This window comes from Streptomyces sp. NPDC045021 (assembly GCF_056432645.1).
This window is the reverse complement of sequence record NZ_JBWKIQ010000002.1, coordinates 341,798-798,665: the sequence shown is the minus strand read 5'-3', so window position 1 is coordinate 798,665 and position 456,868 is coordinate 341,798. Positions and strand designations below refer to the sequence as shown.

The 456,868-nt window shown below is 70.1% G+C and carries 415 protein-coding genes, 17 tRNA genes, 1 other RNA gene, 11 pseudogenes and 3 riboswitches (2 of these 447 cut by a window edge); of the genes and pseudogenes, 232 read left to right on the top strand and 212 right to left on the bottom strand.

All coding sequences use genetic code 11. The features are described from left to right. Both AC07DC_RS10815 and AC07DC_RS10810 read left to right on the top strand, forming a co-directional pair. Positions 1-85: the end of a futalosine hydrolase gene (locus AC07DC_RS10815; RefSeq protein WP_478913865.1), read on the top strand. The gene continues 578 nt to the left of window position 1, outside the view; 85 of the gene's 663 nt are visible here — the last part of the coding sequence; its start codon lies off the left edge, out of view; the stop codon is at positions 83-85. A 1-nt stretch (position 86) separates the two neighbouring features. Beyond that, a complete protein-coding gene (locus AC07DC_RS10810) occupies positions 87-923 on the top strand; it encodes a 1,4-dihydroxy-6-naphthoate synthase (protein ID WP_478913863.1) in 837 nt (278 codons plus the stop codon). 57 nt (positions 924-980) lie between these two features. Here the strand turns inward: AC07DC_RS10810 and AC07DC_RS10805 are convergent, their stop codons facing one another. Further along, positions 981-1,364 (bottom strand): cold-shock protein, encoded by a 384-nt coding sequence (locus AC07DC_RS10805; RefSeq protein WP_138358916.1) that lies wholly within the window; start codon positions 1,362-1,364, stop codon positions 981-983. A 167-nt stretch (positions 1,365-1,531) separates the two neighbouring features. Here AC07DC_RS10805 and AC07DC_RS10800 point away from each other — a divergent pair, with 167 nt between their 5' ends. Beyond that, entirely contained in the window at positions 1,532-1,819 is a 288-nt protein-coding gene (locus tag AC07DC_RS10800) for a hypothetical protein (RefSeq protein ID WP_478913861.1), read from the top strand. Here AC07DC_RS10800 and AC07DC_RS10795 read toward each other — a convergent pair. After that, positions 1,798-2,439, bottom strand: a complete 642-nt coding sequence (locus tag AC07DC_RS10795) for an HAD family hydrolase (protein WP_478913860.1) — start codon at positions 2,437-2,439, stop codon at positions 1,798-1,800. The genes AC07DC_RS10800 and AC07DC_RS10795 overlap by 22 nt on opposite strands. An 81-nt stretch (positions 2,440-2,520) precedes the next feature. Between AC07DC_RS10795 and AC07DC_RS10790 the strand changes: the two are divergent. Together AC07DC_RS10790 and AC07DC_RS10785 are read left to right on the top strand one after the other, a co-directional pair. Next, positions 2,521-2,763 (top strand): annotated as a pseudogene (locus AC07DC_RS10790) (iron chelate uptake ABC transporter family permease subunit); the annotation flags it as partial. Next, positions 2,762-3,526: pseudogene (locus tag AC07DC_RS10785) on the top strand (FecCD family ABC transporter permease); the annotation flags it as partial. The pseudogenes AC07DC_RS10790 and AC07DC_RS10785, both read left to right, overlap by 2 nt. A 118-nt stretch (positions 3,527-3,644) precedes the next feature. On the opposite strand, the gene AC07DC_RS10780 reads toward AC07DC_RS10785, so the two are convergent. Then, entirely contained in the window at positions 3,645-4,517 is an 873-nt protein-coding gene (locus AC07DC_RS10780) for a hypothetical protein (RefSeq protein WP_478913858.1), read from the bottom strand. A 567-nt stretch (positions 4,518-5,084) separates the two neighbouring features. Between AC07DC_RS10780 and AC07DC_RS10775 the strand changes: the two genes are divergently transcribed. After that, positions 5,085-7,607 (top strand): helicase-associated domain-containing protein, encoded by a 2,523-nt coding sequence (locus tag AC07DC_RS10775; RefSeq protein ID WP_478913856.1) that lies wholly within the window; start codon positions 5,085-5,087, stop codon positions 7,605-7,607. Positions 7,608-7,634: 27 nt separating this feature from the next. Here the strand turns inward: AC07DC_RS10775 and AC07DC_RS10770 are convergent, their stop codons facing one another. Beyond that, positions 7,635-8,405, bottom strand: a complete 771-nt coding sequence (locus AC07DC_RS10770) for a VanZ family protein (protein ID WP_478913855.1) — start codon at positions 8,403-8,405, stop codon at positions 7,635-7,637. Between the two features lie 131 nt (positions 8,406-8,536). Here AC07DC_RS10770 and AC07DC_RS10765 point away from each other — a divergent pair, with 131 nt between their 5' ends. Then, positions 8,537-10,177, top strand: coding sequence for a DNA repair helicase XPB (locus tag AC07DC_RS10765; protein WP_478913853.1), 1,641 nt, complete (start codon positions 8,537-8,539; stop codon positions 10,175-10,177). Between the two features lie 200 nt (positions 10,178-10,377). Here the strand turns inward: AC07DC_RS10765 and AC07DC_RS10760 are convergent, their stop codons facing one another. The 3 genes from AC07DC_RS10760 to AC07DC_RS10750 form a co-directional block, all read right to left on the bottom strand. Further along, on the bottom strand, positions 10,378-12,252 hold the full coding sequence (locus AC07DC_RS10760) for a sensor histidine kinase (RefSeq protein WP_478913852.1): 1,875 nt from the start codon (positions 12,250-12,252) through the stop codon (positions 10,378-10,380). Next, complete coding sequence (locus tag AC07DC_RS10755) at positions 12,242-12,973, bottom strand: response regulator transcription factor (RefSeq protein ID WP_478913850.1); 732 nt, start codon at positions 12,971-12,973, stop codon at positions 12,242-12,244. Before AC07DC_RS10755 ends, AC07DC_RS10760 begins: the two co-directional genes overlap by 11 nt. 116 nt (positions 12,974-13,089) lie before the next feature. After that, positions 13,090-15,177: a HelD family protein gene (locus AC07DC_RS10750; RefSeq protein WP_478913848.1), complete on the bottom strand. Its 2,088-nt coding sequence runs from the start codon at positions 15,175-15,177 to the stop codon at positions 13,090-13,092. A gap of 300 nt (positions 15,178-15,477) precedes the next feature. Here AC07DC_RS10750 and AC07DC_RS10745 point away from each other — a divergent pair, with 300 nt between their 5' ends. Both AC07DC_RS10745 and AC07DC_RS10740 read left to right on the top strand, forming a co-directional pair. After that, positions 15,478-15,648, top strand: coding sequence for a hypothetical protein (locus AC07DC_RS10745; protein ID WP_478913846.1), 171 nt, complete (start codon positions 15,478-15,480; stop codon positions 15,646-15,648). Between the two features lie 49 nt (positions 15,649-15,697). After that, a complete protein-coding gene (locus AC07DC_RS10740) occupies positions 15,698-16,894 on the top strand; it encodes a glycosyltransferase 87 family protein (protein WP_478913845.1) in 1,197 nt (398 codons plus the stop codon). Positions 16,895-16,910: 16 nt separating this feature from the next. On the opposite strand, the gene AC07DC_RS10735 is transcribed toward AC07DC_RS10740, so the two are convergent. After that, the gene (locus tag AC07DC_RS10735; protein WP_478913843.1) at positions 16,911-17,624 is read right to left on the bottom strand and encodes a copper homeostasis protein CutC; all 714 of its coding nucleotides are present in this window, start codon (positions 17,622-17,624) and stop codon (positions 16,911-16,913) included. A 60-nt stretch (positions 17,625-17,684) separates the two neighbouring features. Here AC07DC_RS10735 and AC07DC_RS10730 point away from each other — a divergent pair, with 60 nt between their 5' ends. After that, positions 17,685-18,419 (top strand): HD domain-containing protein, encoded by a 735-nt coding sequence (locus tag AC07DC_RS10730; RefSeq protein WP_478913842.1) that lies wholly within the window; start codon positions 17,685-17,687, stop codon positions 18,417-18,419. A 102-nt stretch (positions 18,420-18,521) separates the two neighbouring features. Continuing rightward, positions 18,522-19,742, top strand: a complete 1,221-nt coding sequence (locus tag AC07DC_RS10725) for a Cmx/CmrA family chloramphenicol efflux MFS transporter (protein WP_478913840.1) — start codon at positions 18,522-18,524, stop codon at positions 19,740-19,742. Here AC07DC_RS10725 and AC07DC_RS10720 read toward each other — a convergent pair. Both AC07DC_RS10720 and AC07DC_RS10715 read right to left on the bottom strand, forming a co-directional pair. After that, complete coding sequence (locus tag AC07DC_RS10720; protein WP_478913838.1) at positions 19,734-20,024, bottom strand: DUF4031 domain-containing protein; 291 nt, start codon at positions 20,022-20,024, stop codon at positions 19,734-19,736. The two genes, AC07DC_RS10725 and AC07DC_RS10720, sit on opposite strands and share 9 nt — an antisense overlap. 49 nt (positions 20,025-20,073) lie before the next feature. Further along, positions 20,074-20,418: a hypothetical protein gene (locus tag AC07DC_RS10715; RefSeq protein WP_478913836.1), complete on the bottom strand. Its 345-nt coding sequence runs from the start codon at positions 20,416-20,418 to the stop codon at positions 20,074-20,076. A 60-nt stretch (positions 20,419-20,478) separates the two neighbouring features. Here AC07DC_RS10715 and AC07DC_RS10710 point away from each other — a divergent pair, with 60 nt between their 5' ends. Both AC07DC_RS10710 and murQ read left to right on the top strand, forming a co-directional pair. Further along, positions 20,479-21,456: a MurR/RpiR family transcriptional regulator gene (locus AC07DC_RS10710; RefSeq protein WP_478913834.1), complete on the top strand. Its 978-nt coding sequence runs from the start codon at positions 20,479-20,481 to the stop codon at positions 21,454-21,456. A 127-nt stretch (positions 21,457-21,583) separates the two neighbouring features. Continuing rightward, positions 21,584-22,525, top strand: coding sequence for an N-acetylmuramic acid 6-phosphate etherase (murQ, locus tag AC07DC_RS10705; protein WP_478913832.1), 942 nt, complete (start codon positions 21,584-21,586; stop codon positions 22,523-22,525). Between the two features lie 132 nt (positions 22,526-22,657). On the opposite strand, the gene groL is transcribed toward murQ, so the two are convergent. From groL to thrC, 4 genes are all read right to left on the bottom strand, one after another. After that, a complete protein-coding gene (gene groL / locus AC07DC_RS10700; protein ID WP_138355905.1) occupies positions 22,658-24,286 on the bottom strand; it encodes a chaperonin GroEL in 1,629 nt (542 codons plus the stop codon). Between the two features lie 307 nt (positions 24,287-24,593). Next, positions 24,594-24,797, bottom strand: a complete 204-nt coding sequence (locus tag AC07DC_RS10695; protein ID WP_009339379.1) for a cold-shock protein — start codon at positions 24,795-24,797, stop codon at positions 24,594-24,596. Positions 24,798-25,204: 407 nt separating this feature from the next. Further along, positions 25,205-25,480, bottom strand: a complete 276-nt coding sequence (locus tag AC07DC_RS10690; RefSeq protein ID WP_138355904.1) for a ubiquitin-like small modifier protein 1 — start codon at positions 25,478-25,480, stop codon at positions 25,205-25,207. Continuing rightward, positions 25,477-26,778, bottom strand: a complete 1,302-nt coding sequence (gene thrC, locus AC07DC_RS10685; RefSeq protein WP_478913829.1) for a threonine synthase — start codon at positions 26,776-26,778, stop codon at positions 25,477-25,479. The genes AC07DC_RS10690 and thrC overlap by 4 nt, the downstream gene beginning before the upstream one ends. Before the next feature lie 17 nt (positions 26,779-26,795). Next, positions 26,796-26,937, bottom strand: a riboswitch (SAM riboswitch). A 195-nt stretch (positions 26,938-27,132) separates the two neighbouring features. Here thrC and AC07DC_RS10680 point away from each other — a divergent pair. Further along, positions 27,133-28,113 carry a glucosyl-3-phosphoglycerate synthase gene (locus AC07DC_RS10680; RefSeq protein ID WP_478913827.1) on the top strand — a complete coding sequence of 327 codons (981 nt, stop codon included), beginning with the start codon at positions 27,133-27,135 and terminating at the stop codon, positions 28,111-28,113. A gap of 50 nt (positions 28,114-28,163) precedes the next feature. Beyond that, the gene (locus tag AC07DC_RS10675; RefSeq protein WP_478913825.1) at positions 28,164-29,591 is read left to right on the top strand and encodes an alpha,alpha-trehalose-phosphate synthase (UDP-forming); all 1,428 of its coding nucleotides are present in this window, start codon (positions 28,164-28,166) and stop codon (positions 29,589-29,591) included. A 349-nt stretch (positions 29,592-29,940) separates the two neighbouring features. On the opposite strand, the gene otsB is transcribed toward AC07DC_RS10675, so the two are convergent. The 3 genes from otsB to AC07DC_RS10660 form a co-directional block, all read right to left on the bottom strand. Then, the gene (gene otsB / locus AC07DC_RS10670; protein WP_478913824.1) at positions 29,941-30,789 is read right to left on the bottom strand and encodes a trehalose-phosphatase; all 849 of its coding nucleotides are present in this window, start codon (positions 30,787-30,789) and stop codon (positions 29,941-29,943) included. 96 nt (positions 30,790-30,885) lie between these two features. Beyond that, positions 30,886-31,119: a DUF3263 domain-containing protein gene (locus tag AC07DC_RS10665; RefSeq protein WP_478913822.1), complete on the bottom strand. Its 234-nt coding sequence runs from the start codon at positions 31,117-31,119 to the stop codon at positions 30,886-30,888. Positions 31,120-31,145: 26 nt separating this feature from the next. Then, positions 31,146-32,423 (bottom strand): extracellular solute-binding protein, encoded by a 1,278-nt coding sequence (locus AC07DC_RS10660; RefSeq protein ID WP_478913820.1) that lies wholly within the window; start codon positions 32,421-32,423, stop codon positions 31,146-31,148. Between the two features lie 256 nt (positions 32,424-32,679). Here AC07DC_RS10660 and AC07DC_RS10655 point away from each other — a divergent pair, with 256 nt between their 5' ends. From AC07DC_RS10655 to AC07DC_RS10645, 3 genes are all read left to right on the top strand, one after another. Next, positions 32,680-33,621, top strand: coding sequence for an ROK family protein (locus AC07DC_RS10655; protein WP_478913818.1), 942 nt, complete (start codon positions 32,680-32,682; stop codon positions 33,619-33,621). Further along, positions 33,621-34,775, top strand: coding sequence for an N-acetylglucosamine-6-phosphate deacetylase (nagA, locus tag AC07DC_RS10650; RefSeq protein WP_478913816.1), 1,155 nt, complete (start codon positions 33,621-33,623; stop codon positions 34,773-34,775). The genes AC07DC_RS10655 and nagA overlap by 1 nt, the downstream gene beginning before the upstream one ends. 75 nt (positions 34,776-34,850) lie before the next feature. Continuing rightward, positions 34,851-35,783, top strand: coding sequence for a 1-phosphofructokinase family hexose kinase (locus tag AC07DC_RS10645; protein ID WP_478913814.1), 933 nt, complete (start codon positions 34,851-34,853; stop codon positions 35,781-35,783). A 24-nt stretch (positions 35,784-35,807) separates the two neighbouring features. On the opposite strand, the gene AC07DC_RS10640 is transcribed toward AC07DC_RS10645, so the two are convergent. After that, positions 35,808-36,764, bottom strand: coding sequence for a carbohydrate-binding protein (locus AC07DC_RS10640; RefSeq protein WP_478913812.1), 957 nt, complete (start codon positions 36,762-36,764; stop codon positions 35,808-35,810). Positions 36,765-37,004: 240 nt separating this feature from the next. Between AC07DC_RS10640 and AC07DC_RS10635 the strand changes: the two genes are divergently transcribed. Continuing rightward, on the top strand, positions 37,005-38,012 hold the full coding sequence (locus AC07DC_RS10635) for an SAM-dependent methyltransferase (protein WP_478914114.1): 1,008 nt from the start codon (positions 37,005-37,007) through the stop codon (positions 38,010-38,012). Between the two features lie 45 nt (positions 38,013-38,057). Next, positions 38,058-39,209, top strand: a complete 1,152-nt coding sequence (locus tag AC07DC_RS10630) for an NADH-quinone oxidoreductase subunit D (protein WP_478913810.1) — start codon at positions 38,058-38,060, stop codon at positions 39,207-39,209. A gap of 30 nt (positions 39,210-39,239) precedes the next feature. Here AC07DC_RS10630 and AC07DC_RS10625 read toward each other — a convergent pair whose 3' ends face one another. From AC07DC_RS10625 to AC07DC_RS10610, 4 genes are all read right to left on the bottom strand, one after another. Next, the gene (locus tag AC07DC_RS10625) at positions 39,240-40,241 is read right to left on the bottom strand and encodes a hypothetical protein (protein ID WP_478913808.1); all 1,002 of its coding nucleotides are present in this window, start codon (positions 40,239-40,241) and stop codon (positions 39,240-39,242) included. Between the two features lie 199 nt (positions 40,242-40,440). Continuing rightward, a complete protein-coding gene (locus AC07DC_RS10620) occupies positions 40,441-41,385 on the bottom strand; it encodes an ABC transporter substrate-binding protein (protein ID WP_478914112.1) in 945 nt (314 codons plus the stop codon). A gap of 61 nt (positions 41,386-41,446) precedes the next feature. Continuing rightward, entirely contained in the window at positions 41,447-42,160 is a 714-nt protein-coding gene (locus AC07DC_RS10615; protein WP_478913806.1) for an ABC transporter permease, read from the bottom strand. Beyond that, on the bottom strand, positions 42,160-42,837 hold the full coding sequence (locus AC07DC_RS10610) for an ABC transporter permease (RefSeq protein WP_478913804.1): 678 nt from the start codon (positions 42,835-42,837) through the stop codon (positions 42,160-42,162). The genes AC07DC_RS10615 and AC07DC_RS10610 overlap by 1 nt, the downstream gene beginning before the upstream one ends. A 198-nt stretch (positions 42,838-43,035) precedes the next feature. On the opposite strand from AC07DC_RS10610, the gene AC07DC_RS10605 reads away from it, so the two are divergent. Next, the gene (locus AC07DC_RS10605) at positions 43,036-44,196 is read left to right on the top strand and encodes a betaine/proline/choline family ABC transporter ATP-binding protein (protein ID WP_478913802.1); all 1,161 of its coding nucleotides are present in this window, start codon (positions 43,036-43,038) and stop codon (positions 44,194-44,196) included. A gap of 18 nt (positions 44,197-44,214) precedes the next feature. Here the strand turns inward: AC07DC_RS10605 and AC07DC_RS10600 are convergent, their stop codons facing one another. The 8 genes from AC07DC_RS10600 to AC07DC_RS10565 all read right to left on the bottom strand — a co-directional run bounded on the left by AC07DC_RS10600 (position 44,215) and on the right by AC07DC_RS10565 (position 49,744). Further along, positions 44,215-44,625 carry a rhodanese-like domain-containing protein gene (locus AC07DC_RS10600; protein ID WP_478913801.1) on the bottom strand — a complete coding sequence of 137 codons (411 nt, stop codon included), beginning with the start codon at positions 44,623-44,625 and terminating at the stop codon, positions 44,215-44,217. Next, entirely contained in the window at positions 44,622-45,149 is a 528-nt protein-coding gene (locus tag AC07DC_RS10595) for a cupin domain-containing protein (protein ID WP_478913799.1), read from the bottom strand. The genes AC07DC_RS10600 and AC07DC_RS10595 overlap by 4 nt, the downstream gene beginning before the upstream one ends. A gap of 317 nt (positions 45,150-45,466) precedes the next feature. Next, positions 45,467-45,946, bottom strand: a complete 480-nt coding sequence (locus tag AC07DC_RS10590) for a DUF3180 domain-containing protein (protein ID WP_478914110.1) — start codon at positions 45,944-45,946, stop codon at positions 45,467-45,469. Between the two features lie 96 nt (positions 45,947-46,042). Further along, on the bottom strand, positions 46,043-46,633 hold the full coding sequence (gene folK / locus AC07DC_RS10585) for a 2-amino-4-hydroxy-6-hydroxymethyldihydropteridine diphosphokinase (protein ID WP_478913797.1): 591 nt from the start codon (positions 46,631-46,633) through the stop codon (positions 46,043-46,045). Further along, positions 46,630-46,989, bottom strand: a complete 360-nt coding sequence (gene folB, locus AC07DC_RS10580) for a dihydroneopterin aldolase (protein ID WP_138355885.1) — start codon at positions 46,987-46,989, stop codon at positions 46,630-46,632. The genes folK and folB overlap by 4 nt, the downstream gene beginning before the upstream one ends. A 283-nt stretch (positions 46,990-47,272) precedes the next feature. Continuing rightward, positions 47,273-47,740, bottom strand: coding sequence for a nuclear transport factor 2 family protein (locus AC07DC_RS10575; RefSeq protein ID WP_478913795.1), 468 nt, complete (start codon positions 47,738-47,740; stop codon positions 47,273-47,275). After that, positions 47,737-48,609: a dihydropteroate synthase gene (folP, locus tag AC07DC_RS10570; protein ID WP_478913793.1), complete on the bottom strand. Its 873-nt coding sequence runs from the start codon at positions 48,607-48,609 to the stop codon at positions 47,737-47,739. The genes AC07DC_RS10575 and folP overlap by 4 nt, the downstream gene beginning before the upstream one ends. A 28-nt stretch (positions 48,610-48,637) precedes the next feature. After that, entirely contained in the window at positions 48,638-49,744 is a 1,107-nt protein-coding gene (locus AC07DC_RS10565; RefSeq protein WP_478913791.1) for an alpha/beta hydrolase, read from the bottom strand. Between the two features lie 165 nt (positions 49,745-49,909). Here AC07DC_RS10565 and AC07DC_RS10560 point away from each other — a divergent pair, with 165 nt between their 5' ends. Then, the gene (locus AC07DC_RS10560; RefSeq protein WP_478913789.1) at positions 49,910-51,790 is read left to right on the top strand and encodes a phosphatidylglycerol lysyltransferase domain-containing protein; all 1,881 of its coding nucleotides are present in this window, start codon (positions 49,910-49,912) and stop codon (positions 51,788-51,790) included. A 113-nt stretch (positions 51,791-51,903) separates the two neighbouring features. On the opposite strand, the gene folE is transcribed toward AC07DC_RS10560, so the two are convergent. The 6 genes from folE to dacB all read right to left on the bottom strand — a co-directional run bounded on the left by folE (position 51,904) and on the right by dacB (position 59,342). Next, positions 51,904-52,509, bottom strand: coding sequence for a GTP cyclohydrolase I FolE (gene folE, locus AC07DC_RS10555; RefSeq protein WP_478913788.1), 606 nt, complete (start codon positions 52,507-52,509; stop codon positions 51,904-51,906). Positions 52,510-52,657: 148 nt separating this feature from the next. Further along, positions 52,658-54,733 carry an ATP-dependent zinc metalloprotease FtsH gene (gene ftsH, locus AC07DC_RS10550; protein ID WP_478913786.1) on the bottom strand — a complete coding sequence of 692 codons (2,076 nt, stop codon included), beginning with the start codon at positions 54,731-54,733 and terminating at the stop codon, positions 52,658-52,660. A 239-nt stretch (positions 54,734-54,972) separates the two neighbouring features. After that, positions 54,973-55,512: a hypoxanthine phosphoribosyltransferase gene (gene hpt / locus AC07DC_RS10545; RefSeq protein ID WP_138355918.1), complete on the bottom strand. Its 540-nt coding sequence runs from the start codon at positions 55,510-55,512 to the stop codon at positions 54,973-54,975. Between the two features lie 35 nt (positions 55,513-55,547). Continuing rightward, positions 55,548-56,543 carry a tRNA lysidine(34) synthetase TilS gene (gene tilS, locus AC07DC_RS10540; RefSeq protein WP_478913784.1) on the bottom strand — a complete coding sequence of 332 codons (996 nt, stop codon included), beginning with the start codon at positions 56,541-56,543 and terminating at the stop codon, positions 55,548-55,550. Positions 56,544-56,687: 144 nt separating this feature from the next. Further along, the gene (locus AC07DC_RS10535) at positions 56,688-57,848 is read right to left on the bottom strand and encodes a zinc-dependent metalloprotease (RefSeq protein ID WP_478913782.1); all 1,161 of its coding nucleotides are present in this window, start codon (positions 57,846-57,848) and stop codon (positions 56,688-56,690) included. An 87-nt stretch (positions 57,849-57,935) separates the two neighbouring features. Next, positions 57,936-59,342: a D-alanyl-D-alanine carboxypeptidase/D-alanyl-D-alanine endopeptidase gene (dacB, locus tag AC07DC_RS10530; RefSeq protein ID WP_478913780.1), complete on the bottom strand. Its 1,407-nt coding sequence runs from the start codon at positions 59,340-59,342 to the stop codon at positions 57,936-57,938. A gap of 87 nt (positions 59,343-59,429) precedes the next feature. On the opposite strand from dacB, the gene AC07DC_RS10525 reads away from it, so the two are divergent. Next, positions 59,430-59,933 carry an inorganic diphosphatase gene (locus AC07DC_RS10525; RefSeq protein ID WP_138355876.1) on the top strand — a complete coding sequence of 168 codons (504 nt, stop codon included), beginning with the start codon at positions 59,430-59,432 and terminating at the stop codon, positions 59,931-59,933. 67 nt (positions 59,934-60,000) lie between these two features. On the opposite strand, the gene AC07DC_RS10520 is transcribed toward AC07DC_RS10525, so the two are convergent. Then, entirely contained in the window at positions 60,001-61,614 is a 1,614-nt protein-coding gene (locus AC07DC_RS10520; protein WP_478914108.1) for a threonine/serine exporter family protein, read from the bottom strand. A gap of 167 nt (positions 61,615-61,781) precedes the next feature. After that, entirely contained in the window at positions 61,782-62,486 is a 705-nt protein-coding gene (locus AC07DC_RS10515) for a DedA family protein (protein WP_478913778.1), read from the bottom strand. A gap of 232 nt (positions 62,487-62,718) precedes the next feature. Here AC07DC_RS10515 and AC07DC_RS10510 point away from each other — a divergent pair, with 232 nt between their 5' ends. After that, positions 62,719-64,077, top strand: coding sequence for an ABC transporter ATP-binding protein (locus AC07DC_RS10510; RefSeq protein WP_478913777.1), 1,359 nt, complete (start codon positions 62,719-62,721; stop codon positions 64,075-64,077). A gap of 41 nt (positions 64,078-64,118) precedes the next feature. Then, positions 64,119-64,484 (top strand): YbjQ family protein, encoded by a 366-nt coding sequence (locus tag AC07DC_RS10505; protein ID WP_478913776.1) that lies wholly within the window; start codon positions 64,119-64,121, stop codon positions 64,482-64,484. Positions 64,485-64,525: 41 nt separating this feature from the next. On the opposite strand, the gene AC07DC_RS10500 is transcribed toward AC07DC_RS10505, so the two are convergent. Further along, positions 64,526-65,284, bottom strand: a complete 759-nt coding sequence (locus AC07DC_RS10500; RefSeq protein ID WP_478913774.1) for a MerR family transcriptional regulator — start codon at positions 65,282-65,284, stop codon at positions 64,526-64,528. Between the two features lie 108 nt (positions 65,285-65,392). Here AC07DC_RS10500 and leuE point away from each other — a divergent pair, with 108 nt between their 5' ends. Both leuE and gad read left to right on the top strand, forming a co-directional pair. After that, positions 65,393-66,055 carry a leucine efflux protein LeuE gene (leuE, locus tag AC07DC_RS10495; RefSeq protein WP_478913772.1) on the top strand — a complete coding sequence of 221 codons (663 nt, stop codon included), beginning with the start codon at positions 65,393-65,395 and terminating at the stop codon, positions 66,053-66,055. Positions 66,056-66,134: 79 nt separating this feature from the next. After that, entirely contained in the window at positions 66,135-67,541 is a 1,407-nt protein-coding gene (gene gad / locus AC07DC_RS10490; RefSeq protein ID WP_478913770.1) for a glutamate decarboxylase, read from the top strand. Positions 67,542-67,563: 22 nt separating this feature from the next. Here the strand turns inward: gad and AC07DC_RS10485 are convergent, their stop codons facing one another. Together AC07DC_RS10485 and AC07DC_RS10480 are read right to left on the bottom strand one after the other, a co-directional pair. Beyond that, a complete protein-coding gene (locus AC07DC_RS10485) occupies positions 67,564-68,847 on the bottom strand; it encodes a sensor histidine kinase (RefSeq protein ID WP_478914106.1) in 1,284 nt (427 codons plus the stop codon). A gap of 257 nt (positions 68,848-69,104) precedes the next feature. Next, the gene (locus tag AC07DC_RS10480) at positions 69,105-70,181 is read right to left on the bottom strand and encodes a PP2C family protein-serine/threonine phosphatase (RefSeq protein WP_478913768.1); all 1,077 of its coding nucleotides are present in this window, start codon (positions 70,179-70,181) and stop codon (positions 69,105-69,107) included. A gap of 220 nt (positions 70,182-70,401) precedes the next feature. Between AC07DC_RS10480 and AC07DC_RS10475 the strand changes: the two genes are divergently transcribed. Beyond that, complete coding sequence (locus AC07DC_RS10475; protein WP_478913766.1) at positions 70,402-70,617, top strand: dodecin; 216 nt, start codon at positions 70,402-70,404, stop codon at positions 70,615-70,617. Positions 70,618-70,835: 218 nt separating this feature from the next. Further along, positions 70,836-72,140 (top strand): M23 family metallopeptidase, encoded by a 1,305-nt coding sequence (locus AC07DC_RS10470; RefSeq protein ID WP_478913765.1) that lies wholly within the window; start codon positions 70,836-70,838, stop codon positions 72,138-72,140. Positions 72,141-72,152: 12 nt separating this feature from the next. On the opposite strand, the gene AC07DC_RS10465 is transcribed toward AC07DC_RS10470, so the two are convergent. After that, the gene (locus AC07DC_RS10465; protein WP_478913763.1) at positions 72,153-73,829 is read right to left on the bottom strand and encodes a SpoIIE family protein phosphatase; all 1,677 of its coding nucleotides are present in this window, start codon (positions 73,827-73,829) and stop codon (positions 72,153-72,155) included. 237 nt (positions 73,830-74,066) lie between these two features. On the opposite strand from AC07DC_RS10465, the gene AC07DC_RS10460 reads away from it, so the two are divergent. Continuing rightward, a complete protein-coding gene (locus tag AC07DC_RS10460) occupies positions 74,067-74,549 on the top strand; it encodes a DUF7144 family membrane protein (RefSeq protein WP_478913761.1) in 483 nt (160 codons plus the stop codon). After that, the gene (gene mreB / locus AC07DC_RS10455; protein ID WP_478913760.1) at positions 74,546-75,574 is read left to right on the top strand and encodes a rod shape-determining protein MreB; all 1,029 of its coding nucleotides are present in this window, start codon (positions 74,546-74,548) and stop codon (positions 75,572-75,574) included. Before AC07DC_RS10460 ends, mreB begins: the two co-directional genes overlap by 4 nt. A gap of 89 nt (positions 75,575-75,663) precedes the next feature. Here mreB and AC07DC_RS10450 read toward each other — a convergent pair whose 3' ends face one another. From AC07DC_RS10450 to AC07DC_RS10440, 3 genes are read right to left on the bottom strand one after another with little or no spacing between them, the layout of a single operon-like run. After that, positions 75,664-76,782, bottom strand: coding sequence for a PDR/VanB family oxidoreductase (locus AC07DC_RS10450; RefSeq protein WP_478913758.1), 1,119 nt, complete (start codon positions 76,780-76,782; stop codon positions 75,664-75,666). Between the two features lie 27 nt (positions 76,783-76,809). Continuing rightward, positions 76,810-77,685, bottom strand: coding sequence for a metal-dependent hydrolase (locus AC07DC_RS10445; protein WP_478913756.1), 876 nt, complete (start codon positions 77,683-77,685; stop codon positions 76,810-76,812). Then, positions 77,682-78,617 carry an alpha/beta fold hydrolase gene (locus AC07DC_RS10440; RefSeq protein ID WP_478913754.1) on the bottom strand — a complete coding sequence of 312 codons (936 nt, stop codon included), beginning with the start codon at positions 78,615-78,617 and terminating at the stop codon, positions 77,682-77,684. Before AC07DC_RS10440 ends, AC07DC_RS10445 begins: the two co-directional genes overlap by 4 nt. Before the next feature lie 375 nt (positions 78,618-78,992). On the opposite strand from AC07DC_RS10440, the gene AC07DC_RS10435 reads away from it, so the two are divergent. Continuing rightward, entirely contained in the window at positions 78,993-80,552 is a 1,560-nt protein-coding gene (locus AC07DC_RS10435) for a vWA domain-containing protein (protein ID WP_478914104.1), read from the top strand. 27 nt (positions 80,553-80,579) lie between these two features. On the opposite strand, the gene AC07DC_RS10430 is transcribed toward AC07DC_RS10435, so the two are convergent. The 3 genes and pseudogenes from AC07DC_RS10430 to AC07DC_RS10420 all read right to left on the bottom strand — a co-directional run. Further along, positions 80,580-81,830 carry a DUF2786 domain-containing protein gene (locus AC07DC_RS10430; RefSeq protein ID WP_478913752.1) on the bottom strand — a complete coding sequence of 417 codons (1,251 nt, stop codon included), beginning with the start codon at positions 81,828-81,830 and terminating at the stop codon, positions 80,580-80,582. 72 nt (positions 81,831-81,902) lie between these two features. Then, complete coding sequence (locus AC07DC_RS10425; protein WP_478913750.1) at positions 81,903-82,862, bottom strand: M56 family metallopeptidase; 960 nt, start codon at positions 82,860-82,862, stop codon at positions 81,903-81,905. Positions 82,863-82,963: 101 nt separating this feature from the next. Beyond that, positions 82,964-83,329: pseudogene (locus AC07DC_RS10420) on the bottom strand (BlaI/MecI/CopY family transcriptional regulator); the annotation flags it as partial. A gap of 114 nt (positions 83,330-83,443) precedes the next feature. On the opposite strand from AC07DC_RS10420, the gene AC07DC_RS10415 reads away from it, so the two are divergent. Both AC07DC_RS10415 and AC07DC_RS10410 read left to right on the top strand, forming a co-directional pair. Beyond that, positions 83,444-84,178, top strand: a complete 735-nt coding sequence (locus AC07DC_RS10415; RefSeq protein ID WP_478913748.1) for a DedA family protein — start codon at positions 83,444-83,446, stop codon at positions 84,176-84,178. Then, a complete protein-coding gene (locus AC07DC_RS10410) occupies positions 84,175-84,762 on the top strand; it encodes a phosphatase PAP2 family protein (RefSeq protein ID WP_478913746.1) in 588 nt (195 codons plus the stop codon). Before AC07DC_RS10415 ends, AC07DC_RS10410 begins: the two co-directional genes overlap by 4 nt. On the opposite strand, the gene AC07DC_RS10405 is transcribed toward AC07DC_RS10410, so the two are convergent. The 6 genes from AC07DC_RS10405 to AC07DC_RS10380 all read right to left on the bottom strand — a co-directional run bounded on the left by AC07DC_RS10405 (position 84,759) and on the right by AC07DC_RS10380 (position 95,029). Then, positions 84,759-89,633, bottom strand: a complete 4,875-nt coding sequence (locus AC07DC_RS10405) for a DNA repair ATPase (RefSeq protein WP_478913745.1) — start codon at positions 89,631-89,633, stop codon at positions 84,759-84,761. The genes AC07DC_RS10410 and AC07DC_RS10405 overlap by 4 nt on opposite strands. A gap of 40 nt (positions 89,634-89,673) precedes the next feature. After that, on the bottom strand, positions 89,674-91,722 hold the full coding sequence (locus AC07DC_RS10400) for an SPFH domain-containing protein (protein WP_478913743.1): 2,049 nt from the start codon (positions 91,720-91,722) through the stop codon (positions 89,674-89,676). A gap of 100 nt (positions 91,723-91,822) precedes the next feature. After that, entirely contained in the window at positions 91,823-92,521 is a 699-nt protein-coding gene (locus AC07DC_RS10395; RefSeq protein ID WP_478913741.1) for a hypothetical protein, read from the bottom strand. A 184-nt stretch (positions 92,522-92,705) separates the two neighbouring features. Beyond that, positions 92,706-93,758 (bottom strand): PucR family transcriptional regulator, encoded by a 1,053-nt coding sequence (locus AC07DC_RS10390; protein ID WP_478913739.1) that lies wholly within the window; start codon positions 93,756-93,758, stop codon positions 92,706-92,708. Between the two features lie 117 nt (positions 93,759-93,875). Next, positions 93,876-94,121, bottom strand: coding sequence for a Sec-independent protein translocase subunit TatA (gene tatA, locus AC07DC_RS10385; protein WP_478913737.1), 246 nt, complete (start codon positions 94,119-94,121; stop codon positions 93,876-93,878). Between the two features lie 275 nt (positions 94,122-94,396). Continuing rightward, a complete protein-coding gene (locus AC07DC_RS10380) occupies positions 94,397-95,029 on the bottom strand; it encodes a response regulator (RefSeq protein ID WP_478914102.1) in 633 nt (210 codons plus the stop codon). A gap of 140 nt (positions 95,030-95,169) precedes the next feature. Between AC07DC_RS10380 and AC07DC_RS10375 the strand changes: the two genes are divergently transcribed. Next, on the top strand, positions 95,170-97,698 hold the full coding sequence (locus AC07DC_RS10375; protein ID WP_478913735.1) for an ABC transporter permease: 2,529 nt from the start codon (positions 95,170-95,172) through the stop codon (positions 97,696-97,698). Between the two features lie 57 nt (positions 97,699-97,755). Here the strand turns inward: AC07DC_RS10375 and AC07DC_RS10370 are convergent, their stop codons facing one another. The 3 genes from AC07DC_RS10370 to AC07DC_RS10360 all read right to left on the bottom strand — a co-directional run bounded on the left by AC07DC_RS10370 (position 97,756) and on the right by AC07DC_RS10360 (position 100,318). Beyond that, a complete protein-coding gene (locus AC07DC_RS10370; RefSeq protein ID WP_478913733.1) occupies positions 97,756-99,045 on the bottom strand; it encodes a hypothetical protein in 1,290 nt (429 codons plus the stop codon). Between the two features lie 88 nt (positions 99,046-99,133). Beyond that, a complete protein-coding gene (locus AC07DC_RS10365) occupies positions 99,134-99,643 on the bottom strand; it encodes a SigE family RNA polymerase sigma factor (protein ID WP_478913731.1) in 510 nt (169 codons plus the stop codon). Between the two features lie 120 nt (positions 99,644-99,763). Next, positions 99,764-100,318, bottom strand: a complete 555-nt coding sequence (locus AC07DC_RS10360; protein ID WP_478913730.1) for a GtrA family protein — start codon at positions 100,316-100,318, stop codon at positions 99,764-99,766. A 119-nt stretch (positions 100,319-100,437) separates the two neighbouring features. On the opposite strand from AC07DC_RS10360, the gene AC07DC_RS10355 reads away from it, so the two are divergent. Continuing rightward, complete coding sequence (locus AC07DC_RS10355) at positions 100,438-100,980, top strand: GNAT family N-acetyltransferase (protein ID WP_478913728.1); 543 nt, start codon at positions 100,438-100,440, stop codon at positions 100,978-100,980. An 85-nt stretch (positions 100,981-101,065) separates the two neighbouring features. Here AC07DC_RS10355 and AC07DC_RS10350 read toward each other — a convergent pair whose 3' ends face one another. The 3 genes from AC07DC_RS10350 to AC07DC_RS10340 form a co-directional block, all read right to left on the bottom strand. Continuing rightward, positions 101,066-102,043 carry a zinc-binding dehydrogenase gene (locus AC07DC_RS10350; RefSeq protein ID WP_478913726.1) on the bottom strand — a complete coding sequence of 326 codons (978 nt, stop codon included), beginning with the start codon at positions 102,041-102,043 and terminating at the stop codon, positions 101,066-101,068. A gap of 68 nt (positions 102,044-102,111) precedes the next feature. Then, positions 102,112-103,122, bottom strand: a complete 1,011-nt coding sequence (locus AC07DC_RS10345; RefSeq protein WP_478913724.1) for an aldo/keto reductase — start codon at positions 103,120-103,122, stop codon at positions 102,112-102,114. Continuing rightward, positions 103,119-104,168, bottom strand: coding sequence for an NAD-dependent epimerase/dehydratase family protein (locus AC07DC_RS10340; protein ID WP_478913722.1), 1,050 nt, complete (start codon positions 104,166-104,168; stop codon positions 103,119-103,121). Before AC07DC_RS10340 ends, AC07DC_RS10345 begins: the two co-directional genes overlap by 4 nt. Before the next feature lie 87 nt (positions 104,169-104,255). On the opposite strand from AC07DC_RS10340, the gene AC07DC_RS10335 reads away from it, so the two are divergent. Then, positions 104,256-104,789, top strand: a complete 534-nt coding sequence (locus AC07DC_RS10335) for an Lrp/AsnC family transcriptional regulator (RefSeq protein WP_478913720.1) — start codon at positions 104,256-104,258, stop codon at positions 104,787-104,789. A 123-nt stretch (positions 104,790-104,912) separates the two neighbouring features. Here the strand turns inward: AC07DC_RS10335 and AC07DC_RS10330 are convergent, their stop codons facing one another. Further along, on the bottom strand, positions 104,913-105,170 hold the full coding sequence (locus tag AC07DC_RS10330; RefSeq protein WP_478913718.1) for a hypothetical protein: 258 nt from the start codon (positions 105,168-105,170) through the stop codon (positions 104,913-104,915). Positions 105,171-105,440: 270 nt separating this feature from the next. Between AC07DC_RS10330 and AC07DC_RS10325 the strand changes: the two genes are divergently transcribed. Both AC07DC_RS10325 and AC07DC_RS10320 read left to right on the top strand, forming a co-directional pair. Next, positions 105,441-105,803 (top strand): sortase-dependent protein, encoded by a 363-nt coding sequence (locus tag AC07DC_RS10325; RefSeq protein ID WP_478913716.1) that lies wholly within the window; start codon positions 105,441-105,443, stop codon positions 105,801-105,803. 88 nt (positions 105,804-105,891) lie between these two features. After that, the gene (locus tag AC07DC_RS10320) at positions 105,892-106,467 is read left to right on the top strand and encodes a class F sortase (RefSeq protein ID WP_478913714.1); all 576 of its coding nucleotides are present in this window, start codon (positions 105,892-105,894) and stop codon (positions 106,465-106,467) included. 112 nt (positions 106,468-106,579) lie between these two features. On the opposite strand, the gene AC07DC_RS10315 is transcribed toward AC07DC_RS10320, so the two are convergent. Both AC07DC_RS10315 and AC07DC_RS10310 read right to left on the bottom strand, forming a co-directional pair. Further along, complete coding sequence (locus tag AC07DC_RS10315; protein WP_478913712.1) at positions 106,580-107,536, bottom strand: helix-turn-helix transcriptional regulator; 957 nt, start codon at positions 107,534-107,536, stop codon at positions 106,580-106,582. A gap of 4 nt (positions 107,537-107,540) precedes the next feature. Next, positions 107,541-107,735 carry a hypothetical protein gene (locus AC07DC_RS10310; protein WP_478913710.1) on the bottom strand — a complete coding sequence of 65 codons (195 nt, stop codon included), beginning with the start codon at positions 107,733-107,735 and terminating at the stop codon, positions 107,541-107,543. 566 nt (positions 107,736-108,301) lie between these two features. On the opposite strand from AC07DC_RS10310, the gene AC07DC_RS10305 reads away from it, so the two are divergent. Genes AC07DC_RS10305 through xdhC form a run of 3 tightly spaced genes read left to right on the top strand, consistent with a single transcriptional unit; the run spans position 108,302 to position 113,059 of the window. Continuing rightward, the gene (locus AC07DC_RS10305) at positions 108,302-109,798 is read left to right on the top strand and encodes a xanthine dehydrogenase small subunit (protein ID WP_478913708.1); all 1,497 of its coding nucleotides are present in this window, start codon (positions 108,302-108,304) and stop codon (positions 109,796-109,798) included. Beyond that, on the top strand, positions 109,795-112,248 hold the full coding sequence (gene xdhB, locus AC07DC_RS10300) for a xanthine dehydrogenase molybdopterin binding subunit (RefSeq protein WP_478913706.1): 2,454 nt from the start codon (positions 109,795-109,797) through the stop codon (positions 112,246-112,248). Before AC07DC_RS10305 ends, xdhB begins: the two co-directional genes overlap by 4 nt. A gap of 1 nt (position 112,249) precedes the next feature. Beyond that, the gene (gene xdhC, locus AC07DC_RS10295; RefSeq protein WP_478913704.1) at positions 112,250-113,059 is read left to right on the top strand and encodes a xanthine dehydrogenase accessory protein XdhC; all 810 of its coding nucleotides are present in this window, start codon (positions 112,250-112,252) and stop codon (positions 113,057-113,059) included. Between the two features lie 296 nt (positions 113,060-113,355). Here xdhC and AC07DC_RS10290 read toward each other — a convergent pair whose 3' ends face one another. Further along, entirely contained in the window at positions 113,356-113,859 is a 504-nt protein-coding gene (locus tag AC07DC_RS10290; RefSeq protein WP_478913702.1) for a nucleoside deaminase, read from the bottom strand. 973 nt (positions 113,860-114,832) lie between these two features. On the opposite strand from AC07DC_RS10290, the gene AC07DC_RS10285 reads away from it, so the two are divergent. Together AC07DC_RS10285 and AC07DC_RS10280 are read left to right on the top strand one after the other, a co-directional pair. After that, positions 114,833-115,264: a hypothetical protein gene (locus AC07DC_RS10285; RefSeq protein ID WP_478913700.1), complete on the top strand. Its 432-nt coding sequence runs from the start codon at positions 114,833-114,835 to the stop codon at positions 115,262-115,264. 132 nt (positions 115,265-115,396) lie between these two features. Then, the gene (locus tag AC07DC_RS10280; RefSeq protein WP_478913698.1) at positions 115,397-117,592 is read left to right on the top strand and encodes a tetratricopeptide repeat protein; all 2,196 of its coding nucleotides are present in this window, start codon (positions 115,397-115,399) and stop codon (positions 117,590-117,592) included. 1,524 nt (positions 117,593-119,116) lie between these two features. On the opposite strand, the gene AC07DC_RS10275 is transcribed toward AC07DC_RS10280, so the two are convergent. From AC07DC_RS10275 to AC07DC_RS10260, 4 genes are all read right to left on the bottom strand, one after another. Then, the gene (locus AC07DC_RS10275; protein WP_478913696.1) at positions 119,117-120,190 is read right to left on the bottom strand and encodes a pentapeptide repeat-containing protein; all 1,074 of its coding nucleotides are present in this window, start codon (positions 120,188-120,190) and stop codon (positions 119,117-119,119) included. A gap of 722 nt (positions 120,191-120,912) precedes the next feature. Further along, on the bottom strand, positions 120,913-121,287 hold the full coding sequence (locus AC07DC_RS10270) for a DUF2283 domain-containing protein (protein ID WP_478913694.1): 375 nt from the start codon (positions 121,285-121,287) through the stop codon (positions 120,913-120,915). Between the two features lie 17 nt (positions 121,288-121,304). Continuing rightward, entirely contained in the window at positions 121,305-121,529 is a 225-nt protein-coding gene (locus AC07DC_RS10265; RefSeq protein ID WP_478913692.1) for a DUF4258 domain-containing protein, read from the bottom strand. A gap of 4 nt (positions 121,530-121,533) precedes the next feature. Continuing rightward, on the bottom strand, positions 121,534-121,947 hold the full coding sequence (locus tag AC07DC_RS10260; RefSeq protein WP_478913690.1) for a DUF6941 family protein: 414 nt from the start codon (positions 121,945-121,947) through the stop codon (positions 121,534-121,536). A gap of 468 nt (positions 121,948-122,415) precedes the next feature. Here AC07DC_RS10260 and AC07DC_RS10255 point away from each other — a divergent pair, with 468 nt between their 5' ends. The 4 genes from AC07DC_RS10255 (at position 122,416) to AC07DC_RS10240 (ending at position 126,863) form a co-directional block, all read left to right on the top strand. Continuing rightward, complete coding sequence (locus tag AC07DC_RS10255) at positions 122,416-123,237, top strand: hypothetical protein (RefSeq protein ID WP_478913688.1); 822 nt, start codon at positions 122,416-122,418, stop codon at positions 123,235-123,237. Between the two features lie 482 nt (positions 123,238-123,719). Further along, on the top strand, positions 123,720-124,868 hold the full coding sequence (locus AC07DC_RS10250) for a DUF5677 domain-containing protein (protein WP_478913686.1): 1,149 nt from the start codon (positions 123,720-123,722) through the stop codon (positions 124,866-124,868). Positions 124,869-125,067: 199 nt separating this feature from the next. Beyond that, positions 125,068-126,303, top strand: coding sequence for a helix-turn-helix domain-containing protein (locus AC07DC_RS10245; protein ID WP_478913684.1), 1,236 nt, complete (start codon positions 125,068-125,070; stop codon positions 126,301-126,303). After that, the gene (locus AC07DC_RS10240; RefSeq protein ID WP_478913682.1) at positions 126,300-126,863 is read left to right on the top strand and encodes a flavoprotein; all 564 of its coding nucleotides are present in this window, start codon (positions 126,300-126,302) and stop codon (positions 126,861-126,863) included. The genes AC07DC_RS10245 and AC07DC_RS10240 overlap by 4 nt, the downstream gene beginning before the upstream one ends. A gap of 216 nt (positions 126,864-127,079) precedes the next feature. Here the strand turns inward: AC07DC_RS10240 and AC07DC_RS10235 are convergent, their stop codons facing one another. Then, positions 127,080-127,466 (bottom strand): GntR family transcriptional regulator, encoded by a 387-nt coding sequence (locus tag AC07DC_RS10235; protein ID WP_478913680.1) that lies wholly within the window; start codon positions 127,464-127,466, stop codon positions 127,080-127,082. Between the two features lie 211 nt (positions 127,467-127,677). Here AC07DC_RS10235 and AC07DC_RS10230 point away from each other — a divergent pair, with 211 nt between their 5' ends. The 14 genes from AC07DC_RS10230 to AC07DC_RS10165 all read left to right on the top strand — a co-directional run bounded on the left by AC07DC_RS10230 (position 127,678) and on the right by AC07DC_RS10165 (position 138,174). Beyond that, positions 127,678-127,974, top strand: a complete 297-nt coding sequence (locus tag AC07DC_RS10230; protein WP_478913678.1) for a hypothetical protein — start codon at positions 127,678-127,680, stop codon at positions 127,972-127,974. After that, positions 127,971-128,954: a DUF2637 domain-containing protein gene (locus tag AC07DC_RS10225; RefSeq protein ID WP_478913676.1), complete on the top strand. Its 984-nt coding sequence runs from the start codon at positions 127,971-127,973 to the stop codon at positions 128,952-128,954. Before AC07DC_RS10230 ends, AC07DC_RS10225 begins: the two co-directional genes overlap by 4 nt. Then, on the top strand, positions 128,954-129,334 hold the full coding sequence (locus AC07DC_RS10220; protein ID WP_478913674.1) for an RRQRL motif-containing zinc-binding protein: 381 nt from the start codon (positions 128,954-128,956) through the stop codon (positions 129,332-129,334). The genes AC07DC_RS10225 and AC07DC_RS10220 overlap by 1 nt, the downstream gene beginning before the upstream one ends. 78 nt (positions 129,335-129,412) lie before the next feature. Next, positions 129,413-131,656 carry an FtsK/SpoIIIE domain-containing protein gene (locus AC07DC_RS10215; RefSeq protein WP_478913672.1) on the top strand — a complete coding sequence of 748 codons (2,244 nt, stop codon included), beginning with the start codon at positions 129,413-129,415 and terminating at the stop codon, positions 131,654-131,656. A 140-nt stretch (positions 131,657-131,796) separates the two neighbouring features. Continuing rightward, on the top strand, positions 131,797-132,048 hold the full coding sequence (locus tag AC07DC_RS10210; RefSeq protein ID WP_478913670.1) for a hypothetical protein: 252 nt from the start codon (positions 131,797-131,799) through the stop codon (positions 132,046-132,048). 35 nt (positions 132,049-132,083) lie between these two features. Further along, positions 132,084-132,278 carry a hypothetical protein gene (locus tag AC07DC_RS10205; protein WP_269284577.1) on the top strand — a complete coding sequence of 65 codons (195 nt, stop codon included), beginning with the start codon at positions 132,084-132,086 and terminating at the stop codon, positions 132,276-132,278. An 11-nt stretch (positions 132,279-132,289) separates the two neighbouring features. Beyond that, a complete protein-coding gene (locus tag AC07DC_RS10200) occupies positions 132,290-132,907 on the top strand; it encodes a hypothetical protein (RefSeq protein WP_478913668.1) in 618 nt (205 codons plus the stop codon). Then, positions 132,904-133,296 (top strand): hypothetical protein, encoded by a 393-nt coding sequence (locus AC07DC_RS10195; protein ID WP_478913666.1) that lies wholly within the window; start codon positions 132,904-132,906, stop codon positions 133,294-133,296. The genes AC07DC_RS10200 and AC07DC_RS10195 overlap by 4 nt, the downstream gene beginning before the upstream one ends. Positions 133,297-133,385: 89 nt before the next feature. After that, positions 133,386-134,096 carry a DNA methylase gene (locus tag AC07DC_RS10190; protein ID WP_478913664.1) on the top strand — a complete coding sequence of 237 codons (711 nt, stop codon included), beginning with the start codon at positions 133,386-133,388 and terminating at the stop codon, positions 134,094-134,096. Beyond that, positions 134,093-134,980 (top strand): bifunctional DNA primase/polymerase, encoded by an 888-nt coding sequence (locus AC07DC_RS10185; protein ID WP_478913662.1) that lies wholly within the window; start codon positions 134,093-134,095, stop codon positions 134,978-134,980. The genes AC07DC_RS10190 and AC07DC_RS10185 overlap by 4 nt, the downstream gene beginning before the upstream one ends. Then, a complete protein-coding gene (locus tag AC07DC_RS10180) occupies positions 134,977-135,354 on the top strand; it encodes a hypothetical protein (protein ID WP_478914128.1) in 378 nt (125 codons plus the stop codon). The genes AC07DC_RS10185 and AC07DC_RS10180 overlap by 4 nt, the downstream gene beginning before the upstream one ends. Further along, entirely contained in the window at positions 135,312-136,517 is a 1,206-nt protein-coding gene (locus AC07DC_RS10175; RefSeq protein WP_478914100.1) for an AAA family ATPase, read from the top strand. The genes AC07DC_RS10180 and AC07DC_RS10175 overlap by 43 nt, the downstream gene beginning before the upstream one ends. Positions 136,518-136,525: 8 nt before the next feature. Further along, complete coding sequence (locus AC07DC_RS10170) at positions 136,526-136,723, top strand: helix-turn-helix domain-containing protein (RefSeq protein WP_478914098.1); 198 nt, start codon at positions 136,526-136,528, stop codon at positions 136,721-136,723. Between the two features lie 83 nt (positions 136,724-136,806). After that, positions 136,807-138,174, top strand: coding sequence for a tyrosine-type recombinase/integrase (locus AC07DC_RS10165; protein WP_478913660.1), 1,368 nt, complete (start codon positions 136,807-136,809; stop codon positions 138,172-138,174). A 660-nt stretch (positions 138,175-138,834) separates the two neighbouring features. Here the strand turns inward: AC07DC_RS10165 and AC07DC_RS10160 are convergent. Further along, complete coding sequence (locus AC07DC_RS10160) at positions 138,835-139,251, bottom strand: hypothetical protein (protein WP_478913658.1); 417 nt, start codon at positions 139,249-139,251, stop codon at positions 138,835-138,837. A gap of 205 nt (positions 139,252-139,456) precedes the next feature. Between AC07DC_RS10160 and AC07DC_RS10155 the strand changes: the two genes are divergently transcribed. The 9 genes from AC07DC_RS10155 (at position 139,457) to AC07DC_RS10115 (ending at position 145,223) form a co-directional block, all read left to right on the top strand. Next, positions 139,457-139,834: a hypothetical protein gene (locus tag AC07DC_RS10155; RefSeq protein WP_478913656.1), complete on the top strand. Its 378-nt coding sequence runs from the start codon at positions 139,457-139,459 to the stop codon at positions 139,832-139,834. After that, positions 139,831-140,895: a YqaJ viral recombinase family nuclease gene (locus AC07DC_RS10150; RefSeq protein ID WP_478913654.1), complete on the top strand. Its 1,065-nt coding sequence runs from the start codon at positions 139,831-139,833 to the stop codon at positions 140,893-140,895. Before AC07DC_RS10155 ends, AC07DC_RS10150 begins: the two co-directional genes overlap by 4 nt. Beyond that, positions 140,892-141,779 (top strand): recombinase RecT, encoded by an 888-nt coding sequence (locus AC07DC_RS10145; RefSeq protein ID WP_478913652.1) that lies wholly within the window; start codon positions 140,892-140,894, stop codon positions 141,777-141,779. The genes AC07DC_RS10150 and AC07DC_RS10145 overlap by 4 nt, the downstream gene beginning before the upstream one ends. Positions 141,780-141,837: 58 nt before the next feature. Then, positions 141,838-142,671: a hypothetical protein gene (locus AC07DC_RS10140; RefSeq protein ID WP_478913650.1), complete on the top strand. Its 834-nt coding sequence runs from the start codon at positions 141,838-141,840 to the stop codon at positions 142,669-142,671. Further along, positions 142,671-143,363 carry a zinc finger domain-containing protein gene (locus tag AC07DC_RS10135; protein ID WP_478913648.1) on the top strand — a complete coding sequence of 231 codons (693 nt, stop codon included), beginning with the start codon at positions 142,671-142,673 and terminating at the stop codon, positions 143,361-143,363. Before AC07DC_RS10140 ends, AC07DC_RS10135 begins: the two co-directional genes overlap by 1 nt. Next, a complete protein-coding gene (locus AC07DC_RS10130) occupies positions 143,360-143,581 on the top strand; it encodes a hypothetical protein (protein WP_478913646.1) in 222 nt (73 codons plus the stop codon). The genes AC07DC_RS10135 and AC07DC_RS10130 overlap by 4 nt, the downstream gene beginning before the upstream one ends. Beyond that, positions 143,578-143,826 carry a hypothetical protein gene (locus AC07DC_RS10125; protein WP_478913644.1) on the top strand — a complete coding sequence of 83 codons (249 nt, stop codon included), beginning with the start codon at positions 143,578-143,580 and terminating at the stop codon, positions 143,824-143,826. The genes AC07DC_RS10130 and AC07DC_RS10125 overlap by 4 nt, the downstream gene beginning before the upstream one ends. A 184-nt stretch (positions 143,827-144,010) precedes the next feature. Beyond that, on the top strand, positions 144,011-144,445 hold the full coding sequence (locus AC07DC_RS10120; RefSeq protein WP_478913642.1) for a hypothetical protein: 435 nt from the start codon (positions 144,011-144,013) through the stop codon (positions 144,443-144,445). A 25-nt stretch (positions 144,446-144,470) separates the two neighbouring features. Beyond that, positions 144,471-145,223: a hypothetical protein gene (locus AC07DC_RS10115; RefSeq protein ID WP_478913640.1), complete on the top strand. Its 753-nt coding sequence runs from the start codon at positions 144,471-144,473 to the stop codon at positions 145,221-145,223. A 201-nt stretch (positions 145,224-145,424) separates the two neighbouring features. Here AC07DC_RS10115 and AC07DC_RS10110 read toward each other — a convergent pair whose 3' ends face one another. Then, positions 145,425-145,793: a hypothetical protein gene (locus tag AC07DC_RS10110; RefSeq protein ID WP_478913638.1), complete on the bottom strand. Its 369-nt coding sequence runs from the start codon at positions 145,791-145,793 to the stop codon at positions 145,425-145,427. Between the two features lie 762 nt (positions 145,794-146,555). On the opposite strand from AC07DC_RS10110, the gene AC07DC_RS10105 reads away from it, so the two are divergent. The 4 genes from AC07DC_RS10105 (at position 146,556) to AC07DC_RS10090 (ending at position 150,699) form a co-directional block, all read left to right on the top strand. Next, entirely contained in the window at positions 146,556-146,981 is a 426-nt protein-coding gene (locus AC07DC_RS10105; protein WP_478913636.1) for a helix-turn-helix domain-containing protein, read from the top strand. A gap of 533 nt (positions 146,982-147,514) precedes the next feature. Next, entirely contained in the window at positions 147,515-148,747 is a 1,233-nt protein-coding gene (locus tag AC07DC_RS10100) for a PBSX family phage terminase large subunit (RefSeq protein ID WP_478913634.1), read from the top strand. Positions 148,748-148,814: 67 nt separating this feature from the next. Continuing rightward, positions 148,815-149,237: an HNH endonuclease signature motif containing protein gene (locus AC07DC_RS10095; protein ID WP_478913632.1), complete on the top strand. Its 423-nt coding sequence runs from the start codon at positions 148,815-148,817 to the stop codon at positions 149,235-149,237. Next, the gene (locus tag AC07DC_RS10090) at positions 149,224-150,699 is read left to right on the top strand and encodes a phage portal protein (RefSeq protein ID WP_478913631.1); all 1,476 of its coding nucleotides are present in this window, start codon (positions 149,224-149,226) and stop codon (positions 150,697-150,699) included. Before AC07DC_RS10095 ends, AC07DC_RS10090 begins: the two co-directional genes overlap by 14 nt. A 26-nt stretch (positions 150,700-150,725) precedes the next feature. Here AC07DC_RS10090 and AC07DC_RS10085 read toward each other — a convergent pair whose 3' ends face one another. Continuing rightward, positions 150,726-150,998 carry a hypothetical protein gene (locus AC07DC_RS10085; protein WP_478913630.1) on the bottom strand — a complete coding sequence of 91 codons (273 nt, stop codon included), beginning with the start codon at positions 150,996-150,998 and terminating at the stop codon, positions 150,726-150,728. A gap of 309 nt (positions 150,999-151,307) precedes the next feature. Then, positions 151,308-151,505 (bottom strand): hypothetical protein, encoded by a 198-nt coding sequence (locus AC07DC_RS10080; protein ID WP_478913629.1) that lies wholly within the window; start codon positions 151,503-151,505, stop codon positions 151,308-151,310. Positions 151,506-151,748: 243 nt separating this feature from the next. On the opposite strand from AC07DC_RS10080, the gene AC07DC_RS10075 reads away from it, so the two are divergent. From AC07DC_RS10075 to AC07DC_RS10035, 9 genes are all read left to right on the top strand, one after another. Continuing rightward, entirely contained in the window at positions 151,749-153,962 is a 2,214-nt protein-coding gene (locus AC07DC_RS10075; RefSeq protein WP_478913628.1) for a phage minor capsid protein, read from the top strand. Beyond that, positions 153,938-154,156: an Rmf/CrpP fold protein gene (locus AC07DC_RS10070; protein WP_478913627.1), complete on the top strand. Its 219-nt coding sequence runs from the start codon at positions 153,938-153,940 to the stop codon at positions 154,154-154,156. Before AC07DC_RS10075 ends, AC07DC_RS10070 begins: the two co-directional genes overlap by 25 nt. A 5-nt stretch (positions 154,157-154,161) precedes the next feature. Next, positions 154,162-154,791, top strand: a complete 630-nt coding sequence (locus AC07DC_RS10065; RefSeq protein ID WP_478913625.1) for a hypothetical protein — start codon at positions 154,162-154,164, stop codon at positions 154,789-154,791. Between the two features lie 84 nt (positions 154,792-154,875). After that, complete coding sequence (locus AC07DC_RS10060; RefSeq protein WP_478913623.1) at positions 154,876-155,472, top strand: hypothetical protein; 597 nt, start codon at positions 154,876-154,878, stop codon at positions 155,470-155,472. A 21-nt stretch (positions 155,473-155,493) separates the two neighbouring features. Beyond that, positions 155,494-156,504: a major capsid protein gene (locus AC07DC_RS10055; RefSeq protein ID WP_478913622.1), complete on the top strand. Its 1,011-nt coding sequence runs from the start codon at positions 155,494-155,496 to the stop codon at positions 156,502-156,504. Further along, positions 156,504-156,752, top strand: coding sequence for a hypothetical protein (locus AC07DC_RS10050; protein ID WP_478913621.1), 249 nt, complete (start codon positions 156,504-156,506; stop codon positions 156,750-156,752). Before AC07DC_RS10055 ends, AC07DC_RS10050 begins: the two co-directional genes overlap by 1 nt. Positions 156,753-156,755: 3 nt before the next feature. After that, positions 156,756-157,151: a hypothetical protein gene (locus tag AC07DC_RS10045; RefSeq protein ID WP_478913619.1), complete on the top strand. Its 396-nt coding sequence runs from the start codon at positions 156,756-156,758 to the stop codon at positions 157,149-157,151. Continuing rightward, the gene (locus AC07DC_RS10040; RefSeq protein ID WP_478913618.1) at positions 157,148-157,468 is read left to right on the top strand and encodes a hypothetical protein; all 321 of its coding nucleotides are present in this window, start codon (positions 157,148-157,150) and stop codon (positions 157,466-157,468) included. The genes AC07DC_RS10045 and AC07DC_RS10040 overlap by 4 nt, the downstream gene beginning before the upstream one ends. After that, positions 157,465-157,815, top strand: coding sequence for a hypothetical protein (locus tag AC07DC_RS10035; protein ID WP_478913616.1), 351 nt, complete (start codon positions 157,465-157,467; stop codon positions 157,813-157,815). Before AC07DC_RS10040 ends, AC07DC_RS10035 begins: the two co-directional genes overlap by 4 nt. Here the strand turns inward: AC07DC_RS10035 and AC07DC_RS10030 are convergent. After that, positions 157,812-158,390 (bottom strand): HNH endonuclease, encoded by a 579-nt coding sequence (locus tag AC07DC_RS10030; RefSeq protein WP_478913614.1) that lies wholly within the window; start codon positions 158,388-158,390, stop codon positions 157,812-157,814. The two genes, AC07DC_RS10035 and AC07DC_RS10030, sit on opposite strands and share 4 nt — an antisense overlap. Before the next feature lie 31 nt (positions 158,391-158,421). Here AC07DC_RS10030 and AC07DC_RS10025 point away from each other — a divergent pair, with 31 nt between their 5' ends. From AC07DC_RS10025 to AC07DC_RS09985, 9 genes are all read left to right on the top strand, one after another. Next, on the top strand, positions 158,422-158,853 hold the full coding sequence (locus AC07DC_RS10025; protein WP_478913612.1) for a minor capsid protein: 432 nt from the start codon (positions 158,422-158,424) through the stop codon (positions 158,851-158,853). A gap of 10 nt (positions 158,854-158,863) precedes the next feature. Beyond that, positions 158,864-159,403 (top strand): phage tail tube protein, encoded by a 540-nt coding sequence (locus tag AC07DC_RS10020; RefSeq protein WP_478913610.1) that lies wholly within the window; start codon positions 158,864-158,866, stop codon positions 159,401-159,403. Then, positions 159,403-159,891, top strand: coding sequence for a DUF7426 family protein (locus AC07DC_RS10015; RefSeq protein WP_478913609.1), 489 nt, complete (start codon positions 159,403-159,405; stop codon positions 159,889-159,891). Before AC07DC_RS10020 ends, AC07DC_RS10015 begins: the two co-directional genes overlap by 1 nt. A 227-nt stretch (positions 159,892-160,118) precedes the next feature. Beyond that, entirely contained in the window at positions 160,119-162,557 is a 2,439-nt protein-coding gene (locus AC07DC_RS10010; protein ID WP_478913608.1) for a phage tail tape measure protein, read from the top strand. A 13-nt stretch (positions 162,558-162,570) separates the two neighbouring features. Continuing rightward, positions 162,571-165,288 (top strand): hypothetical protein, encoded by a 2,718-nt coding sequence (locus AC07DC_RS10005; RefSeq protein ID WP_478913607.1) that lies wholly within the window; start codon positions 162,571-162,573, stop codon positions 165,286-165,288. 9 nt (positions 165,289-165,297) lie between these two features. After that, positions 165,298-165,807 carry a hypothetical protein gene (locus tag AC07DC_RS10000; RefSeq protein ID WP_478913606.1) on the top strand — a complete coding sequence of 170 codons (510 nt, stop codon included), beginning with the start codon at positions 165,298-165,300 and terminating at the stop codon, positions 165,805-165,807. 74 nt (positions 165,808-165,881) lie between these two features. Beyond that, positions 165,882-166,751, top strand: a complete 870-nt coding sequence (locus AC07DC_RS09995) for a peptidoglycan-binding protein (protein WP_478913604.1) — start codon at positions 165,882-165,884, stop codon at positions 166,749-166,751. A 24-nt stretch (positions 166,752-166,775) separates the two neighbouring features. Then, a complete protein-coding gene (locus AC07DC_RS09990; protein ID WP_478913603.1) occupies positions 166,776-167,039 on the top strand; it encodes a hypothetical protein in 264 nt (87 codons plus the stop codon). Then, positions 167,036-167,290 carry a hypothetical protein gene (locus AC07DC_RS09985; RefSeq protein WP_478913601.1) on the top strand — a complete coding sequence of 85 codons (255 nt, stop codon included), beginning with the start codon at positions 167,036-167,038 and terminating at the stop codon, positions 167,288-167,290. Before AC07DC_RS09990 ends, AC07DC_RS09985 begins: the two co-directional genes overlap by 4 nt. A gap of 85 nt (positions 167,291-167,375) precedes the next feature. Here AC07DC_RS09985 and AC07DC_RS09980 read toward each other — a convergent pair whose 3' ends face one another. Together AC07DC_RS09980 and AC07DC_RS09975 are read right to left on the bottom strand one after the other, a co-directional pair. After that, positions 167,376-167,603, bottom strand: coding sequence for a DUF397 domain-containing protein (locus AC07DC_RS09980; protein WP_478913599.1), 228 nt, complete (start codon positions 167,601-167,603; stop codon positions 167,376-167,378). Continuing rightward, complete coding sequence (locus AC07DC_RS09975) at positions 167,600-168,394, bottom strand: helix-turn-helix domain-containing protein (RefSeq protein ID WP_478913597.1); 795 nt, start codon at positions 168,392-168,394, stop codon at positions 167,600-167,602. The genes AC07DC_RS09980 and AC07DC_RS09975 overlap by 4 nt, the downstream gene beginning before the upstream one ends. Before the next feature lie 870 nt (positions 168,395-169,264). Here AC07DC_RS09975 and AC07DC_RS09970 point away from each other — a divergent pair. From AC07DC_RS09970 to AC07DC_RS09960, 3 genes are all read left to right on the top strand, one after another. Further along, positions 169,265-170,374, top strand: coding sequence for a radical SAM protein (locus AC07DC_RS09970; RefSeq protein WP_478913595.1), 1,110 nt, complete (start codon positions 169,265-169,267; stop codon positions 170,372-170,374). 5 nt (positions 170,375-170,379) lie between these two features. Beyond that, positions 170,380-170,526 (top strand): hypothetical protein, encoded by a 147-nt coding sequence (locus AC07DC_RS09965; RefSeq protein ID WP_478913593.1) that lies wholly within the window; start codon positions 170,380-170,382, stop codon positions 170,524-170,526. 76 nt (positions 170,527-170,602) lie between these two features. Beyond that, positions 170,603-171,388, top strand: coding sequence for an aminoglycoside phosphotransferase (locus AC07DC_RS09960; RefSeq protein WP_478913591.1), 786 nt, complete (start codon positions 170,603-170,605; stop codon positions 171,386-171,388). 30 nt (positions 171,389-171,418) lie between these two features. On the opposite strand, the gene AC07DC_RS09955 is transcribed toward AC07DC_RS09960, so the two are convergent. From AC07DC_RS09955 to AC07DC_RS09945, 3 genes are all read right to left on the bottom strand, one after another. Next, positions 171,419-171,712 carry a hypothetical protein gene (locus AC07DC_RS09955; protein ID WP_478913589.1) on the bottom strand — a complete coding sequence of 98 codons (294 nt, stop codon included), beginning with the start codon at positions 171,710-171,712 and terminating at the stop codon, positions 171,419-171,421. 82 nt (positions 171,713-171,794) lie between these two features. Next, positions 171,795-172,058, bottom strand: a complete 264-nt coding sequence (locus AC07DC_RS09950) for a GntR family transcriptional regulator (protein WP_478913587.1) — start codon at positions 172,056-172,058, stop codon at positions 171,795-171,797. A gap of 749 nt (positions 172,059-172,807) precedes the next feature. After that, positions 172,808-173,041, bottom strand: coding sequence for a helix-turn-helix domain-containing protein (locus tag AC07DC_RS09945; protein WP_478913585.1), 234 nt, complete (start codon positions 173,039-173,041; stop codon positions 172,808-172,810). 135 nt (positions 173,042-173,176) lie between these two features. Here AC07DC_RS09945 and AC07DC_RS09940 point away from each other — a divergent pair, with 135 nt between their 5' ends. Next, on the top strand, positions 173,177-173,893 hold the full coding sequence (locus tag AC07DC_RS09940; RefSeq protein ID WP_478913583.1) for a hypothetical protein: 717 nt from the start codon (positions 173,177-173,179) through the stop codon (positions 173,891-173,893). A gap of 359 nt (positions 173,894-174,252) precedes the next feature. Then, positions 174,253-175,266: pseudogene (locus tag AC07DC_RS09935) on the top strand (tyrosine-type recombinase/integrase); the annotation flags it as partial. Between the two features lie 300 nt (positions 175,267-175,566). Here AC07DC_RS09935 and AC07DC_RS09930 read toward each other — a convergent pair. From AC07DC_RS09930 to AC07DC_RS09910, 5 genes are all read right to left on the bottom strand, one after another. Then, positions 175,567-175,643: transfer RNA gene (locus tag AC07DC_RS09930), tRNA-Thr, on the bottom strand. Positions 175,644-175,747: 104 nt separating this feature from the next. Continuing rightward, positions 175,748-177,304, bottom strand: a complete 1,557-nt coding sequence (locus AC07DC_RS09925) for an alpha/beta hydrolase (RefSeq protein ID WP_478913582.1) — start codon at positions 177,302-177,304, stop codon at positions 175,748-175,750. 259 nt (positions 177,305-177,563) lie between these two features. After that, complete coding sequence (locus AC07DC_RS09920) at positions 177,564-178,514, bottom strand: hypothetical protein (protein ID WP_478913580.1); 951 nt, start codon at positions 178,512-178,514, stop codon at positions 177,564-177,566. A gap of 195 nt (positions 178,515-178,709) precedes the next feature. Beyond that, positions 178,710-179,930, bottom strand: coding sequence for a DNA polymerase III subunit delta' (locus AC07DC_RS09915; protein WP_478913578.1), 1,221 nt, complete (start codon positions 179,928-179,930; stop codon positions 178,710-178,712). A gap of 168 nt (positions 179,931-180,098) precedes the next feature. Then, positions 180,099-182,390, bottom strand: coding sequence for an asparagine synthase-related protein (locus AC07DC_RS09910; RefSeq protein ID WP_478913576.1), 2,292 nt, complete (start codon positions 182,388-182,390; stop codon positions 180,099-180,101). A 985-nt stretch (positions 182,391-183,375) separates the two neighbouring features. Between AC07DC_RS09910 and AC07DC_RS09905 the strand changes: the two genes are divergently transcribed. The 12 genes from AC07DC_RS09905 to AC07DC_RS09850 all read left to right on the top strand — a co-directional run bounded on the left by AC07DC_RS09905 (position 183,376) and on the right by AC07DC_RS09850 (position 200,787). Then, entirely contained in the window at positions 183,376-184,791 is a 1,416-nt protein-coding gene (locus AC07DC_RS09905) for an MFS transporter (RefSeq protein WP_478913574.1), read from the top strand. Between the two features lie 253 nt (positions 184,792-185,044). After that, positions 185,045-186,292, top strand: coding sequence for an L-2-hydroxyglutarate oxidase (gene lhgO, locus AC07DC_RS09900; RefSeq protein WP_478913572.1), 1,248 nt, complete (start codon positions 185,045-185,047; stop codon positions 186,290-186,292). A 119-nt stretch (positions 186,293-186,411) separates the two neighbouring features. Further along, positions 186,412-187,296 (top strand): tRNA (guanosine(46)-N7)-methyltransferase TrmB, encoded by an 885-nt coding sequence (gene trmB / locus AC07DC_RS09895; RefSeq protein ID WP_478913570.1) that lies wholly within the window; start codon positions 186,412-186,414, stop codon positions 187,294-187,296. A gap of 108 nt (positions 187,297-187,404) precedes the next feature. After that, a complete protein-coding gene (locus AC07DC_RS09890) occupies positions 187,405-188,853 on the top strand; it encodes a PrsW family intramembrane metalloprotease (RefSeq protein WP_478913568.1) in 1,449 nt (482 codons plus the stop codon). A gap of 181 nt (positions 188,854-189,034) precedes the next feature. Then, a complete protein-coding gene (locus AC07DC_RS09885) occupies positions 189,035-190,045 on the top strand; it encodes a hypothetical protein (protein ID WP_478913566.1) in 1,011 nt (336 codons plus the stop codon). 1,651 nt (positions 190,046-191,696) lie between these two features. Next, the gene (locus tag AC07DC_RS09880) at positions 191,697-192,797 is read left to right on the top strand and encodes a DNA cytosine methyltransferase (RefSeq protein ID WP_478913564.1); all 1,101 of its coding nucleotides are present in this window, start codon (positions 191,697-191,699) and stop codon (positions 192,795-192,797) included. 61 nt (positions 192,798-192,858) lie between these two features. Beyond that, complete coding sequence (locus AC07DC_RS09875; protein WP_478913562.1) at positions 192,859-193,347, top strand: very short patch repair endonuclease; 489 nt, start codon at positions 192,859-192,861, stop codon at positions 193,345-193,347. A 118-nt stretch (positions 193,348-193,465) separates the two neighbouring features. Next, positions 193,466-196,108, top strand: a complete 2,643-nt coding sequence (locus AC07DC_RS09870; protein ID WP_478913561.1) for a Z1 domain-containing protein — start codon at positions 193,466-193,468, stop codon at positions 196,106-196,108. Positions 196,109-196,155: 47 nt separating this feature from the next. Next, positions 196,156-197,139, top strand: coding sequence for a PD-(D/E)XK motif protein (locus tag AC07DC_RS09865; protein WP_478913559.1), 984 nt, complete (start codon positions 196,156-196,158; stop codon positions 197,137-197,139). After that, entirely contained in the window at positions 197,136-199,097 is a 1,962-nt protein-coding gene (locus AC07DC_RS09860) for a hypothetical protein (RefSeq protein WP_478913557.1), read from the top strand. The genes AC07DC_RS09865 and AC07DC_RS09860 overlap by 4 nt, the downstream gene beginning before the upstream one ends. Continuing rightward, on the top strand, positions 199,094-200,020 hold the full coding sequence (locus tag AC07DC_RS09855; protein WP_478913555.1) for a hypothetical protein: 927 nt from the start codon (positions 199,094-199,096) through the stop codon (positions 200,018-200,020). The genes AC07DC_RS09860 and AC07DC_RS09855 overlap by 4 nt, the downstream gene beginning before the upstream one ends. Next, positions 200,017-200,787, top strand: coding sequence for a DUF6339 family protein (locus tag AC07DC_RS09850; protein WP_478913553.1), 771 nt, complete (start codon positions 200,017-200,019; stop codon positions 200,785-200,787). Before AC07DC_RS09855 ends, AC07DC_RS09850 begins: the two co-directional genes overlap by 4 nt. 87 nt (positions 200,788-200,874) lie before the next feature. Here the strand turns inward: AC07DC_RS09850 and AC07DC_RS09845 are convergent, their stop codons facing one another. Then, complete coding sequence (locus tag AC07DC_RS09845; protein ID WP_478913551.1) at positions 200,875-201,513, bottom strand: ATP-binding protein; 639 nt, start codon at positions 201,511-201,513, stop codon at positions 200,875-200,877. A gap of 222 nt (positions 201,514-201,735) precedes the next feature. Between AC07DC_RS09845 and AC07DC_RS09840 the strand changes: the two genes are divergently transcribed. From AC07DC_RS09840 to AC07DC_RS09830, 3 genes are all read left to right on the top strand, one after another. Beyond that, positions 201,736-202,581, top strand: coding sequence for a helix-turn-helix domain-containing protein (locus AC07DC_RS09840; RefSeq protein ID WP_478913550.1), 846 nt, complete (start codon positions 201,736-201,738; stop codon positions 202,579-202,581). Continuing rightward, positions 202,581-202,793, top strand: coding sequence for a DUF397 domain-containing protein (locus AC07DC_RS09835; RefSeq protein WP_478913548.1), 213 nt, complete (start codon positions 202,581-202,583; stop codon positions 202,791-202,793). Before AC07DC_RS09840 ends, AC07DC_RS09835 begins: the two co-directional genes overlap by 1 nt. Positions 202,794-202,951: 158 nt before the next feature. Further along, positions 202,952-203,788: a hypothetical protein gene (locus AC07DC_RS09830; RefSeq protein ID WP_478913547.1), complete on the top strand. Its 837-nt coding sequence runs from the start codon at positions 202,952-202,954 to the stop codon at positions 203,786-203,788. Positions 203,789-203,940: 152 nt separating this feature from the next. On the opposite strand, the gene AC07DC_RS09825 is transcribed toward AC07DC_RS09830, so the two are convergent. Continuing rightward, positions 203,941-204,312 carry a hypothetical protein gene (locus AC07DC_RS09825; RefSeq protein WP_478913546.1) on the bottom strand — a complete coding sequence of 124 codons (372 nt, stop codon included), beginning with the start codon at positions 204,310-204,312 and terminating at the stop codon, positions 203,941-203,943. Positions 204,313-204,399: 87 nt separating this feature from the next. After that, positions 204,400-204,834 (bottom strand): hypothetical protein, encoded by a 435-nt coding sequence (locus AC07DC_RS09820; RefSeq protein ID WP_478913545.1) that lies wholly within the window; start codon positions 204,832-204,834, stop codon positions 204,400-204,402. A gap of 283 nt (positions 204,835-205,117) precedes the next feature. Here AC07DC_RS09820 and AC07DC_RS09815 point away from each other — a divergent pair, with 283 nt between their 5' ends. Next, a complete protein-coding gene (locus tag AC07DC_RS09815; protein WP_478913544.1) occupies positions 205,118-205,405 on the top strand; it encodes a hypothetical protein in 288 nt (95 codons plus the stop codon). 127 nt (positions 205,406-205,532) lie between these two features. Here the strand turns inward: AC07DC_RS09815 and AC07DC_RS09810 are convergent, their stop codons facing one another. Both AC07DC_RS09810 and AC07DC_RS09805 read right to left on the bottom strand, forming a co-directional pair. Next, positions 205,533-206,567, bottom strand: a complete 1,035-nt coding sequence (locus AC07DC_RS09810; RefSeq protein WP_478913543.1) for a M23 family metallopeptidase — start codon at positions 206,565-206,567, stop codon at positions 205,533-205,535. 12 nt (positions 206,568-206,579) lie between these two features. Further along, a riboswitch (cyclic di-AMP (ydaO/yuaA leader) is annotated at positions 206,580-206,716 on the bottom strand. Positions 206,717-207,058: 342 nt separating this feature from the next. Continuing rightward, positions 207,059-208,291, bottom strand: a complete 1,233-nt coding sequence (locus tag AC07DC_RS09805; RefSeq protein WP_478913542.1) for an LPXTG cell wall anchor domain-containing protein — start codon at positions 208,289-208,291, stop codon at positions 207,059-207,061. Between the two features lie 342 nt (positions 208,292-208,633). Between AC07DC_RS09805 and AC07DC_RS09800 the strand changes: the two genes are divergently transcribed. From AC07DC_RS09800 to AC07DC_RS09750, 11 genes are all read left to right on the top strand, one after another. Beyond that, the gene (locus AC07DC_RS09800) at positions 208,634-209,260 is read left to right on the top strand and encodes an N-acetylmuramoyl-L-alanine amidase (RefSeq protein ID WP_478913541.1); all 627 of its coding nucleotides are present in this window, start codon (positions 208,634-208,636) and stop codon (positions 209,258-209,260) included. 608 nt (positions 209,261-209,868) lie between these two features. Next, a complete protein-coding gene (locus AC07DC_RS09795; protein ID WP_478913540.1) occupies positions 209,869-212,115 on the top strand; it encodes a hypothetical protein in 2,247 nt (748 codons plus the stop codon). Positions 212,116-212,292: 177 nt separating this feature from the next. Then, entirely contained in the window at positions 212,293-213,816 is a 1,524-nt protein-coding gene (locus AC07DC_RS09790) for a DUF3492 domain-containing protein (RefSeq protein WP_478913539.1), read from the top strand. Next, entirely contained in the window at positions 213,813-215,228 is a 1,416-nt protein-coding gene (locus tag AC07DC_RS09785; protein ID WP_478913537.1) for a hypothetical protein, read from the top strand. Before AC07DC_RS09790 ends, AC07DC_RS09785 begins: the two co-directional genes overlap by 4 nt. A gap of 84 nt (positions 215,229-215,312) precedes the next feature. Next, positions 215,313-216,305 (top strand): GDP-mannose 4,6-dehydratase, encoded by a 993-nt coding sequence (locus AC07DC_RS09780; protein ID WP_478913536.1) that lies wholly within the window; start codon positions 215,313-215,315, stop codon positions 216,303-216,305. Positions 216,306-216,386: 81 nt separating this feature from the next. Further along, positions 216,387-217,100 (top strand): nucleotidyltransferase family protein, encoded by a 714-nt coding sequence (locus tag AC07DC_RS09775; RefSeq protein ID WP_478913534.1) that lies wholly within the window; start codon positions 216,387-216,389, stop codon positions 217,098-217,100. Positions 217,101-217,109: 9 nt separating this feature from the next. After that, a complete protein-coding gene (locus AC07DC_RS09770) occupies positions 217,110-218,192 on the top strand; it encodes an NAD-dependent epimerase/dehydratase family protein (protein WP_478913532.1) in 1,083 nt (360 codons plus the stop codon). After that, the gene (locus AC07DC_RS09765; RefSeq protein ID WP_478913531.1) at positions 218,189-218,899 is read left to right on the top strand and encodes a spherulation-specific family 4 protein; all 711 of its coding nucleotides are present in this window, start codon (positions 218,189-218,191) and stop codon (positions 218,897-218,899) included. Before AC07DC_RS09770 ends, AC07DC_RS09765 begins: the two co-directional genes overlap by 4 nt. Beyond that, entirely contained in the window at positions 218,899-219,738 is an 840-nt protein-coding gene (locus AC07DC_RS09760) for an endo alpha-1,4 polygalactosaminidase (protein ID WP_478914096.1), read from the top strand. The genes AC07DC_RS09765 and AC07DC_RS09760 overlap by 1 nt, the downstream gene beginning before the upstream one ends. Before the next feature lie 88 nt (positions 219,739-219,826). Continuing rightward, positions 219,827-220,342 (top strand): MarR family winged helix-turn-helix transcriptional regulator, encoded by a 516-nt coding sequence (locus AC07DC_RS09755; protein ID WP_478913529.1) that lies wholly within the window; start codon positions 219,827-219,829, stop codon positions 220,340-220,342. A 75-nt stretch (positions 220,343-220,417) separates the two neighbouring features. Further along, positions 220,418-221,896, top strand: a complete 1,479-nt coding sequence (locus AC07DC_RS09750) for an MFS transporter (protein WP_478913527.1) — start codon at positions 220,418-220,420, stop codon at positions 221,894-221,896. Here the strand turns inward: AC07DC_RS09750 and AC07DC_RS09745 are convergent. The 8 genes from AC07DC_RS09745 to AC07DC_RS09710 form a co-directional block, all read right to left on the bottom strand. Then, on the bottom strand, positions 221,880-222,407 hold the full coding sequence (locus AC07DC_RS09745) for a GtrA domain-containing protein (protein WP_478913526.1): 528 nt from the start codon (positions 222,405-222,407) through the stop codon (positions 221,880-221,882). The two genes, AC07DC_RS09750 and AC07DC_RS09745, sit on opposite strands and share 17 nt — an antisense overlap. Before the next feature lie 136 nt (positions 222,408-222,543). After that, positions 222,544-222,735 carry a ribosomal protein L7/L12 gene (locus tag AC07DC_RS09740; RefSeq protein ID WP_478913524.1) on the bottom strand — a complete coding sequence of 64 codons (192 nt, stop codon included), beginning with the start codon at positions 222,733-222,735 and terminating at the stop codon, positions 222,544-222,546. Between the two features lie 224 nt (positions 222,736-222,959). Further along, positions 222,960-223,032: transfer RNA gene (locus tag AC07DC_RS09735), tRNA-Lys, on the bottom strand. Between the two features lie 202 nt (positions 223,033-223,234). Further along, a tRNA-Lys gene (locus AC07DC_RS09730) sits at positions 223,235-223,307 on the bottom strand. Positions 223,308-223,400: 93 nt separating this feature from the next. Beyond that, positions 223,401-224,963 (bottom strand): amino acid permease, encoded by a 1,563-nt coding sequence (locus AC07DC_RS09725; protein WP_478913522.1) that lies wholly within the window; start codon positions 224,961-224,963, stop codon positions 223,401-223,403. A 342-nt stretch (positions 224,964-225,305) separates the two neighbouring features. After that, on the bottom strand, positions 225,306-227,663 hold the full coding sequence (locus AC07DC_RS09720) for a DEAD/DEAH box helicase (RefSeq protein ID WP_478913520.1): 2,358 nt from the start codon (positions 227,661-227,663) through the stop codon (positions 225,306-225,308). Between the two features lie 293 nt (positions 227,664-227,956). Next, complete coding sequence (locus tag AC07DC_RS09715) at positions 227,957-228,427, bottom strand: hypothetical protein (RefSeq protein ID WP_478913518.1); 471 nt, start codon at positions 228,425-228,427, stop codon at positions 227,957-227,959. 187 nt (positions 228,428-228,614) lie between these two features. Further along, a complete protein-coding gene (locus tag AC07DC_RS09710; RefSeq protein ID WP_358792894.1) occupies positions 228,615-228,965 on the bottom strand; it encodes a metallopeptidase family protein in 351 nt (116 codons plus the stop codon). 196 nt (positions 228,966-229,161) lie between these two features. On the opposite strand from AC07DC_RS09710, the gene AC07DC_RS09705 reads away from it, so the two are divergent. From AC07DC_RS09705 to AC07DC_RS09680, 6 genes are all read left to right on the top strand, one after another. Continuing rightward, a tRNA-Glu gene (locus AC07DC_RS09705) sits at positions 229,162-229,234 on the top strand. Positions 229,235-229,272: 38 nt separating this feature from the next. Then, positions 229,273-229,347 (top strand) — tRNA-Asp (locus tag AC07DC_RS09700). A gap of 4 nt (positions 229,348-229,351) precedes the next feature. Then, positions 229,352-229,425, top strand: a tRNA-Phe gene (locus AC07DC_RS09695). A gap of 345 nt (positions 229,426-229,770) precedes the next feature. Beyond that, the gene (hrpA, locus tag AC07DC_RS09690; protein ID WP_478913516.1) at positions 229,771-233,730 is read left to right on the top strand and encodes an ATP-dependent RNA helicase HrpA; all 3,960 of its coding nucleotides are present in this window, start codon (positions 229,771-229,773) and stop codon (positions 233,728-233,730) included. 162 nt (positions 233,731-233,892) lie between these two features. Beyond that, positions 233,893-233,967: transfer RNA gene (locus AC07DC_RS09685), tRNA-Asp, on the top strand. A 151-nt stretch (positions 233,968-234,118) separates the two neighbouring features. Beyond that, complete coding sequence (locus tag AC07DC_RS09680; RefSeq protein ID WP_478913514.1) at positions 234,119-234,301, top strand: DUF6274 family protein; 183 nt, start codon at positions 234,119-234,121, stop codon at positions 234,299-234,301. A 417-nt stretch (positions 234,302-234,718) separates the two neighbouring features. Here AC07DC_RS09680 and bldC read toward each other — a convergent pair whose 3' ends face one another. Further along, positions 234,719-234,925 carry a developmental transcriptional regulator BldC gene (gene bldC, locus AC07DC_RS09675; protein WP_003949541.1) on the bottom strand — a complete coding sequence of 69 codons (207 nt, stop codon included), beginning with the start codon at positions 234,923-234,925 and terminating at the stop codon, positions 234,719-234,721. 480 nt (positions 234,926-235,405) lie between these two features. After that, a complete protein-coding gene (locus AC07DC_RS09670; RefSeq protein WP_478913512.1) occupies positions 235,406-236,251 on the bottom strand; it encodes a DUF8083 family protein in 846 nt (281 codons plus the stop codon). A 375-nt stretch (positions 236,252-236,626) separates the two neighbouring features. Between AC07DC_RS09670 and AC07DC_RS09665 the strand changes: the two genes are divergently transcribed. Continuing rightward, positions 236,627-237,739, top strand: a complete 1,113-nt coding sequence (locus AC07DC_RS09665) for a Leu/Phe/Val dehydrogenase (protein WP_478913510.1) — start codon at positions 236,627-236,629, stop codon at positions 237,737-237,739. Positions 237,740-238,117: 378 nt separating this feature from the next. Then, positions 238,118-238,372 carry a DUF3073 domain-containing protein gene (locus AC07DC_RS09660; RefSeq protein ID WP_283469318.1) on the top strand — a complete coding sequence of 85 codons (255 nt, stop codon included), beginning with the start codon at positions 238,118-238,120 and terminating at the stop codon, positions 238,370-238,372. 87 nt (positions 238,373-238,459) lie between these two features. On the opposite strand, the gene purM is transcribed toward AC07DC_RS09660, so the two are convergent. From purM to AC07DC_RS09630, 6 genes are all read right to left on the bottom strand, one after another. Beyond that, positions 238,460-239,527 (bottom strand): phosphoribosylformylglycinamidine cyclo-ligase, encoded by a 1,068-nt coding sequence (purM, locus tag AC07DC_RS09655; protein WP_478913507.1) that lies wholly within the window; start codon positions 239,525-239,527, stop codon positions 238,460-238,462. 141 nt (positions 239,528-239,668) lie between these two features. Further along, positions 239,669-241,186: an amidophosphoribosyltransferase gene (gene purF / locus AC07DC_RS09650; RefSeq protein WP_478913505.1), complete on the bottom strand. Its 1,518-nt coding sequence runs from the start codon at positions 241,184-241,186 to the stop codon at positions 239,669-239,671. 183 nt (positions 241,187-241,369) lie between these two features. Next, a complete protein-coding gene (locus AC07DC_RS09645; RefSeq protein ID WP_478913503.1) occupies positions 241,370-242,173 on the bottom strand; it encodes a maleylpyruvate isomerase family mycothiol-dependent enzyme in 804 nt (267 codons plus the stop codon). A 58-nt stretch (positions 242,174-242,231) separates the two neighbouring features. After that, entirely contained in the window at positions 242,232-242,435 is a 204-nt protein-coding gene (locus AC07DC_RS09640) for a DUF4177 domain-containing protein (RefSeq protein ID WP_138355820.1), read from the bottom strand. A gap of 64 nt (positions 242,436-242,499) precedes the next feature. Then, positions 242,500-242,703 (bottom strand): DUF397 domain-containing protein, encoded by a 204-nt coding sequence (locus AC07DC_RS09635; RefSeq protein ID WP_478913501.1) that lies wholly within the window; start codon positions 242,701-242,703, stop codon positions 242,500-242,502. 11 nt (positions 242,704-242,714) lie between these two features. Then, positions 242,715-243,569: a helix-turn-helix domain-containing protein gene (locus tag AC07DC_RS09630; RefSeq protein ID WP_478913499.1), complete on the bottom strand. Its 855-nt coding sequence runs from the start codon at positions 243,567-243,569 to the stop codon at positions 242,715-242,717. A gap of 244 nt (positions 243,570-243,813) precedes the next feature. Between AC07DC_RS09630 and AC07DC_RS09625 the strand changes: the two genes are divergently transcribed. After that, complete coding sequence (locus AC07DC_RS09625) at positions 243,814-244,272, top strand: ATP-binding protein (protein ID WP_478913498.1); 459 nt, start codon at positions 243,814-243,816, stop codon at positions 244,270-244,272. A gap of 683 nt (positions 244,273-244,955) precedes the next feature. On the opposite strand, the gene AC07DC_RS09620 is transcribed toward AC07DC_RS09625, so the two are convergent. From AC07DC_RS09620 to purS, 4 genes are all read right to left on the bottom strand, one after another. After that, positions 244,956-245,750, bottom strand: a complete 795-nt coding sequence (locus AC07DC_RS09620; RefSeq protein WP_478913497.1) for a PIG-L deacetylase family protein — start codon at positions 245,748-245,750, stop codon at positions 244,956-244,958. A 100-nt stretch (positions 245,751-245,850) separates the two neighbouring features. After that, positions 245,851-248,100, bottom strand: a complete 2,250-nt coding sequence (gene purL, locus AC07DC_RS09615) for a phosphoribosylformylglycinamidine synthase subunit PurL (protein ID WP_478913496.1) — start codon at positions 248,098-248,100, stop codon at positions 245,851-245,853. After that, on the bottom strand, positions 248,097-248,777 hold the full coding sequence (purQ, locus tag AC07DC_RS09610) for a phosphoribosylformylglycinamidine synthase subunit PurQ (RefSeq protein WP_478913494.1): 681 nt from the start codon (positions 248,775-248,777) through the stop codon (positions 248,097-248,099). Before purQ ends, purL begins: the two co-directional genes overlap by 4 nt. Continuing rightward, on the bottom strand, positions 248,774-249,019 hold the full coding sequence (gene purS, locus AC07DC_RS09605; RefSeq protein WP_138355828.1) for a phosphoribosylformylglycinamidine synthase subunit PurS: 246 nt from the start codon (positions 249,017-249,019) through the stop codon (positions 248,774-248,776). The genes purQ and purS overlap by 4 nt, the downstream gene beginning before the upstream one ends. A gap of 344 nt (positions 249,020-249,363) precedes the next feature. On the opposite strand from purS, the gene AC07DC_RS09600 reads away from it, so the two are divergent. From AC07DC_RS09600 to AC07DC_RS09565, 8 genes are all read left to right on the top strand, one after another. Then, positions 249,364-249,681 (top strand): histone-like nucleoid-structuring protein Lsr2, encoded by a 318-nt coding sequence (locus tag AC07DC_RS09600; protein WP_478913492.1) that lies wholly within the window; start codon positions 249,364-249,366, stop codon positions 249,679-249,681. Between the two features lie 108 nt (positions 249,682-249,789). Then, positions 249,790-249,861: transfer RNA gene (locus AC07DC_RS09595), tRNA-Gly, on the top strand. A gap of 57 nt (positions 249,862-249,918) precedes the next feature. Beyond that, positions 249,919-249,990: transfer RNA gene (locus tag AC07DC_RS09590), tRNA-Gly, on the top strand. Between the two features lie 174 nt (positions 249,991-250,164). Beyond that, positions 250,165-251,091: an ABC transporter ATP-binding protein gene (locus AC07DC_RS09585; protein WP_478913491.1), complete on the top strand. Its 927-nt coding sequence runs from the start codon at positions 250,165-250,167 to the stop codon at positions 251,089-251,091. Next, positions 251,088-251,912, top strand: a complete 825-nt coding sequence (locus AC07DC_RS09580) for an ABC transporter permease (protein WP_478913489.1) — start codon at positions 251,088-251,090, stop codon at positions 251,910-251,912. The genes AC07DC_RS09585 and AC07DC_RS09580 overlap by 4 nt, the downstream gene beginning before the upstream one ends. 19 nt (positions 251,913-251,931) lie before the next feature. Beyond that, a complete protein-coding gene (locus AC07DC_RS09575; RefSeq protein ID WP_478913487.1) occupies positions 251,932-253,176 on the top strand; it encodes a sensor histidine kinase in 1,245 nt (414 codons plus the stop codon). After that, the gene (locus AC07DC_RS09570; protein WP_478913485.1) at positions 253,173-253,907 is read left to right on the top strand and encodes a response regulator transcription factor; all 735 of its coding nucleotides are present in this window, start codon (positions 253,173-253,175) and stop codon (positions 253,905-253,907) included. Before AC07DC_RS09575 ends, AC07DC_RS09570 begins: the two co-directional genes overlap by 4 nt. A gap of 33 nt (positions 253,908-253,940) precedes the next feature. Then, positions 253,941-254,013 (top strand) — tRNA-Gly (locus AC07DC_RS09565). Positions 254,014-254,126: 113 nt separating this feature from the next. On the opposite strand, the gene AC07DC_RS09560 is transcribed toward AC07DC_RS09565, so the two are convergent. The 4 genes from AC07DC_RS09560 to purD all read right to left on the bottom strand — a co-directional run bounded on the left by AC07DC_RS09560 (position 254,127) and on the right by purD (position 260,056). After that, complete coding sequence (locus AC07DC_RS09560; RefSeq protein ID WP_478913483.1) at positions 254,127-255,026, bottom strand: phosphoribosylaminoimidazolesuccinocarboxamide synthase; 900 nt, start codon at positions 255,024-255,026, stop codon at positions 254,127-254,129. Positions 255,027-255,130: 104 nt separating this feature from the next. After that, the gene (locus AC07DC_RS09555) at positions 255,131-256,669 is read right to left on the bottom strand and encodes a N,N-dimethylformamidase beta subunit family domain-containing protein (RefSeq protein ID WP_478913481.1); all 1,539 of its coding nucleotides are present in this window, start codon (positions 256,667-256,669) and stop codon (positions 255,131-255,133) included. Between the two features lie 173 nt (positions 256,670-256,842). Further along, on the bottom strand, positions 256,843-258,567 hold the full coding sequence (locus AC07DC_RS09550) for a hypothetical protein (protein ID WP_478913479.1): 1,725 nt from the start codon (positions 258,565-258,567) through the stop codon (positions 256,843-256,845). 229 nt (positions 258,568-258,796) lie between these two features. Beyond that, complete coding sequence (gene purD, locus AC07DC_RS09545) at positions 258,797-260,056, bottom strand: phosphoribosylamine--glycine ligase (RefSeq protein ID WP_478913477.1); 1,260 nt, start codon at positions 260,054-260,056, stop codon at positions 258,797-258,799. A 223-nt stretch (positions 260,057-260,279) separates the two neighbouring features. On the opposite strand from purD, the gene AC07DC_RS09540 reads away from it, so the two are divergent. Next, the gene (locus AC07DC_RS09540) at positions 260,280-261,008 is read left to right on the top strand and encodes an SLATT domain-containing protein (RefSeq protein ID WP_478914094.1); all 729 of its coding nucleotides are present in this window, start codon (positions 260,280-260,282) and stop codon (positions 261,006-261,008) included. Between the two features lie 82 nt (positions 261,009-261,090). On the opposite strand, the gene AC07DC_RS09535 is transcribed toward AC07DC_RS09540, so the two are convergent. The 3 genes from AC07DC_RS09535 to AC07DC_RS09525 all read right to left on the bottom strand — a co-directional run bounded on the left by AC07DC_RS09535 (position 261,091) and on the right by AC07DC_RS09525 (position 264,088). Continuing rightward, the gene (locus AC07DC_RS09535) at positions 261,091-261,741 is read right to left on the bottom strand and encodes a hypothetical protein (protein WP_478913475.1); all 651 of its coding nucleotides are present in this window, start codon (positions 261,739-261,741) and stop codon (positions 261,091-261,093) included. A gap of 140 nt (positions 261,742-261,881) precedes the next feature. Next, positions 261,882-262,559, bottom strand: a complete 678-nt coding sequence (locus tag AC07DC_RS09530) for a GntR family transcriptional regulator (protein ID WP_478913473.1) — start codon at positions 262,557-262,559, stop codon at positions 261,882-261,884. 158 nt (positions 262,560-262,717) lie between these two features. After that, a complete protein-coding gene (locus tag AC07DC_RS09525; RefSeq protein ID WP_478913471.1) occupies positions 262,718-264,088 on the bottom strand; it encodes an aminotransferase class III-fold pyridoxal phosphate-dependent enzyme in 1,371 nt (456 codons plus the stop codon). A gap of 248 nt (positions 264,089-264,336) precedes the next feature. On the opposite strand from AC07DC_RS09525, the gene AC07DC_RS09520 reads away from it, so the two are divergent. Continuing rightward, the gene (locus AC07DC_RS09520) at positions 264,337-266,013 is read left to right on the top strand and encodes a serine/threonine-protein kinase (RefSeq protein ID WP_478913470.1); all 1,677 of its coding nucleotides are present in this window, start codon (positions 264,337-264,339) and stop codon (positions 266,011-266,013) included. 123 nt (positions 266,014-266,136) lie between these two features. On the opposite strand, the gene AC07DC_RS09515 is transcribed toward AC07DC_RS09520, so the two are convergent. Beyond that, on the bottom strand, positions 266,137-267,420 hold the full coding sequence (locus AC07DC_RS09515) for an adenylosuccinate synthase (RefSeq protein ID WP_478913468.1): 1,284 nt from the start codon (positions 267,418-267,420) through the stop codon (positions 266,137-266,139). Between the two features lie 136 nt (positions 267,421-267,556). Between AC07DC_RS09515 and AC07DC_RS09510 the strand changes: the two genes are divergently transcribed. Further along, positions 267,557-268,399, top strand: coding sequence for a diacylglycerol kinase family protein (locus tag AC07DC_RS09510; protein ID WP_478913466.1), 843 nt, complete (start codon positions 267,557-267,559; stop codon positions 268,397-268,399). Between the two features lie 29 nt (positions 268,400-268,428). Here AC07DC_RS09510 and AC07DC_RS09505 read toward each other — a convergent pair whose 3' ends face one another. The 5 genes from AC07DC_RS09505 to AC07DC_RS09485 all read right to left on the bottom strand — a co-directional run bounded on the left by AC07DC_RS09505 (position 268,429) and on the right by AC07DC_RS09485 (position 272,172). After that, positions 268,429-269,682, bottom strand: a complete 1,254-nt coding sequence (locus AC07DC_RS09505) for a cytochrome P450 (protein WP_478913464.1) — start codon at positions 269,680-269,682, stop codon at positions 268,429-268,431. Between the two features lie 11 nt (positions 269,683-269,693). Further along, positions 269,694-270,536: an MBL fold metallo-hydrolase gene (locus AC07DC_RS09500; RefSeq protein WP_478913462.1), complete on the bottom strand. Its 843-nt coding sequence runs from the start codon at positions 270,534-270,536 to the stop codon at positions 269,694-269,696. Next, positions 270,533-271,438: an NUDIX hydrolase gene (locus AC07DC_RS09495; protein WP_478913460.1), complete on the bottom strand. Its 906-nt coding sequence runs from the start codon at positions 271,436-271,438 to the stop codon at positions 270,533-270,535. Before AC07DC_RS09495 ends, AC07DC_RS09500 begins: the two co-directional genes overlap by 4 nt. A gap of 114 nt (positions 271,439-271,552) precedes the next feature. Beyond that, positions 271,553-272,014 (bottom strand): RidA family protein, encoded by a 462-nt coding sequence (locus AC07DC_RS09490; protein WP_478913458.1) that lies wholly within the window; start codon positions 272,012-272,014, stop codon positions 271,553-271,555. Further along, positions 272,011-272,172, bottom strand: a complete 162-nt coding sequence (locus tag AC07DC_RS09485) for a Sp36 family protein (RefSeq protein ID WP_138358698.1) — start codon at positions 272,170-272,172, stop codon at positions 272,011-272,013. The genes AC07DC_RS09490 and AC07DC_RS09485 overlap by 4 nt, the downstream gene beginning before the upstream one ends. Before the next feature lie 187 nt (positions 272,173-272,359). Between AC07DC_RS09485 and bagA the strand changes: the two genes are divergently transcribed. Further along, positions 272,360-273,370 (top strand): ATPase BagA, encoded by a 1,011-nt coding sequence (gene bagA / locus AC07DC_RS09480; protein ID WP_478913456.1) that lies wholly within the window; start codon positions 272,360-272,362, stop codon positions 273,368-273,370. Between the two features lie 63 nt (positions 273,371-273,433). Then, positions 273,434-274,732 carry an ATPase BagB gene (bagB, locus tag AC07DC_RS09475; protein WP_478913454.1) on the top strand — a complete coding sequence of 433 codons (1,299 nt, stop codon included), beginning with the start codon at positions 273,434-273,436 and terminating at the stop codon, positions 274,730-274,732. Here bagB and AC07DC_RS09470 read toward each other — a convergent pair. Continuing rightward, positions 274,714-275,046 (bottom strand): WhiB family transcriptional regulator, encoded by a 333-nt coding sequence (locus AC07DC_RS09470; RefSeq protein ID WP_138358704.1) that lies wholly within the window; start codon positions 275,044-275,046, stop codon positions 274,714-274,716. The two genes, bagB and AC07DC_RS09470, sit on opposite strands and share 19 nt — an antisense overlap. A gap of 384 nt (positions 275,047-275,430) precedes the next feature. Between AC07DC_RS09470 and AC07DC_RS09465 the strand changes: the two genes are divergently transcribed. Further along, entirely contained in the window at positions 275,431-277,680 is a 2,250-nt protein-coding gene (locus AC07DC_RS09465) for a transglycosylase domain-containing protein (RefSeq protein ID WP_478913453.1), read from the top strand. Positions 277,681-277,758: 78 nt separating this feature from the next. On the opposite strand, the gene AC07DC_RS09460 is transcribed toward AC07DC_RS09465, so the two are convergent. Further along, positions 277,759-278,226: a GatB/YqeY domain-containing protein gene (locus AC07DC_RS09460; RefSeq protein ID WP_478913451.1), complete on the bottom strand. Its 468-nt coding sequence runs from the start codon at positions 278,224-278,226 to the stop codon at positions 277,759-277,761. Between the two features lie 216 nt (positions 278,227-278,442). Between AC07DC_RS09460 and AC07DC_RS09455 the strand changes: the two genes are divergently transcribed. The 5 genes from AC07DC_RS09455 (at position 278,443) to AC07DC_RS09435 (ending at position 282,007) form a co-directional block, all read left to right on the top strand. Beyond that, positions 278,443-279,426 (top strand): ATP-grasp domain-containing protein, encoded by a 984-nt coding sequence (locus tag AC07DC_RS09455; protein ID WP_478913449.1) that lies wholly within the window; start codon positions 278,443-278,445, stop codon positions 279,424-279,426. Next, positions 279,423-280,256: an ATP-grasp domain-containing protein gene (locus AC07DC_RS09450; protein ID WP_478913448.1), complete on the top strand. Its 834-nt coding sequence runs from the start codon at positions 279,423-279,425 to the stop codon at positions 280,254-280,256. The genes AC07DC_RS09455 and AC07DC_RS09450 overlap by 4 nt, the downstream gene beginning before the upstream one ends. Positions 280,257-280,273: 17 nt before the next feature. Next, on the top strand, positions 280,274-281,224 hold the full coding sequence (locus AC07DC_RS09445; RefSeq protein WP_478913446.1) for a metallophosphoesterase: 951 nt from the start codon (positions 280,274-280,276) through the stop codon (positions 281,222-281,224). Positions 281,225-281,228: 4 nt separating this feature from the next. Next, positions 281,229-281,921, top strand: coding sequence for a Pr6Pr family membrane protein (locus AC07DC_RS09440; protein ID WP_478913445.1), 693 nt, complete (start codon positions 281,229-281,231; stop codon positions 281,919-281,921). A gap of 12 nt (positions 281,922-281,933) precedes the next feature. Continuing rightward, positions 281,934-282,007, top strand: a tRNA-Pro gene (locus AC07DC_RS09435). Positions 282,008-282,351: 344 nt separating this feature from the next. On the opposite strand, the gene AC07DC_RS09430 is transcribed toward AC07DC_RS09435, so the two are convergent. Further along, positions 282,352-283,839: a SulP family inorganic anion transporter gene (locus AC07DC_RS09430; RefSeq protein ID WP_478913443.1), complete on the bottom strand. Its 1,488-nt coding sequence runs from the start codon at positions 283,837-283,839 to the stop codon at positions 282,352-282,354. Between the two features lie 421 nt (positions 283,840-284,260). Here AC07DC_RS09430 and AC07DC_RS09425 point away from each other — a divergent pair, with 421 nt between their 5' ends. The 4 genes from AC07DC_RS09425 to AC07DC_RS09410 all read left to right on the top strand — a co-directional run bounded on the left by AC07DC_RS09425 (position 284,261) and on the right by AC07DC_RS09410 (position 287,295). Further along, positions 284,261-284,671: a MerR family transcriptional regulator gene (locus AC07DC_RS09425; protein WP_478913441.1), complete on the top strand. Its 411-nt coding sequence runs from the start codon at positions 284,261-284,263 to the stop codon at positions 284,669-284,671. 341 nt (positions 284,672-285,012) lie between these two features. Further along, a complete protein-coding gene (locus AC07DC_RS09420; RefSeq protein WP_478913439.1) occupies positions 285,013-286,311 on the top strand; it encodes an ArsB/NhaD family transporter in 1,299 nt (432 codons plus the stop codon). Between the two features lie 34 nt (positions 286,312-286,345). Further along, complete coding sequence (locus AC07DC_RS09415; protein ID WP_478913437.1) at positions 286,346-286,708, top strand: STAS domain-containing protein; 363 nt, start codon at positions 286,346-286,348, stop codon at positions 286,706-286,708. Between the two features lie 206 nt (positions 286,709-286,914). Then, positions 286,915-287,295 (top strand): hypothetical protein, encoded by a 381-nt coding sequence (locus AC07DC_RS09410; RefSeq protein WP_478913435.1) that lies wholly within the window; start codon positions 286,915-286,917, stop codon positions 287,293-287,295. Positions 287,296-287,388: 93 nt separating this feature from the next. Here the strand turns inward: AC07DC_RS09410 and AC07DC_RS09405 are convergent, their stop codons facing one another. The 3 genes from AC07DC_RS09405 to AC07DC_RS09395 all read right to left on the bottom strand — a co-directional run bounded on the left by AC07DC_RS09405 (position 287,389) and on the right by AC07DC_RS09395 (position 289,567). After that, the gene (locus tag AC07DC_RS09405; RefSeq protein ID WP_478913433.1) at positions 287,389-288,687 is read right to left on the bottom strand and encodes a site-specific integrase; all 1,299 of its coding nucleotides are present in this window, start codon (positions 288,685-288,687) and stop codon (positions 287,389-287,391) included. After that, complete coding sequence (locus AC07DC_RS09400; RefSeq protein WP_478913431.1) at positions 288,684-288,902, bottom strand: helix-turn-helix domain-containing protein; 219 nt, start codon at positions 288,900-288,902, stop codon at positions 288,684-288,686. Before AC07DC_RS09400 ends, AC07DC_RS09405 begins: the two co-directional genes overlap by 4 nt. A gap of 122 nt (positions 288,903-289,024) precedes the next feature. Further along, complete coding sequence (locus AC07DC_RS09395; protein ID WP_478913429.1) at positions 289,025-289,567, bottom strand: helix-turn-helix domain-containing protein; 543 nt, start codon at positions 289,565-289,567, stop codon at positions 289,025-289,027. A 274-nt stretch (positions 289,568-289,841) separates the two neighbouring features. Between AC07DC_RS09395 and AC07DC_RS09390 the strand changes: the two genes are divergently transcribed. The 5 genes and pseudogenes from AC07DC_RS09390 to AC07DC_RS09370 form a co-directional block, all read left to right on the top strand. Beyond that, positions 289,842-291,371 carry a DnaB-like helicase N-terminal domain-containing protein gene (locus AC07DC_RS09390; RefSeq protein WP_478914092.1) on the top strand — a complete coding sequence of 510 codons (1,530 nt, stop codon included), beginning with the start codon at positions 289,842-289,844 and terminating at the stop codon, positions 291,369-291,371. Between the two features lie 249 nt (positions 291,372-291,620). After that, positions 291,621-292,529 (top strand): DUF2637 domain-containing protein, encoded by a 909-nt coding sequence (locus AC07DC_RS09385; RefSeq protein WP_478913428.1) that lies wholly within the window; start codon positions 291,621-291,623, stop codon positions 292,527-292,529. 339 nt (positions 292,530-292,868) lie between these two features. Further along, entirely contained in the window at positions 292,869-293,387 is a 519-nt protein-coding gene (locus AC07DC_RS09380) for a MobC family plasmid mobilization relaxosome protein (protein ID WP_478913426.1), read from the top strand. Positions 293,388-293,392: 5 nt separating this feature from the next. Further along, on the top strand, positions 293,393-295,099 hold the full coding sequence (locus AC07DC_RS09375) for a relaxase/mobilization nuclease domain-containing protein (RefSeq protein ID WP_478913424.1): 1,707 nt from the start codon (positions 293,393-293,395) through the stop codon (positions 295,097-295,099). A 578-nt stretch (positions 295,100-295,677) separates the two neighbouring features. After that, positions 295,678-296,037 (top strand): annotated as a pseudogene (locus tag AC07DC_RS09370) (IS982 family transposase); the annotation flags it as partial. A 228-nt stretch (positions 296,038-296,265) separates the two neighbouring features. Here AC07DC_RS09370 and AC07DC_RS09365 read toward each other — a convergent pair. Beyond that, positions 296,266-297,054 carry an alpha/beta fold hydrolase gene (locus AC07DC_RS09365; protein WP_478913422.1) on the bottom strand — a complete coding sequence of 263 codons (789 nt, stop codon included), beginning with the start codon at positions 297,052-297,054 and terminating at the stop codon, positions 296,266-296,268. A gap of 473 nt (positions 297,055-297,527) precedes the next feature. Here AC07DC_RS09365 and AC07DC_RS09360 point away from each other — a divergent pair. Continuing rightward, positions 297,528-298,098, top strand: a pseudogene (locus AC07DC_RS09360) (transposase); the annotation flags it as partial. Positions 298,099-298,561: 463 nt separating this feature from the next. On the opposite strand, the gene AC07DC_RS09355 reads toward AC07DC_RS09360, so the two are convergent. From AC07DC_RS09355 to AC07DC_RS09345, 3 genes are read right to left on the bottom strand one after another with little or no spacing between them, the layout of a single operon-like run. Next, positions 298,562-300,346 carry an ATP-binding protein gene (locus AC07DC_RS09355; RefSeq protein ID WP_478913420.1) on the bottom strand — a complete coding sequence of 595 codons (1,785 nt, stop codon included), beginning with the start codon at positions 300,344-300,346 and terminating at the stop codon, positions 298,562-298,564. 30 nt (positions 300,347-300,376) lie between these two features. Further along, positions 300,377-300,799, bottom strand: a complete 423-nt coding sequence (locus AC07DC_RS09350) for a hypothetical protein (protein ID WP_478913418.1) — start codon at positions 300,797-300,799, stop codon at positions 300,377-300,379. Next, complete coding sequence (locus AC07DC_RS09345) at positions 300,796-301,179, bottom strand: cupin domain-containing protein (RefSeq protein ID WP_478913416.1); 384 nt, start codon at positions 301,177-301,179, stop codon at positions 300,796-300,798. The genes AC07DC_RS09350 and AC07DC_RS09345 overlap by 4 nt, the downstream gene beginning before the upstream one ends. A gap of 219 nt (positions 301,180-301,398) precedes the next feature. Here AC07DC_RS09345 and AC07DC_RS09340 point away from each other — a divergent pair. Continuing rightward, a pseudogene (locus tag AC07DC_RS09340) lies at positions 301,399-301,497 on the top strand (IS982 family transposase); the annotation flags it as partial. A gap of 89 nt (positions 301,498-301,586) precedes the next feature. On the opposite strand, the gene AC07DC_RS09335 reads toward AC07DC_RS09340, so the two are convergent. Next, positions 301,587-302,912, bottom strand: a complete 1,326-nt coding sequence (locus AC07DC_RS09335) for a tetratricopeptide repeat protein (protein ID WP_478913414.1) — start codon at positions 302,910-302,912, stop codon at positions 301,587-301,589. A gap of 252 nt (positions 302,913-303,164) precedes the next feature. On the opposite strand from AC07DC_RS09335, the gene AC07DC_RS09330 reads away from it, so the two are divergent. The 4 genes from AC07DC_RS09330 (at position 303,165) to cyaB (ending at position 307,653) form a co-directional block, all read left to right on the top strand. Then, entirely contained in the window at positions 303,165-303,494 is a 330-nt protein-coding gene (locus tag AC07DC_RS09330) for a DUF6415 family natural product biosynthesis protein (RefSeq protein WP_478913413.1), read from the top strand. Between the two features lie 334 nt (positions 303,495-303,828). Next, entirely contained in the window at positions 303,829-305,967 is a 2,139-nt protein-coding gene (locus tag AC07DC_RS09325; RefSeq protein WP_478913411.1) for a B12-binding domain-containing radical SAM protein, read from the top strand. A 10-nt stretch (positions 305,968-305,977) separates the two neighbouring features. Then, positions 305,978-307,054: an aldo/keto reductase gene (locus AC07DC_RS09320; RefSeq protein WP_478913410.1), complete on the top strand. Its 1,077-nt coding sequence runs from the start codon at positions 305,978-305,980 to the stop codon at positions 307,052-307,054. Between the two features lie 29 nt (positions 307,055-307,083). Further along, entirely contained in the window at positions 307,084-307,653 is a 570-nt protein-coding gene (cyaB, locus tag AC07DC_RS09315) for a class IV adenylate cyclase (RefSeq protein ID WP_478913408.1), read from the top strand. A gap of 298 nt (positions 307,654-307,951) precedes the next feature. Here the strand turns inward: cyaB and AC07DC_RS09310 are convergent, their stop codons facing one another. Beyond that, the gene (locus AC07DC_RS09310; RefSeq protein WP_478913406.1) at positions 307,952-308,614 is read right to left on the bottom strand and encodes a DUF1326 domain-containing protein; all 663 of its coding nucleotides are present in this window, start codon (positions 308,612-308,614) and stop codon (positions 307,952-307,954) included. Positions 308,615-308,918: 304 nt separating this feature from the next. On the opposite strand from AC07DC_RS09310, the gene AC07DC_RS09305 reads away from it, so the two are divergent. Continuing rightward, the gene (locus AC07DC_RS09305; RefSeq protein WP_478913404.1) at positions 308,919-309,761 is read left to right on the top strand and encodes a DUF2182 domain-containing protein; all 843 of its coding nucleotides are present in this window, start codon (positions 308,919-308,921) and stop codon (positions 309,759-309,761) included. Positions 309,762-310,393: 632 nt separating this feature from the next. Here AC07DC_RS09305 and AC07DC_RS09300 read toward each other — a convergent pair. The 15 genes from AC07DC_RS09300 to AC07DC_RS09230 all read right to left on the bottom strand — a co-directional run bounded on the left by AC07DC_RS09300 (position 310,394) and on the right by AC07DC_RS09230 (position 320,407). Beyond that, entirely contained in the window at positions 310,394-311,560 is a 1,167-nt protein-coding gene (locus AC07DC_RS09300; protein WP_478913402.1) for a tyrosine-type recombinase/integrase, read from the bottom strand. Beyond that, positions 311,560-311,778, bottom strand: a complete 219-nt coding sequence (locus tag AC07DC_RS09295; RefSeq protein WP_478913400.1) for a helix-turn-helix domain-containing protein — start codon at positions 311,776-311,778, stop codon at positions 311,560-311,562. Before AC07DC_RS09295 ends, AC07DC_RS09300 begins: the two co-directional genes overlap by 1 nt. Further along, complete coding sequence (locus AC07DC_RS09290; RefSeq protein WP_478913398.1) at positions 311,775-312,941, bottom strand: AAA family ATPase; 1,167 nt, start codon at positions 312,939-312,941, stop codon at positions 311,775-311,777. Before AC07DC_RS09290 ends, AC07DC_RS09295 begins: the two co-directional genes overlap by 4 nt. Continuing rightward, positions 312,938-313,111 (bottom strand): hypothetical protein, encoded by a 174-nt coding sequence (locus AC07DC_RS09285; RefSeq protein ID WP_478913397.1) that lies wholly within the window; start codon positions 313,109-313,111, stop codon positions 312,938-312,940. The genes AC07DC_RS09290 and AC07DC_RS09285 overlap by 4 nt, the downstream gene beginning before the upstream one ends. A gap of 203 nt (positions 313,112-313,314) precedes the next feature. Beyond that, positions 313,315-314,175, bottom strand: a complete 861-nt coding sequence (locus tag AC07DC_RS09280) for a bifunctional DNA primase/polymerase (protein WP_478913395.1) — start codon at positions 314,173-314,175, stop codon at positions 313,315-313,317. Continuing rightward, positions 314,172-314,882, bottom strand: coding sequence for a DNA methylase (locus tag AC07DC_RS09275; RefSeq protein ID WP_478913394.1), 711 nt, complete (start codon positions 314,880-314,882; stop codon positions 314,172-314,174). The genes AC07DC_RS09280 and AC07DC_RS09275 overlap by 4 nt, the downstream gene beginning before the upstream one ends. A gap of 85 nt (positions 314,883-314,967) precedes the next feature. Continuing rightward, a complete protein-coding gene (locus tag AC07DC_RS09270) occupies positions 314,968-315,336 on the bottom strand; it encodes a hypothetical protein (protein WP_478913392.1) in 369 nt (122 codons plus the stop codon). 5 nt (positions 315,337-315,341) lie between these two features. Next, positions 315,342-315,956 (bottom strand): hypothetical protein, encoded by a 615-nt coding sequence (locus tag AC07DC_RS09265; RefSeq protein ID WP_478913390.1) that lies wholly within the window; start codon positions 315,954-315,956, stop codon positions 315,342-315,344. Between the two features lie 23 nt (positions 315,957-315,979). Further along, entirely contained in the window at positions 315,980-316,174 is a 195-nt protein-coding gene (locus tag AC07DC_RS09260; RefSeq protein ID WP_478913389.1) for a hypothetical protein, read from the bottom strand. A 37-nt stretch (positions 316,175-316,211) separates the two neighbouring features. Then, positions 316,212-316,463 carry a hypothetical protein gene (locus AC07DC_RS09255; RefSeq protein ID WP_478913387.1) on the bottom strand — a complete coding sequence of 84 codons (252 nt, stop codon included), beginning with the start codon at positions 316,461-316,463 and terminating at the stop codon, positions 316,212-316,214. Positions 316,464-316,602: 139 nt separating this feature from the next. After that, positions 316,603-317,979, bottom strand: coding sequence for a hypothetical protein (locus tag AC07DC_RS09250; RefSeq protein ID WP_478913385.1), 1,377 nt, complete (start codon positions 317,977-317,979; stop codon positions 316,603-316,605). Continuing rightward, positions 317,898-318,845, bottom strand: a complete 948-nt coding sequence (locus tag AC07DC_RS09245) for a hypothetical protein (protein ID WP_478913383.1) — start codon at positions 318,843-318,845, stop codon at positions 317,898-317,900. The genes AC07DC_RS09250 and AC07DC_RS09245 overlap by 82 nt, the downstream gene beginning before the upstream one ends. Before the next feature lie 37 nt (positions 318,846-318,882). Further along, positions 318,883-319,263 carry an RRQRL motif-containing zinc-binding protein gene (locus AC07DC_RS09240; protein ID WP_478913381.1) on the bottom strand — a complete coding sequence of 127 codons (381 nt, stop codon included), beginning with the start codon at positions 319,261-319,263 and terminating at the stop codon, positions 318,883-318,885. Then, positions 319,263-320,117, bottom strand: coding sequence for a DUF2637 domain-containing protein (locus AC07DC_RS09235; RefSeq protein WP_478913380.1), 855 nt, complete (start codon positions 320,115-320,117; stop codon positions 319,263-319,265). Before AC07DC_RS09235 ends, AC07DC_RS09240 begins: the two co-directional genes overlap by 1 nt. Further along, the gene (locus AC07DC_RS09230) at positions 320,114-320,407 is read right to left on the bottom strand and encodes a hypothetical protein (protein WP_478913378.1); all 294 of its coding nucleotides are present in this window, start codon (positions 320,405-320,407) and stop codon (positions 320,114-320,116) included. Before AC07DC_RS09230 ends, AC07DC_RS09235 begins: the two co-directional genes overlap by 4 nt. A 173-nt stretch (positions 320,408-320,580) precedes the next feature. On the opposite strand from AC07DC_RS09230, the gene AC07DC_RS09225 reads away from it, so the two are divergent. After that, a complete protein-coding gene (locus AC07DC_RS09225; protein WP_478913376.1) occupies positions 320,581-320,973 on the top strand; it encodes a GntR family transcriptional regulator in 393 nt (130 codons plus the stop codon). A gap of 118 nt (positions 320,974-321,091) precedes the next feature. Then, a complete protein-coding gene (locus tag AC07DC_RS09220) occupies positions 321,092-322,339 on the top strand; it encodes an XRE family transcriptional regulator (RefSeq protein WP_478913374.1) in 1,248 nt (415 codons plus the stop codon). Positions 322,340-322,657: 318 nt separating this feature from the next. On the opposite strand, the gene AC07DC_RS09215 is transcribed toward AC07DC_RS09220, so the two are convergent. Beyond that, positions 322,658-323,572 carry a hypothetical protein gene (locus AC07DC_RS09215; RefSeq protein ID WP_478913372.1) on the bottom strand — a complete coding sequence of 305 codons (915 nt, stop codon included), beginning with the start codon at positions 323,570-323,572 and terminating at the stop codon, positions 322,658-322,660. Between the two features lie 515 nt (positions 323,573-324,087). On the opposite strand from AC07DC_RS09215, the gene AC07DC_RS09210 reads away from it, so the two are divergent. Then, a complete protein-coding gene (locus tag AC07DC_RS09210; protein WP_478913370.1) occupies positions 324,088-324,750 on the top strand; it encodes a hypothetical protein in 663 nt (220 codons plus the stop codon). 103 nt (positions 324,751-324,853) lie between these two features. On the opposite strand, the gene AC07DC_RS09205 is transcribed toward AC07DC_RS09210, so the two are convergent. After that, entirely contained in the window at positions 324,854-325,390 is a 537-nt protein-coding gene (locus tag AC07DC_RS09205; RefSeq protein ID WP_478913369.1) for a hypothetical protein, read from the bottom strand. Between the two features lie 1,824 nt (positions 325,391-327,214). On the opposite strand from AC07DC_RS09205, the gene AC07DC_RS09200 reads away from it, so the two are divergent. The 5 genes from AC07DC_RS09200 (at position 327,215) to AC07DC_RS09180 (ending at position 333,554) form a co-directional block, all read left to right on the top strand. Next, entirely contained in the window at positions 327,215-328,303 is a 1,089-nt protein-coding gene (locus AC07DC_RS09200) for a pentapeptide repeat-containing protein (protein WP_478913367.1), read from the top strand. 592 nt (positions 328,304-328,895) lie between these two features. Then, positions 328,896-330,260 carry an SMI1/KNR4 family protein gene (locus AC07DC_RS09195; protein WP_478913365.1) on the top strand — a complete coding sequence of 455 codons (1,365 nt, stop codon included), beginning with the start codon at positions 328,896-328,898 and terminating at the stop codon, positions 330,258-330,260. Positions 330,261-330,465: 205 nt separating this feature from the next. Further along, positions 330,466-331,278: a class I SAM-dependent methyltransferase gene (locus tag AC07DC_RS09190; RefSeq protein WP_478914090.1), complete on the top strand. Its 813-nt coding sequence runs from the start codon at positions 330,466-330,468 to the stop codon at positions 331,276-331,278. Positions 331,279-331,320: 42 nt separating this feature from the next. Then, positions 331,321-331,764, top strand: coding sequence for a DUF6191 domain-containing protein (locus tag AC07DC_RS09185; protein WP_478913364.1), 444 nt, complete (start codon positions 331,321-331,323; stop codon positions 331,762-331,764). After that, entirely contained in the window at positions 331,761-333,554 is a 1,794-nt protein-coding gene (locus AC07DC_RS09180; RefSeq protein ID WP_478913362.1) for a S9 family peptidase, read from the top strand. Before AC07DC_RS09185 ends, AC07DC_RS09180 begins: the two co-directional genes overlap by 4 nt. A 13-nt stretch (positions 333,555-333,567) precedes the next feature. On the opposite strand, the gene AC07DC_RS09175 is transcribed toward AC07DC_RS09180, so the two are convergent. From AC07DC_RS09175 to ffs, 10 genes are all read right to left on the bottom strand, one after another. Continuing rightward, entirely contained in the window at positions 333,568-334,410 is an 843-nt protein-coding gene (locus tag AC07DC_RS09175; RefSeq protein WP_478913360.1) for an SURF1 family protein, read from the bottom strand. Between the two features lie 155 nt (positions 334,411-334,565). Continuing rightward, positions 334,566-335,750 carry a hypothetical protein gene (locus tag AC07DC_RS09170; protein WP_478913358.1) on the bottom strand — a complete coding sequence of 395 codons (1,185 nt, stop codon included), beginning with the start codon at positions 335,748-335,750 and terminating at the stop codon, positions 334,566-334,568. Continuing rightward, entirely contained in the window at positions 335,747-336,424 is a 678-nt protein-coding gene (locus tag AC07DC_RS09165; RefSeq protein WP_478913356.1) for a SigE family RNA polymerase sigma factor, read from the bottom strand. The genes AC07DC_RS09170 and AC07DC_RS09165 overlap by 4 nt, the downstream gene beginning before the upstream one ends. A gap of 276 nt (positions 336,425-336,700) precedes the next feature. Next, on the bottom strand, positions 336,701-337,843 hold the full coding sequence (locus tag AC07DC_RS09160) for an aspartate-semialdehyde dehydrogenase (protein ID WP_478913354.1): 1,143 nt from the start codon (positions 337,841-337,843) through the stop codon (positions 336,701-336,703). Beyond that, positions 337,840-339,114, bottom strand: a complete 1,275-nt coding sequence (locus tag AC07DC_RS09155) for an aspartate kinase (protein ID WP_478913352.1) — start codon at positions 339,112-339,114, stop codon at positions 337,840-337,842. The genes AC07DC_RS09160 and AC07DC_RS09155 overlap by 4 nt, the downstream gene beginning before the upstream one ends. Positions 339,115-339,436: 322 nt before the next feature. Continuing rightward, positions 339,437-340,159: a DUF5063 domain-containing protein gene (locus AC07DC_RS09150; protein WP_478913350.1), complete on the bottom strand. Its 723-nt coding sequence runs from the start codon at positions 340,157-340,159 to the stop codon at positions 339,437-339,439. Then, complete coding sequence (recR, locus tag AC07DC_RS09145; RefSeq protein WP_138359453.1) at positions 340,152-340,751, bottom strand: recombination mediator RecR; 600 nt, start codon at positions 340,749-340,751, stop codon at positions 340,152-340,154. Before recR ends, AC07DC_RS09150 begins: the two co-directional genes overlap by 8 nt. A 69-nt stretch (positions 340,752-340,820) precedes the next feature. Next, positions 340,821-341,153, bottom strand: coding sequence for a YbaB/EbfC family nucleoid-associated protein (locus tag AC07DC_RS09140; RefSeq protein WP_478913348.1), 333 nt, complete (start codon positions 341,151-341,153; stop codon positions 340,821-340,823). A gap of 118 nt (positions 341,154-341,271) precedes the next feature. Continuing rightward, on the bottom strand, positions 341,272-343,626 hold the full coding sequence (locus tag AC07DC_RS09135) for a DNA polymerase III subunit gamma and tau (protein ID WP_478913346.1): 2,355 nt from the start codon (positions 343,624-343,626) through the stop codon (positions 341,272-341,274). Between the two features lie 40 nt (positions 343,627-343,666). After that, positions 343,667-343,763: signal recognition particle sRNA small type (gene ffs / locus AC07DC_RS09130), an RNA gene on the bottom strand. A gap of 72 nt (positions 343,764-343,835) precedes the next feature. Here ffs and AC07DC_RS09125 point away from each other — a divergent pair. Then, positions 343,836-343,920: transfer RNA gene (locus AC07DC_RS09125), tRNA-Ser, on the top strand. 108 nt (positions 343,921-344,028) lie between these two features. Here the strand turns inward: AC07DC_RS09125 and AC07DC_RS09120 are convergent. Further along, positions 344,029-344,430: a hypothetical protein gene (locus tag AC07DC_RS09120; RefSeq protein ID WP_478913344.1), complete on the bottom strand. Its 402-nt coding sequence runs from the start codon at positions 344,428-344,430 to the stop codon at positions 344,029-344,031. Positions 344,431-344,498: 68 nt separating this feature from the next. Between AC07DC_RS09120 and AC07DC_RS09115 the strand changes: the two genes are divergently transcribed. The 3 genes from AC07DC_RS09115 (at position 344,499) to AC07DC_RS09105 (ending at position 346,129) form a co-directional block, all read left to right on the top strand. Further along, on the top strand, positions 344,499-345,359 hold the full coding sequence (locus AC07DC_RS09115; RefSeq protein ID WP_478913342.1) for a hypothetical protein: 861 nt from the start codon (positions 344,499-344,501) through the stop codon (positions 345,357-345,359). Positions 345,360-345,723: 364 nt separating this feature from the next. After that, positions 345,724-345,858 carry a hypothetical protein gene (locus tag AC07DC_RS09110; protein ID WP_478913340.1) on the top strand — a complete coding sequence of 45 codons (135 nt, stop codon included), beginning with the start codon at positions 345,724-345,726 and terminating at the stop codon, positions 345,856-345,858. Positions 345,859-346,069: 211 nt separating this feature from the next. Continuing rightward, positions 346,070-346,129 carry a hypothetical protein gene (locus AC07DC_RS09105; RefSeq protein WP_478914088.1) on the top strand — a complete coding sequence of 20 codons (60 nt, stop codon included), beginning with the start codon at positions 346,070-346,072 and terminating at the stop codon, positions 346,127-346,129. A gap of 11 nt (positions 346,130-346,140) precedes the next feature. Here AC07DC_RS09105 and AC07DC_RS09100 read toward each other — a convergent pair. The 12 genes and pseudogenes from AC07DC_RS09100 to AC07DC_RS09045 form a co-directional block, all read right to left on the bottom strand. After that, positions 346,141-346,509 (bottom strand): annotated as a pseudogene (locus AC07DC_RS09100) (aminotransferase class I/II-fold pyridoxal phosphate-dependent enzyme); the annotation flags it as partial. A 128-nt stretch (positions 346,510-346,637) separates the two neighbouring features. Then, positions 346,638-347,024 carry an ANTAR domain-containing protein gene (locus tag AC07DC_RS09095; RefSeq protein WP_478914086.1) on the bottom strand — a complete coding sequence of 129 codons (387 nt, stop codon included), beginning with the start codon at positions 347,022-347,024 and terminating at the stop codon, positions 346,638-346,640. A gap of 11 nt (positions 347,025-347,035) precedes the next feature. Next, entirely contained in the window at positions 347,036-347,464 is a 429-nt protein-coding gene (locus tag AC07DC_RS09090) for a hypothetical protein (RefSeq protein ID WP_478913338.1), read from the bottom strand. 106 nt (positions 347,465-347,570) lie between these two features. Continuing rightward, complete coding sequence (locus AC07DC_RS09085) at positions 347,571-347,987, bottom strand: STAS domain-containing protein (protein ID WP_478913336.1); 417 nt, start codon at positions 347,985-347,987, stop codon at positions 347,571-347,573. Positions 347,988-348,477: 490 nt separating this feature from the next. Next, a complete protein-coding gene (locus AC07DC_RS09080) occupies positions 348,478-351,120 on the bottom strand; it encodes a SpoIIE family protein phosphatase (RefSeq protein WP_478913334.1) in 2,643 nt (880 codons plus the stop codon). 305 nt (positions 351,121-351,425) lie between these two features. Beyond that, positions 351,426-352,574: pseudogene (locus AC07DC_RS09075) on the bottom strand (SpoIIE family protein phosphatase); the annotation flags it as partial. A 198-nt stretch (positions 352,575-352,772) separates the two neighbouring features. Next, positions 352,773-353,222, bottom strand: a pseudogene (locus AC07DC_RS09070) (ATP-binding cassette domain-containing protein); the annotation flags it as partial. A 346-nt stretch (positions 353,223-353,568) separates the two neighbouring features. Beyond that, the gene (locus tag AC07DC_RS09065) at positions 353,569-356,352 is read right to left on the bottom strand and encodes a PKD domain-containing protein (RefSeq protein ID WP_478914084.1); all 2,784 of its coding nucleotides are present in this window, start codon (positions 356,350-356,352) and stop codon (positions 353,569-353,571) included. 162 nt (positions 356,353-356,514) lie between these two features. Then, positions 356,515-357,879, bottom strand: a complete 1,365-nt coding sequence (locus AC07DC_RS09060) for a mannosyltransferase family protein (RefSeq protein ID WP_478913332.1) — start codon at positions 357,877-357,879, stop codon at positions 356,515-356,517. A 118-nt stretch (positions 357,880-357,997) separates the two neighbouring features. Beyond that, on the bottom strand, positions 357,998-358,567 hold the full coding sequence (locus AC07DC_RS09055) for a hypothetical protein (RefSeq protein ID WP_478913330.1): 570 nt from the start codon (positions 358,565-358,567) through the stop codon (positions 357,998-358,000). 154 nt (positions 358,568-358,721) lie between these two features. Then, a pseudogene (locus AC07DC_RS09050) lies at positions 358,722-359,192 on the bottom strand (SigE family RNA polymerase sigma factor); the annotation flags it as partial. A 145-nt stretch (positions 359,193-359,337) separates the two neighbouring features. Next, complete coding sequence (locus tag AC07DC_RS09045) at positions 359,338-361,074, bottom strand: helicase HerA-like domain-containing protein (protein ID WP_478913328.1); 1,737 nt, start codon at positions 361,072-361,074, stop codon at positions 359,338-359,340. Positions 361,075-361,172: 98 nt separating this feature from the next. Here AC07DC_RS09045 and AC07DC_RS09040 point away from each other — a divergent pair, with 98 nt between their 5' ends. Beyond that, on the top strand, positions 361,173-361,469 hold the full coding sequence (locus tag AC07DC_RS09040) for a type II toxin-antitoxin system VapB family antitoxin (RefSeq protein WP_138356234.1): 297 nt from the start codon (positions 361,173-361,175) through the stop codon (positions 361,467-361,469). Positions 361,470-361,704: 235 nt separating this feature from the next. Continuing rightward, positions 361,705-362,346, top strand: coding sequence for a LytR C-terminal domain-containing protein (locus AC07DC_RS09035; RefSeq protein WP_478913326.1), 642 nt, complete (start codon positions 361,705-361,707; stop codon positions 362,344-362,346). A gap of 214 nt (positions 362,347-362,560) precedes the next feature. On the opposite strand, the gene upp is transcribed toward AC07DC_RS09035, so the two are convergent. Beyond that, positions 362,561-363,196, bottom strand: a complete 636-nt coding sequence (upp, locus tag AC07DC_RS09030) for a uracil phosphoribosyltransferase (RefSeq protein WP_138356236.1) — start codon at positions 363,194-363,196, stop codon at positions 362,561-362,563. Between the two features lie 158 nt (positions 363,197-363,354). Here upp and AC07DC_RS09025 point away from each other — a divergent pair, with 158 nt between their 5' ends. The 10 genes from AC07DC_RS09025 (at position 363,355) to AC07DC_RS08980 (ending at position 369,469) form a co-directional block, all read left to right on the top strand. Further along, entirely contained in the window at positions 363,355-363,591 is a 237-nt protein-coding gene (locus AC07DC_RS09025) for a hypothetical protein (RefSeq protein WP_478913324.1), read from the top strand. 207 nt (positions 363,592-363,798) lie between these two features. Further along, on the top strand, positions 363,799-364,344 hold the full coding sequence (locus AC07DC_RS09020; RefSeq protein ID WP_478913322.1) for a tRNA adenosine deaminase-associated protein: 546 nt from the start codon (positions 363,799-363,801) through the stop codon (positions 364,342-364,344). 62 nt (positions 364,345-364,406) lie between these two features. Continuing rightward, the gene (gene tadA / locus AC07DC_RS09015; protein ID WP_478913320.1) at positions 364,407-364,862 is read left to right on the top strand and encodes a tRNA adenosine(34) deaminase TadA; all 456 of its coding nucleotides are present in this window, start codon (positions 364,407-364,409) and stop codon (positions 364,860-364,862) included. 10 nt (positions 364,863-364,872) lie between these two features. Then, positions 364,873-364,959, top strand: a tRNA-Ser gene (locus tag AC07DC_RS09010). A gap of 151 nt (positions 364,960-365,110) precedes the next feature. Then, a complete protein-coding gene (locus AC07DC_RS09005) occupies positions 365,111-365,671 on the top strand; it encodes a hypothetical protein (RefSeq protein ID WP_478913319.1) in 561 nt (186 codons plus the stop codon). Positions 365,672-366,082: 411 nt separating this feature from the next. Next, positions 366,083-366,247 carry a hypothetical protein gene (locus AC07DC_RS09000; RefSeq protein WP_187144938.1) on the top strand — a complete coding sequence of 55 codons (165 nt, stop codon included), beginning with the start codon at positions 366,083-366,085 and terminating at the stop codon, positions 366,245-366,247. A gap of 28 nt (positions 366,248-366,275) precedes the next feature. Next, entirely contained in the window at positions 366,276-366,569 is a 294-nt protein-coding gene (locus AC07DC_RS08995; protein WP_478913317.1) for a Dabb family protein, read from the top strand. A gap of 243 nt (positions 366,570-366,812) precedes the next feature. Beyond that, on the top strand, positions 366,813-367,640 hold the full coding sequence (locus AC07DC_RS08990; protein WP_478913315.1) for an RNA polymerase sigma factor SigF: 828 nt from the start codon (positions 366,813-366,815) through the stop codon (positions 367,638-367,640). A 168-nt stretch (positions 367,641-367,808) separates the two neighbouring features. Continuing rightward, the gene (locus tag AC07DC_RS08985; RefSeq protein ID WP_478913314.1) at positions 367,809-368,639 is read left to right on the top strand and encodes an RNA polymerase sigma factor SigF; all 831 of its coding nucleotides are present in this window, start codon (positions 367,809-367,811) and stop codon (positions 368,637-368,639) included. A 44-nt stretch (positions 368,640-368,683) separates the two neighbouring features. Further along, entirely contained in the window at positions 368,684-369,469 is a 786-nt protein-coding gene (locus tag AC07DC_RS08980) for a hypothetical protein (RefSeq protein ID WP_478913312.1), read from the top strand. 55 nt (positions 369,470-369,524) lie between these two features. On the opposite strand, the gene AC07DC_RS08975 is transcribed toward AC07DC_RS08980, so the two are convergent. Continuing rightward, entirely contained in the window at positions 369,525-369,713 is a 189-nt protein-coding gene (locus tag AC07DC_RS08975) for a hypothetical protein (RefSeq protein ID WP_478913311.1), read from the bottom strand. A gap of 171 nt (positions 369,714-369,884) precedes the next feature. Here AC07DC_RS08975 and AC07DC_RS08970 point away from each other — a divergent pair, with 171 nt between their 5' ends. The 4 genes from AC07DC_RS08970 (at position 369,885) to AC07DC_RS08955 (ending at position 375,138) form a co-directional block, all read left to right on the top strand. After that, positions 369,885-370,820: an aldo/keto reductase gene (locus tag AC07DC_RS08970; RefSeq protein WP_478913309.1), complete on the top strand. Its 936-nt coding sequence runs from the start codon at positions 369,885-369,887 to the stop codon at positions 370,818-370,820. A gap of 186 nt (positions 370,821-371,006) precedes the next feature. Continuing rightward, positions 371,007-371,504: a MarR family winged helix-turn-helix transcriptional regulator gene (locus AC07DC_RS08965; protein ID WP_478913308.1), complete on the top strand. Its 498-nt coding sequence runs from the start codon at positions 371,007-371,009 to the stop codon at positions 371,502-371,504. A gap of 80 nt (positions 371,505-371,584) precedes the next feature. After that, positions 371,585-374,032: an MFS transporter gene (locus AC07DC_RS08960; RefSeq protein ID WP_478914082.1), complete on the top strand. Its 2,448-nt coding sequence runs from the start codon at positions 371,585-371,587 to the stop codon at positions 374,030-374,032. Positions 374,033-374,310: 278 nt separating this feature from the next. After that, entirely contained in the window at positions 374,311-375,138 is an 828-nt protein-coding gene (locus AC07DC_RS08955) for a YceI family protein (RefSeq protein ID WP_478913307.1), read from the top strand. Positions 375,139-375,243: 105 nt separating this feature from the next. On the opposite strand, the gene AC07DC_RS08950 is transcribed toward AC07DC_RS08955, so the two are convergent. The 6 genes from AC07DC_RS08950 to AC07DC_RS08925 all read right to left on the bottom strand — a co-directional run bounded on the left by AC07DC_RS08950 (position 375,244) and on the right by AC07DC_RS08925 (position 382,814). Continuing rightward, the gene (locus AC07DC_RS08950; RefSeq protein ID WP_478913305.1) at positions 375,244-375,708 is read right to left on the bottom strand and encodes a PPOX class F420-dependent oxidoreductase; all 465 of its coding nucleotides are present in this window, start codon (positions 375,706-375,708) and stop codon (positions 375,244-375,246) included. A gap of 59 nt (positions 375,709-375,767) precedes the next feature. After that, positions 375,768-376,526 (bottom strand): TetR/AcrR family transcriptional regulator, encoded by a 759-nt coding sequence (locus tag AC07DC_RS08945; protein ID WP_478913304.1) that lies wholly within the window; start codon positions 376,524-376,526, stop codon positions 375,768-375,770. A 211-nt stretch (positions 376,527-376,737) separates the two neighbouring features. Beyond that, positions 376,738-378,960, bottom strand: coding sequence for an ArnT family glycosyltransferase (locus tag AC07DC_RS08940; RefSeq protein ID WP_478913302.1), 2,223 nt, complete (start codon positions 378,958-378,960; stop codon positions 376,738-376,740). Continuing rightward, complete coding sequence (locus tag AC07DC_RS08935) at positions 378,957-380,417, bottom strand: bifunctional glycosyltransferase family 2/GtrA family protein (protein ID WP_478913300.1); 1,461 nt, start codon at positions 380,415-380,417, stop codon at positions 378,957-378,959. Before AC07DC_RS08935 ends, AC07DC_RS08940 begins: the two co-directional genes overlap by 4 nt. 25 nt (positions 380,418-380,442) lie before the next feature. Further along, on the bottom strand, positions 380,443-382,074 hold the full coding sequence (locus tag AC07DC_RS08930; protein WP_478913298.1) for a sensor histidine kinase: 1,632 nt from the start codon (positions 382,072-382,074) through the stop codon (positions 380,443-380,445). Then, positions 382,071-382,814 carry a response regulator transcription factor gene (locus tag AC07DC_RS08925; RefSeq protein WP_478913296.1) on the bottom strand — a complete coding sequence of 248 codons (744 nt, stop codon included), beginning with the start codon at positions 382,812-382,814 and terminating at the stop codon, positions 382,071-382,073. Before AC07DC_RS08925 ends, AC07DC_RS08930 begins: the two co-directional genes overlap by 4 nt. Positions 382,815-383,082: 268 nt before the next feature. On the opposite strand from AC07DC_RS08925, the gene AC07DC_RS08920 reads away from it, so the two are divergent. After that, positions 383,083-384,021, top strand: a complete 939-nt coding sequence (locus tag AC07DC_RS08920; RefSeq protein ID WP_478913294.1) for an LLM class F420-dependent oxidoreductase — start codon at positions 383,083-383,085, stop codon at positions 384,019-384,021. A gap of 241 nt (positions 384,022-384,262) precedes the next feature. Continuing rightward, positions 384,263-385,138, top strand: coding sequence for an MEDS domain-containing protein (locus AC07DC_RS08915; protein ID WP_478913292.1), 876 nt, complete (start codon positions 384,263-384,265; stop codon positions 385,136-385,138). A gap of 65 nt (positions 385,139-385,203) precedes the next feature. Here the strand turns inward: AC07DC_RS08915 and AC07DC_RS08910 are convergent, their stop codons facing one another. The 4 genes from AC07DC_RS08910 to AC07DC_RS08895 form a co-directional block, all read right to left on the bottom strand. Beyond that, the gene (locus AC07DC_RS08910) at positions 385,204-385,575 is read right to left on the bottom strand and encodes an MmcQ/YjbR family DNA-binding protein (protein WP_478913290.1); all 372 of its coding nucleotides are present in this window, start codon (positions 385,573-385,575) and stop codon (positions 385,204-385,206) included. A 137-nt stretch (positions 385,576-385,712) separates the two neighbouring features. Beyond that, positions 385,713-385,786, bottom strand: a tRNA-Met gene (locus AC07DC_RS08905). 129 nt (positions 385,787-385,915) lie between these two features. Further along, positions 385,916-385,988, bottom strand: a tRNA-Arg gene (locus tag AC07DC_RS08900). A 281-nt stretch (positions 385,989-386,269) separates the two neighbouring features. Then, positions 386,270-386,360 (bottom strand) — tRNA-Ser (locus AC07DC_RS08895). 188 nt (positions 386,361-386,548) lie between these two features. On the opposite strand from AC07DC_RS08895, the gene AC07DC_RS08890 reads away from it, so the two are divergent. Further along, on the top strand, positions 386,549-387,226 hold the full coding sequence (locus AC07DC_RS08890) for a subtilase-type protease inhibitor (RefSeq protein ID WP_478913288.1): 678 nt from the start codon (positions 386,549-386,551) through the stop codon (positions 387,224-387,226). A gap of 228 nt (positions 387,227-387,454) precedes the next feature. Next, positions 387,455-391,279 carry a hybrid sensor histidine kinase/response regulator gene (locus AC07DC_RS08885; protein ID WP_478913286.1) on the top strand — a complete coding sequence of 1,275 codons (3,825 nt, stop codon included), beginning with the start codon at positions 387,455-387,457 and terminating at the stop codon, positions 391,277-391,279. A 49-nt stretch (positions 391,280-391,328) separates the two neighbouring features. On the opposite strand, the gene AC07DC_RS08880 is transcribed toward AC07DC_RS08885, so the two are convergent. From AC07DC_RS08880 to AC07DC_RS08840, 9 genes are all read right to left on the bottom strand, one after another. Next, complete coding sequence (locus tag AC07DC_RS08880; protein ID WP_478913284.1) at positions 391,329-393,011, bottom strand: long-chain fatty acid--CoA ligase; 1,683 nt, start codon at positions 393,009-393,011, stop codon at positions 391,329-391,331. Between the two features lie 69 nt (positions 393,012-393,080). Next, the gene (locus AC07DC_RS08875; RefSeq protein ID WP_138359153.1) at positions 393,081-393,596 is read right to left on the bottom strand and encodes a SigE family RNA polymerase sigma factor; all 516 of its coding nucleotides are present in this window, start codon (positions 393,594-393,596) and stop codon (positions 393,081-393,083) included. 247 nt (positions 393,597-393,843) lie between these two features. Next, positions 393,844-394,713, bottom strand: coding sequence for a DUF1906 domain-containing protein (locus AC07DC_RS08870; protein ID WP_478913282.1), 870 nt, complete (start codon positions 394,711-394,713; stop codon positions 393,844-393,846). 61 nt (positions 394,714-394,774) lie between these two features. Beyond that, the gene (locus AC07DC_RS08865; RefSeq protein WP_478913280.1) at positions 394,775-395,959 is read right to left on the bottom strand and encodes a lipid-transfer protein; all 1,185 of its coding nucleotides are present in this window, start codon (positions 395,957-395,959) and stop codon (positions 394,775-394,777) included. Next, positions 395,956-396,426: a MaoC/PaaZ C-terminal domain-containing protein gene (locus tag AC07DC_RS08860; RefSeq protein WP_478913278.1), complete on the bottom strand. Its 471-nt coding sequence runs from the start codon at positions 396,424-396,426 to the stop codon at positions 395,956-395,958. Before AC07DC_RS08860 ends, AC07DC_RS08865 begins: the two co-directional genes overlap by 4 nt. After that, positions 396,423-397,430 (bottom strand): acyl-CoA dehydrogenase family protein, encoded by a 1,008-nt coding sequence (locus tag AC07DC_RS08855; RefSeq protein ID WP_478913277.1) that lies wholly within the window; start codon positions 397,428-397,430, stop codon positions 396,423-396,425. The genes AC07DC_RS08860 and AC07DC_RS08855 overlap by 4 nt, the downstream gene beginning before the upstream one ends. 1 nt (position 397,431) lies before the next feature. Continuing rightward, on the bottom strand, positions 397,432-398,412 hold the full coding sequence (locus AC07DC_RS08850; protein ID WP_478913275.1) for a bifunctional MaoC family dehydratase N-terminal/OB-fold nucleic acid binding domain-containing protein: 981 nt from the start codon (positions 398,410-398,412) through the stop codon (positions 397,432-397,434). Continuing rightward, positions 398,409-399,692 carry an acyl-CoA dehydrogenase family protein gene (locus AC07DC_RS08845; RefSeq protein ID WP_478914080.1) on the bottom strand — a complete coding sequence of 428 codons (1,284 nt, stop codon included), beginning with the start codon at positions 399,690-399,692 and terminating at the stop codon, positions 398,409-398,411. The genes AC07DC_RS08850 and AC07DC_RS08845 overlap by 4 nt, the downstream gene beginning before the upstream one ends. Positions 399,693-399,955: 263 nt before the next feature. Further along, positions 399,956-400,261, bottom strand: coding sequence for a hypothetical protein (locus AC07DC_RS08840; RefSeq protein ID WP_478913274.1), 306 nt, complete (start codon positions 400,259-400,261; stop codon positions 399,956-399,958). A gap of 338 nt (positions 400,262-400,599) precedes the next feature. Between AC07DC_RS08840 and AC07DC_RS08835 the strand changes: the two genes are divergently transcribed. Further along, positions 400,600-401,460 (top strand): bifunctional DNA primase/polymerase, encoded by an 861-nt coding sequence (locus AC07DC_RS08835; protein ID WP_478913272.1) that lies wholly within the window; start codon positions 400,600-400,602, stop codon positions 401,458-401,460. Between the two features lie 159 nt (positions 401,461-401,619). After that, positions 401,620-401,850 (top strand): LexA family protein, encoded by a 231-nt coding sequence (locus tag AC07DC_RS08830; protein ID WP_478913270.1) that lies wholly within the window; start codon positions 401,620-401,622, stop codon positions 401,848-401,850. 72 nt (positions 401,851-401,922) lie between these two features. Here AC07DC_RS08830 and AC07DC_RS08825 read toward each other — a convergent pair. Together AC07DC_RS08825 and AC07DC_RS08820 are read right to left on the bottom strand one after the other, a co-directional pair. After that, positions 401,923-402,009 (bottom strand) — tRNA-Ser (locus AC07DC_RS08825). A 61-nt stretch (positions 402,010-402,070) separates the two neighbouring features. Next, complete coding sequence (locus AC07DC_RS08820; protein WP_478913269.1) at positions 402,071-403,774, bottom strand: S1C family serine protease; 1,704 nt, start codon at positions 403,772-403,774, stop codon at positions 402,071-402,073. Between the two features lie 179 nt (positions 403,775-403,953). Here AC07DC_RS08820 and AC07DC_RS08815 point away from each other — a divergent pair, with 179 nt between their 5' ends. The 3 genes from AC07DC_RS08815 (at position 403,954) to AC07DC_RS08805 (ending at position 406,660) form a co-directional block, all read left to right on the top strand. Then, complete coding sequence (locus tag AC07DC_RS08815) at positions 403,954-404,787, top strand: glycerophosphodiester phosphodiesterase (protein WP_478913267.1); 834 nt, start codon at positions 403,954-403,956, stop codon at positions 404,785-404,787. A gap of 143 nt (positions 404,788-404,930) precedes the next feature. Next, positions 404,931-405,476 carry an ATP-binding protein gene (locus AC07DC_RS08810; protein WP_478913265.1) on the top strand — a complete coding sequence of 182 codons (546 nt, stop codon included), beginning with the start codon at positions 404,931-404,933 and terminating at the stop codon, positions 405,474-405,476. Positions 405,477-405,697: 221 nt separating this feature from the next. Continuing rightward, positions 405,698-406,660 carry a DUF5926 family protein gene (locus AC07DC_RS08805; RefSeq protein WP_478913263.1) on the top strand — a complete coding sequence of 321 codons (963 nt, stop codon included), beginning with the start codon at positions 405,698-405,700 and terminating at the stop codon, positions 406,658-406,660. Positions 406,661-406,961: 301 nt separating this feature from the next. On the opposite strand, the gene AC07DC_RS08800 is transcribed toward AC07DC_RS08805, so the two are convergent. Both AC07DC_RS08800 and AC07DC_RS08795 read right to left on the bottom strand, forming a co-directional pair. Further along, positions 406,962-407,624: a hypothetical protein gene (locus tag AC07DC_RS08800; protein ID WP_478913261.1), complete on the bottom strand. Its 663-nt coding sequence runs from the start codon at positions 407,622-407,624 to the stop codon at positions 406,962-406,964. Between the two features lie 178 nt (positions 407,625-407,802). Next, on the bottom strand, positions 407,803-408,489 hold the full coding sequence (locus AC07DC_RS08795) for a bifunctional DNA primase/polymerase (protein WP_478913259.1): 687 nt from the start codon (positions 408,487-408,489) through the stop codon (positions 407,803-407,805). Between the two features lie 570 nt (positions 408,490-409,059). Here AC07DC_RS08795 and AC07DC_RS08790 point away from each other — a divergent pair. From AC07DC_RS08790 to AC07DC_RS08780, 3 genes are all read left to right on the top strand, one after another. Next, the gene (locus tag AC07DC_RS08790) at positions 409,060-410,571 is read left to right on the top strand and encodes a PP2C family protein-serine/threonine phosphatase (protein ID WP_478913257.1); all 1,512 of its coding nucleotides are present in this window, start codon (positions 409,060-409,062) and stop codon (positions 410,569-410,571) included. A 184-nt stretch (positions 410,572-410,755) separates the two neighbouring features. After that, positions 410,756-412,210: an aminopeptidase P family protein gene (locus AC07DC_RS08785; RefSeq protein ID WP_478913255.1), complete on the top strand. Its 1,455-nt coding sequence runs from the start codon at positions 410,756-410,758 to the stop codon at positions 412,208-412,210. A 72-nt stretch (positions 412,211-412,282) separates the two neighbouring features. Then, complete coding sequence (locus AC07DC_RS08780) at positions 412,283-412,816, top strand: ArsR/SmtB family transcription factor (protein WP_478913253.1); 534 nt, start codon at positions 412,283-412,285, stop codon at positions 412,814-412,816. A gap of 21 nt (positions 412,817-412,837) precedes the next feature. Here AC07DC_RS08780 and AC07DC_RS08775 read toward each other — a convergent pair whose 3' ends face one another. Beyond that, on the bottom strand, positions 412,838-413,281 hold the full coding sequence (locus tag AC07DC_RS08775) for an ATP-binding protein (RefSeq protein WP_478913251.1): 444 nt from the start codon (positions 413,279-413,281) through the stop codon (positions 412,838-412,840). A gap of 206 nt (positions 413,282-413,487) precedes the next feature. On the opposite strand from AC07DC_RS08775, the gene AC07DC_RS08770 reads away from it, so the two are divergent. From AC07DC_RS08770 to pdxR, 10 genes are all read left to right on the top strand, one after another. Beyond that, positions 413,488-414,261, top strand: a complete 774-nt coding sequence (locus tag AC07DC_RS08770) for a hypothetical protein (protein WP_478913250.1) — start codon at positions 413,488-413,490, stop codon at positions 414,259-414,261. Positions 414,262-414,372: 111 nt separating this feature from the next. Next, positions 414,373-415,092 (top strand): YcnI family copper-binding membrane protein, encoded by a 720-nt coding sequence (locus tag AC07DC_RS08765; protein ID WP_478913248.1) that lies wholly within the window; start codon positions 414,373-414,375, stop codon positions 415,090-415,092. 154 nt (positions 415,093-415,246) lie between these two features. After that, positions 415,247-415,891, top strand: coding sequence for an SCO family protein (locus tag AC07DC_RS08760; RefSeq protein ID WP_478913247.1), 645 nt, complete (start codon positions 415,247-415,249; stop codon positions 415,889-415,891). Next, a complete protein-coding gene (locus AC07DC_RS08755; RefSeq protein WP_478913245.1) occupies positions 415,888-416,370 on the top strand; it encodes a copper chaperone PCu(A)C in 483 nt (160 codons plus the stop codon). Before AC07DC_RS08760 ends, AC07DC_RS08755 begins: the two co-directional genes overlap by 4 nt. A gap of 11 nt (positions 416,371-416,381) precedes the next feature. Continuing rightward, positions 416,382-418,262, top strand: a complete 1,881-nt coding sequence (locus AC07DC_RS08750) for a copper resistance protein CopC (RefSeq protein ID WP_478913243.1) — start codon at positions 416,382-416,384, stop codon at positions 418,260-418,262. Positions 418,263-418,303: 41 nt separating this feature from the next. Further along, entirely contained in the window at positions 418,304-419,572 is a 1,269-nt protein-coding gene (gene efeB / locus AC07DC_RS08745; protein WP_478914078.1) for an iron uptake transporter deferrochelatase/peroxidase subunit, read from the top strand. Between the two features lie 27 nt (positions 419,573-419,599). Further along, the gene (gene pheA, locus AC07DC_RS08740) at positions 419,600-420,526 is read left to right on the top strand and encodes a prephenate dehydratase (RefSeq protein WP_478913241.1); all 927 of its coding nucleotides are present in this window, start codon (positions 419,600-419,602) and stop codon (positions 420,524-420,526) included. Positions 420,527-421,044: 518 nt separating this feature from the next. Then, positions 421,045-422,322 carry a serine--tRNA ligase gene (gene serS, locus AC07DC_RS08735; protein ID WP_478913240.1) on the top strand — a complete coding sequence of 426 codons (1,278 nt, stop codon included), beginning with the start codon at positions 421,045-421,047 and terminating at the stop codon, positions 422,320-422,322. Continuing rightward, a complete protein-coding gene (locus AC07DC_RS08730; RefSeq protein WP_478913238.1) occupies positions 422,319-423,137 on the top strand; it encodes an HAD family hydrolase in 819 nt (272 codons plus the stop codon). The genes serS and AC07DC_RS08730 overlap by 4 nt, the downstream gene beginning before the upstream one ends. A 105-nt stretch (positions 423,138-423,242) precedes the next feature. Beyond that, a complete protein-coding gene (gene pdxR, locus AC07DC_RS08725; protein ID WP_478913236.1) occupies positions 423,243-424,694 on the top strand; it encodes a MocR-like pyridoxine biosynthesis transcription factor PdxR in 1,452 nt (483 codons plus the stop codon). Here pdxR and AC07DC_RS08720 read toward each other — a convergent pair. Then, entirely contained in the window at positions 424,639-425,418 is a 780-nt protein-coding gene (locus tag AC07DC_RS08720) for a rhomboid-like protein (protein ID WP_478913234.1), read from the bottom strand. The genes pdxR and AC07DC_RS08720 overlap by 56 nt on opposite strands. Before the next feature lie 85 nt (positions 425,419-425,503). Further along, positions 425,504-426,124, bottom strand: coding sequence for a YceI family protein (locus AC07DC_RS08715; protein WP_478913233.1), 621 nt, complete (start codon positions 426,122-426,124; stop codon positions 425,504-425,506). 113 nt (positions 426,125-426,237) lie between these two features. Here AC07DC_RS08715 and AC07DC_RS08710 point away from each other — a divergent pair, with 113 nt between their 5' ends. Together AC07DC_RS08710 and AC07DC_RS08705 are read left to right on the top strand one after the other, a co-directional pair. Then, positions 426,238-426,966: a FadR/GntR family transcriptional regulator gene (locus tag AC07DC_RS08710; RefSeq protein WP_478913231.1), complete on the top strand. Its 729-nt coding sequence runs from the start codon at positions 426,238-426,240 to the stop codon at positions 426,964-426,966. Between the two features lie 31 nt (positions 426,967-426,997). Continuing rightward, a complete protein-coding gene (locus tag AC07DC_RS08705; RefSeq protein ID WP_478913229.1) occupies positions 426,998-428,263 on the top strand; it encodes a CynX/NimT family MFS transporter in 1,266 nt (421 codons plus the stop codon). Between the two features lie 53 nt (positions 428,264-428,316). On the opposite strand, the gene AC07DC_RS08700 is transcribed toward AC07DC_RS08705, so the two are convergent. The 4 genes from AC07DC_RS08700 to AC07DC_RS08685 are packed head-to-tail and all read right to left on the bottom strand — an operon-like array spanning position 428,317 to position 431,947. Then, positions 428,317-429,036, bottom strand: a complete 720-nt coding sequence (locus AC07DC_RS08700; protein ID WP_478913227.1) for an ABC transporter permease — start codon at positions 429,034-429,036, stop codon at positions 428,317-428,319. A gap of 31 nt (positions 429,037-429,067) precedes the next feature. Beyond that, positions 429,068-429,985, bottom strand: coding sequence for an ABC transporter ATP-binding protein (locus tag AC07DC_RS08695; RefSeq protein WP_478913224.1), 918 nt, complete (start codon positions 429,983-429,985; stop codon positions 429,068-429,070). Next, positions 429,982-430,914 (bottom strand): ABC transporter permease subunit, encoded by a 933-nt coding sequence (locus AC07DC_RS08690; RefSeq protein WP_478913222.1) that lies wholly within the window; start codon positions 430,912-430,914, stop codon positions 429,982-429,984. The genes AC07DC_RS08695 and AC07DC_RS08690 overlap by 4 nt, the downstream gene beginning before the upstream one ends. Next, complete coding sequence (locus tag AC07DC_RS08685) at positions 430,904-431,947, bottom strand: ABC transporter ATP-binding protein (protein WP_478913220.1); 1,044 nt, start codon at positions 431,945-431,947, stop codon at positions 430,904-430,906. Before AC07DC_RS08685 ends, AC07DC_RS08690 begins: the two co-directional genes overlap by 11 nt. Before the next feature lie 274 nt (positions 431,948-432,221). Between AC07DC_RS08685 and AC07DC_RS08680 the strand changes: the two genes are divergently transcribed. From AC07DC_RS08680 to AC07DC_RS08660, 5 genes are all read left to right on the top strand, one after another. After that, positions 432,222-433,073, top strand: coding sequence for a M24 family metallopeptidase (locus AC07DC_RS08680; protein WP_478913218.1), 852 nt, complete (start codon positions 432,222-432,224; stop codon positions 433,071-433,073). After that, a complete protein-coding gene (locus AC07DC_RS08675) occupies positions 433,070-434,857 on the top strand; it encodes an SDR family oxidoreductase (RefSeq protein WP_478913216.1) in 1,788 nt (595 codons plus the stop codon). Before AC07DC_RS08680 ends, AC07DC_RS08675 begins: the two co-directional genes overlap by 4 nt. A 25-nt stretch (positions 434,858-434,882) precedes the next feature. After that, positions 434,883-435,776: a metal-dependent hydrolase gene (locus AC07DC_RS08670; protein WP_478913215.1), complete on the top strand. Its 894-nt coding sequence runs from the start codon at positions 434,883-434,885 to the stop codon at positions 435,774-435,776. 16 nt (positions 435,777-435,792) lie between these two features. Further along, positions 435,793-436,800, top strand: coding sequence for a MerR family transcriptional regulator (locus tag AC07DC_RS08665; protein ID WP_478913213.1), 1,008 nt, complete (start codon positions 435,793-435,795; stop codon positions 436,798-436,800). A gap of 83 nt (positions 436,801-436,883) precedes the next feature. Next, positions 436,884-437,750, top strand: coding sequence for a Cof-type HAD-IIB family hydrolase (locus tag AC07DC_RS08660; RefSeq protein ID WP_478913211.1), 867 nt, complete (start codon positions 436,884-436,886; stop codon positions 437,748-437,750). Positions 437,751-437,764: 14 nt separating this feature from the next. Here the strand turns inward: AC07DC_RS08660 and AC07DC_RS08655 are convergent, their stop codons facing one another. The 5 genes from AC07DC_RS08655 to hisC form a co-directional block, all read right to left on the bottom strand. Then, complete coding sequence (locus AC07DC_RS08655) at positions 437,765-439,486, bottom strand: sensor histidine kinase (protein WP_478913210.1); 1,722 nt, start codon at positions 439,484-439,486, stop codon at positions 437,765-437,767. 37 nt (positions 439,487-439,523) lie between these two features. After that, the gene (gene cydD / locus AC07DC_RS08650) at positions 439,524-443,078 is read right to left on the bottom strand and encodes a thiol reductant ABC exporter subunit CydD (RefSeq protein ID WP_478913208.1); all 3,555 of its coding nucleotides are present in this window, start codon (positions 443,076-443,078) and stop codon (positions 439,524-439,526) included. Between the two features lie 93 nt (positions 443,079-443,171). After that, positions 443,172-444,173, bottom strand: coding sequence for a cytochrome d ubiquinol oxidase subunit II (gene cydB, locus AC07DC_RS08645; RefSeq protein ID WP_478913206.1), 1,002 nt, complete (start codon positions 444,171-444,173; stop codon positions 443,172-443,174). A 16-nt stretch (positions 444,174-444,189) separates the two neighbouring features. Then, the gene (locus tag AC07DC_RS08640) at positions 444,190-445,698 is read right to left on the bottom strand and encodes a cytochrome ubiquinol oxidase subunit I (RefSeq protein ID WP_478913204.1); all 1,509 of its coding nucleotides are present in this window, start codon (positions 445,696-445,698) and stop codon (positions 444,190-444,192) included. 241 nt (positions 445,699-445,939) lie between these two features. Then, the gene (gene hisC, locus AC07DC_RS08635) at positions 445,940-447,013 is read right to left on the bottom strand and encodes a histidinol-phosphate transaminase (RefSeq protein ID WP_478913203.1); all 1,074 of its coding nucleotides are present in this window, start codon (positions 447,011-447,013) and stop codon (positions 445,940-445,942) included. 293 nt (positions 447,014-447,306) lie between these two features. Between hisC and AC07DC_RS08630 the strand changes: the two genes are divergently transcribed. The 5 genes from AC07DC_RS08630 (at position 447,307) to AC07DC_RS08610 (ending at position 454,208) form a co-directional block, all read left to right on the top strand. Continuing rightward, entirely contained in the window at positions 447,307-448,407 is a 1,101-nt protein-coding gene (locus AC07DC_RS08630) for a LacI family DNA-binding transcriptional regulator (protein WP_478913201.1), read from the top strand. 294 nt (positions 448,408-448,701) lie between these two features. Beyond that, positions 448,702-449,871 carry a metallophosphoesterase gene (locus AC07DC_RS08625; protein WP_478913199.1) on the top strand — a complete coding sequence of 390 codons (1,170 nt, stop codon included), beginning with the start codon at positions 448,702-448,704 and terminating at the stop codon, positions 449,869-449,871. A 150-nt stretch (positions 449,872-450,021) separates the two neighbouring features. Further along, the gene (locus tag AC07DC_RS08620; RefSeq protein WP_478913198.1) at positions 450,022-450,912 is read left to right on the top strand and encodes a hypothetical protein; all 891 of its coding nucleotides are present in this window, start codon (positions 450,022-450,024) and stop codon (positions 450,910-450,912) included. A 722-nt stretch (positions 450,913-451,634) separates the two neighbouring features. Beyond that, positions 451,635-452,594 (top strand): hypothetical protein, encoded by a 960-nt coding sequence (locus tag AC07DC_RS08615; protein WP_478913196.1) that lies wholly within the window; start codon positions 451,635-451,637, stop codon positions 452,592-452,594. A gap of 159 nt (positions 452,595-452,753) precedes the next feature. Next, positions 452,754-454,208 carry an amino acid permease gene (locus tag AC07DC_RS08610; RefSeq protein ID WP_478914076.1) on the top strand — a complete coding sequence of 485 codons (1,455 nt, stop codon included), beginning with the start codon at positions 452,754-452,756 and terminating at the stop codon, positions 454,206-454,208. Between the two features lie 115 nt (positions 454,209-454,323). Here the strand turns inward: AC07DC_RS08610 and thiC are convergent, their stop codons facing one another. Then, on the bottom strand, positions 454,324-456,123 hold the full coding sequence (gene thiC / locus AC07DC_RS08605) for a phosphomethylpyrimidine synthase ThiC (RefSeq protein ID WP_478913195.1): 1,800 nt from the start codon (positions 456,121-456,123) through the stop codon (positions 454,324-454,326). Further along, positions 456,117-456,229, bottom strand: a riboswitch (TPP riboswitch). (Overlaps the previous gene by 7 nt.) A gap of 61 nt (positions 456,230-456,290) precedes the next feature. On the opposite strand from thiC, the gene AC07DC_RS08600 reads away from it, so the two are divergent. Beyond that, on the top strand, positions 456,291-456,868 hold the 5' end (the start) of the coding sequence (locus AC07DC_RS08600; protein WP_478913193.1) for a YibE/F family protein. It continues 736 nt past the right edge of the window; the window shows 578 of its 1,314 coding nt (coding positions 1-578); it begins with the start codon at positions 456,291-456,293; its stop codon lies beyond the right edge, outside the window.

The window sequence follows — 456,868 nt, the reverse complement described above, 5'->3', positions numbered from 1 at the left end:
GCGGATCGGGGAAGCGCTCGCCGCGCTGACCGGGGCTTTCGGGAAACTCCCGGCGGCGCTCGATGGTGAGGACCTGGGGACCTGACATGAAGATCGCGTATTCGCCCTGCCCTAACGACACCTTCGTGTTCCACGCGTGGGCGCACGGCCTGGTGCCGGGCGCGCCCGCCCTGGACGTCACGTTCGCGGACATCGACATCACCAACACCCTGGCCGAGCGGGGCGCGGAGTGCGAGTACGACCTGCTGAAGGTGTCGTACGCCGTGCTGCCGTGGGTGCTGGACGAGTACGCGCTGCTGCCGTGCGGCGGCGCCCTGGGCCGCGGCTGCGGCCCGCTGGTGCTGACCCGCGAACCCATGAGCCTGACCGGGAAGACCGTCGCGGTGCCGAGCGAGCGCTCGACGGCGTACCTGCTGTTCCGGCTGTGGGCGGCGGCCGAAGTGCCGGGCACCATCGGGAAGGTCGTGGTCATGCCGTTCCACGAGATCATGCCGGCGGTGCGGGACGGCCGGGTCGACGCGGGGCTGGTCATCCACGAGGCGCGCTTCACCTACCAGCAGTACGGCCTGCACAAGCTCGCCGACATGGGCGAGCACTGGGAGGACACGACCGGCCTGCCGATCCCGCTGGGCGCGATCATCGCCAAGCGGTCGTTGGGCGCGGAGAAACTGCGCGCGCTGGCGGACGCGATCCGTACGTCGGTGCGGATGGCGTGGGACGATCCGGCGGCCTCGCGCGGGTACGTGCTGGCGCACTCGCAGGAGATGGATCCGGCCGTCGCCGACCAGCACATCGGGCTCTATGTGAACGAGTTCACGGCCGACCTGGGCGAGGACGGTTACGCGGCCGTGCGCGGGCTGCTCACCCGCGCGGCGGCCGAGGGGCTGGTCCCGCCCCTCGGCCCCGACGCGCTGACGTTCTGACCTTCTGCCGTTCTGCCGTTCTGAACGGCAGACGTTTCCGGAACTCCGTTGCGATCCTTAGACGTCCAACTGGTCGGCCACCGCGCGCAGCACGCCCGCGATCTTGTGGCCGTGGGTCTTCTCCGGGTACCGGCCGCGCTGCAGCGAGCGCGCCACTTCCTCCAGGAGCGTGGTGAGGTCCTGGACGATGGGCAGCAGTTCGTCCGGCTTGCGGCGCTGCGCGGCCGCGACGGACGGTGCGGGTTCGAGGAGTGTGACGGAGAGCGCCTGTTCACCGCGCTGACCGTTCACGACTCCGAACTCAACACGCTGGCCGGGCTTGAGCGCGGCCACCCCGTCGGGCAGCACCGACGAGTGCACGAAGACGTCGCCGCCGTCATCGCGGGAGAGGAAGCCGAAGCCCTTCTCGCTGTTGAACCACTTGACCTTGCCGGTAGGCACGTCCGACCTCGTCCTCATCGCTCGTAAAGCCCCCGAAAGGGCCCTGGATAGCAGTGCGGCAGGCCCGTCCTGACCGGACCTGCTCGTGCTACCAGCCTATTGGCCCGATGGCCCGTGACAAGACGCCGTGGTCCCCCATCTCTCTGGACCCGATCTACCCTGGTCGGGTGACCAACACACCTCACTCCCGGGGGACGACCCCCGCAACGTCCGAAACCCGCGGGGCGGGCGACGTCCTCGTGCGCGTCGGCGCGATCGTCTTCTTCGTGGGCGCCGTGAGCACGCTGGCCACCATGGTTCCGCTGTTCCTCGGCACCGACCCGCTGCCGACGCCCGCGTACTTCGTGTCGATGCTGATGGGCGTCGGTCTGGCGCTGGCGCTCGGCGGGCTGCTGCGCTCCGCTCTCGCGCAGAAGCGCCGGGCCCAGGAGGGTCAGGCGGCCGCGGGCGCGTAGCCGGCGAACCAGGCGGGGAACTCGGCCAGGCTCTCCAGCACCACATCCGCGCCGGCCGCCCGCAGCTCCGCCGCGTCGCACGGCCCGGTGGCGACGGCCACGGAGAGCGCGCCCGCGACGCGGGCGCCGCGCACATCGCCCGTGTGATCGCCCACATAGACCGAGGCACCGTATTCGAGCAGCGCCTCCGCCTTGGCCTCGGCCCACAGCCAGCCGCGCACCTCGGCCTCGATGCCCAGGTGCGCGAGGTGCAGCTTGGCGTTGGGCTCGTACTTCGCGGTGACGACGACCGCCCGGCCGCCCGAGGCGCGCACGGCGTCGACGGACTCGCGGGCACCGGGCAGCGCGGGCGTCGGCACGATCGCGTACGCCGGGTAGATCGCGCGGAAACGGTCCGCGGTCTCCGCGATGGCGTCGGCCGGGAACCAGTGGGCGAGTTCCTCGTCGAGCGGCGGCCCGAGACGGGTGACGGCCAGCTGCGAGTCGATGAAGACACCGGTCTCCACCGACAGCCGGTCGAGGGCGGCTTCGATCCCCGGCCGGGAGTCGATGAGGGTCATGTCGAGATCGAAGCCGACCGTGAGCGGCGGCATACCGGGAACGTTCGCAGCGGTAGTCATACCCGCCATTCTCACCCCACCCGGTCCGCACACTTAGCGAAGCCTAAGCTTACCGATGTACCGCCCACCCGCAGCCGATGGATGGACGACCCTGACATGCTCACCAGGCGCCGCCTCGGCCGGACCGCCGCGGCCGTGGTGCTGCTGCTGGTCGCGGTGGTGCTCAGCCTGGCCGTCGGCAGCCGGCAGATCCCGCCCGGCCAGGTGATCGACGCCCTGCTGCACGGCGGAACGAGCGACAACGCGCAGGTCGTCACGAGCATGCGGGTGCCGCGCACGGTCATCGGCATCATGATCGGCATCGCACTCGCGGTCGCCGGCAGCCGCCGCCGTCGCGACCGTCCTGGCCGTGCTGCTCGCGGCGGCCTGCGTCGGCTACCTCTGCGTCGGCGAGTCCTTCGTCTCCCCCGCCGAGGTCGTCAAGGTCGTCCTCGGCCGGCCCAGCCCCGACGAACTCGTCGTCGGGGAGCTGCGCATGCCGCGGCTGGTCCTCGGACTGCTGGTCGGCGCGGCCTTCGGGGTGGCCGGGGCGCTGGTGCAGACCGTCGCCCGCAATCCGCTCGCCAGCCCCGACGTCATCGGCGTGACACACGGCGCGGGCGCGGTGACCGTCGCCGCCATGACGTTCGGTCTGACCTCGTACACCGCCCTGCCGTACGTCGCGATCGCGGGCGGCCTCGGCGCCGCCGCCCTCGTCTACGTCTTCGCCTGGCGCAAGGGCCTGCACGCCTCGCGTTTCGTCCTCATCGGCATCGGCTTCTCCGTCGCGCTGTCCTCGCTGACCCAGCTCTTCCTCACCAAGGGCGACTACCTCGTCGCCCAGCAGGCCAAGGTCTGGCTGACCGGCTCGCTCAACGGCCGCGGCTACGAACAGGCCGGGCCGCTCGCGCTCGTCATGCTGCTCCTGCTGCCGTTCGTGGTCTGGGCGGCCCGCGCGCAGCGCACCGTCGCCTTCGACGACGACACCGCGACCGCCCTCGGCGTACGGCTGGGCCGGGTCCGGTACGCCGACCACCTCATCGCCATGAAGTCCGGCCGCATCGTGGCGCAGGGCGCTCCGGGCGACGTGGTCACCGCGGAGCTGGTGCGCGAGGTGTTCGGGCTGGAATCGGTCGTCGTACCGGACCCGGTCACCGGGGATCCGCTGGTCGTGCCGGGCGCGCCGTGGCGCCCGGGGAGGACGGCGACGGCGGATCACCTGACGGTCAGACCCGCCGGCTCCGCCAGAACACGTACAGCGCGGAGCTGACAGCGGCCACTCTGACCACCACCGGAAGCCCGTCCCGCAGCGCCTGCCCCATCGTTCCCTGCGGGACCGGCTCGCCCCACTTCCCCGCGGTCCGCCCCCACAGCCAGACGAGCAGACCCCCCGCCGACATGCCGGGAATGCCGAACACCGCGAACTTCGCCTCGTTCTGCGACAGCCGGCGCGAGAAGTACACGACCAGCCAGCCCAGCCCCAGCGGAATCCACGAGCCCATCACCGCACCCGCGACCAGCAGGGCCCCGGCCACCAGCAGCAACGGACTGGCCCGCCCCAGCGGCTCCCGCGCCACCCGGATCCGGCGCCGCCGCAGCAACCGCCGGCGCGGCGCGACCTCGTCGACCTCCTCCTCCGGCGCTTCCTCCTCCAGCGCCTCCGGCTCCGGCTCCTCCTCTTCGTCCTCCTCGTCGAGGTCGAAGTCGAAGTGCACCCCGCCCGTCATCCCGGGCAGCCCCGTCAACTCGTCCCCCGGCCCGGTCTCCGGTCCGACCCGCCACCAGTCGGGCTCCCCCTGGGAGTCCTCCCGCTGCTGCGGAACCTTCCGGAACGACGGCGTCCGCTCCGACGGCACCTGCGGCCTGCCGGCCGCGGCCTCCACGACCTCGTCCGGCGACCCGAGCCGCCCCAGAATCCGCCGCACCGCCGCCGGACTGTCCCCGGCCCCGGCCCCCGAACCACTGACCCGCTCGCGGTCGATGTCCTTGCGCAACTGTGCGACGAGCCGCATCCGTTGGGCCGCGGGCAGCGTCGTCTGCGCCAGGTCACCGACCCGGCTCAAGTAGTCGAACACGAGCTGATCGCTCTCGACGCCCATCCACCCCACCCGCCCAAACCGCTTGCTCGACCGCTCCGTTGAAGGTACCGCGACGTCTCCCACTGGGGGGAGACGAACGCCTCCGGCGGGGGGCGCGGGTCGCCCCCGCGCGCCGGTCGCCTCCGGGGCGGGGGTGCGGGTACGTCAGCGCCCGCGCCACCGTTGCGCCTACGGCGGGCTTTCCCCCACCCTCCCGCCCTTTCACCTACCGGCGGGGTGCGCCTGCGGCGGGCGAGCGATGCGGGTACGACGGCCCGCGCGCTTGCGCCTGCGGCGGGCCTTCCCCACCCTCCCGCCCTTTCGCCCACCGGCGGGGTGCGCCTGCGGCGTGGGTGCGGGTACGTCGGCCCCCGCCGCCCCTGCGCCTACGGCGGGTGGGCAATCTCCCGCGCCCTCCCCGGCCGGCTGTGACGGGAGGGGGACGGGGCCGCAGGTGGGGGGTTCGAAATGCTGCCGAGCTATTTGTGGGCCGCCAGGCCCTAAATAGTCGATTTCGAACCCCCCACCGGAGGGCCCGGCCCCCGCACCCCCCACCGCGCCATCAAGGGGACCGGTAATGTGAGACGGATGACCGCACCCCGCACGCTGGCAGAGGATCTGCGGGCCCGCGGCGACGAAGCGCTGGCCGCGCTGCTCCGTGCCCGCCCGGACCTGCTCAGTCCGGTTCCGAACGACCTGACGCAGCTCGCGACACGCGCGGCGACCCGCGCCTCCGTCGTCCGGGCCCTGGAGCGGCTCGACCGCTTCACGCTGCAGACCGCCGAAGCCCTCGCCGTCATGCCCGACGGCGGCGCCTACGCCGTCCTGCGGGCCCTGATGACGGGCGACGCCGCCGACAAGGCGACCGACGCGGCGCTCCCGCACGCCGTGGAGAGCCTGCGCGCCCAGGGGCTGGTGTGGGGCGGCGAGGACCGGCTGCGGCTGGTGCGCACCGCGCGCGACCTGCTCGCCCCGTCGGCGTCCGTACCGTCGCCCACCGGTCTGGGCCCGTCCGTCGCGGAGGCGACGGCCGGGATGTCGCCGGCCCGGCTGCAGGAGATCCTCGCCGACGTGGGGCTGCCCGCGACCCACGACCCGATGAGCGCGGTAGCGGCCCTGGCCGATCTGTTCAGCGACCGCAAGCGGATGAAGAAGCTGCTGGCGGCGGCGCCGGACGGCGCCACCGGCGCGCTCGGCAAGCTGGCGTGGGGCCCGCCGTACGGCGAGGTCGGCGACGCCATCGCGCCGGTGCGGGCCGCCACCGCGTCCACGCCCGTGCAGTGGTTGCTGGCCCGGGGCCTGCTGCTGCCCGCCGGGCAGCACAACGTCGTGCTCCCCCGCGAAGCGGCCCTGCATCTGCGGGCGGGCCGCGCGCACCGCACCGTCGAGCCGGCGGCGCCGGCCGTCACGCCGGTCGAACACTCTCCACAGGCTGTGGACGGCACCGCCGCCGGCCAGGCGTTCAACGCCGTCCGCACCGTCGAGGAGCTGCTCAAGGCGTGGGAGACCGGCGGCCCGCCGGTGATGCGGGCCGGCGGCGTCAGCGTCCGCGACCTGAAACGGGTCGCGACGACGCTGGACGTGTCCGAGACGATGGCCGCGTTCTGGCTGGAACTGGCGTACGCGGCGGGGCTGCTGGCCTCCGACGGCGAGCTGGACGAGGCGTACGCGCCGACGCCCGCGTCGGACGACTGGCTGCGGCTGCCCGCGCAGGAGCGGTGGACGGCGCTCGCCGCGGCCTGGCTCTCCGCCACCCGCACTGCGGGCCTGGTCGGCAGCCGTGACAGCAAGGGCCGCGCGCTGTCCGCGCTCGGCCCCGAACTGGACCGCTCCCTCGCGCCCGAGGTGCGGCGGCGCGTTCTGGAGCTGCTCGCCGCGCTCCCCGAGGGAGCCTCCGCCGCCCCGGCGGAGCTGCTCGATCGGCTGCGCTGGGACCGGCCGCTGCGCGGCGGCTCGGGGACGGACGCGCTGCGCGCGGAGCTGCTGCGCTGGACGGTCAGCGAGGCCGAGCTTCTCGGCCTGACCGGCCGCGGCGCACTGGCCGGACACGCCCGCGCCCTGCTCGGGCCGGCCCCGGCGGTGCCGCGCCGCCGCACGTCCGCGACCACGACCACGCCGCCCGCGGATCAATCCCGCCCCGTCAGCACCCCCGCCGAAGCCGCGGCGGCGGCCACGGCCGCCGCGAGCCGCCTCGCGCCGCTCCTCCCGCAGCCGCTCAACCACGTGCTGCTGCAGGCGGACCTCACCGCGGTGGCGCCGGGCCCGCTGGAGGCACCGCTCGCGGAGATGATCGGCGTGCTGGCCGACATCGAGTCCAAGGGCGGGGCGACGGTGTACCGGTTCACCCCGGAGTCCGTACGCCGGGCGCTCGACGCCGGACGTACCGCCGCCGACCTGCACGCTTTCCTCGCCGAGCACTCGCGGACATCCGTACCGCAGCCGCTCAGCTATCTGATCGACGATGTGGCCCGCCGGCACGGCCGGCTGCGCGTCGGCGCGGCCTCCGCGTATCTGCGGTGCGACGACGACGCGCTGCTCAGCGAGCTGCTGGCGGACCGCCGGGCCTCCGGCCTCGGCCTGCGGCGCCTCGCGCCGACCGTGCTCGCGGCGCAGAGCGCGCCGGAGACCCTGCTGGAGCGGCTGCGCGCGATGGGTTTCGCGCCGGCCGCCGAGTCCGCCGACGGCGATGTCGTCATCACCCGCGCCGACGCCGTCCGCACCCCGCGGCGGGCCGCGCCCACCCCGGTCACCGACGGACCGCCGGTCCCGGACGGCACGCTGCTCGGCGCCGCGGTCAAGGCGATCAGGGCCGGCGACCGGGCCTCGACGGCCGTGCACCGCGAGAGCGTCCCGGCCCCCTCGGCCAGTGGCGGGCTGCCCCGTACGGCCGCCGCGGAGACCCTCGCCACGATGCAGGCCGCCGTACTGACCGGCGACTCGCTCTGGATCGGTTACGTGAACGCGGACGGCGCCGCGAGCCAGCGCGTCATCGGCCCGGTGCGCGTCGAGGGCGGTTTCGTCACCGCCTACGACCACACCGCCGACGAGGTGCGCACGTTCGCGCTGCACCGCATCACCGGCGTCTCGGAGCTGGCCGACGACCCGGCCTGAAGACGGCGACGCAGCGCGTTCAGGCGTTCAGGCGTTCTCGCGCTTGCGCGGGCGCCGGGCACCATCCTCACCGTTGTCCGACCGCCGCTGCCACCAGTGGTGGCGGCGCGGGTGCAGGGCCCGGCCCAGGCGCCGGCCGAGCAGCAGATAGCCGATCAGCGCGCCGGTGGTGTTGAGGATGACGTCGTCGATGTCGAAGGCCCGGCCCTCGACGATCGCCCCCTGCGCCGCCTCGACCAGCACCATCACCAGCGCGGTCACCAGGACCACCCGCAGCAGACCGCGGGTCTTCGGGAACAGCACCGGCAGCAGGATCCCGAACGGCACCCCGAGAACCAGGTTGCCGCCGATCTGCTTCACCGTGTCGCGGAACGCCGGTTGGTCGATGTACTGGCGGATGGAGTCGCCCGGCCGCAGATTGGTGTGGATGAGCTTGACCGACGCGGGCGACGGCTGGAGCGTCAGCTTCGCCAGCACCACGGCGAAACCGACCATGAAGACGAAGGCCAGCACCATCACCAGCGCGCGGACCAGCCCGGCGGCGAACGATCGGGGCTCGGCACGATCATCACGGGAGACCGGTCTCGGCTTCGCCACCCCCTTCGGCACGGCCTTCGACGCCGGCTTCCGCGCGGGGTTCCGGGCCGGCTTCCGTGTGGTCTTCCCCACGGGCTTCCACGACGCGGGCTTCCACGAGGTGGGCTTCCATCGGCCCCCAGCCGCCTTCGGACGCGGTTTGAGCGCGCGCTTCGCCTTCAGGCGCTTGCGGGCCGGCTGGAACAGATCCGTGCGAGTCATGCGTTCCCCCCATCCAGGTCGAGGGGGCGTCTACCCCCTGCCCGCGGCCGTACGCAGCGCCCGCCACTGCCGATGACCGGGATGCGCGACACTGGAGGCTTGCCTCCATCACGAACCGAAGGGTGTGGCACTTGAACAACGGGCCTCTCATCGTCCAGAGCGACAAGACGCTGCTCCTCGAGGTCGACCACGAGCGCGCGGACGCGTGCCGTCGCGCCATCGCCCCGTTCGCGGAGCTGGAGCGCGCCCCCGAGCACATCCACACCTACCGGCTGACCCCCCTCGGCCTGTGGAACGCGCGGGCCGCCGGGCACGACGCCGAGCAGGTCGTGGACGCGCTCGTCGCGTTCTCCCGCTACCCCGTACCGCACGCGCTGCTCGTCGACGTCGCCGAGACGATGGACCGCTACGGCCGCCTCACCCTCAGCAAGCACCCCGTCCACGGGCTGATCCTGACCAGCACCGACCGGCCGGTGCTGGAGGAGATCCTCCGCTCGAAGAAGGTCCAGCCGCTGGTCGGCGCCCGGCTCGACCCGGACACCGTCGTGGTGCACCCGTCGGAGCGCGGCCAGATCAAGCAGACGCTGCTGAAGCTGGGCTGGCCCGCCGAGGACCTCGCGGGGTACGTCGACGGCGAGGCGCACCCGATCGAGCTCAAGGAGGACGGCTGGGCGCTGCGCCCGTACCAGCAGCAGGCCGTCGAGGGCTTCTGGCACGGCGGCTCCGGCGTCGTGGTGCTGCCCTGTGGGGCGGGCAAGACGCTGGTCGGGGCCGGTGCCATGGCGACCGCCAAGGCGACGACGCTGATCCTCGTCACCAACACCGTCTCCGCCCGGCAGTGGAAGCACGAGCTGATCAAGCGGACCTCGCTCACCGAGGAGGAGATCGGCGAGTACAGCGGCACCCGCAAGGAGATCCGCCCGGTCACCATCGCCACCTACCAGGTCCTGACGACCAAGCGGAAGGGCGTCTACGCGCACCTGGAGCTCTTCGACTCGCGCGACTGGGGCCTGATCGTCTACGACGAGGTGCACCTGCTGCCCGCGCCGGTCTTCAAGTTCACCGCCGACCTGCAGGCGCGGCGCCGGCTGGGCCTGACGGCGACCCTCGTACGGGAGGACGGGCGCGAGTCCGACGTCTTCTCCCTCATCGGGCCGAAGCGGTTCGACGCGCCCTGGAAGGAGATCGAGGCGCAGGGCTACATCGCGCCGGCCGACTGCGTCGAGGTCCGCGTCAACCTCACCGACACGGAGCGGCTCGCCTACGCGACGGCCGAGCCGGAGGAGAAGTACCGCTACTGCGCGACGACGGCGTCGAAGCGGCGCGTCACGGAGGCGCTCGTCGCGAAGCACGCGGGCGAGCAGACGCTGGTGATCGGGCAGTACATCGACCAGCTGGACGAGCTGGGCGAGCATCTGGACGCTCCGGTGATCAAGGGCGAGACGTCGAACGCCCAGCGCGAGAAGCTCTTTGAGGCGTTCCGGCAGGGGGAGATCAGCGTGCTGGTGGTCTCCAAGGTCGCCAACTTCTCGATCGACCTGCCGGAGGCGACGGTCGCCATCCAGGTCTCGGGCACGTTCGGCTCCCGCCAGGAGGAGGCACAGCGGCTCGGGCGGGTGCTGCGGCCGAAGGCGGACGGGCACGAGGCGCGGTTCTACTCGGTGGTGGCGCGGGACACGATCGACCAGGACTTCGCAGCGCACCGCCAGCGGTTCCTGGCCGAGCAGGGGTACGCGTACCGGATCATGGACGCGGACGAGCTGCTGGCTTAGCGCGCGGGTTGTGGTTCCGGCACAGCCGGCCTGCGGGCGCGCGGGTGGTGTCTGTGACGTGCATTCGTGACGGCAGTGGTGCGGGAACCCCCGGCCGAAGGTGGGTGGGGAAAGCCCGCCGCAGGCGCAACGGCGCTGCGGGCGCCCGCGTACCCGCACCCCCCGCCGGCAGGCGTGACGGCGGCAACGGGGGCCGTGGTTCAAATGCCGCGGCCCAGCCGGAGGCTGAAGGTGGAGCCGTGGCCGCGGCCACGGCTCGTGGCGGTGGCGGTGCCGCCATGGGATTCGGCCAGTTGGCGGACGATGGCCAGGCCGAGGCCGCTGCCTCCGGTCTGACGGTTGCGGGATTTCTCGGCGCGCCAGAAGCGGTCGAAGACGTGGGGGAGGTCGTCGGCGGCGATGCCGGCGCCGGTGTCGGTGATGTCGATCACGACGTGGTCGTCGTCGCCGTAGCCCCGCAGGCAGACGCTGCCGCCCGACGGGGTGTGGCGGATGGCGTTCGAGACGAGGTTTCCTACGGCCTGCCGCAGGCGTACGGGGTCGGCCTGGAGGCCGATGTCGCCGGGGGTGACAGTGAGGGCGACGCCTGCGGAGGCGGCACGGGCGCGGTGGGCCGCGGCGACCTGTTCCAGGATGTCGCCGAGGCGCACCGCTTCGGGGTGGACGCGGAGCGTCCCGGCGTCGGCGGCGGCCAGGTCCTGGAGGTCGTCGATGATGTGCTGGAGCTGGAGCGCTTCTTCGAGGAGCGAGGAGTTCAGGGCGTGGTCGGGTTCGGCGACGCCGTCCTCCACCGCTTCGAGCCAGCCGCGGATGTTGCTGACCGGGGTGCGCAGTTCGTGGGCGACATCGCTGACCATGGCCTTGCGCTGGTCGGCGAGGCGTTGGCGTTCCTGGGACATGTCGTTGAAGGCGGCGGAGAGCCGGCCGATCTCGTCGCCGGTGGCGACGGTGACGCGCGCCGAGTCGTCGCCGTCGCGCATGCGCTGGGCGGCGTCGGTGAGGGCGCGCAGCGGGCGGACGAGGCGGGCGGCGAGCAGGAGCGTGACGGCCGCGGCGAGGGCGAGGACGAGCGCGGCGACGCCGGCGACCCGCAGGGTGTTGGAGCGGGAGAGGGCGAAGCCGGGGGTGGTGGCGCCGCTCGGGTCGGTGACGAAGAGGTACGCGGCGGGGGCGACGAAGTCGCGGAGCTGGTCGCGGCGCACGGTGTCGACGCAGTCGGCGGTCTTGCGTTCGATCACGCCGCCGCCCTTGGCGTCGCGGGGGGCCAGGACACGGGCGGTGGGGACGTCGGGGGCGGGGACGGGGGTGGGGACGGCGACGGGTCCCGACCGGCCCCAGGTGAGGTCGGGGTTGAGGTCGAGCAGCGGCAGGTTCTCGGCCGTGAGGCACTTCTTGAGACGGGCGTTGAGGTCTGCGAGGGCGGATCTCTCGGTGCCGGTGAGGGCGGCGAGCCTTCTGCCGCCGCAGGACTCGTCCAGCACGTCGGTGGGGTCGCCACCGACGACCTTGATGTGCGGGCGGCCGCCGGGGCCGTCCGCGATCTCGCCGACGATCATGTATTCGCCGAGACAGGTGACGCTGCGCCGGGCGAGATCGTGCAGCTGCTTGCGTTCCCCGGGGAGCAGCCGGAACGGGCCGACGGCGCGCGGGTCGATGTCGCCCGCGGTGGCGCCGGGGACCATGGTGGCGTCGACGTGCAGCGGGTCGAGGGCCGCCGACTGGGTCAGCGGGAGCGGCGAGCCGGCCGGTGCGGAGTCGGCGATCGGTCGCCGGTCCTGGGTGGTGACGGCGATCCGGCGCTGGGTGCCGGCGGCCAGTTCGCGGACGGTGGGCGCGACGTCGTTCCAGTTCGCGTGGGTGGCCGCGTACTCGGCGAGCTTGCCGTAGATCAGGGCGTCGTTGGCGAGATAGCGGCTCTGCTCCTGCTGGATGGAACCGGAGGTCGTCTGCACGGCCAGCCAGGTGGTGGCCGCGACCGAGCAGGTCGCGACCAGGACGAAGGAGAGCAGCAGCCGCCCGAGCAGGCTCTTGCGGAACGGGACCCTGCCGCGGGCCGGCCGGGGTTCACGGGCCATCGTGCCCGCCGTCCGCCAGCTTGTAGCCCACGCCGAAGACCGTCACCACGTAGCGGGGCCTGCGAGGGTCCGGTTCCATCTTCTTCCGCAGGTTCATGATGTGCACGTCCACCGTCCGGGTGGTGATGTACCGGTCGAACCCGTGCACCTGCTCCAGGAGTTGGGCCCGGCTGAAGACCCGCCCCGGCAGGGCTGCCAGGGCGGCGAGGATGTGGAACTCGCCGGGCGTGCAGTCGACGGGTCTTCCCTCGACGGTCACCTCGTGCCGCGCCGGGTCCACGGTGAGCCCGCCGACCCGCAGCACGGGATCGGGGGCTGGGGGCACCTCCCAGCGGGGGCTGGGGGGCTGCCTGCGCGCGCCGCTGCGCCGCAGCAGGGTCCGGATCCGCGCCATCAGTTCGCGGGGGCTGTACGGCTTGGTCATGTAGTCGTCGGCGCCCAGATCGAGGCCGAGCAGCAGATCGTCCTCGGTGGAGCGGGCGGTGAGCATCAGGATCGGCAGGTCGGACTCGGCCCGCAGCACGCGGGCCACGTCCAGACCGTCGACCCTCGGCATCTGGATGTCGAGGACGAGCAGGTCCGGCTCCCTGCGGCGGGCCTCCTCGATGGCGGCCCGCCCGTCATGCACGACGGTGACCGTGTGGCCCTCCCGCCGCAGATAGCGGCGGACCAGCTCGGCCTGCTTCTCGTCGTCCTCGGCGACCAGCACGTGTGCGCACATGAGGGCGAGCGTAAGCGTATTCAGGGACCCGAACACGATCGCGACGGCGACCTGACAACTTCTTCATATCTGCTGGTCAGGGTGGAGCCCAGCCGGATGCCCAACCTGGCCCGCAGCTACCGCTGGGAGGTGCCCCCAGCAGCCAGTTCCTGCGGCAGCGGCTTCGCGTGCAGCACCGCGAGGCCGGAGACGGCCCGGGTGAGCGCGACGTACAGGCGGCGCAGCCCGGTGCGCTCGTCCGGCTCGCCGGAGACGATGGCGGCGGGCTCGTCGAGCACCACGTAGTCGTACTCCAGACCCTTCGCGAGCGTCGCCGGGACCAGGGTGAGGCGGGCCTGCGCCGAGGTCTCCTCGCCTGGGGCGAGGTACGGCAGCCCGGCCGACTCCAGGGCGGCGGCGAGCGACGCGATGCGGTCGTCGGCGGCGATGAGGCCGATGGAACCCTCGTAGCCGAGGGCGTCGTGGCAGGCCGTGAGCACGGCCGCGTCCAGATCCTCCGCGCTCGTCCGGCGGATCACGAGGTCGCCGGGCGACTCACGGACCGAGGTGGCGGGGGCCAGCCCCGGGGCGATCGTGGGCAGCAGCAGGGACGCGTAGGCGATCACCCCGCGCGGCACGCGGAAGCCGCGGGTCAGCTCCTCGACCGGGGCGCCCGGCTTGCCCAGGTGCGCGAGGGCCTCCTCCCAACTGGCGGTCGCCCACGGCGTGGTGCCCTGCGCGATGTCGCCGAGCACCGTCGCGGAGCCCGTGGAGCAGCGCCGCCCGACGGCGCGGTACTGCATCGGGGACAGGTCCTGAGCCTCGTCCAGCACCACATGGCCCAGCGAGTGCGTGCGCTGTACGAGGTCCAGCGCCTCGTCGATGAGCACCGCGTCCGCCGGGGACCACTTCACCGAGGCCAGGCTCCGGGGCGGCTTCTCCCACAGCACGGTCGCCTGCTCCTCGGGCGTCAGGATCCCCTCGGCGCACTCCGCGAGGAACTCGGCGTCGGACAGCAGCCGCAGCACCGTCTTCGCCGGGTCGGCCTTCGGCCAGACCTCCTTCACCGCGGCCTTGACGGCGGGGGTGCGGGCCACCGCGTCCTGGACACGGTCGTCCGGCGCCTCCCCGGCCTCCTCCATCCGCACCAGGACGTTGTGCGCGATCCGCTGCGGCAGCGCCTCGTGGGCGGCGCCGTACCGGATGTCACGCTCCATCAGCTCCCTTACCAGCTCCTCGAGTTCGTACGCGGGGATCCGCCAGCGCCGCGATCCGCGCACCACGACGATCGGTTCCTTCGGCATCCGGATGCCGCTGCGCACCGCGCGCCGCAGCACCTCCGCCATCCGCGCGTCGCCCTTGATCCGGGCGCGCTCGGCCGGATCCGTGCCGCGCACCGTGACATGCGCGACCAGGTCGTCGACCGTGGCCTGCTTGACCTGCAGCTCGCCCAGGGCCGGCAGCACCTGCTCGATGTACTGCAGGAAGGACTTGTTCGGGCCGATGACGAGGGTGCCGGTACGGGCCAGCCGCTCGCGGTGCGCGTACAGCAGGTACGCGACACGGTGCAGGCCCACGGCGGTCTTCCCGGTACCGGGGGCGCCCTGCACACACACGGTGCCGCCGATGCCGGCCCGGACGATCTCGTCCTGCTCCGGCTGGATCGTGGCGACGATGTCGCGCATCGGGCCGACGCGCGGCCGCTCGATCTCGGTCTGGAGCAGCTTGCTGGCGGTACTGGCCTCCGCCGGGTCGGTGAGGTGCTCGTCCTCGTAGGCGGTCAGTTCACCGCCGGTGTAGCCGAACCGCCGGCGCAGCCGGACGTCCATCGGCTCGACGCGTGAGGCCCGGTAGAAGGGCTGCGAGACCGGCGCCCGCCAGTCGATGACCATCGGGTCGCCATGGGCGTCGTGCACATGGCGGCGGCCGATGTAGAACTGCTCGCCCTCGGCGCCCTCCGCCTGCTCTACGCCGGGGGCGTGCAGGTAGTCCAGCCGGCCGAAGAACAGCGGGGTGTGCGAGAGGTCGGCGAGGGCCTTGATCCGGTTGTCGATCTCGGCGGCGAGGATCTTGGCGTTGACCCAGTTGCCGGTCACATCGGAGATGTCCAGCGCTTCCACGTCGGCGCGCATGGCGGTCAGCGCGGAACGGGACTGCGCGAGGTGTGTCTGCTCGGCCCGGAGCGGGTTCGCGTCCTGGGCGGGCTCATGGTCGTGCAAGGGCACGGCATTGCCTCCGGCTTGTGCGTACGCAGGGAAGAAGAGAGAAGCCGACCGGTTTCCGTCCGGCCGGCGGCGCTCCCATCGGGAGGCGGCAAGACGGTGGATCTTACGCTCCCGCCCGGCGCATCGCGAATGCTTTTTCCGGCGCTCCGACACCCCGGCGACCCGCCACCCCGACAGTCCCTAGGGCCCACCCCCGGTGCGCCCTCAGGGGCGGACGTCAACCCAGAGGCGTACGTGACACGGGAGAGTTCCGACCTTGGTCCGATGTACTCCAAACGGCGGATTTCCTACCGTAGGGATATGACCACAGAAACCTTCACCCCAGGCCCCTCCGTCGCCGGCAGCACCGCCCTCGGCACCCGCCACGACCACCCCCGCCACCTGCTGGGAAGCACCCTGCGCGCCGTCCGCGTCTTCGCGCAGACCGCCGTGGAGGTCGTCCTCCTCGGCAGCGAGGGCAAGCACCGCTGACCTCGAACGGAGCACGGCCCCCACCCGGCGGTCCACTAACGTCGCGGCGGTGACCGCTCTCAGCGAGGTGCACCCGGCGCCACCGTCCGTACGCGCCGCATCCCGCCGGCTGCTGCTCGTCCTGGCAGCCCTGCTGGCCCTGGCGCTGGCGCTCGCCGGATACGCGCTCTTCTTCTCGACGTATCCGGTCCCGATGGCGGACATGCTCGTCTATCGCGCGGAAGGCGCCGCCGTCGCCTCCGGCCAGGACCTCTACGGCTTCCGCGTCACCCGGTGGAACCTCCCGGCCACGTACCCGCCCTTCGCGGCACTGCTCTTCGTGCCCACGACCTGGCTGCCCCTCGGCGCTCTGCGCGGCGGCTTCGTCCTCGGCAACCTCGGGCTGCTCGCCGCCCTCACCCACCTCTCGCTGCGCTTCACGGGCCGCCCCCGCGGCGCCGGCCACCCGGCCGCCCTGCTCGCGCTCCCCGCTGCCGCCCTGTGCCTGGAACCGGTCTTCCAGACCTTCGTCTACGGCCAGATCAACCTCGCGCTCGCCGTCCTCGTCCTGTGGGACCTGTCCCGCCCCGACGGCGCCCGCGGCAAGGGCTTCGCCGTCGGCATCGCCGCGGGCATCAAGCTCACTCCCGCGATCTTCGCCGTCTACCTCGCGCTCACCGGCCGCACCCGCGAGGCCACCACGGCGGCCTGCGCGTTCGCCGGCACCGTCCTGCTCGGCGTCGCCGTCCTGCCCGGCGCGTCCGTCGACTTCTGGACCACGCGCCTGTACGAGACCGACCGCGTCGGCAAGGCCTGGATCGTCGACAACCAGTCGCTCCAGGGCCTGATCGCCCGGCTCCTGCACACCCCGCACCCCGGTCTCGTCTGGGTGGCCGCCGCCGTCCTCACCGCCGCCGCGGGCCTGGCCGTCGCCACCCGTGCCGCCCGCCGCGGCCTCGAAGCGTGGGGAGTGCTCTGCACGGCCGTCACCGCGCTCCTGGTCTCCCCGATCAGCTGGTCGCACCACTGGGTCTGGTGCGTCCCCCTGCTGGCCCTCCTCGCCACCCACACCCGCGGCCTCCCCCGGCGCCGCGCCGCGGTCCTCGCGACCGCCGCCGCCTTCGCCTGCCGCAGCATGTGGCTCACCCCCCACCGCGGCGACCTCGACCTCCACCTCCCCTGGTGGCAACAGCCCCTGGCCTCCCCCTACCCCCTCCTGGGCCTGACCTTCCTGGCCGCGACAGCCGTGCGGCTCCGCCGCAGGTGAAGGGTTCGGAAGGCGCTCAGCCGACCGGTACCGGCGCGTCCAGGAGTTCTCGCCACTCCCTCGTCGCACCCACGTCCACGGGGGAAGCCCAGCCCGCAGGGCGAACCGCCCCGCCGACGTGGAAACCGTCGATCCCCGCCGCCCGCAGCGCCGGCAGATGCTCCCGGTTCAGTCCGCCCCCCACCAGGATCCGCGGCTCGTACCCCGGCTCCGGATCCGCCGCCGCCGTCCGCGCCGCCTCGGCGACGAGCACCGCGAGGCCGTCGTCGACGCCCTTGGCCGACCCGGCCGTCAGGTACGTGTCCAGGCCCGGCAGCCCGGCCAGCTGCAATCGCACCGCGTCGCGGTCCGCCGCCCGGTCGATGGCGCGGTGGAACGTCCACCGGCAGCCGTCGATGACATCGGTGATCGCGTAGACCGCTTCGAGGTCGGCCCCGCCGCGCGCGTCGAGGAAGCCGAGGACGAACTCGTCCGCGCCCTCGCGGCGCAGCCCCTCGGCCGCGGCGCAGAGCGCGTCGATGTCGCCCGCGTCGAAGCCGTCGGAGAGCCGCAGCATGACGCGCAGCGGGATGTGCACCGCGGCGCGGATGGCGGCGAAGGTCTCGCGGGACGGGGTGAGGCCGTCCGCGGCCATGTCGGTGACCAGCTCGAGGCGGTCGGCACCGCCGGTCTGGGCCGCTACGGCGTCATCGACGCCGAGGGCGATCACCTCGAAAATTGGTCTAGACATATGACCAAGAGTGCCATATTCGCCACCCCTGCGCGAGCCCTCAGGCGCACAATAGCCACCATGGCTGTCACCCCCGCGACGACGCACCCGCAGCATGCCGCATTGCTCACCCAATGGTGTGACCTGCTGCGCCGCACCCGGGTCGCCCCGATTTCCACCCCGGAGAACACCCCCGCCCCGGAGCACACCCCTGCCCCCGACGACGCCTACGGCGAGGACCTCCTCGGCCGGTGGGGCGAGGAGCAGCGGTGGTATCACACCACGGATCACCTGGTCGCCGTTCTCCAGCACATCACCGAGCTGGCCGCGTACGCCGACGACCCGGACGCCGTGCTGCTCGCCGCCTGGTTCCACGACGCCGTCTACCGCCCGGACCGCTCCGAGAACGAGGAGCGCAGCGCGCGGCTGGCCGAGCGGGCGCTGACCGAGGCCGGGGTCGACGCCGCGCGCATCGCCGAGGTGGTCCGGCTCGTGCTGCTCACGACCAGCCACGACCCGGCGCCCGGCGACCACAACGGCGAGGTCCTGTGTGACGCGGATCTCGCGGTGCTGGCGGGCGAGCCGGCCGCGTACGCCGCCTACGCCGCCGCCGTCCGCCAGGAGTACGGCTTCGTGCCCGACGACGCCTTCCGGTCCGGGCGCGCCGCCGTACTGCGGCAGCTGCTGGACCTGTCGCAGCTCTTCCGCACCCCGATCGGCCACGAGCGCTGGGAACACATCGCCCGCCGCAACCTCAGCACCGAGCTGGAGCTGCTCCTCGCGTCGGGTCCCGCCCCCGACGAGGCCGCCACCTGACAGGGCCGCTATCTGACGGGGCTCCGGGAATACGCGGGAATACGCAAGTCACCTGAGGCGCTGGTAAGGGTTATGCCCTCAGCCGACGCCAGCCGCTCCCGCATGCCCGTAGCCGTCTACGTTCTCGGTCTCAGCGTCTTCGCTCTCGGCACCTCGGAATTCATGCTCTCCGGCCTGCTGCCGCCGATCGCCGACGACCTCGGCGTCAGCATCCCGCAGGCCGGCCTGCTCATCTCGGCCTTCGCGATCGGCATGGTCGTCGGGGCACCGCTGCTCGCCGTCGCCACGCTCCGGCTGCCGCGGCGCACCACCCTGATCGCGCTGATCACGCTCTTCGGCCTCGGGCAGGTCGCGGGGGCCGTGGCGCCGAACTACGCGCTGCTCTTCGTCTCCCGGGTGATCAGCGCGCTCGCCTGCGCGGGCTTCTGGGCGGTCGGCGCGGCCGTCGCGATCTCGATGGTCCCGATGAACGCACGGGCCCGCGCGATGGCCGTGATGATCGGCGGACTGAGCATCGCCAACGTGCTGGGCGTCCCCGTCGGGGCCTTCCTCGGTGACCAGTTCGGCTGGCGCTCCGCGTTCTGGGCGGTGGCCGTGATGTCGGCGGTGGCGCTCGTCGGCGTGATCGCGCTCATCCCCCGCATACCGATCCCGGAGTACCGCCCCAGGCTCCGCGAGGAGCTGCGCATCTACCGCGACGGGAACGTGTGGCTGGCCGTCGCCGTCACGGCCCTGGCCGCGGGCGGCGTGTTCTGCGCCTTCAGCTATCTCGCACCGCTGCTCACGGACGTCGCCGGGCTGCCCGAGGGCTCGGTGCCGGGGATTCTGGGGCTCTTCGGCGTCGGTGCGCTGATCGGCACCGCGATCGGCGGCCGTTTCGCGGACGCCCATCTGTTCGGTGTGATGCTCAGCGGCATCACCGCCTCCACGGTCATCCTGGCGGTCCTCGCACTCACCGCGCAGAACCAGGTCGCCGTGATCGTGCTCTCGTTCCTGCTCGGCCTCTCGGCGTTCTTCACCGCGCCCGCGCTCAACGCCCGCATCTTCAACGTGGCGGGCGCCGCCCCCACCCTCGCCGGCGCCACCACCACCTCCGCCTTCAACCTGGGCAACACCGGCGGGCCCTGGCTCGGCGGTCTCGTCATCAGCGGCGGTTTCGGCTTCGCGGCCACCGCCTGGGCCGGCGCCGCGATGGCCGCCGTCGCCATCGGCCTCGTGATCGTCTCGCTGCGCCGGCACGGCGCGAGCCGCGTCATCGCGAGCCACCCGGCGACCGCGGTGCCGGCTCCCGCCGAGGTCACCGGCGCAACGCACTCAGGCTGACGCGTCACCCGCCGTTGCGGCCCTGGGGGCCTTCCGGCGGCGCAGCCCCGCGCCGATGAGCCGCCGCACGATCTCCTTGCTGCCGACCTCCACCGCGCCCAGCTCGACGGCCGAGGCGTAGCGAGCGGCCGGAACGTCGTAGTGGTCCCGTTCGAACGCCCGCGGCGGGCAGCCGAGGCGCGCGGCGAACGCGTGCAGCTCGTCGTAGGAGACGTCGCTGACCAGGTGCGACCACATGCGGCCGTGCCCCGGCCAGGTCGGCGGATCGATGTAGACGGTCATGAGGCCGCCGTCCTCCGGGACAGCGCCCGCGTCCGGAAGGGCGCCATCGTCAGCTCAGCCCGCCGACCGGGGCGACGACCGCCCCGGCGGTCTCGCAGACCCAGTGCGGGTCGGGCCCGAGCTCCGGTTCGACGGCCAGGCCGTGCGGCTCCTCGCACAGCGGGCACAGGGGCCAGCGTCCGACCCGCTCCAGCAGCGCGTCCTGCACGTCCTGGGCGACCAGCCCGGCGACGAACTCGATGCCTTCGGGCCACTGCTCGACCCACCAGCGCCGCTGCGCGACGGCGTTCTCGACCAGGGAGACGACGTCCGGTCCTGCGACGTCCCGGGCGGCGAGGTCGGCGAGGATGAGCGCCCGCGCGCCGTGCAGAGCCTCTTCGAGATCACGATCCATCCGTCCATTCTGCCTCCTGTCCTCTTGACGCCCCAGCGGCCTGAAAATATCTTTCAATATGTGACGTACAGCGTGAAGGAAACTTTCCCCCAGCGCGCACGGCCATCGCGTGACGCGTCCGCCGCCCCTGCCGCGTCCACCGCGCCGGCCAAGAGCCCCGATCCCGGGACACTGGCGGCCACGGTCCGTACGGTCGGGCCGTCGATGACGCGCTCGATGCAGCGGGTCGCCGAGGCCGTGGCCAACGACCCCGCCGCCTGCGCGCACCTCACCGTGACCGCGCTCGCGCAGCGCACCGGCACCAGCGAGGCCACCGTCGTCCGCACCGCGCGCCTGCTCGGCTATCCCGGCTACCGGGACCTGCGGCTCGCGCTGGCCGCGCTCGCCGCGCAGCAGGCGGCGGGCGTCCCGCCCGCCGTGACCGCGGACATCGCGGTGGACGACCCGCTGACCGAGGTGGTCGCGAAGCTGGCGCGCGAGGAGCAGCAGACGCTCGCCGACACCGCCGCGCAGCTCGACGTGGCGCAGTTGGAGGCGGCCGTCGGGGCCCTCGCCGCGGCGCGCCGTATCGAGGTGTTCGGCATCGGCGCGTCCAGCCTGGTGGGCCAGGACCTGGTCCAGAAGCTGCTGCGGATCGGGCTGATCGCGCACGCGCACGGCGACACCCACCTGGCCATCACCAACGCGGTCCAGCTGCGGCCCGGCGATGTGGCCATCGCGATCACGCACTCGGGCAACACCCATGACGTCATCGAGCCGCTGCGGGTCGCCTTCGACCGGGGTGCGACGACGGTGGCGATCACCGGCCGCCCGGACGGCGCGGTCACCCAGTACGCCGATCATGTGCTGACCACGTCCACCTCGCGGGAGAGCGAGCTGCGGCCGGCGGCGATGTCGAGCAGGACCAGCCAGCTCCTCGTGGTGGACTTCCTGTTCATAGGCGTCATGCAACGCACCTACGAGACGGCCGCACCCGCCCTGTCCGCCTCCTACGAGGCGCTGGCCCACCGGCACAGTCCGCGCGCCATCCGCTCCTAGCCGGACCCGCCTCCGTACCCACCACCGAGGCCAGAGCCACAACCACATCTGCAGAACGCAGCACCAGGCCGTGGCGCGATGACGTGGCGCCATGGCTCACCGCTTCACGTAAGGACGTAAGAGCCGCATGTCCCCCTCCACCGACTCCGACTACACCGAGCTGCGCCGGGAGCTGGAGACCCTCACCACCGAGGCGTTCCGGCCCGAGCTCTCCGAGATCGACCGGCTCTCCACCCTGGAGATCGCCCGGACGATGAACGCCGAGGACGCCACCGTCCCGGCCGCGGTCGCCGCGCAACTTCCGGCCATCGCCGCGGCCATCGACGACATCGCCGAGCGGATGGCCCGCGGCGGGCGGCTGCTCTACGCCGGGGCGGGCACCGCCGGCCGGCTCGGGGTGCTCGACGCGAGCGAGTGCCCGCCGACGTTCAACACGGAGCCGGGGCAGGTCGTCGGCCTGATCGCGGGCGGTCCGGGCGCGATGGTCACCGCGGTGGAGGGCGCCGAGGACAGCCGGGCGCTGGCCGCTGCCGATCTGGACGCCCTGACCCTGGGCCCGGACGACACCGTCGTGGGCGTCTCGGCGTCCGGCCGCACCCCGTACGCGATCGGCGCCGTCGAGCACGCCCGCTCGCTGGGCGCGCTCACCGTGGGGCTCTCCTGCAACGCGCACTCCGCGCTCGGGGCGGCCGCCGAGCACGGCATCGAGGTCGTGGTCGGCCCCGAGTTGCTCACCGGGTCGACCCGGCTGAAGTCCGGCACGGCGCAGAAGCTCGTGCTGAACATGCTCTCGACGATCACGATGATCCGGCTCGGCAAGACGTACGGGAACCTGATGGTCGACGTCCGGGCGTCGAACGAGAAGCTGCGGGCGCGGTCGCGCCGGATCGTCGCGCTGGCGACGGGGGCGCCGGACGCCACGATCGAGGCGGCGCTGGCCGCGGCGGACGGCGAGGTCAAGCACGCCATCCTGGCGATCCTGGCCAAGGTCGACGCGGCCACGGCAGCACGGCTGCTGGCGAAGAGCAACGGCCATCTGCGCGCCGCGCTGGAGTCGGCCGGCGCCTGACGCCTCTTGGTTCTGGCGTCGGCACGGAGGCGCGTAACCCGCGTCCGAAAACGCCCGAGGGCGGCACCCCCGGCTGGGGATGCCGCCCTCGGTCCACTACAGGTACCGCTGACCGGAGTTCTGACCAGAAGGTCAGAAGTCCATGTCGCCACCGGGCATGCCGCCACCGGCGCCGGCGCCGGCTCCGGCCTTCTCGGGCTTGTCGGCGATGACGGCTTCCGTGGTGAGGAAGAGCGCGGCGATGGAGGCCGCGTTCTGCAGCGCGGAGCGCGTGACCTTGGCGGGGTCGATGATGCCTTCGGCGATCATGTCGACGTACTCGCCGGTCGCGGCGTTCAGGCCGTGACCGATGGGCAGGTTGCGGACCTTCTCCACAACGACGCCACCTTCGAGGCCACCGTTGACCGCGATCTGCTTCAGCGGGGCCTCGAGGGCCAGCTTCACGATCGCGGCGCCGGTCGCCTCGTCACCTTCGAGCTCGAGCTTCTCGAACGCGACGGCGGCCTGGATGAGAGCGACGCCACCACCGGCGACGATGCCCTCTTCGACGGCGGCCTTCGCGTTGCGAACGGCGTCCTCGATACGGTGCTTGCGCTCCTTGAGCTCAACCTCCGTCGCGGCGCCGGCCTTGATGACGGCCACGCCGCCCGCGAGCTTCGCCAGGCGCTCCTGGAGCTTCTCACGGTCGTAGTCCGAGTCCGAGTTCTCGATCTCGGCACGGATCTGGTTGACGCGACCGGCAACCTGGTCGGCCTCGCCGGATCCGTCCACGATCGTGGTCTCGTCCTTGGTGATGACGACCTTGCGGGCACGGCCGAGCAGGTCGAGACCGGCGTTCTCCAGCTTGAGGCCGACCTCCTCGGAGATGACGGTGCCACCGGTGAGGATGGCGATGTCGCCGAGCATGGCCTTGCGGCGGTCACCGAAGCCCGGAGCCTTGACGGCGACGGACTTGAAGGTGCCACGGATCTTGTTGACGACGAGGGTGGAGAGCGCCTCGCCCTCCACGTCCTCCGCGATGATCAGCAGCGGCTTGCCGGACTGCATGACCTTCTCGAGGAGCGGGAGCAGGTCCTTCACGGACCCGATCTTCGAGTTGACGATCAGGATGTACGGGTCGTCGAGCGACGACTCCATACGCTCCAGGTCGGTCGCGAAGTAGGCGGAGATGAAGCCCTTGTCGAAGCGCATGCCCTCGGTGAGCTCAAGCTCGAGCCCGAAGGTCTGCGACTCCTCGACAGTGATGACGCCTTCCTTGCCGACCTTGTCCATCGCCTCGGCGATGAGCTCGCCGATCTGGGTGTCGGCGGCGGAGATGGAGGCCGTCGAAGCGATCTGCTCCTTGGTCTCCACGTCCTTGGCCTGCTCGAGCAGCTGGGCGGAGACGGCCTCGACGGCCTTCTCGATGCCACGCTTGAGGGCCATCGGGTTGGCGCCCGCGGCTACGTTGCGGAGGCCTTCCTTGACGAGGGCCTGGGCGAGAACGGTCGCGGTCGTCGTGCCGTCACCGGCAACGTCGTCGGTCTTCTTCGCGACTTCCTTGACCAGCTCGGCGCCGATCTTCTCGTACGGGTCCTCGAGCTCGATCTCCTTGGCGATGGAAACACCATCGTTGGTGATCGTGGGGGCGCCCCACTTCTTCTCGAGGACGACGTTGCGGCCCTTCGGGCCGAGGGTGACCTTGACGGCGTCGGCGAGCTGGTTCATCCCGCGCTCGAGGCCGCGCCGAGCTTCCTCGTTGAACGCGATGATCTTGGCCATAGAAGTGGTCCTCCCGGACAGGGGTGGATTTCAGTGGACCGCGTGGCGCCCGCGACGGACGGCCTGCCGATCACCGGGCTCTTCCCGGTGCTCGATCGGGCCTCGCCGACCCGGTCCTTCTGTCACTCTCACTGTCAGAGTGCTAACGCCAATGATTAGCACTCGCCCTAGTCGAGTGCAAGCGACTGTGGACAACTCGGGGTCCCGGAGGGGTGCCGCGGGAGGACGCACGAAGGGCCCGCGTCCCTCTCGGGGACGCGGACCCTTCGGCGTGAGTGCGTAGCGCCGTCGGCGACGCTCCGGAGCTTCAGCCGGCCAGGCGGACCATGTCAGCCTGCGGCCCCTTCTGACCTTGCGAGATCTCGAACTCGACCCGCTGGCCTTCCTCGAGGGTGCGGTAGCCGTCCATCTGGATCGCGCTGTAGTGGACGAAAACATCCGCACCACCGTCGACCGCGATGAAGCCGTAGCCCTTCTCCGCGTTGAACCACTTGACGGTGCCCTGAGCCATCCCTAACTCCCCTATTGCTGGCCCTATCGCGAATCCGCACTTCGCGGACCCGGGTCAGACCTCACCCCCGCCAAGGTCGGGGGCGTGCGCCGGAACGCGTCGACCGCGGCCGAATGTATCCGTACGGATGCCCTCTGCAACAGGTCAATCCGACGAGAATTCTGGGCACGACCGATCGGAAATACGGGGAGGAACAATAAGGATCCGGGGCAACTCGGACTGGACATACTTCGCCTACACGACAATCGTCTCGCGAATTTGGCGATAAATCGTCGCGCCGAGTAAGGGGCCGGGCGGGAGTCCACCGCAACTGTACCTCGATTCAACTACCGCCCCACACACAGATGCCCCGCCCACCACAGGGTGAACGGGGCATGAGTCCGTGCCGGACTGGGTAGGGACGGAGGTCAGCCTCCGGCTACCGCCGGAATGATCGAGACATTCGCGCCGTCCGGAACCGACGTCTGCAGACCCTCGGAAAAGCGCACGTCATCGTCATTCACATAAACGTTCACGAAGCGACGCAGCTTGCCCGTGTCATCGAGAACGCGCGCCGAAATACCTGTGTGGTTCTTCTCCAGCGACTCAAGGATCTCGGAGAGCGTCGAACCCTCGGCCGGAACTTCTGACTGGCCGCCGGTATACGTGCGGAGAATGGTCGGAATACGAACAGAAGCACTCATGCGAGGCCAGCCTCTCGGAACGCGGCAAGGGTCGGACGGATGACGGCGGTCGGGCCGGTGGTCGGAGCGACCGCGTCGAGGGTCTTCAGGCCGTCACCGGTGTTGAGGACGACGGTCTCCAGGGCCGGGTCGAGCTGACCGGTCTCGATGAGCTTCTTCAGCACACCGACCGTCACCCCGCCCGCGGTCTCGGCGAAGATGCCCTCGGTACGGGCCAGCAGCTTGATCGCGGCCACGCACTGCTCGTCGGTGACGTCCTCGACCGCTCCACCGGTGCGGCGGGCGATGTCGAGCACGTACGGACCGTCGGCCGGGTTGCCGATCGCCAGCGACTTGGCGATGGTGTCCGGCTTCACCGGGCGCACGACGTCGTGGCCGGCCTTGAAGGCCGCCGAGACCGGGGAGCAGCCCTCGGCCTGGGCGCCGTAGATCTTGTAGGGCTTCTCCTCGACCAGCCCGAGCTTGATCAGCTCCTGCAGACCCTTGTCGATCTTCGTGAGCTGGGAGCCGGACGCGATCGGGATGACGATCTGGTCCGGGAGCCGCCAGCCGAGCTGCTCGCAGATCTCGTACGCCAGGGTCTTGGAGCCCTCGCCGTAGTACGGACGCAGATTGACGTTGACGAAGCCCCAGTCCTCGCCGATCGGGTCACCGATCAGCTCGGAGCAGAACCGGTTCACATCGTCGTAGTTGCCCTCGATGCCGACCAGCTCGCCGCCGTACACCGCGGCCATGACGACCTTGCCGGCCTCCAGGTCGTGCGGGATGAACACGCAGGAGCGGAAACCGGCCCGGGCGGCGGCAGCGCCGACGGCACCCGCCAGGTTGCCCGTGGAGGAGCAGGAGAGCGTGGTGAGGCCGAACGTGCGGGCGGCCTCCAGGGCGATGGCGACGACGCGGTCCTTGAAGGAGTGCGTCGGGTTGCCGGAGTCGTCCTTGATGTACAGGCCGCCGGTGACGCCCAGCTCGCGGGCGAGGTTGTCGGCCTTGACCAGCTTGGTCCAGCCCGGGTTCAGATTGGGCTTGTCGACCACGTCGGCCGGAACGGGCAGCAGCGGCGCGTAGCGCCAGATGTTCGCCGGGCCGGACTCGATCTGCTTGCGCAGTGCTTCCGGATCACCGGTGGGGAGGTCGTAGGCCACTTCGAGCGGCCCGAAACACTCCTGGCACGCGAAAACCGGACCGAGCGGAACACGTTCTCCGCACTCGCGGCAGGAGAGCGCGACGGCGGGCCCGAAGGCGGCGGGTCCGGTGTCCGGAGCGGTTTGAGTAACGTTGTCGATGGTCTGCGAAGCCATGACGGCGAGGCCCTTTCTCCTCATCTTCCCCGCGGCGACGATCGCCACGAGACGGAATTGGCACCTTCCCCACCTGGCCTCGCGTCGTCGACGACGAGATGTGGCGGGAGGGTTGCCGGGACTTCTGCGGGCCGTTCCCTCAGTCCCTCTGGATGAGCGCTGTGGCACCGGGCTCTCACCCGGGCATTTGTTTTCCGTGGTGACCCCCGGCATGCGGTGGTCACTCGCGTTGTTCAAGACTGTAACCGACGAGCCGGACACTTGAGATAGTCGTCCGAACCGCGAGATGGGCCACACGGGGTCCGATCACGGGGTGCATTCCATCCCCGACACACACATCAGGGAGTCAAGCACGTGCTGCAAGAGGTGGAGCGCTGGCTGGATCGACGGTCCTGGTCCGCCGCCGATCGACCGCTCGACCGGCTGCTCGCGGCCAAGCGCTCCGCCGGCGACCGGGGCACGGTGAGCGTGGTGCTGCCCGCCCTCAACGAGGAGGCCACGGTCGGCGCGATCGTGCGCACCATCCGCGACGAGCTGATGAGCGGCCCCTTGCCTCTGGTGGACGAGCTGATCGTGCTCGACTCGGGCTCCACGGACCGTACGGCGGAGATCTCGGCGCGCGCCGGAGCCCGGGTCGTGCACCGCGACGAGATACTCCCCGACCTGCCCGCCGTGCCCGGCAAGGGCGAGGTGCTGTGGCGGTCGCTGCTGGTCACGAGCGGCGAGATCGTCTGCTTCATCGACGCCGACCTGCGCGACTTCGACGCCCGCTTCGTTTACGGAATCATCGGCCCGCTCCTGACCGAGCCCGGCGTCCAGCTGGTCAAGGCCATGTACGACCGCCCGCTGGAGACCGGCGACACGATCGTGCCGGCGGGCGGCGGGCGCGTCACCGAACTCGTCGCCCGCCCGCTGCTCAACCTCCACTGGCCCCTGCTCGCGGGCTTCGTCCAGCCCCTCGGCGGCGAGTACGCGGCCCGCCGCTCCCTGCTGGAGCGGCTGCCCTTCCCGGTCGGTTACGGCGTCGAGCTCGGCATGCTCATCGACGCGCTGAACACCGTCGGCCTGGACGCGCTGGCCCAGGTGGACGTGGGCGTGCGCCACCACCGGCACCAGGACGGTCAGGCCCTGGGCCGCATGGCCGCGACGATCTACCGCACCGCCCAGGTACGGCTCGCCCGCGGGCAGCTCGTACGTCCCGTCCTCACCCAGTTCGACCGCGGCCCCGACGGCGGCTTCGCCCCCCGCACCCACCAGGTGGCGGCCGAAGAACGCCCGCCCATGATCACCATCCCCGAATACACCGCCCACAGGGCAACGCGCCGCACGGGGTGACGGGCCGGTCACAACGTTTGCGTCGCAGGACACGTGGCTAGGCTGGCGGCATGGTCGCTCATCGCGCAGCCCCGATCCTCGTCGCCTCCAACCGCGGGCCCGTCTCGTACGCCCTCGGAGAGAACGGCACGCTGACCGCCAAGCGCGGCGGCGGCGGACTGGTGTCCGGCCTCAGCGCGATCGGCCCCGACGCCGGCGCGGTCTGGGTCTGCGCCGCCATGAGCGAGGGCGACCGCGAAGCGGTCCGCCGCGGCGAGGGCGACGCGCAGACGCGCATGCTCCACATCGAGCCGGACGTCTTCGCCGCCGCCTACAACTCCATCTCCAACTCCGTGCTGTGGTTCGTCCACCACCTGCTCTTCCAGACCCATCTGGAACCCCTCTTCGACGAGGATTTCCGGCAGGACTGGGCCTCGTACGAGACGTACAACGCCGCCTTCGCGGACGCGCTCGCGGAGGAGGCGGCGCAGGGCGCCGCCGTTCTGGTGCAGGACTACCACCTGTCGCTGGCCCCCGCGATGCTGCGCGAGCGCCGCCCCGACCTGCGGATCGGGCACTTCTCGCACACCCCGTGGGCGCCGCCGGACTACTACCGCCTGCTGCCCGACGACATCGGCGCGCAGCTCCTCACCGGGATCCTCGGCGCCGACCGCGCCGCGTTCCTCACCCGGCGGTGGGCGGAGGCCTTCGCCGCGTGCTGCGCCGACGTGCTCGGCGCGGACGTCGCGCACGACGCCGCCGGGGAGCTGACCGTCACCCACGAGGGCCGCACCACCCGGATCGGCGTGCACGGGCTCGGCGCCGACGCCGACTTCCTGCGGGAGCGCTCGCACCAGGACGACGTCGAGGAGCGGATGACCGCGCTCCGCTCCGAGGTCGGCCCCGGCCGCCGGACGATCGTCCGGGTCGACCGCACCGAACTCTCCAAGAACATCGTGCGCGGCTTCCTGGCGTACCGGCAACTGCTCACCGAACGCCCGGAGTGGCGCGAGCGCGTCGTGCACATCGCTTTCGCATATCCGTCGCGGCACGATCTCGCGGTGTACCGCGAGTACACCGCCGAGGTGCAGCGGGTCGCCGACGAGATCAACGCGGAGTTCGGAACGGACGGCTGGCAGCCGCTGCTCCTGCACGTCAAGGACGACTTCGCACGGTCGCTGGCCGCGTACCGTCTCGCCGACGTGGCGCTGGTCAACCCGATTCGCGACGGAATGAACCTCGTGGCGAAGGAGATCCCCGTCGTCTCGGACGACGGCGTGGTCCTCGTCCTGTCCCGCGAGGCCGGCGCCTACGAGGAACTCGGCGACGACTCCCTCGTCGTGAACCCGTACGACCTGCGCTCCACGGCCCACGCCCTGCACGAGGCCCTCACGATGGCGAACGACGAACGCGCCGAACGAACGAAGCGCCTCGCGGCAGCGGCGACGGCCCTCCCGCCGGCCGCCTGGTTCCTGGCCCAACTGAACGCGCTGGCCTGACCTATCGCACGAGGGCCCGGTGCCCCCCCAGAACCTCACCGCAGCACCACCCACACCTATTTGCCCGTGGGGGTGAGCGTCGCGCCCCAGCGGTGGGCCGTCATCGCGATCAGGTGCATGCCGCGCCCGTGCTCAGCCGAACACTCGCCCGGTCAAGGCGCGAAGCGACGCAGAAAAGCACTCCGCACCGCCCGAACCCCAGCCCCCAACCCGCCCCCGCACAACAGCGGCGCCCCGCCCTTACCCACCGGCCCGCACTGCTCCCACCGGCCCGGCGCCGCCGGCCGACACGCACCAGCGCATCCCGCGCCAACGTGCCCCCCGCCGCCAGGCATCCGGCGTCACGCGTTCACGCGCCCAGTGCGTCCGCCAGTGCGTTGAGCAGGTCCACGACGCCTGACGGGCCGTCGACGACGAGGTCGGAGCGGGCGACGAGATCCGGGGGGACCTCGCCGGAGGTGGTGCCGCTGCAGACGAGGATGCCGGGGTGGCCTTCGCCGCGGAGGCGTTCGACGGCGGAGAAGGCCGCGAGGTCGCCGAGGTCGTCGCCCGCGTAGAGCACGGAGCCGGCGTCGGCCTCGCGGAGGTAGGAGGCGAGGGCGACGCCCTTGTCCATGCCGGGGGGTCGCAGTTCCAGTACGAGGCGGCCGGGCTCGACGATCAGGCCGTGGCGGGCGGCGAGTTCGTTCAGGGGGCCGCGGAGGGCCTCGAACGCCGCTTCCGGGTCGTCGGTGCGGCGGGTGTGGACGGCGACCGCGCGCCCCTTGTCCTCTATCCAGGTGCCGCCCCAGGCGCCGATCCGGTCGAGGAAGCCGGGCAGTTCGGCCCGTACGGCGTCGACACCGGAGTGGTCGCCCGCGGACTTCACCTCGCCGCTGACCGCGTCCCAGCGTTCGGCGCCGTAGTGGCCGAGGACGACGAGCCGCTCCAGTCCCGGGACCCCGGCGAAGCCGCCGTACCGGACCGCGACGCCCGCCGGGCGGCCCGTGATCACGGCGACCGCCGCGAGGTGGGGGGCCAGCCGCGCGAGCGCGGGCACCGCGCCGGGGTGGGCGCGGGCGCTCTCCGGGTCGGGCACGATCGGCGCGAGAGTGCCGTCGAAGTCGAGGGCGACCACGGCACGCTCGGGGTTCGCGAGGAACGCCGCGAGCCCTTCCTTGCCGTCGGACGTGGACGAGGTCAGCAGGTGACTGCTCATGACCCGACCCTACCGAGGGGAGGAGGGGGCACGACAGGCACACGGGAGCATGCGCGCGTACGGCGCGTGAACGTCGACCGGCCGACCACCGACGCGTCAGCGCGACTCGCGGCGGGCGTCGCGGGCTCGGCGCAGCCGGTTGACGGTGACCGGGTCGTGGGCGAGTGCCCGGGGGTCGTCGAGGAGCGCGTTGAGGAGCTGGTAGTAGCGGGTGGCCGACATGCCCAGCCGCTCCCTGATGGCGCGTTCCTTCGCCCCGGGCCCCGCCCAGGTGCGGGCGGCGAGGTCGAGGACGGCCCGGTCCTGGCCGGTCAGGCTCTCGCTCTCCACCCGCGTCTCCTCAACGTGACCCGTGACTACTTGACCTTCTCCGCGGCGTCCTGGGTCTCGGCGAAGCGCTGCAGATCGCTGAGGATGGTCTTGGGATCGCCGTGCACGGCGGTGCCGAGGACCTTCTTCATCTGGTCGCTGACCGGTCCCCAGGAGTTCTTGTTCACAGGGTAGAACTGGGCGGACGGCAGCAGGTCGATGAACTTGATGAGGTCCTTGTCCTTGGGCTCCTTGCGCATCGCCTCCATCGCCGAGTTGGTCACGGGCAGCAGCCCGTACTCGTCGAGGAACTTGATCGAGTTCTCCGGGCTGTAGGAGAACTGCAGGAACTTGCCGATCTCGCCGCGGTGGCCGTTCTGCTTGAAGGCCATCATCCAGTCGGCGACGCCGAGCGTCTCGGCGATCCGGCCGCCCTTGCCGGGGATCTGCACGGCCTTGACCTTGATGCCCTTGGCGAGGGCCTGCTTGAGCAGCGTCGGGTGACCGTTGATCATGCCCGCCTTGCCGGCCAGGAAGGCGTCGAAGACGTTGCGGCGGTTGATCTTGGCGGGGTCGCCGCCGGTGAGGCCGGGCTGGACAAGCTTGTCCTTGAGCCACTGGAAGGCTTCGGCGTTCGCCTGGGAGTCGAGGGTGTAGCCGCCGACGGTGTCGGTGTACGAGCCCTGGTTGCCGAGCATCCACATCAGGGACTCGGCCTGCGCCTCCTCGGGACCGAGCGGCAGCCCGTACGGCATCTTGACGCCGTGGTCCTTCAGCTTGATCGCGTCGGCCTCGATGTCGTCCCAGGTATTGGGGGCGTCCTTGATGCCCGCGTCGTCGAACAGCGTCTGGTTGTAGAAGAACATCCGGGAGCTGGAGACGAAGGGGATGCCGTACTGGGTGCGGTTCTGCTCACCCGCGGCGGCGAGGGACGGGATGAAGTCGGCCTGGGTGCTGATCGGGAACAGCTCGTCGGCGCTGTACAGCTGGCCCTTGGCCGCGAAGGCGGCGTAGGAGCCTATCTGGGCTATGTCCGGCGCCTGGCCGGCCTTGACCATGTCGGCGACCTTGGTGTCGACGTGGTCCCAGTCGACGACCTGGATGTCCATCTTGATGCCGGGGTTCTTGGCCTCGAAGGCGCGCCCGAGCTCGTCCCAGTACTTCTTGGAGCTGGTGGCCGCGTCGGTGCCGTAGTCGGCCGCGACCATGTGCAGCGTGACATCGCCGCCGAGGGCGGAGCTGCCGCCGCATCCACTGAGTGTCGTCAGAGCCAGCGCTGCCGCGATACCCGCTGCCGCCGTGCCCAGGAGTCGTCGCCGGTGCACCGTTGTCCTACCGCCTTCATCCGCTTCATGCGCCCGCCCCCGCGCGTTTCCCGGGGGCGTCAAGTGCCCGAGTCTGCCCGCGCTGCCCACCCAAGGTCTACACCACGGCTGTCTCGCTTCGGCAACGCCCTTCGTTTAGGCCGGGGACAGAAGGGATGTAACCGCGCAGACAAGGCGATTCACCCGTTCGCGAAGGGTGATCTTCATGGCGTAAGTGGACTAGACCTTTCCCTGGGTAGAGGGGACACTGTCCTGCGTGAGACACGTCATCGCGCTCGATGTGGGCGGTACCGGAATGAAGGCCGCCCTGGTCGGGGAGGACGGCACGCTTCTGCACGAGGCCCGCCGTCCGACCGGACGGGAACGCGGCCCCGAGGCCGTGGTCGCCACCATCCTCGGCTTCGCCGCCGACCTACGGGACCACGGGATCCGCGAGTACGGCGAACCCGCCGCCGCGGCCGGCGTCGCCGTGCCCGGAATCGTGGACGACACGGCGGGCATCGCCGTCTACGCCGCCAACCTCGGCTGGCGCGACGTACCGCTGCGCGCGCTGGTCTCCGAACGGCTCGGCGGCATCCCCGTCGCCCTCGGGCACGATGTGCGCACCGGCGGTCTCGCCGAGGGCCGCATCGGTGCGGGCAACGGCGCCGACCGGTTCTTCTTCCTCCCGCTGGGCACCGGCATCGCGGGCGCCATCGGCATCGACGGCCGCATCGAGGCGGGTGCGCACGGCTACGCGGGCGAGATCGGTCACATCGTCGTCCGCCCCGGCGGACCCCTGTGCGGCTGCGGCCAGCGCGGCTGTCTGGAGACGCTGGCCTCCGCCTCCGCCGTCTCCCGCGCCTGGGCGGCCGCCCTGGGCGATCAGGCCACCGACAACACGTCCGCCGCCGACTGCGCCAAGGCCGTCGAATCCGGCGACCCGCGCGCGCTGGCCGTATGGCGTGAGGCGATCGACGCGCTCGCCGACGGGCTGGTCACCGGCCTCACTCTTCTGGACCCCAGGGTCCTCATCATCGGCGGCGGTCTGGCCGAAGCTGGGGACACACTCTTCGGCCCGCTGCGCGCGGCGGTCGAGGAACGCATCACGTTCCAGAAGCTCCCGCTCATCGTCCCCGCGGCCCTCGGGGACACCGCCGGATGCCTGGGCGCGGGTCTGCTCGCCTGGGATCTTCTCTCCGTGGAGGTAACCGCCTGATGGCCCCCGTAACGACAACGCAGCGCACGGTACTGACCGGTGCCCGTGTGGTGCTGCCGTCCGGCGTGGTGGAGAACGGCCGGGTGACCGTCGACGGCGGCCGGATCGTGGCCGACGAGGCCGCGGAGGCCGGCACCCTCGATCTCAGCGGCCACACGGTCGTTCCCGGCTTCGTCGACATCCACAACCACGGCGGCGGCGGGGCGTCCTTCACCTCGGGGACCGCGGAGGAGATCCTCACCGGCGTCCGCACTCACCGCGAGCACGGCACGACCACCGTCGTCGCGTCGACCGTCACCGGCGAGATGGACGTCCTGGCGCAGCGCGCGGCGCTGCTCTCCGAGCTCGTCGAGCAGGGCGATCTGGCCGGCATCCACTTCGAGGGCCCGTTCATCTCGCCCTGCCGCAAGGGCGCGCACATGGAGTCGCTGCTGCGCGACCCCGACCCGGCCGAGGTCCGCAAGCTCATCGACGCGGCCCGCGGCACCGCCAAGATGGTCACCCTCGCCACCGAACTGCCCGGCGGCCTGGACTCGGTGCGGCTGCTCGTCGAGCACGGCGTGATCGCCGCCATCGGCCACACGGACGCGACGTACGAGCAGACGATCGAGGCCATCGAGGCGGGCGCGACCGTCGCCACGCATCTGTTCAACGCCATGCCCACGCTCAACCACCGTGCCCCCGGCCCGATCGCGGCGCTGCTGGAGGACGAGCGGATCACCGTCGAGCTGATCAACGACGGCACGCATCTGCACCCCGCCGTGCTGGAACTCGCCTTCGGCAGCGCGGGCGCGGACCGGGTCGCGTTCATCACCGACGCGATGGACGCGGCCGGCTTCGGGGACGGGAACTACGACCTCGGCCCGATGAAGGTCGAGGTCAGGGACGGTGTCGCCCGGCTCGTCGAGAACGGCTCCATCGCCGGCTCGACGCTCACCCTGGACACCGCCTTCAAGCGCGCGCTGACCATCGACAAGCTGTCGCTGGAGGACACCGTGCAGGCGATCTCGGCCAATCCGGCGCGGCTGCTCGGCCAGTACGACCGCATCGGCTCGCTGGAGACCGGCAAGGACGCGGACCTGGTGGTGCTCAACGCCTCGTACGACCTGGTCGGTGTGATGCGCAAGGGCGAGTGGGTCGTCCGGCCCTCCTGAGGCCGCCAGGACGACTTCACGACGGCGGTTCGCCACCCCCTGGGCGGGCCGCCGTTCCTTTGCCATCATCTACGCGTGATCATCACCGTCACGCCGAACGCCGCACTGGACATCACCTACCGCGTTCCGCGCCTGCTACCGCACACCACCCACCGGGTCTCGGAGCCCGTCGAGCGGCCCGGCGGCAAGGGGATCAACGTCGCCCGGGTGCTCGCCGCGCTCGGCCACCACGCCGTCGTGACGGGCTTCGTGGGCGGCTCCACCGGGGAGGTGCTGCGCGAACGGCTCGCCGGGCTCGGCACCGTGCGGGACGCGCTCGTGCCGATCAAGGGCACAACGCGCCGCACCATCGGCGTCGTCGACGACGCGACCGGCGACTCCACCATGTTCAACGAGGCCGGTCCCACCGTCGGCGCGGACGAGTGGGCCACGTTCCTCACCGGCTACCGCGAGTTGCTGGCCGGGGCCTCCGCCGTCGCCCTGTGCGGCAGCCTGCCGCCCGGCCTGCCGGTGGGCTCGTACGCGGAGCTGATCCGCGAGGCCCGCACCGCGGGGGTGCCCGTCCTGCTGGACACCAGCGGCGAGCCGCTGCGCCGCGGTCTGGCCGCGCGCCCGGATCTCATCAAGCCCAACCTCGACGAGCTGACCCGGCTCACCGGCTCCACGCAGCCCGCACACGCCGCGGAGGAGGCCCGCAGGCGCGGTGCGCGGGCCGTGGCCGCCTCGCTGGGCGCCGAGGGCATCCTGGCGGTGACGGAGGACGCCGTCTGGCGGGCGGTGCCGCCGGCCCGGCTGTCGGGCAACCCGACGGGCGCCGGCGACTCGGCTGTCGCCGGACTGCTCTCGGGCCTCGTCGAGGGCCTGGACTGGCCGGGGCGGCTGGCTCGCGCGATCGCGCTGTCCGCCGCGACCGTACTGGCGCCCGCGGCGGGCGAGTTCGACCGCGCCGCCTACGAAGAGCTGCTCGGGCGCGTCGAGGTGACCGCCGCCGCGCGCGCTACTTCCTGACTGGGCCTACTTCTTGACCTGGCCTTACTTCTTGACCTGGCCTTCCTTCATCCACACCTGGTCCAGGTTGACGCCGCACTTGTTGCCCGGCGCGCAGGTCAGGGCAAGGGTGTTGGAACCCTGCTTCAGGTCAACCCACACGTACGTGGTGGCCCACGCCTTCGACCAGTCGGTGGTCTTCATGTAGTTGTGCATGTTCACCGGGTTGGTGCGGAGCTTGCCGTTCTCGCTGAGGGTGAGACCGGCGTCCTCGCCCACGTTGCCGAAGCTGATGAACAGCGTGTACGTACCGTCCTTGGGCACGTCGAAGGTGTACGAGGCGCTCGCGCCGACGGTGGTGAAGCCGCCCACGGAGGTGCCGCCCGCCGCCTTGGCGCCCGGCATCGCCGTGGTCTGCGCGGCGCCGCCGGACAGCGACAGCGTGGCGGCGTCCACGACCTTGGAGGCGAACTTGTCGGGGGTGGTGGCGGACTGGCTCGGCGAGGCCGGGGCGCTCGAGGACGGCGGGGTGGACGGCTTGTCCGTCGCGTTGTCCTTCTTGCCGCCGCCCTGCGTCATCGCGAAGCCGATGCCGATGGCGACCGCCACGACCACCGCGATGGCGCCGATCATCAGCCCCTTGCGGTTCGGACCCTGCGACCCGCCGCCGTCACCGCTGCCGCCGCCGTGCGGCGCGTACTGCGTCTGCTGCTGCGTGTACTGGGGCGGCTGTGCCTGCTGGGGCGGCTGCTGCGCATAGCCCTGGTCGTAGCCGGGCTGCGGCTGGGGCTGCTGCGGCGGGTAGCCGTAGCCGCCCTGCTGCGGCGGGCGGCGCTCGCCGACCCGCTGGACCTGGTTGTACGACGTGCGTGGCACGCCCGGCTGTGCCACCGTCGCGCCCTCTGGGGCCGCCCCGGAACTCTCGCCCTCGCCGCCCTCCGAGCGGTAGAGGTACGCGAAGGGGTCGTCGTTCTCAGAGGCGCCGTTATTGCCGGCCGTCATCCGCAGTTCACTCCCTAATTGCACATGCCCATCGCGGCGCGGTGCACCCATGGCTCATGATCGATTAGTCCGCGGCGCGGTCACAAGGCCTGCGCTCTCGCTTCCGCAGCGTCGCGGGCGGACATGTTTGACCCACGAAACCCTACCCGGGTCGGAGGACTGCCCGCTCTGGCCTTCGACGCATCACCCGGTCGTTCCGGTTCCCCTGTGACGGGACACACGTCCTACGGTGGTCCCGTGATCGACGACGAGGGCTCCGAATGGCCGGGCTGGCGGGACGCCACAGAACGCGCCCTCTACGGCCCCGGAGGCTTCTTCGTGCGGGAACGGCCCGCCGCGCACTTCCGCACCTCCGTACACGCCTCTCCGCTCTTCGCACGGGCCGTCGCCGAACTGCTGCTGCGGGTGGACGAGGCGCTGGGCGCGCCGGACCGGCTGGCACTCGTGGACGTCGGCGCGGGCTCCGCCGAACTGCTGACGGGCGTCCTGGACGTCCTGCCGGACGAGGTGGGCACACGGGTCGCGCCGTACGCCGTCGAGCGCTCCGCGCGCCCCGCCGGGCTCGACGACCGCATCGGCTGGGCCGCCGCCCCGCCCCGGGGCGTGCGCGGGCTGCTGTTCGCCAATGAATGGCTCGACAACATCCCCGTCGACATCGCCGAGACCGACGGGGCGGGCGAGCCGCGCTACGTCCTCGTCCGCCCCGCCGACGGCCGGGAACGCCCCGGCGGACCGCTGCGCGCCGAGGACGCGGCGTGGCTGCGGCGCTGGTGGCCGATTGCCGGGACGCCCGGCGCCCGCGCCGAGATCGGACTCCCACGCGACGCCGCCTGGGCGGCGGCCGCCGGTTCGCTGGACGCCGGGCTCGCCGTCGCCGTCGACTACGCCCACGAACGGGCCGCGCGGCCCCCGTACGGCACCCTCACCGGCTTCCGCGACGGCCGCGAGGTGCCGCCGGTGCCGGACGGCTCCTGCGACCTCACCTCGCACGTCGCGCTGGACGCCGTCGGCGGCGGCGCCCCTCTCGTCACCCAGCGCGCCGCCCTGCGGGCCCTGGGCGTCTCCGGGGCCCGCCCGCCGCTCGCCCTGGCCTCCAGCGACCCCCGCGGCTATCTGCGCGGCCTCGCCGCGGCGGGCGAGGCGGCCGAACTGATCGACCCCGGCGGCCTCGGCGCCTTCCGCTGGCTGGCCACCCCCGTCGGCGACGCCTGCCACGGCCTGCTGCCGACGGAGCCGGCCGCGGGGTGACGCGACCGGTCGCCCCCAAGCGGGGCCGGAGGGCGGGCTGACAGAATGCCGTCCATGACGGAGACCACGATCGGCATCGGCGGCCAGGCCGAGGGCACCGACATGGTGCTGAACATCGGCCCCCAGCACCCCTCCACGCACGGAGTGCTGCGGTTGCGGATCGTGCTGGACGGCGAGCGGATCATCACCGCGGAACCCGTCGTCGGCTACATGCACCGCGGCGCGGAGAAGCTGTTCGAGGCGCGGGACTACCGGCAGATCATCATGCTCGCCAACCGTCACGACTGGCTGTCGGCGTTCTCCAACGAGCTGGGCGTCGTGATGGCCGTCGAGCGGATGCTGGGCATGGAGGTCCCGGAGCGCGCGGTGTGGACGCGGACGCTCCTGGCCGAGCTGAACCGGGTGCTCAACCACCTGATGTTCCTCGGCTCGTACCCCCTGGAGCTGGGCGGCATCACCGCCGTGTTCTACGCGTTCCGGGAACGCGAGGAGCTGCAGAACGTCATGGAGGAGATCTCCGGCGGCCGGATGCACTACATGTTCAACCGCGTCGGCGGCCTCAAGGAGGACCTGCCGAACGGCTGGCTCGGCCGCGCCCGGCACGCCATCGCGCAGGTCAGGTCACGGATGGGCCGCTTCGACGACCTGGTCCTGGGCAATGAGATCTTCCGCGGCCGCACCCGCGGTGTCGGCACGCTGTCGGCCGAGGCGGTGCACGGCTTCGGCGTCAGCGGGCCGATCGCGCGCGCGTCGGGCGTCGACTTCGACCTGCGCCGCGACGAGCCGTACCTGGCCTACGCGGAGCTGCAGGACACCCTGAAGGTCGTCACCCGCACCGAGGGCGACTGCCTGGCCCGCTTCGAGGTGCTGCTCGCGCAGACCCACAACGCGCTGGACCTGGCGGACGCCTGCCTCGACCGGCTCGGCGAACTGCCGCAGGGCCCGATCAACCAGCGGCTGCCGAAGGTGCTGAAGGCGCCGGAGGGCCACACCTACGCGTGGACCGAGAACCCGCTGGGCCTGAACGGCTACTACCTGGTCTCCAAGGGCGAGAAGACCCCGTACCGGCTCAAGCTGCGCTCGGCGTCGTACAACAACATCCAGGCGCTGACGGTGCTGCTGCCCGGCACCCTGATCGCGGACATGGTGGCGATCCTGGGCTCGATGTTCTTCGTCGTCGGCGACGTCGACAAGTAGCCGGCGGGGGCCGGCGACAGGACCGGCCCGTCAGGACGAGTGCGCCCGCAGGCCGCTGACGTCGATCTGCTCGGTCTCGTCGTGCTCGGTGAGATCGATGACCTCGGCCGCGAGCTGCGCCTCGTGCTCCGCGTAGGCCTCCTCGCCGACGACGTCGGCGAGGTCCTCGTGCGCGGCGTCGGACTTCTGGGTCCCGAAGAAGTCGAAGCCGCCGAGCGCGCGGCTGGCGGAACCGGCGCGGTGCGGCTTCGCGTAGGGCAGTACGGCGGCGGCCACGGCCGGGATGAGGCGGTGCTCGCGGATCGGCAGGCTGCCGGCGGGCCGGGGGGCCGGGGACTCCGGGCGGGTGTGCGTCTCGGCCGGCTCGGCGGACTCGGCCGCGGCGTGCCGCCCCTGGGGCTCGTCGTCACTGGTGCCGTCGGCGCCGGCGGCCGCGGAGTCGCGGCGCCTGGCCTCCTCGACGGTGCGCAGGGCCTGCTGGCGGGCGGCGTTGCGGCCGAGGTTGAGCAGCGCCTCATCGGCTTTCCGGAACGCGGCCGGGCCGATGAACGAGGCGGCGATGGCCAGCGGGGTCTTGGCGGCTTCCAGCGCGAGCTGGCGGCGGCCTTCGAGGGCGCGGGCCCGCTCGCTCTCGGCGGTGGCGTAGCGGCGGAGCAGATCGGCGTGTTCGGTGCGCAGCCGGGCCAGCTCGGCGCGCTTGGCGCTGAGCTGGGTGTCCAGGCGCACGCGCAGCTCGCGGGACTCGTCGAGGTCCGTCTCGAGCTCGGCTATGCGCTCGTCGGCATGCCATTCGTCACGGGCGCGGGCGGTGGTGAGGTCGGCGACCCGGCGGCCGGCCGCACGGTCCCACGTACGTGCCATGACCGCGCCGCCGCAGGCGGCCGCGGCCGCTGCCGCGACGACCGCGCGCAGCACCATCGGATCGGAGCTGATCCAGGCGGCGGCGACGCAGGCCACCGCGGACCCGGCCAGCGTCAGCGGGGGCAGCAGCCGGTGCAGCGGGGGTGAATGGCGGTGGCGTCCTCGTGGCATGGCTCGAAACTAGCGTGCGAATGGGACGCGTGGGGCCCGGGGTCCGATTTATCGCCGTCTCCCCGGCAATGGATGGCGCGATGAATACGGAGGGCATCCGGATCAACACCATGTGTTTCCGCAATGCCCTCCGTACCCCGCCCTGTCCCGTTATGGATCTTGGCGTTGCGGGCCGGCCGCGCCGGGCCGGCCGGCGGCGTCAGCTCTTGATCAGACCCTTGGACTTCAGGTACTCGGCGGCGACGTCGGCCGGCTTCTGGCGCTCCGCGTCGACCTTCTTGTTGAGGTCGGTGAGATCGGCGGTGGTGAGCGCCTTGGTGAGCTTTCCGAGGACGGTGGCGATATCGGCCGCGCCGGCGTCCTTCGCATTCACCACGGGGAGCAGGTTGTCCGCGTTCTGCAGCTTCTTGTCGTCCTCGAGGAGTACCAGGTTGAACTGGTCGAGCGTGGCGTCCGTGGTCGTGGTCAGCACCAGCTGGTCGGTGCCGTCCTTGACGGCCTGCTTGGACTGGACGGTGCCGACGCCCTTGGGGTCGATACCGGTGATGTCGATGCCGTACTTGCTCTTCAGACCCGGGGAGCAGAAGGGCCGGTCGGGGCATTCGTCGCCGGCGGCCAGCTTGACCGGGATCTTGGCGGCGCCCAGGTCGCTCAGGGTCTTCAGCTTGTGCTCGGTGGCGAAGTCCTTGTTGACGGCGAAGGCGTTCTGGTCGATGGCCGGACCGGCTTCGAGGACCTTCAGGCCCTTGGGCTCGGCGAAGGTGGTGAGCGCCTTCACCGTCGCCGCCACATCGGCGGACGCGACCGGGGCCGCCTTGGGGCCGTTCTGCTTGGTGTTGAAGTATTCGGCGAGCGTGGCCGCGTACTCCGGAACGATGTCGATCTGCCCCTTTTCCAGGGCCGGTTCGTAAAGCTCGCGGTTCTTGAGCGTCTGTACCGAGGTGGAGTAGCCGGCGTCCTTGAGGATCTGCGCGTAGAGCTCGGCGAGCACCGTGCTCTCGGTGAATCCGGCGGAGCCGATCACCAGCGAGCCCTTCTTCTCCCCGGACGACGGGGAGGCGCTGTTGGAGCCGGACTTCTCCAGGCTGTCGCCACCGCAGCCCGTGACGCCGGTGAGGAGCAGTGCGGCGGCAGCGGCCACCATCGTGACGCGCAGCGTCGGGTTCATCGGTTCTCCATCCACAGTGCAGGAAAATTCATGGGGTTCAGGGAGTAGCGGGGGTCGAGGCGGGGACAACGCTGCCGGCACGGGGTCGGCGACGGCGCCGCATCGGATCGAGCAACCACTGCAGCGCGATGAAGATTCCCTCGATCAGCAGGGCCAGTCCTGCCACCAGCACCGCTCCCGCCACCACCTGCGCGGTGATCTGCCGGTTGAAGCCGGCCGTGATGATCCGGCCGAGGCCGCCGCCGCCCGCCATGGCGGCGATGGTCGCGGTGGCCACCACCTGGACCGCAGCGGACCGCACGCCCGTCCAGATCAGCGGAAAGGCCAGCGGCAGTTCGATGCGGAACATCAACTGACTTCCCGTCATCCCCATGCCGCGGGCGGCCTCGACGACATCACGGTCGGCCTCGCGCATGCCGACGTAGGCGTTGGTCATCAGCGGCGGCACGGCGAACAGCACCAGCGCGATGATGGTCGGCCAGTCGCTGTCCGAGCCCATCGCGAACATCAGCAGGACGAGGATCGCGAACGTGGGCACCGCGCGGCCCACGTTGGAGATGTTCACCGCGATGGCCCCGCCCTTGCCGAGGTGGCCGAGGACGATGGCGATCGGCAGGGCGATCAGACAGGCCAGGGCCAGGCAGACGACGGTGAAGTACACATGCTCGCCGAGCCGGTGCCACACCCCGTCCGTGCCGTTCCAGTTGGCGCTGTCGTTCAGCCAGTCCCAGGCTCCGGATACCGCGTTCATCAGGCCGCCTTCCTGCTCCGCGCCCACGGGGTGAGCAGCCACTGCACACCCAGCAGCAGCACGTCGGCCGCGATGGCGATGGCCACGCAGATCACCGAGGCGGTGAGCACCTGCGCCTTGAAGATGGTGTCGATGCCGGTGTAGATGAGGTTGCCGAGGCCGCCGTAGTTGATGATCGCGCCGACGGTGGTCAGCGCCACCGTCGAGACGGTGGCGATCCGCAGGCCGGCCATCAGCGCGGGGAGCGACAGCGGCAGTTCCACGGCGAACAGCAGTCGCAGCGGCCCGTATCCCATCCCGCGGGCGGCCTCTCTCACGTCCTCGGGCACGGATTCCAGGCCGGCCATGATGTTGCGCACCAGAATGGTCAGGGAGTAGAGCACCAGGCCCGTGACGACGACGGCCGGGGAGATGCCGAAGACCGGCAGCAGCAGCGAGAACATGGCCAGCGAGGGCACCGTGTACAGAACGGTGGAGAGCCCGAGCACGGGGCCCGCCAGGGGCCGCCAGCGCCGCGCGATCAACGCCACCGGGAACGCGATGAGCAGCCCGAGGGCCACCGACACCGCTGTGATCCACAGGTGCTGGACGGTGGCATCGGTCAGCTCATGACTGCGCGTGCGCAGGTATTCACCACAGATCCAGTCGTTGGATACCAGACAGTTCCGCTTGGCCATGCCCCTCACCTCCCCCCGCTCCGGTCCGTACATTCGTCCGACAACAGCCCTACAGTCGTCGCGTGGCCCGACCCTATCCGGCACCTGTGACAATCCGGCCGGTCCGCCATGCAGCCGCAATACTCCCGCCACAATTCCGGGCCGGAACTCGGGAAGAGTACGGTCTTGAGAACCCGTCAGTGAGGATTCCAGGCACCGATGATCCGATTCGAGAACGTCACCAAGCGGTACCCGGACGGCACGACCGCCGTCGACGACCTGTCGTTCGAGGTCGCCGAAGGTGAACTGGTCACGCTGGTGGGGCCGTCCGGCTGCGGCAAGACGACGACCATGAAGATGGTCAACCGGCTCATCGAACCGACCTCGGGACGGATCCTGGTGGACGGCGAGGACATCGCCTCCATCGACCCGGTGAAGCTGCGCCGCCGGATCGGCTACGTCATCCAGCAGGTCGGCCTGTTCCCGCACAAGAGCGTGCTGGAGAACACCGCGACCGTGCCCGCGCTGCTCGGCTGGAAGCGCGGCAGGGCCCGTGAGCGCGCCGCCGAACTCCTGGACCTGGTCGGCCTCGACCCGTCCGTCTACGGCGACCGCTACCCCGACCAGCTCTCCGGCGGGCAGCGGCAGCGGGTCGGGGTGGCACGCGCGCTGGCCGCGGACCCGCCGGTGCTGCTGATGGACGAGCCCTTCGGCGCCGTCGACCCCGTGGTGCGCGAGCGGCTGCAGTCGGAGTTCCTGAAGCTGCAGGCCACCGTCCGCAAGACCGTGCTGTTCGTGACGCACGACATAGAAGAGGCGGTCAGGCTCGGCGACCGGATCGCGGTCTACGGCGAGGGCCGTATCGAGCAGTACGACACGCCCGCGACCGTGTTGGGCGCGCCCGCCACCCCGTACGTCGCCGACTTCGTCGGTGCCGACCGCGGGCTCAAGCGGCTGTCGGTGACCGAGATCCAGCCCGCCGACCTGGAACAGCCGCCCACCGTACGGCTCGACGACCCGGTGGACACCGCCGCCGCGCGCATGCGCGCGGAGGGCTCCCGCTGGGCGGTCGTCCTGGACGCGAAGGGCGCGCTGCACGGCTGGATCACCGTGGACGCGCTGCTCGGCAAGGGCTCCACGGTCCGTGACCACGCCCGCCGCATGGAGGCGTGGGTGCCGATCGGCGCGACGCTCAAGCAGGCGTTCAGCGCCATGCTGCAGTACGACGCGGGGTGGATCGCCGTCGTCGACGGCGATCACTTCCTCGGCGTGCTCACCCCGGCACGGCTGCACGAAGCGCTGCGCCGCTCGATCGACGCGGACGCGCACGGCGCGGACCGCGCCGACGTCACGATCGAGTCGATCGAGCGGGCCGGCTAGGGCCCGTCCGGACAGGCGCTAGGAGTTGGGGCCGGCCGGCGGGATCACGGGCAGTCCCGCGGCGCGCCACGCCTGGAATCCGCCGTCCAGGTCCGTGGCGCGGTGCAGGCCCAGGTCCTGCAGGGAGGCCGCGGCGAGGCTGGAGGCGTACCCCTCGTTGCAGATCACCACGACCGTCAGGTCGTGACCGGTCGCCTCCGGCAGCCGGTGGTCGCCGAGCGGGTCCAACCGCCACTCCAGTTCGTTGCGCTCCACGACGAGCGCGCCGGGGATGAGCCCGTCCCGGTCGCGCAGCGCCGCGTAGCGGATGTCGACCAGGACGGCGCCGTTCGCGGCGGCCTCGGCGGCGGCCGGCGCGTCGAGGCGGTCCAGGCGGGTCCTGACGCGCTCCAGATGGTCGTCGATGCTGCGGGCGGCGGGGTCGGTCACCAGGTCTCCGGGTGTTCCACGACATCGAGCCGCAGGGTGCGGCCGTCGCGGAGGTAGCGGCGGATCAGCGGCAGGGGCGGGTAGTAGGCGTGCACGGAGATCGCGTGCCGCTCGTCGGAGCGGTTGACGACCTGGTGCACATGGTTGCGGCCGAAGGCGCGCCCCCTGCCGGCCGGCAGGGAGCGGGTGCGGTCCAGGCCCTCTGCCAGTTCGAGTGAGCTCCAGCCCTCCGACGGCAGCGGCACCGCGAGGGAGTCCTCGGTCAGCTCGCCGCCCGCGGTCACGAAGGCGCCGTACGAGCCGCCGTGGTCGTGCCAGCCGGTCTCGGTGCCGGGCGGCCAGCCCAGCAGCCAGGCCTCGGCTCCGCCGGGGCCCTCCAGCCGGATCCAGGTGCGGTCCAGCGGGTCGAGCGCCAGTTGGGCGACCTTCTCCGGGTCGGCGGCGACGGAGCGGACGAAGTCGAGCAGCTCGGCCGCCGTGGGTGCGGCGGCATGCGCGGGAGCCGGGGCCGGTTCGGACAGCACGGCCGTGGCGGCGGGCGCGGAAAGGGATCCGGAAGGGGATGTCGAAGGGGATGCGGAAACAAGCGCTGGTGCGGACAACAGGACCACCCGGGAGGGAGGCGCCGGCACGGCACTGCGCCGTCCGGAAACGGACGGCGGCGGCAGGCTACGGCGCGGAGGTGAGCGGGGAGGCGGGGTTCAGCGTGAACCCGGACACACGCAGCCCGCGTACCGGACGAGGTCCAGGTGCACTCGCCGGTGAAGTCGCCGTCCGATACCACTCACATCGAAGACTGAATCACGCCACCCTCGAGGCGGTCAACATTTGGGCTCGCGTCTCAGATGCCGGGCGCGGTGTCTTCCGGATCCTCGGGAAGCTTGCAGACCCGCTCCAGGAAGATCGCCGCGGCGACGACCGCGAGACCGGCCAGCACCGCGAAGCCCGCGTAGACCGCCTGGTCCCGGCGCGGCGGAACGTCGAACTGGTACATCAGCAGGAAGACGCCGGCGCCGCCGTACATCCCGGCGACCAGCGCGGCCACCAGCGCGCTCGCCTGGCCGAAGACCACCGCGCGGGCCGCCAGCAGCGGGTCGACGCCCTTGGCGCCGGGGACGCGGTCGCGCTGGGCGCGCAGCCGGGTCCGCAGCGACAGCGCGGTCGCGGTGAGCACCGCCGCGATCAGCGCGAGCACGATGGGCGCGGCCAGCGGGACGCTCGGCAGCGTGCCGAGCGAGTCCCACAGCTTGGCCCCGGCCCAGGAGAGCACCCCCGCCACCGCGAACAGCCCCAGCAGCGTTCTGATGCGCAGCGCCTTCACCGAGTGTTCGCCCCTCACATGGTTCATCTGCCGGTTGTCGTCGTGCTCGTGGTGCGGTCGGCGCCGGTGGCGCCCGCCTGCCCGACCGCTTAACGCTTATTCGGGCAGCCGGAGTTCCACATCGCCGCGGGCCTGCACGCCTTCGTTGCCGACCGCCGCCAGCAACTCTGCCACCTCGCCGTGGCCGGGGAGCTCCGCCGACGGGTCAACATCGTGCCAGGGCGCGAGAACGAAGGCCCGCTGGTGTGCGCGCGGGTGCGGCAGCGTCAGGTCGGGATCGGCGGAGACGATGCCCTGGTAGGCAACGATGTCCACGTCGATGGTGCGCGGGCCCCAGCGCTCGGTGCGGACCCGCAGGAACGCTTCCTCGATGGCCTGGCCGCGTTCGAGCAGGGAGGACGGCGGCAGCGTGGTCTTCACCAGCACCACCGCGTTGAAGTAGTTGGCCTGGCTGCCGGGCTCGACGCCCCACGGCTCGGTCTCGTAGACCGGCGAGATCGCCTTGACGCGCACGCCGGGAGTGTCCTCCAGCGCGTCGATGGCGCCCTGCAGGGTCTCCAGCCGGTTGCCCAGGTTGCTGCCCAGCGCGATCACGGCCCGCTGGGGGTTGTGCAGCGTCGTGTCGGCGGCATCGACCTGCGCCACCACGGACGGGTGTACGGGCTGCACGGTGGGGTCGGGACTCACGGGCGCCTCCGGGTGATGGTGATGGTCACGTCGTCGAACGGAACGGTGATCGGGGCGTCCGGCTTGTGCACGGTGACCTCGACCTCCTGGACTGCCTCGTGCTTGAGGCACTGGTCGGCGATGCGCTGGGCGAGGGTCTCGATCAGGTCGACCGGCTCGCCCTTGACGACATCCACGACCTCTTCGGCCACCACGCCGTAGTGGACGGTCTTCGTCAGGTCGTCCCCGGCCGCGGCAGGAGCCGTGTCCAGGCCGAGCACCAGGTCCACGACGAAGGTCTGGCCCTCCTCGCGCTCCCTGGGAAACACGCCGTGGTTACCGCGGGCCTTGAGGCCGCGCAGCGTGACACGATCCACGAGATCACTCCTGCTGAATTGTTCGGACGGACGGGCTGAGTCCCGCCATCTGTACGGGCCCGCCCGGAATCGAATCTACCCGCGACTACCGACAACGCGTGCCGACGGGTTGTCCGGGGCCGGTCCGGCCCAGGTCAGAGCGGGGCGGACTCCAGCCCTTTACCCACGAGCCGGGCCGCTACCCGTCTCCCGGCGGATTCTTGGCGCGAACGGGTGACGGTGCCGCCGGGACGGCCGGATCCCGGGCCGGACGGGTGAACGCGGGGTGATCGGCGGGCGTGATTCAGGCGCCGGGACCCGCGGTGTCCTCTTCGTCGTCGCCGTCGGCGAGTACCGGCGAACCGTGGTGCACCCACAGCCGCCACCCCTCCGGTGTGCGCCGGAACACATTGGTGGCGACCACCAGGGCGCCCACCAGCGTCCCCGCCGAGCCGTCCTCCTCGGCCGGTCCCCCGGTCAGGATGTTCTCGGTGCAGGTCACCAGAGCCGTGTCACCGTCGACCGCGATCTCGACATCGGTCAGGAAGAACTGGATGTACTCGGTGTTCGCCATGATCAGCGCGTACGAGCGCATCACCTCGCCGCGCCCGCGCAGCACCGGCCACCCCGGGTGCACCACCGAGACCGTCTCGGCCAGCGGACCGGTGAGAACGATCTCCTCCAACGCGTCCAGGTCCGAGTTCTCCACCGCGTCGTAGAACGCCTGGTTCGCCTCCTCGACCTTCGCGGCCTCCGTCGTGCGAGGCGTCACGCGGCACCCGCCGTCCGTGCCGCGCCTTCGATGGCCCGCGAGACGCGCACCGCGTCCGCGCTCGCGTGCACCTCGTGCACCCGTACCGCCCACGCGCCCTCGCGGGCGGCGATCGCGGAGACCGCGGCGGTCGCCGCGTCTCGCTCCCTGGCCGGCGGCGGATCTCCGGCCGCCCCGGCCAGCACCCGCCCCAGGAAGCGCTTCCTGGACGCGGCCACCAGCAGCGGACGGCCCAGCGCGCGCAGCTGACCGAGGTGCGCCATCAGCGCGAGGTCGTGCTCGGCGTTCTTCGCGAAGCCCAGGCCCGGGTCGAGGATGATCCGGGCCGGGTCGATACCGCCGGCGACCGCGCGCTCGCAGCTCTCGCCCAGCTCGGCGACGACCTCGGCCACCACGTCGCCGTAGACCGCCCGGTTGTTCATGTCGATGCTCTGCCCGCGCCAGTGCATGACGACGAACGGCACCCCCGCGTCGGCGACCACCGGGACCATCGCGGGGTCGGCGCCGCCGCCGCTCACATCGTTGACCAGCCGCGCACCCGCCGCGACCGCCCGCTCGGCGACCGCCGCCCGCATCGTGTCCACGCTGACCAGGACGCCGGCCGCGGCCAGCTCCCGCACCACCGGGATCACCCGGCGCAGCTCCTCGGCCTCCGAGACCCGGGCCGCTCCCGGCCGCGTCGACTCCCCGCCGACGTCCACCATGTCCGCGCCGGACGCGACGAGGTCCAGGCCGTGCTTGACGGCCAGCTCCGGGTCGAACCACTGGCCGCCGTCGGAGAACGAGTCCGGCGTGACGTTCACCACGCCCATGACCGCGCAGCGGTCCCACTCAGGAAGACCGTCCACGAAGCCCCGCAGCGTATTCATGCGCCAAGCGTAGGCGCTGGCCGGTCGACTACTGGTCGCTGAGCCGGCCGCTCAGCCACTCCAGGGCGGGCGGGATCTCCCGGCCCCAGGTGTTGAAGTTGTGGCCGCCGCTCTCGAGGATGATCGACGACATGTGCGTCGGCGCCTTCGCGGCGCCGATCAGCTTCAGCGTCTCCCGGTAGTTCGGCTCGCCCTTCTTGCTGCTGGTGACCAGCAGGTTCACCGGCGGGTGCGGCAGGTTCTTCAGCCGCCACGACAGGTTGTTCTGCAGTTCGAGCTGCTTGTCGCCGCCGAACAGGTCGCCGGTCGTCCGGTCGTGCGGCGCCTTGTAGTCGGCGGACAGGCCGACAGCGGTCGAGTACGCCTCGGGGTGCCGCATCGTGAGCTTCAGGGCGCAGTAGCCACCGGTGGAGTCGCCCATGATTCCCCAGTTCCGGGCTTTGGTGCCGACCCGGAAGTGGCTGGACATGGCCGCGCGCAGGTCCTTGGTGAAGAAGGTCTCCGTCTGCGGGCCGCCGGGGATGTCCATGCACTCGGTGTCCCGCGGCGGGGCCACGGTCGGCCGCATCATGATCAGTATGGTCGGCTTGGCCTTGCCGTCCTTGACCTGCTGGTGCGCGATCGACGGGTACTTCATCTTCTTGAACAGCGCCTCGGCGGTGCCCGGGTACCCGGTGAGGATCACGGACGCCGGGAACCTGCGCTTGGCGTCCTGGAAGTACTCGGGCGGCAGGTAGACATAGGCCGGGGTGGTGATGTCGGACGCTCCGCCCTGGAACACCACCTTCTGGATCTGGCCGCCGACGCTCGGCACCGAACCGCCGGGCACGTTGACGTACTTGTGGCCGACGACCTGCAGCTGGTTGGCCGCACCCGAGTGGTCGACGACGACGCCCGGCTCGGACTCCTGTCCGAACAGGTCGGCCCAGGAGGCGTAGAAGCCGAACGAGTAGTTTGCGGCGAGACCGAGCGCCGCGATCATCGACAACTGGGTGAAGAGCATCATGCCGACCCGCCCCAACACCGCCGGGACGCTGCGCTTGGACAGCCGCGGCCAGAGCCATACGGTGACCACGAACAGCACTACTGCGGCTATGACCGCCAGCAGTAGGACCTTCTTACTGGTAAGACCCATGTCGAGTGACGTACTTTCCTGTCCGCGGCCCGGTTCCGGCTCCTTCTGACGGAACCTAAGGGCCTTTCTTCGCGTCCTAGAGGGCGCAAATTGTTCATATCGAGAGCTGTTTGCGGAACATATCCCGCAATGTTGGGGCTTGGTGACCCATGTCTGTACAGGTAGATGGAGAACTCGCCGTCCGGGTTCCCTGGGCAGGTGCCCGTGTCTACTGATCGCGCAAACGCCGGTACGCGGCGGCCGCGGTTCCTCCGCTCCTCCTCCGTCCCCGCGGTCGTCGGTACCGCCGGGGCCGTGGTGGGGCTGCTCGACGTCGTCTCCGGCGTGTTCCCCGGTTTCCGCAACGGCCGGATGCACCACATGGCGATGGTCTTTCCCGGCACCATGAGTTCGCTCGCGGCGGCCGGGTCGGTGGTCACCGGCATCCTGCTGCTGATGCTGGCTCACGGCCTCAAACGCGGGAAGGTGCGCGCCTGGTGGGCCGCGGTCCTGCTGCTGCCGACCGGTGCCGCGACCCAGCTGGTCTACCGGCACTCGGGCGTCGGCGCGTTCGTCTCTCTGGGGCTGCTCGCGCTGCTGATCGTCCACCGGGCGGAGTTCAACGCCCTGTCGGACCCGCGCACCCGCTGGCGCGCGGCGGCCAACTTCGTGCTGCTCAGCGTCGTCGCCCTCGGGCTGGGGCTGCTGATCGTCAGCGCCCACCCCCGCGTCGAGATGGGCGATCCCAGCCTGATCGAGCGGCTGCAGCACGTGCTGTACGGGCTTTTCGGTTTCGAGGGCCCGGTGAGCTATACGAGTGACCGGGCCTCGGACGTCGTGGCCTACTCGCTCGGCGGGCTCGGGTTCCTGATCGCCGGCACCACCGCGTATCTGATCCTGCGTCCGGCACGGCCGGTCGCCGAGCTCAGCAGCGCCGACGAGGACCAGCTGCGCGAGCTGCTGGCCAAGCACGGCGCCCGCGACTCGCTCGGCCACTTCGCACTGCGCCGCGACAAGAGCGTGGTGTTCTCACCGAGCGGCAAGGCCGCCGTCTGCTACCGGGTGGTGTCCGGGGTGATGCTCGCCAGCGGCGACCCCATCGGGGACGTGGAGGCCTGGCCGGGTGCCATCGAGCGCTATATGGAGCTGGCCCGCGCTCACGCCTGGATCCCGGCGGTCGTGGGCTGCAGCGAGACCGGCGGCGAGGTCTGGACCCGCGAGACGGGCCTGGACGCGCTGGAGCTGGGCGACGAGGCGATCGTGCGCACCAGCGCCTTCACCATGCAGGGCCGCGCGATGCGCAACGTCCGGCAGATGGTCAAGCGCATCGAACGCTCCGGCTACGTCTGCAAGGTGCGCCGGGTCCACGAGCTGTCGGACGCCGAGCGCGAGCAGGTCCGCCAGGCCGCCGACGCCTGGCGCGGCACCGACACCGAGCGCGGCTTCTCCATGGCGCTGGGCCGGTTCGGCGACGTCGAGGACGGCGACTGCGTGGTCGTCACCGCCCACAAGGAGCGCGAGGACGGTATCGAGTCGCCGCTGGGCGACCTGCGGGCCGTGCTGCACTTCGTGCCCTGGGGCAAGGACGGCATGTCCCTGGAGCTCATGCGGCGCGACCGCAGCGCCGACCCGGGCCTCAACGAACTGCTGATCGTCGAGGCGCTGCAGCACGCGCCGGAGTTGGGCGTCGAGAACGTCTCGCTGAACTTCGCGATGTTCCGCTCGGCGCTCGCCCGCGGTGAGCGGATCGGGGCGGGGCCGGTGCTGCGCGGCTGGCGGGGACTGCTGGTCTTCCTGTCGCGCTGGTTCCAGATCGAGTCGCTGTACAAGTTCAACGCGAAGTTCCAGCCGGAGTGGGTGCCGCGGTTCCTGGTGTTCCGCAACTCCCGGGACCTCCCGCGGATCGGCTTCGCCACCATGCAGGCGGAGGGCTTCGTCACCCTGTCGCTGCCGCTGCCGGACGCGCTCCAGCGGTTCCTGCCGGGCCGGGCCAAGCGGGCCGCGCACAGCGCGTCCTGCTACGCCAACGCCTCGGAGCCGGAGCGGGTCGTCAAGAGCGTCGCCTGACCGCGGTAACCATCCGCGACAACGAAACCGGCCGGGCCCTGACAGGGGCCCGGCCGGTTTCGTCGTGACACGTGGTGTGGCAAGCGCTGCGGCGGGTGGTGCGGCGGGCGGTCTCAGCGGGCGATGATCAGGCTCATCGCCTCGGAGCGGGTCGCGGAGTCGCGCAGCTGACCGCGCACCGCCGAGGTGATGGTCTTCGCGCCCTGCTTGCGCACCCCGCGCATCGTCATGCACATGTGCTCGCACTCGATGACGACGATCACGCCGCGCGGCTCCAGGATGCGCATCAGCGAGTCGGCGATCTGCGTGGTGAGCCGCTCCTGGACCTGCGGGCGGCGGGCGTAGACATCGACCAGCCGGGCGAGCTTCGACAGCCCGGTGATCTTGCCGCTGGCGGCCGGGATGTAGCCGACGTGCGCGACACCGACGAACGGCACCAGGTGGTGCTCGCAGCTGGACATCACCTCGATGTCCTTCACCAGCACCATCTCGTCGTGCCCGAGGTCGAACGTCGTGGTCAGGACGTCTTCCGGCTCCTGCCAGAGGCCGGCGAATATCTCCTTGTAGGCGCGGGCCACCCGGCTGGGTGTCTCCCGCAGGCCTTCCCGGTCCGGGTCCTCGCCGACCGCGATGAGGAGCTCTCGCACAGCGGCCTCGGCGCGCTTCTCGTCGAACTCGCCGATGGCCCCTTCACCATCCAGCGTCACCGGGTCGGTCATCTGTGCCTCGTTCCTCGTACGGACCTGCAGGACTTGCAGTTTTCTGCGAAAGCGGAAGGCCGCGCCCCCAAGGCTAAAACCTTGGGGGCGCGGCCTGCATTCCGGGATCACCTTCGCCGGGCGGCTGTCGCCGACCGGTTTCCGGTGGTCAGCTGTCGGTACCGCTGCCCGAGTCCTCGGGAAGCTCCACCGTCTCGGTGGCCTTCTCGATGGCCGGGGTGGCGGTGCTGCTGCCGTTGGCGGACTGGCTGCCGTTGGTGAGCGCCAGCTCCTTGGGCGAGAGCACCGGCGGGCGGGTCGACGGCGTACGCCGCGAGGACCCGGTCCAGGCCGGACGCGGCGGGCGCCTGACGATGGCCTTGAAGATCTCGGCGATCTCCTCCTTGTTCAGCGTCTCCCTCTCCAGGAGCGCCAGAACCAGGTTGTCGAGAACGTCGCGGTTCTCGACCAGGATCTCCCACGCCTCGTTGTGCGCGGTCTCGATGAGCTTCTTGACCTCTTCGTCGACCAGCCCGGCGACCTCTTCCGAGTAGTCGCGCTGGTGACCCATGTCACGGCCCAGGAACGGCTCCGCGTTGTCCGAGCCGAACTTGATCGCGCCGAGCCGCTCGGTCATCCCGTACTGGGTGACCATCGCGCGGGCCGTCGCGGTCGCCTTCTCGATGTCGTTCGAGGCGCCGGTGGTCGGGTCGTGGAAGACCAGTTCCTCCGCCGCCCGGCCGCCCATCATGTAGGCGAGCTGGTCGAGCATCTCGTTGCGCGTCGTCGAGTACTTGTCCTCGTCCGGCAGGACCATCGTGTAACCGAGGGCCCGGCCGCGGGAGAGGATCGTGATCTTGTGCACCGGGTCGCTGTTCGGAGAAGCCGCCGCGACCAGGGCGTGTCCGCCCTCGTGGTACGCGGTGATCTTCTTCTCCTTCTCGGACATGATCCGGGTCCGCTTCTGCGGTCCGGCCACGACCCGGTCGATCGCCTCGTCGAGGGTCTCGTTGTCGAGCAGCTTGCGGTCCCCGCGGGCCGTCAGGAGCGCGGCCTCGTTGAGCACGTTCGCCAGGTCCGCGCCGGTGAAACCGGGGGTGCGGCGAGCGACGGCCCGGAGGTCGACGTTCGGAGCGACCGGCTTGCCCTTGGCGTGGACGTTCAGGATCTCCAGCCGGCCCATGAGGTCGGGGCGGTCCACGGCGATCTGCCGGTCGAAGCGGCCCGGGCGCAGCAGCGCCGGGTCCAGGATGTCCGGCCGGTTGGTGGCGGCGATCAGGATGACGCCGCCCTTCACGTCGAAGCCGTCCATCTCGACGAGCAGCTGGTTGAGCGTCTGCTCGCGCTCGTCGTGCCCGCCGCCCATACCCGCACCGCGGTGCCGGCCGACGGCGTCGATCTCGTCGACGAAGACGATCGCCGGAGCGTTCGCCTTGGCCTGCTCGAAGAGGTCACGGACACGCGAGGCGCCGACACCCACGAACATCTCGACGAAGTCGGAGCCCGAGATCGAGTAGAACGGCACGCCCGCCTCACCCGCGACAGCGCGGGCCAGCAGGGTCTTACCGGTACCGGGCGGGCCGTAGAGCAGCACGCCCTTGGGGATCTTGGCGCCGACGGCCTGGAACTTCGCCGGCTCCTGCAGGAACTCCTTGATCTCGTGGAGCTCCTCGACCGCCTCGTCCGCCCCGGCCACATCCGCGAACGTGGTCTTGGGGGTGTCCTTGGTGATCAGCTTGGCCTTGGACTTCCCGAACTGCATGACGCGGGATCCGCCGCCCTGCATCTGGTTCATCAGGAAGAGGAAGACCACGACGATCAGGACGAACGGCAGCAGCGACAGCAGGATGCTGACGAACGCGTTCTGCTTGGACGGCGAGACGGTGAAACCGTCGGGCAGCGTGCCGCCCGCGGTCGCGTCGCCGTCGACCTTCTTCTGGAGGTAGGCGGCGAGGTCAGTGCCCTGGATGTCACTGACGTAGCTCGCCTTGAGCTTGGTGCCCAGGTCCTTGCCGCCGACCTTTGCGCCGTCGACAAGCTCGACCTTGATCATCTGCTCGTCGCCGGTGGTGATCTCCGCCGACTTGAGAATGTTGTCCTTGCTGTGGATCGCTTGCACGACCTGGCCGGTGTCCACCGTCTTGTAGCCGCCGGAGGAGCCGACGACCTGCATGAGGACGACCACGGCGATGACAGCCAGCACGATCCACATGACTGGCCCACGGAAATAGCGCTTGACGTCCATCCATGCGGGGCGCGGACGCCCCGTCCCTCCTGCCACAGTGAGGCAGCGCGGCTCGATGGCCGCGCGCACATCCGGTGTATGACCCGACCTTCGGACGGTACCTCAGCATTGTCCACCGAGGCGGCCGCCGACCGTTAACAATCCCGGCTTCCCCTGCTTCAACGGCGGGAAAGGGTGCGGGGTTCCCCGTTGTCGGCACGGGCTGCGCCGAACGGGGACATCCTCGGACGAACGGGGCGTCAGCCGCCGTATACGTGCGGGGCGAGTGTTCCGACAAATGGGAGATTGCGGTACTTCTCGTTGAAATCGAGTCCGTAGCCGACGACGAATTCATTGGGAATGTCGAAGCCGGTGTACTTCACATCGATCTCGACCTTGGCCGCCTCCGGCTTGCGCAGCAGCGTGCAGACCTCCAGGGAGGCCGGGCCGCGCGAGCCGAGGTTGCTGATCAGCCAGGACAGCGTCAGACCGGAGTCGATGATGTCCTCGACGATCAGCACATCGCGGCCGGCGATGTCGGTGTCGAGGTCCTTGAGGATGCGGACAACGCCCGAGGACTTCGTGCCGGCGCCGTAGGAGGACACCGCCATCCAGTCCATCGTCACGTTGGTGGACAGCGCGCGTGCCAGGTCCGCCATGACCATCACCGCGCCCTTGAGCACGCCGACGATCAGCAGGTCCTTCCCGGCGTAGTCCTTGTCGATCTTCGCGGCAAGCTCGATCAGCTTGGCGTCGATCTCTTCCTTGGTGATGAGCACCTTTTCGAGATCGGTGCCCATGTCGTTCTCGTTCACCTGTTTTGGTTCCTCAAGGTCTACGACGGTGAGAAGAACAGTCTGCCATTGCGCCGCCGGGCCTCGACGCCGCCCGGCAGGTTGAGACCTTTCTGCCCACGCCAGTCCGTGACCAGCCGGTCGACCTCCTCGATGTGGCGGGCGAAGAGGAATCCGGGCGGGGAACCGGCCGCGATGACCGCGCGGCGCAGGATCCGGCGGCGGACGGCGGCCGGAAGGACGTACAGCCGGTCCGCGTCCAGGGTGCCGTCACCGTCGGCAACATCACGTTCTGCGGTGGCCGCCCACTGGTCCAGGGCGTCGGCATCGTCTCGCGACAGCTGGGCGGTACGGGCCAGCGCCTCGATGACGCCCTTGCCGAGGGACTTCTCCAGCACCGGCAGCGCCTCGTGGCGGACCCGGGAGCGGGTGTACGCCGGGTCGTGGTTGTGCGGGTCCTCCCACACGTCGATGCCCTGGGCCAGGCATCCCTTGCGTACGGTGTCGCGGTCGAGCAGGAGGAACGGGCGGCGGTAGCGGCCGCCCGCGCCCGATACGGCGGCCATGCCGGACAGCGAGCGCGTGCCGGAGCCGCGTGCGAGCCCGAGCAGCACCGTTTCCGCCTGATCGTCCCGGGTGTGGCCGAGCAGGACCGCGGCGGCACCGCGGGCGTCGGCGGTGGCGTCGAGGGCGCCGTACCGGGCGTCACGGGCGGCGGCTTCCGGCCCGCCCTGGCGGCCGACGGTGACACCGACGGCATCCACGGGGTCGAGCCCGAGGCTGCGCAGGCGCGCGGCGACTTCGAGGGCCCGGCCGGTCGAGCCGGGCTGCAGCCCGTGGTCGACGGTGACGGCCCCGGCGCGCACGCCGAGCTTGGGGGCCTCGAACGCGAGGGCCGCGGCGAGCGCCATGGAGTCGGCGCCTCCGCTGCAGGCGGCGAGGACGAGCGGGTTGGGGGCGGGGGTGGCGATGAGGACGTCGTGAAGTACGCGGCGGACCGCCAGGCGTATCGCGGCGACCGTGGGGTGGGGACCCATATCCGGTTCCCTCCTATGGAGGCTGTGAGGGTGATCACGCAAAGTAGCTAGATGGTGACAGAAGCTGGGGCAGTACCCGAGCATCGCACGCCTTACCCTGCGCTTACGGTCCCTCGGACGGGTGAACCGGGAGGCGTTGGGTGGTCACGAATCGCTGCGGCGGTGCACCCTTGCGACCCAGTCCGCCGGTTTGGCGATCTCCAATTTCGTCGGGAGCGTGTTGGGCGACGTCCAGATCCGATTGAAGCCGTCCATGCCCACTTCGTCGACGACAGCGCGCACGAAGCGCTCGCCGTCCTTGTACTGGCGCAGCTTCGCGTCCAGCCCCAGCACCTTGCGCAGCACCTGGTCCAGCCGGCCCGCGCCGCTGGCCCGGCGCTGCTGGAACTTCTCCCGGATCTCCGCGACGGTCGCCACGACGTCGGGGCCGACGCCGTCCATCACGTAGTCCGCGTGGCCTTCGAGCAGCGACATGACGGCGGTCAGGCGCGCGAGGATCTCCCGCTGGGCGGGGGTCTGGACGAGATCGACGAGGCTGCGGCCCTCGTCCGCCTCGTCCTCCTCCTTGGCGCCGCCACCGGCGGCGAAGGACTGGGCGGCCTCCCGGATCCGTTCGATGACGGTGGAGGCGTCCATGTCGGTCTCGGCGAGGAACGACTGGATCTCGCCCTCGATGTGGTCGCGCAGCCACGGCACGGCGGTGAACTGCGTGCGGTGCGTCTCCTCGTGCAGGCACACCCACAGCCGGAAGTCGTGCGGGTCCACGTCGAGTTCCCGCTCCACGTGCACGATGTTCGGCGCGACGAGCAGCAGACGGCCCGCGCGGGGCTCTCCCGGGACGGGGACGACGGGGCCGGCCGGCAGCTCGCGGGTGGCGGGGGCGAAGGTCTCGTACTGGCCGAGCACCCGGGACGCCAGGAACGACAGCAGCATCCCGACCTCGACGCCGGTGACCTTGCCGCCGACCGTGCCGAGCGCCATACCGCCGAGGCCGCCGGGGCGGCGGTCCTGCATCTTGCCCAGCAGCGGCTTGAGGATCTCGCGGAAACCGGCGACGTTCGCCTTCACCCAGCCCGTGCGGTCCACGATCAGCACGGGTGTGCCGTTCGTCTGGGCCGCCGCGTCCCCGTACATGCGGGTGAACGCGCGCACGTGCTCCTCCGAGGAACGCGCGTGCTCGCGCAACTCGGCGACGATCGCCCGCGCCTCGTCCCCGCTGACTTCCGGCCCCGGTCGCACCAACCGCTGTGCGGTTGCCACTGCGAGGTTCCAGTCGACCATCTCGGCACCACCGACGCTCGTCATGCCTTCACGGTACGTTGCCGCTCCGGCTTTGGGGGTCGGATAACGGCCGGGGGTCCTGGGCCGGGACCGGTGCGGGGCCCGGGCCGCTCAGCAGCCGCACGCGGCGAGGGCGGATGCCAGCCGGTCGAGGGCGGATTGGGCGGCGGTCGCGGACGTGGCGCCCTGGGTGAGGAAGGCGAAGGTGAGCAGCCGGCCGTCGGCGACGACGGTGCCGGTGATGGCGTGGACGCCGGTGAGGGTGCCGGTCTTGGCGCGGATCAGGCCGGCGCCGGAGGCGGGGCCGCCGCGGAACCGGTCGGAGAGGGTGCCGGAGAAACCCGCGACGGGCAGTCCGGTGAGGATCGGCCGCAGTTGGGGACGGCCGGGCGCCGCGGCCAGTGCGAGGAGCCGCGCGAGCTGCTCCGCGGAGAGCGCGTCGGCGCGGTCGAGGCCGCTGCCGTCGGTGAACTTCGCCCCGGCGAGCGGCAGACCGAGCCGCCCCAGGGCCTCGGTGACGGCCTGCTGGGCACCGCCGAAACTCGCGGGCAGGTGCGCGGCGATCGCCGTCTGCCGGGCGAGCGCCTCCGCGATGTCGTTGTCGCTGTTCGTCAGCATCCGTTCGACGAGCGCGGACAGCGGCAGGGACTGGGTCGTGGCGAGCTTCGCGCCGGACGCGGCGGCGGGCGTCCCGGCGGGCGTGCCCGTCACTTTGATGCCTCGGGCTTTGAGCAGCTTCGCGAAGGAGACGGCGGCGTCGCCCGCCGGGTCCGTGGAGCGGTCGGCCGGGCCGTGGTCGCTCTTGTCGAGGCGCCCCTCGTCGACCATCAGGGACGTGACCGGCGCGATGTTCTCGTTGCGGCGGCCGATGGGATGCAGGACGGGGCCGGAGTAGAGCGAGGTGTCGTAGCCGAGCGAGGTGGCGGTGGTGCCGCGGGCCTTGAGCGCGCGGGCGGTGTCGTCGGCCAGGGTGCGCAGCGCGCCGGTGGTGAGGGTGGGGTCCCCGCCGCCCACGAGCACGGTGCTGTGCGCCCCCGTGGCCAGCACGGTCGTTGGTATCCGGTGGTCCGGGCCGAGTACGGAGAGCGCGGCGGCGGCCGTCGCGATCTTTATGGTCGAGGCCGGCACGGACAGGGTCGACGCACCGGAGCCGTACAGCAGCTTGCCGGTGGCCGCGTCGATGACGGCCCCGGTGCGCAGCGGGCCGAGGGCCGGGTCGCGCAGCAGCGGTGCGAGCCTGGCGGCGAGCGCCTGCTGGGTGGGGAGCGTCCCCGGGTCCGTGGCGGGCGCGGCGAGCACCTTGGCGGCGGGCGGGGCCGCGGCCTCGGTGGGCAGCGGTCGGTGGGACGCGGGGACGGTCCCGCTGTCCGGTTGGTGACCCCGGGAGGCGGCCGCCGACCTTTCCGCCGTACGCTGGCCCGACTCCCACGGTCCGGCCACGGCCACCGCCGCGAAGGAAACGGTCAGTCCGACTGCGGCCGACCCCGCCACTACCTGCCATGTTCTGGCGTCCGGCACCCCCGACCAGCCCCTTTCGCGACCACACACCTGCGTGGGAGACACTTAACCACCAGAAGTATGTGCTGATCATGGAGGAGTAGGGCCTTGGAGTTCGACGTCACGATCGAGATCCCGAAGGGTTCCCGGAACAAGTACGAGGTGGACCACGAGACCGGTCGTATCCGCTTGGACCGCCGGCTCTTCACCTCGACCAGTTACCCGGCCGACTACGGCTTCGTCGAGAACACCCTCGGTGAGGACGGCGACCCGCTGGACGCGCTGGTCATCCTCGATGAGCCGACGTTCCCCGGCTGCCTCATCAAGTGCCGCGCCGTCGGTATGTTCCGTATGACCGACGAGGCGGGCGGCGACGACAAGCTGCTGTGCGTGCCGGCGTCGGACCCGCGGGTGGAGCACCTGCGTGACATCCATCACGTGTCGGAGTTCGACCGCCTGGAGATCCAGCACTTCTTCGAGGTCTACAAGGACCTGGAGCCCGGCAAGTCCGTCGAGGGCGCCAACTGGGTCGGCCGCATCGAGGCCGAGGCGGAGATCGAGGCGTCGTACAAGCGCCTGAAGGACTCGGGTCAGACCTTCCACAGCCACTGACACCCAGAAGTACCGGACGCCGGGCGGGCCCTTCACGGGCCGGCCCGGCGTTCGTGCGTTCCACCGCTCAGAAGCCGCGGGTGCGCTTGGCCGCGCGGCGGCGGGCCGGGTCGGCGGAGCCGGGGGTCTTGAGGACCATGCGGGCGATCTCCCCGCCGAGGTTCACCCCGATCGCGACGGCCAGCGCGAGCGCCGCGGCCTTCGTCAGCGAGGCGAACCCCTCCGACGGGTGGTTCTGGGTGAAGGCGAGCAGGCCGAAGTACGTCGCGGAACCGGGCAGCAGCGGGCCGATCGCGGCCGTGACGTACGGCAGGACCGACGCGTACCGGTAGCGGGCCATCAGCTGGCCGAAGAGGCCGACCAGGCCGGCGGCGGCCGCGGTGGCGACGACCGGGTTGGCGCCGAGCTGCTGGTGGAGCACCCCGTAGACCGTCCAGGCGACGCCGCCGTTGAGCATCGCGAGCAGCAGCACTCCGCGCTCGCACTGCAGCAGCACCGCGAAGGCGAGGGTGAGGGACATCGCCGACAGCAGCTGCACCCAGGGGTGGTCGTAGGCGCGCAGCGCCTGTTCCGGGTTGAGGTCGGCGCCCAGCCGCACCCCCACGTAGAGCACGATCGTCACGCCGAAGACGATGCCGACGACGAGGTACATGACTTCCAGCAGGCGCGCGGACGCGGTGATGTAGAACCCGGTCAGGCCGTCCTGGACGCCGGCGACCAGGGCCCGCCCCGGCAGCAGCGTGAACAGTCCACCGGTGATCACCGCGGACGCCTGGAGATCGGTGGCGCCCGGCAGGTGGTCGGCGTAGAGGTTGACGACGATGCCCATCGCGGCGGCCGGCATCGCGGCGGCGGCGAACTGGTAGAACTCCGGCAGCCCGCGTCCGGCGCACAGCCAGGCGAGCCGGTCGCCGAGCATCGCGGCCAGCGCCGCCGCGAAGAAGATCAGCGGACCACCGCCGACGAGGATGCTCGCCGAGCCGGCCAGCAGCCCGGCGGCGCCGGTCAGCACCCAGCCGCTGTACGGGTGCCGGTTGCGGCGGATGGCGGCGAGCCGGCCGTAGGAGTCCTCCAGCGTCGCCTCGTGCGCGGTGATGTCGTCCACGAGCTGGAAGACGGCCGCCAGCCGGGTGTAGTCGGTGCCGCGGCGGCGCACGGTACGGCTCGCACTGACCGGCGGCTCGACGAGGGACGGCTGGTACGAGATGCCCAGCAGCGTGAACGTGACGGTGGGTTCCACGCGGGCCAGGCCGTAGGCGTGCGCGACGCCGAACATCGCCGCTTCGACGTCCTCGGCGCCCTCGCCGCCGGCGAGCAGCAGCTCGCCGATGCGCAGCGTGAGGTCGAGCACACGGGGCACCGGCGGGCCGGCCTCCGGCTTGTCCGCGGGCAGCTCGGGCACCGGGCGCTCGGTGACGGGCATCCTGACCAGCTCGCGCATGCGGTCCTGCCAGGGGACGACGCCCTTGGTGAGCCGTATGACGGGGATCCCGTCGGGGGGCGTGAACGCGTTCCCCGCTCCGGCGCTCCCGGCTCCGCCGGGACCGGCCCCGTAGGCGGCGGAGGAGGCGGGCGCGGTGAAGGCGGAGCCCTCCGCCTCGGGGCCGGCCGGCAGCTCCACCCCGGTCGGCGCGGCGAACTCCGAAGTCGTCGAACTGTCGGATTCCGGGGCAGGCGGCATCGGTACACCGACGGGTGGCGTGAACTCCGACCGCGACTCGTCGGAGTCCGGCTTCTCTTCGTCCGACACGTTGACCGATCACCTCCGGTGATCAGTGTGCAGGGCGCACGGCACCCACCGCGATTCCCGCCCCCCTCACCGCACCGGCGGCGGACGTCGGCCCTCCGCTACTTGGCCCGGTGGCGGCCGCCCCGCCCGGCGCTGCCGACGGGCGGCGGGAGCAGGTCGGCGGGGGGCCGGGGGCCCTCCTTCTTCGACTTCGCGCGGGCCCGGAGGAACTCGATGGCGATCGGGACGACCGAGACGAGCACGATCGCGACGAGGATCAGCTCGATGTTCTTGTGGACGAACTCGATCTGGCCGAGCCAGTAGCCGAGGAGCGTGACCCCGGCCCCCCAGAGCGTGCCGCCGATGATGTTGTAGGTGACGAAGGTCCGGTAGTTCATGCGGCTGACGCCGGCGATGATCGGCGTGAACGTGCGGACGATCGGCACGAAGCGGGCCAGCACGATCGACTTGGGACCGTGCTTCTCGAAGAAGGCGTGCGCCTTCTCGATGTTCTCCTGCTTGAAGAGCCGCGAGTCCGGCCGCCGGAACAGCGAGGGCCCGACCTTGCGGCCGAAGAGGAAGCCGACCTGGTCTCCGACGATCGCGGCGACGACGACGAGCAGCGTCACCAGCCACAGCGGGGTCTTGAGGGTGCCGCCGGCGACCAGGAGTCCGGTCGTGAAGAGGAGCGAGTCCCCGGGCAGGAAGAATCCGATCAGCAGGCCCGACTCTGCGAAGACGATCAACAGCACGCCCCACAGGCCGAACGAGTTGATCAGGTGGTCGGGATCGAGCCAGCTGGGGCCCAGGGCGAGGTTCGTCACCGTTTAAAAGTACCAACCGATTCGTTGCGTCCCCTGTACGTGACGGCCGGATCCGATCCGTGAGGAGTCGGTGACCGGTCCGTGAAAGATCGGCGACGGAGAGATCGCGCCAACCGTCTTGGCCGAAACGTTCCCCAACCCCGGGGCAGTGCATTACGTTCTCCGCAAAGCCACCCGTGCACCACTGGCAAGTCTCCCGTCGCAGCATCTGAACCTTCTGGCGGATCCTGTTATGACTCGCGCCATCTCCCTGCACGACCTTTCGAAGTTCTATCCGAAGCAGGCCGTTCCCGCGGTCGACCGGTTCTCCCTGGACATCGCCCCCGGCGAGTTCCTGGTGATGCTCGGTCCCTCCGGCTGCGGCAAGTCCACCGTGCTGCGCATGATCGCGGGGCTGGAGGACATCAGCTCCGGGGAGCTGCTGCTGGACGGCGAATACGCGAACGACCTCGCACCCGGCGACCGCCGGATGGCGATGGTGTTCCAGAACTTCGCGCTGTACCCGAGCATGACCAGCCGGCAGAACATCGGGTTTCCGCTGCGCTTCGAGATGCCGGGAGAGGACCAGAACCCGCGGGTCGAGGAGACCGCGCGGATCCTGGGCATCGAGGAGATCCTGGACCGCTACCCCGGGCAGCTGTCCGGTGGCGAGCGGCAGCGGGTCGCGATGGGCCGCGCCATCTCGCGGCACCCCTCGGTGTTCCTGATGGACGAGCCGCTGTCGAACCTGGACGCCAAGCTGCGCTCGCATCTACGCGCCGAGATCGCCCGGCTGACCCGCGGAATGGGCGTCACCACCGTGTATGTGACGCACGATCAGGCGGAGGCCATGTCGCTCGGCGACCGGGTCGCGGTGATGCGCAGTGGGGTGCTGCAGCAGGTCGGAACGCCGCGCGACACCTACCACCTGCCGGTGAACGTGTTCGTCGCCGCGTTCATCGGGACGCCGCGGATCAACCTGCTGCAGGCCACGGTGCTGGCGCCGCTGGGCGGCGGAATGTGGATCGACTTCGGACGGCAGCGCCTGGGACTGCCGGAGCCGCTGAGCCTGGACCACCAGATGCTCCGCATCCAGCAGGGCCGGGACATCATCGTCGGGCTGCGCTCCGAGGCGGTGCGGATCGCGGCGCCGAGCAGCGCGCACGCGGGCGAGGTGGTGCTCAGCGGCATCGTCGAGCATGTGGAGTACCAGGGGCACGAGTGCCTGGTGCATCTGAACACCGGCGCGAGGCCTGCGGTCGTGCCGGAGCTGGAGGCGCCCCGGCTGCCCGCGCAGCGCACCCGTTCGGCGGCGCGGCGGGCGGCCGCCGGTCCCGGTGGGCTGGGGAAGCTGGCGCGCAAGGCCGCCGGACGGTTCCCCGGACTGCTGCAGGAAGCGGAGAGCCCCGGCGCGGTGAAGGTGCTGGACCCGCCGCCGGCCGACCGCGCGGAGCAGCCGACCGGCGATCTGGTGGTCCGCACCGGGCCCGACATCCGGGTCCGGCCCGGGGACCGGGTGCCGCTGCTGGTGGACCTGGCGCACCTCTACATCTTCGACAACACCGGCCGCCGGATCTGCCCCGCGCCCGCGGAGCAGCCGCGACTGGAGTAGTCCGAGGTGCGGGGACTGCCCGCAGGGGTAACCGTTCCCTCATGGGTATCGATGATTTCGGCGGCGGCCAGTCAGACCAGTCCGACGTCCTGGTGGTGACCACGAACGAAGCTCCCGGCTACCGGGTCGAGAAGGTGATCGGCGAGGTGTTCGGACTGACCGTGCGCTCCCGGCACATCGGGAGCCAGATCGGCGCCGGGCTCAAGTCGATGATCGGCGGCGAGCTGAAGGGTCTGACGAAGACCCTGGTGCAGACCCGCAACCAGGCGATGGAGCGGCTCGTCGAGCAGGCCCAGGCCCGCGGGGCGAACGGCGTGCTCATGATGCGCTTCGACGTGACGGAGGCCGCTGACGTGGGCACGGAGGTGTGCGCGTACGGCACCGCGGTGGTGCTGGTCCGGGTGTAGCCGCCCTGGCGTCGTTGCGGGCGAACGCCGGGCGGAGGATGTCAGACGTTGCGGATCGCGTTGGCGAGGATCGCGTCGTGCAGGTACCGGGCCATGCCCGGGCTGATCTGCTCGTAGGTCCGGGTGAACCGTTCGTCGGTGACGTAGAGGTCGGCCAGGCCGGTGTGGATCTCGTAGCCGCAGTCGTAGAACCAGCGGACGATCTGCTGCCGGTGTTCCTCGGCGAGGTCCATCGCCGCCTCGCTCTCCGCGGGGACGCCGGCCGCCATGAGCGCGACGACCCGCGCGTTCCACCGCGCGCTCTCCTCCTTGTAGCGCAGCCAGTCGTCCTTGGTGTAGCCGGCCGAGCGGCGCTGCGACTCGGCGTACGCGTCGGAGCCGCCCCAGCGGCGGCCGGCCTCCTCCTCGTACTGCTCGGGGTCGTGGTCCCCGAAGACCTCGAACTTCTCCTCGGGTGTGAGGTTGATGCCCATCTTCTTCGCCTCCATGGCTCGTTCGACGGCGGCCGCCATCTTCCGGAGTTCGGTGATCCGAGTGGTCAGCAGCTCGTGCCGGCGGCGCAGGTGCGCCGAGGGGTCGGCGGCCGGGTCGTCCAGCAGGGTGGCGACCTCGTCCAGCGGGAAGCCGAGCTCCCGGTAGAACAGGATCTGCTGCAGCCGGTCGAGGTCGGCGTCGTCGTACCGCCGGTGGCCCGCGTGGCTGCGGCCGCCCGGGGAGAGCAGCCCGATCTCGTCGTAGTGGTGCAGGGTCCGCACGGTGATTCCGGCGTAGCCCGCGACCTCTCCCACGGAGTAGCCCATCGCTTCCCGGCTCCTTTCCTGTCCGCTTCCGGAGACCTCTTCCGACCCGCTTCCGGGTCCACGGTGACGCCTCACGTCGCGTGAGGTGCAAGTGGCACACTTGTTCGCATGCTCGGGATAACTGATCTTTCGACGTACTTGGCGGGGCTCGCCCTGATCATCCTGCTGCCGGGGCCGAACTCGCTGTACGTGGTGTCGGTGGCGGCCCGGCTCGGGCCGCGCACCGGCTACCGGGCGGCGGCCGGGGTGCTCTGCGGCGACACCGTGCTGATGACGCTGTCGGCGGGCGGGGTGGCGTCGCTGCTGCAGGCCAGCCCGGTGGCGTTCACCGTGGTGAAGTTCGCCGGCGCGGGCTATCTGACCTGGCTCGCGGCGGGCATGCTGCGCGGCGCCGTGGCGCTGTGGCGGGGCCGGGCCGAACGCGCGGCGGCGGTCGACGCCGGGGACGGCGCACCGCGGGAGAAGGTGGAGCGGCCGTTCCGCAGGGCGCTGGTGGTCAGTCTCTTCAACCCGAAGGCGATCCTGTTCTTCGTCGCGTTCTTCGTGCAGTTCGTCGATCCGGGGTACGCCCACCCGGCGCTGTCGTTCCTCGCGCTCGGCGCCTGGGCCCAGCTGTTCAGCTTTACCTATCTGACGGTGCTCATCTTCAGCGGCACCTATCTGGCGGCGGCCTTCCGGCGGCGCCGGCGGCTGACGGCGGGGCTGTCGGCGGGCGCGGGCGCGCTCTTCCTGGGCTTCGCCGCGAAACTGTCACTGGCGAGCACCGTCTGACGGGCGGGGCGGGCGGGAGCGCCGTATCGTCCCGATGGGGAACCCGTTCCCGATGGGAACCCGTTGAGGAGGCTCCGCCATGTCGCTGCACAAGGGGACCGGGGACGCCCGTCCGCTCGCGGTCAATCCGTTCTTCTACGGCGACGCCGACCCGATCGGCAGCATGCGGACCGCACCTCCCAAGCACCGGATGCCGGACGGGCCGATGACGCCGCACACGGCGTACCAGCTGGTCCATGACGAGCTGATGCTCGACGGCAACTCACGGCTCAACCTGGCGACGTTCGTCACCACGTGGATGGAGCCGCAGGCCGATGTGCTGATGGCCGAGTGCCGCGACAAGAACATGATCGACAAGGACGAGTATCCGCGCACCGCCGAGTTGGAGCGGCGCTGCGTGGCGATCCTCGCCGACCTGTGGAACGCGCCGGACCCGGCGGAGGTCATCGGCTGCTCGACGACCGGTTCGTCCGAGGCGTGCATGCTCGCCGGAATGGCCCTCAAGCGGCGCTGGGCGAAGCGCAACGCGGACCGCTATCCGGCGACGGCCAGGCCCAATCTCGTCATGGGCGCCAACGTGCAGGTGTGCTGGGAGAAGTTCTGCGCGTTCTGGGAGGTCGAGGCGCGGCTGGTCCCCGTGGAGGGCGACCGGCTGCACCTGGACGCCGCGTCCGCCGTGGCGCTCTGCGACGAGAACACCATCGGCGTGGTCGCCGTGCTCGGCTCGACCTTCGACGGGTCGTACGAACCGGTGGCGGAGATCTGCGCGGCGCTCGACGCACTCCAGGAACGCACCGGTCTTGACGTACCGGTCCATGTGGACGGCGCCTCGGGCGCGATGGTCGCCCCCTTCCTCGACGAGGACCTCGTCTGGGACTTCCGGCTCCCCCGCGTCGCCTCGATCAACACCTCGGGCCACAAGTACGGTCTGGTCTACCCCGGCGTCGGCTGGGCCCTGTGGCGCGACCGCGACGCGCTCCCCGACGAGCTGGTCTTCCGCGTCAACTACCTCGGCGGCGACATGCCGACCTTCGCGCTCAACTTCTCCCGGCCGGGCGCGCAGGTCGTGGCGCAGTACTACACGTTCCTGCGGCTGGGCCGCGACGGCTACCGCGCCGTGCAGCAGAGCAGCCGGGACGTGGCGATGTCGCTGGCCTCGCGGATCGAGGCCCTCGGCGACTTCCGGCTGATCACCGAGGGCGACCAGCTGCCGGTCTTCGCCTTCACCACCGCCGACGACATCAAGAACTACGACGTGTTCGACGTGTCGCGCCGGCTGCGCGAACACGGCTGGCTGGTCCCCGCGTACACCTATCCGGCGGACCGCGAGGACCTGGCCGTCCTGCGGGTGGTCTGCCGCAACGGCTTCTCCGAGGACCTCGCGGACCTGCTCATCGAGGAACTCTCCCGGCTGCTGCCCGAACTCCGTCGCCAGCAGGAACCGCTGGACCGCCCGACAGCGGTGGCAACAGCCTTCCACCACTGACGGCGCTGCCTGCGCCGGCGGGTCAGGGGGTCGCGGGCGGGACCGGTATGCGGATGCGCAGCACCGTCGGGCCGCCCGGTGGGCTGGTGATGTCGAGGGTGCCGTCCACGACGGAGACGCGGTCGGCGAGACCGGTGAGCCCCGTGCCGACCCGCTGCGCGGCCCCCTCCGGCGTCGCCGTCGAAGCCCCGGCCCCGCCACGCCCGTTGTCGTGGATCCGTACGTCGAGATGAGTGCCGTCGTGGCCGCCGGTGACGGTGGCCCGGGTGGCGCCGCTGTGCTTGGCGATGTTGGCCAGAGCCTCGCAGACGGCGAAGTAGGCGGCGGCCTCGACCGCGTCGGACAGCCGGCCCGGCAGGTCGAAGGAGACCTCGACGGGCACCGGTGAGCGGTCGGCGGCATCGGCGACGGCGTCGGGCAGGCCGCGGTCGGTGAGGATCTGCGGATGGATGCCGTTGATGAGTTCGCGCAGCTCGGTGAGGACCTGTCCGGCCTCCCGGTGCGCGACCGCCAGTTGCTCGGCGAGCCTGCTGCCGGGCGGCGCGTCGAGGCGAGCCAGTCCGAGCGTCATGGACAGCGCCACGAGACGCTGTTGCGCGCCGTCGTGCAGATCGCGTTCGATGCGGCGGCGTTCGGCCTCGAAGGCGTGGACGAGCCGGACCCGGGAGTCGGTGAGCTCGGTGATCCGCCGCTGCGGGGAGTCGTCGCCGGGCACCAGCAGGAAGCGGGCGAGCTCGGCGCGTACCCCGGCGACCACCGCCGTCAGCGGATAGCAGAAGGCGATCAGCAGGAGGGCCCCGAGGAGCGCGAGCGCCCAGGCGTTGCCGTACGAGTCGATGTGCAGCGCCTTCAGTACGTGCACCTCGCCCTCGGTGGCCAGCAGCGCGGGCGTGGCCATCAGCGCGCCGGGCACGACGAAGGCGAACCCGAGGACCAGCAGGTCGCACCAGCACAGGACGAACGCGGTGAGCACCGTGTAGCCCAACTCCCACCAGGTGGCCCGCTCCCGGAACCGCAGCCGCGCCCAGGCCGTGAGGCCGGTGCGCTCCGGGGCCCGGTGCGGGCTGGGCGCGGGCCGCGGGTCGATCCAGCGCAGCCTGCGGCGTTCCAGCGCGCCGAACGGCAGACCCGCCAGGGCGAGCGCGGCCAGCAGCGGCAGCCCGACGAGGACGAGCGCGAGCGATCCGCCGACGGCCGTGCCCAGCACCAGGACGGCGCACGCGACCACGCCGGCGAGCCCGCCGGTGAGCAGATAGGCGGCGGACCGCCACGGACGGCCGGACAGGACGAAGGTGGGGCGGGCCAGTGCCTGCCAGGTGTCCGGGACGGGGCTCTGTGTGTTCGGGACCGGATTCAGGGTGTTCGGGGGCTGCACCCGGCCACCGTAGGCGCTGCGGAGGAGCGGGCGCGGTAGTGCCAGCCCTACTCCTGCCCTGCTCCAGCCCTACTCCTGCCCCACTTCTTCGCTACTCCTCCGTGGCCGCAGGCGCCGTCGGCTCGGTCGGCTCCGGTGGCTCCGGCCCATGACCAGCCGGCCGCCGGCCCACCCCGATCCGGTCCCGGTCAGTGGTAGGTGACGGCGAGTACGGCCATGTCGTCCGTACCGCGTCCGCCGGACCACTCCTCCACATCGCACACCAGGGCGTCGATCACCTCCCGAGGCCCCTGGAACGGCCCGCGGCCGGCCAGTCCCACGACGGGGTCGTAGAACACCCCGCCCTTGTCGCGTGCCTCCGTCACCCCGTCGGTGACCAGCAGCAGGGTGCCGCCGGAGGGCAGTGGGTGGGTCTCCGGCGCGGAGCGGCGGCCGCCGAGCCCGCCCATGCCGAGCGGCAGGTCGGGCTCCGCGGCCTCCAGGGCCAGGACCGTGCCGCCGACCAGCAGATACGGGGCGGGGTGGCCGCGGTTCAGCAGCCGCAGCGTGCGGCAGTCCGCGGAGAACTCGGCGATCAGCGCCGTCGTGAAGCCCTCCGTCCGGTCCTCACCCGACCGGCGGATCCCCTCGCGGATCAGCGCGTGCTCCAGCCGTCCGGCCACGTCCGTCAGGTCGGCCGCCCACTCGGCGGCCTCCCTGAAGGCGCCGAGGAGCACCGACACCGCGGCGACCGCGCCCAGCCCCTTGCCGCGCACGTCACCGATCAGCAGCCGGATGCCGTACGGGCTGTCCTCGACGGCGTAGACGTCGCCGCCGATCCGCGCCTCGCTCTGCGCGGCGCGGTAACGGACCGCGATGTCCAGCGGGCCCATCCGCTCGGGCGGGGTGGGCAGGATCGCACGCTGGGCGGCCTCCGCCACCGTCCGCACGGTGTCCAGGCTCCGGCCGTAGCGGGCCATCAGCCGGTTCACGACGAGGCCGATGAGGCCCGCGAGGAACACGTTGCCGATCTCGGCGGCGCCCAGGACATGGCCGAACGACCCGTGCCACAGGGTCAGCCCGACCATCGCCCCGAGGGCGACGACGGAGAGCAGCAGGGTGGACCGGAACGAGAGCGTCGCCCCGGCCGCCACGCAGGCCACGGCGAGCAGCGGGCCGCCGTGGTAGTCGGCGGGGGTGAGCAGATCGAAGCAGACGCCGATCAGGACGATGGCCGGCGGGATGAGGCGGACGGTGACGGGCCAGCGGCCGGAAAGGCGGTCCACGCGCTTCCTCCGTCATCGCTCGCACGCCATGGCTTCCGCGCATCCACCGGAACACGGTTGGATACATGAGCTTATGTCCAGCTTTGCGGGAATGCGGAGTGGCGGCCCTTCGGGCACCGTGGACGGAAGGAAAGAACCCGCACACCGACTCGCAGACCGATCCGTAGAGCGACCGACAGACCGACCCGTACACAGATCCTCACTACGCCGGGAGACCGTCATGACCGACCGTACGTACCGAGTGACCGAGATCGTGGGCACCTCACACGAAGGCATCGACACCGCGATCCGCAACGGGATCACGCGGGCGTCGCAGACTCTCCGCGGTCTCGACTGGTTCGAGATCACCCAGGTGCGCGGCCACATCGTGGACGGCGAGATCGAGCACTACCAGGTGGGGCTGAAGGTCGGATTCCGGCTGGAGGACGCCGAATAGCGCGCGGAAACAGGTACGCCGACAGGGCCGTGACCGCCACCGGGAGACCGTCCCGGGATCCGGCGACGGTCACGGAGACAACAGTTTGTCTGCCTTGACCACGGAAAGTAACCATCCTCGATCACGCGCCTTCCCGGTACCGGCCGAACGGCGGAGAGAAAGCGGCCCGCGGCGTGTCCCGCGGGCCCGGACGGCGGGGGTGACGCGATGATCCTCCGATGCCAGAAACCGCCTCCGTCCGCGGGTCGGCCGTCACGTCGCTCGCCGTCCTGCTCTGCGCCGGACTGCTGACGGCCCTGCCGGTACTGCCGGTTCTGCCGGTGTCGGGTGGCCGGCAGTCGGCGCGCGCCGACGACCGGCTCGGTGACGTCTCCGCCGAGGTGGACACCATGTACCGGCAGGCCGCCGACGCCACCACCGCCTACGACCGCACCCGGCGGGCCGCGGACCGGCAGCGCGCCACGGCCGTACGGCTGCGGCGGTCGGTGACGCTCGGTCAGCGGAAGATGGACGGGCTGCACGAGAGCATCGGTCTGCTGGCCCGACTGCAGTACCGCTCGGGAGGGCTGCCGGCAGCCGCCGCACTGATGCTCTCCGCGTCGCCCGAGGACCTGCTCGACCAGATGGGCCGGCTCCGCAAGAGCGACGAGGCGGTGACGGGACTGCTCAGCACCGTCGCGACGACCACCGCGGAGCTGCAACGGGACCGGACGGCGGCCGACCGGGCGCTCGGGACGCTGGACGAACAGACCTCGCGCGCCGCGGGGCTCCAGAAGGAGATCACGACCAAGCTGGGGCGCGCCCGCGACCTGCTGCGGCGGCTGGAGGCTGCCAGATCCGCCCGGTTGGCCTCCCCGCAGGAGTGCGCGCACGCCATCCCCGAGGAGATGCCGGCCCCCGGCACCGCCATCAGGGTGCGCACCCCGTGGATCGCGCCCGTGGACCGCTACACCCTGTCCGCGGGCTTCGACGCGCCCGGCGACCACTGGGCGAACCGCCACACCGGCCAGGACTTCGCCGTGCCGGAGGGCACGCCGGTGCGCGCGGTCGGCGCCGGAACGGTCGTGCAGACGACGTGCGGCGACGGGTTCGGCAACCAGATCGTCGTGCGGCACGGCAACGGGTACTTCACGCAGTACGCGCATCTGTCGCTGATGCAGGTCACCGTCGGCCAGCGGGTCCTGACGGGCCGGCAGATCGCGCTGTCGGGCAGCACCGGCAACTCCACCGGCCCGCATCTGCACTTCGAGGTGCGGGTGACGCCCGAGCTGGGGTCGGGGGTGGATCCCGTGCCGTGGCTGCGCGAGCACGGCGTCCGCCTCCAGCCGGTGGCAGGCCCGCCGACGGCTCCCGCCGCCACTCTCCTGCCGACGGCTCCCGCACTCACCGGCCCACCGACGACGGCCGTCCTCCCCCACTCACCGACGCTTCCCGCCGCCGCGGGAAGACCGACGCCTTCCGCCGCCGCGGGAAGACCAACACCTTCGGCCGCCGCGGGAACGCGACCGCCTCCCGCCCGCTGACCGCTGCGCGGCCTACGTGACCACCCGGGCCACCAGCACCGCCACATCGTCCTCGACGGCCTGCTCGACGAGCCGGTCCAAAACCCGGTCGAGAAGTTCCTCCAGGCTGCCCTCCGGAGTCAGCCGCAGCGCCGCGAGCCGGGCCAGGGACTCGTCGATGTCCTCGCCCCGGCGCTCGACGAGGCCGTCGGTGTAGAGCAGCAGCACCCAGCCGGGGCTGCACCGCCCCCTGGCCAGCTGGTAGCCGCCGAACCCGGTGCCCAGCGGTGGCCCGGTGGGGACGCGGATCAGGCCGGCGCTGCCGTCCGGGCCGAAGACGGCGGGCGGCAGATGTCCGGCGCTGGAGTACCAGGCGACGCCGCCCGGCGGATCGACCAGGACGAGCATGCAGGTCGCGGGCCGGCCCTCCTCGGTCGCGGCGATCAGCGCGTCGAGGCGCTCCAGGATGCGGTGCGGCGGCTCGTCGTCCGCGGCGACGACCCGCAGCATCGCCCGGTAGTGGCTCATGTCGACGGCCGCCTCCACGCCGTGCCCCATGACGTCGCCCATCGCCAGCAGCGTTCTGCCGCCCGGCAGCTGGACCGCGTCGAACCAGTCGCCGCCGACCAGCGCACTGCTGCCGGCAGGCAGGTAGCGCGATGCCACCTCGATGTTCGGGTGCGGACTGCTGGGCTCCGCCAGCAGGGCGGACTGCAGACCGAGCGCGATGTCGTGCTCCCGGGTGAAGCGGCGGGCGTTGTCGAGGCTGATGGCCGCGCGGCCGGCCAGGTCCTGGGCGACGACGACGTCCTCGGCGGTGAAGCCCGGGGACTCCCCGGCCCGCACCAGGGTCACAGTGCCGATCGGGTGGCCGCGCGCGGAGAGCGGCACGACGAGCGCCGAGTGGATGCCCGCCGCCCGGTACGCGGCGACGCGCTCTACGTTGGGAGCCGCCCGGACCAGTTCCTCGTCGGACAGCAGGTTCTGCATCAGCGGCTTGCCGGTCTCCAGGCAGCGCGGAATGGCGGACCCCATCTGGTAGTCCACGTACTCCCCGGCCACGCCGAACACCTGCACGCGCTCGCGCAGCCTCGGCACGGACGACAGCGCGGTCCTGCGCAGCCGCAGCGCCCCGCGCGCCGGGCGGCCGCCGCCCTCCCCCTGCGTCACCGGCAGGACCTCGACGCTGGCGACATCGGCGAGCAGCGGCACCAGGAAGTCGGCCAGCTCCCCGCAGGTGGCGTCCATCTCGAGCGTCGTGCCGATCCGGGTCGCCGCGGCGTCCAGCAGGGCGAGCCGTTCCCTGGCCTGCTCCAGATCCCGCTGCTGCTGCCGTGAGGCGGTCACTTCCAGCACGATCCCGACGATCCCGATCACCGCGCCCTCCGCCTCCAGCCGGTGGTACGCGCCGTGCCAGTACCGCCGCTCCAGGCCGGACGGCGCCTGGGTGTGGCCGCTGGACGTCACCTCGCGCGACAGCCCGTCGGCGAGTACGGCGCGCAGCACGTCCTCGCGGCCGTCGATGCCGGGCAGCACCTCGGCGATGGTCCGGCCGAGGTGCGCCTCGGCGAGCACGCCGTTGATCCGGGCCAGTGCCGGATTGACGTAGACGTAGCGCAGACCGGGGTCGAGTATGCCGACGCCGGCCGAGGTGCCCTCCAGGATTCCGCGCAGGATGACGTTCGAGTCCGCGTCGGCGTCAGGGTGCACGCGCTGCCTCCCTCGCCGTCAGTCCGTCACCGCAGGCGGGACCGCCCAGCCACCTTCCATCGTGGGCCGCCCGGCCGCGATCCGCATCCGTTGGCGGTCCGGCCGGGGCCTCACCCCCCGGACGGCCCATCTCCGGTGGCGGGACCGATCCGGGCAGCTGATCCTTTTGTCTTTAAGGCGGGAGAATCAGGCAAAACGCTCCCGTCGCGCTCGTCGTCGCGATCTCGGGAGACCGTTGTGAGCCAGGAACCACCCACCGCGTCCGATCCGCCACCCACTCCGCAGGGGGGCTCCTGGGGCGGCGATCGCGCTCCGGATCCCACGGCCGGCAACAGCTTGGCCGCCGGTGGCACCGTCTTCGCCGCCATCATGCTCATGGTCTCCGGCGTGCTGGCGATCCTGCAGGGCATCGTCGCCATCGCCAAGGACAACGTGTTCGTCACCACCCCGGCCTACGCCTTCCGGTTCAATCTGACCTCCTGGGGCTGGATCCACCTCATCCTCGGCGCCATCGCGGTCGTCGTCGGCTACGGCGTGCTCAACGGCTCCGCCTGGGGGCGGGCCGCCGGTATCGCCCTGGCCGCGCTGAACATCTTCGCGAACTTCATGTTCATGCCGTACCAGCCCATCTGGGCGATCACGATCATCGCGATCGATGTCTTCGTCATCTGGGCCCTCGCCACCTACCGCCCTACGGCCGACGCGGAGGCCCTGCTGTGAACCCGACCCTCGACCAACTGCGCCGCTGCTCGGTCGCCTTCGACATCGGGGCCGCCAGGACCCGCGTCTACCTCAGGAACGCCGGTCTGGTCGTCGACGAACCCAGCGTGGTCGCCGTCGACATCAGGACCGGCGCGCTGATCGCGGTCGGTGCCCGCGCCGAGCAGATGGCCGGGCGCACCCCGGAGCACATCCGCGTGGTGCGACCGGTCTCGAACGGCACCATCGTCGACATCGCCATGGCCCAGCGGATGCTGCGGCACCTGCTCGGCGACAAGCTGCGCAAGTCCTGGCGCCGCGCGCCGATGGTGCGCGGCGCCGTCTGCATGCCGCACGGCAGCGACCCGCTCGCGCAGCGCGCGGCGACCGAGACGCTCTTCGGGCTCGGCGCCCGCAAGGTCGAACTCGTCGACACGCTGATCTCCGCGGCGGTCGGCTGCGGGATGCCCGTCGAGCACCCCGAGGCCACCATGATCGTGGTGTGCGGGGCCGGCACCACGCAGATCGCGGTGCTGTCGCTCGGCTCGATCGTCGCGGCGGAGACGGTGCCGGTGGGCGGCGACGCCATCGACCGTGCGGTCGTGCAGCACCTGCGCAGCCAGCACGAGTTGATGCTCCCCAGCCAGTCCGTGCGCCCGCTGCACCACGTGCTCAGCACCGTCGGCCCGACCCTCGACAGCACCGAGGTCTACGGCCGCGACGTCGTCAGCGGCCTCGCCCGCACCGTCCTCGTCGAGACCGACGGCGTCCGGCACGCGATGCGCACCCCGCTGACCGCGGTCGTCGACGCCATCGGCATCGTCCTGCGCCGCTGCCCTCCCGACCTGGTCGCCGACCTCGCCGACCGCGGCATCATGCTCGCCGGCGGCAGCGCGCTGATGCCGGGCCTCGACGCCATGCTCCGCAACGCCACGGGCGTCCCGGTCACCATCGCCGAACGCCCGGACGTCTGCGCGGTCCAGGGCCTCGGCGCCATGATCGAGGGCCGCGTCCGCCCGATGGCATTGGCGCCGCTGAGCGCGTAGCGCCGTCTGCGACCGGGCGTCGGCCGGGCTGGAACGTCCAGCTCGGCCGACGCCTGCAGCCACGGTCGCGGCCACAGTCACAGCCACGGTCACTGAACGTCGAGCGTGATCCGTCCGCCGGAAGTCGCCGCCCTGGAGACGCAGACCAGCATGTTCGTGTCCGCGCGGCGGGCTGTCGGGCTGCCTGCGTGCGCCACCTCGCCCGACAGGACCGGGAGGCGGCAGGTGCCGCAGAAGCCCTGGCGGCAGGAGTAGCCGGTTTCGGGGCGCTGTTCGGTGAGGACGGAGAGGGCGGAGCGGTCGGCGGGGACCGGGAGGACCGGGCCGTCCGGGCCGAGTTGGAGCTCGAAGGGGGTGCCGTCGACGACCGGGGCCGCCGCGAAGCGCTCGAAGTGGAGTCCGCGGGCGCCGGTCGCGGGGAACGCGTCGCGCACGGCCGTGATGAGGGGCGGCGGCCCGCAGAAGTAGACGGCGGTGTCGGGGCCCGCTCCGGCCAGCAGCTGCTCGGGCGTGGGGATGCCGTCCGTGTCGTCGGTGCGGACGGTGACCCGGCCGGAGCCACCGTCGATCTCGTCGATCTCGTCGATCTCGTCGATCTCGTCGAGGAACGGAAGCGTCGCGCGGCTGCGGCCGGTGTAGACGAGCCGCCAGTCGGCGCCCGCCGCGGCGGCGGCGCGGACCATGGGCAGGATCGGGGTGATGCCGATGCCGCCCGCGATGAACAGGCAGGCGCCGCCCGGTGCGTAGGCGAAGGCGTTGCGCGGGCCGTGGGCGCGCAGTTCCGTGCCGGGTGCCAGCGTCTCGTGGATCTCGCGGGAGCCGCCCTCCCCGTCGGCGATGCGCCGGACGGCGATCCGGTACGTGGTCCGGTCGGTGGGGTCCCCGCAGAGCGAGTACTGGCGGCGGCGCCCCGACGGCAGGTCCACGTCCAGATGCGAGCCCGGGTGCCAGCCCGGCAGCGCGCCGCCGTCCGCCGCCGCGAACCGCAGGCTGACGACGTCCTCGGCCTCGGGCCGCACCTCGGTGACGACGAGCCGCAGCGAGCGGTCGACCGGGCGCGGCTCGCGGCGCTTGCGGCGGGCGCTCTGCCACAGCAGGAAGGGCGTGACGCGCGCCAGCAAAGCGAGGATCGGGTCCGGGCGCGGGTCGGTGGCGCTGCGCGGTGGCGGCGTCCGCAGGTCGTACTCGGTCTCGGTCTCGGTGCTCACGTTCGGTCCTTCGACGAGTGGAACAGGTCAGCGGTGGGCGGCACGCGCGGCGGGCGAGGCGGCGAGATAGGCGACGGCCTGGGTCGTCGAGCCGTAGTGCGAGGGGTGGTAGCCGGGCCGCAGATAGCCGAAGTACAGCCGCACCAGGCTCATCGGGCTCGGCAGCACGCCCTTGCGCGCGGCCCGGAACCAGTCGCGGAAGCGCGGCTTGTCGCGGCCCGGGATGCGCTCGGGGTCGGCGGCCATCAGATGGCGCAGGCCCCGGACCCACCAGTAGACGAGGACGGGGAAGGCGACGACATGGGCGCGGACCCGGTTGCGGTAGCGGCCGTCGAGGTGCGTGAACAGGTCGTAGGCGACCGCGCGGTGCTCGACCTCCTCCGCGCCGTGCCAGCGGTACAGGTCGAGGATCTCGGGGTTGTGCTCGGTGCGGTCGATCGCGTCGGCGTTGAGGATCCAGTCACCGAGGTACGCGGTGACGTGCTCGATCGCCGCGATGATCGCGATGCGGTCGATGATCCAGCCCTGCGCCTTCTTGCCGGTCAGTTCCCGGTCGCCGAGCATCTTGCTGAAGAACCAGCGCAGTTGATCGGTGTAGGGCGAGGTGTCGAAGCCGACCTTCGTGAAGTGCGTGAGGACGGTCTGGTGCGAGGCGGAGTGCGTCGCCTCCTGGCCGATGAAGCCGATGACGTCCTCGCGCAGCCGGTCGTCCTTGATCATCGGGACGGCCTGTTGGAAGACGGTGATGAACCAGTCCTCGCCCTCGGGCAGCAGGATGTTCAGCACGTTCGCGAAGTGCGTGGTGAAGGGGTCGCCGTCGATGTAGTGCATCGGCAGGCCCGTCCAGTCCCACTGGACGTCGCGGGGGGTGAGAACCAGGTTGTCCGGTTCGGTCGTGGTCATGCCTGCCCTGCCTTCCGTGCTGCGGTCCGCCCGGGCGTCGTCCCGACCTGCGTCGCGCCCTGCGTCCGGTCGATGAGTCGCGCCGTGAACTCCGCGACCAGTGCGGGGCGGAACGCGGGCAGCCAGTGCCCGCCGTCCACGATGTGGATCTCGGCGTCCGGCGCCCAGCCGGTGATCTCGGTCTGCCACGGCACGAGGACGAACATGTCCCGCCGGGGCGCGAGCACCTGCGCGGGCAGCGCGGCACGGCGGATCCCGGGCCGCAGCGTGCGCGGCAGCACGTTGGCCCGGTAGAGCTTGAGTCCCGCGCGGTTGCGGGCGGCCGACCCGGGGCCGTAGCCGGCGGGCGGTTCGCCGGTCTCCAGCCGCTGGGCGGCCTTCGTCACCGCGTCGAGCAGCCCGGCGCGGCAGGCGAGTTCCGCGATGCCGGGCAGGTGGAAGAAGCCCACGTACCCGGAGGCGAGCGACTGCCGGATGAAGTGCCACAGCTTGCGCGGGCTGGGGCGCAGCTGCGCCCGGAACCAGCGGCCGGTGTGGTCCAGGTCCGGGCCGGAGATCGAGGTCAGCGACGCGAAGCGGTGGGCGGTCGCCGGCACCGTCACCGTGTGCCAGCTCTGCACGGAGCCCCAGTCGTGCGCCAGTACGTGCACGGGCGCGTCCGGGCTGACCGCGTCGGCGACGGCGGTGAGGTCGGCGGCGAGTTGCGGGAGCCGGTAGTCCTGGTTCCGGCGCGGTACGCCGGAGGCGCCGGAGCCGCGCACGTCGTAGGTGACGACGTGGAAGCGGTCCGCGAGGTGCCGCACCACGCCGTCCCAGACGCCGTGGTCGTCGGGGAAGCCGTGCACGCACACGACCGTCGGGGCGGTCGGCTCACCGTGTTCGTATACGGCCAGCCGGACGCCGTCCGAGGCCGTGACCCATCGCTGCGACATGGCGGTCACGATGGCAGCTTGTTGACGCCGTGTCTACTAGTGGGAGGCGACCGATCCGGCCGGATCCGCGGGGCGCGCAACGGCACCCGACGGGGATGGGTCAGGGACGGGTCGGGACGGCCGGGGGCATACCGCCCGGCCGTTGCCCCATCGAGACGCTTCCGCAATTCCTCCGATGCCTCCGGCACGGGCCCGCGTTCGTCACAGGGGCAAAGGCCGACGAGTCCGTGGGGGAATCGCATGACGCGGCACGAGAACCGGTACGAGAAGCGGTACGAGAAGCGGTACGAGACGCGTTACGAGAAGCGGTACGAGACGCGGTACGAGACGCGGAGTGGGAACCGGCACGAGAACCGGTTCGGGAACGCGCGCCGGATGGCCGTGGCAGCGGTGGTCGCCGGCGGGCTGCTGCTCGCCGGGTGCAGCAACGGCACCCCCGACGCGTCCCGGAACGGCAGCGCCGACAAGGCCCCCGTGCGGCCGGCGCCCGCGCCTCCGAACGCGAACCCGAAGGGTGGACCGGCCGCGTCGGTGGTACCCAACGCCGAGGGCGGCGACAGCACCGACGGCGCGCAGAAGCGCAGCCGGGCGGTGCCCAACTACCTGTCCACCTTCGCCCTGGACGTCGACACCGCCTCGTACGGCTACGCCCGACGCACCCTGACCGCCGGCCGGCTGCCCGCCGCCGACACCGTACGGCCGGAGGAGTTCGTCAACAGCTTCCGGCAGGACTACCCGCAGCCCGAGGGCGACGGATTCTCCGTCACCACCGACGGCGCCCGCACCAGCGGCGGGGGCAGTGACGGCGGGAGCGGCTGGTCGCTGCTGCGCGTCGGTCTGGCCACCCGCTCCGCGCAGAGCGAGAGCCGGCCGCCCGCCGCCATGACGTTCGTCGTGGACGTCTCCGGCTCGATGGCCGAGCCCGGCAGGCTCGACCTCGTGAAGCAGGCCCTCGGCAGCTCCATCGACTCCCTGCCCGCCGACGACTCCCTCGCGATCGTCACCTTCAGCGGCGAGGCGCGGGTGGAACTGCCGATGACCCGGCTGGGCGACATCGGGAGTCGCGGCCACATCCACTCGGTCGTCGACGGCCTGGAGCCGCGCGACGAGACCAACCTCGCCGCCGGCGTGCAGGCGGGCTACAACGAGGCGGTCAAGGCCGCGCGGCCCGGCGTCACCAACCGCGTCGTGCTGCTCTCGGACGGCCTCGCCAACTCCGGTGACACCACCGCGGCCGCGATCCTCGACCGGATCGGGAGCGCCCGGCGCGAGCACGGCATCACCCTGTTCGGGGTTGGCGTGGGCAGCCAGTACGGCGACAAGCTGATGGAGCAGCTCGCCGACAAGGGCGACGGGCACACGAGTTACGTCTCGGAGCCCGAAGCGGCCCGCAAGCTCTTCACCGAGCAGCTGCCCGCCAATGTGGACCTCAGGGCCCGCGACGCCAAGGCGCAGGTCGCCTTCGACCCGCAGACCGTCAGCGACTACCGGCTGATCGGCTTCGACGACCGGGCCGTCGCCGACGACGACTTCCGCAACAACGCGGTGGACGGCGGCGAGGTCGGCCCCGGGCACACCGTCACGGCCCTGTACGCCGTCCACCTCAAGGCGGGGGCCTCGGGCCATGTCGCCACCGCAACCGTCCGGTGGCTCGACCCGTCCACCCGGGCTCCGCACGAGCAGTCCGCCACGGTCGAGGCCTCCGCGCTCAGGTCCCCGCTGTGGACCGCCGCCCCCAAGCGCCTCCAGGTCGACGCCCTGGCGGCCTACTTCGCCGACTGGCTGCGCAACCGTGGCGACGCCGACCGGCTCCCCGGCGCCCCGGGGTTGTCGGACCTCGCCGAGCACGCCACCAGCCTGGCCGGCAGCACCGAGGACCCGGCCGTCCGCGAACTCTCCCAGGCCGTCTCGCAGGCGCGGAGGCTGGCGGGCTGACGGACCGGACGGGCGGCGCTGAAGGCGCTACGGGCCGCCGAGTACGGCGCGGTCGGCGGCGGCCGTGCCGTGCGTCCAGCCCTCGTGGTCACGGCCCTTGAGTCGGTGGGAGGTGGTGGTGGGGAACATGCGGGTGGTGGTGTCGCGGACCGCGACATCACGCGCGGCGAGCGCGGGCAGGAGGCGCTCCGCCGGGAGGTCGGGTTCGTGGGTCGCCTGCTCGGTGGCGTCGGCGAGGCGTTCACGGATGCGGCCCGCGTAGGCGATCAGGAACGACTGCCGGAAGTCCTTGGAGCGCGAACCACCGTTCCGGGCCTTGCCGTTGCGGCTCTTCCCCGCGCCCTTCGCGGCGCCCGCGGTCCCGGCCTGCGGGCTGCGCAGCATGGCGGCGTCCGCCTGCACGAGCAGCGAGGTGTAGAGCAGCTCGACGGCTTCGAGGTCGGGCTCGAAGCCGACGACCGTCGAGAAGCCGAAGTCGCCCGCCCACACGGCCTGGCAGCGGTTGGCCGCCGCCACGGCGTCGAGGAGCAGCGCCTTGGCGCCTTCGTAAGGCTGGTCTATGCCGATACGGCACGCCCCGGGACCGTCGGCACCGCCCGCGCCCGCATCCGAGGCGATGAGGGCCTCGTCGATGCTGTGCCGGGCCATCAGCTGCTGCGCCTTCGAGCTGAGAGCCTCGGCCTCCTCGGGGAAGTCGGTGGATTCGGCCTTGGCGAGCAGGGCGCGGATCCGCCCGAGCAAGGGGGCCGCGTGCCGATCGGCGGCAGCTCCCGCCGCCGTCGTGGGCGCCGTCACCGGGGTGATGCGGGGCAGCCGTCCGAGCAGCCGCAGGAGTTCCAGGACGGAGACGGCGGCGGAGAAGCCGTCGAGCCGTTCGCGGCGGCCGTGGGCGCCGAGGAGGGTGCCGTCGCCGTTCCACGGGCCGGTCGCCGCCAGCTCGGCCAGCTGGGCGGCCCAGCGCGGGTCCTTCGGCGCGGCGCCCGCGGGGGCCGTGCTGGCCTCGGCGGTGATCAGGTCGGCGATGAGGCGGGCGTGCCCGTCGGTGAGCCGCCGGCGCACGATGCGCACCACGTCGGCGGGCTGCCAGCCACGGGTCCAGCAGGACCGTACGAGCCGGTCGGTGAGCGCGAGCAGCGCGCTGTTCGCGGCGCCCGAGGCGTCAGGACCGGAACCGCCGGCGGCGGCGAGCGCCGATGCGCTCAGGTCGACGGCGTCCTCGGCGTCCGCGTCCGCCGCGTTGAGCGCGCGGAGGTACGCCCGCTCGATCACGTCTTCCACGTCGTTCTCCGCCGTCCGCCGCTTCGTCCTTCAGCTCTCCCACACGTCAATTCTGCGGGAGAGAGGACAGCCCTACTCGCCCTGGGCGGTCTCCACGCTCTCGTGGAGGTCGGTGGCGCCCTCGACGGCAGCGGCCGCGGACAGCAGGAGGCAGCCGGCGAGCAGGGCGGCCACGATGCGCGGCCCGCGGGCCTGGCGCAGTCCGGTCGGCGGTGCGGTGTGCAGGAGGGCCGCGACGCGGCGCGGGACGGGACCCGTGGTGGCGGCGAGCGCGAGGCTGGGGCGGGCCGAGCCGACGGTGCGGGCCGCGAGGGCGGCTCGGCCGACGGCCCGGGCCGCGAGCCGGCGGTCACCGACGGCGGAGGCGGCGGACTCGTCGGCCCAGCGCTCCAGCGCGTACGAGAGCGGCGCCTGCAGCCCGCGCAGCAGGGGGTGACAGGTGGCGGCGAGCGCGGCGACGACGATGAAGCGGTGGTGGTGGCCGGCGAGGTGGGCGCGCTCGTGGGCGAGCAGCGCCTCGCGCTCGCCGGGCCGCAGCGCGCGCAGCATGCCGGTGGTGACGACGATCCTGCCGGGGCGCCCCGGCAGGGCGTACGCGTCGGGGTCGCTGTCCTGCAGGACGGCGAGCTCGCCGGAGGGCACGCAGGCGCCGGTGGCGGCGCGGGCGCGGGCCATTTCGGCGCGGTAGCGACGGCCGGCGAGGGTCACCGCGCCCGCGCTGAGGGCGAGCAGCGCCGCGGCGACGCAGGCGGCGGGAACGGTCATCCGCGCGCTGCCGAAGCCGGCGAGGCCGCCGGAACCGGCGCGGAGCAGCGGCAGCGTGAGATGGCCCAGCTCGGCCACCGGCGGCAGCAGCAGGGCGCCCTGGGCGGCCAGCAGGGCCAGCGCCAGGGTGCTGCTCGCGGCCAGCACGGCGGCCGTGCAGGCCAGCAGCCAGGCGGCGGCGCGCGGTGCGAGCGACGCCGCGAGCCGGCGGGCCACGGGCACCGCGAGCAGCGGCATCAGCAGCGGCGGAATGACGTCGGGGTTCACCGGGAGCCGCCCCGCCCGGAACCGCGCTCCCCACCGCGAACCCGCACGCCCGCTTCCACGCCCGACTCCGTGCCCGGCTCCCCCTCCGGCTGGCCGTCCGGCTCCGCGTCGTCCAGGAGGGCGCGCAGCAGCTGCTCGTCGTCGGGGCTCAGCTGCGACACGAAGCGGGCCAGCACGGTCTCCCGGTCCTGCTCCTTGTCCAGCTCGGTGCGCATCCGCCGGGCAGCGAGGCCCGGTGAGTCCTGGGTGGGGGTGTACGCGTAGCCGCGCCCCGACCTGGTCCTGGTGACGGTGCCCTTGTCGTACAGCCGGGCCAGGATCGTGGTGACCGTGGTGCGGGCGAGGGCGCGACCGAGGTCGCGTTGGACGTCGGCGGGGGTGAGCGGTCCTTCCGCGGCCCAGAGCGCCGCCAGGACGCTCGCCTCCAGCTCGCCCGGCGGGCGGCGCGCCGGATGTGTCTCTGGCATGAACGCCCCTTCCACCTGGTTCGTCTACAGTGCTGTAGACCGTCTACGCGACTGTAGTCGGCCGGGTGCGGCGCAGCTCGCCCCCGCAGCCCATTATGGGAGGGCCCTCCGCCAATGCCCCTGCCCCTGCCCACACCCTTGCTGGACGCCGTTCCCCAGGCTGTACCGCTGGCGGTCAACGTCCTGGACGCCCACGATCTGCTGGCGACGTTCGGCGCGATCGGCATCGCCGTCGTGCTGTTCGCGGAGACCGGCCTGCTGATCGGCTTCTTCCTGCCCGGGGACTCGCTGCTGTTCACCGCCGGCCTGCTGTGCGTGCCCGGCGCGTCGGATGTGGTGCATCTCTCGCTCTGGCAGGTCCTCCTCGCCGCGGCCGCCGGGGCGCTGGCCGGGGCGCAGACCGGCTACTGGATCGGCCGGCGGGGCGGGCCGCCGCTGCTCGCCCGGATCCGCAATCCCCATCTGCACGACGGCGTCGGCCGCGCCGCCGAGCTGCTGGAACGGTACGGGCATGCCAAGGCCGTGGTGCTGGCGCGCTTCGTTCCCGTCGTACGGACCGTGCTCAATCCGATGGCCGGCGTGCTGAACGTGCCCGCGCGCACCTTCACCGTGTGGCAGATCATCGGCGGCCTCGTCTGGTCCGTCGGCCTCGTGCTCGGCGGCTACGCGCTCGGCTCCTCGGTGCCGCACGTCGACAAGTACCTGCTGCCGATGGTCGCGCTCATCGTCATCGTCTCGCTCACGCCGCTCGCGCTGGAGCTGTACCGCTCGCGGGCCCGCGTCAAGGCGGCCGGCACGAGGACCGGGCCGGGGGCCGAGCCCGGCACCAACGCCCCGGAGGGCCTGTGAACTCCGGAATCGACGCGGGCCTCTACACCTGGATCACCGATCTAGCCCAGCGCGTACCGCGACCGGTCGACACCGTGATCCAGGTGTGGAGCGACTACGGGCTCGGCTTGTTCGCCGTCCTCATGCTCATCGCCTGGTGGCGCGCCCGGCAGGGCGACGCGGCCCGGATGGCGACAGCGCTGTCCGTGCCGGTCGCCGTCGTCGTCGCCTACGGCGTGAACGACCTGATCAAGACGGTCTTCGACGAGCGGCGGCCGTGCCAGGTGCTGCAGACCGTCACCGTCGAGGCCTGCCCGGCACCCGGCGACTGGTCCTTCCCCAGCAACCACGCCGCCATCGCCGCGGCGGCGGCCGTCGCCATACTCCTCATCGACCGGCGGCTCGCCGGCATCGCGGTGCCCGCCGCGCTGCTCATGGCCGCGTCCCGGGTCTGGATCGGGGTGCACTACCCGCACGACGTGCTCGCCGGTGTGATCGTCGGCGCCCTGGTCGGCTGGCCGATCGTCCTGCACGCGCACCGCGCCGCCCCGGCCGTCGAGCGGCTGCGCGGTACGAAGTTGAAGCCGCTGCTCAGAGCGGCCTAGGCGCTGCCGGTCGCGGCCACGGCAGCCGCCCTCACCTCCGCCCAGCGCGACGCCTGCTCCGCGGTCTGCCGGCCGCGGAGTGCGGCGAGCTTCAGCAGCGCCGCCTCCGCGCCCGCCGCCAGCGTCTGCGCCTCCGCGCGGTAGTGGTCGTCGATCACGGCCTCCACTTCGGCCTCGTTCATGGCCGGCACGATCCGCTCGCTCAGCTTGTTCATGTTCCGGTACGAGCCCTGCAGCAGGAACGGCGGCTCCGTGCGCGTAGCGTCCGCCCGTCCGGCGGAGGCGATGTACTCCGCGTTCACCGCCAGTACGGTGCGGCGCACCCGCAGCAGATGCCGCAGCACGGCCAGGATCCGGTCCAACTCGCCCTGCTCGTAGGGGTGGACGAGACGGTCGGCGCGCGCCGTCGGATCGTCCCCGGCGAGCCGGACGAGCAGTTCGAGGTCCGCACGGTCGCGGGCGGACAGCGGGGCGAGCATCTCGTTCGACGTGAGGGCGTTCTCCAGATAGCTGAGCTCGAACAGCGCCTCGCGGCCGGTCACGGCGTCGCCGAGGTTCCAGACGTCGGCCCGGTTGGCGAGCATGTCGGGGACGCGGAAGACACGTCCCGACTCGGTGTACGGGTTGCCCGCCATGCATACCGCGAAGCGCTTGCCGCGCAGGTCGTAGCTGTGCGCCTGGCCGTCCCGCACCCCTTCGACCCGGCGCTGGGCGTCGCACAGCGGGATGAACTTCTGCAGCAGTTCGGGAGACGTGTGCTGGATGTCGTCCAGGTACAGGAGCGTGTTGGTGCCGAGTTCCAGGGCGAAGTTGATCTTCTCGACCTCGCGGCGGGCGGTCGCGTCCGGCGCCCGCTCCGGGTCGAGGGAGGTGACAGCGCTGCCGAGCGCGGGCCCGTCCACCCTGACCAGCACCAGGCCGAGGCGGCTCGCCACGTACTCCATCAGCGTCGTCTTGCCGTAGCCGGGCGGCGACATGAGCATCAGCAGACCCATCCGGTCCGTCCGCTCGCCGTGACCCGCCACACCTGAGCCCGCTGTGCCCGCCGTGCCGAGCTGCTTGGCGAGGTTGTCGCCGATCAGCGGCAGATACACCTCGTCCAGCAGCCCGTTGCGCACGAACCCGTTGAGCGCGCGCGGCCGGAAGTCCTCCAGCCGCAGCCGTGCCCGCTCGGCCGCCACGAGCGCGGCGCGGTCCCGCTGGTAGGCGCGGTACGCCGGCACCTCCTCGGTCCTGAACCGCCCGGTCCTGGCGAGCACTTCGTCCAGCCGGACGGTCATCGACCGGCCGTCGATCCGCGGATGCGCACCGAGCAGGCCGCCGACGGTCGCCGACAGGGTGGCCTGCGACTCGTAGCGCGTCAGCTCGTCCCCGCACACCAGCGCAGTCACCGCCTCCGCCTGGTCCTCGCCCTCGCCGGAACCCCCGCCGGAACCCTCGCCGGAACCCCCGCCGAAACTCCCCAGCCAGGCCTCTGCGAGCCGGTAGCGGGCGGCCATGTCTTCGCCCAGCGCCTGCAGATCGTCCGCGAACTCCTTGTACGGGACGCCCTGCGGCCCGCCGAGCGCCCCCACGAACCGCTCGCGCAGCGAGCGCGCAGCGGCCCCGCCGACGAACCCGGCGCGGGGGAAGGCAAGTTCCTCGACGAGGTACTCCCCCACCAGCGGCAGCACGGACGCAGCCGGGACCTGCGCCCCGAGCACGTCGTCGAGGCCCGACCGCTCCAGGAACGCACCGGCCGCGGCGGCCAGTTCGGCCGCCAGCGCGGCCAGCGCGGGCGCGGGACCGAACAGGCCGCGGGCCCGGCTCAGGGACGTGGCGCGGACGGTCCACGCCGCGCGGGCGCCGGCGTCCGGGCCGTACGTCCAGAACAGCTGCGCGGCGGCGCGGACGGCCGCGGGGTAGCGGAGCAGCCCCGCCGTGGAGTGCAGGTCGAGGAGCGCGCGCAGCAGCGTGACCGTGTCGTGGTCGTGGACGCCGCGCTCGTATCCCTCGTCGAGCCGGGCCGCGGTGGCGGCACGTACCAGGGCCGTCAGCTCGTCGGCGTCCGCGCCCGGCGGGACGTCGGGCAGCAGCGTCGCCGCCAGGTACTCGGCGCGGTAGACGTCGGGGGATTCGGAGACCAGCGGGCGGTCCCAGAAGCGGCGGGTGGCGGCGAAGGCCGCGTCCCGCACCGGAGCGCGGTAGTCCGTGCCGGTGACGGTGAACGCGAGCCCGCCCTCGTGCGGCACCAGTGCGAGGTCCAGGGGCTGGGTGTTGACCGCGAAACGGTGCCGGTCGAGCCGGATGGCCGCACCGCCCGTCTCGTACAGGTCCAGACGGTCGCGCAGCGCGCGGCCCGCGTCCTGGCGGGCCGCCGCGAGACGGCCGTCGAGTTCGGTGCCGCGGGCCGGGTCGCCGAGGGCCCGCAGCTGGTCGGCGACCTTGCGGACCTTGGCGGCCATGGGGTCGGAGGCGAAGTAGGTGTTGATCTCGTCGAGCGTCGCCAGGGCCGCCGCGCGCCGCCGCACGCCGTCGAGGATGCGGGCCGCGGACCCCGCCAGCCGCTCGCCGCGCCAGGCCCGCTCGTCGTTGAGGGTCTGCCGGTGCGCGGAGAACGTCTCGTAGATCTCCTCGCGCCGGGTGCCCAGCTCGGCCAGGTACTCGTCCCATTCGGCGAACCGCGCTTCGAGGTTCTCCAGCTGGACGAGGAGCCGCCCGAGCTGTTCGTCGCACGCCTCCGGCGTCTCGGCGACGGCGCGGGCACTGCTGACGGACTGGGCGAGCAGGGCGAGTTCGGCGGCGAACTCGGCGCGGCCCTCACTGGTGAGGAGCTCCCGGCGGCGGGCGTCGAGGAGCGCTCGGGCACGGTTGACGCCGCCGAGCACATCGGCGATCCGCGCCAGGATGCCGGTCCTGACGGTGGCGTCGGCGATCTCCAGGGTGCCGACGATCCCGGTGACGGTCTCCAGCGCGGCGGCCTGCTCGGCGAGCCGTTCCGCGACCGGTACGGCGTCGGCGACGACCGCGATGCCCTCCGCCTCGGCACACGCGCGCTCGACGCGTTCCCGGTAGTCGGCGAACGCGTCCTCGCGGGAGAGGTGCGCGACGGCCCGGTGGGCGGCCGCGGTCAGATCGGCGTCCAGGGTCGCCGCCAGCTCACCGATACGGTCCAGGTCGGCGTAGCGCAGCTCGCGCAGCGTCTCCAACCTGCCCTGTCCTGCGCGCAGTTCCGACAGGTGGTCCACCCAGTCGGTGGCCGACTTCGGGGCCTCGCCGCGCGCCCGCCGCACCACCGCGGTGATGCGGGCCGCCGCCTCCTCCACGGCTTCGGCCGCCCGCGCGGTCAGCGACTGCACCTGTTCGTACTCGGCCAGCACCTGCTCGGCGGTGCCCCGCACCTCCTCCAGCGGGCCGCGCAGATCCCCCAACTCGGCCTCGCCGAGCCAGTGGTAGCGGTCCAGGACCCGCGCGCACGTGGCGGCCAGCGCCTCGAAGACGGCGGTGGCCGGCGCGGTGTCGGCGACCGTACCGGCCACCGCCAGGCAGTCGGAGATTCCGCGCACCAGATCCGGGTTGCCGATCCGCTCCAGCGGCCCGGTGCCGACCGGCTGCGCGGCAGCGTAGGCGTCGGACAGGTACGGGGTCTGCCAGCGGTGCAGCGGGTGCACGCGGGTCGGCTCGTCGCCGGCCGCCCGCATCGTGACGAGCATGCCGTCCTCGAACAGCGCGTAGCCGTGCGTCCGGATCGGCGTCGCCACAGCCATGCTGATCATGTTGTACGGGAGCAGCAGGCGGCGCCCCGTGGCGGCGGCGTGGAAGACGTACAGCAGGTCCTCGCCGTTCGCCGAGCGCACCAGCCGCTCGAAGAGGAGGCCGCCGGAGTCCGTGTCGCCGTCCAGGTCGTCCACGTCGTCGAAGTCGTCGAAGGTGCGCATCGCGCCCGTGGCGAGGCAGTAGCCGCCGGGGAAGATGATCCCCTGCTCCTCGGGCAGCCGGCGACACGCCTGCCCGATCGAGTCGAGCCGCGCCACCTCCCCGGTGCGGGTGTGGACGACCAGATGGCGCCACGCCGTCTCGTTGTACGGGCGGACCCGCAGCACGAGCAGCGGCCCGACAACCGCGTACGCCACCTCCGCGTCGGCCAGCGACTGCAACGGCTCGTCCACCGGCTCGGTGTGGTCGTTGACGGTGAGCGTGCCGCCCACCGCCGAGACCGACACCCCGCCGGGCAGCGCGATGTGCGGTTCGCGGCCCTGGACACCGGGGGTGCCGGGGATGCCCGCGACATGGTCGTCGCGGGTCGTCTCCGTCCAGGTGAAGTCGTGTGCGGGCGGCACCACGTGGTCACGCTCGCCACGCGCGTCGAGGTACGTCGCCGAACCGTCCGCCGACAGCCGCCAGCGCAGCACGCGGACGTCGTCGACGGCCGGCCCGGTCCTGAAGACGGCCAGCAGCCGGCCGTCCAGCGGGCGCAGCCGCGTCAGCCGCGTCTGCCGGTAGTAGCGGTACAGCTCGTCGAAGTCCCGGACGAAGCGCGGGTCGTCGAGCAGCCCGGGAACGGGCTCTCCCCGCACGCTCAGCACATCGCCGACGGCGATGCTCTCCCCGGCCCCGCCGCCCGCCCCGCTGCCGGGCGCCGGGTTGGCGCCGAACAGCAGCCGCTCGCCGACGGGCGCGATGTCGCACGGCACGCAGGCGTTGCCGGTACTGATCCGGTCGGTGCCGGCGAGCCGCAGTTCGGCCGAGCCGAACACCTCCTGGCGGCGCGCGTTCAGCGCCTCGGCACGCACCGCCAGCGTCCTGGCCGACGCGGCCAGCCGGTCCCGCAGGACCTCGTAGGTACCGGCATCGATCCGGGTCTCAGACACTTCCCAGCCTCGTTCACTCATCGGTGTGGTGCGTAGGTGCGTGTGGTGCGTGTGGTGCTGCTCAGTTGTGTGCCGCGACCGGCTTGGCACCGTTGACCGGGGTGGCGACCGCCCCGCCGAGCGCGTCCAGGGGGAACTGGCCCAGGCCCAACGAATTGGCCTGGTCGAGCAGCTGCTGGAGTCCGCCGGACTGCGGGCCGCCGGACGCGATGAGCTTCATGAGGAGCGCGGACACCGTCAGGTTCTGGACCCCGCCGCTCCCGAGGGAGCCCAGCACCCGGGTGGCGTCCTCAGTGAAGCGCGCCGATCCGTCCAGCCACGGCCCGGCCAGTGCCCTGACCGCGTCGGAGCTCTCCACGAAGGCGTCGACGCTCTTGCCCAGCGACATCGCCCCGACCACCCGGTCGAAGAAGACGCTCTCGCCGCCCACGATGCTGATGTCCGCCGACTCCAGACCCGTGGCGAGCACCGTGGCCTGGGCCTCCGCGACCTGGCGCTGCATGTCCAGGCTGGCGAGCCTGATGTCCTTCTCCGCCGCCAGCCGCAGCCGGTACTCCTCATGGCCGCGCGAGGCGTCGTCGAGTGCGGCCATCGCGGCGGCCTTGTCGGTGAGGCCCGCGGCCTCCTCCTTCAGCCGCCGGCCGATGCCCTCGGCCTCGACGGTGTTCTTCTCCCGCGAGACGGCCGCCTCCGCGAGCCCGACCTTCTCGATCGCCTCGGCGCTGCGCTCGCGCACCTCGACGTCGGCGAGCCCGGCGGCGGCCGCTTCCGCCCGCATGCCCTCGGCGAGCCGGATCTTGGCCTGGGCGTCCAGCTCGGACGCCTGCCTGCGGGACTCGGCCATGGTCACGGCCTCGCGCGCCCGGTGGGTCGCGGACTGCTCGGCCGCCTCCGCGGCCTTGATGTCCTTGACGAGCTTCTCCTGCGCCTGGCCCTCGGCCCGCACGACGAGCGCCTGCCGCTCCCGTTCCGCCTCCTGCACCAGGCGCAGCGCCTTGATGCTCTCCTCCTGTTCGGCGACGGTGCGGTCCACGGCGATGCGCTCGCGGATCACGTCGGCGACCTCGCGGCGTTCCGCCTCGACCTCCTTGTCCTTGGAGATCCGGGACAGTTCCGTCTCGCGCTCGCGGGCGATGACCTCCAGCAGCCGGTCCTTCTCGATCCGCTCGTTCTCGACGGCGATGACGCGTTCACGGTTCTTCTGGGCCACGGCGATCTCGCGGCCCTGGTTCTCCCGCTGGATGCCGAGCAGCTCCTCAGTGCGGATGAACGCGCCCTGCGAGCCGAGCCGTTCCTCCTCCTGGACGCGCATCGTGGACGACTCCTCCTTGGCACGGAGTGTCTCGACCTCCCGGCGCTGCTTGATCTCGGCCTCGGCCTGCCGCCGTTCCAGCTCCAGGATGGTCTCGCGGGCCTCGACGTTCTGCCGGGTGATCTCCTTCTGCTCGGTGCGCTGGAACTCGTTGGTGCGCACGTGCTCGATGGCGGTCAGCTCGGTGATCTTCCGGATGCCCTGCGCGTCCAGGATGTTGGCGGCGTCCAGCTGCGTCATCGGGGTCTGCTCGAGGAAGTCGATCGCGGCGTCCTCGAGGTGGTAGCCGTTGAGGTCGGTACCGATGACCTGGATGATCTGGTCGCGGAAGTGGTCGCGCTGGGTGTAGAGGTCGACGAAGTCCAGCTGCTTGCCGACGGTCTTGAGCGCCTCGGAGAACTTGGCGGCGAACAGTGCCTGCAGCGTCTCCTGGTGGCTCGCCCGTGCCGTACCGATCGCCTGGGCGACCTTGATGACGTCCTCGGTGGTCTTGTTCACGCGCACGAAGAACGTCAGGTGGATGTCGGCGCGGATGTTGTCCTGGCAGATCAGCCCCTCGCGGCCGGTGCGCTTGATCTCGATCGTCTTCACCGAGATGTCCATCTGCTCGGCGTTGTGGAGGATCGGGAGCACCACGGCGCCGGTGAAGGTGACATCCACGTGCTTGGTCCTGGAGATGATCAGCGCCTGGCCCTGCTCCACCTTGCGGAAGAGCCGGCTGACGGTGAACACCACGCCGAGCGCGATGAGGAGGAGGACGGCGATCAGTACGCCGATCCCGATGGCGGTGGCATCCATGGCGGATCCTCAGTCGAAGAGTGTGTGGTGGTAGGGGACATGACTGGGTGTCACGTGTCGTCGGACACGTGTCAGGTGAGGAACGGGGTGGAGGTGCGGATCAGGTGATCGGGTCGAAGGGGGCGACCCAGAAGAACTCGCCGGCCGGTTCGTACTCGTAGAGGAGTGCGGTGCTTCCCGAGGCGAACGCGTCCTCACCGGTCTGCCGGACCTGTACGACCGCGGACGAGCCGTCCGGCGCGGTGACTTCGGCCTGGCCGAAGTCCGTACCGACCCGCCCAGTGCGGATGACGCAGAGGCTTCCGACGAAGTCCTGCCGCGAGGGCGGCGACACCTCCGGGAAGAGCCGGCGCAGCGGCCGCACCAGGACCCAGGTCGCGGACCATGCGCCGGCCAGGGCCGCGGCGAGGACGACGACGCCGAGCAGGACGTGGACGAGCCCGTGCGACCCGGCGCCGGCCAGGAGGGCGCTGCCGGCCAGGCTCACGAACCAGGCGACGGCGGTCAGCAGCGACAGGACGACCGTGACCGGCACCCCGCCGAGCCCGGCGGCCGCCAACAGGCCCTCGCCGCCGTGGTCGTTGGTGTGGTGGCCACTGGTGTGGTGGCCGACCCCATGCCCGCCGTCGTGCCCCCCGTGACCCGCGTGCCCCCCGTGTCCCGCTCCGGTGTGTCCGGCGTGGCCGTGGGCGGAGACGCCGCCCAGCAGCGCCAGCAGCCAGAAGCCGATGACGACCACGAGCGCGAAGCTGAACAGGACGGTCGGGAACGCCAGCGCAGTCCTCACGAACTCCCCCATGGCACTGACCTCCCCCGTTTCCCAACCGCCCGTCACGGAGATGGTGGCACCGGGTGCCGAGCGGCCACACTGCCCGATCCCGGCAATCTTGACGCGCCTCTGACGTCCTACTAACGCCCCCGGGCCGACCACCTCAACGAGCCCGGCCACAGGGCGCGTTGCCGTGCAGGGTCCACCGCTCGGACTAGAGCTCCTGCTCCGGCCAGCCCAGCAGGCGGGCGCCCAGCGCGGCCGTCTCCAGGGTGTAGCGCTGGAGGGCGTCGTCGGGGTCGAACCCGGTGAGGGCCGCGATGCGTTCGAGGCGGTAGCTGAGCGCCCGGACGCTGAGGTCGAGCCGGCGCGCGGCCTCGGCGCTGACATAACCGGCCGCCGCGTACGCCCCCAGCGTCTGCAGCAACGGCAGAGCGCCGCCGCGTGCCTCCTCCAGCGGGCCGAGCACCGCCCGTACGAGGTCGGCCATCGCCGCGCGGTCGCGCATGAGGACGGGGAAGACGAGCAGGTCCGCGGAGTTCAGGACGCGGGCTGCGAGACCGAGTCGATCCGCGAGGTCGAGGGCGCTGAGCGCCTCCTCGTAACTCCGGACCACCCCGCCGGGGCCCCCATGGGGCCGGCCCAGCGCCACCCGCACCTCGCCGGCGAGCTTGACGAAGGCGTCCAGGACGGCCTGTTCCGCGGTGGGCGCGATGCACACGAACCGGCCGCCCTTCGTGGCGAGCAGCACATCGTGGTCGCCGAACCGTCCGGCCAGGTCCCGTTCCACGCGGTGGACGAGGGGATGGGCGTCGTCGTACGCCTCGGTACCGGTGGCCACGGCCACCACATGGCGGCCCGCCAGCCGCAGACCGAAGCGCTCGGCGCGCTCGGCCAGCCGTCCCGGGTCGCTGCGCCCGTACAGCAGATCGTCGACGAACTCCCGGCGGGCGACTTCCTCCTTGCGGACAGCGAGCCGGTGCGACCGCTCGTGCCCCTCGGCGAGCGCCGCCACTCCGGCCTCCACGGCCGCGAGGACGGATTCGCCGACGTGCCGCAGATCGGCCGCGCTGCGGGCGTCGGCGACGCCGGGCAGCGCCGACCAGGACCGGCGGGTGGCACCCAGATACGCGTCCACCAGCTCCCGCAGGCCGTACCCCGCGTCGGCGGCCCGCTCGCCCAGCTCACGACGGGCCTCACGCTCGTCGCGGCGCAGCGCGCGGCCGCTGCGGGATATGTCGGCCAGCAGCTCCGTATAGCCGTTCACGTACTCGGGCGGTATGCCCCGTGCTGCCACTGCGCGACCCCCGCCACTCCCGCATGCTGCCGACTTCCGGGCGCCAAGAACCTATCAAGACTGCCGGAATCCGGAAGTGCGGACCCGCTACGAGGTGTGGGAGTGCGCCTCGGTTGTCGGGCTCGGCTTGGCGTCCGCAGGGGTGGCCGTGGTGGCGGCGGTCGCGTTCGCGGCGGCGTCGTCGGCCTTCAGCGCACGCGCCTCGGACTTCAGGATGCGCATGGATTTACCCAGGCCGCGGGCGGCGTCGGGCAGCTTCTTGGAACCGAACAGCATGATCAGAACCAGCGCCACCACGATCAGGTGCCACGGTTCCAGCCCGTTTCGCAACACGGGAATCCTCGCTTCGCGTAGAGATGGGCCAGGCGTAGGCCTGGAGATATGCGTCGACTGTCGCATTGTCACCCGGACGTGCGTCCAATCAGCCCCTCGGTGCTCAAAGCATCGGCAAAGGCTGGGCATACCTCCGATGACACCGGCGGCCGCTCGGAGTGCGCTCCCAGTCCGTTCCGAGTCCGTTCCGAGTCCGTTCCGAGGACGCTCCACTCCCTGGTCAGGCGCTGGTCAGGTTCTGGTGAGGCGCCGATCAGCCCGTGCTCAGGCCCCGATCAGGCCCGCAGGAAGGCCAGCACCGCCAGTACCCGGCGGTGGGTCTCCTCGGCGGGCGGCAGGTCCAGCTTGCTGAGGATGCTGCCGATGTGTTTGCCGACGGCCGCCTCGGAGACCACCAGCTCACGGGCGATCGACGCGTTGGACCGGCCCTCCGCGATCAGGCCCAGTACCTCGCGCTCCCGTGCGGACAGCCGCTCCAGCGGATCGCGCCGGCGGCGCAGCAGTTGGCGTACGACCTCCGGGTCGACGACGGTGCCGCCGTCCGCGACCCGGCGCAGAGCGTCGAGGAACTCCTCGACCTGGCCCACCCGGTCCTTGAGCAGATAGCCGACGCCGGACCCGTCGCCCGAGTCGAGCAGCTCGGCGGCGTAGCTGTGCTGCACGTACTGGCTCAGGACCAGCACCGGCAGCGACGGGCGCTGCTCGCGCAGCGCGACGGCGGCGCGCAGGCCCTCGTCCTGCAGACCGGGCGGCATCCGCACATCGGTGACGACGATGTCCGGGTCGTGCTCGGCCACCGCCGCCTTCAGCGCCTCGGCGTCCCCGACCGCCGCGACGACCCGGTGCCCGAAGCGCGCGAGCAGGCCGACGAGCCCCTCGCGGAGCAGGACGCTGTCCTCGGCGAGCACGATGCGCAGTTCTCGTTCCACGCGCTGGATTCTGCCAGTCGCAGCGGCGCGGCCCGAGGGCCCGGGGTAGGGCCAGGCATACCCGAGGACTCCGCTCTGCCCTGCTGTGCGCGCGGCCCGCCGCCGGTTGGCTTGAGCGCATGCTGAACATCGCGCTGCGCACGCTCCGCGCCCGCTGGACCACGTTCACCGGCAGCTTCGTCGCCCTCGCGCTCGGCGTCGGGCTGATCGCGACGATGGGACTGGCGCTGGCCTCCACCCTCGACGCCCCGCACCGGGCGCCCGAGCGATTCGCCGCGGCCCCGGTGGTGGTGCGCGGCACGGACACCCTGCGGGTCGCCACCGCGCACGGAGTGCGCGAGAAGCGGCTCGACCACCCCCGGCCGGTACCGGCGGCCACCGCCGCCGCACTGTCCCGGCTCGGGCGCACCGTCCAGGACCGTACGTTCCCGGTGCAAGCGGACGGCGAAGCGGACGGCGTAGCGGGCAGCGCACCGGCCGGCACGGTCGGCCACGCCTGGTCGGCAGCGGCCTTCACCCTGTACGGGCTCACCGCCGGCCGCGCGCCCTCGACCCCAGACGAGATCGTGACGACCGGCGGATGGGCCGTACCGGGCGCCCGCGTGAAGCTGCGCACTCCGGACGGCGGCAACAGGGCCCGGACGGTCGTCGGCACGGCGGTGGCCACAACGCCGGACACGGGCTCGCGATCCGGCTCGGGATCCGGCTTCGAGCACGCGGTGTTCTTCACGGACGCCGAGGCGGCGCGGCTGGCCCCGCGGATCGACAACCTCGTGGTGTACGCGGACCCTGCCGCGGTGCGGGGCTCCGCGCCCGGGGACATGGACGTCCTCACGGGCGACGACCGGCGGCGGGCCGACCCCGATCCGGACCGGGACAGCAAGGCGCTGACGACCATGAACGCGCTGTTGGGAACCGCCGGCGGGGTCACCGGGTTCGTGTCGGTGTTCGTCGTCGCGTCGACCTTCGCCTTCGCGGTGGCGCAGCGGCGGCGGGAGTTCGCGCTGCTCCGTGCGGCCGGTGCCGCGCCGCGGCAGATCCGGCGGCTGGTGCTCGTCGAGGCCGCGGTGGTGGGCGCGGTCGCTTCGGCGGCGGGGTGCGTCCTGGGACGGTTCGGGGCGCCGAGGCTCGCGGCGTGGCTGGTGGACGCCGACGTCGCACCGTCCTGGTTCACGATCGACGACTACGCGTGGCCGTACTGGACGGCGTTCTGGACCGGGCTCGGCGTCGCGCTCGCGGGCGCCTGGGCGGCGAGCCGCCGGGCAGGGCGCGTGGGCCCGATGGAGGCGCTGCGCGAGGCCTCGGTCGACAGCCGCACCATGACGGCCGGGCGCTGGGTCGCCGGCGGCGGACTGCTGCTGACGGGCCTCGGCCTGCTGGTCCGGCAGCTGCTCACCGACCCGTCCGATGCGCTGCACCGCAAGATGTACACCACCCAACCGATGCTGCTGATCACGGCGTTCGCGCTGCTCGCACCCGTCGTGGTGGGACCGTTGACGAAGGCGCTGGCCTGGCTGCCCGCCCGCCTGCCGGGCGTCGCCGGCCGGCTCGTACGGGAGAACGTGCTGGCCGGTGTGCGGCGCACGGCGGCCGTCGCCGCGCCCGTACTGATCACCGTCGCCCTGGCCGGGTCCCTGCTCGGGGTGACCGCGACCGTCAACGCGGCCAAGGCGGCGGAGACGCGCGGCCGTTCGGCGGCCGACTTCGTCGTGACGGCGGATGGCGGCGGCCTCGACCCGGCGACCCTCGCGCGGGTCCGGCAACTGCCCGGACTCGACGCGGCCGCCATCGCACCGACCAGCGTGTACCGGCTGGAGGACGGTGTGGCGCTGGTCAAGGACGAGGCCCACGCCGCGGACCCGGCCGCACTCGCCGCCGTGACGACCCTCCCGGTGACGGCCGGCCGGGTCACCGATCTCGACGACCGGAGCATCGTCGTCAACGAGGAGTGGCCGGAGCACACCCTCGGCAGCCAGGTGGACGTCTGGCTCGGCGACGGCCGCAGGACGTCGCTCCGTATCGCCGCCATGCTGCGCACCGGCACGGGCAACAACGGCGCCTACGTCACCCCGCTCAACGCGCCGGGATCGTCCCCCGACCGGATCGACGTCCGGCTCCGGCCGGGTACCGACGCCACCAGGACTGCCGCGGCCGCCGCGCTCCGGGCCGCCGTGGCGCCCGGCGGCGGGCACGTGCTGAGCAAGGACCAGTGGCTCGCGGCGCATTACCCGGCCACCAGCCGGCAGACCCGCACCGGCTACCTGCTGGTGCTCGGCATCGCGCTGCTCTACTCGGCCATCGCGCTGGCCAACACCCTGGTCATGGCGACCGCCGACCGCGTTCGCGATCTGGCCGTACTGCGCCTCGCCGGAGCCACCACCGGCCAGGTGCTGCGCATGGTGGCCGCCGAGGCGCTGCTCATCGTCGCGGTGGGCACGACCCTGGGCGCGGGCGTCGCCGGCCTGAACCTGCTGGGCGTCAAGGCCGCGCTGGCCGTGCTGTCCGTACCGGCGCCGGTCGTCGTCCCCTGGGCGACGACTGGAGCCGCGGTGGCGGTGTGCGCGCTGCTCGCCGTGACCGCCGCGGTGATCCCGGCCCGCCTGGCCCTGCGCGGGCGGGCGGTGGAACTGGCGGGAGGAAGAGAGTAGGCGCGGGAGGGGAGTTGGTGGGAGGAGGGGAGTTGGTGGGAGAAGGGGAGTTGGTGGTCAATCCAGCTTCTTCCAGTCGGGGCTCAGCGCCATGGCCTTGAGACGGTCGATGGTGAACACCGGCGCGGTCCGGGTGGCGGGCTGGTGGTAGCCGGCCGCGTTCAGCTCGGCGACGACGATCCGCCGGCCGTTGGGGCGCAGGATCTGGGCGACCCACTGCACGGTGCCGGCTCCGCCCTTCTCCGCCGGACCCTGGGAGACCATCACCCGGGTGCCGTCGGGGAGCGTCTCGGCGCCCGAGAAGAACGTCAGGGTGTCGGGGTCCTTGAGCGGCCAGTGCTCCACGTTCACCTCGATCAGGGTCTTGCCGTGTCCGTCGTCCACGGTCACCTGCGCGAAGCCCTCCGAGTCGTCCGCGTCGGTGCGGTGCAGGCCGGCCGGGATCAGTCCCTTGAGGACGGCGCTGATCGCGGGGCCCGGCACCGTGGCGCTCGCCTCGGCGGTGGGCGGCCGAGTCACCGGGGTCTTGGCCGGGGCGAGGGCGTCGAACACCGGCTTCCAGATCTTCATGTCCACCACCTTGGTCAGCTGCGCGGCGCTGAGCGGTGGGTCGGGCCGGGTGTCCGGGGCGCCCTTCTCCGCCGACGAGTTCCACTCCATGGCATCGACGACCCGGCCGTCGCGGGTGGTCAGGGTGGCTCGCCAGTTCTTGGTGCCCACGTGGCGGTCCGGGTACTCGTAACCCTTGAGCAGGACCAGCACGGAGCCGTCGGCGAGCACCGACCTGTCGCACGAGTCGAACTGCACGTGCACACGGTCCGGGCACCGGGTTCCGGAGTCCGCGTTCTGCCCGGAAGGTGCGTGGTTCAGGCTGACGCTGACGAGTCCGGGGCCGTGTCCGTCGTCGAGGACCACCTCCGCGTACGGGGCTCCGACCGGGCCGTCGCTCCCGTCCCCGCCGGTGCCACGGCCCTGCTCACCGGTGGTCGTCCCCGGTGGCAGCGCCGACTTGAGCAGGTTGATCATGCGCTGCGCGGTGACCCGCTCGCCCGGCGCGACAGCGACGGAGTACGTTCCCGGCTGCCCGGCCGCCGGCCCCTCCTCGACATGGTGTCCGACCGAACCCGACAGCCCGCCCGCCATGAGACCTCCGACGCCGACCAGCGTGAGCGTCGCCGCGCCGCCCGCGATCGCGGCCCTGCGGCGCAGCCGCATGACCCGGCCGCGGGCCGCACCACCGTCCACCAGCGCCCTGTTGTCGGTGGAGAAGGTGTCGGCGGTGCCACGGATGGCATGGCCGAGGTCCTCCTCGAAGGGATCCGAGGGCGCGAAGGGGTCGTAGGGCATGGGGAACCACCGTTTCGTATGGCGTGCGGCGTATGGCTTGCGGTGTTGGCGTGGTGCGCGGCGTCGAGGAGGGATCAGTTGTCAGGGGTCAGTTCGCGGCGAATTCAGCGAGGGTGCCGCCGAGCAGGTCCCGTAGCTTCGCCAGCGCCCTGACGGAACGGGTCCGCACGGAACTGGACGTCGCACGCATCGCGTCGGCGGTCTCCTCGATGCTGCGGTCCTCCCAGTACCGCAGCACCAGCACCGCGCGGTCCTTGGGCGACAGCCGGCCGAGCGCGTCGAGGAGCGTCAGGCGCAGCGTCGTGTCGACGCCCGCCGCACCCGGCACGTCCGGAACGTCGGAGGTGGGGCGTTCGCGGCTGCTGCGGCGCCGCTGGTGCGAGAGGAAGGACCGCACCAGGACGGTCTGGGCGTAGCCGGCCGGGTTGTCGATCTTGGAGGCACGCCCCCAGACGACATACATGCGGCCGAGGGTCTCCTGTACGAGATCCTCGGCAAGGTGGGTGTCACCGCTGGTCAGCAGGCATGCCGAACGGAAGAGATGTCCGGCGCGGTTCGCGGCGAAGTCCAGATAGCCGTCCACTTGCGCCTGCCGCATGAACCCCCCATTCGCCGTGTACACCTCATTGACGCGCCAGAGGTGCCTGAATGTTTCACGGCTCGGAAGGATTTCCGCAAGCTCTCCGAAAGCACTCCGGAGCTCTCCGAACCTCCGAACTTACGCGGCGACCGCGACCGATCCCTGGCCGAGAGCCGGGGCAGCGGGGAGGGCAGGGCGGCCGTGGGCGGCGGACGGGGTGGCAACGGAAGCGCCGGCGACGTCGGCCGTCCTGCTGCCGCCCTTGGCGAAGACGATGACCCGCAGGACGACGAAGCGGCCGACACCGGCGAGGCCGGAGGCCGAGAGGTACACGCTCTGCTCCAGCAGCGGACCCGGGTTCGGGTGCACCGCGTGCAGCACGAGCAGCGCCGCGGTGGTGAACAGGTAGCAGATCGCGGCGGTGAGACCGGACTTGATGTGGTCGCTCAGCTGGGCCCGTCCGGCCCGGAAGGTGAAGCGGCCGTGCAGCTCGGTGGCCAGCACGGTGGAGGCGACGGTCACCAGGGCGTTGGCGAGCACCAGCGGCAGCCGGCCCGACAGCAGCAGCATGACGGCGCTGGACAGCAGCCCCACGCCCCCGCCGCACACGACGAACCGCACGAAGGCCGCTATCGGCCCGGTCCTGCCGGTTGGGTGGTCGGTGCTCCGCTCGATGCTCCCCGTGGTCTTCATGCCTCCAAGACTCCCGTACCCCACTGACAGCGCGCTGACTTCCGCTGACCGGTCACTGACCGCCCGCTGACACGGTGCCCGCCGAGCTGTCACGATGGGTGTGATCGCAGGAGGAATGCATGACAGAGGTGTTTCTACGGCGTCTGAGCCGGTGGCAGGCCGAGGCGCAACGGGAGGCCTTCGCGGACCTCTACGTCGAGTCCTACCGCGGCGCTCAAGGCGAGGAGTTCCACAGCCGGCAGAGCTTTCTGCGGCGCTTCGCGGAGCATGTGCAGCACCCCGGCTTCGATATGACGATCGCCGGCGACCCGGCGCTAGTGGGCTTCGCATACGGCTTTCCTCCAGATCGCGACGGAGAGTGGTGGCAGGGGTTCGTCGGCGGTGTCCCGCAGGACCTGGAGGAGCACACCGCCTCCGGCCAGGTCTTCGCCGTCGTCGAGCTGCTGGTACTCCCCTCCCACCGCCGCCTCGGGGTCGCGGGCCGGCTGCAGGACATGCTGCTGTCGCGCAGCGACGCGGCCGTGGCCGCCGTGCTCGTCGAGACTCCGAACCCCCCGGCGCTGGCCGCGTACCGGGAGTGGGGCTGGGAGAAGAACGGTGAGATCCGGCGCCCGCGCGACCCTTCGGTGCTGGAAGCGTGGAGCCGCAGCCTCGCGGATTAGCGGAGCCGGGGGTGGCCGAGGGGGCTGTGGGGGCGGTTCCTTTGGGCCCCGTGCATCGGGGAGGTGCCGGCGTGACGCGACGTCGTCACGGCAGCAGCAGGGTCTTCCCGACGACGTCGCGGGCCTCCATCGCCGCGTGCGCGTCCGCGGCGCGTTCCAGCGGGAACGTCTGCCCGATGATCGGCCGGATCCGTCCCACCACCGCCTCCGACAGGGCGCGTTCGGTCAGCCGCCGGGCGACGTCGGGCGTGAACTGCACCTGGTCGATGCCGCGTACGGTCACCTCGCGCCGCCGCGCCTCCTCGGGGTCGACGGGGGCGAAACCGCCGGCGGCCGCGCCGTGCGCGGAGAACTGGCCGCCTCTGGCGGTCAGTTCGAACGCGGCCAGTCCGATCTCCCCGCCGACGCCGTCGTAGACCATGTCGGGCCCCGCGCCGCCGGTCGCTTCGCGCACCCGCTCCTGCCAGTCCGGCAGCGAGTAGTCGACGACGGCGTGGGCGCCCAGCTCCAACAGCAGATCCAGCTTCCGCTTGCCCCGGGCGGCTGCCACGACGCGTTCCCCGGCCGCCAGCGCCAGCTGCACCATGAGGATGCCGAGCCCGCCCCCGGCCCCGGTGACGAGCACCCACTCCCCCGGCTTCGTCCGGGCGGCCTCGGCGAGGCCGAGCGCGGTGGGGCCGTCGTGCAGCAGCGCTGCCGCCTCCCGCAGCCCGAGCCCGTCGGGGACGACGATCAGCGCGTCGGCCGGCACCAGCACCCGCTCGGCGTACCCGCCGCGGTCACCGGTCCTGACCGCGACGGACCTGCCGATCCAGCTGGGCTCGACACCCTCGCCGACCGAGAGCACCCGCCCCGCCACCGCGCCCCCCGGCACGTAGGGCGGCCGCACCGGCATGAAGTCCTGGGCCAGCCCCTCGCGGATCCGCGCCTCGAAGAGGATGACGTCGGCGGCCTCGACGCGCACCACCACCTCGCCGGGACCGGCGACCGGATCCGGCACCTGCGCCGCCTCAAGGACCTCGGGACCCCCGAACCGCGTCACCTGTACTGCTCGCACACCCATCACTCCCTGCATCCGCCACCTGCGACTTCGTCTCTACGAGGAGTCTCAGACGTGAACCTAGGTTCATGTCAAGGGGCGACGGGGTCCGCGGGGTGCGTGGTCTTCCGGGTCGCGTCGAGACGCGCGAACTCCTCGGCGGTGAGCGTCACTTCGCCGACCGCAGCCGAGTCGCGGATCGTCTCGGGCCGGCTGGCGCCCGGGATGGGGACGACGACCGGGGACTTCGCCAGCAGCCATGCGAGAGCGATCCGCTGCGGGCTCACCCCGCGGTCCCGTGCGACCTCGTGGAACGCGGCGAAGCGGTGTGCTGGGACAGTGGATGCCGGGGCAGTGGGTGCTGGGACGGGAGCCAGGGCCGGGATCCCGTGGCCCACGGCCGGCGGGCCGTCGAGCGAGCTGCGGGAGATGCCGCCGAGCGGGCTCCAGGGCAGGAAGGCGATCCCGAGCTCGTCGCACAGCCGCAGCTCGGCCTCGCTGTCGCGGACGGCGGGCGAGTACTCGTTCTGCACCGAGGCCAGCCGTCCGCCGAGGATCTCGTGGGCCTGCCGGATCTGTGCGGTGTCCACGTTGGAGACGCCCGCCATCCTGATGGTGCCCGCGTCGAGCAACTCCCGGAGGGCGCCTACGGATTCGGCGAACGGAACCCGGGGGTCCGGCTTATGGAGCTGGTACAGCCCGATCGCCTCGCCACCGAGGCGCGCGAGCGACTCCTCGCAGGCCCGCTTCAGATGGTCCGGGTCGCCGTTGACGGTCCACGTACCGTCGCCGGGACGCCCGCGGCCGCCCTTCGTCGCCACGAGGACGCCCGAGGTGTCACCGCCGTAGGCGGCGAGGGCGCGGGCGATCAGCTCCTCGTTGTGACCCCGCTCGTCCGCGTGCCAGTGGTAGGAGTCGGCCGTGTCGATGAGCGTCACCCCGGCGTCGAGCGCCGCGTGGACCGTGGCGAAGGCCCTGGCCTCGTCCGGCCGCCGCTCGATGGAGAGCGGCATGGCCCCGAGACCGACCGGACCGACCGGAATGTCACGGATCCGGCGCCCGCTGCTGCCGTGCGTGCCACCGGTGCCTTGTGTGCCACTCATGTCCGGGATCCCTTCGAGGTGGTGAGCGCTGCGGCTGTCTCGGCGATGGCGCCGGGCAGCCACTCCGCGGTGGTCGAGAACGTGAAGCCCAGTGCCCTGGCCCGGGAGTTGTCCATCGCGTAGTAGCGGTCGAACGAGAACGGCGACATGTCGCCGCCCCCGTGGGAGTACACCGGCCGCTCCGCCCCGATCCCTGTCGCGACCAGCTCGCTCAGCTTCGTGGCGCTCAGCTCACCGTGGGAGTTGGCGTTGACAGGACCGGTGAAGTCGGCGCCGGCCGCCCAGAACAGGAACTCGGCGATCTCACGGTCATGGATGAACGTGGACGGGTGGTCCTCGCGGTGAACGACGACGGGCTGCCCCGTGCGCACCCGCTCCACGTAGTGGTCCAGCCGCCCGGTGAACTCCTCCGCGCCCCCGCCCAGCACGTGCGCGCTGCGCACCGAGACGTACGCGAACGCCGGATCCTGGCTGAACACCGCCTCGGCCTGCCGCTTCCCCTCGGCGTAGTACCGCGCGTCGCCGAGCTGCTCCATGAACGTCTTCTCGCCCCAAGGGAGTTCGAGGTCGACCGGCCAGGTGGTGGGATCAACCGTGTCCTCAGTGACCGGGCGGTGGGCAGAGCCATGGGTAGAGCGCTGGGCCAGGGGGAGGACGGCGTCGAACGTCGCCGGGTCGTAGACCTCCATCGTGGACGTCATGACGTAGCGCTCGGTGCGGCCGCGGAAGACGCGCTTGGCGATGGCCGCCTGTCGCGGCGTGTAGCAGACCTGGTCGATGACGACATCGAAGTGCCGGTCGCCCAGGGCGGCTTCGAGGGCCGCCTCGTCGTCACGGTCGGCGACGAGATGCGTGACGCCCGGCGGCGTCGGCGACGAGCCGCGGTTGATGACCGTGACGTTGACACCCTCGTCGCGGAGCCGCAGCATCAGCCGCTTACCGAAGTAGCGGCTGCCACCGATGATGCAGACGTCCCGCAACGAGCCGCGCTCGGCGTGCGGGTCACGCCTGGAGTCGTGCGTGGTGTCGTGCGTGGTGTCGTGCATGGCACCGGACCCTTCCCCACCAGGCAGGACGTCCCTGCCGTCGACCTCAAGTGTTACCGTCTCGGCCCGGCATCTGAAGGGGAGATCATGGGAGATTCAGCGGCCCTGCCAAAAGAACCACGCCATCTGCGGGGTCTCACTCACGATTCCTCGGTCGCCCTCGACAGCGTCGATACGCGGCTGCTCGAACTCGTCCAGGCCGAGGGTCGTATCACTCTCAGTGAGCTGGGCCGACGGGTGAGTCTCAGCCCGGCCGCCGTGGCCGAACGCATCCGCCGGCTGGAGGGCAACGGCACCATCACCGGGTACTCCGCCGTGGTCGCGCCGGACCGGCTCGGCTACGGCATGCTCGCGTTCGTCCGGGTGTCCCCGCACGGCGGCTACACGCTGCGTCACCCCAAGACGCTGGAACTGATGGCGCGCTCCGAGATCCTGGAGGTGCACCACGTCGTCGGCGAGGACTGCTGGATCCTCAAGGTCGCCGTGGCCGACACCTCGCACCTCGAGGAGATGCTCGAACAGATCTCGGCCCTCGGCCGCACCACAACATCGATCGTGCTGTCGTCCCCGGTCGAACGGAAGGTCATCACCCCGATCGACCGTTCGGGCGCGGGGCGCTAGGAAGCGGCCGCCGGCCTCTGACGCACGGGGATCCGCCGCGTCGGGCCGGAGGCCGTCGGGCCGTCCGCCCGGTCAGTCTCTTCCGGTTCTTCCGGTCCTTCCTGCTCTGCCGGTTTCTACCGGTCAGGAGGCGTCCGAGGAGCGCCAGGCGTCGGCCCCCGCGTGGGAGGCGGCCTGCGAGGCAGCCTTCGCGTGCTGGAAGGCACGCGCCGCCAGCTCGGACGGCGGTACCTCCATCTGACGGACGTATCCCCGTCCGGCATTCAGCAGCGTGACGCCGATCATGACCGTCCCGGCCAGCCCCAGCACAGCAGCGACGCCGGTGACGGCCACTCCTGCCCTGAGCATCCGGGTGTCGATGTCGATTCCGTGCGCAGTCATCCGATTCATCGCCATACATCCAGCGTGAGCGCCCGCGGCGCCTTCCGCACGCCGGGCGGAGCCGTCCGGGACCCTGATCGACCCGATCCGCTCGATCGGCCCGGATCCACGCTGATCCGCCCGGATCCGCCCTGATCCGCGCACCACAGCACTCTGACAACTTCTTCACAGGTGCCTGCCAGCCTGTCGATCATGCCGGTTGCCGCGCGGCGACCGCCGCGTGCAGCGGCCGCTCCGACTCCGATCGACCCGTAAACGGAAGGCACCACCATGTCCTACCTCCGCACCTTGCGCACCGCCGCCGTCACCGCAGTCGTCGCCGGCACGGTGCTGCTCCCGGCCACCGGGGCGTTCGCCGCCGACGCGACCGCCAAGCCCACCCCCACCCCCTCCGTCTCCGCCGGCAAGCCCACCGACGCTCCCCGGCCTGCCCCGTCCGTCAGCGCCGGTGGCGGTACCCGCACCGCCGCCCCCACCCCGATGCCGCGTGGCGGCGTCGCGGCGGGCGAGCAGCCGGCCGGGAGCACCGGAACGGGCTCCGCCACCATCGCCGGCTCGGCCGCCGCCGCTGCCGCGCTCGCGGGCGCCGGTTTCGTCATCGTGCGCCGCCGGGCAGCCCGTCACGACGGCTGAACCCACCGCTCCACTGCTCCACACGGTGCGCCGCCCGAACGGGCGGCGCACCGTCCCCTCTCCCCCGCGGACACCCCTAAGGACACTCATGGCCCGCATCCCGCACCCGGCGCGGCGGACCGGCCTGGCGCGCGCCCTGCGAGCACCGCTCATCGCGCTGGCCCTCACCACCCTGGCCGCCTGCTCGTCCGGCTCGCCCCCCGCGACGGCGTCCACCACACCCGGCGACCCCACCCGGGTCGTCATCTCCTCGATCGGCGTGGACAGCTCCCTGCTGCGGCTCGGCCTCAACGCCGACCAGACCGTACAAGTGCCGCCGTCCGACCAGGGCATGACGGCCGGCTGGTACACGAACAGCGCGGTCCCGGGCGAGCGCGGCGCCTCCGTCGTCATCGGCCACAACAACACCCGCTACGGCAAGGCCGTCTTCCACGATCTCGAAAAGATCAAGAAGGGCGCCGACATCGCCATCCGCGGCGCCGACGGCAAGACCGTCCACTTCACCGTGACCACCACCGAGACGGTCAGCAAGAAGACCTTCCCCACCCAGAAGGTCTACGCCCCCACCCCGACCCCCACCCTCCGCCTGATCACATGCGACGGCTCGATGGACGCCCAGGGCCACCCCGTGGACAACCTCATCGTCTACGCAAATCTGACCTGAACCCCGACGCCAGCCCCCGGCCCCGCTGGACAAGCACCTCGTCAGCCACGCACCCACCGCATGGACAGCTCGAGAGTTCCGGCGCAGAAGCAGTTGGCCCGGCGGGTGGGGCTCACGTGCTCGCGGCGCGGGTGAAGCGTCCGGCCCATTCGCGGAGGAAGGCGGTGAACTCCGGCGGGCCGAGGACCTGGAACTCCGCGCCGACATTCCCCAGCGCCTGGGTCGGCCAGTCGAGGGTGTCGGAGGACATCCGCACCGTGCAGGTGCGCTCGTCGACCTCCTGGACCGTCGCCCACGGACCGAGCCGTGTACGGACGTCCGCCGCCGGGGCGTGCACGAGTGCCTCGACGGTGTGGGATGCGGGCAGGCCGGGGCTCCCGGCCCGGACGAAGGCGGCCGCGTCGTCAGCAGGCAGGTCGCGTGGGCGGAACCGTTCTCCGGTGCTGTGCGGATCGCCGAGGCGGTCCAGGCGGAAGCTGCGCCAGTCATGCCTGGCCAGGTCGTAGGCGACCAGGTACCAGCGTCGGCCGAGCACGACCAGCCGGTGCGGTTCGACGTGGCGGGTGCTGCGCTCACCCCCGCGGGCCGTGTAGGCGAACCGCAGCCGTTCCTCGTCGCGGCAGGCCTGCGCGACCGCGGTGAGGACGTCGGCCTGGACGGTCGGGCCGGCGTCCTCGACCGCGGGTACGGTGACCACGCGCAGCGCGTCGACCCGCCGCCGAAGCCGGGCCGGCATGACCTGCACGACCTTGGCGAACGCCCGGATGGAGGACTCCTCGATCCCGGTCACCGCGCCCTGTGCGGCGGCCCGCAGCCCGATGGCCAGCGCCACCGCCTCCTCGTCGTCGAGAACCAGCGGCGGCAAGGTGGCGCCCGGGGCCAGTTGGTAACCGCCGTCCACGCCGCGGTGGGCCTCGACCGGGTAGCCCAGTTCGCGCAGCCGGTCGACGTCGCGGCGCAGGGTGCGCGGGGAGATCTCCAGTCGGCCGGCCAGTTCGCGGCCGGGCCAGTAGCGGTGCGTCTGCAGCAAGGACAACAGCTGGAGGGTTCGCGAGCTCGTGTTCGCCATGTCCTCAGGCCTCTGCCTTCCGCTGGTCAGCCAGTGTGATGTCCCCGGCGTTCACCCACGCCGGGGACATCACCTGCGCGTGCGCGCCGCAGACCAACCCGACCTGCTCGGCCACCTGCCAGGCCACCTGCCCGACCGCCACCGGCTCGCCCAGGCCGTGCCGGGCGAGCCGCTTCGCACACGTCTGTGGCCATGTCATTTCCACGCCGCCCCGCCCGTCCGCTGCAGTGAACTTCGTCGTGCGTTCAGGGTGTTCACAATTGAGGTCAGAAACCGACCTCAATTCACCCGGATCTCCTGGCCGACGACCACCCGTACCTGCGGAAATGCCGGGGCCCGGTCGCCCGAACCGCTGCGGCGCCGGAGACCGACCTCTTGACCTCGGTGGTCGCCAGCCACTAACTTGCGTATTCGTATATCCACAGTTACCGGAAGAAGGAGGCGACCCTCAGATGTACACCAGCTCTGACCTCGGTCGCCTCGCCCAGTGCACAGTCTGGATCCCCGGTCGGATCGCGCACGGCTGCTGATCACGCCGTTTTGATGTGCCCGTTCGTGGCACATCCGCACGGCTGTTGATCACGCCGTTCTGATGTGCCCGTTCGTGGCACATCACAGTCTTCCCGTCACCCCCTGCCGGCACGTCGCTGTTGCGTGCCCTGCTGCGCCCGCTCCTGGCACCTGGCGCACCCGAACCCGGAAAGCTGCCTGAAAATTGGCGAACATGATGAATCGACCGATCACGCACCGAATTGAAGGCCTGTCATGGTAGCGGCGCAGATCACGGTCAACGGGAAAGAAACACCGCTTTCGCCGGCTACGCCGCACACCACAGCGCTGGACTTCCTGCGCGAGCGTGGCCTCACCGGGACCAAGGAGGGCTGCGCCGAGGGTGAGTGCGGCGCCTGTTCGGTGCTGGTGGCCCGTCCCGGTGTGAACAAGCCCACCGACTGGGTGGCGGTCAACGCCTGCCTGGTCCCGGCTGCGGCGCTCGACGGCCAGGAGGTCATCACCTCCGAGGGCCTCGCCACCGTCGGCGCCGACGGCACGCCGCCCACCCTGCACCCGGTGCAGGAGGAGATGGCGGTCCGCGGCGGCTCCCAGTGCGGCTACTGCACTCCGGGATTCATCTGCAGCATGGCCTCCGAGTACTACCGGTCCGACCGCTGTGCGCACGGGGACTCGGCCGACGGCGCGGACTCGGCCGAGCACGCCGACGCCGAGCACGCCGACTCCGAGCACGGTCCGAACGGCTTCGACCTGCACTCGCTGAGCGGAAACCTGTGCCGCTGTACCGGCTACCGCCCGATTCGCGATGCCGCGTTCGCCGTCGGTGAACCCACCGACGAGGACCCCCTCGCGCAGCGTCGCGAGCAGGACCCGCCGGCACCGGTCGCCACCGAGTACGCCCAGGACGGCAGCACGTTCCTGCGCAAGAACACCCTGGCCGAGACGTTGGAGCTGCTGCGCGAGCGTCCCGACGCGGTGGTCGTCGCCGGCTCCACCGACTACGGCGTCGAGGTCAACATCCGCTCCCGCCGTGCGGAGTGCGTGGTCGCCATCGACCGGCTGCCCGAAATGCGGGAGCTGCGCGTCGAGTCCGACTTCATCGAGATCGGTGCGGCGCTGACGCTCACCGAGATCGAGCGCAAGCTCGACGGTGACGTTCCGCTCCTTGCCGAGCTGTTCCCGCAGTTCGCCTCCCGGCTCATCCGTAACGGTGCGACCCTCGGCGGCAACCTCGGCACCGGCTCGCCCATCGGTGACAGCCCGCCGGTGCTGCTCGCGCTCGAGGCATCGTTGGTGCTCGCCGACGCCGACGGTGAGCGCGTGGTTCCGCTGGCGGACTACTTCACCGGCTACCGGCAGACCGTGCGCCGCCCCGATGAGCTGATCCGCGCGGTGCGCATACCGCTGCCGCTGGCGCCCGTCACCGGTTTCCACAAGATCGCCAAGCGTCGCTTCGACGACATCTCCAGCGTGGCGGTCGGTTTCGCGCTCGACATCGAGGACGGTGTCGTCCGCAAGGCACGCATCGGTCTTGGCGGCGTGGCCGCCACCCCGATCCGCGCGCTCGCCACCGAGGCGGCCCTGGAGGGCAAGCCGTGGTCGGCGGAGACCGTCGAGGCCGCGGCCAAGGTGCTGCGCGGTGAGGGCACGCCGATGAGCGATCATCGCGCCAGCTCCCTCTACCGTTCCGCGATGCTCGGCCAGAGCCTTAAGAAGCTGCACGCACAGACCACTGAGGCGGTGTCGTCATGAGTCATTTGTCCGAGCGTCCCGAGAAGCCCGTAGTCGGCGTCTCGATGCCGCACGAGAGTGCCTTCCAGCACGTCACCGGCACCGCGCTCTACACCGACGACCTGGTCCAGCGGACCAAGGACGTGCTGCACGCGTACCCGGTCCAGGTCATGAAGGCCCGCGGCCGGATCACCGCGCTGCGCACCGAGCCCGCGCTCGCCGTGCCCGGCGTGGTCCGCGTACTGACCAAGGCCGACGTGCCCGGGGTCAACGACGCCGGCATGAAGCACGACGAGCCGCTCTTCCCCGACGAGGTCATGTTCCACGGCCACGCGGTCGCCTGGGTGCTCGGCGAGACCCTGGAGGCGGCCCGGCTCGGTGCGGCAGCCGTCGAGGTGGACCTCGAGGAACTGCCCTCGCTGATCTCGCTCCAGGACGCGATGGAGGCGGGCAGCTATCACGGCGCCCAGCCCCTGATGGTGCACGGCGACATCGACGCGGGCTTCGCGGAGTCCGCGCACGTGATCTCCGGCGAGTTCCAGTTCGCCGGTCAGGAGCACTTCTATCTCGAGACCCACGCCGCGCTGGCCCTGATCGACGAGAACGAGCAGATCTTCATCCAGAGCAGCACCCAGCACCCTTCGGAGACCCAGGAAATCGTCTCCCACGTGCTCGGCGTGCCCGCCCATGAGGTCACCGTGCAGTGTCTGCGGATGGGCGGCGGCTTCGGCGGCAAGGAGATGCAGCCGCACGGTTTCGCGGCCATCGCCGCGCTCGGCGCCAAACTGACCGGTCGGCCGGTCCGGTTCCGCCTCAACCGGACCCAGGACCTGACGATGTCCGGCAAGCGGCACGGGTTCCACGCCAAGTGGAAGATCGGCTTCGACGCGGACGGCCGCATCCAGGCCCTGGACGCCACCTTGGTGGCGGACGGCGGCTGGAGCCTCGACCTCTCCGAGCCGGTCCTCGCCCGGGCGCTGTGCCACATCGACAACACGTACTGGATTCCCAACGCGCGGGTCGCCGGTCGCATCGCCAAGACCAACACGGTCTCCAACACCGCCTTCCGCGGCTTCGGCGGACCGCAGGGCATGATCGTGATCGAGGACATCCTGGGCCGCTGCGCGCCGCGGCTCGGCCTGGACCCCATGGAGCTGCGCGAGCGCAACTTCTACCAGCCCGGCCAGGGCCAGACGACGCCGTACGGACAGCCGGTCACGCAGGCCGATCGGATCTCGGCCGTCTGGCAGCAGGTCCAGGAGATCGGTGGTGTCGCCGACCGCAAGCGCGAGATCGCCGCGTTCAACGCCGCGCACCCGAACACCAAGCGGGCGCTCGCGATCACCGGCATCAAGTTCGGCATCTCGTTCAACCTCACCGCCTTCAACCAGGGCGGCGCGCTGGTGCTGATCTACAAGGACGGCTCCGTCCTGATCAACCACGGTGGCACCGAGATGGGCCAGGGCCTGCACACCAAGATGATGCAGGTGGCCGCGACCACGCTGGGCATCCCGCTGCACAAGGTCCGCCTCGCCCCGACGCGTACGGACAAGGTGCCCAACACCTCCGCCACCGCTGCCAGTGCCGGCGCGGACCTCAACGGTGGGGCGATCAAGAACGCCTGTGAGCAGCTGCGCGAGCGGCTGCGGCAGGTGGCCGCCACCGAGCTGGGTGGGAACGCCTCGGACGTGCGCATCGTCGAGGGCGTCGCGCGCACCCTGGGCAGCGACCAGGAGCTGGCCTGGGACGAACTGGTGCACTCCGCGTACTTCCAGCGGGTCCAGCTGTCGGCGTCCGGTTTCTACCGGACCGAGGGGCTGCACTGGGACGCGAAGTCGTTCCGCGGCTCGCCCTTCAAGTACTTCTCCAACGGCGCCGCCGCGACCGAGGTGGAGGTCGACGGCTTCACCGGTGCGTACCGCATCCGCCGGGTGGACATCGTGCACGACGTCGGCGACAGCCTGTCCCCGATGATCGACATCGGTCAGGTCGAGGGCGGTTTCGTGCAGGGCGCGGGTTGGCTGACGCTCGAGGACCTGCGCTGGGACACCAGCGACGGCCCGAACCGCGGCCGGCTGCTGACCCAGGCCGCGAGCACCTACAAGCTGCCGAGCTTCTCGGAGATGCCCGAGGAGTTCAACGTCACCCTCCTGGAGAACGCCACCGAGGAGGGCGCGGTCTACGGCTCCAAGGCGGTGGGTGAGCCTCCGCTGATGCTGGCGTTCTCGGTACGAGAGGCGCTGCGTCAGGCGGCCGCCGCGTTCGGGCCGGATGGAGTCAGCGTCGAGCTGGCCTCGCCCGCGACGCCGGAAGCGGTGTTCTGGGCGATCGAGGAGGTCCGCCGGAGCGCTGCCTCCCAGGACGGCCTCGCCCGTGACGAGTTCACCGCGGCCGGCCACGCCGGAAACGGCCAGGTCTCGGCCTCCAACGGCCAGGCGCACCCCGACGCAGCAGTGCTGAGCGGTGCCTGACATGACATGGGTCGCCGCGGTCGCGCGGTTGCGGGCACGCCGGGAATCCGGCGTGCTGGTGACCGTCGCGACCGTGCGCGGCCACGCCCCGCGCGAAGCCGGTGCGAAGCTGGTGGTGGGCCGGAGCGAGACCTGGGGTTCGATCGGCGGCGGCAACATCGAGGCCGTCACGATCGATCGTGCTCGGGAGATGATCGTCGCGTCCAAGTCCGAGCCGGAGCTGATGGATTTCGCCCTGAACGACAAAGTGAGCAACCAACACGGCGTCCAGTGCTGTGGAGGCACAGTCCAGGTGCTCCTCGAACCCCTGCCGGTGGTAAGGGCGGTCGCGGTCTTCGGCGTGGGACACGTCGGGCTGGAACTGGCGCGCATCCTGGCACGTCAGGACCTCGACCTCCATCTGGTCGACACCCGCGCCGAGATGCTCACCGAGGAGCGGCTCGACGTGCTGGCGGACTCGGCGGCGCAGCTGCACGTGCATCACACGCCGCTGCTGCCCGAGGAAGTGCTGGAAGAGCTGCCGCCAGGCACTCACATCCTGATCATGACCCACGATCACGCCGAGGACGCCGCACTGTGCGACGCCGCCCTGCGCACCCCCGACCTCGGCTCCATCGGGCTGATCGGGTCGGCGGCGAAGTGGGTACGGTTCCGCAAGCGCCTCCGGACCGAGGGCGGCCACGACGACGCCACCATCGATCGGATCAAGACCCCGATCGGGCTGGCCGACATCACCGGGAAGGACCCCGCGACGATCGCCGTGAGCGTCGCCGCCGACCTGCTGATGACCTTCGAGGCCGACGGGAACTGATTCCCCGGATCGCCAGGGGGATTCTCCCCGGATGGCCAGGGGTGTCCCGTACTCGTGCGAACGCACGCGTGCGGGACACCCCTTCGGCGTGACCGGGCTCGGTTCCCGGACGCCCCTTCGGCACGGCTGGACCCGGCTCCCTTCGGATCGCCGCGGTGGAGAGCCGGCGGTCCTGGACACCCGTGGGAAACCAAAAGCCCCAGGTCACGGAGAGTGAGTCCTGAGGCTTCACAGACGTGCGCCAGCGGTCTGCCTGGTTCGGTTCAACCGGCGCCTGTGCGCGGCGAACCGGGTTGTCAGTAGTCGATGCGGTCGGACTTGGCCAGCCACGCGTCGAAGGGCGCCGTACGGTTCGGCATGTCCACCCGCTTGATCGCCATCGGCCACAGCTCCGCAGGCTGCTTCTCGAACAGGTCGTAGAACTTGCGGTCGTCGAAACCGGCCACCGCGGCGTCGTCCCGGTCGGCGGCGAAGATGATCTGGTCGACTCGCGCCCACAGCGCGGAGGAGAGACACATCGGGCACGGCTCGCACGAGGTGACCAGGACACAGCCCTCGAGGGAGAAGGTGCCCAGCTTCTGGCAGGCGGCACGGATCGCGCTCACCTCGCCGTGCGCCGTCGGGTCCAGGTGCGAAGTGACGTTGTTGTTGCCGATCGCAACAATTTCCCGACCCCTGGCGATCAGCGCGCCGAACGGACCGCCGCCGTTCTTCACGCTGGCGGTGGCAAGGCCGATGGCCTCGTCCATCCAGGTGCGTTCCAGGTCCTGGATGCTCTTCTCTTCGGCGTACGCGGTCATGGTGACTCCTTTGTCAAAGCCTGGGGGCCGCGCGTGCCGCCCCGGGATCAGTTCGGTGGCAGCACCCGCGGAAGAATCAGTGCGAGTGGGCGCCGGCCACCTCAAGCGTCCGTCCGGGAGCAGCCGACTGCCGCCGATCCCGCCGGGGACCGGCTCATGGAGGTCCTGAGGGGCACGGGTGGGACAGGTCCGAGCGGTCATTGGCGGCCCCCACTGTCCCTTCCGTACGTCGTTCACCTGTTGTTAATGCGGATAAGCGCAAGTACATCCGCCGGGTCAGGGCCGAGGGCAGTCACCAAAACCATGAAGGAATTTGCTGGTCGGCGGGCCCTTCTCGTCGATTCACACGAACGACACGATTGGTTGAGATCGCGTCACTCTGTGTGCTTGTCGATCTCGACGGTAGGAAAGCAAGGGCGCCCGCCCCGGCCGGCCGAACTCACCGGAGATCCAGCTGGGAGACACCAGGACCGCGTACTCAGTACGACGGGACCGCCCAACTGCTGTCGGCGGCCTGCGCGTTCCGGTCGGTGGGGCCCGGGTGACAGCCCACCCCAAGGTCAACCAAACGAAGAAACCCCAGGTCAGAGATCTGACCTGGGGTTCATCTTGGGGCCGCCTTCGGGATTCGAACCCGAGACCTACGCATTACGAGGTGTCCGATCTTGTTCCGAGGACATCCGCAGAAGTACAGGGATTGGGCGTCAAACGTGCTCACAGCCCTTGCCGAAGCTCTGTGGACGCCTACGGACGCGTCCAGATCCCAGGCGGTTTGAGACCACCATTGAGACCACACTCGCCTATACACCGCAGTGGGCCCCGGGACACCGCATCGTCCGGATCGCGCGGCCAGCGACCTCTCAGCTACAAACGTCCTGGCCGGTGGGTCCGGGATTGATGCTTCGGCTGATTACGGGGGGTACTCGTCCTACGCTGGGCTTCTTGTCCGTTCATTAGTAGGGGTGTTGTCGTGTTGGTAGAGGGACTGATCGCAGTGGCGGCGGCCGGTGGCGGGGCGATCGTTCGGGCGGCGGGGACGGACGCGTGGGCCGGGATCCGCAGCGGTGTCGCGCGGATACTCGGTCGCGGCGAGGCAGAGCGGGAGCAGGTCGAACTTGAGCGACTCGATCAGACCCAGGCCGAGCTGGAGTCGGCGGGTGACGACGCGGAGTCAGAACGGGTTCAGTCCGTTCTGGTAACCCGCTGGCAGACCCGTCTGGAGATGCTCCTTGAGCAGCTTCCGGAGGAGGAGCGGCAGCAGGTGGCCGCTGAGCTGCAGGCTCTGGTCCAGCAAGCCCAGGCCCAGACTCCGGTGCAGAGCACGCACAACAACTTCAGCAACGCGACGTTTACCGACAGCCAGGTTCTCGGCAGCGGCACGCAGAACAACACGATCAACCGGTAACGGGCGGCGGCCATGGGGGCGAAGAGAAGGACGTCCGGGAAGGGCAAGAGCGGGAGTAGAAGAGACAAGCGTTCCGGGCAGGGGCAGCGGGCTGGCAGCAGTTTCGCGGGGGCGTCGTTCGCAGGCAGTCAGGTGCTCGGCAGCGGGACGCAGACCACGAAGATCAATGTGCAGGCGTATGCGGCGGTGCCGACAGCGCTGAACTGTCTACCGGGGTTGCCGCAGGAGTTCACCGGCCGCGAGGATGAGATCGCCAAGATCCTTTCCGTGCTCGACCCGGGGACCGGTTCGGGTGCGGCTGTCGGATCGGTCGCGGGTCTACCGGGCGTGGGAAAGACCACCCTCGCTCATGCCGTGGGGCATGCCGCACTCGACAGAGGCTGGTTTACGGGTGTGCAGGTGGTGAACCTGCGCGGCTACGACCCGACCCCCGTCACGCCAGAGGACGCGCTAGAGGCGCTGCTGCGAGCCCTTGGCGTCGCAGCGGAACACATCCCGCCCACGCTGGACGAGCGCGAGGGGCTCTACCGGTCCCAACTCGACGCCCAGGCGCGTGAGGAGAAGCGGGTTCTGATCCTTGCGGACAACGCTTCCACCTCGGATCAGGTCCGGCCGCTGCTGCCAGCCCGTCACCACGCCGTGCTCGTAACCTCCCGGCACACCCTGCCCGGTCTCGGTGCCCGCCTTTTCAATCTCCATCCTCTCCAGCCGGATGACGCCGTCGACCTCCTGCGCCAGCGGCTGGAGGTCGCCGACCCTGACGACCGGCGGGTCGAGGACGAGCCTGCAGCCGCGGTGGAACTCGCCGCGCTCTGCGGATATCTGCCTCTGGCGCTGCAGATCGCCGCCGCTATTCTCGCCGACGACCCCGACGAGCTGCTGTCCGAGCGGGTGCGGATGCTCACCGACGCCGGCACCCGTCTTGGCGGTCTCGACGACGGTGAACGCAACATGCGCGCCGTCTTCGATGAGTGCATCACCCGTCTCTCCCATCAAGAGGCCGATCTCTACCGTCTCCTGGGACTCCACGCCGGCCCGGACATCTCCACCCCCGCCGCCGCAGCCCTCGCCGGCCAGCCCGCCGACAAGATCACCCAGATGCTGCGGCAGCTCGTCCGAGCACGCCTGCTCACCCAGAACAGCCAGGCGCGCGACCGTTGGTCCATGCACGATCTCCTGCGCGTGCACGCCCAGGAACAAGTTCGCATCGCCATGGACCGCGGCCGAGTTCCCCGCCGGCGCTACGAACAAGCCCGTACTCGGCTGACCGACTACTACGTCCGCCACGCAGAAGCGGCTGACACCCACCTTCAGCCGCCCGGCAGGGCGGTGTCGACGCTGTTCGCCGTACGGGAGCAGGCGCTAGCGTGGTTCGACGCCGAACGCGAGAATCTCCTTGCTACCACCCACGCCCACGCCCGTACACAGACGGCTCTGGAACTTGGTTTCGCTCTGGGTCGCCACCTGGAATTGCGACGGCGACTTCAGGATCTGGTAACCGTCCGCGCCCACGCACTGGAAGCCTGTCAGGCACTCGGCGACACAGTGAATCTAGCTGGCGCCTGGAACAACCTCGGCACTGCGCTCCGACACCTCGAGCGCTACACCGAGGCGCACACCGCTAACCAAACCGCCCTCGACCTCTACCAGCAGGCCGACAACGCCCACGGCCAAGCCTCCGCCTGGAATAACCTCGGCACTGCGCTCGGACACCTCAAGCGCTACACCGAGGCGCGCACCGCACACCAAACCGCCGTCGACCTCTTCCAGCAAACCGACGACACCAGCGGCCAGGCCGGTGCCTGGAACAACCTCGGCACCGCGCTCGTCGACCTCGAGCGCTACACCGAGGCGCACACCGCACACCAAACCGCCCTCGACCTCTTCCAGCAAACCGACGACACCAGCGGCCAGGCCGGTGCCTGGAACAACCTCGGCACCGCGCTCGGACACCTCAAGCGCTACACCGAGGCGCACACCGCCCACCAAACCGCCCTCGACCTGTACCTCTACCAGCAGGTCGACGACACCCGCGGTCAAGCCTTCGCCTGGAACAACCTCGGCACTGCCTGTCGAGGCCTGGAGCGATACGCTGAGGCGATCGCTGCTGGGGAGAAAGCGATTGCGATGCTGGTCGAGGAAGAAGACTGGGCGCGTGTTGGAGAGGCGTGGGCCGAGTTCGCCACCACGCTGAAGGCATCCGGCGCCGACCCGTCCCGGGTTCGGGACGCATGGGAACAGTCCGCCACCGCCTACATCCGCGCTGGCAACGACGAAGCCGCAGCCACATCCCGCGCGAATGCCGAGAACCCACCGCCAGGCACCTAACCAGACGCGCCCCGATCGCGTTCACCGTCGCTAGGTAACCTCGGCGTGAGCGCGTCCGCATCCTGCTGCGCGGCTGACACGATGGCCCGCACTACCTCGGCCAAGAGGATGACGAGGTACGGCCGGTTCTGAGGCTTCCGCATTACGAGGTGTCCGACCTCGTTCCAGGACAGTCTCTCTGCGTCCCCAAACCATCATCTGTGCAGGTCAATCAGCTGACCGAACGCCGAGGGACAGCCCCGGACGCTCATGGATCGAGGGTCAAACGAGACCGCGTCTGAGACCAAGAGCAGAGAACCCGGATGGCACTGCCAACCGAGCGGCTACCGATCTCGCATCGCGCCCCCGTACAGCCGGCGCTCGGTCAAGGCTGCCCGGGTTTGAACCCGTGGTCCTTCCCAAATGCACTCAGCACTTTCGTGACCCGCCTCCGGCGCCCTTGACCTGCTTATTCGGCTCCGGCGCTGTCCATCACCGTCCGGGACGGCTACTGACGCAGTTGCTCCGCTTAGCCCCTATTTGCCCCCGCACCGGACCGTCGACGCCGTGCAGTCAAGCCCTGCTGAGGACCCAACTCCCGTTCTGGACGGTGTCATATCGATTGAACCCAACCCATTGCCCGCGCATCTCACTCCCGGTCCGTGCCAGGAGGAACTGGAAGACACCGCGATAGTGGCGTCCCGATATGGTCCACTCCTCCCACTCTCCGGAGAACACGCCTCCAGACGTCACTGTCCCCTGCAGGCGTAGGCGTGATCGGTCGGGGCCGCCTGGATCTTTCATCGCCACTCGCCTGCCACGCTGTGACGCGCGGAGAGTCTGGCGGTCGGTGAGAGTTCGTCCGTCGTCATCAGAGATCCACTCGAAGGAGCTGTGCCACCGGCCAGCGAGAGAGACCTCGGCCGTGCGCCGCCGGACAAGCAGCGAGTACACGAGCTTCTCAATCGACTCGCCAAAGACGAAGTCGCTGATCCGCTGGACGGCAGCGCCCGCAACTGCCAGCAGCAACCAAATCAGTACTTGATCCATCATCAACCCCCCAATGTCCCGCCCCTAGACGTACCGCTTCCCGCGTGAGGGTCACGTCAGTCCGCAACAACACGTCAGTCCGCAACAAGTGGTGGATGCGTTGAATCAGCCGCCTCTTTTTCCAGGCGTGATCATCCCCCCGCTGTACTCCTAGGCTGCTTGCTCCCGAAGCAATTCGAGCGCCCGTTCGAACAGCCTGTATGTGGCTGCTGACCTGCGGGGACAGTCCCCGACCGTCCGTGGTTGTCCGGCTCAGTACGGACCCGTAGTACCTCAGTTAGACACTCAGTCGCGCGCAGGGACGGAGAGGAAGCCGCCTCCGGCGCCGTCGACGCACCAGCCGGCTTCGCCGACTGGCTGTAACACGCGCTGGTGTTGCAGCCCTGCGTAACCGGACAGCCCGGACAGCTCCCCTCTTTGCTGTCCGGTGAGTTTCTGCAGGTCAAGTGGGGTAACCGGACACCCGGACAGCTGGGACACTTGCCGTGGGCGGTGTCACGAGGACGGCGGCATCCCGCGCACCCCCTCTAGATTGGCCCCCTTGAACTTTGCTCCAGCGACCTTGGCCCCAGTGAGATCTGCCCCGGAGAGGTCAGCGCCGGTGAGGTCAGCGCGGGAGAGGTTGGCCCCGGTGAGGTTCGCGCCGGAGAGGTTGGCCCCGGTGAGGCTTGCCCCCGAGAGGTACGCACCCTTGAGATTGGCGTCGCTGAGTTCCGAGCGAGCCAGATTCGCGCATTTCTCCCCGGCGTAGTAGGCGGCGTCCGCGTCAGGGCAGAAGGTTGCGCCGGCGAGGTTCACGTCGGAGAGGCTTGCCTCGGTCAAGTTCGTATCGATCAGGATCGCGCGGGTCAAGTCGGCGCAGTCGTTCGTGGCACCCTGCTCTGTGCAGAAGATCGTGCCTTTCAGGTTTGCTGCGGACAGGTCCGCTCCGTTGAGGTGCGAGTCCGTCAGGAGTGCGTCTGCGAGGTCTGTCCCCGCCAGAGACGCGCCGTCGAGCCGCGATTCCGAGATCTGTGCCCCCGAGAGATTCGCCGCGGCCAGAGATGCCTCCCGGAGGTCCACGTTGTAGAGAGAGGCGCCGGCGAGATCTGCTTCTGTCAGGTCCGTTCCGGGGAAGTGGATCTGGTTTGGATTGCCGGTGAGTTTCAACCCACGTAGTGCGGTGCTGCTGAGATCGATCGGCAATCCCTGGTCGCGGTCGGGGCGGCGGTTGCCCAACACGGTCATCACCGCCTGGATGTCGGCAGACGGCGGGGGCCCCTCAGGCACAGACTGCGCCTTATCTGCGGCACTGGCCTCAACATGGGCGTGGAGACGTATGTAGGCGGACAGAACCGAGACGACAGTGGGATGGTCGCGGGCGGAGTCGTCCATGATCCGCTTCAGTGCGTAGATCCCCCCGAGACGTACGTCCAAGGAATTCGACCCCAGGTTGTTGATCGCGGCGTTGAACCGGCTGGTGATCTGACCCTGCTCGCTGATCCCGAGCTCCTTGCTGGTCTGCGTTACCTGCATCCAGGTGAACAGCAGCGCGAGCAATGCAGCCAGCCCTGGCAGGCTTGCCGCCACCAGTCCCCAGGGGGCTCGACTGGTCCCCCTGGGTCCAGTTGCCTGGCGGCCACTGCGTTGGCCACGCCGCACATCTCCCCGATGCGCGATGCGACGCAGCCGTCCAGTGCCCAGCGTCCATGTCATCTCTCTCATCGCACCGCACAACAGGGGAGTCCGCCACTCGCGTGTTCGAACGCCGCCAAACCAGCCCGGACGCATGATCCCGAAGCAATTCGAGCATCCGTTCGACCTGTCCGCATGGGGCACCTGAACTGCGGGATAGTCCCTGAGCGTCCGCGGTTGTCCGGCTCAGTACGGGCCCGTAGTACCTCAGTTAGACACTCAGTCGCGCGCAGGGGTGGAGATGAGGCCGCCTCCGGCGCCTACGACCCACTAGAGCCGGCTTCGCCGACCGGCTGTAACACGCCCTGGTGTTACAGCCCTCCGTAACCGGACAGCGCGGACAGCTCCGCTTTTTGCTGTCCGGTTAGTTTCCGCAGGTCAAGTGGGGTAACCGGACAGCTGGGACGCATCACATCGCCCCAGCTTTTGGGATGCGTGCCCGAGACCGAGGGGGTGATCTCGTTCAGGGGCAGCCCGACGCAGTGCGCCGAGCACTTGACTGCAGATAGAGCGGCGAAGCCTTGCTGGACGGACCAACTCGGACCGTGCCGGATTCGGTGTCAATCAAGACTAGAAATGAGACTCGTCCGGAAAGGGGGCACTCTGCGATGCCTATGTCATGCATGTCGGGCAGGCACGAGAGCCGGGGCGGATCCACGTGCCGACGTGCGGATGTTCCGGGGCCGTCGGTCGGAGAAAGAGACGACCTGCCCTCCACCAGTTGCCGCAGGAGTCAGATTGCTTTGAGCTGAAGGCATGGGGTGCACTTTTCGGAGTAGCGCCTCAGCTTCGTTGGAGAGCTCGAAGCGCGAGAGGATGTCCTCCAGGGGCCACTGGCGGGCAGGGACCAGTACTTCGATCCCCGTGACGAGCCCCTCTGCATCGATGTCAACAAGGGTGCCTTGATCGATCTCGATCGAGCTGGCCACCGGCTGCTTGCTGATCTGGACGTAGAGCGCGTCGGCATCGAGATCGAAACTTAGTTCGATCATGTCGCATCCCTCACCATCTAGTTAGGCCACGCAGCAGTGATCACAAGCTCACGATCAGTTGCAGACACGCATACCTTCAAAATCCTACCGCCGGACGCGTAACCGTGAACCCAGAGGCTCCCAGGTTGTCCCGGCGTGGTCTTGGTTTGCCTGGTCAGCGCAGAGACGATGTCGTCTCGCGTGATCCCCCGTTGGACCAGGCGCTGCTCTGCATGCTGGGACAAATTCAGATTTAGAGGCATACAGTCACTGCCCGTCGGACAGTGGCGCAACGACCTCAAGCGTCACGGTCTTGAGACTGGTGTCGTCAATCAAAAGCTCAATGCTGTAGACGCCGTACTCCGGGAAGGCCCACGGCCCGTTCACAGGCAAGATGGCAGCCATGGGTACGTTCTGCTCAACTTCGGACGTCGTGGCAGTCATGAACTCGAAGCCGGTCTGCTGCACCGTGACTCCACCGGCGTTCAGTACTCGCAGGATGCCGTGATGCAGCCTGTCCTGCTCCTCCGGGGCCATAAAGAGCCGGATTGCGATGCCAAGGGGGGCAACGGTGGGCACGGCGGGAACAGTAAGGCGCTGCACCCCGCCCCCAACTAGATGCACCAAGCCCTGGTCAACTCGGACATAGTCACAAACGATCATAAAGTCGAGCTCAGGCACTGCCTGCTCCCCTCCGAGCCGGGTGGCCACGAGTGATGGTTTCAGAGAATCAAGGGCGATGCTGGCCCAACGCCCACTTAAGCACTCAAAAGGTTAGTGATCCTTGAGTGGGTGCTCGGTGATGGTCTCTGGCGGCTGTGGGTTGTCCGGTTGAGCGCCGGCCCGTTGGAGTCTCCTCCGGGCACTAGAGCCTTACCAGGACCGGCGTCAATGCGGGGCTGCAACACCATGGGGTGCTACAGGCCGTCTGCAACCGGACACCCCGGACAGCTTGCCTCTTGACTGTCCGGGTCGTCTTCGCAGGTCAGCTGGGGTAACCGGACAGCCGGACAGCTGGGACACCTTAGCTCCGGAGCTGGCCACGATGTTTCAGCGGTTCCGCCGTTGCAGAGGAACTTTCCTCAACTTCAGGAGGCCCAGTCTGGTATTTTGCCTCCAAGTTCGACGCCAAAGCGGGATAATTGCTACGTGCTGACAAATCTGCTGCCTGGTTTCCGCGAACTACGCACTCCGCTTGCCACTGGAATCCTGTGGCTTCTCTCGATATGGGTTCTCTGCGGAGATAAACTACCGTCCCGTGACGGAGCTGTTGGACTAGTCAAAAGACTCTATGAACTCGCCGATCAGGTTGGGCCGCCAGCAGTGAGCGCATCAGCTATTTTTGCAGCCTATCTGGTCGGCAGCGTGTTGCAAGTTTCTTCGAATAGTGCCGTTCTTTCCAAAATTGATATAGCCTGTGAAAAAGTCATCAGGTCAAGCACTCATAAATCCCTTCTCAGGATAATCGAATGCCATCGCCTCACTGAATCCGTATTTGATCAGCTCGTTTTCGCTGCAGAAGGAATTTTCTATCCTTCCGTCGAGAGGGACCCTGAATCCCTTCGTCCACTTCATGTGCGCACAAGATCTGCGATGTTGTCACAAAGGGTAATATCGGAGCTTGATCAGCTCAGAACTCGACTGCATGCGGCTAATATCGAACTCTACGAGGATCATGATCGTCTGGCAGCAGAATCCGATCTGCGAATCAACGTATCGATCGCAACAAGCGCGCTCTGGGTATGCCTTTCACTCCAGATGAGTCCGTTGTTTCTGCTTGGTCTTCTGGCGTCCGCAGCACTCCTACGCCGCGGTCAGCTCCGTATTCGCCAGGCAAATGACGTTCTTATTCAGGCATTGCTCATTAACATAATAAGTTCTCCAGCGATCGAAGAGGCGACTGCAGTGATGATGGTGACGGATCCTTCGCAGAGCCCGACACCTTCGCCAGGTTCGGAGGGGGATATTTAGGATGATGTCCATTTGATTCGAGTCAGATAAAAACTAGCCCAACGACTCCGCAACGAATCCAATCGTTTGCTGGATCTGGACCCAGGCTATGCGCCGAGCAGTTGGCTAATCACGCTTCCGGAGAAGGCTGGTGCGACGAGGTCCATGGGGCTCTGGCACTCTGTGCCGCATGGGACAGGGACGGGAAGCTACCTTCCGCGCCAAAGATCCACTGGCAGGCCTTGCCACAAGGCCCGGCGTCGTGTGGCGCCGTCCTCTGTAACTGGACAACTGCGACAGTTTGTACTGGCCCTTCTGCCGAGTCGTTGCAGGTCAAGGGTATATTCCGAAGCCCGGGCAGCTGGAACATGGGTGGGATCTCATGGGTTCGCTTCACAACGGAGAGCCCTGAAGTGATCTCAGTGGTGAAACTTCCCAAAATCCCTGTGCGCTGGCGCCGTTGTACCGTTAAGGTCCAATCAAATAGCCGTAGGGGGACATCCATGCGCAAGTTCTTCAGCAGGTCGTCCGACATCGATGATGGTTTCCTGACGAACATGATTCTTGAATCGGCAATTTCTGCCGTGAACGATGGTGCTGATCCCGAACAAATAGGGGAGGTGATCGCAAAGGCGATTCCCGAAGTCGTTGAGAAGACTAGCCCGCTGCTGGCGGCCCAGTTGACTAAAAATAAGAAATCCTTGCGCATATCTAAAAAGACAGACGAAAAGTTCAACCGGCGCCTTCAGAAGCGGTGGCGCCGAGCCCTTGATCTCTACATACTGACTCAGTCGGTCTGTCATGAGATGGGAGAAATGAAGGCGAATAAGGAACGGGATCCACTCTCTGATTCCCAGGCGTATACACTGGAAGTCCTCACGGGCCTTCACGCTAGTGCTTGTCGAATTAGCGGAGAAGTATTCACCCTTCTTTCCCATGGACATCCCAAGGGCGCTCTGGCCCGATGTCGAACCTTGCACGAGACTGCCATTATTTCTTGCATTATCGGCGAGGCTGTAGGCGACCCGGATCACAGCGATTTGGCTGAGCGATTCCTCGACCACGAGATCGTCGCATTGGTGCGCGATGCGCGCCAGTTTCAGCTTGATCACGTTGTTCTCGGCGAAGAACCTCTGGAACAGAAATTTCTCGACGAGCTCGAAGGGCGATATTCCGAAGTCATTTCTAAGTATGGTTCTGACTTCAAGGGGGATTATGGATGGGTCAAAAAGTTGGTACCCGCTGCTAATCTGCGCGCCCTGGAGGAGCGGGCCTCACTAAGTCATGTACGGCCTCATTACCAATGGGCAAGTAGTGAAGTTCATTGCGGAGCGAGGGGGCTTGCGCGGAATTTTGCGGAGTATCGCGGAATACTGTTCAGGGATTCAGGGAAGACCAACGTAGGACTTTCCGACCCAGCTCAGATGGCGCTCAGTTCTCTACTGCAAGTGACCTGCTCCTTGATGCTGCACGGCACTCCTGATGAGGCTGACATCGAAACCGTTGTATTTTTGAAAGCACTCGTGGAACTCCGCGATACCTGCGTTAGTGCGTTTGATGATGTGCAGTCCGAAATCGATCTAGATGAGCAGCAGATCTTGCAGCGAATTAAGGCGTCTGGCCTCGAAGAACATCTGGGATCGGGAGCGTAGGTAGGGCGTACCCCCTGGTGGTTCGTTGAGGAGCCTCAACATGAAGAGATGATCCCATCGGACCCGGACGAAATGTCCGGGGCCTTGGCTGTTTAGCGCCGCACCCTGACTGTCTGGATGAGAGCTGAGACCGGCTGCCCATTCATCGTGACGTCGGTACCGTGAGAGACGCCCTACTCGGCAGCGGGAGGCAACACCCATGCGTGGCCTTGGAGATCACCTCAGCATCGGCGAACGGATCGCGTTCTACCGGAAGCGCCGCGGGTACACGCAAGAAGTGCTTGCCGGGCTGGTGGGACGTAGTACGGACTGGTTGGCGAAGGCGGAGTCTGGGCGGCGCCGGCCGCCGCGGATCGACATGCTCGCGGAGCTCGCGCGCATCCTGCGGGTTCCGCTTGGGGACCTCGTGGGTCAGTCGATGCTCGTGGAAGACGAGAAGCAGCAGGACGACGTGCCTGCTGTACGTGATGCGCTGATGAGCCCGCGGCGGCTCTCGCGTCTGCTGTTCGGGCCGGAGGTGGATGCTCAACTCCCGACACCCGCGCCGGCCGCGGTCCGTGTTGAGAAGGCATGGAGCGACTACCAGGGCGGTCGTCTCGGGAGCGTGCTCGCTGCCCTTCCCGTGCTCCTCCTGGCTGCTCAGGAACTGGAGGACCGGGCTGCACGTCGTGAGGAAGACCGGCACGACTGCTGGGCGGTATCGGCGCGGACACACCACCTTGCTGCGACAACCCTCGCGAAGATCGGCGAGTCGGACATCTCCTGGCTTGCTGCGGAGCGCGCCATGCAAGCGGCCGATGCCTCCGACGATCCCTTGGTCCTTGCGTCTGCTGCACGATCTGGGACGCATGCCCTGTTGGCGAACGGTCGGTACGAAGCGGCGATGTCGTTGGGCGATGCAACTGCAAATTGGTTGGCGCCTCGTGTGGGGGAGAACGACCCAGCGGCGTTAAGCCTGCTCGGCATGATCCATCTGCGCGCCGCAGTCGCTGCGGCGCGGCATCAGGACCGGCCCACTGCCACTCGCCTCTTGGACCGAGCCGAGGAGCTTGCGGACGATCTGGGCTCGGATGAGAACTACTGGCAGACCGGCTTTGGCCCGACGAACGTGATCCTGCACCGGCTGTCCGTGGAGTTGGATCTCGACAACGTCTCGTACGTTGTGGAAAAAGGGCGGATCAACGTTGATCACATGCCGCAGGAGCGCAGCGTCTCCCACCGGATCGACTTCGCGCGGGCTCTGTCCCTCGCGGGGCATGGTGACGATGCCTTCGCGGAGCTGCGCAAGGCGGAACGGACCTCGCCGCAGCTGGTACGCAACAATCCAAGGGTGCGCGAGACGCTGCGGGACTTGACCAAGCAGTCTCCCGTGACTGCGGGCTCTCGCTCGTCGGAAGTGTTCGTGATGGCCCAACGGTGCAGGGCGGTGCAGTGAGCACAGGAAAGCGTGGCGTTCTCGGCGTAGTGGGTTCGGCCGCAGGCGGAGTGGAAGCACTCCGCACAGGGCTGGTTGAGCCGGCGATCGAGCGCGGCTGGCAGGTGGCCGTGACGTTGACGCCTACCGCGGGTGCTTGGCTGCGCCAGAACGGCGAAGCGGAGCGACTGGAGAGGCTGACTGGGCTGCCAGTACGGGATGCACCACGGTTCCCGGGAGAGGCCCGCCCGCATCCGCTCGTTGACTGCTACGCCGTTGCCCCTGCCAGCGCCAATACGGTCGCCAAGATCGCGGCAGGCATCGCGGACAATCAGGCGCTGACCCAGGTGGGCGAGGCCATTGGGACGCTCGGCCTGCCGGTCGTCGTCTTTCCTCGGGTGAACGCTGCGCATGCGCGACATCCGATGTGGCGGCGGCACCTCGACGTGCTGAGGGAGGCGGAGGTTCACCTCGTCTACGGAGCGGACGTGTGGCCGCTGTACGAACCTCGCGATGCACCTGCCGGGAGGGAGCTCCCGTGGAGCGCAGTCCTGGACGCAGTGGAGCAAGCGACGAAATGACGTTCCGTCAACACGGTTGACCTGCAGCGACGATGGACCCGGACACTCTGTCCGGGTCCATCGTCGTTCTCCAGCTCAGGCTGTTCCACATGTCAGAGACGTTCGAACGGAACTGCGGCGAAGCGGGCCTCACGCCCGCTCAGTGCGCCCTGATCAGAGCGAGCCTCAACAAGGCGCGGATGGAGACGGAGCGGCTGGTTCATCGAGCCGATGTTGTCACCGAGCTCGTGCTGAACCGTCTGAGTCAACGATCTGCTCAAGGCGCTCAAGGCGCTCTCCAAGAAGACGGATCGTCTCGTGCATAGCGCTGATCTCAGTGGCGAGCGTGAGGAATGCGGATCCATCGCGCTGCGCGCCATCGACGGGCCGAGAGGGATCGACCACGAAGGTGCCGCGTCCTACCTCGGAGAACACGAGGCCTTCGTCTCCAAGCTCTCGGTAGGCGTTCTGCACCTTGACGATGGTCACCCCGTACTTCTTCGCCAGTTCGCGGGCTGCCGGCAGTTGGTCGCCGGGGCCGAGGTCTCCGCGCACGAGCAATCGTCGAATGTCTGCGGCGATGTCTTTGGCCGTGGGGCGCGGTGTGCCGGGGCTCTTCTCCATGCGTCCGAGCGTAACTGGGCTAGGTCAATTTCATCCTCCGCCCTGTCTTGACGATCCGGATCGACCTGAGTAGCTTCATGTCCACAGATGAGCCTAGGTCAATCTGGATCAAGAAATGATGCGCGCCTGTACTTGCCCGTGCGGCAGGACTCCCCCAGCAAGGTCGCCTGCCGCCGGGTTCTCCCTGTTCCTTCGTCTTCAGGAGAGCCCCATGCGTTCATATATCGGCGGCCACCAGGCCGTTAGTGACACCGACTTCGTGGAACTGGCCCTTGGTACACCGGTCGAACTGTGGCTTGGTGTTGAGGGCGAGGCCGAGATGGAACGAGCGGCCCGGCTGGCCGCGGCCCGCGACATCCTCGCGGACGATCCCGACCTTCCCGACCGCGTGAGCCAGATCGCCGCGGAGGCGATCGAGGCGTACGCCCCGGAGCTCTTCAACGTCGTCCCACTCGCCAGCAACCAGGACCGTCGCCGGCAGGCGCGGCGAAACGGGGTGGCGGCATGACGACCGCACCCGAGACCGTGCGGCCCACGGTTCCGCCCCTCACGGGGTCCGAGACGTGGCTGTTAGGCGTGGTCGCCGTGCTCGCGGCCGGAGTGGGCGGGCTGGGGTTGGCCTCCTCGTTCGAGGCGGTCTCCGGCGCCGGCGCTCGCTGGGGGTTCGCGTCCCCGTGGATGCTGCCGGTCGGTATCGACGTTGCGATCCCGGTGTTCACCGCGGCGTTTCTGCTGCTGATCCGTACGGACATGCCCTTGGGTTGGGTGCGGTTCGTACCGTGGGCGTTGACCGCGGTGACGTGCTGGTTGAACGTGGCCGCCGGGCACTCCCTGTCGGCGAAGATCGCGCACGGCACGATGCCGCTGTTGTGGGTGGTCCTGTCCGAGGTCGCCGCTCACGTGTACGCCTCGCGTATCGGAGCGGTGACGGGCCAGCGCATGGAGAAGATCCGCCGCTCCCGCTGGCTGCTCGCGCCACTGTCCACCTTTGCGCTCTGGCGTCGGATGACGTTGTGGGAGATCACCTCCTACTCCGAGGTGCTGGGACGGGAGCGGGAACGCCTCCTCGCCCGTGCGGAGCTGCGAGAGCGGCACGGTCGGCGGTGGCGCTCGCGTACCCCGCGGCGGGAGCGCGTGCTCCTCAAGCTGGGGGAGTTGGTCCCCGCGGCCGAGGTCCTGCCACCGGTCGTTCCGCCGGTACCCGAACTGCCGCAGGCGCCGGCCCCCAAGCCGGCGCGCAAGCGCAGCGGGAAGGCGAGGGCGAAGGCGCCCAAGGCATCTCGCACACCGGCCGAGCTGCTGGCCGAGGCGCGGGAAACGACGGCCGGATGGCTGGATGACGCGATCAACGCCGAATCGATCCGCACCACGCTGCACTGCTCGGCAGCCAACTCCCGGATCCTGCGGGATGCGCTGCTGACCGATCGAGCCGACGGCCGGCGCCTGCACCCGGTCGACGGGGACGCCTCTGCTGAGGCGGCAGCCTGATGTCCTGGATCGTCGGCAAGTGCTACGACCCGCACGGGGCGACGCATGGGATACCGACCTACCCGTGGCGACTCGCCCCCGACGGTATGGCCACCCGACGCCAGTTACGTGCCCTGGGCCTACGGCCCGGAGGACAACCCGTCCGGGCGCAAGTGATGCTCCCGCGCTATCGCCGCGGGCCGTTGGTGGCCTACCTGTACGCGATCGCTGACGCCAAGCCTGTCCGGCCGATGACGCCGGCGAAGCGGGCTGCGCTCGCCAAGGCGATGACCGCCCGCCGCACTTGCCCGCAGTGCCACGCCGACGCCGGATACGTCATCCCCATATCGCTGGGGACGTGCGTGACCTGCGCCTACCCCGAGGAACAGCGCGCCGCGTAACGCCAACGACAGGGCCCGACCGCTCACCTCTCACAGCGTCGGTCGGGCCCGTCATCCCTCGCACTGGAAGGAAAACCAGTGAAGCACCCCGATGACGAGAACGAACTCTTCAACCGGCTGGAAGCCGAGATGAACGCCGACTCCCACGGCGACGTAGTCGATCTGGACAAGGCGCGCTCTGCCCGCGCGGATTCGACCGACGCCAAGCCCGACCGGTCGCCCGACGAGGGAGGCAACTCCACGCCGCCGCAGTCGACCGACCCGGACGCCGACGCGTCGGGCAACTCCCGTCCGACGCTGGTCGACATGACCGCACCCGCGGCGTCGGGCCCGGGACTGCTGGATCAGATCAAGAACTCCAAGCGGCTCGCGATCGTCGCGCCGTGGATGAAGTCGGCCCCGGAGTTCCGGGACGCGATGCGCTGGTTCGTCGGGCACTTCTGGCACACCGCCCGCTATCACGCGGTCCGCACGCTGACGACGTACGTGCCCAAGCTCGTGATCCGCGCCCCGCGCGGGCTGCTCACCACCCTGTCCCGGGTGGCCCGCTGGTCGGTCGATGCGGAGGGAGACCCGCTGCGGCAGGCCGAGGCACGGCGCGAAAACTCCGAGCTATACCTGAAGCTGTCCCGACAGCGGGACCGCCGGGTACGTCTGCGGATGCTTCTCACCGTTCTCGGCTCGCTCTCCGCGCTGCTCGCAGGGCTGTACCTCGTCTACAGGGCGGCACCGATGACGCAGTTCATCGCGGCCGCGCTGGCGATCCTTGGCTTCGGATGGGCAGGGGCGCCGGCCGATGCGCCGCTGTCATCCCGGGCCGTCATCAAGCCTGAGGTGCAGAAGCTGACCGGCGACATGGTCGTCAAGGCCATGGCCTCCATCGGCATCGGCCAGATCTCTTCCGCAGTCGCCAAGGGCGGGGACGGCATCAAGTTCGTTGCCCCGATCACCCGCGATGGTCTGGGCTGGCGGGCGGACATCGACCTGCCGCTCGGCGTGACGGTCGCCGACGTCGCCGACCGGCGCTCACGCCTCGCCTCCGGGCTCCGTCGCCCGCTGGGCTGCGTGTGGCCCGACGCCGACCCGAACGAGCACGAGGGACGGCTCGTTCTGTGGGTGGGAGACCGGGACCTGTCCAAGATGGGCGACGTGCGGTGGGCGCTGGCTGATGCCAAGCGGCACGACGTCTTCCGTCGTGTCCCGTTCGGGGTGGACCCGCGCGGGCGGGCTCAGTCGGTGCCGATGATCCAGCACAACGTGCTGGTGGGATCGCTCCCCGGGCAGGGCAAGACCAGCGCCGTACGGGTCCTGGCCTGCGGTGCGGCGATGGATCCGAGCGTGGAACTGTGGCTGCACGAGAACAAGGGCACCGGTGACCTCGACTCCCTCGAATGCGTCTCGCACCGCTTCGTCTCCGGCATCCATGACGAAGCCGTCGCCTACGCGGCCGAGTCTCTGGCTCTGCTGCGCAAGGAGGTCATGCGGCGGGCCGCGGCCATCAAGAAGCTGCCGCGGGACCTGTGCCCGGACAAGCGCATCACCCGGGAGATCGCCGACAAGCGGGCACTGAAGTTGTGGCCGCTGATGGCAGTCTTTGACGAGTGCCAGAACCTGTTCGCGCACGCCAAGTACGGCAAGCAGGCAGGCGAGGACGCCGAGTTCATCATCAAGCTCGGACGCGCGCTCGGCGTGATGCTGGTGCTGGCCACTCAGCGGCCCGACAAGGAGTCGCTGCCGACCGGGATCAGCGGCAACGTCTCCATCCGGTTCTGCCTCAAAGTCGCAGGTCAGACCGAGAACGACATGATTCTCGGCACGTCCGCGTACAAGAACGGGGTGCGCGCCACGGCCTTCCGGCCGGAGATCGACGCAGGGAACGGCTACCTCGCCGGAGCCGGCACCACGCCGTCCGTGGTGCGCACCGCGTACCTGAACGGCCCGGCGACCGACGCAATCGCTCAGCGTGCGCTCGCGCTGCGCAAGGCCGTTGGGACCCTGTCCGGGCACGCGCTGGGAGAAGCGAGCGAGACCGCCGCAGGCCCGACGTACGACCTACTCGCCGACGTCGTGGCCGTTCTCCCCGCGAGCGAGGAGCGCGTGTGGAACGAGCGGATCGCCGCCCGGCTGGAGGAGTTGCGGCCGGAGGTCTACCGCGGCTGGAAGGGCGAGAATGTCACCAGCGCCCTCAAGCCGCACGGCATCAAGACCCAGGGAATCGCCGGCACGACCGACGACGGAACCCGCACCACGCGCCGCGGCATCGTCCGCGCCGACGTCATCCAGGCAATCGCGGAGCGTGACGGAAAGGCGGGCGCGGCGTAGGCCCGTTCGACCGCTACCGGTAGCGGGGTGACCTGCTACCGGTAGCACCCCCGCTAGCACCCCATCTCGGGTCTCATCTGCGATCTAGCGCATAGCACCCCACCTGCGGAAACCCCGAAAGCCGCCCTGGGAGGGCTCTAGTGACCCCCATTGCCGCTGCTATCGCCTGCCTGTTCGCCATCACGCTCTGTTACGCGGCGATGTGCGCGGGCACCCCGTTCGGCCGCTGCCGCAAGTGCAACGGCTTCGGCTACTCGATCAAGACCGACCGCAAGGGACGGCCCCAGCGCGGCAAAAGTTGCCGCCGCTGCAAGACCACCGGCAAACGCATACGCATCGGCCGCTGGATCTTCAACCGTGCCCAGCGGATCTACCGCGAAGGCAACCGCTGACCACACCGCCCAGCGACCCGAAAGAGGTTCCGCTCATGGCCGTCACCGTCTCCGTCGTGTCCCTGTTCGGGCTCGTCCTGTTCTTCCTGCTCCGCTCCAAGTCCCTCAGCTACGGAGCCGCGTTCATCGCCATCGGGTTCGGCTTCTTCCTCGCCTCCACCGGAGCGGCCGGCCCGATCAACCACCTGACCGCCGACGTCATCGACTCGATCCGCTCCACCAACTTCTAAGGAGGCAGGCCGTGAACGAACAGATCACCGCCCGTCACTGGCTCGCCATCGCCACCCCCAAAGCGGCCCCAGCCATCGCCACAACCACCGTGCTGATCCTGGCCCGCGTCTGGAACGCCAACGGCGCTCAGCACTCCATCGGCAATGCCGCACTGATGGTCGTGCTCGCAGCCGGAGCCGCAGCGGCCGGCGCCTTCGCGTCAGCCGGCCGCGCCGGCGACAGCGTCATCGCGGGAACCGCGTTCGCTACCTCCGGAGCGCTCGCCCTGGCAGGCGTCGCCGGATACGCCGACGGAATGTCCTTACCGCTGCTGCTGTGGGCACTGGCCACCGCCGTCGCCTACGGGCTCGCAGCCCGCTACTGGCGCACCGACCGACGCGACGCGCTCGCCTACGAACGGCACACCGCCGTTCGAAGTGAGGAACACGCCCACGTGGAACGCGTCGAAGGCATCCGGGCTCGTGCCCAGATCGAAACCGCCCGTGAAGGGGGCGCCTACGCGACGGCATTGGCAGCCGCGCTCACGGCCCGCGCAGCGTTGCCGGGCTTCGACCCGATCGCTCTGAGCCGGGCCGGTCTCCCTGAACTGCCCCTCCACATCACTGCCATCGAAGGAGGTCAGAAATGACCATCGATCCGCAGACAGGCCACGGATTCGACGCCCCGACTCCAGCGGCGGCCTACGCCGCGGCGCCGAGGATTCTGAGCGAGATCAACGCAGTACTCGCCATCGTTGCTGAGCGCGCTGCTGAGCGGCGATGGGACCTGCCCGGTTCGGAGGCGAACGACCGGGAGTTTTGGCTCCGCAAGGCCGCTCTCCTGGATCGAATCGCGTTGCAGGACGCCACTCCGGATGCGATGGCGGCCGCGGTTGAGGCAGCCGGGCCGCTGGTGGTGTTCGACCTTCGTCACCCGACGTTCGTAGCCGGCCCGCATGGTCCCGATTCCATCGAGTGGGATCCCAGCTATCGCCCGTACGTACGCCAGGAATACGCGGCCTGGCACAAGCACCAGTAGCAACGCCGCGGCGGCGGGACTCCCCAGCAAGGTCGCCCGCCGCCGCGGTTCTCCCCGCCCGTCCGAAGACAGATCAGGAGACCTCCAGCATGACCCATCAAGCGTTCCTCCGGCGAACCCACATGCCCCGTCTGCTAGCCGCGTTCTGCGGGGTTGGTGGCGACACTCTCGGCTATCAGCGGGCCGGGTTCCACGTGACCGGCGTCGACATCCACCCGCAGCCCCGGTACATCGGTGACGCCTTCCATCAGGGCGACGCCATCGCCTTCATTCGCGAACACGGTCACGCCTTCGACTTCATCCACGCCGGGCCGCCGTGCCAGTTCGACTGCACCTTGACCGCCGGCACCAACGCCACCCGCGGCTTCGAGTACCCCGACCTGCTGACCCCCACCCGGGAGGCTCTGGAGAGCACCGGTCGCCCGTACGTCATCGAGCAGCCCCCGGGACGGGCGTCCAAGCGCATGCGGATCGACGTGACGCTGTGCGGGGAGATGTTCGGCCTCGCAGTCCAGCGGCACCGGAACCTTGAGCTGGGTGGCTGGTCCACCCCCAAGCCACAGCACGTTCCGCATCGCGGGCGGGTGGCCGGGATGCGGCACGGTGTTTGGTACCAGGGCCCGTACTTCGCGGTCTATGGCGAGGGCGGCGGGAAGGGCACCGTTCAGGAGTGGCAGCAGGCCATGGGCATTCACTGGACGGATGTCCGCAAGGAGATCGCTGAGGCCATCCCGCCGGCCTACGGCCAGTGGCTCGGGGAGCGGTTCCTCGCCGCAGCATCCGGGGCGGTGGCGGCATGAGCACCTCCTTGCTCGCCGTCGCCCTGGAAGCCGCGGCACGCGGCTGGCACGTCGTCCCGCTCCGACCCGGCGACAAGCCGCCCGCCCTGCACGGCGAAACGCGCTGCCCCGGCACCGGAGACTGCGCGGACGGGCATCGGAAGTGGGAGCAGCGCGCCACCACCGACCCCGACCGCATCCGGCGGGCGTGGGCGGCCGGCGCGTTCAACGTCGGGATCGCTACCGGCCCGTCGGGGCTGGTCGTGGTGGATCTCGACATGCCCAAGCCGAAAGAGCCGAAGGGCACGCCCTCCGGCGTGACGACCTTCCAAGCGCTCTGCGAGCGCGCCGGACGGTCCGTCCCCACCACCTACCGGACCCGGACCGCGCGCGGCGGACAACACCTGTACTTCACCACCCCGGACGGGGTCCGGCTGGGCAGCACGCACAGCGAGAGCTTGAAGATCGATACCCGGGCTTGGGGAGGCCAGGTGGTCGCTGCTGGCAGCGTCACCCCCCACGGCTCCTACGGCGTGATGGACGCGCTGCCGGTCGCTCCGTTCCCCGAGTGGATCTGTAAGGCGCTGTACCTACCTCCCAAAGCTGCGCGACCCGTTCCGGTGAGCCTGCCGGAGCAGACCGGACGGTATGCGCGAGCCGTGCTGGAACGGGAAGTCGCCGCCGTGGCCGCCGCTCACGAGGGCGGGCGCGAGGCGGAGTTGTTCCGAGCTGCACGGGCCCTGGGCCGTTTCGTGGCCTGGGGAGACCTTGACCGGCACGTCGTCGAAGAGGCTTTTCAGGTAGCCGCTGAATCCACCGGGCTACCGGCCTCCCAGTGCCGCTCGACCCTGCGCAGCGCTCTGAACTGGTCGATTCGCACTGCTCAGCCCCGGACGACGGCATGAGCACCCCACAAAACCCGGAGCTGAAAAGCCAACAGCTCACCCTGGTCGGACCCCCCGACGCGTCTCCGGCCAAGGCCACCATCGGGCAGGCGGTCGTTGCTCGAAAGTCGTCGGCCGCAGGCCGTCCTTTCAAGCCTGTCCGTCCTGACCCGCACACCCCCACCACCGGACCCGCGTGGGTGGTGGCGTGGATCCACATCGTGGCCCCGGAATCCTGGACGGCCCCGGTATCCGCCCACGCATGGTGCGCATGCGGCGAATTCGAGCGCCGCGCCAACACCCGCCACAGCGTCCGGTTGGTAGTGGAACAGCACCTCGCCCACCGCACCCAATGCCCGCTGCGCAATCCCACCGAGAGGAGGCAGGCAGCATGACCGGCAACCCGATTCCCCCGCTGCACCTGTACTCCGTCCCCAGCGACCCGCAGCCCGTGACGGAGCCCCCGCCGAAACGCGAACGGCCCCGGACCGCATGGACCGCGGACCAACTCATGGCCGCGAACTTCCCGGAGCCCAAATGGGCCGTACCCGGCATCCTCGCGGAAGGCGTCAGTCTGCTCGCGGGTCCGCCAAAGGTCGGAAAGTCCTGGTTGTCATTAGGCCTTGGCTTGTCCGTCGCGGCGGGCGGTACGGCGCTGAACTCCCTGCCCGTGCAGGGCGGACCGGTGCTGTACCTCGCATTGGAGGACACCCCGCGCCGCCTCCAGACCCGCATGGCCAAGCTCCTCCAGGGCGAACCGGCGCCGCCCGGGCTGACGCTCGTCACCGAATGCCCGCCCTTTCCACAGGGTGGTGTGGAGGCAATCGCCGGATGGCTGGACCGCAATCCCACCGCCCGCATGGTCGTCATCGACGTGTTCGCCAAGATGCGCGGAGCCTCGCCTCAGGGTGCTTCCGCCTACGACGCCGACTATGTCGCGGTCGGCTACGCCAAGCGGCTCGCGGACCATTACGGGGTTGCGCTCGTGCTGGTGCACCACGTCCGGAAGATGGCGTCTGAGGACTTCCTCGCGGAGGTCTCTGGGACCAACGGCATTGCCGGCGCGGCAGACGCCACGCTCGTGCTGAAGCGGGCCCGCGGGCAGGCGGACGGAATCCTGCACGTGACCGGCCGCGATGTCGACGAAGCCGAGTACGCGCTTCAGTTCCAATCCGACTCCGGGTCCTGGCACATGCTGGACGGCCCGGTCACGGATCACACCGTGGGCGACACCCGCGCCGCGATCCTGCGGTTCGTGCGGGCCCATCCCGGGGCGAAGCCGAAAGACGTGGCCGCTGGCCTGCCGGGCGTTGACGTCGAGACGGTCCGTCGTACCTGCTCGCGGATGGCCGCGGACGGACAGGTCACCAAGGACGGCAGCGGGCGGTACTACCCGGACACCGAGACCCGGACAGCCACCCTACCGGAGGTGTCCCACCTGTCCGGGTGTCCGGTTACCCCACCTGACCTGCAAGAACTAACCGGACAGCAAGAAATGCAGCTGTCCGGGCTGTCCGGTTCCGAGAGTGCACCCGATCTGCTGTGGAGGAACACGTGACGTCACCCATGAGCACCGCCACGCCCGTCGTACAGCTCCTCTACACGCCCGAAGAGGCTGCGGAAGCTCTCCGCTTCGGCCGATCCACGATCTACGAACTGATGGCCGCAGGCGAACTGAAGTGGTGCAAGCGCGGCCGGTCGCGCCGCATCAAGGCGAGCGACCTCGTCGCCTTCGTCGAAAGCCTCGCCACGCAGCCCAGCTAGGCACACCACACACGAGGCGGGCCGGGTGCAGACCCGGCCCGCCCTTCTCATGGGAGGAAGACGTGGGTACCCGTAAGCCGAACATGGAGTCGTCCATCTACAAGGGCGCGGACGGGCTTTGGCACGGTCGCGTGACCATGGGGCTCAAGAGCGACGGCAGCCCGGACCGCCGGCACCGGGCAGCGAAGACAGAAGCCGAGGTCTCCCGCAAGGTCAAAGCGCTGGAGAAGCTACGGGACGCCGGCCGGGCGCCCAAGGCAGGTAGGGCGCCGACCGTCGCAACGTGGATGGACACCTACCTGAGCACGATCGTCGTCCACAAGCTCAAGCCGCGGACGCTCGATGACTATTGGTCCAAGACCCGCAATGACATCGTGCCCGGCATCGGCCAGCACCGGCTGGACCGGCTGCGCCCTGAACACCTCGACAAGATGTATGCGGACATGCTCAGCGACGGGCACGCGCCCTCGCACGTGCTGAAGGTGCACCGCATCCTGTCGCGCGCCCTGAAAATCGCCCTGCGCAGAGAGCTGGTCGGCAGGAACGTGGCCACACTCGTTGATCCGCCGACCGTCGATGAAGACGAGATCAACCCCTTCACCCAGGACGAAGCACGGGCCTTCCTCGAAGCCGCAGCCAAGCGGCCGACCGCGCTGCGGTGGGCGATCGGTGTGGGGTTCGGCATCCGGCAGGGGGAAGCTCTCGGTCTGCGGTGGGCGTACGTCGACCTCGAAGCGGGGGTCATGAAGACGCTCTGGCAGCTTCAGCGGCTCACCTGGCGCCATGGCTGCTCAGACCCTCATGCCTGCGGTGCCCGGCTGCACCGATTCGAGCCGTGCCCGGCCGACTGCACCAAGCACAAGCACTACAAGCGCGGGTGTCCCGCTCCCTGTGCCGCAACATGCACCAAGCACGCCAGCGTGTGTCCGGAGCGCAAGGATGGCGGGCTGGTGTTCACGCGGCCCAAGACGAAGAAGAGCCGTCGCACGATCCCCCTACCGCCGCCGCTCATCCCGCTGCTTGCCGCGCACCGGCTTCAGCAGGAGGTGGACAAGGCCGCGGCCGGCGACATGTGGGAGGAGCACGACGTGGTGTTCGCGCGGCCGGACGGGACACCGATCTCCCCGCGGGACGACTGGCAGGAGTTCAAGGACCTGCTGAAGGAGGCTGGGCTCCGGGACGCCCGGCCGCACGACAGTCGGCATACCGCCGGCACGATCCTCAACGAGCTGGGGGTGGACATCCGGACCATCATGGCGATCCTCGGACATTCGCAGCTCAGCATGGCTCAGCGGTACGTGCACGCGACCGGTCCGCTCTCCCGCGCCGCGGTGCTGAAGATGGCGCAGTCTCTCCAGATGGGGGAGGCCGAAAAGCCGAAAACTGAGACCGCTACTGAGACAGGCGACACAAGGGCGGCCCGTGCACGGCGCCGCCGCCGCATCCAGTAGAACGAGAAAGTCCCGGTCAGCAAGCTGACCGGGACTTCTCTATTGGGGCCGCCTTCGGGATTCGAACCCGAGACCTACGCATTACGAGCCCAAGATGGATCGTGCCAGGGTGATTCGTCTCCTACCACCCTATGACGGTTAGACCAGGTCAGAGCTCTGAATCGGCGTTTCGAGGTTCAGCCGATGTCAGTGGATCCGAGGGCATCCGGGCACGCAATGGGCACGCAGCGGGCACGCTGCACGTGCTTCCTGACCTGCGCATTCGGCAGGGACCCGGAGACTCGAACCTGAGACGTTGAGAGACCCGGCCAGCCACGAGGGCCGCGCGGATTACCGCGCGGCCCTCGCCTTGTTCAGCCCTGGCATCGATCTTCTCGCGACCTGGTATCACCCTTGGATCCGCCGCGGCGGGGGGAAGGTATGGCGTTCAAGAGGCGTTCGAGGGCGCTCGCGCCGGCGGCGGTGATCTCTCTGTCATCGAGCACGATGTGCGTGCTCTCGTCAGTCGCACGGGCTGCTGCCGGCGCTGATCTGTCGAGTCGGGAACGGGTGACGCGGTACAAGATGCCCCCCTCGTGGCATGACTGGACCCAGAATCGAACGCGTGTCCGATGCAGGGTTCGAACCACACTACCTCGGTGATAGCAGCAGGTCACGCGCTTACGACTCCGCGTTACCGCCAGTTTCGGGCTTGGCGACTTGGTTCCCGCCTGCCCAGTTCTTTACAAGCTCTTGCAGCTTGGTCATGTCCTCGGGGCCGGCGCCGGGCACGTGGGCGACGACGATCGTCGCCTCGGCCGTGCTGGCACCGAGAGGGTCGCTGGCCATGAGCCCGACGTACTGCTGAGCGGCGGCGAGTTGCACCTCGCGCTCGGACTTGCCTATCGCCGCGGCCACGGCCCTTACGAGCTGGGGACTGATCCTGACCGATTGCCCCTGGCCGATCTTCCACAAGGTGTTGTGCGCGGCCTGATAGCCGGTGGTCGGGTCGATTGCTCGTTCTGCCAGCTCGCGCGAGGTCGTCCCCTGTAGGGCTTCCCGCACAAGGTCGGCAAACGGTGCGCCGGATTCCCACATGGCTTCCCATCTCCGTTCTTGTCGCATAACGCGAACATGCTCATTCAAGCAGCCACACCCCCGTTGTGCACGCCCTTCAACCTCGTTGACGTGCAGGAATGCCCGCCCTACGGTTGTCACTGTTCCCAAACAGGAACAGGCGTAACGCCCACATCGGGCTTACTGCGCCCACGCTTGTTCCTGTTCGAGGACAGCCATGGGGGTCATGAGCACCACGAAGAGCACCGTCGAATCCCGGCTCGTGCCGACCGACGAGCTCGTGATGATCCCGCGCCGAGCAGTCCGCAGCGTGAGGAGAGAGCAGCAAGTGAGCAGCGTCGAGTTCATCGGTCCGCCGCCTACTCAGAGGAACACCAAGCACGCCCGTATCGCCGACGAGCTGCGAACACATCCGCGGGTGTGGGGCGTGGTGCAGCGTTCGACCACCGTCACCCGCGCCGCGTCAGCAGCGCAGGCGATTCGCGGTGCCAAGCTGCCCGCTTACGCGCCGGCAGGATCGTTCGAGGCGGTCGCCCGCACAGTCGCTCAAGGCGCCCGCGTTGAGTACCGGGTCTATGCCCGGTTCATCGGGGCCGCCCAGTGACGCCGGCACCGGCTCAGCCGGCAACCGCTACCCCGACCGGCGTCGTCGTCGCTCCGCCCAACTTGGCGCGTGATCAATGGCTCGATGCTCGCCGTACGGGCGTCGGTGGCTCGGATGTCGCCGCCGTCCTGGGGATGAGCAAGTACACCTCTCCTCTTGAGCTGTACCTCGACAAGCTCGGTGAACTGGGCGACGTGCCGCGCTCCCCCGAGCTGATCGAGGCAGCGTTCTGGGGGCATGCCCACGAGCCGACGATCGCCGGCGTGTTCGCCGAGCGGACCGGCCTCGGTGTCGTCGAGGGGCCGGGCATGCTCGCGCATGTGGAGCGCCGGTGGATGCTCGCCAACGTCGACCGGTACGTGCTCGCCCCTGGTGAGGTGGAGCCGTCGAGCCTGCTGGAGATCAAGACCCGGTCCGCGTATCAGCTCGACGAGTGGCTGCGCGGTGTGCCGGACGGGCCGGCGCTGCAAACACACTGGTACCTCGCCGTCACCGGCTACCAGCACGCGCACGTCGCGGCGCTGCTCGGCGGGAACCGCCTGCTGATTCACCGGGTGGAGCGGGACGAGGGATTGATCGAGCATCTCGTCGCGCTCGTCGGCGAGTTCTGGCAGGGAGTACTCGACCGCACTCCGCCGCTCGTCGACGGGTCCGAGGCCACCGAGGAACTGCTCGGTCATCTTTACAGCGTCACGCCGGCCGCGGTGACCGTCGCCGACCCGGGCGAGGTGCTGCCGCTGCTGGATCGCCGGCGCGAGCTGACGGAGCGCACGGCGCGTGTCGAGGCCGAGTTGCGCGAAATCGACAACCGGCTCAAGGCCGCCGCCGGCGAGGCGGAAGTCGTGAAGGTGCAGGGATCCGTCGCGTTCACGTGGAAGCAGAACGGGCCCCTGTCGGCGAAACGTTTCTCCGCCGCCCACCCGGACCTCGCCGCCCAGTACCGGCACCCGGTCGACGCGCTCGACACCCATCGCCTTGCCGCTGAACACCCCGACCTCTACCGCCAGTTCCGATCCCGCCGCCTGATCGTCCCGACTCCGAAGGAAGCCGCCGCAGCGTGACCAGCAACCTCGCCGAACGCGTCGCTACCAAGCGCGCGCCCCGCTCCCACTCCCCCGCCGTCCACACTCCTCGCCCGCCGGTAACGACGCTCGCCCAGTTCGTTCAACAGATGCGCCCGGAGATCGAACGCGCCCTGCCGGCCCACCTCGGCGGGGCCGACCGGATCGCCCGCATCGCGCTTACCGAACTGCGGCGCGTCGAGCACCTCGCCGAGTGCACGCAAGAGTCGTTCGCCGGCGCCCTGATGACCTGCTCGGCCCTGGGGCTGGAGCCGGGCGGGGTGTCGGGCGAGGCGTACCTGCTGCCGTTCTGGTCCAAGAAGGCACGGGCCTACGAGGTACAGCTCGTCATCGGCTACCAAGGCATGATCAAGCTGTTTTGGCAGCACCCCCTCGCCGCCGGCCTCGACACCCACACCGTCTACGAAAACGACGAGTTCGAGTACGAGTACGGCCTCGCCCCGGTCCTGCGCCACAAGCCGGCCCGCGGCGGCGACAAGGGCCGGCCCACGGACTACTACGCCGTGGCGCGCCTGTCGAACGGTGGCAGCACCTTCCTCGTCCTGGACGTCGAGGACGTCGAGGCCATCCGGCAGCGCAGCAAGGCCAAGGACTTCGGCCCATGGGCAACGGACTACGACGCCATGGCCCGCAAGACCGCGATCCGGCAACTGTTCAAGATGCTGCCCAAGAGCGCCGAGCTCGCGCGGGCCGTGGCCCACGACGAGACCGTGCGGCGCGATGCGACCCCGGAGGGCTTCGACTCGCCCGGCGACTACATCGAGGGCGAGATCGTCCCGCCGGCCCCGCCCGGCCCCGCGCCGGACACCGCGGCCGAGAAGTGGCCCGAGGCCGGCGAGCAGCCGGTCGAGACCGCCGCCTAGTCACCCGCCCGCCCTGAGGCTCTCCGTTTGCCGATCCGACCTGTAAGGAGTCATTCCGTTGAGCCTCGACGCCATGGATTGGGTGTGGACCCGGGCCGCCGCCCGCGGTACCGCCCGCCTGGTGCTGCTCACCGTCGCGGACAAAGCCCCAGGGCCGGACTGCACCGCGTACGCCGGGACCACCATGCTCGTGCAGCGCACCAATGCCGCGCGCTCATCGGTGATCAAGGCCGTTGACCGGCTGCTGTTGTCGGGCGAGCTGGTCATCGTCAAGGGCGCCAAAGGCCCCCGCGGAGAGACCCGCTACCAGCTCCCGCACGCCGTCGGCCACGTCCGCCGGTTGTCCGACGAGTCCCCGTTTGGTGGTCCGGAATCCGCACCGGTACAGAATCCGGACCGGTCCGGAAACCGGACCCCCAGGGGTCCGGAAACCACACCCCAGGGGTCCGAAAACCGGACCGGTAGGGGTACGGAATCCGGACCCCAGAACGCAAGAGAACGCAAGCACCAAGAAGAACAGCAGCAGCCGCGCGCGACCGCACCCGCCACGACCTCGGCCGTCACCGAGGTACTGCGACCGCTCGCCGCGGCCCTGGACGCCGCATCGGTGCCCGTTCGTTGGAGTCTCGGCCTCGGCGAGCAGCGCGACGTCTGGCAACTCGTCCAACGGCACGGCGTGACCGCGCTCGTTGACGTCGCTGCCCGCCGCACCGTGCCCGGTGAGCCGCCCAAGCCGGCCCGCTACTGGCTCCGGGTGTGGGGCGACCTCGACCGCTCTCCCGCCCCGACGCCGGGCCCCAACGTCGTGCCATTGCGCGCCGTGCCCGCCTCGCACACCGACACCCTGCTCGCCGGCCTCGCCCTGCTCGACGCGCGGAAAGGACACGCCTGATGAACCACCGAGAGATCGCCGCCCTACTCGCCTACGCCGGACGCCTCGACGGCCGCGTGCGTCGTGTCCTGGCCAACGCCGACCAGGCCGCCGGCACCATCGCCGATTGGCAGGCCGCACTCGGCCACATCCCCGCCCAGCAGCCGGCAGCCGGTTGGGACGCCGCGCACATCGTGCGCCGGTACTACGAGCAGCGCGACGGCGACCGCTCCGCGCAGTTCCGATCCGTCGAGCCGCACGTCGTGCTCGCCGCATGGTCGCTCAAGGCCGCCGAGCTGCTCACCCGGCACACCGACCCGCTACCGGCCGCCGACCCCGACGACCCCGCCGCGTGGCGTGCCGAGCTGCTCGGCACCCGCACCGAGGTCGCCACCGGCCAGCGCACCCCCGCGGACCACACGGCCGCGATCAACCCGGCCGGACAGCAGCGCCTCGCCGCCCTCATGGCTGGCGTCGGCGAACCGTCCCGCCCGTACCTTCCGCGGCACGTGGCCGAGCAGTTCGCCCAGTCCGGGCACGGTGCCCGCCGGCTGCGGTTTCCCGAGCTCGACATCCCGTGCCCGCGGCTGAACTGCCGGGCCCTGCGCTTTCGCCCGTGCAAGCGGCCCAGCGGCGGCGAGCTCGCCCACCACACCCACGACCAACGACAGAGCGCCTACGCCGCCCACACGATCCCGGAGGCCACGGCATGACCCACAACCGCCGCCCGCACCGCAGCGTCGAGCAGCGCACCGCCGTGCACCGCGCCCGTGTCGACGCCCAACTCGACGCCGCAACCGCCCGCTTCGTCGACCGGCTGCTCGCCGAGCACGCCGAGGCCGAGCAGCGCCGCTTCGCCCGCCTCATGCGGCAACCGCCCGCCCCCCGCGAAACCCGCGCCCGCCACACCGCCGGAGGACTGCGCCCATGACCCCGCACGCCGCACGCGCCAGCATCGCCGCCCACCTCACCGATGTACTCGACGTGCACTCCCACCTCGCCACGATCACCGCCGCATCCCTCGCCGACCGCCTCGCCATCGACGGATGGGAGATCACCAACACCACCCCCGACGCGCGACCGGTCGCGCCTCGCGCGCGGGAAACCCCGCGCGCTCGGCGCTCCCTTGCCCGGCTGTGGCGACGTGCCCGGACGGATGGAGAGAGAACCGCATGACCCCGGTCCTGCTCGCCCTTCTCGGCGCGCTCGCCCTCGTCCTCGTCGCCGGCCTCGTCCGTGCCGTGCGGCTCGACGGCCGCCTCGACCGCGAGGCGCGCGCCCTTACCTCTCGCCCTTGCCCGCCCTACTGCACCGCCTGCTCGTCGGCTGCTCGCCGAGCCTCGAACGGAGACACGCCCACATGACGCTCCACGCCCGTACCCGTACCGACTCCCGCCGCGGCCGGATCTCCGGCCGCGCGGTCGAGCGCGACGCCCGCCGCGACCGGCTGCACCTGCTGCTCGTCCGCGCCGACCGGGGCGAGCTCACCGCGCAGCACGCCGCCCAACTTCGGCACGACGTCGAGGCCGAGATCGCTGAGGGCGACCTCGCGCGGCGCAGCGCCAGCGGTCAGCAGGCATCCGCTGTGCGGCTGCACCGCCGCATCGAGGGCGCCGAGCAGGCCCTCGTCGAGACCGAGGCCGAGCGCGACGAGCACGCCGAGCGCCTCGCCGCCGCCGCGCAGCTCGCCGGCGCCGACCTGCTCGGCGACCGGCCGCACCTCGCCGCCACGATTCACCGCATGTGCGCCGGCGAGCTCACCGCGCAGCAAGCCCTCGACACGATCCGCCACTGAACCACCCAGGGGAGCACCACCACCCATGACCTACGCCAACGCCGTTCACGAGACCCTCGGCGCGCTGCGCACCATCCGGGAACACTGGGCCGACCTGCTGCTCGCCATCGAGACACCCCCCACCGACGCATGGCCCCCGCGGCAGCTCGCCCACACGCTGAGCGCCGGCCCCGACGAGCAGCTCGTCGGCGACCGGGCGCCGCTCGTGCTGCGCGAACACCCCGCCCCTCTGAACCTCACCGCCCTCGACGCCGGCCTCGCTGTCGAGCGCGCCCTGTTCGACCTCGCCGACACCGTGTCGAGCGTGCAGCACCCCCACACCGGCGACCCCCGCCGGTGGATCACCCGCAGCGCGAGCGGGCCCGGGAGCCGTGTACACGGGCTGCACTGGGCAGCTCTGTACGTCGAGGGCCGCGTGCTCGACGAGGACACCGAGCCCGAGCAGCGCGGCGACGGCACGCTCGCCGCGGCTCCGTTCGGGACGCTCCCTGGCTACCTGCTCCACGAGGCACGGCGCAGCGCCCGCCTAGCCGAGGGCCGGCTGCTGCGCGCCCTCGGCCTCGACCAGCGCAACACCTCGCTACCCGACCGGCCATGCCCCTGGTGCGCCGGCGAACTCACCCTGCACACCGGGCCGGACCAGGGGCCGGCGGTGACTTGTTCAACTGGCCAGAACTGCAACGCGCCTACCCAGTTCGACAAGCATGGGCAGCGCATCTGGGAGGGGCAGGATTTGATCGTTTTTGTCACAACCCTGGCCGAGAATCTACGTTCATAGGCACTCTTGCCAGCGAGGGATCTACCAGGGTTGAGGTCAGCCTTTGATGTACTGCAAAAAGCACTGACCGGGGTTCACCCGTACGGGTGAACCCCGGTATCTGCGGGCCCAAGTCAGTCGTTGGCAACCCAGAATGGTAACCCAACGTCGCTATTTGCGCGACGAAGGGACGGGCGCGTATCGACGGCGAGTGGGAGGCGATTAATCAGTGGAACTTGTCAGCTTGTTGATCGCCTTCTTCATCCCCCTACGTGAGGTCCCAACGATGGCAGCCATTGCCACGAGCGCACCACCGGTCAACCACTTCATCAGGTTGACGGTAAGTGAGACCGCTTCATCCTTAGCTGCCGTTCCGGAGAGTACGAGCGCAAGAAAGACCCCTACGCCAAGTACCAAGATCGTGATCCCAAAGCGTGTCGCACACACAACCCGGGTGCCGCTGTCTTCGACAGGCGGGACACCCGGCGGTGGCGAATCGACAGTACTCGTCGAGACTGCAGTTTCGGACTGGTGGACGTTCATCGCCATCATGGCGACAGACTTCGTTGCGTCATCACGCGAAGTCGGCACTGCGGCACCTCCCTAAAAACGTGAGCAGCTGCCGCCGCGCTCACCGCTTGGCCTAGGAACCGAAGTGAGCGTCGAGCAGCAGCTCTCACGGGGCCAACAATTGGCCTCATATGAGCACCGAGGGCGCCCGGCCGACTCGGCTGGGCGCTCTCAGTGTGTACCTCTCATAAGAATCTCCCATCGGTGGGCCATTCGAGGGTCGCTCTTCACTGATTCACACTTTCGGGGTTGTTTACGCTCCTCGGTCGTGTCGCTGTCGGCGAACCACTTGACGTGGAGTAAGGGCCCCGGATGTCGAGCACATCAGGCGCGTCCATGTATTAATATTTTCGTTTCTCGACAAGGCTTTCGACAGATTCCCGCGTCCCCTTAGTGGCGCGAGATCAAATCATCAACTTTATCCGCAAACTACCCAAATAGGGAAAATGCGACAACGAAACGAATTGTACTAAGCAGGGTGATCTCAAAATTGGCCGTCTCGTCGGACAAGGCTCGCCACGTCACGTAGTGGGGTGGGGTGGAGACCCCCAACCTCGTTGGTCGCCTACCAAGACGCCACTCACTTGCGTCGTTATCGTTTCGTGACCTATTGTTGGAGGCGCTCCCGGCGTGCCCGGAAGTCGTCAACTGCTCTCTCCCGCAGCGCCCCGTCACCAAACCCCCCTGGTGACGGGGTGTTTGCATGCCAGGGACTGACCCGCTCCGCTCGGCGGCCCGACTGCACCTCGCCGTCGGGCCGTTGGCGTGCCTGGAGGTGAGCTCATGGCCGATCCCATCGCCGAGCAAGACCGCGAGCAGGTCCGCCGGCTGCACGCCGCAGGCACTTCGCGCAACGAGATCGCGCGCACCATCGGACGCAGCGCCGCCACCGTGAGCAAGATCGCCCGCGCGGAAGGACTCGCGTTCAGCGGCGGTGCCCGGGTAGCCGCGGCTACCGAGGCACGCCGCTCCGATGCCGCCGAGCGGCGCGAGCAGCTCGCCGACCAGGCCCTCGACGGCGCGCTCGGCCAGGTCGTCCGCACCGCCGACGCCGAAAGCGCACGCGATGCCCGCGACCATGCCACCGCCGCCCGCGCACTGACCGAAGTACACGCCCGCGTCGCTGAGCTCGCCCGCCACACCGGAACCGGAAGTAAGGGCGGCTCCATGCTCGACCGCCTCGCCGACGTCCTGTACGGGCCGGCTTGAGACAACCAGGGGGTGTGACGGCCAACTCTCCGTATCCGCTAGAAAGCTGGATCCGATCCGCGGTGCGTGACGTGGCGTACGTAGCTCACCTAGTGCCGCTGCGGCCACCGACCCCGTGATTTCCCGACTGCGCCGCGATTGCTGCAATTGCCGCGCTAACGACCGCGAGAGTCTGGGGTGTGAGTCTTGCCGCGAAGATCACCACTACGACGATCACTATCGTGATCAGTCCCTCGCGTCCGTGACCTGCAAGCGGGTTACGTCGGTTGTACGACTGGGCTGTGTGCGCGGCGCCTTGATGCCGATCGTTGTTCTTCACGGTGAACTCCCCTACTTGTTCGGGACCTACGGTTCCTGCAGTTAGGGGCGGCCGCTCCCTCATCACGATGGAACCAGCGGCAACCGCGAGCAGACATCGCCCCACCCCCTGGCGAACCCTGGCGAATACTCCCGGCGCTGGCAGCAAAGGGGCGATGGTTCTCGACGAGTTCACCCCGGTGCGGATCTACCGACGGTGACAGTGAGGGGGCAGAGTGCCCGACCTCGCCCCGCTGTCCGCCAAGCAACTCCACTCGATCCGCGGCGCCCGCGCACGTATCAACGTGTGGCACGGCTCCGTGCGGTCCGGGAAGACGATTGCCTCGCTGCTGGCGTTCCTGCTCGCTATCCGCCGCGCGCCGGCCGCCGGCCTCATCCTGATCTGTGGTCGGTCGCTCCAGACCATCGAGCGCAACATCATCGAGCCGCTACAGGATCCGATCCTGTTCGGGGATGCCGCCGAGGAAGTTCGCCACACCCGCGGCGCCACGACCGCAAGCATCCTCGGCCGGACGGTGCACCTGATCGGCGCGAGCGATGCCCGCGCCGAGGGCCGGCTGCGCGGACTGACCGCCTCGCTCGCCTACGTCGACGAGGCCACCCTGCTACCTGAACCGTTCTGGGTGCAGCTCCTCGCCCGCCTGTCCGTGCCCGGGGCGCGGCTGTTGGCCACCACCAACCCGGACGGTCCGCAGCACTGGCTCAAGGTCGGCTACCTCGACCGCGAGGGCGATCTCGACCTCGCGCAATGGCACTTCCGCCTCGCCGACAATCCCTCGCTGTCGCCGGCCTACGTCGCCGCCCTGGCCGCCGAGTACGTCGGCCTGTGGCGCCGGCGCATGATCGACGGCGCATGGGTCGTCGCCGAGGGCGCGATCTACGACACGTACGACGAGGCGCAGCACGTCGTCGACGAGCTGCCCCCGATGCGCCGTTACTGGCTGGGCATCGACTACGGCACGGTGAACGCGTTCTCCGCGATCTTGCTCGGCCTCGGCGACGACGGTCGGCTGTACGTTGCGGCCGAGTGGCGCCACGACTCACGTGTCGAACACCGGCAGATGACCGACGCGCAGTACTCCGCCGCCGTTCGGGCCTGGCTCGACGAGCTCGGCGTGATGCCGGAATGGACGTTTGTCGACCCGAGCGCCGCTTCGTTCATGGCGCAGCTCTGGGAGGACGGGCACCCGGGCGTGACCCGGGCTGCGAACACCGTGATCGACGGGATCCGCTCGACGTCGACGGCGCTCGCATCGGGGCTGCTGCGTATCCACAGGCTGTGTACGGGTCTGCTCGGTGAGATCCCTTCGTACGCGTGGGATCCGGCCGCCGCGGACCGTGGCGAAGATCGCCCGCTCAAGCGGGCCGACCACTCATGCGACGCGCTGCGCTACGTCGTCCACTCCACCGCGCACGAGTGGCGTCACCTGCTCACCCCCGCCGCCTGATCCCTCCCACTCTGCTTCGACCGCCGCGTGCCGGCGTTCGGCGCCTTGCCATGTCAGGGGGTCTGCCGTGCGCGACTGGACCGACCGATTCCTCGACCACGTCACCGACACCCCCGCTGGCTGCTGGCAGTGGACCGGCTACCTCATGCCCAACGGGTACGCACGCATCACGGTGCGGGGAGATCGGCAGTACGCCCACCGCGTCGCCTACGAGGCCATGAACGGCCCGATCCCGGCCGGCCTGGTGATCGACCACCTGTGCCGTAACCGCGGCTGCGCCAACCCCTCGCACCTCGACGCCGTGACCCAACGCATCAACGTACTGCGCGGGCAGTCGCACGCCGCGGCGCGAGCACGTCAGACGCATTGCGTCCGCGGGCACGCCTTCACCGCCGCCAACACCTACCGAGCCACGAACGGCACCCGCAAGTGCCGCAACTGCCGTGCTGCCGTACGGCGCAGACAGGGGGCGATCCGTGCCCCTGCCTGACAACAACGCCCCGTGGCCGCCGCCGCACATGGTGACGCCATACGCCGAGATGCGCGTCGATGACGCCTGGTACTCCGGCGACCGCGAACGCCTCGCCGACGTCTACCAGCACCAACAGCGCCGCACCGACGGCCGGCGCCGCCTGTGGGCACGCGCCCGCGCACAGCAGCCCGGCGCCCGCGACACCCGCCTGCACATCCCCCTCCCTGGCGACATCGCCACCACGAGCGCCGACCTGCTGTTCAGCGAACCCCCGGTCTTCACCGTGCCGGCCACCGCAACGCAGGACCGCCTCGACGAGATCACCGAAACCGGTGGCACGGCGAACACCCTCCTGGAGGGCGCCGAGGTCGCCTCGGCCCTGGGCGGGGTGTTCCTGCGAGTGACCTGGGACCGCGAGATCGTCGCCCGCCCGCTGCTCACGGTGGTGCACGCCGATAGCGCCGTGCCTGAATTCCGTTGGGGCATGCTCACCGCGGTCACGTTCTGGCACGAGCTACCGAGCACCTCCGCCACCGTGTGGCGCCACCTAGAACGACACGAGCCCGGCCAGATCCTGCACGCCCTGTATGAGGGAAGCCCGGACCGCCTCGGCACGCGGGTGCCGCTCACCGAGCACCCCGAGGTCGCCCCGCTCGTCGCGTCCCTGGGCCCCGAGGGCGACAGCATCGCGACCGGCATCACGGCCTTGACCGCCGCCTACGTGCCGAACGTTCTCCCCAACCGGCTGCACCGCGGCTCACCCTTCGGGCGCAGCGACTATCGGGCGCCCCTGCATGACCTGTTCGACGCCCTCGACGACACGTGGACGTCATGGATGCGCGACATCCGCCTCGCGCGCGCCCGCCTCATCGTCCCCGACGGATACCTGCGTGACCACGGCGCCGGCCGCGGCGCGAGCTTCGACGACGACCGGGAGATCTGGCAGTCCCTCAACATCCCACCGACCGAGGCCAGCGCCGGCATCACCGTGTCGCAGTTCGCGATCCGCGTCGCCGAGCACGACGCGACATCCTCCGCGATCGTGCAGCAGGCCGTACGCTCCGCCGGCTACGCCCCGCAGAGTTTCGGCCTCGACGACCAAGTCGCCGCCACGGCAACGGAAGTGAAGTCACGCGAGCGGAAGTCGATGATCACCCGCGATAAGAAGTCCCGCTACTGGGCCCCGGCGGTCGCCGACATGCTGCTCGTCATGCTGCAACTCGACCGCGTCCTGTTCACTCCGTCGCTCGTCGTCGACCGACCGCGGATCACCTTCGGAGACTCCGTATCGGAGGACCCGGCCAGCGTCGCTCAGACATTGAGCCTGCTCGCGCAGGCCCAAGCCGTCAGCACCGACACCCGGGTGCGCATCCTGCACCCGGACTGGGACGACGCCGCCGTGCGCGAAGAGGTCGACCGCATCCTCGTCGAGACCGGGCAAGCCGTGCCCGACCCGATGCAGGCTGGCGCCCTCGAATAAGGTCGCCGTGACCCCGAAGTTCAACGTCAACTCTTTTCGCTCTTTGTGACGATGGCCTGCGCGACATCACGGGCTGCGTCACGAATCAGGCCAGCGACCCCGAGTGCCGCAAGCGCCCAGATCGCAGCCGGGCTACTGGCATGGCCCGTTGAGATCGAGTACGCGCAGGCGCTACTGGTCACGGCTGTCCAACTCAGACCGAAGCGCCTGATCTTCATTGTGAAATAGTCGGACGATTGATCATCCTTGACCGTCTTTCGATCACGCGCCATCGGATCCTCCAGTGGGTTCGTGGCCACTCCGCATGTTGCACGACAACATCACTCAGCACAGGGTCTATTCACTCGACCGGATGGCATGTTCCATGGGACTCTTCCGCTCGCGGCAACCGGCGGTGTATAGGCCCAACCGTTGAATCAGGCAAGCCCGCAGTAGCCAATGAGCGTGAACTTTTCGGCGTTTTGCTGACAGGGAGACGCCGAAGGACTTCTGATCTTGTCCCGAATATGGCTATTTGCCCCAATGGGCAAGGCCGGCAAATGCCTAGCGCGCCAAGGTGCCACGCCTGGGTGGGCACAGACCAGCGCGCTCGCCTCATCGCGCATTGGCTAGTTGGCGGCCTTGCAGGCGAGGACGACGTCGCAAATCTGTCCCACCACGCCGAGCACGACCAGCGCGCACAGCGGGCCCAGTTGCTGTACGCGGCCCGTCGCAATGGACAACGCGATGCCGCTTCCGCTGATGGCGCTCCACCTGAAATTGGCAGGCGTCAGCCTCAGTACGAGGTCCTTTGGGTTCTTGGGCATGCTCGACGTCTCCTGATGTGAGGACCGAACGGGGTTGCCCTGTGCGCACAGGAAGGGGAGGGCCGCGGCACGAGCCGCAAGCCTCCTTGCCCATAGTGTGCACCAAGCACCAACGAAAGACCCTATGAATCGTAGGTAGAAACCGCTAGAAACCTCTGAAGTATTTTGGCTTCGAGCCAATACACCCCGAAACCGCAGGACAAAGAATGCCAAACGGGGTGATTCGTGAGTATCCACCCGGGCATGGTTGAGGACCTGTCAGCCGGCGTGCGTGACCTGTACGCGGACGCCGAGGCGCGGCTGTTGGGGATCGTGGCGCGGCAGCTCGCCGCCGGTCTGGAGGTTCCGGGATGGGCGACGAACAAGCTGCGCGACGTACAGGCGCTGCGCCATGGTGCGCAGGACGTTGTCGATGCCCTGTCGACGGCGATGCATCTGTCGGTGTGGGACACCGTGACCGAGGCATACAACTCCGGTGCCCGTGCCGGTCTGCTGGAACTCGGCGCCGTTCACGGCCCCGACGCCCGGCGGATCGCGGAGACGACGCCCAACACGCGTGCGGTCGATCGGCTGGCGACGGAGACCATTGACCTCGTCGAGCAGACCCACCGCGGGATCCTGCGCGGCGTCGAGGACGGTTACCGGCAAGTCGTCTCCGAGGTCTCCGCAACACCGCTCCTCGGTATCGACTCCCGCCGGCAGGCCACCCAACGCGCCATGGAGCGGTTCGCTGATCGCGGCTTCCGCACGTTCGTCGACCGCTCCGGCCGTGCCTGGCAGATGACCAGCTACGCCGAGATGGCCGTGCGGACATCCGTCGGGCGGGCCGCGGTCGAGGGACACAGCGACCGGCTACGGGCCGCCGGCCTCGACCTGGTCATCGTGTCCAACGCCCCGCACGAGTGCCCGCTGTGCAAGCCGTTCGAGGGCAAGGTGCTCTCTCTGGACGGCCCGGACGGCGCCCGGACCGTCGAGGTCGAGCACTCCACCGAGGACGGCCGCGCGGTCCGCGTGAACATCGCCGGCAGCGTGGACCAGGCGCGCCGCGCCGGCCTGCATCACCCCAACTGCCGACACTCCCTGTCCGCATACCTTCCGGGCGTCACCCGGGCACCGGTCGAGCACTCCGAGGACCCGGCCGGCTACGAGGCCAGCCAGAAACAGCGCGCCATCGAGCGTGGTATCAGGAAGTGGAAGAACCGCGCGAGCGCGTCGACCACACCGGAGGGCAAGCGCGGCGCCGAGGCCAAGGTGCGCGCCTGGCAGAAGAAACAGCGCGAACACCTCGACCAGCACCCCGAGCTCATCCGCAAGCCGCAGCGCGAACGCCCCGGAGCCGGCAACCTCCCAGAGACTGCACCGCGCCCGCCGCAGGACGCCGTCGAGGCCGCCCGGATTCGGGCCGGCGACGCACGCAGTGTCCGGGAGATGAGCGACGAGCAGCTCGCCGGCGCCCACCGCTTCGAGCACCTCGACGACCGCGACCGCGCACGAATCGCGGACGAGGCCGATCGGCGCGACGAACAGCAGCTCCTCGACCGCATCCGACCCAACGGGCGCATGGTTGACGATCTGACGTCGCTGTCCGACCACGATCTCGCCCGCGGCTTCCCGCACCTTCCCGACGACGACGCGCTGCGCGTGCTGGCCGAGATGGACCGCCGCGACATCGACGCCGCCCTGCCCGGGGCGCGCCGCGACCTTCTCGGTCTGTCCGACGAGCAGCTCGCCGCCCGCGCCCGCCATGCCGACGAGACCGAGCTCGGCGCCCTGTGTGCCGAGGCCGACCGCCGGCAACTCCTGGCAGCCACGTTCCCGCGCGGCCGGCTGGCCGAGGACCTGTCGACGATCGGCGACGACGTCCTCGGGTGGGCGATCCGCTATGCCCGCACCGAGGACGCCGCCCGGATCGCCGACGAGATCGACCGCCGCCACCCACCGGCCCCGGCTCCGGCCGCACGCGGCGCACACACCGTCGAGGGACAACTCGCCGATCGAGCCGCGATCGACGAGGCCCTCGCACCCGCCGCAGACCCCGACGGCTGGGGGCACCTCGCCCTCGACGATGTCGACGACGCCGCGGCCGGCCTGACCACTACCGAGCGATGGCTCGCCGAGCGAGAAGCCGACGCCGCTGCCAACGCGAGCAACTTCTCGCGCGCTCGCATTCAGGAGATGTACCGAGAGCACATCTACGCACAGTGGCTGGAGGCCGAGAACGAACTACGCGGCTACCTGCTCACCAAACGCGCTGAACTCGATGGCGTCGAACCGCAATCGCTGTTCACCGGGCCAGCCCACATCGCCTACTCGCGCGCCTCGGAAGAGCTCAAAACGTGGTGGCAAGACCATCCACGAACTACGCTCGTCGAGTACACCGAGCAACTCACCGGGCAGCGCAACGCCGCCGCCGAGGCAGCACGCAACAACCGATGGGGCCAGCAACAAAAACTCTGACCAAGGGGGCAGCCATAGGGACACGAGGCGACCTCGTACGGGCCATCAGCGCCGGCGCCCAAGCCGGCCGCGACCGCCTACCCGTGACCGTATGCCCCTATCAGGCGGGTGACTTGCGACGAAGCGCTTGGATTCGCGGCTATGCGTCTAGTCGCCCGCTCTTGGACAGTGCAAGCCCTCGGAAGCCGGTCTAAAGCCTATGCAGTTTGCCGCCGAATGGTATTCGAACGACGTGTTCTGGGCGGCAGTGGCCGCGCTGGCGAGCATAGTTTTGGGAATAATAACCATTTGGGTATCAGTCGCCGTCGGATTTCCAAAGCAGAGAATTCTTTACGGGATGCCAAATGTGACCCCGCTCCTTGAGGTGGTTGGTGTCACTCAATCAGCGATCGAACTGACTGCCAATGGTGCGCAGATTTCCAATCCTGTCGTGATCGAGATTCACATCGCGAATCGTGGAAGGCGCGACATTCCGCGCACATCGTTCGACAACGGCGAACCTCTACGCTTGGGCGTCGACTCGCGTATTATCGAAATCCTCCACAAGGAGAGCTCATCGGCCACTACGCCAGCACCGACACCTGTCGTCCGTGGGTCAATTCTGGAAATCGGACCAGCTCTGATAAAGAGGCGACAGAAGATTACCTACACCATTCTTGCGGACGGCGAAACCCCCGTGCTTTTCTGCAATAGCCCGCTGGTGGACGTTAGGGCTGTCAGGCGAGATAATCTCCCCAGTACGGCGGAAAGAATGATGCCCTGGGTTCCCCCCGTAACGTCCCTCCCCATAATGGCGTTCATCGGATACGTGGCGGGAAAAGTCCTCTAGCCATCACGTCAAAACATATTCCATCAAAAGGCTCGCCAGTTGGCGGGCCTTTTTCAATTCTTGGCACCCCGGAGGTTTTTATCTATGCCCGACGATATTCGATCGGAATCCGAAAACACCCCATGCGGGGCGACATCTGGATCCACTGATTCGACCGCAACCCCGCCGCCGGCCACGGACCCGGCCGCAGCTCAGCAGCTCACCGACGCGCAGCAGCGCGCCGAGGACGCCGCCACCGAGCGCGACCAGCTTCGCGCAGCACTCGACGCGGTGAACAAGGCCCTGAATCCCGATGGTGCGGCCGACGAGCAGGACCCGGCCAAGCTCGCCGCCGCGGTCGCCGACCGCGACACCCAGCTCGCCGACTCCGCCTCACAACTCCGCACCGCACAGGTCGAGCTCGCCGCATACAAGGTCGCCGACGCCGAGGGTGCCCGCGCCGATCGACTGCTCAACTCCCGCGCGTTCGTCGAGGCCGTCGCCCCGCTCGACCCGGCCGACGCGAAGTTCGGCGAGCAGCTCGTCACCGCGATCAAAGCCGCCGTCGAGGCCGACCCGGACCTGTACCGGGCTGCGCCGGCCACCCCGGGCCGCGGCGGCGCCGAGTTCAACGGCGCCCCGGCCGCGGATCGCAAGCCGGCCAACCTGCACGACGCCATCGCCGCCCGCCTCGGCGGCTAACCCCTCAGGAGACATCTGCCCATGGCTATCACCCTGGCCGACGCCAAGCTCAACACGCAGGACGATCTCGATCTTCAAGTGATCGACGAGTTCCGTAAGTCCTCGTGGCTGCTGGACAACCTCACGTTCGATGACGTCGTTTCGCCCGCGGGCGGCGGCGCGACCCTCACCTACGGATACACGCGCCTGATCACCGAGCGGCCCGCGCAGTTCCGGCCGCTGAACACCGAGTACCCCAAGGCACAGGCGAAGCGGTCCCGCTTCACCGTCGACCTGTCGCCGCTGGGCGGGGCGTTCGAGATCGACCGCGTGCTGTCCAACCTGGGCGCCGCGGCGACCAACGAGACCACGTTCCAGATGGGCCAGACGATCAAGTCGGCCCGCTCGTTCTTCTCCGACCAGGTCGTCAACGGCAAGCGGGTGTCGACCCCGGGTGCCGAGGCCGGATTCGACGGCCTCGACAAGGCGCTCGCCGGCTCGACCACGGAAATGGGCGCCGGCACCTCGCTCGACTGGACCGGTACGGCCCTGGGCAGCGATTCGGGCAAGGCAAACGACGCGCTCGACCTGCTCGACGAGTTCCTCGCGCTGCTCGACGGCACCCCCTCGGCGCTGTTCGGCAACAAGAAGATGATTGCCCGCGTGCGCTCGCTTGCCCGCCGGGCCGGCTACTTCGACCGGTCGCCGAACGCGTTCGGGCAGAACATCGAGACGTACAACGGAATCGCCCTGATCGACCTGGGCGACAAGGCCGGCAGCACCACCCCGGTCATCCCGGTCGAGTCCCGCGACGTCGACGGAGCCGGCGCCGGCGGCCTGATCACCGGCCTGTCGGACCTGTACGCGGTGCGCCTCGGCCTCGACGGCTTCCACGGTGTCTCCACCGTCGGGGGCGCGCTGGTGCGCCAGTGGCTCCCGGACTTCACCACCTCCGGCGCGGTCAAGACCGGCGAGGTCGAGCTCGGCCCGGTCGCCGTGGCGCTCAAGGCGACCAAGGCCGCCGCCGTCCTCCGCAACGTGAAGGTGCAGTGATGCGGTACACGATCACCGCACCGGGCGGCGGATACGACGAGGACATCGCCGGCGTCACCTTCACCGACGGCCGAGCCACCGCCGAGGATCCCAACGCGGGCGCCCTGCTGTACTTCCGGCGCCACGGCTACACCGTCGAACCCCTCGACGACGACACCCCACCGGGCGCCCCGCCCGCCCCCGAGAACGGCCCGCCAGCCTCCCCGCCAGCGGGCCGTTCTGCTGCCCGGACCAACAAGAGGGGGTGACCCGTGGGGCGCGCCTACGCCACCCCTGAACAGCTCACCGCCTGGACCGGCCAACCCGCCCCCACCGACGCCGTACGGCTGCTCGCCCGCGCGTCGGAAGACATCGACTCGGCACTGCTGACCGCGATCTACCGCGTGGACGACACCGGCGCGCCGATCGAGCCGGACATCGTCGCGGCCCTGGCCGACGCCACGTGCGCGCAGGTCGAGTACCAGCTCGCCGCCGGCGACGACGGCACTGGTGCAGCCGGTCAATGGGACTCCGTCGCCATCGGCCCCGTCTCCATGTCCGGCCGCACCGGGAACACCGCTGGAGCGTCCGGCGTCGAGCTCGCCCCGCGCGCCGATCGGGCACTACGCCGCGCCGGCCTCGACCCCGGGTACGTGATCGCGTGGTGAACCGAGTTCCGGCCGGCCTGCTGCGCCACCGCATCACCGTCGAGCCCTACGCCGGCGAGTCCGCGTACGGACCGCAGTACCGCCACCTCATCCCGGACGTGCCCGCCCTCGTCGACGCCTCCCCGCGACTGGTGCGGGCCCCGGACGGCCGGCAGGTGGTCGCCTCGGCGACCGTCATCGCCGGCCCCACCCTCGACTGCCCGCCCGGCTCGCGCCTGACGCTGCCCGACGGGCGCACCACCACCGCCATCACCGTTGCCCACCACACCGCGCCCGGCCTACCGGTCCCGACCAACACGGAGGTGAGTTGCGAATGAGTCAACGCGCCCGCCTTCGGTGGAACGGTGGCGCGGCAACCGGCGCAATCCGGGCCGGCGCCGCCCGCGGTCTGCTCCTCGCCGGCGAACACGTCCTGCACGCCAGCTGGCAACGGGTACCGATCGACGAGGGGGTGCTCGAACGCTCCGGCGCCGCATCCGTCGACGAACAGGAGATGACGGCCGCCGTCTCCTACGACACCCCCTACGCCGTGCGCGTGCACGAGGACCTCACCGCCCGCCACCTGCCCGGCCGCAGCGCCAAGTACCTGGAAAGCGTGCTGCCCGCGACTGCGGGCGAGGTGCAGGTGCTGATCGCGGCGCAGATCCGCCGCGCGTTTCGTTAGATGGCTTCTCCGGAAATCCACCGCTGCATAAGGATTATGCCCTTTTCGGTCAGTTCTATATAGGTGCAATCGCGATTCTTTCCCGGCTGGAAGTACTTATCTCGCTCGAATTTGATAATTTCATCCTCGAGGAGATTTGACACGAGCCACCACATCTCAGGATATATAACCAGACTGGCAAGAATCGCCGGGCCGAGAATGGGCTTCCCCGATCTTTTGTCCTTCAGTACACCTTCTACTCCAAAAAATTCTATCTTGAACTTCTGCCACTCCTTGGCGAACGCTTTGAGTAGCTGCCGCTCAACTTCCGTATACCTACTATTCAACAGCGACAGATTATCTTTGTATTGCCGCATGGAAGGCCGATCAATTTCTCCTCGATCGAACCGGGTATGACACGTCGGACACAAGGCGATCAAGTTGTCGTAGGTATGTTTCTTAACCTTCGCCCATGGAGTGATGTGCGCTAGTTCGACAGGAACTTGTCTACATGTAGGAATGGCGCATCGATGGCCTGCCTCTACGAGAACTTCTCTCTTGAGTGCTGCTGAAATATCCGGTCGGTCTTGGGCCATGCGCCGAGCCTACGCATCCCCTAGGACACCCATGCCCTACACCGTCGACCTGCTCGACGGTCTCGCGCGCCTGCTCGCTACCGCCGACGTCGGCATCTATCGCCCCGACGGCCCGTACGTCTCGGGCGAGACCGCGATCACTATCGCCACGCTTCCCCCCGCTCCCGACCGCTGCATCTGCCTATCGGCATACCCGGTCATCGACTCCCCGGTACTGACCGACACCACCACCGGAATCCAGGTCCGCACCCGCGCCGGCACCGATCCGCGCGACGTCGACGCGCTCGACGACGCGGTGTTCGACGTGCTGCACGGCGCCGGCCCACTGCTCCTGGGCGCCGTCCGTGTGCAGCTCGTGTTCCGCGTCTCGGCCGCGCCGATCGGTGCGGACTCCGCCGGCCGCATGGAGCGATCCGCCAACTTCTACGCCCGCGCCCACCGCGCGGCCCCACACCTCGAATAGGAGGCGCCTCATGGGCACCCCAACGCCGCCGGTCGAGACCGTGACCGCGCTCGCGCGCCGGTACCGCCTCGAACTCGACACCGGCACCACCCCCGGAACCCCGGCATGGTCCCTCGTTCCGGGCGTCACCGAGTTCACCCCCAAGACCGACCCGACGCAGCAGGACGTGACCACCTACGACGCCGAAGGGTGGTCGGAGTCCGCGGTCACGATGCTTGCGTGGTCGATCGAGACGACCCTCGCGCACCGGGCGCACCCGACCACCGGCGCTTTCAACGCTGCGCAGGAGAAGCTTCGCAAGGCCGCGCGTTCCTTCGGCGCGGCGTCGTTCGTGCACGTGCGGTACTACGACCGCAACGGCGCCGCGGACGCGTACGAGGGCAATGCCCTGGTGACGTGGGAGCCGGACGGCGGCGGCCCGGACGCCGTCGACACCATCAAGGTGACCCTGACCGGGTCCGGCCCGCTTCTGGAGATCACCAACCCGGCCGCCGGCGGCGGCACGTTCGCCCTCGCCGCAAAGAGCCTTAAGCCGGGAGGTGATGCCTGATGGCATTTGAGGCCCTCGACGAGCTGCTCGACGAGACCCTGCACCTCCCGATCGCCGGCAAGCTCTACACGGTGCCGGCGCCGTCCGCCGCGATCGGCCTGCGGACACAGACCCTGATCCACGCCGCCGCGGTCGCGGCCGATGGCGGGCGCGTGGACGAGCAGGTACTCGGCGACGCCGCCGAGCGCGACCTGTACCGCGATGTCCTCGGCCCGGTTCACGACGAGCTGCTCGCCGACGGCGCATCCTGGCCCGCGCTCAAGCACGCCGCGATCACCGCCATGGTGTGGATCGCGCAGGACAAGGCCGCCGCAGAGGCGTTTTGGAATGCGGCCGGCGACCCTTCTCGACTGGCCCCGAACCGAGCAGCTCGCCGCGCGACCCGATCGGGTGCGGCGAACTCGACGAAGTCTCGGGGCTCTACGAGTGGTACGAGTACCCGCCGGGCACCCGCCGCCAAGAAGGCCGCGGCCCGGCGCCAGACCTGAGCTGGAAACGCATCCTCCAGCAGTGGCCCCTCATCGAGGCCGACCTGCACGAGATTTACGGGCTCGACATCGGCGCCCCCGGCATCCTCCACACCCGTTCCTGGCGATGGCTGCGCGTGCGCGTGCTGGGCCTGCTCTCCGCTGAATCCCGCCTCGCCCGCGTGCTCAACCCCCCACCCGCCCAGCCGGCCCCATAGGGCGGCCCGACCGACCGGGGGTGATCCGCGATGGCGCTCCTGGTCGGAGAACTGGCCGCAACGATCAGCGTTGACGACTCCGGCGCCACCGCCGGCGTGCGGCGCGCCGAGCAGAGCATGCAGGCCGGCGGCGACCGCATGGTCGCTTCCGCCGACCGCGCCGGACACCAAGCCGGCGACCAGCTCGGCGCCGGCCTCGCCGACGGAGCCAACGACGGAGCCGACCGGGCCAGTACCGGCATGTCCGGCAAGTTGAAGGGGTTCGCCGCCGCCGCGATCGGCGCCGGCATCGGCATGGCGCTCATGGCCGGCATCAACGAGGCCATGGACCAGGCCAAGATCACCGGTCACCTACAGGCGCAGCTCGGTACGACCGGGCCGGTAGCGGCGAAGTACGGCAAGGTCGCCGGCTCCCTGTACGCCGGCGCCATCGTCGAATCCGTCCAAGACGGCGCCGACATCATCAAGGGCATCGCCCAAAACGGGCTACTCCCACCCGAGGCCACGCAAGCGCAGATCCAGACCCTAGGAAAGCGCGTCGCGGACACCGCCGCGGTGATGGGCGAGGACGTCGGCAAGGTCTCCCGCGCGGTCGGCACGATGCTGAAAACCGGCATCGCCAAGTCCGCCGATGAGGCCATGGACGTACTCGTCCGCGGGTCGCAAAACGGCGTCAACGCCGCCGAGGACCTGCTCGACACCTTCTCGGAGTACCCGACCCAATTCCGCGACCTGGGCCTCGACGCCCAGACCGCTATGGGCCTGATGCAGCAAGGGCTCAAGGGCGGCGCCCGCGACGCTGACACCGTCGCGGACGCGCTTAAAGAGTTCGCCATCAGGTCAAAGGACATGTCGACGACGTCTGTCGACGCGTTCAAGTCCATCGGTCTCAACGGCGGGACGATGGCGAAGGTTTTCACCAAGGGCGGGCCGGCCGCGTCCGCCGCGCTCGGCGATGTCCTTAAGCGGATCAAGGCCATTGAGGACCCGGCCAAGCGGAACGCAACAGCGGTCGCACTGTTCGGCACCAAGGCCGAAGACCTCCAGGCCGCTCTGTTCAAGCTCGACCCCTCGACCGCGGTCAAGGCGTTGGGCGACGTCAAGGGCGCCACCGACGCCGCCGGCAACTCCATGCGCGACAACGCATCCACCAGGATCGAGGTCTTCAAGCGGTCCCTGACGCAAGGGTTCGTGCAGCTCCTCGGCCGGTACGTCATCCCCGGCGTGATCGTCTTCGCGAAGGTACTCGGCACCCTGGGCGGCAAGCTCCGCACCAGCGCCGGCTACGTCGACGAACACCGCCTCGCGTTCTCGATCCTCGCCGGCATGATCACCGCCGTCCTGCTCCCGACGTTGATCGTCCTCGCCGTCCAGGCCGTCACCACGTCCGCGACCGCGGTCGCGGCGTGGGCGGCGCAGTCCGCGGCCGGCACGCTCGCCGCCGGCCGCTTCCTGATCACCAACGCGCTCATGCTCGCCGGCTGGATCTCCCAAGGCGCCGCCGCGGGACTTGCCGCCCTTCGGGTGGTGGCCGCTTGGATGATCATGGGCACGCAGTCACTGATCCAGGCCGGCCGGATGGCCGCCGCGTGGCTGATCTCCATGGGCCCCGTCGGGCTGATCATCGCCCTAGTGATCGGGCTCGTCGCGCTCATCGTGGCGAACTGGGACACCATCGTCTCCGCCACAGTGGCCGCATGGGATTGGGTCTGGGCCAAGGTCAAAGCCGTTGCCGGTTTCCTGCTCGACATCTTCCTGAACTTCACCCTGGTCGGCCTGATCATCAGCCACTGGCAGGCGATCAAAGACGGCACCGTAGCCGCGTGGAACGGGACGCTGGCGTTCGTTAAGGGCATCCCGGGTCGCCTGTACTCGCTCTTCCTGAACTGGACCCTGTACGGGCTGATCATCAGCCACTGGCAGGCCATCAAGGACGGCACGCAGCGCAAGGCCGGCGAAATGCTCGGCTACGTCCGCGGCCTGCCCGGACAGATCAGCGGCTATTTCTCCGGGTTCGGATCGCTCCTGTACGGCAAGGGTCGCGATCTGGTCTACGGGCTGTGGAACGGCATCAAGGGCATGGGTCCGTGGTTGCGCTCGACGCTCATGTCGTGGGCATCCCGCATGATCCCGGGCCCGATCGCCAAGGCGCTCGGGATTCATAGCCCGTCGCGGGTGATGCGGGACGAGATCGGCCGGCACATCCCCGCCGGCCTCGTCGCCGGCATCACCTCCGGACAAGGCGCCGTGGATGACGCCATGGCCAATCTCGTCAGCACCCCCCGCGCCTCGGCCGGCCTCGGCATCACCGCGGGCGCCCCCGGCGCCGGCCCGACTGGCTCGACCGCGGCCGGCCCGGAAATCCGGGTGATCTTCGACGCCCGCGGCAGCGACGACCTCACGCGATGGCTCCGGAAAACCGTCCGTATCGAGGGCCGCGGCAACGTCCAGCTCGCTTTCGGCACCTAGGAAAGGGGGAGCGTTGGCATTCCCCGACCAGCCCCTCGGCGTGGCCGTCGAGATCAACGCCGGCGGAGCGTGGACGGACATCACCGGCGACGTCCGCCTGCGGGACCGCATCATCATCAACCGCGGAAGGGCCGACGAGGCATCACGCGTCGGCCCCTCCCGCTGCGCGTTCACCCTGCTCAACCGCGATGGCCTCTACAGCCCCCGTAACCCGATGTCGCCCCTCTACCAACGGATCGGCCGCAACACTCCGATCCGGGTGTCGGTGCCGGCCGCAGAAACGTACCTGCGCCTTACTGGCGAGGTCGGGGCGCGGATCGCCACTCCGGACGCCGGGCCGCTGGACATCACCGGGGATCTCGACGTGCGTATCGACGTCACCCTCGCCACCTGGCGGCCGGGAGTGCACTCGATTGACCTGATGAGCAAGTACGGGGCGTCAGGCGCCCGATCGTGGCGCCTGACGCTTAACGAGTTCGGCGCCATCAACCTCCAGTGGTCCGCGGACGGCATCGCCACGTTCTACGCCGAGGGGAGCATCGGTCTACCGGTTGCCGCCGACGGGCGCCTCGCGATCCGCGCAACGCTGGACGTCGACACCGGGGCCGGCGGTTGCCTGCTGACCTTCTACAGCGCCCCCACCATCGCCGGCCCCTGGACCGCGGTCGAGGCCGTCCCCCTCGCCTTCACCACGAGCATTTTCAACAGTTCCGCGCCGCTGGAGATCGGCGACATCACCGGAACCGTTGACAGCTACTACGCGATGCCCGTCGGCAAGGTCCACGCCGCGGAGGTCCGGTCCGGCATCAATGGGCCGATCGTCGCCAACCCGGTATTCCGCACCCAGACACCCGGCGCAACCGCGTTCACCGACGGGACCGGCCGGACATGGACCGTCGCGGGAGGGGCGGAGATCACCGCCCGCGACTACCGATTCACCGGCGACGTGAGCGCGTGGCCGTCCCGCTGGGACGTCTCCGGCCGCGCCGTCGAGGTCCCCATCGAGGCCGCCGGCATCCTGCGCCGCCTCGGCCAAGGCGCCTCACCCCTCGACTCCACCCTGCGCCGCCGCATCCCCACCGGAAAGCCGCTGGCGTACTGGGCCATGGAGGACGAGCGCGACGCCATGAGCGCCGCCTCGGCGCTGCCCGGCGGTACCCCGCTGGCTACGGCCGGGTTGCAGTTCGCCACCGACGACACCCTGCCCGGCTCCAAAGCCCTACCGACCGTGGGCCCAGCCGCGTACCTGTCCGCCCTGGTCCCCAAAGGGAGCGCCACCGGCTCCGGTTGGCGGGTCGAAATGCTCTACAACCTCGCCACCGTGCCGGCCGCGTTCGAACCGATCCTGCAAATCCAGACCACCGACACCTCTCCCTACATCTCCGCCGTCATCGGCGCCGGTACCGCTCGCATCCGGGCGTTCGACGCCGCGGGCGCCATCGTGGGCACCACCGACACTCCCTCGACCAACTTCGCCGGCGGATGGCGCCGGTTGCAGATCAAGGCGCGCCAAAACGGCGTCTTCGTCGAGGTGACCATGCAATGGATCGTGGTGGGCGGTACCGAATCTGGGGCCGTGACCACCGGCTACGCCGGCACCGTCGGCAAGGTCCTCAACATCGCCGGCGACTGGAAACTGCTGGCCGGCATGAAGCTCGGGCACCTCGCCGTGTTCGACGCCACCGACAGCGGCGTGTATGACTTCGCCGATACCGGGTTCCTCGGAGACGACGCCACCGCCCGTATCGACCGGCTGTGCGCCGAGGAAGGAATCCCGGTCGTTTTCCCCGGCGGTACCGGCCCGACGACCCCGGTCGGTCCGCAGCGCACCAGCGCCGTCCTGGACCTGCTCGACGAGGCTGCCGACGCAGACCTCGGCATCCTCCACGAACACCGGGCCACGCCAGCCCTCGCATTCCGGCGCTGTGTGTCGCTGTACAACCAGCGTCCGGCGCTCGCCCTGGACTACACCGCCCGTCACGAAGTCGCCCCGCCGCTGGAGCCGGTCGACGACGACCAGACAGTACGGAACGACATCACCCTCAGCCGGCCCGGCGGATCCTCAGCGCGCGCCGTCCTGGACACCGGACCCCTGTCCGTCCTGCCCCCACCGAACGGGGTCGGCCGGTACAACACCAGCGAAAGCGTCTCCGTCCGCTCCGACGATCAACTGTCGGACCTTGCCGCGTGGCGCTTGCATCTGGGGACCTGGGACGAGGCGCGCTATCCCACGGTGCACGTGAACCTCGCCGCCGCCCCGCACCTCATCGGCCAGGCCCTCGCCGTCGACATCGGCGACCGCATCACCATCGCCAACCCCCCGCCCTGGCTGCCCCCGGATCCCATCGACGTCATCGTGCAGGGATACACCGAATCCCTCGGCCTGCTCGACTGGGACCTGCTCTACACCTGCACCCCCGCCGGCCCCTGGAACGTCGCCGTCACCGACACCGACCGCGTCGACACCGACGGAAGCCGCCTGAAAACCGCGGCGAGCGCCGGCGCGGTGACGCTCTCCGTGGAAACCACTACCGGCCAGCCCTGGACCATCAGCGCCGCCGAGACCCCGTGGGACATCCGGATCGGGGGCGAGGTCATGACCGTCACCAAGGTCACCGGGACCACCTCGCCGCAGACGTTCACCGTCGTCCGGGCCGTCAACGGCATCACCAAACCGCATCCGGCCGGCGCCGACGTCCGTCTCGCGCATCCCGCGATCTTCGCCCTGTAAGGGAGTCCCATGCCGTTCACGGTGTGGCAGCCCGGCATGCGCATTACCGCCGGCCTGCTGACCGCCATGCAACCCCCGTTCGCCTACAAGACCGCCGACAAGACCGTGCCCGGCGCCGTCTTGCTGCCCGACAACCACCTCACGCTCGCCGCCGAGGCGAACGCAATCTACGTCCTACAAGGCCACATCCACTACACACAGGCCATGGTCACCGGCGCCGCGAACTCCGGCGTCCGGATCGGGTGGCTGACGACCGCCGGCGCGGTCCTGAACTGGACCAGCCGCGGCGCGGCCAACATCACCAGCGGCACGACGTACGAAACGGTCCTGACCGCCAACGGCGCCGCCCGCGACTTCCCGTCCAACTCCGGCACGGTGATGACGCTCTCGCCGACCGGCACCCTCGCCACCGGCGCCCTCCCGGCCATTCTGACCCTGCAATTCGGGGTCACCAACGCCGCCGGTCTGCCGGCGACCGTCAAGGCCGGTAGCTGGATCAGCATCACCCGCATGCAATAACCCCCCTGCTCCACCCCTCACCCCGCACGCCCCGCCGTCACCGGTCGGGGCCTTTTTCATGTCTGGAGACACCCATGGCAACCCCCATGACCGCCGACAAGTTCGTCGCCGCACTGCGCGCCGAGGGAGTCCACGTCGTCGAGTACGGCAGTTGGCGCACCCACAACCGCGCCGGACACGGCAACTGGGGCCCGATCAACGGCGTCGTGATCCACCACACCGTTTCGAGCGGCACCGACGGGTCGGTGTCGATGTGTTACGACGGATACGCCGGCCTGCCCGGCCCGCTGTGTCACGGCGTCATCGCCAAGGACGGCACGGTGTACCTCGTCGGCAACGGCCGCACCAACCACGCCGGCTCCGGCGACGGCGACGTACTGGCCGCCGTGATCGCCGAGACCAAGCTGCCGGCGCCCAACGAGCAGAACACCGACGGGAACAGCCACTTCTACGGCTTCGAGTGCATCAACCTCGGCAACGGCGCCGACCCGTGGCCGACCGCCCAGCTCGACGCCATCGAGCGCGTGTCCGCCGCGATCTGCCGCACCTACGGATGGACCGCCGGCAGCGTCATCGGGCACAAGGAATGGACCGCGACCAAGAACGACCCGCGCGGATTCTCCATGGACACCATGCGCCAGCGGATCGACGCCCGCCTCGGCACCAAGCCCGGCACCCCGCCGCCGGCCCCGACGTACGAGCGATTCCCGGGTGACGAGTTCTTCAAGAGCTACCCGCGCTCGCCGATCATCACCGCCATGGGCCGCCGGCTCGTCGCCGCCGGCTGCTCCGCCTACACCAGCGGGCCCGGCGCCCAGTGGACCGAGGCCGACCGCCGCAGCTACGCGAAGTGGCAGCGCCACCTCGGCTACACCGGCAACGCCGCCGACGGCTGGCCCGGCCGCACCTCCTGGGACGCCCTCAAGGTCCCCCACACCAGCTAACCCACCCCAACCGAAGGAACCCACATGTCCGACGCATCCCGCCGCACCGCCCGCACCATCGTGCAGACCGTCCTCGGCATCGCCGCAGGACTCCCCCTCATCATCGACGCCGCCGGCATCCCGCAGACCGCGGCCGGCGTCGCCCTCGCCCTGGCCGTCGCCGGCGGCATAACCCGCGTGATGGCCCTGCCGGTCGTCGAGAACCTGCTGCCGGCGTGGCTGCGCGCCTCCCCGAGCCCCGACGACGAGCTGTTCGCCCTCGACCGCAAGGCCGGGCGCAGCGAGTGACCGATCCCGATCCGACCGCCGTCGCCCTGGAGCTTGAGCGGCTGCGCGGCGCGGTCGAGGTCGGATTCGCCCGCACCGACGGATCGCTCGCACTCCTCGTCCAGCGGTCCGACCAGACCGAGAAGAAGCTCGACGACCACGACCGCCGCCTCGACACCCTCGAACGCTCCCGCTGGCCCCTCGCCAGCATCGCCGCCGTCCTCGGCATCGCCGGCCTCATCCTCTCCGCATGGCAACTCGCCGCCCGCTGAACCACCACGCCCCCGCACACCGGCTCTAAGCCGCTGTGCGGGGGCGTCATCCGTCGTTAGACGACCAGAGTCGCCGCCGTTGAGCTCAAACGGTAGGGAACTCGCCTGCCTGAACACCTGCGATGAACGACGACCACGCTTCGGCCCTGAAGATGAGCGCGGGTCCGTGAGGGTCCTTCGAGTCACGGACGGGGACACCGGTCGGGAAGCGGTCCGCGACTTCAACGCAACTTCCCTGATCGCCGCCGCTGTAGGTGGACTTCCGCCAGCCGTTCAGCGTGGATGCCGTGGGGATGATGTGCTCAGTTGTCATCGTGCGTAGTCCTCCGCTGTCGCCCTCAGGAGGGCAAGTGACTCTTTCCGTGGCAACGCTTCGCCTAGCGCAAGATCGTAGGCGCCTTGGAAACGTTCCACTAGGTCCGGTGAGTCGTGCACCTTCCCTGTGTGCAGACCTTCAACGTAGGCGATCGGCGGTTGATCCTCGAACCACATAAGAGTCAGCATGCTTTGCGACAGGGGGTGCGCTCCTGCGCCGAACGGGATCACGTGGACACGGATACGGTCTGCGTCCACTAGCTCCACCAGGTGGGTGAGTTGCTCCGCCATCACCGCGGGCGGACCTACGGGCCGGCGCAACACTGCCTCGTCGATCAGTGCCCACACGACCGGTGTAACCGGATCAGCCAGGATGTGTGACCGCTCAAGGCGTGTGACAACGGCCTTGTCACGCTCCTCCCGGCTCAGTGGCGGGTACGGCGTGGAACGTAATACTTCATGGGCGTACGCCTCGGTTTGCAGGATGCCGGGTACGTACGAGAGAGCGAACTCTCGAATCACCGTTGCCTGTTGTTCGAGCTGACGGGCTGCTTCGAAGTGGTCTGCGACTGGGTTGCCGTCCCCCGTCGGCAGGAAGCTCTCCAGCACGTTTCCCGTGTTCAGAGCCCTGTCTAGCTGCTTCGCGTCGGCTTTCGATGGCACCCGACGCCCGGCCTCGATGTGCGCGATGTGCGTACGGGTCATCGTTGCCGCTTCGGCGAGGCCCTGCTGCGTCAGCTTGGCGTTCTCTCGCTGTTCCTTGAGCCACTTCCCATAAGCCATGGCCATAGCTCAACCGTCCTTTGTGCCCTATGAGTTGTCACCCACTGTCCCCTGTTGCGTACCGCGATGCGGGTCAACCCTGAATTACAACCGGTCAGTACCCGCTCACAGAGCGAGCAAGCGAACGAGGGTTCAGGAAGGCACCTCATGACGACGTACCGAGAGGGCGCGTATGTAGTGGACGCGATGACGGCCGAGCTGGCGATGGTGGTCGGACCGTCGGGGGCACTGGTCGTGTTGGAGAGGCCCGGCACAGACCGGCGGTGGGAAGCAGACCCGGAGGTTCTAAGGCTGGCGACACGCGCTGAACGCGAGCAAGCCGGCCTCCCTGCCAACGGCATGGGGGCTGCGGAATGAGACCTCAACCGCAAACCACGTGTTCCGGCCCGGTGCATCTGCCTCCGCCCGCAGTCCCGCCGCAGCCCGTGCCTGGCTGCGCCGTATGTGACGCCCTGAGCGTCGAGCGCCGCGCTGCACGGGACCTCACGCAAGTGACAGACGTCAACGTGATCATGACCCGGCACAAGGCGGCGCAGCACTGATGCGATTAGCAACGTTGGCCGGACCGCCCGCACCGCCCCCGTCCGAGGATGACAAGTGGCGGCGGGGCCGTTGCTGGCTTTGGTGCGGGCGCGCCGATACGCGCGTCGCGTGGATAGGGCCGGCGACGACGCTCGGCAGTCTGTCCGCGGATATGTACGCCTGCGAATTCTGTCTGATGGTGCTCCATGACCAGATCTGGGATGAAGTCATGGCCGCGGATCGGGGGGCACAAAAGAACGGCGCCGCAGTCTCCGACGTGCGGGTACCGGATCAGCTCCTCCAGCCCGGGACCGGCCGCCACCGCAGACAAGCCCCACGAGCCGAGGAGTCAGCGTGCATGATCTGATCGTTAGCCCCTTCCTGGACGATTACTTAGTGGTGCGGCCCGGACACTCGTCCGGGATCAAAGTTCCGCTCACGCGGTATCTGGAACTGAAGCAAGCTTTCGACAAGTGCCTCGATTCCCCTGCCTGGCTGATCGAAGCCGCACGCCGCGCCTGGAGTTTGGACCTCACCAGCTTCTCGGCAGACGAAACCCTTCTCGTCCGCAACCCATCGCCCTACGGCTACGCCCGCGCGTCATACGAGATCAACAAGGGTTGCGACTACGACTGTCCGCACTGCTACCTCGGGCAGAAGAAGTTCGAGGGGCTGTCCTGGGAGCACAAGGCCAAACTGCTGGAGATCATGCGCGATGCCGGCGTGCTCTGGCTCCAGATCACCGGCGGCGAGCCACTGATCGACCGGCTGTTCCCCATGGTCTACACCCGTGCCTACGCGCTCGGAATGATGATCGCGATCTCCTCGAACGGCTCGCAGCTCTCCAAGCCTCCGATCTTGGACCTACTCACCAAGCATCGGCCCTACCGGATCACCCTCAGCGTCTATGGTGCCAGCGCGCCGACGTACGACGGCTTCACCCGCAACCGTGGAGCGTTCGACCGCTTCACTCGCGGGTTAGCTGCGGCTCGCGAGGCCGAGCTACCGGTGAAGCTGAACCTGATCATCGCGGAGGACAACGCGCACGAGGCCACCGAGATGCGCGCCCTTGCCGAGCGATACGGCTTCCCGCACCAGACGTACACGAACATGTCGCCGACCATCGACGGAAGCGGCGAACCCCTACCTACGCAGGCTGAGGACTTCCTGCGCCAGCGGAAGCCGTTCAGCGGCTGCAACGCCGGCCACACGTTCTTTCACGCCGACCCGTTCGGCGTCGCTTCGATCTGCAAGGTAGGCCGAGACCCCAGCGTCCGCCTCATCGACGAAGGCGTCGAAGGACTGCGCCGACTCGGCGGCATCGCCGATTCCCTCATGCTTCGCACCGGTGGTTGCTCCGGCTGTTCGCTGTCCGGCACCTGCTGGACATGCCGACCGCTGGCCAAGCTCTACCAGGAGGCGAAGGCACCAAAGCGCACCTACTGCCAACACACAGAAAGGTAGACCCCATGGCACCCACCGCCACCCAACCCGTACCGGTCACCATCACCCCGCGACCGATCGCCGAGGACGAGGTCGAATACGTCGGCGACCTCGACACCCTTGTCGAGACCGTCATGTGCTCATGCAGCGCCGGCGACGACAACCCGTACTAGACCGCGCCGCGTCCTCGGGACCGCCTCGGCCCGCGTAGGGTCGGGGCGGTCCGTCATTCCATCCCCGGGAACCGTTATGCCTGTGATCCGCATCCACTGGGACGATCTACCACCCGCCGCCCGCGACGCCGTCGAGCAGCAGGCCGGCCCCGTCCTGCGCGCCGAGACAGCCTCAGCAGGCGTGAACTCCGGCATCGCTGCCACAGTGCATACCGCTGATGCGTCCCTGTTCCTCAAAGGGGTGCCCGCCGACCACCCGCAGGTGCGCACCCAGCAGCGCGAGGCCGAGATCAATGGGCACCTGCCGCGGGCGTCCCCCCGCCTGCTGTGGCACGTACAAGCGGCCGGCTGGGACCTGATCGGGTATGAGCGGATCATCGGCCGCCACGCCGACTACTCCCCCGACTCTCCCGACCTACCCCGCGTCGTTCAAGCCTTGGCCGAGCTACAGCAGACCCCGTGCCCTGACGTCCCTCTCAAGCGCGCCGAGCAGCGATGGGGCGGCGTCGACCAGCTCGCGGGCGACACCCTTCTGCACACTGACCTCGCCCCGCACAACGTCCTGATCACCGACCGCGCGCACTTGATCGACTGGGCATGGCCCACCCGCGGCGCGGCGTGGATCGACCCCGCGGTGCTCGTCCTGCGGCTCATGGAGGCGGGTCACACTGCCGCCGCCGCCGACTCATTGGCTCACCAGCTCCCATCATGGGCGAAGGCGCCCCACGAGGGCGTAGCAGCCTTCTCAGCCGCAAATACGCAAGTCTGGGAAGAGATCGCGCGGAACGACCCGCAGGCATGGAAGCTCGACATGGCGCGGCTTTCTCGCGAATGGGCCGGCTACTGGGCAGCCAGCGCCTGACCCTGGCAAGATGCTGCATTCAGCATGCGCTCAGCCGCCGTCGCCAATGTCACGGCGCGCGCGAACCGCAAGCCACGCAACCGGGGAGAGGTCGCAGACGCGCAGCGCGCCTGCTTCGTCAGGCGCGAGATTGATCCACTCCTTGACCGAGAGTGAGCCGAGCTGAGCCGCCACGTCATCGCCTAGTTCTTCCGCTAGCTCGGCGACAGTGGGCTGCGTGCCAGCGTCGACTAGCTCCGCAAGGCGGAAGGCTAGGGCCTCTTCCTCGGCGCTGATGTTGTAGTCCACGTTTCCCATCGTCGAACCAGTCGCGATCTTGCGCACCAGGTGCGATCCGTCGCCCCCACCTTCCCACATCCAACAGTCGCTATCGAACAGTTGAACGATCCGCGCAGGCGAAGCCTGCCTACCCCTCCCCGGCGGCCTCCGTCCGATCCACGACGAATGAACCTCGTTGCGGAACGGTGTGTACGTACCCCTCGTCGCGCAGGTAGCGCACAGCGTTTCGGGCGGTGTCTCGCGCGACCCCGAAGCGTTGGACCAACGTCGCTTCCGAATGGATGCGCCGGCCCACCGGCAGCACTCCGCGCTCGATCTCAGCGATCAAGATCGCGGCAATTTGGCGATACACCGGGGTCGCCGACTCGTGATCAATCTCGCTCGCTTCCATGCTCCGAGGGTAGACAACCAGCCACATCCACAAGCGTCAGCAATCGTCTACATACGTAGGTAGACGAGGCTAGACAAGTTGGCTACCGTCGGAACACAAGAAGCCCCGGCGACCGCTTAGGACCGGCCACCGGGGCACGCCACCAGCTAGCTGGAGCTGACGACATGAGCGACTTTATCGCCCACCCCTACCTACTGCTATGGCTGCTGCTCAGCGCCCCCCTGCTGCTCCGCTTCCACAGGTCCGCACCCGGACGACACTCTGCTGCGTATCTCAGCTCTCGTGCGGCATCAGCGCCTGAGGTCAGCCTTGCACCGCGACCCATGGAAGCGCACCCGCTTCCCAGGCACGTTCAGGAACGGTCCCGTCCGCTCGTCGCCGAAGACGTTGCCTTCATCCGCCCCTACCTCGTCGCACACGAAGGACACGAGCGGGCACAGCAACGGGAGCGTAGAACAGCCGCGGTCCTCGCAACGATCGGCATCGATTACGACGCCCGGATCGCGTCCGCCACATGACCGCCGCCCGTTGCTGTCGTTGCGGTAGGCGGACCGTCGCTCCGATCCCTGTGCGCCACGTTGCGGCCCCAAGCGGTCCAGGCTGGACGGAATACGCCTGTCCCGACTGTGCGACCCACCTCACCCCCGGCCCGCTTTCTACGGACGTCATCAGGACCCCCGGGCGCCCTTAGAAATCACTGGACCGCCGGCCCCCACAACCCTGCGCACGTTGCGGGGCCGGCGGTTGGGTCAATCGCTCTCGTCCGCCTGCGAGTCGAGGCCGAGGTACCGCAGCAGGTCGTACCGCGTCACGCGGTACTGCCGTCCGAGGCGCAGCACTCGCACCGGGTAGTCGCCACGCTTCGCCATGTCGTAGGCGGTTGTGCGCCCAAGCCATAGCGCGCGGTTGGCGACCTCCAGCGGGAAGCTCACCGGGAGTGCCTCTAGTTCCTTGTGGGTCATGCCCTGTACGTCTGCCGCCATCGTTCCAACCCCCTGAGTACGTGCCGATCTGCACTCCTATCCGTGCGATACGACACCTTGGATCAAGGAATCTACCGGCATGAGCTAACACTGCGCAATGCGAACTGATAGCGTGTCGATATGCACAGTCAACGTATGGCCAGTGACACGGTTGCCGACGAGGTGCGCCGGCATCGCATGCGCCTTGGCCTCAACCGCGAGCAGCTCGCCGAGGAGTGCGCCCGATTGGGTGCCTCAGAGCTGACCTACGCCGCGATCACGAACATTGAGACGGGACGCAGGAAAGACGGGAAGCGCCGGCGCGAGGTGACCGTCGACGAGCTGCTCGTGCTCGGCATCGCCCTCGCCGTACCGCCGTTGCTCCTCATGCTTCCGCTGGGCACCGAGCAAACCGTGCCGACCGTGCCCGCGGCCGACGCGCGCGATCCCTACACAGTGTGGAAGTGGGTCACCGGCGAGGAGACACCGACGCTCGCCGGCCCGATCGACGGACGCCACCACGCCGACCCCCGACCGATCGGTGAGGGCGGCCCCAAATGGGCTGCGGCATGGGGCTCCGCCGCCTACACGGCCAGTCTCTACCCCGAGTTCGAGCGCCGCCGGCACGCAGCCCTCAAGGCCCACCGGCGTATCGAGAACGCCAACGCCGGCCCCTCGGTGGACAAGGAGCGCGCGGCCGAGACGCAGCGGGACTACCTCGAACGCCTCGATGACCTCGCGCACGTCATCAACGACATGACCCGCGCAGGGCTCACCGTCCCTACTTTGCGGCCCGACTGGGTCGCCGACATGCGGGGACTGGACATGCTCACCAACCCGGACGCGGTATCTACAGAAAGAGACCCAGCGTGAACGGCAGCATTTCTAAGCGGTGTTTCTGCCGACACCCCGAGACGCAGAAGTCCCTCGGCGGCGCCTGCCCGAAGCTCTCCCAGAAGCGCCACGGCGTCTACGCCATCAGGCAGGAACTGCCGGTTGGAGAGGACGAACGCCGCCGCCTGTTCCGTCGCGCCGGATACGCCACCAAGACGGACGCGCAGGCCGACCTCGACAAGGTGCGCACCCTGCTCGGCATCGCCGACAAGGACGACCCGGACGGGCGGACCCGTCTCGGCGACCTGCTCGAATCGGTCGCATCGAGCAAGGAAGACATCCCGGACTACGACGAGACGAAGCGCAAGTTCAACACCGGCCAGTCGCTCACCGCGCATATGTCCGTCGCCGAATGGCTCGACCTGTGGCTCGGCGGAAAGAAGGGGCTGCGCAAGAGCGGCGCCGACCGGTACGAGGTCGATATCCGCTGCCACCTCCGGCCCCGCATTGGAAACATCCGTCTGGACCGCCTCACCGTTCCGCACCTCGACGCAATGTTCGAGGGCATCGCCGAGGCGAACGTCGAGATCATCGACGACAACCTGATGCGGCGCACGGCGCTGGACGAGTTGAAGGCCATCCCGTGGAAGGGGGAGGAGAACCGACGTCGCCGGAAGGCGATGAAGGAGACCATCGAGGCGATGCCGTCATTCCGACGTGTCACCGGTCCCTCAACGCAGCAGCACGTCCGCTCGACGCTGCGTGCGGCGCTGAACAACGCCATCGCTAAGGGGCTCATCACCTTCAACGCGGCGTCGTACGTGGAGCTTGCAGCCGCGAAGCGGCCCAAGGCCCTCGTGTGGACCGACGAGCGGGTTGCGGAATGGCTCAGGACGGGCGAGAAGCCTTCCCCGGTCATGGTGTGGACGCCGGAACAGGCCGGGTACTTCCTCGACTTCACCGCCGACGATCGGCTGTACGGGCTGTTCCACGTGATCACCTTCCGCGGACTGCGGCGAGGCGAGGCGTGCGGCGTCCGACGCATCGACCGCAACCGCCAACAGCACTCGCTCACCGTCGCGACGCAACTCGTGCAGGACGGTTGGGACGTCGTCGAGAGCGCGCCGAAGACGGACAGCGGCGAGCGGACGATCACCCTCGACGAGTACACCGACGAGGTACTCGACGCTCATGAGGCCGCCCAGGATGCCGAGCGCATCAAGTGGGGTGAGGCATGGCAGGACACGGGCCGGCTCTTCACGCAGGAAGACGGGTCCTGGCTGCACCCGGCTTGGCTGTCCGAGTACTTCGAGCGCCTCGTCGAGCTGAGCGGCCTGCCGCCCATCAGGCTGCACGATCTGCGGCACGTCGCGGCCTCGCTCATGCTGGCCGCCGAGGTCGACGTCAAGATCGTGTCCGAGACCCTCGGCCACAGTGACAGCCGCATCACCCGGGACATCTATCAGTCGGTGATGCCCAAGGCCGCCGCCAAGGCTGCCGAGGCAACGGCAACCATGGTGCCCCGCGGTGCCGCGCGCCAGCCCGTTAAGGCGCCCGACCCGGTCCCCCCGATGCCGCCCGCCGAGGCTTCCATCGGGCCGGATGGGCACGCAATGGGCACGCAGGCCGAGGCGGAGATCATCGCGTTCCCGCCCCCAAGGACCAGAGAAACGCAAAAGGCCCAGGTCACGGACTCGGGACCTGGGCCTTCTTGGGGCCGCCTTCGGGATTCGAACCCGAGACCTACGCATTACGAGTGCGTTGCTCTGGCCAACTGAGCTAAGGCGGCATGCTGCGCTCGGCCAGTGTGGCGGGAGCAGCGGCGCCAAGTCTACAGGGTTGTTGGGGGTGCTCCGTGCAGGGGTGGATCGGGAGGAAATGCAGGTCAGCGGGTCAGTCGCACTTTTTGTTCTTGGGCGGGGTGGTGCCCTCCAGAAGGTAGAGGTTCACGGAGGTGTCGATGCAGTCGGAGCCTCGGCCGTAGGCGGTGTGGCCGTCGCCGTTGTAGGTGAGGAGGTGGCCCGAGGAGAGCTGGGAGGCGAGGGAGACGGCCCAGGAGTACGGGGTGGCGGGGTCGCGGATGGTGCCGACGACGAGGATCGGGGCCGCGCCCTTGGCTTCGATGCGCTGGGGTTTTCCGGTGGCCGGGACCGTCCAGTAACCGCAGATCAGGCTGGCCCAGGCGAGGCCCGTGCCGAAGTGCGGGGAGGTGGAGCGGAAGGACGGGAGGGCGCGCGCGACGTCGGCCGGGGAGGAGAGCGCCGGGGGCAGGTCGAGGCAGTTGACGGCGGCGTTGGCGTACATGAGGTTCGAGTACTTGCCGCTGCTGTCGCGCTCGTAGTACTCGTCGGAGAGCTTCAGGAGGCCGGCGCCGTCGCCCTGCTGGGCCTTGGTCAGGGCGGCGCGCAGCGTCGGCCACGAGCCCTCGTCGTACATGGCGGAGATCACACCGGTGGTGCCGAGCGCCTCGGTGAGGGGGCGGGCCTGGTCGGTGGGGAGGGGTTTGGCGTCGAGGCCGCGGAAGAGGTCGTCGAGGCGGTGGCCGGCGTCGTCGGCGCTCTTGGTACCGAGGGGGCAGTCGGTGTGCGTGACGCAGTCCTTCGCGAACGCGGTGAAGGCGGTCTCGAAGCCGCCGGCCTGGGTGCGGCTGCTGTCGAGGGCGGAGACGGAGGGGTCCATCGCGCCGTCGAGGACGAGCCGGCCGACGCGCTGCGGGAAGAGCCCGGCGTAGGTGGCGCCGAGGAAGGTGCCGTAGGACTTGCCGACGTAGGTGAGCTTGTCGTCGCCGAGCAGGGCCCGCAGGACGTCCATGTCACGGGCCGACTCGACCGTGGAGACATGTGCGAGGAGCTTGGCGGAGCGCTTCGCGCAGCCGGCCGCGAAGCCGGTGTCGGCGGTGACGAGCTTGCCGGTCTCGGCCGCGTCGTCCGGGGTCGAGTCGACGGCCGTGAAGGCGTCCATCTGCGCGTCGGTGAGGCACTCGACGGGCTCGCTGCGGGCGACGCCGCGCGGGTCGATGGCGGCCATGTCGTAGCGGGAGGTGACCGGCGCGGGGTAACCGAGCGCCGCGTACTGCAGATAGTCGATGGCGGAGCCGCCGGGACCGCCGGGATTGACCAGGAGCGAGCCGAGACGTGAGCCGGGACCCGCGGCCTTCTTGCGGGCGACGGCGAGCTTGAGATCGTCGGCCGCGACCGGGTGCGCGTAGTCCAGCGGCGCCTTCATCGTCGCGCACTCAAAACCGGGGACACCGCAGGAGTGCCAGTTCAGCTTCTGCCCGTAGTACGGCGCCAGGTCGGCGGCGGTGCCCGACGGGAGCGGGCCGAGCGAGCTGGCGGTGGTGGAGGCGGCGGCGCTGTGGCCCTTGCCCCCGCTGCTGCATCCGGAGAGGAGCAGGCCCGCCACCACGAGGGCGATGGCAGGGATACGGAGCGGGCTTTTGGAGTACATCGGCGGCTCGGGTCCTCCCGTCGGGTGAGGGGGAGCGTATCCGTCCCGGCGGGGTGGGAGTCGTCTTCGCCGCCCACTTATGGGCTATTTGTCGGCTGTTTGTGGGCCGATCGAGTGCCCGGACCGGGTGCCTGGTCATCCCTGAAACGGGTGCCAAGTCATCCGTGATCAGGTGCTTGGTCATCCGTGACCGGGTGGCTGGTCATCCGCTCATCCGCGACCGGGTGGCTGGTCGTCCGCCCTGGTGTGCCGCCCGTCGCTACAGGTGTTTCGGGCCGTCGACCTTCTCCGTGAGGTAGCCGGCGACGCGGGCGAAGAGTTCACGTCGGCCGCTCACTCCGTCGATGACGCGTACCTCGTCGGCTCGCGGGCGCAGCGCGGTGCGGAATTTGAGGGCCGACTCGCGGGCGGCGCGCTCGCGGGCGCCGGCGGCGAGGAGGAGCGCGGGGCGCCGGCCCGCCGGGGAGGGGGACGGGACGGCGACGCCCTCGTACGCACCGGAGATCCCGGCGACCGCGCGGTAGCGGTCGGGGTGCGCGAACGCCTCGCGGACGGCGCACGCCGCGCGGGCACCGACGCCCAGGATCGCGCGGGCCGAACGGGCGGTCAGGGCGCGGTAGTGGCGGGTGACGGCATCGAGATCGGGACCGGCCGTGCCGCAGCCACGCGCGATCACCAGCAGGAACGGATCGGCCAGACCGCGCTTGACCTGGGCGGCGAAGCCCGCGTAGAGCTCCTGGTCGTCGGCCGGGAGCTGGACGACCACCACGGGAAAGGACACCTTCGCGGAGCGCGGGTACGCGTACTGCGCCGGCGTCCAGACGCGCGTGCCGTCGGCGAGCTCCTGCAGGACACCGCCCGCCGGACGGGAGATCGTACGGGGCGCCGCGGATGCGGCGGCGGGCGGCGCGGCCGCGCGGGCGGGCGCCCGGGGAGGCGCGGGCACATGGAGGTCCGCCGGTGTGGGGGCGGCCACCGTCACCCTGTCCCCGCCGCTTCGCTGCGACAGCAGCGGTACGGCGACGGCGACCACCGCCAGCACGGCCACGCCCGCGGCGGCGGCGCGCAGCGCCGTACCGGTACGGTCCTGCGCCAGCTCGTAGACGCGGCCGGACCGTTCCGACCACCAGTAGCGCAGCGCGGAACGCACGAGCGCCACGGCGGCGGCGGTGGCGAAGAACAGGAGAGTGAACAGGACGGCATCAGCCACGGTACGGACCACCTCGGGACGACTGCGGCCTCCGGGTGGGCTCCGGCGGCACTCTCTGCAGCCTGCAACGCGGCGCGCCGGGTGGGCGGTCGGCGTTACGGGCCCCGGCCCTTGATCACCCAAAGGCACCAAGGGGAGAGCGGCACGACACGTGCGACAGCGGCCGGGAGAGTCGCAAAGAGGGCGGGCTCCCCCTCAGCCCGCCCGCAGCGACAGCGTCATCGCCTCCACCGCCAGCAGCGGCGCGACGTTCCGCTCCAGCGCCTGCCGGCAGGCCAGGATCGACTCGATACGGCGCAGCGAGTTCTCCGGGCGGGACGAGGCCGCGATGCGCTCGATCGCGTCGCGCGCCTCGACGTTCGCGATGCCGACCTTCGAGCCGACCTGCACCGCGAGCACGTCCCGGTAGAAGCCGGCCAGGTCGATGAGGGCCAGGTCGAGCGTGTCGCGCTGGGTACGGGTCGATCTGCGCTTCTGGCGGTCCGCCAGGTCCTTCATGGCGCCCGCCGTGCCGCGCGGCATCCGGCTGCCGGCTCCCGCCGACGCCCCGAGCGCGGCCCGCAGTTCCTCGGTCTCCTTGCCGTCCACGTCCACCGCGACCTGCTTGGCGTCGTCCGAGGCCGCGTCGACCAACTCCTGCGCGGCCTTCAGGCACCCGCCGACGTCGTCCACCCGGAGCGGCACCCGCAGCACGGTCGCCCGCCGCGCCCGCGCCTGCTCGTCGGTGGCGAGCCGGCGGGCCCGGCCGATGTGGCCCTGCGTCGCCCTGGCGACCGTCGCGGCCAGCTCGGGATCGATCCCGTCCCGCCGCACCAGGACGTCGGCGACCGCTTCCACGGACGGCGTCCGCAGACTCAGCAGCCGGCACCGGGAGCGGATGGTCGGCAGCGCGTCCTCGACCGAGGGAGCGCACAGCAGCCAGACGGTCCGGGGCGCGGGCTCCTCGACCGCCTTCAGGAGCACGTTCCCCGCACCTTCGGTGAGGCGGTCGGCGTCCTCCAGGACGATCACCTGCCACCGGCCGCCCGCCGGCGACATGGCCGCCCGCCGCACCAGGTCACGGGTGTCCTTCACGCCGATCGACAGCAGATCCGTCCGGACGATCTCGACATCCGCGTGCGTCCCGATCAGCGTCGTGTGACAGCCGTCGCAGAACCCGCAGCCCGGCACCCCACCCAGCGCCCGGTCCGGGCTCGTGCACTGCAGCGCCGCCGCGAAGGCGCGGGCCGCGGTGGAACGGCCGGAGCCGGGAGGGCCGGTGAACAGCCAGGCGTGGGTCATCTTGGACGCGGTCGGCAGTGCTGCGCCCTTCGCGCCCGCCGAGACGGCCGTCACCAGGGCGTCGGCATCCCGCGCGGCCGCGGACAGCTGCGCCGTCACCGCGTCCTGGCCGACCAGGTCGTCCCACACCGCCATTACGAGTCCTCTGCGGTTGCCGTTCGATTGCCATCAGGATGACCGCCGGCACAGGCGATGCCGTCCATCCACCAGGGCTGCTTCTCCTGAGGACACCATTGTCGGGCATCGCACTGACAAGTCGCGCTGACAAGTCGAACCGGCAAGCCGCACCGGCGACGAATCGCCTCACATCGTGAGCCGGCGCACCCCGCCCGCCACAGCGCGCTGCTCCGGCGCGTCCGCCCCCGTCCAGCAGGATCCGCGCCGGGCCAGCAGCCGGCGCAGCCAGACCTCCGTCGCGACGATCTCGCCGAGCCCGTCCAGCGGGAGCGCCTCGCCGTCTGCGGCGGCCCGCAGGGCCTGGCGGACGACGCGGGCCTCGACGAGCCCCGCGTCGGCGAGCAGCGGGGTGTCGAACAGGTCGATGAGGTCGTCGACCGACGATCGCAGCCCGGTGCGGAACGCGGCGGCGGTCGAGACATGGGAGTTGGCGCCCCAGCCCGGCGGCAGCTCCCGGATCCCGGAGCCGGCCAGGACGGCCCGCAGCACCGAGACCCGGGCCCCGGGCTGCACCCGCAGCGCCTCGGGCAGGGCCCGGCAGGCGCGGACGACCTGGTTGTCGAGGAAGGGGGCGTGCAGCCGCTGGCTGCGCACCTCGACGGCCTGCTCGAAGACGCGGTGGTCGGCGGCGTGCCGGGCCAGCGCGGCTCGCGCGCGCCGGTCGCCGGGGCGTTCCACCGGTCCCGGCCGGGCCGCCGCCTCCTGGAGGCGAACCGATACTTCGGCGAGGGCCTCGCCCGTCAGCCAGCGTGCGGCCGGGCCCGGCCGCACCCAGGCCAGTGCGGCGAGGGAGGCGTTGAGTGCGGCGCCCGGCCCGGTGTCGCCGGAGCCCGAGCCGGGACCGAAGCCGTTGCCGGAACCCGCGGACGAGCCGGAGCCGTACCCGAAGTCGCGCCGCAACAGCCGGGCCGCGGCGTCCTGCACACCCTGCTGGTAGGACGTACGGGCCAGCCGCCGGGCGGCGCGGTAGACGGTGAAGGGGACGAGGACGGAGCGGCCGGTCGGGCCGTCCGCCGTGGCGAGCGCGGCCACCGGACGCAGCAGGTGCCGGCGGTGCCGGTCCAGGAGCAGGTCGGCGAGGCGTGCCGGGTGGGCGTCGAGGACCTGGCGGGCGCCGTGCCCCACGAGGTGGTCGGCGCCGCCCGCGGCGAGCCGGCGGCGGTGGCGTTCCGCGGTGATGAGGGACGGTCCGGGCTCGTCGGTGAGCGGGCCCGCGGCGAGTTCGGCGTACGGCAGCGCCTCGACGCCGCCGGGCACCACCACATGGTGCAGCCGGGGGTCGGCGGCCATGGCCCTGGCCCGTTCGAGTTCGGCGTCGCGGGACTGCACTCCGCCGCCCGCCAGATCGTTGAAGGTGACGGCCAGCAGCCGCTGCCCGGCCGAGGAACCGTGTCCGAGCGGGGTGCCGGGCATACCGGGCAGTCCGGCGGCGAGCAGCGCGAGGGTGGCGGAGGCGCTGCCTCCGGACAGGTCCGCGCCGATGCCGGGGGACGGGGACTCGCCGGGCTCGGGGATGAAGCGCGGCTGGGCGAGCCGGGCCCGTACGGCGTCGACGAGGGCGTCGCGGACCCCGGTGATCGCCGCTTCGGTGTCGGAGGCGGACGTCTGGTTGCCGACGGCGAGCGACGCGGTCGCCTCGTAGCCGCTGATCTCGGGGACGCCGTCGCGCAGGATGAGGGCGTGGCCCGGCGGCACCCGCCGCACGCCGATGTACGGCGTCCCGTCGCCGAGGGCCTCGGGCGAGTCCGGGCAGGCGAGGGTGGCGGCGAGGTGGGTGACGTCCAGCCCCGCCTCGGTGAGGTCCGCGAGCGGGAGGGCGGCCGTCGCGAAGGCCGTACCGCCCGCCCAACGCGTGTGGAAGACCGGGCGGGCGCCGGCGAGATCGCCCAGGATCGTGATGCGGCGGCCGAGTTGGAGGACGGCGGTGTAGCTGCCGGGCCATGCGGTGAGGTGGCGCAGGGCGCCGCCGCGGGCGGCGAAGAGGCCGACGCGCAGCTCGGCGTCGCTCGCGTGGCAGCGTCCGAGGATGGCGACCCGGGCGATGGCGGGGTGACTGCTGCCGTAGCCGCTGCCGTGACCGCCGCCGTAGGTACTGCCGTTGCTGTCGCCGTAGCCGTTGGTGCCGCGGTAGCCGTTGCTGCCGCCGCGGCTGCCGCCGTAGCCGTTGTTTCCGTAGGCCGCGCCGGAACCGGATCCCGAGCCGGATCCCGAACCGGAATACGTGCTGCCGCGAGGGAAGGAAGCGCCGGCGGGGTCGGCGTGGATCACGCGGACTTCGTCCGGCCGCCAGTCACCGACCGCCCACAGCGGATCCGGGTCGCCCCACAGGAGTTGGGCGCCAACCGGGAGGACCGTACGGGCCGCAGTACCCGGGAGTGACCCCGCGGCGGCACTGCTCCACCCCACCAACCACCGCATCGCCGCCTCCACAGGCTGTGGACCACTGGCTGTGCGGCATGCGAAATGCCGCTCCGCCTGAGGAACATGCTGCCATGGCACGGCGCACAAGGAGGCGCATGGGCGCAGGGAGGAGCGCCGGGTCGTCCGCGCGAAGCCAAACGTCGGTTTCACGCCAAAGTGGCTGGCACATGCCGGAGTTGATATGCCGGTTGCCGGATGCGTGGTCGAGCGGGCTCATATAGCGAACATAAGCCGCATAAAAGCAACAGTCCGGGAGGCGTCCGCACGCCTCCCGGACCGGTCCGCCGCCCGCGGGGATTGTGGCGGCGGAGCCCCCTGGCCCGCCGTCTCTTGCCATTGCCGCTTGTCGAGGCCACGGGCCGACCCACCAGTCCATGGAAGCGCTCCTGATCAGGGCCGCACAGAGCGCACGGGCGGGCGCACAGCCACATATACCGGGAGCACGGGCACTTTTTGGGGGCTGCAATCTCGCCATCCGGGACAGCCCTCTTAACGGTCGGGATGCGGCGAACTACGCTGGGTGTACCCGAGTAGCGAACGCCCCGGCATCTCGGGGCCCGGTTTGTCCGCGACATTGGCCGAATCGGGCTCCACAGACATCACAGCCTCTACAAGAGGGGCTGGGGCGGCCGTTCTTTGTGTCGAGGGGGTGGCAGGGCGTGGTCCACGTGCGCGGCCCTCGTGTGTCCGGACGGACCGCCCCGTCCGGCACTTCCGGCGCGTCCGACCTTCCCGGCTTACCCGATGCCCCAGGCTCATCCGGCCCGACCCGAGCGACCCGCCCGCCCGGCCCGACCGGCTTGCCGGGAACGGCCGTCGCGCCCGGTGCGCCCGGTACGGCCGGTGCGTCCGACGAGGAGTGGCCATGCTGTGCTCTCCCGGGAGGCAGCTTCCGCCGCCCCCCGCTCCGGTTCCCGCCGACCCCCCAGGCAATGACCAGGCCGTCCGGCCTGCCCCCAGCGGCATCGCGAGGTGAACCGCAGTGAACAAGGAACATCGCGGGCCGAACGAAAAGCTCGGCACCCTTCTCGCCCTGGCCGCCATCAGCAACGCGGGCCTCGCCCGCCGGGTCAACGACCTGGGCGCGCAACGGGGCCTGACCCTTCGCTACGACAAGACCTCGGTGGCCCGCTGGGTCAGCAAGGGCATGGTGCCGCAGGGTGCCGCACCTCACCTCATCGCCGCGGCGATAGGCAGCAAGCTCGGCCGCCCTGTCCCGCTGCACGAGATCGGGCTCGCGGACGCCGACCCGGCGCCCGAGGTCGGGCTCGCCTTCCCGCGTGACGTCGGCGAGGCGGTGAAGTCCGCCACCGACCTGTGGCGTCTCGACCTGGCGGGCCGCCGCGGCCCCGGCGGAGCCGGCATCTGGCAGAGCCTGGCGGGCTCCTTCGCGGTCAGCGCGTACGTGACACCCGCCTCGCGCTGGCTGATCACCCCGGCCGACGCCCTGGTGGCACGCGACGCCCCCGCTCCCGGCACCGCCCACGTCGGGCACTCGGACGTGGCGAAGCTGCGCGAGGCCGCGGACGACGCCCGCCGCTGGGACTCGAAGTACGGCGGCGGCGACTGGCGCTCCGGCATGGTCCCCGAATGCCTGCGGGTCGAGGCGGCGCCGCTGCTGCTCGGCTCGTACAGCGACGAGGTCGGCCGCTCGCTCTTCGGCGCCACCGCGGAACTCACCCGGCTCGCCGGGTGGATGGCCTTCGACACCGGCCAGCAGGAGGCCGCGCAGCGCTACTACATCCAGGCCCTGCGGCTGGCCCGCGCGGCGGCCGACGTCCCCCTGGGCGGCTACGTCCTGGCGTCGATGTCCCTGCAGGCCACGTACCGGAACTTCGCCGACGAGGGCGTCGATCTCGCCCAGGCCGCCCTGGAACGCAACCGGGGCCTGGCCACCGCCCGCACGATGAGCTTCTTCCAGCTCGTCGAGGCCCGGGCGCATGCCAAGGCCGGCGAAGCCGCCGCGTGCGCCACGTCCCTGGCGGCGGCCGAATCCTGGCTGGAGCGCTCCCGGGACGGCGACGCCGATCCGGCCTGGCTCGGCTTCTACTCCTACGACCGGCTCGCCGCCGACGCCGCCGAGTGCTACCGCGACCTGCGGGTACCCCGCCAGGTGCAGCGCTTCACCGAGCAGGCGCTGGCCCGGCCCACGGAGGAGTACGTCCGCTCGCACGGGCTGCGCCTCGTCGTGTCCGCCGTCGCCGAGCTCGAGTCCGGGAACCTGGACGCCGCCTGCGCCGCGGGGACCAAGGCCGTCGAGGTCGCCGGCCGCATCTCGTCGGCGCGCACCACGGAGTACGTCCGTGACCTGCTGCACCGGCTGGAGCCGTACGGCAACGAGCCGCGCGTCGCCGAGCTGAGGGAACGCGCACGGCCGCTGCTGGCGGCGCCCGCGTAGTGCCCGCCCCGGCCGGTCGGGTCGTGGCCGCAGAACCGGTGGTGGGCCGCGTGTGCGGTCCACGGAGTGCGTCCACGGGCCACACACCTTGTCCCACAAGGGTTTGCGACGATTGTCAGTGGGCCAGTTCATGATGGGGATGTCCTCAGGACGAGGACCTCATGGCGGGGGCTTCATGAAGGGGACTCATGATGGGGGCCCATGATGGGGCGACTGGCCGTCCGGCCAGGAGCTCGGGAGCCGGGGAGGTGGCATGGGACCGTACGCCGATGAGGTGAAGGATGTCGTCGTCATCGGGGCGGGCATCGTCGGCCTCTCCACGGCCTACGCGCTCACCCGGGCCGCGCCGGGCACGCGGGTGACGGTCCTGGAGAAGGAGCCGGGCCCCGCCCGGCACCAGACCGGCCGCAACAGCGGGGTGATCCACAGCGGGATCTATTACCCCCCGGGCTCGCTCAAGGCGCGCTACGCACTGCAGGGCTCCGCCGAGATGGCGAAGTTCTGCGCCGAGCACGACATCGCGCACGAGATCACCGGCAAGCTCATCGTCGCGACGGAGCGGGACGAGCTGCCGCGGCTGCATGCCCTGGTCCAGCGCGGCCGGGAGCACGGCATCTCGGTGCGGGAGCTGGGGCCCGCCCAGATCCAGGAGTACGAACCGAATGCGGCCGGCCTGGCCGCCATCCATGTCGGCTCCACCGGCATCTGCGACTTCGGCGCGGTGGCCGCGACGATGGCCCGGCTCGCCACCGACGCGGGCGCCAGGATCCAGTACGGCGCCGAGGTCCGCTCGATCACCCGCACCCGGGGCTCCGGGCCCGACGGCGCCGGGATCGTCGTCGAGTCCACCACCGGCGAGATCCGCACCAAGACCCTCGTGAACTGCGCGGGCCTGCACTGCGACCGGGTGGCCCGCCTCGCGGGCGACGAGCCAGGGATGCGCATCGTCCCCTTCCGCGGCGAGTACTACGAGCTGAAGCCGTCCCGTACCGGTCTCGTCCGCGGCCTGGTCTACCCGGTCCCCGACCCGGCCTTCCCCTTCCTCGGCGTCCACCTCACCCGCGATGTGCACGGCGGCGTCCACCTCGGCCCGAACGCGGTCCCGGCGATGGCCCGCGAGGGCTACCGCCGCCGTACGTTCCGCGCCCGGGACCTGGCGGAGGTCGCCGGCTACCCCGGCACGTGGCGGATCGCCCGCCGGCACTGGCGGTACGAGATCGGCGAGATCCACCGCTCGCTGTCCAAGCGCGCCTTCACCGCCGCCGCGCAGCGTCTGCTGCCCGCGCTCCGGCCGTCCGACCTGATACCGGCGCCGTCCGGCGTCCGCGCCCAGGCGGTGCTCCGTGACGGCACCCTGGTCGACGACTTCCTCTTCGGCGGCTCCGGCCCCTTCGTCCACGTCCTCAACGCGCCCTCACCGGCGGCGACGGCATCCCTCCCGATCGGCCGCGAAGTGGCCCGCCGGGCGCTGTCGGCACTGGCCACCCTGCAGGCGGCGTAACCGGGGCGCCACCGGCTGCGCAACGGGCGCCGCGGACCGGGCCGGGCCGGGGGCTTACGCCCGCCCCTACCGCGGACCGGGCCGGGGCGCTTCCGGCCGCCCGTAGAATTAGCCCCATCGTGTCTAGTTCACCCCCGCCCCCCAGCACCCCCGTGGCCGAGTCCCTGGTGCCTGCCGCCTGCGCCGAGCCCGCCGTCCTGGCGGTGCCGGACGCGGTCGTCGAGCCCGCGGCCCGCGCCGCCGGCCGTCCGTCCGGACGTTCCGCCGGCCGCCCCGCCGCGCGGCCCGCGAAGTTCCCCGACGGTCCGGCCCCGGACCCGGCGGGCTCCCGCGAGGAACACCGGATCCGGACGTTCCACGCCCGCCGCGGCCGGGTGACCGACGCGCAGGCCGGCGCGCTGGAGCGGCACTGGGCGGAGTGGGGCGTGGAGCTGGACGGCTCCCCCCTCGACCTGGCCAAGCTCTTCGGCGACCCGAGCCTGCCGATCGTCCTGGAGATCGGTTTCGGGATGGGTGACGCCACCGCGCGGATGGCCGCCGACGACCCGGCCACCGGCATTCTCGCCGTCGACGTGCACACCCCCGGCCAGGGCAATCTGCTCAATCTGGCCGACCAGTACGGCCTGACGAACGTCCGGGTCGCCAACGGCGACGCGATCGTGCTGCTCCGCGACATGCTCCCGCCCGAGTCCCTCTCGGGCCTGCGGATCTACTTCCCGGACCCGTGGCCCAAGGCCAAGCACCACAAGCGCCGGATGATCCAGCCCGCGTTCCTGGCCCTGGTCGCGCCGCTGCTGCGCCCCGGCGCGACCCTGCACTGCGCGACCGACTGGGAACCGTATGCGGAACAGATGCTGGAGGTGCTTTCCGGCAGCCGGGACTTCACCAACCAGTACGGCGACGGCTACGCCCCGCGCCCCGATTTCCGCCCCATGACCAAGTTCGAGCGGCAGGGACTGGCCAAGGACCACGTCGTCCATGACCTGCTCTTCACTCGCAGCTAAGCCCGGCCGAGAGCTAAGCGGAATCCGGAACGGTCGGATCGGACCGCACGCGAAGACGTAATGGGAAGGGCATCGCGCACACCCTCGTTCCCCCCGTACTGTCGACTGGTGTCCTCGTACTCGCATTCGCCCGACTCCTCGAACCACCCGGTCCCCGAGTACCCAGACCACGCTCAGCAGGCGCCCGCGTTCACCACCGTTCCCACCGCTCCGGAGCAGTGGCACTACAAACCGCGCCGTGCCTTCTGGGAGAGCAAGGCGGTCCGTGCGGGAGCCCTCTTCACCCTGCTCGCGCTGTGCGGCGTGATCATCCTGGCGCTGGTGCGGCAGCAGATAGGCACGGAGGGGTTCTTCGTCGGCCTCGCCCTGTCGATCCTGCCCGTGCCGGTGCTGATCTGGGCGTTCATCTGGCTCGACCGGGTCGAGCCGAGTCCGTGGAAGAACCTGGTCTTCGCCTTCGCGTGGGGCGCGTGCGCCGCGACGCTGGTGGCGATACTGGCGAACGAGTACGCCACCGAGCTCCTCGCGACGACCTTCACCGCGAGCCCGTCCCAGACCGACACCTGGGGCGCGACCTTCGTCGCCCCGCTCGTCGAGGAGACCGCGAAGGGCGCCGCGATCCTGCTGCTGTTCCTCTTCCGGCGCCGGCACTTCGAGAGCATCGTCGACGGCATCGTGGTCGCCGGCCTCACCGCCACCGGCTTCGCCTTCACCGAGAACATCCTGTACCTGGGCTCGGCCTTCGGTGAGGACCAGGCCTACGGCTCCTCCGGCCTGCAGTCCTCCACAGCGGCGACCTTCTTCGTCCGCGTCGTGATGACGCCCTTCGCCCACCCGCTCTTCACGGCGATGACCGGCACCGGCTTCGCCATCGCCGCCATGACCCGGCCCGGCCGCCCCTGGCGCTGGCTCGCCCCGATCGGCGGCTGGCTGCTCGCGATGGTCCTGCACGGCGTCTGGAACAGCTCGGCCTCGCTCGCCCCGCTCGGCTTCCTGGCGATGTACGGCGCGATCATGATCCCGGTCTTCGCGCTCGTCGTGTGGCTGGCCATCTGGTCGCGGTCGAAGGAGCTGGGGACCATCCGCACCCAGCTCCCCGTCTACGCGATGGCCGGCTGGCTGACCCCACCGGAACCGGTCGCCCTCGCCTCGATGAAGGCCCGCAGCGTGGCCCGTGCGGCCGCGCGCCGCGCGCACGGCGACGCGGCGGCCCGTACCGTCCGCGAGTACATCGCCTTCGCGACCCACCTCGCCTTTCTCCGCGCCTCCGCCGCCCGCGGCACCGCGGGACCGCACTTCGTGGCCCGCGAACAGGAACTCCTCCACCACCTCTGGCAGCGCAAGGACGTCGCGCAGCCCGCCCTCACCCACGCCGCCTGGGCGACCCGCCCCGCGGTGCCGCCGGCGTGGGGGCAATGGCAGCAGCAACAGCCGTACGGGCCGTATCCGCAGCGCCAGTACGGCCAGCACTACGGGCTGCAGAACCCCGGGCCCCAGCAGCTCGGGCCGCCGTACTACGGCCGGCAACCACCCCCGTACGGCAGCCAGAACATCTGACCCGCACGACGATCCCCGCACCCGGGCCCGTACCTGACCCGCGTCCGGCCGGTGTTCGACCCGCACCCCACCCGTACCCGACCGGCACCAGTCCCGTACCCGACTCGCGCCCGACCCGTACTCGGCTCGCGCCCAAGCCCGCACTCTGGCCTGCGACGGCACATCGCAGTAGCGTCCAACCATGTCCGAGCAGCACGAATATGCCGCCGAGGCCGAGCGGCTCCTGCGGAAACTCCCCGAGCACCCCGACGATCGCGAGGAGCTGCTCCTCGCCGCCGCCGCACAGTGGGTCCTCGCCGAGCGCCCCGCCGAGGCCCTGCCTCTCTACAACGAACTCCTCGACCCCGCCTCCTCGGACTCGGCCTCCGACCCCGCCCTCGTCCAGGCGCTCAAGGCCTCCGCCCTCTGGGACACCGGCGCCGAGGAACAGGCCCGCGACCTCGCCGACGCCGTACGCGCCCAGGCGCCGGCGAGCCTGGCGCCGTGGCAGATCATCGGCGAGACCTTCGAGGTCCACGACGACCTGCCGGCCGCCGCCGCATGGTTCGAGGACGCCACCGACCACTTCCTCACCCCCGACGAGGTCACCTACGAGGCCCGCCGGATCCTGATCATCCGCCACCGTGTCCGCCGGCTCCTCGGCGAGTCGCACGACGACCGCGACCACCTCGCCGACTACGTCCACAGCGCCCCGGTCCCCCTCGACGAGCTGCACGACCCCAAACGCCTCTGGTCGCTGGGCTCCGACGACCCCGCCGAGGTCCGCCGCGAGATCGAACGCCTCCGCACCGAACTCGCCGACCACCGCGCCGCCCTCTCCCGCCCCTACCCGCTGGCGGTCCTGTACTGGCCCGAGGCCGAACTCATCGCGCTGCTGACCCGGTACCCGATCTTCGCCGCCGACTACGGCAGCTACCCCGAGCACCTGCGCAGCGTCGAGCAGGCCCTGCACGCCCTCTCCGCGACGGGCGCCCCGCACCTCGGCGTCGTCACCGCCACCCTCCCCACGTACGAGGCGTACGCCCGCGCCCAGTCCCTGCCCCCGGCCACCCCGTCCCTCCCCGCGGCCTACGCCACCTCCCTGGCCGCCCGCGGCCACGCCACCCCCTGGCCCCCGCCGCGCAACACCCCCTGCTGGTGCGGCGCCCCGGCCCCGTACGCCGAACACTGCGGCCGGCCGGGGACCTGTTAGTCCAGCCTCACAGATCGAATGCAATCATCTCAAACCCATTTGGGAGCCCACGACGATTCCGCGGACAGAGACGGAGGTAAATCCGGAGACGCTCGCCAGTGCGACCTTCTGAATTTTTGAATTGGATGAGATCGACGACGATGGTATCGACTTCTTTCGCGACATCGGATATCGAAGAGAAATCGGCATACCGTGAGGTCTTCGACAATTCGCCTAAGAGCGTCGCCGGAATCGCAACCATGGATGACACGTCGAGCCCCAGGGTGGACTTTGAAACCATAGCGAAATCCATCGAAGAGAACGACCCTGAACTCCTTCCACTGAATTTGATCGGCCGGGGATCTCCTCGATGAGGACATCGATATTGCAAATGAAGGGGGTGTCGAGTCCGCGCTCGACTGTCCGAAAATCGTCCTTTCAGTTCTTGTGTCTGTTTTGACATCAGAAATGCGCCTCCACAGCAAACCGCAAGGGAAATTCTTCAAATCACGCATGGTTCGGCCACCCCGTTTTCATCGCAAGTGGATCGCCTGATCGAGGAGCGGCTTCAACCACTCGTCAAGAATTCCGGATGAGGATTTTCCATGGACTCGACGAGGACGGTGTTGGCGAGGGAAGGGTCCTCGCCCTCGAATGTCCGAGCTTGGCGTAATCGACACTCTCGGAATCGACGCTCGAGAGCAGGGGCAGCCAGGCGGCCGTGACTCCGGGCCGGAGCAACCGAGACTCCGGCGAGGATGCGTAAGTGGCATCCGTCGGCGGCTCCGTCCACGCCCCTGCGCCTTGAGTCGACCAGGGGTTCCGCCCAGGACCTCTCGGCGCGATCGGCCGCTCGTGCGTACTCCGCAAGCGTCACTGGTCTGACCGCTCGCGGCAGCCTCGGGGATCCACCTGGCGAGGCCTGCGCACTGCAACGACGGCAACGACGGCAACGACGAGACGAGATCGGTGCGCAAGCCCCGCACTCTGCGAGGAGTGCCATCTGCGGTGGCATCCCTGCCCATCCCTATGACTGGCCTCGTTCGAGCGGTCTCGTCCGCCGCATCGCGGACGAGGATCCTTCCGCCTTCGCTGCTCGTCGGTTCTTCCGGCTCTCCGATCAGCCTGCTGGCGCAGCCGACACCGCGCGTCGGTTCACCAGGACGGTAACGCTGCCACCCGTCGTGTCGACTGCTCTTTCCTTCGGCCGTCGATCCCGAACGAGCGCACGGCTTGCGCCTAGGTGGCCCGCCTCAAGTGTGCTGAGCAGCCCCCTCCTCGACAGATGAGCCCGGGAGCTTCGACTCCGTCTGATGATCATCGGCCTCCCGATCACTGAGCCCGGGCAGGACGGGCCACGCCATGCCTACGTAAGAGATGGCAGGCACTCCTGCCAGTGAAGATTTCGGATCTGCATTTATTCCCCAAACCGAGTTTCAGGTGTCGGTAGTCTCGCTGAGGACATTCTGCCTGCGGCAGTCGGAGGGACTAGGGGTAAACGTCGATGTCGCTGAGGTCGGCCGCCGAAGTACGACGAGACGGCGAGTTCGATCGATCGGGTGACATGGTAGCCGGAGCCGGCGTTGATCCGGTACACTGTTTAAAATCGCTATTTTTCCTCAGTAGCGCTCGAGACATCTGCCGTAGCGAATTCATCGGAGGTCGATCAGGGGTGGCGAGTCTTCGCGATTCATCGGATGCGGCGGCACCGTACCGGGTCATCGACCTGTTTGCAGGTTGCGGCGGAATCTCTGAAGGTTTTCGCAGGTCGGGATTCTTCCAGCCAGTGGCCGCTGTAGAGCTGGATCGAGCCGCCGCTGCCACGTATGCCGCAAATTTCGGCGAGGATCATATTTTCCAAGGGGATATCGCCGAATGGGTTCAAGGCGATCTCCCCGAGGCGGATGTGATCACCGGCGGGCCTCCTTGCCAGGGCTTCTCGAACCTCGGTTCCAAGCGTGACGACGATGAACGCAATGATCTCTGGAAGCGCTATGTAGAGACCTTGCACAAAGTGCAGCCGAAGGCGTTTCTCATGGAGAACGTCGACCGCTTCTTCAAAACTCACCAATTCCAGTCTCTTCGGGAAGAATTGGGCCGCGGCAAGCTGCTGCAGAACTATCGCATCGATGCGGCGGTACTCCGTGCGACCGACTTCGGATCCGCTCAGCTCCGGAAGCGCACGATCATCATCGGTACCCGTAAGGACGTCGATCAGATTTTCTTGCCCGGCGTGCAGGTCGCCGAGGCCGGATGGCGGTCGGTGAAGGATGCCATCGGGGACATCGAAGCGACAGTGCCGGATGGGCACGTAGATCTCCCGACAGAGCGGGAGTTCAAGGTCTTCGGTGGAGTGGTCCCCGGAACCTACTCGGCTCCAGAGCTGCACATCACCCGGAACTACATCGATCTCTCCCGCAGGAGGTTCGAGGCCATCCCCGAGGGGGGGAATCGCCACAACCTCCCCTTCGCACTTCAAGCTCCGTGCTGGCGGGGATTCCGCGGGGGTGCCGGCGACGTCATGGGCCGACTCCGGTGGGAGAGGCCGTCCGTCACGATCCGGACCGAGTTCTGGAAGCCGGAGAAGGGCCGCTACCTGCATCCGGTGGAGCATCGCGCGATCACGCACTACGAGGCGGCGCGCATCCAGGGGTTTCCCGATAGTTTCAAGTGGTGTGGGAAGAAGACCGAGATCGGTCGGCAGATCGGAAACGCCGTGCCTGTGGAGATGGCCGAGGCCCTGGCCCGACACATCGGCGAGCGCCTGTCCTGACGCAAACAGGAACGGACGGGGCGTGAGCCGGGCCGCTCTTCGACCGGAGAGGAAGCACATCATGGGTGAGCGAGCCCACCCCAAGTCGGCTGATGCCGGCGCCTCATGGGCGTCGAGCGAGGGTGTCCGTCGCAGCATGCGCTCCAACAAGGGCCGCGACACACGTCCCGAGCTGACCTTGCGGCGTTCCGTGCATGCGGCGGGGCTTCGGTATCAAGTGTCCGCCCGGCCGCTGCCCGCCGTTCGACGTACTGCCGACCTGGTCTTCACGCGAGTCCGGCTCGCGGTCTTCCTCGACGGCTGTTTCTGGCATGGGTGCCCTGAACACCACACCCGAGCCAGGACGAACGCCGACTACTGGGCCGACAAGGTGCGGGTAAACCGCGAACGCGATGCGGAGACGGATCGCCTGCTCGTCGAGGCCGGCTGGGAGACTCTGCGCATCTGGGAGCATGAGGAGACCCAAGACGCGGCCAAGCGTGTCCTCGAGGCATACAGACACCGCTCCGCCATGATGGCCGAGGCCGCTGCACGGAGACGATCAAGCTGACGTCGGCGACTGTAAGGTATTTGTCACGGCACCTCAGTATCGTTTGATCCGGACCAGTCTTCGTCGAGTCGGACCACGGTTGCCCCACGTTCGCCGGCTCCGGGCAGCAGGAGCGATCATGGAAGATCCGCGCATCGAGGCCGCCTGGAAGCGGTTTCAGACGAGACTGGACACAGCGCTCCCTCACGAGGTGACACAGGAGCTCCGCGACCTGTTCGTGCCTGACAAGGTGATCGAGGAGCTCCTGCGGCGGCACGACGTCGAGACCACTCGCATTGCCAGTCTGCGGGAACCGCTGGCCCTCGGGCGCGAGAACGCCCTGCCCTGGTACACCGGCCCTCGGGCCGAGGACAAGAACTGGCCAGCCTTCGAGGGCATTCTCCGTCGCTCGCTCGGGGCGGATGCGGCCCAGAAGATCGATGAGGCGTCCACTCGGGTGGTCGCGATGCTCGATCATCCGGCTGCTCCCGCGTTCCGTTCGCGGGGACTCGTCGTGGGGCATGTGCAGTCCGGCAAGACGAGCAACTTCACCGGGGTCGTCTGCAAGGCCGCAGACCGGGGCTATCGGATGTTCATCGTCCTGTCCGGGATTCACAACTCTCTGCGACGTCAGACGCAGGCGCGGCTCATCCGCGACGTGGTGAACCTGAACAAGCCGTCGTGGCATCAGATCACGAGCACGGAACACGACTTCGTTCCGCCGCCGAACGCTCAGTCGTTCCTGGCTTCGAAGGATCAGACGCTTCTACTGGTCGTCAAGAAGAATGCAGTCGTCCTCCGGAAGCTGCGTGACTGGCTCGAGCAGGCACAGGAGCAGCTGGGCAACTGTCCGACGTTGATCATCGACGACGAGGCGGATCAAGCGACGCTGGCGACCCGCCGGATCAACCCCCTCATCAGGGACGTGATCACCCGTCTTCCGAAGGTCTGCTACGTGGGCTACACGGCGACCCCGTTCGCGAACCTGCTGACCGACCCGCTCGACCACGAGGACTTCTACCCTCGGGACTTCATCATGAGCCTCCCCCGAGGCGAGGCCTATCAGGGGCCGGAGACTCTCTTCGGCCGTCATCCTCTCGACGGGGAGGACCCGGCCGAGGTGCCGGGCGGCCTCGACATGATCAGGACCATTCCTGACGGTGAACTCGACGATCTACGTCCTAAGAAGCAGAGCGCTGTCGCAGGCTTCGCGCCGGCGATCACTGAGTCTCTGCGCCGCGCCACGCTCTGGTTCTGGTTGGCCACGGCCGTTCGGCATTCACGGGGTCAGCGCGACCAGCACTCCTCGATGCTGGTTCACGCGCACTCCGACACCCGCGTCCACGACTCTTACGGAGCACCGCTCGGCGCATTGCGAGAGGAGGTGGCCCTCGGCCTCGCAGGCCGAGACTCCGTGCTGCTCGAGGAACTTCGGCTGCTCTGGGAAGACGAGTCTGCGAGGGTCGACCCGGCCGGCTTCGGAATCGCCGTTGTGGGCTTCGAGGAGGTGCTCGACCACTTGGACGGGGTGGTCGAGACAACCAAGATCGTAATGGACCATTACCGGAGCAACGACCGACTCGACTACGACTCCGGGCCGGTGAACGTCATCGCTGTCGGCGGGAACACGCTCTCTCGAGGACTCACACTCGAAGGACTGGTCGTCAGCTTCTTCGTGCGTTCCTCGAACGTGTACGACACCCTGCTCCAGATGGGCCGCTGGTTCGGCTATCGGCCTGGTTACGAGGACCTGCCGAGGATCTTCATGCCTGACGAGACCCGGCGCTGGTTCATGCACCTGGCCACGGTCGAAGAGGAGATGCGGAAGGAGATCGACCGCTACCTCACGGAACACAAGTCGCCCATCGATCTCGCCGTCCGGATCCGGTGCCACCCGAAAATGCGGGTGACGGCGCCGTCCAAGGCAGGCGCGGCGGTTCGCACGGCGGCATCCTATGGTGGGCAGCTCGTCGAGACCCACTATTTCCCGTGTCTGCCTGTAGACGATGCCTTCAAATGGCATGCGCGTAACGCAGATGCGGTCCTCAAGTTCCTGAACGTGGCTTCTGCAGAGGGTCGGACGGACCAGACCGTCAAGCCCGGCCGGGCCTTGTGGCGTGAGGTGCCGATCGACCACGTGCTCGACTTCATCGACGCTTATCAGTTCCACCCCAAGTCGGTCGAGGCGTCGGCCGATCTGATGCGGGAGTACATCCGCCGACGTAACGACAAGGGAGCACTCTCGTCTTGGAACGTCGGTGTCATCGGGAACGCCGTCGGGGACGATTCGACTCCGCTCTCGCTCCCCGGCGGCATCACCGTCGCGCCGGTCACCCGTACACGTCTGGCCGCGAGTGCCTCTGACGACGTTGCCGACATCAAGACGCTCACCGGTTCCCGAGACGAGGCACTGGACCTCAAGATCCCTCATGGTGAAGAATCTGTGAACCGGACCACGCTTCAGGAGTTGAGGGTTCAACAGCAGCCCGAGCGGGGCCTGGTCCTCCTTTACCCGATCGATGCCAGGTCTGAGGTTCCGGTGCGTAAGCAGAACGGGGAGAAGAAGAAGATCGAAGGCCGCGCGCCGCTCGACGCCCCGGGGGACATCGTCTGGGGTGCCGCCCTGATCTTCCCTCGCCCGAGCAAGGGGGACGCGGTCGTCGAATACGACTACGTCGCAGCGGATCTGCGCCAGGTCTTCCCGTCGGCCGGCGAGGACGACTCCGAGGACGTTTCCGTGCTCGACCAGGACCTCGACGGTGACGCAGAGGGAGGCGCGTGAACACACCGCCGGACATCTCCGCCCTCTCCGCCCAACTGCGGGAGAAGTTGGAACTGCTGTGGGCGCGGCTGGACGATGAGTCTCGATCGGGCTCCCCGGACCTCATGCTGACCGCGGAGCTCAAGATCGCCACGTCGCACGGCCTGGTCAGGCTCGGGCGGGACGCCGATGGCATGCGGCACCTGCTCGTTCCGATCGCGCCGACTCAGCGGCTGGACGACGACCGGCGTAGCGCCGGCGTGCACCTCACCAGTCGGGTGCTGCTCGTCGACGACCTGCCGGTCCGCTTCGCGGACCTCCTCTGCCGGCGTCGCGACCTCACCGGTGTCTTCACCGGGCTCGTCGCCGACGTCTGCGCCAGAGTGGCCGCCGAGCCGCATGGATCTCCTTTCCGTATCGCTCAGACCCTCAACTCTTGGCGTCTCCTGCTTGGGGGCCAGACCGGTCGATGGACGGTGCCGCGCCTTGCCGGGCTCTTCGCTGAACTCACCGTTCTGGAAAAACTGTTGGACATGAGATCCACGGCCGCCGATGCCTGGCAGGGACCGACGGGCTGCGCCCAGGACTTCCGCAGCACTCACCACGCGATCGAGGTCAAGGCGTCCACGTCGGCAGGCGGACGGATCGTCCGAATCCACGGTGTGGACCAGCTGGAGGTCCCTGCGGGCGGTACTCTGCACCTCGCATGGTTTCGCGTCGCGGTCTCCGCAGGCCAGGAGGCCAGATCGATTCTCGACATCGTCGAATCCTGCCGAGCCAAGGCCGACGCCGTGGACGTGTTGGACGCGCGCCTCGCGCCTCTGGGTATCACCGGGGAGGTCCACGCCGTCGTGGCGGACACTCGCTTCGAGTCGACGGACGAGCGCTGGTACCACGTGGGCGAGGCCTTCCCCAGAATCGTCCCGGCCAGCTTCTCCGAGGGCGCAGTACCCACTGGTGTCGGTGGAGTGGAGTATCTCGTCGACCTCGACAACGTTCCCGCCCGAGCCGACCGAATCGTCGCTCTCGACCGTCTGGCATCCGACTTTTGAATGCGTACACCTGGTACTCCCAACCGTTCCGGGCAGACGGAGGCATCACCGCCTACGGGCTGCTCGGTCAGCTGGGCCGGCCTCAGCTGTCCCGTCTGACGATCTTGGTGCGGGAAGCCGCACAGAATTCCTGGGACGCAAGATGTGGTGACCAGGCCGTCGTGCGGTTCCGCCTCGATCTGAGCACCGTCGGAGCTGCGCACATAGGAGAGTGGCGGCGGCTGTTCGCTGACGGTGTGCCTCAGGCGGGTGATGCCGGCGGAGCGTTCAAGAGGCTCGGGCAGGCTTCCTCGATCCGGTACCTCGCCGTATCGGACCGTGGGACCAGAGGGCTCGGTGGCCCCACACGCTCGGACGCCGAGTACAGCACTCGGCGCGAATGGCTTCGCTTCGTCCTCAACAGCGGGGACAGAGACGGAGACCAGCAGGGCACGACCGGAGGAACCTTCGGCTACGGCAAGGGTGCCTTCTACCTCGCATCCAAGGTGGGATGCACGTTCGTCTACACCCGGTTTCGCGACGAAGGCGGAACGCTGCGGTCGCGCTTCATCGGGGCTGCGATCCGCAAGGCCTTCTTGTTCGACGGCTTGAACTACACCGGCCGCCATTGGTGGGGGAAGGCTGGGAACGAGCACTGTGAACCGCTCGTCGACGAAGCGGCGGACGATGTGGCGAGGCGCCTCGGTCTTCCTTCGTTCAGCGGAGAGGACACCGGTACGACGGTGATCATCGTCGATCCGGACCTCTCCGATCCGACGCTGCCGGACAGCGACTCGGCCGATGAGATGAACACCAATGACGCCGGCACGTACCTGGCTGACGCGGCGGCGTGGAATCTCTGGCCGATCATGTTGAAGGAACGAGAAGCCCGGATGTCCGTCGCCGTCACTGCGAACGGAGTCGAGATCGAAGTTCCGAGCTCTTCAACCGATCCGACACTCGCCTTCTTCGCCGATGCCTACCGCAAGACGGCCATGGGCCGCGGAGAGGTGCTCAGCTGTCTTCGCCCGCAGAAGGAACTGGGCGACTTCGCCTACGAGTACACCTACGCGGCGACCGTGACGTCACCTGCGGCCCGCGACCTGGGCATCGAAGGGGCGCCGCACCATGTCTGCTTGATCCGTGGTCCGGAGCTCGTGACGAGATATGTCGAAGGCCCTGAGCGTCCCAATCCTAATGTGGGCTATGCGGGTGTCTTCAAGGTCTCCGACGAGCTCGATGCGGTCTTTGCGCGCTCCGAGCCGCCCACACACGATGCTTGGGCCTATCAACAGCTGAAGGGTCACGAGGCGACTTTCGTGCGGACCCTCGGTCGACGACTCAAGGAACGCTGTGACTCCATCAGCGGAGCCACGGCCAAGAAGGCGTTCAAGGTCGGGGACTATTCGGTCGGTTCCGTCGCCCAGCGCCTAGGACACTTGTTGGCAGGCCCTGGAGGCACCGGTACAGCAGTCATCGACATCGCTCCACGTCCAGGAACTTCGGTCACGCCTGGCCAGTCGATGGCGGAGACGGCGGTCGCCGGTGAGCACGAAGAGCCGTCGCCCGGTGAAAGACCATGGGACGGAGCTCATGAGGGGGATGCAGCCGGTACCCCGCTTGGGGGCGTGTCGCCGGACGGGCCGCGCCCTCGTACGACGGCGACCCGGCGGCCGACCCTGGTCTCCTCGCCGCGTTTTGAAGTCCTCGACGGACGGCCCGTGCTGGTTCAACAGGTGAGGCTGCACGGTTCGGGCCGTAACGAGGGGTACGTCAAGGTCGTGACCGGCGAGGGCGGTACCGAGAACTCTTCCCCGATCGGCGCGATCAAGCCGACGGTCTACGGATGGCGGCTCGCGGGCGGGCACATCGTTCCAGGTGAGGTCTTCTACCACGCCGAAGGCCTTGCAGAGGTCGAACTCATCGTGAACGCAGTCCCCGACGTGGTTCTCGACATCGATGTGACGGGGCAGGCATGAGTGTGCAGGCGTGGCCGTACCGTCGGCCGCTGAACCGCATCGAAGCCGAACCTTGGCGGACCGACGAGGCAACCGGCCGGCTTCTCCCCGCCGCACTGCCGACGTGGGACTACACAACAGACCTCACGCTCGCGCGCGTCGTGCACTTGGATCTAGCTGGAATCCGAGAGGACTGTGGGCTCCCCGATAGCGCGCCGCTGCGACTCTGCGGCCGGTACTGGCCGTCCACGTCACGACTGCGCTATCCGGCCTTTCGGACGCTTCTGCCCACACACACTCGACAGAACGTCACCGTCATCGAGATGACCGCACAGGGAGCAGACCTGGGCGGCTTCCTCACCATCGAGACCATCCTCGAACTCGCCGAAGACATTCAGACGGATCAGCCCTTCGTGCCGTACCGGGCCGGGTCGATCCTCTGGAACGACCAGGCCAGAGTCCACCTGGAGGGTGCAGCCGGATTGCTGCCCACCGCACCTGTGTCGTTTACAGAAGCCGGACTTCCGCACGGCGCAGCCTGGTACGTCAGCATGGACGGCGGTGACTGGCAGCAAGCCGCTATGGGCAGCCTGCTGGTGCTTCTCAACACGGACAACACGGCGATTCAGAAGGCCCTCGAAGCCGAAAAGGACGAGGTCACCGGCTTGCTGTGGGACACCTTGGGCATCGACATCGTGACCGACCTCGTGGGCCGAGCTTTGGATGACGAAGCGTTCGACGAGGATCAGGATGCGAGGGATTCGGAGGGAGACATGACGATGGCCGGCCTGGTCCGATCCCTCGTCCGCATCTACCTCGCCAACCCGACCGAAACCCCTGCGCTGGCGATCAAACGGCTCCGAGACGACCGCAGGGGTGATCCCTCGCGATTCCGTGCCCACGTCCAGAAGGGAGTCGGCTTTCCCCGGGAGGCGGCCCGATGAGTGTTCTGTACCCCAGGCTGCTCCCAGGAGAGTCCGACAGGCTGTTCGCGGAGCTGCAGGGCCAAGAGACCGGAACGCACGGGAAGATGGTCGCCAGTCATTCTCCGCGCTCGGTGTTCGCAGCCACCGGCGGCAGGCGGGTCACCCGCGATGAACTCGACGACCTTCGCCACGCGATCCTGGCGGCAGCTCAGGAACAAGGCTTTCCCAATGCTGTCGGCGGCGCCCAACGCAACGCATTCGACCAGCGGACGGCACGGATCCTTCATGAGCAGAGCCTCATGGTTCCCGGAGAGGCGGCGCAGCGTCAGGTGTGGGCTTTCCTCGCGCTGGTACTGCTTCCCGACGTCTGCGTCTGGCGATGGCCGGCCAATGCGGAAGGAAGGTACCTGGCAGACCGATTCAAGGGCATGGACCTCACGCGCCATGCGCTGGCCCGGCTCTGGACACGCGCTCATGTCCTGCGCGAGCCTCGGGTTCCGGAGCCTTACGGACTTCTACCCGTCCTAGGGGAAGCGGACCTGGATCAGATCATGGCGAGGCGTGGATCCATCGCTGCATCCCCAGCACTCGTCCGTGCAGTCGTTCGTGGCCAAAGGGACGCAGAACGAACCGGCGACGGTGGGGTGACCTCGCGCACCATCCTTCGGGAGAGCCTCATCCGCCTTCTCCGTCTGACGGCCTTTCTCGACGTCGACTCACTCTCGGAGCCGGAGCTCGACCATCTCGTCCGCATGCTCCGGTTGGAGGCCAAGACGTCGCTGTGATGACCTTTCACTATCGGGGCACCTCACCCCAGTAAGCTGCGTCGGCGCCAAACTCCAGAAGGAATGCATCCAGCTTTGCATCACTGATCAGCAAAGCTTCGCCTCAGCCGATTCGGCCTCGAAGTGCATCTGCGCGCGGTCCAGAACATCGTCTGGGTCGAGACCCTGGACGGTGAGCCAGCAGAGGAGGTCGGCGATCAGGTCTGTCGCGGCTTCCTCCAAGACGGGTGTAGCGCGGGTCAGCGGTACCGGCATGCCGAATTCGCAGGCGTAGGACTCCAAGGCGACGGAGGCACGTTGAAGGCGTCGGCGTTGACCGCTCTTCGGGAGGGCGAACTCGCACCAGACGAACTTTCCCGCAGTCGTGCGCGTCGAACCCCAGTCCGAGGCGACCGCGGCAAGGATCAGTAAGCCGCGACCGCATTCGTCGTCGGGTGACGGCTCGCTCGCTGCCGGGAACTGCGGGCTGGCGTCGTGGAGTTCGAGGCGGAGCGTGTAGTCGTCCAGGTGCATAACGAGCGTGGCTGGGGCGCCGAGACCTACGTGGTTGACCGCGTTCGCCGCCAGTTCCGTGGCGGCGAGTGCGACAGGATGAGCCAGTTCGTCGCTTCCCCAGACTTTGAGTTGGAGCCGGACGACGCGGCGAAGGCCGGCGATCTCGCCCGGGTCACCCCCAAAGGGGAGCACGCACGTTCGTGGGCGGTGGTTGCCTCGGTAGCGGCGCATGGGAATCAGCCCTCCCTGTTATCACCATGCGTGCCCGGAGTAGAGCACGCCGTGACTGCACTGGAAGGATTGCAGCACGCATCCCGCCATGCAATGTGCACATCGGGATGTGCCGCGAAAGAGTGAACGGCGCCCGGGAGTGTGGATCTGCGGAAAGCTTCTTGCCGCCGCGTTCCAAGCCTCGGAAGACTGATCACGATCTGCCCTGAGAGGGAGGTACCAGTGGCCGGTTCGCCGACTGCCCGCCGTCGCCGTCTGGCGATCGAGCTCAAGAAGCTCCGCGAGGACAACCACCTCACCTGCGCCCAGGTGGGGAGCGCGCTGGATTGGAGCGGCTCCAAGGTCAACCGGCTGGAGACGGGGAATGGCCGCGTACAGCCGTCGGACATCGATGCCCTCTGTCGGTACTACGCAACCGCCGATGAACTGCGCGAGTTCCTGAAGGGGCTGGCCAAGGACTCGAAGGTCAGGGGTTGGTGGCACGCCCACGGCGATGCCGTGCCGCCATGGTTCTCGGTATACGTAGGCCTAGAGCAGGACGCCGCCAACCTGCGCCAGTACCAGTGCGAGTTCGTGCCAGGCCTGCTGCAAACACCGCAATATGCGGCTGAGTTGCATCGCGCAACGAATCAACTCTGCGACGACGAGTTGGAGCGGATGGTGACCGTGCGCATGGAGCGGCAGGCCCTCCTGACCCGCGAAAACGCTCCCGATCTCTGGCTGATCGTTCATGAGAGCGCCTTGCGACACATCGTCGGCGACCGCACAGTGATGCGCGATCAGCTCGAACGTATGCTGACAGTAAGTCAGTTCGGCAACGTTACGTTGCAGGTCATCGCATTCGACGCGGGGACCTATCCCGCCACGGGAGCGTTCACGATTCTCGGCTTCCCCGAGCAGGAGGACCCCGATGTCGTGTATCGGGATGGACTGACAGACGCCATCTACCTGGAGACGCCGGACGACGTCAGTCAGTACACGAAGGCTTTCGACAATCTGAGGGCCATTGCGTCCAGCCCGCCGCGCTCGGCTGTGTTGATCAAGAAACTGTTGAAGGAGTACTCCTGATGAGCACCAACCCCCAGCAACCGGTCTCCGAAGCGCGGTGGCGCAAGAGCAGCTACAGCAATGGATCAGGGGGCGAATGCGTGGAAGCCGCACCCATCCGCGGCGGCGCCGCCGTGCGGGACTCCAAGGATCCCGGTGGGCCGGTACTTCGCTTCTCGGCCGATGCTTGGGGAGCCTTCATACGTGCGGTGCGTGAAGGTGGCTTGGAGTAGGCAGGGCCAGCGTGGACCGCGTCGATCACTCTTAGGGTGAACGGGGGTTTGGATGCCCGGCGTTGGCGCTACAGTGCGTGACATCACATACGCACTTATGTGACCCCGGCGGCGCGCCAACGCCCCGGGGTCCGGCACCAGGAGATGTAGAGCTCCCCATGCAGATTCATCGTAGCGCGCACCGTCGCGCTTACACGGTCATCGACAACGCGGCGCTTCAGGACAATCGGCTGTCGTTCGCCGCGCGTGGCGTCCTCGGGTACCTGCTCTCCCGCTTCGACGGCGAGCGGATCGATGTACGGAAGCTGGCCGCGCTGTGCAAGACGGGGCGGCAGCAGATCGCCAACGCGCTCGACGAGCTGAAGACGTGCGGGTATTACGTCGTCGAGCGCGTGCAGGATCCGGAGACGGGGCGCGTCACAACGCGGACGTCCGTATACGAGAACCCTGAGGACCGGCAGAAGCCGCAGAACCCGCAGGTCGTACCGGTGGCCAGGAAGCCGGACGCCGGGGACCCGGGAAATACCCCTTCGGGGGAAAGTACGGGGCATGAAGTACCTCCCTCCCCCGCCGAGGTCGCGGACGCGGACGGTGCGCTGCTTCGGCGGATCGCGCGGATCGAGCCGAGGCTGACCGTCGGGGTGGCGGAGGCCGGGCCGTTGCTGCCGTTGTTCGCGCAGTGGCGGGCGCAGGGGGTGCCGGACAGGGTGCTGGCGCAGATGCTGACGGCCGGGCTGCCGAAGCAGGTGTTCGCGCCCGCCGGGTTCCTCGCGGCGCGGCTGGTTCGGAAGCTGCTGCCGGATGTGAGGGCGGCCGAGCTCGGGCGTGGGCGTCGCGAGTGCGATGAGTGCGGACGGCCGTTGGCGGTCGGCGCGGACGGGTGCTCGTCGTGTGCGCGACAGGAGCGGAAACGTACGCCGGAGGGCCCGGCGCCGTCCGTCGCGCGGGACGGACGGGCGCGGGTGCGGGCCGCGCTGTCCGCAGCGATGGCTTGACTCAGGCTTAACCCGCTGGTGGCGAGTAGCGGGCCAACCGGGCGGTCAGCGGACCCGTACCCCGGCGGGCGGGCCCGCCCGGAAGCCTTCGGCGAGGACGGCGACGAGCGCTCCGGTGAAAAGCGCCGGGTTGGTACGGACGCTCTTCGGGCTCACGCTGCAACCCGCACACTGTGCCGTTCCATGCGCAATCGGCGCTCGACGGTCCGCTGCCAGTCCGCCTCCTGGAAGTGACACTCCTTGGAGTCAACCTCCAGGGCCACACCGGCGTCAGGCCAGTAAGCGTCCGGGCAGGCGATGAATCGGCCGGAGTCGGTCACCAGGTCGCGGTTCCACAGCGGGTCCGGGATCCCGGCGGCACGGACCGCCGCGCGGGCCTGTCCCTCGGCAACGGAACGCACTCCGGCCAGCAGCTCCTCGGCCACGGCCGCGAGCTCGGGGCTGCGCGACCGATGCCCGGCGGTCAGCTCGTCGAGTAGATCGTCCGGTCGCCAGAACCCCCGCTGGGCCACCGAAGCCAGCACGGCGCGCAGCCCGGTGGCCGTGCCGGTCCAGTACGCGGCAGCGTCGGCGGCGGCACGCGGAGCGGGTACGGAGGGGATGCCCTCGACCTAGGTGCCGCCCGGCCAGCGCCGGGTGCGGACGATCCGTACGCACGAGGCACCCGCGATCCGGCGGGTGTTCTCGACCAGGACGGACACCGCACCGTCCCGCGCCGCCGTCTCCGGCGCAGCGGCACGGATCCCGTGCAGGGCGAGGGCCGCACGGCCGGTGAGGAGGGCGGTCGGCGGGCGGCGGTTCTCGTCGCCCCGCGCCGAGGCGTACAGAACCGCGGCCAACAGTCGCTGGTGCGGGTCGGCTGCTCCGGTCTGGAGAAGGTAAACGTGCGGAAGGATCCGCTGCCACGGGCCACCGGCACGGGTGCGCTTGGAGACGGTGGACGTGGACACCCCCACCATGGCCAACTGGTGAAGCGTGGCGAGGTTGCGCTGACGGCCGGCGAGGGCGCGGAGAGCGACTGCGTCATGGGAGCAAGGATTCGGCATTCGGGCGGCCTACCCTGCGGCATCGTTTCGCCTGCGACCTGCGATCCGCTTGCAGCGTGATGGTGACAATTGCGTGGAGTGTCTGCGTCCGTCAAGGACGCTTTTGCTCCACAGGCACCTTCGCCGCCATCAAGGATGACAACTACGATGCAACTTCACGCCACATGAGGTGCGAGCGTGCAGCGGAGGATGGGGGCGGTCGGTCGTGGGCTGGTACGTGTGGGCGATTGCGTGGGTCGTCCTGTCGGGTGGTGGCTGGTGGGGCAATCGGTTCCGGAATGCGATGCGTACCCGGCATGAGCGCAAGGTCGAACTGATCTCCGCGGAGGGCGAGAAGCAGCGGGCGCTGCAGGCGGCGAACCGGCCGCCGGAGGCGATCTGCGGTTGCACGCACCATCTGGCCAAGCACGACAAGCAGGGCAAGTGCCACGAGGTGGTGCAGACGCCGACCGCGTGGGACGGCGAGAAGAAGCCCGTCTCGTACGAGGCCCGGCCGTGCAACTGCCAGCAGTACATCGGCCCGCGGCCGCTGGAGACGCTCTACGCGGAGGACATCGTCGACCTGTCGTAGGCCGGACTGTCGTAGGCCGGACTGTCGTAGGCCCGCCGGGCAGGCCGACGGCCCCGGTGCGGGGGGGTCACCGGGGCCGTCGGGTTTCGCGGTTGGACTGTTGGGCCGTTGGGCTTTTGAGCCGGGGTCAGACGGCGATGCCGTGGTCGCGCAGCCACGGCATCGGGTCGATCGGGTCGCCGGCTCCCGGGCGGACCTCGACATGGAGGTGCGGTCCGGTGACGTTGCCGGTGGCGCCGACCCGGCCGATCGTCTCGCCCGTGGTGACCTTGCCCGAGGTCTGCACCATGGACGAGAGGTGGCAGTACCAGATCTCGGTGCCGTCATCGAGGGTCAGGATGATGCGGTAGCCGTACGAGCCCGCCCATGCGGCCGACGTGATGGTGCCGCTGTGGATCGCGGACACCGGCGTACCGGTGGGGGCCGCGAAGTCCTGGCCGGTGTGGGTGTTGGCCCACAGGGAGCTGGACTCCCCGAAGCTCGCGGTGAGCGTGTACGAGGCGACCGGCTTGGTGTACGAGGCCGCCAGTACGGCGAGGCGTTCGGCCTCGGCCTTCGCGGCGGCAACCTCCGCGGCCTTCTTCTTGGCAACGACCTCGGCCTTCGCCGCCGCGGCGGCGTCGCGCACCTTCTGCGCGGCTGCCTCCTTGGCGGCCGTCACCGCCGCTTCGCCGGCGGCCGCGTCGCGCACCGCCCGGTCCGCGGCGTCGCGCTCCTGGGCCACGTGGTCGAGGATGCGGGTGCGGAGCGCCTCGCCGGCGTCCGTCGCCCATGAGTTCGTGGTGGCCGCGGCGGGCCGAGCACCCGGATTCTGGGGTGCGGACGCCGTGGACGGCGACGGATCGTCCGCGTCCACGAGGGCGCTGATCCCCGGCATCTCGGAGAGCTTCGGGAGGTCCGGCGCATCCGGCAGATCGGGAAGATCCGGGAGCGAGATCGGCACCGGCGACTTGTCGGCGGCGGCCGCCATACCCCCCGCGCCCATCGCGGCCACGGCCGCGACGCTCAGCACGGTCGAACCACGGGCTATGGAACGCGGCTTGGGGAGCCGGTGCTTGCCCCGATCCGGGGCAACGGACTCCGCGGTGGGGTTCCATTCGTCCCATTCGCCGGCTTCTGGAGCCTCGGGGGAAGGGGCGTAGGCAGGTTGGTTCGACGCCACGGGTGGCGCTCTCCTTTCCTTCCTTCTCGCCTACCGGGTTAGCTGACGGGTTCGGAGCAGGAAGGTCTCCTACGGGCCAAAGTGCAGCCCGATTCACCCCAATGAGTGGGTCCCCGGTTCCCGCGGACGGGATTCGGCAAGCGCACGGTGCCGCCTCTACGGCGGCAGTGACGACCGCGCTGCGTTATCGAACGTTAATTGAGCCGGGGGTCTTTTCCAAGCCGAACGGAGGAGTTGACGGATGGGACTAATGGAATGGACGGGACGGAATCGGGCGAAGAGGGCTGATCGGAGTGACCTGACAGTGATGTGAGCGTGTGTCAGTTGTTATGCAGAGGGGATTTGCTCCGCTACGGAGGGTGAGGGCGACGACACGGTGATGGCAGTGGTCATCTCAGCCCCTCACGGCGAACGCCCCGGCCGGATGATCCCGGCCGGGGCGTCACGCAGTCGCTGGGCGCAGCTCATGTCGTAGGGCTGCGCGCAGGGGGTCAGCCCTGGTGGCGCCGGCGGCGGAGGCCGAAGAAGGCCATGGCCGCGCCGAGGGCGACCAGGACGCCCGCGCCGGCGACGAGGGTGCCGTTGCTGCCGTTGGCACCGGTGCGAGCGAGGGAGCCCTTGGTGTTGGTGGTGGTGGGCGCGTTCGTGGTGGGCGAGGCCGACGGGACGGGGCTGCTCGTGGTCGCGGGCGCCGACGGGGTCGGCGTGGCGGTCGGTGTGCCGGTCGGAGTGGTGACCGGGGCCGCGGGGAGAACGGTGATCTTCTCGGCGGCCTCGGTGATGACGCTGGTGTTGCCGCTGCTCAGAGCGGTCTGGGCGGTCAGGTTGAGGACCTTGGCCGTCTTGGGGGCCTTGCCCGCGGGCACCGTGAGCATGAGCTTGTAGTGGTACGTCCCCTCGGAGAAGCCGGCGGGGATGTCGGGCACCAGCCACGTGTTGACGTGGTCCGGGGCCACGACCTCGACCCAGCGGCCGTCGATCCACACGAACAGGTTCAGTTCCGGGTCGCCGCCGGTGCCCAGCGCGGTGAGCTGGGTGCGCAGGGACTTGCTGAACCGACCGCCCGCCTCGTTGCGGACATCGAGCGAGAAGACCGCCGACTTCGCGGCCGACACCTTGGTGGAGCCGCCGAAGTGATCCGTAATCGTGCCGATCCTGATCGAGGGGCTGGCCTGGAAGGAGATCGAGGGGATCGAGTGCGAGGGGTTGTCCTCGTAGCTGCCGGTGTCGAAGGTCAGGGTGAGGTTTCCGTCGTTGGCGGGGAAGTTCGCGTTGAGCCCGACGGTGATCTTCCATGTGTACGTGGCCTTGGCCGGGATCGAGAAGAGGCCGGTCTTCGTGCCGTGCGGGTGCAGGCTGACCAGCATCGCCATGTCCTGCCTCCCCACCTCGATGTCGGTGGCCGGTGCCGAGACCGGCTCGACCGCGAACTTCACCTCGGAGCCGTCGAGCGGGCTCGGGCCGCTGGGGATGCCGAAGACGTTCGCGTTGAACTCGACGGCCTTGGCGTTGTTGTTCGTCGCGCTGACGGTGTAGGACTCGGTCGCCCCCCCGCGGGCGAGCGGGCCGGTCGGCGACGGGGTGCCGAACGCGATGTGCAGCGGCTTGGTGGCCGGGGCGTCGGCGTACGCGACAGCCGGCATGAGTACCGTGCCGCAGACGGCGGTGGCGACGGCCACGGCGGCGACGAGGCGTGGACGGCGGGACAGGGTGCGAGCGGACATGATGGTTCCCCCCCGGGAAGCGTGAACGTGGTGGGTGGAGCTGGATGTTGCGCCCCGCGCGGCTTTCCGTTCAGCGTTCCCGTTCGGCCCTGGCGGCTTGCGATGAGGAAATCTTCACACGCGGTCGATCCCTGATTCGTAGGGGAAGCGTCACTGCCGTGTAACGGCGAAAGCGGTGGTCACGAACGTGCTGACCCGATCCGCCCGCGCCCTCTTCACCGGTCTGGACCACTGCCAATCGGCCAGGCCCTTGGCAGCCCTCCCGCCCCGGGCCCACCATGGTCGGGCCCCAACTGATGGTCATGCACCGCGCCCCCCACCATGACGTCCCAGGGAGCCTCCATGAACCGCACCCCCGGCGAGCCGGCCACCTCCCGACGCGCACTGCTGCGCGGCGGCCTCGCCCTCGGCGCCGCGGCGGCCGCCGCCGGCCTCGCCGCCGCGAACCGGGCCGGCGCCGGTCCGGTCGCCGACGCGGCGGCGGTCGACTACCCGTCGGCCGTCTGGTCCCCCGCGAGCACCAGCAACTACACGGTGTCGAACCGGACCACGAGCTATCCGATCGACCTCGTGGTCATACACGTCACGCAGGAGACCTACGCCGACACGATCCGGGTCTTCCAGGACCCGGCGCACAAGGCGAGCGCGCACTACGTCGTCAAGTCCTCGGACGGCTCGATCGGACAGTGCGTGCGCGAGCACGACATCGCCTGGCACGCGGGCAACTGGGACTACAACACGCGCAGCATCGGCATCGAGCACGAGGGATGGGTGGACCAGCCGGCGTACTTCACGACCGCGATGTACCACTCCTCCGCCGCGCTCACCGCCGAGATCTGCGGCAAGTACGGCATCCCCAAGGACCGCGACCACATCATCGGCCACGTCCAGGTCCCCGGCACGGACCACACGGACCCCGGACCCAACTGGGACTGGGTGCGGTACATCCGGCTCGTCAACGGGGTCTGAGGCCCGCGGGACGCCCACAGGACGTCGGCGGGACGCCCGGAGGACGTCAGCGGCACGCCCGCAGCACGCACGCAACGACGCCCGCGGGACGTTCACAGCACGCCCGCCACTGAATCGTGAATCGACGCCGCGCCCTAAACTCCTTCCAGAACTCCAGGGGCCCCGCTGTTACGAAATCGGAACACAGCGGAGACGGATCCTGGACAGTAACTTGTCCGTGAATTCCGGCCGCTTCCAGGGGTGCGCATTTATGCATCACGAGGCCGCCGACCTCGGGAAACTGCCTTAACGTTTCCGCTGATTACTATTCGATCACACGTACGTCAACCTGCGAAAACTCATCCCTCTCCCGAATCGCTCCTACCTCACACGATGCCCCGAGGGCCCTCCTCCCGCTTTCGGAAATGAACAATGCTGTGCCTTTTTCACCGCCTTCTCGATTCCTCTCCACAAACCCTCCCCTTTGCTCCACGATGTGACACGGGCGACCTCAAGACGGGGAGATCTGACGGTCGCACGTTTCCCACGCAACCCAGTTCATTGGAAATAGGGAGGGCCGGGGACGCCTGAAAGGGCTGTTCCGGCGTGCCCTCCCGGGGGAGGAATCCATGGGTCGAACGACCCGTCTTGCCACCGCGTGCACCGCCGCGGCGATGCTCACCCTCACCTGGCCCGCGGCCGGACCGAGTTCCGCGGCCGAAACCGCCACCGCGGCCGTCACACCCAGGATCGATCTGCGGGTGCTCGTCCTCGACGACGGCGGACCTGCCACGCAGGCCATCACCGCCGAACTCGACAGCGCGGGCACGCCGTACACCACCGTCGACCTGAACAGCGCCAGCCGGCCGCAGATCACCGCGGCCTATCTGAGCGACACCGTGAACGGAAGGCCGCGCGCCAAGTTCCAGGCCGTCGTGCTGCCGAACGACAACCCGTTCGGCGCCGGATCCGCCGAGATGGCGGCACTGGCCGCGTACGAGACGGCCTTCGGCATCCCGCAGGTCGACGCGTACACCTACGCCCGGCCCGAGGTCGGACTGAACTACGCGCAGGACCCCGGCTACATCGGCTCGATGGACGGTGTCACCGCCGCGGTGACGCCCACCGCCGGACCCTTCGGCTACCTCAAGGGAAACGTGCCGTTCGAGGACAACTCACCGACTGTCAGCGAGAGTTACGGGTTTCTCGCCACGCCGCTCGCGACCCAGACCGCCGGAGCCACGTTCACCAGCTACGTGGACGCACCGATCCCGGGAACCGCTTCACGCGGTTCGCTCGTCGGCCAGTACAGCCACGACGGCCGCCGCGAGCTGGTCGTGACGTTCGTCTACAACCAGTACCAGCAGCAGTTCCGGCTGCTCGCCCGCGGCATGGTCGAGTGGATGACCCAGGGCGTCCACCTCGGCGCCGACCGGAACTACTTCGCGCTCCACATGGACGACGTGTTCCTCGGCGACGACCGCTGGAACGCCACGCTCAACTGCACTCCGGGCGACGTGGACTGCGCCGTCGGAACCGACCAGTCGGATCCGGACCCCATCCGGATGACGCCCGCGGACGCCACCTACCTCAAGCAGTGGTCGGCGGCGAACGGCTTCACGCCGGACCTGATGTACAACGGCGGCGGCAGCGAGGACTACAAAGCGGAGCACGGCGGTACCGACCCGCTCGCGACGCAGCTCATCGCCGACAAGAGCGCGTACCACTGGGTCAACCACACCTACACCCACCCGTTCCTCGGCTGCGTCCAGGACGTCTCGGTGGTGCCGTGGAAGTGCTCGACCACCACCACCGGATCGGTGGTGTGGACCACCAAGGCGGACATCACCGCGCAGATCAAGGACAACACGACCTGGGCCACCCAACACGGCCTCACCGTCAACAAGCAGGAACTGCTCACCGGTGAGCACTCCGGCCTGAAGATCCTGCCGCAGCAGCCCGTCGACAACCCCAACCTCGCCCCGGCGCTGACCGCGACCGGCGTGACGGTCCTGGGCAGCGACAACTCGCGCGACCCGCAGCAGCGCAAGGTCGGGCCGGCACTGACGGTGCCGCGCTTCCCGATGAACGTCTTCTACAACGCGGGCAGGGCGAGCGAGGAGGTCGACGAGTACAACTGGATCTACACCAGGGCGGCCGACGGCGGCAGCGGCATCTGCGAGGGCTCCGCGACGTCCACCTGTCTGGACACGCCGCTGGACACGGCGACCGGCTACGCCTCGTACATCGTGCCGCTGGAGGCGCGGACGGACCTCGGGCACGTGCTGTCCAACAACCCGCGGCCGCACTACGTCCACCAGTCGAACTTCGCCGAGGACCGGATCGCCTATCCGGTCATGGAGAAGATCCTCGGCGACTACAAGAACCTGTACGCCGCCAACACACCCGTCGTGAGCCTCCGGATGGCCGACATCTCCGCCGAGCTGGCCAAGCGCGCCGCCTGGGACACGGCCGTCAAGGCCAACAAGATCACCGCGTACCGGATCGGTGACACCGTCACCGTCACCGCGCCGAGCGGCCTGCAGTCGTCGGCGACCATGCCCGCCGGCACCCGCCAGGCGCAGCTCATCGGCACCACCGCCTTCGGTGGCGCCTACGCAGGACAGCTCTCCGGCTGGGTGGCGCCTGGCGCGCTGCAGAGCTCGGTGACGTTCAAGCTCGCGGCCACCGCAACCCCCGCCGTCGCGACCGCTACGTCGGCCAAGACCGCCCAGAGCGCCAAGGACGCCCAGGCGAAGGCCCCGGCGCAGGCGCTGCCCGTGCCCACGGGTGCGACCGATCCGGTTCCGTACGGCCCCGGTGACACCGCCAAGCAGAAGCAGCACCGCCGCGGCACCAAGGCAGCACGGCGGTAGCGGAGCGGTTCCGCACCACAGCTGAGCAGCACGACCGAGTGACACCACCGAGTGACACGACCGGAATCCAAGGCGCTGGAGCCGCCGGCACACAGCCGGCGCTCCAGCGCCCTCCAGCGCCGCGAAGAACGTGCGCGGCGCACTTCACCGACGGACCCGTGGGGGGACCGATACGCCATGCAGACCCAGGTGACCTTGCTGACCGAGGGCACATACCCGCACAGCCACGGCGGCGTGAGCGTGTGGTGCGACCAACTCGTCCGGGGAATACCGGACTTCGACTTCCGACTGATAGCCGTGACCGGCACCGGTCGGGAGTCACTCGCCTGGGATCTCCCGGGCAACGTACGGGACTTCACCGAGATACCGCTATGGGGCAAGCCACCGGCCGGCCGCGCGCCCCGCGGCCGACAGGCGCAGCTGTTCCGGGCCGGCTACGAACGCTTCCTGCTGGCCCTGCTCGACCCGGCCACCGAAGGGGAGTTCGCTCCCCAGCTGTACGCGCTGGCCGCGCTGGCCCGCGCGGGAACGCTCTCCGCGGCGCTCCGCTCCGAGGACGCCCTGCGCATCCTCATCGACGTCTGGAACCGGCCGCAGGTCGCCGCCGCGGCGGCCCGCCCTACCCTGCATGACGCGCTGACCGCCACTGACCTGCTGGAACACGCGCTGCGTCCGCTCTCCGCCGAACCCCGGCCGGGCAGCATCACGCACGCGGTCAGCGGCGGCCTCGCGACCCTTCCCGGGCTGCTGGCACACCACGAGCACGGCACGCCGTTCCTCCTCACCGAGCACGGCGTCTATCTGCGCGAGCGGTATCTCGGCTACCGGACCGGCCCGTACGGCTGGCCCGTCAAGGCCCTCATGCTCGGCTTCTACCGGCTGCTCGCCGAGGAGTCGTACCGCCGCGCCGCGCTCGTCACCCCCGGCAGCCGCTACAACCGGCGCTGGGAGGAGCGCGGCGGCACCGCGCCCGAGCGGATCCGCACCGTGTACAACGGCGTCGACCCCGGCGCCTTCCCCATGGCCGGACCGGAACCGGCCGTGCCAACCCTCAGCTGGGCCGGGCGGGTCGACCCGATCAAGGACCTGGAGACGCTGATCCGCGCCTTCGCCCTCGTCCGGGCCGAGTTGCCGCAGGCACTGCTACGGCTCTTCGGCGGAACGCCGAGGGGCGGGGAGGGATACCGCGACCGATGCGTCGCGCTGGCCGCCGAGTTGGGCGTCGGCGACGCGGTGACGTTCGAGGGGCGCGTCGAGGACATCCGCGACGCGTACGCGGCCGGGAACGTCGTGATGCTCTCCAGCATCAGCGAGGGGTTCCCGTTCACCCTCATCGAGGCCATGTCCTGCGCACGCGCCACCGTCTCCACCGATGTCGGGGGCGTACGGGAAGCGGTCGGCGAAGCGGGGCTGGTCGTCCCGCCCCGCGACCCCGCCGCGATGGCGAAGGCCGCGCTCGTCCTGCTGCGCGACCCGGCGACCCGGGCGTCCATGGGATGGGACGCGCGGCTGCGGGTGATCGACCAGTTCACGCTGCGGCAGACGATCGAGACCTTCCGCGGCATCTACAGCGAACTGTCGGCCCGGCAGCCGTGGCTCGTGCTCACCCCCGTCGGGGTGGAGTGGCAGTCCCGCAACCAGCACGGCCACCACGGCCCCACGGCCGTCGAGGACACCGCGGTCACGGAGGCCGCCCAGTGAGCGGCCCGCTGCGGCTGGTGCCGCACGACGGGGGCGCACTGCCGACGGTGCCGCAGCAGCGCCGGAGGCCCTCCTGGGCCGAGGACCCGTTGGAGGAACTGGCCGAGCGGCTCGGCGAGGTGTGCGCGGCCGCGGTGCACGCGGACGAGATCGCCGCCGTCCTGGAGTCGGACGGGCTGACGCACGAGCTCATCGTGCACCGCTACGGGCGGCACGACCTGTTCGCGCTGGCCGAGGAGTTGCACGCGCGGAGCGCCGACAAGCGCCGCTACCCCGCGCCGGAGCCGGGCCCCGATCCCTGGCGGATCGACCCCTGGCGGTGCCTGCTGCGGGGGATCGTCTTCGGGTTGCCGGGGCTGGCGTACGTGTTGGGAGGGACGCTGCTGGCGGGTCCTCCTGACGCGTTCGGGCTGCCCGCGGGAACGGTGGCGCTGTCGGCCGCCGCGCTCGCCGGCTGGGCCTGGAACCAGGCGCTGGCGCACCGCGCCTATCTGCGGCTCGGCTCGGACGGGCGGCGGGCGACCGCGCGCTGCCTGCTGCGGGGCGCACCTGCGGGGGCGGGGCTCGCGTCGGCGGTCGCGATCGCCTGCGCGTCGAGGGGCAGCGAAGCCGCCTTCGCGGTCGGGCAGTCCAGCTATCTGGCGGCGGCGACAGCGCTGCTGGTGCTGGGCCGGGAACGGGATCTGCTGCTCGCCCTCGCCCCGACGACGGTCGGTGCCGCGCTGCTGCTGGTGTGGGACTTGCCCTCCGGGGTGCGGGCCTGCCTGGTCGTCGCGACCCCGGTGGCGGCGCTGCTGGTCGCCGGCCGGCAGGTCGTGCGCGGGCTGCGCACCCCTCCCGAGGTGGGCGCGCCGGCCCCGCCGCCGCTCACCGCCTCCCTGCCGTACGGGCTGTACGGGCTGGCCAGTGCGGTGCTGGTCCTGATGCTGGCTCTCGGCGCGGGCGTCTCGGCGGTCGCGCTGACGCTGAGCATGGGCGCGGCCGAATGGCTGCTGTACCGCTTCCGCGGCCGCGGGGTCGCCGCGCTGCGGCGCAGCATCGACGCGGGCGGCTTCCGGACCAGGGCCGCCTCGGCCCTGCTGGGGTGCCTGGCGGGGTACGTCATCGTCCTCTCGGCGCTCGCGGCGGCCCTCACCGCGCTCTGGCCGGGGGCACCGGCGCCCGGTCCGCTGCGGCTGTGCGCGCTGCTGACGCTCGGCGCGGTGCTGTGGCTCTCGCTGCTGCTCCAGGCGTTCGGCGCCGCGTGGCCCGCCGCGCTGGTCTGCCTGGCGGCCGCGGCGATCGAAATCGCCTTCCTGGGTTGGGAGTTCGGTGACCATCCGGCCGTGCAACTGGCCGTCTGCGCGAGCGCGGCGGCCGTACTGGGCGCCCTCGCCTGCGCCCAACTGGGACGAGCCACGTCGCACCGCTGACCGTCCCCGTCGTCCTTCCGTCCCCGTCCCAGTCCCCTTCCCCGTCCCCGTCCCCGATCCTTTCGAGAAACCGGAGCATTCGACATGACATTGGTAGCCGTCACCGGCGCCGAGGGCTTCATCGGTTCACACCTGGTGGAGGCGCTGGTCGCCTCAGGACACCGGGTGCGCGCGATGGCCCAGTACAACTCGTTCTCGTCCTTCGGCTGGCTGGAGACGCTGCCCGCCGAGACGATGAACCAGGTGGACGTGGTCCTGGGCGATGTCCGCGACCCCGGCTCCGTCCGGGAACTGGTGGACGGCACCGAGGCCGTCTACCACCTGGCCGCGCTCATCGCGATCCCCTACTCGTACCTGGCCCCGCACTCCTACGTGGACACCAACGTCACCGGCACGCTGAACGTGCTGGAGGCCGTCCGCCGGCTGGAGATCCCGCGGCTGGTGCACACCTCCACCAGCGAGACGTACGGCACGGCGCAGACCGTACCGATCTCCGAGGACCACCCGATCAACACCCAGTCCCCGTACGCCGCTTCGAAGGCGGGCGGCGACCGCCTGGCGGACAGCTACCACGCGAGCTTCGGCACGCCCGTGGTGACGCTGAGGCCGTTCAACACCTTCGGCCCGCGGCAGTCCATGCGGGCGGTCATCCCGACGGTCATCGGGCAGGTGGCCGCGGGGGAGCGGACCATCACGCTCGGCGATCTGCGGCCGACGCGCGACTTCACCTACGCGAGGGACACCGCGCGCGCGTTCCTCGCGGTGGGGACGGCGCCCGCGGCGAGCGTGGTCGGGCGGACCTTCAACGCGGGGACGGGCGGCGAGATCTCCGTCGGTGACCTGGTGCAGCTGATCGGCAAGCTCATGGAGACCGACCTGGACGTCGTCGAGGACGAGCAGCGCATCCGGCCGGCCGGCTCCGAGGTGATGCGGCTGGTCTGCGACGCCTCGCGACTGCGCGAGGCGACCGGTTGGGCCCCGGACCACAGCCTGGAACAGGGCCTGGAACACACCATCGACTTCTTCCGCGACCCGGCGAACCTCGCCCGCTACAAGACCTCGCTCTACAACATCTGACATCGGAATTTCCGGTTCCGGATCGACTCCCGGAACCGGACGTGACATCTGGCCGCCAGGTCAGAAGGGGGACCACCCACCATGCACGCAGTCATCCTGGCCGGAGGCAAGGGCGTCCGGCTGCTGCCGTACACGACCGCCCTGCCGAAGCCGCTCGTGCCGATCGGCGACCAGCACGCGATCCTGGAGATCGTGATGCGGCAGCTGGCCAACGCCGGATTCACCACCTGCACCATCGCCATCGGCCACCTGGGCCACATCATCCGCGCCTACGTCGGCAACGGCTCGCAGTGGGGGATGCGCGTCGGCTACTCCACCGAGGACAGCCCGCTGGGCACGATGGGGCCGCTGCTCACCATGCTCGACCGGCTGCCCGACCAGTTCCTCGTGATGAACGGCGACATCCTCACCGACCTGGACTTCGGCGCCGTACTGCGGCACCACGAGACCGCGGACAGCCCGCTGACCATCGCCACCTACGCCCGGAAGGTGAAGATCGACTTCGGGGTGCTGACCACCGACGCGGGGAACGTCGTGGCCTTCACCGAGAAGCCGAGCATCGACTACCGGGTGTCGATGGGCGTGTACGGCCTGTCCCGTTCCACGCTCCTCAGCTACACGCCGGGACTGCCGCTCGGCTTTGACGAGTTGGTGCTCGACCTGCTGAACGCGAAGACGCCGCCGAGCGCGTACGACTTCGACGGCTACTGGCTCGACATCGGACGTCCCGACGACTACGACCGGGCCAACGCCGAGTTCACCACCCACCGCGGACTGCTGCTCAAGGGGGCGTGAACCGACGCCATGCGACGCATTCTCTGTCTGGGTTCCACCGGATTCCTCGGCGGCCACGTCGCCGGGCAGCTGCGCGCCCTCCCGGGCGTGCGGGTGCTCGGCGGCGGCCGGCCCGCCCCACTCCCCGTATCCGCCTCCGCAACCGCCTTCACCGACACCCTTTCCGACGCCTCCGCCTCCGATGGCCCGTTGTCCGGCGCGCCGGACGGCCGGTCGGTCGACGACCTGCCGATCGACCTCGCCACCATTTCCGTCGGCGCGCTCGCGGAGGCGTTGCACGCGCTGGATCCGCACACCGTCGTCAACTGCGCCGGCGCGGTGGGCAGCAGCCCGCTGCGGCTCGCCGAGGTCAACACCCGCGGTCCCGCCGTCCTGTGCGAGGCACTGCGGCGGGCCGCGCCCACCGCCCGCCTCGTGCACCTCGGCTCGGCCGGCGAGTACGGGGTCACGACCCCCGGCCGGTCGATCGACGAATCCGCACCGACCCGGCCGCCGGGCGCGTACGGGGCCACGAAGCTGGCCGGCACGCTCATCGTCACCCAATCGCCCCTGGAGGCCACGGTGTTGCGGGTCTTCAACCCGATCGGCCCGGGGTCGCCCGCGGCGAGCCTTCCGGGCCGACTCGCCGCCGAGCTGCGGCGAGTGCTCCCGGACGGCGTGGAGGGCGTGATCCGGGTCGGCGACCTGTCCGCGTACCGCGACTACGTCGACGTACGGGATGTGGCGCGGGCCGTCGTGCTCGCCGCCATGGCTCCGGAGCCGCTGCCGCGCATCCTGAACATCGCGGGCGGCGGTGCCACCTCGGTGCGCGCGATCGCGGACGGGCTGGTCGCCGCGTCGGGCTTCCGCGGCCGGATCGAGGAGAGCGGAGCCGGGTCGCACCGCTCGGCATCGGTGTCCTGGCAGCGCGCGGACATCTCCGCGGCGGCCGCCGCCCTGGGCTGGCGCCCCCGCTTCACCCTCGCGCAGTCGCTCGCGGACCTGTGGAACGAGGGCGCGGCGGTGTCGGACGGGACGTCGTCCGGGGCGTCTTCGGAAGCCCCGGCGGCCGTCCCGCCCCAGGCGTCGGCCGCCGTCCCGGCCGCGCCGTGAACGGCGGGCAGCTCCTCGTCCCGCTCTACGTCCACCCGGCCGTCGACCCCGAGGCCTGGCGGACGCTGGTGGGCGCCGCCGACCTGCTCTACGGCGTCGTGCTCAACGTCGCCGACGGGCCGGGCCCGGCCCGCGACCCCGCCTTCGTGGCAGTGGCCGGGGAGTTGCGGGCGGCGGGCGTGCGCGTCCTCGGATACGTGGACACCGCGTACGGCCGCCGCCCCGCCCACGCGGTCGTCGCCGACCTGCTCCACCACCGCAAGTGGTACGGCACGGACGGCGTCTTCTTCGACCAGGCCGCGGCCGACGGCGGCCTGCTGACCTACTACCGCCGGCTCGCGCGGTCCGCGCGAGCCGGTGGTGCCCGGACGGTCGTCCTCAACCCGGGCGTGCACCCAGCGCCCGGGTACGCCGAGTTCGCCGATCTGCTGGTGACGTTCGAGGGCAGCTGGGCGACGTACCGCGCGGCGGCGGCCGTACCGGCCTGGACGAGTACGTATCCGGCGGAGCACTTCTGCCATCTGGTGTACGACGTGCCCGCCAGGCTGTGCGGCCTCGCCTCCCGTACCGCCCGGCTGCGCGGCGCGGCCGTGCACTGCGCGGTCCCGGGAACCGGCGCCAACCCCTGGCAGGGTGTCACTCCGGACCTCATCGATGTCGCGGGGACGTACCGCCGGCATCAGCACCAGGAGGAGGAGACCCGTTGATCCGCAGGCCGGTCGCGCGCTCCCTGCCCCTGACGTGCTTGATCGCGCTCCTTCTCCTCGCGCTCGCCGCCTGCAGCAGCACCCCGGACCCCGGACCCGGCCCGGACGTCCACCCCTCCCCCATCCCCGCCCCGCCGTCCGACCGCTGGCAGCCGCGTCCCGGCACCGCCTGGCAGTGGCAGCTCAGCGGCAAGATCGACACCGGCATCGACGTACCCGTCTACGACATCGACGGCTTCGAGAACGACGCCGCCACCGTCGCCCGGCTGCACGCCGACGGGCGCAGGGTCGTCTGCTACGTCAACGCGGGTGCCTGGGAGGACTTCCGCCCCGACCGGACGGCGTTCCCCGCCGCCCTCCTCGGGCTCGGCAACGGGTGGAACGGCGAGCGGTGGCTCGACATCCGCCGCACGGACATCCTGCGCCCGTTGATGGCACAACGTTTCGACATGTGCCGCGCCAAGGGCTTCGACGGGGTCGAGCCCGATCTCATGGACGCCTACACCAACCGCTCCGGCTTCCCGCTGACCGCCGCCGACCAGCTCGCGTACAACCGCATGCTCGCCGGGCTCGCCCACGAGCGCGGTATGTCTGTCGGCCTCAAGAACGACCTGGAACAGATCCCGCAGCTGGTCGGCGACTTCGACTTCGCCGTCAACGAGGAGTGCGCGCAGAACGACGAGTGCGACGAGCTGACCCCGTTCATCACGGCGGGCAAGGCGGTGTTCCACGCCGAGTACTCCCTGCCGACGACGGAGTTCTGCCCGATCACCCGGCGGCTGGGCCTCAGCTCGCTGCTCAAGCACCTGAATCTCGACGCGTGGCGCCGGTCCTGCTAGGTCCGTGTCTGACGCCGAATCCGGCCCACCCGCCATGTCCTCCCCTACGGGAAGATCCCGTATCGGACGAATTTGTTACCCTCGCGGCATGGCACCCAAAGCGACTCCGGACACCCACCGGCCCGCCGCGCCGGTACGACGCGTCCCGGACCTCACGTTCCAGCTGAAGCACATCGCGCATGTGCTCACCACCGAACTGACGGCGGCGCTCGTCGAGATCGACAGCTCGCCGCGTCTGCACTGCGTGCTGGCCCACGCGCTGACGGGCGAGCTGACCCAGGCGCAGGTGGCGGAGCTCGCGGACCTCGACAAGACCACGATGGTCGTGACGATGGACGAGCTGGAGAAGGCCGGGCTCGCGGAGCGCCGCCCGTCGAGCACCGACCGCCGGGCGCGGATCATCTCGGTCACCGAGGCCGGCGAGCAGCACATCGCCGACGGCCTGGCGATCATCGACCGCATCCACGGCGAGGTGCTCGGCACGCTTCCGGAGGGCGAGCGGAAGGTCTTCGCCAGCGCCCTGCAGCGGCTGGCAGAGGGCCGACTCTCCACTCCCGTGGAATCCCCGCGCCCGGTCCGGCGGGCCCGGGAGGCACGAATCTAGTTCCGAAAAATATCGTCTATTACAAAACTATCTGTTAGCGTCTCTCTTGCCGGCCTCGAACAGGGAGACGACCTCATGTCGCTGACGAAGACGAAGACGAAAACGACGACGCGGACCCAGCCACGACGACAGCCGCAGACCTCGTCCCAGGACCGGTCCCGGTGGGCGGCCCTCGCGATCCTCTGCGCGGGGATGCTGATGGTGATCCTGGACGGCAGCATCGTGACCGTGGCGCTGCCCGCCATCCAGAGCGACCTCGGCTTCTCGCAGCCGGACCTCGCCTGGGTCGTCAACGCGTACATGATCGCGTTCGGCGGTCTGCTGCTCCTGGCCGGCCGCTTCGGCGACCTGATCGGCCGCAAGCGCATGTTCCTGGCGGGCATCACCCTCTTCACCGCCGCCTCCCTGCTGTGCGGGGTGGCCGGCTCCCCCGAGCTGCTGATCGCCGGCCGCTTCGTCCAGGGCGTCGGCGGCGCGATGGCCTCCGCGGTGAGCCTCGGCATGATCGTGACGCTCTTCCCCGAGCCGCGGGAGCGGGCCAGGGCGATCGGCGCGTTCAGCTTCGTCGGTGCGGCCGGGGCCTCGATCGGCCTGGTGCTGGGCGGCGTTCTCACCCAGTCCGCCGGCTGGCACTGGATCTTCTTCATCAACCTGCCGATCGGCGTCACCGCGGCGGTGCTGGCCGCCCGCATCCTCGTTCCCGACCGCGGACTCGGCCTGCGCTCCGGGGCCGACGCGACGGGCGCCGCGCTCGTCACCGCCGGCCTGATGCTCGGTGTCTTCACCATCGTCAAGGCCGGCGAGAACGGCTGGGCCTCGGCCCGCACCCTCGGTCTCGGCGCCCTGGCGGCCGCCCTGCTCGCCGGGTTCGTCCTCCGCCAGGCGAAGGCCGTCGCCCCGCTGCTGCCGCTGCGGGTGTTCCGCTCCCGCCAGGTGTCGGGGGCCAACGCGATCCAGATCCTCATGATCGCCGCACTGTTCGGCTTCCAGGTGCTCGTTGTCCTCTATATGCAGCACGTGCTCGGCTACGGTGCCGCGCGCAGCGGGCTGGCCCTGCTCCCGTCCGCCGCCGTGATCGGGATCGTCTCGCTCGGCTTCTCCGCCCGCCTGACCGCCCGGCTCGGTGAGCGCACCATGGTCGTCTCCGGTCTGGCGGTCCTGCTCGCCGGGCTCCTGCTGCTCAGCCGCGTCCCGGTGCACGGCGGCTACCTCGTCGACCTGCTGCCTGTGATGCTCTCCCTCGGCGGCTTCGGCCTGGCGATTCCCGCCCTGACCGGGCTCGGAATGTCCGGCGCCACCGAACGGGACGCGGGCGTCGCCTCCGGCCTGTTCAACACCACCCAGCAGATCGGCGGAGCGCTCGGCCTCGCGCTCCTCAACACCCTCGCCACGTCCCGTACCGGCCACCTGCTGAGCGCCGGGCGTTCCGTCCCCGAGGCGCTGACCGGTGGCTACCACCTCGCCTTCGGCGTCGGCGCGGGGCTGATCGCGGTGGCGCTGGTCCTCGCCGCGACGACCCTCCCTGCACGTAAGCCGCTTACGCGGCGACCGTGACCGCCCGGCGGGTCAGCAGGGCCTTCCTGCCGACGGTACGGGTGGTGCCGGCCGCCGCCCTGGCGCCGGTCGCGAAGACCACGACCCGCAGGACCACGAAGCGCCCGATGCCCGCCAGGCCGGACGCCGACAGATAGACGCCCTGCTCCAGCAGCGCCCCGGGGTTCGGGTGGACCGCGTGCAGGGTCAGCAGGGCGCCGGTGGTGAACAGGTAGCAAATGGTGGCGGTGAGGCCGGACTTCAGGTGGTCGCTCAGCCCGGCGCGTCCCGCCCGGAAGGTGAACCGGCCGTGCAGCTCCGTGGCGAGCAGGGTGGACGCGACGGTCACCACCGCGTTCGCCAGCGCGATCGGCACCTCGCCGGAGACCATCAGCAACACCGCGCTGGACAGCAGCCCAACTCCCCCGCCACAGACGACGAAGCGCACGAATGCCACCAACGGTCCGGTGGTGACCGGGGCTGTTACCGAGGTGGCGGCCATGTCGAACTCCTTGTCAGTGGCGGGTGTCACCGACTTTGCCGCACCTGAGCACCCCGACCCATCCGGTGGATGCCCCATTACTCCTGGGGGTTATCCCTACCCCACCCCCTAGCGGTGTCCCTGACGAACTCGTCCTCCGGACCCCGGGAGGGCGCTCCCCAGCAGGTCAGACGTTTCCGGGCAGCCGCTCGACCGCTTCCTTGGCTTCCTTCAGCCCGGCGCCCGTCAGGCCGCGGTAGGCCTTGATCGCCTGGATCTTCTTCCCCTGCCGCACCAGCTCGTTGATCTCCCGCAGGTCGGGGGAATCCACCTCTTCGATGCCCAGGTGGCGCAGGATCAACTCCTGACGGCGCTCCATGAGCCGGAGCCTGCGATCGACCCGGTCGACCTTCCGCTCGATCGCGGAACACAACGCGCCGGCACTGACAAGCGCGAACAACACCCATATGTACGTCACAGCGCACGACCCTACCGAAGTGGGCAAAGGCCCCACCGGGCCGGAACAAAAGGCGCGCCCCGGTCGGGAAACCCGACCGGGGCGCTCTCGCAGGACGCCGGTGGCGAGACCGGTACGCCTGCGGGTAGGCCATGTGGGACTCGAACCCACAACCAATGGATTAAAAGTCCACTGCTCTAACCATTGAGCTAACGGCCCGTTGTTCCTCCCAGCATAGCCGGGCGTGGGCGGGGGTCCGCGCCGCGTCGCCGCCGGTCAGCCGCAGAGAGGGGCGGGCAGGGGCAGGGGCCGGACGTAGGAGGGGTGCGGGAGGGGTGCGGTCCGCCCGCAGGGCCGGATCCAGCCACCCCCAACACAGAGAAACCGCAGGTCATCCGGGGATGACCTGCGGCTCTCACGGTGGGCCATGTCGGACTCGAACCGACAACCAATGGATTAAAAGTCCACTGCTCTGCCAATTGAGCTAATGGCCCGCAACCCGCAGCATAGCCCGGCGAGGGGCGCAGGTCCGAGTCTTATCGGCTGCGGATGATCTGCGCCGGGACCACGGCGGGCCGCGCCCCGGATCAGCCGGCCCCGGTCCCGGCTGCCGTGTCGGCCGCGGTGTCGGCTCCGTCCGCTGCCGCGGCGGTTGCCCCGGCGGCGGCCGGTTTGAGGAACCAGTGGCGGGCGGAGACCAGCCACCAGGCGGCGGCGAAGCCGAGGACGACGAGGACCGCCACCGGCGCGTAGTTGAAGCTCGTCGCCGTGACGGGACTCACCTGCGGCAGCATGAACAGCACGGTGATCAGCGCGACCCACCCCAGTGCGAAGATCCCGATCGGCCGGCTCCAACGCCCCAGATGCCACGGCCCGCGCTCGAAGGCGTCGCCCTTGCGCAGCCGCAGGAACGTCGGGATGACGTAGGCGATGTAGAGACCGATCACGGCGATCGACGTCACGGCCGCGTAGGCGGTGGGGTTGATCAGATACGGCAGCCCGAGCAGCATCGCACCGAGGGCGGCGAGCCAGACGGCGTTGGTGGGCGTGCGGGTGCGCTCGTTGATCCGGTGCCAGACGCGGGAGTACGGAAGGGCGCCGTCGCGCGAGAACGCGTAGATCATGCGGCTGTTGGCGGTGACGGACGCCATCCCGCAGAAGAGCTGGGCGACGATCACGACGAGCAGCAGCGCCTTGCCACCAGTCGCCCCGAGCCCGTCGATGAGGATCTGAGCGGGCGGGACGCCCGTGTCGCTGCCCAGGACGCCGCTGTAGCTGTGGATGGAGAAGGTGAACCCGAGCAGCAGCACGAAGCCGGCGATCCAGGACGTCCAGATGGACCGGACGATGCCGCGCGGTCCGGCGACGGACGCGTCGTGCGTCTCCTCCGTCATATGGGCGGAGGCGTCGTAGCCGGTGAAGGTGTACTGCGCCATCAGCAGGCCGATGAGCACCACGTAGAGGCTGCTGCTCCAGCCCGTTTTGTTGACGAACTCGGTGAAGACGAACGACGCCGACTGGTGACTGTCGGGGACGATCGCGAGCGCCCCGACGATGACGACGACGCCGATCACATGCCACCACACGCTGATGTCGTTCAGCAGGGCGACGATCCGCACCCCGAAGGTGTTGAGCACGCCGTGCAGGACGAGGATCGCCGCGAAGAGGACCATCGTGTGCCCGGGAGTGGCCGCCCAGTCGAACTGCAGTGTCAGATAGGCGTTGAGGAAGCTCGCCGCCCCGAAGTCGATGCCCGCGGTGACCGCGACCTGCCCCAGCACGTTGAACCAGCCCGTGAACCACGCCCAGGCGGCGGCGCTGCGCTCCGGCGCCAACGCCCGCGCCCAGTAGTACAGCCCGGCCGAGGTCGGATACGCCGAACAGACCTCGGCCATCGCCAGCCCGACCACGAGCGTCATCAGCCCGACGCCCACCCAGCCCCACATGATGACCGCCGGGCCACCGGTGTTCATGCCGAACATGTACAGCGTCAGACACCCCGACAGCACCGAGATGATCGTGAACGACACCGCGAAGTTCGAGAACGCCGACATCCGACGCGCCAGCACCTGCGTATAGCCGAGCTGCCGCAACCGCTCCTCGTCGGACCCCTCGGGGGAATCCGGCAGATCCTTCCGCACTGTTGTCATGCCCCCAGCAATTCCCCGGCCGAGGGCACGACATGCGCCGCAGCCACCGCCGGTTCACGGCAGCCGCAACTCCACCGCCCGGTCCCGTACCGGCGCCGAGCCGCATCCCGGAAGCACGGTGAACGCGGGCACACCCGCCACGGCGAGCAGTCCGCGTCCGATGCTCAACTGCCGGGCGCGCCCGACCCCTAGGCCCATTTCTTCAGAAACGTTTCGACGTCACCGGCGGACATGCTGCGAGCGTTCGCGAAGGTCCCACAGCAAACAGAAGCAACAAAAAACGGGCCCGGACGATGCGAGTGCATCGTCCGGGCCCGTTCAGTCAGGCAGGTTCAGGCCTGATCAGTTGGCCTTCCAGCGCGGCTTGCGGTCGATCGAGCCGGTGCCGGTCTGACCCGGGCGGCTGTCACGGCGCTCGAAGGTGCGGCCGGCGGGGCGCTCGTCACGGCGGTCGCGGTTGAAGGGGCGGTCGCCGCCGGTGCGGAAGCCGCTGCCGGTGGCCGGACGCTCTTCGCGGCGGTCACGGTTGAAGGCCGGACGGTCGGCGCCGCCGGAGCGGAAGCCACCACCGGTGGACGGGCGGTCGTCGCGGCGCTCGAAGGAACGGCCGCCGGTGGGACGGTCGCCGGTCGGGCGGTCGCCGCCGGAGCGGAAGCCGCCGGACGGACGGTCGTCACGACGCTCGAAGGAACGGCCGCCGCTGGGGCGCTCGTCACGACGGTCACGGTTGAAGCCACCCGAGGACGGGCGGTCGTCGCGGCGCTCGAAGGAACGGCCGCCGGTGGGACGGTCGCCGCCGGAGCGGAAACCACCGGAGGACGGGCGGTCGTCGCGGCGCTCGAACGAACGGCCACCGGTCGGGCGGTCGCCGCCGGAGCGGAAACCACCGGAGGACGGACGGTCGTCACGACGCTCGAACGAACGGCCGCCGGAGGGGCGCTCGTCACGGCGGTCGCGGCCCTGGTAGCCACCGGAGCCCTGACGGTCGTCGCGACGGCCGTAGTTGCCCCGGTCGTCACGGCGCTGCGGCTCCGGCTGGACCGGGATGGCCGCGATCCGGGCTGCCTCGGCAGCCGCGGCCTCGGCGATCTCCAGGGCCTTGGCGGCGACGGCCTCTTCCGGGTCCTCGCCACGCTCGCGGGCGGAGCGCATGGTGAGGCGGTCGGCCTCCTCGCGCAGCTCGGTGGCCCGGCGCTGCAGCTTCTCCAGCTCGCGGGTCATCTCCGCGACCTCACGCTCGGCCTGCGCCGCGGCGTTCTGTACGGAGTCGGCCTGGACGTCGGTCATCGAGCGGGCGCCGGTGATCGTGGCGACCTCCTCGTCGAAGACGCCCGAGCCGCCGATGATGTGGCGCGAAGCGTCGACGCCCGCGTCCTCCATCAGACGGAAGATGGTCTTGCGCTGGTGCGGAAGCGCCAGCGACACGACCGTGCCGGACTCACCGGCGCGGGCGGTACGGCCCGAGCGGTGCAGGTAGTCCTTGTGGTCGGCGGCCGGGTCGACGTTCAGCACCAGGCCGATGCCGTCCACGTGGATACCGCGCGCGGCAACGTCGGTGGCGACGAGGACGTTGACGAGACCGCCCTTGAAGTCCTCCAGCACGCGGGTACGGGCGCCCTGCGTCATGCCGCCGTGCAGCGCGTCGGCCTTGACGCCCGACTCGATGAGCTGCTCGGCGACGCGGTCGGCGCCCATCTGGGTGCGGACGAAGATGATCGTGCGGCCCTTGCGGGCTGCGATGGCGGCGGTGACCGGCGCCTTGTCCTTCGGCTTCACGACGAGCACGTGGTGGGTCATGGTGGTGACCGCGCCCTGCGCCGCGTCGACCTCGTGCGTGACCGGGTTCTTCAGGTAGCGCTTGACGAGGGAGTCGATCTCGTTCTCCAGGGTGGCGGAGAACAGCAGACGCTGGCCGCCGACCGGAACCTGGTCGAGGATCTCGGTGACCTCGGGCAGGAAGCCCATGTCGGCCATCTGGTCGGCCTCGTCGAGGACCGCGATCTGGATCTTGTCGAGCGAAGCGGCGCCGCGGTTCATCAGGTCACGCAGCCGGCCCGGGGTGGCGACGAGGATGTCGACACCGCGCTCCAGCGCGTAGATCTGGTTGGACATCGAGGTACCGCCGCAGACGACCTTCATCTTGAGGCCGAGGACGTCACCGTACGGCTGCAGCGCGTCGGCGACCTGCATGGCGAGCTCACGCGTCGGCGTCAGGATGATGCCGCGGGGGCGCTTCTTCTCGGTGTGGCCACCGGCGAGCAGCGACAGCAGCGGAAGGCCGAAGGAGAGCGTCTTGCCGGAGCCGGTACGGCCACGGCCGAGGATGTCCTTGCCGGCCAGGGCGTCCGGGATGGTCGCGGCCTGGATCGGGAACGGCTTGGTGACGCCGTTCTGCGCGAGCTTGCGGACGATGCCCTCGGCGAGACCGAGGTCTCCGAACGTCGGGCCGGTGTAGGGCTCTTCTTCTTCGGCCTCTTCGGCCTCGTCCACGGCGTCGGTGTCCGCGTCGGTGTCCGCTTCGACGGAAGCGTCGGCGACGACGGCCTCGTCGGCCGTGGTGTTGATGGTGGTGTCGGCCTCGACGATGTCGGTCCCTGCGGACTCGACGTCGGTGATCGCGGCCGTGGTGTCGATCGTGGTGTCGTCAGCCACGGAGTCGTCCATGGGCATGGCGGTACGGTCGGCGGTGTTAATGGGCATGCTAAAGCTGAACCTCTCGGAGACTCGGCACGCGCCAGCTCCGGGGTTCGCATACAACCGCCTCAATGCGGTCAGCAGCCTGGAGAAAAGGAACGCGCCACGCGGCGCTCTTCGGATTCGGCGCCGGGCATTAGGATCAAACGATCTACCAGCATACGCATCTCCGGCCCGATTGACCAATCGGGCCGGGAGGACGCTGCTGACCACCTACTTTACACCGGATACGGCGTATTCGCGGGTGATGTCGGTTACACCGGTCAGGCCGAATGCGCCGGCCCTGCCGGAGGGCCCGGCTACGCCGGAGGAGCCGTTGCGACGGGCGAATCCGACGGCGAGGGCGGCGTCGTCGTTGGGGGCGCCGGGGGGTCGGTGGTCGCCGAGGCGGTGGCGGACGGCTGCGGGCTGGACGGCGGCGCGGAGGGGGTGGGCCCGCCCGGCCCGACGGAGGGCTTGCCCGCCCCCGGGGACGGCGCCGGCTTCGCGGCAACCGGAGAACCGCCCACCGACGGCACGCCGCTCGGCGACCCGGACGCGGACGGCGAACCGCTCGGCTTGGCCTTGTGGCCGCCCGGCGCCGCCTTGCTGCCGTCCGGCAGCGTTCCGTCGGACCCCGCGCCGACCCGCGCGGACGGCGAGCCCCCTTGCGGCCGCGGATCGTCCCGCGAGTCCCCGGTGCTCATACAGCCGGCCGTCAGCAGGACGGCGGTGGCGGCGAGTAGTGCTCCGGCAGTCCGCGCGGCAGCGCGGGAGGAGGAAGGGGGCACGTGCATGCACCTCGGGGAGTCAGGACGCGGCGGGCAGGATCTCTGGTGCCCAACGCCCGCGCCACCCCGCAGGACACGCCCCAGGGCGCGCCCCGCCCGTCACGTCACCCGTCACACCACGCGCCACGTCACCCGTCACGCCGCCGTCATGTCGCCCGCCGCGTCGCCGTCGCGTCACCCGGTCACGTCACCCGTAGCCGAGCGCGTGCAGCCGCTCGTCGTCGATGCCGAAGTGGTGGGCGATCTCGTGAACGACCGTCACCTCGGTCTCCGCGACCACGTCCTCACGGTTGTCACACATCCGCAGCGTCGGCCCCCGGTAGATCGTGATCCGGTCCGGCAGGACTCCCGCGTACCACTCACCGCGCTCCGTCAGGGGTGTCCCCTCGTAGAGGCCGAGCAGGTCGGGGTCCTTGGGATCGGGCTCGTCCTCGACGAATACGGCGACGTTGTCCATCAGCCGTGTCAGCTCGGCCGGAATCCGGTCGAGCGCTTCGCCGACCAGTTCCTCGAACTCCTCGCGCGTCATCTCCAGCACCCGCCCATTGTCGGTCATGGGCGGCGCTTTCCCCCGGCGTACGGCACCACTTCCGGGCGCCCCCTCACCCCGCCCCGCACCCGGCCCCGACCGCCCCCGCGACCGGCCGGTAAACCGTTTTGGCGATACCCGGCGGCATCCCATATGCTTCTCTCGTCCCCGACGGCGCCGACAAGCGCCCAAGGCGGGCCAATTAGCCCTCATCGTCTAGTGGCCCAGGACGCCGCCCTTTCAAGGCGGTAGCACGGGTTCGAATCCCGTTGGGGGTACGCTTTACCGTGTGTGAGACTCGTCTTACACATAGCTAGGTCCTGTGGAGCAGTTTGGAGTGCTCGCCACCCTGTCAAGGTGGAGGCCGCGGGTTCAAATCCCGTCAGGACCGCTGCGGCTGGGTAGCTCAGTTGGTACGAGCGACCGCCTGAAAAGCGGTAGGTCGCCGGTTCGACCCCGGCCCCAGCCACCGCACGACGAAGGCCCCGTCTCCGGACGGGGCCTTCGTCGTTCCCCCGCAGACGTTCCCCCGCAGACGTTCCCCCGCAGACGTCCCCCAGCAGTCGTGCCCCAGCAGCCTCGCCCGCCCCTCCGGCTCCTCACCCCGGCTCCTCATCGCTGTCCGATGCGTCACACTCCCTCGGCCCGGAGCCCCGCCCCGCCTCCCCACCGTTCCGGCCCGGATTCAACGACTTTCGGCGGATCTCCCGGCCCGGCCGCGCGCCGCCCCCGGTCCGGTCCGGGCCGAGCCCCGCTCGCACAGGGCCGAAATGATTCGCGGACTCTTCCGGCCGGGTGAGATCCTGGGGGCCGTATGTCTACGCAGCCTGCTTCCGCCTCCAGTGCCGCCGGTCAGCCCGGCCCCGCCACCCTCGCCGACCTGGGATCCCGTCTCTCCGCACTGTCGCTCCGCGACGAAGTGCGGCTCGGCCGCCGTCTTGAAGGCGCCCGCCGGATCCGCAAGACCGAAGCCCGCGCGGCGGTGCTGGCGGAGATCGCCGGCCAGATCGAGCAGGGCGAGGCGCGTGTGGAGCGCCGGCGCGCCGCCGTGCCCGCGGTCAGCTACCCCGAGCAGCTGCCGGTCAGCCAGAAGAAGGACGAGATCCTGGCGGCCGTCCGCGATCACCAGGTGGTGATCGTCGCGGGCGAGACGGGCTCGGGCAAGACCACCCAGATCCCCAAGATCTGCCTGGAACTGGGGCGCGGGGTGCGCGGCCTGATCGGCCATACGCAGCCTCGGCGGATCGCGGCCCGCACCGTCGCGGACCGGGTCGCGGAGGAGCTGAACACCCCGCTCGGCGAGGCCGTCGGCTGGAAGGTCCGCTTCACCGACCAGGTCGGCGACCGCACGCTGGTCAAGCTGATGACCGACGGCATCATGCTCGCGGAGATCCAGACCGACCGCGAACTGCTGCAGTACGACACGATCATCATCGACGAGGCGCACGAGCGCAGCCTCAACATCGACTTCATCCTGGGCTACCTCGCCCAGCTGCTGCCCCGCCGCCCCGACCTCAAGGTGATCATCACCTCGGCCACCATCGACCCGGCGCGCTTCTCCCGGCACTTCGGGGACGCCCCGGTCGTCGAGGTGAGCGGGCGGACGTACCCGGTGGAGGTCCGCTACCGGCCGCTGCTCGCGGAAGAGGGCGATGACGACGACCGCGACCAGGTCACCGCGATCTGCGACGCGGCGGAGGAGCTCCAGCGCGAGGGCCCCGGCGACATCCTGGTCTTCCTCTCCGGCGAACGGGAGATCCGCGACACCGCGGACGCGCTCAACAAGCTGAACCTGCGCTCCACCGAGGTGCTGCCGCTGTACGCGCGGCTCTCCTCGGCCGAGCAGCACCGGGTCTTCCAGAAGCACGCCGGCCGCCGCATCGTGCTGGCCACGAACGTCGCCGAGACGTCCCTGACGGTGCCCGGGATCCGGTACGTGATCGACCCGGGCAATGCCCGTATCTCCCGCTACAGCCACCGCACCAAGGTCCAGCGGCTGCCGATCGAGGCGATCTCGCAGGCCAGCGCCAACCAGCGCAAGGGCCGTTGTGGGCGTACCTCGGACGGTATCTGCGTGCGGCTGTACTCCGAGGAGGACTTCGAGTCCCGCCCGGAGTTCACCGACGCGGAGATCCTGCGCACGAACCTGGCGTCCGTCATCCTCCAGATGACGGCGGCCGGGCTGGGCGACATCGCCAAGTTCCCCTTCATCGACCCGCCGGACAGCCGCCACATCAAGGACGGCGTCCAGCTCCTGGAGGAGCTCGGCGCGCTCGACCCGAAGGAGAAGGACCACCAGAAGCGGCTGACGCCGCTGGGCCGCAAGCTGGCCCAGCTGCCCGTCGACCCGCGGCTCGCCAGGATGGTGCTGGAGGCCGACCGCAACGGCTGTGTCCGTGAGGTCATGGTGATCGCGGCCGCGCTGTCGATCCAGGACCCGCGCGAGCGGCCCGCGGAGAAGAAGCAGCAGTCGGACGAGAAACACCGCCGGTTCGCCGACGAGACCAGCGACTTCCTGACGTATCTGAACCTGTGGCGCTATGTGCGCGAGCAGCAGAAGGAGCTGTCGTCCTCGGCCTTCCGGCGGATGTGCCGGTCGGAGTTCCTGAACTACCTGCGGATCCGCGAGTGGCAGGACATCTACAGCCAGCTGCGCTCGGTCGCCAAGACCATGGGCATCCATCTGGAGGAGAAGGAGAGCGACGCCGCTCCCGACTCGCAGCGGCTGCACACCTCGCTCCTCGCCGGGCTGCTGTCGCACCTGGGGCTGAAGGACACCGACAAGAACGAGTATCTGGGCGCCCGCAGCGCCAAGTTCGCGATCTTCCCCGGCTCGGCGCTGTTCAAGAAGCCGCCGCGCTGGATCATGTCGGCGGAGCTGGTGGAGACCTCGCGGCTGTGGGCGCGGGTGAACGCGAAGATCGAGCCGGAGTGGGTCGAGCCGCTCGCGCAGCATCTGGTGAAGCGCACCTACAGCGAGCCGCACTGGGAAAAAGATCAAGCCGCGGTGATGGCGTTCGAGCGGGTGACGCTGTACGGCGTACCGATCGTCGCGCAGCGCAAGGTGAATTACGGACGGATCGACGCGGAGGTCTCGCGGGACCTGTTCATCCGCAACGCGCTGGTCGAGGGCGACTGGCGGACCCATCACCAGTTCTTCCACGACAACCGCAAGCTGCTCGGTGAGGTCGAGGAGCTCGAACACCGGGCCCGCCGCCGGGACATCATGGTCGACGACGAGACGCTCTTCGACTTCTACGATCAGAAGTTGCCCCAAGACGTCGTGTCCGGCGCCCACTTCGACTCCTGGTGGAAGCAGAAGCGCCGGGACGAACCCGAACTGCTCAACTTCGAACAGTCGATGCTGATCAACGAGGCCGCCCAGACCGTCACCAAGGACGACTACCCGGACTCCTGGCGCCAGGGCCGGCTCAAGTTCAAGGTGACGTACCAGTTCGAGCCGGGCGCGGACGCGGACGGCGTGACCGTCCACATCCCGCTCCAGGTGCTCAACCAGGTCACCCCCGACGGCTTCGACTGGCAGATCCCGGGCCTGCGCGAAGAGGTCGTCACCGAACTGATCCGGTCGCTCCCCAAGCCGATCCGCCGGCACTACGTACCCGCGCCGAACTACGCGAAGGCGTTCCTGGACCGGGTGGTGCCCGTCCAGGAGCCGCTGCCCGACACGCTCGCCCGCGAGCTGCAGCGGATGGTCGGCGTCCGGATGGACGTCGAGGACTTCGACCTCGGCAAGGTCCCCGACCACCTCAAGATCACCTTCCGCGTGACCGACGAGCGCGGCCGCAAGCTCGCCGAGGACAAGGACCTGGAGGCGCTCACGCTGCGGCTCAAGCCGAAGACCCGTGAGGTGATCTCCAAGGCCGCCGACGCCATCGGCATCGAGCAGCGCACCGGTCTGACGCAGTGGACCATCGGGACCCTGCCGCGCACCTTCGAGATCCGGCGCGGCGGGCAGCCCGTGAAGGCGTTCCCGGCACTGGTCGACGAGGGCGCGAGCGTCGCCGTACAGCTCTTCGACACCGAGGCCGAGCAGAGCGCGGCGATGTGGCGCGGCACCCGTCGGCTGATCCTGCTCAACATCCCCTCGAACCCGTCGAAGTTCGCCCAGGGGCAGCTGAACAACGAGGCCAAGCTGGCGCTCTCGCGCAATCCGCACGGCAGCATCCAGGCGCTCTTCGACGACTGCGTGACCGCCGCCGCCGACAAGCTGATCGCCGACCACGGCGGACCGGCCTGGGACGAGGAGTCGTTCCGCAAGCTCTTCGACAAGGTGCGCACGGACCTGGTCGACGTGACGGTGAGGACGGTGAGCCGGGTCCAGCAGGTACTGGCCGCCTGGCAGGCCTGTGAGCGCCGTCTGAAGGCCACCACGAGCCTCGTCCTGGTGGCGAACCTGACGGACGTCAGGGAGCAGCTGGCGGCCCTGGTGCCGGCCGGCTTCGTCACGGCCACCGGTCTGCGCCGGCTGCCGGACCTCATGCGGTACCTGGTGGCGGTCGACCGGCGGCTGCAGCAGATGCCCACGAACGTCCAGCGGGACACCATGCGCATGGAGAAGGTCCTGGAGATCCAGCGCGAGTACGCGGAGCTGCTGGCGTCCCGGCCCGCCGGGCGCCCGGTTCCGGACAAGGTTCGGGACATTCGCTGGCTGATCGAGGAACTGCGCGTCAGCTACTTCGCGCACGCGCTGGGCACCTCCCAGCCCGTCTCCGACAAGCGGATCTTCAAGGTGCTGGACGAGGCCTGGGGCTGACGGCCGGGGGGCGCGGGGGCCGGCCGCGGGCCGGTCCTGCGGAGGGTCCGCGAGGGGCTGCCGACCGGTCAGCGGCCGTGCCGCCGAACGGGTTCGACCCCACCCCCTGACCTGCTGTACAGTCTCTCTCGCAGCGCAGGAAGGTTCGGCGCCGCAAAGCCTGGTCCTGTGGAGCAGTTTGGAGTGCTCGCCACCCTGTCAAGGTGGAGGCCGCGGGTTCAAATCCCGTCAGGACCGCATCAACGAACGGCCCGGATCCCTTACGGATCCGGGCCGTTCGCGTTGTGGCCCACCCGCTCCGGCCGGCCCCGCGCCCCCTGTGATCCCCCCGCGGCGAGCGTTGTGCGCCGTCTTGACGGGCCCCGGCGGCCGCCGGTACGCCTTCGGTATGACGCCGACTCCCAGGCACGAGACGAGGGCGCTCCTGCGCGCCCACCTGGCGGCCGCTTCAGGGAGCAGGCACCTCACCCGACACTGCGTCACCTGCCACCGCCTGCTGCGCCTTGCCCTCCTGAAGCCCGATTCCCCATTACCGCAAGGATCTGAGCAGCCACAAGACCCGTGCATGTGACGGGCGTCACCCAAATAGTTCCAAGACTTGGGGAACTCGACCCCCTTCTGGGGGGTGTCAATTTAATATGTGCAATTGCACCTGTGCCCGATCTGCCCGCGATGCGCATCGACCACCGGCAACAGGTCCGCGCATGATGCCCACAAGAGTCCACAGCGGACCCCACACAGGCGCTCGTTCGACCTCTCGCGACGGCCGGCACAACACCCCCCGAATGCCCCGCAACGTCTCGCAACGCCCCCTCAAGAGGCCCTGAGGGGCCCGTGAGGGCACAAAAAAGATCGCATCGGACCCGGCGGAGTCCGATGCGATCTCTGTGTCCTTGGGGAGTCCCTGATGGGGGCAGGGGCCCGTGGAGCAGGTGACTTATGGGGTGGGGGCCCCATAAGACGGCCCTAAAGGGCATGTAAGGGCTAGTCAGGCCTCGCTGCGCTGCTGCGGAATGCCCGCCAGAAGTGCGCGGACCTCCGCCTCGCGGTAGCGGCGGTGCCCGCCGAGCGTGCGGATGGACGTGAGCTTCCCAGCCTTGGCCCACCGTGTGACCGTCTTCGGGTCCACGCGGAACATCGTGGCCACCTCAGCGGGGGTCAGCAGCGGCTCGGCATCAGGGGTGCGAGCGGTCATGAGCGGCCTCCTCGAGAGAACCGAACCAGCGCGGTTCTTCCTCTAAATTCTGCACCTTGACCCGTGTTGCCCGAAATGGCAGACGCGGGCCGAGTCGGTAATAGGACGAACGGCTTGTCCTCGGCACTACAACTACACCATCCGTCCAGCCTCGTCGGCCAAACCGATGGAATTGCCCTCTCAGGGGTTCAAGCTCTACGGAAGCCGATGGACCATGCCATAACGGACAGTCACTCCGACGTGACGATCAGTCACAGCTGGATCACCAGCCCCATCCCCACCCTCAAGATGTGCAATACCAGACAATCCGCCCATTGCTGGACGGAACAAGCTCTTCCAGGACTCGTTGTCCCATATTGGCACGACCGGTGGGGATGTCCGCAAGAGTCCAGTTACGTGCTCTCCGTCACGCTTGAGCCAATGGCCCGGATCGGGACCATGGTCCCGGGACTTCCCGCGGCGCGTCGGCAGCCTCCGGCGTCAGCTCGCGAACTGCAGCTCGCGGATGGTCCGCCAGCGCTCGGTGAGCCGCTCGTACGCCTCGGAGGCCGCCGCTCCCGACCCGTCCTTCAGCGCCGCCAGACCCTCGGCCACATCGGCGGCCGACCGGTCCTCCGCGAGATCCGCCTCGGGGATGGCGTGCACCAGGCCGCCGTAGTCCAGCTCGACCATGGAGCGCGGGTGGAACTCCTCCAACCACCGTCCCACATCGATCAGACCGTCGATCAGCGGGCCGTCGTCCAGCGCGTCCTTGAGCACCCGCAGTCCGCGCGCCACCCGGCGGCGGGCCTGCACCATCGGCGTCCGGTACCGCATCAGCGGCTCCTTGGCCTCGCCGAGCCCGGCGGGCTCGTACTCGCGCTCGTCATCGCCGAACAGGGCGAACCAGCGCACCGGTACGTGCCACGTCGCGGTGCGGATCCACGGCCTGGCGTCCGGGTTGCGCTCCCGCCACGCCTCGTGGTCCGCCTCCGCCTGGGCGCGGACCACTGCGGGCAGCACCGCGTCCAGCACGATCGCCGGCAGCTGCTCGGCGAGGGTGTCCAGCGCCAGCCAGCCGCGCAGCCGGGTACGCCAGGGGCAGATGTGCGTCACGCCGTTGACGACGGCGACGAAGGCGTCACGGCTCTCGTGCACCGGGACCGCGACCGGCGGGACCGGCACCAGGTCCGCCAGCGACTGCCGCAGCTCGTCCTGTGCGGTCCGCAGCTCGCCGGCGGCCGCGTAGCGGTACCAGTGGGTGCGTTCGGGCTCGGGGAACGCCGCCAGCGGCTCGTAGACCCGCAGATACGCCGCGTACGGGACCAGCACCGACGACAAGCCCACACCCGCTTCCTCGTGACCGGCTCTCACCCGAATCGTCCCACGCTCCGGCCCGCGGCGGGGGTGATCCACAGCACTGTGCCCGTCCGGGCGTCCGCGGGCGCCCGCGGGGTCCTCCGGCGCGTCGTGGCGCACGGCTCCGGAAGACCCTCGTCCGCTTCTTCCGGCGGCGACGCGGGGCCCGTTCGCGTGACCGCGGCCCGAAAGAGCCCAGCTCGGCGCGGTCCCGAGGGGGGTGCACCGGGCGCGGCGGAGGCTGTTCACGATCACCCGGTCGGGCCCTACGACCATGCGGGCCCCCCGAGGGCAATACGCTTGCGCCAACCGGCCCTCCCCACCCGCACGGAGGGCAACCTCTGGACTGCAGGAGTCACCACCGTGACCGACGTTCTTCAGACTTCCAGCGTCGTCTCCAAACTGTTCCGGTCGGAACAGGGCGGACACGAGCAAGTCGTCTTCTGCCAGGACCGTGCCAGCGGCCTCAAGGCCGTCATCGCGCTCCACTCCACCGCTCTGGGCCCGGCCCTCGGCGGTACCCGCTTCTACGACTACGCGACCGACGAAGAGGCCGCGCTCGACGCCCTCAACCTCTCCCGCGGCATGTCGTACAAGAACGCTCTGGCCGGGCTCGACCACGGTGGCGGCAAGGCTGTGATCATCGGTGATCCGGAAGCGATCAAGAGCGAAGAACTCCTGCTCGCCTATGGCCGATTTGTGGCCTCGCTCGGCGGTCGTTACGTCACCGCCTGCGATGTCGGCACCTACGTGGCCGACATGGACGTCGTCGCCCGCGAGAACCGCTGGACCACCGGCCGCTCCCCCGAGAACGGCGGCGCCGGCGACTCCTCCGTGCTGACCGCCTTCGGCGTCTTCCAGGGCATGCGCGCCGCCGCCCTCAGCCAGTGGGGCGAGCCCACCCTGCGCGGCCGCCGGGTCGGCATCGCCGGCGTCGGCAAGGTCGGCCACCACCTGGTGGAGCACCTGATCGAGGACGGTGCCGAGGTCGTGATCACCGACGTCCGCGCCGACGCCGTCGACCGGATCCGCGCGCGCCACCCGCAGATCACCGCCGTCTCCGACGCCGATGTCCTGATCCGCACCCCGCTCGACGTCTACGCGCCCTGCGCGCTCGGCGGCGCGCTGAACGACGAGACCGTACCGGCCCTCACCGCCACCGTCGTGTGCGGCGCGGCCAACAACCAGCTCGCCCACCCGGGCGTCGAGAAGGACCTCGCCAACCGCGGGATCCTCTACGCGCCCGACTACGTGGTGAACGCCGGTGGCGTGATCCAGGTCGCGGATGAGCTGCACGGCTTCGACTTCGATCGGGCCAAGGCCAAGGCGACGAAGATTTTTGACACCACCGCCGCCATTTTCGACCGCGCCCGGACCGATGGCATTCCGCCGGCCGCCGCCGCGGACCGACTGGCCGAGCAGCGCATCGCCGACCGGACCCCGGCCGCCGACTGGCTGCGTCCCGAGGCAGGCTGATTTCAGCCACTTACCCGCCGGTCACCCGCCGCTCACCTGCTGTGCGGCGGGCGGTCGCCTGTCCGAGGGCAGGCGACCGCCCGGCGATCTCCGCCGGAACCGCCCGGTGGACCCCTCGCCGATTCGCTCAGTGACCGAACGCACGACGCGATAGCAAGTTCGCGCTAGAACCGGGTAAAATCACGGCTGACCAGCCAGGACAGGGCCCACTTCGGCTCCCGCTCCGACGCGCGTCGTGCGGGCGACGTACCGTGCGGCTCCGGAAGCAGGTACCGTTGAAGCCCTACGGACCGGTCTCTCTCCTGAGAGACCGCTCCGATTCATGAACGCGTGTCAAGACTCGGGGCCATCGAGCCCCGCCGTTGAGGGGGTCGAGCCATGGGGCGCGGCCGGGCCAAGGCCAAGCAGACGAAGGTCGCCCGCCAGCTGAAGTACAACAGCGGCGGAACAGATCTCACACGTCTGGCCGACGAGCTGGGCGCATCGTCACCACTTCCGGTACTTCCGCCGGAGCCTGTTGTGGACGATGACGACGAGAACGACGACGACCCGTACGCACAGTACGCGAGTCGTTACAACGATGACGACGAGGACGAGGACTCCGAGCCCTCGCCGCAACGCCGTCACTCTTGACGCTGCACTTCTACAGACCCGGTCCGGGGCCCGCCCCGGACCGGGTTTCGTCATGGCCCATGGCGCCCAGGGCGCCGGACCGGCCGACTACTTCGCGTAGTCGCCGGTCAGGGTCACGGCTTCGGCGTGGTCACCGCGTTCGACGACCTCGCCACTCACCCATGCCTCCACACCGCGGTCCGCGAGGGTGGCGAGCGCCACATCCACCGAGTCCTGCGGCACGACCGCGATCATGCCGACGCCCATGTTCAGCGTCTTCTCCAGCTCCAGCCGCTCCACCCCGCCGAGCTCACCGACGGTGGTGAAGACCGGATCCGGCCGCCACGTCGAACGGTCGACCGTGGCGTGCAGGTGGTCCGGGATCACGCGGCCCAGGTTGTTGGCCAGACCGCCGCCGGTGATGTGCGAGAACGCGTGCACCGGAGCGAGCCGGGTGAGCGCCAGGCAGTCCAGCGAGTAGATCTTGGTCGGCTCCAGCAGCTCCTCGCCGAGGGTCCGGCCGAACTCCGGAACGTCCCGGTCCAGCTCCCAGCCGGCCCGGTCGAAGAAGACATGGCGGACCAGCGAGTACCCGTTGGAGTGAAGTCCGGACGACTCGATCGCGATCACCGCGTCACCCGAACGGATACGATCCGCGCCCAGCACCTGATCGGCCTCGACCACACCGGTCCCGGCGCCCGCGACGTCGAAGTCGTCCGGGCCCAGCAGCCCCGGGTGCTCGGCGGTCTCGCCACCGACCAGCGCGCAGCCGGCCAGTACGCAGCCCTCGGCGATGCCCTTGACGATCGCCGCGACCCGCTCCGGGTAGACCTTGCCGACGCAGATGTAGTCGGTCATGAAGAGCGGCTCCGCGCCGCACACGACCAGGTCGTCCACGACCATGCCGACCAGGTCGTGGCCGATCGTGTCGTAGACGCCCATCCTGCGGGCGATGTCGACCTTCGTGCCGACGCCGTCCGTGGCGGAGGCGAGCAGCGGCCGCTCGTAGCGCTTGAGGGCGGAGGCGTCGAAGAGTCCGGCGAACCCGCCGAGGCCGCCGACGACCTCGGGCCGGGTGGCCTTCTTCACCCACTGCTTCATCAGGTCCACGGCGCGGTCGCCCGCTTCGATGTCCACGCCGGCGGAGGCGTAGCTGGCGCCGGTATTCTCAGGCATGGCTGGGAACTTTCACGTCGTCGAATAGGTGCGGTGCGATCGCCGGTGCGGCGATCAGGGGAGCCGGATTCACGGTCACCGGCTCCCGGGGTGGAGCGTCACGGCAGTAGTCCGTCACGGCAGTAGTCCGAGCTTGCCCGACTACGGACGGCGCAGCGCGTCGGCGGCGTCCGTACCACCGGCCAGCTCGTTCTCCAGGAGCTGCTTGCCGAGCAGCTCGGGGTCGGGCAGATCCATCGGGTAGACACCGTCGAAGCAGGCGCGGCACAGGTTCGGCTTGGCGATCGTCGTCGCCTCGACCATCGCGTCCAGCGAGATGTACGCGAGCGAGTCCGCGCCCAGCGACTTGCCGATCTCCTCGACGGACATGCCGTTGGCGATCAGCTCGGCGCGGGTGGCGAAGTCGATGCCGAAGAAGCACGGCCACTTGACCGGCGGCGACGAGATCCGGATGTGGACCTCGGCGGCCCCCGCCTCACGGAGCATCCGCACCAGCGCGCGCTGGGTGTTGCCGCGGACGATCGAGTCGTCCACGACGATCAGGCGCTTGCCGCGGATGACGTCCTTGAGCGGGTTCAGCTTGAGCCGGATACCCAGCTGCCGGATAGTCTGCGACGGCTGGATGAACGTCCGGCCGACGTACGAGTTCTTGACCAGGCCGGTGCCGTACGGGATCCCGCTCGCCTCGGCGTAGCCGACCGCGGCCGGCGTGCCGGACTCCGGAGTCGGTATCACCAGATCGGCTTCGACGGGGGCCTCGGCGGCGAGCTTGCGGCCCATCTCCACCCGGGACAGGTAGACGTTCCGGCCCGCGATGTCGGTGTCGGGGCGTGCCAGGTACACGTACTCGAAGATGCAGCCCTTGGGCTTGGCCTCCGCGAAACGGGTGGTCCGCAGACCGTTCTCGTCGATCGCGACCAGCTCGCCGGGCTCGATCTCCCGGACGAAGCTGGCACCGCAGATGTCGAGGGCGGCGGACTCCGAGGCGACGACCCAGCCGCGCTCGAGGCGGCCCAGCACCAGCGGGCGGATGCCCTGCGGGTCACGCGCCGCGTACAGCGTGTGCTCGTCCATGAAGACAAGGCTGAAAGCACCCTTGACCTGAGGCAGCACCTTGGAGGCGGCGAGCTCGACGGAGAGCGGCTTGCCGTCCTCGTCGACCTGTCCGGCCAGCAGCGCTGTCACCAGATCGGTGTCGTTGGTGGCGGCCACCCGCGTGGCCCGGCCATTGCCCTGGGGCAGGTCGGCGACCAGCTCGGCGAGCTCCGCCGTGTTGACCAGGTTGCCGTTGTGACCGAGCGCGATCGACCCGTTGGCGGTGGCACGGAAAGTGGGCTGGGCGTTCTCCCACACCGAGGCACCGGTGGTCGAGTAGCGGGCGTGACCGACGGCGATATGGCCGGTCAGAGAGCCGAGAGAGGTCTCGTCGAAGACCTGGGAAACAAGTCCCATGTCCTTGAAGACCAGGATCTGGGAGCCGTTGCTCACAGCGATGCCCGCGGACTCCTGTCCGCGGTGCTGCAGGGCGTACAGACCGAAATAGGTGAGCTTGGAGACCTCTTCGCCGGGGGCCCAGACACCAAAGACGCCGCAAGCGTCCTGGGGGCCCTTCTCGCCGGGGAGCAGGTCGTGGTTGAGTCGTCCATCACCACGAGGCACACAGCGAGTCTAAGGCAGATTCGACCCGCGTCCGAACGGGGGACGGTCCGCAGACCCGGCGATCACGGGTGTGACCACGGGTGTCTCACCGCAGGTGAGGCGAGGATCACGTGCTTTGCGGCCCCCAGGCCGACACCCTGTGAGCGCCCCACTACGGGGTGGTGGGGATGTCCCCCGAACCGCTCACCCGAGTACGGGGAGGTAGGGGGCGAGATCGGCCCGCTCGCCGCTCGCCGAGACGGCCGCGGCGTCCAGGGCGGTCTTCCAGTCGGTCCGGCCGGTGGCGAGCCGGATCCAGGTCATGGGATCGGTCTCGACGACGTTCGAGGGCGTGCCACGGGTGTGCCGGGGCCCCTCCACGCACTGGACGGCCGCATACGGCGGAATGCGGACCTCGACGGAGTTCCCGGGCGCCTTGACCGCCAGCGCGTCCGCCAGCAGCCGGGTGACGGCCGCGACGGCCTGCCGGTCGTGCGCCACCTCCACGCCGGTGGCGCGCGCCAGGTCGTCGCCGTGCACGACCAGCTCCACGAGCCGGGTGACGGTCATGTCCAGCGCCCGCATCGCCCCGAACACATGCGGAACGATCCGGTCCGCCCGCACCGCCTCGTCCAGGAACGGCTCGATCCGCCCGGCCGCCGCGTCGAGCGCTTCCTTGACGTCGGTGATGCCGGCGGCGGTCTCCCGGGTCGACGCGTCGAGCTTGTCCGCGATGGCGGCGGTGGACACCGCCCACACCGACAGCCCGGTGAGCGGAGGCACCGGATCCGGTTCGGGTTCATCGAGCAGCAACCTGACGGCATCGATCTGCCGCACGATGTGCGCCACCAGCAGCCGCACATCCCACCCGGGCAGCCCGGAGGGCAGCGCCAACTGCTCGGCCGTCAGCCCATGCACCGCCGCCCGCACCGCCCCCACCTGCGCGACCAGCGCGGCACGCGTCCTGGCAGGGTCATAACTACGGGCACGGCGACCGGCTGACGTCATACGCCCGAGCCTATGGCGCTCCCCCCGGGTTGTCCCCGGGCTTTCCCGGCCCGGGGGCTCAGCCCTGGCGGGGGCGCTCGAAGGTCAGCAGCAGACCCTCGACGGCGCCGGGACCTATGCGGCCCTTGACGTCGGCAGCGGTGATCGACTTCAGCGCCCAGCCGTCACCGGCGTGCTTGTTGAGCGTCTTCTCCAGCTTGTCGCCGTCCAGCGCGTCACCGATCAGCGATTCGCGGAACGAAACAACCTTGTACTCGAACATGGCCCAGCCCCTCGTGCGTACGTACGGAATCCGTCCGCCGCCACCCAACCACGCCCCCGCGGGGTTACGGGGCGGCGGGGGCGGATCCGCCGGCCTTGATGGCGTCGAGGAAGGCCGCGAAGCGGGCGGGGGTGGTGGAGAGGACGACGCCGGGCGCTTCGCTCTCACGGAGGAGGACGGTGCCGGCGGCGGCTGCCGCCAGCTCTATGCAGTTCTCGCCGCCGCCTCCGGAGAAGGAGGATTTCTTCCACTGCAACGAAGAGGTCATGCGCGCAAGTCTCACAGGTCTTGTTCGATCCGGCGGATGAAGTCGATCGACTTCTTCGGGTCAAGCGCAGCCTTCTCGCCAGCGTTGAAGAACGCCCGGTACTTGGTGAGTTGAGCCTCGGAGTCCAGGAAGTAGCCGCCGAAGGGGCTGTCGATCTGGACGGTGTCGAGTTCCGCGACGATCCCGCCGGCGTACAGGGCGGTCTGCGTCGCCTCGATAAAGCTCTCATTGGTGAACGGGATGACCCGCACCGTGACCGTCGGCCAGTGAGCGACTTCCAGCAGGTTCCTGAGCTGCGCACGGGTGATCTGCGCTCCGCCGAACCTCATCCGTAGCGCTGCTTCATGGATGATCGCCTCGTACGAGGTCGGCGACTCGCGCTGAAAAATCCCCCGCCGCCGCATGCGGTGTTCGATACGAACTGCGACTTCGGCCTCCGGCAAGCGCGGCAGAACACCCTCGAAGAGGGTGCGGGCGTAGTCCTCGGTCTGGAAGATCCCTGGCAGAGTGAGCGCCTGGAGCGACCGCAGGTACGTGGCGTGGTGTTCCAGTTCCGCTATGTCGAGAAAACCGGGCGGCAGCACTCCCCGGTACTCGTCCCACCAGCCCTGGCCGCGCTGCTCCTTGGCGATGGCGCAGAGCGCGTCGATCAGCGTCTCGTCGCAGCACGAGTAGAACGCCGCCAGGCGGCGGATCCGCTCCGCGCTGATGCCGATCCGGCCGGATTCCATGTGCGAGATCTTCGCCTGATCGTTGCCGAGCAGCCCGGCGGACTCCCGAGCGGCCTTGCCCGCCCGGTCGCGCATCCTCCGGAGCTCGGTTCCCAGCCGCACCTGACGTGCGGTGGGGGCGTCCCTTGCGGGCATGGCACCTACCTCTCCAGTTCGGCCAAGTCTCCCGCGCGGCCAAGTCGGCTTGCCACCAGAACACTTGAGCGCCCGTCCGTAAACTTGCCACGGAGCATACATGCCCCTACCGTCTGTGATGTCGCCATCACAGGGCGCACGCTCGCAGTAAGACGGCAGCGCATCGCTATCCCCATGCCTTCGGCACGGGAGGGGCGACAGGCCACCGCGTGGGGGCGTTTCCCAGAACCGTTCGGAGAGCCGCATGAACGCGAAGGACGAACCCCCTCGAACCCCGCCCGGTGAGGGCGCGGGCGCCGACGACGAGTGGGACTACTCGCTCCAGATCCCGCACGACCTGCGGGGGGCCCGCATCGCGCGCTGCACGCTCAGAGCGGTGCTCAACGCGTACGGGCTCGCACCGATGATCGAGGTGGCACAGCTCGTCGCGGCCGAACTCGTCGCGAACGCGCTGGAGCACTCCAACGGGCCGGTCGGTCTGCGACTGCACTGGCGGGAGAGCAACTTGCGGCTCGGGGTCTGGGACACCAGTCCCGCGAAGCCGGAGTTCCTGACCGTCACGGACGAGGCCGAACACGGGCGCGGCATGTGGCTGGTCACCGGGCTCGCGGCGGCGTGGGGGTGCCATCTGCTCGGGGAGGAGCCCTTCGGCACGGGGAAGCTCGTGTGGGCGGACATCGCGGCGGACTCCGCTGCCGCGTAACCGGAACGGGCGGGCGGTGGCTGAGGTCAGGAATCACGGAGTGCTCTTCTGCGGCGCTGCGCACCTTGACCGGGCGGAGGGGGAGGCCCAGCGCTGCGCGCCTGCCAGTAGGCCGGTCCGCTGCGCGGGCCGGGGGCCGAAGCGAGGCCGGCTCGCTGCGCTCCCCGGGCAAGGTGGCGGGGAGCTGCGGCCGACGAGGCGGCGCGGCCCGGCGGGTGGGGGCACACCCAGCCTCTCGAACTCCGGCTGCTCCCAAAGGATCAGCCTGTGCGGCTGCAGCCCCGGCATGTGGAGTTTTGACCGTCCTTAGTGATCCACATCCACCCAAGAACCACCCCACAGGCCCCACAGGACATCACGCGTCACAACCACCCCACATCCCGGCGGGAAGAGCGGATCAAAACTCCATCCGCAGCGCACCCCCCGCGCGCAACCGCTCCACCACCCCGCCCGGGGAGCGAAGCGAGCCCGGCACCGTCCGAAAGCCCGCCATCCGTGGCGCGCCCGAATCCACAACACCCCACCCGCAGGGCACCTCCGGCCGCGACCGACCCACCACCCGGCAAGGGGAGCGCAGCGGACCGCTCTCGCTGGCAGGCGCGCAGCGCCGGGGCCTTCCCCTCCGCCCGGTCAAGGTGCGCAGCGCCGCAGAAGAGCACTCCGTATCGCTCTGACCCCAGCCCCTACCGGCCCCCCAGCAGGTCCCCGCTCCTCCCCGGCCCCGGCGGCGCCGCTGGGTCGCTGAACCACTCCCTTCCCAGCAGCAGTCCGAAGATCGGTGCCGGGAGGCGGATCAGTAGGCGGAACAGCGCCGACGAGCGGCCTTTGCCCTCGCCCACCTGGGATCGGTGGGCCGCCAGGGCTGCGCGTTTTTGCTTCGCGTAGCGGCGGACGTTGATGCGGTGGGTGATCGCTGATCGGGGGGTGAACGAGGTGCGCATGGCCTGCGGGTCGTAGCGGATCGGGGCGCGGAGGAAGCGCAGTACGCGGAACAGCCGGTCGATGGGTTCGCGGGGCAGCGTCGCCTCCAGTACGCGGGTGCCCGTCAGTTGGGCCGCGCGGGCGCCAACTTCGTGGACCCGTACGTGGTCTCGGTGTCCGTAGCCGCCCTGGGCGTCGTAGCTGAGCAGGACGTCGGCCCGCTCCTCGCGGAGCAGCTCCGCGAGCTTCGCTGCGGCCTCGTCGAGGTCCGCGCGGACGAACCGGACGCGGTCCGGCGGGTCGGGGAAGAGCAGCGGGCCGTGACCGCTGTCGGCGTACCCCAGGTGCACCACGCGGGCGACGCCCAGCACCGCGGCGCTCGCCCGCAGTTCGTCCAGGCGCAGGGCGCCGTCCGGGCCGGTCGCGTCGCCCATGATCCCGTCGCAGGCGACGGCGACGACCACCCGGTGGCCCTCGGCGGCCAGCCGCGCCAGCGTGCCGCCGGTGAGCAGCACCTCGTCGTCCGGATGGGCGTGAAACGCGAGAATCGTCGTCATCCCGGCCATCCTGGCAGGCGCTGACAGGACCTGGCAGGCATGCGAACGGCCCGGCCCCGGCTCCTCGGAAGAGGAGCCGGGGCCGGGCCGAGAGGCGATCTCAGGCCAGCAGGGCCGGGATCGTCGCCTCGTGAGCCTGCTTCAGCTCGCTCAGCGGGATCGTGAACTGGTCCTGGATCTCGATCGTCTCGCCGTCCACGACACCGATGCGCGCGGCCGGCAGGCCCCGTGCGCCGCACATGTCGTTGAAGCGGAGCTCCTCGCTGCGGGGGACGGCGACGACCGCGCGGCCGGCCGACTCGCTGAAGAGGAAGACGAACGGGTCGAGGTCGTCCGGGACGACGATCCGGGCGCCCTTGCCGCCCCGCAGGCACGACTCGGTGACGGCCTGGATGAGGCCGCCGTCCGAGAGGTCGTGCGCGGCGTCGATCATGCCGTCGCGGGAGCCGGCGATGAGGATCTCGCCGAGCAGCCGCTCGCGCTCCAGGTCCACCACGGGCGGCAGCCCGCCGAGGTGGTTGTGGACGACCTCGGACCAGGCGGAGCCGCCCAGCTCTTCCTTGGTGTCACCGAGGAGGTAGAGAAGCTGACCCTCTTCGGCGAACGCCATCGGCGTACGGCGGTTGACGTCGTCGATGACGCCGAGCACCGCGACGACGGGGGTCGGGTGGATGGCGACGTCGCCGGTCTGGTTGTAGAGCGAGACGTTGCCGCCGGTGACCGGGGTGCCCAGGATCAGGCAGCCGTCGGCGAGACCGCGGGTGGCCTCGGCGAACTGCCACATGACGTCCGGGTCCTCGGGGGAGCCGAAGTTGAGGCAGTCCGAGATGGCGAGCGGCTTGGCGCCGGTGGCGGCGACGTTGCGGTACGCCTCCGCCAGCGCGAGCTGCGCGCCGGTGTACGGGTCGAGCTTGGTGAACCGGCCGTTGCCGTCGGTGGCGATGGCGACGCCGAGGTTGGTGTCCTCGTCGATGCGGACCATGCCCGAGTCCTCGGGGTGCGACAGCACCGTGTTGCCCTGCACGAACCGGTCGTACTGGTCGGTGATCCAGGACTTCGACGCCTGGTTCGGCGACGAGACGAGGGCCAGCACCTGACGGCGCAGTTCGTCACCGCCCGCCGGGCGGGCGAGCTTGTTCGCGTCGTCGGCCTGGAGGGCGTCCTGCCAGGACGGGCGGGCGAACGGCCGGTCGTAGACCGGGCCCTCGTGGGCGACGGTGCGCGGCGGGACGTCGACGATCTGCTCGCCGTGCCAGAAGATCTCCAGCCGCTCGCCGTCGGTGACCTCACCGATGACGGTGGCGATCACGTCCCACTTCTCGCAGATCTCCAGGAAGCGCTCGACCTTGCCGGGCTCGACGATCGCGCACATGCGCTCCTGGGACTCGCTCATGAGGATTTCCTCGGGCGAGAGGGAGGAGTCGCGCAGGTGGACGGTGTCGAGCTCGACGCGCATACCCCCGGAGCCGGCCGAGGCCAGTTCCGAGGTGGCGCAGGACAGGCCCGCGCCGCCGAGGTCCTGGATGCCGTCGACGAGGTCGGCCTTGAAGATCTCCAGGGTGCACTCGATGAGGAGCTTCTCCTGGAACGGGTCGCCGACCTGGACGGCGGGGCGCTTGCTGGGCTTCGCGTCGTCGAAGGTCTCCGAGGCGAGGACCGAGACGCCGCCGATGCCGTCGCCGCCGGTGCGGGCGCCGTAGAGGATGACCTTGTTGCCGGCGCCGGACGCCTTGGCGAGGTGGATGTCCTCGTGCTTCATGACGCCGACGCAGAGCGCGTTGACGAGCGGGTTGCCCTGGTAGCAGGCGTCGAAGACGACCTCGCCACCGATGTTCGGCAGCCCCAGGCAGTTGCCGTAGCTGCCGATGCCGGAGACGACGCCGGGCAGCACGCGCTTGGTGTCGGGGTGGTCCGCGGCGCCGAAGCGCAGCGGGTCCATGACGGCGACCGGCCGGGCACCCATCGCGAGGATGTCGCGGACGATGCCGCCGATGCCGGTGGCCGCGCCCTGGTGGGGCTCGATGTACGAGGGGTGGTTGTGCGACTCGACCTTGAAGGTGACCGCGTAACCCTGGCCGACGTCGACGACGCCCGCGTTCTCGCCGATGCCGACGAGCATGGCGTCGTTCTCGGGGGCCTTCTCGCCGAACTGCTTCAGGTGGACCTTGCTGCTCTTGTACGAGCAGTGCTCGGACCACATGACGGAGTACATCGCGAGCTCGGCGCCGGTCGGGCGGCGGCCGAGGATCTCGCGGATGCGCGCGTACTCGTCGGGCTTGAGTCCGAGTTCGGCCCAGGGCTGGTCGGCCTCGGGGGTCTTCTCGGCGTTGGTGACGGTATCGAGGGTCATGCGTTGACCAGCTTCTTCAAGATCGAGGTGAAGAATCCCAGACCGTCGGTGCGACCGGTGCCGATCAGCGGCTCGACGGCGTGCTCGGGGTGCGGCATGAGGCCGACGACGTTTCCTGCGGCGTTGGAGATGCCGGCGATGTCGCGCAGCGAGCCGTTCGGATTGACGTCGAGGTAGCGGAAGACCACGCGGCCCTCGGCTTCCAGTTCGTCCAGCGTCCGCTCGTCGGCCACATAGCGGCCGTCGATGTTCTTCAGCGGGATGGAGATCTCCTGGCCGGCCGAGTAATCGGCGGTCCAGGCGGTTTCCGCGTTCTCCACCCGCAGCTTCTGGTCGCGGCAGATGAAGTGCAGGTGGTTGTTGCGGAGCATCGCGCCGGGCAGCAGGTGCGACTCGGTCAGCACCTGGAAGCCGTTGCAGATACCGAGGACCGGAAGGCCGTCCTTGGCGCCCGCGATGATCGACTCCATGACGGGGGAAAAGCGCGAGATCGCGCCGGCCCGCAGGTAGTCGCCGTAGGAGAAACCGCCGGGCAGGACGACCGCGTCGACCTGGTGGAGGTCCTTGTCGCGGTGCCACAGCGGCACCGGCTCGGCACCGGCGACGCGGATCGCGCGCTGGGTGTCGCGGTCGTCGAGCGTTCCGGGGAAGGTGACGACGCCGACGCGTGCAGTCACGACTCCACCTTCACGGAGAAGTCCTCGATGACGGTGTTGGCAAGGAAGGTTTCGGCCATCTCCCGGATGCGGGCGAGGGCGGCGTCGTCGACCGGCCCCTCGACCTCGAGTTCAAAGCGCTTTCCCTGGCGGACGTCCGCGATCCCTTCGAACCCGAGACGCGGCAGTGCACGGTGCACCGCCTGGCCCTGGGGGTCGAGGATCTCCGGCTTGAGCATGACGTCGACTACGACGCGTGCCACTGGCACTCCCGGTGTTGTGGTGGTGCGTGAAGTGACTTCAGCGTACCCGCCACAAAAATCTACGCGGGTAGATATACCGTTCTCCGACGGTTGACTCTCATCACGTTTAAGTATCGGCCGTACGATTCTCTAGGGGATGCGTTTCAAGAAACGTAGGGTCCCGATTGCGACGTGACACGCGGAGGAATAATCCTCCGGCTTCCCGACGTAATGCATGGCATCGTACAAATGAAAACTTATTGTCCCCGACTTGTCGGCTTCATCGCATCGACCCAGCTCAGCCGTAGCTCAGCCGTAGCTCTGATGCTGGAAGAAGCCGGTTCCGCACGAAAGGACCGACACCCATGGCGCAGCGCGTAGTGGTCAGCCTCTCCGACGATCTCGACGGCGGCGAGGCAGCGGAGACGATCGTTTTCGGGATCGACGGAAAGTCCTTCGAGATCGACCTGTCGGCCGCAAATGCCGACAAGCTGCGGAGCGCCCTGTCGCCGTATGTCGGCGCCGGCCGCAAGCACGCCCGCTCGGGAAAGGTCTACAAGCGCACGGCCGTCGCGCCCGACCCGGCCGCGGTGCGCGCGTGGGCCCGGTCCAACGGCTTCGACGTACCGCCGCGCGGCCGTATCCCGAAGAAGGTCTACGAGGCGTTCAACGAAGCGAGTTGAGCCGTCGGCGGGTCACGGCCCTACCGACTGGACAGGCACCCCCTGTGTTCCGCTAGTGTTTGGAGCGCGCCGAGGGCAGGGTCGAAAGACCAGGTCATCGTCAGTCACGCGGGTGTAGCTCAGTAGTAGAGCGCCCCCCTTCCAGGGGGGAGGCGCAGTGTGCGATCCCTGTCACCCGCTCTGACTGTTCTGACCGGTCCAATGGATCGGGTAGAGTAGTCCTGCGCAACTGCGCATGCGGACGTGGCTCAGTGGTAGAGCATCACCTTGCCAAGGTGAGGGTCGCGAGTTCGAATCTCGTCGTCCGCTCAGATTGATGAAGTCCCCCGTCGGATCTCCGACGGGGGACTTCGTCGTTTCCGGATCAGGACGTGATCCGGCAGCAGCTTCCCGCTGCCTCCGCGATGCCTTCATGACATTCGTCATCAATGCCGATGACAGCGCGCACTGACCGTACGGCCCGGCCGGCGGAACGCTGGATATATGGACACGCACAGCGGGGACACCCACGAGAAGGTGATCGATGTCGCCGGATTGCGCCGCCGATATGACGGTCAATTCGAGGCGGTACGGGGAGTGACGTTCACGGTGGCGCGCGGCGAGCTCTTCGCGCTGCTGGGGACCAACGGGGCGGGCAAGACCTCCACCGTCGAGGTGCTGGAGGGGCTGGCCCGGCCGAGCGGCGGGCAGGTCAGGGTGCTGGGGCACGATCCCTACCGGGAGCGGGCGCTGGTGCGGCCGCGGATGGGCGTAATGCTCCAGGAGGGCGGGTTTCCTTCCGACCTGACGGTGGCCGAAACCGCCCGTATGTGGGCCGGCTGCACGACCGGGGCCCGGCCGGTCGGCGAGGCGCTGGAGATGGTCGGCCTCGGCACCCGCCACAAGGTGCGCGTCAAACAGCTGTCGGGCGGTGAACGGCGGCGCCTGGACCTGTCGATGGCGCTGCTCGGCCGCCCCGAGGTGCTCTTCCTGGACGAGCCGACCACCGGGCTCGACGCGGAGGGCCGCCACGAGACCCAGCAACTGGTGCGCGAGCTGCGGGACCAGGGCACGACCGTCCTGCTCACCACGCACTACCTGGAGGAAGCCGAGGGCCTCGCCGACCGGCTGGCGATCATGCGCGACGGTCAGATCGTCACGACCGGCACCCCCGCCGAGGTGACGGCGGCCCGGCCGGCCCGGATCCGCTTCACCCTTCCGGAGGGTGTGACACCGGAGCGGCTGCCGCTCTCCGTCCCGTCGGCCGCCGACGGGCGCCGGATCGAGGTGCGGACGGAGCGGCTGCAGGAGGACCTGCTGGAACTGCTGACGTGGGCGCGCGACCGGGACGTACGGCTCCTCGGACTCGACGCGAGGACCGCGTCCCTGGAAGAGGCGTTCATGGACATCGCGAAGGGGGACGCACGATGAGCACGACGAGTACGGGGACGCTGGAGGGAACGGGCACGGTGCCCGCGGCGGGCGCGCGGACCAGGAGCGGTACGCGGCTGCTGGCGCTCGGGCGGGCCGAGCTCACCCTGCTGTGGCGCAACCGGACGGCGATGTACACCGCGCTGCTGCTGCCGGTCGGGATGGTCTGGGCGACGCGTTCTGTGGTCCCGACCCAGGACCTCAGGGAGGCCGGACTGACCCGTAACGCCCAGACGATGAGCGGCGGCATCGGCGTCATCCTGCTCCTCGTCGTCTACTACAACCTGGTGACGGCGTATGTGGCGCGGCGCGAGGAGTTGGTGCTCAAGCGGCTGCGGACCGGGGAACCGTCCGATCTGGAGGTCCTGGCCGGGACGGCGCTCCCGGCCGCTGCCGTGGCACTCGCGCAGTGCACGGCGCTGATCGTCACGGGTGCGCTGCTGCTGGACCTGCCGGCTCCCCGGCGGCCGGAACTGCTGGTCGCGGGCGTGCTGCTCGGGGTGCTGCTGCTGGCCGCGTTGGCAGCGGTCTCGACCGTCTTCACCCGGAGTGTGGAGGTGGCGCAGCTGACCACCCTGCCGCTGTTCATGGTGTCGCTCATCGGGTCCGGCCTGTTCGTGCCGGTGGAGCTGCTGCCCGGCTGGGCCCACGAGCTGTGCCGGCTGCTGCCCGTGACGCCCGTCACCGACCTCGTACGGTTCGGCTGGATGGGCGGCGCGGGGGCGGGCGAGGTCCTGCGCACGCTGGGGCTGGCGGTGGCCTGGACCGCGCTCGCGGTGTTTGCTGTACGCCGGTGGTTCCGCTGGGAACCACGTCGCTGACCGGGCCAGGGGGACGACCGTGCCGAAGCTGACGGGATGGTGGGAGCGGCGCAGCGATCCGGCCCGCTTCGAGCTCTACACGCGGTGGTCGCTCTACTCCTTCGCGTTGATCGAGGTGTTCCTCGTCCTCGGCGCGGTCCAGCGCTCCGACAGCCCGACCGGTGCGCGCGTCGTCCTGTGGGCACTGCTGGGGCAGGCCGTGCTGTGCGCGGTGCTGGTGTCCCGGGTGCTGGACTGGGCGCTGGGCCGGCGCGAGCGGCCGACCCGGCTGCTCGCCGCCGTCGGCGCCACGACGGCCCTCGCGGTGCTGGTCGTCGTGGTCCTGCGGGCGCGCGGCACCCTGCTCCCCGGGGGCGAAGCCGTCCAGATCGTCTCCGGCTTCACCGCCTTCGCGATCGGCCCCGCGGTGCTGAACATCCGCCGGCCGCGATGGATCGTGCTGCTCGTGGTGGGTACGGCCGCCCTGGTGGCGGTGTGCTCCGCGGCGGCGGGACTGCCGGGGGGCGAGACCACCGGCTACGCCGTCGCGGTGGCGGCGGGGGGCGCCGCCATGGCGTTCACCTACCGCGGCTCCGCCTGGATCCTGGTCGTCGTGTGGGAGCTGGACAGGGCGCGGGAGGCGCAGTCGCGGCTGGCGGTCGCGGAGGAGCGGCTGCGGTTCGGACGGGATCTGCACGACGTGATGGGACGCAACCTCTCGGTCATCGCGCTCAAGAGCGAACTCGCCGTCCAACTCGCCCGGCGGGGGCGGCCGGAGGCCGTCGACCAGATGGTGGAGGTGCAGCGCATCGCGCGGGAGTCGCAGCGCGAGGTGCGCGAGGTCGTCCGCGGCTACCGGTCGGCGGACCTGCAGGTGGAGCTGGCGGGCGCGCTGTCGGTACTGCGGGCCGCGGGCGTCGACTGCCGGGCCGAGGGCGACGACGGGGCGACGCTGTCGCCCGCCGTCCAGTCCGTGATCGCCTGGGTGGTCCGCGAGGGCACCACCAACGTGCTGCGGCACGGCGACGCCCGCAGCTGCGTCATCCGGCTGCTGGTCCCGGCGGCCGGCTCGGCCGTACTGACCATGGAGAACGACGGGGCGGCGGCCGTGCCCGCCGCGGCCGGTTCGATGGCGCCGGGGACGGGGCTGACCGGGTTGCGCGAGCGGGTCGGCGCGCTGGGCGGCACGCTCACGGCGGAGCCGGACGCCGGCGGGGTCTTCCGGCTGACGGCGTGCGTGCCGCTGCAACGGCAGGCCGCCACCTCTACGGAAGGCGCCGCATGACGAATCCGACCGGGGCCGCAGGGACCGCCGGGACTGCTGCCGGAGCTGCCGGAGCTGCCGGAGCTGCCAGGGCTGCTGGAGCTGCCAGGACCGACGGGACGCCCGGGGCCGGCGAGGCGCGGGCGCGGGTGCGCGTCCTGCTCGCCGACGACGAGCACCTCATCCGCGGCGCGCTCGCCGCGCTGCTGTCCTACGAGGACGACATCCTCGTCGTCGCAGAGGCCGCCTCAGGCCCCGAGGCACTCGCCATGGCCCGGGCGCACCGGCCGGATGTCGCGGTCCTGGATCTGGAGATGCCGGGGGCAGATGGTGTGGCGGTCGCCACATCCCTGCGGGCCGAGCTGCCCGGCTGCCGGACCATGATCGTGACCGGTCATGGGCGTCCCGGGCACCTGAAGCGGGCCCTCACGGCCGGGGTCAGGGGCTTCGTTCCCAAGACCGTCTCGGCGCAGCGACTGGCCGAGATCATCCGCACCGTGCACGCCGGAGGCCGTTATGTGGACCCGGAGTTGGCGGCCGACGCGATCAGCGCCGGCGACTCCCCGCTGACCGTCCGCGAGGCTGAGGTCCTCGATCTGGCGGCCGACGGCGCGCCGATCGCGGAGATCGCCCGGCGGGCCGCGCTGTCCCAGGGAACGGTGCGCAACTACCTCTCCTCCGCCGCCACGAAACTCTCCGCGGAGAACCGTCATGAGGCCGCGCGCATCGCCCGGGAGCGCGGTTGGGTATAGTGGCTCTCGCGCAATGCACACAGCACGCGCGGTGCGGACGTAGCTCAGTTGGTAGAGCGCAACCTTGCCAAGGTTGAGGTCGCCAGTTCGAACCTGGTCGTCCGCTCAGCAGAACGAAGGCCCCGGTGGATTTCTCCGCCGGGGCCTTCGTCGTGTCCGGGTACCCAGAGACCCGGGTGTCCGGACGCGGGATGCGCGTCCGGACACCCGGGACCAGGACTACGACCAGGTCGTGCCCGTGAGGCGCTCGTAGGCCTCGACGTACTTGGCGCGGGACTGCTCGATGATCTCGGGGGGCAGCGGCGGCGGGGGCAGCTCGCTGTTCTTGTCCCAGCCGGAGGCGGGGGACGTCAGCCAGTCGCGGATGAACTGCTTGTCGAAGGACGGCTGGGCGTGGCCGGGCTCCCACTGGTCGGCCGGCCAGAAGCGCGAGGAGTCCGGGGTGAGCACCTCGTCGCCGATGACGAGCTCGTCGCCGTCGAAGCCGAACTCGAACTTGGTGTCCGCCAGGATGATCCCGCGGTCACGGGCGACATCGCGGGCCCGGCCGTAGACCGCGAGGGTCGTCTGGCGCAGCAGGGCCGCGGTCTCGGCGCCGACCTGGCGGGCCGCCTCCTCGTAGGAGACGTTCTCGTCGTGCTCACCGACCTCGGCCTTGGTGGCGGGCGTGAAGATCGGCGCGGGCAGCTCCGAGCCGTCGACGAGGCCCTCGGGCAGCGCGAGGCCGCAGACCGTGCGGTGCTTCTCGTACTCCACGAGGCCGGAGCCGGTGAGGTAGCCGCGGGCGACGCACTCGACCGGGATCATCCGCAGCGACTTGCAGATCATGGTGCGGCCGGCCCAGTCGGCGGGGGCGCCGGCCGGGACGTCGGTGGAGATGACGTGGTTGGGAACCAGGTCGGCGAGCTGGTCGAACCACCACAGCGACAGCTGGGTGAGGATCCGGCCCTTGTCGGGGACCTCGGTGGGCACGACCCAGTCGTACACGGACGTACGGTCGCTGGCCACCATCACCAGCTCACCCGCGGCGTTCTGGTACAGGTCGCGGACCTTCCCGGTGTGCAGATGCACCAGTCCCGGCACCTGGACGGGTACGGGTTTCTCAACGAATCCGGACATGGGTCCTCCCCACTCGACGGCTCAGCTCCCGATTCTCCCGCACGGATGAGGGTGCGGACCGACAGGGTCCTGCCGACCGGGCCGGTCGGCAGGACGGGGAGGACCTAGTCGTGCTTGCAGATGCGGTCCAGCAGGTTGGCCGTGGCGCGCTGGATCCGGGGGTCCACGTAGTGCGGCCGGTCGAGCGCCGGGGACCAGGCGAAGGTGCCGGAGGCGAAGACATAGGCGCCGCTCGGCGCCCGGTACAGGGAGGTCTCCTGATGCCGGCGGCGGCCCTCGGCGTCCTCGTACGGCGAGTGCGCGAGCAGGATCCGGTCGATGGACTCGGGCAGTGCGGTGCGCGGGAAGTAGCGGTCCGCCTCGCCCGCGACCAAACCCTCGATCTCGTCCCCCTCAGCCGCGCCGGTCGCCTCCCACAGCCAGTGGTCGGCGTTGCGGACGACGAGCGGGGCCGGTTCGGGGACCCGGCCCGCGTACTGCACGCCCAGAAGCAGCTGTTCCGGCTCGCCCAGGTCCCGCCAGAGCGCGCTGCGTCCGCGGGCGTCGCCGTGCCGCTTGCGGCAGGTCAGCAGCCGGTCGGGCTCGCCGGCCGGTGACGGGCCCAGCTCGACCTGCCAGTACATGGAGTTGGCGGAGAGGAACACCAGCGAGGTGCCGCTGTCCCGGGCGGCCTCGGCAGCGCGGCGCATCGGGATCGACCAGTACTCGTCGTGTCCGGGGAAGACCAGACCGCGGTAGCGGGACGGGTCGACGCGGCCGGCGTGCAGATCGCGGGCGTCGGCGTAGGCCAGGTCGTAGCCGTACCGCTCCGCCCAGCGGATGAAGTCGTAGGCGTGGCCGACGTGCAGCGGCAGGCCCGCACCCGCGTACGGGCGGTCGAAGGAGACCGTGGTGGGGGCCTCCTCCTCGCCGAGCAGCCGGCCCTCGGCGTCCCATGCGTGATAGAGGCTGGCGCCGGTCCTGCCGTCCTCCGGGTACAGGTTGTAGGCCTGCCAGGTGACGTCGGGCATCAGCAGCAGCAGATCCGCGTCGAGCGCCGGGGCGTGCGGCGGTTCCTTGGACGGGTACCGGCGGGGGGCCGGCGGGCGCTCGTCACGGACAGTGAACGGGATGTGGCTGCGGTAGCCGTCGGCGGTGGTGAGCACCGCCACATACGCGCCGGTCTTCCAGTACCCCGGCACCTGCAGCCGCCAGGACTGCCACCAGTGGTGACACGAGACGGTGCGCCCGGCGGCGAGCGGAGCCGACTGGACGATGCCGGAGAGCCGCGGGCTGGCCGTCATGTGGCACGCGCCGTCACCGCCGTAGTGGCCGATGCGGTAGATGTCGACGGTGAACTGCTGGGGCGGATCCACGGTCACCCGGAAGTCGATGGCCGCTCCGGGGGCGACAGCGCCGGACGAGGCGAAGCCCTTGACCTGGCAGCGCACGTCATCGGCGGTGCGCGGGCCCGGCACGTGTGGCCGGGCCGGTGCCTCACCCCGGCTCACGGAGAGGTCCACGTACCAGGGGACGACGTTTCCCTCGTCGTCCAGATACTGCTCGGCACCGCGCAACCACGGCAACGGGCCCTGTCCGAACGGGTCGGTCACGCCATGCGCGAGTGCTCCCGACTGCCAGCGCCGGATCTGCTCCGTCCCCACGTGTGCCCCCCTTCTTCGCCACGCGCCCGGGCTGAGTCCGACGTCTGATGCGTCCGAACCCAGCACATCACATAACGCACTCCCTTGGTTACTGTTCGTGGCGAATAATCGGAACAGTTTCGCTCCGAGTGAGGCAGAAAATGTCATCCGGCGGGTGCGGCGTGGCCCCTGTGTCAGACGAGGCGGACGGGCTTCTCCAGCCGGACGCCGACCGCCGTGAGCCAGGAGCGCAACGGAGCCGCGTCACCGTTCTCCACGAGCCGGAGCACCGGCCATGCGAGATCGGCTCGGCGTGCGCCGTTGACGAGCAGGGCGGGGCCGTCCAGCCAGTCGAGGCCGGCCGCCGCGCCCGCGGTGTCGACGGCCGCACAGCAGACCATCGCGGTGACGTGTTCGGTGAGCAGCTCGCGGCCGGTGCGGGGCGGGAGCAGCTGGTAGACCGGGGCGAGGGCGGAGCCGGTGGCGGGGCTCCGGTTGGCGTCGCGGGCCGCTTCCTCCCGGGCGACATGGCCGGTGATCCGGGCCGCCAGCTCCTCGCTGCCGCCCCGCGAGAGCCGGTCGATCACCCGGGCGATGGTGGCCCGGCCGCACTCGTCGGGAAAGTCCACGGAGCCGGCCACGGCAGCCTGGCGGGCGGCCTGACCGCCCATCAGCAGCCCGGCGCCGGAACGGCTCTCCGCGGTGTGCTCGGCGTTCTGCACGGTGATCACCGCGGGCCGGTCGCGCTCGGCCCGCGGGACCGAGCTGCCCGGTTCGTCCAGCACCCTGATCAGCAGGGCGGCCTCGGAACGCCATATGCGGTCCACGACCTCCTCGGGGTACGACTCCCAGTCGACGGGCGACCAGTCCGGGCCGTGGTGCTCGGGGCCGCCGTGGAAGAGCCGGGCGGCCAGCAGCGAGGCCGCCTCGTCGACGGTGCCGGGCTCTTCGAGCAGATCGCAGGCGGGGCGCTCGCCCAACCGGGACTCGAACCCCTCGGCCAGCCGGTCGCGGCGGGACAGGTCGGTGAGCGCGGCCACCACTCCGGCGTCGAGCCGGGACGGCCAGCGGCCCATCCGCCAGGCGGGCAGCGCGACACGCGTCAGCAGCCGGTCCCAGCCCGCGTAGGCGAGGCCGACCTGCTCCTGGGCGACGATGCGCAGCCCGTAGTCCACCGCCTGGGCGCGCTCCGAGGCGGACGCGGCCACCCCGCGCTCCATCTCGGCGGCATGGGCCCGGCAGCCGCGCAGCAGCAGCCGGGCGACCCAGCCGAGGAAGGCGTAAGCGGGCAATGCGAGACCGGGGGAACGCGTCGAGGCGACGCCGGCCGCGGCGTCCAGACCCCGGATGAAGCGCCGGGCCGCGGCTATGTCCGGGTCGGCGGACGGACCGGTGCCGGCCACGACGGGGGCGAGCAGGGCGCGCAGCTCGGCGACCCGCATCCACCACATGAAGGGCGAGCCGATCACCAGCACCGGGGCGGCCGGCTCCCCGCGGCGACCCCAGCGGCCCGCGGGCGCTGCGTCCGGGCGGCGGTCCTCCAGCCAGCTGTCGCAGTCCGGAGTGAGCTCTATCGAGGAGGGTGTGGGGACCTGGAGCCGGACCGCGAGGTCATGGACCATCCGGTACAGATCGGGAGCGGACGACTCGGCGACCGGGACCGTCGGGCTGACCGCGGGGCGGGCCCGGACGACCACGGCGGCGACGGCGCCCGCGAGCACCAGCACCACCAGGGCTCCGCCCACCACCGTCCACCGCAGCGCGTCCCAGCTCTCGCCGATCCGCCCGGTGGCGCCGCCCACGAGCAGGACGACGGCCACGGCGGCGGGCAGCAGCGCCACGGCGAGCGCGGTGCTGCGGATCCGCAACACCGCCAGCGCACGGGAGCGTGCGACTCCCTCACCTGTTTCTCCGGCCATCGGGCGGCTCACCCCCGTCTCACTGTCAGGACCGCCGTCGGCGGCTTACCCCCACTGTCGCACCGCCCACGGACATCGCAATGTCTGTACGGCTACTTGCCGCACAGCACCACGCCGTCCGGCAGTGCGCTTCCGGGGCACAGTAGTTGGGGACCGCTGCCACGTCAGCCGGATGGAGAAGCCATCACTCCTTGGGGTGGCTTTGGGCAAAGCCACCCCAAGGGCTGACTCAGGACTGGCCTGTTCCCGCCGCCTTGGCCGCGATGTCGGTCCGGTGGTGCGAGCCGTCCAGCCGCACCCGGGCGACCGCGCGGTACGCCCGCTCACGGGCTTTGGCCAGGTCGGCGCCGGTGGCGGTGACGGAGAGCACCCGGCCGCCCGCGCTCACCACGCGGCCCTCGTCGTCGAGCCTGGTGCCCGCGTGCAGCACGTACGCGTGCTCGTCCTGCTCGGCGACGTCCGCCAGACCGGTGATCGGGTCGCCGGTGCGCGGGGTGTCCGGATAGTTGTACGAGGCGATGACGACGGTGACGGCCGCGCCGTCGCTCCACCGCAGCGGCTCCACTTCGGACAGCCGTCCCGTCGCGGCGGCGCGCAGCACGCCGGCGAGCGGGGTCTTGAGGCGCGCGAGGACGACCTGCGTCTCGGGGTCGCCGAAGCGCGCGTTGAACTCGATCACGCGCACGCCGCGGGAGGTCATGGCCAGACCCGCGTAGAGCAGCCCGGCGAACGGGGTGCCGCGGCGCCGCAGCTCGTCCACGGTGGGCTGCAGGACGGTCCGCTCGACCTCGTCGACCAGCTTGGGGTCGGCCCACGGGAGCGGGGAGTACGCGCCCATGCCACCGGTGTTCGGGCCCTCGTCGGCGTCCAGCGCGCGCTTGAAGTCCTGGGCGGGCTGCAGCGGGACGACCGTCACACCGTCGGTGACGGCGAAGAGCGAGACCTCGGGGCCGTCGAGGAACTCCTCGATGACGACGCGGTCGCAGGCCAGCGCGTGCGCGCGGGCGGCGGCGAGGTCATCGGTGACGACGACGCCCTTGCCCGCGGCCAGGCCGTCGTCCTTGACGACGTACGGGGCGCCGAAGGCGTCCAGCGCCACGTCGATCTGCTCGGCGGTGGTGCAGACGTAGGAGCGGGCGGTGGGCACCCCCGCGCCGGCCATGACCTCCTTGGCGAACGCCTTGGAGCCCTCCAGCTGCGCGGCTTCCGCGGTCGGGCCGAAGCAGTCGATACCGCGGGCCCGGACCGCGTCGGCGACGCCCGCCACCAGCGGGGCCTCCGGACCGACGATCACGAAGTCCGCGCCGATCGAGACGGCGAGGTCGGCGACGGCGGCGCCGTCGAGGGCGTCGACCGGGTGCAGCTCGGCGGCCTCCGCGATCCCGGCGTTACCGGGGGCGCAGTGCAACGAGGTGACATCGGGGTCGAGGGACAGTGAGCGGCACAGGGCGTGTTCGCGGGCGCCGCCGCCGATGACAAGGACCTTCACGTGCTCCAGGGTAGTGGCCGCGTGCGGAGCCCCGTGCCGCGCGCCGCGGCTCACTCTTTCGAGTGGGACGGATGTTCGGCCTATACCTGACCACGCGGCCTTTAAGGGCTGAAATCCAAAGATCCTGCCCACACGGTCAGCCGTTCGGCGGTAAGAAGGGAGCTTCGTCGTGTCGGAAGACGAGCGCCGGAATGCGAGGGAGCGCGCAGTGAGCCAGCCGGACATGTATCCCGAGGAGGCTCCCCGGGAGGAGCCCGTTCAACGGGCTCTGCATAGCCAGGAGGACCTGCGGGCGCTGCCTTTTCCGCTCGGCGACTGGGGCGAGCCCGCCGAACGCCTGGAGGAGCTCTACCGCTGGGCCGAGGCCGGCGCGCTGGCCACCGCCGACTGGTATCTCGCCGACCGCGTCTGGAAGCGGCACGGGGCGCGCGGGCTGCGGCTGGCCGCCGCGTTCTTCGGCACCGTGGGCGCCGCACTGCCGCTGATCGAACTGACCGGGGCCGCGGACGGCGCCGCGCGCTGGGGTTATGTGGCGCTGCTCTTCGCCGCGGTCTGTGTCGGTCTGGACCGCTGCTTCGGGCTGACGTCCGGCTGGATGCGGGACGTCGCCACCGCGCAGGCGGTGCAGCGGCGGCTGGAGGCGCTGCGCTTCGACTGGGCGTCGGAGAGCGTCCGGGAGGTGCTGGGCCCCACCGAGGGCACGGCGGCGGAGGCGGCCGAACGCTGTCTTGCGGTGCTGCGCCGGTTCTCCGAGGACGTGTCGGACCTGGTCAGGATGGAAACGGCGGACTGGATGACGGAGTTCGGGACGCGGAGCGCGCCGCTGCGCGCGCAGTCCACGGTGCCGTGGGCCGCCCGCACCGAGGGGGTGCCCGCCAGTCGCTTCCCGATGGCGCCCGGCGGCCGTCCGAACATGCCCCGCCAGCGGCCCCCGGAGGGGCCGGCCCGCTGAACCGTCGAACACCGCTGGGCACCGTCGAAAACCGCCACCACTGAGCAACTCGGCCGACCGCTCCGTCAGCCGAAGGCCGTCATCAGCTGAAGACGACCATCGAGCCCTGCGCCAGCGAGCGGGTCGCCGCCGCGTGCAGGCCGAGCCAGACGTGCCGTTCGCGGGCGAACGGGCTGGGATCGTACGACGGCTGGGCGGCCGGCTCCTCCAGTCCGGTGGGCCGGTCCGGCGGGGCGGGGGCCTGTGGCGGGTTGGCCGCGTCGATGCCGATCGCCGCCGCGACGGACGCGAGATCCCGCAGCAGGCCGTGGCTGGAACCCAGCGGGCCGCCGCCTTCGAGGAGTTCGTCGTTGACGACCGGATGCGGGAAGTCCAGCGGGACGTACGCGCCCGCGTGGTCGTAGTGCCAGACGAGGTGCGACTGCTGGGCTGTCGCCTCGAACATCTCCAGCAGCTGTTCGTAGTCGCCGCCGAGCGCGTCGACCGGGGTGACCTCCAGGCCCTGCAGGTTCAACAGGAAGGCCCGGCGCAGGAAATGCAGGGCGTCGTAGTCGAAGCCGGCGACCGGGCCGACGTCGCCGGAGAGTCCCGGCATGTAGGTGTGGACGGGCACCGGCGGCAGGCCCGCGTCGTTCAAGGCCTTGTCGTAGCGGGCCAGTTCCTCGGAGAAAGGGTTTTCAGGGCTGTGGCAGAGCACGTCCACAAGGGGAACCAGCCACAAGTCGCAGGCCACAGGCGCTCCAAGTCGTCTATGCGATCGTCGGGCCAGCGTAGTGCGAGGCGCGGTCGGCGTCAGGAGGTGGAGGCTTCCGGCTCACTCCGAAGGCTCGCCGGCTCTCCCGCCGAGGTCTCCGCGATGTCGCCCACGGCCCCCTATCGGGGGGCCAGCTTCGCCATCAGGGCGAGGGAGTGCTCGTTGTAGTCGGCGACGATACGGCGTGCCTCGGGCAGATCGCGGTCCCGGACGGCGTCGACGAGTTCGACGTGGTCCGACCAGCAGACGCCCGCGAGCATCGGATGGGCGCGCAGAAACGGGATCGAGTACATCCAGGTCTGGGTGCGGATCCGGTCGAGGAACTCGCAAATGTGCGGATTGCCCGACAATGCCGCGACTTCGCGCCAGAAGCGAATGTCACAGCCGATGAGCACATCGAGCATGCCGGACCGCGCGGCCCGCGCCGCGGCCTCGCCCCGGCGGCGCACCGACGCGAGGACATCCGGCGGCACTTCACGCAACACATCGCCCTCGATGCGGCGGAAGATCCCCTCGGTCACCAGGTTGCGGGCCTCGACCATGGAGACGAAGTCGTCGGGGCCGAAGCGCCGTACCTGGAAGCCGCGGTGCTGCTCGACGTCGAGCAGGCCCTGCGCGGCCAGGTCGACCAGCGCCTCACGGACGGGCGTGGCGGAGACGCCGTACAGCTCCGCGATCTCCTTGACGGTGAAGTCCCGCCCGGCCGGGAGCCGGCCGGTCAGCACCTCGTCGCGGAGCGCGTCGGCGATCTGCTGCCGCAGGCTGTTGCGCTTCACCGGTGTGGTGTCCGCAAGCACTGCCGCCTCCTCGCCCGAACGTACGTTTCCCTCCGATTACTCCGCACACGATAGGCGAAGGTTCGGAAATCAACCGCACGTCCGGCGAGGGAAGCGTGTGGGGGTTATGTGCATTTCGCGAGCGGCCACGCGTTGTTGGCGGTCCGACAGGGCAAGCGCTATCCGTTGACGGCGTACCGGTCGGTCACCGTCAGAGCCTCGTCCAGCGCCGCCAGGCCCTCCTTGGCCTCGGCCTCGGTGACCGTGCACGGCGGAACGACATGCGTGCGGTTCATGTTGACGAAGGGCCACAGACCGCCCTTCTTGCACGCCGCCGCGAACTCGGCCATCGGCGCGTTGTCCGCGCCGACCGCGTTGTACGGCACCAGCGGCTCGTGCGTCGCCTTGTCCTTGACGAGGTCCAGGGCCCAGAAGACGCCGAGGCCGCGCACCTCTCCGACCGAGGCGTGCCGGGCCGCGATGTCGCGCAAAGCGGGACCGATGACCCGTTCGCCGATCGCGGCGGCGTTCTCCACGATCCGCTCCTCGCGCATCGCGTTGATGGTCGCGACGGCGGAGGCACAGGCCAACGGGTGGCCGGAGTAGGTCAGACCGCCCGGGTAGGGGCGGGTGGCGAAGGTCGCGGCGATCTTCGGGGAGATGGCGACGCCGCCGAGCGGTACGTAGCCGGAGTTCACGCCCTTGGCGAAGGTCAGCAGGTCCGGGACGACGCCCCAGTGGTCGGCGGCGAACCAGGCTCCGGTGCGGCCGAAGCCGGACATGACCTCGTCGAGGATGAAGACGATCCCGTACCGGTCGCAGATCTCCCGGACACCGGCGAGATACCCGGCCGGCGGCACGAGGATGCCGGCGGTGCCGACCACCGACTCCAGGATGATCGCGGCGACCGACTGCGGACCCTCGAAGGCGACGAGCTGCTCCAGGTGCTCCAGCGCGCGCTCGCACTCCTGCTCCTCGCTCGTCGCGTGGAACTGCGAGCGGTACAGGTACGGGCCCCAGAAGTGCACGACGCCGGCCGAGGCTGTGTCGGACGGCCAGCGGCGCGGGTCACCGGTGAGGTTGATCGCGGTGGAGGTGGCGCCGTGGTACGAGCGGTAGGCGCTGAACACCTTGTGCCGGCCGGTGTGCAGCCGGGCCATGCGGACGGCGTTCTCGACCGCCTCGGCGCCGCCGTTGGTGAAGAAGACCTGGTCGAGATCGCCGGGGGTGACCTCGGCGATCAGCCGGGCCGCCTCGGACCGTACGTCGACGGCGAAGCCCGGCGCGATGGTGCAGAGCTTGGCGGCCTGCTCCTGGATCGCGGCGACGACCTTCGGGTGCTGATGGCCGATGTTGGTGTTCACCAGCTGGGAGGAGAAGTCCAGATAGCGGTTGCCGTCGTAGTCCCAGAAGTACGAGCCCTCGGCCCCGGCCACGGCCAGCGGATCGATGACCGCCTGCGCGGACCACGAGTGGAAGACATGCGCCCGGTCGGCGGCCTTGACGGCGGCTCCGGTCTCGGGATCGGCGACGGCGAAAGGAGGGGTCATGCGGTCCAGGCTAAGGATCGTCGCCGGTCAGGGACACGGTCACCTTGTATGGCACTCGCCACGTTCCCCGACAGGCTGTCATTGCGCCGGTCGGCTGGAGACCGTTCCGCGAGCCGCCGGCCATCCCCGTTCCGGCCCCGCTACGACCCCCGCCCGGCGCCGGCCACCCGCCCGGGGCCCCTGCTCGAACGGTCAGACTATTCTTCGGCTACGGGGCGGCCGGAAGGCCAGGAGGAGGCGCGGGGGGCATGGAAGAACTCAGGTCCGACGATCCGCAGTGGATCGGCGCGTACCGGCTGCTGGGCCGGCTCGGCACCGGCGGCATGGGACGGGTCTTCCTGGCGCGTTCGGAACGCGGCCGTACCGTCGCGGTGAAACTGGTGCGGGCCGAGCTGGCCGCCCAGGACGAGTTCAGGGGCCGCTTCCGGCAGGAGGTCCAGGCCGCCCGCCGGGTCGGCGGCGAATGGACGGCACCCGTACTCGACGCCGACACCGAGACCGAGATCCCCTGGGTCGCCACCGGCTACATCGCCGGGCCGACGCTGCAGCACGTCATCGCCAAGGAGCACGGCCCGCTGCCGGAGCGTTCGGTCTGGGTGCTGGCGGCCGGGCTGGCCCGCGCCCTCAAGGACATCCACGCCGCCGGGCTCATCCACCGCGATCTGAAGCCCTCGAATGTCATGATCACGATCGATGGCCCCCGGGTCATCGACTTCGGCATCGCCCGCGCCCTGGAGACCGTCGCCGGCGGCCTGACGAACACCGGCGCGCTGGTCGGATCGCCCGGCTTCATGTCGCCCGAGCAGGTGCGCGGCGACCGGGTCACCCCGGCCTGCGACATCTTCTGCCTGGGCTCGGTGCTGGCGTACGCGGCGACCGGGAAGCAGCCGTTCGGCGCCGCGAGCAGCGGGGTGCACGCCCAGATGTTCCGGATCGCGCAGGAGCCGCCGGAGCTGGACGAGCTGCCCGGCGCGCTGCGCGAGCTGGTCGCGGAGTGCCTGGTCAAGGAGGCCGCCCTGCGGCCGGACCTGGACGCGGTCCTGGAGCGGATCGCCGCCCACCCGCCGGAGGAGGGCAGGTCCTGGCTGCCCAGCGGGATCGTCGCGCAGCTCGGCCGGCACGCCGTGCGGCTGCTGGAGGCCGAGAACCCGCACGACGGAAGTCCCGCCCCGGCGCCCACGGCCGCGCGGCCCGACCCCGAGCCGCAACCCGGCCCGGCCCCCGTCCCCGACGCCGTCCCGGCGCCCGATGCCGTCCCGCAGGTGCCGCACGCCCGGCCGACCCTGGTCGACGCGGCCACGCCGCCGCCGGTCCCGTCCGCGTACCCGGGTGGCTACGGCTATCCGCACCCCGGATACGGCCCCCCGCCGGTTCACGCGACGCCGCCGCCCCGCCGGAGGCAGGGTGTGCTGATCGGCGCCGCGGTGGTGGTCGCGGTGCTCGCCGGCGCCGGGGCGGCCGTCGTCGCGCTCGACTTCGGCAAGGGCAAGGACAGCGGCACGGACAATCAGGGCCTGACCGGGCCCGGGACCGGTACCCCGTCGGGGTCCGGCACATCGCAGAGCTCCCCGTCCACCTCGGCAACCGCCTCCACCGCGCCCGGCGAGGTACCCGACCGGCTCGTCGGCACCTGGCAGGCCGGGTTCGAGAGCAACGGCACCAACACCCGCACCCTGACGATCCGCCGGGACGGCACCGTCACCCTGGCCGGCACGGGCAGCACCTACCACTGCGCGTGGACGATGCACATGACGTCGGCCGGTCCGCCGCTGTCGCTGAGCCCGTCCCTGCTCACCAGCGCGGTACCCGCCACCTCCTGCAATCCGGGCCTCTCCTCGACGATCACCGCGATCGACGATTCCCATCTGATCCGCGACTCCCAGGAGCCGGGCAAGGCCCCGCTGACCTACACGAAGATCGACTGACCGCGCAGAACACGGCAGAACGACAGAACGGCCGACACAGGACGGCAGAACGCGGCGCGCCCCGGTGGTAGGACCACCGGGGCGCGCCGCGTCGTGTTGTCAGCCGGACCGGCTGCCATTACCTCAGAGGAAGGAGTTGATCTCGATCGTCTCGGTACGGCCGGGGCCCACGCCGATCGCGGAGATCGGCGCGCCCGACATCTCCTCGAGCGCCTTGACGTACGCCTGCGCGTTCTTCGGCAGGTCGTCGAAGGTCTGCGCCTTGGTGATGTCCTCGGACCAGCCGGGGAGCATCTCGTAGATCGGCTTCGCGTGGTGGAAGTCGCTCTGGTTGTAGGGCAGCTCCTCGACGCGCTTGCCGTCGATCTCGTAGGCCACGCAGACCGGGATCTGCTCCCAGCCGGTGAGGATGTCGAGCTTGGTGAGGAAGAAGTCCGTCAGGCCGTTGACGCGGGTCGCGTACCGCGCAATGACCGCGTCGAACCAGCCGCAGCGACGGTCGCGGCCGGTGGTGACCCCGCGCTCGTGGCCGATGACCCGCAGCTTCTCGCCGTCCTCGTCGAACAGCTCGGTCGGGAACGGACCGGCGCCGACACGCGTCGTATAGGCCTTGAGGATGCCGATGACGCGGCTGATCTTCGTCGGGCCGATGCCGGAGCCCGTGCAGGCACCGCCGGCGGTCGGGTTCGACGAGGTCACGAAGGGATAGGTGCCGTGGTCGACGTCGAGCAGAGTGCCCTGACCGCCCTCCATCAGCACGACCTTGCCCTCGTCCAGCGCCTTGTTCAGAATCAGACCGGTGTCGGCGACGAAGTCCTTGATCTGCTCCGCGTAGCCGAGGTACTCCTCGACGACCTGGTCGATGCTGATCGCCCGCCGGTTGAAGAGCTTGACCAGGACCTGGTTCTTGTCGTGGAGAGCGGCCTCCACCTTCTGGTGCAGGATCGACTCGTCGAAGAGGTCCTGGACGCGGATCCCGACGCGGTTGATCTTGTCGGCGTAGGCCGGGCCGATTCCGCGCCCGGTCGTACCGATCTTGCGGCTGCCGAGGAACCGCTCCGTCACCTTGTCGATGGTCTGGTGATACGGAGTGATCAGGTGGGCGTTGCCGCTGATCAGAAGCTTGGACGTATCGACGCCGCGGTCGTTCAGTCCGCTCAGCTCGGAGAGCAGGACAGCCGGGTCCACGACGACACCGTTACCAATGACCGGGGTACACCCCGGCGACAGGATTCCGGAGGGGAGGAGATGCAGTGCGTACTTCTGGTCGCCAACGACGACCGTGTGGCCGGCATTGTTGCCGCCCTGGTAACGCACGACATAGTCCACGGAGCCACCGAGCAGGTCAGTGGCCTTCCCCTTGCCTTCGTCACCCCACTGAGCACCGAGCAGCACAAGTGCGGGCACAGGCGTACACCCCTTCCGGGCGGGGCATGTCCAACGTGCAGAGAGCCGTCGAACCGGTGCCCCGGAATAGACGAAGCCCCTGACGCAACGGCGCAAGGGGCTCTTGCACCGAGATTTTACCTGAGGAAGGACCAAGGTGTCGGCTCAGCGACCTGACGGGCAGCAATTGCTCGTGGTCATCGACCCCGCCGCACGTACCGTCGACGGCGAATCCGTCCGCATCGCGAAGGATGTCCTGTGTGCGGGCGCGTCCTCCGTAAAAATCGCTCTCCCGGATTCGGCCGAAGAGGTGGCCCGGGTGCTCGCCCACCGCGGACGGCGCCGTCCGGTGGTTCTCGGCGACGACCGGACCCTGCTGCGGGCGGTGCGGGCACTGCACCAAGAGCGCGCGCTCGGCGAGGCCCCGCTCGCGCTGGTCCCGATCGGGCCGCGCTCCACGCTCGCCAGGGCACTGGGCGTGCCGGGCCAGGTGCTGCCCGCGGCGCGGGCGGTGCTCGACGGCATGGACCGCGAGCTGGACCTGCTGATCGACGACAGCGGCGGCATCGTGCTGGGCAGCCTGCGGATCCCCTGCGACGGCGCGGTCCCTTCCGAACACTGGTGGACGCCGGTGGAGCGGACCGCCCGGTCGCTGGTGCGGACGCTGACGATGCCTGCCCCGTCGAACGGCCACGGCCCGGGGCACAGCCACGGTCACGCGCCGCGCCAGCGGCTGCGGATCGAGGCGGACGGGGTGGTGCTGGTCGACCTGGACCAGCCCGTGCACGACGTGTCGTTCCGGACGGTGGACCCCGGGCTCATCGAGGTCCGCGTCCACCACCCCGACAGCCCGGAACCGCTGTGTGTGCAGGCCGCGACCGTCACCGTCTCGGGCCGGGACTTCCGCTACCGCGCGGACTCCACCGTCGCCGGGCCGGTCAGGACCCGCACCTGGACGATCCAGCCGGGCGCCTGGCGGCTCACGGTGCCCCGCGCCTGAGACGAAGATCACGTCGGGAGCGGGGCGCGTCACCAGCTGACGAGCAGTTCCTCCAGGCCCCGGATGACATAGCCGGGCTTCCAGCGCGGCTCGGACACCATCCGCAGGTTCGGCGCGCGGCTCAGCAGCGTGCCGAAGGACGCGGCGAGTTCGAGGCGGGCCAGCGGCGCGCCCAGGCAGTAGTGGATGCCCGCGCCGAACGTGAGATGCCGGTTGTCGGCGGCCGGGCGGCGCAGGTCCAGCCGGTCGGGGTCGGGGAAGCGGGACGGGTCGCGGTTGGCGGACCCGAAGAGCAGCGCGACCTCGGAACCGCGCGGGATCACCGTGTCGCCGACCTCGATGTCGTCCAGCACCCACCGTTCGAACATCTGCAGCGGCGTGTCGTGGCGCAGCAGTTCCTCGATGGCGCCCGGGAGCAGCCCGGGCTCGGCACGGAGCAGGTCGAGCTGGTCGGGGTGGCGGAAGAGGGTGAACCAGCCGTTCGCCGTGGTGTTCACCGTCGCCTCGTGCCCGGCGTTGAGCAGCAGCACGCAGGTGGAGACCATCTCCTGCTCGCTGAGGGTGTCCCCGTCCTCGTACGCGGCGATCAGGGCGCTGATCAGGTCCTCGCCCGGTGCGCGGCGGCGCTCGGCGATCAGCCCGCGCAGATACTCCGAGAACTCCTCGCTCGCCCGGACGGCCCGCCGCGCGGTCTCCTCGTCCGGATTGAGTTCGAACATCCCGCAGATATCCGCCGACCAGGGCCGCAGCGGCTGCCGGTCCCCGGGCGGAACGCCCAGCATCTCCGCGATGACCGCGACCGGCAGCGGCTCGGCGACCCGGGCCAGCAGGTCGCCGCCGCCGTCCGCGTGCAGGCCGTCGACCAGCTCGGCCGCCATCCGATCGACGGTCGGCGCGAGCCGCTCGACGGTGCGCGGGGTGAATGCCTTCGCGACCAGCCGGCGGATACGGGTGTGGTCCGGGGCCTCCAGATCGAGCAGGCCGTTGCCGTTGAGGACGTGGAACGGCTCGTGCCCGGCCGGCGGCGCCTCGCGGCCGAACTCCTCGTGGGTGAAGCGGTGCAGATACGTACGCCCCAGCCGGCGGTCGCGCAGCAGCGCGCTCACATCGTCGTAGTGCGGGATCAGCCACTGCCGGGTCGGCTCGAACCAGTGCGCGCGTCCCGCCGCGCGCAGCGCCTCGTACGCCGGATACGGGTCGGCGACGAACGCGGCGGACCACGGGTCGAAGCCCTTCACCGCCGGGCCGCCGGGTACGGGGTCGCTCATGGGTCGATCCGTCATGCGGGGATCCGTCATACGTCGTTCCGCCCATCCTCGATCAGCCCGTGCTCGCGCAGATAGTCCAGCTGCGCCATCACCGACAGCTCCGCCGCGGGCCACAGCGTCCGGTCGACGTCGTGGTAGACGTGCGCGACCACCTGGGCGGGCGTCAGACAGCCCGCCTCCACGGCGGTCTCCACCTGCGCCAGCCGGCTCGCGCGGTGCGCGAGGTAGTACTCGACGGCGCCGCGCGCGTCCTTCAGCACCGGGCCGTGGCCGGGCAGCACCGTGTCGACGCCCTCCATCGTCAGGGCCTGCAATCTGCGCAGGGAGTCGAGGTAGTCGCCGAGCCGGCCGTCCGGGTGCACCACGATCGTCGTGCCGCGCCCCAGCACCGTGTCGCCGGTCAGGACGGCACCGTCGGCCGGCAGGTGGAAGGAGAGCGAATCGGCGGTGTGGCCGGGCGTGGCGACGACGCGCAGCTCCAGACCGCCGGTGCTGATGACGTCGCCCGCCGCCAGCCCCTCCTCGCCCAGCCGCAGCGCCGGGTCGAGCGCCCGGACCTTCGTCCCCGTCAGTTCGGCGAAGCGGGCGGCGCCCTCCGCGTGGTCCGGGTGGCCGTGCGTGAGCAGGGTGAGCGCGATGCGCTTGCCGGCCGCCTCCGCGGTCGCGACGACATTGCGCAGGTGCGCGTCGTCGAGCGGGCCCGGGTCGATGACCACCGCGAGGTCCGAACCGGGCTCGGAGAGCAGCCAGGTGTTGGTGCCGTCCAGGGTCATCGGCGACGGGTTCGGCGCCAGGACGCAGACGGCACGCGCCGTCGCTGGGCCGCCGACCGTGGGCTGCGGCCTGCCGGGCAGGATCGCCGACGTCATTCAGCAGCTCCTTGCGACGAGATGGGTCCTTGTGGAACGTGTTTGGTGAATTCCTCGTGCCCCGGCCAGCTCAGGACGATCTGCCCCTCTTCGAGCACCGCCCGCGCCAGCACCGGCGTCAGGTCCCGGCCGGCCGCGCCCGCCAGCGCCGCCTCCACCGAGTCGTACGGGAGCAGCGCGCGCAGCGTCGCGACCGTCGGCGGCATCATCACCATCTCGCCGAGCCGGTACCCCTCCACGGCCTCGGCCGGGCGCAGCCACACCGTGCGGTCGGCCTCGCCCGAGACGTCCAGGGTGCGCTGCCCGGCCGGCATCATCGCGAGGAAGAACCAGGTGTCGTAGCGGCGCTCCTCGAACTCCGGGGTGATCCAGCGGGCCCACGGGCCGAGCAGATCCGAGCGCAGCACCAGCTCGCGCCGGGCCAGGAAGTCCGCGAACGACAGCTCCCGGCTGACCAGCGCCTCCCGGTCGGCCTCCCAGCTCTCGCCGGTGGTGTCCGCCACGACGCTGTCGCCGTCGGGACCTGCCAGCAGGACGCCGGCCTCCTCGAACGTCTCCCGCACCGCCGCACACACCACCGCCTGCGCCGACACCGGATCCACCCCGAGGGCGGCCGACCACTCCTCCAGGGACGGGCCGGCCCACCGGACCGGCTTCTCGTCCCGCGGGTCCACACCGCCGCCCGGATACGCGTACGCGCCCCCGGCGAAAGCCATGGAGGCGCGTCTGCGCAACATGTGGACGGCCGGGCCACCGCTCGTACCGTCCCGCAGGAGCAGTACGGTCGCGGCCCGGCGCGGGGTCACGGGGGTCAGATCCCCGTTCGCCAGCGCCCGGATCCGGTCCGGCCAGGAGGCCGGGAACCACTGTCCGTCGTTCGTGCCGCCGCTGCTGGTGCTCATGGGCGGGATCGTACGGCCTGCCGCCCTGATGTTCGAGGGTGAGTCTCGGCTGTTCGACGTGAGTCCCGTGGCTGCGGCTCCGCGGCCGGGCACCCGGCCCGGCCTGCGAAGGGCTCAGACCAGCTCGACCTGGATCTCCACCTCGACCGGTGCGTCCAGCGGCAGCACGGCCACGCCGACGGCGCTGCGGGCGTGCACGCCCTTGTCGCCGAGCACCTCGCCGAGCAGCTCGCTCGCACCGTTGATCACGGCCGGCTGCCCGGTGAAGTCCGTCGCCGAGGCGACGAATCCGACGACCTTCACGACGCGCTTGATGCGGTCCAGGTCACCGGCGACCGACTTGACCGCCGCGAGCGCGTTGAGCGCGCACGTACGGGCCAGGTCCTTGGCCTCCTCCGGCGTCACCTCGGCGCCGACCTTGCCGGTCACCGTGAGCTTGCCGTCCACCATCGGCAGCTGGCCGGACGTGTACACGTACACACCCGACTGCACGGCCGGCTGGTACGAGGCCAGCGGCGGCACCACGGCGGGCAGCGTCAGCCCGAGCGAGGCGATCTTGTCCTCGACCGCGCTCACGCCTGCTTCTCCCGCTTGAAGTAGGCCACCAGCTGTTCCGCGTTGTTCCCATTGGGTACGACCTGGACGAGCTCCCAGCCGTCCTCGCCCCAGGTGTCCAGAATCTGCTTCGTCGCGTGCACAAGAAGCGGCACGGTCGCGTATTCCCACTTAGCCATGGAGCCGACTGTAACGCCTGCTCCCACCCACCCCGTCCAGCACCCGCCCGGCACCTCCCGGCCGGGTCCTGACCGGACCGTCACCGGGTCCGGCCGGGAGATCCGTCGCCGGGTCCGGCCGGGAGATAGAGGCCACACCTGGGCAGTGGACTGCTTGGGCCGAAGGCCGAGTGGTTACGCTCGATGTGTGAGCCCTCAACAGTCCACCCCCACCAGGCTCCATATCGTCACGGGCAAGGGCGGCACCGGTAAGACCACGGTCGCCGCCGCGCTGGCGCTCGCCCTCGCCGCCGAAGGCCGCCGCACCCTGCTGGTCGAGGTCGAGGGGCGGCAGGGCATCGCCCAGGTCTTCGAGACCGGGGCGCTGCCCTACGAGGAGCGGAAGATCGCCGTCGCGCCCGGCGGCGGCGAGGTGCGCGCGCTCGCCATCGACCCCGAACTCGCGCTCCTCGACTACCTGGACATGTTCTACAAACTCGGCCGCGCGGGCCGCGCCCTCAAGAAGCTCGGCGCGATCGACTTCGCGACGACCGTCGCCCCCGGCCTGCGGGACGTCCTGCTGACCGGCAAGGCGTGCGAGGCCGTGCGCCGCAAGGACAACGCGGGCTGGCGGGCGTACGACGCGGTCGTGATGGACGCCCCGCCGACCGGCCGGATCACCCGCTTCCTCAACGTCAACGACGAGGTCGCCGGGCTCGCGAGGATCGGGCCGATATACAACCAGGCCCAGGCCGTGATGCGGGTGCTGAAGTCCACCGAGACCGCGGTGCACCTGGTGACGCTGCTGGAGGAGATGCCGGTCCAGGAGACCGTGGACGGCGTCGCCGAACTGCGGGCGGCCGGGCTGCCCGTAGGAGCGGTCGTCGTCAACATGCTGCGCCCGGTGCTGCTGGACGACGCGGACCTCGAATCGGCGGCCAACGGCCGGCGCACCGCCGTCGCCAAGGCGCTGTCCCAGGCCGGCCTGGGCGGTGCCCGCAAGGGCGGGCAGGCGGAGCGGCTCGTCGACCCGCTGCTCACGCAGGCCCACGAGCACGCCCAGCGCGTCCTCCTGGAGCGCCGCGAGCGCGCCGAGATCGCCGACCTCGGGCTGCCGACGTACGAGCTGGAACTGCGTGGCGAGGGCGTCGACCTGGGCGGCCTCTACCGGTTGGCCGACAGCCTGCGCAAGCAGGGAATTACGGGCGGGGAGAGCTGACATGGGCACGGGCGCGGGCATGGGCATGGGCGGCAAGGGCGCGGGCCGGCGGGGAGAGCTGACATGAGCCTGGAGATTCCGGTGAATCTGGAGAGTCCGGTGCTGGAGATCGATCCGCTCCTCGACGATCCCAAGACCCGCATCATCGTCTGCTGCGGTTCCGGTGGCGTCGGCAAGACCACGACCGCCGCGGCGCTCGGCGTGCGCGCCGCGGAACGCGGCCGCAAGGCCGTCGTCCTGACCATCGACCCGGCGCGCCGGCTCGCCCAGTCGATGGGCCTGAGCGAGCTGGACAACACACCGCGCCCGGTCACCGGGATCGACGAGTCCGCGGGCGGCGCGCTGCACGCGATGATGCTCGACATGAAGCGGACCTTCGACGAGGTCGTGCTGCAGCACTCGGACCCCGAGCGGGCCCGCGCGATCCTCGACAACCCCTTCTACCAGTCCCTGTCGGCCGGCTTCGCCGGCACGCAGGAGTACATGGCGATGGAGAAGCTGGGCCAGCTGCGCGCGCTGGACGCCTGGGACCTGATCATCGTCGACACCCCGCCGAGCCGTTCCGCGCTGGACTTCCTTGACGCCCCGCAGCGCCTCGGGTCGTTCCTGGACGGGAAGTTCATCAGGCTGCTGATGGCGCCCGCGAAGGTCGGCGGCCGTGCCGGGATGAAGTTCCTCAATGTCGGTATGTCGATGATGACGGGCGTGCTGAGCAAGGTGATGGGCGCGCACCTGCTGAGCGACGTGCAGACGTTCATCGCCGCCATGGACACCATGTTCGGCGGCTTCCGCAAGCGCGCGGACGCCACCTACAAGCTGCTGCAGGCTCCCGGGACGGCGTTCCTCGTGGTGGCCGCGCCTGAGCGGGACGCGCTGCGCGAGGCCGCGTACTTCGTCGAGCGGCTGGCCGCGGAGCACATGCCGCTGGCCGGCCTGGTGCTGAACCGGGTGCACGGCAGCGGAGCGCCGCAGCTCACCGCGGAGCGGGCGCTGGCCGCCGCCCAGGCGCTGGAGGAGCCGCTGGAAAATCTTGTGGACGGCGGCATTGTGGATCGTGAGGCCGGGAAGGCTGACTCCGTTGCCGACGGGACCGACGACGGGACGGACCCGAAGACCCCGGCCGAGACGGCCGACGACATGACGATCCCGCCCGAGCAGAGACTTGCCGCCGGGCTGCTGCGGCTGCACGCCGAGCGCATGCGCGTGGTCGCGCGCGAACGCCGCACCAGGGACCGCTTCGTCTCCGTGCACCCTGAGGTGCCGATGGTCGACGTAGCGGCCCTACCGGGCGACGTGCACGATCTGGACGGCTTGCGCTCGATCGGCGATCAGCTTGCCGGGGATCACCCCGCGGCGGCGTAGTCGTCCTCTTCGTCCAAGGGCAGGATGCCGGTGCTCCGCTCGTACTCGGTACGCGCGGTCTCGAGCAGCCTGCGCCACGAGGTGACCGTTGGACGTCGTCGCAGCAGTGCCCTGCGCTCGCGTTCCGTCATCCCGCCCCACACGCCGAACTCGACCCGGTTGTCGAGCGCGTCCGCCAGGCACTCCGTCCGCACCGGGCATCCGGTGCATACCGCCTTGGCCCTGTTCTGGGCCGCTCCCTGGACGAAAAGCTCGTCCGGATCAGTCGTCTTGCACGCTGCCTGCGTGCTCCAGTCGGTTACCCAGCTGCTCATGCTGGCGCCGTCCTCTCCCGAATCGAGGCTCCCCCACGGCGGCAACCGGCATATTCACCGTTGCCAGTTGAGGACGTTACGGAAGGTAGGCGTGACGCAACAGCCCTTTCAGGCCCAATCTTCGATGGCCCGAATGGACTATGGGTGCGCGGCAGATCACCCAACGGAGTGAGCGGCACCCATTTCGGACTTATGGGGCAGAGCGGTCACTGCGCCTGGCATATCGCCCAAGTCACCCGGCATATGACAGGAATTCGGGCAGTTCTCATCACCCACAAGAGTGACGATGGAGGACAGGCGCACGCTCAGCGACCGCGCCTGTCCGTTACAGAGTAGGCGAACAGATGGGCGCACGTCCGGGGAATCGCAACGTAGGCTGCCTCCATGCCTCACAAGCGATCGGGCGGGGGTCTCTCGACGGCCCAGCAGGCCGCCAAGTTCCTCGGTGTCAGTGTCCTGTCCGGGGTGGTACTGGCAGGGATCGCCCTGCCGGCCGCCGGTGCTCTCGGCCTGTCGGCGAAGGGCACCGCCTCAGGATTCCAGGACCTGCCGGGTGAGCTGAAGCGCCCGCCGCTCAGCCAGGCCTCGAAGATCCTCGACGCCAACGGCGGTCTGATCGCAACCGTCTACTCGCGCGACCGCACCGTCATCCCGATCCAGCAGATGAGCCCGAACATCCTGAAGGCCATCGTCGCGATCGAGGACGCCCGCTACTTCGAGCACGGTGCGATCGACCTCAAGGGCATCCTGCGCGCGCTCAACAAGAACGCGCAGGACGGCGGCGTCTCCGAGGGTGCCTCCACCCTCACCCAGCAGTACGTCAAGAACGTCTTCATCGAGCAGGCAGGCGACGACCCGGACAAGGTCGCGCAGGCGGTCCAGCAGACCGTCGGCCGCAAGATCAAGGAAATGAAGTACGCGATCCAGGTCGAGAAGGAACTCGGCAAGCAGCAGATCCTGGAGAACTACCTCAACATCACGTTCTTCGGCGAGCAGGCCTACGGCATCGAGGCCGCGGCCAAGCGGTACTACAGCAAGCACGCGAAGGACCTGACCGTCGGCGAGGCCGCGATGCTGGCCGGCATCGTCCAGTCGCCCAGCCGCTTCGACCCGGTCAACGACGAGCAGGAATCGATCAAGCGCCGCAATCTCGTACTGCAGCGCATGGCCGACCTCAAGGACATCACCCAGGCCCAGGCCGACGCCACGAAGAAGACGCCCCTCGGCCTCAAGGTCAGCAAGCCGAAGAACGGCTGCATCACCGCCGTCAACGGCGCCGGCTTCTTCTGCGACTACGTCCGCAACACGTTCCTGCAGAACGCGGCCTTCGGCAAGACGAAGGAAGCCCGCGCGAAGCGCTGGCGCCAGGGCGGCCTGACGATCAGGACGACGCTGGACCCGCAGGCGCAGTCGTCGACGCAGAACGGCATCGCCAAGCACGTCTACAAGGACGACCCGGTCGCTTCCGCCGTCACCCTCGTGGAACCGGGCACGGGCAAGATCCGGGCGATGGCGCAGTCCCGGCCGTACGGCTTCGGTAAGAACGAGACGCAGATCAACCTCTCCGTCGACCGGGGCATGGGCGGCGGGGCCGGGTACCAGTCCGGTTCGACGTTCAAGGCGTTCACCGCCGCCGCCGCGCTGGAGTCGGGTTACCAGCCGAGCCAGACATACCCCTCGCCGAGCGAGATGCCGTACCCGTCGGTGAGCGACTGCTCCGGCGCGCAGTACCCCGGCACCGGCACCGTGCCGAACGAGAGCGAGACGGAATTCGGCCCGTACGCCATGCCCGAGGCGCTCAAGAAGTCGGTCAACACGTACTTCGTGACGCTGGAAGCCGACGTCGGCCTGTGCCCGGTGACCCAGATGGTCAACAAGCTGGGCATCACCAAGCGGGCCGGCGGCACGGCCTTCGGGCTCGGCGCGTCCTTCACACTCGGTGTCAACGAGATGTCCCCGCTGGACATGGCCGCCGCGTACGCCGCCTTCGCCGCCCGTGGCACCTTCTGTGCGCCGACCGCGATCGAGTCGGCCACGGACTCGGACAACAAGGCGATCCCGGTCCCGAAGCCGCTGTGCTCCACGGCCATGTCGCAGACGACGGCGGACACCATCAACACCATGCTCAAGGGCGTGGTCGACGACGGTACGGGCACTGCGGCCGGCCTGACCGACCGTGCCACCGCGGGCAAGACGGGTACGACAGACGACCGCAAGGCCGCCTGGTTCGTGGGCTACACCCCGAACATGTCGGCCGCGGTGTGGATCGGTGACCCGGGCGTCAAGCCGATCAAGATGACGGGGATCACCTTCGGCGGCGAGTACTACGACAAGGTGTTCGGCGCCACCGGCCCGGCACCGATCTGGAAGGACGCCGTCAGCGGGGCCCTGGACGGCAAGCCGGAACTGACGTTCAACGAGGTACCGCTGAACATCCCGGACAAGCCCGTGGTCCCGCCCACCCCCAACCCCGGCAACGGACCGGGCAAGCCCGGCCACACCACCGGGGCCACGACCGCCGGCACCGGCAAGCCGCCGGCGAGCCCGAACCCCTTCCCCTCGTTCACCATCCCGCCGGGCATCATCGGCGGCGGCGGGAACGGCCACTCGGGCGGCGGGACCGGCGGCCGCTGACCGCAGGAACCTGGAACGCGTGAGGGGCGCCACCCGATTCCTCGGGTGGCGCCCCTCACCTGTGCGATACCGGGCGGATCAGCCCGCGAGCTGCTTCTTCACCTCGGCCGCGACGCGGCCGCCCTCGGCGAGACCGGCGACCTTCGGGTTCACGATCTTCATGATCGCGCCCATGGCCCGCGGACCCTCGGCGCCCGCCGCCCTGGCCTCGGCCACCGCGGCGGTGACGATGCCGACCAGCTCCTCGTCCGACAGCTGCTTCGGCAGGTACGCGTCGAGCACCTCCCCCTCGGCCAGCTCGCGCTCGGCCGAGGCGGGACGGTTGCCCAGGGCGAAGGCTTCGGCCGCCTCACGGCGCTTCTTCGCCTCACCGGCGATCACCTTGAGCACCTCGTCGTCGGAGAGTTCACGGGCGGTCGTGCCCGCGACCTCCTTCTTGGTGATGGCGGTCAGCGTGAGGCGGAGCGTGGCGGAGCGAAGCTCGTCGCGGCCCTTCATGGCCGCGATGAGGTCGTCGTGCAGTCGCTGCTTGAGCGTGGTGGTCATGCCGTCGAGTCTCGCACCCGCACGGTCGTACTGCCGCCCATTAACCCCCGGCGAACCGTCCCGTACCGACCGGAACGGCGCCGAAGAGTTCCGTCCAGGTCCCGGAGGTGTCCCGGACCGGTCCCGCGCGCCGGTACCCCAAGCGCCGCATGGCATCCTGATCGGTCACAGCTCTGCCGGACGGGTCGGCGGACGTCCGGGGGGCAAGGGGACCAGATGAGGCTCTGTTTCCTCGTCGAGGAGCACTACCGTCACGACGGCATGCCTCTCGACGTGGTCGGCCAACTGGCCGCCTGGGGACACCAGGTGGACGTGATCCGCCCCGGCGGTTCTCTCATCCGGCTCTCCGAGTTCTCCGAACTGTCCGGACTCTCCGACGCGGTGCAGTCGGGTGCGCACGACGCCTGGGTGCTCAAGACGGTCTCCGGCGGCCCCGGCCTGACCCTCCTCGAAGGCGCGGCGGCACTCGGCCTGACCACGGTCAATGACGCACGCGCGATCCGGACGGTCCGTGACAAGGCCCTCACCGCGCTCGTCGCGCAGCAGCACGGCCTGCCGATGCCGGTGACGTACGCGGCGGCCCGGCCCGAACTGTTCGCGGAGGTCCCCGAGGAGCACTTCCCGCTCGTCGTGAAGCCCGCGGCGGGCAGCTCGGGGCGCGGCGTACGGCTGGTCCGCACGCCGGAGCAGCTCACGGGGTCCGACGACGGCGCTGACGGAGATGCGGCCCTCGGCCCCGGTCCCGAGGACGGTGGGCTGCTCATAGCCCAGCCGTACGTGCCCAACTCCGGGACGGACCTGAAGGTGTACTGCGTCGGCGGTGAGGCCTACGCGACCGTACGGGCGTCGCCGCTGCGCCCCGAACTCGCCGTGGACGAGCGGCTCGTGCCGCTCCCGCGCGAGGTGGCGGGGCTGGCGGCCGAGATCGGCGCCGTCTTCGGCCTGGACCTGTACGGGATCGACGTGCTGCTCGGGCCCGACGGCCCGATCGTCGTCGACATCAACGACTTCCCGAGCTTCCGCAAGGTGCCCGACGCCGTCGCCAGGGTGGCGCGCGCCGTCCTCGACCTGGCCCGGACGGGTGGCACGGGCGGGCACGGCGGCCTTCGCCCCCAGGCCGAGACGGGAGCCGGGGCTGGAGCTGGAGCCGTGGCCGGAGCTGGAGCCGGGGCCTTCGTACCCGCACAGGCCGGCACATGAGCGCAAAGGCTGACACGGCTCGCACCGCCGCGCAGCGGATCTGCTTCCTGACGGACAAGCCGGACCACCCGCTGCTCGCGGCCACCGCCGCCCTGCTGGCGGACCGCCCACACAGCCACGTCGAGTTCACCGACCCGGCCCACGCCACGGAACCCGCGCCGGACGAGCTCGCCGACGTCTATCTCCTCAAGTCCCATACGCCGCAGGCGATCCGGCTCGCCCGCGCCCTGGAGCGGCGCGGCGCGCGCGTCGTCAATTCGGCCGCGTCGACCGAGCTGTGCCAGGACCGGGTGCTGATGGCGGACACCGCGCTGGCCGCGGGCCTCCCGTTCCCCGTGACCCGGACGGTCGCGCCGCTGTCGCGGATCACGGCCCCGCCGCCGTCGGGCTATCCGTTCATCGTCAAGAGCCGGGCCAACCGGCGCGGCGATGTCGTCGCCCGGGTCGATGACGCCGCGGGCCTGCGGGAACTCGCCCGCAGGTGGCCGGACGAGCCGGTCGTCGTTCAGGACTTCACGCCGGGCGACGGCTGGGACCACAAGCTCTGGGTGATCGCCGGCCAGGTCTTCACGGGCCTGCGCCCGTCACCCCTGGGAGACCGGGACGCAGGGGCCCTGAGCAGCCCGGACTCTCCTCGGGACCGGCCCCCGCCGCCACCCCCCGGGGCCCTCGACCTGGCGCTGCAGGCGGGCAAGGTCTTCGCCCTCGACGTCTACGGCGTGGACGTCATCGCGGACAGGACCGGAACGCCGCTCATTGTCGACATCAACGCCTTTCCCGGCTTCCGGGGCGGCAGCGGAGCGCCGCGCGCTCTGGCGGAGCTCATCTGATCTGCGACGATGGACGCATGCGAGCGCGATACGGAGTTCCCCTCGGCGTGACGGCAGTCGGCGCGGCCTGCGTGGCCTACGCCGCCGGAATCGAAACGCGGTCCTTCCGGCTGCGCCGTGTCGAGGTCCCGGTGCTGCCCGACGGGATGCGGCCGATCCGGATCCTGCAGGTCTCCGACATCCACATGGTCTGCGGCCAGAACAAGAAGCGCCGCTGGCTGCAGTCCCTGGCGGGCCTGCGCCCGGACCTCGTCGTCAACACCGGTGACAACCTCTCCGACCCGGAGGGCGTCCCCGAGGTGCTGGACGCCCTCGGCCCGCTGATGGAGTTCCCCGGGGCGTACGTCTTCGGCTCGAACGACTACTACGGTCCCAGGTTCCGCAACCCGGCCCGCTACCTGCTGGAGAAGTCCCGCAGGCAGCACGGGCTCAACGGCAAGACCGAGCCGGTCACCAATGTGATCCGCAACCCCTGGGGCGATCTGCGCGACACGTTCGACGCCGCCGGCTGGGTGGGGCTGAGCAACACCCGCGGCCACCTCAAGCTCGACGACGGCATCGAGATCGCCCTCACCGGCCTCGACGACCCGCACATCAAGCGTGACCGCTACGCCGCCGTCGCCGGCGGCCCGGACCCCGCCGCGGACCTCAACCTCGCCATCGTCCACGCCCCGTACCTGCGGGTCCTGGACGCCTTCGCGGCCGACCGCTACCCGCTGATCCTCGCCGGCCACACCCACGGCGGCCAGATCTGCATCCCCTTCTACGGCGCGCTCGTCACCAACTGCGACCTGGACACCCAGCGGGTGAAGGGCCTGTCCACCCACACCGCCGGCGGCGAGCGCTCCTACCTGCACGTCTCCGCGGGCTGCGGCGCCAACCGGTACACCCCGATCCGCTTCGCCTGCCCTCCGGAGGCGACACTCCTCACGCTGACCACCCGAAAGGCCGGCCGCCCCGTACGGTGAGGCGATGCCCGAGCCCGCGCTCCGTCATCCCTACGCCGCCGCCTGCCGCGCGCTGATCGCCGCGGTCGCCGTCACCGGCATCACCATCGAGTGCGTGCACACCGACCCGCTGCGCGTCTTCACCTTCTTCACCATCCTGACGAACGCCGCCATCGCGATCACCTTCGCCTGGTCCGCCCACCGCGACGGGACCGGCCGGCCGCCGCTGTCCCCGCGCATCACCGGCGCGGTGCTGCTCTGCATCGTGATCACCGGGCTCGTCTACCACCTCGTCCTGGCGAACGAGTCCAGCGGCTTCTCCGAGGCGGAGCACCTCGCCCGGCGCACCGGCGACCTGGTCCTCTCCAACCAGCTGCTGCACACCGTGACTCCCGTCACAGTCACCCTCGACTGGCTCCTCCTCACCACCCCGGCCCGCTTCCAGTGGCGCCACGCCTACCAGTGGCTCGCCCTCCCCCTCGCGTACGCCGCCTTCGCCCTCCTGCGCGGCGCCCTCATCGACCCCCCGAACCGCTACCCCTACCCCTTCCTCGACGTCGACCTGCACGGCTACCCCACCGTCCTCCGCAACGCCCTCGTCCTCGCCGTCGCCTTCTCCGCCCTGGCCCTCCTCCTCGTCACCCTCGACCGCGCCCGCCCCCGCCTCCCCACCCACGAATACCGGATTTCGTCTCCGGCCCCCCGTCCGCTAAAGTGAATCTCGTTGCACCGGGGTGTGGCGCAGCTTGGTAGCGCGCTTCGTTCGGGACGAAGAGGCCGTGGGTTCAAATCCCGCCACCCCGACCCAGGTCAGAGGCCCTATCGGAGAAATCCGATAGGGCCTCTTTCGCGTTGTACCGCAGGAAAGTACAGCAACTGCTCCGCCCGTCGGCGACCTTCATCGACCGCCGAACCTCCGGGCAGTCAGTACCTCCGGGCAACTTCGATGCACCTACCGGCTCAAGTCCCTGCGCGGAGGAGTGTGCGAGTTGTCTCGAACCGCTCTGTTGGGCTTAGTGCGGAGGAGGCTAGCCAGGAACCGTACGCCAGAGAAGCGGCGGCTCCTTCTGCTGGTGAGGACACCCACGAGGGCGACGGTGGCGCCCAGGTGGGCGAGGAGGGGCCGGTGATGGCGCGCCCCACGTTGCTTAGTGGCTGGTGAGTTCGCCGGTGAGCTTGGCGTGGAGGTCGGCGCTGGGGTCGTTCAGGCCGATGATCTCGACGGTTTTGCCGCGCTGGGTGTACTTGGTCTCGATGGCGTCCAGGGCGGCCACCGAGGAGGCGTCCCAGATGTGCGCGGCGGACAGGTCGATGACGACCTTGTCGGGGTCGGTGGCGTAGTGGAACTGGCCGACGAGGTCGTTGGAGGACGCGAAGAACAGCTCACCGGTCACGGAGTACACCACCGTGCTGCCGTCGGGGTCGGTGACCGCGGTGACGTTCGCGAGGTGGGCGACGCGTTTGGCGAAGATGACCATGGCGGTGATAGAGCCGACGACGACGCCGATGGCGAGGTTGGAGGTGGCGACCACGCAGATCACGGTGATGACCATGACGGTGATCTCACCGGAGGGCATCCGCCGAAGCGTCTTGGGGGCGATGGAGTGCCAGTCGAAGGTGCCGAAGGCGACCAGGATCATTACCGCGACCAGGGCTGCCATCGGGATGTCGGAGACGACCGGGCCGAAGACGATGCACAGCACCATCAGGAATGCGCCCGCGAGGAAGGTCGACAGGCGGGTGCGGGCGCCGGAGACCTTCACGTTGATCATCGTCTGGCCGATCATGGCGCAGCCGCCCATGCCGCCGAAGAAGCCGGTGACGATGTTGGCGATGCCCTGGCCGATGGATTCGCGCGTCTTGGAGGAGTGGGTGTCGGTGATGTCGTCGACCAGTTTGGCCGTCATCAAGGACTCCATCAGGCCGACCAGCGCCATCGCCAGCGCGTAGGGGGCGATGATAGTGAAGGTGTCCATCGTGAACGGCACATCCGGCAGGCCCGGCACCGGTAGCGAGGAGGGCAGGGCGCCCTTGTCGCCGACCGTCGGCACCGCGATCCCGGCCGCGACGGTGATCACGGTCAGGATGACGATGGAGACCAGCGGCGCCGGAATCACGGTGGTGACCTTCGGGAAGAACACCATCAGGGCCAGACCGGCCGCGATCAGCGGGTAGACGGGCCACGGCACATCGTGCATCTCGGGGACCTGGGCCATGAAGATCAGGATCGCGAGGGCGTTGACGAAGCCGACCATCACCGAACGCGGCACGAACCGCATCAGCTTCGCCACGCCCAGCGCCCCGAGCACGATCTGGATGACGCCGGCCAGGATGACGGCCGCGACCAGGTAGCCGAAGCCATGCTCGCGGTTGAGAGGAGCGATCACGAGGGCGACGGCACCGGTGGCGGCGGAGATCATCGCGCGGCGTCCGCCGACGATGGAAATGGTCACGGCCATGGTGAACGAGGCGAACAGGCCGATCGCCGGATCGACACCCGCGATGATCGAGAACGAGATCGCCTCGGGAATCAGCGCGAGCGCGACCACCAGGCCCGCCAGGACCTCGGTACGCCAGACCTTCGGGTCGGACAGCCAGTCCGGACGCAGACCGCGCAGCCGCGCGGCAGGAGACACAACGGAAGAAGACAAGAGAACGGGAACCTGTCGTACTCAGGCACACCCCCTGCAAGCAGGACGGGGAGTGCGGGAGAACGCGGAGGGGCCGGCCGGCACACCGCGGACGGCCAGCGAGAGCGGGCCGGAAGGCAAGAAGGGGACGGAACCGGGGCTCTGCGCGATGGCGCAGCCGAGCTCATACCCAGGGGCGAAGCGTCACGGTGGGCAGGCAGCGGCCATGGGCGTCATGGGCTCGCGCACGCTCTCTCCTGCAAGAATCGGATCTTCGCCGGGGGCGCCATCGGTCCCGGCACGAAAGCAGCAAAGCAGCGCGGGCCGCCCTCGCCGTCAGCAACTCTACCCTAACGTTAGAGTAGAGATCGGTGGGGCCGCACAGGAAGCGGCCCGCCCCGGGATGAGAAGGGCCAGGACCACGGGCGTGGATGACAAGCACATGCAGATCGGCGAAGTCGCCGCGCGGACGGAGCTGTCACTGCGCACCATCCGGCACTACGAGGAGACCGGCTTGGTCGCGCCCTCGGCGCGCTCCCAGGGTGGCTTCCGCCTCTACACGGAGACCGACGTGCAGCGGCTCATGGTCATCCGCCGCATGAAGCCGCTCGGCTTCACCCTCGACCAAATGCGTGACCTGCTCGACGCCACCGACCGCCTCGATGGTGGCAACACCCTGGACACCGCCGAGCGCGAGGCTCTGCTGGGCCGCGTGCGCGAATACGAGCAGGCCGCCACCGAGCAGGTCGACAAGCTCCGCGTCCAGCTGTCTCGCGCCGAGGACTTCGCGGCCACGCTCCGCACTCGCCTTGACCCCGCCACCATCACCCCGTTCTGACCCGGCCGTTACAGGGCTGGCGCCGCGTCCGCTACCACCGTGTGCGAGCAGACTGGCCAGTTCGACGACGGTCTCCAGGCGCCAGGAACGACGTCGGCCCAGGCGCTTGTCGCTCCGATGGCCCTCAAGTACCGCACGGCACCAGCGCTTCTCCGCCATCTACGACACGCTGCGCTTGAAGAAGGCATAACAGGCGGCGTTAAGAACCCGTAAAGTACGCGCTGGTGTGCCGGGAAGTCTGGTCGGCGATCGCTTTGGCGATCCCGCAACCAGGCGCTTGAGAGGCACCCCGTGAGCCGAACACTCCGCATCCCCGTCCGCTGCTTGCGGCGGGCGGCGCGATGAGCAACTGGCACGCCTGGGCGGCTCTTGCGGTCTTCGCTGGCGCGTACGTGCTGATCATCACCGAGTGGGTGCACCGGGTCGCGGCCGCGCTGGGCGGGGCGGCGGCAATGCTGGCGCTGCGGGCGACCGACTCTGACACAGCGTTTTTCTCCACCACCTCGGGTATCGACTGGAACGTCATCTTCCTGCTACTGGGCATGATGATGATCGTCGCGGTATTGCGCCGCACCGGGCTGTTCGAGTTCCTGGCGATCTGGGCGGTCAAACGCGCCCACGCACGGCCGTTCCGGGTCATGGTGATGCTCATAGTGATCACCGCAGGGGCGTCCGCGCTGCTGGACAACGTCACCACCGTGCTGCTGGTCGCTCCCGTCACGTTGGTGGTCTGCGATCGTTTGGCTCTGCCGGTGGCGCCGTTCCTGATCGCCGAGGTACTGGCGTCGAACATCGGCGGGATAGCGACACTGGTCGGTGACCCGCCGAACATCATCATCGGCACCCGCGCGGATCTGGCCTTCAACGACTTCGTCATCCACCTCGCGCCCCTGGCCGTCGTCCTGACCGGTGTGCTGGTGCTCATGTGCCGGGTCATGTTCCGCAGCGCGTTCGTCTACGACGAGGAACGCGCCGCCGCAGTGCTGGCGATGCACGAACGCGACGCCATCCGCGACTCGCGGCTGCTGGTCCAGGGCCTGGTCGTACTCGCGGCGGTGATCGCCGGTTTCATCCTGCACCCGGTCCTGCACTACGAGCCCAGCGTCGTCGCACTCCTCGGCGCCGGGCTGCTGATCGCTGCCACCCCGGTCAGCACCGAGGACGTGCTGCGGGAGGTGGAGTGGCCCACCCTGGCATTCTTCGCCGGCCTGTTCGTCATGGTCGGTGCACTCATCCAGACCGGCGTCATCACCACCGTGTCCACAGCACTGGCTAACGCCACCGCAGGCAACGCGCTGGGAGCGGCGATGCTGCTGCTCGGGGGTTCGGCGGTGCTGTCCGGAGTCGTCGACAACATCCCCTATGTCGCCACTATGGCCCCGATCACCGCAAGCCTGACCGCCACCGTCGGGCCCGGCCACGGCCACGTCCTGTGGTGGGCGTTGGCCGCCGGCGCCGACCTCGGCGGGAACGCCACCGCCATCGGCGCCTCCGCCAATGTCGTCGTTCTGGGTATCGCGGAGCGCAACAAGACCCCTATCAGTTTCTGGACCTTCACTCGCTACGGCGCCCCGGTCGCCGCCGTCACCATCGCGGTCAGCGCCACCTATATATGGGTGCGCTACTTCGCCCTGACATGACCAGCGCCGCACCTCCGGAACGGAACCGATCCACATGCCGCGCAACGTCTTCCGAGCATGGCGGTCCGGCCACCTCCCGCACCGCTACATCCACATCGGGCAACACGACGGCGAGCGGCTGGTAGTCAGCCTCCACGGTCAGATCGATCGTCAACAGGCCGACCGGATCGGCCAGCTGCTCGCCCGATACGCCACCGCTGGCCCCGCCGAGATTCACCTCGACCTCGGCGACGTCAGCCTCCTGGCCGACGCCGCCCTACTCTTCATGCCCCTGCTCACCGCCATGCCCCCTGGCAAGTCCCTGGCCATCCACCGCGCTCACCCCGAACAGCGCAAGACCCTGCACCGCCTCGGCTTCGACCGCGTCCTGACCTACGTCGACAACACCGCGGAATGAGACCCCAGACTCGCCGCTCCCTGGGATGGCCACCATGCGACCAAAGCCTGGAGCGGGAGCAGCGCCTCTGAGGTGTCGGCGAACCCCTTCGGCCGTCGGCATTGGCCCGGGGAAGCGGGCGCAACATAGCCGACGATCGCCGGTTAGCCCAACCGGCGATTCTCCGAACGATGGTGTTCCCCAACCAACGAGGAGCATCACCCCGCATGACCACGCTCGCACTCCGACTCGAAATCATCGCCCTTCTCTGCGACACGGACTTCAGGCGCCTCTCCGGCACCAATACATGGACCCACCGCGACGGACGCCCGTTCAGCAGGGAGGAACAGGCTCGCGTCTTCGAGGCAACCCGTGCCGAACTTGAAGAAGTACGAATACAGCGCACTCGGTACCGGAATTACCTGCAGGAAGCGGTGGACGCGCCGGAGACCCTGCAGCGCTTCCTCGCCCCGTTCATGCAGCAGCTCACCGAGAAGAACCTCGGCAACGCCGTCGAGCTCATGAGCAAAGACGAGTACACCGAATTCGAGCGTCTGCTCGGCCTTGTAGCCAAACCGCCGCGCCCCTTCACCGCCAACACCTTCTGACGAAGGGCAGCGGTGTCCCGACCTACGCCAGAGGCCCCATCGGAGACATCCGATGGGGCCTCTGGTCTGCGGTTACGCAGCGAGGTACAGCAACTACCCCGGCTGTTGGCGACTTTCATCGGCTGCCGGATCAGGCAGGCCCTCTTCCAGTTGGGCCGCCGCCAGGTCGGCCAGCCCGCCTTCGAGCGTCGCCCCGAGCTTGCGCAGGGCATCGCGGGTCTGCTCGGACGGAATGTGCGTGTAGACCTCCATGGTCACCGAGATCTGCGTGTGCCGGAGGATCTGCATCGCGATGCGCGGGTGCACATCCAGGGCCGCCAGCAGCGACCCGCAGGTGTGGCGGGTGTCGTGGACGCGGATCAGCCGGACTCCCGCTTCGGCGCAGCGGAACGCGAAGCGCCGGTTGAAGTTCCGGGGCTCGACCGGAGTCCCGTAGCGGGTGGTGAAGACCATGTCGGACTCGGTCCACAGCTCGCGGGCGGCGAGCTTGTGGGCGTCGCGGCTCTTCTGCCGCAGCAGCAACGCCGCCCGGCAGATGTCCGGGAGCGGGAGCAGTGCCTCCGAGGCGTCGGTCTTGGTTTCCGAGTGCAGCAGTTGGCGGCGCACCCGCTGGAGTTGCTTCTGGATGAGGACCTCGTTGCGGTCCAGCAGCACGTTCGACCACTCCAGCCCGAGCACCTCTCCCTTGCGGAGCCCCAGGACCAGGATCATCACGTACGCGCCGTACAGCGGGTCGCGGGCAGTGCGGGCGGATTCGAGGAAGCGGCTGGCCTCCTCGACCGACCAGGGGATGACCTTGCGGCTGCGGGGCTTGGCCATCTTGACGAGCTGGGCGACGTTGCGGGAGATCATCTCCTCGCTCATCGCGTAGGTGAGGGCGCTGCGCAGCACGGTCCGGGCGTCGCCGACCGATCGCTTGGCCAGTACCTTGCCGCAGCATTTGCCGATCGCGCAGCAGCGGCGCCGCTCCTTGGGCCGGGCCTCGTCCTTGCCCTGCGCGCAGCACTGGCAGGTGGCAGCGAGCTTGTTCAACCACTCGCGCACGTCACGGACGTTGAGCCGGTCGACGCGCTTGGCGCCGAGGAGCGGCGTTATGTAGAGGCGGACCACCGTCTCGTAGGTCGCGGCGGTCAGCGGCTTGAGGTTGACCTCCACCTCGGCCTTCAGCCAGTGGGCGAGGAAGCTCTCCAGGGTCGGCGTGCTGGTGGCCACCGGGCCGGCCTTGGCCGCCGTGTGGAGCTTGAGCCACTTGTCGTGGACCTCGGGGCGGGTCTTGCCGTAGACGTACTTGCGGGCGCGCTTGCCCATGGGCGTGGTCACCCAGGCGTAGGCGGCGAAGCCATTCTTGTAGGGGTAGATGGACCCCTCACCGTTACCGCGTTTGCCGCTCATGCCGTCAGCTCCATGTCGTCGGCGACGACCCGGTCGACGTACTCGTCGACCCAGACGGGCAGGATGCGGCGGCTGCGGCCGATGAGGACTGAGCGGATGGCGCCTGAGTGGACGAGTGCCTTGGTCTTGGACAGGCCGAAGTTGAGCATCTCGGCGACCTCGGCGGTGGTGAACCACTTCCGCTCGATGACGGTGGTGGCAGTGCTGGCGGGCATGGAAGGTTCCTCTTCTGGCTGACGGTGGGACGGCGAATCCCGTGGCCGGCCGGTGAAATCGTTCAGGGATGGGCGACTGGTTCGAACAGATGCCGCGCTGTTCGTAGCAGCGCGGCACCGTTTCAGTTGTTGTCGGTCGGACCGTTCATACGGTCGCCGAGGTAGCTGCGGAGCCTGGGCGGAGCGGCGTTGTGGTGATGGAACTCGCCGTTGGAGGCGACGGCCATCTCATGCGTGAGAAGGCCCTTGACCATGTCTTCCTGGTTCGGGTTGGCGTCCGTATACGCCTTGAGGTCGTCCTGGATCCGGCGCATGTCCTTGCTCAGCGCCCGCCATTCCTTCCATCTGTCGACGTACTCGCCGATGAGCCGGCGGACCAGCGGATTGGCGAGCTGGCCGGGCGGGCTGCTCAGTTCTTCGAGGGTGAGGTCGAAGACCTTGCAGAAGCCGATGGCTTCGTCGAGGTTGACCCGCCGACGGGGCTTGCCGCTCTCGATGCGCCAGATCGCGGACTGGTTGACGACGTGCCCGGCCTCCGCCATCCGCTCGGCGAGCGTGACCGTGCTCCAGCCGCGCGCCTCGCGTTCGAGCTTGATGCGCTCGGCGACGTACTCCTCCGGCAGCGGCCGGTCCTGCCCCGCGCGAGACGCGCCTTCGTCACTCACGGCTCCACCTCCTCGACAGGGCCCGGCGGACAGCCGGGGCGATGATGACAAGGAAACACCATTGCGGAGACGAATGCAAGCGTTGCAATGCGGAACGTTTCCGGTACCGTGGTCGTTGCCTCCGTACGGAGGTGAACGCAAAAAGCCCCCGGCGCTACGAACGCCGAGGGCCAAGCTCGCACACTCGCAATCGCCCATCCCTGAACGATTTACCCGCGTGGCCTGGGATTCGCCGTCCCGTGTGGCCCGCAAGTCGAGGAGCTTCGTGTCCAGTATGGACGAACCCCGGTCGAACGCGCCACACCTCCGGGAGAACGGCAGCCACCCGCCATCTCCGGACATAACGGCAGTACCCCCGCACGACGTGGCCGCCGAGGCCGCTGTGCTCGGCGCCTGTATGCACCACCCGGACGTCATCGACGCCGTGCGCCACCTGCTCGACGGCGCCGACTTCTACCGCCCGGCACACGAGTCGGTCTGGCGCGCCCTCCTCACCTTGCGCAGCGAGGACAAGCCCACCGATCCGATCGTCCTGTGCAACCAGCTGCGCGAGCAGGACGACCTGCAGCGGGTCGGCGGCGCCTCCTACCTGCACCAGATCGCGGGCGCCACACCCTCGGTCAGCGGCGCCGAGCACTACGCCGGCATCGTGCGTAAGCTGGCCGACCTGCGGCGCCTGCGCACCTCCAGCATCCGCACCGTCCAGCGCACGATGGAACCGGGAGCGGACCCGGACCTGATCCGCAGCGAGGTCGAGTCGGAGGTCCGGGCCGAGCGCGAACGCGCCCTGGCCTCGGGACAGGGACGGCTGTCGCGCTACATCGTCGACGGCTGGCGGTTCGTCACCGAGACCGGCGCCGACAAGCAGCCCCTGTGGGGGACGCGCTCGCAGACAGCCTGGGCCTCAGGCGAGAGCCTGATGATCGTCGGAGCGCCGGGCGTCGGGAAGACCACCCTCGCCCACCAGGTGATCCTGGCCCGCCTGGGCTTGGCGAACAGCGTGCTCGACATGCCGGTCGCGCCGGGCAAACGCGTGCTGTACCTGGCCATGGACCGGTCCCAGCAGATCGCCCGCGCCCTGGCCCGACGTATCGAGCCCCCGCACGAGTCACGCCTGCGCGACGGCCTCGCCGTCTGGCAGGGCCCGCTGCCCGCCACCTTGGACAAGGAACCCGACCTCCTCGCCGACCTCGCCGCCGCCCACCAGGCCGACACGATCGTGATCGACAGCCTCAAGGACGCGGTCAGCACCCTGGTCGACGACGCCCTCGCCGTCGCCTACAACAACGCCCGCCAGCGAGCCATCCGTCAGGGCGTCGAGGTCATGGAGCTGCACCACCAGCGCAAGGCCACCGAAGGCGCGCCTCGCGCCCAGCGACCGAGCCTGGACCGCGTCTACGGCTCCACCTGGCTCACCTCCGGAGCGGGCAGCATCTTGTTCATCGGAGGCGAGGCCGGTGATCCCGCCGTCACGCTCCACCACCTCAAGTGCCCGACCGGTGAAATCGGCCCCCTCCAGGTCCTCCACGATCACGAACGCGGCACGTCCCAGGTCGACCCCGCCCTCGACCCGGTCGCGATCCTGCGCCAGCGCCCCGACGGCCTGACCGTCCGCGAGCTGGCTGCCATCCAGAGCGGCGACAGCAACCCCGACCGGGCTGCCAGCGAGAAGGCGAGGCGCACCCTGGAGCGCCTCGCCAAGGCGGGACTCGCGGTCAAGGCCGAGGGTGCAGCAGGCGGCAGCGGAGGCGGCCAGCAGGCCCGGTACCGCGCCTCGGTCCGTCACATTGGCGCGGTCTCCTAACCCCGCCCGATGGGCGTCAGGACCGTACACGGGGGCGTACACGCACCCCTCCCGCGCAGACGGATCCACACCGCGCCAAGAGCGTCCACGCTCACTGCAAAACCGCAGGTCAAACGTTCACGCGACCGTCCACGCCGTCCACGCACCCGAGCGTTCACGCGCGAGCCCCCCTTTAGAAGGGGGCTCGCGTGTACGCCCCTGCCGTGAACGCCGTGAACGCCCCTGGAAACCACCCACGGAGAACTCCGCATGCCCACCACCGCACCAACGGCCGAAGCGCCCACCAGCCGCGTGACCCGCTGGGACCGCGCCGCCATCCTCACCCTCGGCCTCGCCGGATTCGCCCTGTCCTACGACGCCCTGCGGCAGACTGCCCAGGCCATCCATGTCCGGGGGCCGCTGACTCTCCTCTTCCCCCTGATCATCGACGGGTTCATCGCCTACGGCGTGCGCGCCCTGCTCGTCCTGCGCGACGCCCCACGGCTCGCTCGCGCCTACGTATGGATACTGTTCTCCGCCTCCACCGCCGCGAGCGTCTGGGCCAACGTCCTGCACGCCGTCCGCCTCAACGAGCAGGCCCCCGCCGGAACGGGCTTGCGCCTCGGCGACACCGCCGTCGGCACCCTGTCCATGCTCGCCCCGCTCGCCCTGGCCGGGGCCGTCCACCTCGGCATCCTCATCGCCCGCCACAGCACGGACACTCCCCCGCACGCAATCCCCGCTGACCGCAGCGGACCCCAGGGTGGGCCCTCCGGAATCCCGCCCACCGGTGACGACGAAGCCGCCGACGAGCCGGTCGAAGACAGGGACGCGGACGGCCGATCGGCTGCCTCCTCGAAAGGCTTCTGGGTCCAGGAGATAGACGGACAGCCCGCTGTGGACCAGCCCCGGAGCGAGGCGATCTCCCCAGGTGACAGCCCGACCGGAAGTTCCGGTGGGCTGACCGCCGGCAAGGCTGCTGGGCGTCCGCCGGGCGCGTCCCTGGACGACCTGCTCGTCATCGGCCGCCGGGCGGCAACCGATGCCGGCCTCCTGAGCCGAACCGTGGTCACCAAGGCCGTGCGGGCGCACGGAATCACCTTGTCCAGTGATCGGCTCACCGCCGTCATGGACCGCCTCCGCGCGGAAGAGACCGCCGAGCAGCTCACCTTGCGCTGACCAGGACGGCATGGTGCGGCTCCCGGTCGGCCGGGAGCCGCACCGCTCTTCTATCCCATCGCTCCGGCCCCACCAAACCGCCGGACATCCGGACCATCACTCCGGGTTCACCCGTCCGAATCCGCCTCGCTCGCAGCACCGAACCATCCGCCAGGAGACCCCAACATGACGAAGGACCAACACATCGCAGATAACACCGGAGAGGGATCCGAGCAGATCCCAAAGCCCCCTACGATGAAGGGACTCTGGCGGTGGGCGTGGGGAAAGACAGCCCCTGGCGGAGCCAGTAGTACCCCAACTCCGACTTGTGGCCGGAGTGGGGGAGTCTCCGCCCCAGGGGTGGCGGAGGGAGCCCGGCGCGAGGGCGCGCCAGGCCAGGAGGTCGGGCAGCTCGCCCCGGATAAGCTCCCCGCCGTCCAGCGCGAGATCCTCGCCGACGTGCGCCCTGCTGAGCCGAGCCCCCACCGCTCCAACCGCCGCTTCAACGGCGTGAACCGCCAAGCCCGTGTCGGCCCTCTGCAGTTCCGGCCCGAGGAACGTGAGCACCTGGACGTGTCGGCTGCCGCGAACGGCTACCGCAGCCCCGGCGGCTTCGCTGCCGACGTCACCCTGGCCTTCATCGACGGCCGGTTCTTCGTCGACCTACCGCTCGCGGAAGAGCGCCGCAAGCTCCACCTGTTCCGCACCCAGGTCATCCGCCACCTCGGCCGGATCGGGCACAACATCAACCAGATCGCCCGCGCCCACAACGGCGGCTACGAGGCACCAGCCGACGCCTACCGAAGCCTGGACGAGCTGCAGCGCCTGCTGGCGGAAATAGCTGAGGCTCTGCGTGAGCCTTCCGGTCAGGGGGTCTGACCGCCGTGATCGCCGCCATCAAGCCCTCCGGTGCCAACACCCGCGGTCTGCTCGCCTACCTCTACGGGCCTGGCCGCCACGACGAACATCACGACCCCCACATCGTGGCTGGCTTCGAAGACTTCGCGATGCCCGACCCTGGCCGCGACCCGAGCGCCACCCTCACCGAACTCGCCCGCTACCTCGATGAACCTGTGAAGCTCCGCAATGGCGAACCGGGCAAGCAGGTCACCGACCACGTCTGGCACTGTCCCGTGCGCGCAGCCCCCGAGGACCGGCACCTGTCGGACGCGGAATGGGGGGAGATCGCCGAGCGCATCGTCCGCGCCGCCGACATCGCACCGCCGGGCGATGACTTCGCCTGCCGGTGGATAGCCGTGCGTCACGCGGAGGACCACATCCACATCCTCGCCACCACCGTCCGCGAGGACGGCCGCCGACCGAAGCGTCACAACAGCGGTCAGCGCGCCGGGCAGGAGTGCCGCCAGATCGAGAAGGACTACGGGCTGCGCCAGCTCGCCCCCGGCGACGGCACCGCCACCACCAGCCCCACTCAAGGCGAAATGCACAAAGCCGCGCGCCTGGGTTGGAAGGAGCCCGCCAGGCAATGGCTCCAGGACCGTATCCGTGCCGCCATCCCCCACGCCGCGAACGTCGAGGAACTCTTCGCCTACCTGCAGGCCGAAGGTGTGCAGATCAAGATCCGTCGGATACCCTCCGGCGACCCGATCGGCTACGTCGCCGCCCGCCCCGGCGACCTCAAAGCCAACGGACAGCCCAACTACATCCCCGGCGGGAAAATCGCCCCCGACCTGACCCTCCCCAAACTCCAAGCCCGTCTCGACACCAGTAAGCCGGAAGAGCACCCCACCGCCCGCCGCGACCACCCCGGCACCCCCTGGACCCACGCCACCAGCCTCCTCGACACCACCACTGGTGGGGACGATGACGGCACCCTCGATCAGGCCCACATCGCCGCGCTCGGCGAGCTCATCGAAGCCACCTCCCAGACCGCCCCGAAGGAACTCCGAGCCGAACTCCGCGCCGCCACCAGGACGTTCGCCCGCGCCCAGTACTCCCAGATCCGTGCGCAGGACCAGGCCGCTGCCGATCTGCGGCGCGCCGCCCGCGACATCATCAACGCCACCACCGGCCCTGACGGCAACGCCCTCGCAGCGCTGCTCGCCACCCTCATATGGACGGCAATCCTCGCCGGACGCTGGCACGAACGACGCGGCCACCAACAACAGGCCGCTGCCGCCCACCAGGCCGTCCAACACCTCCAGAACGCGCACGACCAGGCCCTCACCCCCCACCTCGCCGGCCTCACCGCCCGCCAGCCCAAGGAAGAAGTCCGCAACACCCTCGCCGCCGACGTCCGCGCCGCCCTGCCCGACCACGCCGAACGCATCCTCGCCGACCCCAACTGGCCCGCCCTCGCCACCGTTCTTGCCGACGCCGAATCCGGCGCCCACAAACCCAAACGGCTCCTCATCGAGGCCGCCGCCCGTCGCGAACTGGCCACCGCCCGCCAACCCGCAACTGTCCTCCTCACCCGCATCCAACACACTGCCCGCAACCCCGCACCCAACCCACGAGCCGAAGCCGCACGAAGCCGCTCCACCATCACTGGCGCTCAGGCCCCCGCACATCCGGTCCAGCACCCTCAGCCCGCAGCAGCTACGCCCCAATCCCTTCGGCATCGCCGATAGCCCTGGTCACAACTGCGGGGCCGTTCTCTCAACACGAGCGGCCCCGGCTATGAGCGGAGCCACACGAGCATCGGAATGTCCATTCGATGGGTTCTGCCCAAGCGGCAGGAGCCGATCGACCAAGGCGGTCGCGGCTTGACCGCAATGCGGGCAAGGTCAATCTCGACGGCCGGTTGTTCCTGCCGAACCGGGCTGTCCTGCTCGCCGACCCCGTACGCGCCCGCCTGGCTGCCTACCTGGACTACCGCAAGACATTGGGCCATTTGCGCCAGGTAGGCGAACTCCGGCAGACGGTCACGAGCGGCCCCAACAGGGCAGTGCAGAATGTGGCCACTGAATCTGATCATGGCAGACTGCCGACCTGCAGAGGACCCTGTGAGCTGGAGGCGCACCACCCGTGGCGCAGATCATCAATCCCACTTACAGGCAACACCATCTGGGAGCCGAGCTCCGCCGGCTCCGCAAGGCCAGTGGCTTGACCAGCACACAAGCGGCAGCCACCAGCGGCCGACAAGAAACTAGATGATCGATTCCAAGGGATCCTGCGGGCATGAAGCGAGGGAGTCCAATGTCCGTGTGTGAAGCCAGACTTGGACTCCCTCGCGATCGCACTTTGCGTCAAGCCCGACGACCTGCTGAAGGACTCGCCGCAGCTTGCCCCCTGGCGGCTGGCCGTGGGCATCGCACCGCAGCTCGGCGACGCGGAGCTGGTGACGCTGGCCATGATGCAGGCGATGCTTGGCTTCACCTCCGAGGCTCGGTGGCTGCGGCACGCCCGCGCCCACCTGCGGCACCTGTTCCCCTACCTGCCCCAGCAGCCCGGCTACAACAAGCGGCTGCGCAAGCCCGCCGACCTCATCCGGCGGGTCACCCGCACGCTGGCCCGCGACACCACGCTGTGGACCGATGACGTATGGATCGCGGACTCCACACCGGTGATGAGGATCCGCAAAAACCGACCAGGCCCGCTCTCGGCTCCCCACTTGGTTGCGCGCGCATCAAAGGCCCGAGTCGCGCGCTCCGTAGGATCCGGCCCGACCTGGGCGGTCACCGGGGGTGAGACTGGTGGGCTCGCATGTTGAGGTGTCGCGTATTCACGAGCCGCCTGATGTCGCGGACACGGTGAGTCTCGGCTGACTCGTGCTGTGGTGGTGGGCCACCGCCGGCTACGGATGAGTAGCGTGGGCGACGGCCTCGGCGATGGCGGCGGCCAGCGGTTCAGGGGCCTCCACCGGAAGGAAGAACACCGAGCCCGGGATCGTCACCAGACGGGCGTTCGGGCAGGCCTCCAGGGTGCTGCGCTCGGCGTCGGTGAGCCCGCCGTCGCCCTTGTCGGCGTGGATGGTCCAGGTCGGCACTCCGGCTTGGCACAGCCGGACGGCCCGCTGCTCGTCCTGGCGCAGCCACCGCGTGTACTCCAGCAGGATCCACCGCATGACCGCCGGGTCGTTCCTGTCGAAGTCGGCGCGCAGTTCGGCCTGGCGCTCCGTGGACATCCGCATGCGCTTGAGCATCACCCCGGTCGCCTTGCCCAGCAGCCTCACCGGGATGCCGCCGAGTACGCGGCCCAGCCCCACGAGTGCGCGGAAGAACGCCGGCTCGTCGGGTGAGCTGAGGCTGACGCCCGACAGCACGACCGGCCCGGTGAACGCGCCGGATGTGACCATCTCCACTGCGACGCACGCGCCCATGCTGAACCCGACCACGACGTCCGCCCGGATCTCGGCCGCCAGCTCCGCCGAAACCCGCGCGTAGGACGCCATGCTGCAGTCCTCCAGAGGTGCCGCCCCCGCGTGTCCCGGCATGGTCGCGGCCACCAGCCGCAGCCGTCCGAGCGCGGGTTGCGCCATCACCTCCGCGAACGAGTCGGCGCTGCACATGCCTCCGGGAAGCAGCAGCACCGTGCTGGCGGCGTCTGCCGGGCCGGATTCGCGCAGCTGCCAGTCAGTGCCCATCACTCATCGTCTCCTCCCTGCCGTACGGTGTAGGCCCGAAGGTCGGCCTCGGTGACGTTGCTGAGCACCCCGGTCGGCCAGAAACGGCGGCAGCGGTGGAACACTCCTTGTTCCACGCTAGAAGCCTTGATCGTGCTGCGCGACCGGAGGGCAACCGGGCGGTGGGCCGGGTTCGACTGGTGGGCTCGCATGTTGAGGCGTCGTGTATTCGCGGCTGGCGCAGACAGCCGCCGCAGTGGCCCTCGGATCCAGCTCCGCGGCGCGGAGCAAGCATCACGGGCGCTGGCGCGACGTCGTCCTTGTCGACGCCGCAGCCCCGTCATCTCCTGACCGGACCGGCAGCTGGGCGGACGTTCGCCAGGCCGGCAGGGGCCAGTCAGCGCCACAGCCCGGTCAGAGTCCCTGGGGTGGGGAGATCAGGTGAGCAGGTGTGGCCCGAACCCCGAGCATGAGGTGGGGATTTTCAACGATCCTCATCAACGGTCGAGTGCGGACGCTCCCGCGAGACTGACAAGCGCTCCGACCTGGCCGGATGGGCACAGTACGGGTACTGCGCCAGCCACACACGCTACTTCTGGGGGCTGCGGCTGCACCTGGTGTGCACCCTGCACGGCCTGCCGGTCGCCTTCGCGCTGACCGGGGCCAAGGCCGACGAACGCGAGACCCTGCTGGACCTGCTCGCGGTTGAGCCCCAGCTCACCGCTGACCGCCCGGGGCAGACGCTGATCGGCGACAAGAACTACTTCGGCCGCGAGTTCGAGCAGCAGCTGGCCGGGCTGGACATTCGGCTGCTGCGGCCGGCCGGCCCGCACGGGCGAGGCCGCGCAGGCCGGATCTCAGCTGTTCAAACCGCTGCGGCAGATCATCGAATCGGTCAACGAGACCTTCAAGGGCCAACTCGACCTCGAACGACACCGCGGCCGCACCGTCGGCGGCGTGGCCGTCCGCGTCCTGCAGCGCATCCTTGCGCTGACCGCCGCCATCTGGCACAACCATCACACCGGTCAACCCGTCATGCGATCACTGACCGCCTACGATCACTGAGGCCGCAAAGACCGGTAGCCGCTCCGGGTGACCGTGAACAGGCTGCTCAGAGGGCTTTCTCGACCGGCGAGCGGCGCCCGCCGAAGCCTGAATTGCCGGCCCCTCGGAAGAACGGGCCCTCTTTGCGCCGGCCTGATGTGCCGCGGCTACGGTCGGCCGTTGACCTGCGCTACCCGTACCCAGGTGCGGTCGCCTGGAATCGATCAACTAGCCACGCGGGCGGAGCCAGAACGTCCGGCCGCCGTACTCCGGCCGGAACACCGCTCGGGGCGCGAGGCCCTGTGCCCACAGCCGGTCCGCGTGCCGGGCGGCTCGCGGTAGGCGGCGACCATGCCGTCTTCATCGCCTGCGTCCACGCGAAGGTTCGCGATGGGCAGGTGGCGAACCGGCCGGTCTGCGTCGATCAGTGTCGACGAACCGTCTGCCGACACTCGGGCTGCGGATCACGGACGCCTTTGGCCGTTCACGGTCCAGGTGTCGGGGGGTCGAGCAGCCAGGTTACGGAGCGAGCGGGGTCTGGGTCGTAGCGGCAGGACGCACCGGTGTGGATCGTGTTGCGTAGCAGCCGGGCGAGGCTGCTGTCGTGGTGCTCGATACGGTCGAGGGCGGACGCGATTGCTTTGCGGACGGCGACTCTGGCCCGCTCGTGTGTCGAGGTGAAGCGTCGGCGTCGTCCGCCGAGCCCGGTGGCCGTACGCACCTCGGCGAGCAGCGCCTCGCGTTCGAGCCGAAGTTGCTCAAGCCTGCCCTGGTCGGTCCAAGACTCGGCTTCGTCCAGTTCGGTGTCGATGTCGCGCAGTCGGCGGTGATAAGCCGCCAGGGCTTGCTGATCGGCGATGTCGCCCGTGTCGGCCTCGGTGACGACGACCCCTGCATGACCTGGCGCTACGGCGGACAGGTCGAGAGCGCTCACGTCGATGCCCGGATTTCGGAGCAGTTCACGCAGGTAGTGCAAGCCCTTGAGGTCGGGCAGCACGATTGCCGAACCGTCGCTGCCGACGAGCCAGCCGCCCCCACGGTCTCGGTGCAGGTGCACGGAGATGGGACGGGCTGACGGTGCCGGGGCGGGTGCGGTGAGCCGGTCCCGCCACCAGGTGGCCCCGATCCGCTGGTAGGAGGATGCGGCGTGGTGGCGCCAGCGTGCAGCGTCGGGCCGTCCCAGTGCCAGTTCCGCGCGGTGGAGGTAATCGTCGACCACGCCGTGGAAGGTGACCGCACCGGCGTTGAGTACCGCCCGGCCGGCAAAGGGCATCAGCAGTCGGACGCCGTCGGCGGCGATGTCATGGTGGTGCAGTGCTGCCGCGACCTCGACGAGAGAGGTGACGGTGAGCAGGAAGTCGACATCGCGTGGCACGGTATCGAGCCCCGCACCGGCGAGCTGGTAAAGCAGCTCCAATGCTCGGTCCGGTTCGTCCGCCGCGAGCCAGAACACGGCGGCCTCTGCAGACACCGACGGCACCCCCTCGGCGGCGCCGTATGCCTCGAACGCTGCGGCCTCCCCGTGCAGCGTCTCGGTGTCGCCGACTTGTTGTGCCCGGGCGGCGACGAGGCTGTGTGTGACCGCTTCCAGGTCGGGTTCGGCGGCCTGCACACCAATGTCGCGGGTGCTGACGATGAGCCGGTCGGCCGTGTCGAGGTCGCCGATGACCAGGGCGTGCATGGCGCGGCGTGACGCGGCGAAGAAGGCGTGGCGCGCCGAGCCTGACTCCTCGGCGAGCGCGTCGAGCGCGCGAAGCTGCCGCTGCACGGCCACTACGTCCAGGCATTCCCACGCCGTGGTCAGCCGCCACAGGTGAGCGGTCAGCCGCGGCGCGGGCTCCGTGAGATAGGCCGCGGTGTCGGCCAGACGTGCCGAGAGAGCCAGCCGGTCCGCGAAGTCGTCCGGTCCCCAGTGCGCGACCAGCGCGGCGTCCAGGACATCGGCGGTGATCTCAGGATCGCCGAGCCCATCGGCCAGAGCGACCGCTTCGCGTGCGAATGTCACCGCCCGCTGGGCATCGCCTCCGTAGCCCCAAGCCCGCGCCAGAGCAGCGGCCAGCCGGCATCGGCTCGCCGGCGTGACCGCCGCCTCGTACGCCTCGTGGATCAGAGCCGGTACCTGACCCGGATGGGTACCGAAGTACAGCCCCGACGGCAGGTTGAGTGCCGCCGCTGCCATGAGCTCGGCATCACCGGTGTCCCGGGCCTGGTAGTAGGCCATCAGCAGGGCCGCTCGGGCGGCGGCGATCCTGTCCGCGGCAGCCTCCATGACCACAGCGTAAGGCCATTCGGTGCGCGCTCAGGTTTTGAGCAGCCGCACGGCCCGCGCGTGTTCGGCGACGCGTGCCCGGTCCCAGTCGCCGGTGCAGTACACCGACAGCTGCGAGATCGACCCGTCGGACACGTCGGCTCGGAACAGTTCCCGGCAGTACCACGACTCACCGTCCTGCTCCCACTGCTCTTCGACTTCCAGCACGAACCCCGTCGTCGTGGCGTCGAACCGTGACCGGGGCACCCGACCGGGCTGCGGGTGTCCGGCCCGGCGCAGCGCCACCGCGTCATCGATGCCCTGTGCCTGCAGCCGCCACTGCGGCATCGTGAAGTCGCAGAAGACGTCGGGCGTGAACACGCCCGTCGGCGGGATCCCGGTCTCCAGAAAACTCACGAACTTGTCGGCCAGCTCGCGGGCCGTGGCCTGCTCGGCGACTTGTCCGATACTCATGACGCACCTCCTGCGGCGGCGGCCATGTTGGCGGCCACCACCGTCATCGTCTGCTGGAGTTCCCTGGTGGGGCTGAATTCGATGGTCTCGGTCCCGGCCGCCACCACAGGCACGTGGCCGGGCGGGGCGTAGTAGACGTCGCCGGCTTCGTAGGTCTCGGTGCGGTCGCGGTAGTCCAGAGTCAGTCGGCCGGAGAGCACCATGCCCCAATGCGGGCACTGGCACCGGTCGTCGGGCAGCCCGCGGAAGACCTCCGTGCCGTCGGCGTCGCCGGGAAAGGTCTCGAAGGAGACCGTGTATTCGTCGAGCTCTGCATACCGGCCCGTGATGACCGGTGCGTCGACGAGGAGTGGAGCTTCGTCCTTGCGTGTGCGGGGCATGATGACCTCCTGCATCGTTCGTTGCCGTCACCAGGAAGACGTGAACTTCAGGCGTCACAATGTGACCTCACAGCCCATCCGACCGGCTGTCGCACGGTCATCTCCCCGGCCTGAAGGTGCGCGACTTCGGCTACAGGTCGATTTCGAGTGGCGGCAGTCGAGGGCAAAGCATGCCGCACGCACCACGGCCCGCTCGTGGCGTCGAAGTCGCCCGTCCGCCGCGTCATGCCGCGAATCCTCGCGCTGACCGACGCGTTCTGGCACAACGACCGCACCGGACAGTCCATCCTGCGCTCACTGACCGTCTACGACCGCTGACTCCTTGGAATCGATCATCTAGGGAACCGGCGCTTGTCACCGATCGGCGGTAGCCGTGGTGGCGATGGACGCTCGGGGTGTCGAGGGACTCAGGCTTCCGCTGCGGGCCGCAAAGGTTCTGCTCTCTGCCGGAGGTCTTCTGCCTCGGGCACGTTCCTGTAGCGGTCCAGCCGGGCGTACATGTCCTCGACCGCCTCGCCGACTTTCACCGACCTGATGCCGTCGGTGCAGTCGAGGAATGCCGACCATGTGGACAGTGCCGCGTCGAGGTCGCCTTGCCGCACGTGGACCTGTCCGAGGTCGGCGAGGACGATCGCGCGGCTGCGGCGGCGGTCGAGGCCGTGGATCTCAAGGGACTGGTGCAGGTGCTCGGTGGCCCCGTCGAGGTCGCCGAGCCTGGCGAGGATCATGCCCGAGTGGTGGGCCCATCGCCCGATGCTGAAGTGGGAGGCCCACGAATCCCCCGGCGGTGCGTCGGGGGATTTCTCAATCGCCGTCTGCGAGGCCGCAAGCGCCCTGGTCGCAAGTCGGCGGTCGCCGTCGAGCGCGGCGGCGTCGGCAAGGGTGGTCTGGTAATACGAGACGGCTCGCGCGTCGTCGAGTGTCTTCGCCGCGTCGACGCATCGTTCGGACAGCCGCAGCGCGACTGCGTGGAACCTCGGGCCGAGGTCGATGGCCTGGACGGCCAGGCCGCGGAGGGCGGTCGCGGACAGTTCGAGGTCGCCGGCTTCGGCTGCGAGGCGGTGGGCGTGCGCGTAGTAGCGCTGGGCCATGCCCTGGTTGCCTTCGTCCTGGGCCATCCAGCCGGCGAGGTGGACGAGTTGGGAGGTCGCGGCGAACAGGTCCCGGCCGGTCTTCTCGGTGTAGTTGCCGCTGAGCCACGGGCCGACGTCTTCGATCAGGTAGCGCACGGCCAGGTGCCGGGCATGACCGCCGCCGAGCTCGGCTGCCGCGTCGCCGAGGACCTGGGACATCTGCCGGACTGCGGCGACCTCTCCGGTGCCGACCCGTACGGCTCCGGCACGGTTGGTCCGGCGCACGATGCTCTCCGGGTCCGGAAGGTTGATGGCGCCAAGGGCGTATGCGCTCGTCGCGGCGAGGAAGTTCCGCCGTAGCACGTCGCTCCTTCCCAACTCGATGACTGACGCCACGGTATCGGCGACCGCTGATCCGGGCTCGGCGTATTCCGGTGCTGCAACCGAGTGATCGTCCAGTTCGAGAACCTCGACGATGTACGGCATCCAGTAATCCGGCTTCCGTTTGCCGACCATCCACCGGCGGACGGACTGCCGGTCGAGGCCGGCGGGCCCTCGCCCCTCGGCGATCCCCAGCTCCCGGGCGAGCTTGGCCGGACCCCAACCACGTGCCGCACACGCCTGCTGGATCAGTAAGCCGATCTCCGCGCCGTCGGGCACCTCGCCCCTCCCTCCCCCTGGCACGGGAGGAACTCATGTCCACCCTGAGCTGGCCTACACGGGCCTACGACTGGCCTACAGCCTGGCACCTCCTCACCGTGTGTACCTGCCCGTTGACTGAACAGCACAGAGAAGGTGCTCGCTCATCGAACGGAAAACGGTGATCACGCCCGTGCACACCACCGACAAAACCACCACTGAAAGCGTCTGTACCCCCACAACCCACGTGGTGTTCCTGCCCGCGGAGTCCCGATGACGACCCCGGCCAGCGCCGCCGACATGGCCAGTGACGTCCGGCTCGCCCTGGCGCTGGCCGAAGGCCGGCCGACGGGGCCTGCCACCGATGTGCTGCGCGGGCGCCTCCGTACCTACATCGGCGCACTCCTGGACCCGGCCGACGCCTACGCCGCGAACCTCGTGGATTCCCGGGCCCGCGACATCGCGATGAACACCGTCCGCCATGCCCGGGCCGTAGCGCAGGACCCCGTACAGGACCCTGCCGCGAACCTCCGTCTGCTGGCCAAGGCCGTTGACCATCTGGCCCGCTACGCCGCCGCGTCGCCGGAAGGTGGCCAACGGTGAGCGGCACGCACGCGGCTGCCCCACGATCCTCGAAGCCCGGGTTGGCCGTGGCCCTGCTGGGCTTGCTGGGGCTGCTCCCGCCAGCAGTGATCCTCGCACCGCAGGTGACAGAGGCGGCCCCAGTCCCCGTGGCAGCCGCCCGCCCTGACCTGCCGCCGCCCGACGAACCCGCACGCCTGCCGGTGTAACGCCCGTCTCCTCGGTGAGTCGTGGTCCGGCTGTTCGTCCTGCTCCTACGCCACCCGCCACAGACCCCGACGGCCGCGCGGTGCCACTTCCCGCCCGGCCGCCGGATTCCACCTCCCGCTCCTCCCTCCCGGAAGGACCCCTGTCCATGTCCCTCGACACAGGCACCAGGCTGCGAGAAATCCTCCGGCTGGCCGGATCACTTGACGACCAACACCGGTTGGCGGAACAGGACATACACAGCCTGTCGATCGCCCCCGAAGCCCTGCGCTCAGCCCTCGCGTCCTGCCATGCCGGGCGAGTGCACGTCACCGGCACACTGGAGCGGCGCCTGGTGCTCTTGGAACGTGCCGACGGGCAATGGGTCGTCGCGGATCTGTCCGGACAACCGCATGAGACGCGGGTCTGGCCGGCCTGGCTGGACGGGCACCTCCACCTCGCGGACACCGGATCCTGGCTGTCACTGGCAGAGCTGGACGAGCACGCTGTCGGCCGGTTCAGCCGCCCGCGTGTGCTGCTCGCCGCCCTGTACCACCCGGAGTACTTCCCGCTGCCCCGCTTTCCATTAGGCATCTCCGATGTGGCACGCGCCGCCCGCTCTACCCTCCTGGGGACCGTGTCCCTGGCAGACATGCAGCTCGGTGTGACGTTGGAGGACCTGATCACCCGGGTGCGGATTGAGGCCCCCGACATTCTGGGAGTGTCCGCGACCTTCGGCCAGCATGACCTCTTGATCAAGCTGCTGGATACGGTCTTCGCCCTGCCGGAGCCGCCCGTCATCGTCGTCGGCGGGAGCCTCACCGCGCGTAACGAAGGTTTGCTGCTGGAGCGCTATCCGGACCTGCTGGTGGCCCGTGCCGGTGGGGAAGCCACGATCGAAGGGCTCCTCGGGCATTGGCACGGTGACCTTGAGCGCCAGCACATTCCGGCGCTGGGGTACAACGGAACGGCCCGAGGGGGCGGCATAGCCATCGCCCGGCGTCGCACGGCCAAGCCGATAGCGCGCGACGCGACGGCGGACATCTTCCCCGAACTCGATCTTCTCCCCGCCACGTTCGAGCACCACGGCGTGGCCCAGTTGGAGGCGAGCCGGGGGTGCACGAATTTCTGCTCGTTCTGCCCGCGCGGCCACAAGGGCACCTGGTCCGGAGCCGCCCCGGATCGGCTGCCGTGGATGCTGGGTGAATTACGGAAGGTCTACGACTGCTATCCGGATGTGTCGCGGACTCTGTACCTGGTCGACGAGGAGTTCATCGGCCGCGGTGATGATGCGGTCTCCCGGGCGCTGGACGTCGGCCGGGTGCTGCACGAGGCAGGGTTCGCCTGGGAGTCGAGCTGTCGGGTGGACCAGGTCGTACGGACCGACCGCGACACGGCATGGCATGTGGAACGGGCCGACATGTGGCGCACGCTCGTGAACCGGGGCCTGCGTCGGATGCTGTTCGGCGTGGAATCGGGCGTCGACTCCATCCTGACCCGGTTCAACAAGGAGACCGGCGGCGAGCAGAACGCCCTGGCCATCCGTACCTTGTCCGCGCTCGGGGTCCCCACTCGCTTCACGTACATCACTTTCGACCACTTGATGACGCTGGAGGAGCTGAAGGCCACCTATGCCTTCCAGGGCCGCACCGATCTCCTGCTGGATCCGCAGCCGCACCTGTCGCCGGCCGACATCGTGCGCGGGGTACGGGACGAGGCGTTCGTAGCCCAGACGGCCACCGGGCGCCCTCTGCACACGGGCATCTCCTACATGCTCGTCTCGATGGAGTGCCTGATCGGGGCCGCCTACACCCGCAAGGCCCAGGAACGCGGCCTGACCGGAGCCGTACGGCCCTCGATGGGCCGAGTCGATGCCCGGTTCGCGGACTGGCGCATCGGCGTCGCCAGCACGTGGGCACAGCGCTGGGTCGACCGGAACTTCGCCCTGGACTACACGCTCAAGTCGCTGGAGAAGATCCTCGACGGCGACCAGCGAGACGCGGTACGTGCAGCCCGCGTCGTCCTCAAGGACGCCGCCTTCACCGTCCTTGGCGAGATGATCGCGGTCATCGAGACCCACCCCGTGATCCCGGTCGACGAGCACGCCGAGCAGCAGCTCACCGTCCTCATCGGCACCCTGCTGGAAGCCCGGATCGAGCGGCTGCGCGAGCGCATGGCGTCCACCGTCGATCAGGTAGGAGCGCAACTGCGCGGGGAGCACACCAAGATGCTCCGCCACGAACACGGCAGGTGGGAGTCCGCCATCGGCTGGCAGCTGATCAACGCCTCAGACCCCTGCGGAACCTAGGGAGGATCAGATGGACCACCACAACATGCCGGGCCTCGGCCGGAAGGTGTCACGGATCGGCGCGGGCTGCTGGACCATCGGCGGCCCCGCCGTCAACAACGGGACACCGATCGGTTGGGACGGAGTACACGAGGATGCCGCCTTCGAAGGACTGGTCCGAGCACACGAACTCGGCGTCACCCTCTTCGACACCGCAGACGTCTACGGGCTCGGCCGCTCCGAACGCCTCATCGGCCGCCTGCTGCGGGAGACCACCCGCAAGGACCTCGTGATCTCCAGCAAGGTCGGGTACTTCGCCGGCACCGCCCGACACCGCTACCTCCCCAGCCAGATACACCGCCAGTTCGCCACGACCCTGGACAACCTGGGAACCGGGTACCTGGACCTGTACCACCTGCACAGCACCGACTTCGGCGACCGCGACACCTACCTGCAACCAGCGATCGACACCGTCGTCCAGTTGCGCGACCGGGGTCTGATCCGGGCCATCGGGATGCGCGCACCTCACCGGTTCGCCCTGGAATGGGCCGACCAGCCCAGCCACCCCCACGCGGCCGAGACGCGCCGCTTCCTGCATCTGCTCCGCTCCGTTCGCCCGGACGTGCTCACCGTGCGGCACAGCCTGATGAGCCCCCGGTACTCACCCGGCGAGACCGACATCTTCGCCTTCGCGCGCGCCGAAGGAATCGGTGTCCTGATCAAGCAAGTCCTCGGACAGGGACTCCTCCTGGGGACCCGCCGGACCGGCTCCGAACGCGCGTTCAGCGCCTCCGACCACCGCTCGTCCAAGCCGGTCGATCCCGACCTTCTGCGCCTGCTGGATGACGCGGTGGATCGGATCGGACGACGGTTCGGCGCCGCCCCTCGTGACCTTGCCAGAGCCGCAGTGCAGTACGCGCTGCACGACGCTCCGAAGGCCGTCGCTCTCATCGGATTCCGGGATGCCCCCCAGATCAGCACCACCCTGGCCCGCACCGACGAACCGATCACCGACGAGGACATGGACTTCCTGCACGCCGTCATGTCACCCGTACGGGAGAAGATGACCGATTCCCAGTCCGGCACCACCGCCCATCGAAAGAATTGACCCACGCCCCCAGCAGTGAAGGACACACCGTGGAGTACACAGAGGTCGAGCAGAAGTACCGGCTCGCTGTCCCGGCCCAGTCGGTCAAGGACACCCTGACCCGCATGGAAGCCAAGCCCGGCGAGGCGTCCCGCCAGATCGACACCTACTACAACGCACCCCACCGGGACTTCCTCGCGCCCACGACGATCTCCGAATGGCTGCGGGTCCGCGTCGAGGACAACACCGCGTCCCTGAACTTCAAGCGGTGGCACCCGATCGAGGCCGCAGTGAAGACGCACTGCGACGAGTACGAGTCGGCCGTCACCGATCCGAAGGCCGTCACCCTGCTCCTGGACGCACTCGACTACACGGAGATCGCCACCGTCGACAAGGTCCGCGAGGAATGGACCACCGGCGACGGGGACATCGCCGTCGCCTTCGATGATGTCGCCGGCCTCGGCACCTTCATCGAGTTCGAGTTCAAGGGCGAAGCCGACAGCATCGAAGCTGCCACCGCCCGCCTGGACGAGTTCATCGCCACCATCGGTGCCGAGCTCGGCGAACGCATCCACGCCGGCTACCCGCACCTGGCCCTCGGCCGCCACACCGCATCCTGAATCGCACCACGTGCTCGTTGCCGCTACCGGTCCAGTGTCCTCCCGGGTCGGGCCGCTGCCCCGTTCCTACGCGCTGCCGCCGTCCGTGCGCGAAGACTCCGGAATGCGCCTGGTGTGAGACCTGCCGGGGTGTCCTTCCGCCTTCACTGCGGAAGGACACCTCCCCGGCGGCGGCAGTACAGGTGTCCAGTGCGGTCCCAGCCAGGGGAGGTCAGCCGTCGATGGGGAGCCACGGCGAACTGCCGTACCTGGATCACGCCCGCCGCGACCTGTCGCCGCAGTTCGCATCGGGCATGACCTATTCGGGTCCAGCCCAGTCGAAGGTGATGTACTTACTCGACTGGCCTTCCCTGCTCCACTTGAATCCGAACGCGTCGGCCCGGTCGACAGTCGCCCGGCCCCAGGTCGCGAGCTGGCCCGGGCCCGTCTCGGAGCCCGGCAGGTTGGTTGTCTGGACGCGGGCGCCATCCGGTGTCGTCGGGCCGGTCAGGGCCTCGGCGCGCGCCTCGACGCGGCCGGGGACGGTGGCGCTCCAGGAGGCGAGGTCCTCGTCGACCTTGATTTCAATGGGGACGAATTCCATGCCCCGCATCTCGGGGCCGAACATCGTGACCATTTCGGCAGGCCAGCTGCCGGCCTGACCGCCGAAGATCATCTGCAGTGCTTCGCGCTGCGCCTCGTCGGCGCGCTCGTCGACGTAGACGGCTCCGAACGCGTCGGAGTGCTCAGCCCAGATGTTGCCGGTGAAGGAGGCCAGCATCAGCACATTGAGGTCATCGAGCACGACATCGCCGTAGCCGCCCTCACGGATGTGCCAGGCCAGGACACCGTCGCAGTCGCCGTACGTGGGCAGCTGGGCGAAGGAGCACGGGCAGGGGATGTTGCACTTGCACGTATCGAACCAGTCCCCGGCGACATGCCACCGCGGAACGGTCGCGGTTCCCTCGGTCGTCTCAGTCATCTCCGGACCTCCTCACGATCCCGTGCCGGGCGGGTGTCGTGCGGTGCGGAAGCAAAGCCGTTCGTGCTGAGGCAGAGCCGTGCAGGCATCGCCGAGAGACGCTCGGTCGCACTGATCTCTACCTCTATGGTGCACCCGCCACCGCCCGAGGACCAGGCCACCTGTCGAGGAACGCCGCACTTCCAGGCGCCGCAGCTCCCGATGGAGCACCTTCGGGCAGCGGGCACACCGCGCGAGGCGAACCGGTATGTGATGTCCTGGAGGAGTCTTCAGCCTCGCAGTGCGGGACCGCAGGAGGAGCACCGTGCATCACTCCCGGATCGCCGCCGCGTATCGCTCCCGGATCAGCACCGAGCCGCCGCTCCGCCAGGGGAATCTGCTTCCGGTCCAAGCCCTGGTGACCGCATGGTCCCTGCTGACGCTGATCGCCCTTCTTGCGTGGGTCCTGACCATCGGGCAGGCCCGCGACATGGGGATCGAGCCGGGGACCATGGGGATGGGCGTGCCACTGTTCCTTCTGCTGTGGCTGGCCATGATGACCGCCATGATGCTGCCGTCGGTGGCGCCGGTGGCGATCACCTGGGCGCGCGGGATCAGCCGCCAGTCGACGGGCGTGGTCAAAGCGGTTCGGATGGCCGAGTTCACAGGTGGTTATCTGCTCGTCTGGACGGCGTTCGGGCTTCTCGCGTATGCGGGCCTGGCCGCGACCGGCCACTTCGTCGATGATCATCCCGATGCCGGGCGCTGGATCGGCTCTGCGGCGTTCCTGTTGGCCGGGCTGCAGCAGCTGGGCCCGTTGAAGGACATCTGTCTGCGGCACTGCCGCAGTCCCATGAGCCAGTTGATGCGCTACTCGCAGTTCCGGCACCGGGCCCGCGACCTGCGGGTGGGCGCCCATCACGGGCTCTACTGCGTCGGCTGCTGCTGGGGGCTGATGCTCGTCTTCATCCCTCTGGGCGTGATGAACATCCCGGCGATGGCCGGGCTGGCTGCGGTGATCTTCGCCGAGAAGCTGTGGCGGCTGGGGCCGGCGTTCTCGACGGCGATCGGGGTCGTCTTCGTGGTCTTCGCCGTACTGGCGCCATTTCAGGACTGGTTGCTGCCCGGCCTCCAAAGCCCCGGATCGCCCATGGAGCCCATGAACTGAAGGCTGAGGGGCCTCGGGGCCACGTGTCAGACCTGGTGCCGACCGCCGTGGTCGTGGTCGGGCGCACCGCCCATCATGCCCAGCATCGACACCCCTCCCGTGCGCCAGAACCGACGACCAGGGCTGCGGCCAGCAGCAGGAAGGCATGTTGAGCCAGGTGGTGCAGTTCCAGGAAACACCGTCTATCGGGATCTTCGCGTCGGCCTGGTCGAGGATCAGGCCAAGGCCGCTGACGGCGATTCCACGATGCACCCGGCCACAGCCATCGCGACATAGAAGGTTCCGACGGCGCGTCACATCACAACAGGGCAAACGTTGCTTGATCCGGCACTAGCTACATCCGGCTTCCTCAACATGTAGCTGCCCCCTGCGTTGCACCCGACCTTCGACGTTCAGGTAGCACCGGGAGTACAGCAGTGAAGTACAGCAACCTGCACGACCAGCAGTGACCGCCAACGCCCTTAGCAATACCTCTGACGTGCGTAGATGGCCTCAGCAACCGCTGTGCCCGTGATTCGGGACGAAGAGGCCGTGGGTTCAAATCCCGCCACCCCGACGGTATAGCAGCAGGTCAGGGCCGCAGACTCAATGAGTCTGCGGCCCTGAGTCGTTCTGAGGGTCTAACTGAGGGCTTACGGTTTTGGATCAGCCGAGAAAATGCCGTCCATAGCCACCGCTCCGGTCTGGATCACCGGACGGATCTGCTTCCGGTAGACCTCCTCCGTGACCGCCGTGCCGGAGTGCCCCACCAACCGTGAGATCTCCTCCAGCGGCACCCCGCTGTCCGACAGCAGCGACACGAAGCTGTGCCGGAGCTCCCGCGGGGTCCACTCCGCAGCCTCCACACCCTCTGCGTTCTTGAGGGCTGCACGGAAAGCCCGCCGTACGTGTGACGAGTCCAGCTCGTTGCCGACCGCGGACGCGAACACGAGATCGTGCTCCTCCCACTTGTCCCCCGCCGCCAACCGGTCCCAGCCTTGGTCCTCCCAGTGCTGCCACAACGCGGCCACGCAGCGGGCCGGCAGAGCCAGCGTGCGGCGGGACTTCCGCGTCTTGGTGTCCCCGCCGGTACGAACCGACCGCCACACCGCGACGTGCGGCGGAACGGGTGGCGTTGCCTCCGGATCTCCCTTCAGGAAGACGTGATCCCAAGTGAGCGCCCTCAGTTCTTCGGTACGCGCCCCGGTCAGCAGGGCAAGCACGATGTAGGCGTGAAGCGACGCGCGCACGGAGGCTTTGAGGACAGCTTCCGCCTGCGCCAACGTCAGTGCCTTGGACGGCCGGCCCGGCTGGCCGCTCGGGACGGAGCACAGCTCCACCACGTTGCGCTTCACTTTGTCCCGGGCCATCGCTCGCTTGACCGAGCGGTTCAGGCACGAGTGCATGCCCTGCAGGCTGCGGGTACTGAGGGACTTGGCCTTGGCAGCAAGCCACTTGTCCACGTCCTCCGCGCTGAGGTCACGCAACTTCCGTGCTCCCAGCGAGGGGATGACGTGCTTTCGGCTGAGACTGGTGCAGGCGTCCAGAGTCGCCGTGTCCCGTCCCGCCAAGCCGTACATCAGCCAGTCGTTCACCGCGTTTGCCACCGTGTAGTTGGTGGGCGCGATGGCGAGACCGTCCTCGTGGTCTCGGAGGACTTCCTTCAGTTTGTTCTTGGCCTCGGTCTTGGTCTTGCCGCTGGCGCGCTTCTTGACGCGCTTGCCGTTTGGGTCGTAGCCGAGGATGGCCGCCGCCATCCAGCGCTGCCGCTTTTCGTCCCAGTAGATGCTGCCGTCTCCGCGGCTCCGGCGGTTGGTCACTACTTCCCTCCTGCCTCGCGCTCAAGGAGCGCGACGTACTCGGCGATGGCGGAGGCAGGCACAAAGCGCGTCCGGCCCTCCTTGACGGTCCGCAGCCGGCCACTCCGGATCAGGTCGTAGACGAGGGTGCGGGTCATGTTCAGGGCCCGCATGGCGCCATCTGGCACCCGGTAGAGCTGGGGGGCGATCACGCCCCGTTCAGGCACAGCGAGCGTCATGGCGTCCTCCGCAGCGGATCGGGTGTGCTCTGAGAACCGGACAGCCCGGACAGCTCCTCTTTTTGCTGTCCGGTTAGTTTTCGCAGGTCAGGTGGTGTAACCGGACACCCGGACAGCTGGGACACCTCCGGCAGGGTGGCTGTCCGGGTCTCGGTGTCCGGGTAGTACCGCCCGCTGCCGTCTTTCGTGACCTGTCCGTCCGCGGCCATCCGCGAGCAGGTACGACGGACCGTCTCGACATCAACGCCCGGCAGGCCAGCGGCCACGTCTTTCGGCTTCGCCCCGGGATTGGCCCGCACGAACCGCAGGATCGCGGCGCGGGTGTCGCCCACGGTGTGATCCGTGACCGGGCCGTCCAGCATGTGCCAGGACCCGGAATCGGATTGGAACTGCAGCGCGTACTCGGCTTCATCCACGTCCCGCCCGGTCACGTGCAGAATGCCGTCAGCCTGCCCACGGGCCCGCTTCAGCACGAGCGTGGCGTCTGCCGCGCCGGCAATGCCGTTGGTCCCGGAGACCTCCGCGAGGAAGTCCTCAGACGCCATCTTGCGAACGTGGTGCACCAGCACGAGGGCGACCCCGTAATGGTCCGCGAGCCGCTTGGCGTAGCCGACCGCGACGTAATCCGCGTCATAGGCGGAAGCACCCTGGGGTGACGCTCCGCGCATCTTGGCGAACACGTCGATGACGACCATGCGGGCGGTGGGATTGCGGTCCAGCCATCCGGCGATGGCCTCCACACCGCCCTGCGGAAAGGGCGGGCATTCGGTGACGAGCGTCAGCCCGGCCGGCGCCGGTTCGCCCTGCAGGAGCTTGGCCATACGGGTCTGGAGACGCCGCGGCGTGTCCTCCAACGCGAGGTACAACACCGGTCCGCCCTGAACGGGTAGGGAGTTCAGCGCCGTACCTCCCGCCGCGACGGAGAGGCCAAGGCCCAATGACAGCCAGGACTTCCCGACTTTCGGCGGACCCGCGAGCAGGCTGACACCTTCAGCGAGGATGCCGGGTACGGCCCATTTCGGCTCCGGGAAGTTCGCGGCCATGAGTTGATCCGCAGTCCACGCGGTCCGGGGCCGTTCGCGCTTCGGCGGGGGCTCCGTCACGGGTTGCGGGTCGCTGGGGACGGAGTACAGGTGCAGCGGAGGAATCGGGTTGCCGGTCATGCGGCCTGCCTTCCTTCGGCGAGGTTGCGGAGGCGGCATTGGGTGCGGTGCGCGACGTGCTGTTCCACGACCAGCAGGACGCCGCGGCGGGTGTTGGCCCGGCGCTCGAATTCGCCGCACGCGCACCACGCGTGCGCGGATACCGGGGCCGTCCAGGACCCCGACGCCACGATGTGGATCCACGCCACCACCCATGCGGGCCCGGCAGCGGGGGCGTGCCGGTCAGAACGGACAGGCTTGAAAGGACGGCCTGCGGCCGACGACTTTCGTGCAACAACCGCCCGCTTCGTGGTCGGCTCCGGTCGGGGGGCGTTCGGAGTCCCGATCAGCGTGAGTTGGTGGCCATTCCTTGATACGGGTTCAGGCCTGGCCGTCATACCGTCCTCCCCGCGAACCCGTTGGTGACGGCTCGATGCGCGTATGCCTCCGGGACCCCAACGCTCACGGCCGCGGCGACGATCTGCTGTTGCAGGGTGTCCAGACCGCACGGGCCGGGGCATTGGGCGTGCTGCGCTGCCAGGAACTGCGCCACACCGAATGCCTGCGATGCCGCCCCGGAATCGGTGCGGGCGCGGACTAAGGCGATACCGCGTTGCAGGCCGATGCGCACGTACCGGTCGGTGTGCCGGCACCCGCTAGCCACCGCTCGGTCCCATGCGGCGGGTGCATTCGTTGAAGAGACCACCGGCCCCGGGGCGGAGGTGGTCTCTTCTCTTGAGACCAGCGCGCGGACGACCGAAGGCAGGTCAGCCATGCGGCCGTGGCCGTACCCGAGCCAGCGGGCGTAGACCATGCGCGACTTGATATCCACCCCGGGCCGGGCCGCGTTCGCCGACCGCACGGCCCCCCGGTAGATCCAGTGTTCGCCGCGGGTAGTGGGCACGGTCCGGGTGGCCGGCAGGCACTCCCGCGCCCACTCCACGGCTTGTCTGCTGTCCAGGTCCACGACGGTCAACCCGGCACCTCCGGGGTGGTAGGCGACGGCTCCGGCTTGGCGCCACGCCGTAGTCCATGCAGTGGAGGTGATCACGCGGATGTCGGTGGTGGCGGCTGCCCATGCGTGACAGACAGCAGGGCACCGGCAGGTACCTGCGGACTTCATCTGGGGGCGCCCTCCGCAAACGCCACCCGAGCAGGCCGGGCAGTTCCCGAACGGCACCTTTCCCTCCCGCAGTGGCAGCACGGGCACCCCTGCTGCGGCCAGATCCAGGGCGGTGTTCAGCAGCTCGTTCATGCCGCCACCACCCCGGATGCCGCAGCGAGGAAGCGCTCCCCGAGCCACTGGCCGTAGGCGGGAGGGATGGCCTCGGCGATCTCCTTGCGGACGTCGGTCCAGTGGATGCCCATAGCCTGCTGCCACTCCTGGACGGTGCCTTTGCCGCCGCCTTCGCCGTAGACGGCGAAGTACGGGCCCTGGTACCAAACGCCGTGCCGCATGCCGGCCACCCGCCCGCGGTGCGGGACGTGCTGCGGTTTGGGGGTGGTCCAGCCACCGAGTTCGAGGTTCCGGTGTCGCTGTACTGCGAGGCCGAACATCTCTCCGCACAGCGTCACGTCGATCCGCATGCGCTTGGACGCACGCCCCGGCGGTTGCTCGATCGCGTACGGGCGCCCGGTGGATTCCAGGGCTTCCCTGGTGGGGGTCAACAGGTCCGGGTAGTCGAAGCCGCGGGCGGCGTTGGTGCCGGCGGTCAGGGTGCAGTCGAACTGGCACGGCGGCCCGGCGTGGATGAAGTCGAAGCGGGGCCCGTGCTCGCGGATGTAAGCGATGGCGTCGCCCTGGTGGAAGGCGTCACCGATGTAGCGGGCCTGCGGGCGGATGTCGACGCCGGTGACGTGGAACCCGGCCCGCTGATAGCCGAGAGTGTCACCGCCAACCCCACAGAACGCAGCTAACAGCCGGGGTGCGCGGGATCGCCGAAGGAACGCGTGATGGGTCATGCTGGGGGTTCTCCTGTTTCTTCGAAGGGACGGAGAAGCCGGGGCGGTCGCGGTCTTTGGCGAGAGGCGACCGCCCCGGGCACATTCAGGTGATCGGCACCCCGTCGGAGTAGACGGCGTACTGCTGCCGGACGTAGCGGCGTGGCCCGCCGCCGCGGATCCAGTCGTTCATTTGCCCGCACAAGATCCGCAATACTTCGTCCTCTGGGCGGTCGACGGGTGTCTTGAGTTCCCCGTTGTCCAGGCTGAAGAGCGCTTGTGCAGCATCGGCGGCCACGTCGGTGTCGTCGGGGGTGGCCAGGGCGATACGGTCCAGCAGCGCGGCTTTGCGGAGCTGCAACTCCCGTTCCCGTTCCGGGGTGTAGGAGATCCGCAGTGCAGCCACGAGGTTCAGAACCATGTTGATTTCGCGGATGATCGGCGGGGCATCGGCGTAGGCCTCGGGCGACAACATGCGGGTCACCACTTCCTGTCAGGGTCGGAGTCGGCGGCGGTCAGTTCGGGCAGCCCGGCACGGTCGAGGGCGGCGGGGTCGAAGCCGGGTAGGGCGGCGCGGGCGGTGAGGGCTGCGGCTAGTGCGGTGGCGTAGGCGCCCCCGGCTTGGGCGCTTTCGACCTGCGCCCGTGCGCGGATGACCTCCACCGTTTCGACATGCCGGTGGTCCTCGTGCCGCTCGGTGGTGCGGCGGTCGTAGGCGAGGCTTTCGCGCCGGTCGGTGCGCCAGTAGCGGGCTGCCAGTGCGTAGGCCAGCACGGTGGCAATCGCCCACAGCAGCAGTGGGAGCGGCAGGCCGTCCGCGTACGCGGCGACTCCGGCGAATGCCAGAGTGCCCGCGGCGGTGAACGCCATGGCGGTCGCGGTGCCGTCGCCGTTGGACCCGGCGGCGGAGGAGCTCCCGGCGATTGCCGCGCCGGTGGCGAGGATTCCCATCAGCCAAGCGTCGCCGGTGCTGTGCTGCGCGCCGTTGGCGTTCCAGATGCGGGCCAGGATCAGCACGGTGGACGTGGCGATGGCCGGGGCCGCCTTCGGCGCCGCGTCGACGAGCCAGTGCCGGGCGGCAATCTCTTCATTCATGGTCGTGGTGCTCCGTTCCGGTGTCAGGGGCGCATGTGGCCGATGGTCTGGGCGGTGGAGGCGATGCCGTGGTTGATGGGTCCGGATGCGCCGGTGGAGGCGAGGAGGAACCCGAACATCACGGCGACGAAGCAGGCGCCAGCCTTGAGGTAGCCGACCTTGAGCAGGAAGACAAGGAAGACGCCGAACAACAGGACGAGGGAGACGGTCACAGCCACAGCAGGACTCCTGTCGGTGCGGTGGGGCGGGAAGGGTTCAGCGGGTCCCGCGCTCGTAGGTGCGGCGCCACAGGTTCCACAGGTGGCGTCCGCGGCGTATGCGTATGCCGTGGCCGTGGCAGCGTCGGCAGTCCTTGCCGCGCTTGGCCTTGCCCCGGCGGTTGGTCGTGACTGCGAAGCCGAAGCCGCGGCACTTGCGGCAGGCCGCGAACGGCTGCCCAGCACACAGACCGATGTAACACAGTGTGATGATGGCGAATAGGGCGCTAGCGAGCGCGGGGAGGGTCACAGTGGGCCTCCAGGGCCGGTTTTCGGGGTTTTCGCAGGTCAGTCGCTAGGTGCTAGGTCCCTGATCAGATGGCGAATGGGTTGCTAGCGAGGTTGCTAGGTCTAGCGACAGGCCTTGCTAGACCTAGCAACCGTTCGGGCTACTTCTCGGCCCGATCCTTGTTGCGCTGAGTAATCGCGTCGATGATGTGCTGACGCTCGATCCCGCGCCGGTTGGCGTCCTTACCGGCCTCCGTCTGGCCCCACACCTGGCCGGTGGTGATGCCGAACGGCTTCAGCGCAGTGGCCAGTTGGTCAGCCTTCGCGCGGCCCTTGAGGGCCTTCCAGTCCCCGTACGCGTCGGGGTTCAGCTCCGCGAGGCGGTCCACCACGACTTCGGACCACACCTTGGCCTCCGACCGGCCCAGCACGGCCGCGACCTCGTCCAAGATGGCGTCGGCCCGGCGGGTGGCCCTTTCCTCGCCTGCGGCGTCGCCGGTCAGGGTGCCTTCGGCTTCGCGCAGGGCGGCGGCTCGGGTCAGGACCGTTTCGGCGTCGCGGCCGTCCGCGAGGTACGTGCGTACGATCCCGGCGTCGTCGGACATGCCCTTGAGCAGGCCCACGCCCTTGTGGGACTTCAGCAGCCGGGACGCGTCCAGGCCCTCGCTGTAGGAGCCGGCACCGAGCACCACGTCGGAGACCTGCCAGGACCCGACCCGCAGGCAGAAGCGGGCCTGGTGCTGGTCACGCAGCTTGGGCGGGCACGCGGTGTCGTCCGGCTTCTGCGTGGAGAGCATCACCGACACCCCCACCGCCGGGGCGACGCGGGCGAGGTAGACCAGTAGGTCCAAGATGACGTTGCCGTAGACGGGGTGCTGCAAGTACTCCTGCACCTCATCGACCACCACCAAAGTGAGCGGCATGTTCAGCTTCTTGTCCCGGGAGATTTCCGGGGTGAGCTTGCCCTCCGGGCAGATGTGCAACGGCAGTTCCGACAACCGGTGGTACCGGTCCTCCACATCCCCCTTCAGTTCCTCCAAAGCCCTCACCAGCAGTTCGACCGGGTCGAGGCCGTTGCGCGGCACGATCCCGAAGCCGATCCGGTGCGCGACCAGGGAGAACTTGCGCCAGTCCGGGGAGGCTTTGCCGTCGAACACGATCAGCCGCACGTATGGATCCAGCGCCGCGGCGAGCGCGATGGTGCGGGCGGAGAACGTCTTGCCCTGCCGCGGTACCGCACCGACCAGCAGCGACAGCCACAACACGGTGGCCATGACGGGGTTGCCGCGCTCGTCGACACCCCAGGGGAACGGCTTCCAGAAGTCGACCCGCGTCGCTCCCAGCAGCGGGGAGCGCCCGGCGGGCACCGCGAGCGGGTCGCGGTCGGCGATCCACATCGACACCCGCCGCTCCGACGACACATCCGGGTCCAGGAACAGTTGCGTGGTGGCGATGTCTATCCCGGACGCGAGGGCCTTGCGCTTGCCCAACGCGTCGTTGAAGGACTTGCCGTAGGGCAGGTCGACGATGACGCGCACCCGTCGCCGTCCCGGCCGATCGGCCGCGGGAACGCGATCCCCTGATCTTTGGCGGTCAGCCCGGCCGCGGTGAACGCCCGGGTGATGATGTCGGACGACAGCTTCCGCTTGCGGAACGTGACCTTCGCCCGGTCGATCAGCGGCCGGTCCGCCGGCGCACCCGACACCCCCAACGTGGTCGTCATCGTCGCGACCGCCAACGCCAGCAACCACGTGGGCGCCATCACCCAGAGCACGAGCGCCACGGTCAGCCCGGCGACTCCCGCGAGACTGGCGAGGATGCCGCGCAGGCGAACCCGCGCATCGCGCTGCCGCGACAACTTCAGGTACTCGCCCGCATCCTCAGCAGCAACCGCCGCCAAGCGCAGGGTCTTGCCTTCAGCGTCGAACACCCAGTGCCCGGCGGCCGTGGACCACCGCCACACACCACGCGGCGCGTAGGCCAGGAGCTTGGGCGTGTAGATGCACGGCAGGCGCCACGCGTGATACCCGGCCATGGTCGAGTAGTGCCGCACCGCCCACCGGCGCACCGCTGCGCGCTGGTCAGGCAGTTTCACCCAGTCCGGGAAGACCGGCTGACGGGCTTTGTCGTGGGTCTGCATCCAGTCGGCGATCGACGGCGGATACACGGCCTTCGGCGGGTCGACCGGATCGCCCTCCGACACTTCCCCCTCGTCGTCGGGGGTCTCGTCGGGAAGGTCTGCCTGCCACTCCCCGGGCTTGATCTCATCCGGCACGGGCAGCGCCGGGGCGGGGTCGGTGGCCGTCTTGCGGAGCGGGAACAGCAGCACGGACGCCGATTCGGTCGTGTCTTCGGTTCCGTCCGGCTCCTGTCCCGGCTGGTCAAAGTCGTGGGTCTCAGACACGGTGGGTGTGCTCCTCATGGTGGGAGTGGAAGGGGGTTCAGGCGGCGCGCAGTTCTTCGGGATAGGCGCAGGTCACGCAGGTTCCGAGCGATGTGGGGATGACGTATCCCGCGTCGGTGTGGCACTGCGGGCAGGTGCGGCGGGCGGTATTCGCCTTGGCGAGCGCGGCCCGTTTGGCCGGCGTCATCGGCCGGACCGGCTTGGCGTCGGTGACGCGGTAGAGGTAGGCGACCAGCGGGCCGCGCCGGTAGCGCGGTCGCATGATCTGCGCCTGTATCTGCTGACCTCCGGGGCGGAGCCCGTTGGCCCGTAACTGGCGGCGGGTCGCCAGGCCATCCGGCGCGAGGCGCCACGGGTAGGTGGGGATGCCGTGGGTGGTGCCGGTCGGGTCGTAGCACTTGCCGAACGTCCACGACATCAGGCCGCCGCCTCGTCCAGCCCGCCCGCGTCGCCCGCGGCCCGTTCGGCCTTGAGCGCGTCGCGCAGGGTGCGACCGTTGGCGGAAGACGTACGGACGGACTTGCGGATCGCTTCGGCGGTCAATGCCTCGTCCGACCAGTCGGCAGTTGCCTCGCGGGCCGCCGCCAACAGTTCGTCCGGGGTGCGGGTCGGTCGGGGTGTGCGAGCCGACTGAGGGACTCGACCGGTCGCCCGCCGCGGCGTGTGCTCCACGGCGGCAACGGCCTGCACCGGAGTCGGCTCAATCGGCTCGGCGACTGGTGCCGGGTCGGGTGCCTCGATGGCGGGCAGTTCGGCCGCCGCCGGCGGGAGGGTTGGGCTCGACTCCTGCAGGTCAGACCTCAACCGATTTACGGTTGTCTGCTCTGATTCCTCCCGGTCTAGGGCCGGTGCCGGTCGGTGGTGCAGCACTTTGGCGACCAGGTCGGAGCCGAAGAAGATCGACCCGACCGGCAGGGACGTGGCCAGCAGGACCAGCAGCCAGTTGGCGGGATCCCAGTCGGCCAGCCGGATCTGTCCGCCGCCGTGCAGGTCGGGTACGAGTCCGTGCACGTAGTTGAGGACCAGCGACGCGGCGGTGTACCCGGCCAACACCCATAGCGCGAAGGTCTTGTCGCGGCCGGTAAGGGTGAGGGTGGCGACCAGCGCGAGGGCCATCAGGCCATCGACGACGAACGGATAGAGCAGCGCGGCCGTGCCGTCTGCGCCGACGGTGGTGGCCACGTCGCGTTGTGCGTTCCACGAGACGCGGAAGGCCATGCCGACGACACCGACCAGCGCAGCGACCAGTAAGGCTTTGGCGGTGCGGTTCATGCCGCTTCCCCCGCCCCGGACACCCGGACCGAACGGGCGGAGGAGCGCAGGAACGGCACCGTACGGGTCAGCGCCTCGGCGTACAGCGCATCCCACGCGGCGATCTCATCCCCGGCCGCGCCCTGCGCGACCAGGTCGGCGAGAACATCGCGGGCTGCAGCCTGCCGGGCCGCCTGCTCCTCGCCACTCTCATCCGGCACGCCGAGGAACAAGGCCCGGTCGATCCCGAGCGCCAGCTCCACGAACTCTTCACTGCCCACAACCTGCTGATCACCGATGTACGAACGCATGACAGAACTCCAGTAGACGAAGGGACGGAGAACCCACGGAGCCGCGATCTATGGCGAGAGGCGACCGCCGGGCATCGCCGAAGCGATGTGAGACTAGCTTGCACTAGCTCAAGCTAGTCCGCAACCTTTGCGCCCAAGCTCGTTAGTACGAGCTAGTCGGTACTCTCAGAGGTATGAGCGCTGCGGTGAGCGACCCAAGATCCAAGCCAGAGCGGCTGGCAGACACGATCCGGGACCGGATCAAGGCGGAGACGTATCCCGATGGCAAGTTGCCGACGGTCAAGGACCTGGTGAAAGAGTTCGGATACGCAGGCCAAACGGTGCGAGACGGCATGGGCATCCTGATCGCCGAGGGGCTGGCTTTCTCTGCCGGAAGTCGCGGATATTTCATCTCTGACGGCGAGAGTGAAGCGCCCGGCTCTAAGACGGAAGTGGTCGACGGAGTCAAGGAGATGCGCCTCCAGATTCAAGCTTTGACTGAACGGGTGGCCGTACTCGAAGAGTTGGTTAGATCGGACGGTGCGGGATCTGGAACTACCATGCAGCGAAAGGGAGTTGGGAAATAGGTGACGCGGTGGGGGCAGCGCTCCGGACAAGGGGACACATCCGGTGTCACCGTCTTGTCCTCTTGCGTGTCCCCATGACGGTCGGGGAAGACTCGCGGTAGTACCCGGAGGAGGACGAATGAGCGACGACAGGCCCGCGTGGGCGCGACGTATCGCGGCTGAGCGGCTGGCGCGTGACTGGTCTCAACTCGACGCGGTGAAGGCCCTTCGAGCCCATGCCCCTACGGAGCTGCCTGGTGATGACAGCATGGTTCGACAGTGGAAGCGCTGGGAGGCTGGCTCCACGCCCGGCGACTTCTACCAACCGATCATCGCCAAGACTTTCGGAACGGTCACGCACGCTCTCTTCCCACAGCCTGGACGTAGGAACGGCGACAAGGAAATCCTTGTCGCGAGCGGGTTGGAAACACTCGAAATCGTCAGTCGGTTGAACAGATCCGATGTGGATCGCGCGACCTTGGATGCGCTCCGGATTACAACGGATCGCCTGTGCTCCGAATACCCGTTTATGCCGAGCGAACAGCTCCTTATCGAGGGGCGCCTGTGGCTCAGGCGAGTGGTCGATCTCCACTCAAAGAGTCTTACGCTGGCGCAGCACCGCGAGGTGCTGGAGCTTTCGGGTTGGCTGGCGCTTCTCGTCGGCTGCGTGGAATACGACTCAGGCGATCGTCACGCGGCGGAGTCCACTCGGCAGGCAGCCCTATCGCTCGCTACCGAATCGGATCACGCAGAGGTAGCCGGATGGGCGCACGAGATGCGCGCCTGGTTCGCACTGACGACAGGTGACTACCGCGGCGTCATCGCAGCCGCACAAGCAGGATCGGAACGCGCGCCGCACCAAAGCGTTGCCGTTCAACTGGCTGCGCAGGAGGCGAAAGCATGGGCCCGCATCGGGGACCGCCGGCAGGTGGAAGTGGCGCTCGATCGTGGGCGCCGGCTCCTCGAAGGCATGCCGCACCCCCAGAACCTTGACCACCACTTCGTGGTGGACCCGGCCAAGTTCGACTTCTATGCGATGGATTGCTACCGGCTCGTTGGCGAAGACAAGCTGGCACGCGCCCTCGCCGAGGAGGTGCTCCGGGTGGGGACAGACTTCGACGGCACCGAGCGCGCGCCCATGCGCAACGCGGAGGCGAGGGTCACGCTCGGTGTGACGGCCGCTCGCGAAGGCGACCTTGAACAGGCGCTGATCCACGGCGAGCGCGCCCTACAGGGGGACCGGCAGTCCATCCCCTCGCTCATCATGACCAGCCGCGAACTTGCTGCCGTGATGAGGCAGCGCTACAGCGCAGAGCCTGAAGCTCAGGCGTACTTGGGCCAACTTCACGACTTAGGGCAGGCGAAGCCGGGATTCCTCCCCGCGTAAGTGCGTGGGACCGGAGGTGTCCCAACTGTCCGGCTGTCCGGTTTACCCCTCTGACCTGCGCAAACCAACCGGACAGCAAAAAAGACAACTGTCCGGGCTGTCCGGTTACAGAGGGCTACGAGCCCCCACGTGCACACGTCGGCGAAACCCGGTTCTCATGGCCACGGGCACCGGAGACGGCCCCGCGTAGGGGCGGCTCTCACGGTACCGACGTGGCGGTGAACCGGTAAGCCATCTCAGGTTCGGGCACCCACAGTCAGCCTGGCCTGCCGGGCTGTGCTTGTGCATGCGTGGTCGTGTGCCCACGTTAGAGAGCTGCTAAAAGCCAGAGACTCCAAATGTTGGGCTAACAACCAGATCGTGCCCAAGTGTGCGGCTTAGCATATCTGCGGCTAGCAATATTGCCGAAGTCACATCACCATAAGCGGGTGGATTAATGGAATGCATCCACGCGTTTCTAGCATCTCGCACCCTTTCATACATTACCCATGTCTCGTGATCGATTGACCCGGCCTCTTTTAGACGATCCATTAGTTTCGATGCGGTTAGCTTTCCCACCTTACTTCGCTCCTCCGAGCTGAGGGAAACGCCCGATTCGGCTTCCTTGTATTCTATCCATAGATGCTGCAGCAAAGCCTCACAAACCGTCCACGAAGTGATCAAGCCTGAACTAAAATCGTGGGCCGTATAGGATGCCAAGGCATCATTGATAAGAACCGAAAGTTCGACAGACTTCGGGTATTCACTCTGGAGAATGCAGTCGAGCGTTTCACACGCAAACCGAAGAGTGGATTCGGCGACTGGATGATGAGCCCTACGAAAGTCTCGCAGGATCCCCACTCCCGGGACCAGAGGAATTTTCTGAGTTCCTGACCCTCCAGACAATCCTACGGCCGCACCATCCTGAGGGTGAAACAGGTCATGCGGAGTCACGCGGAGGCCGTCCGTGGAAATATTTGCTTTCGTCGCTCGCGCAGAATGCAGACAAAGAAGAAATGCGTTAATTACGTTGACTCTGACGCGTGTGGCATTAACTATCTCGGCAAAATGATCCGTTGGCTCCCCGATCGGCATTACCGCCCCAGGATAGACCCCAAAGTCGAACGTTAGAACTGCGCCCCTATGGGCGGAGATTTTCACTTCGTACGCAAGATCCCAGGATCCGAGCACTTCAAAGTATTCTTCAAAATCTGTGGCGAAGCTTCCAGTGGGCGGCACTTGAATGAACCACAAATTTCCAGGGTAGAGAAATGATGATCGCGATCCCATATCGATCCTTCGTTCGACTAAGATTTGACATCGAAAGACATATGAGAGTGTGGACCAATTTTGAGGCAGTAGCGAGCTCTTTTCCCGAACGCGCTTCAGCTGGGGTACGTAGGAGCGGTCCAGAAGCAGCCGTCGCTATGCGGGAAGCGAGAGGAGAAGCAGCCCTGAGCTGCGTAGACAGACCCGGGAGAGTCACTCGCACGCGCCAGACGGCTTGACCTCGTACTCGGGCGGCGAAGGCGGATCCTGCGGGGCCACTAGCGGCGGAGACGGTCACACCGTTATGTACTGGTGTCCCGCACCTGAGGTTCCTGGGTAGTTCCGGCGCGGCCTCGAACGGTCAACCCGATCGTTTGGCGCCTGGGAGCCTCGGGCCCTGAGGCGGGATGGAATTGCAGGCGGATTGCCGACGAGGGACACTGGGTAGGTGTGTAAGAAAGCGTCTACCAAGTCGGTGTTCCAAGCGAGAGGTCTGTGGCATGGCAATTGTCAGCATGCGTTCATACCTGTCCACGCATCACCTTTATGCAGCCAGGTACTTGGCGGAGGATGCAAGCGCGCGAGAGAACGCGCTAGCGAGCGATGCGCCCCTGTTTGATGTACGTCACCAAGGTCTGGTGCTGGCTTGCATAGCTGAGTCTGTGGCCTTCGTTGAGGCCGCAATAAATGAGGTGTACGGGGATGCCGCCGAAGGGCGCGGATCCTATGTCGACCAACTGGCAGAAGACTGCCGCTCGCACATGTCGACGCTCTGGGAAGCCACCGGTGATCGACTTTCGACTCTAGACAAGTATAACCTTGCCCTTTCCTTTGCTAATCAGCCGAGATTCAATAAGGGGGGAAATCCCTATCAGGATGCGAAGAGATTGATAGACGTACGCAATTATGTTGTCCATTACAAGCCGCACGAGCGAACCGTGGACGACCCTCACAGGCATGAGATTGCGCTCAAAAGCAGGTTTCCCGAGAATGAATTGATGAGGGGCTCCGGCAACCCTTGGTTTCCGGAGCGCGCATTCGGTGCTGGCTGTGCTCAGTGGGCCTGGCGGTCGGCCCGATCCTTGACTTCCGAATTCTCGAAACGTATGGGGTTGAGCCTCAACTACGAGATTGCAGACTTCGGGGACCCACTTCCGAGCTAGCGCCACGACCGGCCAACCCGATCGGTCAGCATCCGGACCCCAGCCACCGAGCCACGATAGAGCTGCCAATCGATTACTGAAAACTAAGGCTCAGACATCTCCCCTACGGGGGATCCTCCGCCGGCCTAATTAGCTCGTCGTATACGCGTTGGGCGGTCGCAAACTGGAGCATGTTCCATGTCATGGGAAAGATGGCAAGCGCAGTACCGATGAGGAGTCCAAGCGCCAAGCCGCCAAGGGTGTGGTCGACGTTAAGCTCGCCGCGGGGCCCGCAGATGTGAAACACCACCCCCGTTTTGAGCAGCGCAAAGGACGATAGGATTACTGCCGCTAGGGTGCATGGAAATCCGATTCTCATCCACCTTGCCGACTTGAGGATCTTCGCCAAAGCCTCGCCAATATCACGCCCTGCTGCCGGATTCCTTACGGTCAATGCAGCGGCATCTACTGCTTCATCTGTCAGGCGGGGGCCCACCAGGCCGGCCGCTGGCAGCAGGAACACCAAGACTGTGACGGAGGCAAGGAAGACTGGTTCTGCGAGGTCCGTCTCAGAGCTGTTCGCTGCAAGTCCGCAGCCAACAAGAATGGCGAGAAAGGCGAGCGTGAGCACGATCCCCCCTCCCGTGATCGCGATCTTCACTGCCGGATACATTCGACGAAGCAATTACAGGCATCCGGTTTGCCCCGGCAATACTGCAGACAATAAGTCAGTCGGATGCTAGCCACTTGGGCTCCAACGATTGCAATGGGGTTCATGGCCTGCCCGATGATTGTGAAGGCCGTTTCTACGCTCCGTTCAGGCGTTGCGGCAGGGTGCTGGGAGACGAATTGCCTGAACTCGCCGCGAATCCAGGAGTGGTCCATCAATCTGTCGCGAATTGCATTTTCGTCGTCGCGATTCGCGGAAGTCGCTACCGCAAATCCGACTGCAAGGCAATGGGCGGTCCACAAGTCGCCTCTCGATGACAAAATTGATAGCGCCGCCAGAGTCGGTGCATTCTGCCACTTGAACGGCCACGCTAGGTCGATCCGGCTAACGAGTTCGGATACTTCCAACCTGTGTTCGATTAGTTGGGATGTGAAGTCAGCCTCTGGTGTGGTCACAGTTACCAAGCTCGTGCCGAACGAAGATGCATGCCACCAGAGTGGTCCAGCTGGGTGATGGCCACCTGCCTGCACTGATCGGTCGCTGGTCACGCGACGCGAACGTCGCTGGCATAGTGCCACTGCAGGCCCGTCGGCTGTCCCGTAACCCCCGGCGGGCGCACGACGACAGCTACCACCCGCCGCCCTAGCGGAACGCCAAGAGACGCCCAGTACGAGGACGCTCCTCCGCCCTGCAAGGCACCGCATCCACGCGCTGATCCACCGGGCACTACGGGAGAGCCCTTATAGGGGTGCACGACCTTGCACCACCTCCGCACCACTCAAGGCGGAGGACCACGGTCAACAAGGGCTTCCCAATCGCCCGCTATGCCTGATCCGGGAGCCATCCTCGCAGCTCAGGCGGCGAACCGAGCAAGATCGGCCCGGGATTCCCAAGCTCAGGTGTCCTCGTGGGTCCAACGAGCTGTGGGAGCGGCCCCGCTGTCAGACCTGCCGACCGGTGCAGGGCTCCATCGGTACAGCTGCGGTGCACAATGACGGCCGCTATCTGCCCCGTCGGGCGGGCGGGAGTGGCCGGTCCTGCCGGCCGCGGATGATGGCGCGGGGCAGGTCGAAGAACATCAACCGGCCGGGCCAGTAGAGCATGTACAGGCACATCCACCAGAGCAATACGAACGGGCCGACGATCAACGCGAATGCCAGTGGCGATCGGTAGTGATGCCCTGAGCGGTCCGATGCCGCCGGACAGTCGTGCCCCCATGTGTGCCCCCAGTGGTGCAACGCCTCTTCGGCCGTGAGACGCACCTTAGGTGGCAGGCTGGCCGCCAGGGGGCGGATTGCCTGCATCTCCTGCCGACGGGGGCGCAAGTCTCAGTGCAGGTCTCAGTTGTCGTCCAATCCATCGTGGTCCGGTGCAGCCCGTCAGAGTTCGTCAGGCGCGCTCGCCTGCATTGCCGCCCGCTAGCGGGACCGTCCCGGACCCTCCCGGAACAAGATCGGACACCTCGTACTGCGTAGGTCTCAGGTGCGGGCCCCGGAGGTGTCCGAGCTGTCCGGTTGTCCGGCTACCCAACTTGACCTGCGGAAACTAACCGGACAGCAAAGAGAGGGAGCTGTCCGGGCTGTCCGGTTACAGAGGGCTGGGGCTTTGGGGCAATGCGCTCGGGCTGGCTTTAGCGGCATTCGAACACACGAGTGGCAGGCTCCCCCGTTGTGCGGTGCCATGAGAGGGATGGCATGGAGGCTGGGCACCGGACGGCTGCGCCGCATCGCGCATCGGGGAGATGTGCGCCGTGGCGAACGCCGTGGGCGCCAGGCAACTGGACCCAGGGGGATCAGTCGAGCCCCCTGGGGACTGGTGGCGGCAAGCCTGCCGGGACTGGCTGCATTGCTCGCGCTGCTGTTCACCTGGATGCAGGTAACGCAGACCAGCAAGGAGCTCGGCATCAGCGAGCAGGGTCAGATCACCAACCGGTTCAACGCCGCGATCAACAACCTGGGATCGGATTCCTTGGATGTACGTCTCGGGGGGATCTACGCACTGAAGCGGATCATGGACGACTCCGCCCGCGACCATCCCACTGTCGTCTCAGTTCTGTCCGCCTATGTACGTCGCCACGCCCATGTTGCGGCCGGCGCTGCAGAGAAGGCGCAGTCTGTGCCTGCCGAGGCGCCCCCACCGTCTGCCGACATCCAGGCGGTGATGACCGTGTTGGGTGACCGCCGCCCCGAACACGACCAGGGGTTCCCTATCGACCTCAGCCGCACCGCTCTACGTGGGTTGGTACTCGCCGGCGATCCAGACCAGATTCACTTCCCCAAGGCGGACCTGTCAGGAGCAGATCTCGGCGGTGCCTCTCTCTACAACGTGGATCTTCAGGATGCATCTCTGGCCGAGGCGAATCTCTCGGGAGCAGAGGTCTCGGAATCACGGCTCGACTACGCGCATCTGGAGGGGGCGAACCTCGCAGACGCAATCCTGACGGACTCGCACCTCTACGGAGCGAACCTGTCCGCAGCAAACCTGAAGGGCGCGATCTTCTGCACAGGGTTGGTGGTCGACAACAAGGTCGTCGAGCACTGCGCCGACTTGACCCGTGCGATCCTGATCGATGCGAACTTGACCGAGGCAGGCCTCGCCGGCGTGAACCTCACCGGCGCAACCTTCTGCCCTGACCCGGCCGCCCCCTACGACGCTGGGGAGAAATGCGCGAATCTGGCTCGCGCGGAACTCAGCGACGTCAAGCTCAAGGGTGCGTACCTCTCGGGGGCAAGCCTCACCGGGGCCAACCTCTCCGGCGCGGACCTCACCGGGGCCAACCTGGCTGGCGCGGACCTCACCGGCGCGGACCTCTCCGGGGCGGATCTCACTGGGGCCAAGGTCGCTGGAGCGAAGTTCAAGGGGGCCAATCTGGAGGGGGTACGCGGGATGCCGCCGTCCTCGTGACACCGCCCAACGGCGAGCATCCCAGCTGTCCGGCTGTCCGGTTACCCCACTTGACCTGCGGAAACTAACCGGGCAGCAAAGAGGGGAGCTGTCCGGGCTGTCCGGTTACAGAGGGGCTGTAACACCAGCGCGTGTTACAGCCAGTCGGCGAAGCCGACTCTCGTGGGTCGCAGGCGCCGGAGGCGGCTTCCTCTTCATCCCTCCGCGCGGCTGAGTGTCTAACTGAGGTACTACGGGCTCGTACTGAGCCGGACAACCACGGACACCAGGGGACTATCGCCGCAGCTCAGCAGCCATACAAGAGCAGGTCGAACGAGTGCTCGAATTGCTTCGGGACGAAGAGGCCGTGGGTTCAAATCCCGCCACCCCGACTGGTGACACTGCAGGTAGGGCCCGGATTCTCATTGAGAATCCGGGCCCTACCTCGTTCTGCGTGTCTATCTGCGTGACTACGGTTTTGGATCTTTCCTGAAGATGTCGTCCATGGCGACCGCTCCGGGTCCGTCTGCGTGGACCCAGCCCCGCGGGCGCGACGGGCGTTGTCGTACCCCTGTGGTGGGGTGGTGGCAGACGGTCGAGAGGGGCGGGGACGATGGGTGAGCGGGTGGCTTGGCGGGCGTTCTTGGAGCAGTGGAGCGAGGAGTGGGTCGCGGGGCACGATCCGGAGCGGGACGCGCCGCTCGCGGAGGAGGTCGTACGGGACACCTGGCTCGGGTTCGCGCCCGCGAGCGAGGCCGAGGTCGCCGCGGCCGAGGCCCGGCTCGGGTGCCGACTGCCGCCCTCGCTCCGGGAGTTCCTGCTCGTCACCAACGGGTGGCGCGATACGGGGAACTTCATCTACCGGCTGGCGGACAGCACGGAACTGGAATGGCTGCGGGACACCGACGACCGCACCTGGATCGAGGTCTGGGAAGACCTCGCGGAAGAGGACGCCGCGGACGAGGAGGATGACGACGAGGAGTCGTTCGGCGTCCAGGAGGCGAAGGTCCTCGCGCGTTCGCTGCGCCTGTCCCTCGACGGTGACGCCGCGATCATGCTGCTCGATCCGGGCGACGTGGACGAGGAAGGCGAGTGGGCGGGGTACTGGCTCACTTCCTGGTCCGGCGAGGGGCCCCAGCGGTACGACTCGTTCCACGACCTCATGCGCCACCAGTGGATGTCCTTCCACGCCTTGCGCAAGCCGCCGGGCGCCACCCGGGACCACTGGGACGCGGAGGTCGAGCGTGCGCGCCGCGAGGCGCTCGCCGGGGCGGTGAGCGAGCCGCTCGCGGTGTTCGCCCAGGCGCACGAGTACGGACGTGAGCGGGCCGAGGTGCTGAGCACGCAGATGCGGATGATGCTCGGCGAGTGGGAAGGGCACATCGCGAGCCTGATGTGGTGCCATCCGGGGAGAGACGACCTCCTTCTCAGCCCGCTGTTCGCCGCGGAACTCCTGCCGCTGCTGGTCCGGCACGAGCAGCTCGCCCGGCCTCATGACCTGCGGCCCCTGCCGCGGCTCAAGGAGTACGCGCCCGAACCGGTGCGGGAACTCATCGCCGACTACGAGGTCCGAGCGGCCGAACAGGGTTTCCGCTGCACCTTCGGCGGCGGCCCCGAGTTCGACACGGCCGTGCACGCGATCGCCGACCCTCTCGCCGCGCACCCGGCCTTCCAGGCACCCGACCGGCCGGCGAACCGTACCGGTGCCCTCGTCCTCACCGCGTACATGGGCGACGGCCCGGTGCCCGAGACCGACCCGATGACCGATCCTGCCAAGGTGCGCGCGGCGCGCACGGCCCTCTGCGACGAAGCCTGGCCCGAACTCCGAGCGGCGCTGCGCCTGTGGCAACCGGTGTGCGAGGACCACATCGCCCCGATATCCCTGCTCGCCGACCCGGTCCTGGCCCACCTCATCACCCAGGCCCGCGGCAACGAGATCCTGGCCATGCCGCGCGGTACGGGCCGCGGCGTCATGTAACGCCGACTCGGGCGGCAACGCTCTCGGCTCACGGACCCCCGCCGCGTCTCGAAGCGGCTTCTTCACGCCGCTTCGAGTTCGAGACGTGCAGGCCCCTAAAAGGCCGGGCTCTTTGTTGGTCTCTCACCTACAGTCACTGCGGCGGGGGCAGCGGGGCTATGGCGGGGAGTTTGTTGTGGGCAGGGTGGAGACGATTGCGGGGGCCATGGCGGCCTCGGTGGGACATCTTGGGGTGCAGCGGGATCAGACACGGTTCCGGGTGGGGCTCGTGGACGGTTGGGGGATTCCGACCGGGGCCTCGGTGCTCGAAGTCGGGTGCGGGCAGGGGGACATGACCACGGTGCTCGCCGACGCGGTCGGTCCTGGCGGGCGGGTGGTCGCGGTGGACATCGCGGATCCCTCGTACGGCAGCCCGGTCACGTTGGGGGAGTCGGCGGCGTTCCTGGCGGCCGGGCCGCTCGGGTCGCGGATCGACATCCGGTTCGGCGTCGATGTCCTCGATGAGGCGACGTCGTTCCCGGACGACGCGTTCGACTACGTCGTGCTGTCGCACTGCTCGTGGTACTTCGCATCCCTCGATCAGCTGCTCAGGACGCTGACCCGCGTCCGCCCGTGGGCGCGGCGGTTGTGTTTCTCGGAGTGGGATCTGCGTCCGCGCGATGCCGGTCAGCTTCCGCATCTGCTCGCGGTGCTGGTGCAGGGCCATGTCGAAGCGGTCGGGGCGCGGGGCGAGGGGAACGTTCGTACGCCGTTCTCCCACGAGGCGCTGCTGCGGATCCTCGCGGAGGCCGGGTGGCGGGTGGCCGCCGAGCAGGATGTGGACACGGCGGCCCTGCAGGACGCCGACTGGGAGGTGGACGCCGCGCGGCGGATGGCCGGCTCCGACGAGCGGTTCGCGGATCTGCCCCCGCGGGCACGGGACTTCCTCACCAGCCAGCTCGATGTGCTCAGCTCCCTCGCGAAGGCCAAGGGCAACGAACCGCTCCCGTCGTACGCCCTCACCGCGGATCGCGCCTGACAGCCCCTCGCTCCCCGGAGCCCGGTGAGGGATGCTCGGGACATGGCCTTCCTGTTCTTCATGACGCTGCCAGGGCTCGTGGTCCTGCTGACGGTCGCCGCGTTCGTCGATCAGTTGATGTTGCGCGCCGGGCAGGCCGCGATGCTGCCGTGGCGGGGGGCCGGGCGGCAGGGGCAGGTTTCGTCGACCGGGTTCGAGCTGTTGCACGCGACGCTGTCGGCGGGCAAGCAGGAGGAGCTCAAGCAGCGCAAGACGTCCCTGGCGCTCCGGGACGAAGAGGGTGACGGGGCGCCGCCCCGGTCGCGGATCGATCTGGACGGCGGGACGGCCGTTCTCCGCATCCCCCGCGACCGGATCCCCCGGGACGGCATCCTCCGCGACCGCAACCCCCGCAGCTACATCCCCGCGGCTGGATCCCCCGCGGCTGGACCTCCGCGACCGGATCCTCACGACCAGCGCGCCCCATCGGGTTTGATGGAGCCATGAGTGATGTCACGGCTGCCATGCCGGAGTGGGAAAAGCGGTTCCGGGCGCCTCGGGTGGGGCTGCCGGAGTGGGCGGAGGACGCACCGCAGCGCTGCCTCTTCGTGTCGAACGCCACCGGCACGTACGAGCTGTACGCGTGGGACCGGACGACCGGCGAGCGCCGCCAGGCGACGGACCGGCCGAACGGGACGACGGAGGGCACGCTGTCCCGCGACGGCGAGTGGGTGTGGTGGTTCTCGGACACCGACGGGGACGAGTTCGGAGTGTGGATGCGCCAGCCGTTCGGCGGCGGCGAGGACGAGCCGGCCACGCCCGGCCTCGACCCCTCGTACCCGGCCGGCCTGGCGCTCGGCGCGGACGGGACCGTGGTGATCGGCCGGTCGACGGACGACGAGGGCACGTCCTTGCACGTGGTGCGGCCCGGGGCCGCACCGGTGGAGATCTACCGGCACGCGGAGTCGGCGGGGGTCGGCGACCTGTCGGAGGACGGCACGCTGCTCGTCATCGAGCACACCGAGCACGGTGACGCGATGCACGGCGCGCTGCGCGTGGTGCGGCTCGACGGCTCGACCGTCGCCGAGCTGGACGACTCCCGCGGCGGCACCGAGGAACTCGGTCTCGACTGCCTGGGCTTCGCGCCGGTGGCCGGGGACACCCGGCTGCTCGTCGGCCACCAGCGGGCCGGGCGCTGGCTGCCGATGGTGTGGGACGTGACCACCGGCGAGGAGACCGCGCTGGCGATCGACCTGCCGGGCGACGTCTCCGCCGAGTGGTTCCCGGACGGCTCCGCGCTGCTCGTCGTGCACTCGTACCAGGCGCGCAGTGAGATGTTCCGCTACGCCCTGACCGGCCCGGCCGCCGGCACGCTCGTCCGGCTGGAGACCCCGCAGGGGACCGTGAGCAACGCCACAGCACGCCCCGACGGGTCGGTGGAGTACCTGTGGTCGTCGGCGGAGCTGCCGCCGGTCGTGCGGTCCACGACGGGCGGGATCGTGCTGGAGGCGCCGGGTCTCAAGGCCCCGGCCTCCGTACCCGTCGAGGACGTGTGGGTGGACGGCCCCGGCGGGCCGGTGCACGCGCTCATCCAGAAGCCGGCGGGCGACGGGCCCTTCCCCACGGTCTTCGAGGTCCACGGCGGCCCCGCCTGGCACGACTCCGACGCCTTCGCGGCCGGCCCCGCGGCCTGGATCGACCACGGTTTCGCCGTCGTGCGGCTCAACTACCGCGGTTCCACCGGTTACGGCCGCGAGTGGACGGACGCGCTCAAGCACCGCGTCGGGCTGATCGAACTGGAGGACGTCGCGGCGGTCCGCGCCTGGGCCGTCGGCTCGGGGCTCGCCGATCCGGCGAAACTGGTGCTCTCGGGCGGCTCGTGGGGCGGCTACCTGACGCTGCTGGGGCTCGGCACGCAGCCCGACGCCTGGACGGCAGGGCTCGCGGCCGTACCGGTCGCCGACTACGTCACCTCGTACAACGACGAGATGGAGGCGCTGAAGTCGCTGGACCGCACGCTCTTCGGTGGTTCACCCGCCGAGGTTCCGGAGCGGTACGAGGCATCGTCGCCGATCACGTACGTCGAGCGGGTGACCGCGCCGGTGTACCTCTCGGCGGGCATGAACGACTCGCGCTGCCCGATCCGGCAGATCGACAACTACGTCGAGCGGCTGGCGGCGCTGGGGAAGGTCCACGAGGTGTACCGGTACGACGCGGGGCACGGCTCGCTCGTCGTCGAGGAGCGGATCAAGCAGGTCCGCCTGGAGCTGGCCTTCGCGATGAAGCACGCGCGGTGATCTGACGCGGTTCTCAGTCGCCGGGCAGGGCTTCTTCCAGCTTGCCCGGCGATTGGGCTTCCGTCCGGTCCGGGATGAGGCCCAGCGCGGTGTCCTCGCGGAGTTCCGCCTCGCGGCGGACCAGCCGGAACCACATGAAGACAACGAAGCCGGCGAAGACGAACCACTCACCCGTGTAGCCGAGGTTCTGGAACGCCTTGAGGTCGAGCCCGGTGTTGCCGGGGGCCGCCGGGGGCACCGGCTTGAGGGGTGCGGTGGCGTCGGTGACCGTGATCCAGCCGCTGTAGACCTCGTACGGCAGCACATTGACGAGTGACGCGGCGCTGATCATGCCGAGCTGGCCCTGCGGGAGGCCGCCCGCGGACTGGACGCCCTGGGTGCCGGTGTTCTCGGGGGGCTGCAGCGCGCCCGAGACGGTGACGTCGCCGCCAGGTGCCGCCGGGATGCCGGCGGCGGTGGCGGACGTGGCGTCGCCCGGCAGCCAGCCGCGGACGACGGGCAGGGCTGCGCCACCGGCCGTACGCAGCGGGGTGAGCACGTAGTAGCCGGTGCGGTCGCCGAGGACGCGGCCGGGGACCAGGAGCTGGTGGCCGGTGTCGTAGCGGCCGGTCACGGTGACCGTGCGGCCGGTGGTGTCCTGGGTGACCTGCGCCTTCGTGTCCGGGAGAACGGCGGCGAGCGGGACCGGGGCGGCGGACGCGGCGGCCTTGGGAGCCTGCTCGGCGACGTGGTGGGTGTTCATCCGGTCCTCGAAGCGGCTCAGCTGCCAGCTGCCCATGAACACGCAGAACGGCACGGCGAGCACGACGAAGAGGTGGACTCCCAGCCAGCGCGGGGTCAGCAGAAACCGGTACACGCCTCAACGGTACGGGGAGCGGGGCCGGCGGACGCCACCGGGCCCGCGGCCCGGCACTCCACGCCCCCGCGGCCCGGACTTCGAACCGAAGCCCCGCCGCCGCGCCGAATACGGCTCATGCCTCGGCGGGCGGGCAGCGATCGGCTGCGCCGTGGCTACGGCGTGAGTGCCGTCGTCTTGTAGATCGTCCCGGCGCACGCGTCAGGGATCGTCGTGTCGGCGACGGCCGGCGGCCCCGCCTCCGGGGTGTGGCTGATCTCGACGCTCGCCGGGCTGTTCGTCGGCGGCACGTCGGACGCCGCCGGGGTGTTGTTCGAGGCGCTGTTGCCGCTGTTCCCGCTGGTGGTGCCGCCGACGGTGGTCGGGGTGGGCGTCGGGGTGGGCTGCACCGGGCAGCCGTTGGGGCCCGCGGCGTCCGGCACCCAGGCGAACCGGACCTCGTACGTGTCACCCGGCTGGAGGACCAGCGGGGCGGCCGCCACGTTGGGCAGGCCGGTGGCCGGGTCGCCCGTCGTGTGGTCCAGGACCTGGATCTTCGACGCATCGGCGCTGCCCTGGGCAATCGCGGTGACGGCGCCGCCGCTCTTGACCGTGCAGCCCTTCGCCGAGACGTTGGCGACCCGGAACCAGCCGTAGACGTTGCCCTTGGCGTCCGGGGCACCGGTCTTGCTCGCGCCGTCGCCGAGCTGGGATCGGTCGCACACCGGCGCGGTGCGGCCGGCCGAGCCGGTGGGCGTCGGGGCGACCGTGGCGCCGTGCTCGTTGGTGGGTGTGGGGGTCGGCGACGGTGTCGCCGAGGGGACCGGCTCGCTGCCCCCGTCGGTCCCGGTGTTGTCCGGACCGCCCGCGTCGTCCTGGCTGCTCTCCCCCAGGCCGCCGGTGTCCTGCCGCGGATCGTTGGGGCTGGAGGCGCCGGCCGCGGTGGTGTCCTGCTGGTCCGCGGTGTTCGCGACATGCAGCAGGGCCGGCACGGCGGTACACGCCAGCAGGAACGCGGCGGCGGCGCCGGCCACGGCCTGGCGACGGCGCGTCCGGCGGGCCGGTACGGCATGCCGCAGAGCGTCGAGCGCGTCGGGTGCGGGCCGGAGGCCCTTGACCGCGTCCTGCATCAGCCGGCGCAGCGCCAGCTCGTCGAAGCTCGCCCCGGCGGCCCCGGGCGAGCTCGGCCCGCCACTCCCGCCGATCCCACTTCCAAGAGGGCTGGTTCTCGCCCCGAAGGGGCTTGATTCCGCCCCAGGAGGGGTGGTGCCGGCGGGCGCTGCGTTGCGCTCTTCGTTCAACTCTTCGGAGAATTCGCGGTTTTCTGGATCCATGCCACGTGAGTCGTAGGGGGTGGTCATACGGTCGCCTCCATCGCGATGCGAAGCGCCGCGAGGCCACGGGAACCGTACGCCTTCACCGAGCCCAGGGAAATTCCGAGCGTCTCGGCGACCTGTGCCTCGGTCATGTCGGCGAAGTAGCGCAGCACGAGGACCTCGCGCTGACGGCGCTGGAGGGAACGCATGGCGGTCTTGAGCTGATCGCGCTCCAGGATCTCGTAGGCGCCCTCTTCCGCACTCGCCATGTCGGGCATGGGCTTGGAGAGGAGCTTGAGGCCCAGGATGCGCCGCCGGAGCGCCGACCGGGAGAGATTGACCACCGTCTGCCGCAGGTAGGCGAGGGTCTTCTCAGGGTCGCGCACGCGGCTGCGCGCGGAGTGGACGCGGATGAAGGCCTCCTGGACGACGTCCTCGCAGGAGGCCGTGTCGTCCAGCAGCAGCGCGGCGAGGCCGAGCAGCGACCGGTAGTGGGCACGGTAGGTCTCGGTGAGGTGGTCGACCGTGGTCCCGACGGCCATCGTGGCGTCAGCACCCAGCTCGGACGGCACGCGCACGATCGGCCAGGGCGCTATCACGGGCATCCCGCCGGGCGTACGTGCCCGACCGGGCGTACGGCCGGGCGTACGCGGGCGCGACACGCGTGTCGGAGCGCCGCCCCGCCCAAGTGCCGTCTCGATACCCAGTGCCTCTGCCACGACTGTTGGACACGCGTCCCCCCGTCAGGGTTGTACGCGCAAGGCGTCGCCTTTGATCTGGCGTCGAATATCCCCATGCGTACCAACTCTTCCCCAATGCGCCCATTTGCCCAGGCGCGAACTGCGCCTGCCCAACTCCCCCGGCACGCAGCACATTAGGGCAGTGCGCTGACACAAAGACGCTCCCCGTCTGCTGCCGGTTGCAGCGGTCAGGGAGCGAATTGTCCATTGGTGAGCGGGCCACTTCAAGTGGTCCAGACCAAGGAGTTGATCACATCATGTGTGCGAACCGACGAACTCGGCAGCCACGACTTCGGCGATCTGTGCAGTGTTCAGGGCGGCGCCCTTGCGCAGGTTGTCCCCGCACACGAAGAGTTCGAGCGCGTTCGGATCGTCCATGGAACGGCGTACCCGGCCGACCCAGGTCGGATCGGTGCCCACCACATCGGCGGGGGTCGGGAATTCGCCCTCGGCCGGGTTGTCGGTCACGACGACACCAGGAGCGCTCCGCAGGATCTCGTGCGCCTTCTCCACGGTCACCTCGTTCTCGAACCGCGCGTGCACCGACAGCGAGTGCGTCGTGATGACCGGCACCCGGACGCAGGTCGCGGTGACGCGCAGCTCCGGGAGCGCGAGGATCTTCCGCGACTCGTCCCGGACCTTCATCTCCTCCGAGGACCAGCCGTCGTCCCGCAGCGAGCCCGCCCACGGCACCACGTTGAGCGCGAGCGGCGCCGGGAAGGGACCGAAGTCGCCGACCGTGCGCCGCACATCGCCCGGCTGGGTTCCCAGCTGGGTGCCGGCGACCTTGGACAGCTGGTCGCGCAGGGTGTCCACACCGGACTGACCCGCGCCGGAAGCCGCCTGGTACGAGGAGACGATCAGCTCGCTCAGCCCGAACTCGGCGTGCAGCGCACCGATCGCCACGATCATCGACAGCGTCGTGCAGTTGGGATTGGCGATGATGCCGCGCGGCCGCATGCGAACCGCGTGCGCGTTCACCTCCGGCACCACCAGCGGAACGTCGGGATCCATCCGGAAGGCTCCGGAGTTGTCCACGACGACCGCGCCCTTGGCGGCGGCGATCGGGGCCCACTGCGCGGACACCTCGTCCGGGACGTCGAACATCGCGACGTCGACGCCCTCGAACGCCTCCTCGCTCAACACGACGACCTCGGTCTCGACGCCGCGCACCACGAGGCGGCGGCCGGCCGACCGCGCGGAGGCGACCAGCCGGATCTCGCCCCACACGTCCTGCCGGGTGGAGAGCAGCTCCAGCATGACCGTGCCGACCGCGCCCGTCGCACCGACGACGGCCAGGGTCGGCTTGGGACGGCCGGCTGCCGCGCCCTTGGCGTGGCCGGGATCCAGAGTGTGGCCGGGATCCGACCCCGCGGCGTCGGACGGCCCGCGGCTCATCGTCCCGTACCGCCGTAGACGACCGCTTCGTCGCTGTCGCTGTCGAGCCCGAACGCGGAGTGCACCGCCTGGACGGCCGGCTTCACGTCGTCGGCCCGGGTGACCACCGAGATGCGGATCTCCGACGTCGAGATCAGCTCGATGTTGACCCCGGCGTTCGACAGCGCCTCGAAGAAGGTGGCCGTGACGCCCGGGTTGGTCTTCATGCCCGCGCCGACCAGCGAGATCTTGCCGATCTGGTCGTCGTAGCGCAGCGAGTCGTACCCGATGCGGTCCTGCGACCTGGTGAGCGCGTCCATCGCCTTGCGGCCCTCGGTCTTGGGGAGGGTGAAGGAGATGTCGGTCAGGCCGGTGGCCGCCGCCGACACGTTCTGGACGACCATGTCGATGTTGACCTCGGCATCCGCGATGGCACGGAAGATCGTCGCCGCCTCGCCCGGCTTGTCCGGCACCCCGACGACCGTGATCTTGGCCTCGGACGTGTCGTGCGAGACCCCGGAGATGATCGCCTGCTCCATCGGCTTGCCTCCTTGCGGTGCTTCGTTGCTGACCCAGGTCCCCGGCAGGCCGGAGAAGGACGAGCGGACGTGGATCGGGATGTTGTAACGACGGGCGTACTCGACGCAGCGGTGCAGCAGCACCTTCGAACCGGAGCTGGCCAGTTCCAGCATGTCCTCGAAGGAGATCCAGTCCATCTTCTGGGCACGCTTGACGACCCGCGGGTCGGCGGTGAAGACCCCGTCGACGTCCGTGTAGATCTCGCACACCTCGGCGGCGAGCGCGGCGGCCAGCGCCACCGCGGTCGTGTCGGAACCGCCGCGGCCCAGCGTGGTGATGTCCTTCTTGTCCTGGGACACACCCTGGAAACCGGCGACGATCGCGATGTTGCCCTCGTCGAGCGCGGTCCGGATCCGGCCCGGCGTCACGTCGATGATCCGCGCCTTGTTGTGGACGGAGTCGGTGATGACCCCGGCCTGGCTGCCGGTGAACGACTGCGCCTCGTGGCCGAGGTTTTTGATCGCCATCGCCAGCAGCGCCATGGAGATCCGCTCTCCGGCGGTCAGCAGCATGTCGAACTCCCGGCCGGCGGGAATCGGTGACACCTGCTCGGCGAGATCGATCAGCTCGTCCGTCGTATCGCCCATCGCGGACACCACGACGACGACCTGATGGCCGTTCTTCTTGGTGTCGACGATTCGCCGGGCGACGCGCTTGATGCCTTCAGCATCGGCGACGGAGGAGCCTCCGTACTTCTGCACGACAAGGCCCACGTGCGCTCCTCGGGAAGGTCTGGTACTGCGGTCGGCTCAGTCTAACGAGCGGGCCGGGGCGGCCTCCGCGGTACCGGATATTGAGACAGGTGGCCCACTCGGTGGGCCACCTGCCCAGGACAGAGCGGAATAACCCCAGATCAGGCACTGGATGCGTGATCGGAGGCAGATCGTCCGGATATCCGACCGGGGGTGCGTCGGGTGTCCGGCGAAGGAGGTGGCGGGTGTCCGGCCCGGAGGGTGGCGGGCATTCCGGCCAGGGAGATGGCAGGAGGGTGCGGATATCCGGCCCCGGGGCGACAGGAGGTGGCGGGGCGGCGGATCAGCCGGTGGCGGGCTGGGCGCGGACGCCTGTCGGGGTGCCGAGTTCGGCCGCCATGACCTTGCCGGCCTCCTCGGCCAACGCTTCCTCGTCGTCCGCCGAATCGTCCGTGTCCAGGCCGTCCAGCTCGTCCAGCGGGCTGTCCAGACGGACGTGGGCGACCAGGGACTGCAGGGCGCGCAGCGAGGCGCTGGCCGTCGGTCCCCAGTTCGACAGGTACGAGAACTGCCACCACCACAGCGCCTCGCTCACCCGGCCCGCGCGGAAGTGCGCGAGACCATGCGTGAGATCGGTCACCACGTCGGCCATATCGTCGGAAATCCGGCAGGCGACGGGCGTGCTGCGGGGCACGTACGGGTCGAAGACCTCCGAGTACACGTCGATCGGCTCCAGCAGCGCCGCGAGGTGCTGGCGCAGCTCGTCCGCGTCCGGCTCGGGGCCGATATCGGGCTCGTAGCGCTCGTCCGGGACGATGTCCTCGTGCGCGCCGAGCCGGCCGCCGGCCAGCAGCAGCTGGGAGACCTCGAGCAGCAGGTACGGAACCGCGCTGTCCGGGTCGTCGCCCTTGGCGACCTCGCGGACCGAGAGGATGAAGCTCTCGATCTGATCGCAGATCTGGACGGCGAAGTCGTCGGGTTCCTGGAAGTCCGGATCGCTGAGGTCGCGTTCCGGAGAGCCCGGTGCGCCCTTCGAATCCTGTGTGGTTACCGCGGTGTCAGACATCGAGCAGTCGTCTCCCTTCGAAGGCACGACCCAGCGTGACCTCGTCGGCATACTCCAGGTCTCCCCCCACGGGCAGACCACTGGCCAGTCGCGTCACCTTCAGCCCCATGGGTTTCACCATGCGGGCCAGGTACGTAGCGGTCGCTTCACCTTCAAGGTTGGGATCCGTCGCCAGGATCAGTTCGGTGACGGTGCCGTCCGCGAGCCGCGTCAGCAGCTCCCGGATCCGTAGATCATCAGGACCGACGCCCTCGATCGGGCTGATCGCGCCGCCCAGTACGTGATACCTGCCGCGGAACTCACGGGTGCGCTCGACCGCGACGACATCCTTGGGCTCCTCGACCACGCAGATCACCGCGAGATCGCGGCGCGGGTCGCGGCAGACCCTGCACTGGTCGTCCTGCGCGACATTCCCGCAGATGTTGCAGAACCGCACCTTGGCCTTGACCTCGGCCAGCACGTGCGCGAGGCGCCGTACATCGGCCGGGTCCGCCTGCAGGATGTGGAAGGCGATCCGCTGCGCGCTCTTGGGACCCACGCCGGGCAGCCTGCCCAGTTCGTCGATGAGGTCCTGAACCACGCCTTCGTACACGGGTGCCTTCCTTGGGTCGGAGCCGGCACGGGGTCGGCTCGGATGTCGTTGCCGGCGCTACCCGGACTGCTAGAACGGCAGGCCGGGCATGCCGCCCAGCCCCTGGGCGAGCGGACCGAGCTTCTGCTGTTGCAGCTCCTGCGCGGTCGCGTTCGCGTTGTGCACGGCGGCGACGACCAGATCGGCCAACGTCTCCGTGTCTTCAGGATCGACCGCCTTGGGGTCGATGACCAGCCCCCGGAGCTCACCGGCACCGGTCACCGTGGCCGTCACGAGGCCACCGCCCGCGGAACCCTCGACTTCGGTCTCGGCCAGCTCCTGCTGGGCCGCCGCCAGGTCCTGCTGCATCTTCTGGGCCTGCTGGAGCAGCTGCTGCATATTGGGCTGACCACCGGGGATCACGGGTTCACTCCTGCCTCACGACAACGTTGCGCGGTAGGGCGAGCCTACGTGCTCGGACGGCCCTGCGCCCTACGCCGTACGGAGGAGCGGACGACGTGACGCGGAACATCCGGCGACATCAGTCGTTCGGAATCTCCTCGATCACTGTCGCACCCATTTCGCGCACGAAGAGCTCGTATCCGGACAGCGGGGATTCGACCAGATCCGCGTCGTCATCCTCCGGAATGTCGTCTTCCAGGGGCGGCGGCGTCTCGTCCGACATCAGCGGCGCCGGCGAACCCCCGGGCCGCCCGGCGGCCGCCTGAGGGGCTGCATGGGCCGCCTGGGCGGGCCCGCCCTGCGGAGCGGACGGCGCGGACTGTGCCGGTGGGGCGAATGAGGCGGACGGTGCGGGTGGGGTGGACGGCCGGGACCCGCCACCTCCGCCGCCTCCCCCGCCGAAGCCGCCACCGGGGCCGCCAGGGCCCCCGGATCCGCCACCGGCCGCTCCTGAGCCGCCCGACGGGTCGACGATGGCCTCGATCCGCCACTCCACCCCGAGCGCATCGCTGATCGCCTGCTTGAGAACGTCTTCGCTGCCGCTGTTGGCGAAGCTGTTGCGCGCGCCGGGATTGTCGAATCCGAGCTGCAGCGTCTGCCCGTCGAAGCCCGCCACCTGCGCGTTGTTCAGCAGGAGCATCCACGTCAGCCTGCGGCGGTTCTTCACCGCCTCCAGAATGTCCGGCCACATCTGCCGCACGCGCGTCGAGTCCCCGGCGAACCCGGACGGCGCCGGGGCGGCGGGGCCGGGCGGTGTCTGGGCGGCGAGCGTCTGGGCGGCGGGGGCGGGGGCTGCGGGGGTGGTGGGCGCGGCCTGGGCCTGGGCGGACGTCGGCCAGGCCCCGGGGCGGGCGGGCGCGGCCGGAGCACCCGGCTCGGTCGTGGGAGCCGCCGGAGCCTGCGCCGCCGCCGGGGCGGAGGCGGCCACCGGAGCGCCGGGAGTGGCTCCCGGAGTGGCTGTGGTCGGCCAGGCGCCGGGCCGCTGCCGGGCGCCGCCGTCGGAGGGGGCCGGAACCGCGGCGGGAGCGAGGCCGGCAGCGGGTTCGTTCCGCTCGGGGGCCGGCGTCCGCGCCGGGGCCGGGGCCTGCTGCGCGGCCGGAGCCGGGCGCCCGCCGCCCACGGCCGCACGGACCGAGGCCGCACCGCCGGGGCCACCGGGACCGGGACCGCCGGGACCAGTGCCGGGACCGTGGTCGGCGTGCGCGGGCTGATAGGCGAAATCCGGGACCTGGGGGGCACCGGGGGCGAAGCCCCGCCGCTCCAGCTTGTCCAGCCGGGCCTGGACGGACCGCTCGTCGTCGTACGCCGCGGGCAGCAGCACCCGGGCGCAGATCAGCTCCAGCTGGAGCCGCGGCGACGTGGCTCCGCGCATCTCGGTCAGACCGGTGTTGACCAGGTCCGCCGCGCGGCTCAGCTCGGCGGCGCCGAACACGGACGTCTGGGCCCGCATCCGCTCGATCACATCGCTCGGGGCGTCGATGAGCCCCTTGTCCACCGCATCCGGAACCGCCGCGATGATCACCAGATCGCGCAGCCGCTCCAGCAGGTCCGCAACGAAGCGCCGCGGATCGTGTCCGCCCTCGATGACGCGGTCGACCATCTCGAAGACCGCCGCCCCGTCACCCGACGCGAACGCGTCCACCACCTCGTCGAGCAGCGCCGCGTCGGTGTAACCGAGCAGCGCCGTCGCCATGGCGTAGGTCACACCTTCGGCGCCCGCGCCCGCCAGCAGCTGGTCCATCACCGACATCGAGTCCCGCACAGAACCCGCGCCCGACCGCACCACCAGCGGATACACGCCGTCCTCGACCGGGATGTCCTCCCGGGCGCAGACCTCCGCGAGATAGTCCCGCAGCGTGCCCGGCGGCACCAGCCGGAAGGGGTAGTGATGGGTACGCGACCGGATCGTGCCGATGACCTTCTCGGGTTCGGTGGTCGCGAAGATGAACTTCAGATGCTCCGGGGGCTCCTCGACCACCTTCAGCAGGGCGTTGAAGCCCTGCGGGGTGACCATGTGCGCCTCGTCGATGATGTAGATCTTGTACCGGCTGCCCGCCGGCCCGAAGAACGCCTTCTCCCGAAGATCACGCGCATCGTCCACACCACCGTGCGACGCCGCGTCGATCTCGATCACATCGATGGACCCCGGCCCGTTCCGCGCCAGGTCCTGGCACGACTGGCACTCCCCGCACGGCGTCGGCGTCGGCCCCTGAACACAGTTCAGACACCGCGCCAGAATGCGCGCGCTCGTCGTCTTCCCGCAGCCTCGGGGTCCACTGAACAGGTACGCGTGATTGACCCGGTTGTTGCGCAGCGCCTGCTGCAACGGGTCGGTTACGTGCTCCTGCCCGATGACCTCGGCGAAGGACTCGGGACGATAGCGGCGATACAGAGCGAGGGACACGCCTACGACGATATCGGGGCCCACTGACATCCGACGTCCCCCCGGACGCTCTCCCGACCTCCCCGGGGAAAGCAAAGACCCCTCACGCACCCGCCAGAGCCCACCTACCCTTGCTGCCTTCCGGCCCTGGGGGAGTTCAGCGAGATAGCGCCACGTGAGGGGCTGCGCACAGCGTACCCGATCGGATCACCCGCTTACGAGTTCGCGAGCACCCCTCCGCGTCTTGTAGTGTTCGTCGCGGAGGATTCGCCTAGTGGCCTAGGGCGCACGCTTGGAAAGCGTGTTGGGGGCAACCCCTCACGAGTTCGAATCTCGTATCCTCCGCACCCGCCCGCCAGGGCAGACGAAGGCCCCGACCGGATCATGGTCGGGGCCTTCGTCGTTTCCTGGTTGCAGCTTTGGTTGCAGTTGCCGCCCTCGCGGCCAGTGGATCTACCGCCTGTTCAGCGCCGTTCGGCAGACATCGCACGCCATGGCGGCATCGCGGCCGTAACGCCGCATCAGCTGTCCGCACACGGCACAAGGCCCCAGCTCCCACGGTGGGCAGCCCAGCGCAGCCGAGGCCGCAGCTCGCTCGACTGGCATGATCAGCATGGGGTTTCCGACCCGCTGGGTCGGCATCCGCGCCAGGGTGAAACCTCCGGTCGGCTGCCCGAGGTCGCGGATGGGCCGCGTGTCGCTGGCGAACCAGCCTTCTTCACCGGCCCGGCACTTCCGGTCGATTTCCTGCTCGGCGAAGGTGATCTCGTCGTCCTTCTCCTGTGGCTCAGGCGCAGGCGGAGGGGACCGCTGGTCGGTCAGCTCCCGCCAGATCCGGCTGTCGGCCTCCGGCACCCACATATGACGCCCGGCCCGTCCGCCGCCCCGACTGGGTGGCAGAGCACGGGCAGGAACCACTCGGCGTGAACCTGCTCACAGCGCCCGATGCCTTCCGTGGCCTGGCAATGGCGGGGACTGCTGGGCACGCACTTCCACACCTGGAGATGCCGGAAGCGGCCGCGGATCGTCATCTCCTTGCCGCCGGCGATCTCTCTCCACGGCATGTCGTCCACGCGGGCCCAGGGGGCACGGTCGATCAAGGACGCGGTCCGGTCCTTCGCCACCCACAGCGGCGTGATCTCGTTCTGCATCGCGGTCGACGCCCTCCGACGCGACCTCGGCGGATAAACATCCACGGCGACTTTCCGCCCGTCTCGGACGCACACGGCTTCCCCAGATGGTGCGCGAGGCACCCCTGCAGCTGGGGGTTCCGCGAGAAGTACAGCTACCCCGAAGTCCGCGAGGCTCGACGCGAGGAGCTCACCGAAGTCATCCGCAAGGGGTTCACCCATGGGTACGCGCCCGGGCAGATGATCTGCTTCGCGTGTAGGGCCGCCGACGCCGCCGCGGCCTGGAAGGAGCGCAACTCGCGGATGGGTCCGCCGGAGGCCGCCTCAGCGTCAGTGACGAGCCTCAATGGAAGGATCGACAAGGCGATCGAACTCCACCACGCCATCCCTGAGTACGAGGCCCCTCGCTGCCACGAGACTCCCCTCGCGCTCGCCCGCCTTCGGCGGCTGTCAGCGGACATTGAGTGGGTCTACAACCGTGACGTCATCGACGCGTGTGCCCAATGCGATCACCAGGGCCTCAGGGAAACCGTTCACCCCGAGACCGGGGCGGGGGCAATGTACCGGTGTATCCACCCCATCGACGTTCCGGCGCAGCAGCAGGAAGAGGAGCCGAACTGGTGGGATGACACCCGCGAGCCGGCCGATGCCTGAGTCCGACGGCCCGGCCGGCGGGGACTGGGATCACCTCAGCCTCGCGAGCGGGCGCCGCACGACAATCCGCTGGCGGGTCCCGGGGTTCAACAGGACCTGCCGGCAGAGCAGGTCTGTAGATCACCAAAGAAGGGGAGGGACTGAGTCGGTCGGCCGCGCCCCTTCCATGCTCGCTTCGCGCTCGGATGCTGCAGCCGAGCTGGTCAGATCAGTGCGTCACCACTCGTCGGTGTCGCCGAACTTTCCCGCGTTCTGGGCACGGTCCACAGCTTGTGCACACGCTCGGCGAAGGCCGCCTCCCCCACGGCCGCCTTGTTGGTACCGCGGACCTAGGCCTCGAACTGCTGTACCGATCCGGGGCGTCGTGCCGTGCGCCAGGCTGACGGGCGCCGGCTACCACGCCACCGGCTGTGACCGCGCGGCGATCCTGACCCTCGGCGCCGCCGGGTGTGCCCTGTCCTACGACGCCCTCCATTTCACCGATGCCCGCATCGTGTAAGCACCTTCGGAACGTGCAGGAAGGCCAAAAACCCGGCCGATTCTCCCTCCGGACGACCGGATGAAGCTTTACCGGATGAAGCCTTACAGGGCTCAGCACCTATTCCGACGAGCCAAGGACGGTCGAGTACGTCGCCACCTCAGGAAGCCGCACCGTACGCACTCTCAGCCGCCTCGCCCTCGACCCGCCCTATCTCGAAGCCTGGTGCCACCTGAGGGACGACGAGCGCGTCTTCACCCTTTCCCGGATCCACAGCGTCATGCCCGCGTAGATCGCGCGTACGGCCGCGTACTGATCACACGTAGACGTTGGGCCGAACAGGTGGAAAGCGTGTGCCACGGCGTCCTGCGGCGCGCGGATCCAGCCGATTCGCAGACCGCCCCAGACCGCCTTGGCGAGTGAACCCACCGTCAGAACGGTTCCCCCGGCGGGGTTCGCGGCGATCGGCGGCGGGGCCTGCCCGGGGGCGAGAGCCGCCGCGTGAGCGCTGTCCTCAAGGACGGTGACGCCGTGTTCGGCGGCGAGTTCGGCCACCCGGAGACGGCGTCCGGCGGACATCAGGGTGCCGGTCGGGTTGTGGTAGGTCGGCATGACATACAGCAGCGCCGGCCGGTGTTCGGCGAGTGCGGCGGCGAGCCGGTCGATCCGCATGCCGTCGCTGTCGAATTCGACGCCGACCAGCCGTTAGCTGGCCGCCGTGGTGTTCATCTGAAGCCCCGCATGGTCAGAGCTCCCTCGCTTGTTCTCACCACGAGGTGACGTCCAGCAGCGCTTCGAGGTCACTGCCGGGTGTTGGGGCCGGGGTTGCGGGGGATCTGGTTGGTGTCGAAGGTGCCGTCGGCGATTTCGCGGGCGAGGCTGGTGAGTTGGTAGCTGTGGCCGCGGGCGTAGCGGCGGAGGGCGGTGAAGGCGTCGTCGACGCTGGTGTTCCAGCGTTCGGCGAGGATGCCTTTGACCTGTTCGAGGACGATGCGGCTGGTGAGGGCGTATTGGAGCTGACCGCGTTCGAGTTCGCTGTGGGCCAGGGTGCGTTGCTGGAGGATCGCGATGGTCGCGACGTCCGCGAGTGCCTGGGCGAGTGTGAGGTCGGAGGCGGTGAGGGGTTCGGGATCGGTCTGGAACAGGCCCATCGAGCCGATGGTCCGTCCGCGCAGCCGCAGAGGCAGGGCGTTGGCGGTCAGGTCTGCTGCGCGGACATCGGGCCCGGCGTCCGGCGCACGGCGGTCAGCACCCCGACGCGGATCGCACCGATACCCAGCGGGAAGCAGTACACCGCGCGGGCCTGCAGGTCCGGGGCCTCCATCCCGAGCGCCGGCCAGCGCCCGGCACGCACCCGGGCCAGGTCCGGAACCCACACCATCGCGCCCGTGCGCACCGCATCGGGCCCCGGCCCCTCCCCGAGGGTGTACTGCATTTCCTCGAAACAGCGGACGGCGTCGTCGGAGCACCACAACAGCTCGGTCTGCTTTCCCTCGGTCACCAGGGACACCGACAACCCGTCCACGCCCAAGGCCTCGGCCGCCGCCACAGCGATTTCGGCGCCGGCCTTGGACCAGCGGTCCGGGTGCAGCAGGCGCAGGACCTCCGCCATGCCGTCACTGATCACCAGCCATCACCGTGGATCCTGCCCGGAGGAGCAGCCCGGATCCCGGCCCGCCACAGCGCCGAACCCGTTGCCGGAGTGCTGGGACACACCGGGCCGGGCCCGTACTTCATGCCACACCGTGCAGGACCGCACGCACCACGTCGGCGGGCCGACGCGTCGCCCTGTACAACGCGACCGGCCGCGAAGGCGGAAGCGGGACGGCGGTGGGAGCGAGGAGAAGAGAGTCGGAACCGGTCAGGGCGAAGAGCCGAGCCACCGGCGCACTGGGGCGGTGCAGGCGCAAGGTCCCTCCGGCAGCGGCAGTGCGCTGGAGGGCGGCCAGGAAGACGTTGAGCCCGCTGCAGTCGCAGAACGTGACGGCGCTCAGATCGACCTCAATGGTGCGGATACCGTCGAGCAGACACTGCTCCAACGGCACACGCAGAAAAGCCACCGAGTCCAGGTCGATGTCACCGGCAACGGTGATCAGCGTCCGGCTCCAGTAGTCGTGACGGTGGACATTGAGCGGGGTCGGGACGGGCATGATGCCTCGGTTCCACAGACCGGCCGGTCCAGTGCCGCGGAGTTCCGGAACTCGGCTCCGCCTGACACTTCCGGTACGGTCGCACTTCAGGTCGGCAGGCGAACAGCCCTCCCAGCAGACCAAGTTCCTGGCCGTAGGACGCAGCCGGTTCCCCTCGGGTGCGCAGACCGACCAGGCAAATCGTCCGGTCTCCCTGCGCGTCGGTTCGGTGCCACACAACAACGCCGGGGTCCGGGACGTCCGTCGATGCCCCAGTAGTCCTCCGGATGCCCCAATAGTGGGCCGGAGGCCGCTCGGCTTCGTCTCGGGCGGAATCGGTGTGGCCACACTCCGTGGCCGCACTCCGTGGCCAAGCCCCATCGCTTCTCGCTTCAACCTCCGGCACCCACAGCCCGCAAGGAGGTCCGCCGGCGCCGTGCCCGTCACAGTCGCAAGCCTCACCCGCTCGCGTGCTGATGGTGGCTCCGGCGGCCCGGCAGCCGCCGCCGCATCACGGTTCGGGTGTGAAGGCCGTGAGCAGGAGGGCCACGTCGTCGGCGCGGTGGGTCGAGCGGCGGGCGTCGCCCAGCAGGCGGTCGGCGAGTTCTTCCAGGGAACTCGCGTCGGCGTGGGCGAGCGTGACCCGGAGCTGGTCGATGCCCTCATCGATCGGGATCCCCGGCTCCTCGACGAGGCCGTCGGTGTACAGGGCGAGCACCGATCCCGGCGGCGGCAGGAGTTCGCTCATCGGATACTCCGAGAGTGGGTCGACGCCGAGCAGGGCGCCGCCCGGGACCTCCAGCACTTCGGTGCGGCCGTCGGCGTGCCGCAGCAGCGGGGGGAGGTGGCCGGCACGCGCGATGCGGGCCAGTCCCGTGACCCCGGACAGCTGGATCAGGCAACAGCTCGCGAGAAGGTCGGAGTCGAGATCGGCCAGCAGCCGGTTGGTGCGGGCCAGTACCTCGTTCGGCTCGCACCCGCTGGTGGCGAAGGCCCGTACCGCGCTGCGGAGTTGGCCCATGGTGGCGGCGGCGGCCACGCTGTGGCCCTCGACGTCGCCGATGACCAGGCAGAGGCCCTGCGCGGTGACGATCGCGTCGTACCAGTCACCGCCGATCTCCATGCTCTGCGTCCCCGGCAGATAGCGGGCCGTGATGGTGATGCCGGGCACCTCGGGCAACCGGTGGGGCAGCAGCGCGTTCTGGAGGCCACGGGCGAGGGCGAACTCGGTGTCGTACAGGCGGGCGCGCTCCAGCGCCTGGGCGATCAGGCCGCCTAGGGCGGTCAGCACTCCGCGTTCCTCGGGCGAGAACTCATGGGGCTCGTCGAAACCCAGGATGCAACTGCCGACGGGGTGCCCGGAGGCGATCAGCGGGAGGAAGGCCCAGGCGCACATCTCGTCCAGCGGTATCCCGGGGTAGGCGGCGGCCAGCTCCTCGACGGAGGAGAAGAAGATCGGCGCGCCGGTGCTCAGCGTCTCCACCCCGGGCAGCCTGGCCCGCATCGGGGTGCCCTCGAAACGGTCCAGGAACTCGTCGGGGTAGCCCTCCTGGTGGGCGAGGTTCAGCCGGTTCCCGGCGACGACGTAGATCGCCAGCTCCTGGCCGCCGAAGGCCGGCAGTATCTGTTCGGCGACGGCCGTGCACACCTCGCGGACCGTCACCGCCTGGGTCAGCGTGCTGGCCAGCTCCAGCAGGCGGTAGATGGCGCCGACGCCGGCGCGCCTCGCGGGCGTCGACGGCCCCAGTACTGCGGCCGGGGTCAGCTCAGCCTCGGCCGGCAGCGGTTCCCGGCCGTCGCTCGCGGAGGGCCCGGTGTGGGGGACGACGGTGCCGGTGACCCCGTGCGCGTCGGGGTAGAAGGCGAAGGCCAGCCACCGGTCGGGCGGGCGGCAGGCGAGGAACGAGGTGGGCTGCCGGGAGATCATCCCCGCGCGGTGACGGTCCTCGTACGCGGGGTCGGAGAGCCATGCGAAGGAGTCCCACAGCTGTCGCCCGAGCATCTCCTCGCGGTGGGCCCCCAGCAGCAGCTCGGCGCCGAGGTTCGCGTAGATGATCCGGCCGTCCGGGTCGAGCGAGAAGATGCCCTGCTGCAGCCGCTCGACGGCCTCGGCGGCGGCCGCGTCGGTGCCGGTGTCGAGGACGGTGCCCACCAGATGATCACGCGCCTGCCCGGCCGTCGCCTCGGGAACCCGCCCCCGCACCTCGACGAACCGTGACCGTTTCGCTTCGGACATCACCCGCAGCCGCGTGGCAAGGGGCCGGCCGTCCAGCTGCGCACGACGGACGGCCGTGCAGAACTCCGGCAGGTCGTCGGGGTGGAGCCGGCCGGCGAGGGTCTCGGCCCGGCCGTCGAACCGGCCCGGCTCCAGTCCGAAGATCGAGCACAGCTCGTCGTCGGCGAAGACGGCGCCGGTGGCGAGGTTCCAGTCGAACAGCCCCAGCCGGAACGCCGGCCCCGACGTGGTGGTCAGCTCGATCACCGCCGTGTCACCGCTGCTCTCCACCGGGTCTCCCCGGGCGGCCAGCTCCGCCAGCAGGCCCCCCAGCCGGTTGGCCGCGGCCCGCAGGTGGCGCCGGGCCCCCGCCGGCACCCCGGCGGCGGAGGGCGTCCACAGCGCGCACAGGAACCCGAAGGTCTCCGGGCCTGCGACGATCGGCGCATAGGCGGAGGCGAACGAGTACGGCAGGCCCACCAGCAGCTGGGGGAAGCGGCGCATCGTCTCCTCCGTCCCCGACAGGCTGACGCTGCGCCTGGTGCGATAGGCCAGCGGGCCGGGCAGCGGGCTGTGCACGGCGACGCGGCGGAACGAGCCGAGCGCCGACACCGGGACGCCGGCGACGGCGCTGAGCACGAGCGAGCGCCGATCGCGCGACCGCAGGTACACCAGGCCGCTGTAGGCATCGGTGTCCGTGAGTACCTTCCGGACGGCTGCGGCGAGCACATCGTCCCGCTGGTGGACCGGCTCGGGCGGGCGCTGGTGGGGGGCGCTGTCAGCCGGGGTCTGCGGGGGGTGGGGGGCGCTGTCAGCCGGGGTCTGCGGGGGGTGCGGGGCGCTCTCCGCCGGGGTCTGCGGGGGGTGGGGACCGCCCTGAGAACGGCGGACACCATCGGGATCGACCCCGGTGCGCGTCGCCGTGGTACCGCCGGTCACATGCGGCCCTCGCGGGTCCGCCGGCACACCCTGGCGCATCTTCTCTCTGTACGCCCGCCCACCAGGGGTGTCAAGGCGAGCCAGGAGCGACGGAAGGGATCAGCGGTGAATCAGCGGGCCCATTCCAGGGCAATCGCGCACAGATTCGAATCATGCATGCTGCGGGCCCAGGACCGCCTGCGTCACCCGCGTCACGGGTTCGCCGTCCCGGGTTCGCCGTCACGGTCGCCGTCCCGGGTTCACCGTCACGCGTACGCCGTGTCCCGGGTTCACCGTCACGCGTACGCCGTGTCCCGGGTTCACCGTCACGCGTTCGCCGTCCCCGGCTTCCTGGGGATTCGCTGTTCCGACCAGATGATCTTGCCGGCGCTGGTGTAGCGGGTGCCCCAGTGTTCGGCCAGTTGCGCGACGAGGAAGAGGCCACGGCCGCCCTCGTCCGTGGTGGCCGCGTAGCGCAGGTGCGGGGACGTGCTGCTGGCGTCGGCGACCTCGCAGATCAGGCTGCGGTCCAGCAGCAGGCGGACCGTGATCGGTCCGGCGGCGTGCCGGATGGCGTTGGTGATCAGTTCGCTGAGGATCAGCTCCGTGGTGAAGGACAGCTCGTCCAGCCCCCACTGCTCCAGCTGGCTGTTGGCGGCGGCCCGTACGGCGGAGACCGCGGAAGGCTCCGACGGTACTTCCCAACGGGCGATCCGGTCGTCCGACAGCGCGCGGGTGCGGGCGACGAGCAGGGCGATGTCGTCGTTCGGTTCCGCGGGCAGCAGCGTGTCGAGCACCGCGTCGCAGGTCTGCTCCGGGCCGCGGTCGGCGCCCGCCAGGGCGGTGCGGAGGAGTTCGAGTCCGACGTCGATGTCCCGGCTGCGGTCCTCGACGAGACCATCCGTGTACAGGACCAGCTTGCTGCCCTCGGGCAGTAGGCACTCCACCGCCTCGAAGGGCAGACCGCCCAGGCCCAGCGGCGGGCCGGCCGGCACCTCGAGGTACTCCACCGTGCCGTCGGGGTGGACGAGCGCGGGCGGGAGGTGGCCGGCGCGGGCCAGTTCGCAGCGCCGCGAGACCGGGTCGTAGATCGCGTACAGGCAGGTCGCGCCGGCGGCCGGGGTGCCGCTGCCCGGGCCGGCCTCGTCCTTGTCCATCCGGCCCACCAGGTCGTCGAGGTGCGCCAGGAGATCGTCGGGCGGCAGGTCCAGCATGGAGAAGTTGTGCACCGCCGTCCGCAGCCGGCCCATCGTGGCGGCGGCGTGCAGTCCGTGCCCGACGATGTCCCCCACGACCAGCGCGACGCGGGCGCCCGGCAGAGGGATCACGTCGAACCAGTCGCCGCCCACCCCCGCCCGCGCGGGCAGATAGCGGGTGGCGACGTCGAGGGCGTCCTGCTCGGGCAGCCCGTGCGGCAGCAGGCTCTGTTGCAGGGTGACGGCCATGGCCTGGTTGCCCGTGATGGCCGAGTCGATCTGCTCCTGGGTCGTGTACTTCGTGTCGAAGAAGCCGGTGTTGCGGCCGACCCGCAGCACCGCCACCCGGTCCGAGACCGCACGCACCTCGTCCATCTCATGGCTGACCAGGAGCACGCCGAGCCGCTGATCGCGCAGCCGCTGGACCAGCGAGAGGACCACGGCAGCCTGTTGGGGGCCCAGCGCGGCCGTCGGCTCGTCCAGGATGACGAGCTCCGGCTCGCCGAGCAGCGCACGCGCGATGGCGACGCCCTGGCGCTGTGCGGCGGAGAGCGAGGCGACCGGGACGCGCAGGCTGGGGATGTGGACGGACAGGACGTTGAGCATCGCGCGGCAGCGCTTCTCCATCTCGACCTCGTCGAGCCCGCCGAACCGGTGCAGTTCGCGGCCGAGGAAGAGATTGCCGACGGTGTCGAGGTTGTCGCAGAGCGACAGGTCCTGGTGAACGGCGACGATGCCCAGGTTCTGGGCGTCGAGCGGCGTACGGATGTCGACGGGCCGGCCCTTCCACTCGATCACCCCGCTGTCCGGCGGTGACACCCCGGCGATGACCTTGACCAGGGTGGACTTGCCGGCTCCGTTGGCCCCGACCAGACCGACCGCTTCGCCCTCCTTGATCTCGAGGGCGACGTCGCTCAGAGCTTGCACGGCGCCGAACCGTTTGGAGATTCCGCGCACGGCCAGCAGGGGGGTGTCTCGCACCAGCTGCCTCCTACTCCCGGGCCGGCCAAGCTCAGGGACTGAATGTGCCCGGCGGACTCCGTCACTCCGTCAGTGCACCGTGACACCCTCGGGCGTTCGGATTCGCGATCGTAGAGGACATCGGCACGGATCGTCCCCATCTGGATGATCCTGAGGCCGAACAGATAAAAGCCCCGACCGGGAATCCGGTCGGGGCCCTCGTCATGCAACAGCTGCGGCTACGGCTGGAGCTGTACGGCTCCGGCTGCGGCTACAGCCGTACGGCTATGGCTGTACGGCTGTAGCTGTACGGCTACGGCTTGGTGAAGTAGCCGAACACATCGACCACCGCATGGGTGCTGCCATTGGAGTTGAACACGTCGAGCCTGCCGTTCGTACCGAGCGGCGTGGTGACGTGGTTCGGGACGGTCTGCCCGATGGTGAAATTGACGTTGGACGTGGCCGGCCGCGGCCCGCCGTCCGCCCACACCGTCAGGAAGCCACCGGTCGTCGACCCGGTACTGGTTACGTTCAGCACGGCGCCGGTCGCACCGGCCGGCGCTCCGGACAGCACCGGCAGGGTGGCTCCGGGACCGACGGGCGCACCGGTTCCGGTGCGGGTGTCCGCCACCCGCTTCGGCGTCACGGGGGTGAAGAGCGCCTCGCCGTCCGCGCTGTAGTACCCGAACAGGTCGACGACGACGTCCGTGCTGCCGAAGCGGTTGTAGACGTTCACCTTGCCGTCCGTGCCGATCGGCACCACGACCTGGTTGGACACGGTCTGCCCGGCGCCGAAGTTGAGATTCGACGTGCCCGGCCGGGTGATGCCCGCCGGATAGACCGTCAGGAAGCCCGGCTGGGTGGGGCGGGTGGCGGTGACGTTGAATACGGCCGCGGTGGCACCTGCCGGAACGCCGTGCTGCCCGGCGACTTGCACGGAGATCTGTCCGTCGGGGCCCGGCCGGTTCTGCGTGGCGCGGGTGTCGGCGAGCCGGACGGGGGTCTGCGCGGTGTAGCGGTCGCCCTTGTCGGGGCTGTAGTAGCCGACGATGTCGGCGATCACGTTCGCGAAGCCGAGCTTGTTGTAGACCGCGACCTTGCCGTCCGTGCCGACCGGCACGGTCACCAGATTTGGGACCACCTGCTTGGCAGCGTAGTTGACGTTCGAGGTCGCGGGCCGGGCACTGCCCGCCGGATACACGGTCAGGTATCCGCCACCCTGACCAGACACGGCGGTGATGTTCAGCACGACCGCCGTCGGTGTGTGCGCAAACAGCTCCGAGTGCTCGTACACCGAGACCTTCAGTGACGAGTCCGGCACGAGCCCAGTGCCGATGTTGGAGCCGGTAGGGCGCGTGTCCAGGAGCCGGGTCGGCGTCACCGGGTAGAAACCGGCCGCCCGATAGGCGACATGCAACTGCTGCGAGATCTTCTCGACACGTCCGCCCTGGTCCGTGACAGTCAGGGTCACGGTGTACTGGCCTTCATCACGGTAGGCGTGCGAGGCCGAGTAAGGAGCCTGCAGCTCCTGGGTCGTACCGTCCCCGAAGTCGAGGACCTGCTTGGTGATCGACCACGGTGAGGTACTGCCCCCGCCCCAGAAGTCGTACGCCAGGGGCGAATCCAGCGGTTTGACCGACAGTGCAGGCACCAGGGGGCCCGGTGCGCTGATGGTGACTTGATTACCGGGCTGCTGGTTGGTGTCACCGTTCAGCGCGGTGTACGTAATGGTCGGCGTGTACTGGCCGGCCGCCGCGTACTGATGACTCAGGGGTGCCCCCGTGGTCATCAGAGGATCGGAGCCGTCGCCGAAGTCGACCACGTACTTCATGACCGGAGACCAGCTCTCGCTGTCCGCCACGAAGAAGCTGATCAGTCCGCCCGTCGGAGCGCGGTTCGGGTCGGGCACCACCCCGACCGACCTCGAAGCGGTGGTGAACTCGGCGGCACCCCGGTCCCGGACACCGGTACCGGTGTCCGGGACGTACGGGTCGTTGATCCCGCGGTAGCCGAACAGATCAGTGTCCGACGCGCCAGGAGCCGCCGCGTTCCCGGAGTCGATGGCGGGAGAACCGGAGCGTAGCGTCAGACCATGCCCGGGATCGTCGACCGCCGCGTTATCCGCGTAGCTGATCAGGTCGTGGTCTCCCAGACCGACGTCCTTGAGGCTGTTCGTCAGGGATCCCGCCCAGTCGTAGACGACGCCACCGGCCAGATACGGCTTGGACAAGTTGTAGCGGATGGTTGCACCGGCCCGGGAGGCAGCAGACACCTGAACCTTCACCGTCGGCCCCGGGCAGGTCTTCGCACCGTTCTCCGTGTCCCACGAAGCCGTGAACACGTTGTTCTCGACGACGGCTCCGGAGGAATCTCCCAGGAGCGCGAGCGACGGCTGACAGGTCGCACTGACGCTGTTGTTGGTGATCACAGTGCCCGGGGCGTCCGACACGGCGATACCGCCCCCGCCCGTGTTCTGAGACACGGCGTTGCTCGTCAGCACGGTGCCGCGGACGCCCGACTCGATACTGACCGGCTGCCCGCTGTAAAGGTTCACGATGTTCCGGGTGATCGTGGTGTCGGTGGACGCGCCCGTCACCCGGATCCCGAACGTCGTGACGCGCGGCCCCGCCCCGATGTAATTGCCGTCGAACGTGATCCGCTGTGTATTGGTGAACAGCACCGTCTCATGGGTGGCCCCGAGGTCGAAGCCGGTCACCTTGATGTCGTGCACCCCCGTGCCCGAGAAGGCGTGCAGATCGACGGGCAGCAGGCCGATGAGCGGCATCGACGTCTTGGCGCGGAGCGAACCACCGACGATGCTGATCGGCTTGTCCGCCGTACCGGACCGGCTCAGGACTACCGGCTCCCCGTACTTGCCGTAGGCCACCTTCACGGTCTGGCCCGGCTGCGCCGCGTCCACGGCCGGCTGGATGGTGCAGTACGGCTGCGCCGCGGTGCCGGTGCCGGTGTCCGAGCAGTTGGCGGTCGCGGCGTTGTTGACGTAGAGCGTGTCGGCTTCGGCGGCCTGGGCCGCCGGTACGGGCAGCCCGATGCCGAGGCCGATCGTGGCCGCGCAGGCGAGCGCGGCAAGTCTCATGGTGCGCACGGAGAAGCGTTCCCCCCTGGGAATTCGCTCGTGTTCTCGTTCCGGACCGTGGGGGGAGGCGGAAGGGAAGACAGCCGAGCGATGAGTCGTGGAAGTGCATCATGACCGACCCGGTCCGGCGGTGCGACGCCGGGGCCCGGCAAGGAACCGGCGTCAGCCGACCCAGCGGCCTGAGGTGAAGGCCACCGCGAGGACGGTCATCAGGGGAGCGGACAGGCAGAGGTAGGCGGTACGGATCCAGGGGCGGCGGAGGGCGAGTTGGGCGAGGCCTATCCACAGCGGCCACCACAGGAGGGTGGCGCGGGGGATGGACATGTACCAGTACGAGGTGCCGAGCGCCCAGAGGTTGAGCGCGATGTAGATCGCCTCCGGCCACCGCCGCCGCTGCAGCAGGCGGCCGAGCAGCAGGAGGCCGACCACCATGGCGAGGAGTTCGGCCCGGAACATGAAGGCGTACCCGGTGGTCTGGGTGTGGGAGAAGGCCGAGTCCCAGGTGTTCTGCCAGGCCTCCCACGGGGTGTGGAACTGCCGGTACCAGCCGCGTTCCTGAGCGTGTTTCCAGGCCATCCAGTCGCCGGTCCTGGCGTGCAGGTACCAGGTGTAGGCGAGGGATGGCAGGACGGGAAGGGCCAGCCAGGGGAGCGCGCGCAGGCGTCGGCGGAGGCTGGTAGCAGTGGCGGTTCCGGTGCTGGTGCCCCTGCCGGTCAGGAATTCGACGGCCAGGGCGGCCGCGAGGAACAGTCCGCTGATCCGGACGGTGGTGGCGCCGCAGGCCAGTACCGCCGCCAGCGGCCAGTTGCCCTTCTTGGCGGCCAGCCAGGCGGGCAGGGCGAGGGCCAGGAAGAGGGCTTCGGTGTAACCGACGGCCAGGAAGACCGCGCAGGGCGACAGCAGGAGGAAGAACACCGCGTGCTCCCCCGCGTCGCCTTCGGCCGGGCCACCTGCGGCGTTCTTCCCGGCGAGGTGGAGGCGGGCTGTTCGGGCGAGGGCCAGAACCGCGACGGCACCGGCGACGAGCGAGATCAGCAGACCCGAAACCGTCCAGTTGGGCACGACGGTGTGCACGGCGCGGAGCAGCAGGGGCAGGCCGGGGAAGAACGCCTCGCGGTTGTCGGGCTGGGCGGAGCCGGACCCGTCCCCGCCGAAGTAGCCGTACTCGGCTATACGGACGAAGTACCCCCAGTCCCACTGCTCCCATCGTGAGAGCAGCGGTGGGGCCTGTTTGGCGCGGCCGTCGCCGGTGAACAGCCAGCCGGTGCAGTAGGCGGTGGCCCAGATGCCGGCGCGGGTGAGCAGATAGAGCGCGAGCACGGTCCGGTCGGCGGCGCTGACCGAGGAGAGCAGCCGGTGCGCGGCCGACCGCGCCGGCGGGCGGTGCTCACGCGAGTGCTCACGCGGGCGACCGTTCCCCCCTCGCCTGGGGGAGGGCAGCAGCCGGTGCGGGCCCACCTCGACTTCGCTTCCGAACCCGGTTTCGGCCTCGGCCTCCCGCGTCCGCGGGGCTGGTACGACGGACATGGTTCGGCTCCAGACGGTGAGGCACGGGGCACGGGCGAGGGCGAGGGGCGGGGGCGGGGGTTTTGGGGCGTGCGGGATCGCCCGGTGGTTCGACCGGGTCGTTCAGCAGGTGGATGGATCAGCCGGGCGGGGTGGTGGTCTGCAACATCGTGTGCGCGCCGCCGCCCTGCGTGCTGCCCGGGGGCGGGACCGAGGTGGCCGTGCCGGTGGGCGTCCGGGAGGGACCGTGGGTCGCGGCGCCGTGGCCCGTCCCGATCCCGGTCGACGCCGTACTCCTGGTCGCGCTCGGCTGGTGGGAGCTCGGCTCGGTCGACTTCGCGCTGGGTTGCTGCGCGCTCGGCGATTCGCGGTCCGAGTTCACCCCGGATGGGGACGTCGCGGGGGCGACGGTCCCGTCGCCGAACGGCAGGACGGCTGCCGCCGCAAGGCCCGTACCGCCGACCGCCAGGCAGGCGGCGGCCGCGTACGCGGCCATCCGGCGCCGGCGGACCCGGTCGCCGCGCGCCATGATCACCGCGAGGGGGACGGGGGCCGCCGCGGTCTGCCCGGCAGCGGCCGCGTCCTTGAGCGCGCTCGTCAGCGCGTCCTCCGGCGCGTGCGAGCCGTGCGCGTTGTGCGCGTCGTAGTCGTGATGGTGGTCGTGGTCGTACGGGTTGTGCGGATCGCGGGGGTCGTGGAGCTCAGGCACCCGGGGCCTCCTCGGCGTGCGAATCGTGCGAACGATGCGAAGCGCTCGGATCGCCGGGACCACCCGGACGGCCTGAACCGCCAGGACTGCCCGGACCACCCGGATCACCGGACCTGCTCGAACCTCCCGGACCTCCCGGACCTCCCGGATCGGTCGGGTCCGTCAGGCGGTCGGCGAGCGCCGCCCGGCCCCGGTGCAGATGCGTCTTGACGGTGCCGCTGGAGACACCGGTCTCGGCCGCGATCTGGTCCACGGACAGATCGCAGACGTAATGCAGGACCACCGTGCGCCGCTGCCGCGGCGACAGTTCGCGCAGCGCCGACACCATGGCCACCGGCTCGGGGCCCGGTCCCTCGACGGACTGCGCGCCGCCGTGCCGCTGCCAGGCGTCGTCGGAGCGCCGGCGACCGCGCCAGCGGCTCACCGCGAGCCGCCAGGCGACCGTACGGATCCAGGCCTCCGGAGCCCCGTTGCCGTCCAGTTGCCGCCGTCGGCTCCAGCCGCGTACGAAGGCCTCCTGCACGACGTCCTGCGCCTCGTGCAGGTCGCCGAGCATCACATAGAGCTGACCCGTGAGGCGTCCGACCGCGTGCGCGTAGAACTCCTCGAACTCCTCGACGGTCAACACTCACTCCAGATTCTCCGCGGACTCACCAGACATACGCCTGGGACCCCGCGTCCGGTTGACAGCTGACGCCGAAAAGTTTTTCCGGTGCCTTTCAGGGCTTCCGGGGACGTCTTCCGTGGCTTCCGGCGGAGTGCCGATGGTGTCAGCGCTTGCGCGTACCGAAGAGGGAGCGGCTGATCTCGCGGCCGATCTGGGTGCCCAACGAGCGGGCCAGCGACTTGAAGACGCCGCTGCCGACGACCTGGTCCACGACGCTCGCCTCCCCGGCGGCCGCTTTCCCCGCCGCCTTTCCCGACACCTTCGCAGGCGACCCGGCGCGCTCCGAACCCCCGGGTTCCGAACCACCCGAACCGGGGGCCGGGGCCATGGCTGCGGCGTCGGCAGCCGCGTTCAGCTTCTCGTAGGCCGATTCGCGGTCGACGGCCTGCGCGTAACGGGAGTAGAGCGGCGACGACTTGACGGCCGTGTCCAGCGCGGGCGCGTCGATGGGCCCCATCAGGGACTGCGGGGCCCGCAGCCGGGTGGCGGCGACCGGGGTCGGCGCGCCCTTCTCGCTGAGGACGGTGACGACGGCCTCGCCGGTGCCCAGCGCGGTCAGCAGCTCGCCGAGGTCGTAGGCGGAGTTGGGGAACGTCGAGACGGTCGCCTTGAGAGCCTTGGCGTCCTCGGGGGTGAAGGCGCGCAGGGCGTGCTGGACGCGGTTGCCGAGCTGGGCGAGGACGTCGGAGGGCACGTCCTTCGGGGTCTGGGTGACGAAGAAGATGCCGACGCCCTTGGAGCGGATCAGCCGCACCGTCTGGGTGATGGCGTCGAGGAACGCCTTCGACGCGCCGTTGAAGAGCAGATGGGCCTCGTCGAAGAAGAACACCAGCTTGGGCCGGTCGATGTCGCCGACCTCCGGGAGATCCTGGAAGAGGTCCGCGAGCAGCCACATCAGGAAGGTGGAGAAGAGCTGCGGCTGGTCCTGGACGGCCGGCAGCTCCAGCACCGACACCATCCCGCGCCCGTCCGGCGCGGTCCGCAGCAGCTCGCTGGTGTCGAACTCGGGCTCGCCGAAGAACGGCTCGGCGCCCTGCGCCTCGAACGCCGTCAGGGTCCGCATGAGGACCCCCGCGGTGGCGGACGAGATGCCGCCGATGTTCTTGAGCTCGCCCTTGCCGACGTCGGAGGTGAGGAAGGCGATGACGGCCCGCAGGTCCTTGAGGTCGACCAGCTCCAGGCCCTTGGTGTCGGCGTAGTGGAAGATCAGGCCGAGCGACTGCTCCTGCGTCTGGTTGAGCCCGAGGACCTTCGACATCAGGATCGGGCCGAAGCCGGTGACCGTCGCCCGCAGCGGGATACCGGCGCCGATCCCGCCGAGCGCGTAGAACTCGCTCGGGAAGCCGGACGCCGCCCAGCTCTGGCCGACCTCGGCGCTGCGCTGCGCGACCTTGTCGTTCGGCAGGCCGGGGGCGGAGATCCCGGAGACGTCGCCCTTCACGTCGGCGAGGAAGACCGGAACCCCGTTGGCCGACAGCTGTTCGGCGATGAGCTGGAGCGTCTTGGTCTTGCCGGTGCCGGTGGCGCCCGCGACGAGGCCGTGCCGGTTGAGCATGCCGAGCGGGATGCGGATCTGCGCGTCCGTGTGGCAGGTGCCGTCCCACAACAGCGCGCCGAGGTCGAGCGCCGGCCCGGTGAAGGTGTAGCCGGCCAGGATCGTGGCGGCGGGGCCCGGCAGATCCGCCGCCGGCCGTGGCGCACCGGTGTCCGGTGCGGCGGGGGACGTGCCTGCGGGCGACGCGGGCGGTGTGGAGGACGCGGACGGCGCGGGGGACGCGCCGACGGACGAATCCGCGGGCGAATCAGCCGGAAGTGGCGCCTGGGCTTGCGGATCGGTCATGACAGGCTCCCGCTAGGTCCGGCTATCGACGTAAATGCCACCTTTGCACTCCTCCGCCGCGGCTGCGCCCGCACGGGCTTGCCCGGTAGGCTTTCCGTGTGATCTTCAAGCGCATCGGAAACGGGCGGCCGTACCCCGACCACGGCCGGGTCAGCACGCGTGAGTGGGCGGATGTCGCTCCGCGTCCGGTACGCCTCGACCAACTGGTCACCACAAAGGGCCAGCTCGACCTGGAAACCCTGCTCGCCGAGGACTCGACGTTCTACGGCGACCTCTTCGCGCATGTCGTGAAGTGGCACGGCGACCTGTACCTCGAGGACGGTCTGCACCGGGCGGTCCGCGCTGCGCTGCAGCAGCGGCAGGTTCTGCATGCCCGCGTCCTGGAAATGGACTGACCGGGGGCCGGCGAGGCTGACCGGGGCCGGCTAGGCCTGACCGGGCGCCGGACGACGTTTCACCGGGGCCGGACGAGGCTGACCGGCCCTGTCCGGGACCGGCCGGGGTTGACCGCGACCGGCCACGGTTGACCGGGGGCTGTTCGGAGGCGGCTGTTCGCCCTTTCGGGTTCGGCTCCCCGCCATTCATTGATCATTTAGTACGCTCCGGCGATGAGCGGACTACGCTGCGCCCATGAGCATGCTCACCCCTTCCGGCATGGGCGGGAAGTACCGGATCACCGGAAACCAGTACCCGAGGATGGGTCGTCCGCGAAGGCGCGGCCGTACCGTCCTGGCCATCGTTGCCTCGGTGGTGGTACTCGGCCTGATCGGCTGGGGAACGCTGCAACTCATCGACGTCTTCACCGGCAAGGACAAGGGCCCCTCCCAGGCCCACGCGGCTCCCGCCAGCTGCAAGCCGACGGTCGCCGCCTCGCCGAAGCCGACCGGCAAGCCCGCCCCGCTGCCCCCGCCGGCCGCGATCTCGCTCAACGTCTTCAACGCGACGGCCAAGGGCGGCCTGGCCAAGACCACGGCCGACGAGCTGGCCAAGCGCGGCTTCCGGATCATCAAGTTCAGCAACGCCCCGATCGAGTACGACAAGAAGGTCAAGGTCGCGGCGCTGATCGTGGCCGGTCCCGGCGGCGAGCAGGCGGCACGGGTCGTCGGTACGCAGGTCGCGGGCTCCACGGTGAAGATCGACCCGAAGCGGACGGGACCGGGCGTGGACCTGCTGATCGGGACGGCCTACACGAAGCTGGCGGACCCGAAGGACGCCGCGAAGGCCCTGGCCGTCGCGGCAGCCCCGACCCCGGCGCCCTCACCCAGCTGCTAGAGCCCGCGACGCCCGCCCGGGAACGGGCACGAGCGGCACGAGCGGCACGAGCGGCACGAGCGGCACGAGGGCGATCAGGAACGCAGCGGAGCCCCGGACCACCAGGTCCGGGGCTCCTCGCGTCGGACGGCCGTCGTCCGGCAGACGTCAGACAGCCCGCCGTCAAGACATCCCTGGCCGACGGCGGATCGCTCTGCGGCCGATCGTTCTGCGGCTATCCGGCGGTGCCGTAGAGCCGGTCCCCCGCGTCGCCCAGGCCGGGGACGATGTAGCTGTTCTCGTTGAGGCCCTCGTCGACCGAGGCGGTGACGACGGTGACCGGCTTGCCCGCCAGCTCCCGCTCCATGACCTCGATGCCCTCGGGCGCCGCGAGCAGCACGATCGCGGTGACATCGTCCGCGCCACGCTCGATGAGCAGGTTGATGGCGGCGACCAGCGTGCCGCCGGTGGCCAGCATCGGGTCGAGGACGTACACCTGGCGGCCGGAGAGGTCCTGCGGCATGCGGGTGGCGTACGTCTTCGCCTCGAGGGTCTCCTCGTCGCGGATCATGCCCAGGAAGCCGACCTCGGCGGTCGGCAGCAGCCGGACCATGCCGTCCAGCATGCCGAGACCGGCGCGCAGGATCGGGACGACGAGCGGGCGCGGGTAGGAGAGCCGGACGCCGGTGGTCGGTGCGACCGGGGTCCGGATGTCGACCTGCTCGGTACGCACGTCACGCGTCGCCTCGTAGGCGAGCAGGGTGACGAGCTCATCGGCCAGCCGACGGAAGGTCGGCGAGTCGGTGCGCTCGTCGCGCAGGGTGGTGAGCTTGTGCGCGACCAACGGGTGGTCGACTACGTGGATCCGCATGCACCCGACATTAACCGAGTCCCAGGGGTCCCCGCCGCCGCTCCCTCTCTCCACCGAGTCTCCGCCGATCAGGCATCAAACCGCACGGTAGAGGGAAACTGTGCACATACGCCCGGAGCGCCCCCCGGGTGACCCGACCCCCCCACGGGTGGTGCCACATGCCGGAGCGGAGCGAGAACGGTGACAAGCCGGATGCACCCGGTCGGCCGAAAGCGCCGACCAAGCAGAGCAAACGGAAAACCCAGGAAGAGCGCGACGCGGAACGGCGCAGACGCCGGGTGATGTTTCTGCGTGAGCTGAACGAGGCCAAGGAGCTGCGCGAGCGCGTCCAGCCGCGCAGGGCGCGCGCGGCGCGCATGCGACAGGCCATGCGAATGCGAACCTTCCGCTGGTAGCCGGCCCGGCCCTCCGAGCGCCCGGAATCGGTGCGGGGGCGGGCCAGAAGCCGCCTTCGGAGGGCCTTGCGCACTCCGACGTGATGAAGACCTGGCACGTCGGAGTGCGGAAGACCCTTCGCAAAGCCCAGGTTTCTGCCACGATGCCGAGTGGGTGGGGTGCTCCCCGCCCGGTCCGGACGGCCTGAGACCTGTGGGAGAGTCACGGTGTACTTCGCCGCACTGCTCGCGCGCAACGAGGACGGTTGGCAAGCGAGCGAACCTGATCTCGACGATGTGGAAACCCTTGGCGACCTGAGCGATCTGGCCCGTGCGGCCATCGCCGAGGAGGAAACGGTTCTGGTCTTCATCGAGCAGGAGGACGCCTGGTTCGGCGTCATCCGTGTCGACGGTGAAGAGGACCCCAGGATCTATGTGTCCGATGCCGCCGCGGCAGCCCGTAGTTCGTACGGAGAGATCCTGCTCACCGACGAACTGCTCGGCCGGGACCCCGAGGATCCCCTCGACGACCTGGTCGACCTCGACGGCACCGAGGACGGCGATGACGATGATGCCGACGAGGACGTGGTCCCCGGCCCCACCGAGGACCATGTGCCGGCAGGTCCGCTCGGCGAGGCCGGCCTGCTGTCCGATCTCGGCATGAGCGACAAGGAGCTGCTGGATCTCAGCGGTGACGGCGCGCTCACCGGAGAAGCGCTCGGCGAGATCGCCGAGGCGATCGGCTGCGCCGACGTACTGGAGGCGGTCCGCTGAGCGCCGCACCACCCCCGCCCGGTCCCCCGCGTGATCCACTGCGCGACCCGTGGACCGGGCCGATGCGCCATGCCCTGGAAGAGGCCGGGCTCGCCCCGCGCACCGGCGATGTGCCGGTGGGCGCGGTCGTGCTCGGCCCGGACGGGGCGGTCATCGGCCGGGGCCGCAACGAACGCGAGGCGACCGGCGACCCGACCGCCCACGCCGAGGTCCTCGCGATCCGCCGGGCGGCCGCAGCGGTCGGGGAGTGGCGGCTGACCGGCTGCACGCTCGTCGTCACGCTGGAGCCGTGCACCATGTGCGCGGGCGCGATCGTCCTCTCCCGGCTCGACCGTGTCGTGTACGGCGCACTGGACGAGAAGGCCGGCGCCGTGGGCTCCCTGTGGGACGTCGTCCGCGACCGCCGCCTCAATCACCGCCCCGAAGTCATCCAGGGCGTACTCGCCGACGAGTGCGCCGCCCTCCTCACCCGCTTCTTCCGCTCAGGCGATTTCGGAGCACGGCCCCACGTGGGCTAAGCTCTCTCTCGGTAGCGTGTCCGAGCGGCCTAAGGAGCACGCCTCGAAAGCGTGTGTGGGGGCAACTTCACCGTGGGTTCAAATCCCACCGCTACCGCTCTTGAGCAGTACGAAGCAGTAAAGACGAAAGCCCCGGCTCACGCGAGCCGGGGCTTTCGTCGTTCTCGGAATCCGCGGCCGCCCCCTGGATGGCCGCAGATTGCCGCGGTGGGATCGCGGGGGCGGTCCGGCGCGAACACGCTGGGGCCATGAGCGAATCCACCCCGGGGCAGCCCCCTCCCGATCCGCAGCGGCCGGCCTGGGGGCGGGGCCAGGGTCCGCAGCCGTCTGCGGGGCAGTGGCAGCAACCCGGAGCGCAGCCCGGAGGGCAGTGGGAGCAGCGTCCGGGTGGGCAGTGGGGGCCGTACCCGGGGGTGCCGCCGCAGAGGAAGCGGCGGAAGTGGCCGTGGGTGCTGCTCGTGCTGGTGCTGTTGATGGCCGGCGGGTGTGCGGCCCTGTTCGCCGCGTTCGTCCGCGACGAGTCGAAGGCGGTGAAGGTGGTGTACGAGGTCACGGGTGATGCCGGCGGCGTCACGATCTCCTACAGCACCTGGAACGACCGCACCGTGTCGACGAGTCAGGAGACGGCGAAGTCGCTGCCGTGGCGCAAGGAGGTGGAGACGAAGGGTTTTGTGAAGGGCGGAACCCTCGGCGTGACCATCGGGGCGGCGGGCGGCACGGTCAAGTGCTCGGTCACCGTCGACAACGGGGCGCCGAGGACGGCCACCGCCACCGGAGCGTTCGCGACCGCTCTCTGCAGCGGCTTCTGACGGCCCTTCCGGAATACCCGCAAATGTTCATGAACACCCCGAAGCAGCCCGGAACGTGGCAGGAGGAGCGGCTCCAGAGGGGGAGTGAGCCGCTCCTCTTGATGGGAAGGGGACCTGCGGGCCCGCGCCGCGTGGCCAGGGGGCGACTCGTGGCGCGAGACCCCGCAGTGTGGTCCCCGTTCCGGCCCGTCCGGTTCCTGCCGGACCATTCGGGCTCACCACCCATACTGCGTCGGTCCGGTGGCCGCGCGGGGCGCCGAACGGCCCCGGTTCCGGGGTCCTTCGGCCTAAAGCGCCGGTTGGACCGCAGGCTGATCGGCTGAATGGGCCATTCGATGGATAGACTCCACCGATCGCAGGCTAGGGACAGCCGGTAGGGGGCTGCCACTGCTGCCGGGGAGGGCAAGGGGCATGGCGCAGGCGAAAAAGGTCACCATGTACGTTCTCGTGGTCTTCGTGCTCTACACGATCATCACGCAGCCAGCGCGCGCCGCCGATCTTGTGCAGGTAGGGTTCGAGGGCATTTCGAACGCCGCGAGGGGTATCGGAGAGTTCATGCACGAGCTGGTCAACTGATCGGCTCGGTGCCCGTGAGGAGTCCCGCGTGATCCGCCATCTGGTTCTGTTCAAGCTCAATGACGGCGTCAGCCGTGACGAGTCCCGGGTCGCCGCCGGAGCGAAGGCGTTCGAGGAGCTCGGTGGGGTGATCCCCGAGCTGACCTCGTGGGAGTGCGGTTGGAACGTCACCGACCGGCCGATCGCATATGACTTCGCGATCAACTCGTCGGTCGCGGACGCCGCCGACCTGAAGACCTACCTGGAGCATCCGGCACACCAGGCGGCGGCGGGCCAGTGGCGTGAATTCGCGACCTGGGTGATCGCCGACTACCCCTTCTGACGGAGCCGGGCCGCCGGTCGGCCCGACAGCCCCCCTGCCCGCCCCGGCCCGTCCCACGGCCGGTCACACGGCCTGTCGCTCAGCCCCCTGCCCACCGGGCAGGGGGCTTTGTCGTGTCCGGTCGAGGTCAACTCACCGTCAAATCACCGCCCAACACGGCGTTATTAGGTGCTTGCGTACAGTGCACATGAATTGTGATGCTATGACCGCTTTTGCCGGATGAGTGGACCGATGAGGGGTGGTGTGTCCGTGTCGGCCCGAACGGCGTCAACAACTTTCGCCCGCAGTAGGACCAGTACGCCCAATACCAACGCCGTGGAAGCGCGCGCGCTGACGACCGTGCTGTTCGAGGAGATCTCCGGGCTCGAACCCGGAACACCCGAACACGCGCGCGTACGCGCCGCGCTGATCGAGGTCAATCTGCCCCTCGTCCGGTACGCGGCGGCCCGCTTCCGGAGCCGGAACGAGCCCATGGAGGACGTCGTCCAGGTCGGCACCATCGGGCTGATCAACGCGATCGACCGGTTCGATCCGGAGCGCGGGGTGCAGTTCCCGACCTTCGCCATGCCCACCGTGGTGGGGGAGATCAAACGTTACTTCAGGGACAACGTGCGGACCGTTCACGTACCCCGCCGGCTCCATGAGCTGTGGGTTCAGGTGAGCGGGGCGATCGAGGACCTGACGGTGCTGCACGGCCGGTCGCCGACGACCGGGGAGATCGCCGAGCGGCTGAAGCTGGCCGAGGAGGAGGTGCTGGCCTGCCTGGAGGCGGGGCGGGCGTACCACGCGACCTCGCTGGAGGCGGCGCAGGAGGGCGACGGCGCTCCGGGGCTGCTGGACCGGCTCGGCTACGAGGATCCGGCGCTGGTCGGGGTCGAACACCGCGACCTCGTCCGGCATCTGCTCGTACAGCTGCCCGAACGGGAGCGACGGATCCTGATGCTGCGGTACTTCGGCAATCTGACGCAGTCCCAGATCAGTGCTGAGCTGGGCGTCTCGCAGATGCATGTGTCCCGGCTGCTCTCCCGCAGCTTCGCCCGACTGAGGTCCGCAAACCAGCTCGAAGCGTAACCCTTGAGGAGGAACCATCCTGCAGAAATATGTCGACTTGGCGCTACAGCGTGTTGCCGACATGTGACATTCTGCAGGAACCGCGTTTGTCGCGACCCGGCCTCCGGTATTCAGGTGGAGGAACAAACCGTCGTTCGCGACACCCGTCCGCGACCTCAAGGGGGTGGCATGTCCGTTCAGGTGGGCAGTCCTCAGGTGCGCCGTACCAGCGCACCAATCGATGCACGCACCGGCGAAGCCATCGACACCCGCACACTGTCCCGTTCGCTGTTCCTGCGCCTCGCGGAACTCGAACAGGACAGCCCGGAACGAACCTATGTGCGTGACACGCTCATCGAGCTGAACCTGCCACTTGTTCGGTATGCGGCAGCCCGCTTCCGCAGCCGCAACGAGCCGATGGAAGACATCGTCCAAGTGGGCACGATCGGCCTGATCAAGGCGATCGACCGCTTCGACTGCAACCGCGGCGTGGAGTTCCCGACGTTCGCGATGCCCACCATCGTCGGCGAGGTGAAGCGGTTCTTCCGTGACACGTCGTGGTCGGTGCGGGTGCCCCGGCGGCTGCAGGAGCTGCGGCTGGCGCTCACCAAGGCCAGCGACGAGCTCGCGCAGAAGCTGGACCGGTCGCCGACGGTGGCCGAACTGGCGGTCTGCCTGGGCGTGTCCGAGGAGGACGTCGTCGACGGCCTCGCGGTCGGCAACGCCTACACCGCCAGCTCGCTGGACTCGCCGCCGCCCGAGGACGACGGCGGCGAGGGCACCCTCGCGGACCGCCTCGGCTACGAGGACACCGCGCTGGAAGGCGTGGAGTACCGCGAGTCGCTCAAGCCGCTGCTGGCCCAACTCCCGCCGCGCGAGAGACAGATCATCATGCTGCGGTTCTTCGCGAACATGACGCAGTCGCAGATCGGCGAGGAGGTCGGCATCTCCCAGATGCACGTCTCCCGGCTGCTCACCCGCACGCTCGCCCAGCTCCGGGACGGCCTGACAGCGGAATAGACCGGCCCGCTGGCCTGCTGACGTTCCGTCAGTAGACTGGCGCGATGGTCGCGATAGCACGGATGTCTGGCCGCCGGGGCGCGGCACTCGCCGTACCGGCGGTTGGCGTGGCCCTGCTGCTGGCGATGACGACGGCCGGCTGCGGAGCGGCGGGCGACGACGGGTACGTGGCGGTCGGCGGGGTCGGTCCCTCGCAGGGCGGCGCGACGGGGGACGTACCGCCGGTCGGTCCGGTCGTGATGGTGCCGCTGGACGGCCCGGTACCGGGCCCCGGCAGCGGCGCACCGTCCGCACCGGGATCAGCTCCCGGATCGACTTCCGGTTCGACGGGGGCCACCGGGACGACCTCTGGAACCACACCGGGCTCGGGCCCGGGATCGACGCCGGGCACCACGTCCGGCGGCTCCGGCACGCCGGGGAACGGCTCAGCGGGCACATCGCAGCCGGGGGGCAGCGGCTCGACGACGCCCGGAGCGCCGGGAACGACCCCGCCGCACACACCCCCACCCGGCACGACCCCTCCGACTGCGCCCGCGCGCCTGGTCGTGAGCATGCCGAAGCGCGCTCCGGCCGCGGACCGGTGGTGCGAGAAGGTGACGGTCACCTTCACCAATTCCGGCGGCAGAGCGGCGACTTCGGGCAGCGTCACCTTCGGCACCCACATCATCGGCGGCCTCGGCATCGACTGGGCGACGATCGAGACCACGAAGCCGGTGCCGGTGCCGCTGGCGGGCGGCGCCTCCGAGGTTCAGACCTGGGAGATCTGCGTGGACGCCTGGCGGGTTCCGCTGGGCATGCACATCGAGACCCGGGACGTCACCCTTACGTGAGCGACGCCGTCCGGGCCGGTGCTGTCCGGCGGGCCAGTGTTATCGGGTGGTGCCGTCAGCGCATCGCGAGCGCGACGACCCCGGCAATCACCAGGACGGCGACGACGATGCCGATGATCAGGCCCGTGCGCGTGCCGGACCCGGTCTGGGCCTGCTGCTGCTGCAGTTGCTGCGGCTCCTCGACGAAGGCGCGGAACATCTGGGTGTCGCCGGCGGGGTCGTAGTTGTTCTCAGGGTTCGACATGCTGCCCGACCCTAGCGAACAAGCGGAATCCCGGGCACCCCCGGGTGTGCCCGAGAGACCACCGGCGCCGAGTCGGGACGTCCGCCGCAACAGACCCGCAGGAGCGCTCGCAGAGTCCCCCGCGGGGTCCCGGCAGGAATACGGCCCGCCGCCGACCGGTTGAAGCTGCCCATGGCACGCATCGGAACATCTGATCTGGACGTCTTCCCGCTCGCCCTCGGCGGCAACGTGTTCGGCTGGACCGCCGACGAGGCGCAGACCTTCGCCGTACTGGACGCGTACGCGGCCGCGGGCGGCAACTTCCTCGACTCCGCCGACTCCTACTCGGCGTGGGTCCCGGGCAACTCCGGAGGTGAGTCGGAGACCCTCATCGGAAAGTGGCTGGCCGCGCGCGGCAACCGGGACGCGATCGTGGTGGCCACCAAGGTCAGCAGCCACCCGGACTTCAAGGGACTGCGGGCCGGGAACATCCGCGCCGCCGCCGAGGCCTCGCTGCGCCGGCTCGGCACGGACCGCATCGACCTCTACTACACGCACTTCGACGACCCGCAGGTCCCCGTCGAGGAGATCATCGGCGCACTGGACGAACTGGTGCGCGAGGGCAAGGTGCGGCAGATCGCCGCGTCGAACCTCACCCCCGAGCGGCTCTCCGCCTCGCTGGCCTTCTCCGAGCGCGAGGGCCTGGCCTCGTACGTCGCCCTGCAGCAGCACTACAACCTGGTGGAGCGCACCGGCTACGAAGGGGCGATGGCCGAGGTCGTCGCCGCGCACGGCCTGTCGTCGATCCCCTATTACGGGCTGGCCTCCGGCTTCCTGACCGGCAAGTACCGGGCCGGCGTCGTGGTGGACAGCCCGCGGGCGGGCGGCGCGGGGAAGTACCTGGAGACCGAGCGCGGGCAGCGGGTGCTGGTGGCGCTGGACGAGATCGCGCAGGCGCACGGCGCCGAGGTCGCGACCGTGGCGCTGGCCTGGCTGGCGGCGCAGCCGACGGTCGTGGCGCCGATCGCCAGCGCGCGCACCCTGGAGCAGCTGCCGGCGCTGTTGGCGGTGGCGGACCTGAAGCTGACGGCCGAGGAACTGGACCAGCTGACGACCGCGTCCGCCTGACCTGCCGTTATGACATAGAACGCCGTCATCCCAGCGGGGGAATCGCCCGTCTCGCTTTACTGGGGACGGGCGATTCCTTTGGGGATTCTTGACCCCATGGGGCACAGATTCATTTGCCTGTAGCAACCAACCAACCTTACAGTTGCTCAAGGCAACCAATGGGACGACGAGAAGATCGGCGGGGCTGTGGCGACGAAGGAGCACTGCGCGGAGCTCGCCCGCCAGCTGCGCGTCGTCATCGGCGTCGGCAGGGAAGTGGGCCGGGCTCTGCCGCCCGAGACCCCGCCCGCGACCGTGGGGGTGCTCACGGCGCTCGGCCGGTACGGCGAGATGCGGATGAGCCGGCTCGCCGAATATCTCGATATCGACATATCGGTCACCAGCCGACATGTCGCCTATCTCGCCGAGCGCGGCTGGATCGACCGCACTCCCGACGCCCTGGACAAGCGATCCCGGCTGCTGCGCCTGAACCCGCACGGCGAAAAGGTGCTGGCCGCCTCTTCGGACCGTGCCGCCGAGGTGCTGGCAGCTCATCTGAGCGACTGGTCCGACGACGACGTCGACCTGCTGTCCGGCCTGCTGGACCGGCTGCGCCTGAGTTTCGGCGACTGCCGGCCCAAGCCCCATGCCGGTACGGCCACGACGGCCGGTGCACCCCACACACCCCGTACACACCCGAATTGACATTGACGAGGACGAAGATGGCTACAACCACACCGACCGGTGTGCGGGAGGCGGAAGCCCACGGTGGGCACGCGGCCCCCATGTCGCACCGGCAGATCATGGAGGCGTTGTCCGGGCTGCTGCTCGGCCTGTTCGTGGCGATCCTCTCCTCCACGATCGTCTCCAACGCCCTGCCCACCATCCTCGCGGACATCGGCGGCGGCCAGAGCGCGTACACCTGGGTGGTCACCGCCGCCCTGCTCGCGGTCACCGCCACCACCCCGCTCTGGGGCAAGATGTCCGACCTGGTCAGCAAGAAGCTGCTGATCCAGATAGCCCTGGTCATCTACGTACTCGGCTCGATCATCGCCGGGTTCTCCACCAACCCCGGCATGCTGATCGCCTGCCGCGTGCTCCAGGGCGTCGGCGCCGGCGGTCTGTCGGCCCTCACCCAGGTGATCATGGCGGCGATGATCTCCCCGCGTGAGCGCGGCCGTTACAGCGGCTACCTCGGCGCGGTCTTCGCCGTCGCGACCGTCGGCGGCCCGCTGGTCGGCGGCGTCATCGTCGACACCGACTGGCTCGGCTGGCGCTGGTGCTTCTACGTCGGCGTGCCGTTCGCGATCATCGCGCTCATCGTGCTGCAGAAGACGCTGCACCTGCCGGTGGTCAAGCGGAAGGTCAAGATCGACTGGTCCGGTGCGTTCTTCATCTCCGCCGCCGTCAGCCTGCTGATGATCTGGGTCTCGCTCGGCGGCACCAACTACCCCTGGATGTCCTGGCAGACCTACGTGATGGTGCCGGGGGCCTTCCTGCTCGGCCTGGTCTTCCTCTTCGTCGAGTCCAGGGCGTCCGAGCCGATCATTCCGCTGCGGCTGTTCCGCAACAAGACGATCACCCTCACCTCGCTCGCGAGTCTCTTCGTCGGCGTCGCGATGTTCGCCGGCACCGTCTTCCTGAGCCAGTACTTCCAGCTGGCGCGCGGCAAGACCCCGACCATGTCCGGCGTGATGACGATCCCGCTCATCGCGGGCCTGTTCATCTCCTCAACCGTCTCGGGCCAGATCATCACCAGGACCGGACGCTGGAAGGGATTCCTGGTCGGCGGCGGGGTCTTCCTGACCGCGGGCGCCGCGACGCTGGGCCTGCTGCGCTACGACACCCCGTACTGGGAGGTCGCCGTCTACATGGCGCTGCTGGGTCTCGGCATCGGCATGATGATGCAGAACCTCGTGCTCGCCGTGCAGAACCAGGTCAAGCCGGAGGACCTCGGCGCGGCCAGCTCGCTCGTCACGTTCTTCCGCTCCCTCGGTGGCGCGGTCGGCGTCTCGGCGCTCGGCGCCGTCCTCGGCAGCCGGGTCACGAGCCTGGTCTCCGACGGCCTCTCGGCGCTCGGCATCAAGGGCGGCGACGGCGGCGGCATCCCGGACGTCGCCAAGCTCCCGGCCCCGGTCAAGGGCGTCGTGGAGAACGCGTACGGGCGCGGCATCGGCGATGTCTTCCTGTACGCGGCACCGTTCGCGCTGATCGCCCTCCTGCTGGTGATCTTCGTCAAGGAGGTCGCGCTCAAGACCAACAGCGGTCTGCAGCAGGTCGCGAGCGGCGCGGAAACCGCTCCTGCCACAAGTGCCGGCAGCTCCGGCGTCCCCGGCAGCACTTCTGAAGTGAGCCTGCCCGCGACCTCCTTCGCCAAGGAGGTGGCCGCCATGACCCCGGTGGCGGTGCTGGACGCCAGGCCGGCAGCGGTTCCGGACGACCGGCAGGCGTCGGTGCCTGGTGACGGTGGCACGCCCGTGCACGGCACCGTCAAGATCGCCGACGGTACGGCCATCGACCACGCCAAGGTCACGCTGATCTCGCTCCAAGGGCAGCAGCTGGGCAAGTCCGTCACCGGCACCGACGGCCGCTACCTCCTCGATGCGCCCGGCGCCGGCTCGTACGTCCTGATCGCGGCGGCCGACGGCCACCAGCCGCAGGCGGCGACCGTGCTGGTCGGCGACGCGCCCCTGCCGTTCGACGTGGTGCTCACCGGCGCCGGCGGCCTCGCCGGGACCGTGCTGGGCGCGGTCGACGGCCTGCCGGTCGTCGAGGCGATGGTCGTCGTGACCGATGTGCGCGGCGAGGTGCTCGGCACCGGAAAGACCGGCGACGGCGGCGAGTTCGCCTTCGCCGAGCTGCCCGCGGGCGACTTCACCGTCGCGGTGAACGCGCCCGGCTTCCGGCCGGCCGCGCTGCCCGTGGAGGTCGGCGGCACCGGTGCCACCCGCGTCGAGGTCGTGCTGCAGCCCGGCGCGCAGGTGCGCGGCGTCGTACGGGCGGGCGCCGACCGACGGCCGCTGCCCGACGCGAAGGTCGTCCTCGTCGACGCGGCAGGGAACGTGGCCGGCACGACGACGACCGGCGCGGACGGGGCGTATGCCTTCACCGACCTGGACGCGGGCGAGTACTCGCTCGTCGCGAGCGGGTACCCGCCGCTGGCCACCGCGTTGAGCGTGCTGGGGCGCGGGGCCGAGGAGTTCGACGTCGAGCTCCACCACCCCGCGGGGTAGCGCTCGACCACCCCGAAGGGCGGCGGGGGACAGCCCCCGAGCTACGGGGGACAGGCTTCCGGACGGTCGGTCCGCGCGCACTGCGGAGAGGTGCGGGCCGACCGCCGGAGGAATCGGGATCCGAGCGAGCGACGGCCGGAGCAGGGGACGGCCGAGGCCGTCGCGCCGGATCCCCTCGCCGGGCGGGCTCCGTCGAACGGGCCCGCCCGGCGATCAACAGCACCACGCACCACGGCCGGGCCCACGGGATCCCGGCACATCACGGGAGGCGAACCTCGATGAGCAGCCACGGCCTGCGGGCCCGCGTACGCACCAGGGACGGCTGGGCCGTCTCGCACGCGGTGCTGACCGTCACCGATATGACGGGCAGTCAAGTCGACCGCCAGGAGGCCGATTCCGACGGGATCGTCCGTACCGGACCGCTGCCCGCGGGCGCCTACACGGCGATCGTGACCGCGATCGGCTATCTGCCGGCGGCCTCGACCGCGATCGTCACCGCGTCGGGCTCCGCGGACGCGGGCACCGTTACGCTCTCCCGCGCGGGCGGCGTGGAGCTGCCGCCGCCCGGCAGCTGGACCATCGACCCGGCGCACTCCTCCGTCACCGCGACCGCCCAGCACCTCGGCATCTCCAGCGTGCAGGGCCGGTTCACCGTGTTCGGCGGGCGGATCGAGATCGACGGGCGGACGGCGGCGTCAACCGTCGACGCCGTCATCGAGGCCGCGTCGATCGACACCGGCAACGCCCTGCGCGACGGGCACCTGCGCTCCCCCGACTTCCTCAACGCCGAAGTCCACCCCAAGATCACCTACCGCAGTACGGGCGGCCTGGAGCCGGCCGGCGACGACCGCTGGACCGTGCTCGGCGAGCTGACCCTGCACGGTGTGACCCGCCCCGTCGACCTCGACCTCAGCTACCTCGGCACCGGCCCCGACCCCTGGGGCGGTGTGCGCACGGCTTTCCGCGCCACGACCGAGCTGCGCCGCGCCGACTTCGCGATGAACTACAACCAGGTCGTCCAGGCCGGGATCGCGGCCATCGGCACCACGCTGAAGATCGAACTCGCCATCCAGGCGGTGCGGGGCAGCGAGCTGCCGGAGGCGTAGCGCGGCAGGCTCGGCGCAGGAGCGCGCGTTACAGGAGCGCGCGTAATGCGAGCGCGCGTTACAGGAGCGCGCGTAATGCGAGCGCGCGTTATGCGAGCTCGCGCGTTATGCGAGCCGGGCCGGGAATCCGCCGGTCGCGATCGGGCCCCAGCGCTCCGGGGTGATGCGGATCAGCGACTTGCCCTGCTTGATCATCGCGGCCCGGTACTCGTCCCAGTCAGGGTGCTCGCCCGAGATGTTGCGGAAGTACTCGACGAGCGGCTCGACGGAGTCCGGCGGATCGACGACCTCGGCCGAGCCGTCGATCTGCACCCAGGGCCCGTTCCAGTCGTCGGAGAGGACGATGACGCTGGTGCGCGGATCGCGCCGCGCGTTGCGCGTCTTCGCGCGCTCCGGGTAGGTCGACACGACGATCCGCCCGGAGTCGTCGACGCCGCAGGTCAGCGGCGAGCCCTGCGGCCGGCCGTCCGCGCGGGTGGTGAGCAGGATGGCGCGGTGGCGGGGGCGGACGAACGCCAGCAGTTCGTCGAGGGACGCCGTGGTGTTGGTGGCAATCGATTTGGGAGCCATGCCAAAACCCTACGCGGCGGGCCCCGTGACGGCCTGTGCGCACGCCGGTCTCCGAGCCCTCAGGTCCTCAGGTGCCGGTCGCGCATCGTCTCGATGCCGGCGATCACGCAGTCCAGCCCGAAGGCGAAATCGTGCTCTCGCTGCCGGGCGACGGACCCGGACACGGAGCTGTGGTTGAGCAGGTCGAGCGTGTGCTCGAACCCCGGCCGGTCCTCGACGCTGCTGACCCAGTCGGCGTAGAACGCGTCCTCGCCCAGGCCGCTGGCCCGGCAGCGTTCGCCCCACCGGCCCTCGACGGTGCCGTAGCCGTAGACGTACTGGAAGACGCAGCCGAGCGCGCCGGTCAGCTGCTCGGGCGCCAGACCGGAACGGGCCATCGCGCGCGTCGCGTTGGTGGAGAACTCCATCGCGAGCGGGCCGATGTTGAGGTACTCGCCGATCAGGGGCGCCGTCCACGGATGGGTGACCAGCATCGTGCGGTAGCCGAAGGAGAGTTGGCGCACCTCGTCGCGCCAGTCGGCGTCCGGCTCCTCGGCCGGCGGGACGATCGCGCCGTGGACCGCGTCCAGGGTGAGCTCCAGCAGGTCGTCCTTGGTGTCGACGTACCAGTAGACGGACATCGCGGTCACGCCCAGCTCGGTGGCGAGCTTGCGCATCGAGAACGCGGCGAGACCGCCGGTGTCGAGCAGCCGGACGGCGGCCGCGACGATCTTGTCGCGGTCCAGTCCGGCCGGCTGCTCGCTGCGGCGCTTGACCGCCGGACGTTCGTGCAGCCACACGCTGGCCCCAGGAGTCGTCGCGCGGCTGTCCTCGGCCATGGCGGGCGTTCCCTTCGCGGGGTGTTCCGGGTCGTCGGGGCCTGCGGGCTGCCCGCATCCGATGCTATGCCGCTTCCGAACGCCGGACCCGCGAAAAGGGCGGTACCCGCAGGTCGCAGGGCCTGCGGGTACCGCCAGTCGGATCTTCTGTCAGCTCTCCGCGGGGATCTGTCAGCTCCTCGCGGCGCTCGCCAGCTCCCAGCGGAGCCCGTCAGCTCCTCGCGGGGCTCGCCAGGTCGTAGACCGTGGTGGTGCCGACCGTCTTCGCGGTGAACGCGGAGGTGACCCAGGTGGTGATCGCCGAGGATGTTCCCTGGCCGCCCATACCGCCGCCCATGCCGCCGGAGGAGGAGATGAAGTAGTGGATCTTCCCCTCGGCCACGTACTGCTTGAACTGCGCGAGCGTCGGCGACGGGTCGCTGCCGTTGAAGCCGCCGATGGCCATGACCGGGTCGCCGGTGGCCAGTTGGTAGCTGGCGGAGTTCTGCGAACCGATGGCCGCCGCGACCCAGGTGTAGTCGGAGGCGTTCTGCTCCAGGAGCGTCTTCATCGCGGAGCTGACGGTGGCGCCGCCGAGCAGCCCGCCCATCCCGCCGCCACCGCGACCACCGGCCGTACCGCCGCGCGGGAAGCCCTGCGCTCCCTGGCCGGGCTGACCCTGCTGCCCCTGTTGACCGGGCCGGCCCTGCTGGCCGGTCTGGCCGCCGCCCGGAACCGTCGGCGGCTGCTGGGCGCCGCCGGGCAGGCCCTGGCCGTTCTGGCCCACCTGACCCGGCATGCCGCCGGGAGCGCCGCCGCGCATCCCGCCGGGACCGCCGCCCATACCGCCCTGGACGGCGGGGCCCGCCGTCACGATCGAGCCGCTGTGCCCGGTGTCCACGGTGTTGAGCGTGTACGCGAACGGTGCCGCGAGCGCCGCCGCGATACCGAGACCGGCCACCGCTGCCGCGAACCGCCGGCCGAGCCGTACCGCGAGCAGCAGTCCGGCCGCCGCCAGCAGGCCGGCGACCAGCACCGTCCAGCGCAGCCACGGGTGCCAGTCGGATGCCCGGCCCAGCAGGACGTACGCCCAGTAGCCGGTGCCCGCGGCCGTCACGGCGAGCGTCGCCGTTGCCGCGAGGTGCGTGCGCTTCTCCCAGAGCAGCGTGGCGCCCATGCCGACGACGGCGGCGATGTAGGGGGCCAGTGCGACGTTGTAGTACTGGTGGAAGATGCCCGACATGAAGCTGAAGACCCCGAAGGTCATCAGCAGCGAGCCGCCCCAGACGAGGAACGCGGCGCGCCGGGCGTCGGTGCGCGGGGCCTTCCGGGACAGCCACAGCCCTGCGACGAGCAGGATGAACGCGGCCGGCAGCAGCCAGGCGATCTGGCCGCCCATGTCACCGTCGAACAGTCGCGTGATGCCGGTGGATCCCCACTGGCCGCCGCCCTGACCGCCGCCCGCTCCCCCGCCGCCGACGCTGCCCGTCTCGTTGCCGGTGATCCGGCCGAAGCCGTTGTAGCCGAAGGTCAGCGACAGGAAGCTGTTGTCCTGCGAGCCGCCGATGTACGGGCGGGACGAGGCCGGCCACAGCTCAACGATCGTCACCCACCAGCCGCCGGAGACGACCAGTGCGAGCCCTGCCAGGGCCAGTTGGCCGATGCGCTTGCGGAAGGCCGTCGGTGCGACGACCGCGTACACGATCGCGAGCGGCGGAAGGATGAGGAAGGCTTGCAGCGTCTTGGTCAGGAAGGCGAGACCGAAGGCGACACCGGCCCAGACCAACCACTTCGTCCGGGCGCCTTCGAGCGCGCGCAGCACGCAGTAGACGGCGACCGTCATGAGGAGCGCGAGCAGCGCGTCCGGGTTGTTGAAGCGGAACATCAGCGCGGCGACCGGGGTGACCGCCAGTACGGCGCCCGCGATCAGTCCGGCCGCCGGGCCGAAGCGGCGGCGGACGGCGGCGTAGAGCACACCCACCGTCGCGACGCCCATCAGCGCCTCGGGAACCAGGATCGACCACGAGTTGAGGCCGAAGATCCGGACGGCGACGGCCATCGGCCAGAGCGCGGCCGGGGGCTTGTCGACGGTGATCGAGTTCGCCGCGTCGGACGAGCCGAAGAAGAGCGCCTTCCAGCTCTCGCTGCCTGCCTGGACGGCGGCGGAGTAGAAGGAGTTGGCGTATCCGGACGCGCTCAGGTCCCACAGGTACAGCGCGGCGGTCACGGCCAGCAGCGCCAGGAACGCGGGACGCACCCAGCGGGCGTCCTCGGAGCGGCCCCTCCAGATCCGTCCGGCGATACCGCGCGGGCCGGACGGAGCGGGCGCCGGTGGCGCGCCGGGCGGCTGCGCGTGCTCGGGCACCGTGGAACGGGTCACAGGACCGGGCAGGTCCAGGGAGTGTGGCGGCGGACCGGCCGGAAGGCCGGCCGGGGTGCTGTACGGCGCGGTCATCGTGCGCTCCTCGGGTCGGAGTCGTGGTCGTAGGTGGCGTCGGACTCGTAGTCGGCGACGGGGAATTCGTAAACGCGGGCTTGCCCCGGCCCGGTGGCCCGGGCCCGCATGGTGGTCTGGTCCCGCCCGGTGGCCTGGGCCCGCCTGGTGGCCTGGTCCGGCCTGGTGGTCTGCTCGGTCCCGGTGGCCTGCTCGGCGGCGTCGGCGGGTGCCGGGCCGGCGGGTGCCGTGCCGGACGGGAAGACCCAGGCGCGGAAGAGCAGGAAGCGCAGTACCGTCGCCGCGAGGTTGGCGGCGATGAGGACGGCGAGCTCCGTGCCGTGCGAGGGGCGGGTGTTGGCGGCCTCCAGGGCCGCCAGCGAGCCGCTTGTCAGGGCGAGGCCGATCGCGAAGACGACCAGGCCCTGGGCCTGGTGGCGAACGGCCTGTTCCCGGCCGCGGACGCCGAAGGTGAGGCGGCGGTTGGCGGCGGTGTTGCCGATCGCGGAGACCAGCAGCGCCGCCGCGTTGGCGGGCTGCGAGCCGAGCCCGAGCCGGAAGCCCGAGTACAGCACCAGGTAGACCAGGGTGCTCAGCACCCCGACGACGCAGAATCCGACGAGCTGGCGGGCGAGGCCCGGTGGCACGCCGCCCAGCTCGCGGTCGCGTGGATCGTCGCCGAAGGGCCGGCGCAGCCGGTCGAGGGCCAGCGCGCCGGTGGCGAGCGCCCGTCCCACCCGCCAGACGCCCTTGAGGTCGTCGGTGGCCGTACGGACGATGTCCACGGTGCTGTCGGGATCGTCGACCCAGTCGACCGGCACCTCGTGGATCCGCAGCCCGGCGCGTTCGGCGAGCACCAGCATCTCGGTGTCGAAGAACCAACCGGTGTCCTCCACCATCGGCAGCAGCCGCTCGGCGACGTCCTTGCGGATCGCCTTGAAGCCGCACTGCGCGTCGGAGAAGCGGGCGGCGAGCGAGCCGCGCAGGATCAGGTTGTACGTGCGGGAGATGAACTCGCGCTTGGCGCCGCGCACGACGCGTGAGCTGCGGGCCAGCCGGGAGCCGATCGCCAGGTCGGAGTGGCCGGAGATCAGCGGGGCGACCAGCGGCAGCAGCGCGTTCAGGTCGGTCGACAGATCGACATCCATGTAGGCGAGCACGGGCGCCTCGGACTCCGTCCAGACGGCCCGCAGGGCCCGCCCGCGCCCCTTCTGGTCGAGCCGGAAGGACTCGACCTCGGGGATCTCCGACGCGAGGCTCTTCGCGACGGCCTCCGTGAGATCGGTGCTCGCGTTGTCCGCGATGGTGATCCGGAAGGGGTAGGGGAAGGTACCTGCCAGGTGCGCGTGCAACCGCCTGACGCAGGGCTCCAGGTCGTTCTCCTCGTTGTAGACGGGGATCACGACGTCGAGCACCGGGTCGCTGTGTGCGACCGGCAGGTGCTGCCGGGACGGCAGAGTGCCGAGGTGAGTTCGCATACCCCGACGTTCCACCGCCGCGCTGTCACGACCTTGTGGTGAACCTGAGGCCCTGCTGTGAGTCCGGCCGCATGTCCTGGCGCGAGCCCTCCAGCGAGCCCGGCTGCGTCCCCTGCCGCAAGTCCTGCCCCGAGCCCTGCGGGGCCATCTGCCGTACCGACGGGGGGAGTTGGACGCTGAACGCGGTGTGACCGGGCACGCTCTCGACCCACACCCTGCCGCCGTGCGCCGTGACCACCGCGTACACGATCGCCAGCCCCAGGCCGGTGGAGCCCGATCCGGATCCCCGCGCGCGGGACGCGTCACCGCGCGCGAAACGTTCGAAGATGTACGGCACGAGATCGGACGGAATGCCGGGACCGTTGTCGACGACCTGGAGCAGCACACCGTGGTTCCGGTCGCCGGTGACCCGCGCGGTGACGGTCGTCCCCGGCGGGGTGTGGGTGCGGGCGTTGGCCAGCAGGTTCGCCAGCACCTGCTGCAATCGCTCCGCGTCACCGTGCACGGTCGCCGGCTCGTCGGGCAGGTCCAGCCGCCAGACGTGATCGCGCCCGGCCGCCCGCGCGTCGCTGACCGCGTCGACGACCAGCGGTGACAGATCCGTCTCCGTCAGGCCCAGCGGCCGCCCCGCGTCGAGCCGGGCGAGCATCAGCAGGTCCTCGACGAGTGACGTCATCCGTCCGGCCTCGGACTCGATACGGCCCAGCGCGTGCCGGGTGTCGGGACCGACGTCCTCCCGGCCGCGTCGGGTCAGCTCCGCGTAGCCGCGGATCGAGGCGAGCGGCGTCCGCAGTTCATGGCTGGCGTCGGCGACGAAGCGCCGGACCCGCATCTCGCTCTCCTGCCGGGAGTGCAGCGCGGAGCCGACGTGCCCGAGCAGCCGGTTGAGGGACGCACCGACCTGCCCCACCTCGGTGCGCGGATCGGTGTCCGCCTCCGGCACCCGCTCGTGGAGCGCCACCTCGCCCCGGTGCAGGGTCAGTTCCGACACCCGGGAGGCGGTCGCGGCGACCCGGCGCAGCGGCTGGAGGGAGATACGGATCAGGGCGGTGCCGGCGAGGCCGGCCGCCGCGAGACCGGCGGCGGTCACGCACACCTCCACCCAGACGAGGGTGTTGAGGGTGTCCTGCGCCCCGGAGGCCCGGATGCCGACGAGATACGTGCCGTACTGCGTCGCGACCGACTGCATGCGGTAGGTGCCCAGGCCGGGGATGTCGATGCTGTGCGCGGCGCCGTCGAGCGGCAGGCTGCCGAGCGCCGCGGTCTGCGCGGCGTCGAGGGACTCGGGGGTCACCTGCGGCCCGACCTCGCTGCTCTCCTTCTGGGCGCTGAGCGCGGTCTCGGTGATCTGCCCGTCGGTGACCTTGGCGCCGATCGTTCCGAGCGGCTGCCCGCCGCCGATGACGAACCCCAGGTCGCCGGAGTGCAGGCGCGGCAGCGAGTCCGAACCGGCCGGCGGCCCCTCGGCGCGGTGCGCGACGGCGGCGAGCTGGGTGTCCAGCTGCCCGTACAGGTAGGTGTGCAGGGCGAGCGCGGTGACCGTGCCGATCACCGCGCACACGACGGCGACCAGCGCCACGGACGACACGACCAGCCGGCGCCGCAGCGACCACGGGCGGCTCGGGAGCAACCGGCGCCGCCGGCGGGGGATGTTCACGCCGCCTCGCCCGGCTTTATCAGATACCCCGCCCCCCGCCGGGTGTGGATCATCGGCGCGCGTCCCGCGTCGATCTTCCGCCGCAGGTAGGAGATGTAGAGCTCCACCACATTGGCCTGGCCGCCGAAGTCGTAGGACCAGACCCGGTCGAGGATCTGCGCCTTGCTGAGCACCCGGCGCGGGTTGCGCATCAGGAAGCGCAGCAGCTCGAACTCGGTGGCCGTGAGGTGGATCGAATCATCGTCGCGGTAGACCTCGTGGCTGTCCTCGTTCAGGACGAGATCCCCGACGACCAGCATGGACTCGGTGCGCGCCGCGGCGGCGCCCGAGCGGCGCATCAGCCCGCGCAGCCGGGCCACGACCTCCTCCAGGCTGAACGGCTTCGTGACGTAGTCGTCGCCGCCCGCCGTCAGTCCGGCGATCCGGTCCTCGACCGCGTCCTTGGCGGTGAGGAAGAGCACCGGCACGTCAGGGGTGTCGCGGCGCAGCCGGGCGAGGACTTCCAGGCCGTCCATGTCGGGCAGCATCACGTCGAGCACGACGGCATCGGGCCGGGTGTCGCGGGCCGCGCGCAGCGCGCCGGCGCCGTCGGCCGCGGTACGGACCTCCCAGCCCTCGTAGCGCAGGGCCATGGAGAGCAGGTCGGAGAGGGCGGCCTCGTCGTCGACGACGAGGACACGCACCGGGGACCCGTCGGGACGGGAGAGTTCGGCGGCGGCCGCAGCGGGGATGGAAGGCATGGGACCAGCCTGTGAGGGGGCTCTGAAAACATTCTTTCGACTACCTGTGAATCTCCTGAGAAACGGTCGTCCCAGGCGAGCGGGGCTGCGAGCGGGGTTGCGGGCGGGGCTGCAGCGGGGCTGCGGGCGGGGCTGCGGGCGGGGCTGCGGGCGGGGCTGCGGGCGGGGCTGCGGGCGGGGCTGCGGGCGGGGCTGCGGGCGGGTCGGAATACGGCAGTCGATCACCGGGTTGCCGCCTGCACGCACTGAGACTCAGGGAGCCGGGACCATGGGGAGCACGGACAGCAGCGGCGTCGCGGACGCCAAGGAATCGGACGCCGGGAAAGCGGGCGCCGCGGAAACCGGCGCCAGGGAAGCCGTCGGCCGGTACGGCATCTGGGATGCCGTACTGCGCTCGGACGATCCGGAGCTGCGCGGCGAGATCGCCGAGGCGGCGGCCGAACTCGACGAGCTGGGCTTCGGTGCGATCTGGCTGGGCGGCAGCAGCTCCGTCGACCACGCGGCCCGGGTCCTCGACGCGACGTCGCGGATCACGGTCGCCACCGGCATCCTGAGCATCTGGGAGCACGAGGCGGACGCGGTCGCCGCCAGGACGGCGGAGGAGGAGGCCGCCCACCCGGGCCGTTTCCTGCTCGGCCTCGGGGTGAGCCACGCGCAGCTCTCGGACCGGTACCGCCGCCCGTACTCGGCGATGGTGGCCTACCTGGACGCGCTGGACGCCGCGCCCGCACCGGTGCCCGCCGGGCGGCGCGTCCTGGCCGCGCTGGGTCCGAAGATGCTGGAGCTGTCCCGCGACCGGGCGGGCGGCGCGCACCCGTATCTCGTCACGCCGGAGCACACCGAACAGGCCCGCGCGCTGCTGGGCGACGGCCCGTTGCTGGCACCCGAGTTGAAGGTCGTGCTGGAGAAGGACCCGGCCGTCGCCCGCGAGACCGCCCGCGGGTTTCTCAGCATGTATCTGGCGATGCCGAACTACACCAACAGTTTCCTCCGACTCGGCTTCGAGGAGGCGGACTTCACCGACGGCGGCAGCGACCGGCTGATCGACACCGTCTTCGCCTGGGGCGACGACGATCGCATCCGGGAGCGGATCAACTCCTTCCATGCGGCCGGCGCCGACCACGTCGCCCTGCAAATCATCACCGACCAGGGGCGGTCCGTACTGCACCGCCCCGAATGGCGGCGGCTGGCACAGGTGTTGGCCTGACGCCGATGACATTCGGCGCGCCACTTCCCACAACTGGCCGATGGCGTGCCGTTGTTGATCAACTGTCCTTGTGGTGCTGATGGGTTGATCAACTGTCCATGTTTGTAAGGTATGTGATCATTCGTCACATTCCTGACAAACAGCGGCAGTTGTCAACAGCCAGGCGAACGCGCCATGTCGGATTCGTACGAATCCGATCGGCGCACCTTCACCCCACGACAAACGGAGGTACGTTCGCCGCATGGACAGTGGCGCCGTCCCTTACACCGTCTCCGTCGACCGCATGGCCTCCGGAGATCACGCCTGTCTGGGCTTCGACAGCCACCGGGCCCGCTGGGCGGTCCGGGCCGCCTTCACCGAGGCCGGCCTGCTCCGCGGCGAGCGGGTGATCCTCTTCGTCGGCCCCGGCACCACCCCCGGGGAAGCGGCCGTCCGCCTCGCCGATCACGGCGTCCCCGCCACCCAGGCCCTGCGCGACGATCGGCTCCTCGTCATCAACGAGACCCCCGGCTACGACCCGGAGCGCGGATTCGACGCCGAGAGCCGGGCCGCCACCTGGCTCGAGTTCACCGAGGACGCCAACGTCATGGGATTCAGCGGGCTGCGCGCCGTGGGCGACATGTCCTGGGCGCTGGGGCCCGGCGTCGACCACGAGGAGCTCATCGACTACGAGACGGGACTCACCCCGCTCTTCGCCGACATCGGCTTCACCGCCATCTGCGAGTACGACCGCCGGCTCTTCCCGCCCGAGCTGATGTGCCGGGTGGGCGCCTCCCACCCCACCGAGGTCCTGCAGTCGCTCGACGCCCTGCACATCACCAGGACCGGCACCATCCTGCACCTCGCGGGGAACGCCGACCTCGCCACCCGGGAGCAGTTCGACACGGAGCTGCGGCGGTCCCTGGGCGGGCCGGGCCCGCCGCCGCGCCTCGTCGACCTGACCGCCCTGTCGTTCATCGACGCCCACTGCGCCACGACCCTCATCCGGCTCGCCGCGGCCCTGCCCGCCACCGCCCGGCTCGCCGTCCACTGCCCGTCCACCCACGCCCGCGTGCTGCGCCTGTGCGGCGCGGGCGACGTCCGCCAACTGACGCTCTACGTCGAGGCGGGCTGGTAGATGAGGCGGTGCGCGCGGAGCCGTACGCGGCCGGCGGCCGGTCAGCGCGAGTCGTACGCGGCCGGTCAGCGCGAGTCGTAGGTGAGCCGGACCGCCCGCGGCAGCGTCGCCACCACCAGGTCGTAGGAGTCCTCGATCATCTCCCGCACCATCCGGACCGGCAGCGACCCGTCGACCGTCACCGTGTTCCAGTGCCGCTTGTTGAGGTGGTATCCGGGAATGACCGCCGGATACTCCGCCCGCAGCTGTTCGGCGATCTCCGGATCGCACTTGAGGCTCACCTTGAGCGGCTCGGCCTCCAGCACGCTCAACGCGAAGATCTTCCCGGCCACCTTGAACGCCGACAGATCCGGGTTCCGCGGAAACGGGAACTCCTCCTCGGCGCCCGGCATCGCCAGACACGCCGCCTTCAGCCCCCGCGCAGTCATCGCCACCATTCGGCCGACCCTAACGCCTGCCGACGACAGATCCACGGGACGGAAGAGGGAACGTGGAAGGGGGAAGGCGGAACGGCGAACGGGGAACGCGGAAACACCAGAGGCCCGACACTTTCGTGTCGGGCCTCTGGTCGTAGTAGCGGGGACAGGATTTGAACCTGCGACCTCTGGGTTATGAGCCCAGCGAGCTACCGAGCTGCTCCACCCCGCGCCGTTGAACTGAACACTACGCCATCCGCGGGACCCTCAACTACCAGTCCGTTCGACGCCATTTCCCGAATTGCTCCGGAAAGCAAACCAGGACCCCCTCAGACGATCTCCTCGGGGGCCCTGACCTGAGTGCACTCGGCAGGATTCGAACCTGCAACCTTCTGATCCGTAGTCAGATGCTCTATCCGTTGAGCTACGAGTGCTTGTGCTTTCCGGCGTTTTCTAGCCGGTCGGCGTTGCGGGAACAACATTACATGACCTGCGGCTTCAGGTGAAATCCATTGTCCGGACCCTCTCTGAGCTGCGAAAACAGCTACGGAAGGGGTACGAACGGCGGAGTGTGTCGATCTTGTGCGGAGCACCGTGGAGCGACGTGGAGCACCCCCCGGCGTCCCGGACGGAAGACCGCCCGGTGGCCCGGACATACGCCGGAGATACGACGGAGCCCCGGTCGTCCTGGGACGACCGGGGCTCCGGAAACGAGCGGAGGCTCGGGGATTTGAACCCCGGATGGGATTGAAGTCCCAAACCGCATTAGCAGTGCGGCGCCATAGACCAGACTAGGCGAAGCCTCCAGACACACCCGCGCGAGCGAGTGCGTGTGCAGATGATGACACAGCCCGGCAGGCTGTCACCAATCGCAGACCAGGGTACAAGGCCGTCGGCGTGGAGGGCAAAGAGGAAGCGCGCCCCCGCGGGGTGGCTCGCCCACGTTCGGGTGGATTGCGGGGAAAGGCACGCGCGGGGCGGTAGTGACTGGGGCATGCGACTCAACGGCCCCGGCCAACTCGACCGTCCCCTTCCCCGCCTCGCTCCGCGCCCCGCCGCCCGCCGCCGGCCCGGAGTGCGGCTTCCGCTCGCCGCCGTCCTCGGTGTCGTGCTCGCCGCCGGGGTGCCGCTGCTCCTGGCGACCGACGCCGGTGCGGCACCAGTCCCGCTCCCCGTGTCCGCGGACCCCGCGCCCCCAGCGAACAACCAGGTGACCGTCACCGTCGACGACGGCTCGGGGAACATCACCACGAGCAGGCTGGACTGCGGACCCGACCAGGGCACACCCGCCGGGCCCGCGACCCCCGCCCAGCCCGAGGTCTTCGCCGACCCCGCGAATCCCGCCGACCCCGCCGACCCCGCCGCGCCCGAAGACCCCGCGACCTCCGGCGGTCCCGTGGCCCCGGCGCCGGCCGTCTCCGTACCCCTGACCGGGCCCGCCCGGTCCGTGGCGGACTCCTGCGACCGGCTGGAGCGGCTGGGCGGTCCCGTCGGTCCCGTTCCGGCCGGCCAGATGTGCTCGATGATCTACGGCGGATCACAGACCGCGCAGGTCACCGGGGTCTGGCACGGTGTGCCCGTCAACGAGAAGTACAGCCGGGCCAACGGTTGCGAGGTCGCCCGATGGCAGGACATGGCGCCGGTTCTGCCCGCCGCCACCGGAGGTGCGTGACGCACGCCACACCAGGGACGATCTCGCACCGCACACGCTCGAACACCGAATCCCACAGGGGTACATGGGCATCCGCGGACGCTCGGCCAACCGCTGCACGTACACTCGCTCTAGTGACATGCCATGGGGTCAGCGGCAAGATGGGCCGCCGGTGAGAGCCGATCGCGCGGGTTGCGCGGGGCCACCGCAGGAAGTGCGGTACGTGCGGTAACAGGGAGGACGCGTCTCGTGAGCAGCAGGCCATCCAGAGGCGCTGCTCGCCTCGCCTCAATACTCGACGCCCTCCCCGACGCGCTTCTGTTGGTCAACGGCAACGGCACGGTCGTCAACGCCAACGCCATCGCCATCGAGACCTTCGAGTCGCCGGGGACGGCGTTGGTCGGGCGGGGCCTCTTCGATCTGCTGCCCGCGTTCGACTCCAAGCGGATCCCCGGATCGATGCGCAGCGCGCAGAACACCGACGACGACAACGGCCGAACCAAGCCGACCCGGATGGTCGCGCGGCGTACCGACGGCACGGAGTTCCCCGTCGAGGTGACCAGCGCCAACCTCGAGGACGGCCGCACCCCTTACGACGAGCCGCAGAGCTACACCGGTGACGAGCTGCTGATGCTGGTCGTGCGCGACCTCAGCGGCACGATGGACACCGAGGCCGAACTGGCCCGCCAGCAGCGCCAGACGGAGATGATCCTGCGCGCGGCGGCCGAGGGTGTCGTCGGCGTCGACACCGAGGGCAAGGTCGTCCTCGTCAACCCGTCCGCCGCCCAGATCCTCGGCTACCGGGCGACCGACCTCGGTGGCCAGGAGCTGCACCCGCTCGCGCACCACACGCGCGCCGACGGCACCCCGCTGCCGTACGAGGAGACGCCGCTCGCCGACACGCTGCGGTCCGGTCGCAAGCACCGGGTGCGCGGCCAGGTGCTGTGGCGCAAGGACGGCCGGGCGGTGCCCGTCGACCTGACGACCGCTCCCGTACGGGACGGCGAGCAGTTGGTCGGCGCGGTCATGACGTTCACGGACCGGACCGCGTTCGACGCCGTCGTCGCCCGCAGCGAGCAGTTGCAGGCCGTGCTGGACGAGGCGCTGCGCGGCCCGCTGGCCGAGCTGCGCGGCGAGCTGACGGGTCTGGCCGCCGACCCCGCCGGGCAGTTGTGGCCCGAGGCGAACCAGATCCTGCACCACCTGGTGGCCGGCTACGCGCGCATCACCACGCTGATCGACAACGTGCTGGCCTTCCAGCGGCTCGACCGCGGCGAGGACCGGCTGCGCCGCGAGCCCGTCGGCCTCGACAAGGTCGTCGCGGCAGCCGTCGACGGCGCCATCGAGCTGATCGGCCCGGGACGCGCGCAGTACGCCGTGCACGCGCCGCCGATCGAGGCGGCCATCGACGGCGAGCGGATGTCCCAGGCGCTCGCGCACCTGATCGCGGACGTCGCGGGCGTGGACGCGGCCGGCAACGCCACCGTCATCAGTGGCGGCGGCGACTCGACGATCGTGGTGGCGGCGGCGCAGCGCGGCGATGTCATACGGATCGACGTCCGGGGCCCGCACGCGGGCGGCAACGCGGTGCACCTGCCGATCGCCCGCGGCATCGTGGAGCGGCACGGCGGCGTCCTGCAGACGCACGAAGTGCCGGGCCAGGGCAGCGCGTACGTCCTTGAGGTGCCGCTGGGCTCGGCCGCGATCGCGGCCGCGGGCCGTGCGGCGGCCGCCGCGGCGGTGAAGGACGGGGCGCGCGAGTCCGAGACGACCGTCATGCCGATGCCCGCGAAGCCCGCCCGCGGTACGGGCGCGGGCGCCAAGGCTCCGGCGCCTGGTGCGGCCACGCCTCCGGCGGGCACCGCCGGTGCGAACGGCCAGGAGAATCCCGCGGGCGGAACGCCCGCCGGTGGCATGCCCGCCACGGGCTGGGCAGGCAGCGGCGAACCCGGGGTCGCCGGCAGGGAACGCGCGCCGCGGCCGCGCCGGGCCGGGGACGACGGCGGCACCGTGGTCGCGCCGTGGGCGATCCCGACCGCGGGAGGACCGGACGAGCAGCAGGAGAGCCGCGACCGGAACGAGGGGCACGGCCAGGCGCAGCCGGGCGAGCACGACACGCCGACCGGTCGGCGGCGCGCGCTGCGCCGCCCGCTGCCGGACGAGCCGAGCGCGGGGGACACCGCGGGCGGCGCGGCGGACCTGACGCCGGCCGAGCAGCCCGATCAGCAGAACCACCCGGGGCAGCAGGGCCGGCAGCCCAGCGGTCGCCGGGCCCGCCGGCCGCTTTCCGACGGTCAGCAGCCCGCACCCGAACTTCCCGCGGTGCCCGTCCAGCACGCCCTTCCGGCGGGCGGCGAGCAGGCCGGGCCGCAGGGGTCGCACGGACCGCAGCAGGGGAGCGACGGCAACGGCGCGTCCCTCGCCGGGCAGGAGCCGCCGGCAGGACGTCGCGCGCGGCGGCCCGCACCCTCGCAGCCGGGGGAGTCGGACGGAAACGGGAACGGCAACGGGAACGGCAACGGACCCATTGCCCTGCCCGCCCAGCACGTCCACGAGGTGTCGGCACCGATGCCGGCGGAGGAGCACACCCCCGGCCCGCAGCTCCCCCCGGTCCCGCACCAGGGCGGTCCGCAGGATCAGAACGGCGCGCAGCAGCCCGTGAGCCCGCAGTGGCCGGACGCCGGCCGGCCGGCCGCTCCGGCAGCGCCCGCGGTCGATCCGGGCGCGCAGCCGCAGAACCAGAGCCCGGCCCAGAACCCGGCTCAGAACCAGAACCAGGGCCAGGCTCCGTCCCAGGGGATTCCGGGCCAGGGGCAGCGTGTCCCGATGCCGCCGTCGGGCGGTGTCCCCCAGCCCTACGGCCAGCAGAGCCAGGGCCAGAGCCATGGGCGGGCGATAAGCGTGCGCACGCTCGGCCAGGGCGTCGCGTTCGTCCAGCCCGTCCCGACGCAGGCCCAGCCCCAGCCCCAGCCGCTCCCCGAGCCGTTCCCCCAGCAGAATCCCTCCGGGTCCGGCCGGCGGCGCAAGCTCAACGGACCGCAGCAGGACGACGGCCATGACGTGGAGGCCCGCCCGCACCCGCAGGCGGATCCCGACAGCGGTCAGCTCCCGGTCTCCCGGCCCCCCGCCGCCGCTCCCGCCGAACCGCGGCAGGACGACGGCCGGAGCGACGGCCAGGGCATCGACCATCAGAACACCGACCAGCTCGACCCCGACCAGCAGACGGCGCTGCTCCGTACGGTCGTTCCGGGCCGGGCGTTCGCCATAGGGGCGCCCGCCGAGGGCGACGAGGGCCCCGAGCCGCTCGACGGTCCGAACGGCGCTGTCGAGGTCATCGAGGAGCTGGGGGGCGAGCCCGGCGAGCTGCTGGACGAGCCGCGCAGGCTGCTGGTCTGGCCCGAGCCCGATGTCTCGACGCGTCAGGCGCTGACCGACCGCGGCTACCGTCCGGTGATCGTCCGGTCCCGCGCGGAGGTCGATGCGCAGGTCGCCGAGCCGCCCGCCGCGCTCTTCGTCGATCCGTTGACCGGCCCGATCACCCGGACGGCGCTGCAGTCGCTCCGGCAGGCCGCCGCCGAGGCCGAGGTGCCGGTCCTGGTGACCGCCGGTCTCGGGCAGGCGACCCGCGAGGCGGCGTACGGCGCCGACCCGGCCGTCCTGCTCAAGGCGCTCGCGCCGCGCGACAGCGAGCAGCACCCGCCGCGGGTGCTGCTGATCGAGGGCCACCACGACATCGCCCAGGCGTTCACCGCGACGCTGGAGCGGCGCGGTATGCAGGTCGCGCACGCCTCCTCCGAGGTCGAGGCGATGACGGTGGCCGCGCAGGTCAGGCCGAACCTGGTGGTGATGGACCTGATGCTGGTGCGCCGCCGCCGGCAGGGGATCGTCGACTGGCTGCGCAGCAACGGCCAGTTGAACCGCACCCCGATGGTCGTCTACACGTCCGCGGACATCGAACCGTCGGAACTGCCGCGGCTGGCCTCCGGCGAAACGGTGCTGTTCCTCGCGGAGCGGTCGACGAGTGCGGATGTGCAGTCGCGCATCGTGGACCTGCTCGGCAAGATCGGCTCGTAACCCGGTCCTCGCTGCGGGACGGGGCCGCCTGGCCCCGTCCCGACCGCTGTCACTCCGACTCGGACTCGGCGCCCTTCTCGGCTCCGGAGACGTACGTGACGTCGATCTGCTCCAGCCGGTACTGCTCGCGGATCACCTTCTTGTCGAACTTGCCGACCGAGGTCTTCGGCACGGCCGGGATGATCGCCCAGCGCTCCGGCAGCTGCCAGCGGGCGATACGGCCCGCGAGGAACTCCCGCAGCGCCTCGTACGAGACGTCGGCGCCCTCCTTCAGCACGACGGTGGCCAGCGGGCGTTCGCCCCAGCGCTCGTCGGGCACCGCGACGACCGCGGCCTCGGCGACGTCCGGGTGCGCCATGAGGTGGTTCTCCAGGTCGACGGAGGAGATCCATTCGCCGCCGGACTTGATGACGTCCTTGGCCCGGTCGGTGAGGGTGAGGTAGCCGTCCGGCGTGATGAGGCCGACGTCGCCGGTACGCAGCCAGCCGTCGGGGCTGAACTTGTCGTCGGGGCGCAGCGGCTCGGAGCCGGCGCCGCCGAAGTAGGAGTTGGCGATCCAGGGGCCGCGCACCTCCAGCTCGCCCGCGGACTCGCCGTCCCAGGGCATGATCTCGCCCGCCGGGCCGACCAGCCGGGCCTCGACGGATGCGGGGAAGCGGCCCTGGCTGATGCGGTACGGCCACTCCTCCTCGGGGGTGAGGCCGGCCGGTGGGTGGGCCATGGTGCCCAGCGGCGAGGTCTCCGTCATGCCCCAGGCGTGGCACAGGCGCACGCCGTGCTCCTCGTACGCCTTCATGAGCGAGGGCGGGCAGGCGGAGCCGCCGATGGTGACGGTCGCCATGGAGGAGATGTCGCGCGGCTTGTTGGCGAGCTCGGCGAGCAGGCCCTGCCAGATGGTCGGGACGGCCGCGGCGTGGCTGGGGCGCTCGCTCTCGATCATCTCGGCGAGCGGGCCGGGCTGCAGGAAACGGTCCGGCATGAGCATGTTGATGCCGGTCATGAAGGTGGCGTGCGGCAGTCCCCAGGCGTTGACGTGGAACATCGGAACGACGACGAGGGTCGTGTCGCGGTCCGTCAGCCCCATCGACTCGGTCATGTTGACCTGCATCGAGTGCAGGTAGATGGACCGGTGGGAGTAGACGACGCCCTTGGGGTCGCCGGTGGTGCCCGAGGTGTAACACATGGCGGCGGCGTCCCGCTCGTCCAGCTCCGGCCAGTCGTACGTGGTCGGGCGGCCGGCCAGCAGCTCCTCGTAGTCGTGCACGGCGGGGCGGCAGCCGTCGAGGAGGGAGCGGTCCCCGGGGCCGACGACGACGATGTGCTCGACGGGCTCCAGAGCGGGCAGCAGCGGCGCCAGCAGCGGCAGCAGAGAGCCGTTGACGAGGATGACCCGGTCGGCGGCGTGGTTGACGATGAAGGTCAGCTGCTCGGTGGGCAGCCGCAGGTTCAGGGTGTGCAGCACCGAACCCATGGACGGGATGGCGAGGTACGCCTCGACATGCTCCGCGTTGTTCCACATGAGGGTCGCGACCCGCTCGTCCCGGGCCACCCCCAGCCCGTCGCGGAGGGCGTTCGCGAGCTGGATGGCCCGGACACCGATCTCGCGGAAGGAGCGGCGGTGCGGCTCGGCGTCCCCGGTCCAGGTGGTCACCTGGGACCGGCCGTGCACCAGAGCGCCATGGACCAGGATGCGGGTGACGGTCAGCGGTACGTCCTGCATCGTGCTCAGCACCGGAAGCCTCCACGGGTTACGTGCGGGTAAGGTCCCGGTGATTCTGCTTCCATACCAGTCGGTATGTCACTACCTGGCGCGCAATTCGGGGTCATCCCGCAATTTCCCCAGCGCCCGGGAGACCGCGCTCTTGACCGTACCGACCGAGACACCGAGGGCCTCCGCCGTCTGTATCTCGCTCATGTCCTCGTAGTAGCGCAACACCACCATGGCGCGTTGCCGGGCGGGAAGCCGGGAGATGGCGCGCAGCAGCGCGTCGCGCTGGGCCTGCTGCTCGGTGTGGTCGGGGGCGGTGGACAGCGGCTCGGGGACGTCCTCGGTCGCGAATTCGTCGATGCGGCGCTTGCGCCACTGCGAGGTGCGCGTGTTGACCAGCGTGCGGCGGACGTAGCCGTCCAGCGCCCGATGGTCGTCGATGCGGTCCCATGCCAGGTACGTCTTGGTCAGCGCGGTCTGCAGCAGGTCCTCGGCGTCACACGGGTTCGCGGTGAGCGAGCGCGCGGTACGCAGCAGCGTCGGGCCCTTGGCCCGGACGTAGCTGGAGAACTGCATCGTGCTGGTGCTGGTGCACACAGGCGTGGTCATGCCCTCAACGCTATGAGCGCCGCCCGCCCGGCGGATCCGCCGGAGGTGCCGAAGCGGGATCACCCTGAAGTCGTAGGACGGGGGCTGTCCCCACCTCCCCTGGGCGGACCCGCCCCTGAGGAAGACAGGGCCTCGGGTGGGGTCGGGAGGTGGGGTCGAGGTGGCCGCGGGTGGGCTCCGCGTGACCGCGGGTGGGAGTCGGGGTGACCGCGGGTGGGGTCGGGGTGACCGCGGGACCGGGCGGTCGCTATCCGATGACGGCGACCGGGGCGTCGATGAGGTCGCGGTCGATGTCGATCGTCCGGCCCCCGTACGTCTCGGTCACGTTCCCCACGTACTGGTGGATCCGGCTGTGCGGCTGCCAGGCGTCGGCGGGGAGCACCGGCTCGTCCTCGAGCGTCGGCGTGACGTTCCAGCGGGCGTACCACAGGATGGTCGGCAGGTCGGGGACGCCGGCGGCGCGGGCCTGCTCCATGTGCGTGATGCCGGAGTCCGCGCTGCTGTAGAAGCCCGGAATGTAGCCGAGCCGGCGCACCTCCTTGTCCCAGGCCTGGACGAAGGCGAGCGTCGGCGCCGTACAGGCCGAGGTGCGGATGTCGTACGACTCCATGTCCAGGTACAGGGCGCTGTTCTCGACGAAGCCGAGGTCATGGGCGCGCTGGACGGCGTCCTTGGCCTCGGTCGTGCCGCTCTGCCCGGGGTTGGCCGTGTCGATCGAGTACGCCTTCTTCGCGCTGCTCATCGCGCAGGGGGACTGCGAGCCCACATAGATCGGCAGGATGCTCCAGCCCGTGGTGTTCACGCTCCGCACCCAGGAGGGGGTGAGGTTCGATTGTTTCGCGCAGGCGCGGGCCCGGCCGCCGAAGTACACGCCGACGGCGCCGTACGGGGAGGTGCCGTGCCAGGCCTGCAATGTGTCGGCGGTCGGGGTCTCGCAGGTCTCGAAGCCGGTGCCCTGGAAGGTCCGGGCACCCTGAAGGGAGTCGGCGGCGGAGTCGGCGGAGGTGTCGGCGGAGGTGTCGGCCGCGGCGACCGTGCCGTTGACCAGGCAGGCCAGCGTCGCCACAGCCGCCAGGAAGGAGAGGACATATCGGTTAATCCGGTTTGTTCCACGCATGGCGCGAGTCAACGCGCCACCCGCGGCGGCCCCGGGCAGACACGCCCGCCCCACCCCCCATTCAGCCGTCTGCCGACAGCACCAGCCCCGAGGTTGGAACACCCGTTCCCGCGGTGATCAGCACGTTCGAAGCGCCCGCCACCTGGTTGACGCTGCTCCCGCGCAGCTGGCGGACCCCCTCGGCGATGCCGTTCATGCCGTGCAGATACGCCTCCCCGAGTTGGCCGCCGTGGGTGTTCACCGGCAGCCGGCCGTCGATCTCCAGACCACCGCCGGCGGCGAAGTCCGCCGCCTCCCCCGGCCCGCAGAAGCCGAACTCCTCCAGCTGCATCAGCACGAACGGCGTGAAGTGGTCGTAGAGCACGGCCGTGTCGATGTCGGACGGCGTCAGCCCGGAGGTGCGCCACAGCTGGCGGGCGACCACCCCCATCTCCGGCAGCCCGGTCAGATCGTCCCGGTAGAAGCTCGTCATCTGCTCCTGCGCGCGGCCCGCGCCCTGCGCCGCGGCGGCGATCACCGCGGGCGCGTGCCGCAGGTCGCGGGCCCGCTCCGGCGACGTCACGACGATCGCCTGGCCGCCGTCCGTCTCCTGGCAGCAGTCCAGCAGCCGCAACGGCTCGACGATCCAGCGCGAGGCGGCATGGTCGGCGAGGGTGATCGGCTTGCCGTGGAAGTACGCGGCGGGGTTGTTCGCGGCATGGCGGCGGTCGGCCACCGCGACCGGGCCGAAGGCCGACGGATCGAGACGGTAGGCGTGCAGGTAGCGCTGCGCCGCCATGGCGACCCACGACGCGGGCGTGAGGAGGCCGGACGGCAGGTTGGCGCCGAGCGCCACCCCTTCGGCGGAAGGGTCGCGCTGCTGTACCCCCGACCCGAACCGCCGGCCGGACCGCTCGTTGAACGCGCGGTAGCAGACGACCACGTCGGCCACCCCGGTCGCGACCGCCATGGCGGCCTGCTGGACGGTCGCGCACGCCGCCCCGCCGCCGTAGTGGATGCGCGAGAAGAACGACAGCTCACCGATGCCGGCCGCTTGGGCGACCGTGATCTCCGGGCTGGTGTCCATGGTGAACGTGACCATGCCGTCGACATCGGCGGGGGTCAGCCCGGCATCGTCCAGAGCCGCCCGCACGGCCTCCACGGCGAGCTTCAGCTCGCTGCGGCCGGAGTCCTTGGAGAACTCCGTCGCCCCGATGCCGGCGATCGCGGCGCGGCCGCCGAGGCTGTCGCGGTTGCGGACGCTCATGCGGTTGCCTCCGGGGTCGGGAGCATGACGGTCACCGTGCCGGTGACGTGATGGCCGAGCTTGTTGACGCCGAGGACTGCGATCTCGACAGCGGTCTCAACGGCGGTCTCAACGGTGCTTCCGGAGGTGCCGGCTTCGACGGACGTCACCTTGCCGGTCAACACCATCTCGTCCCCCGGATAGTTCGGCGCGCCCAGCCGGATCCGCACCGCCCGCAGCACCGCCCCGGGCCCCGCCCATTCGGTGATGTAGCGGCCGACCAGGCCGTTGGTGGTGAGGATGTTCATGAAGATGTCCGGCGAGCCCTTCTCCCGGGCGAGCTCCACGTCATGGTGCACATCCTGGAAGTCGCGCGAGGCGATGGCGCCCGCGACGATCAGCGTGCGGGTGACCGGGACGCGCAGCGGCGGCAGTTCCTCACCCGCCCGCACGGAACGGACCGGCGTACCGACCGGGGACTGCGTCATACGGCCTCCTCCTTGCCCAGCAACACACCCAGTTCGGCGAGGACTTCCGCGCCCCCGCCCAGATACGCGTCCAGCTGCCGTCCCCACAGGAAGTGCCGGTGGACGGGGTGTTCGAGGTCCGCGCCGATGCCGCCGTGCAGATGCTGCCCGGCGTGGACGACCCGCTTGCCGCCCTCGGACGCCCACCAGGCGGCGGTCAGGGCGTGGGAGGCGGCGGGCAGATGGTTGTCGAAGCGCCAGGCCGCCTCGTAGGCGGTGACGCGGATCGCCTCGGTGTCCATGTGCGCGTCGGCGGCGCGCAGCAGCACGCCCTGGTTCGTGGAGAGCGGACGCCCGAACTGCTCGCGCACCGAGGTGTACGCGACCGCCCGCGCCAGCGACCCCGCGCAGACCCCGGCCTGCAGCCCGGCGAAGGCGGTACGGGACCGCGCGAGAACCTCCTCGTACGCGGACCCGTCACCGAGCGGCTCGGCGGGCGTGCCGTCCAGCACGAGCCGGGCCGCGGCCCAGGGGGCGGTTGTTTCGACGGGCTCGACGGGCTCTGCGCCGGCGGATGCCGGCAGCCAGAAGAGCCGTGTCCCTGTGCCGGTCGCGGCGGGGACGAGGACGTGCGTGGCCTCGCGCAGCCAGGGCACGACCGGGAAGGTGCCGGTCAGGCGCCAGCCGTCACCGCTCGTGACGGCGCGCGCGGTCCGGTGCGGGAAGGCGCCGGTGGCGACGTACGAGCCGTCGCGCAGACCGGGCAGCAGCCGGGCGCGCTGCTCGTCCGTGCCGTGTGCGGCGACCGGCAGCAGACCGTACGCGCAGGTCGCGGCGAGCGGGATCCCGGCGGTCCTGCGGCCCGCCTCCTCCAGCAGCAGCACCAGGCCCAGCAGCCCGATCTCCTCGACGGCGGCCACCAGTCCGGCCTCGCACAGCGCCTTCCACGGCTCGGCGCTGCGGTCGAGTATCTCGGCGGCCAGATCACGGGCCGCCTGCTGCTCCTCGGTGGGAGTGAAGTCCATGTCAGTCCTCCACCGAGCGGAATACGGGCAGCGTGAACTCGCCGTCGACCGTCAGGAATTCGAGCGTCACGGGCAGCCCCGCGCGCACCTTGTCGTACGGCACTCCCGTGACGTTGCCGAGGATGCGCACGCCCTCCGCCAGCTCGACGAGGGCGACCGCGTACGGCGGGTCGAAGGCGGGGAACGGCGGATGGTGCATGACGACGTAGCTGAAGACGGTGCCTTCGCCCGCGGCCCGGACGGTGTCCCAGTCCGGGGAGCCGCATGCGTTGCAGCCCGGCAGCCACGGCAGCCGCAGCGTGCCACAGCCGGAGCAGCGCTGGATGAGCAGCTCGTGCCGCTCCAGGCCCTCCCAGTAGGCGGCGTTGTCGCGGTTGATCACCGGGCGGGGGCGCTGCGCGGCGGGCTTGGGGGTGGTTGTGGCGGTCTTCGTGGTGTTCGCGGTCTTCGCCGGCGTGTATTTGAGGATGCGGAAGCGGTGGGTGCCGCAGAGCTCGCCGTCCGCGTGGACGTCCATCCGGGTCGTCACGAAGTGGCCGGTGCCGAGCTTGGTGGTCTTGCGCGGCGATATGGACTCGATGACGGCGTCGAACGTGATCCGGTCGCCCGGACGCAGTGGCCGGAGGTACTCCTGCTCGCAGTCGGTCGCGACGACCGAGGTGTAGCCGGCCCCGTCGAGGAGCGTGAGGACCTCGTCGTAGGCGCCGGCGCGCGCGGTGCCCGCGGTGTGGCCGGAGAGCCCGCCCATGGTCCACACCTGGAGCATGGTGGCGGGGGCGGAACCGTCGGCGGGGACCGGGTGGCCCATCGCCTCGCACCAGTGCCGGATCATCGGCTCGTTGACCGGATCCTTGCCCTCGCCGCCGGCCGCGGCGATCTGCCCCACATGGACCTTGAGCCGCTCGTACAGATCGTCGGCCGCTGCTCCGCCCGTGCCCGCTTCGCCCGTCACCGCTTCGTCTGCCACCGGTCCGCCCGTCACCGCTTGCTCCTCTTCATCCCGAGCCGCATCGTCGCGACGATCTCCCGCTGGACCTCGCTGACACCGCCGCCGAAGGTGTTGATCTGCGCGGCCCGATTCATCCGTTCCAGCTCTCCGGCCTCCCCGCCCCTGATGAGCGCGGTCTCCCCGACCGCCTCCTGCAGCGCGCGGTAGATCTCGATCGCGCTCTCGGTGCCGGCGAACTTCACGCCGGACGCGTCGCCCGGGGTGAGGGTGCCCGCGCCGACGTCCTGGACCAGGCGCCAGTTGAGCAGCCGGGTCGCGGAGAGCCGGGCGTGGGCCTCGGCCAGCCGGGACGCGACCCAGGGGGTGTCGATCCGGCGGGCGCCGTTCTCGTCGGGCGTGCGGGCGCTCGCGAGCGCCGCGTCGTAGAAGTCCTCGGCCTGCATGCCGATGGCGGCCAGCGCGACCCGCTCGTGGTTGAGCTGGTTGGTGATCAGCGACCAGCCGGCGTTCTCCTCGCCGACGAGGTTGCCGTACGGGACGCGGATCGCGTCGTAGTACGTGGCACTGGTGGTCTGGCCGCCGACGGTGTGGATCGGGGTCCAGGAGAAGCCGGGGGCGTCGGTCGGGACGAGGATGATCGAGATGCCCTTGTGCTTGGGCGCCTCCGGGTCGGTGCGGCAGGCGAGCCAGATCCAGTCGGCGCCCTGGGCGTTGCTGGTGAAGGTCTTGTTGCCGTCGATCAGCCACCCACCGGCTGCGCCGGAAGCTTCTCCCTCGGCGGGTTCTCCCTCGTCAGGTTCTCCCTCGGCGGATTCTCCCTCGTCAGGTTCTCTCTCGTCGGGTTCTCTCTCGGCCTCGCTCCGAGCCTCGTCCGGTCCGGTTCTGATGGCGCGGGTGCGGAGGGAGGCGAGGTCGGTGCCGGCGTCCGGCTCCGTGTAGCCGATCGCGAAGACGCAGTCGCCGGAGAGGATCCGGGGGAGGAAGTACGCCTTCTGCTCGGGCGTCCCGTACTTCATCAGGGTCGGGCCGACGGTGTTGAGCGTGACCATCGACACGGGGGCGCCGGCCCGATAGGACTCGTCGAAGAACACGAACTGCTCGTCGGGGCCGCGTCCCTGTCCGCCGTACTCGGTGGGCCAGCCGAGGCCCAGCAGGCCGTCGGCGGCGATCCGTTTGAGGAGGCCGCGGGCGAGCGGACCGCCCGGCGGCTCGGCCCGGAGCGCCTCGCGGGTCTCCTCAGGTATCAGGCGGGTGAAGTACTCGCGCAGCTCGGCCCGGAGCTGGTGCTGGCGCGGGGTGGGGGCGAGGTGCACGGCGACGGCCTCCACGGGTTCGCAGATTTCTGACTGACCGTCAGATTCTCCGTCCCGCCCCGCCCTGTCAAGGCATGAGAAGTTGTCCACAGGCTGTGGACAAAAGTTCACGACCGCTGACCGGGCCGGCGCCGCGCCACCGAACCATCCTCCCGGGAGAACGCGACCGCGCGACGGCACTGAGCGTGCCGCCGCGCGGTCGTGTCACTGATCCGGTCAGCGCCGGCCCGTCACTACGGTTCGGCGAAGTGCCCGCGGGCCCGTCACCACAGTTCGGTGAAATGCACGTTCACGTTGCTCTGCTCGATCGCGGTGAATCCGGAGCCGTTCACGCTCGCGGTGTTGTTCTGGTTCGAAGCGCCCGATCCGCTCGCGCCCTGCTGGGTCGTGGTCACATTCCCGTGGTTCGAACCACCCACGTTCCCACCGGAGTTGCTCACGATGGTCGCGTTCGAGTGGCCGCCGGCGAAGGCGCCGTTGTCAGCAGCTGCCGTGCCCGCGAAGAGCACCGCGGCGAGGGGGAGTGCCGACACCGCAGCGAGGACGCGGAAGGTACGGATGCTTGCCATGTTGTTCCTCCAGGGAACCGAGAACGGGGGTGTGCGGGACGGTTGGCCGACCGCTCCGCCGACTGGTACGACGTCGCCGGAATCAGAGTTGCCCACGCAATCCCCGGCGAACCAGACCAGACGGCCTATTTAGCTCGCAAGCGTGACGATCTGTCGACAAACCCTCAAAGTGCCCGCGAAATACCCTTCATCCTCTTTTCTCCGGCCTCTCCGCCGCCCCACAAGAGCTGAAACGTTCAGGCAGATTTTCGGCCAACCTTCGCGCCAACCGCCCGCCTCGGCCGATCGCCCACCTGCGCCCTCTCCCCTTTTTCGAACGTGCGTACGAAACTGGATCCATGGCCCCTTCCGTCCTGCACGCCGCCGCGCTCGCCAACGCCCTGGCCGCCGCTTCCCGACAGCTGGCGGTCATCCCCCTGTCCCGCACCAAACTCCCGGCCGTGCGCTCCCCGCACCGCGGCGAATCCCCGCCCGTTCGCTGCCTGGGCGAATGCGGCACGATCGGCCACGGCGTGCACGACGCCACCACCGAACCCTTCGCCGTCCGCGCCCTGTTCGCCGCCGCCCCCTGGGCCACCGGCTACGGCATCGCCTGCGGATGCGCCCCGCACCACCTCATCGGCCTCGACCTGGACGTCAAGAACGGCCTGGACGGCGTCACCGCCCTCGCCGCTCTGGCGCGCGAACACGGCTTCGCCGTCCCGGAGACCGTCACCGTCCTCACCCCCAGCGGCGGCCGCCACCTGTGGTTCACCGGCCCTGCCGGTGCCGCCGTCCCCAACTCCGTCGGCCGGCCCGGCACCGCCCCCGGACCCGGCATCGACGTCCGGGGCCACGGCGGCTACCTCGTCGGCCCCGGCTCCGTCACCAACGCCGGCCGCTATCGGCTGGCGCCGCGCTCCCCCGGCCTCCCGGCGGCTCCGGTCCCCGCCCGGCTGCTCCGCCTCCTCACCCCACCGCCGCCCCCGTTACCCCGGCGCACCACCCACCACCGCGCGCTCGCCCTCCTCCAGTTCGTCCGCGACTCCCCGCGCGGCCAGCGCAACACGCGCCTGTACTGGGCCGCCTGCCGCGCCTACGAATCCGGCCACGGCGAATCCCTCGCCCCCGCCCTTATCGACGCCGCCACCCGGACCGGCCTCCCCCGCCAGGAAGCCGCCGCCACCATCGCCTCCGCCGCACGCCAGGCTGCGCCATAATTCGAACACGTGCTTGAATTACCGAGCTGCGGCGGACACCCACCCGCCGCGCGCACCGCCCTGCGCCGGCTCGCCGCTCCACGGAGTCCGCCGAGAAACGACCACCCGGGCCACGGCACCGGACCCCATGAGAAGCGTGACGAACGAGAGGGCGCGGCCATGAGCGCGGACGGGCCCCGGTACCTGACCGATCGGCAGGAGCAGATCGCGAAGGTCATCGTCGAGTGGACCGACCTCTACGGCTATCCGCCGACCGTCCGGGAGATCGGCGCGGCCGTCGGCCTGCGCAGCCCCGCAACGGTCGCCCACCACCTGGAGATCATGGAGAGCAAGGGCGTCCTGTCCCGCGTCCCGGGCCGCCACCGCTCCTACCAGGTGCACCGGTTGTGAAAGAGAACGACGAAGGGGCGCCCGCACATTGCGGACACCCCTTCGGTGAAGCGGTCCTTCGCTGAGCTGCTGCGGAGGATGTGAGATTCGAACTCACGGTGACATCGCTGCCACGACGGTTTTCAAGACCGTTCCCTTAGGCCGCTCGGGCAATCCTCCCGCGCCCCGCCCACCTGCGGTGGAGCGGCTACAGCCTAACGGGTCGGAGGGATGGCCAGGGTCAGTTCTTCTCGTCGCCGTCGCGCTTGCCCAAGGTGAGGGTTGCCGTGGCGGTCTTGCCGCCTCGGGTGTAGGTGACGGTGACCTTGTCGCCGGGCTGGCGCTGCCAGATGGCGCCGATGAGGGTCTGTCCGCTGTCGATGACGGTGTCGTCGAACTTGGTGATGATGTCGCCGGGCTTCAGGCCCGCCTTGTCGCCGGGGCCGCCGGGGACGACGGCCGGGTTGCCGCTGTTGCCGTTCTCCGTGACCTTGGCGCCCTCGCCGCGGTACTGGGTGTCGAGGGAGACGCCGATCACCGGGTAGACGGGCTGGCCGGTCGCGATGAGGTTGGTCGCGACGCGCTTGGCCTGGTTGATCGGGATGGCGAAGCCGAGGCCGACGCTGCCCGCCTGGGTCTGGCCGTCGCCGCCGCCGGCGGACTGGATGGCCGAGTTGATCCCTATCACCGCGCCGTTGGCGTTCAGGAGCGGTCCGCCGGAGTTGCCGGGGTTGATCGAGGCGTCGGTCTGGATGGCGCTCATGTACGAGGCGCTGGCGCCCTGTCCGTCGCTGGAGGCGACCGGACGGTGCATGGCGCTGACGATGCCGGTGGTGACGGTGCCGGAGAGGCCGAAGGGGGCACCGATGGCGATGGTGGCGTCGCCGACCTTGGTGCTGTCGGAGTCGCCGAGCGGGATCGGGTCGAGCCTGGCGTCACCCGCGTTCTTCAGCTTGATGACGGCGACGTCGTAACCCTGGGCGCGGCCGACGACCTCGGCGTCGTACTTCTTGCCGTTGGAGAACGTCGCGGTCAGCTTGCCGCCGTCGGCGGCCGGGGCCACCACGTGGTTGTTGGTGAGGATGTGGCCCTGCTTGTCGAAGACGAAGCCGGTGCCGGTGCCGCTCTCGCTGCCGCCCGACGCCTCGATCGTCACGACGCTCGGCAGCGCCTTGGCGGCGATGCCGGCCACGGAGTTCGGCGCGCGGTCCAGGACCTTGGGGTCGGAGGACGAACTGACGGTGGTGGAGTTGGAGTTGTCCTCGTGCTGCGCGGCCCAGTAGCCGACGCCACCGCCGACACCACCGGCGACCAGCGCGGCCACCAGCACCGCGGCGACCATCGAGCCCATGCCGCGCGGCTTGCGCTCGGCGGGCGGCGGTACGGGCACGTGGGCGCCCCACACCGGGCCGCCGGGACCGCCCGGGTGGCCGGGCTGCGGGACCGCGCCGGCGTACTGCGGGAACTGCGCCGTCTGCGGAGCGCCCGCGTACGGCTGCTGGGCGTGGGCCTGCGACGGGTCGGGCGCCACGTTCGGAACGGCCGGCGGCGTGGCGTACGGGTCCGCGGCGGCGGGCTCACCGTACGCGGCGGACGGCGCGGACTCACCGTAGGGCGTGGCCGCGGGCTCCCCGTACGGCGTGGCCGCGGCGGGCTGCTCGTACGCGGCGGACGCCACGGGCGGGGTGGGATCGCCCTGCGACACGGAGGCCGGGGACGGAGCGGGCAGGGCGTCGGTCACCGGCGCGGCGGGAGCGGGGATGTCGGCCGGCACCACGGGCAGGACGGCGGTCGGGGGCTCGGCCGGAGGCGCGGGCGGGGCGGCGGGAGCGACAGGTTCGGCCGGGAGGGCCGCCTTCGAGAGTTCGCCGTGCTCCGGCGCGACCGACTCCGCGCCGGATTCGGGCGCAGCCGGGACCTGGCCGGCCTCGTTCTCGGTGCTCACAGCGGTTCTCCTATTGTCAGAGCGCGGGTGTCAGGCTGGACACAGCATTTCCCACGCGGTGTCGGACCGCCGTAAGCGGTAGCTGTGTATGGCCCGCGTATGGAGCCGGGGGTGTGGCGGTGCCCAGGCGCGCGCGGTCGGCTTTCCACCGCGACGCGCAGCGATGGCACCATAGCCCGGTGACTTCTGCTCATGCGGTCCGGGATGCGTTCCCGGGCGGGAACCCGATCCAGGTCGTCGCCCACAGGGGGGCGTCCGAGGACGTACCCGAACATACGCTCGCGGCCTACCGCAGGGCCATCGAGGACGGCGCCGACGCCCTCGAATGCGACATCCGGCTGACGGCCGACGGCGAACTGGTCTGCGTGCACGACTGGCGCGTGAACCGTACGTCCAACGGCCGCGGCGCGGTCTCGTCCATGGAACTGGCCGATCTCGCCACCCTCGACTTCGGTTCGTGGAAGGGGCAGCACACCGACGGCGAGGCCCCGGACACCACCGACGACGAGCGCAGCAGCGTGCTGACCCTGGAGCGGCTGCTGGAGCTGGTCGCGGACACCGAGCGACGCGTCGAGCTGGCGATCGAGACCAAGCACCCCACCCGGTGGGCGGGGCAGGTCGAGGACCGGCTGCTGGAACTGCTGCGCCGCTTCGGCCTCGACGCCGCCCCGCCGCCGGGGGAGCACTCGGCGGTGCGCGTCATGAGCTTCTCGTCCCGTTCGCTGCGCCGCGTGCACACGGCGGCGCCGGCGCTGCCGACCGTCTATCTGATGCAGTACGTGTCGCCGCGGCACCGCGACGGGCGGCTGCCCGCCGGGGTGCGCATCGCCGGTCCGAGCATGCGGATCCTGCGGGCGAATCCGGGGTATGTCGCACGGCTGCACCGGGCCGGGCACCAGGTCCATGTCTGGACGGTGAACGAGCCGGCGGACGTGGACCTGTGCGTGCGGCTGGGGGTCGACGCGATCATCACCAATCGACCGAAGCAGGTGCTGTCCCAATTGGGGCGGTAAATAACGGTATTACGGGGAGTGCACCGGCGCGTTCGGACCGTGTTCGACCGATGTGAGTGCCCCAATAGATCGCAGTTGGCTTGTTTCCGGTCCAGTCCAAGGGGGCATTCATCCCGTGGCGTGGGGTGAAGGAGGTCTCGGGGGTGGCGTTGGTGGTGGCCCAGGAGGTGCCGACGTCCTCGACCATGGCCCTGTCCCATGGTCCGATGGGCGTGGCGGAGGCACGGCGCAGGCTCCGCAGGGAGCTGTGCGCGCACGAGGTGCCGGAGCCGGTGGTGGACGACGCGGTGCTGATCCTTTCGGAGTTGCTGAGCAACTCCTACCGGCACGCGCGTCCGCTCTGCGACGGACTGGACGAGGGATCCGGCAGGGCCGATGCCGTGGCCGACCCCTGCGGCATCCGCGCCGCGTGGCGGCTCGGTGACGACGGCCTGCTCAGCGTGGAAGTGACGGACGGCGGCGGCCCGACCCGCCCGCTGCCGGCCAGCCCCTCGCTCACCGCACGCGGTGGCCGCGGCCTGGGCATCGTCAACAACCTGTCCCTGCGCTGGGGCGTGCGGGACGGGCCCGGCGAGGTCACGGTATGGGCGCTGCTGCCGGTCAGAAGCCGGCACGCGCGGCGCGACGACCTGGCTCCGCGGCTGGACATCCCGATCGACTTCGCGGACCCGTTCGACGATCTGCCGTAGCGGTCCGGCTCAACGGTCTCCACGCTTCGGCTCAACGGTCGGGCTCGACGTTCCGACCCCTTCGGCCCGGCTCAGGCCCAACACCGGCCCGACTCCGGCCGGCGGTTATTTGCCACCCTTTCCCGGATCCGTCGAAGGTTTCCCCCGCGCGTTTCCGGCGTGCGGCCCGTCGAGCGCTAGGCTCACGGCCGAAACGTAGCCGTACCGGGAGAGATCGAGCCATGGCCAAGAAGCGCCCGACGAAGACGAATGCCCCGCAGATCGTCGACGGGGAAATCCCAGTAGTCGGCGCGCGGGAGCCGTGCCCCTGCAACTCCGGCCGCCGGTACAAGGCGTGCCACGGCCGCGAGGCCTCGCACGCGGTGACCGAGCTGGTCCTGCGGCCCTTCGAGGGGCTGCCCGGCGAATGCGACTGGGTGGCGCTGCGCGAGCTGGTGCCGGCCGCCACCGTCGAGCTGACGCTCAAGGGCGGGCTGCCCGCGGATGTGCCGTCGCTGACGCTGGCGACCGTGCTGCCGATGGCGTGGCCGGGGCTGCGCCGCGACAGCGGCAAGGTACTGCTGGGGCTGCAGAACGACACCGCCTCCGGCGACCTCAGCCGCGGTCTCGCCGACATCCTGCAGCGCGCGCTGACCGCCGAGCCGGGCACGCCCATCGAGGGCGCGCGCACGGACGGCGACGGACCGCGCATGCAGGACCTGCTGGACCTGGACGCGCCGTTCGAGCCGGTGGTCCACACCGGGTTCGAGTTCTGGCTGGAGAACGCCGGTGACGCCTCCGGCGACATCGCCGCCTCGCTGGAACGCGCCAACGCCGCGGCCATCCCGACCGTCCGGCTGTCCGGCGTGGACGCCGCGTACTGGTGCGAGACGCCGGACAAGAACCACCTGCGCTGGGTGATGTCGCACCCTGAGGAGCAGCTGCTCGACGCCATGGCGCGGCTGCACGCCGCCGGGGCGTCCTCGCTCGGCGACAACACCCGCCTGGTCGGCTCGTTCCGCGCGCACGGGCTGGTCGTCCCGGTATGGGACCTGCCGGTGGGGATGGGGGCGGACGAGGTCGAGAAGCCGGCCGCCGCGTTCGGCGAGCGGCTGCTGGAGGCGCTCGGTTCCACCGCGCCGCTGACCGGGGACGAGCGACGCGCCCGCAGCGGCTTCATGAACCGGCAGATCACGCTGAGCTGAGCCACCTCGCGGCGGTCCGGTCCATGGGATGGGCGTCCGGTCCCGGAGTCGGGACCGGACGCCGCTCCCGACTCCAGGAATGAGTGACTCCGGTCACAACTCCGGCCGCCCACCGGTAATTACGCCTTCCGCTTCCTTCTCGCGAATTTGCGTACGGAAGAAACCTTGTTACCGTTTAAACAGCCCGGTCGCTGGTGCATCCCCCGTCGCCAGCGACCGGGTTTTGCCATGTCCGGATCAGCCCTCACCAGGCCATGTCCGGAAGTTGATCTACTGTGGCTGATTTTCTGTTCAGCTATTGCTACCGATTGCTACCGGCTCGTAGCAGCATTCGCTCACTTCCCGCCGAAGCGAACTCCGCAACCGCGCTGTACTCCTGCGCCACACCATCATCCGGCGAAACATCTTTCACCGTCCGTTCGCGCGGGGTCTCGCACGAACCCGGACCGTTCGCCGCCCCGATCGTGCACTCCACCCGCACCGTCCGGCCGTCCGGCCGCATCAGGATCAGTACGCCGCCGAGCGGGCCGCCGGTCGCATTGCGGTAGTACGTACGCGCCCACGTGTCGCCGGCCACCGCGATGGTGCAGGTCTGCGCCTGGATACCCTCGGGTGAGCTCAGTTGGGGCCCGCAGGACACGACAGGGCGCAGCGCGGCGGAACCGTCGGACGACCCGGTGGACGCTCCGGTGGACGACCCCGCGGACGACCCGCTCGGGGCGGCCCCGGTGGTCGTGGAACCGTCGGAGGCCGGTCCGAGCGCCGGGAGCAGCCCGTCGACGGGCCCCGCACCGGGGCCGTCCGCCACCCCGGGCACGGACTGCGGCCGGTCGCTCCGCGCGGCGCGGGCCGGCGGACCCGCGGGGCCGGCGGGACCGGCGGTGGCGGCGGCCAGCGGCAGCACCACCGCGAGCGCGATCACGCTGGTGAGGGCGATCATGCGCAGATTCGGGGCGCGCTCCATCGGGTTCCACCTGTCAAGGATTGCGGCTGGTGCGGTGCGCCGAACATATCGGGCCCATCACGCCAAAAGGAGAGCCGTTGCCCCGTATACCGGGCAACGGCCCCTTGCTGCGACCCGAACGAGTGACGCCGTCAACCGAGCGCAGCGCCCCGGCCGCAGGGCGGCGCCCTGAGTACGTTCAGTACGTGAGGTGCGTCCCGTCCGGTGCCGTCCGGCCGGCGCGGACGAGGGTGTCCACGATGAGCGCCACGCCCGGCAGCCACGGCGACGTGGTGCCCTCGTCGACCACCGGCGGCCGGATCCACCGCAGTTGCCCCGCGCTGGTGCTCGACGGCGGCAGCGCCACGTAGCCGCCCTGCCCGTGATAGCGCAATGAGCTGGGCACCCATTCGTGGGAATCGAGCAACTCGCCCAACTCCTCCAGGGAGTACGGGGCGACGAGCAGGACGAAGCGGGTCGGGGTGGCCATCACCGGGCCGAGCCGGACGCCCAGCCGGTCGAGGGTGTCCAGTGCCCGCGCGCCGGCCACGGCCGGCAGGCTGACCGCCGAGACGCGGTCGCCCGTCGCGAGCACGACGGGCGCGTCGGGGCGGGCCGTCCACCACCAGCGGACCATCCGCGGGTCGCGGGTGGCGGCCATGAGTCCGGGGTCGTGCGGGTGCACCCCGGGTACGGGGCAGTCGGGGCGCGGGCAGGCGCACGGCTGCGCGCCCGCCGCCCGCCAGGAACCGCGGCGGTCGTACCCGACACCGGGCACCACCGGCCATTTCCACTGTTCGGTGTAGGTGAGAACCGCGCTGAGCAGCGCGGACTGGCCCCTCCATCGGAACGAGAGCTTGCGTCGCCTTCCGAGGATCTCGCGCATAGCGCAAAGTTCCTTTCCGTTAACGCTCAGAGGATCTGCCCATGACACAACGTAATCTCGAGCACACCGCTTACAAGGCAGCGCATCACGCTGCTAGCCGAGCGTGGAACGTGGCGAGGGGTGGCGCACGCATGGCGCTTGCTGTTCTGTCTGCCGCGCTGTGCGGTTCCGCTGGGTGTGGGAACACCCCGCCACTCGGGGGTAGGCCGGCCGTCATCTACTAGTAGGACGCTTGAGCCAGACACCGGGTTCCTACCCACCACCGTGAATATGACGCGCTGTTGGACGGCATCAGTCGACCGTCAATTGTCTTCGGGTGTGGTCATTTTCGGCCAAGCTTTCGGAGCACGACACCACTCCTTCTACCAGCACAATCCTGGACATGCCCACGATCAGGCGTGTACAAGTGGAAACCTGGTAGCGGCGCAGCACGATCTGGGGGTTTGCGATGCTATTGACGCAATTGACCTGCTTCATCAAGCCCCGTACGCGAGTCGGTAAAAATCCTGAATCGCTGACAAATAGCACTGTTCGTCGCTCAGGCCGTGATCTCACGGGAAGCCGTCGGCCATGAGCACCACCCGGGTGCCAAAAGTGGCCGGAACCAAGCCACCCATTCCCGCCGCGCCACACACTTCCGCCCCTGCGGCCGAATGCCGCCCCGTGGATCGGCTCGCAGCCGTCCAGGACCGGCTGGCCTGCTGGATCTCCGATCTCACCACACTTCACGAGCTCACCGAGCGTCTCGCCCGCACCACCGGCCTCGACGAGGCGCTGCGCGAAGTGCTGCGCGCCGGTGCCGCGTTGGTCGGCGCCCGCCGTGGTCTGCTCGTGCTGGAACCCGCCGACCGGCTCGGCCCCGACACCACCGTCGGCCTCGGCCTCGGCCACGCCGACCTGGGCACCATCGAGACCGTGCCGCACGGCGCCGCCTCCTACGGGATCCTGATCGACGGCCCCGACGAGAGCGCCGCCGACATCGGCGACAGCGCCCAGAGCTCCGACGGCGCCGAGGGCATCGAGGGAACCGACGGCGCCGCTGACGTCCTGGACGCGAACGCGCCCGCGAAAGCGTCCGGCGGCACGGAGAGCGACGGCCGCGTGGGCCGCGGCGAGATCATCCACCCCGATCTGCCGCACGAGCCCGGCCTCGACCCGCGCCACCGCGAAGTCGCCGCGCACCTCGGCTTCGACGCCAGCTACGCGCTGCGACTGACCACCGAGCGGACCGGCCATCTCGCCGCGGCCGTCTGGCTCTACGACGAACCGGCCGAGCCGGTCGAACGCCAGCGCCATCTCGTCGGTCTCTACGGCCGGTACGCGGCCGAACACATCGCCCGCCAGCTGGAAGTGACCCGCGCCCGCACCACCGTCGCCACCCTCGCCGAGGAGTTGCTGCCCGCCCGGCTGCCGCGCGTCGCCGGCGTGCGGATGGCCGTACGGCACCACACCGGGCCGCGCGGCGGCGGCGACTGGTACGACGCGCTGCCGCTCCCCGAGGGCGCGCTCGGCCTCGCGGTCGGCGGCGTCACGGGCTCCGGGCCGAGCGCGGTCGCCGCGATGGGTCGGCTGCGGGCCTCGCTGCGGGCCTACGCCGTTATGGAGGGCGAGGACCCGGTCGCCGTCCTGTCCGACCTGGAGCTGCTGCTGCGGCTCACCGAGCCCGCCCGCTCGGCGACCGCGCTGTTCGCGTACGCGGAGCCCGAACGCCACAAGCTCGTGATGGCCGGCGCGGGACACTGCCCGCCACTGATCATCGGCGAGCACCGGCTCGAATACGTCGAGACCTCGCTCTCCGCCCCCCTGGGCATGCTGAGCTGCTGGGAGGCGCCCAGCGTCGAGGTCCGGCCGGAGCCGGGCGAGACGCTGCTGCTCTACACCGACGGCCTGCTGCACCGCACCGGCGAACCGATGGACCGCGCGCTGGCCCGGCTGCACGCCGCCGCCCAGAGCGCGCCCCGCGCCACCCGCGACGACCCGGACCTGCTCGCCGACCACGTGCTGCGCACCGTGCTGCCGGACGGGCTCGACACGCTCGACAGCCCGGAGGACGTCGTCCTGCTCGCCGTCCGCTTCGACTGAACTCCCACCCGGCCACCCGCCGGCCGGACACACGACCAGGACGTGACCAGGCACACATTCAGGAACAATCCGGGTAGAGCGGACCCCACCAGGTCCGCTTTGCCGCACTTGGTGACTTAAGCCCCCTGTAGTGGACCTTCCGTACGCACATACGATGGATCGGTCTATTGCGAGGAGGCAGGACGTGTCCGAAGAGGTCGAAGCGGCCGAAGAGCAGCCGATCAAGCAGCGTAAGAACGGTCTCTACCCCGAGGTCTCCGACGAGCTCGCCGAGCTGATGAAGTCCGACTGGGCCGACACCGAACTGCACGACCTGCAGCCGATCGCCCAGGCGCCCCACGCCGCCCGCCGCCGGGCCGCGCTGTCCGCCCGCTTCCCGGGCGAGCGGCTGGTCATCCCGGCGGGGAACCTCAAGACGCGCTCCAACGACACGGAATACCCCTTCCGCGCGTCCAGCGAGTACGTCCACCTCACCGGCGACCAGACGCAGGACGCCGTCCTGGTCCTGGAGCCCGCCAAGGGCGGCGAGGGGCGGCACGACGCCACGGCGTACCTGCTCCCCCGCTCCAGCCGCGAGAACGGCGAGTTCTGGCTCGACGGCCAGGGCGAGCTGTGGACCGGCCGACGCAACAGCCTCGCCGAGGGCGCCCAGCTGCTCGGCCTGCCGTGCGCGGACGTCCGCGAGGTCGTCGCGCAGCTGGCCGTGGCGACCGGCCCGGTCCGGGTCGTGCGCGGCTATGACGCGGCCGTCGAGGGCGCGCTGACCGACAAGGTCACCGCCGAGCGCGACGCCGAGCTGAAGGAGTTCCTCTCCGAGCTGCGGCTGGTCAAGGACGAGTGGGAGATCGGCGAGCTGCAGGCGGCGGTCGACTCCACCGCCCGCGGCTTCGAGGACGTCGTCAAGGTCCTGGACAAGGCCGAGGCGACCTCCGAGCGCTACATCGAGGGGACGTTCTTCCTCCGCGCCCGCGTCGAGGGCAACGACATCGGCTACGGCTCGATCTGCGCGGCAGGACCGCACGCCACCACCCTGCACTGGGTGCGCAACGACGGCCCGGTCCGCTCCGGCGAACTGCTGCTCCTGGACGCCGGTGTGGAGACCCACAGCCTCTACACCGCCGACGTCACCCGCACCCTGCCGATCAACGGCCGGTTCAGCGACATCCAGCGCAAGATCTACGACGCGGTCTACGAGTCGCAGTCGGCGGGCATCGCGGCGGTCAAGCCCGGCGCCGCCTACCGCGACTTCCACGACGCCTCGCAGCGCGTACTCGCCGAGAAGCTCGTCGAGTGGGGCCTCGTCGAGGGCCCGGTCGAGCGGGTCCTGGAGCTCGCGCTGCAGCGCCGCTGGACCCTGCACGGCACCGGCCACATGCTCGGCCTGGACGTCCACGACTGCGCGCAGGCGCGCACCGAGACGTACGTCGACTGCGTGCTGGAGCCCGGCATGGTGCTGACCGTCGAGCCCGGTCTGTACTTCCAGGCGGACGACGAGTCGGTGCCGGCCGAGTACCGCGGCATCGGCGTCCGCATCGAGGACGACATCCTCGTCACCGCCGACGGCAACCGGAACCTGTCGGAAGGGCTGCCGCGCCGCTCGGACGAGGTCGAGGCGTGGATGGCCGGCCTCAAGGGCTGACCCACGCGACGCGTGACATGTAATCCGCCTCGGGCGCCGCGGTCCGGCACCCGGGGCGGTTTACTGACCGCCGTGACGACAACCGACCCCGCGCTGCGCGCCATGGCCCATCCGGTACGGCTGCGCATGCTGTCCTTGATGTGGGCCTCCCCGCTCTCCGCGGCGGAGCTCTCCCGGGAACTGGACATCTCGCACGCGCTCGCCAGCCAGCATCTGCGCCGGCTGGACGCGGCCGGCCTCGTCGAGCTCAGCGAGGTCCGCTCCCACCGCGGCGGCAGGGAACGGCGCTACCGCACCGTGCACGGCACCCCGCTCTCCGACCGGCAGGACGGCACCCCGCTGCTCGCCGAGGCGCTCGCGCACAACCTGCGGGTCCGGGCCGCCCGTCGGGCGCCGGGGCAGGAGGGCGTGACCTCGGACGCGGAACTGTGGGTGGCGCCCGAGGCCTGGGACACGTTCCGTACCCGCACGGCGGAACTCCTCGCCGACCTGCACGAGGCCGCCCGCGCCCCGCACACCCCCGGCTCGGTCCTGCTCGGCGCCACGGTGATGGCGTTCCTCCTGCAGGCAGAGGAGGAGGCGGAGGAGGGCCCTGCCGCCCCTTAGCGCCGGCAGGCCTCGTTCAGCTCAGGACGCCTTGAGCAGCGAGTCGTCCCGCCACTTGAGGACCTTGTCGATCGTCACCACAGCGCCCCGGCCCGGCCGGTTGTGGAAGTGGACGTGGTCCACCAGCGCCTCGATGAGAAACAGTCCCCGTCCGTCCTCGGCGTGCCGGCCCTTCATGGCCAGCGGACGGGCGAGTTGGTGGCGTGGCCGGTCGGGCGCGAAACCCGGACCGGAGTCCGCGATCTCGATACGGCAGCGGTCGCCGTCGATGCGCGCCGTCACGCTGTAGTCACCCTCGCCCGCGTGTTCCACCGCGTTCGCACAGGCCTCGGACAACGCCACCGACAGGTCGTAACAGATCTCCGGATCCACACCGGCGGTCTGCATCGTCCCCAGCAGCAGCCGTCGGGCGAGCGGAACGCTCGCGGCCTCGCGCCGCAAGTGGAGAGACCACCAGATGCTCATGCTCCAGCCTCCAGGCCGCGGCTCGACTTACGGATACCTATAGCCACGAATTGCGCCCCGTAAGCGTCCTCTTGACGTGATGCCGCTCATTCGGCGGATGTGGGACCCCGGCGTACAGGTGTAAAAGGACGAGTCGGCCGCACCCCCCGCAAGCCGGACACCCCCCGTATGCGCCCGTTCGGAGCGGTGAGAGGATGACGCCCGTCATGGCTTCCCCTTCCCTCGTTTCCCCCACGCGCGCGGGCGCCGGGCTGCGACTGCTGCGGGCCACGCTCTTCACCGCGGTCTGTGTCGTGCTGTCCGCGGCCGGGCACGGACTGGCGTCCCGCAACGGGGTGCCGGTGGGGGCGTTGGTGGTGGGCAGCCTCGCGGTCTTCGCCGTCGCCGCGCCGCTGGCCGGGCGGGAACGGTCGCTGCGGGGGATCGCCACGACACTCGCTCTGGGGCAGCTCGCGCTGCACGCCGTGTTCGGCGCGGGACAGGCCTGCGCGGAACCCGCCACGGGTCAGAACGGCGCCGCCGGCGTCATGGCACTGGCCGGCCGCCTGCTGTGCGGCAGCCACACCGCGGGCACGGCCCTCACCCAGCAGAGCGCGGAACGGATCGTCCGCCACGCCGGAATCGACCCGGCGTCGGCGATGTCCATGAGCCCTGTCACTCGATCGGGTGACGCCGGCATGCACTCGGCGATGGCGTACTCGCTGCCGATGCTGCTCGCCCACCTGTTCGCCGCGCTGGCCACCGGTTGGCTGCTGCAGCGCGGCGAGGCCGCCCTGTGGCGGCTGGTGGGCCTGTCGGCCGACGTGCTGCGCGGCGCGCTCGGCGCGCTGGTGCGCGTCATGGTCGCGGAATCGGTCGACGGCCGGCTCCGCGCGCTCCGGCCGCGCCGGTTCGCCGCCGGGCAGATTTTGGCGGGAAGCGTACGGCTGCGCCACAGCATGGCGCGGCGCGGGCCACCGGCCTACGCCCTGGCGGTCTGACGCGAGCGGTCTCCACCGGTCCGGTTTCCACCGGCCACGGGGGGCGGCGGTCTCGCGCGTGCCGCATACGCGCCGACCCTTCCCTCACCACTCACCGTGGAGTCCTGCCTCATGAACAGTTCCCGCATGCGCCGCCTGACCACCGTCGGCGCGCTCACCGGTTCCGCGCTGCTGATGGCCGTCGTACCGGCCTTCGCCCATGTCTCCGTCCAGCCCGGCACGGCCCCCAAGGGCGGCTACAGCACCGTCGCGTTCAAGGTCCCGAACGAGCGGGACAACGCCTCGACGATCAAGCTCGAAGTGAACCTGCCGGCGGACCACCCGATCGCGTCCGTCTCCACCCAGGCCGTGCCCGGCTGGAAGGTGGAGGTCACCAAGACCAAGCTCGCCAAGCCGCTGACCATGCACGGCAAGCAGATCACCGAGGCCGTCACGAAGATCACCTGGAGCGGCGGCACCATCGAGCCCGGCCAGTTCCAGCAGTTCCCCGTCTCGTTCGGCCCGCTTCCCGACGACACGGACCAGCTGGTCTTCAAGGCCCTCCAGACGTACTCGAACAACGAGGTCGTGCGCTGGATCGAGGAGGAGAAGCCCGGTGCGGCCGAGCCGGCGAACCCGGCGCCCGCGCTGAAGCTGACCGCGGCGGCGGACGCCCACGGCGCCGCGGCCCCCGCCGCCGACACCAAGGCGAAGGACACGACGACCGCGGCGGCCGCGAATTCCGACAGCAGCGACTCGACCGCGCGGATCCTGGGCATCGCCGGAATCGTCATCGGCGTCATCGGTGTCGCGTTCGGTGTCCTGGCGGGACGCCGCCGCACCTCCGCCTGACGCACCGGCCGGGCGGCCGTAAGGCACGTTTTCGGCACTTCTGATGCTCCGTTCCGCAGAACCGGGACCTGCGGGCCCGGTTCGCCGTTGCATCAGTACGCCGTCGACCGGTACGGCCGCCCGGCCCCGCCATCGCACTCCTCGGGAATCCTCAATGCGCACAACGATCAAGATCGGCGTGGCCCTGGCGGCCGTCGCGGCCCTCGCCGGATGCGGGGCCTCCGGCGGCGACTCCAAGGAGCCGCTCGCGGTCGTCTCCGGAGCGGCGTCCAAGCCGGGCACCCTCCTCGACGCCCCCTTCAGCAAGCCGGAACTGACGCTCACCGACACCCACGGCAAGCCGTACAACCTGGTCAAGGAGACGGCGGGCCGTCCCGTTCTGCTCTTCTTCGGCTACACCCACTGCCCCGACGTGTGCCCGACGACGATGAGCGACCTCGCCATCGCCACGTCACGGCTGTCCAAGGCCGACCAGGAGAAGCTGCGGGTCGTGTTCGTCAGCACCGACCCCGAACGCGACACCCCTCAGCGCCTCGGCGAGTGGCTGGCCGCCCAGGACAAGAACTTCATCGGTCTGACCGGCGACTTCGGCACGATCCAGAAGGCCGCCAAATCCGTCGGCATCGGCATCGACAAACCGGTGAAGGAGAAGGACGGCAGCATCACCGTCACGCACGGCGCCGAAGTCCTGGCCTTCTGGCCGAAGGACGACAAGGGGCATGTGCTCTACATGTCGGGCACCACCGCGGACGAGTTCGCCGCCGACCTGCCGAAGATCATCGGGAGCGTGGCCCCGTGAGGCGCCGGACGCCCGCGACAGCCGTCGCCCTGACGGTCGCCCTCGCCGCCGCCCTCGCGCTCGCCGGCTGTTCCTCGGCGTCGGACGCCTCGGCACACGCCGGCGCGAAAGGGCCGAAACTCTCGGTGAGCGGGGCGTACATACCGCAGCCGGTGATGGCCGACATGGCCGCCGGGTACTTCACGGTCACCAACACCGGCGACACCGACGCGGAACTCACCTCGGTCAGCAGCGACCTGGCGGCCGACATCACCATGCACACCACCGCGGAGAACCGGATGCGCAAGGTGAACTCCCTCACCGTGCCGGCGGGCGGGCGGCTTACGCTCAGCAGCGGCGGCAACCACCTGATGCTGATGGAACTCACGCACAAGCCGGTGGCCGGCGACAAGGTCTCCATGGAACTGCACTTCGCCGAGGCCGGCCCGATCGGCGTCACCGTGCCGGTCGAGCCGACCGGCTACCGGCCGAAGGACTGAGGGGAGCAACGATGACCATCAGGCGTGCGCTGGTCGTACTGGGCGCCCTGCTCGCCGTCGTGCTCGGGGCCGCCGCCCCGGCTTCGGCGCATGCCGCGCTGCTGAACACCACCCCCGGGGAGGACTCCGTCGTCAAGACGGCGCCGCAGCAGGTGCTGCTCACCTTCTCCGAAGGAGTGCTGCTGTCCGCCGACTCGCTGCGGGTCCTCGACCCCGCCGGCGGCCGGGTGGACAGCGGCACACCGCAGCACGCCAACGGCAACAGCTCCACCGCCGTGGTCGCGCTGCGCGCCGGGCTCGGCGACGGGACCTACACCGTCGCCTGGAAGGCCGTCTCGGAGGACAGCCACCCGGTCGCGGGCGCGTTCACGTTCTCCGTCGGGGCCCCGTCCAAGACCACCGTCGTCCTCTCCGAGCAGGACCAGGCCGTCGGCGGCGGCCCCGCCGGCGTCCTCTACGGCATCGGGCGCTACGTCGCCTACGCCGGATTCGCGCTGCTCGTCGGCGCCTCCGTCTTCCTCGCCGTGTGCTGGCCGCGCGGCGCGCTGCTGCGCCCCATGCAGCGGATCGCGGTCGGCGGCTGGGTCGCGCTCGTCGCGTCCACCATCGCGCTGCTGATGCTGCGCGGGCCCTATGTGAACGGCAGTGGGCTCGGGGACGCGCTCGACCTCGGCGTGATGCGCGACGTCCTGAACACCCGCCCGGGCGCCGCCCTGCTGTCCCGGCTGCTGCTGCTCGCCGCCGCCGCCGTCTTCCTGGCGGTCCTGTTCGGCTCGTACGCCAAACGCGGGACGCCCACCAACGAGAGCGAGCGCGCCGAGCGCGCCGACCTCGCCTGGGGTCTGGGCATCGGCGGCGGGGTCATCGCGACGGGTATCGCCGCGACCTGGGCGATGGCCGAACACGCCTCCGTCGGCATCCAGTCCGGCCTCGCCATGCCGGTCGACATCGTGCACCTGCTGTCGATGGCGGTGTGGCTGGGCGGCCTGACCGCCCTGCTGACCTCGCTGGTGGCGGGGCTCGGCATCGAACGCGAAGCCGTCCAGCGCTTCTCGCGCATCGGCTTCGCGGCGGTGACGACGCTGGTCGCCACCGGCATCTACCAGTCCTGGCGGCAGCTCGGCTCGTGGGACGCCTTCGTCTCCACCTCGTACGGGCAGCTGCTGCTCGTCAAGATCGGCCTGGTCGTCCTGCTCGTCGAGCTGGCCTGGCTGTCGCGACGCTGGACCGCGCGGCTCGGTGCGCCCGCCGTCTCCGTCACCGCCGCGGCGGCCGTCAAGCGGCCGGAGCGCGTCGTGGCCGGCTCGTCCACCGACCCCGCGCGCCAGGCGCAGCTGCGGCTCCAGCGCACCGCGCGGGACAAGACCCAGGCCAAACGCACCCGCGAGGCGGACCTCGAACGCAACGGGCTGCGCAAGTCCGTGCTGGCCGAAGTCGTGGTGGCCGTCGTCGTCCTCGCCGTGACGACGCTGCTCACCGGCACCCAGCCCGGCCGCGCGGCGCAGGAGAAAACCGGTTCCGCGCCCGCGCCCGCCACCTCGTCGGGGCTGCCGCTCAGCGTGCGCATCCCGTACGACGCGGGCGGCGCCAAGGGGAAGGGCCAGGCCCTGATCACCATCGACCCGGGACGGGTCGGCCAGAACGAGGTGCACGTCCTGATCTCCGGCGCGGATCCGGTGCCGGTCGACGTGCCCGAGGTGAAGCTCGACTTCACCCTCAAGGCCAAGAACATCGGGCCGCTGTCCGTACCGCTCCAGCACCTCGACGTCGGCCACTGGACCGCGGCCTCGGTACAGCTGCCGATGGCCGGGACCTGGCAGGTGTCCATCACCGTGCGGACCTCGGAGATCGACCAGGTGACCGAGACCAGGAACGTAGAGATCACGTCATGACCGAGCAGCAGACGACCGGCGAACAGACCACCGACGGGCGGATGCCCGGGCAGCGCGCCGCCGACGAGCCCCCCGCCGCGCGGGCCCTCACTCGGCGGCGGCTGCTCGGCACCGCGGGAGCGGCCGGCGCGGCGGGCCTGATGGTCGGCGGCGCGGGCGGGGCCCTCGGCAGCGCGGTCCTGCGGGACGGGCCGACGACCCTGACCTCGGTCGGCTCGACCCGCGTCCCCTTCCGCGACGGCACGCACCAGGCCGGCATCACCACCCCCCAGCAGGCCCGCGGCCACCTGGTGGCCTTCGACCTCGCCGCAGGCCAGACCCGCAAGAACGTCGCGGCCCTGCTGCGGCGCTGGTCGAGCACGGCCGAGCAGCTGGTCGGCGGCCGACTCGACGCCGACGACGACCAGATCGCCTTCGACGCGGGCCCGAACTCGCTGACGGTCACCTTCGGGTTCGGCGGTTCGCTGTTCACGAAGACCGGCCTGCAGGACCAGGCGCCGCAGGCCCTCGCACCGCTCCCGCCGTTCTCCGCGGACGCGCTGGACCCGGCCCGCAGCAACGGCGACCTGTGGGTGCAGATCGGCTCGGACGACGCACTCGTCGCCTTCCACGCCCTGCGCGTGCTGCAGAAGACCGCGGGGGACAGCGTCCGGGTGCGCTGGCAGATGAACGGCTTCAACCGCACCCCGGGCGCGACCCTCCGGCCGATGACGTCACGCAACCTCATGGGCCAGGTGGACGGCACCAACAACCCCAAGCCCACCGACCCGGACTTCGACGGGCGGATCTTCGTGCCGGCCGGCGGCACGGCCCGCTCCCCGCAGTGGATGGCGGGCGGCTCGTACGCGGTGGTGCGCCGGATCCGGATGCTCCTCGACTCCTGGGACCATCTGTCCGTGGAGCGGCAGGAGAAGGTGATCGGCCGCCGCAAGTCGGACGGCTCGCCGCTGTCCGGCGGCACCGAGACGACCCCCGTGGACCTGGACAAGCGGGACGACCGGGGGGCGCCGGCCATCGCCGGCGACGCGCACATCCGGGTCGCCGCACCTGCCTCGAACGGCGGAGCGGCGATGCTCCGCCGGCCGTTCTCGTACCACGACGGCATCGGCGCCGACGGAACCCCGGACGCCGGTCTGCTCTTCGTCTGCTGGCAGGCCGATCCGCAGCGCGGATTCGTCCCCGTGCAGCGCAAGCTGGACCGGGGGGACGGGCTGTCCCGCTTCCTGCGCCACGAGTCGAGCGGCCTGTTCGCGGTCCCCGGCGCGCCGGGCCCCGGTGAGTACGTGGGGCAGCGGCTGCTGGAGTCGTGAATCCGTCCGGCGCATTAGGGTGACGGTATGTCGGCGAGCCGCTACACGTATCTGGGTCCTGAAGGCACTTTCACCGAGGCCGCGCTGAGAACGCTGCCCGAGGCGGCGACCCGGGAGCTGGTCCCCATGGTGTCGGTGCCGGCGGTGCTGGACGCCGTGCGCAACGGTGAGGCCGGCGGAGCACTGGTGCCCATCGAGAACTCGGTGGAGGGCGGCGTGACCGCCACCCTGGACGAGCTGGCGACCGGCGTGCCGCTGATGATCTACCGCGAGGTGCTGCTGCCGATCGCGTTCGCGCTTCTCGTGCGACCGGGCACCAAGCTCAGTGACGTGAAGACGGTGACCGGCCACCCGGTCGCGCAGCCGCAGGTGCGCAAGTGGCTGCGGACCCAGCTGCCGGACGCGCTGTGGGAGTCGTCGGCGTCGAACGCGGACGGTGCGCGGCTGGTGCAGGAGGGCCGGTTCGACGGCGCGTTCGCGGGCGAGTTCGCGGCGCCCACGTACGGTCTCGAACCGCTCGTCACCGAGATCCATGACGCGAAGAACGCGGCGACGCGCTTCGTGCTGGTCGGCCGCCCGGCCCGGCCGGCGGCGCCGACCGGCGCGGACAAGACCTCGGCCGTGTTCTGGCTGGGGGACGACCACCCGGGCGCGCTGCTGGAACTCCTCCAGGAGTACGCGGTGCGCGGTGTGAACCTGGTGCGGATCGAGTCGCGGCCGACGGGCGAGGGCATCGGCCGGTACTGCTTCTCGGTGGACTGCGAGGGGCACATCACCGACCGCCGGGTCAGCGAGGCGCTGATGGGGCTCAAGCGGATCTGCCCGCAGGTGCGGTTCCTCGGCTCGTACCCGCGGGCCGACGAGGTCCGTCCCCAGGTGCGCCCCGGAACGACCGACGGCGAGTTCACCGAGGCCGCGGACTGGCTGGGCCGGGCGCTGGACGGACGGGGCTGAGTTGTCCACCGAGTTATCCACAGGCCTGAGCTCCAGCCTGGGGATAACTGGGGATAAGTCGACAGACCAATCTGACCTAGTCGACAAATCGGTACACAGGCACCGAGGCCGTCCACAGTGGCGCAGGTCGGCCTTCGTCAGCCCAATTCCTCTGATCAACTCTATAGGGGGAACACTTCTCACTCGAAAGTGAGTGTTAAGCGGGTTTGGACCGGGAATCCTTCGCCGAGCACCGGGCGTCCGGAACGATCAACTCCGTCTTCCACAGTTCGCACACACAACCTGTGGACAAAGGAAAAGAATCCCCATCCACCTGTGGATAACCGGGGTCCGCACCCCCTCTCAACTCCCGTTCTCCACAAGGATGGTGCCTCGATGGAGGGATGCGGTGAATTCGGTTGACGGTGACCTTTTGTCCGTTATTGGATTTCGCTCCCCTTTTCCGAGAAACGGACATAACACCACTTAAAGCCCTTAACTTGTCGCGTCGGGCCCCTCCGCCCCGGTAGCCTGTAGCCGTGATTGACCTTCGCCTGCTTCGTGAGGACCCCGACCGTGTGCGCGCCTCCCAGCGCGCCCGTGGAGAGGACGTCGCGCTCGTCGACGCCCTCCTCTCCGCCGACGAGCGGCGCAGGTCGTCCAGTCATCGCTTCGACGAACTGCGCGCCGAGCAGCGCCAGCTCGGCAAGCTCATCCCCAAGGCCCAGGGGGACGAGAAGACCGAGCTGCTGAAGAAGACCGGCGTGCTCTCGGCCGCGGTCAAGGCGGCGGACGCGGAGCAGAACGAGGCCGCCCAGGAGGCCCAGCGCCTGCTGCTGCAGCTCGGCAACCTCGTCCACCCGGACGCGCCGATCGGCGGCGAGGAGGACTTCGTCGTCCTCGAGCAGCTCGGTGCCCCGCGCGACTTCGCCGCCGAGGGCTTCGAGCCCAAGGACCACCTGGAGCTGGGCGAGATCCTCGGCGCCATCGACGTGGACCGCGGCGCCAAGGTCTCCGGCTCGCGCTTCTACTACCTGACGGGCGTCGGCGCGCTGCTGGAGCTGGCCCTGGTCAACGCGGCGATCGCGCAGGCCACCGCGGCCGGCTTCGTCCCGATCCTCACCCCCACCCTCGTCAAGCCCGCGGCCATGGCCGGCACCGGCTACCTCGGCCAGGTCGAGGACGACGTCTACTACCTGGAGAAGGACGACCTGTACCTGGTCGGCACCTCCGAGGTCCCGCTCGCCGCGTACCACATGGACGAGATCATCGACGCGGCCAAGCTGCCGCTGCGGTACGCCGGCTTCTCGCCGTGCTACCGCCGCGAGGCCGGGTCGTACGGCAAGGACACCCGCGGCATCATCCGGGTGCACCAGTTCGACAAGGTCGAGATGTTCGTCTACACCACTCCGGAGGACGCGGAGGCCGAGCACCAGCGGCTCCTGGAGTGGGAGAAGCAGTGGCTGACCGCTCTGGAGCTGCCGTTCCAGGTGATCGAGCTCGCCTCGGGCGACCTGGGCTCCTCGGCATCGCGCAAGTTCGACTGCGAGGCGTGGATCCCGACCCAGGGCAAGTACCGCGAGCTGACCTCGACGTCGAACACCACCGAGTTCCAGTCCCGCAGGCTGTCGATCCGGCTCCGTGACGAGAACGGCACGCGCCCGCTCGCCACGCTCAACGGCACGCTGTGCGCCGTACCGCGCACCATCGTGGCGATCCTGGAGAACCACCAGCAGGCCGACGGCTCGGTCCGGGTCCCGGAAGTACTGCGCCCGTACCTGGGCGGCCGTGAGTTCCTGGAGCCGGTCGGCAAGTGAGCTCCTCCAAGCCCCTCCCGTACCGCCTGATCGCCACCGACCTGGACGGCACGCTGCTGCGCAGCGACCACACCGTCTCGGAGCGGTCGCGGACGGCGCTCGCCGCGGCCACCGCGGCGGGCGCCGCCCACATCGTCGTCACCGGCCGTTCCGTGCCCTGGGCCCGGCACATCCTGGACGACCTGGGCTACGAGGGTCTGGCGGTCTGCGGCCAGGGCGCGCAGGTCTACCACGCGGGCGAGCACCGGCTGCTGACGTCCGTCACGCTCGACCGCCGACTCGCCGGGCTCGCGCTGGCGAAGATCGAGGCCGAGATCGGCCCGCTCTTCCTGGCGGCGAGCCGGGACGGCCTGGACGGCGAGGTACTGATCGGCGCGGGGTACCAGCACCATCCCGAGCTGCCGGTCATCCACATGCAGGACCACAGCGAGCTGTGGAGCGCCCCGCTCAACAAGCTCTACCTCCAGCACCCGGGGCTGGGCGACGACGGTCTGGCCCAGGTCGCGCGAGAGGTCGCGGGCGATCTGGTCGGGGTGACGATGGCCGGCGAGGGCATCGTCGAACTGCTGCCGCTCGGCCTCAGCAAGGCCACCGGCCTCTCCATCGCCGCCCGCCGGCTGGGCCTGACGGCGGCCGACACGATCGCCTTCGGCGACATGCCGAACGATCTGCCGATGTTCGCGTGGGCCGCGCACGGGGTCGCGATGGCCAACGCGCACGACGAGCTGAAGGCCGTCGCGGACGAGGTCACCACGTCGAACGACGATGACGGCATCGCCGTCGTCCTGGAACGGCTCTTCGCAGCCACCGCTTAGGGCCTGTCCGGCCTGGGCCCTGTCCGGCCTGGGCCCTGACCGTCGTGGGCGCTGACCGTCCTGGGGCCCTGACCGTTGAACCGACCGGTAGTACCGTGCGTTGCCATGACGGATTCCCGGGTCAATTCGGCCGAGCCCACGTCCGGTGCGGTTGAGGCCGGTACCGGCAGCGACCTGCACCTGGAGCTGACCGGGCCCGGCGGCCGTCGCGCCTCGCTCATGCGGGCGCTGCGCGAGGCGATCCGTACCGGCCGCCTCGCCCCCGGCACCCGGCTGCCGCCCTACCGCTCGCTCTCCGCCGACCTCGGCATCGCCCGCAACACCGTCGCGGAGGCGTACGCCGAACTGGTCGCCGAGGGCTGGCTCACCGCCCGACAGGGCTCGGGCACCCGCGTCGCGCCGCGCACCTCGCCACCGAAACCGAAACCGGCCCCCGCGAGCGCCACCGCGCCCTCCTCGCACGTCGCGCGGCCCGCGCACAACCTGCTGCAGGGCCAGCCGGACGCCGGCAGCTTCCCCCGCGCCGCCTGGCTCACCTCCGCCCGGCGGGCTCTGACCGCCGCGCCCACCGAGGCGTTCGGTCCCGGTGATCCGCACGGCCGTCCCGAACTGCGCGAGGCGCTGGCCGAATACCTCGCACGCGCCCGTGGGGTGCGCACCGACCCGGCCGGGATCGTCGTCTGCTCGGGCTTCGCGCACGGCCTGCGGCTGCTGACCCAGGTGCTGCGCGGCCCGATGGCCGTCGAGGCGTACGGCCTGCCCTTCCACCGCGGCATCCTGGCCGCGGCCCGGGTCCGTACGGTGCCGCTCGCGGTCGACGCGGAGGGGGTTCGTACCGGCGAGCTGGCGACGAGCGGCGCGAAGTGCGTGCTGCTCACCCCCGCCCATCAGTTCCCGACCGGCGGGCCGCTCGGTCCGGGGCGGCGGGCGGCCGTCGTCGACTGGGCCAGGAGGGCGGGCGGCATCGTCCTGGAGGACGACTACGACGGGGAGTTCCGGTACGACCGGCAGCCGGTCGGCGCGGTGCAGGGGCTCGACCCGGAACGGGTCGTCTACCTCGGCTCGGTCAGCAAGAGCCTGTCACCGGCGGTGCGGCTGGGCTGGATGGTGCTTCCCGCCCCGCTCGTGGACCAGGTGCTGGCGGTCAAGGGCGAGCGGGAGGCCACGGCCGGCGCCCTGGACCAGCTGACCCTCGCGGATTTCATCGCCTCCGGCTCGTACGACCGCCATGTCCGCCGGATGCGGCAGCGCTACCGCCGGCGGCGCGACCAGCTCGTCGCCGCGCTGGCCGAGCGCGCCCCGCACATCGGCGTCTCCGGTGTCGCGGCCGGGCTCCACGCCGTGTTGGAACTGCCCGCCGGCACCGAGAGCGCCGCCGTCCGGGCCGCGCTGGCGCAGGGTCTCGTGCTGGACGGGCTGGCCGGCTACCGCCACCCCGACAGCGCGATGGCGTTCCAGGACGGACTGGTCGTCGGCTACGGCACTCCGTCCGACCATGCGTTCAGTGGCGCTCTGGAAGCACTGATCCGGGCACTTCCGCCGTCCGGCGGGAGCTGACCGGGCGCTTCGTACGGTCCTCGGGACGCCCCGTACGCGGCTCCGGCCGGCGCGGACCGCCCGGGTTTCGCGCGGTCGGCGTCAGCGCGTAGCAGGCCAGGCCGATGAGGACGGCGGTGAGATGGCCGAGGTCGGTGAAGGTGCGGCTGGTGAGGACGGGCACGGTGAAGAACGTCAGGATCCCCAGCAGATACCCCCACCGCCAGGGGCGCGGCACCAGGTACGTCAGCACGCCGACGACGCCCGCCATCCCGTAGCTGACACCCACGTCGACGGTGTGGGCGAGGGAACGCGGCAGCCGGTCGTAATGGATGCCGAACAGTACGGCCTTCTGGCTGACGAGCGTGGCGCCGATGTGCGCGGTGGCGACGACGACGAGCCAGCGCCAGGTGCCCATCCAGCGTTCTGCGGGCGCGTGGATCAGCTCGTAGAAGACGAAGTAGATGGCGAAGCCGGACGGGGTCGCCACCCACAGGGCGCTGGCGAGCAGCACCCGGACCGGATGCTGCCGCAACTCGATGAGGTTGGTGCTGACGTGATGCAGCAGATACGCCCGCACGTGCGGTGACACGACGGCGACGACGCAGGTCGTGATCGTCAGGATCAGCAGCCAGATGTGCGTGCCGGGGGAGGAACGCACCCAGGAAGCGCCGAAGCGCCCCACACCCTGGAGGGTGATGCGGCGGCGTTCGACGGGCATCGGGGTGTCCTGCTCTGCGGCCATCCCCCACATCATCTGTCAGGGCCGCTCGACGCGGCCAATCGCGTTTCGGACGTTCTTGATCACGCGCTCTTGATCACGCGCCTGGTCACGCGCCCTTGATGGCGGAGATGTCGAAGCTCAGCTTGACCTGCTCGCCGATGAGGACCCCACCGGTCTCCAGGGCGGCGTTGTAGTTCAGGCCCCAGTCGGTGCGGTCGATCTTCGCGGTGCCCTCGAAGCCGACGCGCTCGTTGCCGTACAGGTCCTTGGCGGAGCCGTTGTAGGCGAGGTCGAGCGTGACCGGGCGGGTGGTTCCCTTGATGGTGAGGTCGCCCGTCATGCGGTACGAGTCCTCGCCGAGGCGCTCGGCGCCGGTGGAGCGGAAGGTGATCTCCGGGAAGGCGGGGGCGTCGAAGAAGTCACCGGTGCGCAGGTGCTCGTCGCGCTGGGCCTGGTTGGTGTCGATGCTGGCGACCTTGATGACCAGCTCGGCGGTGGACAGGTGCGGGTTGCTGCCGTCGAGGTGCAGTGCGCCCTCGTACTCGGCGAACTGTCCGCGGACGGTGGTGACCATCGCGTGCCGGACGGAGAAGCCGATCTCGCTGTGGGTCGGGTCGACGGTGTACTCGCCGGTCAGGTGCGACAGGTCGGCGGAGACGGGGGCGGTCGCCACGGCGCTGCCCGCGGTGTTGCCGTCGGTGGTCTTGGTGCGGCTGAAGAGGCCCATGATGTGCTCCTTGCTAGTGGTTTAACGTTCAACTTCATTCACCATAACTCCATTCCATTTAACTTTCAACAACCTCCCTCGGATGGATCCGAAGGCAGTTGTAGGATGACCGGATGACACTCCACGCAGCCGACCGCAAATCCCTGGTCGACACCGTCGTCGAGCAGCTCCGCGAACAGCTCGCCGCCGGCGCCTGGCAGCTCGGGATGCGCATTCCGACCGAGCACGAGCTGGCCGACCTCCTCGGCGTGGGCCGCAACACGGTCCGCGAGGCGGTCCGGGTGCTCGCGCACGCCGGCCAGCTGGAATCGCGCCAGGGCCAGGGCACCTACGTGATCTCCCGGGCCGACCCCGCAGCCGTGCTCCTGGGCATGCGCAGAGCCGGTATCCGCGACGTGCTGGAACTGCGGATCGCGATGGAGGCGGAGGGCGCCCGGCTGGCCGCCGTCCGGCGGACGCCGGAGGACCTGGAGCGGATGCGCTCCGCGCTCGGCAGCGTGCACGACCACGGCGCGGAACTGACCGGCGGGGCCCAGGCGGACGACGACGTCCGCTTCCACCAGTACGTGGTGGAGGCCGCGCACAACGCCGCGCTGACCGAGGTCTACCGCTACTTCAGCTCCTCGATCCGCGAAACGCTCCTCGCCGCGGTCGGCGACAGCGACATGCCGCCGATCGACCTGGCGACGCACACCGCGCTGGTCGACGCCATCGAGGCGCAGGACCCGCAGGCGGCCGACAGCGCCGCGCGGGCGCTGCTGCGCGAGCCGCTGCGCGCGGTCGAAGCCCTCCTCGCCGCAGCACCGGGCCGTTCGACAGAACCGGGCCGTTCGACCACCTGAACCACGGCACCCCCTTGGAAAGGCCCCCGCCTTGGCACGTCCGACCGTCACCGTTCCGCTCATCGACGCGGAGCCCGGCCGCCCGCCCGAGCCGTCGTCCCGGCTGCTCTCCCATCCCGTGGTGCTGCTGGCCGGGATCGTGCTGGCCTCGCTCAACATGCGGGGAGCGCTGGCCGGCATGGCGCCGCTGGTCGGTGACGTCAGCGCGCACTACGGGCTCTCCTCGACGGTGAGCAGCCTGGTCACGTCGGTGCCGGTGCTCTTCCTGGGGCTGGGCTCGATGGTCGCGCCGCGGCTGTCGCAGCGGTTCGGCACCGAGCAGGTGCTCTTCGCCGCGCTGGCGGCGCTGGCCGCCGGGATCGTGGTGCGGTCGCTCTCCTCCGTCGTGGCGCTGTTCGCCGGAAGCGTGCTGCTGGGGACGGCGATAGCCCTGCTCAACGTCCTGATGCCCGGCCTGATCAAGCGTGACTTCCCGCACCGGGCCGCGAGCATGACCTCGCTCTACACCTGCGCGATGGTCATCGGCGCTTCGACGGCCGCCGGGGTGTCCGTCCCCCTGGAGAAGTCGTTCGGTGGCAGCTGGCAGGCGGCGCTGGCCTTCTGGGCCCTGCCCGCGGCCGTCGCTGCGGCGGTCTGGTTTCCGCAGGTGGTGCTCTCGCGCCGGGCCCGTTCCGTATCCGCCTCGCCCGCCATACTCTCCGCACCCGCCACGACCGCCCCGCGGGACGCGGGTGTCTGGCGGGCGCCGCTGGCCTGGCAGGTCACCTGCTTCATGGGCCTGCAGTCACTGCTCGTCTACGTCGTCATCGCCTGGATGCCGACGATCCTCACCGACCACGGGATGAGCAAGGGGACGGCCGGGGTGGTCTTCGCCGTCAGCAACCTGATCCAGGTGGTGGGCGCGTTCGTCTTCCCGCTGCTGGCGGGCCGGATGCGGAACCAGGGTCCGCTGGTGGCCGTCGCCGTGAGTCTGACCGCTGGCGGATACGTGGGGCTGCTGGTGGACCCGGTCGGCGGTGCCTGGGCGTGGGCCGCGCTGCTCGGCGTCGGCCAGGGCGGCGCCGTCGGGCTGGCGCTGACGATGATCGTGCTCCGCAGCCGCGACGCCCACACCGCCGCGCGGCTGTCGGGCATGGCCCAGGGCGTCGGCTATCTGCTCGCCGCCGCCGGGCCGCTGGCGGCCGGCGCGCTCTACCAGAGCAGCGGCGGCTGGACCGCTCCGATCGTGCTGATGCTGCTGCTGTGCGGCGCGCAGCTCGCCGCGGGACTGGGCGCGGGCAGGGACCGCAAGGTCTGAGGCCCCTCACCCGTCGCCCCCGTTCTGCAGCTCGTCCGTGCTGTTACTGCGCTCTACTCCTCGCCCGCCAGCGTCAGAGAGCGCAGCCGCTGCGCGGCGAACCAGGTGGCGGCGACGGTCACCGCGACGAGCAGGACGATCGCGACCGGGAGTCCGACGTCGGACTGCACGATGTCGCCGCCCCCGATCTTCTGCGCCAGCGCCAGCGACCACTGCTGGACGCTGAGGGTGCGGGCGCCGGGGACGAGGTTGCCGATGAGGGATTCCCAGACCAGCGCGTAGACGAGTCCCGCCACCACGGCATGCCGCGTGACGACGCCCAGGAGCAGGAAGACCGCGGCGTAGGTGATCGACGCGACGGCCGCGGCGATGCCGTAGGCGACCGCGAGCTGCTGGCTGTTGCCGTTCAGGATGTAGCCGGCGATGAAGGTCGGGATGGCGGAGAACGCCATGGCGACGCCGATCGCGACGGTCAGTTTCGTCAGGATGATCGACGGCCGCTTCAGCGGCTTGGCCAGCAGATAGACGATCGAACCGTCGTCGATCTCCGGCGCGATGGCGCCGGTACCGGCGATGACGCCGATCAGCGGCACCATCGTCGCGAGAGCGAAGCCGCCCAGCAGGTCGCTGGTGACGTTGTCGTCCACGCCCGCCAGGGCACGCACGGCGAGGGAGATGACGATCAGCAGCGCGGGCAGCGCGAAGAGGATGAGTGCGCGGCGCCGGCCGAGCAGCGCCCGGAAGGTGAGCCGGGCCACGGTGGGGTTGTACATCGCTGTGGGCTCCTTAGGGCCGTTGGGCCGCTTACGCCGTGACCAGGTAGGAGAAGACGCTCTCCAGGGACTCGTCGGACGGCGAGACCGTGTACAGCCGGATGCCGTTGTCGCGGGCGACGCGCGGCAGCAGTTCCGTGAAGCCGGAGAAGTCGATCGCCTGGATACGCAGCGCCTTCTCGGACCAGTCGATTTCGATCGCGGCCGTCGACGCGTCCGCGATGAGCGCGGCGGCCAGCTGCCGGTCGTCACTGGACCGTACGAGATAGCGGTGCGGGCGGTCCGTCATCAGGCGGCGGATCTTGCGGAAGTCGCCGGAGGCGGCATGCCGTCCCGCCACCACGACCTCGATGTGGCTCGCGAGCTGCTCGACCTCCTCCAGGATGTGCGAGGAGAACAGCACCGTCCGGCCGTCCGTGCCCATCTGCCGGAGCAGGTCCATGAGATGGAGGCGCTGCCGCGGGTCCATACCGTTGAAGGGCTCGTCGAGCAGGAGCACCGACGGGTCGTGGACGAGCGCCGAGGCCATCTTCACGCGCTGCCGCATGCCCTTGGAGTACGTGTCGATCTTGCGGTCCTGCGCGTACGCCATCTCGACCGTCGCGAGCGCCCTGTTGGCGGCGGCGCCCGGGTCGGCCAGGCCGTGCAGCTCGGCGTTGGCGAGGACGAATTCCGCGCCGGTGAGGAAGTCGTACATCCCCTCCCGCTCGGGCACGATCCCGATGTGGTGGTACGCCTGCTCGTTGCGCCAGATCTGCGTGCCGTCGAGGGTGACGGAGCCGGTGGACGGGGAGAGGAAGCCGGCCATCATGTTGATGAGGGTGGACTTTCCCGCGCCGTTCGGACCGAGCAGGCCCGTCACACCGGGGCCGATCGACATGGTGACGTCGTTGACCGCCACCACGTTGCCGAACCAGCGCGAGACGTTGTCGATGGTGATCGTCGTCACGAGAGTCCGACCTTCCGGTAGCGGCGCATCAGCAGGCCGAAGCAGCCGGCGATCACGGCGAGGAGCACGAGCAGGTAGACGATGCCCGAGAAGGCATTGGGCGGGCCGTAGTTGCCCGGGTTCGAGACGGTGGCGCCGAGCCACCAGGACTGTGCGCCGTCCAGCAGGCTGATCGGGGAGAAGAGGCCGAACCAGCCCTCCGCCTCGAAGTTGCCCTGGCTGTAGGCGACGCCCTGGATCGCGGTGACCGCCCCGTACGAGATGGCGATGACCGCGATGATCGCGGCGACGCCGAAGCCGCGGCGGGGCGTGATGGCGGCGATGACCATGCCGATGCCCGCCAGCAGCAGGGAGAGCAGGAGAGCGGCCACAATTCCCTTTCCGAATCCGGCTGTCTGGGAGGCGAAGCCGAACTTCGCCAGCAGTCCGCCGACGTAGAGGATGACCAGCGGCACCGCGGTGAGGATGAACAGCGCCGCCGTCATGGCCGCGAACTTGGCGGCGACGTAGTCGATGCGTTCGATGGGCCGCGAGAAGTACAGCGGCGTCGTCTTGAAGCGCAGGTCGCGGGAGACGGACTGCGGGGCCTGAGCCGCGACGAAGAGCGCGATGACCATCTGCAGGAAGATCGTGTACTGCATGTACTGCATGGGCAGCTTGGTCATCTTCGTGCCGATCGCGACCGCGACGATGATCAGCGCCGGGGCGCACATCGCGGCGAAGAGCAGCATCGGCAGCACCTTGGACTTCGCCGACCGGCCGAGGCCGTAGGCGCCGCGCAGGCTCTGCGAGAAGAGGGAGACGCGGGCGTAGCCGCGGCCGAGGCGCGGGCCGTCGTAGTGGCGGTAGCCGATGTTGTGGATGACGTCGGCGCTGCGCTGGGCCTCCGGCGATGCGGGGGCCGGTACGGGAACGGTGTCAGGCTGCATCTCGGCTGCCTCCCTTCTGGGGCCGGCTGCCGTTGGCGCCTGCGGTCTCGAGGACGTCTGACTCGTCGTCCGTGCTGAAGACTTCCGCGATCCGGTGACGTCTTTGTTCCATCCGCACCAGGCCCAGGCCGAGTTCGGCGACCGCGTCCCGGATGAGGTCGTAGGTGTCCTCGCCGTCCATCTCGACCAGCAGGATGTGGCCGATGTTCGCGCCGGTGGATCCGGGGCCCTCGCCCTGCACCGAAACGCCCCGTGCCCCCAACGCCGTGCGCAGCGCGTCGGTGCCGTGCGGGTGCTGGTCGGTGTCGGTGACCTCGACCGCGAGCGAGGCGGTGGCCTGCGTGAAGTCGCTGGTGGAGGAGGAGCGCAGCAGCTTGCCGCCGTCGATGACGACGACGTGGTCGCTGATGCGTTCCAGCTCGCCGAGCAGGTGCGAGGTGACCAGGACGGAGATGCCGAAGTCGCTGTGGACGCGGCGGATCAGCCCGAGCATCTCGTCGCGGCCGGCCGGGTCCAGACCGTTGGTCGGCTCGTCGAGCAGGACCAACTTCGGGTCGTGCACGAGTGCCTGGGCCAGCTTGACGCGCTGCTTCATGCCCGTGGAGTAGCCGCCCATGGCGCGGTACCGCTCCTCGTACAGCCCGACGTGGCGCAGGGTGTCGGCGGTGCGTTCGCGGGCCGCGGCCGGCGGCAGCCCGGACATCCGCGCCATGTGGACGACGAACTCGGTCGCCGAGACATCGGGCGGCAGGCAGTCGTGTTCGGGCATGTACCCGACGAGACTGCGGATCGCCGCGCCTTCGGTGGCCACGTCGAGTCCGAGCACGGCGGCACGGCCCTCAGTGGCCGGGGACAGACCCAGCAGAATCTTGATCAGGGTCGACTTGCCGGCTCCGTTGGCACCTACCAGCCCGGTCACACCGGGGGTGATGTCCACGGAGAGCCGGTCCAGGGCGGTCACCCTTGGGTACCGCTTGCTCAGGCTTTCGGTCACGATCACAGTCACGTTCTCGACGGTAGTGGCGCAGACCACATCGGAGCGTCCCTCTCGGGGGCCCAATCGGGGTAGTCCTGCGGGCTGACCTCCCGTAGGGGATCTCGTCCGAGCGCGGGACGGATGTCAGGGTCATGGCGGCCCGGGTGGTGATCTCGTGGACTCCTGGTGGCGGTCCCGGGACGGCGGGGGCGGGAGTTTTCCACAGGCGGTGCGGGCACTCTTGACCATGCCATGAAGTGATGTCACATTCATCGATGTCAGGGTTGGCGCATGCCGTGCTGGGTGCCGTACTGAGGGGTGGGCGGTAGTGATGAGTCATCCATCGGACGGGTCGGACGGGCTGGGCGGGAATCCGGACGGGCTGGACGGGTTCCGGGAGGTGCAGCGGCTGGCGTACTCGTGCGCCGAGGCGGTCGCCGCACAGCTGAAGCCGGGAGTCACCGAGCGGGAGGCCGCCCGCATGATGCGGGAGTGGCTGCGGGAGCGAGGCGTGCGGGACTGGTTCCATCTGCCGTTCGCCTGGTTCGGGGACCGGACGGCCTTCACCGGCTTCAAGGTGCCGCTGCAGTTCTTCCCCACCCACCGGCGGCTGGAGCCGGGGATGCCGTTCATCCTGGACACCGCCCCGATCTACAACGGCTTCACCGCCGACATCGGGTACTCCGGCTGCCTGGGGCTCAACCCGGTCCATGACCGGCTGCTGGCCGATCTGCGCGAGCACCGTGAGCTGATCCTGCGCGAAGTGCGCGAGCGCCGATCGCTGCGGGCGATCTACGAGGACGTGGACCGGCTGATGGCGAAGCAGGGGTACGCCAACCGCCACCGCGCCTACCCGTTCGGCGTCATCGCGCACAAGGTCGACCGCGTCAAGGAGCGCCGCTGGTCACCGCAGCTGGCCGGCTTCGGCACCCAGAGCCTCAAGGGCCTGGCGAAGGACGCGCTGCACGGCCACCGGGACGGCTGGTCGCCGTTGTGGAGCCCGTACCGGATGTCCGACCACCCTCCGCAGCCCGGTCTGTGGGCGGTCGAGCCCCATCTGGGATTCCGGGGGACCGGGGCGAAGTTCGAGGAGATCCTCGTGGTCACCGCGACGGACGCGTACTGGCTGGACGACGAACTGCCGCATGTGAAGCGCTGGAAGGAAGCGGGGCCGGCCGTATGAGCCGAGACGGCGCGGAAGACAGGAATGGCGAGCCGCCGCGCGAGCGCAGGGTGGTGGCCGAGGGGGTGGAGCTGTGCGTAGCCGAGTACGGGGACGCGTCGTTGCCCACGGTGGTCCTGCTGCACGGCTATCCCGACAGCAAGGAAGTCTGGTCGCAGGTCGCCGCCCGGCTCATGGACCGCTTCCATGTCGTGCTCTATGACGTGCGCGGACACGGCCGCTCGACAGCGCCGAAACCGCTGCGCGGCGGCTTCCGGCTGGAGAAGCTGACCGACGACTTCCTGGCCGTCGCGGACGCGGTCAGCCCGGACCGTCCGGTCCATCTCGTCGGCCATGACTGGGGCTCGGTCCAGGGCTGGGAGTTCGCCACCGTGGGGCGGACGGAAGGCCGGATCGCCTCCTTCACCTCCATCTCCGGCCCCTCCCTCGACCACTTCGGCCACTGGATCAAGCAGCGCGTCGCGCGGCCGACCCCGCGCCGGCTGGGCGAGCTCCTCGGCCAGGGCGCCAAGTCCTGGTACGTGTACGCGCTCCACACCCCCGTGCTGCCGGAGCTGGCCTGGCGCGGAGTGCTCGGCAGGCAGTGGCCCAAGCTGCTCGCCCGCGCCGAGAAGGTCTCCTCGGCCGAGTACCCGACAGCCTCGCTGCCCGAGGACGCCGCGCTCGGCACGTGGCTCTACCGGGACAACGTCAGGGAACGGCTGCGCGCCCCGCGCGCGGACGCCTACGCCCATGTGCCGGTGCAGCTGATCACCCCGACCGGGGACCCGTTCCTCTCGGAGAAGCTCTACGACGGGCTGGAGCAGTGGGTCCCCGACCTGCGCCGCCGCACCATCGCGACCAAGCACTGGGTGCCGCGCACCCGCCCGGATCAGATCGCCCAGTGGATCGGTGAGTTCGTGACATCCAACGAAGAGGGCCGTCCCGCCCGGAAGACCCCGGAGAAGCCCGGCCCGGCCGGTGAGCGGTTCGCCGGCCAACTGGTGCTGGTGACCGGCGCCGGCAGCGGCATCGGACGGGCCACCGCCTTCGCCTTCGCCGAGGCGGGAGCGCGGATCGTCGCGGTGGACCGGGACGCGGAATCGGCGGCCCGCACCGCCGAACTGGCCCGGCTGATCGGCGCGCCGGACGCCTGGGCCGAGACGGTGGACGTCTCCGACGAGCAGGCCATGGAGAAGCTCGCGGAGAAGACCGCCGCCGAGTACGGCGTGCCCGACGTCGTCGTCAACAACGCCGGCATCGGCCTGGCCGGCTCCTTCCTCGACACCACCACCGAGGAGTGGAAGCGGGTACTGGACGTCAACCTGTGGGGCGTCATCCACGGCTGCCGGCTCTTCGCCCGGCAGATGGTGGACCGCGGCCAGGGCGGCCATATCGTCAACACCGCCTCGGCCGCCGCCTTCCAGCCGTCGCGCGCGCTGCCCGCGTACAGCACCTCCAAGGCAGCCGTGCTGATGCTCAGCGAATGCCTGCGCGCCGAACTGGCACCGCACGACATCGGGGTGACCGCCATCTGCCCCGGCATCGTCAACACCAACATCACCTCGACCACCCGCTTCGCCGGGGTCACCGACGCGGAGCAGGACCGGCGCCGCGCCAGGTCCTCGCGGCTGTACGGGCTGCGCAACTACCCGCCGGAGAAGGTCGCCGACGCCATCGTGCGCGCGGTGATGCGCAACTCCGCGGTCGTCCCGGTCACCCCCGAGGCGCGCGGCGCCCGGTTCCTGGGCCGGCTCTCCCCCAGGGCGCTCCGCGGCCTGGCCCGTCTCGACCCGCCTCTGTAAGCCCCTGTCAGGAGGTCACGACACCATGAGCTACGCGATCAAAGCGCGCCGGGTCTCGTTCGACTGGAAGCAGACTCCGCTGCACTGGATTCCGGACGAGCCGACCGCGACCCACGTCATCAATGTGCTGCACCTGCTGCTGCCCGCCGGGGAGAGGTGGTTCGTCAAGGTCTTCAAGGAGGCCCTGCCCCTGGTCACGGACGAGGAGCTGCTCAAGGACGTCAAGGGGTTCATGGGCCAGGAGGCCACCCACAGCGTGCAGCACGCCTACGTCCTGGAGCATCTTGCCGAGCAGAACCTCGACACGGACCGCTACACCCGGCATGTGGAGTGGATGTTCGACGTGCTGCTCGGGGAGAAGCCACCGTTCGGCTCCCCGATATCGAAGGCCGAGTGGCTGAAGTTCCGGCTCTCCCTCATCGCCGCGATCGAGCACTTCACGGCGGTGCTCGGCGACTGGATCCTGGCCGCCGAGGCGCTGGACGACGCGGGCGCCGACGAGGTGATGCTGGACCTGCTGCGCTGGCACGGCGCCGAGGAGGTCGAACACCGGGCGGTCGCCTTCGACATGTACCAGCATGTCGCCGGGGAGGGCCTGCCCCGCTATCTGCGCCGCGCGGAGGGAATGCTCTTCGCCTGGCCGGCCCTCGGCTATCTCTGGGTGGCCGGGGCCCGCTACCTGATGCGACACGATCCCCAGCTGCCGCACGGCAGGTACCGCTTCCGCGACCACCGTGCGGCGGCCGCCAAGAGGCTGCTGCCGTCCTGGGCCTCGCTGAACATGGCCATGCCGAGATACCTGCGGCGGTCGTACCATCCGTCACAGGAGGGGTCGCTGCGCCGGGCTGTCGAGTATCTGGCGAGTTCCCCGGCGGCACGGATCGCGGCGGGCGCGATAGGCCGCGCGGCCGCCTCGTGAGTCCAGGGAGGACCGCTTGACCGTCTCCGCCGAGCACCGCGCCTACCGGATCGAGGACCTGGCCCACTTCAGCGGCGCCACGGTCCGGACGATCCGGGGCTACCAGGACCGCGGGCTGCTCCCGAAACCGGAACGCCGGGGTCGGGCCAATGTGTACGACGACACGCATCTGGCCCGGCTGCGGCAGATCGCCGACCTCCTGGAGCGCGGCTACACCCTGGCCAGCATCAAGGAGCTGCTGGAGGCGTGGGACGCCGGCACCGGACTCGGCGGAGTCCTCGGCCTGGTCAACGAGGTGGACCGCCCCTGGTCCGACGAGACCCCGGCCCGGATCACCCGCGCCGAGCTGACCGAGGCCTTCGGCGGTGTCCCCGACGAGGCCGCCATCCTCGACGCCCTCGACCTCGGGGTGCTGGAGACCCTCCCCGACAGCGAGGACGAGTTCCTCGTCCCCAGCCCCCAGGAGCTGGCCGTCGCGGCCGAGCTGTATGCGGCGGGCGTCCCGCTGTCGGCGATCACCGGTCATCTGCGGGAGCTGCGGATCCAGGTCGAGTACATCTCGGAGCGGTTTCTGCAGTTCACCACCGAGCATGTCTTCCAGCGCTATCTGGACCATCCGCCCACCGACGCGGAGGCGGCGGAGGCGGCGTCCCTCGTCCGGCGGCTGCGACCGCTCGCCCAGCAGACCATCGACGCGGAACTGGCACGCGCGATGCGCATGATGGCCACCGAGCAGGTCAGACGGCACCTGGGCGATCTGGCGGCGGACACGCCGCCCGTGACGGAGCCGGCCCAGGTCCCGGTCTCGCTGCCGACGGACACGGTGGGCGCCGTCCGCGAACTGGTCGGCCGCCGCAACGTGCCGGCCTTCATCGCCGCGGCCGCCGAACGGGAGGTCCGGGCCCGCACCATGGACGCCCTCGCCGGCCTCCCGGCCGAGGACACCCCGCGGACGGAGACCACGCGACCGGAGAGCCCACGAACCGCCGGCCCGCAGACCGGCGACCCGCGCGGCCGGGGATGATCGACCGGCTCGGCTCGGTGTGACCCTCCGCCGGGGCGGCGTGTCCGTACCTGTGTACGGGTGTCACGGCCGTATACGGGAGGATGGGGGTTGTGACCTCAGCCCCCGAGCATCCCCAGTCCCCGGACGCCCGCCCGTCGGCCCGCACGCCCCGGCTGATCGCCACCGACCTCGACGGCACGCTGCTGCGTGACGACAAGACGGTCTCGGCCCGGACGATCGCCGCGCTCGCGGACGCCGAAGCGGCCGGTATCGAGGTCTTCTTCGTCACCGGGCGGCCGGCTCGCTGGATGAACGTCGTCGCGGAGCACACCGCCCGGCACGGGATGGCGATCTGCGCGAACGGCGCCGCCGTCTACGACCTGCACCGCAGCCGGCTGCTCGCCGCGTACCCGCTCGACACGAAGGACGCGCTCACCGTTGTGGAGGCGCTGCGCGCGGCCGTACCCGGCACGACCTTCGCCGTGGAACGGACGAACGGCTTCTCGTACGAGCCGGCCTACCCGCCGTACGCCCCGATGCCCGACGCGGTGATCGCGCCCGCCGAGGAACTGCTCGCCGACAACGGCGCGCCGGTGCTGAAACTGCTGGCCAAGCACCCGGACGCCGACCCGGACGCGTTCCTCGCCATGGCGCTGACCGCTGCCGGCGAGCACGGCGAGATCACCCGCTCCAGCGCGTCCGCGCTGCTGGAGATCAGCGGCCCGGGGGTCAGCAAGGCCACCACCCTCGCCCGGTGCTGCGCGGAGCGCGGTGTGTCGGCCGATGAGGTCGTCGCGTTCGGCGACATGCCGAACGATCTGGCGATGCTCAGTTGGGCGGGCACCTCGTACGCGGTCGCGAACGCGCACCCCGCTGTCCTGGCCGCCACCACGCACCGCACCACGGCCAACGAGGACGACGGCGTCGCCCGGATCATCGAAGGGATCCTGGCGGCCCGCAGCAACTGAGGCGGCGATCACCGCTACAGCGGTGCCTCCCAGACGACCGTCGTCCCCACGCCGTCCGGCCCCGGCCCGTAACTGCTCGACCCGCCGAGGGCCTCCGCGCGCCGCGCCAGATTGCTCAGTCCGCTGCGGCGGCCCTCCTCCGGAATGCCCACCCCGTCGTCGGTGACCGTCAGCCGGACCCCGGTGACCCCGCCACCGTCCCCCTCGGCGTCCCCCTCGGCGTCCCCCTCGGCGGAGCCCTGGAGGGCGACCGTCGCGTCGATCACCACGTCGATCCGGCTCGCGCCCGCGTGCCGGAAGGCGTTCGACAGCACCTCGCGCAGCGCCGCGATCAGGTTCTTCACGGCCAGCTCGCCGACCAGCGCGTCCACCGCCCCGACGAACCGTACCGACGGCTGGAACCCCAGCGGTACGGCCGCCGTGCCGATCTCCCGCAGCACCCGCGTCCGCAGGCCGGCCGGTGCGTCGGCCGGGGCCTGCTGGAGCGCGAAGATCGCGGTACGGACCTCCTGGATGGTGGCGTCCAGTTCGTCGACGGCCTTGCCGATCCCGTCCCGCACCTGCGGGACCACCGAGCGGCGCTGCGCGCCCTGCAACATCAGACCGGTCGCGAACAGCCGCTGGATGACGAGGTCGTGCAGGTCGCGGGCGATCCGGTCGCGGTCCTCGTAGACCGCCAGGCGCTCCCGGTCGCGCTGCACATCGGCCAGCAGCAGCGCCAGCGCGGCCTGCGCGGCGAACTGGGTGGCCAGCGTCCGTTCCACCTCGGTGAAGAGCTTGCCGCCACGTTCGCGCGGCAGCGCCAGGGTGCCGATCACGCGGCCGTTGCTCTTGAGCGGAAGCATCATGCTGGGCCCGAACCGGGTCGCCAGATGCGTGGTCATCCGCACGTCCATGGAGGAGTCGTCGACGAAGACCGGCTCCCCGTTCAGCAGCAGTTCGGCGACCGGGCTCTCCGCCTCGATGACGGTGCCGAGCATTCCGGCCGGTTCGTCCGCGGAGACCGCCACGACCTTCAGACCGCCGTCCGCGGTCGGCAGCAGCACGAGCCCGGCGGCGGCCTCGGCCAACTTGCGGGCCTGCTCCGCGACGACGTCCAGCGCGTGCTCGGCAGCGTCGCCCGTCAGCAGGGCGGTGGTGAGGGCCGCCGAGCCGTTGATCCAGCGCTCGCGCTGGCGGGTCGCCTCGTACAGCCGCGCGTTGCCGAGCGCGATCCCCGCCTCGGTGGCCAGGATCCGCACCACATGCAGATCCTCTTCCGTGAACTCGCCGCCACCGCGCTTCTCGGTCAGGTAGAGGTTCCCGAAGACCTCGGTGTGGATGCGGATCGGCACACCGAGAAAGGCGTGCATCGGGGGGTGGTGCGGCGGGATCCCCGTCGACCGCGGATCCTTCGTGAGGTCGGCCAGCCGCAGCGGCACCGGATGGGCGATGAGCTCGCCGAGCAGCCCCGTACGGCCGTCCGGAAGAGCGCCGATGCGCTCGGCCTCCTCCTCGCCGATGCCGTACGTGACGAAGTCGGCGAGGCCGGTGCCGTCGGCCTTGAGCACGCCGAGCGCCGCGTAGCGGGCGGAGGCCAGCTCGGCGGCGGTCTCGACGATCCTGCGCAGTGTCGTGTGCAGTTCAAGGCCGGTTCCGACGGAGACGACGGCTTCCAGCAGCTCGGGCAGGCGCACGGCGATCTGGGAGGCCATGCCCTGGAAGCTGAGCGTCGTCGGCTCGCTGTCGTCTGCCATGTCGATCAGCGTATTTGGTCCCCTTTGTCCCCGCCGATCAGACCACGACCATGCCGGACGTGTCAGTCGCGTCGGTCGTCCCGGCCGCGTCCGCCGCCAGGTCCGCGGCGCGCTCGCGTTCGAGCGTGCGGCGGAACGGTCCTTCGAGGGCGGCCAACTCCGCGTACGTACCGCGCTGGACGACGCGGCCCCGGTCGAGGACGACGATCTCGTCGACCGCGTCCCCGGCCAGGCCCGCCAGCCGGTGCGTGATCAGCACGGTCGTACGGCCCCGGGTGGCGTCGAGCAGATCCGCGGTCAGCGCGTCAGCGGTCGGCAGGTCGAGGTGCTCGGCCGGCTCGTCGAGCACCAGGACGGGGAAGTCGGCGAGCAGCGCGCGGGCCAGCGCGAGGCGCTGGCGCTGCCCGCCGGAGAGCCGGGCGCCGTGCTCTCCGACCAGCGTGTCGAGGTCCGCGTCCAGCCGGGCCGCGGCGAGGGCCGCGCGCAGCGCGTCGTCGTCGGCGGACGGGCGCGCCAGCCGCAGGTTCTCGCGGACCGAGCTGTCGAAGACGTGCGCGTCCTGCGCGCACAGACCGACCAGCCGGCGCACATCGTCGCCTTCCAGCGCGGCCGCCTCGGTACCGGCGAGGGTGTACGAACCGCTCTCCGCGTCCAGGAAGCGCAGCAGCACCTGGGCCAGGGTCGTCTTGCCCGCGCCCGACGGGCCGACCACCGCGATCCTGCGGCCCTGCGTCAGTTCGAGATCCAGCCCCGCCAGCGCCGGTCGCTCCCGCCCCGGGTAGCGGGCCGTCAGATCCCGGACGACCAGCGGGAACGGCAGTGCCGGCGGCTCCGCCGGTTGTTCCGGCTCCCGGACCGGCTCCGGCGCGTCCAGTACCTCGTGCACCCGCAGCGCGGCCGCCCGGCTGCGCTGCCGGTACTGCGCCGCGAGCGGCATCCCCGTGACCGCTTCGAACGCGGCGAGCGGAGTGAGCACAACGACCGCCAGGGCGACCGCGTCCAGCCGGCCGTCCCGTACCGCCTGGAGCCCCGCGTACGCGCAGGCCACCACCGTCAGCCCGCACACCAGTGCGGTCAGCCCGGCGCCCAGCGCGGTCGTCGCGGCGGACCGTGCGGCGATCCGGGTCAGCGCCCGGTCGGATCGGGCGGCACGCTCGCGCCGGCCGGGCAGCGCGCCCGCGACCGTCAGCTCGGCGGTTCCGGTCAGCAGGTCCACGACCTGCGTCGACAGCTCGCCCCTGGCCGGCGCGAGCCGCCGCTCGGCGCGCCGCGACAGGACGGCGGACAGCGCCGGGACACCGGCGCCCGCGATCAGCAGACCCACGGCCAGCGCCAATCCCGCCTCGGGCAGCAGCCATCCGGTGAACGCCGCGGACACGGCACAGACGCCCGCCGCGGCACCGGCGGGCAGCAACCAGCGCAGGAAGTAGTCCTGCAACCCGTCGACGTCCGCGACCAGCCGGGACAGCAGATCGCCGCGCCGCGTCTCCCGCAGCCCCGCAGGCGCGAGCCGTTCGATCCGCCGGTAGACGGCCACCCGCAGGTCCGCGAGCGAACGGAAGACCGCGTCGTGCGACACCAGCCGCTCCGCGTACCGGAACACCGCCCGCCCGATGCCGAACGCCCGCGTCGCCGTGACCGCGACCATCAGGTACAGCACCGGCGGCTGCTGCGACGCCCGGCTGATCAGCCATCCGGACGTCGCCATCAGACCCACCGCGCAGCCGAGCGCCAGAGCCCCCAGCAGCAGCGCCAGAGCGAAGCGCCCGCGCAACGGCCCCGCCATCCTGCGCACCCGCCGCAACGGACGTCCCGTACCCGCGGATGAAGGAACGTCCACGGGCGGAGCGTCGACGGGCCGCACGGTCGACGTGGTTCCCGGAACCGGTGCCGGAACCGGAACCGGAGCCGGACCTTGTCCGGCCGCCAGGGGACTGGCTGCAGCTCCGACAGCGGTCGCGGCGACCGGCGCGGCCCGCAGCCGGATCGTGCGGTCGGCCACGGCGAGCAGGGCCGGGCGGTGGACGACCAGCAGAACCGTGCGGCCCGCCGCCAGCCGGCGAACGGCAGCCACCACGGCCGCCTCCGTGTCACCGTCGAGGTTGGCGGTCGGCTCGTCGAGCAGCAGCAGTGGCCGGTCCGCCAGGAACGCGCGGGCCAGGGCCAGCCGTTGGCGCTGACCCGCGGAGATTCCGGAGCCGCCCTCACCGAGCGGAGTGTCCAGAGCGGCGAAGTCGAGGGCGCCGGCGTCGCGGAGCGCTGCCCGCACCTGGGCGTCGGTGGCATCCGGCCGGGCGAGCCGGACGTTCTCGGCAATGGTCCCGGCGAAGAGGTGCGGCCGCTGCGGGACCCAGGCGATCTGCCGGTGCCAGCTCTCGGGATCGAGCGATGCCAGGTCGGCGCCGTCGACCAGGACCCGGCCGGCGGACGGTTGCGCGAAGCCGAGCAGCGCGGCCAGCAGCGTGGTCTTGCCGACACCGCTGGGACCGACGACGGCGACCGTCTCACCGGGGGAGACGGTGAAGGAGACCTCGGGGAGCGAGGGCCGTTCGCGGCCTTCGTGGTGAACGGTCAGACCGTCCACGGTGATGGAGGCGTGCCGCAGGTCGGGGGCGGGAAGGGTGCCGGCGGTGGCGGTGGCGGTCTCCAGAACGGCGAAGACCTCGTCGGCGGCGGCCAGCCCCTCGGCCGCCGCGTGGTACTGCGCACCCACTTGTCGTAGCGGCAGATACGCCTCGGGCGCGAGCACCAGGACGACCAGACCGGTGTAGAGGTCCAGGTCGCCGTGGACCAGCCGCATGCCGATGCCCACGGCGACCAGCGCTACGGAGATCGTCGCGAGGAGTTCCAGGGCGAAGGAGGACAGGAACGCGATCCGCAGCGTCCGCATGGTCGCGCGCCGGTAGTCGTCGGTGATGGTGCGGATGGACTCGGCCTGTGCCTTGGCCCGGCCGAAGACCTTCAGGGTGGGAAGGCCGCCGACAACGTCCAGGAAGTGCCCCGACAGCCGTGCGAGCAGCCGCCACTGCCGGTTCATCCGATCCTGAGTGGCCCAGCCGATCAGGGCCATGAAGAGCGGGATGAGGGGGAGGGTCAGCGCGATGGTGAGCGCCGAGACCCAGTCCGAGCTGACGATCCGGGCGAGCACCACGACCGGTACGACAACGGCCAGTCCGAGCTGCGGCACGTAGCGCGCGAAGTAGTCGTCGAGCGCGTCGACCCCGCGGGTGGCGAGCGTGGTGAGTTCGCCGGTGCGCTGGGTGGAGAGCCAGGACGGGCCCAGGGCGGTGGCCCGCTCCAGCAGCCGGCCCCGCAGTTCGGACTTGACGGCCGCGCTGGCGCGGTGCGCGCACAGCTCCGTCAGCCAGGCGACGGTCCCCCGGCCGGCCGCGACGGCGGCGAGCAGCAACAGCGGAGTGCGCAACTCGCCGGCGTCGAGACCGTGCTGGAATCCGCCGACCACGATCTCGGCGATGAGCATCGCCTGGGCGACGACCAGCCCCGCCCCGGCGAGACCGAGGGCCACGGACGCCACGAGGAAGACGCGGCTGGCGCGGGCGTACCGGAGCAGACGCGGATCGACTGGTTTCACGTGGAACATTCCCCTCGGCGAGTAGCGGGCGAACCGGGCGGCGGCACAACGGGTGGCAAGTGGCCGGGCGGCGGGCCGCCGGGAAAGCCGGCCCTAGTGCGCTTCTGCGATGTGCTGGGTGCCGATCCGCTTGCGGAACACCCAGTACGTCCACCCCTGGTAGATCAGCACGACCGGTGTCGCGACCGCCGCGCACCACGTCATGATCTTCAACGTGTACGGCGTCGCCGAGGCGTTGCTGACCGTCAGGTTCCACGCGTCGTTCAGCGAGGACGGCATGACGTTCGGGAAGAGCGCCAGGAAGAGCATCGCCACCGCCGACGCGATGGTGATGCCGGAGAAGACGAACGACCATCCCTCACGGCCGATCCGGATCATCCAGACCGCCGCGACCAGAGCCACCACGGCGACGGCCAGCGCGCCGAGGGTCTTGGTGTCACCGCTGTCCTTCTGGGTCCAGCCCAGGAAGAGCACGGCGAGGACGGCGGCCGCGATGCCCAGCCGGAAGGCGAGCCTGCGGGCCCGCGTCCGGATGTCGCCGACGGTCTTGAGTGCGGCGAACACCGCACCATGGAAGGTGAAGAGCGTGAGGGTGACGAGCCCGCCGAGGATCGAGTAGACGTTCAGCAGATCCCAGAAGGAGCCGACGTACTCCTTGTTCACGTCGATCTTCACGCCGCGCACCATGTTGGCGAACGCGACGCCCCACAGCACGGACGGCAGCAGCGAGGCCCAGAAGATCACCTGTTCCCAGCTGGTCTGCCAGCGGTCGTCCGCCCGCTTGGAGCGGTACTCGAAGGCGACCACCCGGACGATCAGGCAGAGCAGGATGATCAGCAGCGGCAGGTAGAAGCCGGAGAAGAGCGTGGCGTACCACTCGGGGAAGGCGGCGAAGGTCGCACCGCCCGCGGTGAGCAGCCACACCTCGTTGCCGTCCCAGACCGGGCCGATGGTGTTGATCAGTACGCGGCGCTCGGGGCGGTCGCGGGCCAGCAGCTTGGTGAGGATCCCGATCCCGAAGTCGAAGCCCTCCAGGAAGAAGTAGCCGGTCCACAGGACGGCGATGAGTACGAACCAGACGTCGTGCAGGTGCATGTCGCGCTCCTTCCTCTCAGTACGAGAAGGCCATGGGCCGGTCGGCGTCGGTGGAGTCGCCGCCGATCTTCGTGGGCGGATGCAGATCGGACTCGGTCAGCTCCGGCGGCCCGGCCTTGGCGTACTTCAGCAGCAGCTTGATCTCGACGACGGCGAGCACCGCGTAGAGCAGGGTGAAGGCGATCAGCGAGGCGAACACCTCGCCGGTGGAGACATTGGGGGAGACCGCGTCGGAGGTGCGCAGCAGCCCGTAGACGGCCCACGGCTGGCGGCCGGTCTCGGTGAAGATCCAGCCCCACGAGTTGGCGATCAGCGGGAAGACCATCGTCCACAGCGCGATCCGCCAGTACCAGGCGGCGAACCTGTCGCCGAACACCGTGTTCCTGGTGAGCATCAGCTTCGGTGCCTCGTCCTCGCCGGTGCGGTGCTCCTCGGCGACCCAGAGCTTGCGGCGGGTGAGCCACAGCCCGGCCAGGCCGACCGCGAAGGACGTCATCCCGAAGCCGATCATCCAGCGGAAGCCCCAGTAGGCGGTGGGGATGTTCGGCCGGTAGTCACCGGGGCCGTACTTCTGCTGTTCGGCCTTGTTGACGTCGTTGATGCCGGGCACGTACGAGGAGAAGTTGCCGTCGGCGAGGAAGGACAGTATCCCGGGGACCTCGATGGCGACCTTGTTGTGGCCCTTGTCGACATCGCCGACGGCGAAGATCGAGAACGGGGCCGGCCCCTCGCCGTCCCACAGCGCCTCGGCGGCGGCCATCTTCATCGGCTGCTGCTTGAACATCACCTTGCCGAGCGAGTCACCGCTGATCGCGGTGAGCAGCCCCGCGACGACGGCGACGGCCAGGCCGAGCCGCAGCGAGGTGCGCATCACGGCGATGTGCTTCTTGCGCGCCAGGTGGTACGCGGAGATGCCGATCATGAACGCGGCACCGGTGAGGAACGCCGCGGCGATGGTGTGGAAGACCACGACCAGGGTGGTGTCCTGGCTGATGACCTTCCAGAAGTCGGTCAGCTCGGCGCGACCGGTCACCTTGTTGTAGGTGTAGCCGACCGGGTGCTGCATCCAGGAGTTCGCGGCCAGGATGAAGTACGCCGACAGGATCGTGCCGATCGAGACGATCCAGATGCAGGCGAGGTGGATGCGCTGCGGCAGCTTGTCCCAGCCGAAGATCCACAGCCCGATGAACGTGGACTCGAAGAAGAACGCGATCAGCGCCTCGAAGGCGAGCGGCGCCCCGAAGATGTCTCCGACGAACCGCGAGTAGTCGGACCAGTTCATACCGAACTGGAACTCCTGGACGATCCCGGTGGCCACGCCCATGGCGATGTTGATCAGGAAGAGTTTGCCCCAGAACTTGGTGGCCCTGAGGTACTTCTCCTTCTTGGAGCGGACCCACGCGGTCTGCAGGACCGCGGTGAGCGCGGAGAGGCTGATCGTCAGCGGGACGAAGAGGAAGTGGTAGACGGTGGTGATGCCGAACTGCCATCGCGCGACGTCGACGGTTTCCAGCGAGAGCTGCACGTCACGACTCCTTACCTGTACCGGTCCAAACTTGAACTTTTCGCCCCAGCCCTCTCGCGAAGTTCATAGGAAATGGGGCATACACGTTCGCTTGTGAAAGTGAACGCATTCACAAGCTAAGTATCGCGCACACCCGTTCGCCCCCTCCCACCGGGGGGGTGGAAGGGGACGAAAACGGCAGGTGGTAGAGGAGCCGGCGCCGCCGGAACCAACGGCTCCGGACCCGCGCTCCGGGCCTCGGTTACAGCTCCTTGCGGAACTCGTCCGCCGTGCTGAGCAGCAGATCGTTCGCCTCGGTCTCGCCGATGGTGATCCGCACGCCCTCGCCCGCGAACGGCCGCACCGTCACTCCGACCCGCTCGCACGCCGCCGCGAAGTCGAGGGTGCGCTCCCCCAGCCGCAGCCAGACGAAGTTCGCCTGCGTCTCCGCAAGCGTCCAGCCCTGCGCGGCCAGCGCCCCGACGACCCGGTCCCGCTCGGTGACCAGACCGGCCACCCGCTCCAGCAGGGCCTCCTCGGAGCGCAGCGACGCGACCGCGGCGTCCTGCGCGAGCTGGCTCACGCCGAACGGCATCGCGGTCTTGCGCAGCGCCGCCGCGACCGGCTCGTGCGCGATGGCGAAGCCGACCCGCAGGCCGGCCAGGCCGTACGCCTTGGAGAAGGTGCGCAGCACCGCCACGTTCGGGCGGTCGCGGTAGATCTCGACGCCGTCCGGCACCTCCGCGTCCCGGATGAACTCCCGGTACGCCTCGTCGAGGACCACGAGCACATCCGACGGCACCCGGTCGAGGAAGCGCTCCAGCTCCGCACGGCGTACGACGGTGCCGGTCGGATTGTTGGGGTTGCAGACGAAGATCAGCCGGGTCCGGTCGGTGATGGCGGCGGCCATCGCGTCCAGGTCGTGCTCCTCACCGTCGGTGAGCGGCACCTCCACCGGCGTCGCGCCGCTGATCCGCGTGATGATCGGGTACGCCTCGAAGGAGCGCCAGGCGTAGATGACCTCGTCGCCCGGCCCCGCGGTCGACTGCAGCAGCTGCTGAGCGACGCCGACCGAGCCGGTGCCGGTCGCGATGTGCGTCTGCGGCACGCCGAAGCGGTGCGCCAGCTCGGCGATCAGCTCGGTGCACGCCGCGTCGGGGTAGCGGTTGAACGAACCCGCGGCGGCGGTGGCCGCCTCCAGCACGCCGGGCAGCGGCGGGAAGGGGTTCTCGTTGGAGGACAACTTGTAGGCCGGTGCACCCTCGTCCGACACCGGGGGTCGCCCGGGCTTGTAGGTGGGGATGCCGTCCAGTTCCGCGCGCAGCTTCGGGGTCATGACCACACTTTACGAGGGGGCGTGAGGGAGTGGGAAAGTGCCGTGCGCCACATCGCACGCTGGTGGCGCACGCGGTGGTGCGCATCCCTCGTAGGGGTGAGTTGATACCTCTGCGCAATACGAACCAATGGCCGGGAGAGCGTCCCCATGACACCTGGATCCGGTCGAAGAAAGCGCTTGCGAGCTGCACATTCCACCCCACAAGGCATGTTCGATCTTGCAGAAACGTCTTGCCCGAATGCCCTTTCGGCGCCCCAGCGGACGGACCAAGCCCGCCCTACTATCGGGTCGCCATGACAGCAGCAGGGAACCACCAGGCGAGCCGGCCCATCGGACGCCGGCTCGAGCGGGCAGGCATCAGAGATGTCGCCGCTGCCGCCGGTGTCTCGATCACGACTGTCTCCGACGCACTCAACGGCAAGGGCCGACTGCCCGACGCCACCCGCCGCCATGTCCGGGAGGTCGCCGAACGGCTGGGTTACCGCCCGTCCGCGGCAGCCCGCACACTGCGCACCGGCCGATCGGGCTTAATCGGCCTGACGGTCACCACCTACGGCGAAGAACCGTTCACTTTTACCGAGTTCGCGTACTTCGCCGAAATGGCGAGAGCCGCGACCTCGGCCGCCCTCGCCCGGGGCTATGCCCTGGTCATCCTGCCCGCCTCCTCACGCCATGACGTGTGGAGCAACGTCGCACTCGACGGCACCGTGGTCATCGACCCCTCCGACCACGACCCCGTCGTCATCGAACTCGTCCGCCAGGGCGTACCGGTGGTCAGCGACGGCCGGCCCGCCGGCAGCCTCCCCGTCCACGCCTGGGTCGACAACGACCACGAGGAAGCCGTCCTCGGCATCCTCGACCACCTCGCCGACGCCGGAGCCCGCCGGATCGGTCTGCTCACCGGCACCAGCACCGACACCTACACCCGGCTCTCCACCACCGCGTACCTGCAGTGGTGCGAGCGTGTGGGCCAGGAGCCGGTCTACGAGTCCTACCCCGCCCACGACCCGTGCGCGGGCGCCGTCGCCGCCGACCGGCTGCTCGCCCGGCCCGACCGACCCGACGCCGTCTACGGTCTCTTCGACCCCAACGGCACCGATCTGCTGGCCGCCGCCCGCCGCTACGGGCTGCGGGTGCCGGACGATCTGCTGCTGGTCTGCTGCAGCGAGAGCAGCGTCTACGCGACCACCGAACCGCCGATCACCACGCTCTCCCTCAAGCCGGGGAAGATCGGCACCGCGGTGGTCCAGCTCCTCATCGATGCCATCGAGGGCGTGGGCGCCACCCATCCCGTCCAGCAGATCATGCAGACCGACCTCATCGTCCGCACCTCGTCCCAGCGCCGCACGCACCGCACCACGGTCAGTCCGCCGCGCAGTCCTTCCGGGAGCTGAGGCCCGACCCGGAAACCAGGAAGCGCACCGCCGCGCAGGAGCCGCCGGGACGTCCGCGCGGGGATCCGGAACCGGAACCCGCGCGGAGGTTGGCACCGGACTCCGTGCGGAAGCCCGTTCGGAAGTCTGCACAGAAGTCCGCTCGGGGACCCGAATCGGCTGCCGGACCGCCCCAGGACGCCGATTTAGGGGGTGTTTGTCGGCACCGGCTGAAAACCCGGCACCCAGGTATGTCACACCACGACAGCGTCATTCCTATGATGGGCGGATGGCGGCGCGATGGTGGAGGGGTCGATGACACAGGGGGCAGGTCACGGGCCCGTACTCAAGGCGATGGTGAGCTGGCGTCCGGCGGGGCCGGACGCGGGTCCTGAGGCCGGACCGGAAGGCGGTCCCGAGGCCGGTCGGCCCGCCGCGCCCGGCAACGGGTCGTACGGATTCGCCGGTGATCCCGGCGTTCCCGATACGCCAGGAATGTCCGCGCCGCCGGCCGCTCCGGCCCAGGCACCGGCAAAGGTTCCCGCGGCCGCGCCCCCGGCCGGCTACGAGGCGACCCAGCTCGACACCCGGCTCGTGCCGGAGGACTACACCCCCACCGCGCACGACCTCCCGGTGATAGTCCCCGTCGACGCGGACCAGCCCGGTCCGCTCTACGTCGTCGGCGATGTCCACGGGTACATCGACGAACTGCGCGCGGCGCTCCACGCCCAGGGCCTCATCGACGCCGAAGGCCACTGGTCGGCGGGGACCGCCCGGCTGTGGTTCCTCGGTGACTTCACCGACCGCGGCCCCGACGGCATCGGCGTCATCGAGCTCGTCATGCAGCTCTCGGCCGAGGCGGCCGCCGCGGGCGGCTACGCCAAGGCCATCATGGGCAACCACGAGCTGCTGCTGCTCGGCGCCCACCGCTTCGGCGACACCCCCGTCAACTCCACCGGTGGCACCGCGTCGTTCCTCGCCGCCTGGCGGCTCAACGGTGGCCAGCCCTCCGACATGGACCGGCTGGAGGACCGCCACCTGACGTGGATGTCCCGGCTCGACGCCGCCCATCTGACCGACGGTCACCTGCTGCTGCACTCCGACACCACCGCGTACCTCGACTACGGCACCACCATCGACGCGATGAACGACGCCATCACCGGTATCCTCCAGCGCGGCGACGCCGACGAATGCTGGGACCTGTTCCGCAAGCTCACCAAACGCTTCGCCTTCCGCGGTGACAACGGCCCGCAGGCCGCCCGGGAACTCCTCGACACCTACGGAGGCCACCAGGTCGTCCACGGCCACAGCCCCATCCCGTACCTGCTCGGTGAGGTTGGCGGTGAATACACCGCGGACGGGGAGGAACGCACGCCGGTCGTCAATGGCCCGATGGCATATGCCGAGAACTTGGCATTGGCAATGGACGGTGGCGTAACCATGGACGGCCGGCTGCTCGTTGCCGAACTCCCGCTGCTTTCCTGACCGCCAGATTTCCGGGAAGCACTCTGTCACCCCCTCACCTCCGCGCTCTACCATCGCTATATCCGTAAGGCACGCTCTCCTCCGCTTCACCGGCCGACCGGCTCCACAATCAGCGGGGAGGCACCGGAGACGGAGCATCGGGGGATGCACATGAACAGCGCTCCACACCTGCTCAACGAAGACCGCCCGGACTTCGAACGAGTCCTCGACGACGCACTGCACACCGCGGACACCGGGCACGACGAGCACGGCGGGCACGAAGGCCTGCTCAACACCGAACAGCTCCGCACCATGGCGCTGAGCGCGGCGGAGATCATCTCCGCCTGCGCCGCGCCGGAATACCAGCAGTATCTGAAGGTCCGCGAGCAGATTCGCGAGGCCCTCGAAGAGTCGGCCGTCGCCCGCCGGACCGAGCCGACGACCGCCGCCGACAACCGGGCGTTCAGCTACGCCGCCATGGGCGTGGCCGACTCCGCGGGCTCCGGCGCCGGGCTGTTCGCCGTGGTCGCCGTACTGACGCCCATCCTGGCGGGCACCGCCGCGCTGATCTTCCTGCTGATCGGGTACGTCCTGCACGCGATGACGCCGGAGCCCGCCATCGCCGCACCGCTGCGCACCGCCGGCTGGCTCTTCGCCGGCGTCACCGGGTGCGGCATCCTGGTCGGGATGGTCGGCCTGCTCCTCACCGCGCTGCGCGACAGCGCGAGCGCCATCCATGACGACGACTCCGACTCGCTCCCGCCCGAGGTCGCCGCCGCCCGCGAGGCATGGCGGCGCGCGCTGCGCGACCGCGGTGTCCTGCCGTTCCTCGCCGAAGCCAGAACGAACGCCGCCCTCGCACCCCATCCGGACCTCGAGCCTCCGCGCTCCAACGGGACGCAGCCCTCTCGAATGCCCCGACTCGGCTATTCCCGGCCCGACTTCACCAGCCCGGGCCCTGAGGAATCCCCCGGCCCCGGTCACCGTTTCTCCAGCCCGGATTTCTCCAGCCCGGATTTTTCGAGCCCCGACTTCACGGGTCCGGACGAGGGTTCGAGATAACGCGCACGGTTACGAAAAAGGGCGGAATGCGGGACTCCGCACCTATGGGGTGAATTTGGCGCTATGCGCCCTCGGGTGGCCTCGTCCGCACCGGCTGTACGCGTCGGAGGAGGCACGGCGTAGTCCGTCTCACCCCTGGGTCGACCCCGGCGCGCATCGAGCTCCGACGGCAGCGGCGTGTACGCGCTCAGCGGAACGGCCCGGGGCGGCAGGAGAGAGTTGCGGCTTGGGGCTCAACTAGTTGAAAGCGAAACGCAAAGTCGCCTCCGGCCCCAATGTCCAATCCGTGGACAGCTCCGCCTTCGAGAACGTTCCCCGAAGTCCAGCCGCCAAAGGCCGCCACAGCGAATTTCCCGCAGGCCCGCAGGTCAGCGCCGCGTCATCGCCCCGCCCGCGCTCTCCCGGCAGAGCGGCGACAGTGCGTTCCCATGCGTGCCAGCATATGCCAGACGCATACCTCGACGCATAGCGCGCGGCAATCCGGACGGCTGGAGTCGGATCGCATGGATCAGGCCCATCTCCATTGCCGCAGACCGTAATTGACGTGGAACCAGTTACTCCAGACGACTGGTTTCGATACGAGTTGATGATGAGTAGGGTGTGACCCGCTGCCGATTGATCTACGGAAGGTGACTGGCCGAATTCAGAGGGTCTGGCTGAATACCGCATGACCGGAATGTGCGTATGCGGGTGGTGTCGTCTGCAGGATCTGGAGGGGGATAGTGGCTGCTGGCTCGTTCGAGGGGCAGTACGTGTGGCATCCGGCGGCCGATGATCGTCAGTTGGCGCGAGCGTGCATGGATGTGAAGGCCGGGCGGTACCTCAGCGCACACGAGATCCTGAAGGAGACGCGCGGGGATTTCGAAGTGCGGGCCCACCGGTCCCTCGTACTGGCCTCCGAGGCAGCGGATTCCGACCTCGCCGAGCGCTGGCTGGCCGAGGAACCCAGTGCGGAGGCCGCGCTGCTGTGGGCGCGGGTGGCGATGCTCCGGGCGTTACGGATGGCCGACGCCGGAGGCGATCTCCGCGAGGGGGCGTTGCTCCGCATAGCGCAGGGCGCGTGCGAACGAGCCTCGGAGATGTTGCCCACCGACCCGACCCCCTGGGTGACCCAACTGGCGTTGACCCGGCTCCAGCGACCCCGCGACCCCGCTCCGCGCGGACTGCTGACCGAGCCGACCGGTCCCTGGTACCTGTTCGCCCACATCCTCCGGCTCGACCCCTGGCACCGCGAGGCGCACCACCGGTTCCTGGCCTTCTTCTTCACCCGCAACGGCGGCTCGGCGAGCGCGCGGTGGGACGTCGCCTCGTTCCTGAGCCACCGGGCACCGACCAACTCGCCCCTGCGGCTGCTGCCGCTGGTGGCGCTGGTCGAGGACTACGACCCCTCTGCTCTGCTGGCGGACCGCACATGGGAACAGCCCCAGTGGAGAGCGACAACGATGGGGATCTACACCCATTGGTTCCCGGAGACGGCCAAGTACCGGTTCACCCCCGTACTGGACCTGGCCTATCTGGCGCATGCCCTGGTCATGGGGAAGCTGGAATTCGAGGCGCGTGAAGTCCTCACGGCTGTGGGTCCTTATGCGTCCCGAATGCCCTGGAGCGCTTTCGGGCCGCCCGAGGAGCAACTGACCAAGGCCAGAAAGCTGTGCGGACTACCGATACCGAGTGCTGCCTGATCGATATTCCGCTCCGCATCGCACGAGGACGTCCTCCTGTCATCTCCCCCCGGAAAGGCTGCGATTGTGACCGAGCACAGATCTCTTTCACGCTCGAAAACCCTTCGTCCCCCAGCGCCGCCCGTCGCCACCCTCGACGACGACGCGACACTGCATGCCATGGGTTATCCGCGGAAACTTACCCGTCGATTTCGCGCGTTTGACAACTTCGCGATATCTTTCACCATCATCAACATCATCGCCGGCATCTTCTCCTCGTTCGGTTTCGGCATGGCTGCCGGCGGTCCGCGGATTCTCATATTCGGCTGGATAGGCGTATCCATCATGGTGCTGTTCGTCGGCGCCTCGATGGGAGAGATCGCCTCCGCCTATCCGACCAGCGGCGCGCTGTACTTCTCCGCGGGCAAGCTCGCCAAACGGCACCGCGGCGCGTGGTCCTGGTACACCGGCTGGCTGAACTTCGTCGGCCAGGTGGGCGGGACGGCCGCCACCGGCTACGCCGCCGCCACGTTCATCCAGGCCTTCATCGCGATGCAGTGGACCGACTACGAGGTGACGGCGCAGCGCACCGTGGGCATCACAGCGGTGATCCTGCTGCTCCAGGCGCTGGCCAACACCTATACGGTGCAGCTGATCGCCTTGCTGAACCGTATATCCGTGTGGTGGCTGTTCATCGGCATGGTCGTGATCGTCGTCTGCCTGACCGTCATACCCGACCACCACCAGTCGGTCTCCTTCGTGACGCATTTCGAGAACAACACCGGCTTCTCCAACGGCATTTACGGCGCCATGCTCGGTCTGCTCGTCACCAGTTGGACCTTCACCGGCTTCGACGGCAGTTTCCACATGTCGGAAGAGACCGTGCAGGCCACCGTCAACGCGCCCAAGGGCATCATGCGGTCGATCGCCTACTCCGCGGGCATCGGCCTGATTCTGATGCTCGCCCTGGTGTACGCGATTCGTGATTACGCCGCCGAGGCAAAGTCCGCCGCTCCGCCGGTGCAGATTCTCATCGACGCGCTCGGTATGGGCACCGCGAAGCTGCTGCTGCTGATCGTGATCGGCGCCATGCTGTTCTGCGGCCTGGCCAACATGACCAGTAATACCCGGCAGATTTTTGCCTTCTCCCGCGACGGTGCGATGCCCGGCTCGCGTTGGTGGCATTCGGTGTCCCCCCGCACCCGCACACCCGTCAAGGCCGTATGGCTCGCGGCGGCCTGCTCCATCGTGCTGGTACTGCCCGGTTGGTGGTCCCACACCGCCTTCACCGCCATTGTGAGCGTCAATGTCGTCGGGCTGTTCCTCGCCTACGGCGTGCCGATTTTCCTGCGGCTGCGCCTGGGCGACGAATTCGAGTCCGGCCCCTGGAACCTCGGGCGCTACGGCAAGGTCGTCGGGATCGTCTCCGTGACGTGGATCGTCCTCAGCAGTGTGCTGTTCATGCTGCCGCAGACCTCCCCCATCACCTCGACCAACTTCAACTACGCCCCGATCGCGCTGGGGGTCGTGCTGATCATCGCCACGGTCTGGTGGTTCGCCACCGCGCGCAAGCGTTTCCAGGGACCGGTCAGCTACGGCCGCCCCGACGAAGTGGCCGCGATGGACCTGATCTGACCCGGCGGCACCTGATCCACCCGAATCACCTGAACGTCGATCGAAGTACATTGCGGAGGTCCCGGTGGGAATCCCACCGGGACCTCACGCATGTGCGGCGCTCAGCGGCCCGTCGTCAGTCGGCCAGCGGCAGGTAGACGCGGTTGCCGCTCGCCGCGAACTCCGCGGACTTCTGCCGCATCCCGGCCTCCGGGTCCAGCAGCAGATCCCCGCCGTGCTCCTTGCGGATGTCCTGACTGATCTTCATCGAGCAGAACTTGGGGCCGCACATGGAGCAGAAGTGCGCGGTCTTCGCGCCGTCCGCCGGCAGCGTCTCGTCGTGGAAGTCACGGGCGGTGTCCGGGTCCATGGCCAGGTTGAACTGGTCCTCCCAGCGGAACTCGAAGCGGGCGTCGGACAGGGCGTCGTCCCAGTCCTGCGCCCCCGGGTGGCCCTTGGCCAGATCCGCCGCGTGGGCCGCGATCTTGTACGTGATGACGCCGGTCTTGACGTCGTCGCGGTTGGGCAGGCCCAGGTGCTCCTTGGGCGTGACGTAGCAGAGCATCGCGGTGCCCCACCAGGCGATCATCGCGGCGCCGATGCCCGAGGTGATGTGGTCGTAGGCGGGCGCGACATCCGTGGTGAGCGGGCCGAGCGTGTAGAACGGCGCCTCCTCGCAGATCTCCTGCTGGAGGTCGATGTTCTCCTTGATCTTGTGCATCGGGACGTGCCCGGGGCCCTCGATCATGGTCTGCACGTTGTGCCGCTTGGCGATGGTGTTCAGCTCGCCCAGCGTCCGCAGCTCCGCGAACTGCGCCTCGTCGTTGGCGTCGGCGATGGAGCCGGGGCGCAGACCGTCGCCGAGCGAGTACGTGACGTCGTAGGAGGCGAGGATGTCGCAGAGCTCTTCGAAGTTCTCGTAGAGGAACGACTCCTTGTGGTGCGCGAGGCACCAGGCGGCCATGATCGAGCCGCCGCGCGAGACGATGCCGGTCTTGCGGCGGGCGGTCAGCGGGACGTACCGCAGCAGCACGCCGGCGTGGACCGTCATGTAGTCGACGCCCTGCTCGGCCTGCTCGATGACGGTGTCCTTGTAGACCTCCCAGGTCAGCTCCTCGGCCTTGCCGTCGACCTTCTCCAGCGCCTGGTAGAGGGGGACGGTGCCGATGGGGACGGGGGAGTTGCGCAGCACCCATTCACGGGTGGTGTGGATGTTGCGGCCGGTGGACAGGTCCATGACCGTGTCGGCGCCCCACTTGGTGGCCCACGTCATCTTGTCCACCTCCTCCTCGATCGAGGAGGTGACCGCGGAGTTGCCGATGTTGGCGTTGACCTTCACCAGGAACCGCTTGCCGATGATCATCGGCTCGATCTCGGGGTGGTTCACGTTCATCGGCATGACGGCCCGGCCGGCCGCGATCTCCTCGCGCACCACCTCGGGGGAGACGTTCTCGCGGATCGCGATGTACTCCATCTCCGGCGTGATGTCGCCGCGGCGTGCGTACGCGAGCTGCGTCACCGCCTGCCCGTCACGCCCCCTGCGCGGCACCCGGGGGCGGCCGGGGAAGACCGCGTCGAGGTTGCGCAGACCGCCGCGGGGAGAGGTGTGCTTGATCCCGTCGTCCTCGGGGCGGACCGGGCGGCCCGAGTACTCCTCGGTGTCGCCGCGGCCGATGATCCAGTTCTCACGCAGCGGCGCCAGGCCGCGGCGGACGTCGGTGGTGACGTTCGGATCGGTGTACGGCCCCGACGTGTCGTACAGCGTCACGTCACGGCCGGTGGTGAGGTGCACCTGGCGCACGGGGACCTGGATGTCCGGCCTGGTGCCGGTCAGGTAGCCCTTGTGCCAGCCGGGCTCGCGCCTATCCGTTGAAACGGGCTTTTCCGTCGAAACGGGCTGAACGGAGACAGGCATGCGTGCATCCTGCGTGGTCATGAGACCCAACTCCCTACGCCGGCATTACCCGGTAACAGGTTCAGCGGTCGGCGCAGTTCTTCAGCGCCCTCTCAGCCCGGTGCTCCGAGCTCCCGCGATTGCAAAGGTGCCCCCACGGTAGCGGGTGAGTACGAACGCACACCAGGGGGTCTTGCGATGATCGGTCCGTGGACACCCCTCCGACGTCGCCGCACGCGCATGCGCACACCCACAGTCACGGTCCGGTCCCGCCGGTCTCGAAGCACCTCCGCAAGGTCATCGCGGTGGTGCTGGTCCCGTTCGCCGCCGCGGTGCTCGCCGGGCTGATCGTGCTGTGGCCCGGTGGGGTACCGCAGCACGCGCACACCGGGGTCGGGTTCGACCAGCAGACGCAGCAGGCCCGGGTCACCCGGATCGACGACATCTCCTGCGCCGAGGCGAACACACAGTCACCGGCGACGCCGGCGCCCGGCGCCACCGCCGCCCCGCCGGAAGGCTGCGAGAAGGCGACCATCGAGGTCACCTCGGGCAAGGACAAGGGCCGGACGTTCACCGAGATCGTGCATCCCGACCAGACCCGCCGCTACACGGTGGGCCAGGGCGTGGTGGTGGCGTACGCACCCGACGCCCCGAAGGAGCTGCAGTACGCGGTGACCGACGTCGACCGTGGCTTCCCGCTGGCGCTGCTGGCCGGGATCTTCGCCCTCGCGGTGATCGCCGTCGGCAGGCTGCGCGGCCTGATGGCGCTGATCGCGCTGGTCATCAG

Bases quoted from the DNA above. Each gene is read 5' to 3' on its own strand.
- AC07DC_RS09390 (WP_478914092.1), top strand. From the start codon at position 289,842: ATGGACGAACCCCGGTCGAACGCGCCACACCTCCGGGAGAACGGCAGC.
- AC07DC_RS10400 (WP_478913743.1), bottom strand. From the start codon at position 91,722: ATGGATGCCACCGCCATCGGGATCGGCGTACTGATCGCCGTCCTCCTC.
- AC07DC_RS08770 (WP_478913250.1), top strand. From the start codon at position 413,488: ATGGCTTCCCCTTCCCTCGTTTCCCCCACGCGCGCGGGCGCCGGGCTG.
- AC07DC_RS10035 (WP_478913616.1), top strand. From the start codon at position 157,465: ATGAGTCAACGCGCCCGCCTTCGGTGGAACGGTGGCGCGGCAACCGGC.
- AC07DC_RS09660 (WP_283469318.1), top strand. From the start codon at position 238,118: ATGGGGCGCGGCCGGGCCAAGGCCAAGCAGACGAAGGTCGCCCGCCAG.
- AC07DC_RS10565 (WP_478913791.1), bottom strand. From the start codon at position 49,744: ATGGGTCTTACCAGTAAGAAGGTCCTACTGCTGGCGGTCATAGCCGCA.
- AC07DC_RS10220 (WP_478913674.1), top strand. From the start codon at position 128,954: ATGTCCTGGATCGTCGGCAAGTGCTACGACCCGCACGGGGCGACGCAT.
- AC07DC_RS08940 (WP_478913302.1), bottom strand. From the start codon at position 378,960: ATGACCGCGCCGTACAGCACCCCGGCCGGCCTTCCGGCCGGTCCGCCG.
- AC07DC_RS08935 (WP_478913300.1), bottom strand. From the start codon at position 380,417: ATGCGAACTCACCTCGGCACTCTGCCGTCCCGGCAGCACCTGCCGGTC.
- AC07DC_RS09220 (WP_478913374.1), top strand. From the start codon at position 321,092: ATGAGCGACGACAGGCCCGCGTGGGCGCGACGTATCGCGGCTGAGCGG.
- AC07DC_RS09410 (WP_478913435.1), top strand. From the start codon at position 286,915: ATGACCACGCTCGCACTCCGACTCGAAATCATCGCCCTTCTCTGCGAC.
- AC07DC_RS10015 (WP_478913609.1), top strand. From the start codon at position 159,403: ATGGCATTTGAGGCCCTCGACGAGCTGCTCGACGAGACCCTGCACCTC.
- AC07DC_RS09620 (WP_478913497.1), bottom strand. From the start codon at position 245,750: ATGACGACGATTCTCGCGTTTCACGCCCATCCGGACGACGAGGTGCTG.
- AC07DC_RS09455 (WP_478913449.1), top strand. From the start codon at position 278,443: ATGAGGCTCTGTTTCCTCGTCGAGGAGCACTACCGTCACGACGGCATG.
- AC07DC_RS10170 (WP_478914098.1), top strand. From the start codon at position 136,526: ATGAGCACCGCCACGCCCGTCGTACAGCTCCTCTACACGCCCGAAGAG.
- AC07DC_RS09790 (WP_478913539.1), top strand. From the start codon at position 212,293: ATGCAGACCCAGGTGACCTTGCTGACCGAGGGCACATACCCGCACAGC.
- murQ (WP_478913832.1), top strand. From the start codon at position 21,584: ATGTCCCCCTCCACCGACTCCGACTACACCGAGCTGCGCCGGGAGCTG.
- AC07DC_RS09230 (WP_478913378.1), bottom strand. From the start codon at position 320,407: ATGCGTTCGTACATCGGTGATCAGCAGGTTGTGGGCAGTGAAGAGTTC.
- AC07DC_RS09310 (WP_478913406.1), bottom strand. From the start codon at position 308,614: ATGACTGAGACGACCGAGGGAACCGCGACCGTTCCGCGGTGGCATGTC.
- AC07DC_RS10415 (WP_478913748.1), top strand. From the start codon at position 83,444: ATGCCCCTGCCCCTGCCCACACCCTTGCTGGACGCCGTTCCCCAGGCT.
- leuE (WP_478913772.1), top strand. From the start codon at position 65,393: ATGCTCGGGATAACTGATCTTTCGACGTACTTGGCGGGGCTCGCCCTG.
- AC07DC_RS08925 (WP_478913296.1), bottom strand. From the start codon at position 382,814: ATGCCTTCCATCCCCGCTGCGGCCGCCGCCGAACTCTCCCGTCCCGAC.
- AC07DC_RS08625 (WP_478913199.1), top strand. From the start codon at position 448,702: ATGACACAGGGGGCAGGTCACGGGCCCGTACTCAAGGCGATGGTGAGC.
- AC07DC_RS09025 (WP_478913324.1), top strand. From the start codon at position 363,355: ATGCCGGAGCGGAGCGAGAACGGTGACAAGCCGGATGCACCCGGTCGG.
- AC07DC_RS10190 (WP_478913664.1), top strand. From the start codon at position 133,386: ATGACCCATCAAGCGTTCCTCCGGCGAACCCACATGCCCCGTCTGCTA.
- thiC (WP_478913195.1), bottom strand. From the start codon at position 456,123: ATGACCACGCAGGATGCACGCATGCCTGTCTCCGTTCAGCCCGTTTCG.
- AC07DC_RS09960 (WP_478913591.1), top strand. From the start codon at position 170,603: ATGCCTGTGATCCGCATCCACTGGGACGATCTACCACCCGCCGCCCGC.
- pdxR (WP_478913236.1), top strand. From the start codon at position 423,243: ATGACGGATTCCCGGGTCAATTCGGCCGAGCCCACGTCCGGTGCGGTT.
- AC07DC_RS09775 (WP_478913534.1), top strand. From the start codon at position 216,387: ATGCACGCAGTCATCCTGGCCGGAGGCAAGGGCGTCCGGCTGCTGCCG.
- AC07DC_RS10760 (WP_478913852.1), bottom strand. From the start codon at position 12,252: ATGGCCCGTGAACCCCGGCCGGCCCGCGGCAGGGTCCCGTTCCGCAAG.
- AC07DC_RS08620 (WP_478913198.1), top strand. From the start codon at position 450,022: ATGAACAGCGCTCCACACCTGCTCAACGAAGACCGCCCGGACTTCGAA.
- AC07DC_RS09965 (WP_478913593.1), top strand. From the start codon at position 170,380: ATGGCACCCACCGCCACCCAACCCGTACCGGTCACCATCACCCCGCGA.
- AC07DC_RS09150 (WP_478913350.1), bottom strand. From the start codon at position 340,159: ATGTCTGACACCGCGGTAACCACACAGGATTCGAAGGGCGCACCGGGC.
- AC07DC_RS09540 (WP_478914094.1), top strand. From the start codon at position 260,280: ATGTATCCCGAGGAGGCTCCCCGGGAGGAGCCCGTTCAACGGGCTCTG.
- AC07DC_RS10245 (WP_478913684.1), top strand. From the start codon at position 125,068: ATGCGTGGCCTTGGAGATCACCTCAGCATCGGCGAACGGATCGCGTTC.
- AC07DC_RS10745 (WP_478913846.1), top strand. From the start codon at position 15,478: ATGACCACAGAAACCTTCACCCCAGGCCCCTCCGTCGCCGGCAGCACC.
- upp (WP_138356236.1), bottom strand. From the start codon at position 363,196: ATGCGGATCCACGTAGTCGACCACCCGTTGGTCGCGCACAAGCTCACC.
- AC07DC_RS08760 (WP_478913247.1), top strand. From the start codon at position 415,247: ATGCGCACAACGATCAAGATCGGCGTGGCCCTGGCGGCCGTCGCGGCC.
- AC07DC_RS10560 (WP_478913789.1), top strand. From the start codon at position 49,910: ATGGAGAACTCGCCGTCCGGGTTCCCTGGGCAGGTGCCCGTGTCTACT.
- AC07DC_RS10105 (WP_478913636.1), top strand. From the start codon at position 146,556: ATGGCCGATCCCATCGCCGAGCAAGACCGCGAGCAGGTCCGCCGGCTG.
- AC07DC_RS10715 (WP_478913836.1), bottom strand. From the start codon at position 20,418: ATGGATCGTGATCTCGAAGAGGCTCTGCACGGCGCGCGGGCGCTCATC.
- AC07DC_RS10130 (WP_478913646.1), top strand. From the start codon at position 143,360: ATGACCCACAACCGCCGCCCGCACCGCAGCGTCGAGCAGCGCACCGCC.
- AC07DC_RS09630 (WP_478913499.1), bottom strand. From the start codon at position 243,569: ATGCCCGCAAGGGACGCCCCCACCGCACGTCAGGTGCGGCTGGGAACC.
- AC07DC_RS10310 (WP_478913710.1), bottom strand. From the start codon at position 107,735: ATGACATGGCCACAGACGTGTGCGAAGCGGCTCGCCCGGCACGGCCTG.
- AC07DC_RS09400 (WP_478913431.1), bottom strand. From the start codon at position 288,902: ATGCCCGCCAGCACTGCCACCACCGTCATCGAGCGGAAGTGGTTCACC.
- AC07DC_RS10010 (WP_478913608.1), top strand. From the start codon at position 160,119: ATGGCGCTCCTGGTCGGAGAACTGGCCGCAACGATCAGCGTTGACGAC.
- AC07DC_RS09720 (WP_478913520.1), bottom strand. From the start codon at position 227,663: ATGCCCATTAACACCGCCGACCGTACCGCCATGCCCATGGACGACTCC.
- AC07DC_RS10235 (WP_478913680.1), bottom strand. From the start codon at position 127,466: ATGGAGAAGAGCCCCGGCACACCGCGCCCCACGGCCAAAGACATCGCC.
- AC07DC_RS10335 (WP_478913720.1), top strand. From the start codon at position 104,256: ATGGGAGATTCAGCGGCCCTGCCAAAAGAACCACGCCATCTGCGGGGT.
- AC07DC_RS10050 (WP_478913621.1), top strand. From the start codon at position 156,504: ATGCGGTACACGATCACCGCACCGGGCGGCGGATACGACGAGGACATC.
- AC07DC_RS10395 (WP_478913741.1), bottom strand. From the start codon at position 92,521: ATGGGGGAGTTCGTGAGGACTGCGCTGGCGTTCCCGACCGTCCTGTTC.
- tadA (WP_478913320.1), top strand. From the start codon at position 364,407: ATGCGCCATGCCCTGGAAGAGGCCGGGCTCGCCCCGCGCACCGGCGAT.
- AC07DC_RS09885 (WP_478913566.1), top strand. From the start codon at position 189,035: ATGTCCGAGCAGCACGAATATGCCGCCGAGGCCGAGCGGCTCCTGCGG.
- AC07DC_RS08955 (WP_478913307.1), top strand. From the start codon at position 374,311: ATGAGCAGCCACGGCCTGCGGGCCCGCGTACGCACCAGGGACGGCTGG.
- AC07DC_RS10355 (WP_478913728.1), top strand. From the start codon at position 100,438: ATGACAGAGGTGTTTCTACGGCGTCTGAGCCGGTGGCAGGCCGAGGCG.
- AC07DC_RS09580 (WP_478913489.1), top strand. From the start codon at position 251,088: ATGAGCACGACGAGTACGGGGACGCTGGAGGGAACGGGCACGGTGCCC.
- AC07DC_RS08860 (WP_478913278.1), bottom strand. From the start codon at position 396,426: ATGACGCAGTCCCCGGTCGGTACGCCGGTCCGTTCCGTGCGGGCGGGT.
- AC07DC_RS09780 (WP_478913536.1), top strand. From the start codon at position 215,313: ATGACATTGGTAGCCGTCACCGGCGCCGAGGGCTTCATCGGTTCACAC.
- AC07DC_RS10030 (WP_478913614.1), bottom strand. From the start codon at position 158,390: ATGGCCCAAGACCGACCGGATATTTCAGCAGCACTCAAGAGAGAAGTT.
- AC07DC_RS09625 (WP_478913498.1), top strand. From the start codon at position 243,814: ATGAACGCGAAGGACGAACCCCCTCGAACCCCGCCCGGTGAGGGCGCG.
- AC07DC_RS09065 (WP_478914084.1), bottom strand. From the start codon at position 356,352: ATGAGACTTGCCGCGCTCGCCTGCGCGGCCACGATCGGCCTCGGCATC.
- AC07DC_RS09910 (WP_478913576.1), bottom strand. From the start codon at position 182,390: ATGCGGTGGTTGGTGGGGTGGAGCAGTGCCGCCGCGGGGTCACTCCCG.
- AC07DC_RS10440 (WP_478913754.1), bottom strand. From the start codon at position 78,617: ATGTCGCAGCGATGGGTCACGGCCTCGGACGGCGTCCGGCTGGCCGTA.
- gad (WP_478913770.1), top strand. From the start codon at position 66,135: ATGTCGCTGCACAAGGGGACCGGGGACGCCCGTCCGCTCGCGGTCAAT.
- AC07DC_RS09560 (WP_478913483.1), bottom strand. From the start codon at position 255,026: ATGTCCGGATTCGTTGAGAAACCCGTACCCGTCCAGGTGCCGGGACTG.
- AC07DC_RS09450 (WP_478913448.1), top strand. From the start codon at position 279,423: ATGAGCGCAAAGGCTGACACGGCTCGCACCGCCGCGCAGCGGATCTGC.
- AC07DC_RS09800 (WP_478913541.1), top strand. From the start codon at position 208,634: ATGAACCGCACCCCCGGCGAGCCGGCCACCTCCCGACGCGCACTGCTG.
- AC07DC_RS09330 (WP_478913413.1), top strand. From the start codon at position 303,165: ATGACGACCCCGGCCAGCGCCGCCGACATGGCCAGTGACGTCCGGCTC.
- AC07DC_RS09870 (WP_478913561.1), top strand. From the start codon at position 193,466: ATGGAAGATCCGCGCATCGAGGCCGCCTGGAAGCGGTTTCAGACGAGA.
- AC07DC_RS09945 (WP_478913585.1), bottom strand. From the start codon at position 173,041: ATGGCGGCAGACGTACAGGGCATGACCCACAAGGAACTAGAGGCACTC.
- AC07DC_RS08775 (WP_478913251.1), bottom strand. From the start codon at position 413,281: ATGAGCATCTGGTGGTCTCTCCACTTGCGGCGCGAGGCCGCGAGCGTT.
- AC07DC_RS09940 (WP_478913583.1), top strand. From the start codon at position 173,177: ATGGCCAGTGACACGGTTGCCGACGAGGTGCGCCGGCATCGCATGCGC.
- AC07DC_RS10535 (WP_478913782.1), bottom strand. From the start codon at position 57,848: ATGACGAGCGTCGGTGGTGCCGAGATGGTCGACTGGAACCTCGCAGTG.
- AC07DC_RS10720 (WP_478913838.1), bottom strand. From the start codon at position 20,024: ATGACCGTCTACATCGATCCGCCGACCTGGCCGGGGCACGGCCGCATG.
- AC07DC_RS10640 (WP_478913812.1), bottom strand. From the start codon at position 36,764: ATGACGGCCGGCAATAACGGCGCCTCTGAGAACGACGACCCCTTCGCG.
- AC07DC_RS09440 (WP_478913445.1), top strand. From the start codon at position 281,229: ATGCCCGAGCCCGCGCTCCGTCATCCCTACGCCGCCGCCTGCCGCGCG.
- AC07DC_RS08675 (WP_478913216.1), top strand. From the start codon at position 433,070: ATGAGCCGAGACGGCGCGGAAGACAGGAATGGCGAGCCGCCGCGCGAG.
- AC07DC_RS10675 (WP_478913825.1), top strand. From the start codon at position 28,164: ATGGTCGCTCATCGCGCAGCCCCGATCCTCGTCGCCTCCAACCGCGGG.
- AC07DC_RS08870 (WP_478913282.1), bottom strand. From the start codon at position 394,713: ATGCGTGGAACAAACCGGATTAACCGATATGTCCTCTCCTTCCTGGCG.
- AC07DC_RS08840 (WP_478913274.1), bottom strand. From the start codon at position 400,261: ATGGCAAGCATCCGTACCTTCCGCGTCCTCGCTGCGGTGTCGGCACTC.
- AC07DC_RS09225 (WP_478913376.1), top strand. From the start codon at position 320,581: ATGAGCGCTGCGGTGAGCGACCCAAGATCCAAGCCAGAGCGGCTGGCA.
- AC07DC_RS10625 (WP_478913808.1), bottom strand. From the start codon at position 40,241: ATGCCACGAGGACGCCACCGCCATTCACCCCCGCTGCACCGGCTGCTG.
- AC07DC_RS08610 (WP_478914076.1), top strand. From the start codon at position 452,754: ATGGGTTATCCGCGGAAACTTACCCGTCGATTTCGCGCGTTTGACAAC.
- AC07DC_RS10795 (WP_478913860.1), bottom strand. From the start codon at position 2,439: ATGACTACCGCTGCGAACGTTCCCGGTATGCCGCCGCTCACGGTCGGC.
- AC07DC_RS10730 (WP_478913842.1), top strand. From the start codon at position 17,685: ATGGCTGTCACCCCCGCGACGACGCACCCGCAGCATGCCGCATTGCTC.
- AC07DC_RS10620 (WP_478914112.1), bottom strand. From the start codon at position 41,385: ATGGTGGCCGCTGCCGCCGCACTGCTCCTCACCGGCGTCACGGGCTGC.
- AC07DC_RS09420 (WP_478913439.1), top strand. From the start codon at position 285,013: ATGAGCAACTGGCACGCCTGGGCGGCTCTTGCGGTCTTCGCTGGCGCG.
- AC07DC_RS09925 (WP_478913582.1), bottom strand. From the start codon at position 177,304: ATGTACTCCAAAAGCCCGCTCCGTATCCCTGCCATCGCCCTCGTGGTG.
- AC07DC_RS09850 (WP_478913553.1), top strand. From the start codon at position 200,017: ATGAGTGTTCTGTACCCCAGGCTGCTCCCAGGAGAGTCCGACAGGCTG.
- AC07DC_RS09350 (WP_478913418.1), bottom strand. From the start codon at position 300,799: ATGAGTATCGGACAAGTCGCCGAGCAGGCCACGGCCCGCGAGCTGGCC.
- AC07DC_RS08980 (WP_478913312.1), top strand. From the start codon at position 368,684: ATGGTCGCGATAGCACGGATGTCTGGCCGCCGGGGCGCGGCACTCGCC.
- AC07DC_RS10360 (WP_478913730.1), bottom strand. From the start codon at position 100,318: ATGAAGACCACGGGGAGCATCGAGCGGAGCACCGACCACCCAACCGGC.
- AC07DC_RS08970 (WP_478913309.1), top strand. From the start codon at position 369,885: ATGGCACGCATCGGAACATCTGATCTGGACGTCTTCCCGCTCGCCCTC.
- hrpA (WP_478913516.1), top strand. From the start codon at position 229,771: ATGTCTACGCAGCCTGCTTCCGCCTCCAGTGCCGCCGGTCAGCCCGGC.
- purL (WP_478913496.1), bottom strand. From the start codon at position 248,100: ATGACCCTCGATACCGTCACCAACGCCGAGAAGACCCCCGAGGCCGAC.
- AC07DC_RS08920 (WP_478913294.1), top strand. From the start codon at position 383,083: ATGGGGAGCACGGACAGCAGCGGCGTCGCGGACGCCAAGGAATCGGAC.
- AC07DC_RS10135 (WP_478913648.1), top strand. From the start codon at position 142,671: ATGAACCACCGAGAGATCGCCGCCCTACTCGCCTACGCCGGACGCCTC.
- AC07DC_RS09035 (WP_478913326.1), top strand. From the start codon at position 361,705: ATGAGCATGCTCACCCCTTCCGGCATGGGCGGGAAGTACCGGATCACC.
- AC07DC_RS09830 (WP_478913547.1), top strand. From the start codon at position 202,952: ATGCAGATTCATCGTAGCGCGCACCGTCGCGCTTACACGGTCATCGAC.
- AC07DC_RS09805 (WP_478913542.1), bottom strand. From the start codon at position 208,291: ATGTCCGCTCGCACCCTGTCCCGCCGTCCACGCCTCGTCGCCGCCGTG.
- AC07DC_RS09845 (WP_478913551.1), bottom strand. From the start codon at position 201,513: ATGCGCCGCTACCGAGGCAACCACCGCCCACGAACGTGCGTGCTCCCC.
- AC07DC_RS08960 (WP_478914082.1), top strand. From the start codon at position 371,585: ATGTCGCACCGGCAGATCATGGAGGCGTTGTCCGGGCTGCTGCTCGGC.
- AC07DC_RS10325 (WP_478913716.1), top strand. From the start codon at position 105,441: ATGTCCTACCTCCGCACCTTGCGCACCGCCGCCGTCACCGCAGTCGTC.
- AC07DC_RS10470 (WP_478913765.1), top strand. From the start codon at position 70,836: ATGCCAGAAACCGCCTCCGTCCGCGGGTCGGCCGTCACGTCGCTCGCC.
- thrC (WP_478913829.1), bottom strand. From the start codon at position 26,778: ATGGCTTCGCAGACCATCGACAACGTTACTCAAACCGCTCCGGACACC.
- AC07DC_RS10175 (WP_478914100.1), top strand. From the start codon at position 135,312: ATGCCCGCTGCGCAATCCCACCGAGAGGAGGCAGGCAGCATGACCGGC.
- AC07DC_RS08915 (WP_478913292.1), top strand. From the start codon at position 384,263: ATGGACAGTGGCGCCGTCCCTTACACCGTCTCCGTCGACCGCATGGCC.
- AC07DC_RS10165 (WP_478913660.1), top strand. From the start codon at position 136,807: ATGGAGTCGTCCATCTACAAGGGCGCGGACGGGCTTTGGCACGGTCGC.
- AC07DC_RS10020 (WP_478913610.1), top strand. From the start codon at position 158,864: ATGGGCACCCCAACGCCGCCGGTCGAGACCGTGACCGCGCTCGCGCGC.
- AC07DC_RS09000 (WP_187144938.1), top strand. From the start codon at position 366,083: ATGGCGCAGGCGAAAAAGGTCACCATGTACGTTCTCGTGGTCTTCGTG.
- AC07DC_RS09325 (WP_478913411.1), top strand. From the start codon at position 303,829: ATGTCCCTCGACACAGGCACCAGGCTGCGAGAAATCCTCCGGCTGGCC.
- AC07DC_RS10205 (WP_269284577.1), top strand. From the start codon at position 132,084: ATGGCCGTCACCGTCTCCGTCGTGTCCCTGTTCGGGCTCGTCCTGTTC.
- efeB (WP_478914078.1), top strand. From the start codon at position 418,304: ATGCCCGGGCAGCGCGCCGCCGACGAGCCCCCCGCCGCGCGGGCCCTC.
- AC07DC_RS10070 (WP_478913627.1), top strand. From the start codon at position 153,938: ATGGGGCCAGCAACAAAAACTCTGACCAAGGGGGCAGCCATAGGGACA.
- AC07DC_RS08710 (WP_478913231.1), top strand. From the start codon at position 426,238: ATGACACTCCACGCAGCCGACCGCAAATCCCTGGTCGACACCGTCGTC.
- AC07DC_RS09210 (WP_478913370.1), top strand. From the start codon at position 324,088: ATGGCAATTGTCAGCATGCGTTCATACCTGTCCACGCATCACCTTTAT.
- AC07DC_RS09345 (WP_478913416.1), bottom strand. From the start codon at position 301,179: ATGCCCCGCACACGCAAGGACGAAGCTCCACTCCTCGTCGACGCACCG.
- AC07DC_RS09275 (WP_478913394.1), bottom strand. From the start codon at position 314,882: ATGACCCATCACGCGTTCCTTCGGCGATCCCGCGCACCCCGGCTGTTA.
- AC07DC_RS10755 (WP_478913850.1), bottom strand. From the start codon at position 12,973: ATGTGCGCACACGTGCTGGTCGCCGAGGACGACGAGAAGCAGGCCGAG.
- AC07DC_RS09835 (WP_478913548.1), top strand. From the start codon at position 202,581: ATGAGCACCAACCCCCAGCAACCGGTCTCCGAAGCGCGGTGGCGCAAG.
- AC07DC_RS08765 (WP_478913248.1), top strand. From the start codon at position 414,373: ATGAACAGTTCCCGCATGCGCCGCCTGACCACCGTCGGCGCGCTCACC.
- AC07DC_RS10270 (WP_478913694.1), bottom strand. From the start codon at position 121,287: ATGATCGAACTAAGTTTCGATCTCGATGCCGACGCGCTCTACGTCCAG.
- AC07DC_RS08750 (WP_478913243.1), top strand. From the start codon at position 416,382: ATGACCATCAGGCGTGCGCTGGTCGTACTGGGCGCCCTGCTCGCCGTC.
- AC07DC_RS09320 (WP_478913410.1), top strand. From the start codon at position 305,978: ATGGACCACCACAACATGCCGGGCCTCGGCCGGAAGGTGTCACGGATC.
- AC07DC_RS09135 (WP_478913346.1), bottom strand. From the start codon at position 343,626: ATGTCAGTGGGCCCCGATATCGTCGTAGGCGTGTCCCTCGCTCTGTAT.
- AC07DC_RS10610 (WP_478913804.1), bottom strand. From the start codon at position 42,837: ATGGCCAAGCGGAACTGTCTGGTATCCAACGACTGGATCTGTGGTGAA.
- hpt (WP_138355918.1), bottom strand. From the start codon at position 55,512: ATGGGCACCGATCTCGAAAAGGTGCTCATCACCAAGGAAGAGATCGAC.
- AC07DC_RS09725 (WP_478913522.1), bottom strand. From the start codon at position 224,963: ATGACAACAGTGCGGAAGGATCTGCCGGATTCCCCCGAGGGGTCCGAC.
- AC07DC_RS08910 (WP_478913290.1), bottom strand. From the start codon at position 385,575: ATGGTGGCGATGACTGCGCGGGGGCTGAAGGCGGCGTGTCTGGCGATG.
- AC07DC_RS10120 (WP_478913642.1), top strand. From the start codon at position 144,011: ATGACGCTCCACGCCCGTACCCGTACCGACTCCCGCCGCGGCCGGATC.
- AC07DC_RS08890 (WP_478913288.1), top strand. From the start codon at position 386,549: ATGCGACTCAACGGCCCCGGCCAACTCGACCGTCCCCTTCCCCGCCTC.
- AC07DC_RS09750 (WP_478913527.1), top strand. From the start codon at position 220,418: ATGTCGCTGACGAAGACGAAGACGAAAACGACGACGCGGACCCAGCCA.
- AC07DC_RS10065 (WP_478913625.1), top strand. From the start codon at position 154,162: ATGCAGTTTGCCGCCGAATGGTATTCGAACGACGTGTTCTGGGCGGCA.
- AC07DC_RS10725 (WP_478913840.1), top strand. From the start codon at position 18,522: ATGCCCGTAGCCGTCTACGTTCTCGGTCTCAGCGTCTTCGCTCTCGGC.
- AC07DC_RS09385 (WP_478913428.1), top strand. From the start codon at position 291,621: ATGCCCACCACCGCACCAACGGCCGAAGCGCCCACCAGCCGCGTGACC.
- AC07DC_RS10735 (WP_478913843.1), bottom strand. From the start codon at position 17,624: ATGTCTAGACCAATTTTCGAGGTGATCGCCCTCGGCGTCGATGACGCC.
- AC07DC_RS08660 (WP_478913211.1), top strand. From the start codon at position 436,884: ATGGGGGTTGTGACCTCAGCCCCCGAGCATCCCCAGTCCCCGGACGCC.
- AC07DC_RS09195 (WP_478913365.1), top strand. From the start codon at position 328,896: ATGGGTGAGCGGGTGGCTTGGCGGGCGTTCTTGGAGCAGTGGAGCGAG.
- AC07DC_RS09600 (WP_478913492.1), top strand. From the start codon at position 249,364: ATGGCGCAGCGCGTAGTGGTCAGCCTCTCCGACGATCTCGACGGCGGC.
- AC07DC_RS08835 (WP_478913272.1), top strand. From the start codon at position 400,600: ATGGCCCCTTCCGTCCTGCACGCCGCCGCGCTCGCCAACGCCCTGGCC.
- AC07DC_RS10160 (WP_478913658.1), bottom strand. From the start codon at position 139,251: ATGTGGGAATCCGGCGCACCGTTTGCCGACCTTGTGCGGGAAGCCCTA.
- AC07DC_RS10225 (WP_478913676.1), top strand. From the start codon at position 127,971: ATGACGACCGCACCCGAGACCGTGCGGCCCACGGTTCCGCCCCTCACG.
- AC07DC_RS08950 (WP_478913305.1), bottom strand. From the start codon at position 375,708: ATGGCTCCCAAATCGATTGCCACCAACACCACGGCGTCCCTCGACGAA.
- AC07DC_RS09795 (WP_478913540.1), top strand. From the start codon at position 209,869: ATGGGTCGAACGACCCGTCTTGCCACCGCGTGCACCGCCGCGGCGATG.
- AC07DC_RS10365 (WP_478913731.1), bottom strand. From the start codon at position 99,643: ATGCGGCAGGCGCAAGTGGACGGCTATCTGGACTTCGCCGCGAACCGC.
- AC07DC_RS09500 (WP_478913462.1), bottom strand. From the start codon at position 270,536: ATGACGTCGGCGATCCTGCCCGGCAGGCCGCAGCCCACGGTCGGCGGC.
- bagB (WP_478913454.1), top strand. From the start codon at position 273,434: ATGAGCCTGGAGATTCCGGTGAATCTGGAGAGTCCGGTGCTGGAGATC.
- AC07DC_RS10340 (WP_478913722.1), bottom strand. From the start codon at position 104,168: ATGCACGACACCACGCACGACACCACGCACGACTCCAGGCGTGACCCG.
- AC07DC_RS10080 (WP_478913629.1), bottom strand. From the start codon at position 151,505: ATGCCCAAGAACCCAAAGGACCTCGTACTGAGGCTGACGCCTGCCAAT.
- AC07DC_RS10315 (WP_478913712.1), bottom strand. From the start codon at position 107,536: ATGGCGAACACGAGCTCGCGAACCCTCCAGCTGTTGTCCTTGCTGCAG.
- AC07DC_RS10505 (WP_478913776.1), top strand. From the start codon at position 64,119: ATGGGTATCGATGATTTCGGCGGCGGCCAGTCAGACCAGTCCGACGTC.
- AC07DC_RS09445 (WP_478913446.1), top strand. From the start codon at position 280,274: ATGCGAGCGCGATACGGAGTTCCCCTCGGCGTGACGGCAGTCGGCGCG.
- AC07DC_RS10630 (WP_478913810.1), top strand. From the start codon at position 38,058: ATGCCGTCCATGACGGAGACCACGATCGGCATCGGCGGCCAGGCCGAG.
- AC07DC_RS10605 (WP_478913802.1), top strand. From the start codon at position 43,036: ATGATCCGATTCGAGAACGTCACCAAGCGGTACCCGGACGGCACGACC.
- AC07DC_RS09295 (WP_478913400.1), bottom strand. From the start codon at position 311,778: ATGACGCTCGCTGTGCCTGAACGGGGCGTGATCGCCCCCCAGCTCTAC.
- AC07DC_RS10695 (WP_009339379.1), bottom strand. From the start codon at position 24,797: ATGGCTCAGGGCACCGTCAAGTGGTTCAACGCGGAGAAGGGCTACGGC.
- AC07DC_RS08855 (WP_478913277.1), bottom strand. From the start codon at position 397,430: ATGGACTTCACTCCCACCGAGGAGCAGCAGGCGGCCCGTGATCTGGCC.
- AC07DC_RS08700 (WP_478913227.1), bottom strand. From the start codon at position 429,036: ATGTACAACCCCACCGTGGCCCGGCTCACCTTCCGGGCGCTGCTCGGC.
- AC07DC_RS09585 (WP_478913491.1), top strand. From the start codon at position 250,165: ATGGACACGCACAGCGGGGACACCCACGAGAAGGTGATCGATGTCGCC.
- AC07DC_RS10000 (WP_478913606.1), top strand. From the start codon at position 165,298: ATGCCGTTCACGGTGTGGCAGCCCGGCATGCGCATTACCGCCGGCCTG.
- otsB (WP_478913824.1), bottom strand. From the start codon at position 30,789: ATGAGCAGTCACCTGCTGACCTCGTCCACGTCCGACGGCAAGGAAGGG.
- AC07DC_RS10615 (WP_478913806.1), bottom strand. From the start codon at position 42,160: ATGAACGCGGTATCCGGAGCCTGGGACTGGCTGAACGACAGCGCCAAC.
- AC07DC_RS08670 (WP_478913215.1), top strand. From the start codon at position 434,883: ATGAGCTACGCGATCAAAGCGCGCCGGGTCTCGTTCGACTGGAAGCAG.
- AC07DC_RS08805 (WP_478913263.1), top strand. From the start codon at position 405,698: ATGGCCAAGAAGCGCCCGACGAAGACGAATGCCCCGCAGATCGTCGAC.
- AC07DC_RS09915 (WP_478913578.1), bottom strand. From the start codon at position 179,930: ATGGCGGTGTGGGACGACCTGGTCGGCCAGGACGCGGTGACGGCGCAG.
- AC07DC_RS08795 (WP_478913259.1), bottom strand. From the start codon at position 408,489: ATGCGCGAGATCCTCGGAAGGCGACGCAAGCTCTCGTTCCGATGGAGG.
- AC07DC_RS10320 (WP_478913714.1), top strand. From the start codon at position 105,892: ATGGCCCGCATCCCGCACCCGGCGCGGCGGACCGGCCTGGCGCGCGCC.
- AC07DC_RS10435 (WP_478914104.1), top strand. From the start codon at position 78,993: ATGGCCGTGGCAGCGGTGGTCGCCGGCGGGCTGCTGCTCGCCGGGTGC.
- AC07DC_RS09645 (WP_478913503.1), bottom strand. From the start codon at position 242,173: ATGACGTCAGCCGGTCGCCGTGCCCGTAGTTATGACCCTGCCAGGACG.
- AC07DC_RS10155 (WP_478913656.1), top strand. From the start codon at position 139,457: ATGAGCACCACGAAGAGCACCGTCGAATCCCGGCTCGTGCCGACCGAC.
- AC07DC_RS10520 (WP_478914108.1), bottom strand. From the start codon at position 61,614: ATGCCGCCTGCCCCGGAATCCGACAGTTCGACGACTTCGGAGTTCGCC.
- AC07DC_RS09550 (WP_478913479.1), bottom strand. From the start codon at position 258,567: ATGGCCGGAGAAACAGGTGAGGGAGTCGCACGCTCCCGTGCGCTGGCG.
- AC07DC_RS09820 (WP_478913545.1), bottom strand. From the start codon at position 204,834: ATGCCGAATCCTTGCTCCCATGACGCAGTCGCTCTCCGCGCCCTCGCC.
- AC07DC_RS09740 (WP_478913524.1), bottom strand. From the start codon at position 222,735: ATGGAGCGCCGTCAGGAGTTGATCCTGCGCCACCTGGGCATCGAAGAG.
- AC07DC_RS09265 (WP_478913390.1), bottom strand. From the start codon at position 315,956: ATGAATGAAGAGATTGCCGCCCGGCACTGGCTCGTCGACGCGGCGCCG.
- AC07DC_RS10500 (WP_478913774.1), bottom strand. From the start codon at position 65,284: ATGGGCTACTCCGTGGGAGAGGTCGCGGGCTACGCCGGAATCACCGTG.
- AC07DC_RS09995 (WP_478913604.1), top strand. From the start codon at position 165,882: ATGGCAACCCCCATGACCGCCGACAAGTTCGTCGCCGCACTGCGCGCC.
- AC07DC_RS10375 (WP_478913735.1), top strand. From the start codon at position 95,170: ATGCTGAACATCGCGCTGCGCACGCTCCGCGCCCGCTGGACCACGTTC.
- AC07DC_RS08865 (WP_478913280.1), bottom strand. From the start codon at position 395,959: ATGAGCGTCCGCAACCGCGACAGCCTCGGCGGCCGCGCCGCGATCGCC.
- AC07DC_RS09170 (WP_478913358.1), bottom strand. From the start codon at position 335,750: ATGACCACCCCCTACGACTCACGTGGCATGGATCCAGAAAACCGCGAA.
- AC07DC_RS09355 (WP_478913420.1), bottom strand. From the start codon at position 300,346: ATGGAGGCTGCCGCGGACAGGATCGCCGCCGCCCGAGCGGCCCTGCTG.
- AC07DC_RS09640 (WP_138355820.1), bottom strand. From the start codon at position 242,435: ATGTTCGAGTACAAGGTTGTTTCGTTCCGCGAATCGCTGATCGGTGAC.
- AC07DC_RS10075 (WP_478913628.1), top strand. From the start codon at position 151,749: ATGGTTGAGGACCTGTCAGCCGGCGTGCGTGACCTGTACGCGGACGCC.
- AC07DC_RS09460 (WP_478913451.1), bottom strand. From the start codon at position 278,226: ATGACCACCACGCTCAAGCAGCGACTGCACGACGACCTCATCGCGGCC.
- AC07DC_RS08945 (WP_478913304.1), bottom strand. From the start codon at position 376,526: ATGGCCGAGGACAGCCGCGCGACGACTCCTGGGGCCAGCGTGTGGCTG.
- purM (WP_478913507.1), bottom strand. From the start codon at position 239,527: ATGCCTGAGAATACCGGCGCCAGCTACGCCTCCGCCGGCGTGGACATC.
- bldC (WP_003949541.1), bottom strand. From the start codon at position 234,925: ATGACCGCTCGCACCCCTGATGCCGAGCCGCTGCTGACCCCCGCTGAG.
- AC07DC_RS08715 (WP_478913233.1), bottom strand. From the start codon at position 426,124: ATGGGCCTCTTCAGCCGCACCAAGACCACCGACGGCAACACCGCGGGC.
- AC07DC_RS09185 (WP_478913364.1), top strand. From the start codon at position 331,321: ATGGCCTTCCTGTTCTTCATGACGCTGCCAGGGCTCGTGGTCCTGCTG.
- AC07DC_RS10115 (WP_478913640.1), top strand. From the start codon at position 144,471: ATGACCTACGCCAACGCCGTTCACGAGACCCTCGGCGCGCTGCGCACC.
- AC07DC_RS09875 (WP_478913562.1), top strand. From the start codon at position 192,859: ATGGGTGAGCGAGCCCACCCCAAGTCGGCTGATGCCGGCGCCTCATGG.
- AC07DC_RS08975 (WP_478913311.1), bottom strand. From the start codon at position 369,713: ATGTCGAACCCTGAGAACAACTACGACCCCGCCGGCGACACCCAGATG.
- AC07DC_RS09180 (WP_478913362.1), top strand. From the start codon at position 331,761: ATGAGTGATGTCACGGCTGCCATGCCGGAGTGGGAAAAGCGGTTCCGG.
- groL (WP_138355905.1), bottom strand. From the start codon at position 24,286: ATGGCCAAGATCATCGCGTTCAACGAGGAAGCTCGGCGCGGCCTCGAG.
- pheA (WP_478913241.1), top strand. From the start codon at position 419,600: ATGTCGGCGAGCCGCTACACGTATCTGGGTCCTGAAGGCACTTTCACC.
- AC07DC_RS08630 (WP_478913201.1), top strand. From the start codon at position 447,307: ATGACAGCAGCAGGGAACCACCAGGCGAGCCGGCCCATCGGACGCCGG.
- AC07DC_RS10350 (WP_478913726.1), bottom strand. From the start codon at position 102,043: ATGGGTGTGCGAGCAGTACAGGTGACGCGGTTCGGGGGTCCCGAGGTC.
- AC07DC_RS09085 (WP_478913336.1), bottom strand. From the start codon at position 347,987: ATGCCCGTCCCGACCCCGCTCAATGTCCACCGTCACGACTACTGGAGC.
- AC07DC_RS09045 (WP_478913328.1), bottom strand. From the start codon at position 361,074: ATGACCGATCCGCAAGCCCAGGCGCCACTTCCGGCTGATTCGCCCGCG.
- AC07DC_RS10185 (WP_478913662.1), top strand. From the start codon at position 134,093: ATGAGCACCTCCTTGCTCGCCGTCGCCCTGGAAGCCGCGGCACGCGGC.
- AC07DC_RS10510 (WP_478913777.1), top strand. From the start codon at position 62,719: ATGACTCGCGCCATCTCCCTGCACGACCTTTCGAAGTTCTATCCGAAG.
- AC07DC_RS09570 (WP_478913485.1), top strand. From the start codon at position 253,173: ATGACGAATCCGACCGGGGCCGCAGGGACCGCCGGGACTGCTGCCGGA.
- AC07DC_RS09520 (WP_478913470.1), top strand. From the start codon at position 264,337: ATGGAAGAACTCAGGTCCGACGATCCGCAGTGGATCGGCGCGTACCGG.
- AC07DC_RS10125 (WP_478913644.1), top strand. From the start codon at position 143,578: ATGACCCCGCACGCCGCACGCGCCAGCATCGCCGCCCACCTCACCGAT.
- AC07DC_RS10775 (WP_478913856.1), top strand. From the start codon at position 5,085: ATGACCGCACCCCGCACGCTGGCAGAGGATCTGCGGGCCCGCGGCGAC.
- AC07DC_RS10060 (WP_478913623.1), top strand. From the start codon at position 154,876: ATGCCCGACGATATTCGATCGGAATCCGAAAACACCCCATGCGGGGCG.
- AC07DC_RS09525 (WP_478913471.1), bottom strand. From the start codon at position 264,088: ATGACCCCTCCTTTCGCCGTCGCCGATCCCGAGACCGGAGCCGCCGTC.
- AC07DC_RS09980 (WP_478913599.1), bottom strand. From the start codon at position 167,603: ATGACAACTGAGCACATCATCCCCACGGCATCCACGCTGAACGGCTGG.
- AC07DC_RS10330 (WP_478913718.1), bottom strand. From the start codon at position 105,170: ATGACTGCGCACGGAATCGACATCGACACCCGGATGCTCAGGGCAGGA.
- nagA (WP_478913816.1), top strand. From the start codon at position 33,621: ATGGCCCCCGTAACGACAACGCAGCGCACGGTACTGACCGGTGCCCGT.
- AC07DC_RS09505 (WP_478913464.1), bottom strand. From the start codon at position 269,682: ATGACGGATCGACCCATGAGCGACCCCGTACCCGGCGGCCCGGCGGTG.
- AC07DC_RS09280 (WP_478913395.1), bottom strand. From the start codon at position 314,175: ATGAACGAGCTGCTGAACACCGCCCTGGATCTGGCCGCAGCAGGGGTG.
- AC07DC_RS09240 (WP_478913381.1), bottom strand. From the start codon at position 319,263: ATGTCGTGGACGTTCGGCAAGTGCTACGACCCGACCGGCACCACCCAC.
- AC07DC_RS09060 (WP_478913332.1), bottom strand. From the start codon at position 357,879: ATGTCCGTCGTACCAGCCCCGCGGACGCGGGAGGCCGAGGCCGAAACC.
- AC07DC_RS09465 (WP_478913453.1), top strand. From the start codon at position 275,431: ATGCCTCACAAGCGATCGGGCGGGGGTCTCTCGACGGCCCAGCAGGCC.
- AC07DC_RS08985 (WP_478913314.1), top strand. From the start codon at position 367,809: ATGTCCGTTCAGGTGGGCAGTCCTCAGGTGCGCCGTACCAGCGCACCA.
- AC07DC_RS08720 (WP_478913234.1), bottom strand. From the start codon at position 425,418: ATGGCCGCAGAGCAGGACACCCCGATGCCCGTCGAACGCCGCCGCATC.
- AC07DC_RS09485 (WP_138358698.1), bottom strand. From the start codon at position 272,172: ATGGCTAAGTGGGAATACGCGACCGTGCCGCTTCTTGTGCACGCGACG.
- AC07DC_RS09270 (WP_478913392.1), bottom strand. From the start codon at position 315,336: ATGTTGTCGCCCGAGGCCTACGCCGATGCCCCGCCGATCATCCGCGAA.
- AC07DC_RS08830 (WP_478913270.1), top strand. From the start codon at position 401,620: ATGAGCGCGGACGGGCCCCGGTACCTGACCGATCGGCAGGAGCAGATC.
- AC07DC_RS09190 (WP_478914090.1), top strand. From the start codon at position 330,466: ATGGCGGCCTCGGTGGGACATCTTGGGGTGCAGCGGGATCAGACACGG.
- AC07DC_RS09950 (WP_478913587.1), bottom strand. From the start codon at position 172,058: ATGGAAGCGAGCGAGATTGATCACGAGTCGGCGACCCCGGTGTATCGC.
- AC07DC_RS10810 (WP_478913863.1), top strand. From the start codon at position 87: ATGAAGATCGCGTATTCGCCCTGCCCTAACGACACCTTCGTGTTCCAC.
- AC07DC_RS09990 (WP_478913603.1), top strand. From the start codon at position 166,776: ATGTCCGACGCATCCCGCCGCACCGCCCGCACCATCGTGCAGACCGTC.
- AC07DC_RS10690 (WP_138355904.1), bottom strand. From the start codon at position 25,480: ATGAGTGCTTCTGTTCGTATTCCGACCATTCTCCGCACGTATACCGGC.
- AC07DC_RS08655 (WP_478913210.1), bottom strand. From the start codon at position 439,486: ATGGCAGACGACAGCGAGCCGACGACGCTCAGCTTCCAGGGCATGGCC.
- AC07DC_RS10250 (WP_478913686.1), top strand. From the start codon at position 123,720: ATGCGCAAGTTCTTCAGCAGGTCGTCCGACATCGATGATGGTTTCCTG.
- AC07DC_RS09755 (WP_478913529.1), top strand. From the start codon at position 219,827: ATGGCACCCAAAGCGACTCCGGACACCCACCGGCCCGCCGCGCCGGTA.
- AC07DC_RS09855 (WP_478913555.1), top strand. From the start codon at position 199,094: ATGAGTGTGCAGGCGTGGCCGTACCGTCGGCCGCTGAACCGCATCGAA.
- AC07DC_RS08790 (WP_478913257.1), top strand. From the start codon at position 409,060: ATGAGCACCACCCGGGTGCCAAAAGTGGCCGGAACCAAGCCACCCATT.
- AC07DC_RS10025 (WP_478913612.1), top strand. From the start codon at position 158,422: ATGCCCTACACCGTCGACCTGCTCGACGGTCTCGCGCGCCTGCTCGCT.
- AC07DC_RS10305 (WP_478913708.1), top strand. From the start codon at position 108,302: ATGGTAGCGGCGCAGATCACGGTCAACGGGAAAGAAACACCGCTTTCG.
- AC07DC_RS10370 (WP_478913733.1), bottom strand. From the start codon at position 99,045: ATGCCCTACGACCCCTTCGCGCCCTCGGATCCCTTCGAGGAGGACCTC.
- AC07DC_RS09415 (WP_478913437.1), top strand. From the start codon at position 286,346: ATGCCGCGCAACGTCTTCCGAGCATGGCGGTCCGGCCACCTCCCGCAC.
- folP (WP_478913793.1), bottom strand. From the start codon at position 48,609: ATGAATACGCTGCGGGGCTTCGTGGACGGTCTTCCTGAGTGGGACCGC.
- AC07DC_RS09770 (WP_478913532.1), top strand. From the start codon at position 217,110: ATGCGACGCATTCTCTGTCTGGGTTCCACCGGATTCCTCGGCGGCCAC.
- AC07DC_RS09815 (WP_478913544.1), top strand. From the start codon at position 205,118: ATGCGTACCCGGCATGAGCGCAAGGTCGAACTGATCTCCGCGGAGGGC.
- lhgO (WP_478913572.1), top strand. From the start codon at position 185,045: ATGGGACCGTACGCCGATGAGGTGAAGGATGTCGTCGTCATCGGGGCG.
- AC07DC_RS09235 (WP_478913380.1), bottom strand. From the start codon at position 320,117: ATGAACCGCACCGCCAAAGCCTTACTGGTCGCTGCGCTGGTCGGTGTC.
- AC07DC_RS10265 (WP_478913692.1), bottom strand. From the start codon at position 121,529: ATGCCTCTAAATCTGAATTTGTCCCAGCATGCAGAGCAGCGCCTGGTC.
- AC07DC_RS10345 (WP_478913724.1), bottom strand. From the start codon at position 103,122: ATGAGTGGCACACAAGGCACCGGTGGCACGCACGGCAGCAGCGGGCGC.
- xdhC (WP_478913704.1), top strand. From the start codon at position 112,250: ATGACATGGGTCGCCGCGGTCGCGCGGTTGCGGGCACGCCGGGAATCC.
- folE (WP_478913788.1), bottom strand. From the start codon at position 52,509: ATGACCGACCCGGTGACGCTGGATGGTGAAGGGGCCATCGGCGAGTTC.
- AC07DC_RS10230 (WP_478913678.1), top strand. From the start codon at position 127,678: ATGCGTTCATATATCGGCGGCCACCAGGCCGTTAGTGACACCGACTTC.
- AC07DC_RS09495 (WP_478913460.1), bottom strand. From the start codon at position 271,438: ATGAGCACCAGCAGCGGCGGCACGAACGACGGACAGTGGTTCCCGGCC.
- cydB (WP_478913206.1), bottom strand. From the start codon at position 444,173: ATGCACCTGCACGACGTCTGGTTCGTACTCATCGCCGTCCTGTGGACC.
- hisC (WP_478913203.1), bottom strand. From the start codon at position 447,013: ATGACCCCGAAGCTGCGCGCGGAACTGGACGGCATCCCCACCTACAAG.
- AC07DC_RS09975 (WP_478913597.1), bottom strand. From the start codon at position 168,394: ATGGCCATGGCTTATGGGAAGTGGCTCAAGGAACAGCGAGAGAACGCC.
- AC07DC_RS08680 (WP_478913218.1), top strand. From the start codon at position 432,222: ATGAGTCATCCATCGGACGGGTCGGACGGGCTGGGCGGGAATCCGGAC.
- AC07DC_RS10475 (WP_478913766.1), top strand. From the start codon at position 70,402: ATGACCGACCGTACGTACCGAGTGACCGAGATCGTGGGCACCTCACAC.
- AC07DC_RS10780 (WP_478913858.1), bottom strand. From the start codon at position 4,517: ATGGGCGTCGAGAGCGATCAGCTCGTGTTCGACTACTTGAGCCGGGTC.
- AC07DC_RS10055 (WP_478913622.1), top strand. From the start codon at position 155,494: ATGGCTATCACCCTGGCCGACGCCAAGCTCAACACGCAGGACGATCTC.
- AC07DC_RS08690 (WP_478913222.1), bottom strand. From the start codon at position 430,914: ATGCAGCCTGACACCGTTCCCGTACCGGCCCCCGCATCGCCGGAGGCC.
- AC07DC_RS09470 (WP_138358704.1), bottom strand. From the start codon at position 275,046: ATGAGCAGCTGGGTAACCGACTGGAGCACGCAGGCAGCGTGCAAGACG.
- tilS (WP_478913784.1), bottom strand. From the start codon at position 56,543: ATGGGTCCCCACCCCACGGTCGCCGCGATACGCCTGGCGGTCCGCCGC.
- AC07DC_RS09290 (WP_478913398.1), bottom strand. From the start codon at position 312,941: ATGACCGGCAACCCGATTCCTCCGCTGCACCTGTACTCCGTCCCCAGC.
- AC07DC_RS08800 (WP_478913261.1), bottom strand. From the start codon at position 407,624: ATGGAGCGCGCCCCGAATCTGCGCATGATCGCCCTCACCAGCGTGATC.
- AC07DC_RS10290 (WP_478913702.1), bottom strand. From the start codon at position 113,859: ATGACCGCGTACGCCGAAGAGAAGAGCATCCAGGACCTGGAACGCACC.
- AC07DC_RS08875 (WP_138359153.1), bottom strand. From the start codon at position 393,596: ATGACCACGCCTGTGTGCACCAGCACCAGCACGATGCAGTTCTCCAGC.
- AC07DC_RS10405 (WP_478913745.1), bottom strand. From the start codon at position 89,633: ATGAGTGAACGAGGCTGGGAAGTGTCTGAGACCCGGATCGATGCCGGT.
- xdhB (WP_478913706.1), top strand. From the start codon at position 109,795: ATGAGTCATTTGTCCGAGCGTCCCGAGAAGCCCGTAGTCGGCGTCTCG.
- AC07DC_RS09160 (WP_478913354.1), bottom strand. From the start codon at position 337,843: ATGAGCCGCGGGCCGTCCGACGCCGCGGGGTCGGATCCCGGCCACACT.
- ftsH (WP_478913786.1), bottom strand. From the start codon at position 54,733: ATGGACGTCAAGCGCTATTTCCGTGGGCCAGTCATGTGGATCGTGCTG.
- AC07DC_RS10180 (WP_478914128.1), top strand. From the start codon at position 134,977: ATGAGCACCCCACAAAACCCGGAGCTGAAAAGCCAACAGCTCACCCTG.
- AC07DC_RS09405 (WP_478913433.1), bottom strand. From the start codon at position 288,687: ATGAGCGGCAAACGCGGTAACGGTGAGGGGTCCATCTACCCCTACAAG.
- AC07DC_RS10770 (WP_478913855.1), bottom strand. From the start codon at position 8,405: ATGACTCGCACGGATCTGTTCCAGCCGGCCCGCAAGCGCCTGAAGGCG.
- AC07DC_RS10445 (WP_478913756.1), bottom strand. From the start codon at position 77,685: ATGACCACGACCGAACCGGACAACCTGGTTCTCACCCCCCGCGACGTC.
- AC07DC_RS09680 (WP_478913514.1), top strand. From the start codon at position 234,119: ATGACGCCGACTCCCAGGCACGAGACGAGGGCGCTCCTGCGCGCCCAC.
- AC07DC_RS09635 (WP_478913501.1), bottom strand. From the start codon at position 242,703: ATGACCTCTTCGTTGCAGTGGAAGAAATCCTCCTTCTCCGGAGGCGGC.
- AC07DC_RS10195 (WP_478913666.1), top strand. From the start codon at position 132,904: ATGACCATCGATCCGCAGACAGGCCACGGATTCGACGCCCCGACTCCA.
- AC07DC_RS09005 (WP_478913319.1), top strand. From the start codon at position 365,111: ATGAGCGAATCCACCCCGGGGCAGCCCCCTCCCGATCCGCAGCGGCCG.
- AC07DC_RS09365 (WP_478913422.1), bottom strand. From the start codon at position 297,054: ATGGGCACTGACTGGCAGCTGCGCGAATCCGGCCCGGCAGACGCCGCC.